The sequence below is a fragment of the Clostridium oceanicum genome, assembly GCF_039521385.1.
In the GTDB taxonomy this organism is placed as follows: domain Bacteria; phylum Bacillota; class Clostridia; order Clostridiales; family Clostridiaceae; genus Clostridium_F; species Clostridium_F oceanicum.
In genome coordinates this window covers 115343-576715 of sequence record NZ_BAAACG010000008.1, presented here as the reverse complement: position 1 = coordinate 576715, position 461373 = coordinate 115343, and the positions used below count along the sequence as shown (strand labels likewise).

401 protein-coding genes, 3 pseudogenes, 4 riboswitches and 3 other annotated features (2 of these 411 only partly in view) are annotated in these 461373 nt (G+C 25.7%); of the genes and pseudogenes, 339 read left to right on the top strand and 65 right to left on the bottom strand.

Annotation, left to right across the window (positions count from 1 at the left end; translation table 11 throughout):
- From ABDZ71_RS08780 to ABDZ71_RS08690, 19 genes are all read left to right on the top strand, one after another.
- A protein-coding gene (locus ABDZ71_RS08780; protein WP_343760836.1) for a DUF3997 domain-containing protein crosses the window boundary here: on the top strand, positions 1-400 show its 3' portion. Its footprint begins 47 nt before the window's first position; the window shows 400 of its 447 coding nt (coding positions 48-447); its start codon lies beyond the left edge, outside the window; it ends in the stop codon at positions 398-400.
- Positions 401-451: 51 nt separating this feature from the next.
- Positions 452-859, top strand: a complete 408-nt coding sequence (gene mntA, locus ABDZ71_RS08775; protein WP_343760835.1) for a type VII toxin-antitoxin system MntA family adenylyltransferase antitoxin — start codon at positions 452-454, stop codon at positions 857-859.
- The gene (hepT, locus tag ABDZ71_RS08770; protein WP_343760834.1) at positions 849-1256 is read left to right on the top strand and encodes a type VII toxin-antitoxin system HepT family RNase toxin; all 408 of its coding nucleotides are present in this window, start codon (positions 849-851) and stop codon (positions 1254-1256) included. The genes mntA and hepT overlap by 11 nt, the downstream gene beginning before the upstream one ends.
- 15 nt (positions 1257-1271) lie before the next feature.
- Positions 1272-1793, top strand: a complete 522-nt coding sequence (locus ABDZ71_RS08765) for a nitroreductase family protein (RefSeq protein WP_343760833.1) — start codon at positions 1272-1274, stop codon at positions 1791-1793.
- 70 nt (positions 1794-1863) lie between these two features.
- Positions 1864-2952: a cobalt-precorrin-5B (C(1))-methyltransferase CbiD gene (gene cbiD / locus ABDZ71_RS08760; RefSeq protein WP_343760832.1), complete on the top strand. Its 1089-nt coding sequence runs from the start codon at positions 1864-1866 to the stop codon at positions 2950-2952.
- A gap of 9 nt (positions 2953-2961) precedes the next feature.
- Complete coding sequence (cbiE, locus tag ABDZ71_RS08755; RefSeq protein ID WP_343760830.1) at positions 2962-3576, top strand: precorrin-6y C5,15-methyltransferase (decarboxylating) subunit CbiE; 615 nt, start codon at positions 2962-2964, stop codon at positions 3574-3576.
- An 11-nt stretch (positions 3577-3587) separates the two neighbouring features.
- Complete coding sequence (cbiT, locus tag ABDZ71_RS08750; protein WP_343760828.1) at positions 3588-4148, top strand: precorrin-6Y C5,15-methyltransferase (decarboxylating) subunit CbiT; 561 nt, start codon at positions 3588-3590, stop codon at positions 4146-4148.
- Positions 4149-4171: 23 nt separating this feature from the next.
- Entirely contained in the window at positions 4172-4690 is a 519-nt protein-coding gene (locus ABDZ71_RS08745; protein WP_343760826.1) for a hypothetical protein, read from the top strand.
- A gap of 32 nt (positions 4691-4722) precedes the next feature.
- Complete coding sequence (locus ABDZ71_RS08740) at positions 4723-5391, top strand: cobalt-factor II C(20)-methyltransferase (RefSeq protein WP_343760824.1); 669 nt, start codon at positions 4723-4725, stop codon at positions 5389-5391.
- A 15-nt stretch (positions 5392-5406) separates the two neighbouring features.
- A complete protein-coding gene (cobM, locus tag ABDZ71_RS08735; protein WP_343760822.1) occupies positions 5407-6183 on the top strand; it encodes a precorrin-4 C(11)-methyltransferase in 777 nt (258 codons plus the stop codon).
- A complete protein-coding gene (gene cbiG, locus ABDZ71_RS08730; protein WP_343760820.1) occupies positions 6164-7135 on the top strand; it encodes a cobalt-precorrin 5A hydrolase in 972 nt (323 codons plus the stop codon). The genes cobM and cbiG overlap by 20 nt, the downstream gene beginning before the upstream one ends.
- Before the next feature lie 15 nt (positions 7136-7150).
- Positions 7151-7879, top strand: a complete 729-nt coding sequence (gene cobJ, locus ABDZ71_RS08725) for a precorrin-3B C(17)-methyltransferase (protein WP_343760818.1) — start codon at positions 7151-7153, stop codon at positions 7877-7879.
- 2 nt (positions 7880-7881) lie between these two features.
- The gene (locus ABDZ71_RS08720) at positions 7882-8649 is read left to right on the top strand and encodes a cobalt-precorrin-6A reductase (RefSeq protein WP_343760816.1); all 768 of its coding nucleotides are present in this window, start codon (positions 7882-7884) and stop codon (positions 8647-8649) included.
- A 23-nt stretch (positions 8650-8672) separates the two neighbouring features.
- Positions 8673-9161, top strand: coding sequence for an ECF transporter S component (locus ABDZ71_RS08715; protein ID WP_343760814.1), 489 nt, complete (start codon positions 8673-8675; stop codon positions 9159-9161).
- Between the two features lie 453 nt (positions 9162-9614).
- Entirely contained in the window at positions 9615-10331 is a 717-nt protein-coding gene (locus ABDZ71_RS08710; RefSeq protein WP_343760813.1) for a LytR/AlgR family response regulator transcription factor, read from the top strand.
- 5 nt (positions 10332-10336) lie between these two features.
- Positions 10337-11725, top strand: coding sequence for a sensor histidine kinase (locus ABDZ71_RS08705; protein WP_343760811.1), 1389 nt, complete (start codon positions 10337-10339; stop codon positions 11723-11725).
- A gap of 159 nt (positions 11726-11884) precedes the next feature.
- Positions 11885-12781: an ABC transporter ATP-binding protein gene (locus ABDZ71_RS08700; RefSeq protein ID WP_343760809.1), complete on the top strand. Its 897-nt coding sequence runs from the start codon at positions 11885-11887 to the stop codon at positions 12779-12781.
- Between the two features lies 1 nt (position 12782).
- Positions 12783-13487, top strand: coding sequence for an ABC transporter permease (locus tag ABDZ71_RS08695; protein ID WP_343760807.1), 705 nt, complete (start codon positions 12783-12785; stop codon positions 13485-13487).
- Positions 13487-14287 (top strand): hypothetical protein, encoded by an 801-nt coding sequence (locus ABDZ71_RS08690; RefSeq protein ID WP_343760805.1) that lies wholly within the window; start codon positions 13487-13489, stop codon positions 14285-14287. Before ABDZ71_RS08695 ends, ABDZ71_RS08690 begins: the two co-directional genes overlap by 1 nt.
- A gap of 227 nt (positions 14288-14514) precedes the next feature.
- On the opposite strand, the gene srtB is transcribed toward ABDZ71_RS08690, so the two are convergent.
- Positions 14515-15246, bottom strand: a complete 732-nt coding sequence (gene srtB / locus ABDZ71_RS08685; protein WP_343760803.1) for a class B sortase — start codon at positions 15244-15246, stop codon at positions 14515-14517.
- Positions 15236-17554, bottom strand: a complete 2319-nt coding sequence (locus tag ABDZ71_RS08680; protein ID WP_343760801.1) for a collagen-binding domain-containing protein — start codon at positions 17552-17554, stop codon at positions 15236-15238. The genes srtB and ABDZ71_RS08680 overlap by 11 nt, the downstream gene beginning before the upstream one ends.
- A gap of 61 nt (positions 17555-17615) precedes the next feature.
- Positions 17616-17698: riboswitch (cyclic di-GMP riboswitch) on the bottom strand.
- Between the two features lie 55 nt (positions 17699-17753).
- Positions 17754-17837, bottom strand: a riboswitch (cyclic di-GMP riboswitch).
- A gap of 273 nt (positions 17838-18110) precedes the next feature.
- Between ABDZ71_RS08680 and ABDZ71_RS08675 the strand changes: the two genes are divergently transcribed.
- The 3 genes from ABDZ71_RS08675 (at position 18111) to ABDZ71_RS08665 (ending at position 20517) form a co-directional block, all read left to right on the top strand.
- Positions 18111-18902 carry a sirohydrochlorin cobaltochelatase gene (locus tag ABDZ71_RS08675; RefSeq protein WP_343760799.1) on the top strand — a complete coding sequence of 264 codons (792 nt, stop codon included), beginning with the start codon at positions 18111-18113 and terminating at the stop codon, positions 18900-18902.
- 12 nt (positions 18903-18914) lie between these two features.
- Positions 18915-19880, top strand: coding sequence for a GHMP family kinase ATP-binding protein (locus tag ABDZ71_RS08670; RefSeq protein ID WP_343760798.1), 966 nt, complete (start codon positions 18915-18917; stop codon positions 19878-19880).
- A 115-nt stretch (positions 19881-19995) separates the two neighbouring features.
- Positions 19996-20517 carry a cob(I)yrinic acid a,c-diamide adenosyltransferase gene (locus ABDZ71_RS08665; protein ID WP_343760796.1) on the top strand — a complete coding sequence of 174 codons (522 nt, stop codon included), beginning with the start codon at positions 19996-19998 and terminating at the stop codon, positions 20515-20517.
- 199 nt (positions 20518-20716) lie between these two features.
- On the opposite strand, the gene add is transcribed toward ABDZ71_RS08665, so the two are convergent.
- On the bottom strand, positions 20717-21721 hold the full coding sequence (add, locus tag ABDZ71_RS08660) for an adenosine deaminase (protein WP_343760795.1): 1005 nt from the start codon (positions 21719-21721) through the stop codon (positions 20717-20719).
- A gap of 258 nt (positions 21722-21979) precedes the next feature.
- Between add and ABDZ71_RS08655 the strand changes: the two genes are divergently transcribed.
- Together ABDZ71_RS08655 and ABDZ71_RS08650 are read left to right on the top strand one after the other, a co-directional pair.
- Positions 21980-22924, top strand: a complete 945-nt coding sequence (locus tag ABDZ71_RS08655; protein WP_343760793.1) for a cache domain-containing protein — start codon at positions 21980-21982, stop codon at positions 22922-22924.
- Positions 22925-23298: 374 nt separating this feature from the next.
- On the top strand, positions 23299-25236 hold the full coding sequence (locus tag ABDZ71_RS08650) for an ABC transporter permease (RefSeq protein ID WP_343760791.1): 1938 nt from the start codon (positions 23299-23301) through the stop codon (positions 25234-25236).
- Between the two features lie 190 nt (positions 25237-25426).
- On the opposite strand, the gene ABDZ71_RS08645 is transcribed toward ABDZ71_RS08650, so the two are convergent.
- Together ABDZ71_RS08645 and ABDZ71_RS08640 are read right to left on the bottom strand one after the other, a co-directional pair.
- On the bottom strand, positions 25427-25825 hold the full coding sequence (locus ABDZ71_RS08645; RefSeq protein WP_343760789.1) for a carbohydrate-binding protein: 399 nt from the start codon (positions 25823-25825) through the stop codon (positions 25427-25429).
- Between the two features lie 165 nt (positions 25826-25990).
- Complete coding sequence (locus ABDZ71_RS08640; protein WP_343760787.1) at positions 25991-26434, bottom strand: GNAT family N-acetyltransferase; 444 nt, start codon at positions 26432-26434, stop codon at positions 25991-25993.
- 313 nt (positions 26435-26747) lie between these two features.
- Between ABDZ71_RS08640 and ABDZ71_RS08635 the strand changes: the two genes are divergently transcribed.
- The 14 genes from ABDZ71_RS08635 to ABDZ71_RS08570 all read left to right on the top strand — a co-directional run bounded on the left by ABDZ71_RS08635 (position 26748) and on the right by ABDZ71_RS08570 (position 39314).
- Complete coding sequence (locus ABDZ71_RS08635; RefSeq protein WP_343760785.1) at positions 26748-27596, top strand: TrmB family transcriptional regulator; 849 nt, start codon at positions 26748-26750, stop codon at positions 27594-27596.
- 191 nt (positions 27597-27787) lie between these two features.
- Complete coding sequence (locus ABDZ71_RS08630; protein WP_343760783.1) at positions 27788-28504, top strand: alanyl-tRNA editing protein; 717 nt, start codon at positions 27788-27790, stop codon at positions 28502-28504.
- Positions 28505-28792: 288 nt separating this feature from the next.
- Positions 28793-30442, top strand: a complete 1650-nt coding sequence (hcp, locus tag ABDZ71_RS08625) for a hydroxylamine reductase (RefSeq protein WP_343760781.1) — start codon at positions 28793-28795, stop codon at positions 30440-30442.
- Between the two features lie 243 nt (positions 30443-30685).
- Entirely contained in the window at positions 30686-31072 is a 387-nt protein-coding gene (locus ABDZ71_RS08620) for a desulfoferrodoxin (RefSeq protein WP_343760779.1), read from the top strand.
- A 53-nt stretch (positions 31073-31125) separates the two neighbouring features.
- Positions 31126-31710 (top strand): rubrerythrin, encoded by a 585-nt coding sequence (rbr, locus tag ABDZ71_RS08615; protein WP_343760777.1) that lies wholly within the window; start codon positions 31126-31128, stop codon positions 31708-31710.
- Between the two features lie 293 nt (positions 31711-32003).
- The gene (locus ABDZ71_RS08610; protein WP_343760775.1) at positions 32004-32312 is read left to right on the top strand and encodes a PadR family transcriptional regulator; all 309 of its coding nucleotides are present in this window, start codon (positions 32004-32006) and stop codon (positions 32310-32312) included.
- A 144-nt stretch (positions 32313-32456) separates the two neighbouring features.
- Positions 32457-33104, top strand: a complete 648-nt coding sequence (locus ABDZ71_RS08605) for an ABC transporter ATP-binding protein (protein ID WP_343760773.1) — start codon at positions 32457-32459, stop codon at positions 33102-33104.
- Positions 33088-33882, top strand: coding sequence for an ABC transporter permease (locus tag ABDZ71_RS08600; RefSeq protein ID WP_343760771.1), 795 nt, complete (start codon positions 33088-33090; stop codon positions 33880-33882). The genes ABDZ71_RS08605 and ABDZ71_RS08600 overlap by 17 nt, the downstream gene beginning before the upstream one ends.
- Positions 33883-34009: 127 nt before the next feature.
- Entirely contained in the window at positions 34010-34231 is a 222-nt protein-coding gene (locus ABDZ71_RS08595; protein WP_343760770.1) for a YdbC family protein, read from the top strand.
- Positions 34232-34556: 325 nt separating this feature from the next.
- Complete coding sequence (locus tag ABDZ71_RS08590) at positions 34557-35156, top strand: TetR/AcrR family transcriptional regulator (RefSeq protein ID WP_343760768.1); 600 nt, start codon at positions 34557-34559, stop codon at positions 35154-35156.
- 133 nt (positions 35157-35289) lie between these two features.
- The gene (locus ABDZ71_RS08585) at positions 35290-36459 is read left to right on the top strand and encodes an efflux RND transporter periplasmic adaptor subunit (protein ID WP_343760766.1); all 1170 of its coding nucleotides are present in this window, start codon (positions 35290-35292) and stop codon (positions 36457-36459) included.
- A gap of 1 nt (position 36460) precedes the next feature.
- Entirely contained in the window at positions 36461-37168 is a 708-nt protein-coding gene (locus tag ABDZ71_RS08580) for an ABC transporter ATP-binding protein (RefSeq protein ID WP_343760764.1), read from the top strand.
- Positions 37165-38370, top strand: a complete 1206-nt coding sequence (locus ABDZ71_RS08575) for an ABC transporter permease (protein ID WP_343760762.1) — start codon at positions 37165-37167, stop codon at positions 38368-38370. Before ABDZ71_RS08580 ends, ABDZ71_RS08575 begins: the two co-directional genes overlap by 4 nt.
- Positions 38371-38750: 380 nt before the next feature.
- The gene (locus tag ABDZ71_RS08570) at positions 38751-39314 is read left to right on the top strand and encodes a hypothetical protein (protein ID WP_343760760.1); all 564 of its coding nucleotides are present in this window, start codon (positions 38751-38753) and stop codon (positions 39312-39314) included.
- Positions 39315-39473: 159 nt separating this feature from the next.
- Here the strand turns inward: ABDZ71_RS08570 and ABDZ71_RS08565 are convergent, their stop codons facing one another.
- The 6 genes from ABDZ71_RS08565 to ABDZ71_RS08540 form a co-directional block, all read right to left on the bottom strand.
- A complete protein-coding gene (locus tag ABDZ71_RS08565) occupies positions 39474-40631 on the bottom strand; it encodes a M20 family metallopeptidase (protein WP_343760758.1) in 1158 nt (385 codons plus the stop codon).
- 65 nt (positions 40632-40696) lie between these two features.
- Positions 40697-41872: a hypothetical protein gene (locus ABDZ71_RS08560; RefSeq protein ID WP_343760756.1), complete on the bottom strand. Its 1176-nt coding sequence runs from the start codon at positions 41870-41872 to the stop codon at positions 40697-40699.
- A 489-nt stretch (positions 41873-42361) separates the two neighbouring features.
- Positions 42362-43519: a M20 family metallopeptidase gene (locus ABDZ71_RS08555; RefSeq protein ID WP_343760755.1), complete on the bottom strand. Its 1158-nt coding sequence runs from the start codon at positions 43517-43519 to the stop codon at positions 42362-42364.
- A 151-nt stretch (positions 43520-43670) separates the two neighbouring features.
- Entirely contained in the window at positions 43671-44843 is a 1173-nt protein-coding gene (locus tag ABDZ71_RS08550; protein ID WP_343760754.1) for a hypothetical protein, read from the bottom strand.
- A 668-nt stretch (positions 44844-45511) separates the two neighbouring features.
- Positions 45512-46855, bottom strand: a complete 1344-nt coding sequence (locus ABDZ71_RS08545) for a 6-phospho-beta-glucosidase (protein ID WP_343760752.1) — start codon at positions 46853-46855, stop codon at positions 45512-45514.
- Positions 46856-46918: 63 nt separating this feature from the next.
- The gene (locus ABDZ71_RS08540; protein ID WP_343760750.1) at positions 46919-47638 is read right to left on the bottom strand and encodes a GntR family transcriptional regulator; all 720 of its coding nucleotides are present in this window, start codon (positions 47636-47638) and stop codon (positions 46919-46921) included.
- Between the two features lie 448 nt (positions 47639-48086).
- Between ABDZ71_RS08540 and ABDZ71_RS08535 the strand changes: the two genes are divergently transcribed.
- The 6 genes from ABDZ71_RS08535 (at position 48087) to ABDZ71_RS08510 (ending at position 54507) form a co-directional block, all read left to right on the top strand.
- Positions 48087-49436: an MATE family efflux transporter gene (locus ABDZ71_RS08535; protein ID WP_343760748.1), complete on the top strand. Its 1350-nt coding sequence runs from the start codon at positions 48087-48089 to the stop codon at positions 49434-49436.
- 159 nt (positions 49437-49595) lie between these two features.
- A complete protein-coding gene (locus tag ABDZ71_RS08530; protein ID WP_343760747.1) occupies positions 49596-50072 on the top strand; it encodes a spore coat protein in 477 nt (158 codons plus the stop codon).
- A 324-nt stretch (positions 50073-50396) separates the two neighbouring features.
- Positions 50397-51101: a response regulator transcription factor gene (locus ABDZ71_RS08525; RefSeq protein ID WP_343760745.1), complete on the top strand. Its 705-nt coding sequence runs from the start codon at positions 50397-50399 to the stop codon at positions 51099-51101.
- A gap of 11 nt (positions 51102-51112) precedes the next feature.
- Positions 51113-52591, top strand: a complete 1479-nt coding sequence (locus ABDZ71_RS08520; RefSeq protein WP_343760743.1) for a HAMP domain-containing sensor histidine kinase — start codon at positions 51113-51115, stop codon at positions 52589-52591.
- Between the two features lie 78 nt (positions 52592-52669).
- On the top strand, positions 52670-54067 hold the full coding sequence (locus ABDZ71_RS08515; protein ID WP_343760741.1) for a hypothetical protein: 1398 nt from the start codon (positions 52670-52672) through the stop codon (positions 54065-54067).
- Positions 54068-54168: 101 nt separating this feature from the next.
- Positions 54169-54507: a four-helix bundle copper-binding protein gene (locus ABDZ71_RS08510; protein ID WP_343760739.1), complete on the top strand. Its 339-nt coding sequence runs from the start codon at positions 54169-54171 to the stop codon at positions 54505-54507.
- Positions 54508-54644: 137 nt separating this feature from the next.
- Here the strand turns inward: ABDZ71_RS08510 and ABDZ71_RS08505 are convergent, their stop codons facing one another.
- Positions 54645-55316 carry an NAD(P)H-dependent oxidoreductase gene (locus tag ABDZ71_RS08505; RefSeq protein WP_343760737.1) on the bottom strand — a complete coding sequence of 224 codons (672 nt, stop codon included), beginning with the start codon at positions 55314-55316 and terminating at the stop codon, positions 54645-54647.
- A gap of 264 nt (positions 55317-55580) precedes the next feature.
- Between ABDZ71_RS08505 and ABDZ71_RS08500 the strand changes: the two genes are divergently transcribed.
- The 9 genes from ABDZ71_RS08500 (at position 55581) to ABDZ71_RS08460 (ending at position 67291) form a co-directional block, all read left to right on the top strand.
- Positions 55581-55901: a winged helix-turn-helix transcriptional regulator gene (locus ABDZ71_RS08500; RefSeq protein WP_343760736.1), complete on the top strand. Its 321-nt coding sequence runs from the start codon at positions 55581-55583 to the stop codon at positions 55899-55901.
- A 64-nt stretch (positions 55902-55965) separates the two neighbouring features.
- Positions 55966-57429 carry an NADP-dependent glyceraldehyde-3-phosphate dehydrogenase gene (locus tag ABDZ71_RS08495; RefSeq protein WP_343760734.1) on the top strand — a complete coding sequence of 488 codons (1464 nt, stop codon included), beginning with the start codon at positions 55966-55968 and terminating at the stop codon, positions 57427-57429.
- A gap of 409 nt (positions 57430-57838) precedes the next feature.
- Entirely contained in the window at positions 57839-58750 is a 912-nt protein-coding gene (locus ABDZ71_RS08490; RefSeq protein WP_343760733.1) for a GTP-binding protein, read from the top strand.
- Between the two features lie 18 nt (positions 58751-58768).
- A complete protein-coding gene (locus tag ABDZ71_RS08485) occupies positions 58769-59638 on the top strand; it encodes a uroporphyrinogen decarboxylase family protein (RefSeq protein WP_343760731.1) in 870 nt (289 codons plus the stop codon).
- Between the two features lie 165 nt (positions 59639-59803).
- Complete coding sequence (locus ABDZ71_RS08480) at positions 59804-60874, top strand: uroporphyrinogen decarboxylase family protein (RefSeq protein WP_343760729.1); 1071 nt, start codon at positions 59804-59806, stop codon at positions 60872-60874.
- A gap of 136 nt (positions 60875-61010) precedes the next feature.
- Positions 61011-61667, top strand: a complete 657-nt coding sequence (locus ABDZ71_RS08475) for a corrinoid protein (RefSeq protein WP_343760727.1) — start codon at positions 61011-61013, stop codon at positions 61665-61667.
- Positions 61668-61681: 14 nt separating this feature from the next.
- Positions 61682-62713, top strand: a complete 1032-nt coding sequence (locus ABDZ71_RS08470) for a methylcobamide:CoM methyltransferase MtbA (protein ID WP_343760723.1) — start codon at positions 61682-61684, stop codon at positions 62711-62713.
- Positions 62706-64499 (top strand): ASKHA domain-containing protein, encoded by a 1794-nt coding sequence (locus ABDZ71_RS08465; protein WP_343760721.1) that lies wholly within the window; start codon positions 62706-62708, stop codon positions 64497-64499. The genes ABDZ71_RS08470 and ABDZ71_RS08465 overlap by 8 nt, the downstream gene beginning before the upstream one ends.
- A 695-nt stretch (positions 64500-65194) precedes the next feature.
- Positions 65195-67291, top strand: coding sequence for an insecticidal delta-endotoxin Cry8Ea1 family protein (locus ABDZ71_RS08460; protein WP_343760719.1), 2097 nt, complete (start codon positions 65195-65197; stop codon positions 67289-67291).
- A gap of 252 nt (positions 67292-67543) precedes the next feature.
- Here ABDZ71_RS08460 and ABDZ71_RS08455 read toward each other — a convergent pair whose 3' ends face one another.
- Both ABDZ71_RS08455 and ABDZ71_RS08450 read right to left on the bottom strand, forming a co-directional pair.
- Positions 67544-68404: a Cof-type HAD-IIB family hydrolase gene (locus tag ABDZ71_RS08455; protein WP_343760717.1), complete on the bottom strand. Its 861-nt coding sequence runs from the start codon at positions 68402-68404 to the stop codon at positions 67544-67546.
- A 30-nt stretch (positions 68405-68434) separates the two neighbouring features.
- Positions 68435-69196 (bottom strand): DeoR/GlpR family DNA-binding transcription regulator, encoded by a 762-nt coding sequence (locus tag ABDZ71_RS08450; protein WP_343760715.1) that lies wholly within the window; start codon positions 69194-69196, stop codon positions 68435-68437.
- A 309-nt stretch (positions 69197-69505) separates the two neighbouring features.
- On the opposite strand from ABDZ71_RS08450, the gene ABDZ71_RS08445 reads away from it, so the two are divergent.
- The 30 genes from ABDZ71_RS08445 (at position 69506) to glpQ (ending at position 108297) form a co-directional block, all read left to right on the top strand.
- A complete protein-coding gene (locus tag ABDZ71_RS08445; RefSeq protein ID WP_343760713.1) occupies positions 69506-70159 on the top strand; it encodes a response regulator transcription factor in 654 nt (217 codons plus the stop codon).
- Entirely contained in the window at positions 70160-71620 is a 1461-nt protein-coding gene (locus ABDZ71_RS08440) for a HAMP domain-containing sensor histidine kinase (protein WP_343760711.1), read from the top strand.
- On the top strand, positions 71617-72249 hold the full coding sequence (locus tag ABDZ71_RS08435; RefSeq protein ID WP_343760709.1) for a hypothetical protein: 633 nt from the start codon (positions 71617-71619) through the stop codon (positions 72247-72249). The genes ABDZ71_RS08440 and ABDZ71_RS08435 overlap by 4 nt, the downstream gene beginning before the upstream one ends.
- 275 nt (positions 72250-72524) lie before the next feature.
- Positions 72525-73550, top strand: coding sequence for a class I SAM-dependent methyltransferase (locus tag ABDZ71_RS08430; RefSeq protein WP_343760707.1), 1026 nt, complete (start codon positions 72525-72527; stop codon positions 73548-73550).
- An 87-nt stretch (positions 73551-73637) separates the two neighbouring features.
- On the top strand, positions 73638-74255 hold the full coding sequence (locus ABDZ71_RS08425) for a TetR/AcrR family transcriptional regulator (protein WP_343760705.1): 618 nt from the start codon (positions 73638-73640) through the stop codon (positions 74253-74255).
- A gap of 230 nt (positions 74256-74485) precedes the next feature.
- On the top strand, positions 74486-76228 hold the full coding sequence (locus tag ABDZ71_RS08420; protein ID WP_343760703.1) for an ABC transporter ATP-binding protein: 1743 nt from the start codon (positions 74486-74488) through the stop codon (positions 76226-76228).
- A 16-nt stretch (positions 76229-76244) separates the two neighbouring features.
- Positions 76245-77972 (top strand): ABC transporter ATP-binding protein, encoded by a 1728-nt coding sequence (locus ABDZ71_RS08415; protein ID WP_343760701.1) that lies wholly within the window; start codon positions 76245-76247, stop codon positions 77970-77972.
- A gap of 212 nt (positions 77973-78184) precedes the next feature.
- Positions 78185-78352: a hypothetical protein gene (locus ABDZ71_RS08410; protein ID WP_343760699.1), complete on the top strand. Its 168-nt coding sequence runs from the start codon at positions 78185-78187 to the stop codon at positions 78350-78352.
- An 81-nt stretch (positions 78353-78433) separates the two neighbouring features.
- Positions 78434-79045, top strand: coding sequence for a hypothetical protein (locus tag ABDZ71_RS08405; protein WP_343760697.1), 612 nt, complete (start codon positions 78434-78436; stop codon positions 79043-79045).
- A 138-nt stretch (positions 79046-79183) separates the two neighbouring features.
- Positions 79184-79393, top strand: a binding site (T-box leader).
- Positions 79394-79855: 462 nt separating this feature from the next.
- Entirely contained in the window at positions 79856-81286 is a 1431-nt protein-coding gene (locus ABDZ71_RS08400) for a carbon starvation CstA family protein (RefSeq protein WP_343760695.1), read from the top strand.
- 497 nt (positions 81287-81783) lie between these two features.
- Complete coding sequence (locus ABDZ71_RS08395) at positions 81784-83568, top strand: proton-conducting transporter transmembrane domain-containing protein (protein ID WP_343760694.1); 1785 nt, start codon at positions 81784-81786, stop codon at positions 83566-83568.
- Positions 83569-83731: 163 nt separating this feature from the next.
- Positions 83732-84658 (top strand): respiratory chain complex I subunit 1 family protein, encoded by a 927-nt coding sequence (locus tag ABDZ71_RS08390; RefSeq protein ID WP_343760693.1) that lies wholly within the window; start codon positions 83732-83734, stop codon positions 84656-84658.
- A gap of 15 nt (positions 84659-84673) precedes the next feature.
- On the top strand, positions 84674-85285 hold the full coding sequence (locus tag ABDZ71_RS08385) for a hydrogenase (RefSeq protein WP_343760691.1): 612 nt from the start codon (positions 84674-84676) through the stop codon (positions 85283-85285).
- Positions 85286-85295: 10 nt separating this feature from the next.
- Positions 85296-86702 (top strand): proton-conducting transporter transmembrane domain-containing protein, encoded by a 1407-nt coding sequence (locus ABDZ71_RS08380; protein WP_343760690.1) that lies wholly within the window; start codon positions 85296-85298, stop codon positions 86700-86702.
- Between the two features lie 133 nt (positions 86703-86835).
- Positions 86836-88404: a hydrogenase large subunit gene (locus ABDZ71_RS08375; RefSeq protein WP_343760689.1), complete on the top strand. Its 1569-nt coding sequence runs from the start codon at positions 86836-86838 to the stop codon at positions 88402-88404.
- Positions 88405-88412: 8 nt separating this feature from the next.
- The gene (gene nuoB / locus ABDZ71_RS08370) at positions 88413-89120 is read left to right on the top strand and encodes an NADH-quinone oxidoreductase subunit NuoB (RefSeq protein WP_343760687.1); all 708 of its coding nucleotides are present in this window, start codon (positions 88413-88415) and stop codon (positions 89118-89120) included.
- A gap of 434 nt (positions 89121-89554) precedes the next feature.
- Positions 89555-90163, top strand: coding sequence for a GNAT family N-acetyltransferase (locus ABDZ71_RS08365; RefSeq protein ID WP_343760686.1), 609 nt, complete (start codon positions 89555-89557; stop codon positions 90161-90163).
- Between the two features lie 493 nt (positions 90164-90656).
- The gene (locus ABDZ71_RS08360) at positions 90657-91508 is read left to right on the top strand and encodes a DMT family transporter (RefSeq protein ID WP_343760684.1); all 852 of its coding nucleotides are present in this window, start codon (positions 90657-90659) and stop codon (positions 91506-91508) included.
- A gap of 402 nt (positions 91509-91910) precedes the next feature.
- Positions 91911-93896, top strand: a complete 1986-nt coding sequence (locus ABDZ71_RS08355) for a methyl-accepting chemotaxis protein (protein ID WP_343760683.1) — start codon at positions 91911-91913, stop codon at positions 93894-93896.
- 190 nt (positions 93897-94086) lie between these two features.
- Positions 94087-94245, top strand: coding sequence for a hypothetical protein (locus ABDZ71_RS08350; RefSeq protein WP_343760682.1), 159 nt, complete (start codon positions 94087-94089; stop codon positions 94243-94245).
- A 222-nt stretch (positions 94246-94467) separates the two neighbouring features.
- Positions 94468-96819 (top strand): ABC transporter substrate-binding protein, encoded by a 2352-nt coding sequence (locus ABDZ71_RS08345; protein ID WP_343760680.1) that lies wholly within the window; start codon positions 94468-94470, stop codon positions 96817-96819.
- A gap of 4 nt (positions 96820-96823) precedes the next feature.
- Entirely contained in the window at positions 96824-97669 is an 846-nt protein-coding gene (locus ABDZ71_RS08340; protein WP_343760679.1) for a carbohydrate ABC transporter permease, read from the top strand.
- Between the two features lie 18 nt (positions 97670-97687).
- Positions 97688-98527 carry a carbohydrate ABC transporter permease gene (locus ABDZ71_RS08335; RefSeq protein ID WP_343760678.1) on the top strand — a complete coding sequence of 280 codons (840 nt, stop codon included), beginning with the start codon at positions 97688-97690 and terminating at the stop codon, positions 98525-98527.
- Positions 98528-98531: 4 nt separating this feature from the next.
- Positions 98532-99833 (top strand): efflux RND transporter periplasmic adaptor subunit, encoded by a 1302-nt coding sequence (locus ABDZ71_RS08330; protein WP_343760677.1) that lies wholly within the window; start codon positions 98532-98534, stop codon positions 99831-99833.
- A complete protein-coding gene (locus tag ABDZ71_RS08325; RefSeq protein WP_343760675.1) occupies positions 99830-101011 on the top strand; it encodes an ABC transporter permease in 1182 nt (393 codons plus the stop codon). Before ABDZ71_RS08330 ends, ABDZ71_RS08325 begins: the two co-directional genes overlap by 4 nt.
- 4 nt (positions 101012-101015) lie before the next feature.
- Positions 101016-102119, top strand: a complete 1104-nt coding sequence (locus ABDZ71_RS08320) for an ABC transporter ATP-binding protein (protein WP_343760673.1) — start codon at positions 101016-101018, stop codon at positions 102117-102119.
- A 324-nt stretch (positions 102120-102443) separates the two neighbouring features.
- On the top strand, positions 102444-103502 hold the full coding sequence (locus ABDZ71_RS08315; RefSeq protein WP_343760671.1) for an ABC transporter substrate-binding protein: 1059 nt from the start codon (positions 102444-102446) through the stop codon (positions 103500-103502).
- Positions 103480-105177: an ABC transporter permease gene (locus tag ABDZ71_RS08310; RefSeq protein WP_343760669.1), complete on the top strand. Its 1698-nt coding sequence runs from the start codon at positions 103480-103482 to the stop codon at positions 105175-105177. Before ABDZ71_RS08315 ends, ABDZ71_RS08310 begins: the two co-directional genes overlap by 23 nt.
- Positions 105178-105246: 69 nt before the next feature.
- Positions 105247-106650 (top strand): ABC transporter ATP-binding protein, encoded by a 1404-nt coding sequence (locus ABDZ71_RS08305; RefSeq protein ID WP_343760667.1) that lies wholly within the window; start codon positions 105247-105249, stop codon positions 106648-106650.
- Positions 106651-107187: 537 nt separating this feature from the next.
- The gene (glpQ, locus tag ABDZ71_RS08300) at positions 107188-108297 is read left to right on the top strand and encodes a glycerophosphodiester phosphodiesterase (protein WP_343760665.1); all 1110 of its coding nucleotides are present in this window, start codon (positions 107188-107190) and stop codon (positions 108295-108297) included.
- 103 nt (positions 108298-108400) lie between these two features.
- Here glpQ and ABDZ71_RS08295 read toward each other — a convergent pair.
- Positions 108401-108583 (bottom strand): annotated as a pseudogene (locus ABDZ71_RS08295) (glutaredoxin family protein); the annotation flags it as partial.
- Between the two features lie 775 nt (positions 108584-109358).
- On the opposite strand from ABDZ71_RS08295, the gene ABDZ71_RS08290 reads away from it, so the two are divergent.
- The 16 genes from ABDZ71_RS08290 (at position 109359) to ABDZ71_RS08215 (ending at position 124723) form a co-directional block, all read left to right on the top strand.
- Positions 109359-110747 (top strand): hypothetical protein, encoded by a 1389-nt coding sequence (locus ABDZ71_RS08290; RefSeq protein WP_343760663.1) that lies wholly within the window; start codon positions 109359-109361, stop codon positions 110745-110747.
- 282 nt (positions 110748-111029) lie between these two features.
- Positions 111030-113423, top strand: a complete 2394-nt coding sequence (locus tag ABDZ71_RS08285; RefSeq protein ID WP_343760661.1) for a BglG family transcription antiterminator — start codon at positions 111030-111032, stop codon at positions 113421-113423.
- A 119-nt stretch (positions 113424-113542) separates the two neighbouring features.
- On the top strand, positions 113543-113854 hold the full coding sequence (locus ABDZ71_RS08280; protein WP_343760659.1) for a PTS fructose transporter subunit IIB: 312 nt from the start codon (positions 113543-113545) through the stop codon (positions 113852-113854).
- Between the two features lie 39 nt (positions 113855-113893).
- Positions 113894-114973, top strand: coding sequence for a PTS fructose transporter subunit IIC (locus ABDZ71_RS08275; RefSeq protein WP_343760657.1), 1080 nt, complete (start codon positions 113894-113896; stop codon positions 114971-114973).
- A gap of 225 nt (positions 114974-115198) precedes the next feature.
- Positions 115199-116050, top strand: a complete 852-nt coding sequence (locus tag ABDZ71_RS08270; protein ID WP_343760655.1) for a class II fructose-bisphosphate aldolase — start codon at positions 115199-115201, stop codon at positions 116048-116050.
- 56 nt (positions 116051-116106) lie between these two features.
- A complete protein-coding gene (locus ABDZ71_RS08265) occupies positions 116107-116976 on the top strand; it encodes a ketose-bisphosphate aldolase (protein ID WP_343760653.1) in 870 nt (289 codons plus the stop codon).
- A 259-nt stretch (positions 116977-117235) separates the two neighbouring features.
- Positions 117236-118174 (top strand): ROK family protein, encoded by a 939-nt coding sequence (locus ABDZ71_RS08260; protein ID WP_343760651.1) that lies wholly within the window; start codon positions 117236-117238, stop codon positions 118172-118174.
- Between the two features lie 355 nt (positions 118175-118529).
- Complete coding sequence (locus ABDZ71_RS08255) at positions 118530-119150, top strand: TetR/AcrR family transcriptional regulator (RefSeq protein ID WP_343760649.1); 621 nt, start codon at positions 118530-118532, stop codon at positions 119148-119150.
- Positions 119151-119299: 149 nt separating this feature from the next.
- Positions 119300-120535, top strand: coding sequence for an MFS transporter (locus ABDZ71_RS08250; RefSeq protein WP_343760647.1), 1236 nt, complete (start codon positions 119300-119302; stop codon positions 120533-120535).
- Positions 120536-120741: 206 nt separating this feature from the next.
- Positions 120742-121053, top strand: a complete 312-nt coding sequence (locus ABDZ71_RS08245) for a hypothetical protein (RefSeq protein ID WP_343760646.1) — start codon at positions 120742-120744, stop codon at positions 121051-121053.
- Between the two features lie 180 nt (positions 121054-121233).
- Positions 121234-121494, top strand: coding sequence for an autorepressor SdpR family transcription factor (locus tag ABDZ71_RS08240; protein WP_343760644.1), 261 nt, complete (start codon positions 121234-121236; stop codon positions 121492-121494).
- A gap of 5 nt (positions 121495-121499) precedes the next feature.
- Positions 121500-122099 carry an SdpI family protein gene (locus tag ABDZ71_RS08235; RefSeq protein WP_343760642.1) on the top strand — a complete coding sequence of 200 codons (600 nt, stop codon included), beginning with the start codon at positions 121500-121502 and terminating at the stop codon, positions 122097-122099.
- A gap of 243 nt (positions 122100-122342) precedes the next feature.
- On the top strand, positions 122343-122882 hold the full coding sequence (locus tag ABDZ71_RS08230) for a PadR family transcriptional regulator (protein WP_343760640.1): 540 nt from the start codon (positions 122343-122345) through the stop codon (positions 122880-122882).
- Between the two features lie 32 nt (positions 122883-122914).
- Positions 122915-123658, top strand: coding sequence for a CPBP family intramembrane glutamic endopeptidase (locus ABDZ71_RS08225; RefSeq protein WP_343760638.1), 744 nt, complete (start codon positions 122915-122917; stop codon positions 123656-123658).
- 292 nt (positions 123659-123950) lie between these two features.
- Positions 123951-124187 (top strand): hypothetical protein, encoded by a 237-nt coding sequence (locus tag ABDZ71_RS08220; protein WP_343760636.1) that lies wholly within the window; start codon positions 123951-123953, stop codon positions 124185-124187.
- Between the two features lie 173 nt (positions 124188-124360).
- On the top strand, positions 124361-124723 hold the full coding sequence (locus ABDZ71_RS08215; RefSeq protein WP_343760634.1) for a VOC family protein: 363 nt from the start codon (positions 124361-124363) through the stop codon (positions 124721-124723).
- Between the two features lie 11 nt (positions 124724-124734).
- Here the strand turns inward: ABDZ71_RS08215 and ABDZ71_RS08210 are convergent, their stop codons facing one another.
- Positions 124735-125316 (bottom strand): class I SAM-dependent methyltransferase, encoded by a 582-nt coding sequence (locus ABDZ71_RS08210; RefSeq protein ID WP_343761091.1) that lies wholly within the window; start codon positions 125314-125316, stop codon positions 124735-124737.
- Between the two features lie 281 nt (positions 125317-125597).
- Here ABDZ71_RS08210 and ABDZ71_RS08205 point away from each other — a divergent pair, with 281 nt between their 5' ends.
- The 6 genes and pseudogenes from ABDZ71_RS08205 to ABDZ71_RS08180 all read left to right on the top strand — a co-directional run bounded on the left by ABDZ71_RS08205 (position 125598) and on the right by ABDZ71_RS08180 (position 134574).
- Entirely contained in the window at positions 125598-125906 is a 309-nt protein-coding gene (locus tag ABDZ71_RS08205) for a hypothetical protein (protein WP_343760633.1), read from the top strand.
- Positions 125907-125994: 88 nt separating this feature from the next.
- On the top strand, positions 125995-127809 hold the full coding sequence (locus tag ABDZ71_RS08200; RefSeq protein ID WP_343760632.1) for a sulfatase family protein: 1815 nt from the start codon (positions 125995-125997) through the stop codon (positions 127807-127809).
- A 185-nt stretch (positions 127810-127994) separates the two neighbouring features.
- Positions 127995-130196, top strand: a complete 2202-nt coding sequence (locus ABDZ71_RS08195) for an McrB family protein (protein WP_343760630.1) — start codon at positions 127995-127997, stop codon at positions 130194-130196.
- 18 nt (positions 130197-130214) lie between these two features.
- Positions 130215-131504, top strand: a complete 1290-nt coding sequence (locus ABDZ71_RS08190; protein WP_343760628.1) for an McrC family protein — start codon at positions 130215-130217, stop codon at positions 131502-131504.
- Positions 131505-131753: 249 nt separating this feature from the next.
- Positions 131754-132260: pseudogene (locus tag ABDZ71_RS08185) on the top strand (type I restriction endonuclease).
- Between the two features lie 529 nt (positions 132261-132789).
- Positions 132790-134574: a DUF4209 domain-containing protein gene (locus tag ABDZ71_RS08180; RefSeq protein ID WP_343760626.1), complete on the top strand. Its 1785-nt coding sequence runs from the start codon at positions 132790-132792 to the stop codon at positions 134572-134574.
- Between the two features lie 198 nt (positions 134575-134772).
- On the opposite strand, the gene ABDZ71_RS08175 is transcribed toward ABDZ71_RS08180, so the two are convergent.
- A complete protein-coding gene (locus ABDZ71_RS08175; RefSeq protein WP_343760624.1) occupies positions 134773-135525 on the bottom strand; it encodes a hypothetical protein in 753 nt (250 codons plus the stop codon).
- A gap of 287 nt (positions 135526-135812) precedes the next feature.
- Here ABDZ71_RS08175 and ABDZ71_RS08170 point away from each other — a divergent pair, with 287 nt between their 5' ends.
- The 7 genes from ABDZ71_RS08170 to ABDZ71_RS08140 all read left to right on the top strand — a co-directional run bounded on the left by ABDZ71_RS08170 (position 135813) and on the right by ABDZ71_RS08140 (position 143772).
- Positions 135813-136112, top strand: coding sequence for a DUF1016 N-terminal domain-containing protein (locus ABDZ71_RS08170; RefSeq protein WP_343760623.1), 300 nt, complete (start codon positions 135813-135815; stop codon positions 136110-136112).
- Positions 136113-136510: 398 nt separating this feature from the next.
- Positions 136511-137527 carry a LytTR family transcriptional regulator DNA-binding domain-containing protein gene (locus ABDZ71_RS08165; protein ID WP_343760621.1) on the top strand — a complete coding sequence of 339 codons (1017 nt, stop codon included), beginning with the start codon at positions 136511-136513 and terminating at the stop codon, positions 137525-137527.
- Between the two features lie 321 nt (positions 137528-137848).
- Complete coding sequence (locus ABDZ71_RS08160; protein ID WP_343760620.1) at positions 137849-138694, top strand: ABC transporter ATP-binding protein; 846 nt, start codon at positions 137849-137851, stop codon at positions 138692-138694.
- Positions 138694-139425, top strand: coding sequence for an ABC transporter permease (locus ABDZ71_RS08155; RefSeq protein WP_343760619.1), 732 nt, complete (start codon positions 138694-138696; stop codon positions 139423-139425). The genes ABDZ71_RS08160 and ABDZ71_RS08155 overlap by 1 nt, the downstream gene beginning before the upstream one ends.
- A 774-nt stretch (positions 139426-140199) precedes the next feature.
- Positions 140200-141267 (top strand): nicotinate-nucleotide--dimethylbenzimidazole phosphoribosyltransferase, encoded by a 1068-nt coding sequence (gene cobT, locus ABDZ71_RS08150; protein WP_343760617.1) that lies wholly within the window; start codon positions 140200-140202, stop codon positions 141265-141267.
- A gap of 231 nt (positions 141268-141498) precedes the next feature.
- Positions 141499-142476 (top strand): cohesin domain-containing protein, encoded by a 978-nt coding sequence (locus ABDZ71_RS08145; RefSeq protein WP_343760615.1) that lies wholly within the window; start codon positions 141499-141501, stop codon positions 142474-142476.
- 231 nt (positions 142477-142707) lie between these two features.
- Complete coding sequence (locus ABDZ71_RS08140; protein WP_343760614.1) at positions 142708-143772, top strand: FAD:protein FMN transferase; 1065 nt, start codon at positions 142708-142710, stop codon at positions 143770-143772.
- A 68-nt stretch (positions 143773-143840) separates the two neighbouring features.
- Here ABDZ71_RS08140 and ABDZ71_RS08135 read toward each other — a convergent pair whose 3' ends face one another.
- A complete protein-coding gene (locus ABDZ71_RS08135; RefSeq protein WP_343760612.1) occupies positions 143841-144734 on the bottom strand; it encodes a GNAT family N-acetyltransferase in 894 nt (297 codons plus the stop codon).
- Positions 144735-145743: 1009 nt separating this feature from the next.
- Between ABDZ71_RS08135 and ABDZ71_RS08130 the strand changes: the two genes are divergently transcribed.
- From ABDZ71_RS08130 to dhaM, 8 genes are all read left to right on the top strand, one after another.
- Positions 145744-146085, top strand: a complete 342-nt coding sequence (locus tag ABDZ71_RS08130; RefSeq protein WP_343760610.1) for a PadR family transcriptional regulator — start codon at positions 145744-145746, stop codon at positions 146083-146085.
- A gap of 196 nt (positions 146086-146281) precedes the next feature.
- On the top strand, positions 146282-146851 hold the full coding sequence (locus tag ABDZ71_RS08125; RefSeq protein WP_343760608.1) for a DUF1700 domain-containing protein: 570 nt from the start codon (positions 146282-146284) through the stop codon (positions 146849-146851).
- Between the two features lie 26 nt (positions 146852-146877).
- Positions 146878-147765 carry a DUF4097 family beta strand repeat-containing protein gene (locus ABDZ71_RS08120; protein ID WP_343760606.1) on the top strand — a complete coding sequence of 296 codons (888 nt, stop codon included), beginning with the start codon at positions 146878-146880 and terminating at the stop codon, positions 147763-147765.
- Positions 147766-148434: 669 nt separating this feature from the next.
- Positions 148435-150612, top strand: coding sequence for a sigma 54-interacting transcriptional regulator (locus ABDZ71_RS08115; RefSeq protein WP_343760604.1), 2178 nt, complete (start codon positions 148435-148437; stop codon positions 150610-150612).
- A gap of 214 nt (positions 150613-150826) precedes the next feature.
- Positions 150827-151537 carry an MIP/aquaporin family protein gene (locus ABDZ71_RS08110; protein WP_343760602.1) on the top strand — a complete coding sequence of 237 codons (711 nt, stop codon included), beginning with the start codon at positions 150827-150829 and terminating at the stop codon, positions 151535-151537.
- A 326-nt stretch (positions 151538-151863) separates the two neighbouring features.
- Positions 151864-152859: a dihydroxyacetone kinase subunit DhaK gene (gene dhaK, locus ABDZ71_RS08105; protein ID WP_343760601.1), complete on the top strand. Its 996-nt coding sequence runs from the start codon at positions 151864-151866 to the stop codon at positions 152857-152859.
- Positions 152860-152947: 88 nt separating this feature from the next.
- The gene (dhaL, locus tag ABDZ71_RS08100; RefSeq protein ID WP_343760599.1) at positions 152948-153580 is read left to right on the top strand and encodes a dihydroxyacetone kinase subunit DhaL; all 633 of its coding nucleotides are present in this window, start codon (positions 152948-152950) and stop codon (positions 153578-153580) included.
- Positions 153581-153699: 119 nt separating this feature from the next.
- The gene (gene dhaM, locus ABDZ71_RS08095) at positions 153700-154089 is read left to right on the top strand and encodes a dihydroxyacetone kinase phosphoryl donor subunit DhaM (protein WP_343760598.1); all 390 of its coding nucleotides are present in this window, start codon (positions 153700-153702) and stop codon (positions 154087-154089) included.
- A 238-nt stretch (positions 154090-154327) separates the two neighbouring features.
- Here the strand turns inward: dhaM and ABDZ71_RS08090 are convergent, their stop codons facing one another.
- Positions 154328-154510, bottom strand: coding sequence for a hypothetical protein (locus tag ABDZ71_RS08090; RefSeq protein ID WP_343760596.1), 183 nt, complete (start codon positions 154508-154510; stop codon positions 154328-154330).
- Between the two features lie 835 nt (positions 154511-155345).
- Here ABDZ71_RS08090 and ABDZ71_RS08085 point away from each other — a divergent pair.
- From ABDZ71_RS08085 to ABDZ71_RS08070, 4 genes are all read left to right on the top strand, one after another.
- A complete protein-coding gene (locus ABDZ71_RS08085) occupies positions 155346-155816 on the top strand; it encodes a hypothetical protein (RefSeq protein WP_343760595.1) in 471 nt (156 codons plus the stop codon).
- Between the two features lie 312 nt (positions 155817-156128).
- Positions 156129-157424: a histidine--tRNA ligase gene (gene hisS, locus ABDZ71_RS08080; RefSeq protein ID WP_343760594.1), complete on the top strand. Its 1296-nt coding sequence runs from the start codon at positions 156129-156131 to the stop codon at positions 157422-157424.
- A 146-nt stretch (positions 157425-157570) separates the two neighbouring features.
- Positions 157571-158404, top strand: a complete 834-nt coding sequence (locus tag ABDZ71_RS08075) for a helix-turn-helix domain-containing protein (RefSeq protein WP_343760592.1) — start codon at positions 157571-157573, stop codon at positions 158402-158404.
- A gap of 223 nt (positions 158405-158627) precedes the next feature.
- A complete protein-coding gene (locus ABDZ71_RS08070) occupies positions 158628-159704 on the top strand; it encodes a helix-turn-helix domain-containing protein (protein ID WP_343760591.1) in 1077 nt (358 codons plus the stop codon).
- Positions 159705-159730: 26 nt separating this feature from the next.
- Here ABDZ71_RS08070 and eamB read toward each other — a convergent pair whose 3' ends face one another.
- Positions 159731-160324, bottom strand: a complete 594-nt coding sequence (gene eamB / locus ABDZ71_RS08065; protein WP_343760589.1) for a cysteine/O-acetylserine transporter — start codon at positions 160322-160324, stop codon at positions 159731-159733.
- A gap of 108 nt (positions 160325-160432) precedes the next feature.
- Between eamB and ABDZ71_RS08060 the strand changes: the two genes are divergently transcribed.
- The 3 genes from ABDZ71_RS08060 (at position 160433) to ABDZ71_RS08050 (ending at position 163113) form a co-directional block, all read left to right on the top strand.
- Entirely contained in the window at positions 160433-161323 is an 891-nt protein-coding gene (locus ABDZ71_RS08060; RefSeq protein WP_343760588.1) for a LysR family transcriptional regulator, read from the top strand.
- 284 nt (positions 161324-161607) lie between these two features.
- Positions 161608-162249 (top strand): cysteine hydrolase family protein, encoded by a 642-nt coding sequence (locus ABDZ71_RS08055; RefSeq protein WP_343760586.1) that lies wholly within the window; start codon positions 161608-161610, stop codon positions 162247-162249.
- 378 nt (positions 162250-162627) lie between these two features.
- Entirely contained in the window at positions 162628-163113 is a 486-nt protein-coding gene (locus tag ABDZ71_RS08050; RefSeq protein WP_343760585.1) for a hypothetical protein, read from the top strand.
- Positions 163114-163213: 100 nt separating this feature from the next.
- Here ABDZ71_RS08050 and ABDZ71_RS08045 read toward each other — a convergent pair whose 3' ends face one another.
- On the bottom strand, positions 163214-163489 hold the full coding sequence (locus ABDZ71_RS08045; RefSeq protein ID WP_343760584.1) for a hypothetical protein: 276 nt from the start codon (positions 163487-163489) through the stop codon (positions 163214-163216).
- A gap of 590 nt (positions 163490-164079) precedes the next feature.
- Here ABDZ71_RS08045 and ABDZ71_RS08040 point away from each other — a divergent pair.
- On the top strand, positions 164080-165039 hold the full coding sequence (locus ABDZ71_RS08040) for a CPBP family intramembrane glutamic endopeptidase (protein WP_343760582.1): 960 nt from the start codon (positions 164080-164082) through the stop codon (positions 165037-165039).
- Between the two features lie 190 nt (positions 165040-165229).
- Here the strand turns inward: ABDZ71_RS08040 and ABDZ71_RS08035 are convergent, their stop codons facing one another.
- Complete coding sequence (locus tag ABDZ71_RS08035) at positions 165230-165430, bottom strand: DUF6440 family protein (RefSeq protein WP_343760581.1); 201 nt, start codon at positions 165428-165430, stop codon at positions 165230-165232.
- Positions 165431-166060: 630 nt separating this feature from the next.
- On the opposite strand from ABDZ71_RS08035, the gene cloSI reads away from it, so the two are divergent.
- The gene (cloSI, locus tag ABDZ71_RS08030; protein WP_343760579.1) at positions 166061-167650 is read left to right on the top strand and encodes a clostripain; all 1590 of its coding nucleotides are present in this window, start codon (positions 166061-166063) and stop codon (positions 167648-167650) included.
- A gap of 187 nt (positions 167651-167837) precedes the next feature.
- Here the strand turns inward: cloSI and ABDZ71_RS08025 are convergent, their stop codons facing one another.
- Both ABDZ71_RS08025 and ABDZ71_RS08020 read right to left on the bottom strand, forming a co-directional pair.
- A complete protein-coding gene (locus ABDZ71_RS08025) occupies positions 167838-169256 on the bottom strand; it encodes a peptide MFS transporter (RefSeq protein WP_343760578.1) in 1419 nt (472 codons plus the stop codon).
- 234 nt (positions 169257-169490) lie between these two features.
- Positions 169491-171284 carry an aminopeptidase P family N-terminal domain-containing protein gene (locus ABDZ71_RS08020; protein ID WP_343760577.1) on the bottom strand — a complete coding sequence of 598 codons (1794 nt, stop codon included), beginning with the start codon at positions 171282-171284 and terminating at the stop codon, positions 169491-169493.
- 338 nt (positions 171285-171622) lie between these two features.
- On the opposite strand from ABDZ71_RS08020, the gene ABDZ71_RS08015 reads away from it, so the two are divergent.
- Entirely contained in the window at positions 171623-172078 is a 456-nt protein-coding gene (locus ABDZ71_RS08015; RefSeq protein ID WP_343760575.1) for a YdeI/OmpD-associated family protein, read from the top strand.
- 84 nt (positions 172079-172162) lie between these two features.
- On the opposite strand, the gene ABDZ71_RS08010 is transcribed toward ABDZ71_RS08015, so the two are convergent.
- A complete protein-coding gene (locus ABDZ71_RS08010; protein WP_343760574.1) occupies positions 172163-173962 on the bottom strand; it encodes an aminopeptidase P family N-terminal domain-containing protein in 1800 nt (599 codons plus the stop codon).
- A 478-nt stretch (positions 173963-174440) separates the two neighbouring features.
- On the opposite strand from ABDZ71_RS08010, the gene ABDZ71_RS08005 reads away from it, so the two are divergent.
- The 3 genes from ABDZ71_RS08005 (at position 174441) to ABDZ71_RS07995 (ending at position 177299) form a co-directional block, all read left to right on the top strand.
- Positions 174441-175001, top strand: coding sequence for a GNAT family N-acetyltransferase (locus ABDZ71_RS08005; RefSeq protein WP_343760572.1), 561 nt, complete (start codon positions 174441-174443; stop codon positions 174999-175001).
- Between the two features lie 403 nt (positions 175002-175404).
- Positions 175405-176736 carry an MBL fold metallo-hydrolase gene (locus tag ABDZ71_RS08000; protein WP_343760571.1) on the top strand — a complete coding sequence of 444 codons (1332 nt, stop codon included), beginning with the start codon at positions 175405-175407 and terminating at the stop codon, positions 176734-176736.
- A gap of 65 nt (positions 176737-176801) precedes the next feature.
- Positions 176802-177299 (top strand): hypothetical protein, encoded by a 498-nt coding sequence (locus ABDZ71_RS07995; protein WP_343760570.1) that lies wholly within the window; start codon positions 176802-176804, stop codon positions 177297-177299.
- Positions 177300-177457: 158 nt separating this feature from the next.
- Here ABDZ71_RS07995 and ABDZ71_RS07990 read toward each other — a convergent pair whose 3' ends face one another.
- From ABDZ71_RS07990 to ABDZ71_RS07980, 3 genes are all read right to left on the bottom strand, one after another.
- Positions 177458-178831, bottom strand: coding sequence for a sensor histidine kinase (locus ABDZ71_RS07990; RefSeq protein WP_343760568.1), 1374 nt, complete (start codon positions 178829-178831; stop codon positions 177458-177460).
- Between the two features lie 2 nt (positions 178832-178833).
- Positions 178834-179541 (bottom strand): LytR/AlgR family response regulator transcription factor, encoded by a 708-nt coding sequence (locus ABDZ71_RS07985; protein ID WP_343760567.1) that lies wholly within the window; start codon positions 179539-179541, stop codon positions 178834-178836.
- Between the two features lie 189 nt (positions 179542-179730).
- Positions 179731-180657: a hypothetical protein gene (locus ABDZ71_RS07980; RefSeq protein WP_343760566.1), complete on the bottom strand. Its 927-nt coding sequence runs from the start codon at positions 180655-180657 to the stop codon at positions 179731-179733.
- A gap of 274 nt (positions 180658-180931) precedes the next feature.
- Between ABDZ71_RS07980 and ABDZ71_RS07975 the strand changes: the two genes are divergently transcribed.
- The 18 genes from ABDZ71_RS07975 (at position 180932) to ABDZ71_RS07890 (ending at position 202758) form a co-directional block, all read left to right on the top strand.
- The gene (locus tag ABDZ71_RS07975; RefSeq protein WP_343760564.1) at positions 180932-181780 is read left to right on the top strand and encodes a pentapeptide repeat-containing protein; all 849 of its coding nucleotides are present in this window, start codon (positions 180932-180934) and stop codon (positions 181778-181780) included.
- Between the two features lie 28 nt (positions 181781-181808).
- Entirely contained in the window at positions 181809-182417 is a 609-nt protein-coding gene (locus ABDZ71_RS07970) for a DUF3267 domain-containing protein (protein ID WP_343760563.1), read from the top strand.
- Positions 182418-182564: 147 nt separating this feature from the next.
- Positions 182565-183086, top strand: a complete 522-nt coding sequence (locus tag ABDZ71_RS07965; RefSeq protein ID WP_343760562.1) for a VanZ family protein — start codon at positions 182565-182567, stop codon at positions 183084-183086.
- 253 nt (positions 183087-183339) lie between these two features.
- Positions 183340-185031, top strand: a complete 1692-nt coding sequence (locus ABDZ71_RS07960; protein WP_343760561.1) for an AAA family ATPase — start codon at positions 183340-183342, stop codon at positions 185029-185031.
- A gap of 112 nt (positions 185032-185143) precedes the next feature.
- Positions 185144-186100 carry a tRNA dihydrouridine synthase gene (locus ABDZ71_RS07955; protein ID WP_343760559.1) on the top strand — a complete coding sequence of 319 codons (957 nt, stop codon included), beginning with the start codon at positions 185144-185146 and terminating at the stop codon, positions 186098-186100.
- 307 nt (positions 186101-186407) lie between these two features.
- Positions 186408-187154: an ABC transporter ATP-binding protein gene (locus ABDZ71_RS07950; protein WP_343760558.1), complete on the top strand. Its 747-nt coding sequence runs from the start codon at positions 186408-186410 to the stop codon at positions 187152-187154.
- Between the two features lie 88 nt (positions 187155-187242).
- Positions 187243-189219 carry an ABC transporter permease gene (locus ABDZ71_RS07945; RefSeq protein WP_343760557.1) on the top strand — a complete coding sequence of 659 codons (1977 nt, stop codon included), beginning with the start codon at positions 187243-187245 and terminating at the stop codon, positions 189217-189219.
- 254 nt (positions 189220-189473) lie between these two features.
- Entirely contained in the window at positions 189474-191048 is a 1575-nt protein-coding gene (locus tag ABDZ71_RS07940; RefSeq protein WP_343760555.1) for a sensor histidine kinase, read from the top strand.
- Complete coding sequence (locus ABDZ71_RS07935; protein ID WP_343760554.1) at positions 191026-191631, top strand: response regulator; 606 nt, start codon at positions 191026-191028, stop codon at positions 191629-191631. Before ABDZ71_RS07940 ends, ABDZ71_RS07935 begins: the two co-directional genes overlap by 23 nt.
- Before the next feature lie 245 nt (positions 191632-191876).
- Complete coding sequence (locus ABDZ71_RS07930; protein ID WP_343760553.1) at positions 191877-193139, top strand: YeeE/YedE family protein; 1263 nt, start codon at positions 191877-191879, stop codon at positions 193137-193139.
- A gap of 426 nt (positions 193140-193565) precedes the next feature.
- Entirely contained in the window at positions 193566-194876 is a 1311-nt protein-coding gene (locus ABDZ71_RS07925) for an APC family permease (protein WP_343760551.1), read from the top strand.
- 369 nt (positions 194877-195245) lie between these two features.
- Positions 195246-196181, top strand: coding sequence for an Ig-like domain-containing protein (locus ABDZ71_RS07920; RefSeq protein ID WP_343760550.1), 936 nt, complete (start codon positions 195246-195248; stop codon positions 196179-196181).
- Between the two features lie 146 nt (positions 196182-196327).
- Positions 196328-197011 carry a response regulator transcription factor gene (locus tag ABDZ71_RS07915; RefSeq protein ID WP_343760549.1) on the top strand — a complete coding sequence of 228 codons (684 nt, stop codon included), beginning with the start codon at positions 196328-196330 and terminating at the stop codon, positions 197009-197011.
- 4 nt (positions 197012-197015) lie between these two features.
- Positions 197016-198446: a sensor histidine kinase gene (locus ABDZ71_RS07910; RefSeq protein WP_343760548.1), complete on the top strand. Its 1431-nt coding sequence runs from the start codon at positions 197016-197018 to the stop codon at positions 198444-198446.
- Positions 198447-198919: 473 nt separating this feature from the next.
- Complete coding sequence (locus tag ABDZ71_RS07905; RefSeq protein WP_343760547.1) at positions 198920-199393, top strand: DUF6323 family protein; 474 nt, start codon at positions 198920-198922, stop codon at positions 199391-199393.
- A gap of 6 nt (positions 199394-199399) precedes the next feature.
- Positions 199400-200743: a DUF6179 domain-containing protein gene (locus tag ABDZ71_RS07900; RefSeq protein ID WP_343760546.1), complete on the top strand. Its 1344-nt coding sequence runs from the start codon at positions 199400-199402 to the stop codon at positions 200741-200743.
- 203 nt (positions 200744-200946) lie between these two features.
- Positions 200947-201390, top strand: a complete 444-nt coding sequence (locus tag ABDZ71_RS07895; RefSeq protein WP_343760544.1) for a hypothetical protein — start codon at positions 200947-200949, stop codon at positions 201388-201390.
- Between the two features lie 75 nt (positions 201391-201465).
- Positions 201466-201544: riboswitch (ZMP/ZTP riboswitch) on the top strand.
- A 41-nt stretch (positions 201545-201585) separates the two neighbouring features.
- Positions 201586-202758, top strand: a complete 1173-nt coding sequence (locus tag ABDZ71_RS07890) for a phosphoribosylaminoimidazolecarboxamide formyltransferase (RefSeq protein ID WP_343760543.1) — start codon at positions 201586-201588, stop codon at positions 202756-202758.
- Positions 202759-202851: 93 nt separating this feature from the next.
- Here ABDZ71_RS07890 and ABDZ71_RS07885 read toward each other — a convergent pair whose 3' ends face one another.
- The 10 genes from ABDZ71_RS07885 to ABDZ71_RS07840 all read right to left on the bottom strand — a co-directional run bounded on the left by ABDZ71_RS07885 (position 202852) and on the right by ABDZ71_RS07840 (position 211547).
- The gene (locus ABDZ71_RS07885) at positions 202852-203070 is read right to left on the bottom strand and encodes a 2-hydroxymuconate tautomerase (protein WP_343760542.1); all 219 of its coding nucleotides are present in this window, start codon (positions 203068-203070) and stop codon (positions 202852-202854) included.
- Between the two features lie 46 nt (positions 203071-203116).
- Positions 203117-204118, bottom strand: a complete 1002-nt coding sequence (locus ABDZ71_RS07880; RefSeq protein WP_343760541.1) for a S66 family peptidase — start codon at positions 204116-204118, stop codon at positions 203117-203119.
- 453 nt (positions 204119-204571) lie between these two features.
- A complete protein-coding gene (locus ABDZ71_RS07875) occupies positions 204572-206035 on the bottom strand; it encodes a sulfurtransferase (RefSeq protein ID WP_343760540.1) in 1464 nt (487 codons plus the stop codon).
- 114 nt (positions 206036-206149) lie between these two features.
- Positions 206150-206632 carry a hypothetical protein gene (locus ABDZ71_RS07870; RefSeq protein WP_343760539.1) on the bottom strand — a complete coding sequence of 161 codons (483 nt, stop codon included), beginning with the start codon at positions 206630-206632 and terminating at the stop codon, positions 206150-206152.
- Positions 206633-207038: 406 nt separating this feature from the next.
- Positions 207039-207665, bottom strand: a complete 627-nt coding sequence (locus ABDZ71_RS07865; protein WP_343760538.1) for a GyrI-like domain-containing protein — start codon at positions 207663-207665, stop codon at positions 207039-207041.
- Positions 207666-207758: 93 nt separating this feature from the next.
- Positions 207759-208226: a VOC family protein gene (locus tag ABDZ71_RS07860; protein WP_343760537.1), complete on the bottom strand. Its 468-nt coding sequence runs from the start codon at positions 208224-208226 to the stop codon at positions 207759-207761.
- Between the two features lie 168 nt (positions 208227-208394).
- The gene (locus tag ABDZ71_RS07855; RefSeq protein WP_343760536.1) at positions 208395-209264 is read right to left on the bottom strand and encodes a methionyl aminopeptidase; all 870 of its coding nucleotides are present in this window, start codon (positions 209262-209264) and stop codon (positions 208395-208397) included.
- Between the two features lie 110 nt (positions 209265-209374).
- Positions 209375-210055 (bottom strand): DUF5680 domain-containing protein, encoded by a 681-nt coding sequence (locus ABDZ71_RS07850; RefSeq protein ID WP_343760535.1) that lies wholly within the window; start codon positions 210053-210055, stop codon positions 209375-209377.
- 459 nt (positions 210056-210514) lie between these two features.
- Positions 210515-211078, bottom strand: a complete 564-nt coding sequence (locus ABDZ71_RS07845) for a cyclase family protein (RefSeq protein ID WP_343760534.1) — start codon at positions 211076-211078, stop codon at positions 210515-210517.
- Positions 211079-211082: 4 nt separating this feature from the next.
- Positions 211083-211547, bottom strand: a complete 465-nt coding sequence (locus tag ABDZ71_RS07840; RefSeq protein WP_343760532.1) for a MarR family transcriptional regulator — start codon at positions 211545-211547, stop codon at positions 211083-211085.
- 289 nt (positions 211548-211836) lie between these two features.
- On the opposite strand from ABDZ71_RS07840, the gene ABDZ71_RS07835 reads away from it, so the two are divergent.
- From ABDZ71_RS07835 to ABDZ71_RS07785, 11 genes are all read left to right on the top strand, one after another.
- Positions 211837-213882, top strand: coding sequence for a thioredoxin domain-containing protein (locus tag ABDZ71_RS07835; protein WP_343760531.1), 2046 nt, complete (start codon positions 211837-211839; stop codon positions 213880-213882).
- A 212-nt stretch (positions 213883-214094) separates the two neighbouring features.
- Complete coding sequence (locus tag ABDZ71_RS07830; RefSeq protein ID WP_343760529.1) at positions 214095-215297, top strand: MFS transporter; 1203 nt, start codon at positions 214095-214097, stop codon at positions 215295-215297.
- A 166-nt stretch (positions 215298-215463) separates the two neighbouring features.
- Complete coding sequence (locus ABDZ71_RS07825; RefSeq protein WP_343760528.1) at positions 215464-216882, top strand: NAD(P)/FAD-dependent oxidoreductase; 1419 nt, start codon at positions 215464-215466, stop codon at positions 216880-216882.
- Between the two features lie 92 nt (positions 216883-216974).
- The gene (locus ABDZ71_RS07820; protein ID WP_343760527.1) at positions 216975-218231 is read left to right on the top strand and encodes an NAD(P)/FAD-dependent oxidoreductase; all 1257 of its coding nucleotides are present in this window, start codon (positions 216975-216977) and stop codon (positions 218229-218231) included.
- A 2-nt stretch (positions 218232-218233) separates the two neighbouring features.
- On the top strand, positions 218234-218626 hold the full coding sequence (locus tag ABDZ71_RS07815; RefSeq protein ID WP_343760525.1) for a DUF1667 domain-containing protein: 393 nt from the start codon (positions 218234-218236) through the stop codon (positions 218624-218626).
- Between the two features lie 497 nt (positions 218627-219123).
- Positions 219124-219585 (top strand): nucleoside 2-deoxyribosyltransferase, encoded by a 462-nt coding sequence (locus ABDZ71_RS07810; RefSeq protein ID WP_343761089.1) that lies wholly within the window; start codon positions 219124-219126, stop codon positions 219583-219585.
- The gene (locus ABDZ71_RS07805; RefSeq protein WP_343760524.1) at positions 219575-220549 is read left to right on the top strand and encodes a thymidylate synthase; all 975 of its coding nucleotides are present in this window, start codon (positions 219575-219577) and stop codon (positions 220547-220549) included. The genes ABDZ71_RS07810 and ABDZ71_RS07805 overlap by 11 nt, the downstream gene beginning before the upstream one ends.
- An 11-nt stretch (positions 220550-220560) precedes the next feature.
- Positions 220561-221319 carry a class I SAM-dependent methyltransferase gene (locus ABDZ71_RS07800; RefSeq protein ID WP_343760523.1) on the top strand — a complete coding sequence of 253 codons (759 nt, stop codon included), beginning with the start codon at positions 220561-220563 and terminating at the stop codon, positions 221317-221319.
- Between the two features lie 139 nt (positions 221320-221458).
- The gene (gene bcmE, locus ABDZ71_RS07795; protein WP_343760522.1) at positions 221459-222670 is read left to right on the top strand and encodes a thiamine pyridinylase; all 1212 of its coding nucleotides are present in this window, start codon (positions 221459-221461) and stop codon (positions 222668-222670) included.
- Between the two features lie 77 nt (positions 222671-222747).
- Complete coding sequence (thiD, locus tag ABDZ71_RS07790; RefSeq protein ID WP_343760521.1) at positions 222748-223560, top strand: bifunctional hydroxymethylpyrimidine kinase/phosphomethylpyrimidine kinase; 813 nt, start codon at positions 222748-222750, stop codon at positions 223558-223560.
- A 27-nt stretch (positions 223561-223587) separates the two neighbouring features.
- A complete protein-coding gene (locus tag ABDZ71_RS07785) occupies positions 223588-224238 on the top strand; it encodes an HAD family hydrolase (RefSeq protein ID WP_343760520.1) in 651 nt (216 codons plus the stop codon).
- Positions 224239-224363: 125 nt separating this feature from the next.
- Here ABDZ71_RS07785 and ABDZ71_RS07780 read toward each other — a convergent pair whose 3' ends face one another.
- From ABDZ71_RS07780 to ABDZ71_RS07770, 3 genes are all read right to left on the bottom strand, one after another.
- A complete protein-coding gene (locus ABDZ71_RS07780; RefSeq protein ID WP_343760518.1) occupies positions 224364-225020 on the bottom strand; it encodes a TetR/AcrR family transcriptional regulator in 657 nt (218 codons plus the stop codon).
- Between the two features lie 98 nt (positions 225021-225118).
- Entirely contained in the window at positions 225119-226390 is a 1272-nt protein-coding gene (locus ABDZ71_RS07775) for an ABC transporter permease (RefSeq protein ID WP_343760517.1), read from the bottom strand.
- Positions 226390-227106: an ABC transporter ATP-binding protein gene (locus ABDZ71_RS07770; protein ID WP_343760515.1), complete on the bottom strand. Its 717-nt coding sequence runs from the start codon at positions 227104-227106 to the stop codon at positions 226390-226392. Before ABDZ71_RS07770 ends, ABDZ71_RS07775 begins: the two co-directional genes overlap by 1 nt.
- 319 nt (positions 227107-227425) lie before the next feature.
- Positions 227426-227719: a binding site (T-box leader), on the top strand.
- Between the two features lie 312 nt (positions 227720-228031).
- Here ABDZ71_RS07770 and argS point away from each other — a divergent pair.
- Together argS and ABDZ71_RS07760 are read left to right on the top strand one after the other, a co-directional pair.
- Entirely contained in the window at positions 228032-229723 is a 1692-nt protein-coding gene (gene argS, locus ABDZ71_RS07765) for an arginine--tRNA ligase (RefSeq protein ID WP_343760514.1), read from the top strand.
- Between the two features lie 253 nt (positions 229724-229976).
- Complete coding sequence (locus tag ABDZ71_RS07760; protein ID WP_343760513.1) at positions 229977-230363, top strand: CBS domain-containing protein; 387 nt, start codon at positions 229977-229979, stop codon at positions 230361-230363.
- Positions 230364-230552: 189 nt separating this feature from the next.
- Here the strand turns inward: ABDZ71_RS07760 and ABDZ71_RS07755 are convergent, their stop codons facing one another.
- From ABDZ71_RS07755 to ABDZ71_RS07745, 3 genes are read right to left on the bottom strand one after another with little or no spacing between them, the layout of a single operon-like run.
- The gene (locus ABDZ71_RS07755) at positions 230553-230741 is read right to left on the bottom strand and encodes a FeoB-associated Cys-rich membrane protein (protein WP_343760511.1); all 189 of its coding nucleotides are present in this window, start codon (positions 230739-230741) and stop codon (positions 230553-230555) included.
- A gap of 15 nt (positions 230742-230756) precedes the next feature.
- Entirely contained in the window at positions 230757-232520 is a 1764-nt protein-coding gene (gene feoB, locus ABDZ71_RS07750) for a ferrous iron transport protein B (RefSeq protein ID WP_343760509.1), read from the bottom strand.
- Positions 232495-232752, bottom strand: coding sequence for a FeoA family protein (locus ABDZ71_RS07745; protein ID WP_343760508.1), 258 nt, complete (start codon positions 232750-232752; stop codon positions 232495-232497). The genes feoB and ABDZ71_RS07745 overlap by 26 nt, the downstream gene beginning before the upstream one ends.
- A gap of 197 nt (positions 232753-232949) precedes the next feature.
- Here ABDZ71_RS07745 and ABDZ71_RS07740 point away from each other — a divergent pair, with 197 nt between their 5' ends.
- The 6 genes from ABDZ71_RS07740 to ABDZ71_RS07715 all read left to right on the top strand — a co-directional run bounded on the left by ABDZ71_RS07740 (position 232950) and on the right by ABDZ71_RS07715 (position 238189).
- A complete protein-coding gene (locus tag ABDZ71_RS07740; protein ID WP_343760507.1) occupies positions 232950-233999 on the top strand; it encodes an alanine racemase in 1050 nt (349 codons plus the stop codon).
- A 383-nt stretch (positions 234000-234382) separates the two neighbouring features.
- The gene (locus tag ABDZ71_RS07735) at positions 234383-235108 is read left to right on the top strand and encodes an HAD-IB family hydrolase (protein ID WP_343760506.1); all 726 of its coding nucleotides are present in this window, start codon (positions 234383-234385) and stop codon (positions 235106-235108) included.
- Positions 235109-235280: 172 nt separating this feature from the next.
- Positions 235281-235940 carry a ribonuclease H-like domain-containing protein gene (locus tag ABDZ71_RS07730; RefSeq protein ID WP_425544703.1) on the top strand — a complete coding sequence of 220 codons (660 nt, stop codon included), beginning with the start codon at positions 235281-235283 and terminating at the stop codon, positions 235938-235940.
- Positions 235941-236118: 178 nt separating this feature from the next.
- A complete protein-coding gene (locus ABDZ71_RS07725) occupies positions 236119-236811 on the top strand; it encodes a FadR/GntR family transcriptional regulator (protein ID WP_343760504.1) in 693 nt (230 codons plus the stop codon).
- Between the two features lie 66 nt (positions 236812-236877).
- Positions 236878-237741 (top strand): YitT family protein, encoded by an 864-nt coding sequence (locus ABDZ71_RS07720; RefSeq protein ID WP_343760502.1) that lies wholly within the window; start codon positions 236878-236880, stop codon positions 237739-237741.
- A 130-nt stretch (positions 237742-237871) separates the two neighbouring features.
- Positions 237872-238189, top strand: a complete 318-nt coding sequence (locus ABDZ71_RS07715) for a hypothetical protein (protein ID WP_343760500.1) — start codon at positions 237872-237874, stop codon at positions 238187-238189.
- Positions 238190-238471: 282 nt separating this feature from the next.
- On the opposite strand, the gene gltX is transcribed toward ABDZ71_RS07715, so the two are convergent.
- Entirely contained in the window at positions 238472-239938 is a 1467-nt protein-coding gene (gene gltX / locus ABDZ71_RS07710; RefSeq protein WP_343760498.1) for a glutamate--tRNA ligase, read from the bottom strand.
- A gap of 425 nt (positions 239939-240363) precedes the next feature.
- On the opposite strand from gltX, the gene gap reads away from it, so the two are divergent.
- The 4 genes from gap to ABDZ71_RS07690 all read left to right on the top strand — a co-directional run bounded on the left by gap (position 240364) and on the right by ABDZ71_RS07690 (position 245635).
- Positions 240364-241422 (top strand): type I glyceraldehyde-3-phosphate dehydrogenase, encoded by a 1059-nt coding sequence (gene gap, locus ABDZ71_RS07705; RefSeq protein WP_343760496.1) that lies wholly within the window; start codon positions 240364-240366, stop codon positions 241420-241422.
- Between the two features lie 379 nt (positions 241423-241801).
- The gene (locus ABDZ71_RS07700; RefSeq protein ID WP_343760494.1) at positions 241802-242731 is read left to right on the top strand and encodes a CPBP family intramembrane glutamic endopeptidase; all 930 of its coding nucleotides are present in this window, start codon (positions 241802-241804) and stop codon (positions 242729-242731) included.
- Positions 242732-242945: 214 nt separating this feature from the next.
- Positions 242946-244550 carry a thiol-activated cytolysin family protein gene (locus tag ABDZ71_RS07695; protein ID WP_425544702.1) on the top strand — a complete coding sequence of 535 codons (1605 nt, stop codon included), beginning with the start codon at positions 242946-242948 and terminating at the stop codon, positions 244548-244550.
- A 203-nt stretch (positions 244551-244753) separates the two neighbouring features.
- Entirely contained in the window at positions 244754-245635 is an 882-nt protein-coding gene (locus ABDZ71_RS07690) for a CPBP family intramembrane glutamic endopeptidase (protein ID WP_343760492.1), read from the top strand.
- Positions 245636-245802: 167 nt separating this feature from the next.
- Here ABDZ71_RS07690 and ABDZ71_RS07685 read toward each other — a convergent pair whose 3' ends face one another.
- The gene (locus tag ABDZ71_RS07685; RefSeq protein ID WP_343760490.1) at positions 245803-247188 is read right to left on the bottom strand and encodes an MBL fold metallo-hydrolase RNA specificity domain-containing protein; all 1386 of its coding nucleotides are present in this window, start codon (positions 247186-247188) and stop codon (positions 245803-245805) included.
- 442 nt (positions 247189-247630) lie between these two features.
- Between ABDZ71_RS07685 and ABDZ71_RS07680 the strand changes: the two genes are divergently transcribed.
- Positions 247631-247777 (top strand): hypothetical protein, encoded by a 147-nt coding sequence (locus ABDZ71_RS07680; RefSeq protein ID WP_343760488.1) that lies wholly within the window; start codon positions 247631-247633, stop codon positions 247775-247777.
- Positions 247778-247910: 133 nt separating this feature from the next.
- On the opposite strand, the gene ABDZ71_RS07675 is transcribed toward ABDZ71_RS07680, so the two are convergent.
- On the bottom strand, positions 247911-248615 hold the full coding sequence (locus ABDZ71_RS07675; protein ID WP_343760486.1) for an LrgB family protein: 705 nt from the start codon (positions 248613-248615) through the stop codon (positions 247911-247913).
- Complete coding sequence (locus ABDZ71_RS07670; RefSeq protein WP_343760485.1) at positions 248615-248962, bottom strand: CidA/LrgA family protein; 348 nt, start codon at positions 248960-248962, stop codon at positions 248615-248617. Before ABDZ71_RS07670 ends, ABDZ71_RS07675 begins: the two co-directional genes overlap by 1 nt.
- A 241-nt stretch (positions 248963-249203) precedes the next feature.
- Between ABDZ71_RS07670 and ABDZ71_RS07665 the strand changes: the two genes are divergently transcribed.
- From ABDZ71_RS07665 to trpA, 9 genes are all read left to right on the top strand, one after another.
- Entirely contained in the window at positions 249204-249839 is a 636-nt protein-coding gene (locus tag ABDZ71_RS07665) for an HD domain-containing protein (RefSeq protein WP_343760484.1), read from the top strand.
- A 247-nt stretch (positions 249840-250086) separates the two neighbouring features.
- Positions 250087-251457, top strand: coding sequence for an aldehyde dehydrogenase (locus tag ABDZ71_RS07660; protein ID WP_343760483.1), 1371 nt, complete (start codon positions 250087-250089; stop codon positions 251455-251457).
- Between the two features lie 696 nt (positions 251458-252153).
- The gene (trpE, locus tag ABDZ71_RS07655) at positions 252154-253566 is read left to right on the top strand and encodes an anthranilate synthase component I (RefSeq protein ID WP_343760481.1); all 1413 of its coding nucleotides are present in this window, start codon (positions 252154-252156) and stop codon (positions 253564-253566) included.
- Positions 253566-254129, top strand: coding sequence for an anthranilate synthase component II (locus tag ABDZ71_RS07650; RefSeq protein WP_343760480.1), 564 nt, complete (start codon positions 253566-253568; stop codon positions 254127-254129). Before trpE ends, ABDZ71_RS07650 begins: the two co-directional genes overlap by 1 nt.
- Before the next feature lie 105 nt (positions 254130-254234).
- Positions 254235-255251 (top strand): anthranilate phosphoribosyltransferase, encoded by a 1017-nt coding sequence (trpD, locus tag ABDZ71_RS07645; RefSeq protein ID WP_343760479.1) that lies wholly within the window; start codon positions 254235-254237, stop codon positions 255249-255251.
- Positions 255252-255402: 151 nt separating this feature from the next.
- Complete coding sequence (gene trpC / locus ABDZ71_RS07640; protein WP_343760476.1) at positions 255403-256179, top strand: indole-3-glycerol phosphate synthase TrpC; 777 nt, start codon at positions 255403-255405, stop codon at positions 256177-256179.
- Positions 256163-256765: a phosphoribosylanthranilate isomerase gene (locus ABDZ71_RS07635; protein ID WP_343760475.1), complete on the top strand. Its 603-nt coding sequence runs from the start codon at positions 256163-256165 to the stop codon at positions 256763-256765. The genes trpC and ABDZ71_RS07635 overlap by 17 nt, the downstream gene beginning before the upstream one ends.
- Positions 256758-257936: a tryptophan synthase subunit beta gene (gene trpB / locus ABDZ71_RS07630; protein WP_343760474.1), complete on the top strand. Its 1179-nt coding sequence runs from the start codon at positions 256758-256760 to the stop codon at positions 257934-257936. Before ABDZ71_RS07635 ends, trpB begins: the two co-directional genes overlap by 8 nt.
- Before the next feature lie 213 nt (positions 257937-258149).
- Positions 258150-258941, top strand: a complete 792-nt coding sequence (trpA, locus tag ABDZ71_RS07625) for a tryptophan synthase subunit alpha (protein ID WP_343760473.1) — start codon at positions 258150-258152, stop codon at positions 258939-258941.
- A 151-nt stretch (positions 258942-259092) separates the two neighbouring features.
- On the opposite strand, the gene ABDZ71_RS07620 is transcribed toward trpA, so the two are convergent.
- Positions 259093-260292, bottom strand: a complete 1200-nt coding sequence (locus tag ABDZ71_RS07620) for an iron-containing alcohol dehydrogenase (protein WP_343760472.1) — start codon at positions 260290-260292, stop codon at positions 259093-259095.
- Positions 260293-260656: 364 nt separating this feature from the next.
- On the opposite strand from ABDZ71_RS07620, the gene ABDZ71_RS07615 reads away from it, so the two are divergent.
- Both ABDZ71_RS07615 and ABDZ71_RS07610 read left to right on the top strand, forming a co-directional pair.
- Positions 260657-261733: a glycoside hydrolase family 113 gene (locus ABDZ71_RS07615; protein WP_343760470.1), complete on the top strand. Its 1077-nt coding sequence runs from the start codon at positions 260657-260659 to the stop codon at positions 261731-261733.
- 88 nt (positions 261734-261821) lie between these two features.
- Positions 261822-262250, top strand: coding sequence for a hypothetical protein (locus ABDZ71_RS07610; RefSeq protein WP_343760468.1), 429 nt, complete (start codon positions 261822-261824; stop codon positions 262248-262250).
- 1 nt (position 262251) lies between these two features.
- Here ABDZ71_RS07610 and ABDZ71_RS07605 read toward each other — a convergent pair whose 3' ends face one another.
- Together ABDZ71_RS07605 and ABDZ71_RS07600 are read right to left on the bottom strand one after the other, a co-directional pair.
- Positions 262252-262848, bottom strand: coding sequence for a DUF4230 domain-containing protein (locus ABDZ71_RS07605; RefSeq protein WP_343760466.1), 597 nt, complete (start codon positions 262846-262848; stop codon positions 262252-262254).
- A gap of 232 nt (positions 262849-263080) precedes the next feature.
- Complete coding sequence (locus ABDZ71_RS07600; RefSeq protein WP_343760464.1) at positions 263081-264487, bottom strand: alanine/glycine:cation symporter family protein; 1407 nt, start codon at positions 264485-264487, stop codon at positions 263081-263083.
- Positions 264488-265012: 525 nt separating this feature from the next.
- Between ABDZ71_RS07600 and ABDZ71_RS07595 the strand changes: the two genes are divergently transcribed.
- From ABDZ71_RS07595 to ABDZ71_RS07510, 18 genes and pseudogenes are all read left to right on the top strand, one after another.
- Positions 265013-265456, top strand: coding sequence for a MarR family winged helix-turn-helix transcriptional regulator (locus ABDZ71_RS07595; protein ID WP_343760462.1), 444 nt, complete (start codon positions 265013-265015; stop codon positions 265454-265456).
- A gap of 12 nt (positions 265457-265468) precedes the next feature.
- On the top strand, positions 265469-266833 hold the full coding sequence (locus ABDZ71_RS07590) for an MATE family efflux transporter (protein WP_343760460.1): 1365 nt from the start codon (positions 265469-265471) through the stop codon (positions 266831-266833).
- A gap of 597 nt (positions 266834-267430) precedes the next feature.
- The gene (locus tag ABDZ71_RS07585) at positions 267431-268876 is read left to right on the top strand and encodes an APC family permease (RefSeq protein ID WP_343760458.1); all 1446 of its coding nucleotides are present in this window, start codon (positions 267431-267433) and stop codon (positions 268874-268876) included.
- Positions 268877-269226: 350 nt separating this feature from the next.
- Entirely contained in the window at positions 269227-270219 is a 993-nt protein-coding gene (locus tag ABDZ71_RS07580) for a DUF2971 domain-containing protein (protein ID WP_343760457.1), read from the top strand.
- Positions 270220-270256: 37 nt separating this feature from the next.
- Entirely contained in the window at positions 270257-270853 is a 597-nt protein-coding gene (locus tag ABDZ71_RS07575; RefSeq protein WP_343760455.1) for a hypothetical protein, read from the top strand.
- 34 nt (positions 270854-270887) lie between these two features.
- Positions 270888-272069, top strand: coding sequence for a Y-family DNA polymerase (locus ABDZ71_RS07570; protein WP_343760453.1), 1182 nt, complete (start codon positions 270888-270890; stop codon positions 272067-272069).
- A 1097-nt stretch (positions 272070-273166) separates the two neighbouring features.
- On the top strand, positions 273167-273364 hold the full coding sequence (locus ABDZ71_RS07565; RefSeq protein ID WP_343760452.1) for a cold-shock protein: 198 nt from the start codon (positions 273167-273169) through the stop codon (positions 273362-273364).
- 313 nt (positions 273365-273677) lie between these two features.
- Positions 273678-275057, top strand: a complete 1380-nt coding sequence (locus ABDZ71_RS07560; RefSeq protein WP_343760450.1) for a glycosyltransferase family 39 protein — start codon at positions 273678-273680, stop codon at positions 275055-275057.
- A 334-nt stretch (positions 275058-275391) separates the two neighbouring features.
- Positions 275392-276630, top strand: coding sequence for an ABC transporter substrate-binding protein (locus ABDZ71_RS07555; RefSeq protein ID WP_343760449.1), 1239 nt, complete (start codon positions 275392-275394; stop codon positions 276628-276630).
- A gap of 1 nt (position 276631) precedes the next feature.
- Positions 276632-277492: an ABC transporter permease gene (locus ABDZ71_RS07550; protein ID WP_343760447.1), complete on the top strand. Its 861-nt coding sequence runs from the start codon at positions 276632-276634 to the stop codon at positions 277490-277492.
- A 106-nt stretch (positions 277493-277598) separates the two neighbouring features.
- Entirely contained in the window at positions 277599-278402 is an 804-nt protein-coding gene (locus tag ABDZ71_RS07545; RefSeq protein WP_343760445.1) for an ABC transporter permease, read from the top strand.
- Between the two features lie 49 nt (positions 278403-278451).
- On the top strand, positions 278452-279474 hold the full coding sequence (locus ABDZ71_RS07540; protein WP_343760442.1) for an ABC transporter ATP-binding protein: 1023 nt from the start codon (positions 278452-278454) through the stop codon (positions 279472-279474).
- A 160-nt stretch (positions 279475-279634) separates the two neighbouring features.
- Positions 279635-280534, top strand: a complete 900-nt coding sequence (locus tag ABDZ71_RS07535; RefSeq protein WP_343760440.1) for a DUF2156 domain-containing protein — start codon at positions 279635-279637, stop codon at positions 280532-280534.
- Between the two features lie 116 nt (positions 280535-280650).
- Complete coding sequence (locus tag ABDZ71_RS07530) at positions 280651-281208, top strand: GNAT family N-acetyltransferase (RefSeq protein ID WP_343760438.1); 558 nt, start codon at positions 280651-280653, stop codon at positions 281206-281208.
- Between the two features lie 100 nt (positions 281209-281308).
- Positions 281309-281524: pseudogene (locus ABDZ71_RS07525) on the top strand (thioredoxin family protein); the annotation flags it as partial.
- Positions 281525-281900: 376 nt separating this feature from the next.
- Positions 281901-284189 carry a pyruvate formate lyase family protein gene (locus tag ABDZ71_RS07520; RefSeq protein WP_343760436.1) on the top strand — a complete coding sequence of 763 codons (2289 nt, stop codon included), beginning with the start codon at positions 281901-281903 and terminating at the stop codon, positions 284187-284189.
- A 109-nt stretch (positions 284190-284298) separates the two neighbouring features.
- The gene (locus tag ABDZ71_RS07515) at positions 284299-285213 is read left to right on the top strand and encodes a glycyl-radical enzyme activating protein (protein WP_343760434.1); all 915 of its coding nucleotides are present in this window, start codon (positions 284299-284301) and stop codon (positions 285211-285213) included.
- 208 nt (positions 285214-285421) lie between these two features.
- A complete protein-coding gene (locus ABDZ71_RS07510; RefSeq protein WP_343760432.1) occupies positions 285422-286093 on the top strand; it encodes a GntR family transcriptional regulator in 672 nt (223 codons plus the stop codon).
- A gap of 134 nt (positions 286094-286227) precedes the next feature.
- On the opposite strand, the gene ABDZ71_RS07505 is transcribed toward ABDZ71_RS07510, so the two are convergent.
- Positions 286228-287214 (bottom strand): biotin--[acetyl-CoA-carboxylase] ligase, encoded by a 987-nt coding sequence (locus ABDZ71_RS07505; RefSeq protein WP_343760430.1) that lies wholly within the window; start codon positions 287212-287214, stop codon positions 286228-286230.
- A gap of 273 nt (positions 287215-287487) precedes the next feature.
- Between ABDZ71_RS07505 and ABDZ71_RS07500 the strand changes: the two genes are divergently transcribed.
- Together ABDZ71_RS07500 and ABDZ71_RS07495 are read left to right on the top strand one after the other, a co-directional pair.
- The gene (locus ABDZ71_RS07500; RefSeq protein ID WP_343760427.1) at positions 287488-287904 is read left to right on the top strand and encodes a CBS domain-containing protein; all 417 of its coding nucleotides are present in this window, start codon (positions 287488-287490) and stop codon (positions 287902-287904) included.
- Positions 287905-288452: 548 nt separating this feature from the next.
- A complete protein-coding gene (locus ABDZ71_RS07495) occupies positions 288453-289646 on the top strand; it encodes a sensor histidine kinase (RefSeq protein WP_343760425.1) in 1194 nt (397 codons plus the stop codon).
- A gap of 79 nt (positions 289647-289725) precedes the next feature.
- On the opposite strand, the gene ABDZ71_RS07490 is transcribed toward ABDZ71_RS07495, so the two are convergent.
- The gene (locus ABDZ71_RS07490; RefSeq protein WP_343760423.1) at positions 289726-289860 is read right to left on the bottom strand and encodes a hypothetical protein; all 135 of its coding nucleotides are present in this window, start codon (positions 289858-289860) and stop codon (positions 289726-289728) included.
- A gap of 599 nt (positions 289861-290459) precedes the next feature.
- Between ABDZ71_RS07490 and ABDZ71_RS07485 the strand changes: the two genes are divergently transcribed.
- The 15 genes from ABDZ71_RS07485 to ABDZ71_RS07415 all read left to right on the top strand — a co-directional run bounded on the left by ABDZ71_RS07485 (position 290460) and on the right by ABDZ71_RS07415 (position 306180).
- Positions 290460-291254, top strand: a complete 795-nt coding sequence (locus tag ABDZ71_RS07485) for a patatin-like phospholipase domain-containing protein (protein WP_343760421.1) — start codon at positions 290460-290462, stop codon at positions 291252-291254.
- 355 nt (positions 291255-291609) lie between these two features.
- Entirely contained in the window at positions 291610-292941 is a 1332-nt protein-coding gene (gene mgtE, locus ABDZ71_RS07480) for a magnesium transporter (protein ID WP_343760418.1), read from the top strand.
- A 106-nt stretch (positions 292942-293047) separates the two neighbouring features.
- Positions 293048-293258 (top strand) — a binding site (T-box leader).
- 417 nt (positions 293259-293675) lie between these two features.
- On the top strand, positions 293676-294746 hold the full coding sequence (locus ABDZ71_RS07475) for a pyridoxal-phosphate-dependent aminotransferase family protein (protein ID WP_343760416.1): 1071 nt from the start codon (positions 293676-293678) through the stop codon (positions 294744-294746).
- A 94-nt stretch (positions 294747-294840) separates the two neighbouring features.
- A complete protein-coding gene (locus ABDZ71_RS07470) occupies positions 294841-295785 on the top strand; it encodes a D-2-hydroxyacid dehydrogenase (RefSeq protein WP_343760414.1) in 945 nt (314 codons plus the stop codon).
- Entirely contained in the window at positions 295763-297007 is a 1245-nt protein-coding gene (locus ABDZ71_RS07465) for a DUF1015 domain-containing protein (protein ID WP_343760412.1), read from the top strand. The genes ABDZ71_RS07470 and ABDZ71_RS07465 overlap by 23 nt, the downstream gene beginning before the upstream one ends.
- A gap of 325 nt (positions 297008-297332) precedes the next feature.
- The gene (gene bilQ / locus ABDZ71_RS07460; protein ID WP_343760410.1) at positions 297333-297767 is read left to right on the top strand and encodes a bilirubin utilization transcriptional regulator BilQ; all 435 of its coding nucleotides are present in this window, start codon (positions 297333-297335) and stop codon (positions 297765-297767) included.
- Positions 297768-297836: 69 nt separating this feature from the next.
- Positions 297837-298346, top strand: coding sequence for a flavodoxin family protein BilS (gene bilS / locus ABDZ71_RS07455; RefSeq protein ID WP_343760408.1), 510 nt, complete (start codon positions 297837-297839; stop codon positions 298344-298346).
- Between the two features lie 231 nt (positions 298347-298577).
- Positions 298578-299078, top strand: coding sequence for a flavin reductase family protein (locus ABDZ71_RS07450; protein ID WP_343760406.1), 501 nt, complete (start codon positions 298578-298580; stop codon positions 299076-299078).
- Positions 299079-299292: 214 nt separating this feature from the next.
- The gene (locus ABDZ71_RS07445) at positions 299293-300126 is read left to right on the top strand and encodes a methyl-accepting chemotaxis protein (RefSeq protein WP_343760404.1); all 834 of its coding nucleotides are present in this window, start codon (positions 299293-299295) and stop codon (positions 300124-300126) included.
- A 261-nt stretch (positions 300127-300387) separates the two neighbouring features.
- The gene (locus ABDZ71_RS07440) at positions 300388-300960 is read left to right on the top strand and encodes an ECF transporter S component (protein WP_343760402.1); all 573 of its coding nucleotides are present in this window, start codon (positions 300388-300390) and stop codon (positions 300958-300960) included.
- 2 nt (positions 300961-300962) lie between these two features.
- Positions 300963-302669 (top strand): ABC transporter ATP-binding protein, encoded by a 1707-nt coding sequence (locus ABDZ71_RS07435; protein ID WP_343760400.1) that lies wholly within the window; start codon positions 300963-300965, stop codon positions 302667-302669.
- Positions 302666-303481 carry an energy-coupling factor transporter transmembrane component T family protein gene (locus ABDZ71_RS07430; protein ID WP_343760399.1) on the top strand — a complete coding sequence of 272 codons (816 nt, stop codon included), beginning with the start codon at positions 302666-302668 and terminating at the stop codon, positions 303479-303481. The genes ABDZ71_RS07435 and ABDZ71_RS07430 overlap by 4 nt, the downstream gene beginning before the upstream one ends.
- A gap of 224 nt (positions 303482-303705) precedes the next feature.
- Positions 303706-304527, top strand: a complete 822-nt coding sequence (locus tag ABDZ71_RS07425) for a DUF169 domain-containing protein (RefSeq protein ID WP_343760398.1) — start codon at positions 303706-303708, stop codon at positions 304525-304527.
- 485 nt (positions 304528-305012) lie between these two features.
- Positions 305013-305477: a hypothetical protein gene (locus ABDZ71_RS07420; RefSeq protein WP_343760396.1), complete on the top strand. Its 465-nt coding sequence runs from the start codon at positions 305013-305015 to the stop codon at positions 305475-305477.
- A 121-nt stretch (positions 305478-305598) separates the two neighbouring features.
- Positions 305599-306180 (top strand): SOS response-associated peptidase, encoded by a 582-nt coding sequence (locus tag ABDZ71_RS07415; RefSeq protein ID WP_343760394.1) that lies wholly within the window; start codon positions 305599-305601, stop codon positions 306178-306180.
- A 118-nt stretch (positions 306181-306298) separates the two neighbouring features.
- Here the strand turns inward: ABDZ71_RS07415 and ABDZ71_RS07410 are convergent, their stop codons facing one another.
- Positions 306299-307270 (bottom strand): DMT family transporter, encoded by a 972-nt coding sequence (locus tag ABDZ71_RS07410; protein WP_343760391.1) that lies wholly within the window; start codon positions 307268-307270, stop codon positions 306299-306301.
- 273 nt (positions 307271-307543) lie between these two features.
- On the opposite strand from ABDZ71_RS07410, the gene ABDZ71_RS07405 reads away from it, so the two are divergent.
- The 11 genes from ABDZ71_RS07405 (at position 307544) to rpsA (ending at position 324564) form a co-directional block, all read left to right on the top strand.
- The gene (locus ABDZ71_RS07405) at positions 307544-308464 is read left to right on the top strand and encodes a tetratricopeptide repeat protein (RefSeq protein WP_343760388.1); all 921 of its coding nucleotides are present in this window, start codon (positions 307544-307546) and stop codon (positions 308462-308464) included.
- 44 nt (positions 308465-308508) lie between these two features.
- Positions 308509-308608, top strand: a riboswitch (purine riboswitch).
- A gap of 161 nt (positions 308609-308769) precedes the next feature.
- Positions 308770-309351 carry a xanthine phosphoribosyltransferase gene (locus ABDZ71_RS07400; protein ID WP_343760387.1) on the top strand — a complete coding sequence of 194 codons (582 nt, stop codon included), beginning with the start codon at positions 308770-308772 and terminating at the stop codon, positions 309349-309351.
- A gap of 123 nt (positions 309352-309474) precedes the next feature.
- Positions 309475-310056, top strand: a complete 582-nt coding sequence (locus ABDZ71_RS07395) for a DUF3867 family protein (RefSeq protein ID WP_343760386.1) — start codon at positions 309475-309477, stop codon at positions 310054-310056.
- A 177-nt stretch (positions 310057-310233) separates the two neighbouring features.
- Entirely contained in the window at positions 310234-311973 is a 1740-nt protein-coding gene (locus ABDZ71_RS07390) for a phosphoenolpyruvate carboxykinase (ATP) (RefSeq protein WP_343760384.1), read from the top strand.
- Positions 311974-312695: 722 nt separating this feature from the next.
- Positions 312696-312839 (top strand): hypothetical protein, encoded by a 144-nt coding sequence (locus ABDZ71_RS07385; RefSeq protein ID WP_343760382.1) that lies wholly within the window; start codon positions 312696-312698, stop codon positions 312837-312839.
- A 477-nt stretch (positions 312840-313316) separates the two neighbouring features.
- Positions 313317-317837, top strand: coding sequence for a glutamate synthase large subunit (gene gltB, locus ABDZ71_RS07380; protein ID WP_343760381.1), 4521 nt, complete (start codon positions 313317-313319; stop codon positions 317835-317837).
- 16 nt (positions 317838-317853) lie between these two features.
- Entirely contained in the window at positions 317854-319290 is a 1437-nt protein-coding gene (locus ABDZ71_RS07375) for a glutamate synthase subunit beta (protein ID WP_343760380.1), read from the top strand.
- A 418-nt stretch (positions 319291-319708) separates the two neighbouring features.
- Positions 319709-320752: an ABC transporter substrate-binding protein gene (locus ABDZ71_RS07370; RefSeq protein ID WP_343760379.1), complete on the top strand. Its 1044-nt coding sequence runs from the start codon at positions 319709-319711 to the stop codon at positions 320750-320752.
- 6 nt (positions 320753-320758) lie between these two features.
- A complete protein-coding gene (locus ABDZ71_RS07365) occupies positions 320759-322426 on the top strand; it encodes an ABC transporter permease (protein ID WP_343761083.1) in 1668 nt (555 codons plus the stop codon).
- Positions 322410-323333: an ABC transporter ATP-binding protein gene (locus ABDZ71_RS07360; protein ID WP_343760377.1), complete on the top strand. Its 924-nt coding sequence runs from the start codon at positions 322410-322412 to the stop codon at positions 323331-323333. Before ABDZ71_RS07365 ends, ABDZ71_RS07360 begins: the two co-directional genes overlap by 17 nt.
- Positions 323334-323400: 67 nt before the next feature.
- Positions 323401-324564: a 30S ribosomal protein S1 gene (gene rpsA, locus ABDZ71_RS07355; protein ID WP_343760376.1), complete on the top strand. Its 1164-nt coding sequence runs from the start codon at positions 323401-323403 to the stop codon at positions 324562-324564.
- Between the two features lie 87 nt (positions 324565-324651).
- Here rpsA and ABDZ71_RS07350 read toward each other — a convergent pair whose 3' ends face one another.
- On the bottom strand, positions 324652-325485 hold the full coding sequence (locus tag ABDZ71_RS07350; RefSeq protein ID WP_343760374.1) for an N-acetylmuramoyl-L-alanine amidase family protein: 834 nt from the start codon (positions 325483-325485) through the stop codon (positions 324652-324654).
- Between the two features lie 333 nt (positions 325486-325818).
- Between ABDZ71_RS07350 and ABDZ71_RS07345 the strand changes: the two genes are divergently transcribed.
- The 6 genes from ABDZ71_RS07345 to ABDZ71_RS07320 all read left to right on the top strand — a co-directional run bounded on the left by ABDZ71_RS07345 (position 325819) and on the right by ABDZ71_RS07320 (position 331287).
- Positions 325819-326235: an acyl-CoA thioesterase gene (locus ABDZ71_RS07345; protein ID WP_343760373.1), complete on the top strand. Its 417-nt coding sequence runs from the start codon at positions 325819-325821 to the stop codon at positions 326233-326235.
- Positions 326236-326285: 50 nt separating this feature from the next.
- Positions 326286-327548 (top strand): cytosine deaminase, encoded by a 1263-nt coding sequence (codA, locus tag ABDZ71_RS07340; RefSeq protein ID WP_343760371.1) that lies wholly within the window; start codon positions 326286-326288, stop codon positions 327546-327548.
- Positions 327549-327708: 160 nt separating this feature from the next.
- Positions 327709-328125, top strand: a complete 417-nt coding sequence (locus ABDZ71_RS07335) for a HutP family protein (RefSeq protein ID WP_343760369.1) — start codon at positions 327709-327711, stop codon at positions 328123-328125.
- A gap of 490 nt (positions 328126-328615) precedes the next feature.
- Positions 328616-329608, top strand: coding sequence for an ABC transporter substrate-binding protein (locus tag ABDZ71_RS07330; RefSeq protein ID WP_343760367.1), 993 nt, complete (start codon positions 328616-328618; stop codon positions 329606-329608).
- 19 nt (positions 329609-329627) lie between these two features.
- Positions 329628-330527: an ABC transporter permease gene (locus ABDZ71_RS07325; protein ID WP_343760366.1), complete on the top strand. Its 900-nt coding sequence runs from the start codon at positions 329628-329630 to the stop codon at positions 330525-330527.
- Positions 330493-331287 carry an ABC transporter ATP-binding protein gene (locus ABDZ71_RS07320; RefSeq protein WP_343760364.1) on the top strand — a complete coding sequence of 265 codons (795 nt, stop codon included), beginning with the start codon at positions 330493-330495 and terminating at the stop codon, positions 331285-331287. Before ABDZ71_RS07325 ends, ABDZ71_RS07320 begins: the two co-directional genes overlap by 35 nt.
- A gap of 137 nt (positions 331288-331424) precedes the next feature.
- Here the strand turns inward: ABDZ71_RS07320 and ABDZ71_RS07315 are convergent, their stop codons facing one another.
- On the bottom strand, positions 331425-332183 hold the full coding sequence (locus tag ABDZ71_RS07315) for a MurR/RpiR family transcriptional regulator (RefSeq protein ID WP_343760363.1): 759 nt from the start codon (positions 332181-332183) through the stop codon (positions 331425-331427).
- A gap of 371 nt (positions 332184-332554) precedes the next feature.
- Between ABDZ71_RS07315 and ABDZ71_RS07310 the strand changes: the two genes are divergently transcribed.
- The 4 genes from ABDZ71_RS07310 (at position 332555) to ABDZ71_RS07295 (ending at position 337348) form a co-directional block, all read left to right on the top strand.
- Positions 332555-333877, top strand: coding sequence for a 6-phospho-alpha-glucosidase (locus ABDZ71_RS07310; RefSeq protein WP_343760361.1), 1323 nt, complete (start codon positions 332555-332557; stop codon positions 333875-333877).
- 312 nt (positions 333878-334189) lie between these two features.
- Complete coding sequence (locus ABDZ71_RS07305; protein WP_343760360.1) at positions 334190-335761, top strand: PTS transporter subunit EIIC; 1572 nt, start codon at positions 334190-334192, stop codon at positions 335759-335761.
- Positions 335762-335783: 22 nt separating this feature from the next.
- Positions 335784-336284, top strand: a complete 501-nt coding sequence (locus ABDZ71_RS07300; protein ID WP_343760358.1) for a PTS sugar transporter subunit IIA — start codon at positions 335784-335786, stop codon at positions 336282-336284.
- 242 nt (positions 336285-336526) lie between these two features.
- Complete coding sequence (locus ABDZ71_RS07295) at positions 336527-337348, top strand: hypothetical protein (protein ID WP_343760357.1); 822 nt, start codon at positions 336527-336529, stop codon at positions 337346-337348.
- A gap of 55 nt (positions 337349-337403) precedes the next feature.
- Here ABDZ71_RS07295 and ABDZ71_RS07290 read toward each other — a convergent pair whose 3' ends face one another.
- Positions 337404-339413 (bottom strand): oxidoreductase, encoded by a 2010-nt coding sequence (locus ABDZ71_RS07290; RefSeq protein WP_343760356.1) that lies wholly within the window; start codon positions 339411-339413, stop codon positions 337404-337406.
- A gap of 490 nt (positions 339414-339903) precedes the next feature.
- Between ABDZ71_RS07290 and ABDZ71_RS07285 the strand changes: the two genes are divergently transcribed.
- Positions 339904-340668, top strand: coding sequence for an ABC transporter ATP-binding protein (locus ABDZ71_RS07285; RefSeq protein ID WP_343760354.1), 765 nt, complete (start codon positions 339904-339906; stop codon positions 340666-340668).
- Positions 340655-342619: an FtsX-like permease family protein gene (locus ABDZ71_RS07280; RefSeq protein WP_343760353.1), complete on the top strand. Its 1965-nt coding sequence runs from the start codon at positions 340655-340657 to the stop codon at positions 342617-342619. The genes ABDZ71_RS07285 and ABDZ71_RS07280 overlap by 14 nt, the downstream gene beginning before the upstream one ends.
- 200 nt (positions 342620-342819) lie before the next feature.
- On the opposite strand, the gene ABDZ71_RS07275 is transcribed toward ABDZ71_RS07280, so the two are convergent.
- Complete coding sequence (locus ABDZ71_RS07275) at positions 342820-343257, bottom strand: NUDIX domain-containing protein (protein ID WP_343760352.1); 438 nt, start codon at positions 343255-343257, stop codon at positions 342820-342822.
- Between the two features lie 428 nt (positions 343258-343685).
- Here ABDZ71_RS07275 and ABDZ71_RS07270 point away from each other — a divergent pair, with 428 nt between their 5' ends.
- The 24 genes from ABDZ71_RS07270 to tyrS all read left to right on the top strand — a co-directional run bounded on the left by ABDZ71_RS07270 (position 343686) and on the right by tyrS (position 370163).
- Positions 343686-344783 (top strand): PfkB family carbohydrate kinase, encoded by a 1098-nt coding sequence (locus ABDZ71_RS07270; protein ID WP_343760350.1) that lies wholly within the window; start codon positions 343686-343688, stop codon positions 344781-344783.
- Positions 344777-345697, top strand: coding sequence for a pseudouridine-5'-phosphate glycosidase (locus ABDZ71_RS07265; protein ID WP_343760349.1), 921 nt, complete (start codon positions 344777-344779; stop codon positions 345695-345697). Before ABDZ71_RS07270 ends, ABDZ71_RS07265 begins: the two co-directional genes overlap by 7 nt.
- A gap of 98 nt (positions 345698-345795) precedes the next feature.
- A complete protein-coding gene (locus ABDZ71_RS07260; protein ID WP_343760348.1) occupies positions 345796-346491 on the top strand; it encodes a response regulator transcription factor in 696 nt (231 codons plus the stop codon).
- Positions 346492-346580: 89 nt separating this feature from the next.
- A complete protein-coding gene (locus tag ABDZ71_RS07255; protein ID WP_343760347.1) occupies positions 346581-347507 on the top strand; it encodes an ABC transporter ATP-binding protein in 927 nt (308 codons plus the stop codon).
- Positions 347507-348310, top strand: coding sequence for an ABC transporter permease (locus ABDZ71_RS07250; protein ID WP_343760345.1), 804 nt, complete (start codon positions 347507-347509; stop codon positions 348308-348310). Before ABDZ71_RS07255 ends, ABDZ71_RS07250 begins: the two co-directional genes overlap by 1 nt.
- 58 nt (positions 348311-348368) lie before the next feature.
- On the top strand, positions 348369-349298 hold the full coding sequence (locus tag ABDZ71_RS07245) for a sensor histidine kinase (RefSeq protein WP_343760344.1): 930 nt from the start codon (positions 348369-348371) through the stop codon (positions 349296-349298).
- 159 nt (positions 349299-349457) lie between these two features.
- Complete coding sequence (locus ABDZ71_RS07240; RefSeq protein WP_343760343.1) at positions 349458-350246, top strand: HAD family hydrolase; 789 nt, start codon at positions 349458-349460, stop codon at positions 350244-350246.
- A 347-nt stretch (positions 350247-350593) separates the two neighbouring features.
- Positions 350594-351274 (top strand): ABC transporter ATP-binding protein, encoded by a 681-nt coding sequence (locus ABDZ71_RS07235; RefSeq protein WP_343760342.1) that lies wholly within the window; start codon positions 350594-350596, stop codon positions 351272-351274.
- 15 nt (positions 351275-351289) lie between these two features.
- Positions 351290-353854, top strand: coding sequence for an ABC transporter permease (locus ABDZ71_RS07230; protein WP_343760340.1), 2565 nt, complete (start codon positions 351290-351292; stop codon positions 353852-353854).
- A 176-nt stretch (positions 353855-354030) separates the two neighbouring features.
- On the top strand, positions 354031-354738 hold the full coding sequence (locus ABDZ71_RS07225; protein WP_343760339.1) for a response regulator transcription factor: 708 nt from the start codon (positions 354031-354033) through the stop codon (positions 354736-354738).
- Positions 354739-354744: 6 nt separating this feature from the next.
- On the top strand, positions 354745-355995 hold the full coding sequence (locus ABDZ71_RS07220; protein WP_343760337.1) for a sensor histidine kinase: 1251 nt from the start codon (positions 354745-354747) through the stop codon (positions 355993-355995).
- A gap of 82 nt (positions 355996-356077) precedes the next feature.
- Positions 356078-356998 carry a ketopantoate reductase family protein gene (locus ABDZ71_RS07215; protein WP_343760336.1) on the top strand — a complete coding sequence of 307 codons (921 nt, stop codon included), beginning with the start codon at positions 356078-356080 and terminating at the stop codon, positions 356996-356998.
- 110 nt (positions 356999-357108) lie between these two features.
- Complete coding sequence (locus ABDZ71_RS07210; protein ID WP_343760335.1) at positions 357109-357738, top strand: cyclodeaminase/cyclohydrolase family protein; 630 nt, start codon at positions 357109-357111, stop codon at positions 357736-357738.
- Positions 357739-358590, top strand: a complete 852-nt coding sequence (locus tag ABDZ71_RS07205; protein ID WP_343760333.1) for a bifunctional 5,10-methylenetetrahydrofolate dehydrogenase/5,10-methenyltetrahydrofolate cyclohydrolase — start codon at positions 357739-357741, stop codon at positions 358588-358590.
- 415 nt (positions 358591-359005) lie between these two features.
- Positions 359006-359146 carry a hypothetical protein gene (locus ABDZ71_RS07200; RefSeq protein ID WP_343760332.1) on the top strand — a complete coding sequence of 47 codons (141 nt, stop codon included), beginning with the start codon at positions 359006-359008 and terminating at the stop codon, positions 359144-359146.
- A 420-nt stretch (positions 359147-359566) separates the two neighbouring features.
- On the top strand, positions 359567-360571 hold the full coding sequence (locus ABDZ71_RS07195; protein WP_343760330.1) for a 3D domain-containing protein: 1005 nt from the start codon (positions 359567-359569) through the stop codon (positions 360569-360571).
- Positions 360572-360993: 422 nt separating this feature from the next.
- Positions 360994-362034: a C40 family peptidase gene (locus ABDZ71_RS07190; RefSeq protein WP_343760328.1), complete on the top strand. Its 1041-nt coding sequence runs from the start codon at positions 360994-360996 to the stop codon at positions 362032-362034.
- A gap of 294 nt (positions 362035-362328) precedes the next feature.
- Positions 362329-363507 (top strand): C40 family peptidase, encoded by a 1179-nt coding sequence (locus ABDZ71_RS07185; protein WP_343760325.1) that lies wholly within the window; start codon positions 362329-362331, stop codon positions 363505-363507.
- Between the two features lie 248 nt (positions 363508-363755).
- Positions 363756-364190, top strand: a complete 435-nt coding sequence (locus ABDZ71_RS07180; RefSeq protein WP_343760323.1) for an RrF2 family transcriptional regulator — start codon at positions 363756-363758, stop codon at positions 364188-364190.
- A 162-nt stretch (positions 364191-364352) separates the two neighbouring features.
- On the top strand, positions 364353-365282 hold the full coding sequence (cysK, locus tag ABDZ71_RS07175; RefSeq protein WP_343760321.1) for a cysteine synthase A: 930 nt from the start codon (positions 364353-364355) through the stop codon (positions 365280-365282).
- Between the two features lie 24 nt (positions 365283-365306).
- Positions 365307-366452, top strand: a complete 1146-nt coding sequence (locus tag ABDZ71_RS07170; RefSeq protein WP_343760319.1) for a cysteine desulfurase family protein — start codon at positions 365307-365309, stop codon at positions 366450-366452.
- A 30-nt stretch (positions 366453-366482) separates the two neighbouring features.
- A complete protein-coding gene (mnmA, locus tag ABDZ71_RS07165; protein WP_343760317.1) occupies positions 366483-367550 on the top strand; it encodes a tRNA 2-thiouridine(34) synthase MnmA in 1068 nt (355 codons plus the stop codon).
- Between the two features lie 132 nt (positions 367551-367682).
- The gene (locus ABDZ71_RS07160; RefSeq protein WP_343760315.1) at positions 367683-368171 is read left to right on the top strand and encodes a transglycosylase SLT domain-containing protein; all 489 of its coding nucleotides are present in this window, start codon (positions 367683-367685) and stop codon (positions 368169-368171) included.
- 777 nt (positions 368172-368948) lie between these two features.
- Positions 368949-370163, top strand: coding sequence for a tyrosine--tRNA ligase (gene tyrS / locus ABDZ71_RS07155; protein WP_343760313.1), 1215 nt, complete (start codon positions 368949-368951; stop codon positions 370161-370163).
- Positions 370164-370375: 212 nt separating this feature from the next.
- Here the strand turns inward: tyrS and ABDZ71_RS07150 are convergent, their stop codons facing one another.
- Positions 370376-370735 carry a hypothetical protein gene (locus ABDZ71_RS07150; RefSeq protein WP_343760311.1) on the bottom strand — a complete coding sequence of 120 codons (360 nt, stop codon included), beginning with the start codon at positions 370733-370735 and terminating at the stop codon, positions 370376-370378.
- 241 nt (positions 370736-370976) lie between these two features.
- Here ABDZ71_RS07150 and ABDZ71_RS07145 point away from each other — a divergent pair, with 241 nt between their 5' ends.
- The 6 genes from ABDZ71_RS07145 (at position 370977) to ABDZ71_RS07120 (ending at position 380370) form a co-directional block, all read left to right on the top strand.
- On the top strand, positions 370977-371738 hold the full coding sequence (locus tag ABDZ71_RS07145) for a CsxC family protein (RefSeq protein WP_343760309.1): 762 nt from the start codon (positions 370977-370979) through the stop codon (positions 371736-371738).
- Between the two features lie 194 nt (positions 371739-371932).
- Positions 371933-373021, top strand: coding sequence for a V-type ATP synthase subunit I domain-containing protein (locus ABDZ71_RS07140; protein ID WP_343760307.1), 1089 nt, complete (start codon positions 371933-371935; stop codon positions 373019-373021).
- Positions 373022-373080: 59 nt separating this feature from the next.
- Positions 373081-373764, top strand: coding sequence for a DUF7852 domain-containing protein (locus tag ABDZ71_RS07135; RefSeq protein ID WP_343760305.1), 684 nt, complete (start codon positions 373081-373083; stop codon positions 373762-373764).
- 372 nt (positions 373765-374136) lie between these two features.
- A complete protein-coding gene (locus ABDZ71_RS07130) occupies positions 374137-376263 on the top strand; it encodes a methyl-accepting chemotaxis protein (RefSeq protein WP_343760304.1) in 2127 nt (708 codons plus the stop codon).
- A gap of 394 nt (positions 376264-376657) precedes the next feature.
- Positions 376658-378784 (top strand): methyl-accepting chemotaxis protein, encoded by a 2127-nt coding sequence (locus ABDZ71_RS07125; protein ID WP_343760303.1) that lies wholly within the window; start codon positions 376658-376660, stop codon positions 378782-378784.
- A 68-nt stretch (positions 378785-378852) separates the two neighbouring features.
- Positions 378853-380370, top strand: a complete 1518-nt coding sequence (locus ABDZ71_RS07120) for a LysM peptidoglycan-binding domain-containing protein (RefSeq protein ID WP_343760302.1) — start codon at positions 378853-378855, stop codon at positions 380368-380370.
- Positions 380371-380488: 118 nt separating this feature from the next.
- Here ABDZ71_RS07120 and ABDZ71_RS07115 read toward each other — a convergent pair whose 3' ends face one another.
- Complete coding sequence (locus ABDZ71_RS07115) at positions 380489-380944, bottom strand: flavodoxin family protein (RefSeq protein ID WP_343760300.1); 456 nt, start codon at positions 380942-380944, stop codon at positions 380489-380491.
- Between the two features lie 583 nt (positions 380945-381527).
- Here ABDZ71_RS07115 and ABDZ71_RS07110 point away from each other — a divergent pair.
- The 10 genes from ABDZ71_RS07110 (at position 381528) to sdaAA (ending at position 392331) form a co-directional block, all read left to right on the top strand.
- Positions 381528-383414: an endonuclease MutS2 gene (locus ABDZ71_RS07110; protein ID WP_343760298.1), complete on the top strand. Its 1887-nt coding sequence runs from the start codon at positions 381528-381530 to the stop codon at positions 383412-383414.
- 22 nt (positions 383415-383436) lie between these two features.
- Entirely contained in the window at positions 383437-384033 is a 597-nt protein-coding gene (locus tag ABDZ71_RS07105) for a GNAT family N-acetyltransferase (protein ID WP_343760296.1), read from the top strand.
- Positions 384034-384080: 47 nt separating this feature from the next.
- Complete coding sequence (locus ABDZ71_RS07100) at positions 384081-384305, top strand: hypothetical protein (RefSeq protein WP_343760294.1); 225 nt, start codon at positions 384081-384083, stop codon at positions 384303-384305.
- Positions 384306-384536: 231 nt separating this feature from the next.
- Positions 384537-384878: a hypothetical protein gene (locus tag ABDZ71_RS07095; protein WP_343760292.1), complete on the top strand. Its 342-nt coding sequence runs from the start codon at positions 384537-384539 to the stop codon at positions 384876-384878.
- A gap of 90 nt (positions 384879-384968) precedes the next feature.
- Entirely contained in the window at positions 384969-385373 is a 405-nt protein-coding gene (locus ABDZ71_RS07090; protein ID WP_343760286.1) for a bacteriohemerythrin, read from the top strand.
- A 389-nt stretch (positions 385374-385762) separates the two neighbouring features.
- Complete coding sequence (locus ABDZ71_RS07085) at positions 385763-387781, top strand: methyl-accepting chemotaxis protein (protein ID WP_343760284.1); 2019 nt, start codon at positions 385763-385765, stop codon at positions 387779-387781.
- Between the two features lie 359 nt (positions 387782-388140).
- Positions 388141-388941, top strand: coding sequence for a metallophosphoesterase (locus tag ABDZ71_RS07080; RefSeq protein ID WP_343760282.1), 801 nt, complete (start codon positions 388141-388143; stop codon positions 388939-388941).
- Positions 388942-389236: 295 nt separating this feature from the next.
- Entirely contained in the window at positions 389237-390484 is a 1248-nt protein-coding gene (locus ABDZ71_RS07075) for a diguanylate cyclase domain-containing protein (RefSeq protein WP_343760280.1), read from the top strand.
- Positions 390485-390756: 272 nt separating this feature from the next.
- Complete coding sequence (gene sdaAB, locus ABDZ71_RS07070; RefSeq protein ID WP_343760277.1) at positions 390757-391428, top strand: L-serine ammonia-lyase, iron-sulfur-dependent subunit beta; 672 nt, start codon at positions 390757-390759, stop codon at positions 391426-391428.
- A gap of 12 nt (positions 391429-391440) precedes the next feature.
- Positions 391441-392331: an L-serine ammonia-lyase, iron-sulfur-dependent, subunit alpha gene (gene sdaAA / locus ABDZ71_RS07065; RefSeq protein ID WP_343760275.1), complete on the top strand. Its 891-nt coding sequence runs from the start codon at positions 391441-391443 to the stop codon at positions 392329-392331.
- Positions 392332-392589: 258 nt separating this feature from the next.
- Here sdaAA and ABDZ71_RS07060 read toward each other — a convergent pair whose 3' ends face one another.
- From ABDZ71_RS07060 to ABDZ71_RS07045, 4 genes are all read right to left on the bottom strand, one after another.
- On the bottom strand, positions 392590-395121 hold the full coding sequence (locus tag ABDZ71_RS07060; protein WP_343760273.1) for a heavy metal translocating P-type ATPase: 2532 nt from the start codon (positions 395119-395121) through the stop codon (positions 392590-392592).
- A gap of 27 nt (positions 395122-395148) precedes the next feature.
- Complete coding sequence (locus tag ABDZ71_RS07055) at positions 395149-395517, bottom strand: ArsR/SmtB family transcription factor (RefSeq protein WP_343760272.1); 369 nt, start codon at positions 395515-395517, stop codon at positions 395149-395151.
- Positions 395518-395762: 245 nt separating this feature from the next.
- A complete protein-coding gene (locus tag ABDZ71_RS07050; protein WP_343760270.1) occupies positions 395763-396203 on the bottom strand; it encodes an ImmA/IrrE family metallo-endopeptidase in 441 nt (146 codons plus the stop codon).
- Between the two features lie 562 nt (positions 396204-396765).
- Positions 396766-397836 carry a GNAT family N-acetyltransferase gene (locus ABDZ71_RS07045; protein ID WP_343760268.1) on the bottom strand — a complete coding sequence of 357 codons (1071 nt, stop codon included), beginning with the start codon at positions 397834-397836 and terminating at the stop codon, positions 396766-396768.
- A gap of 301 nt (positions 397837-398137) precedes the next feature.
- On the opposite strand from ABDZ71_RS07045, the gene ABDZ71_RS07040 reads away from it, so the two are divergent.
- The 45 genes from ABDZ71_RS07040 to ABDZ71_RS06820 all read left to right on the top strand — a co-directional run bounded on the left by ABDZ71_RS07040 (position 398138) and on the right by ABDZ71_RS06820 (position 448684).
- Positions 398138-398557 (top strand): PTS sugar transporter subunit IIA, encoded by a 420-nt coding sequence (locus ABDZ71_RS07040; RefSeq protein WP_343760264.1) that lies wholly within the window; start codon positions 398138-398140, stop codon positions 398555-398557.
- 25 nt (positions 398558-398582) lie between these two features.
- A complete protein-coding gene (locus tag ABDZ71_RS07035) occupies positions 398583-399074 on the top strand; it encodes a PTS sugar transporter subunit IIB (RefSeq protein ID WP_343760262.1) in 492 nt (163 codons plus the stop codon).
- 22 nt (positions 399075-399096) lie between these two features.
- Positions 399097-399924: a PTS mannose/fructose/sorbose/N-acetylgalactosamine transporter subunit IIC gene (locus ABDZ71_RS07030; protein WP_343760260.1), complete on the top strand. Its 828-nt coding sequence runs from the start codon at positions 399097-399099 to the stop codon at positions 399922-399924.
- 1 nt (position 399925) lies between these two features.
- On the top strand, positions 399926-400747 hold the full coding sequence (locus ABDZ71_RS07025; RefSeq protein WP_343760258.1) for a PTS system mannose/fructose/sorbose family transporter subunit IID: 822 nt from the start codon (positions 399926-399928) through the stop codon (positions 400745-400747).
- A gap of 75 nt (positions 400748-400822) precedes the next feature.
- Positions 400823-401077, top strand: coding sequence for a hypothetical protein (locus ABDZ71_RS07020; protein WP_343760256.1), 255 nt, complete (start codon positions 400823-400825; stop codon positions 401075-401077).
- Positions 401074-401400 carry a hypothetical protein gene (locus tag ABDZ71_RS07015; protein WP_343760254.1) on the top strand — a complete coding sequence of 109 codons (327 nt, stop codon included), beginning with the start codon at positions 401074-401076 and terminating at the stop codon, positions 401398-401400. The genes ABDZ71_RS07020 and ABDZ71_RS07015 overlap by 4 nt, the downstream gene beginning before the upstream one ends.
- A gap of 15 nt (positions 401401-401415) precedes the next feature.
- Positions 401416-402195 (top strand): glucose-6-phosphate isomerase family protein, encoded by a 780-nt coding sequence (locus tag ABDZ71_RS07010; RefSeq protein WP_343760252.1) that lies wholly within the window; start codon positions 401416-401418, stop codon positions 402193-402195.
- Positions 402196-402206: 11 nt separating this feature from the next.
- A complete protein-coding gene (locus ABDZ71_RS07005) occupies positions 402207-402764 on the top strand; it encodes a glucose-6-phosphate isomerase family protein (RefSeq protein ID WP_343760250.1) in 558 nt (185 codons plus the stop codon).
- A 24-nt stretch (positions 402765-402788) separates the two neighbouring features.
- Positions 402789-404546, top strand: a complete 1758-nt coding sequence (locus ABDZ71_RS07000) for a class I mannose-6-phosphate isomerase (protein WP_343760248.1) — start codon at positions 402789-402791, stop codon at positions 404544-404546.
- Positions 404547-404850: 304 nt separating this feature from the next.
- On the top strand, positions 404851-405576 hold the full coding sequence (locus ABDZ71_RS06995) for a GntR family transcriptional regulator (RefSeq protein ID WP_343760246.1): 726 nt from the start codon (positions 404851-404853) through the stop codon (positions 405574-405576).
- A 471-nt stretch (positions 405577-406047) separates the two neighbouring features.
- On the top strand, positions 406048-406440 hold the full coding sequence (locus tag ABDZ71_RS06990) for an ATP-binding protein (protein WP_343761081.1): 393 nt from the start codon (positions 406048-406050) through the stop codon (positions 406438-406440).
- A 69-nt stretch (positions 406441-406509) separates the two neighbouring features.
- The gene (locus tag ABDZ71_RS06985; protein WP_343760244.1) at positions 406510-406881 is read left to right on the top strand and encodes a PH domain-containing protein; all 372 of its coding nucleotides are present in this window, start codon (positions 406510-406512) and stop codon (positions 406879-406881) included.
- Between the two features lie 374 nt (positions 406882-407255).
- Positions 407256-408380, top strand: a complete 1125-nt coding sequence (locus ABDZ71_RS06980; protein ID WP_343760242.1) for a DUF362 domain-containing protein — start codon at positions 407256-407258, stop codon at positions 408378-408380.
- 269 nt (positions 408381-408649) lie between these two features.
- A complete protein-coding gene (locus tag ABDZ71_RS06975) occupies positions 408650-409081 on the top strand; it encodes a flavodoxin (RefSeq protein WP_343760240.1) in 432 nt (143 codons plus the stop codon).
- Positions 409082-409378: 297 nt separating this feature from the next.
- A complete protein-coding gene (locus ABDZ71_RS06970) occupies positions 409379-409990 on the top strand; it encodes a DUF3793 family protein (protein WP_343760238.1) in 612 nt (203 codons plus the stop codon).
- Positions 409991-410260: 270 nt separating this feature from the next.
- On the top strand, positions 410261-411421 hold the full coding sequence (locus tag ABDZ71_RS06965; RefSeq protein WP_343760236.1) for a transglutaminase domain-containing protein: 1161 nt from the start codon (positions 410261-410263) through the stop codon (positions 411419-411421).
- Between the two features lie 362 nt (positions 411422-411783).
- Positions 411784-413211, top strand: coding sequence for a sodium:solute symporter family protein (locus ABDZ71_RS06960; RefSeq protein ID WP_343760233.1), 1428 nt, complete (start codon positions 411784-411786; stop codon positions 413209-413211).
- 115 nt (positions 413212-413326) lie between these two features.
- Complete coding sequence (locus tag ABDZ71_RS06955) at positions 413327-414421, top strand: NAD/NADP octopine/nopaline dehydrogenase family protein (RefSeq protein ID WP_343760231.1); 1095 nt, start codon at positions 413327-413329, stop codon at positions 414419-414421.
- A gap of 574 nt (positions 414422-414995) precedes the next feature.
- A complete protein-coding gene (locus ABDZ71_RS06950; RefSeq protein WP_343760229.1) occupies positions 414996-416435 on the top strand; it encodes a sodium:solute symporter family protein in 1440 nt (479 codons plus the stop codon).
- A gap of 95 nt (positions 416436-416530) precedes the next feature.
- Positions 416531-417625, top strand: coding sequence for an NAD/NADP octopine/nopaline dehydrogenase family protein (locus tag ABDZ71_RS06945; RefSeq protein ID WP_343760227.1), 1095 nt, complete (start codon positions 416531-416533; stop codon positions 417623-417625).
- Positions 417626-417943: 318 nt separating this feature from the next.
- A complete protein-coding gene (locus ABDZ71_RS06940; RefSeq protein WP_343760225.1) occupies positions 417944-418663 on the top strand; it encodes a FadR/GntR family transcriptional regulator in 720 nt (239 codons plus the stop codon).
- Between the two features lie 165 nt (positions 418664-418828).
- Positions 418829-419668, top strand: coding sequence for a MerR family transcriptional regulator (locus tag ABDZ71_RS06935; RefSeq protein WP_343760224.1), 840 nt, complete (start codon positions 418829-418831; stop codon positions 419666-419668).
- A 69-nt stretch (positions 419669-419737) separates the two neighbouring features.
- Positions 419738-421042, top strand: a complete 1305-nt coding sequence (locus ABDZ71_RS06930) for an MATE family efflux transporter (protein ID WP_343760223.1) — start codon at positions 419738-419740, stop codon at positions 421040-421042.
- 342 nt (positions 421043-421384) lie between these two features.
- Positions 421385-422506: a LuxE/PaaK family acyltransferase gene (locus tag ABDZ71_RS06925; RefSeq protein WP_343760221.1), complete on the top strand. Its 1122-nt coding sequence runs from the start codon at positions 421385-421387 to the stop codon at positions 422504-422506.
- A 14-nt stretch (positions 422507-422520) separates the two neighbouring features.
- Positions 422521-425166, top strand: coding sequence for an acyl-CoA reductase (locus ABDZ71_RS06920; RefSeq protein WP_343760219.1), 2646 nt, complete (start codon positions 422521-422523; stop codon positions 425164-425166).
- Positions 425167-425558: 392 nt separating this feature from the next.
- On the top strand, positions 425559-427439 hold the full coding sequence (gene htpG, locus ABDZ71_RS06915; protein WP_343760217.1) for a molecular chaperone HtpG: 1881 nt from the start codon (positions 425559-425561) through the stop codon (positions 427437-427439).
- Positions 427440-428013: 574 nt separating this feature from the next.
- Entirely contained in the window at positions 428014-428727 is a 714-nt protein-coding gene (locus ABDZ71_RS06910; protein ID WP_343760215.1) for an AzlC family ABC transporter permease, read from the top strand.
- Positions 428720-429025, top strand: coding sequence for an AzlD domain-containing protein (locus tag ABDZ71_RS06905; RefSeq protein WP_343760213.1), 306 nt, complete (start codon positions 428720-428722; stop codon positions 429023-429025). Before ABDZ71_RS06910 ends, ABDZ71_RS06905 begins: the two co-directional genes overlap by 8 nt.
- A 272-nt stretch (positions 429026-429297) precedes the next feature.
- Positions 429298-429804, top strand: coding sequence for a hypothetical protein (locus ABDZ71_RS06900; protein WP_343760211.1), 507 nt, complete (start codon positions 429298-429300; stop codon positions 429802-429804).
- Between the two features lie 12 nt (positions 429805-429816).
- Positions 429817-430494 (top strand): cytochrome c biogenesis CcdA family protein, encoded by a 678-nt coding sequence (locus ABDZ71_RS06895; RefSeq protein ID WP_343760209.1) that lies wholly within the window; start codon positions 429817-429819, stop codon positions 430492-430494.
- Positions 430495-430533: 39 nt separating this feature from the next.
- Positions 430534-431157 (top strand): TlpA family protein disulfide reductase, encoded by a 624-nt coding sequence (locus ABDZ71_RS06890; RefSeq protein ID WP_343760207.1) that lies wholly within the window; start codon positions 430534-430536, stop codon positions 431155-431157.
- A gap of 63 nt (positions 431158-431220) precedes the next feature.
- A complete protein-coding gene (locus ABDZ71_RS06885; protein WP_343760205.1) occupies positions 431221-431901 on the top strand; it encodes a response regulator in 681 nt (226 codons plus the stop codon).
- The gene (locus ABDZ71_RS06880) at positions 431891-433285 is read left to right on the top strand and encodes a sensor histidine kinase (RefSeq protein WP_343760203.1); all 1395 of its coding nucleotides are present in this window, start codon (positions 431891-431893) and stop codon (positions 433283-433285) included. The genes ABDZ71_RS06885 and ABDZ71_RS06880 overlap by 11 nt, the downstream gene beginning before the upstream one ends.
- A 138-nt stretch (positions 433286-433423) precedes the next feature.
- The gene (locus ABDZ71_RS06875) at positions 433424-437155 is read left to right on the top strand and encodes an AAA family ATPase (RefSeq protein WP_343760201.1); all 3732 of its coding nucleotides are present in this window, start codon (positions 433424-433426) and stop codon (positions 437153-437155) included.
- Between the two features lie 13 nt (positions 437156-437168).
- A complete protein-coding gene (locus tag ABDZ71_RS06870) occupies positions 437169-437651 on the top strand; it encodes a hypothetical protein (protein ID WP_343760199.1) in 483 nt (160 codons plus the stop codon).
- Positions 437652-437669: 18 nt separating this feature from the next.
- Positions 437670-438314, top strand: coding sequence for a hypothetical protein (locus ABDZ71_RS06865; protein WP_343760197.1), 645 nt, complete (start codon positions 437670-437672; stop codon positions 438312-438314).
- A gap of 298 nt (positions 438315-438612) precedes the next feature.
- A complete protein-coding gene (locus tag ABDZ71_RS06860) occupies positions 438613-439611 on the top strand; it encodes a LacI family DNA-binding transcriptional regulator (protein ID WP_343760196.1) in 999 nt (332 codons plus the stop codon).
- A 234-nt stretch (positions 439612-439845) separates the two neighbouring features.
- A complete protein-coding gene (locus tag ABDZ71_RS06855; protein WP_343760194.1) occupies positions 439846-440790 on the top strand; it encodes an ROK family protein in 945 nt (314 codons plus the stop codon).
- Between the two features lie 211 nt (positions 440791-441001).
- Positions 441002-442663: a glycoside hydrolase family 13 protein gene (locus ABDZ71_RS06850; RefSeq protein ID WP_343760192.1), complete on the top strand. Its 1662-nt coding sequence runs from the start codon at positions 441002-441004 to the stop codon at positions 442661-442663.
- Positions 442664-442769: 106 nt separating this feature from the next.
- Positions 442770-444434 (top strand): PTS transporter subunit IIBC, encoded by a 1665-nt coding sequence (locus ABDZ71_RS06845; RefSeq protein ID WP_343760190.1) that lies wholly within the window; start codon positions 442770-442772, stop codon positions 444432-444434.
- 3 nt (positions 444435-444437) lie between these two features.
- Positions 444438-445229 carry an endonuclease/exonuclease/phosphatase family protein gene (locus ABDZ71_RS06840; protein WP_343760188.1) on the top strand — a complete coding sequence of 264 codons (792 nt, stop codon included), beginning with the start codon at positions 444438-444440 and terminating at the stop codon, positions 445227-445229.
- A gap of 1102 nt (positions 445230-446331) precedes the next feature.
- The gene (locus tag ABDZ71_RS06835; RefSeq protein WP_343760186.1) at positions 446332-446523 is read left to right on the top strand and encodes a hypothetical protein; all 192 of its coding nucleotides are present in this window, start codon (positions 446332-446334) and stop codon (positions 446521-446523) included.
- 314 nt (positions 446524-446837) lie between these two features.
- The gene (locus tag ABDZ71_RS06830; protein ID WP_343760183.1) at positions 446838-447158 is read left to right on the top strand and encodes a PadR family transcriptional regulator; all 321 of its coding nucleotides are present in this window, start codon (positions 446838-446840) and stop codon (positions 447156-447158) included.
- 23 nt (positions 447159-447181) lie between these two features.
- The gene (locus tag ABDZ71_RS06825; protein ID WP_343760181.1) at positions 447182-447751 is read left to right on the top strand and encodes a DUF1700 domain-containing protein; all 570 of its coding nucleotides are present in this window, start codon (positions 447182-447184) and stop codon (positions 447749-447751) included.
- Between the two features lie 15 nt (positions 447752-447766).
- Positions 447767-448684 carry a DUF4097 family beta strand repeat-containing protein gene (locus tag ABDZ71_RS06820; RefSeq protein ID WP_343760179.1) on the top strand — a complete coding sequence of 306 codons (918 nt, stop codon included), beginning with the start codon at positions 447767-447769 and terminating at the stop codon, positions 448682-448684.
- Between the two features lie 154 nt (positions 448685-448838).
- Here ABDZ71_RS06820 and ABDZ71_RS06815 read toward each other — a convergent pair whose 3' ends face one another.
- Complete coding sequence (locus ABDZ71_RS06815) at positions 448839-449915, bottom strand: VanZ family protein (protein WP_343760177.1); 1077 nt, start codon at positions 449913-449915, stop codon at positions 448839-448841.
- Positions 449916-450235: 320 nt separating this feature from the next.
- Here ABDZ71_RS06815 and ABDZ71_RS06810 point away from each other — a divergent pair, with 320 nt between their 5' ends.
- The 10 genes from ABDZ71_RS06810 to ABDZ71_RS06765 all read left to right on the top strand — a co-directional run.
- Positions 450236-450850 carry a ribonuclease H1 domain-containing protein gene (locus ABDZ71_RS06810; RefSeq protein ID WP_343760175.1) on the top strand — a complete coding sequence of 205 codons (615 nt, stop codon included), beginning with the start codon at positions 450236-450238 and terminating at the stop codon, positions 450848-450850.
- Positions 450851-451865: 1015 nt separating this feature from the next.
- A complete protein-coding gene (locus ABDZ71_RS06805) occupies positions 451866-454229 on the top strand; it encodes a M4 family metallopeptidase (RefSeq protein WP_343760173.1) in 2364 nt (787 codons plus the stop codon).
- A gap of 919 nt (positions 454230-455148) precedes the next feature.
- A complete protein-coding gene (locus tag ABDZ71_RS06800) occupies positions 455149-455481 on the top strand; it encodes a PadR family transcriptional regulator (protein ID WP_343760171.1) in 333 nt (110 codons plus the stop codon).
- Between the two features lies 1 nt (position 455482).
- The gene (locus ABDZ71_RS06795; RefSeq protein ID WP_343760169.1) at positions 455483-456139 is read left to right on the top strand and encodes a permease prefix domain 1-containing protein; all 657 of its coding nucleotides are present in this window, start codon (positions 455483-455485) and stop codon (positions 456137-456139) included.
- Positions 456140-456155: 16 nt separating this feature from the next.
- Positions 456156-457115, top strand: coding sequence for a DUF4097 family beta strand repeat-containing protein (locus ABDZ71_RS06790; RefSeq protein ID WP_343760167.1), 960 nt, complete (start codon positions 456156-456158; stop codon positions 457113-457115).
- Positions 457116-457237: 122 nt separating this feature from the next.
- Positions 457238-457708 carry a GNAT family N-acetyltransferase gene (locus ABDZ71_RS06785; RefSeq protein WP_343760165.1) on the top strand — a complete coding sequence of 157 codons (471 nt, stop codon included), beginning with the start codon at positions 457238-457240 and terminating at the stop codon, positions 457706-457708.
- 299 nt (positions 457709-458007) lie between these two features.
- Complete coding sequence (locus ABDZ71_RS06780) at positions 458008-458703, top strand: response regulator transcription factor (protein ID WP_343760162.1); 696 nt, start codon at positions 458008-458010, stop codon at positions 458701-458703.
- A 180-nt stretch (positions 458704-458883) separates the two neighbouring features.
- The gene (locus ABDZ71_RS06775) at positions 458884-459636 is read left to right on the top strand and encodes an ABC transporter permease (RefSeq protein WP_343760160.1); all 753 of its coding nucleotides are present in this window, start codon (positions 458884-458886) and stop codon (positions 459634-459636) included.
- A gap of 324 nt (positions 459637-459960) precedes the next feature.
- Positions 459961-460863 (top strand): ABC transporter ATP-binding protein, encoded by a 903-nt coding sequence (locus tag ABDZ71_RS06770; RefSeq protein WP_343760158.1) that lies wholly within the window; start codon positions 459961-459963, stop codon positions 460861-460863.
- A gap of 1 nt (position 460864) precedes the next feature.
- Positions 460865-461373 carry the 5' portion of a hypothetical protein gene (locus tag ABDZ71_RS06765; RefSeq protein ID WP_343760156.1) on the top strand. It continues 232 nt past the right edge of the window, so only the first 509 of its 741 coding nucleotides appear in the window; its start codon is at positions 460865-460867; its stop codon lies beyond the right edge, outside the window.

Here is a 461373-nt window from a genome sequence, read left to right as displayed (position 1 = left end):
GTTTTATGGTTGTGCTGGGTTAGGAGATTTTGAAATAAAATTATCTAAAGGATATGTATTGAGTAGAAGTTCTGCCAATATGGTTACAATAAATAAAAAAGAAGATGGAAATAGTTTAAGTCAAACTATAATTCCTGAAAAGGTTGATAAAGTTTCTTGGAATGATAAATACATACTTGTGAAGAGAATAAACGTAGAAAAAGAAAATACTTCTTCTAATAAGAAAAATAGAGATAAAGCATCTCATGAACCTGAATCAGACTACTGGATTATAAAAGTGGATAACGGAAATTTATATCCCTCTCCCACATATGAAGAATTTCTAGAAAAGAGAAAGGAACTATGTGTTCCTAATAATCTAAAATTAAAAAAAGTATCTGAACTAAAGCCGGTAAAATAATATATTTTAAAATTGCTAATGTTATATAATAAGGTAAAGGATGGTGAAATTATGGAATTTGAAGATTTATTAAAAAAAGCTACAGAATTATTAATAGATAAAGTAGAGCCTTTTATAATTTATTTATTTGGTTCTGGTGGTAAAAATGAATTAAGAGAAGATAGTGATATTGATATTGCTTTTATTAGTGATAATGAGGTGTCTTCATATAAAAGTTTCATGATTGCGCAAGAATTAGCGGATATATTTAAAAGAGATGTAGATTTAGTTAATTTAAGAGATTCTTCTACTGTTTTTAAGGTACAGGTAGTAGGAAATGGAAAAAAAATATATTGTAATGATGAAAAAAGAAGAATGTATTTTGAAATGAGAGTTTTTAAAGAGTATGCACTTTTAAATGAAGAAAGAGCAGAAATTTTAAAAAATATAAAAGAGAGGGGAAATATTTATGGGGACTGATGTTATATACAATAAGATAGAAATAATAGAAAGATGTATAAAAAGAATCAATGAAGTATATGAAGGTAACTTTGAAAATTTAAAAGATTATACTAAGCAAGATTCTATAATATTGAATATTCAAAGAGCTTGTGAAGCAGCTATAGATTTAGCTATGCACATTGTTTCAGAAAAAAAACTTGGAATACCTCAAAACAGTAGGGATGCTTTTGAAGTATTAAACAAAAATAAAATTTTAAGTAATAATATTACTAAGAATTTAAAAGCTATGGTAGGGTTTAGAAATATAGCAGTTCATAACTATCAAGCAGTAAACTTAGAGGTCGTAAGGGAGATTATTGAAAATCATATAGAAGATTTTAGAGAATTTATATATGAGATTAATAAGTTTGTATAAAGTAGGAGGCCGTTTATGTTAGATTTATTTAAAAAAAGAAGAAGCATAAGAAAATTCAAACAAAAACCAATAGAAAAAGAAAAAATAGAAGCTTTAAAGAAGGCATTGCTTTTAGCTCCTTCATCTAGAAACATAAAACCTTTAGAATTTATATTTTTAGATAATAAAGAAATTTTAAATGATATTTCAAAATGTAAGCCTCATGGAGCAATTTTTCTAAAAGAGGCAGCTTTAGCAGTAGTAGTATTAGGTGATGAAAATAAAAGTGATGTGTGGGTAGAGGATGCTTCTATAGCATCTATAATAGTTCAATTAGAAGCAGAAGCTTTAGAATTAGGATCTTGCTGGATACAAATAAGAAATAGAAACTATAATGAAAATAAAATGGCTGAAGATTATATAAAAGAAAAATTAAATATAAAAGAGAATTTTAAGGTAGAATCTATTATAGCTATAGGTTATAAAGATGAAAGTAAAAATCCTACAGATGAAGAAAATCTAGATTTTAGTAAAATTCATATTAATAAGTTTGATTAATATATTAAATTTTTTTTGATAAAAATATAAAAGAACTGATGGAACTTATAAAATGTAATTTGGAGGATTTATGCTGGATTTATATGTGAATTGCAATGGAAAAAAGTTAAGATGTGGATATACTACAGGATCTTGTGCAGCAGCTGCTGCTAAGGCTGCTTCTATAATGCTTTTTTATAATAAAAAATTAGATGAAGTTACTATAGATACTCCAAAGGGAATAGAAATTACTATACCAGTAAATAAAATTAATATTAAAGACGAAGCAACAGAATGCACTGTGTTAAAAGATGGTGGAGATGATATAGATATAACTCATGGTATTGAAATAGGTGCTAGAGTAGAAAAGTTACCATCAGGGTATGTTTTAAAAGGTGGAGAAGGTGTAGGAGTAGTTTTAGGGGAAGGACTATACGTAAAAAAAGGAGAACCTGCAATAAATCCTGTTCCAAGGTCTATGATAGAAAAAGAAGTTAAAGAAGTATTACCTAAAAATGTAGGAGTACTGGTTACTATATTTGTTCCAAAAGGAAGAGAGATAGCTAAAAAAACCTTTAACCCAAGGCTTAATATAAAGGGTGGAATATCAATACTAGGAACTTCTGGAATAGTAATGCCTATGAGTGAAGATGCATTAAAAGAATCTATAGAACTTGAAATTAATCAAAAGGTAGTAGGTGGAGCTAAAGAATTAGTTTTCATATTTGGAAATATGGGAAAAGATGTGGCTCTAAAACTTGGATTTAAGGATGAAAATATAGTTACAATTTCTAATTATGTAGGATTTTCTTTGGAGTGTTTAACTTTAAGAAAAATAAATAAACTAACAATAATAGGACATATAGGTAAGATGAGTAAAATTGCTTCAGGATGTTTTAATACTCATAGCAGAGTTTGTGATAGTAGACTAGAAACTATAGCTTTAGAACTGGCTTTAATGGGAAAAGATAATTTTTTAGTGGATAAAATATATAATCAAAAAACTACAGAAGGAGCTGTAGAGTTTTTAGGAGAAGGATACGAAGAATTATATAAAAGGATAGGTAACAAAATTAAAAAGAGAATAGAACAATATACATATGATTATGTGAAAGCGGATGTAGTTATGTATGCAATGAAAAAAGGAGTACTCTATTCTACTTTAAATGATGTTAAGTAGGTGAATTTTATGATTTATATAGTAGGTATAGGACCTGGAAATAAAAAGTATATGATTTATGAAGCAATAGATATTATAAAAAATTCAGATTATATATTAGGATTTAAAAGAGCCATGAGCACACTAGATTTTATAGATAAAGAAAAGAAAATTACAGTTAGTGCTTTAGCTGAAATATTAGATTTTATAAATAATAATAAAGGTAAAAATATTTCTTTAGTAGCATCGGGAGACCCTTGTTTTTATGGGATAAGCAACTATATAAATAAAAATTTTAATGGAGAAATAAAAATAATTCCAGGAATAAGTTCTTATCAGTATATGATGTGTAAATTAAATGTTTCTTGGCAAGAAAGTTATCTTGGAAGTTTACATGGAAGATATGAAGATTTTATAGAAAAAGTTTTACAGTATAAAAAATCTATATGGCTTACAGATAAAAATAATAGTCCATCGAATTTATGTTTAAGATTACATAAAGATAATATAAATGCTTTAGTTTATGTTGGGGAAAATCTTTCTTACCAAGATGAGAAAATAACAAAGGGTTATCCAAAAGATTTAAAAGATAAAAGCTTTTCTAACCTATCTGTAGTTTATATAGAAAATATTGATGGAATTTAGGAGGTGAAATTTTGAAATATATAAAAGATGAAGAATTTATAAGAGGAAACCCACCTATGACTAAAGAAAATATAAGAATTTTATCTATAGCTAAAATGTGTTTAGATACTGATTCAAAAGTATTAGATATTGGTGCAGGTACTGGTAGTATAAGTGTACAAGCATCTATAATTTCTAAAAAAGGAAAAGTTATAGCAATAGAAAAAGAAGAAGATGCTTTAGAAGTTTTAATAAAAAACAAAGAAAAATTTAATTGTAATAACTTAAGTGTAATAAAAGGAGAAGCTTTAGAAGTATCAGAAAATATAAATGAAACTTTTGATGCTATATTTATAGGTGGTAGTGGAGGAAATATAAAAGAAATAATAAATGTTTACAGTGAAAAGTTAAAAAAAGAAGGTAAGATGGTTTTAAATTTTATAACTATAGGTAATTTATATAAATCATTAGAAACTTTAAAAGAATTACATATGAAAACAGAATTTATTCAAGTTTCTATAAGTAATGGGAATAGAGCTAATATGCTTGTTTCAAATAATCCTATATTTATAGTTACAGCGGAAAAAATTTAGAAAAGATTTAAGGAGGAATATTTATGGAAAATTCTATGGATTTTATAAACAGAATGGATATTATATATTATTTTATAGCAATAATTCTTTTAGTACATGCTATCTGGAAGGAATACAAATATAGGAATTTTAAGAAAATGTATAGTAAAAAATCTCTTTTGATTTTAAATTGTAAGGATGGTTTCTTAAAGAAAATATTCTTGCCAGGCATATATGTTTTATTTATGGCTATGATTATATTTACAGAAGGATTAAATGATAATGTTTTATTAATCTTAATATTGACATCTGGGTTTATAACTCAACTATTTTTTGATCCTAAAATATATTTTACTGAAGAAGGAATAATAAATTTAAAACAGTATTCCTTTATACCATGGGTTTCTGTAAAGGGTTATAAAAAAAGTGATGATTTTAATGATCTTATAGAACTTAAATATATAGAAGATTTTAGAGAAGTAAAGGTTAAAAGTGAATTTGAAGAAGAACATATAGAAGAAGTTTTAAATGTAATGAAGGAAAAGCTAGGAGGTGAATTTTAGTAGCATTATAATATGCTACTAAAAGTATTTATATGAAAGGAATATTATACGGAGTAGGAGTTGGACCAGGAAGTGAAGAATTTTTAACTTTAAAAGCAGTTAAAGTTTTAAAAGAAGCTGATGTAGTTATAGCTCCAAAAGCTTTAAAGGATGGAGAAAGCATAGCTTTAGATACTGCTAAAAATTTTATAGGTGAAAATACTAAAATTTATAAAACTCATTTTCCTATGGGGAAAAAAGATAGAGAAGAAAAAATATATGATATTTTTAAGCTTATAGAAAAACTTATTGGTGAAGGGAAAAAAGTTGTCTTTTTAACTATAGGAGATCCTTTCTTATATAGTACATATATATATATATTAGATTACATAAAGAAAACTGATATAAAGTTTGAAACTGTGCCAGGAATAAATTCTTTTTCAGCTGCTGCAAGTGTAGCAGGGGAAACTTTAGTGATTGGAAATGAACCTCTTTTAATACTTCCAGCATCTAAGATTAATACTATAAAAGATGAGAAATTTATAGTATTGATGAAGTTTTATAAAAAAGAAAAAGAGGTTTTAGATATATTAGAAGAAAAAGAATTTAAATATGTATGTATTAGAAGAGCGTGTAGAGAAGGTGAATCAGTTTTATATACAAGAGAAGAAATATTAAATTCAAGAGATTATATGTCTCTTATAATTGCACATAGAGATTAAAAATTGGAGGGCATTATGGAAAGTAAAGTTTATTTTATTGGAGCAGGTCCTGGAGATGTAGATTTAATAACAGTAAAGGGAAGATACATTTTAGAAAAAGCAGATGTAGTAATTTATGCAGGATCTTTAGTAAATAGTGAGCACTTAGAATTTTGCAAAAAAGATGCAGCTATATATAATTCTGCATCAATGACTTTAAATGAAGTTTTAGATGTTATAAAAAAATACTATAAAGAAAATAAAACTATAGTTAGATTACATACAGGAGATCCATCTATATATGGTGCTATACAAGAACAAATGGATGAAATATCTAAATATAATATACCTTTTGAAGTTGTTCCAGGGGTTAGTTCTTTTACAGCAGCTGCTGCATCTATAAAAAGAGAATTTACACTTCCAAAGGTTAGTCAAACAGTAATACTGACAAGAGTAGAAGGAAGAACTCCAGTTCCTAAAAAAGAAGATTTGGAAATTTTATGTAAAGCACAAGCGTCTATGGCTTTATTTTTATCTGTAGGAATGATAGGAAAAGTAGCAGAAAAATTAAGGAAAGGTTATGGAAGAAATGTACCTATAGCTGTAATACAAAAAGCTACATGGAAAGATGAGAAAATTGTTATTGGAACTTTAGAGGATATAGAAGAAAAAGTTAAAAATGCAGGAATAACAAAAACAGCTCAAATATTAGTAGGAGATTTTATAGATACAGATTACGATAAAAGTTTGCTTTATGATGAAAATTTCACTCATGAATTTAGAAAGGCTAAAAATGAAACTTGCCATAATTAGTGTAACAAAATCTGGAGATAGAATAGCCTCTAATATAGGAAAACATTTTGATGTGGATTTATATTCAAAATATTCTATGGAAAGCTTCAATCTTAAAAAGGTTACGGAAAAATGTTTTAAAGCTTATAAAGCATTAGTATTTATAAGTTCTACTGGAATAGCTGTAAGGGCAATAGCCCCTTTTATAGAAAAAAAAGATAAAGATCCTGCAGTTGTAGTTATAGATAGCTTTGGAGAATTTGTTATAAGCCTTTTAAGTGGACATTTAGGTGGAGCAAATGCTCTATCAGAAAAATTAGCTAAAGTTATAAAGGCAAATCCTATAATTACAACAGCTACAGATAAATTAGGAATAAAAGCACCAGATATTATAGCAAAAGAAAATAATCTTATTATAGATGATTTAAAGATAGCAAAGGAAATGGCAAAAAGGCTCATAAACAAAGAAGATGTAGGATTTTTTGATGAAGATAGTTTAATAGATTTGAGATATGGATATGTAAAATCTAAAAATTCATCTCATATTGTGGCAGTTACAAATAAAGAAAATATTTTTAAGGGTAAAAAAGTTTTAAAACTTATAAGAAAAAATATAGTTATAGGAATTGGATGTAGAAAAAACTATGATTATTTAAAAATGCGAGACAATGTACTTACTATACTTAAAAAATATAACATAGATAAAAGAGCTGTAAAATCTATAGTAACAGTAGAAATAAAAAAAGATGAAGAAGCTATTTTAAAATTAAAAGAGTTTTTAAACTGTGATTTTAAAGTATTTAAACTTGAAGATATAAAATCTATACAAGATAAATTTAATGGTAGTGATTTTGTAGAAAAAGCTATAGGGGTTAGATGTGTATGTGAACCTTCTGTAGAACTTTTTAAAGCTAAGATAATTCATCCAAAAGAAAAGATGAATGGAATGACTATAGCTATAGGAAAAATGTAGAGAGGAGAATTTTATATGGGTAAACTTTATGTTATAGGAATAGGTCCAGGTAGTATAGAAAATATGACACTTAGAGCAAAAAAAGCTTTAGAAGAAAGTAATATTATAGTTGGATATAAAAGATATATAGATTTTATTAATCCAATAATTCATGAAAAAGAAATATATACTACAGGAATGAAAAAGGAAGAAGAAAGATGCAAAAAAGCCTTAGAGCTTTCAAAAGACAATATTGTATCTATTATAAGTACTGGAGATTCGGGAATATATGGTATGGCAGGACTTATATTAGAACTTAATTTAGATAAGGCTTTAGATATAGAAGTAATTCCAGGAATAACAGCATCTTCAGCAGCTGCATCAGTTTTAGGAGCTCCACTTATGCATGATAATTGTAATATTAGTTTAAGTGATTTAATGACTCCTTATAGTCTTATAAAAAAGAGAGTAGAACTTGCAGCAGAAGGAGATTTTGTAATATCTTTGTATAACCCTAAAAGTAAGGGGAGACCTTTTTATTTAAAAGAATCTATGGATATAATAAAAAAATATAGAAAAAAAGATACACCAGTTGCTATAGTTAAAAATGCTTTAAGAGAAGGACAAGAAATTCATATGTATACTTTAGAAAATTTTAAAGATGATTTAGCAGATATGCTTTCTATAGTTATTATTGGAAATAGCAGTAGTTATGTGAAAAAAGATAAGTTTATAACCAAAAGAGGATATAAGGTAGGAGAGTAATTATGATTGCATTAATACTTGGCACAAAGGAAGGTAGGGATATCCTTTCTTTATTAAATAAATTTACTGAGGATCTTTTTATATCTACTGCTACAAAGTATGGAGGAGAAATTTTAAAAGATTATAATTTTAAAATAATGAATGATAAACCTTTAAACAAAGATGAAATGATTAATGTATTAAAAAAAAATAAAATCAAAGCTTTAATAGATGCATCTCATCCTTACGCTTTAGAGGTTACAAAAACTTGTATGGAAGTTTCTAAAGAACTAGATATAGAATATATAAGATATGAAAGACCTTCAGTTTTAAAAGAATTTAAAGGTGAAGATAAAGTTATAACTTTAGAAAGTTATGAAGATTTAAAAGATGCAATATCAAAAATAAAAGGGAATATTTTAAATACTTCAGGAAGTCGTAATATAGAAAAAATACTAAATTTAAATTTAGAAAATAGGATAATTCATAGAATACTTCCATCGGTAAAAGTTCTTCAAAAGTGCTTAGATTTAAAAATTAAAGTTGAAGATATTATTGCTATAAAAGGACCTATAACTAAAGAGTTAAACGATGCTTTTATAAAAGATTATAATGGAAAAGCTTTAATACTCAAAGACAGCGGAAAAGAAGGCGGAACGAAAGAAAAAATATTAGCTTGTTTAGAAAATAATATATATGCATTAGTTATAAAAAGAAAAAAAGTTTATTATGAAAATGAATTTAATGATGTAGAAAATTTAGTTTCTTATATAAAAAGCAATTATTTTTAATATAATAAAAATGAGGGATGTACATGAAAACAAGAAAAATAGTAATTATAGCTTTGTTTATAGCTTTAAGTTTCATAGGAGCAAATATAAAAATAATGGGTACTGTAGCTTTTGATTCTATGCCAGGTTTCTTGGCAAGTTTACTAATAGGACCAGTTTATGGAGCAATTATAGGGGCAATGGGACATTTTTTAACGGCTCTTACAAGTGGCTTTCCTTTAAGTGTACCAATACATATAATAATTATGATTGCTATGGCACTTACAATGTTTTTATTTGGAGCATTTTATAAGACATTTAAAAATCGCAATATATATGTAGCTATAGCTTTATCAACTTTAGTAGCAGTTGTAGTTAATGGACCTTTAACTATCTTTGCAATAGTTCCAATAGCAGGAAAAGGAATGCTTGCTATGATACCAGTACTTTCTTTAGTTGCTTTAATAAACATAGTAGTTGCACTTTTAGTTTATAAATTTATACCTAAAAAGGTTGTTAAGTTAGAAAAATAAAATTATAGTTTATTTGTGATTTAAAAGATTAATTTTAAAGAAATTAAAACCCTAGTTTAGATGGTTAAACTAGGGCTTCTATTTTTGAGTTTCATTTTTACTTTTTTCATCTTTTAATATTAGATAAAAAATAAAGAACAGGAATATAATTGATAGAATTATAAATAAGTCTGATACTGTTTTACTAATATTATTTGATATAATAGGCAAATCAAATAACCTTGCTAAAGGTAGGTAGAATATTACTAATAATCTATAGAGTTTTTTATCTTTAATGTATTCAATAATAAGAATAATATCTAATATTGTACATAGGGTTATAGGAATAATATAATTCAAGGTTGGAACTCCTTCCATATATATGTTTAATGTAAAAAAACATACAATTATTATAACATAAGGAATATTGTGTTATAATAACTTTTGTTATCATTTTAAAACAGAGGTGATTATATGATAGAAGTAATGATTTGTGATGATAATACTATGTTTAGAAATAATATTAGAAGAATTATTGAAAATACTATATTAAGAGAAAATTTAGATTTGAAAATAACAGTATGTACAGAAAATCCTAAAGAAGTATTAGAATATGTTAAAGAAAATAATAATACAGGGATCTATTTTTTAGATGTAGATTTAAAAAGTGAGATAAATGGAATAAGGCTTGGAGAAAAAATAAGAGATTTAGATTCAAGAGGATTCATAATATTTACAACAGTACATATGGAGATGAGTTATCTTGTATTTAAATATAAAGTACAAGCTATGGATTATGTAATTAAAGATGAAGATGGATTTAAAGAAAGAGTAAATAGCTGCCTTTTAAAGGCTTATAATACTTACTTAAAATCAGATTCTAAAGATAAATATATATCTATAAAAGAAGATTTTAGAATAATTAATATAAGACTTAAAGATATTTTATTTATAGAAACTAGCAGTACAGCCCATAAGATAAGAGTTCATGAAGAAAATAGGCAAGTTGAGTTTTATGGAAATCTTAAAGAAATACAAAAAAAACTTACACCAAATTTTTATAGATGTCATAAATCTTATATTGTAAATAAAGATAAAATTGGAGAAATAGATTTAAAAAATAATAAAATCATTATGGCAAATAGTGAAGAGTGTTATGTTTCTTTTAGATATAAGAAAGGTTTGTTGTAACTATTATGTTTAATATATTTAATTTAGTTAGTTCTAATGCAGTTTATATAAAAGAATTTACTCTTAGAAAGCTTATAACAGAAGCGGTTTTAGATCCTTTATCAGTAACTATTATTTGTTTTTCTTTAATATGTATTTTATATAAAAATAAATTAAAAATAGTGGATTTAATTAGATATTTTTTTATTTCATTTATAATTATTTTTGTTGTTAAAATAGGATCTTATCTTATTACACTTCCTTTACTAGCTATTGTTATAATTTCTGAAACTAAAAAGAGAAAATATAATGATTATAATATATTAATAATTATTACTATATTTACTGTTTGCTTTTTAAATGTTATATATGAAATGTTTTTTGATGGAGTATTTTATAAAGAAAATAATATTATGGTAGTTAAAAGTTATATAGCTAAATTTATAGTTATGGTTTTATTTGTATTAGTTATATTTAAGATTATAGAAGTTCTTTTTAATGAAAATAATAAAAAACTATCTTCAAGTAATATAAGAAATAGAATGATTTTAAGTATAAGTGTACCAATAGGTATAACTATAGCCCTATTAAGTCCTTTTGTATCTTCAAGAAAAAATCCTAGAATAGATTTTATAGTAGGGGAGTTTATCCCTATGGTAATACCTTCAATTTCTATGATATTTATACTTATAGTAATTTATAATTATGATAAAAATTTAGAAAAAGAAGTTCGTTTTAAAAGAGAAGTTGAAGAGAAAAAAAGAATAGAAGAATATGCTAGTATGGTAGAAAGTATGTATAGTGAAACTAGAAAGTTTAAACATGATTATGCTAATATGCTTATTTCACTTAAAGGTTATATGGATACAGATAATATGGAAAATCTTAAAAATTTCTTTTATAAGAATGTTATTAATATGGATAAGAATGTTAAATGGAATAATAGTAATGTAGATAAGCTTAAATACATTAAAGAGTCATCATTAAAAGCAATATTATCAACAAAAGTTATAAAGGCTATATCTATGAAAATAGATATAAAAGTAGAAATAGTTGAAGATATTTATAAAGTAAATATTAATTCAGTAGATTTATGTAGGATAGTTGGAATACTTATGGATAATGCTATTGAAGCATGTTTAGAATGTGAATTTTCAAAACTTTATCTTTGTGTTTTTAATAAAGGGGATTATGTAGCTATAGTAATAAATAATAATTTTTCTGGTGAAAAACCTATGATTCATAAGATATATAAAGAAGGATTTTCAACTAAAGGTAAAGATAGAGGATTAGGACTTTCAACAGTGAAAAAACTTTTAGATGAAAAATATAAAAATGTTTTTATAAATACATCTGTAGAAAATAATTTATTTGTACAGGAGTTATGGATTAAAAATAATAAAAAGACATCTTAAATAAGGTGTCTTTTTTCTTTACCGCAAATTTTTTTATCCTAACCGTAATTTAAAATATGTCTTAAGTTCTTTAGGATATAGCTTTGGAGAGATAAGATAAAACTCTAAAAAAAACTGATATTATTTAATCAAGGAAAGGGAATGAAAGGAGATTAAATAATGAATACAATTTTAGAGGTAAAGAATTTAACTAAAAAATATAAGGATAAAAAAGTTTTAGACAATATAAATTTGAAAATTTTTAAAGGTGATATTTATGGATTTATAGGCCCTAATGGAGCAGGAAAAACAACTACTATAAAAACAATTTTAGGACTTTTAAAACCATCTAAAGGTGAGGTCTATATAGAAGGAAAAAATGTTTTAAAAGAAAAAGAAAATAATCCATCAAATATTGGAGCGATGATAGATTATCCAAGTTTTTATCAAAATTTAACTGGGTATAAAAACTTAATGTTATATGCAAATGTCTTAGGTTTAGATAGTAAAAGGATAAATGAAGTTTTAGAAATGGTAAGTCTTAAAGATGCCAAAAATAAAAAAGTAAGTAGTTATTCTATGGGAATGAAACAAAGACTTGCTGTAGCAAGAGCTTTTTTATCTAATCCTAAGATTGTTATATTAGACGAACCTACTAATGGTTTAGACCCAGAGGGTGTAAAAGATATGAGAAATTTAATTAAAAAATTAGCCCAAAATGGTGATATTACTTTTATATATTGTTCTCATATTTTAAATGAAGTTCAAAATTTATGTAATAGAGTTGCTATGATAAATAAAGGAAAAATAGTTAGGGAAGATTCAATGGACAATTTATTAAATAGTGATAAAGAGCAGTATAATATAACAACTTTCCAAAGAAATAAATTGAAAAAATTATTAAAAAATAAGGTCTTAAAAATGAAAGATATAGAAAAAGGATTATTTATTGAAATTAAAAAAGGTGATTTTAAAGTAGTTAATAAGATAATAGGAGAAGAAAATATTGAGATTATAGATATTTCTAAAAACAGTAATTCATTAGAAGATTATTTTATGAAGGAGGTAGGATTATAATATGATAAAAAGTGAACTTATAAAATTTTTCACTCCTTTTAAGATGATTATATATGGAGGAATTATACTAACTTTTATTTTAATAGCAGATGTTATATTTAAAGATTCAGGTGTTTTAAATCAAACATTGTATAGCTTTATTTTTGACAATGTAAAAACATTTATATTTGTAATTCCAATAATCTTAGCACCAATAGCTTCAGAAATTTTTACCCATGATTATGAATGTGGATGCATGAAATTCTTTGTTCTTTATAAAAAAAGAGAAAAAGTATTATTTTCTAAAATGCTTTCTTTATTTTTAATAACAACAGTATTAATAATTTTTACTTTTTTTCTTTTAACATTAACTTATATGTTCCTAAACTGGAGTACTTTTAATATTTCATTAGAAAACATATTAAAAGTATCAAGAATGGGAGGAACATTTTTAATTACACTAATTCCTATACTTCTTATATTTGTAATGATATCAATATTATTTAAAAATAGTTCCATTTTATCTTTGTTAGTATTTTTATTAGTAATAATGTCAGATTTTTTTCCGAAAGTTATAGGAAATATAACACCTAGAAGATTTTTATGGGAATTTGTATTACAAGAAGGACAAATAACTAAATTTTCTATTATATTATTTGTTTTATATATTATATTTTTTATGATTTTAGATATTAAACTATTTAGTAAAAAGGAGATGATACTTTGATGGCTAAGTTTTTAAAAAATGAGATTACTAAGTTAGTACATTCAAAGAAATTATATATATTAATCGGTTTTATTATATTTATGGCAATTTCAATATGTTTTATAATGAATTCTCAAGAAGCTAGATTAGAAAGTAATCCTAAAGAAGCACTAGAATATTCTAAAGAAATGCTTAATGATTTATTAAATATGAATAGCAGTATATTTTTAAAACAACTTGGTACTGAATTTATTTTCAGAACTGCAGCACCATATTTTGCATTCTTTATGATTGTATTTTCAATAGGAATATTTGGAGAAGATTTTTTTAGTGGAAACATGAAATTTTTTATAAGACTTCACAAAGATAATAGTAGTATTTTTAAAGCTAAAGTGTTAAGCCTGATTGTTTATTCTTTTTTAGTAGTAGTTTTAACTTTATTATTAGGATTTATAGTAGGTATTTTCTTCTTTGGGTTGAGTTTTAAAGGACTTTCACAAGTTATATTAATTTATTTATCAGCAATTATACCTATGGCATCTTGGGGACTTATATTTGGATTAGTATCTATGTATATAAAAAATAAAAATGTTAGTATAGCTCTTGGAATAGCAGTATCTATATTTTTAAGTATTTCAGATAAAACTACAATTACTAATAATTTTTCTCCCATTGGAGTTATAGGATATGTAGGAAGAGTTAGATTTGATGGAGTAGATTTTAAAACTCTAATTATTGGAAACTTAGTAGCTTTAATTTATTTTGTAGTAGCTTATTTTATAGGGAAAAATATATTTGAAAAGAGAGAATTTAGTTACTAATTTAAGTATGTTTCTAAAAAATTATTTTTTAGAAACATATTTTCTTCTATTATTTAATGAAAAAAATAATCTACTGATATATAATTTAAAAAGCTACATTTTATAATTAATCCTGAAACAATGGAGGAAGATTAATTATAAAAATGTAGCTTTAAATTAAGAGTTTATAAATATTAGTTTAGTAAGATATATTTTTATATTAATATATCTTTTTAATTAGAATAATTTTATTTTAAAATTTTTTCTTTTATTAATTTTGCATGTAATACTAGTCTAGCATCATCAAAATCATAAGCACAGGTGCTTAAAGTTATAATAAAATCATTATGGGTTAAACTTATATTTTTTTTAAGCAGAGAATTATTTTTTATTTTGTTTAAAAAGTTTTCATGCTGCTTTTCACTAACAAAGTTTATTTTTCTATAGTTTTCTGTACTTTTAGTTTTATATACAGAAAAAATTTCAAACTTTAAATTTTCAGTTCTAGTATTAAAAGTAATATATTTATTTTTCATAAAGAAATTTTTATTAGTAAATTTGTTTAACTCAGCAAACATGGTGTTAGATTTCATATTATGACCATAAAATATTATATTTTTATCTCTATTTTTAATGTTGTTAGTGATTTTATTTTTATAGTCCATAAATATAGAACCTGAATTGTTATTTTTTTTATAAAAATCTTTGTCTAAATAAAATTTATTATCTTTTCCCTGTACTACAGGAAAATTAATATTAGTATTATTGATTTTTAGCCAGCCCACAAAGTCAGGATTTTTTTTTACTAGTTCATCGAATTTATTTTTATGAGAATTTGTTGCATTTTTATAAGTTTTCTTAATATTTTTTAATAATTTATCATTAGAATAAATATTATAAAAATATTTAAAAATATATGAACTATTAATGATGACAATAGCAATAAAAATATACTTAATTAGTTTATATTTATTTTTCATAACTTTTTTTAATATTTAAAACTTTAATAAGGAATAAACCTATCAAACTTAAAGTTAACAGTACAATATTAACAAAAACACCTTTATCACCTGTTTTAGGATTATAATTTTTAATAGTTTTTACTATATTAGTTTTAGGTGTTGTTTTTTTAGGACTAGTAGTTACTTTTATTGGAATATCTTTTGTTTTAATAATTGGAATGTTATTTGTTGTTTTAGGTTTTAAAGTTACTAGTATAGGTTCAGTATTTTTCTTTTTTTTAGGTTTTAATATTTTTGATTTTATTATCGTTGGTATTGTAGGTACTTTTTGTGGCACTGGTATTTGTGTTTTTATTGTTTGTACTGGCAACATAGTAGGTACTGTTATAGCTGGTGGTAGAGGTTGTAATATTTGAGGCTTAGGAGTAACAAAAGTATCCGTCCAAGTTAATGGAGGAATTTCTTGAGGTTTAGGTAAAGGTTGTAGCATTTGAGGCTCAGGAGTAACAAAAGTATCCGTCCAAGTTAAAGGAGGAATTTCTTGAGGTTTAGGTAAAGGTTGTAGCATTTGAGGCTCAGGAGTAACAAAAGTATCAATCCAAGTTAAAGGAGGAACTTCTTGAGGTTTAGGTAAAGGTTGTAATATTTGAGGCTCAGGAGTAACAAAAGTATCCGTCCAAGTTAATGGAGGAATTTCTTGAGGTTTAGGTAAAGGTTGTAGCATTTGAGGCTCAGGAGTAACAAAAGTATCCGTCCAAGTTAAAGGAGGAACTTCTTGAGGTTTAGGTAAAGGTTGTAATATTTGAGGTTCAGGAGTAACAAAAGTATCCGTCCAAGTTAATGGAGGAATTTCTTGAGGGTTAGGTAAAGGTTGTAGCATTTGAGGCTCAGGAGTAACAAAAGTATCCGTCCAAGTTAATGGAGGAATTTCTTGAGGTTTAGGTAAAGGTTGTAGCATTTGAGGCTCAGGAGTAACAAAAGTATCCGTCCAAGTTAAAGGAGGAACTTCTTGAGGTTTAGGTAAAGGTTGTAGCATTTGAGGCTCAGGAGTAACAAAAGTATCCGTCCAAGTTAAAGGAGGAACTTCTTGAGGTTTAGGTAAAGGTTGTAGTACTTGAGGCTCAGGGGTAACAAAAGTATCAGTCCATTGTTTTGTTGCAGGAGTAAGTGTATACCATGGAATAGTATGTATTGCAGGTGTAAGTTCAGTCCAAGGTATAGATTCTTTTGCAGGGGTAAGTGGAATCCATGGTGTTGATTCTTCAGGTTGAGGCTCGATAACTTGTGGTTTAGGAGTAATTATTTCAGGCTGAGGTTCAACTACTTCTGGTTTAGAAAGTTGTAAGTTTTTAAATAAATTCCAATCAAATCTAAAACTATGCAGTTCAAATCCTTGACGTTGGTGTAAATTTTCAACTATTGCTTGACCATCTATAGCGTTACCTCTACCGGTCAAAGTAGCATTAGGAGCTAGAACGTTTCCTACTAATTCAGTAGATGAAAGATTAATTGTATCAGCATTAGGGAAAACCCATAATATTTTTTTAAATACTTGAGCAAGAGTATTCTTATTGTTTTTAATGAAGGTAGTGGTTAATCTATCTCCATTATATGTAAGTGTTCCAAAATTAAAGTTTACAGAGGATTGATTGGATTTTATTATTAAAAAATCTGAATTTTCCAAATTACCTAAGTCAATTGTATTGCCATTTTTAAGTTCATCAATATTATTTATATTTGCGATTTTAACCCTATCATTAGTAGGGGATTGAACTATTTTTTCATCAGTTGAGTTATTAGGAAAATTATCATATAATTTATTTACTTTTTGGATTGCAGAATTAATATCCCTTTTATACTCATCAAATGCATTTGTAATTGTTTGTTTAGGGAGTACTCTTATTGCTCTATGCATCCAATTAGGAAATATGTTTTTAAATTGTTCATTTGTTATTGTAACACTTTGAGCCATTAAATTTGAATTTCGGTTACTTGATTTAGAGAGAGTTCCACCAACTACTAATGCGCAATAATCATTTACAGGATATGGTATACCCATAACTGCTGATCTAGAGTCCATATACACAGAATAAGATTCTCCACTATTACTTGTTGGAGCATTTAAATTTCCTAATACTGCAACTGGACCTTCAGAGTCTGCATTTTCAGCTGACATGTTTCCAAAAACTATTCCATTGTAATGATTTATATCACCTAGTGTTGGGTGTGCAAATACTTTATTGTTAATTCCAAATGAAATCAAAATGTTTATTATTAATGAAATCAATAATATATTTGCTATGTTTTTTTTACTTTTGTTTTTCATGGTGTCATCTCCTTTTTTTAGAAATTAATATATTTATATAAAATAAACCCTATGCTTAAAATAAACATAAGGTAGGTTGCATCACTAACTCCATACATACAAGATGCCCAAATAAGTATGTATATCAAAGTTTCCCTGAAAGGATATATTATTTTTTACAAGTTAATATATTTATATAAAATAAACCCTATGCTTAAAATAAACATAGGGTAGGTTGCATCACTAACTCCATACATACAAGATGCCCAAAATAAGTACGTATATCAAAGTCTCCCGAGGTGTATATACACATTTTATAGATATTATAATAGCATGGTATTATTTTCTTTGCAAGGATTTTTTTATATCTGATAATAATATATTTATATACTAATAATGATATATTTATAAAATTATACTAGGAGGGTTAATTAGAATATTTTAAATAGGGTATAAATGAAAATGAAAGGATCCTATATAACTAGTATAAAAAAATATTTTTATATTTTTATATATGGTAAAATTATAATATAGGCTCATATTATAATATAAATATTTTAAACTTTAGGAGGAAAATATGAAAAATAAAAAAGCTATACTTGTAGTAAGTTTTGGAACAAGTTATAAAGACGCACTTAAAAACTCTATAGAAAGTACAGAGAATATTATAAAAGATAAATTTAATGATTATGATATAAAAAGAGCATTTACTTCAAATATGATAATAAGAAAAATTTTAAAAAGAGATAATATAAAAATAGATACTCCCAAAGAAGCCTTAGAAAAATTAAAAAAAGAACAATATGAAGAAATTATAGTACAGCCTTTACATATTATGTTTGGAGAAGAATATGAAAAAATAAAAACTGCAGTAAAAGAATATAAAGATAGTTTTAAATCTATAAAACTTGGAAGACCTTTATTATTTAAAACTAAAGACTATAAAATAGCTGTGGATGCATTGAAAAATCAAATGCCAAATAAAGTAGAAAATGATGAAGCAGTTATACTTATGGGACACGGAACAGAACATGAAGCTAATGCAGCCTATTTTCAATATGATTATTACTTAAAGGAATATCTAAATAGTAATATATACATAGCTAATGTAGAAGGAGTTCCTTCTTTAGATTCTGTAATACCAAAACTTAAGGGAAAAGATATAAAAAAAGTTTTATTAATGCCATTTATGCTTGTAGCAGGTGATCATGCAAAATGTGATATGGCAGGAGATGATGAAGACTCATTTAAAAATATATTAAAAAGTGAAGGCTTTGAAGTAGAGATATATCTTAAAGGATTAGGAGAAAATAAAGAATTTCAAAATATATATGTAAATCACATAAAAGATTCTATGGAAAATAATTAATGGTGACCGTTTATGGAATATAACAGTAAATATCCAGGGAGCTTTGGAGAAGTACTTCAAGGTAATTTTAAAGGAAAAGATATTTTAGTATCTTTTCCTATAAATTTATATACTAATGTTAAAATTTTTAAGAATGATTTAAAGAATCAAAATGTGAGAGTTAATAATTTAAATATAAATAATACTATAGAAACTAATAATATAAGAATTTTTAGAAAAAATTTTAAAAATAATAAGTTTAAAATTTTAAATAAAACTGAAGGCAAAATATATAGTAACATAAAGTATAGAAATAATTTTAAAGCTAGTATGTTTATGAAAAAAATCCTTGAAAATTGGGGATATAGTGATTTTTATAAAAAATTTCATATAGAAATTAAAAGTCAGATACCAAAAGGTAAGGGACTTGCTAGTAGTACAGCAGATATTTGTGCTACTTATAAAGTTTTAACTAAAATATTTAATAAGCCCTATTTAGAAGAAGAATTAACAAAATTTTCCCTAGAAATAGAACCTACAGATAGTATTATATTTGATAAATTTAATATATTTGATTATAAATATGGAAAATATAAAGAAGAAATAGGAGAATATATAAAATTTTACATACTTGCATTTGAAGGAAATAGAATAATTAATACTGTTAATTTTAATAAAAAAAATTTACCTTCTATGGAAAAAGTAGATGATTTAGTTCCCATTCTAAAAGAAGGAATTTTGAAAAAAGATATAGATAGAATATCTTATGTGTCTACTGAAAGTATAATTAGAAATTTACATAGAGTGACTTATAGTTATTTAGATTTTGTTATTGATTATAAAAATAGAACTTACGGATCAGGGATTATAGGAGCACATAGCGGAAATGCTTTAGGGATAATATATAAAGATAAAGAAACCTTAAATAAAGCATTGAAAGGGTATAAGCCCTATGGGGATTTGAGAGTATATCCTTTAGAAAGTGTTACTTTCAAATAACCTAATTTATATATAAGGTATATTTTTCACTTTTTATTTATTTGCAATTTACATATGAATAGTTAGATTATATTATTGGTTAAGTTAAGATTTTAATGGAAAAGAGGTAGATATGATGTCAGAGGAAAGAGGATATGTTCAAGTTTATACTGGAAATGGGAAAGGAAAAACTACAGCAGCACTAGGAATATCTCTAAGAGCTATATGTGCTGGCAAAAAAGTTTATTTTGGACAGTTTGTAAAAGGAATGAAATATAGTGAACTTAAAACTCCAGAACTTTTAGATAACTTTAAAATGCAGCAGTTTGGTCAAGATAAATTTATTTTTAATAACCCGGAAGAGGAAGATTATAGATTAGCAAAAGAAGCACTTTTAAAAATAAAAAATATTTTACAATCAGGAGAATATGATTTAGTTGTTTTAGATGAAGCAAATATTGCTATGTATTATAATTTATTTTCTCCTTGTGATTTAATAGATATATTAGAAAATAGAAATCCTAAAGTAGAAGTTATAATAACTGGAAGATATGCAAAGGATGAAATAATAGAATTTGCAGACCTAGTAACAGAAATGAAAGAAATTAAACATTACTATAAAAAAGGTGTCAAAGCTAGATGTGGAATAGAAAATTAAAAAATTATTACTTTAAAAGTAAGTAGAATTAATGTATAAGAATTTTACAAAATTTTATTATTAAAATTTAAAATTTTAAATGACTTACACTAAATGAATGATTTAGTGTAAATCATTTGTTCATCTAAAAGGATAAAAGTAGTTATTTACTAGATATTTAATAAAAAATATTTAATGAATTATGGAAATATATATTTTCTTACTTAAAGTCTTTTAGGTATTTTTTTAAATGTTCTTTTACTTTTGGAGAAGCAAAGGAAGCTTCTATAGAGTTTTCATAAATTTTTTTAAAATCCTCTAAAGTTAATCCTTGAACTTCATTCATGATATTATATTCTTTATTTAAGTCTGTATTTGATACTGTCATGTTATCTGTATTCATTGTAACTTTTATTCCGTCATCTAAGAATTTTTTAAAAGGATGAGAGGCGTAGTCAATAACTGCTTTAGTATCAATATTACTAGTTGGACACATTTCTAAAGGTATATTTAGTTTTTTTACTAAATTGTAAGCTTCATCACAGTCTTTTATATATACACCATGGCCTATTCTTTCTGCATGAAGTAATTTTATAGATTTAAGTACATTTTCACCAATGCCAGTTTCACCAGCATGTATTGTAATTCTGTAACCATAGTTTTTAGCTAAGTTTATTGCTCTTTCAAATTTTTCAGGAAAGTTCTCATTTTCACTAGCACAAAGGTCTACAGCTACAACTCCTTTATTTAAATATTTTTTTCCTTTTTCAATAACTTCAATTGCCTTTTCTTCAGATGAAATTCTCATACAGCAAAGTATAAGATTAGTTTCTATATCATATTTTCCTTCCGCTTCTTTCATTCCAGATAAAACACTTTCAACTATTTCTTCAAAAGTTAATCCTTTACTAGTATGAAGAAGAGGAGCAAATCTTATTTCTATATATTTTACATTAGATTTTGCAGCATCTTCTACTAATTCAAAAGATATTCTTTTTAAGTTTTTTGTTGTTTGCATAACTTCATTAGGTATTTGGAATTTTTCTAAGTATTCATCTAATGATTCACAGTTTTTTGATACGAAAAGGTGATTATTTATAGTATCTATTTTATTATAAAGATGTTCTAATTTATCTTCTTTTATTATATCTACTACAGTTTTTGCTCTAAGACATCCATCTAAATGACAGTGTAATTCTATTTTCGGTAATTTATTAAAGTTCATATTGTCCTCCTATATGTTTTGAATTTTACAATGTAAATATTTTGTATTGTAATTTTTTATGTGATAAGAAAAAATATTTTATATTCAAATCTTATAAAATATATAATATTTAAGATTTAATGTCAACTATTTTAAAAGAATATAATTAAAATTTTAAATAATGTGACATTTTACCTTTATATTTCATTGTATATATTAAGGAGAGGAATATTTAAATAAAGAACTAAGTATATATAAAGCCTTTCAGAGGTGAATGAAATGAAGAAATTTAAAATAAAAAATAAAAAATTTTGCACTATAATTTTGCTTTTTATAGCTGTTATTCCAACTTTCTGTACAAGCTTTTTATATAAAAAAATGAATAGTGATGAAGCTATAGATAAAATAATTAATTCTTTATATACTATAGGTAAGGATGAAGAAAAGAAAATTGTGAATAAATCCGATAGTATATTAAATAATTTAAACTTAATTTCTCATACAGAATGTGTTCAAACATTGGAACCAGAACATTTTGATGAATTGATTGAATTTGTAAAAGGAAAAAATAAAGAAGTATATGATGAAATACTGGTTATAGATAAAAATTATTCTATAGTTTATGGAAATAATTTTGATAGAGAAGTTATAAAAGAAAAAGAATGCGTTAAGTCTGCTATTAATGGACAGACAAAAATAACACCTTTAACTAAAAATGAAAAAGTTGAATATATAGAAATAGGAGTTCCTATTTTTAAGGAAGATAAAGTTATAGGATTGATATATTCTAAAGTTAATTTAAATTTTTTAAATGAATCAGTAATAAGTTCAAGATTTATTGATGAAACTACAGAAAGTTATATAGTTGATAAAAATGGGGTTCTTGTTACAGAATCTAGATTTGTACCAGATTCTGTAGGTAACTTAAGAGTTGATATAAAAAAAGTTAAAGCAAGTATAGATTATTCAAAACAAATACCCTATAAAGACTATCGGGGAAAAGATGTATATGGTGTATATTTTGATTTACCATTTAACGATTGGACTCTTATAGTAGAAGATGATCATGTTATTTCACAAAAAAATAATAAAGAGATAGTAAAAATAGGTGAAATAATGGCTATGGTAGAAGCTTTAATAATAGCAATAAGTAAAAAAGGATTAGATAGTTTAACTAAATCAATAGAAGAGGGAAATTATGATGAAAATCATAAGAAAGAATAATAATTTTAATTAAACAATTTAGTTAGTATTAAATTTATATATTTAAAAACTATGTTATAGCTTATAAAGATAATTAATAATTAAATTTAGTTATCTTTATTTTTTATTATTTGGTAAATTATAAATTTTTTAATAAATTCATTACTTTGTTTTTAGAAAAAACATATCATATTTTATTTATTATTTATTTTAATATCCCTAAAAGGTAAAATGAGTCTTACCTTACAAAAGTGTAACCCAAAATATTCAATTTATTATTAGAGAGTTATAGAGTAATTTTTTATTTAAAGGTATAATAAATATTGAAAAATACACAAGATAATTATAGACTAATACTTTAATTTATAAATGTTATTTTGGTAGGAGAATAAATAATGAATTTAGTTAAATTAATTATAAGAAATTTAAAGAAAAATATTTATAATTACTATTTGTATTTTATAGCTATTTTTACAAATGTAATGTTATACAATGTATTTCAATCTATAAGATTTAATAAGCAATTAAATGATTTTTTATATGTTCAGGATTCTGTTTTAGGAAATAAGAGTATATTTTTTGTGTTTTATTTTGCATCAATAATAATAACCTTATTTTCATTAATATTTATATGGAATTCTACTAATTTTTTTATAAGAAAAAGAAAAAAAGAGATAGGAACATATCTTCTCTTAGGTGTTAGAAGAAGACAAATTGGCTCTATGATTTTTATTGAAAATATAATAATAGGAATAGTAGCTTTATTAATAGGAACCTTTATGGGAACTATGCTAAGTAAATTATTTATTATGGTGTTACTTAGAAGCATAAATGTATACATGATAGTTAATTTTACCGTAAGTATAGAAGCTATAACCCATACATTTTATACTTTTGGAATACTATTTTTAATTATATCTATACATGGATATAGATATACATATAAATTTAAACTTATAGAATTTTTTAGACCTAATGAAACAAAAGTGTTCATTGAAAATTTGAAAAAAATCAAAACTATAATATTTGCAATATTGTCTATAATTTTTATTTGCATAAGTTATATTTTAGTTCTAAAAATATCTAAACCAAAGGATGTTCTTTTAGTGCCATTAGCATTAATTATAGGAATTATAGGTACATTTATGTTTTTTAGTAGTTTTCTTGTTTTAAGTATAAAATTTTTACGTAAAATCAAAAGATTTTATTATAAAAATACTAATTCAATAGCTATATCTAATATATCTAATAGAATAAATGAAGATAAAACTACTTTATCTATAATATGTTTATTAACTTCAATAACTATAATATTAGTTGGACTTACTATTACTTCTAATAAAATGATGAAAGGTTTTTCAAAAAACAGAACCACTTCATTTTCCTATGTATATGAATCAAATGATAAAAACTTAGATAAGGCAGTGGAAAAAATTATTTTTAATAATCATACCAATACAATAAAGAAATCTTGTGAAGCAGAATTTCTTAGGTATAAAACTAAGATAGATGAAAGTAAAATTTCTATGGAAAAGTCTGACCAGGGAAAATATACTATTGATATAATATCACAAAGCCAATTTAATAAAGTGGCAAAATCTGAAGGGTATAAAAATATAGTGGAAGTTAAAAATGATAAGAACGCTATAGAAGCTTTTCAAGATGGTAGAAAATTTAGTGGAAGCTATGATTTAGATATATTTGAAAAAAGTGAAAATCTAAAAGTTAATGGGGAAACAGATTATGATATTTTCCCAGGTAAATTTGCAGGATTAACTTATATAGTAACAGATAAAACTTATAATGAATTGTATAACAAAGATAATATAAGAAGATTAAAAGGTTACTTTTTAACTAATATTGAAGATAGTTACAGGGTTACAGAAGATATTAGAAAAATTATGCCAGCTGATTCTAAATTTTATGCTTTATATGATGAATATAAAATAATGAATATAAGTTTTGGTAGCTTTATATTTACAGCAATTTTTATAGCTATAGTATTTATTATTTCTACTGCAAGTATAATATATTTTAGAACTTTATCAGAGTCCTTTGAAGAAAGGCAAAAATATATTATATTGAAAAATATAGGTGCTAGTAAAGTTCAAATAAAAAGCTGTGTAAAAAAACAAATTAGAATAATATTTGGGTTACCTTTAGTGGTTACTTTATTTCATAGTATAGTTGGATTGATTGCTTTTTCAAAAATACTTGAAATTGATTTTACTGTATTAGCTAGTATTATGTTAGTTTCTTATTTATTAGTATATTATATATATTATATTATTACAGTTAAGTCTTATATAAAAATTATAAATACAAATAATTAATTGATATTCTATTTGATTTATATTTTTATTGGTTAGTAATTATTATATGTTTTTTAAAATTAAAATAGCTTATACATTTAAATATGTATAAGCTATTTTAATTTTATTTATTATTTATATAATAAAATTATATGTTTATATCTATTTCCTTTTAATTTTAATTTAGGTATATAAATGTGTATTATAAAAACTAGTTTATATTAGTTTTTTCTACACAAACATGATAATCTTTACCAATGTTATTATTCCATTTAACATTTCCATTATTAAATGTTTCTTTAAAAGCATAATCTAAAGTGCTTCCTTTTTCAACATAAATAGTAGCAGTAAATGCTTCAAATGTTTTACCCATATAATAATCTACAACTTGTCTATTAAGTTTAACGTTTTTAATGTTATTCCAACCGTTAACTCCATAGTGAAGAGTTACTTCTTTAATATCAGTTGTGTTTGTTTTGTTATAATCTACAGGCAAAGAAATCTTGTAGGCTACCATATTGTTATCAGCAGCATGTACATTTTTAAAGGGTACAGCTAGACCTATAACTAATAAAGATAAAACCATCATGGAACTAATTAATTTTTTCATTTTGCATCCTTCTTTCTAGCAATATTTATTACGTAACTAATAATACAATTAAATGTATTTAATGTAAAATACTGTATAAAATTAAATATTACCATGTATTCCTTTACCTTCTTATAGAATTATCATTTCCTCAATATAGTTAAAAATAAATAACATATTTTGGGATTAAGATTTATATAACATTTCAATATGTGGGATATTATCTTCTAAGTAAACTTCGGAAACTTCTTTAAATCCTAAGCCTTTGTAAAAGGATTTTATGTATTCTTGAGCGGATATTCTAATTTCTTTTTCATTTAAATTTTTTTCAATAAAAGATATAGCCTTTAATACCATTTTATATGCTAATCCTTTTTTACGATATTCTTTTAATACTAAAACTCTTCCTATAGATATTTCTTTAAAAGATAAACCTTTTTTTAGAATTCTTAAATATGCTATTACTTCATTTTTTTCTTTTAAAAATAAGTGATATGAGTTTTGGTCTAAACTGTCTAGATCCATATAAGGACAATTTTGCTCTTCTATAAAAACTTTATTCCTAGCTTTCAATATAGAGTAAAGCTCTTCTAGTGTTAAATCATTAAATTTTTTAATAATAAAATTCAAATAAGTAACCTCCTTAGGTATTAACTAAATAGAATATTTATTTATAATTATACTCAATATATAGAAAAATTATATAATATATTAATTATTTTTTATAACTTGACAAATAAAATAGTAGCTACTATAATAATTACTAACATATATTTTAGTAGTTACTGATGTAGTTACCATGCTGTAGGATTTTATAACTTATATATAAATGATAATTATAAAATGATATTATAGTTATATAAGTTTTGATTTATAATAAATTTTAGATAATATAAATTAAAAAATGAACTTATAAAAATTATAATAATGCAAGGAGTAGAATATGGATAACGAAGTTATTATTGATAATATGAAAAACTTAGGAATGACTGAATATGAAGTTAAAGCTTATTTAAGTCTTTTAGGACAATACCCTGTAAATGGATATACTTTAAGTAAAAATTCAGGAATACCTAGATCTAGGATATATGAGGTATTAAATAGTTTGAAAGACAAGCAGATTGTATTTGAACAAAAGGAAGGAAAATCAGTTTCATATTATCCTTTAGAACCTAAATCTTTATTAGAAAAATATAAGAAAAAATTTGACAATATGATGGACAATATAGAAGAATATACAAAGCAAGTATATATCAAAAATAAAGATGATAACAGATTAGTTATAATAAATGGAAGAGAAAAAATAATAGATTTTATAAATTTATTAATATCAGATGCAAAAGAGAGAATAGCGTTATCAATATGGGAAGAAGAAATAAATGAAATATCAGATTCTTTAGATAAAGCTATAGAAAGAGGGGTAACAGTTAAAGGAATATATCTTGGGGTGAATAATAAATATAAACAACTAGTAACTCATAGAAGAATAGACAGATATTTAGCTGAAAAAAAAGAAAGATATATGACAATAGCAGTAGATAGTACCCATGTAGTATTTGGAATACTTTCAAGAGGAGCAGATAGTAAAGTTACCTGGGCAAAGGATTCAGGTTTTGTAGAAATGAGTGAAGATTATATTTCTCATGATTTAATGGTAAATGTGTATTCAAATAGTTTAGGTGAAAAAGAAAAAGAAAAATTTGAAGTTTTTTGTGACAAAGCAAGAAGAGATTATTTTGACTATACAGATGAGGAATTTGAAAAGATTAAATGGAAAGAAAAAAAGAGTTAATAAATTTTAAAATTAGTGTAAGATAAATAAAGTTTATTTGTTTTTTAATATTAAGACTAAATATAAGCTAAAAGGGGATTAGCTTTCTTTAGAAATAATATATTTAAATAAAATAATATGATTTAAATTATATTAATAAATATAAATTAAATAAATACGAATTTTTATTAGTAATAATAGGGGGCTTTAAAATGAATAAATTAATATTTCAAGAGGATAGTTATGTAAAGGAATTTGAATGTAAGATTGTTAAAGTTGATCAAGAAAAAAATGCTGTAGTATTAGATAAAACTGCATTTTATCCAGGGGGCGGTGGTCAACTTTGTGATAAAGGTATTTTAAAAGTAGATGGAAAAGAATATATAGTAAGCAAAGTAAAAAAAGAGGGACAACATATATATCATTATATTGATGGAGAGCTTCCTAAGTTAGGTGAAAATGCTAAAGGAAAACTTGATTGGGAATATAGATATAAATTAATGAGAACTCATACTGCAATGCATATTTTATGTGGTGTTGTTTGGAGAGATTATAAAGCAAAAGTAACTGGTGGTAATATGGAGCCTTTAAAAGCAAGAATGGATTTTGAATTTGAAACTTTTGATAAGGATCTTATAGATGAAATAAATGAAAAAGTAAATGAAGAAGTTAAAAATAGCAGAGATATAAAAGTTGCTATACATTCAAGAGAAGAAGCTATGAAAATTCCTGATTTAATAAGAACAAAAATAAATCTATTACCAGAAGGTATAAAAGAAATTAGAACAGTAGAAATAGATGGATTAGATCTTCAGGCAGATGGGGGAACTCATGTTAAAAATACTAGTGAAGTTTCTAAAATAAATATTGTTAAGTTTAAAAGTAAAGGAAAAAATAATAAAAGAATATATGTTGAATTAGAAGATTAAAGATAAAAAATTCTATAATTTATATAAATAATTAAATCCTATATAATAGTAACTTTAAAATCTATTGTATAGGATTTTTTTATAATTTCTAAATTTATTCCATTTAATATAAGTAGATTTAATAAATAATAAAATTATTTTAAATCAAAGTTATAAATCTATGATTTTTATATTTAATTTTACTATGGCTAAAGAATTATAATTATTTAGATTTATATTATCTAATAAGAATATTTTATATTAATATAGGAAAACTAAATTAAGTGTAAAACTTAAGGAGGTTACCATATGGAAAATTCAATGTTTTGTTATCAGTGTGAGCAAACAGCAGGAGGAAAAGGATGTACAAAAGTTGGGGTTTGTAGTAAAGACCCTGATGTAGCTAAAATGCAGGATGTATTAATTTACATATTAAAAGGTGTTGGATTTTATGGCTCTTGTAATTTAGAAAAGGGAAATAAAATTCCACAAAAGATAGGTGAATTTTTTACAGAAGGTGTATTTTCAACTCTTACTAATGTAAATTTTGATGGAGAAAGATTTATAGAATATATAAAAGAAGCAAACAGAGTAAAAAAAGTTCTTAAAGAAAGTGCTGGAGAAGTAAGTAATGTACCAGAAGGAGCGGATTTTGTTTCTCCAGAAACAAGAGAAGGAATACTTAATCTTCCTAAAGTTCCTAACCTAGGAGTTATGGATGATGAAAACTTAGATATGGATATACGTTCTTTAAGAGAATTTTTAATTTATGGAATAAAAGGAATGGGAGCATATCATCATCATGCATATATATTAGGCGAATATAGTGAAGAAGTAGTTAACTTTATGTTTAAAGCTATGGGTAAAACTTTGGATAAAAATTTAACTGTAGAGGATTATTTCAATCTTAATATGGAGCTTGGAAAAACTAATTTAAAATGTATGGAAGTATTAGATGCGGCTAATACGGGAGCATTTGGTCATCCAGAGCCTACAGAAGTTTCAGTAACTAGAAAAAAGGGACCATTTATAATAGTATCTGGTCATGATTTAAGGGATTTAAAAGATTTACTTGACCAAACAGAAGGAAAAGGTATAAATGTATATACCCATGGAGAAATGCTTCCATGTAATGCTTATCCAGGTCTTAAAAAATATAAACATTTAGTAGGAAACTATGGAGGAGCATGGCAAGATCAGCAAAAGGAATTTGATAATATTCCTGGAGCTATAGTGATGACTAGTAATTGTATTATGAAACCTAGAGATAGTTATAAAGATAGAATATTTACAACTAGTGTTGTAGGATTTAGTGGAATTACTCATATACCTACAATAGATGGTAAAAAAGATTTTAGCCCTGTAATAAAAGAAGCTTTAGAGCTTGGCGGATTTACTGAGGATGAAAAAGAAAAGAAGATAACTATAGGATTTGGAAGAAATGCTACATTAAGTCATGCAAATGAAATTGTAGATGCAGTTAAGTCAGGAAAGATAAGACACTTTTTCTTAGTAGGTGGATGTGATGGTGCAAGACCTGGAAGAAATTATTTTACTGATTTTGCAAAACAAACTCCAGATGACACTATAATTTTAACACTTGCTTGTGGAAAATATCGTTTTAACAAATTGGATTTAGGCACAGTTGCAGGATTTCCTAAAGTTCTTGATTGTGGCCAATGTAATGATGCATATTCAGCAATACAGATTGCATTAGCTTTATCTAAAGCTTTTGATTGCTCTGTTAACGAACTTCCACTTTCATTTATAATTTCATGGTATGAACAAAAAGCAGTGGCAGTTCTACTTACATTATTATATCTTGGAATAAAGGATATTTATTTAGGACCAACATTGCCAGCTTTTGTAACTCCAAATGTATTACAAGTTTTAGTAGATAAATTTAATATAAAACCTATATCTACACCAGAGAAAGACTTAGAAGAAATATTAGGATAAGAAATTTAAATATAATTAAATTATAATTTTTAAATAATAGATTTAGGCTGTTGATAAAGATAAATTATTAGCAGTCTTTATTTTTATTTATGAAATAAAAATAAAGATATGCAATTATTAAAATAAAAAATATAATTATTGTTTTTTAATAATAATTATTGTATAATAAATAAAAGGATTATTTATGATTAAAGAGAATATTTAATAAAAGAGATTAAATATTAATTATTAGGAGGGAATATAATGACAAAGCATCTTCAAATTTATAAATGTAATACTTGTGGAAATATTGTAGAAATATTAAGTTCTAATGGAGCTCCCCTTGTATGTTGTGGAAAGAATATGGATCTTTTAAAAGAACAAACAGCAGATACATCACTAGAAAAGCATGTACCTTTCATTGAGGAAATAGAAGATGGATACAAAGTTAAAATTGGAGAAAAACAAGACCACCCAATGATTGAAAAACATTATATTCAATGGATAGAGTTAATATCAGGAAAAAATATTTATAGAAAAGAATTAAATCCTAATGACAAACCAGAAGCTGTATTTAAAATAGAAAAATCAGAAGATGTAATTGCAAGAGAATATTGTAATATACATGGACTTTGGAAGAAAAATTTATAAATTATAATTGTATATAAATATAAAATAAAAAAAGTTTATATGGAGGTATTAATATGAAATCTTTAAAAGGAAGTAGAACTGCCGAAAATTTGCTTAAATCATTTGCTGGTGAATCACAAGCTAGAAACAGATATACATACTATGCATCTGTAGCAAAGAAAGAAGGATATGTTCAAATTTCAAATATATTTACAGAAACTGCAGATAACGAAAAGGAACATGCTAAAAGATTTTTTAAATTTTTAAAAGAGGATTTTCAAAAGGAAGCTATAGAAATTACTGCTAGTTATCCTGTAGCTTTAGGAGATACAAAATTAAATTTAGATTCAGCAGCTGAAGGAGAAAATGAAGAATGGTCTGAGTTATATCCTGAATTTGCTAAAGTAGCAGAGGAAGAAGGATATAATGAAATTGCAGCTGTATTTAGAAATATTGCTTCTGTAGAAAAACACCATGAAGAAAGATTTAGAAAATTATTAGCCAATGTTAAAAACATGACTGTATTTGAAAAAGATGGAGAAGTTTATTGGAAATGTAATAATTGTGGCTATATTTATAAGGGTAAAAAAGCTCCAGAAGTCTGTCCAGCATGTGCTCATCCAAAATCATACTTTGAAGTATTATGTGACAACTTTTAAAAATTAATTATAAAAAAATATAATGTATTTTAAGGCTATTGATAATTTAATTTATCAATAGCCTTTTAAAATTATAGTAAATATTTTATTATGGGTATATTTTCTAAAATATATTAGATACTAAAATATTGATTTAAATTTTAATATAGATTATAATATCAATATACGATATTAATAAATGATATCGTATATTGATATTTATTATATAGCAAAGACGTAAAGTAAATAAAAATAAGACTTAATAGATTTAGAAAGTGTAAGTTTTAAACTTATAAGTGTTAGGAGAGAGATTTATGAAAGAAAAAATATTAAGAAGAGTATTTTTAGGTTTTATTCAAATACACATTTTATATCATGCTAAAAAAGATCCTATATATGGGTCATGGATGATAGAGGAACTAAAAAATCATGGATATAAAGCTAGTCCAGGTCTTATATATCCAATGCTTTCTAAGATGGAAAAAGAAGGATTGCTTTTTAGAAGCAACAAAAATATTAATGGAAGAATAAGAAAATTTTATTCTATTACTGAACTTGGAGAAGAAGTTTTAAAAGAAGCTTATGTAAAGGCTGAATCCTTATTTGGAGAAATACATGAATAATCCTTATAGGTTAGACAGGATATATGGAATTGAGATACCTTCTTAGTATTAAAGAAAGAGTGTAATATTTTGTATTTAGAAAATTTAATATTGAAGTATGATCTAGATAATAAAATTAATTTATTAATAGGGAGAAGGGATATAATGTTTAAATTTAAAGATGTTAGGTATAAGGATATAGTAAATATAGAAAATTTAGAAATACAGAAAGGTGAAGTTACTACATTAGTAGGTGAAAGTGGTGGTGGAAAAACTACTATATTAAGGATGCTTAATAAACTTATTTCACCAACATCAGGAGAGATAACATATAAAGGAGAAGATTTAAAAAAAATAGATAGTATAAAACATAGACAATCTGTGGTTATGTTGTCACAATCTCCAGTTATTTTTAAAGGAACTATAGAAGAAAATCTTTGTAAGGGATTTATATATCAAGAAAAAGCTTTACCTAAAAAAAGTGAAATGAAAAAAGTATTGAATATAGTAAAACTAAACAAAAATCTTGAAGATGATTCTAATAGGTTATCTGGAGGAGAACGTCAAAGATTAGCTTTAGCAAGAATATTATTGTTAAATAGTGATGTGTATTTGTTAGATGAACCAACTTCTGCTTTAGATGAAAAATTAGCTGATGAGTTAATGGATATTATTATTAAAGAAGCTGCAAGTTTTAATAAAACTATAGTTATGATAACACATTCAAATAAAATAGCTATTAAATATTCTGATAAAGTAATTGAAATTGAAAATGGAAATGTTAAGGAGGAAAAATATGAATGGTGTAATTAATTTATCTAATTACCAAGTAGCTTTAGCGTTTGTATTTATACTTATAGTTTTTATTATATTTAAACATAGAGGTATAAGAAAAGAAAAAGAGCTTATTATATCTTCCCTTAGAATGACTTTCCAATTGGTATTAGTAGGATATCTTTTGACATATATTTTTAAAAATCCTAATCCTATAGTTACTATGATTATAATATTTTTAATGGAAGTATTTTCGGTTTATACAATATTTAAAAAATTTAAAAATAGACTTTCAAATAATTTAAAAAAAGTTATAGCTCTTTCTGTTAGTTTGGGAACTTTTATCTGTATCATTTATTTTCTATTAGTAGTTGTTAGAATTAAACCTTGGTATAATCCACAATATTTAATACCTATTGCAGGAATGTTTATAGGTAATTCAATGACAGGAGTAGGACTTGGAATAAATTCATTAGTTGAAGGGATGACTACTAAAAAAGAATATATTGAAGAAGCATTAATATTAGGAGCAACCCCTAAAATAGCATCTAAAGAAATTATAAATAATTCTTTTGATGCAGCAATAATGCCAACTATGAATTCAATGATAGGAATGGGAATAGTATTTTTACCAGGCATGATGACAGGACAGATATTATCTGGAATAATTCCAACTACAGCTATATCATACCAAATAGTAATTATGTTAGGTATACTTGGATCAGTATCTTTAAGTATTATATCTACTTTGATTTTTGGGTATAAAACATTTTTTAATAAAGAAAATCAGCTTAATATATATTTAAATTCTAAGTAGTTTTATAATATAATTAAAATATGATTTTTAGTAGGTTATTTTGTGAGTTTTAGGATTATATATATTTATTTAAATATATTATAGGATTTCATATTATGTTATAAAGGTATGTAAAGGAGGAAATCATATGGCAAATATAAAATATGATATAGTTAAAGAGTTAGGTGAAATTTCAGAATCATCAAAGGGATGGACTAAAGAACTTAATTTAATAAGTTGGAATGATAGATCACCTAAATATGATTTAAGAGATTGGGCACCAGAACATGAAAAAATGGGTAAAGGAATTACTATAACAAAAGAAGAATTGAAAAATTTAAGAGATTTACTAAATAAGATGGATTTGTAATTTAAATAAGAAGTATAGTTTTATATTTTAATATTGGTATACTAAAAAGTATTTTAATTTAGCTTAAAGCTAAATTGGAGTACTTTTATTATTTTTATCACAATCTATAAAAATTAAGTGTTTTTTAAGTTTAATTTTATTTTATTAATATATATATAATTTATAATGTTATTAAGATAAAAAATTTATATAATTGAATACATTTATTAAAAACAAATAAATTATATGTAATCATATGAAATGGCAAAAATTTAATCCTTGATAAAAGGTAATGCCAATAGTATAATAAAACCAACCAGTCGGTATGTAGATATAGGAGGTAATTATGAGTACTAGAGAAATGATATTACAAACAGCTTTTTTAGGTTTTTTAGAGAAAGGTTTTGATTCTATATCTTTAAATGAATTAATAAAAAGAACTAATTTAACTAAAGGCGCATTTTATTATCATTTTAAGAGCAAAGAAGAATTATTAAAAGAAATTATTGATAAATATTTTCATTCATATATAGATAAAAATGGTGAAGAATTACTACATGTTGAGGGAAATATATATGATAAAGTTAATTTTATAGTAAAATCAATTGGTAAGATGCAAAGGGAAATGATTTGTTTTGGAGATATAGAGGTAGATACGAAAGCTTTTCACAGATTGTTTTTATCTGCAATAAAAAAAGATGATAGATTAAGAAAACACAATGAGGAAAATACTAAAAAAATAAAAGGTGTTTTTGAATTAATAGTTAAAGAAGCTCAAGATGAAGGATATATAAAAAAAGATATTCCAGCTAGTAAAATAGCTAATCTCATAAATATATGTATTAAGGGAACAATGGTAGAATGGATGGTTTGTCAAAAATCAGGACTTGAAAATTCATTGAAAGAAAATCTATTATCTTTACTTGAAATAGCTAAAGTTTGTTAATTAATTATAAGTATTAGGTTTTAGATATGGTTAAAATATATAGATAAGGGATTTAAAAAATTCAGTATTTATATTTATAAATAAATTGTATTTAAGTTTTATATTAAATGTGTGAAAAAATAAGGAGGTACCTATGAAAAAGAAAGTCATAATAGCTGTAAGTGTAGTAGTTCTATTAGTAGCAATAATAGGAATATCTGCTTTTGGCGGAAAAAAGAAAAAGGGTATAGAAGTAAAAACAGGAAAGGTTACAAAAGGAGAAATAAAATCCTACTTATCAACTACTGGTAAAGTAGAATCTAAGAATAAAAAAGAATATTATGGAACTCAACTTAAAGTATCTAGTGTTAAAGTAAAAGTTGGAGATACAGTAAAAAAAGGTCAAGAATTAATAACTTTTGAAACACCGGATTTACAAACACCTAAAAAGCAAGCTCAAATTCAATACGATAATGCAGTTTTGCAAAAGAAAGAACTATTGGCTAGTAAATCTAAAATAGAAGATCAGATATCTAAATTAGATAGTCAAATTTCACAATTGGAAAAAAGTAAAAACCCGCAAGATTTAGCTAAATTAGAAACATTAAAACAGCAAAGAAAATCTATTCAACCAATATCAGATGAAAAAATAACTCAAGCAAATAATTCTGTAAATGCAGCAAATCTTTCAGTAGAATCAGCTAATGAAAAAATAAACCAGACACAAAGTAATATAGTATCAGATATAGATGGTATTGTAACTGAATTAAATGCATCCGTTGGAAGCATGGGAGCAACAGGGGCCAGTCCATTAGTAGTAGTTCAAAATATTAGTGATTTAGAAGTTGTTGTTCCTTTAGGTAAATATGATGCTAATAAAATTAAAATAGGAATGACAGGAACTGTTAAAAATGAAGATTATAAATATGATGGAAAAGTAAGTTTTATTGCTCCAGCAGCTAAACAAGCTAAGACACCAACAGGCGGTGGCAATACAACATTAGATTGCAAAGTAGATGTTTTGGAAAAAACTCCAAAAGGATTAAAAGTAGGTTTTGATGCTGACATAGATATATTACTTGGAGAGGCTAAAAATATTTTAAAAGTCCCTGTAGAAAGTATAAAAAATGATAAAACAGGTAAAAACTTAGTTTATGTATTAAAGGATGGAAAAGCAGAAGAAAGACAAGTAGAATTAGGAATCCAATCTGATATGGAATCAGAAATAAAAAAAGGATTAAAAATAGGAGAAAAAGTTATATTAAATCCTACAGCATCCATAAAAAATGGAACTTTGGTAAAAGACAAAGCAGGTGATAAGTAATATGAGTAAGAATGTAATACATGTTGAAGATGTTAGTAAGACATATAATACAGGAGCCATTAGCTTTACTGCATTAAAAGAAGTAAATTTAACAATAAAAGAGGGAGAATTTACGTCTATAATGGGTCCTTCTGGATCAGGTAAATCTACTTTTATGAATATATTAGGTTGTCTTGATAAAATGAATGAAGGCAAATATATATTAAATGGTAAAGATGTAACAAATCTCACTGAAAACGAACTTGCATATGTTAGAAATAGAGAAATAGGATTTGTGTTTCAATCGTTTAATTTACTTCCTAGAATGACTATATTGGATAACGTAGAGCTACCAATGGTTTACTCTGGAGTGTCTTTAAAAGAAAGAAGAGAAAAGTCATTAAGTGCCTTAGAAAAAGTAGGACTTATAGATAGAATAAAACATAAACCTAATGAAATATCAGGAGGACAAAAACAAAGAGTTGCTATTGCTAGAGCTATAGTTAATAATCCTTCTGTTCTTATGGCAGATGAACCTACTGGAAATTTAGATACAAAATCTACTAATGACATAATTAGAATATTTCAAAAATTAAATGATGAAGGAGTAACTGTAGTTATGGTTACTCATGAACCGGATGTAGCTAGATATACAAAGAGAATAGTAAAATTTACTGATGGAAGTATAGTTTCAGATGAAAAAGTTTTAGATAGGGAGATAATAAAATGAGTTTGATAGAAAACCTAAAGATGGCATTGGATAGTATAAGATCAAATAAGCTTCGTTCTTTTTTAACTATGCTTGGTATAATAATTGGAATAAGCTCAGTTATAACTATAGTTTCCCTAGGGCAAGGTGGAAAAGAAAATATATCTGGTCAGTTTGAAAAAATAGGAGCTTCTACAGTTAATATAAAAGTAGATATAACAAAGGCTAGTTCTACTGATTATATAACATTAAAAGATAGTGAATATATAAAAGAAAAAGTAGATAAAATTAAATATGTATCTCCAATGGTACAAAAACAAGGAATCGCAACAGAAGGTAGTAAAAATAAAGACTTAGTAGTTAGTGGTGGAAATACAGATTTAAAATATATAAATAATCAAGAAATACTATACGGCAGATTTTTTAATGATAGAGAATATATAGAAGGAAAGGCTGTAGGCGTAATTGATAAAAATTCTGCAGAAAGTCTTTTTGGAACAGACGATGCTGTAGGAAGATATATGAAAATATCTTTTAAAGGTTCATCTAAAAAAGTTAGAATTATTGGAGTAACAGAAGGATTTTCAGCGCCTTTTATGGCTGGAGATAAAATGCCAGTATTCTTGAGTACGCCAATTACATTTTTAAATCAGTTATTTTCTGATGACTTTAATATAACTTCTTTGTCAATGATAGCTGGGAGTAAAGATGAGGCAGAAGATGCAGGTAATATTGCTAAAAATATATTAGAAAATAGGCACCATAATAAAGGGCAAGATGTATATACTGCAGAAAGCGTATTAAAACAATTAGATCAGATAAATAATGTCCTTGGAATATTTACAACATTTATAAGTGCTGTTGCAGCAATTTCTTTACTTGTAGGAGGAATAGGTGTTATGAATATAATGCTTGTATCTGTTACTGAAAGAACAAGAGAAATAGGTATAAGAAAAGCACTTGGGGCTACCACAAAAGACATAATGTTTCAGTTTTTAACAGAGTCTGTTATCATTTCTATAATAGGTGGAATTATAGGAATGATACTTGGAGTAGTTTTTGCAAAAGTTATAGGATTAGTAGTTGATATAGAGCCTAGTATATCTATAGTAGCTATAATTACTGCAATACTATTTTCTTCAGCCGTTGGAATATTCTTTGGAATATACCCTGCTAAAAAAGCAGCACAATTAAATCCAATTGATGCATTAAGATATGAATAAATTATTTTAATATTTTATTATATTGATAAGTGCTTTTAGTACAGAAAAATAAAACCATAAGATAGTTTTTTAAAAATTATCTTATGGTTTTTCTTGTGAAAAATTATAAGGAGTAGATTTTAAATCTATTTTTTAAATAAAATATAGGTCCCTATAATATAATAAGATAATTATATATTTGAAAGTAATATTTAAATATATAATTAGTATAAAAGAAGAATAATATTTATATATAAACTTAAATATATAGATAAAAAGAAGAATTTTAATAAAAATATACTTTTGTAATAAATTCTTAAGAATTTAGGTTACAAGCTGGCAAAGTTTCTATTATATAATAGATTTAGTTACTAAGATAGAAAGGAATTATAGGAGGATTTATGAAAAAAGTTATAGTTTTATTTGGATTAATTTTATGTGTTACAGTTTCAATTTTTGCATGTATGAAAATAAAAAATAATAATGAATATAAAGAAAGAAGAGAAAAAATTCATACTTTTTTACAAAGTAGTAGCAATAGAGTGCAAGTATACTCAAGAGCTGTTAATTTAAATAGAGGTAAGTCAGCAAATACGTGTGTTTTCTTTATATCTGAGGTATTAAGAAGAAATGATTATAAAGTACCAGATAGTATGTGTAATGTAGTTGAGTTTATTTCTTTTTTAGAGAAAAAAGGATGGAAAAAAGAAACTAATTATAAAAAATTGCAACCAGGAGATTTAGTTTTTACAAAAGATTCTACAGAAGGCAATAGTCATGGAACACCGAATCATGTATATGTATTTATGGGATGGGTAGAAGAAGGAAAATATGATTATGCATATATAGCTGACAATCAAGCAAAAGATTATAATAATAAAATTTATCATATTCGTAATGTAACAGTTGTAAACAAAATTAATGGTTATACAAAAGATCCCTTTAGCTTTTTTATGAAAAAGTAAAATAATGAAAACATATAATTATAAAAAAGATATTTCTAAGATTTTTCTTAGAAATATCTTTTTATAGAGATATATACAAATCTATTTTATTAGGAAAGTAGATTTTTGTAAAATAAATTTAAGTATATTATTTTTATTAAATTTAATAATTTATAATAGTTATTGATTTAAAAAATCTAAAGCATATTGTACATGAAGTGATGTTCCTACTTGAAGGGCATCTTCATCTACAGCATATTTTGGATGATGTTGAGGATAATTTGCTTCTTTAGCTTCATTTCTTACACCAACTAATGCAAGTACCCCAGGAACTCTATTTAAATATTCAGCATAATCTTCTCCGCCCATAATTTTTTCTATTTTTATAGAGTTTGCTCCTATTTTTTCTAAAGATTTTTCAGCAAGTTTTGAATAGGTTTTATTATTTATTACTACAGGAGTACCAATAGTATATTGAAGTTCAGCTTTTGCTCTAAAAGTAGCAGCAGTATCTTTAGCTATTCGCTCTATTATTTTAGGGAACTTTTCTTGGATTTTAGGATCAAAACATCTTGTTGTACCATTTAAAATTGCTTCACTTGCTATAACATTGAATCTTGATCCAGAATTAAGAGATCCTACACTTACAACGGCAGGTTGTAGAGGTCCTAATTCTCTACTAACAATGCTTTGTAAATTCATAACTATAGCTGAAGATGCTACAACAGAATCTATACCTTGATGAGGTGCACTACCGTGGCCACCCTGTCCTTCTACTTTTATAGTAAATAAATCCGCAGAAGCCATTAAAGGTCCTTCTTGAACACATACAGAGCCAACTTCAATATCGCTCCAAACATGCATTCCAAATACTCCATCTACACCATCTAAAGCACCAGCTTTAATCATTACTTTAGCACCATCAGCTATTTCTTCTGATGGTTGGAATATTAATCTAACATTACCCTTTAATTCATCTTTTAAATCATTTAATACCATAGCTGCTCCTAAAAGCATAGAAATGTGACAATCATGTCCACAGGCGTGCATAAATCCTTCATTTTTAGATTTATAATAGCAAGTGTTTTCTTCAGTAACAGATAAACCATCTATATCAGCTCTTAAAGCTATAGTTTTACCTGGATTTTTACCTTTGATTTCAGCTATTATTCCTGTATCAGGCACACTTTTATAATCAATAGATAGCTTGTCTAATTCTTCTTTAATCATTTTACTTGTAGTAAATTCTTTTAAACTAGCTTCAGGATACATATGAAATTTTCTTCTTAAATCTATAATATTTTGTTTGTATTTCTTAGTCATTTCTTTTACTATCATATAATCCGCCCCCTAAATATATTTGATTTTGAATATTATGAAAAAATAAATTATATTTTAATAAATTAAAGTAATTTAACAAAGAAACCAGCAATGATTACTGATGCAATAGTTACAGTTGTAAATCCAGCCACAAGCATTTTTGGAAGCATATCATCAAGTACATATTCAGTTTCATCTTTAGTTTCACATACAGACTTAACAGCTTCATGAGTTAAAATATAATCAGCTGGGAATCCATATAAGGCCGTTAATGTACAAGCAAATGCCATTTCTTTTGAAAAACCTAGAAGTTTTCCAACTATTAAAGATACAATAAACATACCTAAAACACCTAAAACTATTATTCCAAATAATGGTGCAATTATTTGCTTTAACATAGATGGTGTAGCTTGAGAAAGATTAGCAAATATAAATGCCATTAATGTAGTCATTAAGAATCCAAAAGCATTAGCTTTATTTAAAGCTTTTTCTTCTAAGAAACCTATTTCACAACCAATAACACCTAATATTAAACAAACAACAAAGTCATTAACATGAATAACTGGTCCAATTAAAGATGCAAGCCATCCAACTAATCCTAATTTAAGTAAAATCATATATGGAGTTTGATATTTTTCAGGTAGTGGAGGAAGAAGTTTTTTTCTAGGAGTAAAGTTTACAGCTTTTTTAGCTGAATTTGATTTTTTTCCATCAGTTTTATAGATTCCAAGAACACGTTTAGCTTCTTTTTTAAGACATAAAGCTGATATAGGATATCCTACAAAACCTTGCATTATGTACATAGATGTTGCAAGAACCGCAATAGATGTAAGTCCCTTGTCAGTTGCAGCTTTAGACATTAGTATTGAAGCTACAACACCACCAGTTAATGGAGGTGTACCTGCTACTACAGTTTCCCAACCAAAAAGTAATTTACCAACAGTAAGAGTTAATAAACATATACCTATAATTCCAGTTAGAGCTATAACAACTGTTTTCCATTGAGATAACAATTCTTTTAAGCTCATTAAAGTTCCCATGTGAACTAATAATAAATACATAGAAATGTACACTATGGGTTTTGCAAAAGAACCTTGTTCAATAATATCTTTAGGTAGGAAAGTCCAAAACCCAATTAAAAATAGTACTGCAGATACAAATACAGATGGAACGAAAGCTTTTGTTTTCGCTGAAACAAATTCACCTGCTGTTAATACTACTAAAATAATAGTAAATGCTGCGATTACGCTAAAAGTCATAATATTAGCCCCCTTTTATGAATATTTTTCGACAAAATTTTTAAAATTTCGTTAATTATATCAATAGTAATTTACAGTGTCAAAAGTAAAAATAGTGGTTATATTTAAATAAATGGAATATATGAAAAAATATATAACTTTGATAAAATTATATTTTTCTATATAGAGAATGGGATGAATAATATTATTCGTTTTCTAGAATATTTTTATAAATAATAAGGTTTACATGGAAAAGGGTACCAAATTAACCGGCAAATTAATATTTTAGTCAGCTAAAGTTATATTCTTGTAAAATTTTATTTTATTTAATTTTGCAGGATTTAATCAAAAAAATATATAAATGAATGAAAAAAATTAAAAAAAAACTACATTTATATATATCTCAAATATATTTATTATTTAATTTTGTGATAGTTGTATTAAACTTAAAAGACTTCTAAATTTAAAATGAATTTTACTCACTTTGAATTTTAGAAGCCTTTTATAAATTTATCTATTTAAAAAATCTAATGCATATTGAACATGAAGAGCGGAGCCAATTTCAAGGGCATCTTCATCTATAGTATAATTAGGATGATGTTGAGGGAAAGTTGCTCCTTTATTTTTATTTTTTACTCCAATTAATGCTAGTACTCCAGGAACTTTATTTAGATATTCTGCAAAATCTTCTGCTCCTGTGATTTTTTCTATACTTATAGCTTTAGCGCCAATTTTTTCTACCGATTTTTCAGCTAATTTTGAGCATTCTCTATTATTAATAACTACAGGAGTTCCAAGTGAGTACTTAAGATCAGCATCAGCTCTAAAAGTAGATGCAGTTGATTTAGCTATTCTTTCAATGATTTCAGGAAATTTATTTCTTATTTTAGGATCAAAACATCTTGTGGTACCGGTGAGAGATCCTTCACTTGCTATAACATTAAAGTTTGAACCGGAATTAATAGAACCTATACTTACAACAGCAGGGTCTAAAGGACTTAATTCTCTGCTGACAACACTTTGAAGATTTACTACTATAGAAGAAGAAACTAAAGCAGAATCTATTCCTTGATGAGGAGCACTACCATGGCCACCTTTTCCTTTTACATTAATTTCAAATATATCTGCTGAAGCCATTAAAGGCCCTTCTTGAACAGATACACATCCATGTTCTATGTCGCTCCAAACATGCATACCAAATATGCCGTCTACCCCATCTAAGGCACCAGCTTCAATCATCATTTTAGCACCTTTAGCAATTTCTTCTGCAGGTTGGAATAATAGTCTTACTGTACCATTTATATCATCTTTTATATCATTTAAAATCATAGCTGCTCCTAAGAGCATAGATATATGGCAATCATGACCACAAGCGTGCATAAATCCTTCGTTTTTAGACTTATACTCACAAGTATTTTCTTCAGTAACAGGTAAGGCATCTATATCAGCTCTTAAAGCTATAGTTTTACCAGGATTTTTTCCTTTTATTTCTGCTAATATTCCTGTATTAGTTATGTTTTTATATTGGATTCCAATCTTATCTAATTCTTTTTTTATCATTTTATTTGTATTATATTCATTTAAACTGGATTCAGGATACTGATGGAATTTTCTTCTTAATGCTATTATTTCTTCTTTATATTTTTTAGTAAGTTCCTTTATTTTCATATACTTGCCTCCTATATATAAATAAAATTAATTTTCTTTTTTACATATTTTAATAATTTTATTGTTTAGATAAAATTTTTAGGATTTAAATTTTTTATTGTTAATAAATTTTCAGGTATTAATTGTTAGCTTAATAAATTAATATAAAATGTTATAGTAATTTTACAAAAAATCCCGCTATAATAACTGAGGCTATAGTTACAGTGGTGAATCCTGCAACAAGCATTTTAGGAAGTATAATATCAATTGCATATTGCTTTTCCTCATCGTTTTTACATATAGATTCAATAGCTTCATGAGTTAATATATAATTTGCAGGGAACCCATATAGAGCAGTTAGAGTACATACAAAGGCCATTTCTTTGGAAAAACCAAATATTTTACCTAAAATAACAGAAACAATATACATACCAATAACCCCTAGTATTATAATTCCAAACAAAGGTATTGCTATTTTACCTAACATAGCTGGTGTAGCTTGAGAAAGATTAGCAAATATAAAGGCCATTACTACAGTCATTATGAATCCGAAAGCGTTAGCTTTATTTAAAGATTGTTCTTCTAAAAATCCTAATTCACAACCTATAACTCCTAATATTAAACAAACAACAAAATCATTAATATGAACTATAGGGGCAATTTTACAAGCAATCCATGCAACAAGACCTAATTTTAATAAAATCATATAAGGAGTTTGAAATTGTTTAGGTAAAGGAGGAATAAGTTTTTTCTTAGTGTTATTTTTAATAGAAAAAGATTTACTAGGGGAAGATTTTTGGTTTTTAAAATCTATAAGTACTCGTTTAGCTTCTTTTTTTAGACAAATTGCTGATATAGGATATCCAATAAAACCTTGCATTATATACATACAAGTAGCAAGTAAAGCAACTGTAGGAAGACCCTTTTTAGCTGCTGTTTCTGCCATTAATATTGAAGCCACAATTCCACCAGTGAGTGGAGGAGTACCAGCTACAACTGCTTTCCATCCGAAAAATGCTTTTCCTATTGTAAGAGTCATTAGGCATATACCTAAAACACCGCCTAAAGATATTAAGACTGTTTTCCATTGAGATAATAATTCTTTTAAACTCATAAGAGTACCCATATGAACTAATATTAAATACATAGATACATAAACAATTGGTTTGGCAAAAGATCCTCTTGCAATAAGATCCTTTGGAAAGAAAGTCCAAAATCCAACTAAAAATAGTACAGCAGATACAAAAACAGAAGGAACAAAAGCTTTAGTTTTCATAGAGATAATTTCTCCAATGGTTAAAACTAAAAGTATAATAGCAAATGATGCAATCAAACTAAAATTCATAAATAACTTACCTCCTTTTTAAAAGGGAATTGTAATACTTAAGGAATATTAAAATAAATAACTAGCAATTTTAATATGTCATTTAATTTCCTGTTTTAAAATTAAAAGTAAAATCATTTTATTATGAGGAGTATAATGGAAAAATTATTATTAAAAATTATAAAATTTAATATTTTAATTTATAATATGTATAGATTTAAATAAAGATAACATTTTTTTATAAAAATTATTAAACTTTTAGTATTAATAGGGTTAATAAAGTGGTATTTGATAGAAAAATAGGGTAAAAATGAATTAAGAGTTTTAGAAATAAATGTTAAAAAAGTAGTTAAAAAATTGAAGAATATCAAAATGGAAAAAATTTGAATAAATATATTCAAAAACGACATAGATGAATAGAAGGGGTAGAATTGAACTTTATAATAAATAACTATTTTATTTATATAAAATAGCTTTATATAATAGAATTCTAAAAAATAAATATAAGAATATTGTTTTGTTTAATATAAAATAAAAAAAGTAGTGATAAGACTCACTACTTTTTTTACATCAATATAATTTATTTATGAAAGTATTTTTTTATTATTTAATTTGAAAAAATAATAAAAATTCATCAGATTATTTTCTATTATTATTTTTATATAAGATAATAAATAACAAACCAGTAATTATTTTATAGAAATCTTATTGTTTTCTATAAGTTTTTTAAATTGTGGTAAGTAATGAATATTTTCTCTTATTATATCATCTAAAACTTTTTTACATATGCTACTTTCAACTAAAGGATGAACAAGTAAAGATTGAAGAGCAGCAGCATAATCTCCATGAACACCAGCTTCTACAGCTAGGGCTTCATATTCATTAACAGGTTGAAGTATTCCTTTTATTTTAGATGGAAGAGGTTTAACATTAAGTGGATGAGCTCCTTCTTTGTCAACATAGCAAGTTCTTTCAATAACAGAATCATTAGCAATACAACTTATAGTACCGTTATTTTGTATATTAACATAATGGATAGTTCCTTTATCATTGTAAATAGCACTAATTAGTTCGCAAGCAGCATCAGAGTAATATTGACCTCCACGGTTTTCAAGTTCTTTTGGCTTTTCTTTTAAATCTGGGTTTTTATATAATTCAAATAAAGCTTTTTCAACTTTTTTTACTACTTCTCCACGAGTGCCTTCTTTTTTAGAAGCTTCCATTTCTTCTTTTAACATAGTATTTGTTAAATAGTAGTATCTGTGATATGGACAAGGAAGCATACCTAAAGATTCTAATAAATCTTTTCCCCAATCAAGATCTGGTATATTTTTAGCAGTGTAACCTTTTCCAGCAATTAAGTGTTTTAAAACTTCTTTAATTTTACTTTCACCTTTGTATATAACATCTCTTCCCCATACAAGATGGTTTAATCCTACTAGGTCCATTCTTATATCTTCTTTTGATACATTTAATACATCAGCACTTAACATATGCATTAATATTGGAACATTACAAAGTCCAATACATTTTACATTAGAATGTTTAAGCACAGTTTCTGTTATTATTCCACTTGGGTTAGTGAAATTTATAAGCCAAGCATCAGGGGAAAGCTCTTCTATATCTTTGCAAATATCTAATATAACTGGAATAGTTCTTAAAGCTTTAGCAAGACCACCAGCTCCAGTAGTTTCCTGACCAATACAATTATATCTTAGAGGAATTTTTTCATCACGGATTCTAGCTTCTAAAAGTCCAACCCTAAATTGAGTAGTTACAAAATCAGCATCTTTTATTGCTTCTTTTCTATCTAAAGTAAGATGAATATTCATATCAACCCCAGCATTTTCAACCATTCTTTTAGCAAGATTACCAACTATATTTAGTTTTTCTTTGCCTTCTTCAATATCAACTAAATACAAGTTTTTAACAGGAAGTTCATTATATCTTTTTATAAAGCCTTCAATAATTTCAGGAGTATAACTACTTCCACCACCGATAACAGCTATTTTTAAACCTTTTTTGTTTGACATATAAAAATACCTCCAATTTATTTATTTTAGAGTAGGAAAATATCCTGAGGAAACTTTTTATTTTTAAATATCTATTGTTATAACCATGTCATAAATATCTGCTCTATAATAGTTAAAAGTATATTCAATTACAGTATCTTTTGAATTAGTTATTCTTTTACGTTTTAATATAGGATCATTAATATTAATTTTTAAAAGTTTGCTAAGATCTTCATCGCAAAGTATAGCTTGAATTTTTTCTTTTGATTTTGTAGGCCTATATCCATTACTACTTAAAAGTTTATATATGGATTCAGAAGTTAAATCTGTATCTAATAGATTTGGACATAAGGAATAAGGAACATAAGATTTTTCTAGATTAATAATTTGGTTATCAGCAAGTCTTAATCTTTCTGTAAAAATTACTTTATCATTTTCTGAGATATTTAATTTTTTACATAGATCTTTGTCTGGGGTAATTAAATCTTGAGTTATTACTTTACTTGAAGGGGTCATACCTTTATCTTTTATTATTTGAGTAAATCCTTTAAGACCAGGAAAGAAGTCTACTTTATGTTTAGAAACAAAAGTTCCTTGTCCTCTTTTTCTATATAAAATTCCTTCTTCCACAAGGTTATTAATGGCTTTACTTATAGTCATTCTGCTTAAATTTAATTTTTCACTTAATTTTCTTTCAGATTCAATTTTTTCATCAACTTTAAAAGTACCATTTTCAATTTTTTCTCTAATTAAGTTTTCTAGTTGATAATATAGTGGAATGGGACTATTTTCATCTAATTTCATAGTAATTAACTCCTTATAAATTTATGTAATTATGCTCTGCATAGAATGAATTAGTTATTTTACTTTTTGTTTTTTCTAGTAAATTTGTTTTATATACTTAAAAATAATAAAATATATATTTTAAATTTTCCATTAGCTTCTAAATAGCTTGTTAGTAAAAATAATTTAAATTAAAGCTATACTGGATAAGTGGACTATACCACTTACTTATAATATATCAGACTATGAAAATCATAGCAAGGAGAAAAAGATAAAAAAATTAGAAAGTTTTATGAAATATATCATAAATAAATAGTAAGGGTATTATTATATTTAAATTTAAAACTGAATTATAACTTGTAAGACAAATAGAATATATTAATAAATATATAAAATAAAAGAAGAATTATATTTTTAGTATATAGTTATAAAAATATAGAATAAAGCATTCATGCGAGGGGGATTAATATTGACTTCAAGAGAAAAAATGCTAGCAGAAGGGAAGATTAATCATGTACTAAAAGTATTGGCAGTACCTGCCACTATAGCTATGTTTGTAAATGCTATGTATAATATTGTAGATACAATTTTTATTGGTAGAGGCGTAGGGGCTATGGGAATTGCAGGAGTTGCAATTTATTTACCTATCCAAATGTTTATGATAGCTACTGCTCAGTTAGTTGGTATAGGTGCTGCCTCTTATATATCAAGATTAATTGGGGAAAGAGATTATAAAAAAGTTAATTTAGTAGCAGGAAATGCGATGATTTTAATGATACTTATAGGAGCAGTTTTTACAACAATTGGTCTGATTTATATTGATAAAATCTTAATATTATTTGGGGCAATAGGGAATATATTTCCTTATGCAAAAGAATATGCTTTTATAATGATATTTGGAATATTGTTTCATCCTTTTGTAGTTATGTGTTGTGCTTTAATTAGAAGTGAAGGAAATACAAAAGATGCTACTTATTCTATGTTTTTAGGTTTTTTATCTAATATAATATTAGATTATTTTTTTATATTTCCTTTAAATATGGGAATAAAAGGAGCAGCTTTTGCAACAATTTTAGCAAAGTTTTTTCAGTTAATATATATAATTTTCTATCTTAATAGTGGTAAAACTATATTCAAAATAAAGTTAAGTGATTTTAGATTACAAGGTTCTATTATTAAAAATATTGTATCTATAGGAGCTTCAGCTTTTATTTTAGTAGGAGCAGAAAGTATTGTGGCAATTGTTATAAATAATTCTTTAGCATATTATGGTGGAGAAATATATTTATCTATTTATGGGATAATATATAAAATAATACTATTTACTTATATGCCTTTAAGAGGAATTACACAAGGTATACAACCTATAATTGGATATAATTATGGTGCAAAAAAATTAAATAGAGTAAAAGAAACTGTTAAATTAAGCATAATTATTACAGTTATTATTGGAACAATTTCTTGTATATTAGGAGAGTTATTTCCTGGGGTAATTGTTTCTATATTTACAATAAATAAAGAAATTATTTTAAAATCAAAAGTCATATTAAGAATTGTTATGATTTTTATACCCTTAATGGGAGTACCGCTTATAGCAACTACTTTTTATCAATCCATAGGAAGAGTAGGGCAGTCTTTATTTTTTTCTTTGCTTCGTCAAATAATATTATTTATACCTCTAGCTTTAATTCTTCCTAATATAAATAATTTAAAAGTTTGGGGATTGTGGTTTTCTTTTCCTATAAGTGATTTTTTATCAATGATTATTACATCTATGTTTTTATTAAAAGAAGTTAAGAAATATAAAAAGAAAATTTAAAAGTAAAAATGGCTTATAAATATTTGATAGTATTTATAAGTCATTTTCTCTTTTTATTTTATGATTGAACAAAAAGGGAAAATACTTTATTAATCTAGCTTAAAAAAAGTACATATTATTTTATCTCTCTACAAAAGCTATATTAGGAGGTGAAGTATTATGACAATACAACTTACTGAGAAAGAAAGAATGTTTTTAGAAGATGCAAAAATTAATGAAGAAGTTTGTATTCAAAAATATCAAAATTATTCAAACCAAGTGAAAGATCCAAAATTACAACAAATTTTAAGTAAACTTGCAGGAGAAGAGCAGGAACATTATGATACTTTAGATACTTTACTAAAAGGAGAAGATCCTAAGATAAATGTTCCTAAACCACAAAAGCCAAATCAAAATAAGCAAGTTACAATAGAAAATAACATTCAAGGGGTTATGAGTAATAAAAAAGATGAAGTTATTTGCAATGATTTATTATCTACAGAAAAATATGTAGCAGGTACATATGGAGATGATGTATTTGAATCTTTTAATCCTATAGTAAGAGAAGCAATGCAGCATATTCAAAAAGATGAGCAAAAGCATGGTGAAGAAATATTTAATTATATGTATAGCAAAAATATGTGTAATGTAAAATAAAAAATAAATTTAAAAAAGTCTTAGATAGAATTAATCTAAGGCTTTTTATTCTATAAAATTATAAAGCATATTATTTTAAGAGTAATTTATAAATTTACATATTTATTTTTATATAATAAATTTCAAATATATTGAGGAAATAATAAGTATTGAAGAAGTATATTATAGTTCTATTTTAGAGTTTTAATATATGTAATTTAATTAATTAGAATTAAAAAATATAGCATAGTATAAATGGATTATTTTACAAAATAGATGTTTATAATTTGGCAATAAGTATATGTATAATTTAAAGTATATAGATTAAAAAGGAGAAATACAAAAATGAAAAAATATAAAATACTTTTAGTTGAAGATGAAGAAAGTATAAGAGATATTTTATCTTATTCACTAAAGAAAGAAGGATATTATGTAATTGAAGCTCCAAGTGGAGAAGATGGAATTAACAAATTTGAAGAAAATGATATAGATTTAATAATATTAGATTTGATGCTTCCAGGAATTAGTGGGTTTGAAGTTTGTAAAACTATAAATAGTAAATATAAAGTACCAATAATTATGCTTACTGCTAAAAATGATATTGTAGATAAGGTTTTAGGATTAGAATTTGGAGCAGATGATTACATAACTAAACCTTTTGACATAAGGGAAGTTTTAGCTAGAGTAAAAGTTTGTTTAAGAAGGATAGAAGAATTAAATGAAATTAAAGATAAGGATAATAGTGAACTAAATAATACTATACAGATTAAAGATAATATTAAAATGTTTAAAGATAGAAGACAAGTGATAAAAAATGATATTAATATAGAATTAAAACCTAAAGAATTCGATTTATTATGTTTTTTAGCAGAAAATAAAAATGTAGTTTTTTCTAGAGAAAATCTTATTGAGAAAATATGGGGATACGATTTTTTTGGAGATACTAGAACTGTAGATGTTCATATACAAAGATTAAGGAAAAAATTAGACGATTCTTCAGAAGAATCAATAATAAAAACATTATTTGGAGTAGGATATAAAATGATTTAGAGGAGCAGCTTATGAGGATATCTATAAGATATAAATTTATAATAGTACTTTTATCAATATTTTGTATAGGATTTACTTTAATAAGTTTTGTTACAGGAGATATAATATTTAAAAACAATAAAAAAATAATAAAAAATGAACTTTTAAAAGAGCAAAGAGATAGTACATTTTTTATAAAACAATATTTAGAACTTAATTTTATAGAAGATACCGCTGATAGTTTTGAAAAAAATAGTGAACAAATATCATTAGCTCTATCTTCAAAACTAGATGAAAAAGTTGTTAGTTATTCTAAAGACGGAATATTTTTATTTGATACTATTTATAAAGATGGAAATATTTATAATAGTAATGGAGAGAAAGTTCAAGATAACAAAGAAGATTTAAAATCTGCTAAAAATGGTGATGCTTCTTATTCAATTTTGAAAATGAAAGATAAATTTATTATCTCCTTTTCCAATCCTATATATATAAACAAAAAAATGATTGGAATAATTAGATATACTAGAGATTATACTAGTATATCTCAATCAGGAAATGAACTTCTAAAGCTTATTAAAGGAGCTATATTAGCTATATTTATTATTATATTTTTGTTTATATTAATTTTATCTAATATTATAGTAATTCCAGTTATAAAGTTAAGTAAAGCTTCTAAAGAAATATCAAAAGGTAATTATGATTTTCCAGTAGAAATAAAATCTAGAGATGAAATAGGAGAGCTTACAGAAAACTTTATTGACATGAAAGAATGTATAAAAGAACAAATAGATACTATAGAAAAAGATAAAAATAAATTAGAAATTTTACAAAAACATAGAAAAATATTTTTTGATAATGCTACTCATGAAATGAAGACTCCACTTACAATAATATCTGGGTATGCCCAAATTATTGGTGAAAAGGGATTTGATGATAAAGAGTTTTTTTATAATGCTATAGAAAAAATAAAATATGAAGCAGATAAAATGTATAATATGACTTTAAATTTATTAGATATGTCAAAATTAGAATCTAATATAGAAGTGGAATATAAAAATATAAATATATCCCAGATAGTTAATAGGGTATGTGAGGATATGACTATAAAATCCAACAAGTATAATATTAGTATAGATAAAAAAATAGAAGAAAATATTTATATACTAGGAAGTAAAGAACAAATAAGAAGAATGATTATAAATATTATAGACAATTCTATAAAATATAGTAAAGTAAACACAAAAATTGAAGTAGAAATGAAGTTAAATAATAATGAATGTTATATAACTGTAGAAGATGAAGGAGTAGGAATAGCAAAAGATAAGTTAGATAAAATATTTAAGCCTTTTTATAGAGTAAATAATAATTTAAGAGAGAAAGAAAGCAGTGGCTTAGGACTTTCTATAGTAGATAATATAGTTAAATCTCATAGGGGAAAAATAAAAATAGAAAGTGAAGAGAATCTGGGAACAAAAATTAGTGTAATAATTCCTGTTAATTTTTTATAATTTAGCAATATCTATTTAAACTGGGGCAATAAGTTTTAGTTAATATATAGTTGTAATATTAATAAGGGAGGGTTAAAAATGAAAGGCAAATTAAAAATAAGAGCAATATTAACTATGATACCTGTAGTTTTAATTGGAACAACTTATATAGTAAATAGTTATCTAAAAGATTATACAGATTATTTAAATGAGAATAATGTAGTAGTTACGGAAAAATCTATGGCAAGCAAAATTACTGAAAATAAGCCACTGGAAATAGTTCAAAAAAGAGAAAATATTAAAGGAATAAATCATGTATTAGGAGTTATATCAGAGGATGAACTTTTAATAAATCTAGGTATAACTAAAGATGAATATATGAAAAAATATAAGGATAAAGATATTACTGATATGAACCCTAAAGAATATGAACAAGCACAAAATGATGTAGATGGTAAAGTATATAAATTAAATTTTAAAACTTTAGAAAAAAGTCCATTAAAAAATAAAAATCAGGATATAAATAATTATAATTTACATACATATATTTCTCCTGATTATAGTAAGTTGTATTATAATAGTGCATATTATACTGGAATTGATTCAAAGGGTAAAAATGGTAAAATATTGAATTTTGATTATATATATAATTTAAAAGATAATACTTCAGTTTCAGTTGATAAAAAAATTATTGGTAATTGGTCAAAAGATGGAAAATATTTAATAGGAAAGAAAAATTGGCTTGATGGTGATGTTAGTAAAGATGAGTATAAAAAAATAAGAGAGAAAACAAAACATACTTTATACCTATATGACATAAAAAATAAAAACACAAAGGAAATTAATATTGATCCTAATGTAGTTAGTACAGTAGAATATGGTTACTATTATAAATATGGAAAAGAAATTTACTTTGGAGGAGTTAAGGTTAATAAAGAAAATGAAAAATCTGAGAGACAGGGTATATTTAAAGTTAATATAGAAACCAAAAAGGTTGATGAAGTTATGATTTTACCTAATGATACTAAGCTTAATCCAAGTGAAAATTATATAGGATTTCAAAATTATAAATTTATAAATGGTAGAAAAAATATAATTTTTAATGGAAATGTGGATGGTAAAGATGGAATATTTAATTATGATATAGAAAAAAATAAATTTACTAATCTTATTCCAAATGTAGGAATAGAAACAGAAATAAGAGGAGCACCTAGTTTTTGGATATCACCAGATAAAACAAAAATAGCTTATCTAACTCAATCAAAAGAAAAGCATTTTTCAAGAAAGCATAATTTATATGTAGCTCGTATTAATGATAATAATATTATTAATAGAATCCTTTTAAAAGAAAAAATATATATAGGAAATACAAAAGATTCAGTTCAATGGAGCAGAGATGGTAACACAATGTCTTATGTTATAATAAATCCTGACTCTATAGGAACTAATACAGTAAATGGTAATAACTCTTTGAATGTAGTTAAATTTAAAAAATAATTACAGATAGATCTGTAAATTTGCTTATAAATTAGATACATATTATTTTAGCATTTGTTAAAGCTAAGTTAGAAGATAACAAAATAGGAGGAATTTTATTTATGGTTGAAACAATGCTAAAAAATAAAATGTATCAAGAATGCATAGAAGTTTGTTTTGAATGTGCTGAAATATGCGAACGTTGTGATAACGAATGTTTAAGTAAGAGTAACACAGAAGAAATGAATAATTGCTTAACTAGAGATTGTGCTGATATTTGTAATTTAGCAGGTCAGTTTATGTCAAGAGATAGTGAATTTGCAACAGAAATTTGTTCTATATGTTCTAAAATTTGCATAGAATGCAAAGAGGAATGTTCAAAACATAGTGAAAGTCATTTTAGGGATTGTGTTGAAGTTTGTAACCGTTGTTCAATAGAATGTAAAACTATGGCTGAATAATTTAAAGGGATATTTCAAAAATTTGAAATATCCCTTGTTGTGTACTAACTAATCACAATATAATATATTAATTTATTCTTGTAAAGTTTGGATTTTTTATAAATTGAGATACGATAATAAAAAATTATCTTTTTAATTTAATCTATCCATTTAACTATTTTATCTATGCTTTGTCTTGTCTTAGAAAATTCTGGATCATTTTCTCTGTATCCAAAGGCTACCATGCAAGATACTCCAAATTTGCTTGTATCTAAAATAGTTTCATCTTCTAATAATTTTTCTACTTTATCTTTATTAAAGCCTTCTATTGGACAAGAATCTATACCAATTTGAGCTGCAGAGGTCATCATATTAGCTAATGGAATATAAGTTTGTTTAGAGGCCCAATCAAAAATATTTCTTTCATTTTCTAAAAGCTTAAAATCTTTTTCTTGAAAATCTTTATAAAAATTTCTTTTCATTTCTACTACATCATTAGGAAGTTTTTGAACTTCTTTCATAAAATTATCAATATAATTAGAATCGTACTTCATGTCCGATATTTTTCTTGCTAATATAATTACAAAATGGCTTGCATCTGGAAGCTTATCTTTAGCTCCCCAAGCTATAGGAGCTAATTTTTTCCTTAAATCTTTATTTTGTATTATTAAAAATTTCCATGGTTCAAATCCAAAGGAACTAGGAGAAAGCCTACCAGTTTCTAAAATAAAATTAAAGTCATCATCAGAAATTTTTTTATTCCCATCAAATTTTTTGCATGCATGACGGAAATAATAAGAATCTATAATCTGTTCTTTCAAAGTTTTCATTTTAATACCTTCTTTCTAATATAATAATTATTTTTGAGCAAAATACTATTAAAAGTGTTAATTTAATTTTTAAAGATTATTAATAAATATCTGTAGTTAAATGATTATTTTTATTAACTAAATATGATATTATTATATATAATAATTCTAATAAAAGAAAGTATGCACTTTATTGTAAGATACTATACTAAAGGTAAGTATAAGGGATGTTTTAAAATATTAGAAATATGCTAAGTTAATTAAGTGCATATAAGGGGGATAACAATGGAAAAAAGAGATTACACTAGAATAACTTGTCCTATGGAACTTACAATGCATATGATTGCTGGAAAGTGGAAGCTAGTTATACTATGGCATTTAGCAGTAGATGAAGTTAAAAGATATGGTGAAATTAAAAAAAGTATACCTAATATTACACATAAAGTGTTAAGTTCCCAATTAAAAGAATTAGAAAAAGATGATTTAATAATTAGAAAAGAATATCTTCAAGTTCCACCTAAAGTTGAATATTGTCTTTCAAAAAAAGGTAAGACTTTAATACCTATTTTAAATGACATTTTTAAGTGGGGACAAAAATATTTATAATTCACTAAGGAAGAATATGCAAGCTTTCTTATATGATTAATTTAAAACTAAGGATGTGATATTTATGCTTAACTATATAAAAGATGAGAACAATAATTTTAATAATTTTGTAGATGGTAAATGGGTTAAAAGTGAAAGTAATAAATATATTGAGATACATTCTCCACTGGATGATTCCTTAATAGGAAGAGTTCCAGCTATGAGTAAAGAAGAAGTAGATTTTGCTATAGAATCTTCCAAAAGAGCTCAAATGGATTGGAAAAATAAAACTATAAATGAAAGAACAGAAATACTTTACAAAGCAGCAGATATTTTACTTGAAAATATAGATGAACTTTCTCATCTTTTAATGATAGAGATTGGTAAAGATAAAAAAAGTGCAAAATCTGAAGTGTCAAGAACTGCTGATTTTATAAGATTTACTGCAGATACAGCAGAAAATTTATCTGGAGAGACTCTTCCAGGAGATAGTTTTCCAGGTTTTAAGAATAATAAAATTTCCATAGTAAAAAGAGAACCTTTAGGAGTAGTTCTTGCAATTTCTCCTTTTAATTATCCAGTGAATTTATCAGCATCTAAAATAGCACCAGCTTTAGTTGCAGGAAATACTGTAATACTAAAGCCAGCAACTCAGGGAAGTCTTTCAGGATTATACTTAGCTAAAGCTTTTGAAGATGCAGGAGTTCCAGCTGGAGTTTTAAATACAGTTACTGGTAAAGGAAGTGAAATAGGAGATTATATAACTACTCATAAAGGAATAAATTTTATTAACTTTACAGGAAGCACAGAGGTAGGAAAGAGAATATCTAAAATAACAACTATGGTTCCACTTCTTTTAGAACTTGGAGGTAAAGATGCTGCTATTGTTTTAGAAGATGCAGATTTAGATTTAACTGCTAAAAATATAGTTTCAGGTGCATTTTCTTATTCAGGTCAAAGATGTACAGCATTAAAAAGAGTTCTAGTTATAGATAAAGTAGCAGATAAATTGGTAGAGAAGATAGAAAAAAATATGAAAAATCTTATTGTAGGAAATCCCCTAAAAAAAGATTCTAATATAGTTCCTTTAATAAGTAATAAAGCAGCTGACTTTGTTTGGAATCTAATTGAAGATGCAAAACAAAAAGGGGCTGATTTATTAACGGGAGGAAAAAGAGAAAAAAATTTAATTTATCCAACACTTTTAGATAAGGTAACTTTAGATATGAGAGTAGCTTGGGAAGAACCTTTTGGACCAATACTTCCTATTATAAGAATAAAAGATAAGGATGAAGCCATTAAAATAGCTAATGAATCACAGTATGGACTTCAAAGCTCTGTTTTTACAGAAAATATTAATGACGCCTTTTATGTTGCTGATAAACTAGAAGTTGGAACAGTTCAAATAAATAATAAAACTGAAAGAGGCCCGGATCATTTTCCATTCTTAGGAGTAAAAGCATCAGGAATGGGAACACAGGGAATAAAATATTCTATAGAATCAATGTCTAGACCAAAGGCAACTATACTTAATATAAATAATAATTAGTAAAATAAATTCTTTATTTATTTAAAGTGAAAATAAATAAACAAATATTTTAAAAAATAAAAAACAATTCCAATTTTATATGTGGAATTGTTTTTTTATGCTTTTGTTTTTTTAGAATTTAATAAATTTATTAGGATTAATTAAAGATAATGAAAATATAGTATGTATATGGAGAATATTAAATAGAATATTAATTAAAATATAAAAATAAGTTATAGATGAATTTTTAATTATAAGAAAATATGATTAGACCAAATATGATATGAAATGATACAATTAGACTAAATATTACAAAATTTAGAATTGTTTAATTAATCTTAGAAAAGTAGATTTAAAATAGAGTCTATAAAAGATGTTTAAGATAAAATTGTATTATTGGAAGCATAAGAATTTTAAGGGGATGCTGATTTTGAGTACTAAAGTAAATATAATTTCTGGATTTTTAGGAGCAGGAAAAACTACTTTCTTAAAAAAAGTTATTTCAAATATGGAAGGTAAAATTGCTTTAATTGAAAATGAATTTGGAGATGTTGGAATTGATGGGGATTTAGTTAAAAATAAATTTACTGTGAAAGAAATATATGCTGGTTGTATTTGTTGTAGTTTAGTAAACGATTTAAAAAAAGGAATAAAAGAATTAATTTTAAATTACAATCCAGATAATATATTTATAGAGCCATCTGGCGTGGGAAGCTTATCACAGATTGTAAAGTCTTGCGAGAATTTTTCGCAAAATTCTGATTTTGATATAGAAATAAACAACTTAATAACTATTGTAGATGTAAGTACATTTCAGGATTATTCAGAAAACTTTGGAAGTTTCTATTTAGATCAAATCAAAAATGCTAATATCATTTTATTTAGTCATATTAATGAAGTAGAACATAATGAATTTCAAACAGTAATTTCAAAAATAAGATTATATAATGAGAAAGCATTTATTCTTGAGGAAGATTGGTATTTAAATGATGGCAAAAATATAATTGAGATAATAAATGGATTTAAAACTTGTAATGTTGAAGTAAAGGAAAAACGTAGATTGCTTCCAGCAAGTAGAGTATTTAATACTGTTTCATGTAGTAACTTAAGAGTTTTTTCAAAAGAGGAGTTTGGCAAAATATTAAGTTTTTTTAGTAGCAAGGAACATGGATTTATTTTAAGAGCAAAAGGGATGATACAGCTTAAAAATAATAAATTTATTTATTTTGATTATACTCCCTATCATAATTCTTTAAAGTATCTAGACAAATGTGATGAGACAAAAATAGTTGTGATCGGTAATAAATTAAAAAAACAAGAAATATTAGAAATTTTCAGGTGAAGATTCGGAGGAATTAATGTGGGGAAAATTATTGATTTTAAATGTACATATCAAAATTCTGTAGGAATTAATCAAGAAGTTACTAAGAAATTAAGTTTGAAATTTCCTGAAGCTTATAAAAATTGGAATAGTATGGCTTTGATATCAGAAGAATTAAAAAAATATGATGGTGAAGCATTCTGTACCATGCCTTTTTGTCATACCGTTGAAGGGGAAGCAATGGGTGGAATTATCAATTTAGGGGATGAAAAAATAGGACCAAGAGCTAAAGACTATATTTGTAAAAAAGCAGAGGATATATTAAATTTACCCTCAATTGATTATTCAAAGGGAAGAATAGCAGAAGTTTTAAAGGCTTGTAAACATTTAAGAGATAAAGGTGAAAATGTGATGCTATATGTTTCAGGGCCTTTTACAATTATGAATGTTTTAATTGAGCCACGTTATATTTTTAAAGTTTTCAGGAAAAATCCTGATGTCATGCAGTCCATATTTAATAAATTTCAAAATGAAATATTAATGTTTATAAAAGAAGCTGAAAAAGTGGGAGTTAATATGATAAGCTATGCTGACTCTTCTGGTGCTCTAAACATTTTAGGACCTAAATTTTCAAAGCAAACAGTAGAAATGTTTACTTATCCTTTATTAAAAAAAGTAGAAGAAGTTATTAAAAATGAAACAATAGTACTTCTTTGTCCAAAGACAACTTTTGCGTTATTAGGAACAGATAAAGCCCAGTGGAAAGATATAGAACTTGGACAACCTATGAAATATTCTGAAGCTTGTATTAAAACTATTGGAAAAGCAAAATTTGTAGGTCAAATGTGTATTAAAAATAAAGGTTTTAATCTTAAAAATGGAATAATTAAAACAATTAAGCTTCTTTAAATTTAACATAGGTACCACTTTTGTTGAAATTTATATTTAGAATTTTTTAAGTGTAGATTTATTTGAGGTTAATAAATTATAGATATTTATTTCAAATCCAATTTATATACAGAAGAACTTGTAGAGAATAACCTATTAAATATTTTACTTATGGAGGTTGATTATATGCACAAAGAGGATAAGATGACGCCAAATGAGAGACTAAATGCATTTATGACAGGACAACCTATGGACAGAATTTTAGCAATGCCTGTTGCTTGTTCCATGTCAGGGCTTGCACTAGGAATGACACATAAAGAAAAAAGAAGTACAGCATTAAATGAAGCAAAAGCCCAAATTGCTTGTTATGAAAGGTTTGGAAATGACTTAACTGTTGTTGAATATGGTTTGCATGGTGTAGGTGTAGCATTAGGAAGTAAACTAAGTGACCCAGAAGATGCAGTACCAGCTGTCATTGATTATGTTTTAAAAGATTTAAACGATGTTGATTCCTTAGATATGTCTAAATTAGAACTTAAAAATGATAAAGCATTTCAGCTTCATTTAGAAGCAGGGAAAATACTGATAGATAAAATAGGCCATGAAGTTCCAACAGGTGTTTTAATAACAGGTCCCTTTACTGCAGCTGCCAGTGTTTATAAAACAGAAAACTTATTAAGGGCAACTAGAAAAAATCCTGAAAAATTACATGAACTTATTAGGTTTTGTACTGATGGATTAAAAATGATATATAAAGAATTTATAAAAGAAGGTATGCTTATTTTACTATGTGATCCAATAGCATCTGGAACAATTATTAATAAAAAACAGTATTTAGAGTTTGTATTGCCATATACAATAGAGCTTATGAAGGAGATTCATGAGGCAAAAGGTATGGTTTGTTATCATATTTGTGGAGATACAACATCAATAGTAGGGGAAATGGTTAAATCTGGTTGCGATATGATAAGTATTGATAATAGAGTAGATCTTGAATATACAAAAAAAGAAATAGGAGATAAGGTACCGATTCTTGGTAATGTAGACCCAGTGGAAAAATTAATTTTAGGAACTACAGAAGAAGTAGATTTAGCAGTGAAAAAATGCATTCAGAAGGCCTATGACAGTCCTTGCGGGTATATTTTAGCATCTGGATGTGATCTTTCAGGTAGTGTTCCACTTGAAAATATAGATCAATTTATGGAATCTGCTAGAAAGTATGGTAAATGGCCTTTAGATCCTAAAAATTTTTCTTGAATATAAAATATTAGAAAGAATTAATTAAGAGCTATAGACATGTTATTGTTTTTAAATATAAGAAAATGAAAAAATAAGTTAGGAATTTATAATATTTTGTTAAAGGTATATGTTTATTAACTAAGGAGGAATTACAATGTCAATATCAAAAGAGGAGTTATTAAAAAGATTATCTGATGGTGTATTAGAAATGGAAGAAGATGATGTTATAGAGGCATCTAATGAATACTTAAGAACGGATTATTCAGTAACAGAAGGTATTTTAGATGGACTTGTAGATGGAATGAATCGTGCAAGTGAGCTTTATGATGAAGAAGAGTATTTTGTTACAGATGTATTATTATGTTCTGATGCAATGTATGAAGGTTTGTCAGTTTTAAGACCGCACATCCCTATTGAGGAAATAGAAAAAGAAAAATTAAAAGGTGTAATTGGAGTTGTTGAAGGAGATACTCACGATATAGGAAAAAATCTAGTTAAGATTATGCTTGAAACAGCTGGATTTGAAATGATTGATTTAGGAAGAGATGTTCCATTACAAAGCTTTGTAGATAAGGCTAAAGAAATTAATGCAGATTTTGTATGTATGTCAACTTTAATGACAACAACAATGGGAGGAATGGGAAAAGTTGTTGAACTATTAAAAGAAGCTGGCATAAGAGATGAAGTTAAAGTAATTATAGGTGGAGGACCAATATCACAGAAGTTTTCAGATATTATTGGAGCAGATGGATATTCTACTAATGCAGTAGAAGCAGTTAAACTAGTGAAAAAATTACTTAAGGTGGCATAGAAAGAGGTGATGATATGATATCTCCCAAAGAACGATTAAATAGGGTTTTAAAAAAAGAAAAAGTTGATAGACCTCCTTGTATTTGTCCAGGAGGAATGATGAATATGATAACAACAGAGCTTATTGAAAGTCTTGGAATTGATTTTAAAAAAGCTCATACAAATCCAAAAATCATGGCAGATTTAGCAAAAGCATCTTATGAAAAGGGTTGCTTTGAAAACTATGGTGTTCCCTTTTGTATGACTGTTGAAGCAGAAAGTTTTGGAGCAAAAGTAGATATGGGAACCAATATTTATGAGCCTCATGTTATAGAATATGTAATTGATTCTGTAAAAGAATGGAGAAACATTATTGGATATGATTATAAAAATGAAAGAGATAAAGTAGTTATTGATGCAATAAAAATTTTAAAAGAAGAAAAAAATAATGTTCCAATTGTAGGGAATTTAACTGGACCTATAAGTACTGCAAGTTCTATAATGGAGCCTTCTACTTTTTATAAAGAATTAAGGAAATGTAATAAAGAGGCTCATGAATTTGTTGATTTTGTTGCAGATAATTTAATTGATTTTGCCAAAAATCAAATAGAGGCAGGAGCAGATATAATTGCAATATCAGATCCTAGTGGTACAGGAGAAATTTTAGGACCAAAATTATTTAATGAATTTGCAGTGAAATATATTAATAAAATTGTAGATAGTATTCATAAAGAAAATAAAGCTGTAATTGTTCATATATGTGGACAAATGAAAAGGGTTTATAATGAGATGAATGAAATAAAAAGTGATGTTTTAAGTTTTGACTCCATTGTTAATATGATAGATGCAAGAAAAAATTTAAAAGATAGAATATTAATGGGAAATGTAAGTACCTATACTATTGAATTTGGTGAACCTGAAAAAATACAAAGATTAACTGAAAAGTGTATAAAAGATGGATCAAATATAATCTCTCCTGCTTGTGGGCTTGGAATGAAATCTCCTTTAGAAAATGTGAAAGCAATGTGCAATTATTTAAAAAAAGGAGATGGAAAAAATAGTGCCTAAGATTTTTATTAAGAATCAAAATAGAACTTTAGAATATTCAAAAGATAAAAGTTTATTAGAAATTTTACTTCAAAATGAAATATTTGTGAATAATCCATGCAATGGAAAAGGTTCTTGTGGAAAGTGTAAAGTTAAAGTTTTAGAAGGAAACTTAGAAGAAATTTCCGATACGGAAAAGAAACTTTTAAAAAAAGAAGAACTTCATTCAGGTATAAGGCTTTCTTGCTTAGTTACTCCAAAGGAAGATATTGTTATTGAAATTTTACATAAGGAAACTAAGCATAAAATACTTACAACAGGGTATATACCAAAATTTGAATTTAAGCCTTCAATCTATAAAAAAGTTTTTAATATAGAAAAGCCTACATTAGATAATCAAAATTCTTTTGAAGACTCTATTTGTGATACTTTTAATATTAAAAGTATTAATTGGAATATATTAAAAGAACATGAGTTTTTACATGGTAAAGTTACAGGGGTTTTTAATAATAAGGAATTAATAGGTATTGAAATAGGAGACACTAAAGACAAGCTTTATGGAGTTGCAATTGACATTGGAACTACTACAGTAGTAGTTTCCTTAATTGATATGATAACTGGAAAAGAATTAGCTATAGATTCAACAATCAATCCACAGAAGAAGTTTGGACTTGATGTTTTAACTAGAATAACCTATGAATTAGAGAATCCCAATGGATCTAGGGAAGAATTACAAAGTGTAATTGTGAATGCTATTAATAAAATCATTAAAAATATGTGTGGTAAATTAAATATAAATATAAAAAATATTTATGAAATTTCAATTGCAGCAAACTCTACAATGATGCATTTCCTTTTAGGGATTGATGGAACTTATATAGGAAAATCTCCATTTGCACCAATGTTTATAAAATCTAAAAATATAGAATCTAAAGATATTGGATTAATAGGGTCAAATTTTTGTAGGTTATATTGTCTTCCATCAGTTTCATCTTATATAGGAGCAGATATTGTAGCTGGAGCTTATGTTTCAAAACTAGAAGAAGCTAAGAAAAATGTTTTATTTATAGATATAGGAACTAATGGAGAAATAGTTCTATCTAATCATGGAAAACTTTTATCTTGTTCTTGTGCAGCAGGACCAGCTTTGGAGGGAATGAATATTAGCTCAGGAATGAGAGCTGCGGAAGGTGCAATTGAAGATGTGAAGATTACTGAGAAGGGAATTGAAATTAAAGTTATAGGGGATAAAGAGCCAATTGGAGTTTGTGGAAGTGGAATATTAGCTGTTGTAAAGGAGTTAATTAGAACAAAACTTGTAAAAAAAGATGGAGCTTTTATAAAAAAAGAAAAGATAGATGAGTCAGATTACAGATATGATATGATTCAATTAAATGGGCGAAAAAGAGAATTTGTTTTAGATAATAGGGGAAAACAATTGTTAATTACCCAATCAGATGTAAGACAGGTTCAGTTGGCAAAAGGAGCTATTTTATCAGGATTCTATGCATTACTAAAAAAAGCAAATATTGATATGGATAGCCTTGATAAAGTTGTTATAGCAGGTCAATTTGGAGCCCACTTATCTTCTGATAGCTTAGTTGGAATTGGAATATTGCCAAAAGAAGTGGAGAATAAATTAGAATATGTAGGCAATTCATCTAAAACTGGAGCTTATATGTGTCTTATGTCTTCAGATGTAAAAAAGAGAATTGAGAAATTAGCACATAAGATAGATTATATGGAGCTTGGAGCATCAAAAGGATATGAAAGATTATTTGCAGAATGTCTTTTATTTTCACGTTAATATATATGATGGTAACTTTTAAAGGAAATTTGATAGAAGTGTTGATTAAAAAAATTTAACAATTATTAAATTAATAACTTGTACTCCAATCAAAAAATCTGACTTACAAATGTATACTAACAGGAATGGGAATACAGGGAATAAGATATTCTATAGAATCAATGTCTAGACCAAAGGCAACTATACTTAATATAAATAATAATTAGTTTTATTTTATTTAATACTAGATAAAATAAAAATTCATTAGAAAAATTTCTATATAAACTAAAAAGCAATTCCAAGTTTTAAAATATGGAATTGCTTTTTAGTCTATAAATTTTTGAATGAATTTATTAGATTAAAATTAAGGAATTTAAACAATAGAAGATTATATAGAGTTATCTATTAAAATTTTTGTCTTATATATTAATTTTTTATAATATATTTAAATAATATAGCTAAAAGTAACAAAAATATTACAAAATATAACGTTTAGGAATAAAAAACTATATTTGAAGATAGGTGTATACACAGAAATTTTTAGTAATGATAAAATACATTTAATAAATGCAAATAATTTATTAATGATATATATGTTTTGTTAAGTATTTACATAAAATAAATATTTATTTTTTAAGTAAGAAGGAATTATAACAAAATACTTTTACATTTATATAACTTAATAAAATGTATATAGAAATGGGGGGGAGTATAAAATGAATAAGAAAAAAGTAGCAAGTTTATTATTAGTAGCAACAATAATTTCACAATTTACTTTTTCAAGTATTACAAGTGTACAAGCAATGGAAATACCAAAAGAAATTACTAACACTTTTAGTAATGACATGAAAAATTTGATAGATAAATTAGAGGGAGAAAATGATCCAACAAAAGTAAGAGAAATAGTAGAAGATAATATTTTTAATAGAAGTATGCCTATTGAAAAAGTAGAAGAAATAATTAAACAGATTACTAATGCAGCAATTGGAAGTTTTTCTGCTCCAGGGTATGATCAAGCAAAAACTTTTCTTATTACACCACTTATGAATTTAGTTTGGCCCTATGCGGATAACGATTATATTTGGAAAGCAATAAAACCACAAGTACAAAAAATGATTAATAATTCTTTAAAAGACTATGATTTTGGACTTAAAACTCAACAAATAAATGGAATAAGAAATGTATGTGAAGACTATATAAAATGGCTTAATGATGAAGAAAAATCGCCTTCAGAAATTAAAAGAAAATTTACTACTTTGGATAGTTTATTTGTACAGCTTTTAGGACAACTTAAAAGTCAAAATAATAGAGGAGCACATAGAACGGAATTATTGCCAATATATACAATTACAGCTAATTTTAATTTGATTATAGTTAGTGATATGGTAAGACATGCTGAAGCAAGAGGGTATGATTCTAGTACGATAAATGGATACAAAAGAAGACTTAAAGAAAGAATTAATGAATATACTAATTATATTAACACAGTATATAAAGAAGGGTTAGGAAAAAGAATTGAAGATTCTAAAAATGTGTATGCTATAAATGGAAAAGGTGCAAATGGGGATTTGAATGATAACAATAGTAGACATGTAGCAGAAATGACAGCTAAGAAGCAATGGAATTATGTTAATGATTATAAAAGATTTATGCAACTTAATGTATTAGATTTTGCTTCTATGTGGCAGTATATGGATCCAGATATTTATGATAAAAATGTTAGTTTTCAAATGTCAAGAGAAATATATAGTAACATAATTGGTCGTCAAACAGGAGCTACAAATAGAGAGAGTATAAATTTTTCAAGAGGTGGTTATCAAAATGGTGATTATCTTGGAGAATTTATTGGAGCTGATATATGGAGCTACGATAGAATAGATAGAATAACTCCAGTATATAATAGGGGAAATGTGGGCAAAAATTATTGGCCATATTCTCTTGGAGGAAGTGGAGGAACTCGTAGATGGCTTACTGGAAATGGTGATGTGACTGATACTGGTTTAAGTAATCCTAATTCAATAACAAAGGTTGTAGCAGATGCTGAAATTATTCCATGGGGACTTCATTTTGATCATGAAACTGCAACTGGTGAAGAAAATTATGGTTCTTGGTATCATAGAGTTTATGGAAAACCACCAGCTATGAAACGTACAGAATATTCTTATTCTAATAATAAGTTATCTTCTATAAATCCACTTGGTACAAGCACATATCCAGGCAATGAAATAAATGTATCAGGATTTGTATTTGGATTTAGACCAAAACGCTTGACTCCAGCAAATAATGTTGCTAATAATTCAATTTCTGTATTTTCATCTCAAAAATATTTGAAAAAGAATGGTTTTACGTCTCAAATAGAGCATATGTTTGGTGGAAATGCTATGAAGACTTCAAAACAAGGTGACTCTATGACCTATTCATTAAATTCATTATATAATAAAAAATATAAGTTAAGATTTAGAATTTCTTGTAATACTGATTCTAAGTTAGCAGTATATTCAGGAGAGAGTAAAATTGGAGAAATAAATGTAGAGAAAAATAATACAGGAATTCAAGGAGAATATGGAAAATATAAAATTATAGATGGACTTGAAATTCCTTTAAAAGAAGGAGCTAATTTAATAAGAATAGAAAATGCTAATGGAGGAGAAGTTGCTATCTCTAATATAGAATTGAATCCTACCAATATAACAGATGATCCATCTTATATTATAGATCCAGAAAGCGGTGAACAACAAATTGATTCGAGAAATACTGTAACAAATGAAAGTGGAGTTGCAGTAACTGTTACTGTTACAAGAAATTATCCTTAATATGAGCTAAAATAGATAGATTGAATAGAAATCAATCTATCTATTTTTATTGTTTGTATATATTATATTGTAAAAGTAAAAATTAAAAAAATATTTAAGTATGTATAAAAGTTACCTTTTAGATTTATCAATATTAAAGAGTAAGTCTAATTAAAAGGCTTACCCTTTATTTTACTATCACGCCCAAGAAAAACAAGGTAACGCTAGTAATTTTCATGAAAATTTATTTTATTTAATTTAAGAAACACTGTATTAGCTAGAAAGTGCTAATTTATTTATAGCGTAGGCAACACCATTTTCATCATTAGTAGTAGAAATTGTTTTGCATAAATTTTTTATATCAAGGTGAGCATTTCCCATAGCTACAGTATGTTTGCATACTTCAAGCATAGAAATATCATTGTAGCTATCACCTATTGCGATTGATTTATCAAGATTAACTCCTAATATAGAAGACAATCTTTTAAGAGCATTTCCTTTTGAAGCATCTTTATTTGTTATTTCAAAATTATATTCCCATGATGAAACTAGGGCTAGATTTTCCATTTTTTTAAATTTGTTTATTCCTTTTTCTCTTTTTAATTTATCAAAAGAAATACCTAAGATTTTATAATATTTTTTAGTTTTTTCTAGAATTTCTTTATAGTTATTTACAAGTACAAAACCAGATTGACTAAATTGCATTTTTTTTGCATGTTCAAAAGGTAATGTATCTAGTTTAGGGTCATTACTTTTCATTTTATTTATTTCAGTATCTAAAACTCCTTTTATATTAAAGGGAGTGTATAATGCATTTTCTGTTGCTACTTCATAATAATAATTTTTATTATTCAAGTGTGCTATTATTTTATGTGCGTCTTTTTCCTCTATGGTAGATGAGTAAATTTCTTCACCATCAGGAGAATGAATAGCAGATCCATTACCACTAATTATATAAGTTGAAATATCAACTTCTTTACATAAGGAAAGTGCATCAAAATAAGATCTACCAGTTGCAATAACTACCTCTATTCCTTTACTTTGTGCACATTTAATTGCTTTAGCATTTTCCGTGCTTATTTTACTTTTACTATTAAGTAGAGTTCCATCTAAATCTGTTGCTATTAAGTTCATTTTAGCACCTACTTTCTTTTATCTTTATAGTTATTTAGTTAAAATAATTTTTATTTTATAATTATTAAAAATATCTAATAATGATTTATCAGGCAATTTATCAGTTATTAGTATGTCAATTTTAGATAAGTCAGCCACTCTGAAAAAACCTTCTTTTCCAAATTTAGAACTATCACATAATAAAATTACTTCTTCTGCTTGTTCAATCATTTTTTTCTTTACAAAACCATCTTCGTCAAAAACTGTCATTATACCTTTACCACTAAGACCACAAGAACCTATAAATAATTTATCAACATAATAATTTGAGAGCATAGAAATTACTGGAGGACCATATAAAAGACGTTGTTCTTTATTTAACTCTCCTCCTAAAAGGTGAACACGTATTTTTTGTGATTTGTTTGAAAGTATATCAGCTTGATTAATAGAATTTGTAATAATAGTACAGGTGTCTACATTAATAAATTCTGAACAAGTTTGAACTGTTGTGGATGTATCCATTATGATTTTATCATTTTCTTTAATTAATGATGCTGCAAGTTTACCAATAGACTTTTTAACTTCAGAATCAGTAAATAAACGATCTTTATAACTTTTAATTTCAGTTTTGATACTTGGAAGTAGGGCTCCTCCGCGGGTTCTAAGAATATCTTTTCTTTTTTCTAGCTTTACTAAGTCACGTCTTGCAGTATCTCTTGAAACATTACATAGATTACATATTTCTTCTATACTTATTCTTTTATGATTATTTAGATATTTTAATATTGCTTGTATTCTTTCTTCTTGGTACATAAATCCACCTCTATTTTATTTTTCAGTATATCTATCTTTATTTTCATAAGTATTTCTAAGTTAATTATAAGTAAAATTAAGCAAAAGGTCAAGTTGAAATAAGTAAAAATAAGTTATTATAAGTTTTTTGCTTAGCAGGATGATTTATAATAATGATATTGAATTTTTAAAGTTGTTACATTAATTTTCCTTTTATTAGGTTTTACAACTATTTTACAAAATGGATATATTTAATGGTTTGTATAAAGAAAAGTAAGTGTTATTATTATGTTAACTAAGTATAAATTTTTTTAGAAGGGAACATATAGAATGAAAAGAATTTTGATTGTAGAAGATGAATTAAGTATTTCTGATTTAATAAAATTAAATTTAAATATGGTTGGGTATGATACTAGGCAAGCTTTTGATGGAGTAGAAGCTCTAGAATTAATTGAAAAAGAAAATTTTGATTTAATATTATTAGATATTATGCTTCCTAAATTAGATGGTTTTAATATAATGAGTAGATTGGAAAATTTAGATACACCTATAATTTGTTTGACTGCAAAAAATTCAATACCAGATAAGGTTAAAGGATTGAGAATGGGAGCAGATGATTATATAGTCAAGCCCTTTCAGTCAGTAGAACTTTTAGCTAGAATTGAAGTAGTTTTAAGAAGATATAAGAAGGTAAGTAATCTAATATGTTTTAAAGACTTACAAATATATATAGAAGAAAGAATAGTAAAAAAAGATGGCAAGATTATAGATTTAACTTTAAAAGAATTTGAATTATTGGTACTTTTAATTAAAAACAAAGGGATAGCTTTTTCAAGAGAAAAAATTTTAGAAAGTGTTTGGGGATATGATTATTTTGGAGAAACTAGAACTGTTGATATGCATATTCAAAGAATTAGAAAAAAATTAGACTTAGGTAAAAAGATAAAGACTGTATATAAAATAGGGTATAGATTGGAGGAATAAATGAAATTTTGGCAAAAGATATTTATATATTCAGTAGTTATATTTTTGATTATATTTAATTTAGGTGCTTATATTCTAATAGAAAATAGTCATAATTTAAATTTAAAAAGATCTATAAATAGAGGACTAGAAGAACATTCTAGAATTTCTACAGGAATAAGTTTTAATATAAACTTAATTAAAAAATATTCTGAAGTGTATCCTGGTAAATATTATCAGGATTATTACAGTGAAAATAACAATGTTAATAAAAAAGTCATTAAAGAATATTTAGGGAAATTTAATGATGATATTTATCTAGAAGTTGTAAATCAAGATAATGAGACTGTTTTTACTAATTTAGATTTTAAAGTTTTAGGGGAAAGACAAGAACTTAAAGATCCTTTTTTAGATAAAAGAAAATATATTATAAGAGATATAGGTGATAAAACTTTTTTATTTATAAATAGTTTATTAGATACAAAGGGAGAAGTATTAAAATTTTCCTATATTAAAGATATAACATATATTTATCAAGATAGAAAGGCTCAATATAATCTTTTTATAAAGTTATGTAGTATGCTTTCTATTATTTTAGCTATTTTTATGTATGTTTTAACTAAGCATGTCACAAGTCCAATCAATAAACTAATCAATGTTACTAAATTAATATCAAATGGTGATTATTCCAAAAGAGCAGAAATTAAATCTAAAGATGAAATAGGTGCTTTGTCGGAAAATTTTAATAGTATGGCATTATCTATTGAGGAAAAAATAACTGAATTAGATAAAAAAGCAGAGGAAAGGCAACGCTTTATTGAGAGTTTAACCCATGAAATAAAAACTCCTCTAACTTCTATAATAGGGTATTCAGATTTTCTTCGTTCAACGGCTTATGATGAAAAAGTTTTTTTAAAGGGGTTAAATTATATATTTAAAGAAGGTACAAGATTAGAAGAATTGTCTTGGAAGATGATGGATTTAATTTTATTAAAAAGAGAAAATTTTAAAATGGTTTATGAGAATATAAACACTATAGCTGAAGATATAAAAGAATCTTTACAAAATAGATTAAAAATTAAAAATATTAACTTGATAATAGATATTAAAAAAGAATATTTTATTTTAGTAGAAAAAGATTTAATAAGAAATTTAATTATTAATTTAATTGATAACTCTATAAAAGCTTCTAAAGAAAGATCTAATATATATTTAAATGTTTATAAAAATGAAAATTCAAAAATAATAATTGAAATTATAGATGAAGGTATAGGAATATCTAAAGAAGATTTACCAAAAGTTTTTGAAGCTTTTTATATGGTAGATAAATCTAGAACTAGAGCTAATAATGGAGCGGGACTTGGACTAGCTATCTGTGCAGAAATAGCAGAAATTCATGAAGCAAAATTAGAAATAAAAAGTGAAATAAATAAAGGAACATTAATTAAATTGATATTAAACCAAAAGGAGCAAATGTTATGAAGTTAAAAATAATAACCACATTAGTTCTTGTTTCCTTACTAATATTAGGAGCTATTAATGTTTTTGGACAAATGCCTAAAAAAGTAATACAAAAAAATCAAGTAATTGTAGAGAAAAGTAAAGAGAAATCTAATAGTACAGGTTATTATGTAGAGAAAACCGTTAAAGCTTTAGAAAGTCAATTAGGAATTAAGGTTAATAAAAGAAATATGAAAACTGAAATAGTAGGTAATGGTGGTCAAAAATGTTTTTTATTAAAAAATGATGAATTACATGGAGGGGAATTAGATGTTTACGTATTAATTGATACTAAAACAGATAAAATACTTCAACTTTCATATTTTGATAGAGAGACATTAAGAAAGTACGAAAAAAAAGTTTATAATGAGTACAGCTTTAATAAAGCTAAAAATATAGCGGAAAATTTTATTAAGAAAAATAATTTGTTAGATATTAAAAAAGTACAACTTAGTGAGAAACTAACTAAAGAGAGTTCACAAAATAGTAATCAATATTTTTTATATTTTAAATATAATACTAACGATGTATATTTATTAATTAAAATAGATAAAGGCACAGAGAAAGTTAGTTCATACGAATTTATAGGTGAAATAAAAGGATTAGGTTAAGGGATAAAATTAAATTATTATAAAATTATAATATAGCATTCAAATTAATATTAAAACAAATTCTTATAAAAGTATTTTATTTAGGATTTGTTTTTATTTTTTTATATTTTATTATTATAAAATAAATAAGTTAATGAGGTTAGATTATAAATTATGGATTTTTATTACTTTAATGGTTAATGTATGGTATAATAATGAATATCATTATCATTTAAGCAAAAGCGTATTCTTCTATGAAAAAATATTTTAAAATTTAATTAATAGGGGGTAGATATATGAATCAATTTCCAAAAGTCGATAAGGGATTAGAAAAATTGTCAGAAATGATTTATGCACCTATGTATACAAAAATATTATTTGCAGGTATTGAACTGGATATATTTTCACAGTTAGAAGAGTTAAAAACCTATAAAGAAATTTCAGAAAAACTAGAGTTACATTCAAGTAATACTAGATATTTGTTAGATGCACTGACATCAATAGATTTATTAGAAAAGAGTGAAGGCTTTTACAAAAATAAAGAAATAGCAAGTAAGTATTTAGTTAAATCTTCAAATTTATTTATTGGCACTTATATTAGAATGTTAAGTAGTACTTCCGGATTTGATGATATAGATATTGTTAAATTAACAAAAGAAGGACCTATTAGTGAATCTGATGATAAAGAAGCTGTAGAAGAATCATATGAATTATATGGTGATTACACACAAATGATTAAGACTGGACAAAAGGTTGGAAGAGCAAATGAAATTGCAGATTTGGTTTCTTCTCTCCCAGAATTTAATAATTTTAATAAGATGTTAGATTTAGGAGGGGGACCTGGACTTATTGCTATGGCAATTACAAAAAGGCATCATGGAATTCAGTCTGTGGTTTTTGACACTCCAGAAGTTTCCAAGATTGCTGAAGAATCAATAAAAGAATATGGATTAGAAGAAAGAGTAAAGGTATTAAGTGGAGATTATTTAAATGATTCAATTGGTGAAGGATATGATTTTATATTGGCTTCAGGAACATTAAATTTTGCAAAGCATGATTTAGATTCGGTTATAAAAAAAATATATGATGCTTTAAATCCTAAAGGTGTTTTTATGTGTATTTCAGAAGGTTTAATAAATGAAAAAACAAAGCCAAAAGAAATGGTTGTAGGGTGGCTTCCAAGTTTCTTAAAAGGATATGACTTTAGCTTGGAACAAGGAGAAGTAAGTGATGCTATTTTAAGAAATGGATTTGAAAATGTGTATAAAAGAACATTTAATAGTGTAATGGGTGAGATGGATGTTGATATAGCAAGAAAGTAAGCAATGATTGACAAATCAATAGTTAACTACTATAATGATAACTAAGTTATCATTATAGTAGTTAATAAGATTGTCGAGGTGTTACAGATGGGAAGTAGCTATGAAAAAACACATTCAGATATCCTAAAGAGTGCAAAGAAAAATTTTATGGAAAATGGATTTGAACGTTCTAATCTTAGAAAGATATGTAAAGATGCAAATATAACAACAGGAGCTTTTTATCGTCATTTTGAGGATAAAGAAGCTGTATTTATAGAGATAGTTAGTCCTGTTTTAGCTGAGCTTAAAAAGATGTATTTAGAAAGTGAAAAAGAGAGTTATAATATTCTTGAAAACTCAGAGATTGAAAAAATATGGGATGTAAATCAAAATGGAATCATGCCTTTTATTGAGTTTATTTATGATAATTATAGTGAAATAAAGTTACTTTTGTTATCTTCAGATGGGACAAAATATGAAAACTTTCTTCATGATATTTCAGAAATAGAAACAAAAAAAACCTTAAAGTATATTAATGCTATGAGAAAAAAAGGTTATAAGGTTCATGATATTTCAGAAAAAGAAATTCACATGATAGTTCAAGCATATTTTTCTTCTGTTTTTGAAGTTGTTGTACATGATTATACCAAAGAGGATGCAATTGCTTATACAAAGACTCTAGTGAAATTTTTTGCTCCAGGATGGAAAAATATTTTAAGTGATTAGAAGGAATTGTCTTAAGACTTTTCTTTTTTGCCACTATGATAACTAAGTTAGCTATCTTAGTTATCAAACGAATATGTGATGATTTTTTAAATACAAGTATTTCAAAAATTTTTATGTTTACTTTTAAGTAAGAGTTTATTAGAGGAAGGTAATAAATTGTTAAGATATAAATTCAGCATAGATAGTTACTAGAATACTGATAAATTTTTAATATATAGGGAGGTTTTAAAATGGATAGCAAAAAAGAGAAAAAAAGTTCATTAAGTGAATTATTAAAATTTGCTGGAAATAGCAAAGGGAAAATTAATCTTTCTATTTTTTTAGCTATAATAGGTGTACTTTTAGTAATGTTATCTTATTTAAGTGTAGCAATGTTAGCTGCGGGATTTTTTGATAATAGCATAACGAAGGAAGGAGTTTTAAAGTGGTCTTTAGTTGCTTTAGGAGGATTTATAGGCAAAATGCTTTTTACAACATTGTCTACTATGACATCCCATGAAGCAGCATTTACGATTTTAAAAAATATACGTTCTATGCTTTCAGAAAAAATGTTAAGGGTTCCTTTAGGGGTTATGATGGAATCTTCAACAGGAGAGCTTAAGACTCTTGTTGTTGATACTGTTGAGAAATTGGAAAAGCCTTTAGCTCATATTTTACCAGAGATGACTTCAAATCTTTTAACGCCTATTTTTATTATAATTATTCTTTTTGTTTTAGATTGGAGAATGGCATTAGCAGGAATTGCAACTATTCCCTTAGGTTTTATAGTAATGATGGGTCAAATGATTGGATACAAAGAAAATTCTTCTAAATTTATGAAAGCTGGCAGTGATATGAATGAGGCTCTTATAGAGTATGTTAATGGAATTGAAGTAATTAAAGCTTTCAATCAATCAAGTAATTCTTATGAAAGATTTACAAAAGCTGTTTTGCATTTTAGAAATTTTACTCTTGGATGGTGGAGAAAATGTTGGGGATTTGCAGCAGCAGGATATGCTCTTGTTCCTTCAACTCTTTTAGTAAGTTTACCTTTTGGAAGTATGCTTTTTATGAAAGGAAGTATTGATTTTAGTACTTTTATAACTTGTATAATTTTATCAATGGGAATTGCAGGACCACTTTTAGCAGCTTTTCAGTTTTTCGAAGATTTTGCTGTTGTGTATCAAAGTATTGAAGAAGTTGATAAATTCCTCCATATTAAAGAGTTAAAAAGACCTTCAGAAAGAGTAGTGTTAGATAAAGATGCATTTAGATTAGAACATGTTTCTTTTTCATATGGCGATAACAAAGTTTTAGATGATGTAAGTTTAAATGTTTTACCAAAGAAAGTTACAGCAATTGTTGGTCCTTCAGGGGGAGGAAAATCAACTATTATGAAACTTATGGCAGGATTTTGGGATGTAAATGAAGGTAGCTTATTATATGGAAATAAAGATATAAGAAACATTCCAACTATTCAATTAATGGAAGAAATAAGTTATGTAGCACAGGATAACTTTTTATTTGATTGTAGCATCAAGGAAAATATACGTTTTGGAAATGCAAATGCTACAGATGAAGAAGTTATTAATGCAGCTAAATCTGCTTGCTGTCATGATTTCATTATGAATCTTTCAAAAGGATATGATACTAAAGTAGGAGATGCTGGAGGAAAACTTTCTGGTGGCGAAAGACAAAGGATTACACTTGCAAGAGCTATTCTCAAAAATTCTAATGTAATTTTACTAGATGAAGCAACTGCTTTTGCAGATCCTGAAAATGAAGATTTGATACAAGAAGCATTAGCTAGATTAATAAAAGGAAAAACTTTAGTTGTTATTGCTCATAGACTTACAACTATTCAAGATGCTGATCAGATTGTAGTAGTTGAAAATGGAAAAATTGTTGATAAAGGTTCTCAGAGGGAGTTGCTAAGTAGATGTAATCTTTATAAAAATATGTGGGATAAGCATATGGCTGTATCAGCTTTATAAAATTGGAGGGGATAGTGTGTTTCGTACAATAAAAAGAATTATAGATATATGTGGTTCCTATAAGAAAAATTTAGTTTCAGGTATTATATTTAGTTTCATTCACTCATTTTTGGGATGCATGTCTTTGTTTGCTATTTTGTATATTTTAGTTAATATTAAGAATTTAACATCATCTATCATTTTTAATGGATTTATTATACTTTTTATGGGGTTTATTGGACAATTTATTTTTAAATGGTTGATAACTATAAAAATGACTGGCAATGGGTTTTATGTATACGCAGAGAAGCGATTACAAATAGGAGAAGAATTAAAAAAAGCACCAATGGGTTATTTTAATGAACAGACTTTAGGTGATATTAGTGCAGCCTTGACATCTTCTATGACATTTTTAGAAAGTTTTAGTATGGTAGCAGTGGAAAATATGGTTAGTGGAATTGTTCAAGCAGTTTTGACAACAGTTATATTGTTTTGGTTTAGATGGAAAATTGGGTTAATAACCCTTATAGGAATAATTATTTCTCAGATAATTTTGCATAATGTTAAGAAAAAAGCAGTTGGTCATACTGTCATAATGCAAAAATCTAAGGCAAATATGGTTTCTAATGTAATTGAATATATTAGAGGAATTACTGTGGTGAAATCTTTTGGAATAAATGTAGGATTTAAAGAAAAACTTGATAAGGCGTTAGATGGTGATAAAAAAGCTAGTATTTCTATTGAAAAAGAAGTAATGCCAGGAGTAAGTATGTATAAAGGTATATTTGATATAGCTAGCGGATTTGTCATTATGGTAACAGGGTATCTTTTTTTAGGTGAGGAAGTAACATTTCCTATTGCAGTATTATTTTTAACATCTGCTTTTACTGTTTATCAGCATATGAAAACTATGGGAAATAGTGCATTTTTATTACCTATGATTGAATCAGCATTAGATAGGTTAGAGAAGGTTATTGATATTCCTAAAATGAGTGGACAATATAATAGATTAGATACAAAAAAATATGATATTGAAATGTCTAATGTTTCTTTTGGATATGAAAAAGACAGAAAAATTATTAAAAATGTTAGCCTTAAAATACCAGAAGGATCTAAAACAGCTATTATTGGTCCTTCAGGCTCTGGAAAAACTACATTGTGTAGTCTTATGATGAGATTTTGGGATGTTGATAGTGGAAGTGTTAAATTTGCTGGTGAAGATGTAAAAAATATTTCTACAGACTCACTGATGAGCCATATAAGTACAGTATTTCAAAAGGTTTATTTGTTTCATGATACTATTGAAAATAATATTAAATTTGGGAAACCAGAGGCAAGCCACAAAGAAGTTATAGAAGTAGCTAAAAAGGCTTGTTGCTATGATTTTATTATGAAACTTCCAAAGGGATTTGATACTGTTGTAGGAGAAAGTGGATCAACACTTTCTGGTGGTGAAAAGCAAAGAATTTCAATTGCCAGAGCAATATTAAAAGATTCTTCTATTGTAATTTTAGATGAAGCAACATCTAGTGTAGATCCAGAAAATGAGCATGAACTTTTAAAAGCCATTGATGAATTAACAAAGGACAAAACTGTTATTAGTATTGCTCATAGAATATCAACAGTTAAAGAAGCAGATCAAATTATAGTTATGAATGATGGGAAAATTGACGAAGTTGGTACCCATGATAAATTGATATTAAAAGAAGGAATTTATAAGAGATTTATTGATATTAGACAAAAATCTCTTAGATGGCAAGTTTAATTTATATATATTTTTAAATTAATATTAGAATAAAAATAAGTTTCCAGTGATATATCTTGGAAACTTATTTTTTATTTGAAATTAAAATCTATTTTATAAAAAAATTTACAATTTGGTAATAAGTATGCGAGATATTGTCATAAGTGGTTTATATAATTTTATTGTAGGAAAAAGAATTTAAAGAATACTAGGATCAAAGGAGAAAATCCATTATGAAATCAAAAATAAAGTTTGCAATATCATTGATTGCTATATTTGTTATAGCATGGACTATAATTTTAGAACAAATTCCTAAAAGTAGAGTGAAAAAAAATCAAATGATGAAAGCAAGACCAATAAATCAATTAGATGATTGGGTAAAATATGTACAAAAAACTTAATAATAAATTTGTTTATGAAATAGATAAAAAATATAAGAATCAGTAGCTTAAATGAAAATAGAAAGAACTGAGGGGAATATTATGAAATTAAGAAAAAGATTAGCAATAACAGTATTTATAATATTGATGATAATTGTAACTATATCTTTTACATATATGAGTATAAGCATACTACATATAAATGAAGTAGTAATAGCAGCTCCTAAAAATCAATCTATTAGTACAAAAAAGTATATAGAAAAAATTGATAGATGTTTTAAGGATAAGTTAGAGTTTGAAATAGATAAAAAAAATATAGAATTCAAAACTCACTATGCTATTGGAAATGATAATGAAAAGTATTTTACCTTAACTAGTAATAATGATGATATATACTACAAAGGCAGAATAAATACTAAAACAGGTGAAGTTATAGAACTTTATTATAATAATAACAGAGAATTTATAAAAAAGAATAAAAAGGTTAATGAAAAACATGGTATAAGAGATTCGAAAAAAATAGCCCTTAATTTTATTAAGAATAATAATATACTAGATGGAAGTAAAGTGAATTTCATTGAAGAATATATTAAAAGTAATTCAAAAGGCTTTGATGAATATAATGTGTTTTTTAAATATAATAATACTAAAAAAATATTAGTAAAAATAGATAAAAATAGCTATAAAGTTAAAGGATTTTTATTAGAAAATTAAAAGCTTTTATAATATGAAAAATAATAAAAACTATAGATAGAATGATTATTTTTAAATATAAAACGGTAACATGAAAGTTTTTGTATGCTTTTTAATTTGACATAATAAAGGAAACCTTGTATTATTTAAAAAAATATCCAAAAAGCATTGATTGGGAAGAGTATATAGCCTATGTTTTAAAGAGAGTGGGGAAAGGTGAAAGCCCATAAACAAAAACTATTGAAAATCACCCTTGAGCTGTAAACTGAAATTTAGATTCTATCTAAAGTGTAAGTTTTACCGGTATCTAGCCGTTATTAAGTTGAGATAAAAATTGAGTGGTACCGCGTGAATCTTTTCGCCTCATGGCTAAAGGTTCTTTTTATTTTATCTAATTTTATGATTTAATAACTTTTTTAGTAAATATTATTATCTATAGTTTGTAATTTTACTTTTGATTTATTACAAAACAATATTAATTTCTTAAGTTAGTTTTATATATTTTTTATTATTGTATTGGGGTTACATAATAAATAAATATATTTCTAATAAAATATAATTTAAAAAAATTTAGCTTAATATGTAAACTTAATCTGTAAACATATTAGATTTAATAAAATAATTTTACAAGTAACCTTTATAAAATAGGTTTAAAATCTAAATTAATTATAGGATGAAGCTTTAGTGCTTTAAAATATTAAAGTTATAATAGATTCATATAAAGACTTTTAAAAGTTATTTTAATTGTTAAACTAACTATTTTAAATCAATATTTTTACTTATATGTATTATATATGAAAGTTAAATAGATAAACAAAAGGGGGCTTTATGATGTATACATTTATAGGAGGACTATTAGTTCTTTTAGCTGGATATGTTTTCTTTTCAAGATATGTTGAAAAACAACTTGATGTTGATGAAAATTCAAAAACTCCAGCTTATAAATCAGGAGATGGTGTGGATTTTATTCCTATGCCAACTTGGAAAGTTTATTTAATACAATTTCTTAATATAGCAGGCCTTGGACCTATCTTTGGGGCATTGATGGGAGCTTTGTATGGGCCGATAGCTTTTCTTTGGGTAGTTGTTGGATGTGTTTTAGGTGGAGCAGTACATGATTATGTATCTGGTATGATTTCATTAAGACATAATGGGGCAAGTCTTTCTGAAATATATGGCATGTATCTTGGAAAAAAAGTTCAAAACATAATGAGGGTTATTACTGTTTTTTTCTGTGTAATTGTAGGGGTAGTATTTGTAGCTGGACCTGCTGGACTTTTAAATAGTTTAATTCCTACTAAGTTCGGTATAAATTTATGGATCGCTATTATATTTATTTATTATTTTTTAGCAACAATATTACCGGTAGACGTTATAATAGGAAAGATATATCCTATATTTGGAATGTGTTTAGCTTTTATGGCAGTAGGCGTTGGAGTATCTTTGATTTTAAATGGATATCATATTCCAGAAATACAGTTTGCTAATTTACATCCTAAAAATGCTTCTATGTGGCCTATGATGTTTGTAACTATAGCATGTGGTGCTATATCTGGATTTCATGCTACACAGTCACCTATGATGGCAAGATGTTTAAAAAATGAAAAAGATGGTAGAAAAGTTTTCTATGGTGCAATGATAACAGAAGGTGTTGTTGCAATGGTTTGGGTAGCTGCTGGATTAGCTTTTTATAAAGGGACTCCAGGTCTTGCTGAAATAGTGCTAGGGAAAGCTGGATCTGCAGGAGCTGTATTTGAAATTTCTAATACTCTTTTAGGTAAAGCAGGAGGAATGCTAGCTATAATGGGAGTAATCGTATGTCCTATAACTACAGGGGATACTGCATTTAGAAGTGCTAGATTAGCTTTAACAGATATACTTAATTATTCTCAAGAAAAGGTATCTAATAGATTAGTTGTTGCTGTTCCTATGTTTGTAGTTGGAGTTTTCTTGACTTTTGTTAAATTCCCTATACTATGGAGATACATGGGGTGGCTTACACAAGCTTTTGCTATGGTAACACTTTGGGCATCTTCAGTGTATTTTTATCAAAAAGGCAAAAACCATTGGTTAACTAGTATTTCAGCATTATTTATGACTTGTGTATCTGTAAGTTATATAATGCAAGCACCGGAAGGTTTTAAATTACCAGCAACTATATCAAATATAACAGGTATATGTGTAGCTTTAGTATTTTTAATTATGTTCTTTGTTAAAATGAAAAATACAACTACTTTAGTGGAAAATACAGTTAACAATTAACATATAAATTCAAATTATAAAGATTAAATAACAAACAACAAATAAGATATTTTTTATGGTGATTAAAAACTATAAATTATATTGAATGATAGAGAAAAGTTTTGGAGAAAATCCAAGACTTTTTTATTGTATTTTGAAATTTATAGAGGTTTAGTATTGGAAGAAGTTAGAATTATAAATATTTTTATAAAATTTTTAAAGAGTTTATTATATAAAATAATATAAAAAAGTATAGATAGAATTTGTATTTTGTATTAAATTACAAAAATTAAAATATGTAGATAAATTTCAAAAATAGGAGAAATGGAAAGCATATAGTGTTAATTTTAGATTTCCAATATAAAATTTATTTTCATAATAGTATATAAGTCATAAATATCAGAAAATTATGTATTATAACTTGTAATATATTAGGATATTTATTACATTGATTTTGTTACTTTAAAGTGCTATTATACTCTACGTGTCAAAAAATTAAAAAAAGGAGTGAGAGTACTTTGTTACCAATACTTTTTTCTAATGGAATTTTGAATGATAAAATTTCAGTTTTTTTCGCGCTCTTAATTATCTCAGTATTTATACCTATATTAATATACTCTATGGGATATATTAAAGAGTACAAAAACAAATATTCTAGAATTTATAATATTTTTTTAATCCTTGTATTTACACTATCAATGATTGCTGTGGTAGTTTCTAAGGATAGTATTACTTTTATAGTTTTCTGGGAAATAATGAGTGCTAGTTCGTTTTTCCTTGTAGTTTATGAACATAAAAAAGAAGATAATATAAAGTCTGGAGTAATTTATTTTATTATGACCCACATTAGTGGATTCTTTTTAATGATTATGTTTGCTTTCCTTTATAAATATACTGGAAGCATAAATTTTGAGGATTTTCAAAGACTTTCTTATAGTTTAACAATTACTCAAAAGAATATAATCTTTATTTTAGCCCTTTTAGGTTTTGGAGCAAAAGCTGGTTTTATACCACTTCACGCATGGCTTCCCAAAGCACATCCTAGTGCACCATCTAATGCATCAGCACTTATGTCTGGAGTTATGTTAAAGGTATCTATTTATGGATTTATAAGAGTAAGTTTTTATTTTGTAAAAGATATACCTATATATTTATCTCTTATAGTTGTTGTTTTAGGAGCTTTAACTTCTATATTTTCCATATTAAATGCATTAGTTCAAAAGGACATAAAAAAATTACTAGCATATTCAAGTGCTGAAAATATAGGAATTATACTTTCAACATTAGGACTTTCTCTAGTATTTATTAATTTTGATTTAAAGAATCTTGGATTTATAGCTTTAACAGCAGCTTTATTTCATATATTAAATCATGCTATATTTAAAAGTTTGCTCTTTGCAAGTGCTGGAAGTGTGTTATATGCTACAGAAACTAAAAACATGAATGAACTTGGTGGACTTTATAAAAAAATGAAGTTTGCAACTATTTGTGCTTTTATAGGAACGGCTTCAATTTCAGCTATTGCACCTTTAAATGGATTTGCAAGTGAACTTCTTATTTTTAAGTCATTTATAGTAGGAACTGTTGCTGTTAAAGATACATGGACAGCAGTAATTCTTATGATGAGTATGGTTATTATAGCTTTAACTAGTGGAGCTGCATTATATGCTTCAGTTAAAAGTTTTGGAATAACATATCTTGGACAAGCTAGAAGTGAAAAAGCAGTTTCTACACATAAAATTCCTCATTCTATGAATATTGGACTTGGATTTTTAGCTTTAATGTGTATATTACTAGGAGTTTTTTCGCCTTTTGCAATTAAATTGATCTCTAATGTTTCAGCTTCAACATTGAATATGGAATTAAATGTAATACAAATAAACAGTAATTATGAAATAACAATAGTTGCAACTATTATACTTGCTATAGTAATGATATTAGTTGTAATATCAAAAGCTTTAGATGCTAGAAATAAAACATCTGTAAAAGAAACTTGGGGTTGTGGTTTTAACAATATGAAACCTTATATGCAATATAGCGGAAATGGATTAAGTCAGCCATCTACAAGGATTTTTGGAAATTTAGTTGGATATTCTAAAAAGACCAAAAAAGGTATATTAATATCATTAAAAGATACAGTATTTGATAAATTAGAAAGATATATATATGATCCTATAGTAAATTTTATAAACTATATTTCTTCAAATATAGTTAAAATACATACAGGTAGGATACAAGTGTATACATTATACATATTTATTTCATTATTAATTACAGTTATAGTAGTTTATAAATTTATCTAAAAACAATACATAGAGAATAAATTTTAAATTAGATACCTAATGAACAAATGAGAAATTATTGATAAAGATTTTTAATATATAGTTTTATTTATAAAAGTGTGTAACTTTTTTAAAATAGTAAATTTAGAAAATAAAAGAGAAATTTATTTAAGGAGGGAAAACCTTGAAGTATAACATTATAAATTTTTTACAAGGACTTTTTATTATCCTTTTTACCCCTCTATTTGTAGGTATTATAAAAAAGATTAAAGCAAATTTACGTGGTTATAAAGGTCCAAGTATATTTCAAATATATTATGATTACATAAGATTATTTCAAAAAAGCAATATTAGATCGGAAAATAGTTCTTTTATAACAGAAATAGGACCTATTTTAAGTCTTGCAGCATCAATTACAGTGGCTTTTATGATTCCTGTTTTTTATAGCAATGATAATACTTTAGGAAACTTATTTATTATTGTATTTATTATTGGAATTATAAAATTTTTTAATACATTAATAGGACTTGATTGTTGTAGTACTTTTGGAGGCATGGGAAGTAGTAGGGAACTTTTTTTATCAATGCTTGTTGAGCCTGTAATGTTTTTTATTATTTTATTTGTGTATTTTGAAACTAAGACTTTTAATATTTTTAATATAGCTTCAATAAACGCTGGTAGTAACCCCTACAATATAGGACATATTTTAGCGGCTGTAGCATTTTTTATAGTTCTTTTAACTGAAAATGCAAGAGTCCCAATAGATAATCCTGAAACTCATTTGGAACTTACTATGATACATGAAGCAATGATACTTGATTTATCAGGAAAAGATTTAGGATTTATAGAATTAGCTTCTCAAATAAAATTAGTTGCTTTTATAACTATATTTATAAACATATTTATGCCAGTAGGATTAGGAACATCACTTTCAGCCCTTGTAATATTAAAAGCTATTTTATTTTACATAGTAAAAGTAATCTTAGTTTTACTTATAATTTCAATAGTTGAAATTATTATGGCAAAATCAAGATTGTTTAGAGTACCAGAGCTTTTAGCAACAGCATTTTCAATAGTTGTTGCAGCTTTTTCATTAAACTATTTCATATAAAAAGGAGCATTTAAAATGTTACAGTTATTACTTTCTATTGTAATAATATCAGGAATTTTAATTTCTGGTACAAGAAGAATTAAACTTTTAACATCAAGTTTTACAGTGCAATCTTTAGCAATAGCCTTGGCATGTATTTTTCTAGGATACACTACAAAGGAAATGCACTATTACATAATGGGAATTTTAACATTAACTATAAAGGTATTATTGATACCTCATATAATAAGAAAATCATTTAGAACTTTAAAAATAAAAAGAGAACTTGATCTTATAGTAGGTGGGTTTAGTTCTTTTATATTCTCAGGTTTATATATAATGATTATTTTTGCTATTTTTAGAAATTTCCCTAGCATTTATTTAAAAACAGGAATATTTTTAATTTTAATTGGAATAACCGTAATGGTTGGAAGAAAAAAAGCTATTACTCAAATGGTAGGCCTTTTAACAATAGAGAACGGAATTATATTACTTGAAATATCATTAGTTAAGATACCTATGGTTTTAGAAGCATGGATGGCTCTTGAAGTTTTAGTTCTTGCTCTAATAATGGGAATGATGATATTCCACATTAATAAAACTTTTGATACAGTAAGTACAGATTATCTTTCAGATTTAAAAGAATAGAGGGGAAAAGATGGTTTCAAAAAAGATTAAATTGATGTCAATATTAACAATTATAATAACAACTATATTAGTAGCTATAGCAGTAATATTTGAATCAAAACTTAAAGTAGTTAGTTCTATTTCTTATTATGGTAATTCAATATATATAGATAGTCTTAATGTAATTCAATTAATTTTGATAAGTACTGTATCTTTTATTGCAGCTATTTATTCTTATAAATATATTAAAGAAGAAGTAGAAGAAAAAGAAATAGATGAAAAATCTGCTAGACTATATTATATTTTGTTTAATTTATTTGTAATTTCAATGCTTGTAGTTTCCCTTTCAAATAATATTGTGCTTATGTGGATAGGACTTGAAGCTACAACACTGTCAACTGCATTTTTGATAGGTTTTAATAAACATAAACTTTCACTAGAAGCTGCTTGGAAATATATTATTATTTGTTCTGTTGGTATAGTCCTTGGTTTGATAGGAATAATACTTTTAATATATGCTTCAAATGCATCAGTTTCAGAAGCTTTAAATTGGACATACTTAGTAAATCATTATTCTAATATGAATAAAGTAATAGTTAAATTTGCTTTTAGTTTTATATTTGTTGGAATTGGTACAAAAGCTGGACTTGCTCCAATGCATACTTGGCTTCCTGATGGACATAGTGAGTCACCCTCTCCAATAAGTGCAATGATGTCAGGAGTACTTTTGAATCTTGCGTTATATGTAATTGTTAGATTCTACATAATTATAAGACAAATACAAGGACTTCATAAAATGAGTTACTTATTTATTGTATTTGGAATGATATCTTTGATTATATCTTCATTTAGTATATTAAAACAGAAAAATTATAAAAGACTTCTTGCTTTTTCATCAGTTGAAAATCTAGGAATTATTACTCTTGGATTTGGAATAGGTAGTAAAATAGCAGTTTTTGGTGCAGTATTACATTCAATCATTCATGCATACGGAAAAACTTTATTATTTTTAGTATCAGGAAATATATTGAGTGCGTATAAAACTAAACGTATTTGTAAGGTGAAAAACCTTATTAAAACTATGCCTATAAATACAGTATTTTTGATGATGGGAATTCTTATTATAACAGGGGTACCTCCCTTTGCTTCATTCTTTAGTGAATATAGCATACTTATAGCTTCAATAAAAAATAACAACTATATAGTTGCAGCTATTTACACAGTTTGTCTTCTTATAGTTTTTGCAGGATTTTTAAAAGCATTTATGAGTATGATTTTTGATAAGAGTGAAGATTATAACGAAAAAAATCCAAAAGATAGAGAAAATATATGGCCACTTGCACTTGCATTTTTGGCTGTAATTTTTGTAAGTTTATTTTCAAATGGAGAAATAAATTCATTAATTAATAGAGCAGTTAATATTATTATTGGAAATTAAGATGAAAATTTATAAATAGGAATATGAAAATAAATAATAAAAGCTGTAAGTTCTGTATTTAGTATATTAATAGTATTTATTTTAAATAGAAATATTTAGAATTTCCTAGATTAAGTACAAAGGATGTGAAATGGTGAAAGTCGATTTACTAAAGGAAGAATTAGACAAACTAAGTTTGGTAAGTGAAATTAAAAATAAAAATGAGCTATATGTAATGTGTGATAGTACTAATGTAAAATTTTTAGCTATAACATTACTTACAGAATATAAATTGAAATTTATATCACAATTTTGTTTTCAAAAAAATAGAGATGATATGTATGTTATAAACATTGTAATGTCAAAGAGTAAAGAAGGATATTTTGTAATATTAAGATATGAAACTGAAGATGAAATTGTATCTCTTCAAGATGTTTTATACCAAAGTCATTTATTTGAAAGAGAGATATCTGATTTATATGGATTAAAAATAGATGGTGGAGTTGATATTCGTCATCTTGTTAAACATGAAAAATGGGAAAAAAATGTTTATCCACTAAGAAAAAGTTTTAAATATGGTAGAAAGATCAAAGAAAAAAATGAAATACCAAAATATGAATTTAAAAAGGTAAAAGGTGATGAAGGATATCAAATTCCTGTTGGTCCTGTACATGCGGGAATAATAGAGCCGGGACATTTTAGATTTAGCACTATTGGAGAGCCAATAGAAAATCTTGAAATACGTCTTAATTATAAACATCGTGGTATTGAAAAAATATGTGAAAATATAAAAGCGGACAAACTTAATCTTTTATTTGAAAGGGTTGCTTGTGAATCTTCAGTAGCTTACGCTGAAAGTTATGCTCTTTTAGTAGAAAAATTATTATCAAAGGAAGTTTCAGAAGATATAAAAGCTTTAAGAGTTGTATTTTTAGAACTTGAAAGAATTTATAACTTCCTATCAGATGTAGGTGGAATGTGCGTGGATATTGGATTTAGTTATCCTGCTAAAAAATTAAGTTTCCTTTCTGAAAAAGTACGTCAGCTTTGTGAAAAAGTAACAGGAAGCAGATTTATGAGAAATGTAATTGTACCTTGTGGTATTAATATAGATTTTAAAAAAGAATCAATAAAGGAGATAAAAAATACTCTTAAGGATTTAAGTGTTAGGATAAATGAAATTATAAAAGTAACGTTAGATTCATTTACATTTTTAGATAGAGTTGAGCATACTGGAATAGTTAGAAAGAAAACTGCAAAAAAACTTTATATGACAGGTCCTGTTGCTAGAGCAGCTGGAATTAAGTATGACGTTAGAAAAAAATTCCCTTACGAAATATACAAAGATCTAAAAAAAGATAATAATATGGAAGAAATAGGTGGGGTTTTTGAAAGATATAAAGTAAAGATTGCAGAAATGAAAGATGCTTTTGATTATATATATAAAGCCTTGGATTTAATTAAAGATGATATAAAAAGAAGTAAACCAGAGTTTAAACTTACTCAAGGCAGTGAATCTTTAAGTATAGTTGAAACAGTAAAAGGTGAACTTCTTGTATATGGAAAAGTAGGCAGAGATAATTACTTTGATAGAATTTATTTTAAAACTCCTTCTTTTACTAATTGGAAGGGATTAACTTATGCAGTATCTGGAGAAATAGTGCCTGATTTTCCACTTTGCAATAAAAGTTTTAACATGTCATATTCTGAAAATGATAAGTAGGTGATATAATGAAATTCTTAATTGATAGATTAAAAAACGGAAAAGATACAGTGAAAAATCCCCTTTGTGAAAATCCATTTAGTTATGGCAAAATATCAGTGGATAAAGAACTTTGTAATATGTGCAAAAAATGCATAGGGGAATGTCTTGTTAATGCTATATCTTTAAAAGAAAATAAAATAAAAATAGATCATAAAAAATGTATGTTTTGCAAAGAATGTATAAATAATTGTCCATCTGGGGCATTAACTATGACTAATGATTATAAGATGTCAACCATTGAAATCCTTGGTGATAAAGTAAAGAAAAAAATATATAGTAAATTTAATAGATCACTAGTTTTAAGAGCAATAGATACTGGTTCTTGTAATGGTTGTTTAATGGAAGTTTCTAACTCTCAAAATAATTATTATGATTTATCAAGATATGGTGTTAGTTTTGCAGCTTCTCCAAGACATGCAGATGGCATAGTTGTAACAGGACCTGTTTCTTTAAATATGAAAGAAGCTTTAATTAAAACTTATAATTCTATACCAGATCCTAAAATAGTTATAGCTGTAGGGGGATGTGCTTATAATGGTGGCATTTTTAAAGATGGTTATGGAGTATGCGAAAATTTAAATGAAATACTTCCAGTAAATTTAGTAATACCGGGATGCCCACCATCACCACAAGCTATACTTGAAGGAATACTTCATATTATGGATAGAAAATAATAAAGAACAAATAAAAGATAAAAGATAACAAATAAGAGATAAGAGATAACAGATAACAAATAAGAGATAACAGATAATAAATAATAATGAAAAACACAAATAATAGATAAAAAATAAAATATAAAAAACAAGAATTTAAAAGATAAATAATAACTAATATATAATAAGTATTTTCTAAAATTGATATGCTATTTGAAATATGATATGTTTAAGTGGTGTATAAAGAAATTACTTAAACATATTAATATTTGTATATAAAGTTAATGTGTAAAGAAAGGAAAAGTTTTTATGAGTAAAAAGAGCATTGTATCAAAGGTGGTTTTTGAATAACGAGCCTAAGGTACTATTTAAAATATGTTATAACTTTAGGTGCTATTCTTTTACCACCGATTAATTGGATTAGTAAAAAATAACACATAAAAGGAGCATATATAATGAATATATTAATTAGATTAGAAGATAAAAAAGACTTTAGAGACGTAGAAAACATGACAAGGGAAGCATTTTGGGATTTATATAAACCAGGTTGTGATGAACATTTAGTAGTTCATAAAATTAGAAATACAAAGGCATTTATTAAAGAATTAGATTTTGTTGCCTGTGATGAAGAAAAAATTGTTGGTAATGTAGTTTATACAAAAGCAAAAGTAGTTAATGAAAATGATGAGGAATTTCAAGTGTTGTGTATGGGACCTCTTACAGTGTTACCTTCTTATCAAGGCAAAGGAATAGGAACTTTACTTATGAAACATTCTATTAAAGCTTGTAAAGAACTAGGTTTTAATGGAGTTGTGATTTTTGGTAGTTCAAAGTATTATAATCGATTTGGTTTTGAAAATGCTAAAAAGTATAATATTAAAACATCTTGGGGAGATAATTTTGAGGATTTTATGGCCTTAGAATTAAATAAAGGTTCACTCCAAAAAATTTCAGGAAAATTTTATGAAGATCCTGTTTTTAAAATAGATAAGGATGAGTTAGATATTTTTGAAAGGCAGTTCCCATATAAAGAAAAACATTTTTCTGGTAATCCACTATATTAGTTATAAAAATAATAATTGAATAAACAGGTGAAAATACTAATTGGTAGATGGAAACTACCAATTAAAAATGAGAAATATAAAAGAAAAATAGAAATTGAAGAAATATATAATAGTTAATAAATAGTAGATAATAATTGTAAAATATATAATAATTAACAGACATATAATAATAGTTGAAAAATAGATAGTAAATTATAGATAACAAATAATAATTATAAAGAATATATATAATAATTTTTAAATATCAGATAAGTAAGTTTTTAGTATTATATTTTTAGTTTAAGACTAAATATTTTATAAAAACTTTATAAAATAAATCTTATCTGGTATTTATTTTTTTATATTCTTTTAAGTGGATCTAAGGTAGTATATTAGCAAAAATTTTTTTAATATCAATATATAAATATTTCCTATATAAATACTTTGATTTGCTAAAGTAATTTTGATAATATAATAGGAAGAATAAATTTTTGAGGTAGCTAAGGAGAAGTATATGAAAACAAAAAACAAAGGTTTAGTTGACATTCATTTAGCGGTTTTGTTATTTGGGTTATCAGGATTATTTGGTAAATTAATAGCTTTACCACCAATGATAATTACTCTTGGTAGAGTGATTTTTTCAAGTATTTTTTTATTTATTATAATCTTTTATTTTAAGAAAAGTATAAAATTAAAAGAAAAAAAGCATTATTTTTATTTAGTAATAATGGGAATAATTTTAGCATCACATTGGACTGCATTTTTGAAATCTATTCAAGTATCTACAGTAGCAATAGGACTTCTTACCTTTTCTACTTTTCCTGTATTTGTTACTTTTCTTGAGCCATATTTTTTTAAAGAGAAGATTAAGTTATCAGATGTTATTGTTGCAATTATTACATTTTTAGGAGTAGTATTTGTAATTCCTAAGTTTCAATTAGAGAGTAACTTAACTCAAGGAGTTATATGGGGATTAATAGCTGGTTTTACTTATGCAATTCTTTCAATGCTTAATAGAAAATATGTAAAAGAATATTCAAGTTTAGTAGTAGCTTTTTATGAACAATTAATAGCGGCTATTGTATTATTACCAGCTTTGTTTTTTCAAAAAAATGTTTTTCATTCAAAGGATATACTACTGCTTATGTTATTAGGTACAGTTTTTACAGCAATTTCTCATACTATATTTATAAAAGGGTTAAAGAATGTAAAGGTACAAACAGCTGGTATTATATCTAGTCTTGAACCAATTTATGCTATTTTATCTGCAGCTATGTTACTTGGAGAGATACCAACATTAAGAGAAATATTAGGAGGAAGTATTATTTTAGCTACTGTTTTTTATTCAACAGTTAAATCTAAATAAGATATATTTTTAGAGTTTATTCTATTTTGTGATAAACTCTTTTTTATTGTTTAGGAATTTATATATTTAAAATAAATAGATTAGATTAAATAAATAAGTTTAATTTGGTGAAATTATATATTAATTATATAGAAGATATAGTAAAAATAATACAAAAATGTATTTTATATATTTTAAATTATAAAGTATAAAAATATAATGACGATTAATAATATGTTAATTAAATTTTTAAGGTTGCTATTTTTATAAATGGGAGCCTTATAGTGGTAGTTAATTATATAAAATTTTATATGATTTAGATGTAATAAAGATTTTACTAAAAACTGAGAATTTATTTATACTTTTTATGTGTATAAATAAGATTTTATACAGATATATGTACTAGACTTGGAGGGGGAAATTTTGAAAAAAAAAGTAAGTTTTAAAAATCAAATAATAAAATTGATTTTGACAGCAGTACTTGTTCCAACAGTATTGATAGGATCTTATAGTTGCTATTCAAGTTATAAAAATTTAAATGAAAGCTATAATAATCTAGCGGATAATAGTATATCTAGAATCTATGATTCTATAGGAGATACTAATGAGAATAACTCTCAATTAATAGAAATGCTATCAAAAGAGAAAAACGTATTAGGAATATATAAGCACCCAGAATATGAGAAATGGTTAATGAATATATTTAACAATAATGTAAAAGCATATGATGATATTGTTAGTGTATATATGGGAACTAGTGATAAAAGAATGTATGCGGTACCTAATAATAATTCATCGGATTATGATCCAACATCAAGACCATGGTATAAAAAAGCTATAGAAAACAATGGGAAAGTAATAACTACAGATCCTTATGAAGATTCTGCAGCAAAAGGTATGTATATTATATCTTTTGCTAAAAGTATTAAGGATGAATCAGGGAAAATATTAGGGGTAGTGGCTTTAGATGTAAAATTAGATGATTTATCTAAAAAAGTATCTCATATAAAAATAGGAGATAAAGGATATCCTTTAGTTTTAGATAAATCAGGTAAAATAATTATGGCTAAGAATAAAAATAATTTAGGAAAGTCAAAGAATGAGTTAAAATGGCTAGGGGATATATTAGAGGATAAAAAGAATGTAATAATAGACGGTAATGATTATTTAGTACATAAAAAGATGGATAAAAATACTGAAAGCACTGCAATAGCTCTTGTTTCACAATCAGAAATAGATAAAAAAGTACATAGAGAAATGTTGGTTTCATCACTTATAATATTGTTAGTAGGAGGAGCGGTTTTATTACTCTCTATTATGTTTTCAAAACGCCTTACTGATCCAGTAGGAGGAATGGTTAAAGTTTTAAATAAACTGAGAGAAGGAGATTTTTCTCATAAGGTTAAGAAGGATTCTAGATTTGTATATGAGCTTGAAATTATAGCAGATTCCATAAATTCTATGGCAGATGAAGTGGTAGAGATTTTAAAGACTACAAAAGATACATCAAATTATCTTAAAGAAGCCTCTGAATCTTTAGTATCTGTAACAGAAGAAGCTAATGCTGTAGGAGAAGAAATAGCAAAATCAGTACAACAAATAGCAGAAGGTGCAGCAAATCAAGCCGAAGATCTTAATGAAAGCTATAATAAAGTAGATGAATTTGGAACATTGGTAGATGATTCTATTAAGGATTCAAAAGATATGATAAATGAATCTTCTGAAGTTAAAGAATTTACAGGTAACGGAATTAAAACTATGAAAGATTTAAAAGAATCCTTTAATAAAGGTATGACTATAAATGAAGAAGTAGTAGAGGAAGTTATAATTCTAGAAAAAAATTCAAAAGAAATAGTAGGAATTATAGATACAATAAAAGCTATAACAGAGCAGACAAGTCTTTTAGCTTTAAATGCATCTATAGAAGCTGCGAGAGCTGGAGAAGCAGGAAAAGGATTTTCAGTAGTTGCAGAAGAGGTAAGAAAATTAGCAGAAGAATCTTCCTTAGCTGCAGATAACATAGGAGAATTATTGAATAATATGAATGGTAGTGTTAAGGAAGTTAGAAATAAAATTGGTGACCTATCAAATCAAAATAATGAAATAGATGTAAAGGTAATAAATACAAATGAAAGTTTTACCACTATAAAAAGTAGTACAGATATGTTAGAAAATAATATTAATAAAGTTTATAAAGTTTTACAAGTTATAGATAGCGGAAAAAGAGAAGTTATAGAAAATATATCAAATGCAGCAAGTGCAGCAGAGGAAACTTCAGCATCTACAGAGGAAGTTTCAGCATCTACAGAAGAGCAATCAGCAGGATTTGAAGATGTTGTTAAATCAGCAGATAAACTTAACGAAATAGCAGATAAACTACAAGAAGAAATATCAAAATTTAAATTTTAAACTCTATTAAAATTCATATATTTATATTTTAGTACAGCCCATAATATTCTATTTAAAGTAAATTTTAAAATTATTACTTTAAGTAAAATATTATGGGCTTTATTTAATTTTAGTTACTATTTATTCTAAAAATATAAAAGTAGTTCCTGATAAAAAAATAAGAGTATATTCATTAAATTCAAATTTGGGTATGAAAAATGCTATTGCAGGATATGTAAGTGCTAATACAGCCATTAATATAGAATATGAAAGTGGAAATGTTGGGGGAGATGGCCCAACAAGAAGTGATGTAATTAAAAAATTAAATACTTCCAGTAGCAGATATTACATTACTGAATGCTGTTGTTAAGGAATTCAAACCTTATATGGAAGATAAGATAGATGTAGATAAAGCAGTAAAAAATATAGTAGACGACCTAGAATTATATTTAAAAGAGCAATAGTATGGATTTTTAATGAACTTTTAAAATATTATTTTACAACTATGATACAAGCATGACACAAAGAGTGTATATAATTTTTATACAATTGAGCTAAGTATTTAACTAATATTAAAAAGGAGAAATAAATTATGAAAGTAAGAATAAAGCAAATAATTGCTTTGATTATTTGTTTGGTTATGTTATTTTCTATAACTGCTTGTACTAGCTCAAAAGATAAGAAAGACAAAAAAGATAAAAACAAAATAGGCAGATATCTTGAAGATAAGATGAAAATACCAAACAATAGGAGTATTAATCGTATGAGGGTATTAGAAGATGGGAAAATAGAGATAATAGCTTCAGATTCTAAGCGTAATAAATATATTTTATTATCAGAGGATAAGGGAAAGACATGGACTGAAAATAAAATAAACATATCTTTAAAAGGTAAAGATGTATTTTTCGTAGATGGAGATATATTTAAAAATGGGGATGCAATAATTTCATATTCTATTTCAAATGATGAATCTGGTGGTATTGCTAAAGATGTAAAATATGAGTATATAATGGTAGATTCACAAGGAAAGAAGAAAGATACCAATTTAGACTTTATTGATAAATATACAACTAAATCAGATAAAAAAGTTCCAGTGAAAAAATTTCAGAATTCTGAGAGTGGAGACTTGTTTTTATCTGTAGAAAATGAAGTAATCCAACTTGATGGGGACACAAAGAAAGAAAAAAGAAAATTTACTAGTGATGATTTAGTAGAAGATTATGCTTTAGTAGATAATTCCATTATAATTTGGAGCCATGACAATCCTATAAAGTACAATATTAAGACAGGTAAAAAAGAAGATTTGAGTAAATTAACGGACAATTTAAAAGAGTTTAAAGGTAATAGTAAAACAACATTAGTAGGAAATAGCAAGAATAAGCTATACTACTCAAATTCAACAGGGTTATATTGTTATGATACTAGTAGTTTGAAAAGTAGTAAATTAGTAGAAGGTAATTTATCTAGATTTGGGTCAGATAGTAAAAATGTAGTAGGATTTTCACAAAATAAAGATGAAGAATTTATTGTTGCTTTTATGGGAGAAAGTGGAGGATTATTTAATTATACTTATTCTAAAAATACAAAAGCAACTCCGGATAACAAAATAAAAGTATATTTATTAAATTCAAGCTTTAATATTAAAAAAGCTGTTGCAGAGTATGCCAGCTCTAATCCAGATGCAAATGTGGAAATTGAGTATGGAATTACTGATGAAAACACCGGAGCTACACTAGATGATGTTATTAAAAAATTAAATACTGAAATATTAGCAGGAAAAGGACCAGATGTAATTTTCTTAGATGGTCTTCCAATTGATTCTTATATTAAACAAGGTATTTTAGAAGATATGAGTGATGTGATTTCTAAATACACCTCAGAAGGCAAAGTTTTTAAAGGACTAAAAGATGCAAGTGAAGTCCATGGTAAAATTTATTCTTACCCACTTTCTATAGAAGTTCCTATAATGATTGGTGAAAAAAATGATATTAATAAAATGACTGATTTAAAATCATTTACAAATACAATTAAAGATTTAGGTTCAAAATCTGATAAGAGAATAATAGATAGAGAGTTAACACCATTAGAACTTATTTCTAAGATGTATTATGCATATGGTTATGACTGGTTAAATGAAGATAAAAGTATAAATAAAGAGAAACTAAAAGATTTTATGACTAAAGCTAAAGATATTTATAAGATAAATAATGAAAAATATGGAAAATATGTGGCTGAAAATAACATACCTAGTGAACGAACTAATAGTGAAAAAATTAATAAAAAATCAGAACCATTAAATAAGATTTTAAATGAAGTTAAGATTGATGAAGAGCTATCTCAGTCAATCTATCCTAACTCCTTATATACCGAAAAGGAACCGTCACAATTAGAAATTGGCACTATTTCACAGGGTGAATCTTTTAGTGAAATTGTAACAAGTAAAATGAATAATAAAAAGTTAGATTATAAAATATTATCAAGAAATAATAAAAATATGATAATACCTATAGACCAAATTGGAATAAATGCTAAAAGTGGGGATAAAGAAATTGCTAAAGATTTTGTTAAATATTTATTATCTGAAAATGTTCAAAATAATATAAGAATGTCATTCCCAGTAAATAAAAAAAGTTTTGACAATAATATAAGAAAAATCCCAGCTTATCCTAATTATACACCTTATTTAGATAAGACTAATAATAGAACTGTTACAGGAGAGGCACCTAAAAAAGATGGAAGTAAATATAAAATTTATTGGCAGAATGAAGATGATATTAAAAAATTAAAAGATGAGATAGGTAAAGTTAAAATACTTCCAAAAGCAGATATTATGTTCTTGAATGGTGTTATTAAGGAATTTGAATCTTATGTAACAGATAAAATAGATGTAGATAAAGCAATAAAGAATGTAATAGATAACCTTGAGTTATATTTAACGGAGTAATATTATGAAAATTAAAAATGATAAACTTATGGGATTATATTTCATTATCCCAAGCTTAATAGGGGTAGCAATTCTTATATTGCTACCGTCTGTTGATGTATTTATTAGATCTTTTCAAAGTACAGTTTCAAGAGATTTTGTTGGACTACAGAATTATAAAGAAGTTTTTAGTAATACTGCTTTTAAGTTAGCAGCTAAAAACACCTTAAAATTTACAGTAATATGCATTCCTTTGTTGCTTATAATTTCATTAGTAATAGCTTTAATGTTAAATAAATTTGTGAAATCTTCTCAAGTTTTAAAGACAGCATTCTTAATACCAATGGCTGTTCCAATAGCATCAGTTGTGTTAATCTGGAAAGTTACATTCCATAAACAAGGAATATTAAGTGGTTTATTAGTTAACTTGGGAATAGGTTCACAAGATTGGATGAAGACAGGATTTGCATTTTGGATTTTAGTGTTTAGCTATATATGGAAGAATATTGGATATACTATGATTTTATGGTTAGCAGGATTGAATTCAATTTCAAAGGAAATCTACGAAGCTGCAAAAGTTGATGGAGCAAATTCATGGCAATGTTTTGTAAATATAACAATGCCAGCTTTAAAGCCTACACTATACACTATATCAGTGCTATCACTTTTAAACTCGTTTAAAGTATTTAGAGAAGCATATTTAGTTGCAGGTAATTATCCTGATAAAAGTATGTATTTATTACAGCATTTATTTAATAATTGGTTTAGACAAGCCTTATTTTCTAAAATAGCAGCAGCATCTGTTGTTATGTCTGTAGTAATTTTTATTTTAATTATTTTCTTGCAAAAAGCATGGGAAAGTAAGGAATAGAATGAGGTGAAGATAGAAATGAAAAAAAAGATTATATTCTTAACTTTACTTATAATGGCATTATTTATATGTTCTCCAATTTTATTTTTAATATCAGGTTCGTTTATGGATACTAAAGAATTAACAAAGAATATAGGTGCAGTGTTTAGTAATGGAAAGGGATTTGCATCATGGATTGTATCTCCTAAATATCCTACACTTAGGTCATATATAGAAATACTATTAGATACACCTGAATTCTTTGTTGTGTTTTGGAACTCTGTAAAGATAGTATTTTTTTCTATAGTTGGACAGTTATTAGTAGGAGTTCCAGCAGCATGGGGATTTGCAAGATATAAATTTCCTTATAAAAAAATATTATTTACTATTTATATTATAGTTATGTTAATGCCATTTCAAGTTACAATGATTTCAAATTATGTAGTATTAGATAAATTGAATATTTTAGATACTCATCTAAGCATTATATTACCAGCCATATTTTCGACTTTTTCTGTTTTTATAATGTATAGATTTTTCAAGAACATTCCAGAATCTATCATTGAATCAGCTAGAATAGATGGAGCAAGTGAAAAACAAATATTCTTTAAAATAGGGATACCTTTAGGAATGCCTGGAATTATGTCTTCAGTTATATTGTCATTTTTAGAATATTGGAACTTAATAGAACAGCCATTGATTTTCTTAAAAAGTAAAAATTTATGGCCACTTTCACTTTATTTACCTAATGTTAAGATAGAAAATGCAGGAGTAGCTTTTGGAACTTCTGCAATCACATTAATTTCAGCTATTATTGTGTTCTTTGCAGGACAAAGTTATTTAGAGCAAGGAATTGCATCAACAGCGGTAAAGGAATGATTTTATGAATATAAAAGATAAGTTTAAAAATATAAAACTAAATAAAATATTAAATTATGAATTACTAAAAAAAGAAAATTCTTCATTACAACAAAAAGCTATTAAAGGCTTAGTAATATTTCTGTTTATTATGCTGTTATGTACAATGCTTTCTAGAATTGCAAATTCTTTAACTATTCCTATTGTTTCAGTTACTGAGATAAAATCAAAAGCTATTAATGATGAAGTTACAGCAGACGGTATGATAACTAAAAATCGTGAGAAAAAAATTAAAGTAACAGAAGATCTTAAAGTAAATAATATTAATGTTAATGTAGGGTCTAATATAAAAAAAGGACAAGTTTTAGCTGAATTAGATTTAGAAGATATAAAAGAGAAAGTTTCTAAATTAAATAAAGATATACAGAAAGAACAAAGAGTTATTGATAGAGCCGAGGAAGATTATAATAAAGCTGTAAAAGAAAAAAGTAGTAATAGTAAGGAAGAAAAACAAAAAAACAGTAATAATCAGAATGAAAAGAGTGGTTCTGAAAATAAAAGAGATCAAGATAAATCTTCTAATAATGGAGGAGAATCAGCTGTAGATGAACATATCTTGCAATTAAAAAGAGCAGTGCAAGATGCTAAAGATGATTCTAAATTAGATGAATATAATAAAAAGCTTTCAAAATTAAAACCTTATTTGGATTCAGAGGGAAAAGTAAAATCAACTGTAGATGGAGTAGTTACAAGTATATTTGTTGAAAATGGTGCTGTTACAAAAGATGCTATATTAGCTGTTGCAGATCAAAAAACAGGTTATAAATTTGTAGCTCAGATTGAAAGTAGTAAAAGTAAATCAGCTAAACAAGGTCAAAAGGTAAATATTTCACTTGAAGATAAAACTATTAAAGAATTAACTATTGAATCTGTAGCGGAAAGTAAGGGATCAGCACAGGGGATGGAAGGATCAGAAGGAACAGGAAGCAAAAAAATGCTTGATGTTACAGTTAATTTACCAGTTAAGGCTGGAAGAATAAATGATACAGGTAAGCTGATTCTTTCGAGTAATTCAGGAAGTTATGATAACTGTGTTCCTATAAATGCCTTACGTCAAGAAGATGGAAAGTATTATGTATTAGTTGCAGATGAAGAGAAAACTGTATTAGGAAAAGAATTAATAGCTAAGAAGAATGAAGTTCAGATAATAAAAAAAGATGGTTCATTTGCTTCTATAGAAGGAATAAATTCTAAAGATTTTAAAATCATAATAGATAGTAATAAAAACGTTGAAGATGGAGATAAAGTTCGAGTGGAGGAATCATGATAAATAAAATAAAGTATATAATTAAAGTATTTTTTATGGCTTTATTAATTATGTGTTGGGTAATGTCTATAGGCTATGCTAACAGGATTAAACCTAAACATAAAACTGCAAATTTTTATCTTTTAGATGAAGCTACACATACAAGTAAAATTAGTGAATTTAAAAAGGGTAACAAAGATTTAGATATTGTAGGTTGGAGAGAAGATGATTTTCAAGAAATAAATAATTCTGATTTAAATAGAAAAGTTGATAAAGTGAAGGTATTGTCTGTAAAAGGTAATTTGTCACTAATATTAAAATCAGCTAATTTATTAAAAGATGATTTTAAGGGTTGTTTAATAGATGAAGATACAGCATACAAGCTGTTTGGTGGAGTTACTAATATAATAGGAAGTAAGCTAGAATACAAAGGAGAACAGTTTGTTGTAAGAGGAATTCATAATGATGAAGATTCAAACTTGATTGTAAATATAAAGAATGATAAAGATGTAAGCTTAAATGGAATGACTTTAAATTCAGAGAAATTTACATCAACTAAACTAGAAAATTTTAAATCTCAAAATGGTATAAAGGCTGTAATTGTTGATGGAGCTTTATATTATAACTTTGCAAAATATATATCATTACTATTTCCATTGATAATAGCTGTTATTATTATATTTAAGATATTAAAGAGGGCCTATATAGTAAGGAGAAAACCAGTACAACTAGGTATATATCTAATACTAAGTATTTGTACCTTATTGTTGTTTATGAAAATCACGAATTTTAGAATTAAAATTCCTTTAGATATGATTCCAAATAAGTGGTCTGATTTTGAGTTTTGGGATAAATTATGGAAAGAGTCTACTCAGAAATATGAATATGTACTTTATATGAAAAAATATGGTTTGGATATATATAATATTAAAAATTTAATTTCTTCAATAAAGTATTCTTTAATATGTGTATTTTTGTTTTTAATAAGTAGAAAATTTATTAAATTTAAAAGTTTTAAGGGTGTAATTAGTCATATGATTATAATGTTAATAGTTATATTTACTATAGTAATTTCAATTTCTAACTCAATGTATAATTTTAATGTGAATTTACCTATGGTTTGGTTTATATACCCAGCATATATTTTTGTGGAATTTTATTTAATGAAAAAAGATTTATTAGAAAGCATCAAGGAGTGAAAAAATGTCTAATGTAGAATTGAAAAATGTTTATAAAACATATGACAGTGATATAGTAGCAGTTAATGATTTTAACTTAAAAATAGAGGATAAAGAATTTATAGTTTTTGTAGGGCCATCAGGTTGTGGAAAATCTACAACATTAAGAATGATTGCTGGACTTGAAGAAATATCTAAAGGAGAAATATATATAGATGAGGATTTAGTAAATGATGTTCCTTCTAAAGAAAGAGATATTGCTATGGTATTTCAAAATTATGCATTATATCCTCATATGTCTGTATATGAAAATATGGCTTTTGGTTTAAAGCTTAGGAAAACTGACAAAAAAGAAACTGATAGGAAAGTTAAAGAAGTAGCTAAAATTTTAGATATACAGCATTTATTAAAAAGAAAGCCTAAAGCTTTATCAGGTGGTCAAAAACAAAGAGTTGCAATTGGTAGAGCTATTGTAAGAAATCCAAAAGTATTTCTTATGGATGAGCCTTTATCTAATCTTGATGCAAAACTTAGAGTTCAAATGAGAACTGAAATAATTAAACTGTTTAGAAAACTTGAAACTACTTTTATATATGTAACTCATGATCAGGTTGAAGCCATGACTATGGGTACTAGAATTGTTGTTATGGACAATGGTATAATTAAGCAAGTTGATACACCAGAAAAAATATATGATTCTCCAGCGAATATATTTGTTGCAAGCTTTATAGGAAGCCCTCAGATGAATTTACTTGATGCTACTATTGAAAGTATAGATGATGAATTATATGTAGCTTTCGATGAAAATAAAATTAAGTTACCTAAAGAAAAAGCTAAAATATTAAAGGATAATAGTTATATAGGAAAAGAAGTTACAATAGGAATTAGACCAGAACATATAAATGAAGACAGGAAGCTAAAAGATAAAGATTGTATGATAAAGAGTAAAGTTGAGGTTATAGAACATTTAGGAGCAGAAAGTTATATTTATACTGTATGTGGTAAAAAAAGCATAAATGTAAGAGTTTTAGAAACTACAAAATGTAAAATAGGACAAATAGCTCATTTTTATATAGAGGTTAAAAAACTTCATATATTTGATAAAGAAACAGGAAATAGGATTGTGTAAAAGATAGATTAAGATTCTAGACAAAAGGCTTATGAAAAAGTTGGATTTTTCATAAGCCTTTTATTTAATTATAGATTCAACAGTATTTATATAAAATATACTAAAAATGAATTTATGAGATATTAGTAGGAAAAATTAGATATTAATATTTTATTAAGAATATTTGATAGGAGTTAACTTAGACATTATTGACATATGTTCAAAATATAAATATAATTGAAAATGAAAATCAGTATCGTATAAAAATATCAAAAATTAAAGATTATTTTATTATGGGGGATTTGCTTTATTGATTTTTACATGAGAAATATATGGAGGGATTGTATGAACAAAAAATTAGTATCAATAATTAGTTCTATTTTTTTAGTAACAATATTATTTTCAGGTTGTAAAAGTAAAGATGTAGCTACAAATTCAAAAGATAAAGAAGTAGGTAAAAAACAAATTACTTTATATATGTCAGGTCCTCAAAAGATGGTAGATCAGCTTGAAAAAGATTTTGAAAAAGATAAAGGAGACGTTTTAAAAATATATCATAATGGTTGTGGTCCTATACGTCAAAAGATATTAAGTGAAATGGAAGCAGGAGATATTAAAGCAGATGTAGTTTGGGCAGCAGAGCCTCTTATGTATATGGATTTACAAGAGAAAGATAAATTATTAAAATATAAATCTCCTGAAACATCTAATTTAAAAGAAGAATATAAAAAGGTAGGAAATGATTACTATACTCCAGTTAACGCAAGATATGGAGTGGTTATATATAATAAAAAATTAGTTTCTAAAGAAAATGCGCCTATTACATTTAAAGATTTAACTAAACCATATTTTAAAGGAAGCATAGGTATTGCAGATTTAAGACAATCCTCTACAGCCCTTGCACTTACATCAGGAATATATCAAATAAATGAAAATAACTGGGATTATTATAAAAAGCTTAAAGCTAATGATGTAATGCTTACAAAACAAAATGTTCAAGTAGTAGAAAAGGTGGATTCAGGAGAAATTAAAGCTTCTATAGCACCACATGATGCAGCTTTAAGGTTAATGAAAAATGCAAAGAAAAAGAATGTTAAAAGTAATCTAGCTATTGCATGGCCAAAAGAAGGATCGATAAGTATTCAAAGACCAATATCAATAATTAAAAATGAAAAAAGAAGTGAAGAAAATACAAAGATTGCAAAAGAATTCGTTGATTTTGCACTTTCTAAAAAGGGACAACAAATATCTACTAAATATGGATTTATAACAGTAAGAAAAGATTTAGAATTACCTAAAGGGGTTAAGGCAAAAGTTAAGTCAGTAACTGTTGATTGGGAGCATGCAAAGAAGAATCAAGATAAACTAAAGGAAGAATATAATGAAATATTCTCTGGAAAATAAATTTTTTAGATTTAAAAATAAATTAGAAAGTAAAAATATATTAGTTTATATATTTATGATTGCAATCGTTATATTTACAGTATATCCATTTATAATGCTTATTGGAAATAGCTTTGGATTTTCTGTACATGGGTTTAATTTTACTTTAGATGCATATAAAAAGTGTTTTCAAAATAAAGATGTACTTTGTGCAACTAAAAATACAATTTATGTAGCTTTTAGTATAACAATATTGTCTGGATTTTTAGGGATATCTCTTGCTTTTTTAGTTAATAAAACTAATATATTTTTTAAAAAGATAATTAAGACTTTGATATTTATAACTTTTATTATTCCTTCATATATAATGTCTGTTGCATGGATAGAAATATTAGGTCACAATGGATATTTAACTAAAATTCTTTTAAAGTATTTTGGAGTTACTAATTCATTTCAGATATATTCTCTTGAAGGAGTAATAATTGTTATGTCATTGCATCTTTATCCATTAGTATTTATGACCGTATCTAACGCCCTTAAAAATATAGATGGAAGCTTTGAAAAATCAGCATTTTTGTGTGGAGCGGGAAAAAAGAAAGTATTTTTTACAATAATACTTCCAATGATTATGCCAAGTATACTTTCAATATTACTTTTTGTTTTTTCGCGTGCAATTTCATGTTTTGGTGTGGCAGCAGTTTTAGGACTTCCTGTTAGAAAATATATTTTAACCACTTATATATATTCATTTTTATCCTTTGGGGATTTAAAATTTTCAGCAGCCCTTTCAACTATGTTACTTATAAGTTCTGGATTATTATTTTTCTTAAGTAATCTATATTTAAAAAGAAGACAATACTCATATAAAGTTGTATCACAACCTAATCCTAATACTTATTCATTAGGAAGAGGAAGAATTCACTTGTCTTTTTTAGTTTTGATATTTTTATTTATAACAGCAGTTATTCCAATTGTTGCAATTATAGGAGCAGCTTTTCTTAAAAAGTGGGGAATAGAAATTAAACTTAGTAATTTAACTTTTAATAATTTTAAATATATATTATTTGAAGAAGAAATGTCTATTAGGGCAATAAAAAATAGTATTTTATATGGATTTATTGCAGCAACAGCTTCAAGTATTCTTGGAATGATTATTTCTTATATTTCTATGAGGACAAGATTTAAATTTAGAAAATTAATGGAGTTTTCATCTTCTTTAACTATGGCATCTCCAGAAACTATTATTGCTATAGCAGCCATATTTGCCTGGGCTAATAAACCTTTTGAGCTTTATAATACAAAATGGATAATTATTGTAACATATATAGTTGTTTGTATACCTTTTGTAATAAAAAATATAAATGGATTAATGAGTAGAATAGATAAAAGTTTAGAAAATGCATCAAAGGTTAGCGGAGCATCTTTTATTACAACATTTAAGAAAGTTATAATTCCAAGTATAGCCCCAGGAATAATGACTGGATTTATACTTTCTATGATATTTGCACTTAGAGAAATACCTGTATCAGTACTACTTTATTCAAGAGGATGTGAAACTGTAGGAGTTCTTTTGTTTAATTTACGCTCAGACACTGGTGGACTTGAAGTTGTATCAGCAGTTGCTTTGGTTGTTATTATATTAATACTTATAGGACAATTTACTATTGAAAAATTTGGAATAGCCAAAAGGAGCTGATTTAAAATTTTTAAATGCAGATTAGAAAAGATAAGAAAAGTATTTGATAAAAAAGTTGCTATAAATTATATGGATTTTGATATATATGAAGGAGAGCTTTTAGCAGTTTTAGGACCTAGTGGATGTGGCAAAAGTACACTCCTTGAGTTAATAGCAGGACTTGAAAAACCAACAAGTGGGAAGATTACTATAAATGATGAGATCGTGTATTCAAGTAAAAGGTGGATTTTTGTTCCTGCAAATAAAAGAAAAGTAGGATTAGTTTTTCAAAATTATGCCCTATGGCCTCATTATAATGTGTTTGAAAATATTGCATATCCACTAAAGATTAAAAAATGTAAAAAAGATTATATAAAAAAGCAGGTTTTAGATGTTATAAAAATAGTGAAATTAGAGGGGATGGAATACAGATATCCTCATACCTTAAGTGGAGGACAACAACAAAGAGTTGCTCTTGCAAGAGCTCTTATAATGAAGCCCAAATTATTACTTCTTGATGAACCTTTAGCACATTTGGATGCTAAACTAAGTGAAATGATGCAAAAAGAAATAAAATATATAAATAAAAAGACAGGAATTACAATGGTTTACGTAACTCATAACCAAAGAGAAGCAATGGAAATAGCAGATAGAATAGCTGTTATGAAAGATGGAAATATAGTTCAATGTGGGACTTCAAAAGAGATTTATAGAAATCCTAAAAATGAGTTTGTAGCTAGTTTTATTGGAAATACAAATATAATAGAATGCAAAGTTATAAATAAGGATAAAGAGAAATTTTTAGAACTTAAAAATAGGGTTTATAGTGATGAAAAAGATAGGGAATTTAATCACATAGATAAAAGTAAGTTACCAGAATTTAAAGATATTGATTATGGAGATAATGAAGACAAGGAATTTGATGATATAGATAAAAGTAAGTCTCTAGAATTTGAAAATATGGATTATGTTGATAATGAAGATGGGGAAGTTTATGATATAGATAAAAGTAAGTCTTTAGAATTTAAAGATAGGGTTTATATTAAAATTAAGAAGAGTGAAGTTAGTGATGAGGAAAAAAGAGTTGATTATAAGAATAAGAGTAAGTTTTTAGAATGTAAAAATAAGGGTTATGTTAATAATAAAAAAAAGAGACTAAATTGTATGAATAAGACTTATATAAAAGCTAAAGATAGAAAAATTAATCATAGAGATGAAATAATTAATAATAGAAAGATAAAGATTAATGATGAGGATAAGAAAGTTACTGTATCAGTAAGACCAGAAGATATAATATTGAATCATAAAGATGGAATAGGTTATGGAAAAATAATTAAAAGTACCTATAAAGGTAGTTTTATAGAGTATTTGTTTAAGGTAAATGAAAAATTAATATTAGAAGTACAATCATCCTTAAGAGAGGAATTTAAAGTAGGAGAGAAACTGCATTTTAATATTAAATACTATTCTATTATTTTAGGGCAAGATTTTTAATAGAGCACTAGCTTATTAAGTAATAAGCTAGTGTTTTTACCTAAAATATAAAAAAATATAAGGTATTTATTTTAATTTTTTCTAAAATATGTTAAAATAGTGTATGTTGTATTTTACAGCAATCTATTTAGTAAATAGATATTCTCAAAATCCTGATTTATCCAATTATTAGCTGCTTTAGCATTTCTCCTTATATTGAAATTCTAAAGCAAAGAGACCTCACTCAAAAGGGTTTTAAGATTTCAGGTGGAGTAAAAAGGCTTCATCTGAAACCAAGAATCCTTTTAATATATTAAATAAAATTATAAATGTACAAGCTATAGTTTTATTAAAGAATTATGAAATTTAAAATTAAGAAGATATATTTTAGGATGAATTTAAAATTGAGATAGAAAAGGTTAAGATGAATATCTATAAAATCTAAAGATTTTATATTAGGCTATGTTAAGCAGTTATGAAAAATTTAAGTTAATAAACTAATATACGCATACTATCATATAAGCTTAGCAAAGTTTAAACATCTAAGGAGGATTGACAATGAAAAAAAGGTACAAAATAATGTCATCATTTATATGTATGATGGTATTAACAGCAGGACTTGTAGGATGCAGTAAAAAAAGTGATACAAGCAGTAGTAAATCAGTAAAGGTAGCTTCTTCAAAAGAAACAGCTGAAAATAAAGGAGATAACAAGAAATTGATAATTGCACATAGAGGTGCATCAGGTTATATTGTTGAACATACATTAGAATCTTATTCAATGGCATATGGACTTGGAGCAGATTACATAGAAGCAGATGTAAATATAACTAAGGACAATGTACCAGTAGTAATGCATGATATCCACCTTGATACTACTACAAATGTAGCAAAGGTATATCCAAATAGAAAGCGTAAAGATGGAAGATATTATATAGTAGATTTCACATTAGATGAAATAAAAAAATTAAGTGTACATGAACGTTCAGATTTAAAAACAGGAGAAGCAGTATTTAAAAATAGATTTCCAAAAGGAAAATCTCATTTTGAAGTACCAACTCTTAAAGAAGAAATTGAACTTATACAAGGACTTAATAAAAGTACAGGACGTAATGTTGGAATATATGTAGAAATGAAAATTCCTAAATTCTATACTAAAAATGGTAAGAATATAGGAAAAATGACATTAGATACATTAAGAAAATATGGATATGATAAAAAAGATGCTAAATGCTTTATTCAATGCTTTGATCCAACATATTTAAGAAAATTTAAAAATGAATTTAAACCAAAATGTAAATTGATACAGTTACTTGGAGAATCATCATGGGAAGATTGTAAAGGTGATGATACAAAACATATGTTGTCTAAAGAAGGTTTAAAAGAAATTGCAGAATATGCAGATGGAATAGGACCTTGGACAGATCAAGTTTTAGACCAAAATGGAAAACAAAAACAAAGCGAAACAGTTGTAAATCCTAATTTAGTAAAAGATGCTCATGAAAATAATCTTCTAGTACATCCATATACAGTTCGTAAAGATGAACTTCCAAAGTATGCTAAGAGTGCAGATGAAGTTATAAGAAAATTTTTATACGAAGTTAAAGTAGATGGAATATTTACTGACTTTACTGACATAGGAGTTAAAGTTAGAAATGAAGGAAAATAATATTATTTAATTAGGTACCTCACACAAATAAGTGTCTTATTTAATAAAGAACCGCTAAATTAAGTATGAATATACTTGGTTTGGCGGTTCTTTAATTATAAACTTATAATTCTAAAGCTTCATTTATTTTATCTTCGTCAAACCCAACGATTACTTTATCATCAATTACTATAGTAGGTACACTTCTAGAACCTAATTTTAATAGTTCTTTTTTTGCATCTTGATCATCTCTTATATCCTTTTCAACAAAATGTATTCCTTTATTTGCTAAATACTCTTTAGCAGGTGGGCAATGAGGTCATGTTTTTGTTGTATATACAGTAACTTTTTTCATTTGTATCACTCCTAGAATTTTTTTGTATTTTATAGAAACTAAATCAATATTATTGTGTGTAATAGTTTTTTTATTATTATATAAATAATGATTATTAATTGCAATGAAATATTAGTTAATAAAATGTGAATTGTTTATATTTTATAAAATAGGGGCAGTGTAGATTGATTTTTTTTGACTAAAATAAAAGAAAAATTAATTTTTTTTTAGATATTTATAATAATTACAAACAAGATGTCTTAAACGTTATTAAATAATAAAATAGCACTTTTTATGATGCAATAACTGTATTTTGTTGCAATTGATATAAGTTATTAATAGGAAATATATATAATTAAATAAATAGTTTATATTAAAAATTAAAATATATTCAGTGAATTTATATGAAAAAAACAAAAGTATACCTCAATAAATATATGAATTTAAGAATAGAATAAAGTTTTAATAATATAAACTGAATAATCAAATCTACATTTTAACAGTGTGGGTTTTTATTTTAATATGCCTTAAATAAATAACTAGTAAGTAAGATAGCGTTTGTAAACTATTTCTTCCTTGGAAGATACTTATTACACAATTATTAGCACAACATAAATCATTGTATTAAAAATCCCTACTATCTTTTACTGGTTATTTATTTACATATACATAATAAAAAAATATTATTTACATAAAGTAGTTAGCTTATATGCTTTTAATTTAAAAAAGAAAGTGAGGATGAAATGCTATGGAATTTTCTAAAAGAAATTTAATAGATATTTTTAAATTAAGAGAAGTTTTAAATGGGTTATCTAAGGAGAATTTGGTTGAAATTATAGAAGATGTAACTGAAAAAGATGAGGAACTAAAAAATAAACTGATTGTAAAATATTCAAAAGATTATGAAGGTGAAGAGATTGAAAGGTGTGAAAACCTTATATCTTATATCGTAAAAAAATATACAGAAAAAGAAGGTTATATTTGCCATAAAGAAAGTTATGATTTTGTTTCTGATATGGAAGAATTATTAGAAAAAGTACATCATCAAGAAAATAAAGTATTATCTTTAGAAATTGCTATTTTAGTTCTTAATGAAGCCATTAGAGCTTTTCAATATGCAGATAATTCTAGAGGATACATAGGAAATTTAGTATTAGAAGTTATAGATATAATAAGAGAAATTGTAGAGCACAGCAGTGATTTGAATATAGATATAAGAAAAAAATTGTTCAATAAATTATCAAAAGAGTGTGATAACAGAGTATTTGATGGATGGACTGAGTATAAAATTGATTTATTAAGGATCTGCACTAATTTTTGTGATATTGAAGAAATTAGAGAAACATTAATAGGGAAAATAAAATTTTTAATAAAGGGTTATTTTAATGATAAGTATGGAAAACATAGAATTAAAAGCTTGGTTAAGATTTTATTTTACATTGTAAAAAAATATTCTACTAAAGAAGAAGGACAAGCATTTATAAAGAATAATCTTAAATTTCCACATTTTAGGCAGTTTTTTATAAATAATTTTATTAAGAAAAAAGAATATACTAAAGTTATAAAACTAGCTTTAGATGGAGAAAAACAAGATAAAGATTGTGCTGATTTAGTACTTAATTGGAAGAGAATAAGATATGATGCATATAAAAATCTTTCAATGGAAGAGAATCAGCAAAAATTAGCAAAAGAATTATTTCTTTATGGTAATTTTGAGTTTTATAAAGACTTAAAAAAGGTAATCAAAGAAGATAAAGTATTTTATAATAATTTAAAAAAAGAATTAAAAAATAAAAAAGATGAAAAAATAGAAGAGATTTATTTGAAGCTTATATTACAAGAAAATGATGTAGATGAAATAATGGAGTATGTAAGAGAAAATATAGATACAGTAGAAGATTATGCAGAGATTTTAGCAGATAAGTTCAAAGATGAGATTATAGACATTTATAGTAAACATATAGAAAGATTAGCTATGATTTCTATGAAAAGAGAAGACTATAAATATGTGTGCATGGTAATAAAAAAATATGAAAGTATAGCTGGAGAAGAAAACAAACAAAAAATAATAAGTAAACTAGGTACTTTAAACAAAAGAAGATTAGCTTTTTTAGATGAGCTAAATAAGATTAAATAAATTCTAAATATTATATAAATAGAAATCCACATTTAATAAAATAAATGTGGATTTCTATTTTTTTATTTGTATTTAAAGGATTAAAATACAAAGGATTTATGGTACTATTGAAGTTATAATTTCTACATCAATTATAAAGAGAGTAAATTCAATATTACTGAACTGATACATAAATTCTATTAGAAGAGGAACTTATTTGGTATTCTACGATATTTGTATATATGGTATCTTGTATACATAGAAGAAAGATGAAGATAATAAAAGAAAGGAGGGGATATAACAATGAATAGACTAAATTTAAGACAAATTGAATTCATAAACTTACTTTTGAATGAAACCGAGTACAAAGCTATTAAAAATTTTGCCAACATTCTAAAAGTTTCTAATAAAACTTTAAAAAAAGATCTTATAGCTATTGAGAAATATTTAAATAAATTTCAAATTGAATTAGATAAAAAACATGGTAGTGGAATAAAAATAAAAGATGTTTGGAATGCAAAAATTATTTTGAATAATAATCTTAAAATTGATGGTAATAAAAAAATATCTATAAATGATAGAAGAATAGAAATTATAAAAAATATGCTAATTAATTCTCATAGTAGTACGTCTATTCAAAAACTTTCTGATAAATATTATGTTAGTAAAACAAGTATAATAAATGATTTTAAGTATATAGAAGATTGGCTTTCTAATTTTAATTTAGAATTAGAAAAAACAGTAGAAGGAACTAAAATAAAAGGCTTAGAGATTGATATTAGACGAGCTATTGCATATTTACTATTTGAATATTCAAGTAATGAAAAAAATGAGAAGACAATAGAAGATTTAGCTACAAGGTTAGATGCTGCCACATTAAATGGATTATCAGAATTATTTGAAAAAGATAGGATAATTTATGTTAATAAATTATTACTCCATTTAGAAAAAAAATATAATTGTAAAATAGATGAGATTTATTATATAAATTTGATTACACATATTTTAATATCTATGTCTAGAGGATCAGAAGGAAAATCTATAAAAATAGAAGAAGAAGAGGAAAATTTTAAATCTAAGAAAGATTATAAAGAAGCTGTTTTATGTATTAATAAAATCAATAAAGATTTCAAAATAAATTTAGGAGAATCAGAGATTTATTATTTGTATCAATACTTCACATCCTTTGGGCTTATTAGAGAAAAAAATGAGAGCAAAGATAAAGTATTAAATAAATTAGATTCTACTGCTGTAACATTTAGAGATAATTTAACTAAATATATACAGGAAATTTTACAAGTTAATATTAAAAAAGATAAAGATATTATGGATAAGTTATTACTTCATATAAGAGCAATGCTAAATCGTATGCAGTATGACATACAAATATCTAATCCACTTATTAATGATATAAAAACAGAATATCCTATTCTTTTAAATGTTTGTAAAATTGCTTCTATGATTGTATCTAGAGAATTAAAACAGAAAATGATTTCTATGGATGAAATTGGGTATTTGACTTTGTATTATCAACTAGCATTAGAAAATTATTCTATAAAAAAACGAGTTTTAGTTATTTGTCATAGTGGATATGGAACATCAAAGCTTTTAAGTGTAAAGCTCAGAAGATATTTTCCAGAATTTGAAATTGTTGAAGGGATTTCTGCTAGTAAAGTAATAAATATGAATCTTGATAATATTGACTTTGTTATTTCAACAGTTCCATTAGATTTAAATCATAAACCATATTTACTTGTATCAACATTTTTAACTGAGCATGATGTTAAAAACATATCTGACTTTATGATTAAAAATAAAGGTACTAAATTAACAGAAGTAGCTACAACTAGCTTTATTAGTAGGTATTTAAATGAAGAATTAATATACTTTAACAAAGATAAAAAAGAAGTTATAAAAGATATTAATAAAAATTTAAAATTAAAACTTACTTTTGATGAAATGAAATTAAGTGAAAATTTAAAATTATGTATAGCATTTTCAAATAAAAAAGACGTGCTAGGTGTTTCTATAAATAATTCTAAGAATAATGAAAAAGAAGTTATATTTTATATTATTATAAAAAATAGCAAAATTACAAGTAATTTATTAAAAGAAGTAGTTAATTTTGATATTAATAAAAATTATGCAATCTATCTAAGAAATTGTATAAAAAAAGAAGATGTGAAGAGGTATTTTACTTTAAATAGCAAAGGTGGGCATGAAATGGGAGTAGATTTAAAAAAAGTAATAAAAAAAGAAACAATAAAACTAGATATGAAAGCTACAACAAAGGATGAAGCATTAAAGGAACTTACAGACTTATTATATGATGCTGGAACTATTTTAGATAAAGAAAAATTTTTAAAAGATGTATATTATAGAGAAACATTAGGTTCTACAGGTATAGGAAATGAAATTGCAATTCCTCATGGAAAATCTGAGTTTGTAAGTAAAACATCAATAGCATTTGGAAAAACCAATACAGATATTGAATGGGAAACATTAGATGATAAACCAGTACGTTTTATAATTTTATTTGCAGTAACAGAATCTGATAAAGAAAGTGTTCATGTAAGATTACTTTCAAAGGTGGCAAGAAAACTTGGAAATGAAGAAATTTGTGAGGAGCTTTTAAAAGCTAAAACACCAGAGAAAGTATATGAAATAATTACAAGTTCAGAAGAAGATTTTGATTAAAAACATTAGTTTATTCAAATAATAGTTTTTATTCTAACAAATAATTTGATAACGTTTAATAATTAACTTATTTTAAATAAATATTTATACAAATAAAAGAGATGAAGGGAGAAATTAATATGAAAATTGTAGGAATAGCAGCTTGTACATCTGGAATTGCACATACTTATATTGCAAAGGAAAAATTACTTCGTGCAGCAAAAGCATTAAATCATGAAATTCACATTGAGACTCAAGGAACAATAGGTACAGAAGATGAATTAAGTTTAAATGATATTAAAGAAGCAGATGTTGTAATTATCGCAGCAGATATTAAAGTAGGCGGAAGAGAAAGATTTAAAGGAAAAAGAATTGTAGATGTTCCAACAGACATTGTAATCAAATCTCCAAAAGGGTTATTAAATAAAATTGAAAAAGATCTAGGATTATAATAAAAAACCTTATTAAAAAGAGAAAGGAGTTATTATATTATGTTTAAAAAGCTAGAACTAAAGAAACATGCTATGACAGGTATATCTTATATGCTTCCATTGGTTGTGGCATCTGGATTACTAATTGCTATTGGAAATTTAGCTGGAGGAAACCCTGCTGTAATAACTGATTATAAAAGTTCTTATAGTATTTGGCAGGCTGCTGTTTCACTAGGTGTATTTGGTATGGGGTTATTGCCAGCAGTTATAAGTGCAGCTATTGCTTATTCTATTGCTGACCGTCCAGGAATTGCTCCAGGACTTTTAATGGGTATGATTGCAAATGCCATGGGAGCTGGATTCTTAGGTGGTATGTTAGGTGGTTATCTTGCAGGATATTTTGTAAGTTTTTTAAAGAAAAAATTAGTTGTACCTAAATGGGCAGAAGGATTAATGCCTATGATGATTATTCCACTATTAGCTTCAATAGCTGTAGGATTGATTATGTTCTTTGTAATAGGAGGACCTATAGCATTAGCTTCAGCAGGACTTACTGATATGCTTAACAATATGCAAGGAGGGTCAAAAGCAGTGTTTGGAGCTATTATGGGTGCTATGGCAGCATTTGACTTTGGAGGACCAGTTAATAAAGTTGCTTCTCTTTTTGCAGATGGATTGTTGTTACAAAAGATTTATGGACCAGAAGCTATTAAAATATGTGCTTCAATGATTCCACCTTTTGGTGTTACTTTATCTTGGTTAATAAGAAAAAAAAGATATACAAAACGTGAAGCTGACAATATAAAGATTGCTTTTCCAATGGGAATATGTATGATTACAGAAGGTGTTATTCCTATAGCAGCAGTTGATCCACTTCGTGTAATTTTCTCTTCTTCTGTAGGTTCAGCCGTTGGTGGAATGCTTATTATGTTATTTAATGTTGGTTCACCAGTACCTTCTGGAGGAATGTTTATAGTACCTGCAATGCAAAACCCAGTAGGATTTTTAATAGCTTTAGGAGTAGGATCTGTTATAACTGCAGTATTACTTGTACTACTAAAAAAAGATGCAACTGAAGAAGAAATAGATTTTGAAGAAGAAGAAGAAGAAATAGATTTATCAGGTATAAAAATAAAATAATTATTATAATAAAATATATTTTAATATTATGACCAGCTTTTTATATAGACAAAGATGTGAAATCTTCATAAGAACTTATTATATTTAATTTCATAATAGTAAATAGATCCTAATTACAAATAAAAGATCGGGAGGAGGAAGTGCTACAAAATAATATATCTAAAAAACACAATTATATATAGGTAGCTTAAGAATTATAGATATGATATGGTAGCAAAAATTAATATGTATGTTTCAATGAAAGAAATGCTTGAAAAGGCAAATAAAGAAAACTATGCAGTTATGGCTATTAATTGTTTTAATCTAGAAACTGCAAGAACAGTAATTAAGGCAGCAGAATTAGAAAATGCACCAATTATAGTTAATTTATTTCAAGAACATTTAATAGAACACTCTGATAGTGAAATTATAACTCCCATTGTAAAAACTTTAGCTACTAGGTCTTCTGTAAAAATAGCTTTGAATTTTGATCATGGTCAAAATGTAGTATTTTTAAAAAAAGCTATAGATGATGGATTCTCATCTGTTATGGTAGATGGTTCTAATCTTGGATTAAAAGGCAATATTGAAATGACAAAAGAAATTGTTAGTTATGCTCATCCAAAAGGTGTAAGTGTAGAAGGAGAAATAGGATGCCTTGGTAGTACTGAAGATTTAGAATTTACAGAAGATGACATGTACACAAATCCTAAAGAAGCGTTAAATTTTGCTAAGGAAACAGGTATTGATGCATTAGCAATATCAATAGGAACTTCCCATGGAAATTACCCAGAAGGAGTAATGCCAGAATTTGATTTTGAAAGATTAAAAGAAATCAAAGAATTAACAAAAATGCCTTTAGTTTTGCATGGAGGTTCTGGATCTGGAAAAGATAATATATTAAAGTCAGTTAAATATGGCATAAATAAGATAAATGTTGGTTGTGATTTTATGAATGCCAATGTACAAGCTATTAAAAATGTATTAAGTAAAAATCCTGATATCAATTATTATGTATTAATGCATAAAGTTGAAGAAGATAGCATTAATGTTGTAAGAGAATATATTAGGTTATCAGGTTCTAGTAATAAAAATTAAAGATTGAAAATTCAAAATATTACAAAATAAATCAATGGAAAAGGAATGATTATATTATGTTAATGAACATGAAAGAATTATTATCAATAGCAAAAAAAGAAGGATTTGCAGTACCTGCTTTTAATACAAGTAGTAATATGATATTAAGAGGTGTTATGGAAGGGGCAAAAGAAAAACAAGCTCCAGTTATTATTGCAATACATCCAGATGAGTTATCCTTTGTAGAAGATAGTTTTATAGCAAGTGTAAAAGAAGAAGCTGCAAAAACTGATGTTCCAGTAGTTATTCACTTAGATCATGGCGGAACTTTTGAACAAATTATTAGAGCAATAAAATGTGGATTTACTTCTGTAATGATTGATGCTTCAACTTTATCTTTTGAAGAAAACATTGCTATTACAAAAAAAGTAGTTGAAGTAGCACATCCTGTTAATGTTTCTGTTGAAGCAGAACTTGGAACTATAGGTACAACAGGAAATGGTGAAGAAGAGGGAACTAATGAAATAATATATACAAATCCAAATGATGCAAAAGAGTTTGTTGAAAGAACTGGAGTAGATACATTAGCAGTTGCAATTGGGACATGCCATGGAATTTACCCAAAAGATATGAAACCAGAATTAAAATTAGATTTATTAAAAACAATAAAAGGAATAGTAGATGTGCCATTAGTGCTTCACGGTGGTTCAGCTAATCCAGATAAAGAAATTGCTGAATCTGTGAAATTAGGAATTTGTAAAATAAATATATCAAGTGATATAAAAAATGCATTTTATGAAAAATGCCGTGAAATATTAAAAGAAGATCTAGGTGCACGTGAACCAAATGCTATCTATCCGCCATGTATAGATGCTATGAAAGAAGTTGTTTATGATAAGATAAAATTATTTAATGCTGAAGATAAAGTGAAATGCTACTATAAATAATACTAATAAATATAGAGAATGTAGTTAGCTTTTATTAACATCAGATTAAGGTTGAAAGTAGTAGTTTACACTTTCAACCTTAATTTACTATTAAGCTTTAGGATATATTTATTTAAATGAGTTTAGTAAAGTGAAAGATTTTTTAAATAGGACTAATTACTTTAAATACTACAATTAGAAATCATAGCTATAATAGCTAAATAAGAATATGAAAAATAAGAATATTAAAATAGATAAAAATATAATAGAGGTGGTTTAAATGAAAAAGAAATATGTAGTTGGAGTAGATTTAGGTGGAACTAAGATTTATACTGCTTTGGTAGATTTAGAAGGAAATGTAGTAAAAGAAAAAATAGTTAAAACAGAAGTAGAAAAAGGAGATAAGGCTATAGTTTGTAATATAAAATCTACTATAGATTATGTTATAAAAGATGTAGAAAAAGAAGAAATAAAAGCAATAGGAATAGGGGCTCCAGGGCCTTTAGATGCAAGAAAAGGTATAATTGTTGAAACACCTAATTTACCTTTTAAAAACTTTCCCTTAACAGATAAAATAGAAAATCATTATAATCTTCCTGTATATTTAGATAATGATGCAAATGCAGCAGCTCTTGCTGAACATAGCTTTGGAGCAGGGGTTAATACATTAAATATGGTGTATATAACAGTAAGTACTGGTATAGGGGGAGGAGCCATATTAAACGGTAAAATATATAGAGGAACTACATCTAATGCTTTAGAGGTAGGGCATAATACAGTAAAACCTGATGGACCAAGGTGTGGCTGTGGAAATAAAGGCTGCGGAGAGAGAATGGCATCTGGAACGGCAATAGCTAAAAGAGCTATAGAAGCTATAAATACTAATGTAAAAACATCCCTTAAAAATTATAATAGTATAACTTCTAAAGATGTATTTGAAGAAGCTAAAAAAGGTGATGTGGTAGCAAAAGATATTATAGATGAAGCTTTAGAATATCTAGGAATAATAGTATCCAATGTAGCTAATACCTTTGATCCAGATATGATAGTTATAGGTGGAGGAGTTTCTAATGCTGGAGACGTGGTTTTTGAAAAAATAGAAGAAGTGATGAATGGAAGATGTCTCCCTATAATATGTGAAAATTGTATTGTTAAAAAAGCAAAACTTGGAGGAAAATCAGGAGTGTTAGGAGCAGCAGCTTTAGCTATTACTGAATAGAATGATTTTAATTTAAAATAGAAGTATTATATTTAGTAGGAGTTTTTATAACTTCTACATTTTATTTTTTTATAAATCTAATATGTAATATATAACTATCCTATAGTTAAACGAGAGATTACTTTTATATATTTTTATGATAGAAAATATTTATAAAGGTAGTGTTCTTTATGTTATTTATATGAATGTATACTAGCACTTAATTGACAACCAAAATTTAGTATGATATTATACATACATACCGAATGAATGTATAAAAACAATGTTGTTATGCATTTCTATTTATTTGATGTAGATAAACTATGTTAAAAAGGAGGGGACTGTTATAGCACGTAATAAATATCCAGAGGAAACTGTGGAACGTATATTAGATGTTTCTTTAAAATTGTTTATGAAAAAAGGGTATGAAAATACTTCTGTAAAAGAAATTGTAGATAATTTAGGTGGATTAACAAAGGGAGCAATATATCATCATTTTAAATCTAAGGAAGAAATTTTATATGCAGTGTCAGAGAAAATATATGAATCCTTAAAACCTAAAATAGGGAAAATAAAAAATGATAAATCACTTACAGGATTAGAAAAGCTTAGAAAAATGTTTAAAGCTTCTATGGAAACTTCTTACCATGAGAAGATGTTTGCAGTAACACCAATGCTTTTAAATAATCCTAATTTGTTAGCTATACAGCTTAAAGAAATTGTTGAAAGTATGGTTCCTGAATATATTCAGCCTGTTATTGAAGATGGAATTTTAGATGGATCAATAAAAACAGAGTATCCAAAAGAGTTAGGTGAAGTAATAATGCTTCTTTGTAATATATGGTTGAATCCATTAGTATATAGTGTATCAAAAGAGGAAATGTTAAATAAAATTAAATTTTATGATGTAATCCTAAAAGGAATAGGAATAAACATACTAGATAATGATATGTATAATAAAATTATGAATTCAAGAAATCTAATAGAAGATAAATAAATAATGTTTAGTGGCTGCCTTAACTTAGGCATATGAAAATAAATAACAAGTCAAAGAAGGGACGGATATTTATTTTTATATTTCTTAAGGCAGTTTAAAAATTAAATTTTACATACCAACGGTAGGTATTAAAAAGAGGAGGATATTTTATGGAAAATACAAAATTATTCAACAAAGACTTTACTCTTGTTGTAATAGGACAAATTATATCTTTATTTGGAAATGCTATTTTAAGATTTTCATTACCATTATATTTACTAAGACAAACAGGGTCAGTAGCTTTATTTGGATTGGTATCTGCAACTTCATTTATACCTATGATTATTATGTCTCTTATAGGAGGAATTATTGCAGATAGAAAAAATAAAAGAAATATTATGGTAATATTAGATTTTTTAACAGCTATTATTATGATAGTTTATACACTTTTATATAAAAGTAGCCCTTTAGTTTTACTTCTTATAATAGTTTTAATGGTTTTGTATGGTATACAGGGAGCATACCAACCATCAGTTCAAGCAAGTATACCTTTATTAGTTCATAAAGAAAAAATTATGAGAGGAAATGCTACTATAAATATGATTAGCTCATTAGCTAATTTTATTGGACCCACAATAGGGGGAATATTATTTGGGTTTTATGGAATAGAGCCAATTTTGATAGTTAGTATAGTTTGTTTTATATTTTCAGCCGTGATGGAACTATTTATTAATATTCCTTATGAAAAAAGTAAAGGGGAAAAATTACTCTATATTGCATACACAGACATTAAATTAAGCATGAATTTTATTTTAAAAGAGAAACCTATTTTAGGTAAAGTTATGATGATAATTTCCTTGTTTAATTTACTTTTAACTTCCCTTATGATTGTTGGCATGCCCGCATTAATCACTCAATACTTATCACTAAGTGATAGTTTGTATGGAATTTCAGAAGGAATTTTAGCCGTAGGATCTATATTAGGAGGAATTGTTGTTGGGGTATTAAATGATAAACTTAATATAAAAAAATTAAATGTTTTATTAGTATATTGTGCGTTAGTAATTTTCCCTATGGGACTTGTATTAATTTTACCTATACCAGCATTTACAAGCTATGTAGTTATTTCAGCTATGGGATTTTTTATGATGGTATTTGCTACTGTTTTTAGTATTCAGGTTATAACTTTTATACAAATGGAAACACCACCAGAAATAGTTGGCAAAGTTATATCTTGTTTATTAGCATTATCCTTATGTGCAATGCCAATAGGACAAGCTCTTTATGGTTTTTTATTTGAAAACCTAGAATCTATACCTTGGATAATTTTATTTGGAGCTATGATCTGTTCTCTTGTTATAGCATTAATTTCAAAAGTTATTTTTAGCAAGCTAGAAGTAAAATAATTTTATATAGTAATATTAAATACAAGTTATACATAATTATATTACAAATTAAATAACTAAGATAACATATAAAATTATAAATTATAATCCACATTTACTTTAAATGTGGATTTTTTAGAAGGTAATTTTAAAGTGAAAAATATTAAAAAATGTGGTATATTTACTAAAAGATCAACAAAGTAGAAAAACATAAGGGAGAGAAGTTAATGACATATAATATATTTGGGGGAACTTTTATTGTTTTAGGAGTTATAGGGATAATTCTTATTCTTACAGATAAAACGGGAAAAACTTTTAATGTATATGGATTAAAAAAGGAACAGTATAGAGTTGTAGACAAAGAAAAGTTTAATAGTTTAATGTTTAAGTCAGGGATATGTTCATTCACCTGGATTTTAGTAGTAGGGCTTTTATGTGTAATTACTAAGGAATTAGGTTTAGCAGGATTAGGAGCTATTAGTATTTTTATAAATATGATTTTTTCTAAAAAAGCTAAAAAACATATAAAAATTAAATAGAGAAAGGTTTTACCCTTATAAAAAAAGAAATAAACTTATTTAAAGATAAATTGCAATGTGATTTATCTTTTTTGTTTGTAAAATTGTAAAATGTAATTGAAATGGTATGTATTGACAAATGGTATCTTAAATGATACTATTTAACTAAATAGTTAAATAGTTTATGAAGGAGGGGGTGCCATGGCCAGTGTATTTAAGGCTTTAGGAGATCCGACTAGAAGAGAAATACTAAAACTTTTGAATGAAAATGACATGACAGCAGGAGAAATTTTTAAACATTTTAATATTTCAAGACCAGCAATTACTAAGCATTTAGATATTCTAAGAGAAGCTGAGTTAGTATCTTCTGAAAAGAAAGGATTATATGTTATATATTCAATAAACTTATCTGTATTACAAGAAGGATTAAGTAATTTTATGACATTTTTTGAAAAGAGGTAGATTGTATGAATAAAAATTATAATAAAATAGATTTAATTATTTTTATTTTTTCTTTAGCTATTTTAGGGTTGGGTTTTATTGCTCCTCATAGTAATATTGTTATTGGAAGTATTGGAATTTTAGTATATGGCTCTTTAATATTATTACATGTCTATACACCTAATATTGCTAATTTATCTATAGGAAATCCTAAAATTAAAACTATGAAGAGAATAAATATATTTTCAATAGTATTATTAGCTATATGTTTTACAGTTTTGCAGTGGTCACAAGAATTATCTTTTGTGGAAAAAAATCAGAGTTTAATAGGATTTGTTATTGCTATAGCAGTGATTTTAGTTATAGGTAATGTAGCTCCTAAAATTCCATTTAACAGATATATGGGTCTAAGATTACCTTGGACAATTCGAGATGAATCAACTTGGAAAGTAGCTCATCGCTTATTAGGTTATTTAACATTTCCAATAGTTATTGTAATGTTAGTTGGAGGATTAATGGTAGATATAAATCAATTTGCTAAATGGGGTATTATTTCATGGGTAGTTATTCCAAGCGCATATTCTTATTTCTACTATACAAGAATGCAGAAGAAAAGTAAGATTTAATAAAAAAATATTAAAATACTAAGAAAACAAAAAACACCTTTAGGGTGTTTTTTATTGTGGAAAAATCTTAGTTTATATGTGAGGTTTAGTGAGAGTATAAATTATAAGACAGATAATAGATACACTAAAATGAATATTTCATTCAATTTGAGGGGAATAGAAATATATTTGACAATAATATGCATTAATACTACTATATAGTTAAAGTACTTTATATATATAGTAGTATTGGAGGAGAGTAAAATGATATCAAAACCAGCGATTATGTTATTAGGTTTAATAAATGAAAGAGAACTAAATGCATATGAAATTATAAAACAGCTTAGTTATATGAATGTTAAATGGTGGTTTAATATAGCGGATTCAACAGTTTATGCAACATTAAAAGCTCTTGAGAGAAAAAACTATATAGTTGGGAAAACAAAAAAAATAGGAAATATGCCAAATAGAACAATATATACAATAACTAAAGAGGGAAAGGAAAAACTTAAAGATACAATAAAGGAAATATGCATTTTATTTGATTATGACACAGTTTTATTTTCTATTGCTGCGTTTTACATTGATGTGTTTGAAGTGGAAGAAAGAATTTATCTTTTAGATAAAAGAATTAAATATTTAAATCAATATTTAAAAGGAATAGAAAAACAACTTCCAAAATTAAAAGAAAATAGAGTACCTTATAATCATATAGATAACGTTAAGAGAATGATTGAAATTATAAAAGCTGAAATTTGTGGAGCAGAAAAATTATTAGAAGATACGAAAAATATAAAAAGATAATAAAAAATTGATCTACAAATGAGGTGTTATCTATGGGAAACAAAATTTTAAAAGTAAATAGATTTTTATTATTATCAGGTTTTATTTTAATATTTATTGTAACAACTAATAGTATGGCAAGTTTTTTTGGAGGATATTTATATTATATTTTTTATCAAGGAATATACGGAATTGTTTTAAGTATAGTTGTTCCATTAATTTATGTTTTCAAATATGAAAAAGGTAATTTAAATCATTTAGGCATTAAGACTATAACTAAAAAATCTATACTAATAGCTTTGATATTTATTGTTTTTTCAGTTGGAGGACAGCTAATACAAAATGATATAGCTATTCCTACATACAAAAAGATACTGTGCATATCTATTCCATTAATAATGACTACTTTTTTTGAAGAATTTCTTTTTAGAGGATTTTTTCAAGTTAGATTTGAAAAGTATTTTGGAGTAGTTTTTTCAATTGTGTTATCAGGATTAATATTTTCGTTATACCATTTAGGATACCCAAGTTTTAGAAAAATAAATTCATTATTAACATTATTTTTAGTAGGGATAATGTTTGCCACAGCTTTTAAATTAGCAAATAATAATTTATTTACATCCTTTTTAGTCAACTTACCAAATGCCGTTTTAACTTACTTATTAAATCCTAAAATGTTTCCTAATTTCACAATGGAAACAGCAAGTGTTAGTTTTGTTACTATTATTTTAGTTATGGTGATTTTTATTGCTTTTATAAATAAAGACAGAAATTTAAATGTAGTTTTCTTTAAATAATGTGAGATTGAAGTAAGTAAATTAAATATTAAGGTGATTATAAATCACCTGTTATGGAAAGAATTATAATAATTTACTATTATGAAATAAGATAAACTGATAAATATAGATGAGAAGATGATAGTTAATTTTGTTGAATTTTAATTAGTAAATTCTTAAGCATATAGAATAATAATCATAAAAATATATTAAGATTTGTAAATAATACTATTTCTTATAAATCAGGTATAGTAATATAGAAGAGGGATTACTAAAAATAAGAATTATATAAAAACTAAGGAGGATAACTATTTTGCAAAATGACAGATTAAAGGCAGCTATGATGGAAACAGTTGAAAAGCAAATTACAAATGAGGACACTAAATATGTAAAGGAAGTTTATGAAAAGTTAGTTAAAAGAGGACATAAAGAAAGTATTGCAAAAAAAATGATAGTTTCGGTTTTAATAGAAGAAATGAAAGAAGTAATGAAAAGTAAAGAAACTTTTGATGATAAAAGATATAAAGAAAATTTAAATAAATTACTTTAGTAGTTAAAATTTAATAGGTATTTTAATAATAGAAAGCATTTACATAGGTATATGCTTTTTTATTATGGTGATAAAGAAGTTTTGTTTTAACTTACAATATATGAAAAATAAAATATATTTTGGTATAATTATTGGTAACATATATTTTATAAAAGAAAGTAAGGGAAAAGAAAATGAAATTAGAGATGAAATTAAATTCTTTATATATTTGTGTTAAGGATATGAAAAGAGCTATAGATTTTTATGAAGAACTTTTTGAAAAAAAAGTAAGTATAGAAGATGAAGTTTTCAGTATTTTCAATTTAGATGGTTTTAGATTTTGCTTATTTGATAACAGTAAGGTAGATGAAAAAGTTACTTGGGGAGATAATTGTTTGCCAAGTTTTCAAGTTAATGATATGGATAAATTGATTGAAAAATTAACAGAGTTAAAAATTAAAATAGTATATCCTAGAGCTAAGATTAAAGACAATTGGGTGTTAGAATTTAAAGATAGTGAAGGTAATGACATAGAAGTTTATAGTAGAATTAAATAATTCTACTATAATCAAATTTTAATACTATTTACTAAATATATCTTATTGCTTCCTTCCATAGTATATTCAAATATTTCTTTTATTTTAACAAAGCCTTTGTATCTATTTATTATTTCAGATATATTATTAAAATATCTAACATGACCTTTTCCACCGTAGTTAGGAACAGAAAATATAACATTACTTTTAGGTTTGATTTTTTCTAATACATCAATGTCTTTTTCAAGATGTTCTAATACTTCTAATATTGTTACTGTATTATATTCTTGTTTATAAACATCGGAAGTATATATATTATGGAGTAAAAACTTTTCTTTATATGGTGCATTAGTTTTTTTAGCTAAATTTATGGCTACTTTGCTAAAATCTATTCCCACATAACTTTTTATATTGTTATCAAAAAGTAAATTGGCAAATTGTCCTGCTCCACATCCAATATCTAATATATTGCAATTTTTAATTTCCTTTATAATTTCTAATGCTTCATTCCAAATTTTAATATAACGACTTTGAGAGTAATGTTTATGATAAGTTTTATCAAGTCCTCCACAATCATATACCTTATTATAATATAGAGATTCTTGTTCTTTTATAAATCATCCCTCCATCTAATTATTGTTTTGGTATTATATATATATTAAAAAATCAATATTATATACGTGTAATCTTGTAAGGCATATTCACTTTTATATTGTAATAAATGAAAAATACTTAAAAGTGTGATATATTTACTAAAAGGATAATTTTGTTAATGTATATTGTTACTAAGAAAGTATGATTTTTTCTAAAAAGCTAAGCAATATATGTATGAAATAGAAATTCAGTAAGTATTTTTATTTATTTAAGTTGAAAACAAAGCAATGGAGGATGAAAAATGAAGCAGAATTTAATTCCTTATTTGATAGGGATGGCTACATGTGGTATTCCGCTTATGACTATGTCTATTAAATTTAAGTGGAGTGAAAAATTATGGAATGTTTTAAATAAAAGAATTAATAAAAATTATAATGTTGTTATATGGCTTTTAATAGCAGCCTTTATGCCAGCTGTTATAGAATTATTAGCTGAAACTATAGCAGGGAGAAATATTATAATTTCCAAAACCATATTAGGTGCTATTGTAGGAATTCAGTCTTCCTTTATGCCAGGACTAGGTGTTAGTAGTAAAACAAAAAAAGAGTAGTTTAATAAAAAAGCTTTGAAAACACATTTTTTATTCATAAACAATATAATGAGAAATAGTAGAAATATTATTTATGGAGGATTTAGTGATGAAAAGGAATCCTAATTTTCTTATTATTATAGTGGATGAAGAGCGATTTCCACCAGTATATGAAAATGAAGAAATAAAAGCTTGGAGAAGGAAATACTTAAAAGCACAAAATTTCTTGAGAAAAAATGGCTTGGAGTTTGATAGGCATTATACAGGTAGCACTGCTTGTTCCCCTAGTCGTGGAACATTATATACTGGTCAGTATCCATCTTTACATGGAGTAAGTCAAACATCTGGAGTGGCAAAGGGTGATTTTGATGATGACATGTTTTGGCTAGATGAAAATACAGTACCAACAATAGGAGATTATTTAGCTACTGCAGGATATAAAACCTTTTGGAAGGGAAAATGGCATGCTTCACAGGGGGATATATTAATTCCAGATACTCATGAATCCTTTCTAAGTTATAACAGTTCTAACGGAGTACCTAAAGAAGAAAGCGTAAATAAATATATTAATGCGAATCGTCTTGGTGAGTATGGTTTTAATGAATGGGTAGGCCCTGAACCTTTTGGAAGTGAACCTCACAACTCTGGATCATCTGCAGCTATTGGAATAAGTGGACGTGATGTAATATATGCTGAAGAAGTAATAAATTTAATTAAAAGAATAGATCGTGATAAATCTAATGATAAAATATTAGATGATAAGCCCTTTGCAATTGTTTCTTCTTTTGTAAATCCTCATGATATTGCACTTTTTGGAGAAATTGCAAAACTTGACCCTTTATTTGATTTTAAAGTTAATAGATCAGTTCCAAACATTCCTAAAGCTCCTACAGCAGATGAATCTCTTATTACAAAACCAAAGGCTCAAAGTAGTTACAGGGAGGTTTATCCTAAAGCACTCCAACCTCTTATAGATACAAAATTTTATCGTAGACTTTATTATTCATTACAACAACAAGTAGATAACGAAATGACAAAGGTTTTAAATGCTCTTATTAACTCATCATTTTATGAAGATACTATAGTAATATTTACATCTGACCATGGAGAAATGTTAGGAGCTCATGGAGGGTTATATCAAAAATGGTATCAAGCTTACGAAGAAACTACTCATGTACCTTTAATTATCCACAATCCTAAATTATTTAGAGAAGCTAAGGAAACAAATATGTTAACAAGTCATGTGGATATTCTACCTACAATACTTGGACTTGCTGGTATAAATGCTAAGGAAGCTCAAAGAAAATTAAAAAGTAATCATACAGAAGTCCATCCTTTAGTTGGAAGAAATTTAACTCCTTTAATTGTTCATGAAGAAGATTTTCCACGCGCCCATGAACCTATATATTTTATGACTGATGATGATGTAACAAAAGGATTAAATCAAGAATCTGTTTTAGGTGTTCCATATCAATCAGTAATACAACCTAATCACGTTGAAACTGTTGTTGCCAAATTAAAAACAGGGAAAAATGATGAAGAGCAACTTTGGAAATATAGCAGATATTTTGATAATCCTCAATTTTGGTCATCTCCTGGATGTGAAGATCAAACAACGGTGAAAAAATGTCCATGTGATGAACCAAAAGATGATGATGAAAAACAATACTGCTTATGTGTAACAAGTACAAAAACAGAGCCAGTGGCAGATGAATTTGAAATGTATAACTTAACAGAAGACCCACTAGAAACTAAAAATTTAGCTAATCCTAAGTTTGAAACACCAGAAACAGAAGTTGTTAAGGTAGTTTTAGCTAATATGTTACAAGAACAGTGTAAACAAAAACGTATATATCCATCTAGCGGCAATGTACCAGGGAAACCTAGTTGCAAATCTTGTGCACCTAAATTGATTTATAAATAGTAAAAAAGCAAAGACCTTAAATTTTTAGATTTATGGTCTTTGCTTTTTTATTTTAAGATTACTTAACTTTTGAAGTTATATTTATATTCTATATTTTAACAATAGCAAGTGGTATAATTTTCTTATATAAATTAGAAAATTAAAGAGTATTTTACTTTAAATTACAAAAGCTTAGGGGTGTTGTAATGATTAAAATGAAGAAAAAGGATTCAGTATGGTTAGCAGCAGCTGTATTGACATTTGAAAAATATAATGAAATGGAAAAACCATTAAAAGAAGAATTGTTTTTTAAACAGATAGATATAATAAATCGTGCTTCCAGCCTATATGGAGGAGAAGTTCCAAATCCATTAGCATCTACACATTGTGTAGGAAATTCAAAAGCTCCAGAATATAACTATCTTGTAGCTGGTGAAGGTATAAATAAAAAATATAGAAGGCTTTCTTATAGTAATGAATTTAATGTGAAAGATAGAGCTGATTTACCACTAGATATGGTTGTTAAGACTAATAAGGGGGATAAGCTAGTAGGTGATATTTATAAATTTATTGATAATGAGTATTCTAGATTGTTTACTTCGAAAGAAAGAGCTGAACTTTTAGAATCAATAAAATGCATATCAATATTAAAATATTTGGATGAATATGTAGGAAAGTCATATGTAGGACCCAAAAAGGTGAAACCAGAAGAGCAAGATATTTATAATGATATAAAAGAAAAAGGTGGAGCGGCAGTAAAAGAACTTGATAAAATGGCAAGGCTTTGTGAAATAGATTTTGGATTAGAGAAATTTGGAACGTGTAAATGGCTTGATGGTTCTAATACTAAAATTAGAGAATATTTATGGAGACAGATGAAATTTAAAGGCTATGAAAAGTGTCCTACTAGTATTTCTTTATTTGCAGGGTTAGAAGAAGGAGATAAGGCAAGATTTCGTTTTAGTGTTGAATTAAATGAAGCTCAGAGTAAAACAAAGGACTATGACAGACATCATAAAATTTTGGACAAAGATATTTCAGATGGACATAACTTAACTTATATGTTGAATGGAAATAATTCTAAAGTTCCTATGAGAAAGATAAAAGAGAGTACTAAAGTAGTAAAAGAAAAAGTAGCAAATGGAACATATAAAAAGGTGCAGATTTCTTTTATTATTACTCAAAAGGATATTGAAGAAAAGCATTATAGTGATAAGGATATATTAAATGTAATGCTTGGTGCAATAGCTGATTTAATGCCTTATTATAAGTTAGTATTAGGGGATGAAACAAAAATGACTGATTTACTACAGGAGAAAGAAGTAGAGGATAATAGAAATTCAGTAGAAAGTAATTTTGATAAAAATATGATTTTGTATGGCCCTCCAGGAACAGGAAAAACCTATAACACTGTAAATTATGCAGTAGCTATTATAGATAATGAAAAAATTGAAGATGTAGAAAAAAGACCTTATAAAGAAGTTTTTAAAAGATATTTAGAACTTAAATCTTTAGGAAAAATAGCTTTTACTACTTTTCATCAGTCCTATGGATATGAAGAATTTATTGAAGGAATAAAACCGGTGATTGAAGGGGATGGCATTCACTCTAATTCATCAGATGTTAAGTATAAATACGCTGATGGAGTGTTTAAAAAATTTTGTAATAAGGCTAAAAAAATAAATGGATATTCATTAGAAAACGGTGAAAACAGAGAACTTATTATTGAAGAAAATAATGCTCCTTATGTATTTATAATTGATGAAATTAACAGAGGTAATATTTCTAAAATCTTTGGAGAGCTTATTACTTTAATTGAAAGTACAAAAAGATTAGGAGAAGAGGAAGAAACAACTGCTCTTTTACCATATACCAGTGAAGAATTTGGTGTTCCTAATAATGTTTATATTCTTGGAACAATGAATACTGCTGATAGATCCATTGCTTTAATGGATACTGCTCTTAGAAGAAGATTTAAATTTATTGAAATTATGCCAAATTCAACTGTAATAGATGATATGAATATTTCAGATATTGAAGGAATTAATATTTCTAAAATGTTAGATACAATAAATGAAAGAATTGAGTATCTCTTTGATAGAGAACATACAATAGGACATGCTTATTTTACTCCTTTAAAAAAAGAACCTACATTAAATAAGCTAGCAGGTATTTTTCAAAATAAAATTATTCCACTTTTACAGGAGTATTTTTATGATGACTATGAAAAAATCCAACTTATTTTAGGAGATAATGCGAAAGAGGATCAGTTTAAATTTATTTTAGATACTACTATTAATGTAAGAAATGTGTTTAAGGGTAATCCAGATATTGATTTACCAGAGAAAAAATACGAAATTCAAAAGAGTGCTTTTGATAAAGCTGAAAGTTATAAACAAATTTACTAATAAAGTGTGGTGAACTAGATGAATAAACTCTTAGAAGTTCGGGAATTTGAGTGCATTACTTGTAATGATGATTATAAAGATGATAGATCTTTTAAATATTTAGAAAAAGAATTATTTAATGAGTTAGAAGAGTTTATACTTCAATCAAAAGGTAGGGAAACAGAGGTTTCAGATTTTTTGAATATTAGATTTAAACGTAATGTAGGAAAAATTATTCAAGCTAAAAACTATGTAGGTTTAATTCAAATGAAAAATGGATTTAATCTTCAGATACTTCCTAAGATTTCTTATAACAGTATTAATGATACAAAGAAAATATTTATTAAAATGTTACGTAGCTTAAAAGTATTTAATAATAAAATATTTAATGATGCAAATCTTAGAGTAGATAAAATGAATCTGTACGAAATTTTTATTAATATGTATATTCAAGAACTTCGTAACCTTGTAAAAAGAGGAATAAAATCATCATATTTATTAGTAGAGAACAACAATAATTTTTATAAAGGAAAATTATTAACTTCTGAGCATATAAAAAGAAATTTTCTACATAAAGAGCGATTTTATATAGGGTACGATGAATTTTTACAAAACTGCCCGGAAAATAAATTAATAAAATCTACACTTTTGAAATTACAAAAGATATCTACCAGTGCTTATAACATTAAAGAAATAAAACAGCTATTAATTAACTTTGAAAATGTAGAGCCTTCTAAAAACTATATAAAGGATTTTTCAAAAGTTGTAATAAATAGAAACACAAAATATTATGAGCTTTTAATGAAATGGTCAAAGGTATTTTTAATGAACTATAGCTTTACCACATTTTCAGGGAATACAAAATCTAGAGCATTATTATTTCCAATGGAAAAAATATTTGAATCCTATGTAGCTAAAAATTTAAAGAAGGCTTTAGAAGATTTAAATTGGAACGTATCTCGTCAAGATAAAGGATGCTACTTATTTGATGAACCAAGAAAGTTTGCTTTAAGACCTGATATTGTAGTAACACGAGATGATGGAAGCATTATTGTATTAGATACTAAATGGAAGTCATTAATAAATAAGATGCAACAAAATTATGGAATATCACAAGGGGATATGTATCAGATGTATGCATATTCCAAGAAGTATAAAACAGCAGAAATATGGCTCCTTTACCCAGTGAATGAAGAAATGAAAGATGCAGGAGATATAAAATTTAAAAGTATTGAAAATGACGATAAAGTTTTAGTTAGATTGTTCTTTGTGGATGTGGGGAGGATTGAAGAGAGTATGAGAAGGTTGAGGGAGGAGTTAAATAGATAAGGCTTTGAGAAAAATCTAAGGCTTTTTTATTTGAATTGAAGTTAATAGAAGAATTGAAGTTTTATACAAATATTTTAAAATGCTTTTATGATATAATAATTACTTAATTATGGTAATGTATCAAGTGTTTTTATATGAATTATTATATAGATTTACTAACTATAATTTGTTTATTAAATCAATTTCACAAGTATAATTTTGATTATTGCGATAGAAAAACTACGCAGTATAAAGGGGCTGGGAGTTAATATGTCATACCAAAGTGAAGCAGAGCTTGAAAAACAATTAGTAAAACAGCTTGAAAGTCAAGGTTATAGTAAAGTTAAAATAAGAACAGAAGAAGAGTTAATTAAAAATTTTAGAGATAAGCTTAACAAATACAATGAGAAAAAACTAGAAGGAGTGCCTTTAACAGATAAAGAATTTGAACGTGTTATGCGTAAGGTTGAAGGTGAAAGTATATTTGAAAGTGCAAAGATTTTACGAGATAAGTGGTCTTTAAAAGGAGATGATGGTTTAGAAGTTTACATAGAGTTTTTTAATTCTAAATCTTGGTGCAAAAATATATTTGAAGTAACGACTTAAATAACAGTAGTAGGAAAATATACTAATAGATATGATGTAACATTATTAGTTAATGGATTTCCACTTGTGCAAATAGAATTAAAAAGAAGAGGTATAGATTTTAAAGAAGATTTCAATCAAATACAGCGTTATAGAAAACACTCCTATCAAGGTTTATATAGATATATATAAGTATTTATAGTAAAAAATAGTATAGATATAAATATTTTTCCAATAGTGATAGAGATATTTTATATACTCATACATTATTTTTGACAGATAAAGAAAATCAAAGAATTACTAAATTAAATGAGTTTACAGATACATTTTTAGAGAGAAGTTTTATATCAAAAGTTATTGCTTGTTACATGATAATAAATTATACAGAAAAAATATTAATGCTAATGAGGCCTTATTAAATATATGTAGTAGAAGCTCTTACAATTATAAATAGGGGAGCAGAAGGCATAATTAGAATAAAAAAAGATATTAAGTTGATTAATTTATTATTTTATATTTATAATTTTCAAGTGAGTAAGCTTTTGAAAGAAGTATATTGTGATAATAACGATATTATTTTGTTAAATAATATTATCCAAGAGTTATCTCAAATCAAAAGTGTATATGATTTTATTAAGGATTTATCTGAAGAAACGAATGATTAAAAATAAGATTAAATGTTATAGAAAAGAAATATCAATATTTAATTGGAGGGAAAAGAATGACGAATGAATTTTTATTAGAAAAAAATAAGATTGGTATATCTAATGAGATATCATTAGATAGTATTATAAAAATTTATAAAGAAAAAATAGATAATATGAATAATAATGAGTTATTAAAAAAATATTTTATTTGGGATTATGAATTATTTGTTTGTGTTCAAAATATAATGCATACAAGGTATGGAAAAGAAAATAGATTGGAACCATACTTAACATATAAAGATGGTAGTGTATGGCCCAATATAGGAAATTTCGAAGAAGATAGGATAGAATTTTATGATACTTGTTTAAATGCTACAGAGAATATAGCAATGAAGATAAGATATTTAGATTACTTAATTGATTATAGAGATAAATCAAAAAAGTATATATATGCATGTAAATTAATTGAATTATTGATACACAATAATAATATAGATGATTATGATGATGCTGGGAAATGCTTAGAGTATATATCAAAACTATCAAGAGCTGTTGATATATCAACTTCATTTGGAATGAAAGAAAAGATTGGCATGTTAGAAGTTAGTATAAAAAATATATTTTCTAAATTTCTTGAAATAAAAAATTATAGGTGGATATTAGAAATATCAGAACTTTTTAGATACTTATGTTATAACAAAAAAAATAAGAGAATAACTCAAGAAAGCATTAACTATACGATAGGGGTATTAGAAACATGTAAAGAGTATTATAAACAAGAAAAAAATATGAATTTACATCAAGCATTTTGTTGTGAATTTTATAATTGGATTAAGAAAGAAGATAGTGATAAGGAAAGAATAAGTAAAGTTCTATTGGAATTTGGAAAAGCATACGAGGACGAAGCAGAATATCAAGGAGGAAGAAAAGAAAAGTCATATCATGTAAGAGCACATTTTTTAGAGTGTGCAGTTAATCATTATATAAATATTGGAGCAAGAGATAAAGTATACAATTTAAAAGTTAAAATAAAAGAATGTTATAGATTAGGAAGAAAAGAAACAAAGGAACATAAATTTGAAATTGATATACCTGATTATGATTTGATAGAAAAAGATTCAGAAAAATTTATTCTCGAAAGTATTGAAAAATCTTTTGGCTTGTTTAGTAGAGTTGGGTATTTTACTCCTGAAAAGCAACACATAATAAACACAGCCAAAAAGAGATATGCTAATTCATTGATGAATATTATAGGTATTACTAAAATTACTGGAGATAGAAAAATATTTGATGCTAATGGAGATGAGGAAAGAAGTAAATATTTTATATATGAGGAATATAATACATGGCTACAGATAATGTTTTCAATTATGTATGATAAAGTTTGGATTAAACTTATAAAACAAGGATTAACTTGTAATATGGTAGTTAAAAGAATAACCGAGTGGGAATATATGAATGATGAGGATTCTGAGATAATAAAAAGAGGTATAGAAAGATATTTTGAAGATGACTTTATTTCAGCAATTCATATTCTAACACCTAAGTTTGAAAGTTGTTTTAGAGAGTTTTTTGTATGGGGAGGATATGCAACAACATCAATTAAAAACTCAGTAACCCAGCATGAACAAAATTTTAACGATTTTATTCGCAATGATTTTGTAAAGAAAAATATAGAGATGGATACATTATTTCTTATTCAATATATTATGGTTGATAATTTGGGCTATAATTTGAGAAATGATGTTGCTCATGGATTGGCAGGATTAGATAAATTTAATAGAAATACTGCAAATATAGTAATATATCTCTTCTTTAGACTAACAAATCTTCACTGGGAAATTAATAAAAATAATTAGTTTATATAGAAATATAAGAGCTATTAGCTTTTTATATTTCTATATATTTTTCCAATTAATTATTAGTGTAAAATAGAACCATAAACAAACCAAGATTAACTACTTGATTAAGGTTGATCTTATAAGTGGAAATATAATATGATAAGTAAAGATTATTCTTATTATGTAAGGTACAGTTTACTAATTGTTAGATAATTATTACTTAATAACACTTTTTTTTAGTTGATTTAATATATAATTTTTACTAGCGATTCCTTCATTTTGGTGCATAAGCAAGAAAATTCTAAAAAAGAAAGCAAAATCAATAATTTCATTTTTATTCGATATATTTGCTTCAAATTCTTCTTTATCATAATTCTTACCGTCTTTAGTTATTGTCCAATCTATTTTTATACTTGGTTTATCATGCAGATATGCAATATTAAATACTCCTTGAACTACATATTCTTCATTTAAACAAAAGTACATTTCATTATCTAGACTTAATCCTAGCATTACATTCTCTAAAACAGAAACAAATGCAGTAACTAGATCATAGTACACTTCAATATCTTTAATTTTAGGAACTTGATATTCATGCTCCATTTTATTTCTTATTGTATTTAATCTAGCTAATGATCTCGGACCAAATATTCCTGTTGCATTTAAAAAATCTAACTTTTTTTTAAATTTTAAATTTCTATCATTAAATATCTTACTTAAATTAAAGGAATATAAAAAAGTGTTTAATTGGCAATCCATAGCCCTTTTAAGATTTGATATGCAATTAATTAAAGAGGATTGAGTATTTTTTGAGAGTTCCTCTTCTGCAAATTCTAAATAATCACGAGCTGTTAATTCATAGCTTGGAAATTTAGGAGGATTACCACTACTACTGTCTTTATAAAGTACATCCAAATATTCCAATACAAAATGTTTTACTTTGTTTATTTTTTCACTTTTATTAACCATATAATTTTCCTCTTTTTCTTTATAATTTTAATAAGTATTTATCACAATATAAATATATTATACTATAATATGGTAATAATAAGGATAAATTTATCTGAAAATAAAAAATTAAATATAGACAATGGGGATATTATACAATCTAATCAAGTAGTAAAAAGGTCAAAGAAAAAATAAATAGTTTTGAAAAAACAGAAAAATAGGAAGAAGCTTTAACAGAACAAAAGCAGATACTACAAATTTTAAATCTTTGTGTACATTAGTTATTAGTTTAAAGGAGTTGATTCAAAGTGAAAAATAAAAATGAGATAAGTTTAAAAAATAATAAACTACATGAAAGCATAAAGACTACTTTAACCAGAACAAGAGAAAAAATATCTAAAGTAGTTAATTTTATAATTGTTGATGCATATTGGAATATAGGAAGAATCATTGGTGAGGAAGAACAAAATGGGAAAGAAAGAGCTGACTATGGGGAACATATAATAAAATATTTACGGAAAAAATTTACAAAACATTTTGGTAAAGGATTTTCAGAAACTAATTTAAAGTATATGCGAAAATTTTATAAGGCTTTTCCAATAAGTTAGACGCTGTCTGACCAATTAAATTGGAGTAATTATTTACTTTTATCTAAGATTGATGAAATGGATAAGAGAAAATTTTAAAGAAGGCATTTTATCAAATTGGTTAGTTAGAGAATTAGATAGATTTAACCAAACCCAGCCTTAATCATTAATATTATTATGGTTAAGGCTATATTTTTATAGAAATATCATATTATATTTTAGTAAAAGCTATTTACCCTCCCTCCAATCTACAAAATCATTTCTTTTTCACTTACACATCAAAAATATTACTTTCCTATGTTTCTACCATAATGTAGTGCATATAGATTTATCCACATTTTAACTGAAAATTGAAGTATATACCTTTAAACCTTTTATATGATAAAATATAGAATAGGAAAATTGGAAGGGTGTTTTATGTGCTTAAAATTAAGGGGTTGTATAAAGAACAACATAATAATGTAATAAAAAATATAGATATTGATATAGATAAAGGTACTTCTATAAGCATAGAGTGTAGTAATGAGATGAGTGATTTACTTATAAATCTAATTTTAGGCAGGGTCACACCGGCAAAAGGTGAAATATACCTAGAAGATGTAAGAAATTTAGAGTACATTAAGACTAATATTTCGACTATTGGTGTTGTGCTTAGAGAAGAAACTTTCTATGAGAGAATGACTATAGAAGAATACATGAAATTTTTTGCTGATCTTTTGTCCACAAAGCTAGATTATAAAGAAGTAATGTTAAAACTTGCTTTATTAGATATTGGCAATAAGAAAATAAAAAATTTAAGCTATTCAGAAAAGAGAAGATTAAGTTTTGCAAGGGAGATATTAAAACAACCAAAATTTTTCATGTTTCAAGAGCCAATCCTTAATATGGATAGAGATGGAGCTAAGATAATAGTAGAAAATATTGAAGAATTAAAAAGACAGGGAATGGCAATTTTAATTACATCAGTTTTATTTAAGGATACTCTTATGCTTAGCGAAAAGGCTTATAGATTAAATGATGAGGGATTAATAGAGTTAAATAACAACATAGAAGAATCTAACAATAATATAGAAGAACCTAAAGATACAAAACCAGTGTATAAGGTTGAAAAAATACCTGCTAAAGTAGAGGAAAGAATTTTATTGTTTGATCCTACAGAGATTGATTACATAGAAAGTGCAAATGGAGTTAGCAACTTAAGTATTAGAGGGGACAAGTTTCCTTGTACTATTTCACTTAGAGATTTAGAAGAGAGATTAAAACATTTTGGATTTTTTAGATGTCATAGATCTTATCTTGTAAATTTACAGAGAGTTAGAGAAGTTATTACGTGGACAAGAAATAGTTATAGTTTAAGCTTGGATGATAAAGTAAAGAGTTCTCTTCCATTATCAAAAAGAAGATTAGATGAACTAAAGGATATATTAAAATTATAAATTTTAAATCTTACTGAAAAAGTGTTCCTTAAATATAATTTATTAGTGGTATGTAAAAAATACTGTTTTTTAAATTTCCATAGATAAGGTAAGGAATTTATAATAAATAATTTGCATGTTAGGGAGCAGATTTAAGAGATTTAACCCCCAAATATGCTCCGTTTATAGAAACATATGCTCCACTTAACAGTTGAAGGCTATACTTTAACCCTTTAAACAAGCCATTCAACTACTTATCTGATCTTTTCCTATATATTTTATGGTTATAGAGTGTGATTTTTAGGATAATTGAGCCATGGAAAAGAGAAGGGAGTTTTAAACGTGGAAACAATTATTTCTATGAGTAATGTAACAAAGGATTTTAAAGGGAAAAAGGCTTTAAAAAATTTAACTTTCAATATTAAAGAGGGTGAAATTTTTGGATTTTTAGGTCCCAGTGGAGCAGGTAAAACTACTACTATTAAGTTATTAACATCTCAATTAATACCAACTAGTGGTGATATTGAGGTTTTTGGAAAGGATGTTTATTCTAATAGAAAAGAAATAGTTAAGAATATTGGAATATTATCTGATACTAGTGGTATGTATGATAGATTAACGGTTTTAGATAATTTGATGCTTTTTGCAGATATAAATGGTGTTCCTAAGAAAAATATTGAGGAAATATTAAGTAAGATAGGCATGGAAGATACTATGAAAAAACAAGTTAAAAAACTTTCAAAGGGTATGAAGCAAAGACTTATGATAGCAAGAGCGGTACTTCATAAACCTAAGTTATTATTTTTAGACGAGCCTACTTCTTCATTAGATCCAGGTACATCTTTAGAGATTCATAAGTTGCTTAGAAATCTTAATAAGGAAGGTACTACAATATTTTTAACAACTCACAATATGATGGAAGCAGATAAACTTTGTGATAGAGTAGCTTTTTTAAATGATGGTGAAATAGTTGAGCTAGGGAATCCAAAATCTTTGAAATTAAAATATATGAATGACGATATAAAGGTAATTCTTAAAGATAAAAATAAAGAAATTATGCTAAAAAATAATAAGGAAGGTGCTCTTAAAATTAAAGAGTGGATGGAAGAAGGAAAGCTATTAGCAATTCATTCTATGGAGCCAAGTTTAGAAAGAATATTTTTAAATCTTACAGGGAGGGAACTATAATGGAATTTTCAATAAGAAGAGTGAATGCATTATTTAAGAAGGAAATAAAAGATTTTGGAAAAAATATGAATGTTTTTATTATGTGCCTTTTTCCAATTATGATATGTGCTTTGTATTCAAAAATACTAGGGGATAAATTTAGTAATGATGTTATGGTAAATACAAATATATTAACTTTAGCTCTAGGTACAAATCTTGTGATGGTAGGAAGTTATGTTATAGCTATGCTTATAGCTGAAGAAAAAGAAAAAAATACTCTTAGAACTCTTATGCTTTCAGCTGTATCACCTTGGGAGTTTTTAGCTGGAAAAGCCCTTATAACTTTATTAGTGACAGGAATTATAAATGTAATATTATTTTTTATGATTGGAATGGATATTCAGTATTTAGGAAAATATATGCTTTTAAGTACTTTAGTGGTCTTAAGTATGATAGAAATTGGAGCTATAATTGGAATACTATCACCTAATCAAATGGCTACAGGAGTAGTTTCTATGCCTGCACTTATAATATTTTATATATTACCATTGGTTGCAAAAATAAATAAAACAATTGGAAGAATATCTGAATTATTACCTAACTATAATATGAATATTATGCTTGAAAAAGTGTTTAAAGGGGAAACCATAGGGGTAGAGTCTACTTATAATATATGTATAATTTTAGTTTGGATATTAATTGGTGCAGTTCTTTTTATGTATGCCTATAATAAAAAAGGATTGGATAAGTAAAAAAAACGAATATCAATACAAATTTATTATATCAATTTAAGCATCAAAAGTACTATTCTTTGAGTGAGTAGTGCTTTTTCTCTTTTTTTATTAATTTCTATGTGAATACGAAGAAATTTAGGTTTATGAAAATATATAAAGATAAAATTAAAATAATGTGTTTTTATAAAAGTTTTTGAAGGCGTATGTAGGTTAGTATAATGTTTTTGAAGATTGATGAAAATTTATAAATATAAAAGCAAAAGTGTAGTTCTGGAAGATAAGATTTTGTAGAAAAATGCAAATAAGAATATGGATTTATAGATTTTTAGTGAAGTTCTACAACATATTACAAATTTAATGATAGATATTATAATTGTGAGATTATATTTTTACAAAAACTTTATACTAATTATATATAGTATGCAAGTTATACCCAAAAAATACCAGTTATGCACAGGTTATTCACAGAATGTGGATAACTCAAGGGTTGTACTTATTTTTTAAAATATAATACGTGCATTTTTATACAGAATTTTGATAAAAAATTCATTAAAGATATTGAAAAAATATATTTATTTTTTAAAAACTATAGCTGTATCTTTAAGAAAAAAAGTGTATCCATATAGCTTAAAACTGTATCCTTATGTATCCATAAAATATAGTAAGGATACATAGATACACCAATGTGAAAATATGAGATAATAATATGTAATATCACTTGAAGTTAATGAAAAATTATATATATATCAAAGCAATGAAAATGTATAATTACTAAAATTTAGGAGGATCGATATGGGTTTATTACAGCAAACGATAGATAGCATTACAAAATTAGATGAAAAAGTAGTTAAAGAAGCATGGAAAAGGATTGATAATTTAACAAAGCCTATTGGAAGTTTAGGTGTGTTAGAAGAGATAGCATCTAAAATGGCTGGTATAACAGGAAAGGTGTTTCCTAAAATAAATAACAAAAATATAATTATAATGTGTGCAGATAATGGAGTAATAGAAGAAGATGTTACAAATTGTCCTAGAGAAGTAACTAAAATAGTAACAAATAATTTTACAAAGGATATTACAGGAGTAGCTGTACTTTCTAAATTTGTAAACTCTAATATTACAGTTGTAGATGTAGGCGTTGATCATGATTTTGAAAATACTAAAATTATAAATAAAAAAATAATGTATGGAACTAAAAATATGACAAAAGAGCCAGCAATGACAAGAGAAGATACTATTAAAGCAATAGAAGTAGGCATAGAAATTGTAGACAAGCTCTCAAAACAGGGAGTAGATATATTTGGAACTGGAGAAATGGGTGTAGGTAATACTACAACTAGTGCGGCAGTTTTAAGTGTGTTATGTGATTTATCACCAGAAGTTACAACAGGAAAAGGTTCTGGTATTACGGAAAAACAGCTGTTATGTAAGGAAAATGCTATTAAAAAAGCAATAAGTATTAATAATCCTAATAAAGATGATGTAATTGATGTTTTATCTAAAGTAGGTGGACTTGATATTGCAGGACTTTGTGGATGTTTTCTAGGGGCAGCTAAAAATAAAATTCCTATAGTTATTGATGGATTTATAGCTTCAACAGCTGCTTTATGTGCATATAGACTAAATCCTCTTTGCAAAAATTATATGTTTGCGTCACATCTATCAGCAGAACCGGCAGCAGCATATATTCTAAAAGAAATTGGTCTTGAAAGTATGCTAAATTTAAAGATGAGATTAGGGGAAGGCTCCGGTTGCCCTTTAGCTTTTAATATAATAGAATCAGCACTCTATACTATGGAAAACATGGGAAGTTTTGAAGATGCTAAACTAAATAGTGATAAATACATTGATATAAGGTAAGGATTAAATCTTTTGAAGATTTTATACTTTTTATAGTGATATAGAGTATAAATTATAATTAATCTTAATTTGACAAACTATATATTAAAAATAAAATCATGCACAATAAGACAATTAATACATAGAAATAAAATACAAATATTATATAAATTACTAAACGTGTTTACAGTATTTACGATATATATAATATGTTCTAAACTATGATACAAAAATACGTTTTGGAGGAATTTTATGGGTGTTGTAAAAAAAGAAAAACTTATGTCAAAATTATTAGGTATAGGTATTATTTTTATGCTCCTCTTTAGCAGTAGTACAAGTGCTTTTGCAAAAGGAGTAAATCTTAATGATCCGGCGTGGAAAATATATGATGACTGTTTTCTAAATTATTCAGGAATTTGGTTAACATATGCTGGAGGATGTGAAACAACAGAGTATGATGGATATCATTATACACAAGCATCTAATTGTAAAGTAGAATTTGATTTTATGGGAAGTAAATTAAGAATTATCTCCGAAAGGCATTATGAAAAATGTAGTTCAAATATTTTAATAAAAATTGATGATAATATAGTGGAGAGATTTAGTGGAAGTGAAATGAAAAACTATGGTGTTGATAATTTGCGTGTAGTTTACGAAAAACTTAATTTAACTAATGAAAAACACCATGTTCAAATTATAACTCAAGATTCAAATTACTTTAATATATCAGCAATAGCTGTTGATAAAAATGGTGCATTGGTATCAAATCCTAAAGTTAGACCTTTGTTATCTAAAAATCCAATAAAAGAAAATGACGTTTTTACTACAGATATTATTTTAGATGATGGGATTAATGTTTGTGCAGAAGATTTAATGTTATCTTACGATAAAGATCTATTTGAATATATTGGATATGAAAAAATAGATGGTATAAAACAATGTAGAGTTGGTGTGGATAGAAATTTAGGCAAGGTTAGATGCTTAATATCTCATAATAAAATTAATGATTCATATAAAGAGAGAAATAAGAATATAATTAGATTAAAGTTTCTTGCTAAAAAAGATGGTAGAGGCAAAATTAGTGTTATAAGTGGTATTACAAAAGATAGTAGTGGGATTAAAAATAATATATTGAATGATAATTGTAAAAATGTAGAGGTAAGTGTAAATAAATCTGATGATGGTGGATTAGGAGATTTAGGGGATTTAGGAAATTTAGATGATTTTTAATGGATATAAAATTTAAAGTTATTATAAAAATGTATTAACTTAAGAATTTAATACATATGTTTTTACTATATTAAAGTCTGCATGTCAATGCAGGCTTTTTAATAGTTAAAGTATTACTAAATTTAAATCAAATATTAGGAATCTTATTATTAAAAATTAAAAATAAAAGTTAATAATAGGAATAATATTTTTTATTTTAGTTTATAAGTTAATCTGACAGGAGATTTTAAAGTGAAAAATTATAAAAAAATAATTTTAGCAATAATAATAATTTTAGTATTAATAACTGTGGGAGTTTCAACTAAAAAGTCTAGACCTACTTATAATGATAAGCCAATATCAAGAGATGAAATTTGTCTAGGAACTCTTTGTAAAATTACTGTATTAGATAAGGTTGATGAAAAAGTATTAGATAAAGCTTATAATAAAATTAGTGAAATCGAAAAAGAAATAACGGTAAACAATGCAAAGACTAGTGAAATCATTGAGCTAAATAATGCTGCTGGTAAACGTCCAGTGAAAGTAAGTAGGCACACTTTAAAAATATTAAAGAAGGGTATTTATTACTCTAAACTTTCAAAAGGGAAATTTGATATTACAATTGGAGGAATCTCTAAGTTATGGAGTATAGGTACAGACAAAGAAGCTGTACCAAATCAAGACGAGTTACAAGATGCTTTGAAACGTGTAGACTATAGGAATCTACAAATTAATGAAAAAAATAATACAGCTATGCTTAAAAAAGAAGGAGCAAAAATAGATTTAGGAGGACTTGCAAAAGGTTATATTGCAGATGAGGTTGCTAAAGTATTATCTAATAATGGAGCTAAAAATGCTATCATTAATTTAGGCGGAAATATCTTAACTATGGGAAGTAATCCTAGTAAAGATCATTGGAATGTACAAGTTCAAAATCCAGATGACGCTAGAGGAAATACTTTAGGGAACATAAAAATAAAAAATAGTTCTAATAAATCTGTTGTTACATCTGGGATTTATGAAAGATTTTTTGAATACAAAGGTAAAAGATATCATCACATAATGAATAGTAAAACAGGTTATCCTGTAGAAAATGAACTTGCTTCTGTAACAATAATAGCAGATAAATCATCTAATGCAGATGGTATGTCTAATTGTGTGTTTCAGTTTGGATTAAAAGATGGAATGAAACTTGTAAAGAAGTTTTCTAATATTGAGGCTATATTTATAACTAAAGATAAGAAAATATATATTACAGATGGATTAAAAGATAAATTTACACTTACTAATAAAAAATATAAACTTATTAATAATTAGTATATGTCATTGTTTAATGTATAATATAAATAAGCCTTAAGAGCATAAAAGTCTTGAGGCTTCACTAATTATTTGATTTTGATACTATTTATAAAATCTTCTTTCTTCATTAAAAGAGGAGTAACAGGTTCCCCGTAAAAATCTACTGGTTCTCCTAACACTTCACAACCATATTGTTTTAGTAATATCACGGTGATATCTCTTGCATCTATATAAAGTTTATCCACATTGTTATTAAAAATTTCTTTTAAAGAAAATAAAGCAAGTTTTTTGCCTATACCTGTACCTCTAAGTCTTATATCAACTGCAAACCTTCCCCAGTGCCACTTATTATTTTCAAACCAAGAAGCTACAATTCCAATAATATCTTCACCTACTCTTGCACACCACCAATTTTGTTTTGAATTTTTATTTATTGGTATTAGTTTTTCAGGAATATTTTGTTCATAATTAAAAACTTTTGTAGCTAATTTAATTGCGTTATCATAATAATTTGTTGGAAGTTTTTCTAATTTTATTCTGGAATCATCTTTTTTAAGATTATTTTTAAGTGTAAGAATACGAAAATCTTCTAGTGATTTTGCAATGTTATTGTTAATTGTACTATCTCCAAGATTTAATATTTCGTTTATAAATTTATTGGCTTCAATGTCTCCTTTTTTCATAGTATCTATACCTAATGGTAGAAGGCTGATTAATTTAATTCTTTTATCAGTAGTAGATTTTTCTACTTTAATAAATTTTTTAGATTCTAAACTAGTAAGAGTTCTACTAAGTGAGGCTTTATCAGTTCCTAATTGTAGAGTTAGTTCATTAAAAGGAGTAGTACCATTTTGCTTAATGTAGTTTAATATATGGGCTTGCATTAGCGTGAGTTCAGAGTTAAGACAATTATGATTAAGTAAGCCTAGTTCTCGTATGATTAATCTTAGTTCTTTTCTAATTATTTCTGCTTTATTCATAATAATTCTCCTTTTTATCGTTGATAGTATCAACTATTTGTAAAATTATATCATAGGGATACTTAGTATGCAATATATAAATGTTTATATAAGATAGTTTTAAAATGGGAATATATTATAATTAAATTCTAAAATTAAAGGGTAATTGTTACTTTTATATATGCATTAGTAAATAGTATACTTAGGTGTCTAACTGTAGAATTTTTAAAAGAAAAAAATAAAATGGTAGTTTCTCAACTAAGTAAAAGTAGTGATATAATGACTTTTACTTGTTTCAATGATATGTTTTTAACTTTATTAAAAAAATACGAAAAAAATATAGTTTAGTACCTTGCATTATATAATACCATGTGATATTATATAATCAACAAAACAATATACTATATAAAAAAAGGTAGCATGAAAAATATAAATATATTAATCATTAAACAAAGGAGGAGAACATAGTGAGAAAAATTAAAAAAAATATAGGGATAACAGCTTTAGTAATAGGGATAGGGTTATTAGTAAAAAAATTAAAAAATAATAACTAAGACTAATAAATGATAAGATAAATTATGAATTAGGGGTAGGTAATAAAAGTATATTAAAAATAATGAAAAGAGGGTAAAGAAATGAAGAGAGTTTTGAAAATAGCATTAAGACCTAGTATAGTTGCCGGAGGTTGGATATTAATGGGGAAATTTATATTGTAGTAAACAAAATATAAAATGATATGTTAGGGAGATATAATAAAAGTATATTAAAGATAAACAAAGGAGGGGCAAATAATGGATGAAATATTAAATAAAGTAGTGATAGCTACTGTAGTAATGGGTGTAGGAATATTAGTAAGAACGATGATGTTATTTTAATCAGAAATTATAATTGTTTTTTAGATTTATTAAAAAATATACCTTAGTACCTTGTAATATATAATACCATGTGTTATCTTATAATAAATAAAACAATATACCATATAAAAAAAGATAGTAAGTGAAATATAAACATACACGGGAGGGAAAAAAAGATGAATACACAACTTAAAAAAGGAGTTTTAGAACTATGTGTTTTAGCAACTGTAAGTTTTAAAGAGTCTTATGGTTATGAGCTTGTAACAGAAATATCAAAAAATATAGAAATATCAGATGGAACTATATATCCAATACTTAGAAGGTTAACAAAGGAAGGATATTTTGAAACTTATCTTAAAGAATCAAAAGAAGGACCTCCAAGAAAATACTATAAATTAACAGAGGAAGGATATAATAAAAAAGAGCAATTAAAAAAAGAATGGAAAGAATTTGTTATAAATGTAAATAATGTTATAGATAAAGAAGGAATATTACAAATTGAATCTCCAGATGATTAAATAGTATAAAAATATAAATTTTAAAACTTAAGGTTTTTTAATTTATTCTTAAGTAATTCTTTATAGTATTTGTAGTTACTTTATTTATAATGATAGTAAGAGATGCTTTATTAAGAATCTATAAATATAAAAATAATTACAGAAATTTTAAGATTAACATAAAGATAAAATTAACAATTAATGGGAGGATACGCATATGAATAAAAAGGAATTTTTAAATACTTTATATAATAATTTAAGAATTGAACCAGAAGCAAAAAAAGAAATAATGTATGATTATGAAGAACATTTTGATGTAGGAATTAGAAATGGAAAGAGTGAAGAGGAAATATCAAAAGAACTTGGAGATCCAAGAAAAATAGCAAAGCAATATACTGCATCAGAAAGATTAGAAAAAGCTAAGAAAGAACCTAACGTTTCAAATATATTTTCAGCAGTTATAGCTGCTTTAGCTTTAGGATTTTTTAACCTTGTATTTGTTTTAGGATTTTCTATAGCAATAGCAGGAATATTATTTACATTGGTTATGGTATCAGGTGGTATAACAGTTACCGGGGGAATGCTTTTAATATCACCTATAATGAAACATTTGCCATATGTAACTGTTCCTAATTTACCTTATTTAGATTCTTTTCTTTTAGGAATGATATTTGTTTCAGGTGGAATATTAGCAGTTAAAGGTAGTGTGTTTTTAAATAAAAAATTTTATATTATGATGTACAATTATACAAAGAAAAATATTGAAATAGTAACTGGAAAAAACTAAAGAAATATTAAATAGGGGAGATTGATATGAATAAATTTAAAATAAATAATAAAATTTTAGTAGGAGTATTTTTAGCATCAGTAGTAGCATTTTCTGCAAGAGTATATTTTGCTAAGGATTATGGGGAAATATTAAGAAATGGTGGAGTGTATACTTCAGATAATTCACATATAGGTAATAAAAAGGTAGTAAAAGATGAAGAATATAGTTTAGATGGTATAAAGAATATATATGCAAATGTAGCAGGTAAAGTTGAAGTAAGTTACAGTGAAAATGATAAGGCAAGAGTAGTTATATACAAAAACTCAAAAGATAAAAATAACATAAAAATAGAAAAGGAAAGTGGCAAATTAAATATAGTAGATGAAAAAAAGATTAAAGTTATTAATATTGGTTTTTTTGAAGATATGAAGACTCCTATTGTTAAATTATATATACCTAAAAAATATGCTAATGATATTGAATTAAAAACCAGAGATGGAGGAATAGACTATAAGGATGTAAAAGCTAATAACTTAAAACTTACAAGTAGTGCAGGTAAAATAACTGGTGAAAATATAGAAGCTAAAAATATAGATATAAAATCTTCAGCAGGATCAATAGATATAGATGGGTTTAAAGGAAAATTAACATCAGATAACTCTGCAGGACGCACAGAAATTAAATGTAATGAATTAGTTGGTGATATTAATATTGATAGTTCAGCAGGATCTGTTAAGTTATATATTCCTGAAAAGTCAGAGTTTACTTTAAATGCGGAAACAACAGCAGGAAGTATAGATAATGATTTTGAAGAAGGAATGAGTGAAAAATCAGAAGCAGCACATGATTCTGTAACTGGTAAAGTAGGTTCTGGAAGGTATAATATTGAATTAGACAGTTCTGCTGGAGGAATAGATATATTTAAAAGATAATAAAGATTAAAAAGTTGCTTTAAAATATTTTAAAGCAACTTTTTAATTTAAACTTATGGTCTGAATTTTGAAAAGGAAGAAGGTTGAATATATATTCAATATCCCTCTAAAATATTTAATCCCCCGTGTTTATGGACAAGCTGTTCTTTAATACCTTACATACAATATATAATAATTATAATGATTTTAGGTGTAATTTGGTTTTAAATATGTCTAATTCTGTCGTAAAACAAAGTATAGTTAAAAAAATATAACGCTTAGGAATCGTAAACGTTATATTTTTGATTTCATTATAAAAATCTTCTCCTGAAAAATAACTGCATTATAGGATATAATATAAGTAGCGAACCCAAATTTATAATTTGGTGTGAGTCACTTACTCAGATGAAGAATGAATCTGAGTTTCAAATATTCCGAACCCAAATCTATGATTTGGTGTGAGTGACTTAAGCAGAGAACCTAAATTTTAAATTTAGTGTGAATCGCTTACTCCTTCTACAAGTGGAGAAGGAGTTACATTAATAATATATAAGAATGAGTTTGAGTTACATTAATGATTTTCAATCTTTATATTTGAAAAACTAGATCAAAGATTTAATAAAATAAACTTTAAAAAGGTTAATATAAATAATTACAAAATACTGTTTTAGAAAATAGGAGTGATTTTCCTTGAAAAAAACAACAAAAGTTAAAATAAACAACGTAAAAGGGTTACATGCTAGAGTAGTAGCAATGGTTGTACATAAGGTTAGTAAATTGCAAAAGAAATTTCATGTTCAAATATATATATATAAGAATAATAAAAAAATATCTGCAACAGCTTTAATGCCTTTAGTTTTATTAAAGATTAAACAGGATGAAGAAATTTTAGTTGAAGTTGTATCTGAGAAAGATAACGAAAAGGATATAGATACAGTTTTAAAAGATATTAGTGAGTATTTATCAGGAAATTTTAATATAGTAGATGAACAGTCCATAAAAAATATAGATAATATAATTCACAATAATACTATAGCTTGGGAAAAAATCTTTAATAGCTTAGCAAGTGGTTTAATGGTTACTGATGAAAATAACATTATAACATTATTTAATCCAATGGCAGAAAAGATACTAGGAATTCCAGCAAATAAATTGATAGGTAAAAAGGTTTATGAAGTAATACCAGATACAAAAAGCCATATTGTAAGAAAATCTAAAGTTGCAAGTCTTGGTATTAGAAAAGTTATAAATAGTACAATAATTATGCTAAATCATACTCCGATTATAATAAATGGGCAAATAAAAGGGGTAGCTACACTTTTTCAAGATATTTCAAAGATGGAACAAATTACAGGAGAGCTTACAGAAGTTAAAGAATTAAAAGAAAGATTTGAATTGATTTTGGATTCAGTTCAAGATGGTATATGTGTATTAAACAAGGAAGGATACGTAACTTATGCTAATTCATCCTATGCTAATATTTTAAAATCAGATGATGAAGCCCTTATAGGAGAAAATATAAAAGCTATATCTCCAAATGGATTAAGAAGAAAAGTTTTAATATCAGGGAAAAGTGAAAGAGGTAAAATAATAAAAAAGAGAAATGGAGTTATTATAGCTGCAGATGTTAGCCCAATAATTGTAGATGGAAAAATAAATGGGGTAGTTTCTGTTGTAAAAGATTTAACTCAAATATTGAATTTATCTCAAAACTTAAATAAAGCACAAGCTAAAGCAGAATATTTTGAAGATGAACTTTTAAGAACAAAAAAGCCTAATAAATCTTTTAATAAATTTATAGGCAATAGTGGAAATGTGAAAGATGTATTAGCCATTGCATCTAAAGCTGCTAAAAGTAATTCTACAGTATTAATTAAAGGAGAAAGCGGTACTGGAAAAGAAATTATAGCAGAAGGAATACATTTTGCAAGTAATAGAAGTAATGGGCCTTTTATAAGAGTTAACTGTGCTGCAATGCCAACAAGTTTACTAGAAAGTGAATTGTTTGGGCATGAAAAAGGTGCTTTTACAGGAGCGATAAAAAGAAAGTTAGGGAAATTTGAATTAGCTAATAAAGGAACTATTTTCTTAGATGAAATAGGGGAAACAGATAAAAGTATGCAGGCAAAACTTTTAAGGGTACTTCAGCAAAGAGAATTTCAAAGAGTCGGTGGAGAAGATACTATAAAAGTTGATGTAAGAATAATATGTGCCACTAATAGAAATCTAGAAGATATGGTTAATAAAGAGCAATTTAGAGAAGATTTATATTATAGATTAAATGTAATTCCTATAATATTGCCATCATTAAAAGAAAGAAAACAAGATATTCCTATATTAATAGAACATTTCATAGAAAAAATAAGCAATGAAATGGGTGGAAATGTAAAAGGAATAACTAATGATGCACTGGATTGTCTTATAAAATATAAGTGGCCAGGAAATGTTAGAGAATTAGAAAATCTAATTGAAAGATTAATAACTTTATCAGAAGGAAAATACATAGATGTAGAAGAACTTCCTATATATATTAAACAAGAAAATTTACAAAACATTGAAAGAAATCATATTAAAAATGGAAATGAAGAAAAGAATAATGAAGTTTATATGGAAAGAGAAAACATAAAAAAGAATCCCCAAGAAGAATATATAAGAGATAAAGAAGAAAATATAAAGAGCATGATTGAAGATAGTGAAGAAATATTACCACTAAAAGAATATGAAAAAATTGTTATAGAAAAAGCATTGAAAAAATATGGGAGTTTTAATGCTGCAGCTAAAGTTTTAGGAGTTACACACAAAACAGTAGCATCTAAAGCAAGAAAATATGGAATAAGTAAAGTAGTTAGCTGGGAGAAGACTCATTAAAACAACACCTTGGTAAAAAGTATCAATGATACAAAAAAGTATTGATATAAAATATTAACTTGATACTTTTTACCAAGGTCTATATTCAAAAATAAAAAATAGATTTTTCTTAAAATGGCTATTTAAAACGATTTCTTGAAAACGTTTTAAGTTGGCATGGTATTTGCTACTTATATAAAGTAAATAAAGATAAGTTACAAAGGAGGAAAATATTATGTCAGCTTTTTTAGGAGAAATTATAGGTACTTTATTTTTGGTGTTGTTAGGTAATGGTGTTGTTGCAAACGTTGTATTAAATAAAACTAAAGGTAATAGCTCTGGTTGGATGGTTATAACAACAGGTTGGGCATTTGCAGTAGCAATTCCTGCATTTATATTTGGAAGTGTAAGTGGCGCACATTTAAACCCTGCTGTAACAGTTGGTCTTGCATCTATTGGTAAATTCCCATGGGCAGATGTTCCAATGTATATATTAGCTCAGTTTATAGGGGCTATGTTAGGAGCTGTTTTAGTATGGCTTACTTATCTACCACATTGGGAAAACACAGAAGATCAAGGAGCGATTTTAGGATCATTTGCTACAGGGCCTGCAATTAAACATACTGTAGGAAACTTTTTAGCAGAATTTATTGGAACTTGTGTTTTAGTATTTGGAATACTTGGAATAGTTAATCAAAAAATGGCACCAGGACTTGGAGCATTAGTAATTGGTGGTTTAGTTTGGGCAATTGGTTTATCTCTTGGGGGTAACTCAGGATATGCTATAAACCCTGCGAGAGATTTAGGACCTAGAATAGTACATGCAATATTACCTATTAAAACAAAGGGAGATTCTGACTGGGGATATGCTTGGATACCTGTTGTAGCACCAATAGTTGGTGGAGTTTTCGGAGCAATCTTATTCAAAGCAACATTCGGAATATAAGCAGCGAACCCAAATCTGTGATTTGGTGTGAGTCGCTTACTCAGACGAAGAATGAATCTGAGTTTCAGAAGTTCCGAACCCAAATCTGTGATTTGGTGTGAGTCGGTTAAGCAGAGAACCTAAATCTATGATTTAGTGTGAATCGCTTACTCAAACGAAGAATGAGTTTGAGTTTCAATAATAACTTAGACGAATCAATCTGAGTTTCAGAAGTTCCAATTACAAATTTTAAGCAGGTTTTACCTAAAATTAAAAATAAATTTTAAATAAAAAATATATAAATAAAATAAATTGTGCAAATTATAAAATTATAGGAGGCGTTTTAAATGAAAAAAATAATAAACAATCCGAATGAAGTATTAGGTGATATGCTAAAAGGAATGACTTTAGCCCATCCAGAATATATAAAGAAACTAGATAATGCTAATGTAGTAGTCCGTACTCAAAAAGCTGAAAATAAAGTAGCTTTAGTAAGTGGTGGAGGAAGTGGCCATGAACCTGCACATGGTGGATATGTAGGAAAAGGAATGCTTGATGCTGCTGTAGCTGGAGAAATGTTTACATCACCTACTCCAGACCAAGTATTTGAAGCTATAAAAGCTGTGGATACAGGAAAAGGAACTTTACTTGTAGTTAAAAACTATACTGGAGACGTTATGAATTTTGATATGGCTAAAGAAATGGCTGAAATGGAAGATATAAATGTAGAAGCTGTAGTAGTTAACGATGACGTAGCAGTACAAGATAGTACATTTACAACAGGAAGAAGAGGAATTGCAGGAACTGTATTTGTTCATAAAATTGCAGGAGCAAAGGCTGAAAAAGGTGGATCTTTAAAAGAAGTAAAAGAAGTAGCAGAAAAAGTTATAGATAATGTAAGAAGTATGGGAATGGCTATAACACCATGTATCGTACCAGCAGCTGGAAAAGCTAACTTTGAATTAGCAGAAGATGAAATGGAAATAGGAATGGGTATCCATGGAGAACCAGGAACTCATAGAGAAAAATTAAAAACAGCAGATGAAATTACAGAGCATTTAGTTTCAAAAATATTAGATGATATAAAAATAGATGAAGGCGAAGAAGTAGCAGTTATGGTTAATGGATTAGCATCAACACCTTTAATGGAACTATATATTGTAAATAATAAAGTAAATCAAATGTTATCTGATAAAGGTATAAAAATACACAAAACTTTTGTGGGAGAGTTTATGACTTCTCTTGAAATGGCAGGCTTCTCAGTTACAGTATTAAAATTAGATTCTGAGTTAAAAGAATTATTAGATGATGTAGCAGATACTCCAGCATTTAAAGTAATGTAGATTAATTTTAATAGAATGTTTTTTATAGATAGATGTTTATAGAGGTATAAGTTAGGTTAAATAATAAATTAAGAAAAGGATGATAACTATGGCAGTGAACGCATGTGACTTAAAGAATATATTTAAAAATATAAGCAAGGTTATAGAAGAAAATGAAAAGTTTTTAAGTGAATTAGATGGTGCAATAGGAGATGGCGATCACGGATTTAATATGAATAAAGGTTTCAAGGCAGTTATAGAAAAAATAGATTCTATTGAAGATAAAGATATAGGAAAATTATTAAAAACTGTAGGGATGACTTTAGTTACAAATGTAGGTGGAGCGTCAGGACCATTATATGGAACAGCTTTTATGTATAGTGGAAAAAAATTAGCTGGAAAAGAAGAGTTAAATATAGAAGACCTTGTTGTTATATTAGAAGAAAGTTTAAATGGAATAAAAGTTAGAGGTAAAGCAGAAACAGGAGAAAAAACAATGGTAGATTCAATAAGTCCTGCGTTAGATGCTTTAAAAGAATCCTTAAATAATGGATTGGATAGCAAAGAAGCAATGAAAAATGTAGTAGATGCAGCCCAAAAAGGTGTTGAATATACAAAAGATATAATTGCTACAAAAGGGAGAGCAAGTTATCTTGGAGAAAGAAGTATTGGACATCAAGATCCAGGAGCTACATCAAGTTATTTAATACTAAAATCTATATATGAAACTATTACTACTTAGATTAAATAAAAATGTATTAAATAAGTTATTAGCTTAGATATGGAAAATAGAAGTGACTATGTAGAAAATTTTTTAAGGTGACTTATTATATTAATGGTATATAGAACGGAGGAAAAAGCATGGTAGGAATTGTAGTAGTATCCCATAGCGAAAAAGTGGCAGAAGGAGTAAAAGACTTGGCGCTTCAAATGGCTACAAATGTGCCAATAGCAGCAGCTGGTGGAACTTCAGATGGAAGAATTGGTACAGACATAGAAAAAATAATGGGTGCAATAAATGAAGTATATTCAGAAGACGGAGTAATAGTATTGTTTGATTTGGGAAGTGCATATATGAATTCAGACATGGCTGTTGAATGTTTAGATGAAGGAATGAAAGAAAAAATAGAAATTGTAGATACTGCTTTAGTTGAAGGAGCAATATCTGCAGCAGTTCAAAGTAGTATAGATGGAACATTAGAAGAGGTTAAAGAAACAGTAGCAGAAATGAGCCTTGGAAAGATTCCATAAAAGATTAAGACAATAAAGAATTATAAGTACAAGCAAAAAAGATAAATAAGAGAAAAGATAGACAGAAATGATTAAATAATAAATAATGGTATAGTGATTTTAGTTTTTGTGGTGAGAAACTAAAATCAAGAAATATAAGTTATAATGATTAGATAATAAGAAATGCATTAATATTTAGGAGTAGCAGCCTAAATGTTAGTGCATTTTCTGTTATTATTTAATCACTAATATTTAATTTTTAATCATCAGCTTTTTCTTCAAGTTCTTTAATTCTAGCTTCCAGTGAATTTATTTTTTGTTGCATTTTTTTATAAGAAATTTCCCCACGTAGTTTTCTACCAATAAATTCAGTTAAATGCATAAACTGTACTAACGTTAAAAATACTAATACATATACTAAGAACTTAACAGCTTCTAACATATATTATGCTCCTTTAACAATGTATTTTAATAATAAAATTATATCATAGTTTTATTATTACTTTAATAATGACAAAAGGTTGTTTTAAAATAGAAGTGATTTCTATTTCAAAACAACCTTTTAAGAGTTTTTAATTATAATCGAATAGAATACAGAGGTAACAGTTTTAAATATTAAATAATCTGGCTTTTTAGCCCAATGAAAACTGTATTTGTTTATGGTACTTATAGTAATAATTATTTTTTAGTTTATTATTAAAAATCTATTTAGTTTAATTAAATGTTATTTTATAAATATAGGTATAATACTAATTATACAAGTCGCAATGTTAATTTAAATTTAAAGTCCTATAATACCCCCCTTTGTCTTTAGATTGTTATGAATGTGATGTTTTGTTTAATAACTTGTGTATAGTATATAACGGTTATAAAAATCATATGGGAGATTAGTCATAAAAATGCAATATTATGTCGTAAGATACGGAATATTCTGAAAAATAGCGTCGGTTGTGATTCATTAACGTTAGTTTAAAGAAAATGTGAAGCTTTTATGTGAAAATTTAAGTATAAATTTTATTCATTATCAGTTATTTTAAAAGGAGTATTTAAAAGCTTTGTTAGTTTTGTAAATTATTTCTCTATTTAGCATGGTATAATGAATTAATTATAAAATAGAATTAAAAAATGAAAATGCACATATTAATATATTTCTTATATTAATAGAATGTTTCTTCAGAAAAAATATATATGGTGAATAAATTACTATAGTTTTAATGTGAAATAAATCAGTATTTATATAACTTAACAGAAGGAATTTAGACAGAGAGGTGGTTTGAATGAAAATTATGAATATTTTTATTTTTTTAGCCTTTATTTCGGTTATTTTTATGTATTTAACTTATATAAAAAAAATTATAATACCAACAAGAAAAAGGCCTTTAGAAATTATTGTTTTATCATTTGTTATAGCTATTTTTATATGGATTATGTATTCTTATGCTAATGTATGGTGGCACTATATTTTTGGTATTGTATGTATTATTGGATTTACATTGTCATGTATTATAGAAGGAGTTACTTCAAAAGGTTTTATAAGGTTAATAATTAGAGATAGAACAATTATATTATGGAAGCAGATTGATAAAGCTATAGTAATAAATTACCCAGACGATGTGAAAGTTAAATTATTTGGTAACTTTATGGAGCAAACATTTCATTTTAAAAAGAGCGATTATGATAAAGTAATTAATATGTTACATGAAAATTTACCTATAGAAGCAGAGATTCAGATATTGATTGGGAGATAGATTTTTTGAATCTCTCATATTGTAATTTACATAATTATAATGTATAATATTCACAATAAAATATAGGAGGATAATTATGAAAGCACTTAACATTAATAAAGCAAATTTAATGCATCATCATTACTAGGGACTTGGTTTGTAAACATCAGATACAAGTCTATTAGCATGGGCTTGTATCTCTGGTAATAATGAATTAAGTGTAATCATAATTTGTTAAACCATGTGGGATATATGCCTGCATGGTTTTTTGTTATGTAAAAATAAATTTAAATAAGGTATATATTTCAATGTGCCTAAGAGGAGAGTATAAAAATGAAGAAAAATTTAATTAAACCAAGTATTTTACCAGGATTCATGGAATTATTACCACAGGAACAGGAAAAATTTAATGATATAGTTAATAAAATTTTAGATGTTTATGAGAAAAATGGATGTTTATCTATAGACACACCAATAATAGAAAGGGCTAATGTTTTGCTTGCTAAAACAGGAGGGGAAACAGAAAAACAAGTATATAGTTTTAAAAAAGGTAAAAATGATTTAGCATTAAGATTTGATTTAACAGTACCTTTTGCTAGATATGTAGCTCAATATTATAATGATTTGGTATTTCCTTTTAAAAGATGCCAATTTGGTAAGGTATATAGGGGGGAAAGAAATCAAAAAGGAAGGTATAGAGAGTTTTATCAATGCGATGTAGATGTAATAGGCAAAGATAAATTAAGCATAAATAATGATGCTTGGGTTATAAATTTAGCGTCTAAAGCATTTAAATCAATAGGATTAGAAAATTATCAATTTCAAATAAGTAATAGAAAGATACTAAAGGGAATATTAAATGAACTAAAAATAGATGATTCTATTGAAGTAATGAAGTTAATAGATAAGTATGATAAAATTGGAAAATTAAATTTTGAAGATCAACTTAGAGATTTAATAGGACAAGATAAGAGTAAATATCTAAGCAATATATTAGACATTGAAGGAACAAATGAAGAAATATTAGAAAAATTAGTAAAACTTGATATTAATGATGAGTATTTTTTGAAAGGTATTGAGGAACTAAAAAAAGTTAAATGTACATTAGGTATTTTAGGAGTAGAAGATGATGAATTTAAAATCAATTTAAAGATTATAAGAGGGCTAGATTATTATACTGGTACTGTTTTTGAAACATTATTAATAGGAAATGAAAGGTATGGTTCTATCTGTTCAGGGGGAAGATATGATAACCTAGCAGAAAATTATACAAATAATATATTGCCAGGAGTAGGAATTTCAATTGGAATAACAAGATTATTTTTCGTTCTAAAAGAAATAGGATTTATAGAAAAGTATAGTATAAAAAGCAAATTGGATTATCTAATAATACCAATAGGAGATACTCTTGAGTATTGTGGAATGATAATGAGAAGTTTGCAGGATAAAAAATATGGAGCTACTATATATTTTGATGATCAGCCTTTAAAGAAAAAAATAAAATATGCTGATAAGTTAGGAATAGAGAAAGTAATACTAGTTGGAGAAGATGAAGTAACTAGAAATGAAGTGAAAATAAAAAATATGAAATCAGGTAGTGAAATTAGTATTAATTATAAAGAATTATAATATATTTGATTTTATAATATTTTCCTTAAATCATAGATAAACCCCTGCAAATACAGGATTGCAACTAGTAGTTGACGAAAAGAAAGTGCCAGTTGGTAGATTAAAACAAGTTAATTTTATATAATTTTTGTATGGAGGTGAAGCAAGTGGATTTAGCTGAAAAATTGCAATTATTAAGAAATAAAAATAGATTATCTCAAGAAGAGTTAGCAGAAAAATTAGGAATATCAAGACAAGCAATTTCAAAATGGGAATCGGGACAATCAACACCAGATTTAAAAAAGTTAATAATAATATCTAATTTGTATAATGTAACAATTGATAGTTTAGTTAAAGAAAGTGATGAATTTGAAACTTTACAAAGTAATGAAATAAATTATAGGGAAGAAAAAGAGCCTGAAAAAATAGATGATAACAAAACACAGGTAGTTATTAATTTAAATAGAGGTTCAATAGAATATGAATATAAGAGTAAGAGAGAATTATTTGGATTACCACTTGTTCATATCAATATAGGAAGAGGATTAAAAAAGGCAAAGGGAATACTGGCTGTAGGGAAAATATCATATGGATTGGTATCAGTAGGGCTTATATCCTTTGGAATTTTAAGTTTTGGTTTGATAGGTATTGGATTATTTAGTTTAGCAGTTTTAGCAATAGGGGCATTGTTAGCAGTAGGATCTTTTTCAGTAGGAATTTTTTCAATTGGAGCAATATCTATAGGTATGTTTTCAATTGGGGCAGTGGCTATAGGAAAATATTCAGTAGGTGCTGCGGCGATAGCATCGGATATAGCAATAGGAGATTATGCAAAGGCTAATATAGCTATAGGAAACAAGGTAGAAGGAATAAATACATTATCATTAGATGCTTCTGTAGAAAAAGTAAATATTTTAATAAAGCAAGTATATCCTCATTTGAAAGATTGGATTTTAAATATAGTCCATTTTTTTGTTAAGATGGAAGGAAGAGGATTTTAAAAAGTAGAACCCCATTCAACTTTTATTAACTTAAAGGTGAAAGAGCCTCCATTGTTCAATATGAAAAGTCACATTATACTAGAAATATAAATAATTCAGATAATATTTTATATTTAATAAAGTGAAGTTGTTATGTAAGAATAATATAATGACAGTTAAATTGGAATATTAAATTCCAATATTAAATTACTTTATTTTAGATTAATAAGGGGAGGTCTTTAGATTGAATGAGGTAAGTATTGGTACTACGATTTTAAGATTAAGAAAAGAAAAAGGAATTACACAAGAAAAACTTTCTAGTATGATAGGAGTTTCAAAAGGAGCAGTTAGTAAGTGGGAAACTTTAAATTCTAAACCAGATATTGATTTGTTAGCTCCAATAGCAAGAGCGTTAGATACATCACTTAATGAACTTTTATCTTTTAAAGAAGAGCTTACAGAAGAAGAAATTTCTGAGATTAAAAAAGAACTAACAGAAAAATTTTTGTATTTTGGTTTTGTGGATGGAGAGGAAAAATCCAAGGAATATTTAAAGAAATATCCTAATAGTATGGGATTAAAATTAGCTGTTGGTGGTTTGATTATAATGTATTCTAGTTTATTAGGTGATGATTCAGATCCCTTAGCGAGGGAAAAAAAGGAGTATGCTTTATCTCTTTTGTATAAAGTAGAAGATAGCAAAAATCTTAAATATGTAAATAATTCTTTGTTTCAAATTGCCATGATTCAAATGGAGTTAGAAAATTATGATGAAAGTGAAAAGTGCATTAAAAAGCTTAAGGATTCCTTTGTTGATCCTATGACATTATATGCTTCGCTTTTAGAAAGACAAGGTAAAAATGAAGAAGCAGAAAAGTTTTGTGAAAGTATGTTATTGATGTATTTAAGTCAAAGTACAGCAATGATGTCAATACTTTCTAGAATAAATATGATTAATAATGATTTTGACAAGTCAGTTTTATATTTAAATGCAGTTAATGAAATAGAAAATAGTTTTAAAATAGGTCAGTGTTCTGGTAAATATAATTTATGCAGAAGATATCTTAAAAAAGGAGAGAAAAGTATTGCAGCAGAGTACTTTAACAAATATGTTGATGGCTTAATTTCTTCAGAATATAACTATGATAATAATCCATATTTTAAAAATATAGAACTTGAAGTTAAAGAGGACTGTCAGAAAATTATAAGAAAAAATCTATTTCAAACTTTAATAGAAGATGATGATTTGAAAGAATTAAAAGAAAATCCAGAATATATAGAAGCTATAGAAAAATTAAAATCTAATATTTTGCAAATATAAAATATTAGATTTTAATGTCATATTTCTTATTTAAAAACTAAGTTATAAGCACAGTCTATTAATAATAAAGCCATAGAAATATTAAGTGGGCGATAATATTTTTTAAAGTATTTTTGAAAGACAGCACCAAAAAATGCCCATACTATATTTCCAGCTATTCCAATTAAGGTTAACAAACATGCGTAAGCTACTATAACTAGTATTCCTTTATGATAAGGAAGTACAAAGCTTGTTAAAGCTGTGATTCCGTAAAGAATAATTTTTATATTTACAAATTGTAATAAAAAACCAGTCATGAATGCAGGGTGTTTTACATCATTTTTTTCTTCATCAACAGGTTTACTTGTAGCTACATGGAAAGCAAGCCATAAAACGTATAGGGCGCCAATATATTTCATAACAAATGTAAAACGTGGGATTATAGATGCTAGGCTATAAGAAAATATTCCACAAATAAGCATAACACATAAAAATCCAGTTCCTATACCTATCAATATATCCTTACTTTTTTTAAATCCAAAGATACTTGTATTACTTAAAGCAACAATATTATTAGGTCCAGGAGTAAATGCTGTAATAAAAGTATAAGTTAAAAATGATAGCAAAACTTGAAGTGGCACTTGTAATCTACCTCCTTTTAGATTATACTATCATAAAAATATATATTACTTTAGTCGATATATTTGATATTAGAATTCGATATTATCGATATATTCAGGAGATTAAGTATGGATTTAAAATATTTTATAACTTTAAAAACAATTCTTCAGGAAGGCAGTTTTCAAAAAGCTGCTTCAAAGTTATCTTATACTCAATCAACAGTTACTTCTCAAATTAAATCACTGGAGGCTGAATTAGGAGTGAAATTATTTGAAAAGATAGGGCGTAATATGGTTTTGACACAAGCTGGTAAAGATGTTCTACCACAGATTGATGTAGTTGTTGAATCAGTAAATAAGATTAAAAATTATGGAAAGTCAAATAAAGAGTTAGGTGGTAAGCTTAAAATTGCAATAGCTGAATCACTATTATCATATAAAATGCAAGATGTGTTAAAAGAATTTAAGCTTATGGCTCCAAAAGTAGAATTAACTTTTACTTCTGTTAATTGTTATATTTTACAAAATGCTATTATATATGGAGATATTGATATAGGTGTTTATTATGATATAGGAAAACATAATTCTGTTACAACAGATAAATTGGGGGCTTTTTCGCTAGCTTTAGTTTGCTCACCAGATTTGAACATGGATAAAAGAGATTTTATAACGCCAAATCAAAATAAAGATCTAACTCTCATTGGACTAGAAAAACAAAGTATTAACAGAGAAATATTTGAAAAATATATGAAAGATAAGAATATTAATTTAAATAATATAATTGAACTTTATAGTATTGAAACTATTAAGAAAAGTGTTGCTGGTAATTTGGGAGTTGCTTATTTACCAAGATTTACTGTTAAAGATGAATTGAAAAAAGGTGCCTTAGTTGAATTAGAAACATCAATTCCAAATAAAAAAATAACTGCTCAATGTGTTTATCACAAAAATAAATGGCTTAGTCCAGCAATGAAGCTCTTCATTAAGTTAGTAAAAAGTACGTTAAATAAGAGTGAGTAAATTTTGTTTGAGTTTTTTCTGATTCTCAAATTTAATATAACTTTAACTAAAATTTTTCACAAAATTATTTTATGATTGTGGAAATTAGTTTAAAATAAAATAAGAGGAATATAAAGTAACATAAAATATATAATAAGTTAAATATATATTGGGAGTTTTATTAAATTAGATTATTTTATGATTAATAGTTGTATTAATTATATTAAGATGACAGATAACTTTTGAAAATTTATCTTTTTACTACATATTTATTAAAATATGATTGGAATAGAGGAGGTTGTAATATGCTTGAGAAAATTAATCTTGTAAAAGAGGAAATTTTAAATGTAAGTCCTTTGGATATTAATGAGTTAAAAAAAGAAGATACTGCATTAGTTGTTGTTGATGTGATTAGAGGATTTTCAGATATAGGAGTTTTAGCAACAGATAGAACTCAAAAAATAGAAAAAGATTTAGTTTCATTAATTAAGAAAATTTCTGGATCAGATAAAATATTTTTTATAGATAGTCATACTAAAGAATCTACAGAATTTAAAAGTTTTCCTGTACATTGCCTTGAGGATAGTGAGGAAACAGAGCTTGTAACATGGTTAAAAGATAAGGATATTATTGATGATAAATCAACTTTTATAAAGAAAAACAGTACAAATGGTTTTCATGCTATAGGTTTTAAAAAATGGCTTAAAAATCACGGACATATTAATAACTATATAATAACAGGGGTATGCACTGATATATGTGTGTCAAATTTTGCTTTAACACTTAAAACGTTCTTCGACCAACATAATTTAGATAAAAGAATAATAGTTCCAATAAACACAGTAGAAACTTATGATATGGGTTCACACGATGCTGATTTAATGAACATTTTTACTTTATATAATATGAAAACTAATGGTATTGAAATCGTTAAAAGAGTAGAATAAATTCAAATAATAAAGATTAAATAAAAAAATAATAGAATATAAAGAAACTTTATATTTAGGTTTTAAAGTTATTTAATGATTGTATATAGTAGTATTATATACAATCATTTTTTTTCTTAGATTTATTATTTTTTGAACTCTTTATTGCAATGTAAAAAGAGCAAAATGTACTTAATAATCCTAGCATTATTGGAATAGTATCATTATCTATGTATGGAATTTGTATATTTTGTTGAATGTTAATCAATTACTATTTATTAGAATTAAATAGTAACTTTTACCTTTTTATGAAATATGTTATGATTTTAACATGAGTATTTAGTAAAATCAACGATAAAATAATAGGTGTTAAGCTTAAGATAAATGGGGGAACAGAAAATGAGTACATTTCAAATTGTACAAATAGTATTTTTAATAGGTACAATTCTATTTATTGCTATTACTTTATTACACAATCAAAAAATAAATAAAGAAGCTGGAGAAATTTTATTAGATTTAAACATATATAAGCATAAAAAAACAAGAAATGTGTGCATTGTTATTCTTAGAGTTTTACTGGTTTTTAGTATGGCAATAGTGGTGTATAGTATATATGTAGGCAGTTCTTGCAGTGGGTTAGTACCAATGGTATCTTTAAGTAGTAGTACTATTCCTATTTCAAAAAAAAGTAATACAATATGCGAAAATGGTATATTTATAAGTCGTTTTATTAAATGGCAAGATATTAAATTTTATGAAATTAAAGATGATTATATAGAATTTGATATAAGAAAATCATTTATGATAAATAATATAAAAATAAAAGGACAAGATGTTAAAAAAATAGAAGAGATATTAGATAAAAAAATATTTTATGTGTCCTAGATAAAAAAGATGCAAGTATTACTTATTGCATCTTTAAACTTTATTATTATTTTTAGTGGACGTATAGTTATGCTTAGAAAGAAAGTATAATTATATAAAATTATTTAGCTTTTACTAAAACTACTTGTTGTACAGGTGCTTTCATATTTATAGTTCTTTCAGTTAGAGTGTATTTTTTACCATCAACTAATAAAGTTGTTGTATCTATAACTTCACAAATTTTGCCTTTGCTTCTTAAGTATTCAGCAGCTGCTTTATTTAGATTTTTCATATTATAATATCTATCATCTAATTCAAAAACAATTTTTTTGTTATAGAATAGAAAGGGTATACCGAGTACTGCAAGTACAATAAGTATTAATGCTAGGCTTTCCATAAAATTCACCTCATTTTAATTTAAAAAGATTTTTAATTTATTTTGTTTTTTTATGAATAACATAAGTACTCTATACTAGAATAGTGAGAATTCTTTTAAGTTTAAATTACTTTGACTAAATTTAAACAATATATAAATTTAAGTTAATTATAAAGGTAATATAAAGTTAATGTAAAATTAGATATTTCAGTTTAAAATTACAAAATATTATAAAAAATGTAAAAAAGAAAAACCTTATGGTGAATTCTTATAATTAAAAGAAAATACTTGTTATAGGTGAGATATCTTGCTTTAGTATTTAGGTTATAAGTTATACTTCGTATATGGATACAAGTTGTAATTAATAATATAGCTTTAATTAGAAATGTACCTTTAAATAAAAGATTATAAGTGAATAGAGCAGGGATTTATATAAGATTTAATCACATAATAACTATAGTAATTGACACAAAATAAAAGAAAAATGTATAATTTTTCTAAAAGCTCAAATATAAAATATATGTATTAATCTATACATTAGAGTTTTAATGTAGAGCTTTTATTTTAATTTATAACAATAAAAATATATTTTATTACTAAGGAGAATATTTATGAATAAAGAAAAAATTCTTAATTCGAAGAAAAGTGGAGTTTTTGGTGCTAACTTATTTGTTCTTATAATTATGGTTTTATATATAGCATTTAGTATGGCTTTAACCTTCATTGCACCTAAAATTCCAAATACATTATATAGTAAAATAATGGTAAGTTTTGTGTTGCCTCAAGTAATTATTTTATTAGGATCTACAATTGTTTATTTAAAAATAACTAAAAAATCTTTTAAAAAAGTATTGAGATTAAATAAAGTAAGCGGTAAAAGTTTATTAATAATATTAGGAATATTTATTTGCATTTATCCTGTTTTAGCATTTGCTAATTTACTTTCCCTATATATTTTTCCTAGTATGGGAGTGGCAATTCAAAATACTTTTTCTGGAATTCCACTTGTAGTAAAGTTATGTGTAATAGCATTAATGCCTGCTATCTTTGAAGAAATTACTATGAGAGGGGTAGCTTTATCTGGATATGATGGTATAAGTATAGGAAAAAGTGCTATTGTTATAGGCTTTTTCTTTGGAACATTACACAGAAATGGAAATCAATTTGCTTATGCTTTTATAATGGGCATAGTATTTGCCTATATAGTTAGAATAACTAATTCTATTATACCATCTATGATTTGTCATTTTGTTTATAATGGGTTTTCAACAGTTTTAGCGCATTTTATACCACAAAAAGCTACATCAACTGATCCAACAGCTATGATAGATATGGCCACCATAATAAGTCTTTCAGTAATTACTGCAATTTGTGTAATGATTATAATTTTACTTATTAGAAAATTAGCAGAAGTAAATAATTATTCTGATGAAAGACAAGTAGAAAATTTTAAAAGAGAAAACAATATAACTGGTAAAATTAAAATATTTAATTGGCCTTTTATAGGAGTAATCATAATGTGTGTATATTCAATTGGACTTGAATTAGTTAGGTTATACCTTTTAAATTAAATAAAATTATAATACATCTAAGAATCTATTAGTAACATAAATATAAGAAATAAGTAGAGGATTTAATGTGAATTAATCCATCTACTTATTTTTTTAGAAATTTATATAGTTCTTTTTTAAAATTATATAAAATGATAAAGCTCCTAATTTTATTTATTAGGAGCTTTTAGTTCTATAGTTAGTGTTAATATTAGTCATTTTTTAGGTTATTAACATCACTAACAACAGGCTTACCATCTTTATCTAATAAGACAGTAAAGCCCGAATACGTAGAAGCAGAGTTCATGAATAAATAATTCACTCCAGTTTCAGCATCTACTATTACCTCATATGAGTTACCCATTAAGCTACCTTGGCTATATATTTCAACAAATCTTTTCTTTTTACCCATTCAATATCTCCCCTAATGTTTATATTTTATAAAAATTCCATATTATAAAAATTTTAACATAAAGTTTGTGAAAATAAAATTATATATTAGATGGATATGTCTATTTTATATGAGTAATAGTTTCAGAGCATATTTTAATAAAATAAATAAAGTTTTATTAAAAAGGTTAAATGTTTTTTATGGAAATATATTATGATTTAACATAATTATTTAGAAAAATCACCCAATTCAAATAATTTAGTTATCTATTACTTGTAAGAAAGAGGTAATTTGAATTTAAGAACTAATATGGAGAATATTAGTAGTGTTTTGTATTTTGAAAATATGTGAAAATCAGGTAAAATTAATAAAAATATAAAAAATGTAAAATAATACTTAATCTAAGGACTTATAATAGAAATATGACATAAAAATATGTCAAATACTATATTTTATTTAGTTGAACTAATTTTATAATTTAAATTCTAGAAATATTAATATTAGATATTATATTTTAGCATGTTAATGGACAAGCTATATTTAAAATATAGGATTAATCAGCATTTGGGGGCTTACATCTATATGGATTTATTTTTTTAAGATTATTATATTTTACATTGTTATATTTTATAAATTTTGGGGGGCTATAAAATGTTAAAAAACAAATTATCTGTTATGTTAGGGGCTGTTTTATTTTCTTTTTCTTTAATTGGTGCTAGGCCAGTTTATGCTAAAACAGTGAATAATTCAAACAAAAGTGATTTAAAAACTGTTCAAAGAGAAGTAGAAAAAGCTAAAAGTAGTGGTCAAAAAGTTACAATTATGTATTATTGTGATGCTGATAATAATTTAGAATCTAGTTTATTATCTGATATTCAAGAGATGAAAACAGGATATCAAGATAATCCTAATTTGAATTTAGTAGGACTTGTAGATAGGACACCTGAATATACTAACAATAAGTCAGTTCTTGGAGAAAATTTTTCAGATACAAGATTATATAAAATAGAGCATAATAAAACTACTAGACTAAGTGGTAAAAATGAATTCCCAGAAATAACTCTTAAGGGAAATTACGAAGCTAATATGGGAGATCCAAATGTTCTCAAAAAGTTCATTAACTATTGTAAAGCTAATTATAAAGCTGATAAATATGTTCTTATAATGTCAAATCATGGTGGAGGCGCAAGAGAAAAATTAAAAATAGATCCTAATTTAAAGAAAGCTATTTGTTGGGATGATACTAATGATTCAGATTGTCTTTATATGGCAGAAATCTCTGATAACTTAACATCTAAAGAGTCTGTTGATGTTTTGGCATTTGATGCATGTTTAATGGGAACAGCAGAAGTAGCATATCAATATAAGCCAGGAAATGGTGGGTTTTCAGCTGATAGTTTAGTAGCATCTGCTCCAAGTGTTTGGGGTGCTGGTTTTAAATATGATAAAATTTTAAGTAGGATAAAATCTGGTAATCAAGTTAGTAATGAAAATGATTCAATATTAGGTGGAAAAGAAAAAACTTTCGATCCTGAAACTATTACAAATAAAGAGCTTGGAGCTTTGTTTGTAGAGGAACAAAAAGATTCTACTAAAAACAGCGTATATGGTGATGATCAACAATTAAGTTATTATGATTTAACTAAAGCTGATGAAGTTAAAAATGAAATAGATAAGTTAGCAGTTAATTTAAGTAAAGAAAATGAAAAGGCTGAAGTTGAAAAATTAAGAGGAAGTAAAGATACAGATGTTAAGCTAATGCATTATTTTGATGAAAATGAACAAGATGATTGGGCATCTTATCCATATTTTGATGTATATGATTTATGTGAAAAGATAAGTCAAGGTAAAAATTTTAGTAAAGAAACTAAATTATTAGCTACAAATTGTATGAATAAAATAGATGAAATGATAGGATATTCTTTTGGAAATTCTAATTACCAAGGATTTAAAGAAGGTAAAAATGGATTAAGTATATTTATGCCAGATGGAAAAGGAAAATATTTATTCAAGGATTATTTTGGAAGAACTATAGGTAGTAGTTCATACTTTAAATTACAAACTTGGTATAATTCAATAGATACAGCTAAAGCAGATATGCCACCTTATGGTAAGTTAAGATGGTGCAAAGATGGTCAAAATTCTAAAGTAAATAAAGTTGGTAATTGGTTTGAACTTTTAGATTCTTGGTTTGATAATAGTAACGATTCAAAAGGAGGAGTTAACCATTATCAATGGTAGAGCTGTTTATATAAATAATTAGCTAGTTATTTTTATATAATTAAGTTAAATGAAAATATTAGAAAAAATATATTTTAGCAAAATACCGAAGTTATTTGAAAAGATATATTTAAATGTTAATAAAAACGGATGATTTTAAATCATCCGTTTTTTATGTTAAATCTTATTTACTATTTAGAAGCTTTATTTAGTTATTAAATTCTTCTAAAGCCATAAGTTTTAATAATCCTTTTCTCATTAAAATAAGTAGGACACCAAATACAATTACTACACCAGCTATTACTCCAAAAATTTGTGTATATCCCATAGTATCTGTAAATCCAGCAAGTCTTCCTGAAATTAAGTTTGAGAAGAAGAAACTTAAGTACCATGCACCCATAGCAAGGGAACCATATTTAGCAGGAGCTAGTTTATTAAACATTGCCATTCCAATAGGGGATAGGCATAGTTCTCCTATTGTTAGTAAGAAGTAAGCTACAATAATGAAAAGTATATTCATTTGTCTGCTTCCATCTGTTACGCCGCCAAGTGTTCCAATACCTATAATTAAGGTTATAAAAGAAATACCAGCTAAAATAAGTCCTAGTCCCATTTTAGTAGGAACGGATAAGTCTCCTTTGCTACTGTTAGAACGTTTTACCCATATACTTGCAAGTATTGGAGAAAATACTACACAAAAGATTGCATTAACAGAAGTAAGCCAAGGTACAGGCATTGTGAAGCCGCCAAATTTTCTATCTACAAGTTTATCAGCAAGTAAAGCGAAAGAAGTGGCAGTTTGGTACCAAGCAGACCAAAATATAATTACAAACAAGAACATAACAAGCATTGCTTTGATACGATTTTTTTCTATAGCTGTTAAAGGTGTTTTTGTATCTTTTTCTTTAGATTTTGAAGAAGATTTTTTACCTTCACCCTTTGAAACTGGGTATTTACCAATATCACCTAACCATCTAGGGGATAAAATTAATATTAAAGCACCTACAAAGACCATTATAATAGCACACATTAAGAATATATATTTATAACCATATGCTGCAATTTCACCGCTTGCTGCTACTTTAGCAAACCATTGATCAGAAATTAATCCTGCAATTATAGGTCCAAAGAAAGAACCAATATTTATAAACATATAGAATATACTATAGGCAGCATCTTTTTTTGATAATTCCTTTTCTCCATAAAGACATCCTACAAGAGAACTGATTTGACCTTTGAAAAAGGCTCCAGCAATAATTAATACTATAAGTCCTAGCCATATACTTGAAACTTTCGGCTTTGCAAAGAACAATACCAAGTATCCACAGGCAGTTAAAAAGGAACCTAATGCTAGTGATTTTTGAATACCTAGCCATTTATCTGTTATATATCCGCCAACTAGAGATCCCATATAGTTTACACCTTGATATAAACCGATGATTCCAGCAGCTTTTGTTACACTTAGTCCAAGACCGTTTTTGCTTACATCAGCTGTAAAAAATAGTATTAGTATAGAGGCTACTGCATAACCTGCATAACTTTGAAGAGCTATAGATATGTTTACAAGTGATAGACCAATAGGATGTTTTGGTTTCTTTGTTTTTACTGATAAATTTGTTTTTTCCATTTGATAATCCCCCTTTATTATTTTAATAGTACGTATATTTATTAAATGATTTTTAAAAATCAATTTCCCCAAGTTGTTTTTTTAAAAGTACTAAATTTAATTTTATAACTATTGATTTTTATATTTTACTTATTCATTAAATTTTTAAATTAGTAATTGTTATATTTTAATTATTATTTTTATTTATTGATTATTTTTTTTAATTGTTATATATTAATTTTTACTTATTAATTATCAGTTAATTTCCCTAGTGTATTTTTTTAGCCACTCTTTTTCTTCCTTATTTAAATATGGTGAAATTTTATGGTATACATCTTTGTGATATTCATTTAACCAATTTTTTTCTTTTATAGTCATGATGTCAGGGTTTACTGCATCTAAGTCTATAGGTACAAATGTAATTGGTTCAAAATGCATAAATTGGCCATAGTCATTTTTCTCACCTTTACATACAAGAAGTTCATTTTCAATACGGACTCCATGAGAATTTGCTATATAAATACCTGGTTCATCAGTAACAATCATTCCTTCCTCAAAGGCGCGAGTATCATTAGGACGGTATTGCCATCTTATTGATGCTGCATCTTCATGAATATTCATTAAATATCCAACACCGTGACCGGTTCCATGGTTAAAGTTTAAGTTTTGATTCCAAAAGGGTGCACGAGCAAGTATATCTAAATTCATTCCAGTACATCCATGAAGAAAGTTTGCATGAGCAAGATGAAGATTACTTTTTAAAGTTGCAGTAAAGTGGTCTTTCATAACTTTAGGAATTTCTCCAAAGGCAACAGTTCTTGAAATATCAGTGGAACCTTCATAGTATCCGCCACCGGTATCTGTTAATAGTAAAGTACCTTCTTTAAGTTCTACATCAGTTTCTGGAGTTGAACAGTAATGTACAATAGCTCCATGTTTTCCAAAGGCACAGATAGGCTCAAAGCTTGGACGGATGAAACCTTCTTGCTCTGCTCTTAAATTTTCTAGTTTATCAGATGCGCTAATTTCAGTAATATGTTCTTTTCCTACATTATTTTTAAGCCAATACATAAATTTTGTATGTGCAACGCCGTCTTTTATGTGAGCTTTTTTAATGTTTTCAATCTCAGTTGGATTTTTCATAGCTTTAAATAAAATACAAGGATTTTCTTTTTCTATTTTTTTAACATTTTCTGGAATACTTTTATATAATGCATAATTTATTCTAATAGGATCAAGTAATAATATATTAGAATTAGTGAATCTTCTGACTTTTTCATATATTTCATTATAAGGATGTATAGATGTTACACCATTTTTTATAAGATCTGATTTAATCTCATTGCTCAATTTATCTTCATTTATGAAAAGATGGACTTTATCCATAGTAATTATTAGATAACTTAAAACTAGAGGAAAATATTCAATATCATCTCCACGGATATTAAGAAGCCATGCTATATCATCTAGAGCTGTAATTACATGGGTATTTGCACCATTTTCTTTCATTGATTCTCTAACACGCTTTAATTTTGAAGCTACAGATTCTCCAGTGTATTTTATATCAAGAGCAAATGCTTTCTTTTTAGAAAGAGGTGGACGGTCTTCCCATATTTCATCAATTAAATCACAGTCGTAAATTATGTTACCTTTTTTATCTGATACAATTTTTTCATAAGTTTGACCTTTACCCATAGAAATAACTCTACCATCAAATCCAAGGGTTCCATTTGAGGAAAGCTTATCTTTTATATATTCTTCTATGGTTGGAACTTTTGGCTGTCCCATTTTAAATAATTTTACTGGTGTTTCTTTTAACTCGCTTTCAGCTTGGAGAAAATATCTTCCATCTGTCCAAAGTCCTGCATTATCTTTTGTAATAACAGCAGTTCCTGCAGAACCAGTAAAACCAGTAATATACTTTCTGGCTTTAAAATGTTCACCAACATACTCACTTTGGTGGAAATCATCAGTAGGTATAATATACATATCAATGTTTTTTTTATCCATCAAAGCTCTTAATTTTGTGAGTTTATAAGATACTTCCATTATGTTAATCTCCTTTCAATTAGTTAATCTTCTTGTAAAAATTATAGCATAAAATCTGGTAAAACTATACCATATATTATAATATATGGTAAAAAATATAGGAAAATGAATAATAAAGTTCATACAATTAAAAAGATGAATCATAAAAAACATAGATATTAAAAAGTTTAAATAATAAATAGAAAATAATTAAGAAGGTTTGTAATAAAAAAAGAATAGAAATTAATATAAGAAAGACTATATAATAAATATGTGTTTATTAGAAAAACTAAGATAGAATGATAAGTTTGACATACATAGTAAGTACAATTCAAATAATAGATAAAGGAGGTGGGGAAGTGGAGCAATTTATTGGAGAAATAAAAAAAATGGAAGGTAAAGATGCTAGTTATGTTGAGATTCCATTTGATGTAGAGAAAATTTATGGTAGTAAAAGACCTAAAGTAAAAGCTACATTTGACGGCTACAAGTATAGAGGATCTATTGTACGCATGGGTGGAAAGTGCTATATGATAGGGATTACTAAAAAGATAAGAAATGATATAGGCAAGACTTTTGGTGATTCAATAACAGTTACAATAGAAAAAGATGAAGAAGAAAGAAGGGTTCAAGTACCTGATGAATTACAGAAGATTATAATTAAGGACGATGATATAAAAAATTTTTGGGAGAGTCTATCTTTTTCGATGAAAAAGAAATATGTCACATGGATTAATTCTGCTAAAAAAGAGGAAACTAGATTTAAACGCTTAAATATTACAATAGAAAAACTGAAAAACAAAGAAAAGTTATAGTTTTAATAAAAAAAGATAGATAATAATGTGGTTATTATGGAGCAGTGCTTCAGAATAACCACATTAAATTGAAATTTTTAATTGTTATTTAACTTCTCTAGTATATTCTTTTAACCATGTTTTTTCATCTTCACTTAAGTATGGTGAGATTTTATCATAAACATCTTTATGGTATTTGTTTAACCAAGCTTTTTCTTGGATGGTCATTAAGTCAGGATTTACTGCATCTAAGTCTATAGGTACAAAAGTAATTGGTTCAAAGTACATAAATTGACCATATTCATTTTGTTCACCTTTGCATACAAGAATTTCATTTTCAATTCTTATTCCGTGAGAACCTTCAATGTATATTCCAGGTTCATCAGTAAGAACCATACCTTCTTCAAATGGATGAACTTCATGTGCACGATATTGCCATCTGAATCCTGTTGGTGCTTCATGTATATTCATTAAATATCCAACACCGTGACCTGTTCCATGGTTAAAGTTTAAATTATTATTCCAAAATGGAGCACGTGCAACTATGTCTAAATTCATACCATTGCATCCATAAAGGAATCTTGCGTGAGCAAGGTGAAGATTACTTTGAAGTGTTATAGTAAAGTGATCTTTCATTATTTGTGGTATTTCTCCAAAAGCATAAGTTCTTGTAATATCAGTAGAGCCTTCATAGAAACCAGCTCCTGTATCTGTTAAGAAGAAATTACCTTCTTTAAGTTCTATATCAGTTTCAGGAGAAGAAGTGTAGTGAACTATAGCTGCATGTTCACCAAATGAACATATTGGTTCAAAGCTTTGACGAATATAGCCTTCTTGCTCTTTACGGAATTCTTCTAATTTTCTAGAAGCACTCATTTCTGTAATTTTTTCTTTTCCAACATTATGTTTTAACCAATACATGAACTTTGTATGGGCAATTCCATCTTTTATTTGAGCTTTTTTAATATTTTCAATTTCAGTTGGGTTTTTCATAGCTTTAAATAAAACACATGGATTTTGTTTTTCTATCTTTTTAACATTTTCAGGGATGTTATTATATAATGCATAGTTCATTCTAGCAGGGTCAATTAATACTACATCAGAATCAGAGAATTTTTTAACTGCATCGTATATATCATTATATGGATGTAAAGCTGTTAAGCCATTTTCTTTAAGAGTTGATTTTATTTCATCACTTAATTTAGCTTCATTTATGAAAAGATGAAGTTCATCCATAGTAACGATTACATAGCTTAATATTAGTGGGAAAAATTCAATATCATCTCCACGGATATTAAGAAGCCATGCTATATCATCTAAAGATGTGATTACATGAGTATTTGCACCAGAATTTTTCATTTCTTTTCTAACACGTTCTAATTTAGATGTTGTAGATTCACCAGTATATTTTATATCAAGAGCAAAGGCTGGTTTTTCGGAAAGTGGTGGACGATTTTCATTTTTCCATACATCGTCAATTAAATCGCAATCGTATTTTATAGATCCATCTTTACCTTTGACTATTTTTTCATAAGCTTGTCCGTCACCCATAGAAACTACACGACCATCAAATCCAAGAGTTCCTTTTGAAGATAATGTGTTTTCAATGTATTCTTCTATAGTTGGAACGTTTGGTTCACCCATTTTAAATAATTTAACAGTTGTTCCTTCTAGTTGTTTTCCAGCTTGAAGAAAATATCTTCCATCTGTCCAAAGTCCTGCACTGTCCATTGTGATAATAGCAGTTCCTGCAGAACCTGAGAATCCTGTTATATATTTTCTAGCTTTGAAGTGTTCGCCAACATACTCGCTTTGATGGAAATCAGCAGTGGGTACGATATACATGTCAATATTTTTTTCAGCCATCAAGGCTCTTAATTTTTTAAGTCTTTCAGTTACTTTCATTATATTAATCCCCTTTCAATGAGTATATATTCTCGAGCAAATTATAACACAAAAATGGAAGGAAAACTATAACAATTGTAATGAAAATTGTAAAAATATATATAAAGGTGCAGGAAGAATTTCAAATAACTGAAAAATATGAATAACTTTGAGCAAATAACAGAAAAAAACTTAATAAATTTTTATTACAAAAGACTGTTTAGTTATTTACAATGGTTAATGATTTTTGAAAAAATATATCTAATTAAAAGCTAATTGAATTTAATAATACAATTTTATTTGAAAAGATTAGACTATACTAATGAAATTTACGTAATATTATAATTATACAGATATATGTAATTATATAGTAAATATGTAATTATGAAGGAATTCATAGATAAATGTCGAATTGATTATTGTAATATGAAAACTTATAAGCATTTTTAAATCTTATTTTTTATGTTATAAAATATTTTGAAAGGTATAATAAAATATTATGAAAATCATTCCTTTATCACTAGAAAATAAAAAATATATAAAACAATGCGAGATGTTACTTGTTGATAATTTTAAAGATTTTTCCAATATAGAAATTGCACGTAGGGTAATAATTAGTTCTATAGATGAAAGCAAAATTAATATAATTGCAGTAAATGAGGATGATAGGGTATTAGGCTGGATTTGTGGTATTGAACAGTATAATGCAAATATATGGGAAATACAACCTATAGTAGTAGATAAGCAGTATCAAAGAAAAAATATTGGAAAATTCCTTGTTTGTGAATTTGAAAAGTTAGTGGCTTTAAGGAAAGGGAGAACAATTATTTTAGGGGTAGAAGATGTCAATAATGAAACGACTCTAGGTGGAAAAGATATATATCCAAATATTTTTAAGCAATTAGAAAACATAAAGAATTTAAATAACAATCCTTATGAATTTTATTTAAAACTTGGATTTAAAATAGTTGGTGTAATACCAGATTCAAGTGGTTTTGGTAAGCCAGATATTTTAATGGCTAAAAGAGTAGCAAATAGAGTATTACAAAAATCTATGTAAATTTTATTGAGAGTGAAAATGTAATAAGATCGACTTAGTTTCAACATATTTTATTTTAAGCTTTGATAGATAAGAGTGTTTGGACTTTCATTATTGATAAACTTCAAATAAAAAAGTAAGATCTCGTGGTTATCTACACCAAATCTTACTTTTTTACTGTATCTAACATTAAGAAAAGCTAGGATAAAAGCTTGTTGTGCTGTTATAAATTCTTTGATGATTAATTTTAAGAGTCTTCAACAGTATTGAAAGTTGAATGACGAATATAATATTTGAAGAATACTTTAATGTGGATATATATTTTTCACTTGTATTTTTACAAACTAATATTATAGGAATATATTGAATAAGTTTCATATTTTAGTATAATTATATAGTGATTTATAAAGAAGGAGGAGTTATTTTGTTTCAATTAATGAATACAGTAGGAGTTTTAGTTTTCATAGTATGTATGTTAATGTCTATGGTTTTTTTAGCTAAAAGAAAAGATAAATTTAAAAATATTGGGAAAGCAGTATTGACATCATTTGCATTATTTTTGGTGTTTTTTATGAGTGGTTGTAGTTCTAAAGATAAAGTAGAGAATAAAACATCAAAAGATTCAAAAGCTGCCATAAGTGATAGCGTAAAAGATAAATCATTAGGTACTTTGAAAGTTCATTACATAGATGTTGGACAAGCAGATTCAATTTTACTTCAGCAAAATGGACATAATATGCTTATAGATGCTGGAAATAATGAAGATAGCAATCTTGTGAAAAAATACTTACAAGATCAAGGTGTAACTAATTTAGAGTTTTTAGTAGGAACACATCCACATGAAGACCATATAGGTGGTATGGATTATGTAATTAATAGTTTTAAAATTGGGAAAGTATATATGCCCAAAGTTACAAGTACTACTAAGACTTTTAGAGATGTAGTAAATGCAACTAAAAATAAAGGATTGAAATTTACTAATCCAAATGTAGGAGATAGCTTTAAATTAGGAGACGCTAAATGCACAATATTATCACCGAAAAGTAGTTCATATAAAAGTTTAAATGATTATTCTATAGTTATAAAAGTAGAATTCGGTGAAAATTCATTTTTATTTACAGGAGATGCTCAAGGTACTTCTGAAATGGAAATGGTTAAAGCTAATTTAGATTTAAAGGCAGATGTCTTAAAAGTAGGGCATCATGGATCAAGAACCTCTACAGTAAGTAATTTTTTAGAAAAAGTTAATCCTAAATATGCAGTTGTATCTGTAGGAAAAGATAACGATTATAGACATCCACACCAAGGGGTTATGGATAGACTTAAGAGTAAAAATATAAATGTTTATAGAACTGATGAAAATGGAACAGTTATAGCTACAAGCGATGGAAAGACTATAAAATTTAATTGTAAACCAGGATCTTATAAAGGTAATTCTACTAGTAGTAAATCAAGTAGTAGTTCCACTAGTGTAAATAGTAGTACAAGTAATTCTAGTTCTACGAAGACTTCAAATAGTTCTAGCCAAAATGAAACTAGAACAGTTAAACAAGAGTCAACGAATTCAAGTAATCAAAGTAGTTCAGTTAGTGAATCAAATCAAAACAAAGTAGGGGAGACTGTTTGGATATCTGCTACAGGAAAGAAATATCATAGTAGACCGGACTGTGGCAGAATGAATCCAAATAAGGCTAGAAAAATGAACAGACAAGATGCTGAAAATGCAGGGTATCAGCCTTGTAAGAAATGTTACTAAGTATCTAGATTAACTTTAAATATGATCCTTAAATTTACGATTAATATAGTACAGGAGATTTAAATATGAAAAAAACAATAAAATTATATAATTTAATTTTCCCTATTTGGATTTTATTATTTTTTCCACCGTTTATATTTGTAACACTTATTGGTAATTATATGGTTGATTCTTTAGTAATAGTAGGATGTTTTTTTGCATATAAGTTAGGAAATAAAAAGTTTAATTTAAAAACATTTTATAAGAAAAGCATATTGAAAGTTTGGTTATATGGTTTTTTATCAGATTTCATAGGTGCATTTATATTATTTTTATTAAACTGTTTCAATTTATCTAATAAACTTTTATCAGCAATATCATATGATCCTTTTTCAAATTATTTAGCAGTAATAATAATAATAGTATGTATTTTTATATCAGCTGTATTTATATTTTTATTTAATTATAAATTTGTTTTTAAAAATCATATTAAAGAAGAGATTATAAGATTTAAAATTTCACTTACTATTGCAATTATAACAGCCCCATGGACATTTTTATTACCGACAAAGTGGTTTTATTAATTATGAAAGGTTAAATGTATGCCTTATTTATATAATTAATCAGAGGGTATTTAATTATTTTTCTGATGAATTTTAAAATAAAAATAAAAGATTATAATAAAAGAGTAAGCCTGATATTAAGATGGGCTTGCTCTTTTTTAGTTAGTAAGGTGAAAATACTATTTGATTTTAATCATAATATTTATAGTAAATTTATTTTTCTCTTCTAGTATATCAACTACTCCATTATATTTTTTTACAGTAGATTTTATATTACAAATGCCTATTCCATGGTTAGCTTTGTCTGATTTTTTACTTATAATTTTATTTTTATTATATTGGAGTTTATCTATAGTAGTATTAGAAATTTCAATTATTAAGTACATATCTCTTATGTATGATTTTACTAAGATTGATTTAGGAATATTACTATTAACAATTCTTGTGCAAGATTCAATGGCATTGTCTAAAGCGTTACTTAAAATAACACATGTATCAATAGGCGCTAACAAAGTTTCTTTAGGCATTATAAAATCACATTCAAAATTTATTTTTTTAGATTTAGCAATATTAAATTTCTCATTTATGACTGCATCGGATATGCAATTTCCTGTTTTTATTTGAAAATCAAGTTTGGTTATAGTTTTATTAATATTACCAAGATATTTTTTCATTTCCTCAATATTATTAGTATTAACTAAATTTTTTAAACAGCATAGATGATTATTCATGTCATGTTTTACAGTTTTTATATTATTGTAGAGCTCTTCAACATCTTTAGTATGTTTAAATTGAAGTTTAAGTTGTTGACCCATAAGTAGATTTTTTTTCTCTTCTTTTTCACATTGAAGCATTTTGTTAAAGGTATAGCTTATCATCAATATAGATATTAATAAAGCAAAACTTACAAAGGGTAGAATATAATAAGTCTTAGGGAATATGTGTGGCAAATAGTAGGCTTTATTATTAACTTTGATTTCTTGAATAATATAAAAAATAACTCCTAAAGCATATGTAGACAAACAAGGGATTAATAAGTATAAACCTTGATATAGATTGATTTTTTTATTTTTAAAATTTAATAATTTTAATATATTTTTTAAAAATATAAATAATAAAGAAAACCGTACAAGGTCATTAATAACGTTACTCATAAAGCTAATAATAATGTGTCCACTAAAAGATATATCTATTTTATGTATAATTGTAAGAGCATTAAAATCAAATACTAAAAAAGAAAGATTAATTAGTAATAATGCTATTTCATCAACAATTACAGCATAAAATTTAACTAAAAAACCTCCGTTACATAAGTAAAATATACCTAATAGCCAAATCACATCACTTATAATTATATTAAGTAAGTCAGAACCTATTTTAATTGGGAAAAAATTAAATAGTGTTAATAATATAGAAAATAAAATAAATTTGTATGGTTTGTGTTTAAAACCTAAAAATCTTTTATAAAAATAATATTTAATACTATATAGAAAAGGAAGCGTAAAACATGTTGATAAAATTTCAGTGATTTTCACTATAGATTGTTTGTCCATTATTAATTTACCTCATCTTTTAAATAGTACATAAATGCTTTTGAAAAATCTGATAGTTTGTATTTTGATATATAGATTTTTTCAGAGTTTTTTAAGGTTATAAAGATATTATCGTAACTTCTAACATATTTTAAATTTACAATATAACTTTTATGACATCTAAAAAAAGTATTTTCGCATATTTCTTTCTCAATGTCTGATATTTTATGATAATATTCAATAACATTATAAGTAGTATGTACTTTTAACTTTCTTCGTTGAGATTCTATATATATTATGTCTTTAAGCAAGATTTTAGTTGAATTTTTCATTGTTTTAGCAATAATAAATTTATCTTTTTTATCAAAATTTTTTATTGCTGAATATAGAACTTTTCTAAACTTATCTTCATTAATAGGTTTTAAAATATAATGAAAAGCTTGAACATCAAATGCATCAAAAACATAATCTTTAAGGCCAGTTATAAATATAATGATTGATTTTTCATTTATTGTTCTAATTTTCTTTGCAACATCTATACCATTTAAACTATCCATTTTTATATCTAAAAAATATATATCAAAAATGTTTTTTGTATATAGTAATTTTTCTCCGTTTTCAAATTCAAAAATTTTAAAGGCTTTATTCTTTAAATTTAAAGCAGTATAAACCATATGGACTATTAGATTTCTTTGATTGTTTTCATCATCACATATAGCTATTTTAAGCATAGAATCACCCCGGAAATAATTATAACATATTAGCCTGTAGTTGAGATTTCTACAGGCTCTAATAGTATTTAATATTAGTAATTTCTTCTATAATAAAAAATTAATATAGTGTATTTTATTAAAGTAAGTGGTTAATATAATATGTTTTTAAGCTTTAATTTAGAAAAACCAAGGAATTTTTCAAATAACTTAGGCTGTAATATTAAATTTTTTAGAATTTCCTTCTGATCCATTTTTAAGCTTATTTTTGTATTGCTTAATATTTTGAAAAGCTTTTTTCTCTTTTATTGTTGATTTATTTCTAGAGATTGATTGATTACTAATTTTTGAATTTATTTTCCCTTTACTTTTTGTAGCTATACTATCTAAAGAGTTGTTCCCATCTAGATTAGTATTTTCTTCGGTGCTATTATTAATAGAAATAGAATTTGAAGGAATATCTTTTTTATTTATATTAGATTTATTGTTTATGTGCTTTAGGTCATTACTTAATTTTTCGGTTAAATTTTCGATGTTATTTTTTAGCTTAGAAAGACGTTTTTTCTTTCTTTTAGGATTGAGTCCTCTTTTTTCATCTATTTTTATTTCAGATTCTAGAACTCTTGCATTTCCAGTCATTAACTTTCTTTGAGATGATAGAGCTTTAGCTTTTCTTAAATTAGTAGAAAGATTTAAAAGGTTATTTATTGAAGAATCGGCTTTTGTATAGTTAGGATTTTTATCTTTTAAATTTTCTTTAGATTCTTTTTCTTTCCTATTGTTATCTTTCTTATCAATTTTTTTACGTTGTTTTTTTAATTGAAACTCACTTATTTGTTTATTAATTTCTTCAATTTGTTTATCAATTTTTTCAAGTTTTTCTTTTAAAGTTGTTGGATTTTCACCGTTTTTTAAGCTTCTTTCCATAAGGTTATTTTTACGATCTATTAAATTTAATTTTTGTTTCATTAAACTTTTTAATAGATTATTTCCTTTTGATTTTATGCTTAAAGAATTTTTTTTACTGTTTTTGTTTATTCCATTTTCTTTATTAGTAAGAGAATTTTTAGATAAATTAAAACCATGACATGAATTTCCTAAACATGCTGGTTTTTGTGTGGAAAAAGAAATATTCATATATAAGCCTCCTTTTTAGTGAATTTATACTTAATACACTTTTTATATCGTAAACTTAAGTATTAAATCTATTAGATTGTAATAACAAGTCATTAAATTGTAATAAATAGTATCTTTATATTAATAAACTTAGTTTTTGATTTATATTATTAAAATTAAAAAAGATAAAACTGTTTTAGTTAGATTTAGGTATTTTTTATAGTTGCATGTAAGTATAATATGGTATAATTTAGGAGTTGAAAAAATTATAATTTATAATAAGAGGTAAATATATATGGGATATACAAATGAAGATAAACGTAAAAAAGAACTAAGAGTTGATTGTAAAAAATGCTTTGGATTATGTTGCGTTGCATTGTACTTTTCAGCTTCAGAAGGGTTTCCAACAAATAAAGATGCAGGCAAACCTTGTATAAATTTAAAAAAGGATTTTACTTGTTCTGTTCATAAAAATCTTAAAGATAAAGGATTAAAAGGATGCATGGCTTATGACTGTTTTGGAGCAGGGCAAAAGTTGGCTCAAGTTACTTATAAAGGTGAGGATTGGAGAAAAAATTCTAAATATTCTAAGGAAATGTTTGATGGATTTTTGATTATGAGACAACTTCATGAAATGCTATGGTATCTTTCAGAAGCATTTACTCTTGAAAAAAGTAAATCTATAAAAGAAGACATAAAGTTATTAATGGACAAGACTGAAAGGCTTACTATGCTTGATCCTAATTCGTTACTAGAAGTAGATGTAGAAATTCATAGAAATGAGGTTAACAAGTTTCTTAAAAATACTAGTGAAATGATACGCAATAAATATTCTTATAGAAAGAAGGGAAATTCAAAAAATAGCGGAGGACATAGAAGAGTAGATTATTTTGGCGCAAACTTGAAAAAAACTAATCTTAGAGGAGCAGATTTAAGAGGAGCATGCCTTATTGCATCTAATGTTAGAGGGGGAGATTTAAGTGGGGCAGACCTAATTGGCGCTGATCTTAGAGATGCAGATTTAAGTGGGGCTAATCTTTCAAAAAGTATATTTCTTACACAAGCTCAGATTAATGCAGCTAAAGGAGATTCAAATACAAAGCTACCAGAAATGCTAGTGCGTCCAAGTCATTGGGAAAAGTAATAATGTAGTTTTAAAGGATGAGGATAGGATGTTAAGAAAGAAAAAATTATCAAAATTTAAAGGAAAGAGAATAGACCAATTTAATAGGATAAGTGAAGGATTGATTAATCGAGGATATAAAGAAAAATTACTTACAGTTACTACTTTAAAGGCTAATGTTATGGCAATATTAATTTTTCTACCAATTTATATGATTTGTTGCTTACTTTTTCATATGATTTATAAGGATAACTATAGTTATCCTATGTTAAATAGTGTATTTTGGATAGTTGTAGTAATAGGGATTGTTGTCCATGAATTTATACATGGAATTACTTGGGGATATTCTTGTAAAAAAGGCTATAAAGCTATAAGTTTTGGATTTGAACTTTCAACTTTGACACCATACTGTTGTTGTAGTGAAGCTATGCCATTTAAAAACTATGCTTTAGGGTGTGCAATGCCTACTATTATTTTAGGTATAATACCCTATATCATTGGATTAATATTAGGCAATTATTATTATGCTATGTTTGGTGGATTACACATTTTATGTGGAGGCGGAGATATGTATGTTTTGTGGTTGATTCGTAAAAATTATAATTCAATAATAGTTGATCATCCTTATTTAGTAGGATGTGTTGCCTTTGAAAAATAGTCCTTTAATATTGAATTTAGAATTATTAAACCAATTTAGTATATATAACAAATTTTGAATTTTGTCCGAGTGAAGGGTTTCTTGATGATATATGACTTTTCCTTTATTTATATAAATGTTTTATTCTAAATGTATGGGAGGTATATAATGAAGAAGAAAGAGAAAATATTAAATGTATTACTTGTTTTAGGGTTTATATTTTATATGGCATTTTTGCTTTGGAATATTCTTTTTAAATATGTATCACCTTTTGAACTGTTTAGTAAAGAAAGATGGTTTTCTAGAAGTCTTAACTTAATTCCTTTTAGCGGAATGTTAAATGGGTATTTTACTGATTTAGATATATACGGAAATGTGATGCTCTTCATACCCATTGGAATTTATATAAATTTAACTAAAAAACATTCAAAATTATATATTAAAATTCTAAAAATGGCTATGTTAAGTATAGCCTTTGAAGCAATACAATATATATTTGGCATTGGTGCAACTGATATAACAGATGTAATAACTAATACCTTAGGTGCTGTAATAGGTGTAGGAATATATTATTTCTTAAAATTATTATTTAAGAAACCTGATAGGGTAAAAACTTTTGTTACTATTGCTAGTACTTTAATGATGGTTGTGGTTTCAGCTATTTTAACTGCAATTATGATTTATAATTAATTTATAATAAAGATTTAAAACCTATCTTAGATTAAAATATAAAAATCTAAGGTAGGTTTATTTTTTAGCATATTGTTGTGAATTAAAGAGATTGGAAAATTATTTTTGTGCTAAATGTAGCAAGAAAAATAATTTGCTTGGATAGTATACTAGTTATATAAAAGATATATAAAGAGTGTAGTTTTAGTTTAATAGGGTTAGTATATGTTATATAATATATATTAATAATAGGTAAAAGATTAGGAGGTAAAGCATGAATTTTAAGCCGCTTCCAATAGGTGTAGAAAATTTTAAAACTATGATAGAAAAAGAATATTATTATGTTGATAAAACCTTGTTAATTAAAGATCTTATAGATAATAAAGCACAAGTGAATCTTTTTACTAGGCCTAGAAGATTTGGAAAGACTTTAAACATAAGTATGTTAAAGCATTTTTTTGAATATAGTAAAGAAGATAATTCATACCTTTTTAAGGATTTTAAAATAATGGGTGAAGGTGAAAAGTATACATCACATATGGGAAAATATCCTGTAATAAATCTTTCTTTAAAATCTGCAAAACAGCCAACTTTTGAATTATCATATATTTCTATAATAAGAAAAATTTCAGAAGAGTATAGAAAACATATAGATATATTAGAAGGAAATATTTTTACAGACGATATTAAAGAGCGATTTATGAAAGTTTCTTCAGAAACAGGTAGTAAAAGTTATTATGTAGATTCTATTTATTTTTTATCTAAGTGTTTAAATCAATTTTATAATAAAAAAGTAGTGATATTAATAGACGAATATGATGTGCCTCTTGAAAATGCATTTTTTAGAGGGTTTTATGGTGAAATGATTGATTTTATAAGATCATTATTTGAATCAGCTTTAAAGACTAATGATTATTTAGAATTTGCAGTTTTGACAGGGTGCCTTAGAATTTCAAAAGAGAGTATTTTTACAGGACTTAATAATTTAGAGATAATATCAATATTAAATAAATATTATGATGAATATTTTGGTTTTAAGGAAGAAGAAGTTAGTAAAATTCTTAAAGATTATAACTTAGAAGAAAAAGAAGATACAGTTAAGACATGGTATGATGGATATATTTTTGGAGATACTGAAGTTTATAATCCTTGGAGTGTTATAAAATATGTTAAAGATTTATATATTGATAAAAATGCTTTTCCTATATCGTATTGGGCAAATACAAGTTCAAATAGTATAGTTAGGAGTTTAGTTGAAAAAGCAGATGATGATACAAAAGCCGAAATAGAAGAATTAATTGCAGGTAAATTAGTAGAAAAACCTATACATGAAGATATTACTTATGGAGATATAGATTCTTCAATGGATAACCTATGGAATTTTCTGTTTTTCACAGGTTATTTAAAGAAACAGTGGATAAAAATGAATGAAAATAATGAAATAATTGCTGGGTTAACTATACCTAATGAGGAAATTAGAATAATTTATAAAAATACTATTTTAAATTGGTTTGAAAAAGGTGTAAAATCTAAAAACCTAACAAAAATGTATGATGCTATGCTAACTGGAGATGTAGAAAACTTTGAACTTGAATTAGTTGACCTTTTAGTAGAAAGTATAAGTTTTTATGACGCCTACGAGAACTTTTATCATGGTTTCTTACTAGGAACTTTGATTAATATGAAAAGATATATTATAAAATCTAACAGGGAATCTGGAAAAGGTAGAAGTGATATTGTAATAAGATATCCCAATAGACGTGGAGCAGCGGTAATTTTAGAATTAAAGGTAGCAAAAAACATAAGAGAATTAGAAGAAAAATGTGATGAAGCTTTAAAACAAATAGAAGATAAGAAATACGATAGACCTTTAATAGAAGAAGGGTACACAAATATATTGAAATATGGAATAACTTTTTATAAAAAGGACTGTATGATTAAATCTAGTACAACAAATAACGTATAAGGGATTATAATAATTTATTTTGCTTTAAATTTATTTTAGTAGTAATAGGTAGATAAGAAAAAAGAAGGCTGATATAATATTTTTAGAATATTTACATACAAAGGAGAAAATGATGAAATATTATTTAGCGCCAATGGAAGGAATTACAGGACATATATATAGAAATGCTTATGAAAAGTTTTTTCACAATATAGATAAATACTTTACACCTTTTATTGTTCCAAATGAAAGCAAAAAACTTAAAACTAAAGAATTAAAAGACGTTTTGCCAGAAAATAATAAAGGTATAAATGTGGTTCCTCAAATACTTACTAATAATTCAGAGGGGTTTATTAATACTGCTAAGAAATTACAAAAACTAGGTTATGATGAAATTAATTTAAATTTAGGATGTCCTTCTGGAACCGTTGTTTCAAAAAATAAAGGTTCGGGATTTTTAGCTAAAAGAGAAGAATTGGATATATTTTTAGATGAAATATTTAAAATAGATGATATGAAAATTTCTATAAAAACTAGAATAGGAAAAGATAGTTCAGATGAATTTTACGATTTGATAAAAATTTATAATAAATATCCTATAAAAGAATTAATTATCCATCCTAGAATTCAAAAAGATTTCTATGGAAATAAACCTAATTTAGATGTATTTAAAGATGCATTATCTTTAAGCAAAAATCCAGTGATTTATAATGGTGATATTTTTACTAATAGTGACTATAATGAATTAACAGAAACTTTTAGAGAAGTAAAAACTCTAATGATAGGAAGAGGTATAATAGCAAATCCTGGATTGATAAATGAAATAAAACATAATGATAATATTAATAAAGAAGTATTAAAAGATTTTCATGATGAAATATTAAGTGGATATATAGATTTATATGGGGAAGCTAGGAACGCCTTATTTAGAATGAAAGAACTATGGGGATATATGATTTGTATGTTTTCAGATAATAAAAAATATGCTAAGAAAATAAAGAAAGCACAAAAACTAAATTCTTATAATGAAGCGGTTTCAAGTTTATTTAGAGATCAAGAAATAAATACTGAAAAAAGTTTTTATAACTAAATTAAGAGAGTAAGATTTAATAAAAATATTAGTATTCTAATAGATAAAAGTAACATTTATGTTATAGAAATAAAAATATAAGCTGACTATTTAGGGCTAGATCCTAGATAGTCAGTTTTTTATGTAAAAATCTTATGATTTGTGCGCTTTTTACTCAATAAATTTTAATATAGAAGATATAAAATTATAAATAGAAATAAAAGATGTAGTTTAAAAAACAAAAAAAGTATAAAAAGATTATAGACTTAGTGAAAAATTTCTATTAGAAATGCACATTTCATTAAATATAAAAAAAGGAGAAATAAAAATGAAAACAATATTAAAGGTTAAAGATGTTATAAAAAATTATAATAAAAATCAAAGACCTTCCTTAAATAAAGTATCATTTCAAGTTGAAAATGGAGAGTTTATTGGTATTATGGGAGCGTCTGGTTCTGGAAAAACAACTTTATTAAACGTACTTTCAACTATTGATAAACCTACTAGTGGAGAAATTATAATCAATAATATAAATATAAAAAATTTAAATAGTAATAAAGCTTCGGATTTTAGAAAAAATAATTTAGGATTTATATTTCAAGAATATTTTTTATTAGATAGTTTAACAATTGAAGAAAATATATCTGTACCCCTTACTCAACTTAAGAAAACTCCAAAGGAAATTGAGAGTAGCGTAAAAAAGTTAGCTAAACGTTTTGGTATTGAAGAGCAATTATCTAAGTACCCTTATGAATTATCTGGTGGACAAAAACAAAGGGCAGCGGCTTCAAGGGCTATTATTAAAAATCCAAATATTTTATTTGCAGATGAGCCTACGGGAGCTTTAGATTCTACATCTGCAAAAGAGCTTCTTTTAAAATTAAGTGAAGTAAATAAAGACTTAAATACTACAATTTTAATGGTAACTCATGATGCTTATGCTGCTAGTTTTTCTAATCGTATTTTAATATTTAAAGATGGTGAAATCATAAAAGAATTAAAAAAAGAAAACTTAAGTAGAAAAGATTTCTTTGAAAAAATACTAAAAGAAATTTCAGAAATTGAAAATGAGTAGTATGAGTTAAATAAAGTTATAAAAAATATTTATTTTAATTATTATATAAGATTAAAACCAATGATTTTGGTGAAAGGAAAATCAAAATATGAATTTATTTAAAATTGCACAAAAAAATATGAGAAAAAATTTATCATTTTATTCTCTATATTTGTTTTCTATAGCTTTTGTCCTTATGATATTTTTTAGCCTTATATCTTTTTCTATGGATGAAGTTATAATGGCAAAGATATCTTCAGATGGTAGAGTGGAAACAATGTCTAGAGTTGTATCTATATTTATAATGGGGTTTGTATTGTTTTATATGTCTTATTCAAATACTTTTTTTCTAAGAAAAAGGATAAAGGAACTTGGAATTTATGCTTTGCTTGGATTTAGAAAATCTAGTATAACTTGTTTACTTATTATTGAAAACATTTTTATGTGCTTAATTGCTCTTGTTATAGGAATTTTTCTAGGAGCCTTTCTTCATAAAGGGATTATAGCAATTATAATTCATTTTTTAGATTTAAGTATAGATAGTTCAAGCATAGTATTAATTAACTTTAAGGCAGTTTATTTTAGTAGTGTATTTGTACTAGCAGTTTTATTTATATTAATGATATCAAACTGGAGATTTTTAAGAAAAAGTTCTTTATTAGAGCTAATTAGGTTTGAAAAAAAATCTGAAAAGAAAATAAATGTAAAGATATATTTATCAATATTAGGTATTATTTTTATGATAACTGGTTATGCATTAGCTTTGGATATTATACGAGGTGAAAATTCACTTTGGGTAACAATAGGTTTCTCTCCTATGGCTATGTTAACTTTAATATGCGTAGTAATAGGAACAGTATTCTTTATATATTCCTTTATACCTTATGTAATATTAAAGATAAAAAATAAAAAGGATTATTTTTATAAAGAGATAAATATAGTTAGCATTCCTAAATTTGTATATAGAATAAGGTCAAATGCAAGGACATTAATTTTATTAACATTATTATCAGCTGCAACATTATGTCTTCTAGGATCTACAACAATAACTTTTTATTATACCGTTAAAGGAACTTCACGTATAATTCCTGCAGCCTTTGAATTTCCTGTAGAAAATCCTGAAAAAGTAGATAGGGCAATTAATATTGCAAAGGAAATGGTTGGAGAGAAAAATATGCAGTATAAAGAAACTGATATAATTAAAGTGACAGCGTCCTCCTCAAAACTTCCTTTTGAATATAGTGCTGAAAAAAAGAATAGTTTTGATTTAATTTGTGAATCAGATTATAAAGAGTTATTACAATTACAAAATAAAAAAGTAAGTAAAACCCCTTTATCCGATAAGGACTGTATTTTAATTAAATATATGTATGATAATAAGAAGTTGGACAAGGGGAGTGTATATAAACTAAATGTAGATTCAAAGGAGAATATAACTGTAAAAGTACTAGATACTACGTTGAATAATCCAATTGGTTTTGCTAATAGTGTAGGAACTCTTGTGATTTCTGATAACATTTATGAAAAAATTTCTGAATTTAAACCTTCATTAAATAAAGTTATGAGTATTTACGGGAAAGATATGAGAGAAAATAAAAAATTATATGAAAGTATATATCCTTTATTTAAAGATAACGTAAAATTTGCTAGTGCTTTTCAAAAAAAGAATGATATTGTATATGCAAATAGTTCAACTAATTTATTGATAATATTTATTACATTAATATTTTTTATTGCTACTGGAAGTATATTATATTTTCATAATATATCAGGGATATTTTATGATAGAGATGATTTTAATATACTTATAAAGATGGGATATAATCAAAATAAAATTAAAAAAATTATTAGAAAGCAAATTAAAATACTATTTTGTATACCAGCTATATTAGGAACTGTTCATAGCATGTTTGCTTTATATTGTTATAAAAATCTTTTGATGCAAGATTTACTTGGTCAAAGTAGTGCATTAATATTACCATTAATTGTTTCCATTGGAATTTTCATTATTGTATATATTATTTATTACAATATAACTAAATACACTTGCTACAAAATGATTTTAGATAAAGGGCTGTCACACTAATTAATTAGTGTACAGCTTCTTTTAAATAATAAAGAGTAAAGTACTAAATTCATAAAAGTAAGGGGTTTATAGTAAAAAAATATATATCAAAACAAAATATTTTAGATAAAGAGTATATCCTTAACAAGAAATTCTATAGATCAAAACAGCTACTTATTTATTAATTACATATTGTGAAAAACATTTGGGGTATATTATAATAAAAGTTAATTTATAGAATATTTTAAAATACATACTTATTTAGGAGATTAATTATGAAATTTAAATACAAAGAAAAACAAATCATTTTTTTAGTAAATCAACTATTAGTTATAAGTTTTCTTATATATAGATATATTGATAACAAAGATGGAGCATATTCTAGTGTCCTTTCTTTGTCAGTTATTTCAATAATGATTGTTACTTCTAGTTATATACAATTTAACAATTTAAAAGAAAACGTAGTTTTATCAGAGTTTTCTAATTTATTACTATTTCTTTCATGGATTTTTTTGTTGCTTAGAAGTGATTTAGAAATAATTGAATATATATCATTTTTATTATATATTTTTCTCCCATATAAAGTTATAAGTTTTTTATTAGTTTTTATATTTCAAAATTCTTCATATAAAAATAGAAAGCTAATAGATGGAATTTTAAAAGGCATTTGTTTTATTACAGTACTTTCTATGTTAAATCTTAGAATATTTTATCTTATGCTTTCAGTAAATTGGCTTTTTAATTATATATGTTTATTTTATTTATTATGTAAAAACAAAAAGAGAGTTAACTTTGTTTTTAAAAGTGAAGGAAAAAACATAATATATTCAATTGCTATTACTTTAGTTCCTTTTATTATCTATGGGTATTTTTTTAGAAATAGCCCAGATTATATGGGGAATATAGGTCTTTATATAATTACATCTTTAATAATATTTAGTATATATGGTGTAATACAAAATAATTTTAACGAGTTAAATCAATATTTTTCTTTAAATTCAAGAAAGAATGTTTTATTATGTATTGTTGTATTTGTAACTACAGTTATGTCAGGAGTACTTTTTCATTTTAATGCAATAAGCTATTTTATTTTAATACATTTTTTTATTTTTATAGCTTTATTTTACTTAACTCTTTTATATGATGAAATAAATTATAAAGTATTTAAAGAAGAGAAAGAGGATTTTAATAGAAATAATTATAATTTTTATATAAATAATTTAATTCGTATATCAAAAGAAGAAGAAATTAAAAAGGATTTTTCAAATTATCTTCATGATGAAATATTACAAGATTTATTATCTATAAAAAACATGATGTACAAAATAGATAAACCAAAAGCTAAAGATATTATAATAGAAACTTTAGAACAATTAAATAAGTCTATTAGGCAGCAGATGGAAGAATATCATCCAATAATATTAAAAGATCTAACCTTTAAAGAAAACATAAGTAATTTGATAGATATGATAAGAGAAACTTATAAAAACAATATTTGTATTTTTTTAGAGTGTAATGAAGATTTGTTTTTAGTAGAGCCTTATAATATATCAATATATAGGATTTTAAAAGAATTGATAACAAACTCTTTTAAACACTCAAATTGCAAGAGGATTTTTGTTTCTTTATTTCAAAAAAGAGAAGAAATAAAAGTTATTGTAGAAGATGATGGAATTGGATTTAATAATATAGATATTAAAGATCATCATGGATTAAGTTCTATTAAAGAGCAAGTAGATTTGCTTAATGGTAATTTAATTATAAAAACAGGTAAACTTGGTGGGATATCTGTTATTATTGAAATAACTATGAGAGGGGATAATTCTTATGAATATTTTATTAATAGATGATCATGCTTTATTTGTAAAAAGTTTAGAATTTGCTTTAGAAGATTATGATGAAATTGAAAATTTTTATACAATTAAAGATATTGATAAAGTTATGGAAGTAATAAGTAAAAAGAATTTAGATATTATTTTAATTGATATAAATTTAAATAATATGACTAGTAAAAATGGATTAGAGATTGCTAAAGATATTGTAGCTATTTATCCTGAAAAGAAGATTGTTATTTTAACTGGCTATGATTTGCCAGTATATCGCTATGAAGCAAAAAAGATTGGAGTAAAAGGTTTTTTAAATAAAAATATAACTCCAGACAAGCTTTTTAAATTGCTTATTCATATAAATAAAGGAAATAGTTTTTTTGAGGGCAATGTTAATTTTATAGAAGTTCTTACAAAAAATGAAAAGCAGATTTTACAATTATTAGCTGAAGGATATAAAAGAAAAAATATTGCAAAATTGCTTCATTTAAGTGAACGTACTATTTCAAACCATATACAAAATATATTTTCTAAACTAAATGTAACATCTTCTATAGAAGCGGTTACAAAAGGAATTCAACTGGGGTATGTTCAGCCAATTTATTAAATTATGATTCCTACATTTATTATTTTGAAATTGATATAAAAAAACATTATTCTATATAAGCAAGTCTTATAATAAGTACCTATAACTTCTGTGTTATTATATTAGGGAAGTAACAAAGTTGGCGCTTTCTTTAGACAAAAATTTAACAATAAAAGTAATTATACATAGGTAATTTTAATCAAAAGACAAAATGAATAAGTAACAATAATATTAATTTAAAAATAATATTTGAGGAGGAAATTATTGTGAAAAAAAACACAGAGTATCTTATAGGATTTATACTACTTATTGCAATCATAATAATAGGAAATGTTGGACTTACAAGTTCAATGCTATTTTTTAGACTACTTGCGGGGGTAGGACTTGGATATGCCCTTACAAGATCATTCTTTGGGTTTGCAGGATCTGTAAATAGAAGTTATAGAGCAGGATCGACAAAGCTTATGAGAATGTTAATGATTTTATTTGTAGGAACAGCAATAGTAAGTGTAGCTTTCTTTTTAGGACAAGATGTAACTAAATATGATTTATGGGTTAACCCTATAAATTTAGGACTTATATTAGGTGGAATACTATTTGGTTTTGGTATGTCATTTTCTAGTTGTTGTGCATCAGGAGTTCTTACTGATTTAGTAACAGGACTTCCACGTGCATTTATAACCCTTATATTTTTCGGAATGGGAGTATTTGTAGGATTCCCAATTCAAAGTTCAGCTCCATGGGTAACAAAGACATTAGTTAAAACTAGTACATTTAAAAATGGAGTATTTTTACCAGACTTATTTAAATGGGATGGATTAGAAGGATATTTAGGAGCAATAATAGTAACAATTATTTTTGCTGTTATAGCAATTTGGATAGCTAAAAAATATGAAGATAAAAGGAAATCAGAAAATAGTTACCTTGGTGTAGATACAGAAATTCTTCAAGAAGAAATTAATGAAGATAAAGAACCATTCAAATTATTTAGTAAAAAAACTTATGAAAAATTATTTGTAAAACCATGGACACTTGGAATGGGAGCAGTTGTAATTGGTGGTATATTCACACTTTTAATGGGTGTAACTAAAGCTGGATGGGGAGCATCTACTCCTTATGGATTCTGGTTTGGTAAATTACTTATATTCTTTGGAGTTTCTCCTGAAAGTGTAGCAAGTTTTTCAACTAAACCAGCAAAAATATATACAGCACCATTCTTTTCACATCCAATAAATGTACAAAATTTTGGTATAATACTAGGAACAATTGTTGCATTATTCTTAGCAGGAAGTTTTGCTAAAACTGTTAAAGAAGGTTTATCTATAACACTAAAAGAAGGTTTAATCTATGTTGTAGGTGGATTTACTATGGGACTTGGAACTAGATTATCAAATGGTTGTAATGTAGGAGCACTTTATACACCAATAGCTAACTTCTCTTTATCAGGTTGGATATTCCTTGCTTTCTTAGTAGCAGGAGGTATTTTAGGAAATATAGTTTATAAAAAGTTAATGGTGAAAAAGGCATAAAAAAATTTATACTATATTTCACTTATTATTTTAATGTGCATCACAGAAAATAAACAATTTTAAAGAGCTACAATTGGTTAAGTTAAAAATAAAAGACTAATTGTAGTTCTTGTTTTATATAAGGGGTTATATTGATTTAAAATGAGTATTTTTAATGTAAGTATATTAATGAACAATAAGATTCATATAGAAAAGAAATACATTTAATAGTTGAAAATGGTATAGGTTGTTAAGAATGATAAGAACTAAGGTGGACTTAGTAATAACAGTGGAGCAATAGGGAACTGTATATATATAGATGAAATTAAAATGATACATATTGCTTTACTTTTTAAATTAAAAGAACTGATTTATTGCTTTTTTACAAAGTACTAGTAAATATTAATGATTTTAATGATAGTAAATTAATCAAAGATGGAGATAATTATGAATGAAAATAAACTGAGTAAAATAGATATGTTTTCAATAGTTCTAGGTGGGATAATAGGCTGGGGTTCCTTTATGCTTCCAGGTACAAAATTTTTAAAGGAATCAGGAGTTATAAATACATTTTTAGGACTTGTATTAGGGGTAATATGTATAATAATAATTGAAAAAAACTATCTTGTTATGATGAAAAGTCATGATGAAGAGGGTGGAGAATTTTCTTATACTTATAATAGATTAGGAAAAAAACATGGATTTATTGTAGGGTGGTTTTTGACACTTGCATATTTTACAATGATTCCATTAAATGCAACCGCATTTCCCTTGGTAATTAAAAAATTATTTGGTGGAATTTTAGAATTTGGTTATTTGTATAATATTGCTGGATATAACATCTATCTAGGTGAGATATTAATATCAAGTATAACAATACTTACATTTGCTTCATTAAATTTAAAAGGCATAAAAAAGACAAGCAAAATTCAAAATGTAATAATTCTTAGCTTGATATCAGTAGTATTAGTAGTTTGCATTGGAATGTTTATAAAAGGTGATAGAACTAATTTTACTAAATCATATATTTCAAATTATTCTTTTGATTTAAGCCAAATAATAAAAGTATTTGCAATAACACCTTTTGCGTTTATAGGATTTGATGCAGTTCCTCAGTTAAGTAAAGAATTTAACTTTTCTAAAAAGAAAGCATCATTAGTGGCAATTGCTTCTCTAACAATAGGAGTTTTAATTTATAATATATTAAATTTAGTAACAGCCCTTGCTTATTCTCCAAAAGAAGCTATGAATTTAGATTGGGCAGCAGGAAGTGCGGTATTAAGTACATTAGGTAAAGGATTTTTTATATTATTAATTATAGCTTTAAGTGCTGCAGTATGGAGCGGTATAAATGGATTTATGATTTGTAGCTCAAAATTATTAGGAGCTATAGCCAATTATAAGATGCTCCCACCTAAAATGGCAAAAGTAAATAAGAATGGTGTTTTTAAAAGCGCTATAATATTTATAACAATAATAAGTTTAATAGCTCCTTGGTTTGGTAGAAAGGTTATAATTTGGATAGTAGACATGTCGTCTTTAGGTGCTTCTATTGCATATTTTTATGTATGTTATGCAGTATTGAAACAATCTAAAAATAAAGTAACCAAAACAGTGGCAATGGTAGGTACAGTAATAAGTATAGTGTTTATTATGTTATTACTTTTACCTATATCTCCTGCAGCTTTAAGTAAGGAAGCTATGATTGCTTTAATAACATGGTGCGTAATTGGAGCCATTGCTTATCTTAAAATATAAAATATAGTAAATGAAAAAAGTGAATCTATAAATTATTATTTTAAAGTGGTATCCTAATATACTTATTTTTATGAAAATCATCAGCAGATATAATATATTAATAACTCTCTTTACTAAGATTGATTTCTTAGCAAAGAGAGTTATTTTATTAGTTAATATATTTATTGGATATTATTAAATATATTGATATATTATTACAAATATTTTATGATTAAAGTTAGAAGTCGATAAAAAATTTACATGTAGTAATATTATGGTACAAAATATACTCTTAAATTTTTGTGGTAATAAGTTGGAAACAAATTCGCTAATTTTGGTAAAAATGTCATGATAACATCTAATTACAGTAGATGTAAGGAGTGATAAATTATGAAAAGAAAAGCAATGATTTCATTATTATTAATATTAATAGTTATGCTAAGTGTTTCAGGATGTGGGAAAAAACAAAAAAGAACTGTTTTAACAAATGATGTGAAAAAGCAAGAAGATATGAAAGAAAACAAAGTAAAAAAAATAATTAAAGATGGAATCAAATTTTTAAATGCAGGGAAATATGATGATGCTAAAAGTTCTTTTGAAAAAGCAGTTTCAATGGATAAAGCTAATAAGGCGTCTTATATAGAAATAAAAAATAAGTATATGGAAAAAAATAGAGTAGATGATGCCTATTATTTTATAAAGCTTGCTATAAGTAATAAAGTTGATATTAAAAATATGAAAGACTTACTAAATACTATAAAATCAAAATTTGAAGTTACTAAAGTATATGCAAAAGTCTATCAAGATAATGAATACAATTTACCAAGTAAAATTAAAGCAAAGATAAATAATAAAGACAAAGAAGTTGCGGTTTCTTGGGATAATAACAATGTAGATACAAGTAGTTTAGGAACTAAAAAATATATAGGAAGAATAGAACAATATGATAGAACTGCTGAACTAAATCTTACAGTAATAAAAAAATCAGAAAAGGCTAGTTTTAAAAATAATAAAGTAAATTCTAATAAAGATAAAGTGTTACAAAATTCTAAAAATAACAATAAAGTAGTTTCTAATAAAGATAAAGTATTAGAACATGACAAGAATAATAAAGTAGAATTTTCTCGAGACAAAGCATTAGAGTATGCTAAAAATTATTATGACAATAATGAAGATTTAACTTATTCAATTATTCAAGAAGTTGAAAATCAAAATGGTGAAAAATGTTATGAAATTGTAGTAAAGTCAAAAACATTTATAAAACAAGGTGGAACAGGAACTGTTGGTGTTATTAAGGTTTTTGAAGATGGCAAGATAGTAGAATAAAATCTATAGTTTAAATAGGAATAATTATGGGAGAATTACTGAAAAAATAGCCAGTAATATTCTCATATATATTTATAAAGTATTGTATGATTTAATTCTTTTATATAGATTTACTTTTGGGAAGTGACTAGTAGGGGGAAGATATAATGGACTTTAAGGTTCTAGTAGTTGAAGATGAAATATCTATAAATGATATTTTAGTATCTGCTTTAAGAGCAGATGGATATACAGCTAAAGGGGTATTTTTAGCTAAGGAGGCAAAAGATACTTTAGATTTTTTTAATCCAGATTTAGTTTTGTTGGATATAAATTTACCAGACAAAAGTGGCTTTGAATTATGTAAATATATAAATAGTAAATGGTGTATTCCAATAATCATGTTAACTGCTCGTAACGATATTGTGGATAAGGTTTTAGGATTAGAATTAGGTGCGGATGATTATATTACTAAGCCTTTCAACATAAAAGAAGTATTAACTAGGGTAAAGGTTGCAATAAGAAGAGTTAACAAATATAGAGAAAAATCACAGGAAGAATATGTATATGTAAATAAATTTATTAAAGTGAATTTAGAAGGAAGAATTGTATTCAAAGATGATGAAGAAATAAAATTAAAACCTCAAGAATATGAACTTTTAGAGTTTTTTATTGAAAATAGAAATAAAGTTTTTTCAAGAGAAGCAATTTTAGATAAAGTTTGGGGAATAGATTATGATGGGGAAATAAGAACTGTTGATGTACATGTTAGAAGATTAAGAAGTAAGCTTGATAAAGAAAATTCACCATCTATTATAGATACTGTTTTTGGAATAGGATATGTAATGAGGTAATTTTATGAAAATAAGATATAAATTTATAACTGGTTTAATATTTATACTGATAGTTTCTATGATAGTAATGAATGTGTCTATAACACATGTTTTAAAGTCCAATATGGAAAATAATATAAATAACTTTTCAAAACAATTAATGAACAGTACACAGGAATATATAAAGTATACCCTTGAAAGTAATAGTTCTAAAGATAAAAAAGAATCATTAGTTGAAGAGGGTAATTATATAATAAAACACATATCTCTAAATTATGAATGTAAATGTGATATAAGAGATATAAAGTATAAATTGCTAGAAGGAAATTCTGAAAAAGAATTTGAGAGTATAATAAAAGACAGTAATAAAATAGCCATGAGTGGTAAAGCTGTAGTAGATTTAAAATACAAAGAAAATGGAGTAAATGCAATATTAACTTATCCAATTTATAGTGATAACAAGTATGTAGGAATCATAAATATAGTAAAAAATTATAATGGAGAATATAGAAATTATAAAAATACTATTAATTTTATAAATATTATAGAAGCAGGAATATTCATAGTCATATTTATATTTTTATATTTAAGAACCAATAAAATCACTGAACCTATTAGTAAGCTAACAGATGCAATAAAAAAATTAGGATATGGTAATTATGATATCCCAATTGATCATGAAGGAAAAGATGAAGTGGCTATACTTGCAAGAGAATTTATAAATATGAGAGATAAGATAAAAGAACAAATAAAAACTATTGAATCAGAAAAAAACAAGGTTTATAAATTGGAAAAAGGAAGAAGAGAATTTTTTAATAGCGTAACCCATGAGTTAAAAACGCCTTTAACAGCTATATCAGGATATGCAGAGTTACTTCTTACAGGAATGGTTAAGGACAAAGATTTTGATAAAAGAGCAATTGAAAGAATATATTCAGAAAGTGGTAGACTACATAAGCTAGTTCTAGATCTTATAGAAGTATCAAAAGGTATGTGTGTTATTAAAGAAGAGCTTAATTATATTAATATAAAAGAACTTATAACTGAAATTTGTAATGATATGAATATAAAGGCTAAAAAATATTCTTTGAAAATAATACAAAATATAAATGAGGGAACAGTTAAGGTTGAGCAGAATAAAATAAGGCAAGTAATAATAAATGTGGTTGATAATGCAATAAAATATTCTTCTGGAGGAAATAAAATTTATGTTAATTCATATATATTAGAAAATAAGTACATTATTGAAGTAATAAATAATAGTAATCCAATTCCAGAGAATATATTTAATAATATATTTGAACCTTTTATAAAATCTGATAACGGTAATAAAGAGAGCAGAGGTCTTGGTTTATATTTATGTAATGAAATAATTAAAGAACATGATGGTGAAATAACTATAGAAAATGGATCTTTAATAAAAACAAAAATTCAGTTACCAATAAGGGAAGATTAGAATCAGTAGTTTTATAAAAAAATTCCTGATTTTTAATATATAATAATAAAGTATAAAATTTAATTATGTATAAAATTTTTTTAAACTAATGCTATGAAAAAGTAGTTACACATAAATTATGTGGGCTACTTTTTTATTATTAAAAAAATTTTATGATTATTTTTTAGAGTATAAAAAACTTATTATGAAAGAATTTATAAATTATTTAGAAATTCTATTTATATTAAGAGTATAATCACTGTTTTAGAATAGTGTTAGTATTAAGGCCTGTGGTTTCTAGTAGCCTTGTTTTATATTAACCTGTAATTAAATTAATAAATAAGAGGATCTTCAAAATGAAGGTCCTCTTTTTAACATATTAAAATACATTGACATATACTGGTGTCAATGATAAAATTAATTACAATAAAATATACTAACTTTATCATATCATATTTTAGAATAAAAGTCAATACTTTTAGGAGGATTTTATAATGAAAAATTCTATTGAGTTATTTAAAAGTAATTTGTTAGACAAACAAAAACAAATTTTAAAGGATATAGTTATGTGCAATGAAGTTACATCAGAATATGGATTAAAACTTTCAAAAGAAGATGCTAAAGAAATTATTGATACTAGAAATACAGCTCTTCAAAAAAGTGGTAGAGTAGAATTTAATGGTCAGATTATAAACAAAATTATTATAGCTTTTTATGATTCACCCTACATAGCTAAGTATAATTACAGTGATACAATAAATGAACTTGTAGAGATTTTTTATAATTATAAGAATGAAACTTTAGATTATCTAAGTGATGATGAATTAATAGAAATAATGAAAGATAAATTTAATAATTATTGTGAGGGGTCATTGGAACTTTTAGAAGGAAAAGCTTTATATAAAATAGCTGAAAATATAAGGTATGGTGTACATGATTATACAAATCTTAAAAATGAGAAGGACTGATAAGTTATGGAAAATCACATTCAAAAGTATAATTATTTTACAAATAATAACTTCAGTGAAGAATATTTTTTCAAAGATGTTTTGGAGTTTTGTTATAAAGAAAAATTATTAAATGATAAGATTTTAGCTAAAATATATTATGAAAGAATGGATCTTTTAAAAATAAAATTAAAATATTATACAAAAGATGAAAGTAGTTCAGCAAGAGTAGAAGTTGTCCAAAGTATTTTAGAGTGTATTGATTATACCATAGGAATTTATCTAAAAACCTTTAAGGATATAGAGATTTTAGTAAAAAAATTAAAACATATTAGCTTGTTTGATATGCTATATAAGGGACAGAGCCTTATTAAAAGTAAAATATTAGAAAGCAAATGGTTGTTTAGAAAAATTAATAAAAATAAGCTTAAAGTTAATAATTATTCTTATAGTGATACTATAGAAGGGATTGTTCCATTTTTCAAAGAATATGATGACTTTTTCAAAGCACAAGAAACTCCAGGTTCAATAGATTATCAGCTTTCTATTCAAAATATAAATTATGTAGGTATTGAATATATTTATAACTATTTGTATAACTTAAATTTAGAAAATGAGTTTTGCAGTAAATTTGATAATGATGAAGTAAATAAGCTGTTAAAAGGTTATGATGAAAAATGTGAATTGTTGCTTATAAATATATTTGAGTTAGTTCTTATTAATTCATTGGGATTAGTTATTTGTGGTAAAGATTTAAATAACCTTAATATAAATAATTTAGACAGAATTATTATAAAAAATAAATTAGAAAAATTAGATTTAGAGAAGTTACAACAAGAATTATTAAAAGATGCAAAAATATGTTGTGAAATTTTATGTATTAAAAATAAAGCATTGATATATTATATTGGAAAGGCCACATTAAAGATATCTTCTCTTATAAATGAAAACATAAAAATAAATAAATTAGAAAGAGTATTTATATCTTTTAATGAGGAAAAGAAAAAAGAAATGATTGAATACACAGATAGAAAGAAAATGGAAAACTCTAAATTTAAGAAATTAAGCGAAAAAATTAGAGAATGTCCTATTGTAGAAGGTAAGATTAAATTAATAAAAAATAACATTAAGAGTTTAGAAGATTTAATAGATATTTTAAATGCTGATTGTTTGTTTGAGGATGAGTATACTATATATTTTAAAAGTTTATCCAAAATGGAAATAGTTCTTTTATCTAAATATATATCATATTTAACTTTTGAAGATGAATATGAAAAAGAACCATATTATAAGTTTAATGAGTTTATATCAAATTTAAGTGAGAAGGATCAAAAAAATATAGCTGAAATGAAAAAGAAAATAAATTTATAGGTTCAATGAATTTTTATAATAACTTACTAAAATAATAAAGTCTATAAAATAGATACATTTTTTCTTGCTTTTCATGTATAATTTAAAAAAACATATAATTTTACTTTAATTAGAGAGACTATAAAATAATCTATATAAATTAGTAAAGGTAAATGAAGTTAATCACATAAGAAAAATAATAAAAATGAGAGGAGTAAGAAAAGATGAATAAAAAGCAAATTAAGCTATGGAAAACATTTAGTATAGTATCTATAATATATTCTATTTCAGTAGTTTGGTTAGGACAGTATTTATTTAGCGTTTTTACAAATAGAAGTTTTTATTTAGTAGAAGAATTTCAACCAAGGTTGTTTCAAACACTTATAACATATATACCCTTTGTATTACTATTTATATTTGGTTTATTTAAAATCAGGACAAAAAATTTTAAGAATACCTTTAAAGGCTTAATTTCAGCCTATGTTGTTGGTGGAATTGCATCTATGTTAATGTGGGGATATTATTTTTATGATTCTTACACATATATTATTTATGATAAAATAGGTGGTGCAAATATAGGATTAGGTATGCTTATGATTTCTTCTCCTATGATTATAGTATTACTTATGTGGATAAGTTACTTAATTTTTTCTAAAAGCAGTGAATAATATAAAAAAATAGTGGATTAATAATATTTTTAGCTATAAATATTTTGACAATTGCACTTAATAGTGATATAAAATAATTAGTTATACAACTGACGGAAGTGGAATTAACCACATGAAGTATAGCAAATATGAGCCGACCGTCTGGGCAAAGTGCCTAGATAGTAGGCTCTTTTTTATACTGAAGGAAGTGTATATATGAAAGAATTAAAACTAAAGTATGGGTGCAATCCAAATCAAAAACCATCAAGAATTTATTCAAAAGATGGAGAATTACCAATAAAAATATTAAATGGAAAACCTGGATATATAAATTTTTTAGATGCTCTTAATAGTTGGCAATTGGTAAAAGAATTAAAAGAGGCTACAGGATTAGTATCTGCTGCATCATTTAAACATGTAAGTCCTGGAGGGGCAGCTACTGCCGTTCCTTTAGATGAAACGTTAAAAAAGATATACTTTGTAGAAGGAGTAGAATTATCAGATATTGCTACTGCATATATTAGAGCAAGAGGATCTGATAGAATGTCTTCTTATGGAGATTTTGTAGCTTTATCTGATGAGTGTGATAAGCAAACAGCAACTTTTTTACGACGTGAAGTTTCTGATGGTATTATTGCTCCAGCCTATTCAAAAGAAGCGTTAGATATTTTAAAAAAGAAACGTAAAGGAACATATGTTATTATTCAAATGGATAAAGATTATAAGCCAAGAGAAGTGGAAACAAAAGATTTATATGGAATTACATTTGAACAGAAAAGAAATGATGTAAAGATAACTGAAGATCTATTTAAAAATATACCTACAAAGAATAAATTGATTCCACAAAATTGCAGAAGGGATTTAATGATATCTTTGATTACTCTAAAATATACTCAATCTAATTCTGTTTGTTACGTAAAAGATGGTCAAGCAATTGGCATAGGAGCAGGTCAGCAATCAAGGATTCATTGTACAAGACTTGCAGGAGATAAAGCAGACCGATGGTACTTAAGACAAAATCCTAAAGTATTAAATTTACCTTTTAAAGATAATTTAAAAAGATCTGAAAGAGATAATGCAATAGATGTATACATATCTAATGATTATATGGATACCTTAGCTGATGGAATTTGGAAAAATATTTTTACAAAAAAGCCAGATATTTTTACAAGTAATGAAAAAATAGAATGGTTAAAAAGTCTTAAAGGTGTAGCGCTAGGTTCAGATGCTTTTTTCCCTTTTGGAGATAATATAGAAAGAGCAAAGAAAAGCGGAGTTGATTATATTGCGCAACCAGGTGGCTCAATAAGAGATGATAATGTAATTGAAATATGTGATAAATATAATATTTCTATGGCATTTACAGGAATTCGTCTTTTTCAACATTAATATTTATAGAGAATTTCAATATAGTTATTAGTTAATATTAGATACTAAGAAAAGGGCAAGTCCAAAATAAAAATGGATTTGTCCTTATTAGTTTTATTTAACTCCTTCTTTTCCAAATCCACTTCCGAATTTTTCACTATGAAGTTCTCCTGCAGATGCCCAATTTTCTCTATCATATTCATCTATTAAAACTGTAACCCATTCAGGATATACATCCAAATCTTTAACTATAACATCTGTGATATCTTTGACTAATTTTTTTTTCTGATTAATAGAACGTCCTTTTGATATTTTTACATTAACTATTGGCAAAGTAATTCCCCCTTTATAATGATAGAATAAAGTATAAAATTTTTTATTATTTCATCCAATCTTTAATAATACTTATTTTTTTATTTGTAGCGTCTAAATTTATTTCACAACCTATAGGTAATGTCATCATAGGATGGGTGTGGCAACAATCAAAATCAGCAATAAATGGTATTTTTCTTTCTCCTAATACTTCTAAAAGAATTTCATAAGGCTTTCTTTTGGTATTTAAATCATCAAACAATTCATGTTTTCCAAGAATTATTCCTGAGATTTTGTCTAAAACACCATTTACTTTTAGTAAAGAAAAACTTTTTTCTATTACCGAAGCATCTTTTAAGGAATCTTCTATGAATAGTATATCTCCTTCTTTTATTTCTGGCATATATTCACTACCCCATATTCCTTGTATTGTGTTTAAATTACCACCAATCAATCTTCCTCTAGTAGTACCCTTATAAATTGTAAGCCATTGATTATTAAATTTCTTTTTACTTTTGTTTTGTGTTTCCCAGTTAATATACTCATCAGTCCAATATATAGGTTTTTTTAGCATGTAAGGAAATTCTATTTTATCTATGTTGATTTCTTTAAAATAATCATAAGTCCATTCTACAAAAGGATTTAATTCACCAAAGGATGCTACTAATGCTGGTCCATAGTAAGTGTTTATTCCTGTTTTTGCATATATAGCTAATAATATTGCGGTAACATCTGAATATCCTATTATTATTTTAGGATTTTTCTTAAATGCTTCATAATCTATATATGGAAGAAGTGAATTGGAATTCATCCCCCCAATAGTAGACATGATACATTTTACTTTAGGGTTTTTAATTAGAGAATTTAATTCTTCAACTCTTTCTTTAATGCTTCCTGACCTATAAAAGTCATTTTTGCCTGTTGAAGAACCTTCAAGTATTTTAAAGCCCTTATTTCTTAGAAAATTTTTCCCTCTTTCAAATCTTTTAGGACAGGTATATGTTATAGGTGATGATGGAGAGAAAATACCGATTAAATCTCCCTTTTTTAATTTAGTTAACCTATTCATTTTTTAAGCCCCCTGAAATTTTTAAGTTAACATAGCAAAAATTGAATGTAAAAAAATGTATGTAATCTATTATACATAAAAGCATATAGTGAATCAACTAAATACTAGAATTACATATAAGTAATAAAATATTATATTAAATATGAAAAAAAAATTATACATTATGTTATAATTTCAATTATATTCTTATTAAGGTAATTGTTTTAATATCTTTTTAGTAAAATATAAAATTAATGATACCAATTTATAAAATACATAGGTTTCTCTTTTAAATTTATAGTGTAATTGTAGAAGAGATTATATGACAGTAGTGTGTTATATAAAGTATATAATCATAAATTTAATTTGTTTTAAGCAAAATTTTACTAGTATAATAAGAAAGGATAAATTCAAAATAAAAATGAATTTGTCCTTTCTTATTAATTTTATTTAATTTAATTTATTTATATAATATTAATAATCTGATTTTGGTGTTTCAGGTGCATCTTTAGGAATTCCTTTTTCTTTTCTAGGGGTATCTTTTCTAAGATGCCATTCATACCAACCACCATCATATATAGTTATGTTTTTCCAACCCATTGCTAATGCATATAGATAGGTTTCACTAGCTCTCCAACCTGTACCGCAATGGAAAGATACTTTTTTATCAGGAGTAATGCCCCATTTTTTCCATCTGTTTTTTATAATATTATAGTTAAACATAGTGTCATCTACATTTCTGTAATCTTCCATATGATATGGATCTGAGCCAGCATAGCCATACCTAGAATTAGCTATATCCCCAGGTTCACCTATATATGTATAGCCACTAACTTTTCCTGTGTATTCTGCCCAACTTCTAATAGATGCTACTACAGAGTTTTTATCTTTTACAATTTTTAATTCTTCATTTAAATCAATAAAAACCTTTGGATTATTAGGTACTTTTGTTCCAAAATTTTTAGTGGTAATAGGTTTATTAGGTTCTTTTTCTAAAGGCATATTATCTAATTTCCATCTTTTTATGCCACCATTTAGTATACGAACATCGGAAACGCCTGCATACATCATTACAGCGGCACATCTTGAGGCAGCAGTCATATTAGGTCCATATAAAATTACTAATGTATCTTTTGTTATTCCTAAATCTAAAAGTTTTTTTTCTATTTCTTTATCACTTGGTTTATTCCAAAGTTCCTCTTTTTTTTCTTTAGGTATATATGCATATTCAGATATTGCTCTAGGTCCTGCTATATGATTTAAACTATCATCAATATGTAAAGCACCTTTTATATGACCTTTTTTATAATCAGAAGATTCTTTTCCAAAACTCAAATGAATAATTTTATAAGGTCTCCCATCGTATGTAGCTGGTTTTTTACCATTTACTAAATCATTAACCCATTTTGGATGAACCAATATTTTGTAGTTATCCATTTTTTCTATAGGCAAATTTTCATCTTTTTCCCATGCTTTTATTCCATCTTTAAGTATTGAAATGTTGTTGTATCCTAAATCATTTAATTTGTTAGGTATTTTTGTATCTATTTTTTTATCTGAATATAAAACTATCTTTTTGTCTTTAGTTATATCTCTTCTAGATAATTCTTTTTGAAGCTTTTCATCATCTTTTATTATTGAAAACCATTCTTTGGGAAAATCCACAGCATTTTTTATATGGCCACCTTTATTTCCATTCATACTCCAGCCTATATATTCTTCAGTAGGTCTTAAATCTACGAAGATTGATTTATCATCTTTTAAAAGTAATTTTGCTTTATCCGTACTTATTTCTTTTTTTACGTATTTTGTCTTTTTCTTATTTGAAGATTTATCAGTAGAAGTTTTTTTTGATTCAGTATTTTTGCAAGCTGATAATGTAAATAATACTACAGCAAGTAAAGTAAATATCGAAAATCTTTTTAATAAATTTTTCATCTGTATCCCCCTTAATAGTATAGAGTACTCATAGAAGTATTTTATATTTATATAACTTTAAGATAATAGAGATATTATAAATAATTTATTTGCAATCATTTAATAAAGTTATATTTAGTTTTTTTTGTTAAATAGATATAAAATAGGTGTTGAAATTATAAATGATAGTATATATGATGATAGATTATTTAAATAATCATTTTTTAAAAATTCTAAGTACATAGTTATACTGATTTTTATATGTTCAATAAAATTATAGACTTCAGTGGTATATTGGTAAGTGTATGTAGATGCTATAATTTCTACAAAAGGTATTATAAAGCTTAAGATGAAAATTGTTATAATAACTCTACAAATTTTTTTGTTTTTCTTATGATTTATAATTCCGATAATAGTAGGTTCTAGTAGTTTTGATATAAGAATTATTAGCATGAATTTTTGTCCAATTCCAAAACTATTAAAAATCAAATCTGAAATAATAATTACGAATATTCCCCAAATAGGTCCCAAAAGTGTAGATACTATAACCGTTCCTACAATATTATTTACTAATAAATTAGGAACATAAAAAAATATTTTTGCATATTCTGTAACCAATATTAAGGTTAATCCTATTAGGAAAACTATAGTTTTTAAAATTATATTATTTTTTTCTGTTGGCTTATTTATAATTATTTCTCCTTTCTATTTTAAATAGCAAAAGTGTTAAGATGAGTAATAATCTAATATTAAAAGATGTTAATAAATATTTAACAGTTAGATTATAATTTACCTTTTTATGAAAACGCAAACACTATTTGAAAATAAAATACTTATAAAAATTAGTATTTTGTTTTTTTATTAAAGTTTTTTTAAATAGGATTTGATAGTGAGGATTGTGTCCGTTGATAAGTTCTTATGAAAAAAGTTAAAACACCATAGAATTATGGTGTTTTAACTTTATAAATATAAATAATATAGGGTATTTACTTAATTATATATAAACTAAAAGTATATTGAATAACTACTTACCTTTTTCAACTTTAAATCTAAGTACTGTTTTAAGGTTATCAGTTTTAGTTTTTCTAGGATCTGAAATGTAGATTTCTCTATGGGTTTTGGATATTCTATTTAAGTTATTTTTAATACAAAAGTCTTCCATAATAGAGAAACTTTCAGGTTCTTTGTCATAAGAACCTAAATGCATCATTTGAACGCAAAGTCCATCTTCTAGACTTTTAAATTTTACTTTATGTAGTAAAGGATGAGTTTTTTTCTTTTTTACAATTTGAATTACTTCTTTAGCTAAAGTATCTGTTACAAATTCAGGTTGTCTTATCATAATTGTATAAATTAATTTATCTTTATTTAGTGTGCTTAATCCTCGAGCTTCTTCAGCTAAATCCCAAATTCCTTCAAGTGGAAATACTGTATAATCAAAATATCCTTCAGGGGTTATTCCTTTTTTAGGTAACATTTTTATAGCATATGATAAAGAGTAAAGTACTCCAATTGCTTCAGAATATTTTTCACTATTAGGATTTCCTTCTCCATGAATCATGAAAAAATTAAACTTTGGTATAGTAACAAGTTCAGGCTTATTTTTTGGTAAATATAAATTTTTAGCTTTTTTTCTCCATTCAAATTTCATATTAAATCCTCCTTTAAAGGCTATATTAGAATTATAAAGGAGATTATATGACAGCAGCATGTCATATTAAAATTATATAATGATAAATTTAATTTATTTTAAGCAAGAGTTTACAAAATCAATAGGTACATCCATTCTAGTAGCAGTTTCTTCTATTGATAAACCACTATTTAAAAATCGTTTAACAACAATAGCTATGTTTTCTCCTACTTCAATAATATGTTTATCAGGATCATAAAAACGAACTACACGTTGCCCCCAAGAATGTTCAATAATAGGGTGTACATAATTAATATTTGGCATATTATTTATTTTTTTAATAAAACTATCAAAATCATCCTCTTCAAAATATAGCTCTGCTACATTTCCACCAAAAACAAGTTCATTTTCTTGTTTATTAATAAAAGAAGACCAAGTATCTTTTGTTTGTAATGTAATACCATAGGTTAAAGTTACATTTGCTCCGAAATCAACAACAACATCTAAACCAAGTATTCTATGGTAGAATTGTTTTGATTTTTCCATATTTGAAACAACTATTAATGGATTTGAGAATTTCATAATATTCCTCCTTATTAATATTAAATAAATTATATACAAAATGTGATTGTTTTAAACTTAATTTTTTATATTAAAAAAACATATATTACATAAAAAACATTTAAACTGTAAATTAAGAGTTCTTAGTAAAGTGGATGTTTTTTAGAATATATGTTTTTATTTATATAATTATTTTGATATTATTTCTACACCATCTTCAGTAACAAGTAGAGTATGCTCCCATTGTGCTGAAAGTGAACCATCTTTTGTAAATACTGTCCAGCCATTTTTTTCGTCTATAAATATTTGGTGAGTTCCGGCATTTATCATAGGTTCAATAGTAAACATCATACCTGGTACTAAAATCATTCCTGTTCCTCTTTCTCCTACATGGGAAACAAAAGGGTCTTCATGAATATCAAGTCCAACTCCGTGTCCTCCAAATTCTCTAACTACAGAGTAACCATTTTTTTCTGCATGTTCTTGTACTGCTGCAGCAATATCACCTAAAGTACTATTCCAAGGTTTAATTGATTCTATTCCTTTATACAAAGATTCTTTAGTTACATCTACAAGTCTTTTAGCTTCTTTACTTACATTACCAATTTCAAACATTCTTGAAGCATCTGAGTAGTATCCATTGTATATAGTAGTTACATCAACATTTATAATATCTCCATCTTTAAGAATTACATCTTTGCTAGGTATACCGTGACACACTTCATTATTAACTGATGTACAAAGACTTTTTGGGAATCCTTCATAATTAAGATCAGCAGGTATTGCTCCATGTGATGTTGTAAATTCGTTGGTTAATGAATTTATTTCTTCTGTACTCATGCCTTCTTTTATTTTTTCTCCGATTAAATCTAAAAGACTATTGTTTATTTCTGCGCTTTTTCTTATACCTTCAATTTGTTCAGGTGTTTTAATAATATCTCTTGAAGGGACTATATACCCTTGTTCTGCTAATTTTGTTAGTTTTTCATCAAAATTTAAATGGCATCTTTTATATTTCAAACCACTTCCACACCAGCATTTATCATTTCTATTTAACATATATTAATCTCTCCTTTTATGACTTTGCTTAAGGCCTATTCACATAATTAATTAATATCCTACCTATTTATATGAATATGCTAAAGTGTATTTTATTTTACAATTACTTTTTATTTAATATATCCACCATGAAAATTACATTCATATACCTTTATATCGTTAAAAAAGATTTCTTCATAACCGTTAAACCATTCAAATTCTCCATGGACAATACAGTGATATTTATATTCTTCGTTTTGGTATACCATAGGCCCACGATAAGGATGATCCTTAGGCACTAAAGATAATGCTTCTTTTAAGAAATTTATTGAAAAACCTTTATCAATGATTCTTCCAGTATAATTCATTCCCCAAATAGGAACATCATTTTTTAAGAGGGACTCTTCTCCAATAAATTGTTTTTTACCTACATAAGAACGAGTATATTTTAAATTTTCTTTACTATAGAGTGTTTTATGTGAATTTTGTTTAGAATCATGTGTTTCAATTTCATTACTTTTATATGTGGATTTTTTTGCTGCACACAAAAAATTAATTATATCATTAGTTATATAATTTTTTTTATTTTCTTCTATATATAAACGGCAATTTTCTTCATAATCGTTTACTAATTTATCAATACTTACGTTGAAAATGTTACTTAAGGCAACTAATCTTGCAATATCAGGGTATGATTTACCAGATTCCCATTTTGCAACTGCTTGCCTTGATATACCAATTATTTCTGCTAATTTTTCTTGTGATAGTTTATTTTTTTTTCTTAGTTTTTGTAATTGTTTTTGAAAACTCACTAAATTCACCTCTAAATTAAGTATACTAGTAAATTAATTATATTTCTATCAAGTAAACATAACATTTTTGTCAACCAGAAGTTGCCTTTTCTTTTATTTAAAGAAATCATAAGTTTTTTAATAAATTGCTTAGATTAAAAATAAATTAGCATTTATTAGTGAAGTGCAAATTTTTTTGAAAGTATAGGATTTTGTTTATATAATTAATGATACTAATGGTAAATAGTAAGATTTCCTTAGTGGAAAAGTAAATAAAAAATGAAAGGAAAGTTATTGTCTATATTAACTTATAATAAAACGAATAAATTAATAAATGAAAAATGCTGTTTTCTAAAGTTTTTAAATTATAACAAAAGAACAAGTACAATATGGTAAAAAGACTTGTTCTTTGATAACTTAATTGTACTTGATTTATAATTTAATATAAAAACGAATTACCACATGATTTATGTTGTATTATTAAATTTCAGCAATTACTCTACAAGGCAACCCTGTCATATTTGCAAAATTAATTGGATAAGTATTTGCAGTAAATTTCATTGAATTTTTTTTATTTAAAATCTTGTCTAAATTACAGAGGTTTTCAATGATGAATACACCTTTATCAGCACAATATTGGTCCTTAGGCGTATGTTCTATGCCACGTCTTACACCTGCACAATCAATAGCGATAATTGAAACTTTACGATTGAGTAACTGCTCAATTAACTCATTTGATAATTGTGGATGTGATGTAAAATAAGGTTTTGAACCATACTGATGTTTTTCTATAAACCCTGTGTAGAAAGCAACAAACATATCATCATTAATCAAATTAATATCAATATCTGATATATCAATATCTCTGTTTAATATTTTACTTACATCAAATACTATGCCTTTTCTCTTTGTAAATTCTAATGGAAATTCTTTATTCATTACATCAAAATGAGTACCTAAATGGCCAAAAGAAACAATTTTTTCATTATCTAAAGCATCTTTATTAGATGATTTAGTAACCTTTACACTTAAATCTATTAACATATTATCACTCCTTATGATTTAGCTCTATTATTTGTTTTTCTAAATATTTATTGAATTCATTTAAAAAATTATTTATTGTTTCTAAATCTTTATTATTAAGTTGTTGAAAAAACTTTCTATCTCTTTCTTCCCAGGCAGAATGACGTTTTAGATGTTCATCAAATAAAACTTTGCCTTTTTCAGTTAATTTATAATAAATCTCTTTTTTGTTATTTTTCTTTTTATAGCTTGTAATAGCTTTTTTAGTTAATAATTTTTTTATTATTTTACTTATAGCACTTCTAGTCATTGATAATTTTGATGATAGTTTTGTAACATTAGGATTATCTAATTTACCTATTAGATTAATACAATGAATTTCTGAATATCCATAGCCGTGAAGAAATTCTTTAGAAGTTAATTTAGTTAATATATCTTGTTTTTCATAAAGTTCTTTAAATTTAGGAATTAATAATTTTGAATATGACATAAATCCTCCTTAAGTTTTGTTTCCTTGGACACAATTATAATGTGTTTTTATTTATGTGTCAACAAAAGGAATTAAAGTTAAAATTTAATTTGGAACTTTTTTATATAAATTTGTTTCTATACATTACGTAAAAAATTCAAATTTATTTTGTTAGAATTGTTTATTTTATTTAAGTAGTTTTATTTTGTTTATGATATGAATTACATTATCTAGTTGTTTTGATATATGAATAGTAAATTTTCCTCAGTGGAAAACTAAATTTAAAAATTAAGTGAAAGAAGGGTATTTATTGTCTACATTAACTTACAATAAAGAGAATAAATTAATAGATGAAAAATCTCCATATTTACTTCAACATGCTCATAATCCTGTAGATTGGTTTCCGTGGGGAGAAGAAGCTTTTCAAAAATCAAAAACAGAAGATAAACCTATATTTTTAAGTATAGGATATTCCACATGCCATTGGTGCCATGTTATGGAAAAAGAATCCTTTGAAGATGAAGAAGTAGCAAGTTTATTAAATAATAATTTCGTATCTATAAAAGTAGATAGAGAAGAAAGACCAGACATAGATAATATTTATATGACATTTTGTCAAGCTTATACTGGAAGTGGAGGTTGGCCACTTACTATAATTATGGATCCAGATAAAAAACCATTTTGGGCAGGAACTTATTTGCCTAAGAGAAGCAAATATGGAAGATTAGGACTTATAGAAACTTTAGATCAAGTAATAAATAAATGGAATGGTGAAAGAGAAAAAATAGTTGAGTCTAGCAATCTTATGTTAGATCATATAAAAACATTTCAAAGTATTTCAAAAGATAGTATAAGAGAAGGTATAATAGAAAAAACTGTAGAGGATTTAGAGAAAAATTTTGAATATGAATACGGTGGATTTGGTTATGAACCTAAATTTCCAACACCACATAATATACTTTTCTTATTAAGATATTATAAAAAGACTAAAGATGAAAAAATATTTCATATAGTAGATAAAACTTTAAAAGGTATGTGTAAAGGTGGAATATTTGATCATGTTGGTTTTGGATTTTCAAGATATTCTACAGATAGTAAGTGGCTTGTTCCTCATTTTGAAAAAATGCTTTATGATAACGCACTTTTATGTATAGCTTATACAGAAGCTTATAATGTTTTTAAAGATGAAGATTATAAAGATGTAGCAGAGAAAACTTTAAAATATGTATTAAGAGATATGACTTCAAAGGATGGAGGATTTTACTCAGCAGAAGATGCAGATTCAGAAGGAGTAGAAGGGAAATTTTATTTATGGACTGTTAGAGAAATAAAAGATATTTTAGGAGAAGAAGATGGACAATTTTATTGTAATTTTTATGATATAAAAGAACAAGGCAATTTTGAAGGAAAGAATATTCCTAATTTAATAGGAAATAGTTTGAATAATTACTATGAAAACAAAGAAAAACTAGAAAAAATGAGAGAAAAATTATTTGATTATAGAGAAAAAAGAGTTCACCCATATAAAGATGATAAGATACTAACTTCATGGAATGCTCTTATGATATCTGCATTAGCAATAGCGGGAAGAACTTTTAAAAATGAAGAATATATAAATAAAGCTGAAAGAGCAGTAGATTTTATTTTATCTAATTTAGTAGATGAAAAAGGAAGGATATATGGAAGGTATAGAGAAGAAGAAAGAGCAAATAAAGGAATCTTAGATGATTATTCTTTTCTAGTTTGGGCTTTGATAGAGATGTATGAAAGTACATTTAAAACTAAATATTTAGAAAAAGCTATATATTTTAATAATCAAATGATAGAATTATTTTATGATAAAGATATTGGTGGATTTTTCTTGTATGGGGAAGATAGTGAAAAACTTATAATAAGACCTAAAGAAATATATGATGGAGGAATTCCTTCTGGTAATTCTATAGCACTTTTAAATATGATAAAACTATATAATATTACTGAAAATGAAGATTTAAAAGGGTATATTGATGAAACTTTCAATGCTTTTGGTAAAAATATAAATGAAGGTACTATAGCATATATTTCTTCTATTATGGCGTATATGTATGAAAGATATTCTATGACAAATGTTGTTATAGCAGGGGATAAAAAAGATAAAGAAACAAATAATATGATTGATATAGTTAGGGAAAAATATCTTCCTTTTACTGTATTAACTTTAAATGATGAAGATGAAAATTTATATAAATTAATTCCACATATTAGACAAAAGACAAAACAAGATAATAAAGTAGCAGCTTATGTTTGTAAAGACTTTACATGCCAAAAGCCAGTAGCTTCTATAGAGAAGTTTAAAGAATTACTATCAGATTTCTAATTTTAAAGATTAAACATATAAATATTTTTAAATTTCAGATAGAGTACAATCTCTATCTGAGATTTAGAATGCTAATTTGAAAATTATAAAGTAATTATAAAATTATATAATATTATTAAAATATTAGGATAAAATCTATATTGAAGAGTGTAAATAAAGTAATTCTTAAATTCCTAAGCTAATTGTTTTAAGCTGTTTTAGGGGGAAAAATTTTGATAAAAGAATTAATAAAAGATTATAAAGGATTGCCAAGAGAAATATACATACTTTTTATATCAAGAGTAATAAATAGAATAGGAGCTTTTGTTTATCCACTATTAACTTTGATATTAACAGATAAAATAGGTATACCAAAGGATAGAGCAGGAACTTTTATAACACTTCTTGTTATACTTTCTGCCCCTGGAATGTTTATAGGTGGAAAATTAGTAGATATAATAGGAAGAAAAAAAGTTTTAGTTATATTTAATTCTTTAGGAGCTATAGTGCTTTTTATGTGTGGTTTTTGGAAACATAATATGACTATGGTTTATATATTAGCTTTATCATCTATATTCTTTTCTTTTAGTATGGCATCTCAAGATGCTATGGTAGCAGATATAACTACACCTAAAGATAGAAAGAAAGCTTTTTCACTTTTGTATATGGGTAACAATTTAGGTCTTTCTATAGGTCCTATAATTGCAGGACTTTTATATAAAAATTATTTATCATTGATTTTTATAGGGGATGCAATTACTACATTAATATCAATGGCTTTAGTTCTTATATATGTAGAAGAAACTTTTGATAAAGGAAAGATTAGTGCAAAAGAAAGAGAACTTGAAAGAGAGGAAAAGGGAAGTGTAGTTAGTATTCTTTCTAAAAGGCCTATAATAGTTTATTATGCTTTAATACTTTTTTTCTATAATTTAGGATATTCTCAATGGGGATTTGGACTTCCACTTCATGTAAAAGATATGTTTGGAGATGTTGGTCCTAAGTATTATGGATTTTTATCAGCTTTTAATGGATTTATTGTAATAACTATGACTCCTATAGTTTCTAAATTAACGGATAAATTGAATTCTTTAAAGGCTATGGCATTTGGAGGATTTTTATATTTTATATCATTATTTATGTTATCTTTTATAAATAATTTACCTTTACTTTTTGTATCTACAGGAATTTTAACAATAGGAGAAATTATAGTAATTATAGATTCAGTAACTTTTGTAGCTAATAATAGCCCCGCATCTCATAGAGGAAGATTAAATTCTTTTGTTATGGCTATATATGGAGCAGGAATGGCAGTAGGTCCCTTTGTAATGGGGAAATTATTGATTTTTTATAATATTAATATAGTATGGATTATTGTTTCTGTAGTAGTTTTAGTAGCTGCATCATTAATGAGAATGTTAGTTAAATTTCAGTAGAATTATTTCCAATAAATTTTCTGAAAAAAGGTATTGAAAACATTTAAATGTTGTGATATAGTTGAAATATAGATATTAGGCGGAGAAAAGAGAGCCTTAATTTAAAAAGGGATTTTTATACCCTTTTTAAATTAAGGCTCTTTTTGCGTATATAAGGAGGAGTATTATGTTTGATGTTGTAATTATAGGTGCAGGTGTTACAGGTTCAGCTATTGCAAGGGAAGTGTCTAAGTATGAATTAAAGGCATGTGTTTTAGAAAAAGAATTGGATGTAGCTTGTGGAACAAGTAAAGCTAATAGTGGAATTGTACATGCAGGAGAAGATCCAATCCCAGGAACACTAAAAGCTAAGATGAATGTAAAAGGTAATGGAATGTTTGATAAGCTTCAAAAAGAACTTGATTTTCCTTTTAAAAGAAATGGATCATTAGTATTATGTTTTGATGAAAAAGACATGGATAAATTAGAAGAGCTAAGACAAAGAGGAATAAAAAATGGTGTTCCAGACACTATGAAAATTTTAAATAGAGAAGAAGTTATGAAAATTGAACCTAATTTATCAGATCAAGTAGTGGGTGCCCTTACACTTCCAACTGGTGGAATAGTTTGTCCTTATGAATTTACTATTTCCCTAGCTGAAAATGCAGCAGATAATGGTGTAGAATTTAAATTTGATTCAACTGTAGAAAGTATAGATAAATTAGAAGACAAGTTTATTATAAAGACAAATAAAGAAGAGATAGAAACAAAATTAATAATAAATGCAGCAGGAGTTTTTGGAGAAAAAATAAGTGCTATGGTAAGCAAAGAAAAATACGATATAGTGGCAAGAAAAGGTGAATATATCTTATTTGATAAAGCTGTAGGTGATACTGTTTCAAGAACAATATTCCAACTTCCAACTAAGATGGGTAAAGGAGTTTTAGTTACTCCAACAGTAGATGGAAACTTACTTTTAGGACCAACATCTGTTGATATAGATGGAAAAGATAATGTAGATACAACAAGAGAAGGCCTTGAAAGCATAACATCTAGAGCAAAACGTAGTATAAAAGAAATTCCTATGAGACAAGTTATAACTTCATTTGCAGGCCTTAGAGCTCACGAAAAAAATGGAGATTTTATAATAGGTGAAGCTAAAGATTGTAAGGATTTTATAAATGCTATAGGAATTGAATCACCAGGTCTTACTAGTGCTCCAGCTATAGGAGAATTTATAGCTAATATGGTAGCTGAGAAATTGAATGCAAAAGTAGATAAAAAATTCAATCCAATAAGAAAAGGAATACCTAAGTTTAGAGAAATGAATAATGATGAAAGAAGAGAGCTTATAGCTAAAGATTCATCTTATGGAAAAATAGTTTGTAGATGTGAAACAGTTACAGAAGGTGAAATAAGAAATTCTATAAGAAGAACTTTAGGTGCTAAAACAGTAGATGGTATAAAAAGAAGGACAAGAGCAGGCATGGGAAGATGTCAATCAGGATTTTGTTCTAATAGAACAGTAGAAATATTAGCAGAAGAATTAGGTGTTTCAAAAAATGAAGTAACTAAGTTTGGTAAAGATTCAAAAATGTTATTTTAGTTTATAGAAAAAACTATTGTGATAGATACTTTACGGTGAAAATTTAAAAGGTGGTTATTTTAATTTAAAGAAGATATTGGAGGATTATTATTATGAAGCAATATGATGTAGTTATAATCGGAGGGGGTCCTGCAGGACTTGCTGCAGCTATAAAAGTTAAAGAAGAAGGCGTAGATAATATATTGATTTTGGAAAGAGATAGAAGACTTGGAGGAATACTTAATCAATGTATCCATAACGGATTTGGACTTCATACATTTAAAGAAGAACTTACAGGGCCTGAATATGCTCAAAGATTTATAGATAAAGTCCATGAAATGAAAATTGAATATAAATTAGATACTATGGTATTAAACTTAAGCAATGATAAAGTTATAACAGTTGTTAATGAAGAAGACGGACTTATGGAAATAAAAGCAAAATCTATAATACTTGCAATGGGATGTCGTGAAAGACCAAGAGGTGCTATAAATATTCCAGGAAGTAGATGTGCAGGAATATATACTGCAGGAACAGCTCAAAAATTTGTAAATATAGAAGGTCAAATTCCAGGAAAAGAAGTTGTTATACTAGGATCAGGTGATATCGGACTTATAATGGCAAGAAGAATGACTTTAGAAGGAGCAAAAGTAAAAGCTGTAGTAGAGCTTATGCCATATTCTGGAGGACTTAAAAGAAATATAGTTCAATGCTTAGATGACTATGGTATTCCATTAAAACTTGCCCATACTGTTACAAAGATAGAAGGAAGAAGTAGACTAAAAGCAGTTACTATAGCTAAAGTTGATGAAAAATTAAAACCTATAAAGGGAACTGAAGAGAGAATAGAATGTGATACATTACTTTTATCTGTAGGACTATTACCAGAAAATGAAGTATCAAGAAAAGCTAATGTAAAACTAGGGGTTACAGGTGGTCCTGAAGTAGATGAAACAATGCAAACTAATATAGATGGTGTATTTGCTTGTGGTAATGTACTTCATGTTCATGACTTAGTTGATTTTGTAACAGAGGAAAGTTATAATGCTGGTAAAAATGCAGCAGACTATGTAAATGGTAAAAAAGTTTCAGGTGAAGAAATAGAACTTATAGCTGAAAATGGAGTAGGATATACTGTACCTAAAAAAATTCATAGAAATAATGTAGAAAATACAGTAGATGTTAGATTTAGAGTTAGAAAAGTATTTAAAGATAGCTATATATCAGTTTATTTTGATGGAGAAAGAGAACTTCATAGAAAGAAAAAAGTTATAGCTCCAGGTGAAATGGAAACAGTAAAGCTTACAAAAGCTATGTTTGAAAAGCACAAAGATGCTAAAAAAATTACTGTGAAAGTGGAGGGTGAATAGTTATGAAAATGAGAGAATTAACATGTATAGGATGTCCACTTGGATGTAGTCTACAAGCGGAAATTGAAGATGGCAAAGTAGTAAATGTTACAGGAAATACTTGTCCTAGAGGAAAAATTTACGCAGAAAAAGAATGTACAAATCCAACTAGAATTTTAACTACTTCTATAGCAGTAGAAGGTGGATCTGATGCTGTAGTTTCTGTAAAAACAGAAAAAGATATTCCAAAAGGGAAAATTATGGATGCTCTAAAAATTTTAAAGGCTATTAAAATAAAAGCACCTTCTAAAGTAGGGGATATAGTAGTAGAAAATATATTAGATACTGGAGTAAATGTAGTAGTAACAAGAGATGTAGAAGAAAAAGAAGAAATAGTTTTAAGTAAGTGTTCTTAAAGTTATTTTATATTATAAAAAGCTAAAATTAAGCCTATAACAAACCTTATTTCTATATGTAATTTATTATTCCATAATATAGATTTTTAATGTGTATTATAGAACAATATAAACATTTATTAATAAGTATTCCCAATACAAAAAAGCAAGTGATTCTTTATAAAAGGATTGGCTTGCTTTTTTATTTTTATATTTATTAATATGGATTAAAAATATATTGTTTTATAAGGTAACCTATAATGTTTTACATTATAGATTAAGAAAATAAATTAGATTTTTAAGCAAAATAAGTGTTTTAGAAAATAGATAAATTTAGCCAAATTCCTTTAAAAATAATTGAAATTTGTATAAAATATTGGTATAATATGTATAAAAGTTAAATATTGTATATTATTGTAAGAATATACAACAATACTCAAGCATAAAGAAATATAATTTTTATAAATCAAAAAAGTCTATAACTTAAAAAACATTATTAAAGAGAGGAATATATGATTATGGACAAAAGAGTGTTTTTAGCTGCTCCTTTTAAAGGAGTTATTAAAAAGAATGGTTCTATTATGAAAGAAGAACAAAAGAAAATAATTGAGAATCTCATTTTGTTTTTAGAAGAAAGAGGTTGGAAAGTTGATAACGCCCATAAGAGAGAAAAATGGGGCGCTAATTTTATGTCGCCAAATCAGTGTACAAAATTGGATTACGATGCAATAAAAGTATGTGATTTATTTATAGGGTTTCCAGGATTACCAGCTTCTCCAGGAACTCATATTGAAATTGGATGGGCTTCAGCAATGGGGAAAAAAATAATTTTGCTTTTAGCTGAAAAGAAAGAAAATTATGCTTATTTAATTAGGGGGTTACATACTGTAGGAAACGTAGATTATATAATCTATAAAAATGAAAAGGAATACCTCCAGAAACTAGATTTATATTTGAAAGGGGATAATAATGAAGTTTAAAAATTTCCACGAAGCTTATTTGAAAAATCTGAATGATGTGTATTATGCCCCTGAGTTTATAAATCAGCCAAGAGGAAATGTAAGCAAAGAAAGACTGAATTATTCTATGATATTAGAGAATCCAAGACAAAGAATTTGTTATACAAAGTTAAGAAAAACTAATATAATTTTCAACTTTGCAGAGGCTTTATGGTATTTGTCAGGATCCAATGATTTAGAGTATATTTCTTATTATGCAAGCAATATGAAAAAATATTCTATGGATGGTAAAAGTCTTACAGGAACTGCATATGGTCCAAAGATATTTTCTTATGGTCATAATAAAATCAACCAATGGGACAGGTTAATAAAATTATTTAAAGAAGATCCAGATACAAAAAGAGGTTTTATTGAAATTTTTGATGCAAATGAAGATTTATCATTAAAAAATATAGATGTTTCTTGTACTATAGGACTACAATTTTTTATTCGAGAAAAAAAGTTATATACTACAGCTTTTATGAGAGCAAATGATGCTTTTAGAGGAATTATAAGTGACGTTTTTTCATTTACATTTATTCAAGAATTCTTAGCTAATCAATTAAATCTTGATTTAGGAGAATATAGTCATAATGTAGCAACTACACATGTATATGAGCCTGATTTTAAGAATACTGAGAAAGTATTATTTGAAAATACAATTGATAGAAAAGAGTTTTATTTTCCTAAAATGCCTAGGAAAGATAATTTTAATGATTTAAAAATAGTTCTTCAATATGAAAAAGAATTAAGAGAAAATACAATTTATTTAGTCAAGGAAGATATTGATAAATTAGATATAGACGTGTATTGGAAACAAGTATTATATTTATTTTCACTTTACCAACAAATACATTGTAAAGATAGATTAGATAAGGAAATATATAATAGTTTAGAACCAATTTATCAATATTTATTTTATAACAAATGGAATAAGCATTTTTAGGAGGAGATATTTTGGGTACGTGTTGGAAAAATACCGATGTTTCTAGAAAATTTAATTTATATAATGATATGTTAGAAGAAGTTTTAGGATTTAATTATATTTTTAATGAATTAAAATCTAATAAATCTTTCATGAAAATTTTGGATTTTGGATGTGGGCCAGGGAAAGTATCAGAGAGGATGGCAAAGATAAAACCAGAATCACAAATTATTGCGGTAGATCAATCAGAAAATATGCTTAAAATTGCTATGAAAGAACATAATAGAGAAAATATAAATTATAGGTTAGTTGAAGAAGATAAATTAAAATCATTAGAGGATAATTCTATAGATTGTGTAGTTCTTTGCTTTGTTATAATCAATAATTCAAGTAAAGATAGAATTAAAATGATTTTTGAGGAAATATATAGAGTGCTAAAAAAAGATGGGAAATTGTTTATTCTTGATTCTAATCCAAATGCTGCTGGAACAGAATTTTCTACTTTTAGGAACGGAGAAATTGGACAAACTTATTCTTTAGGTGATAATAAGAAACAATATCTAAAAATACCTAACAATGAGATGCTTGTTCTTGAAGATTATTATTGGTCAAGAGATTTTTATATTAATAATATTGAAAAGGTAGGATTTAAGAATTATAAAGTCATAGAACAGACTGTAGACAAAATAAAAAAATACGATTTATATGATATTGAAAGATTATATGATGTTAAAGAGTGGGGAAATGAAAAAAGTGTAGCACCATTTATTATCTTTGATGTAGAAAAATAGTTATTTATTCAAATATGTTTTGTTACAACAAATTGAAAAATATCCATTTTAAAAATAAATATGTGTTTTTTTAAGTAAGTATTTGTTTTTATGAATTTAATGAAAAATGTATGATATAGTTAATAAAGGGGGAAAATTGATGAATTTAAAAACAACTTTTAAAAAAAGTTTATCTATTTTATTTGCTTTTCTTATAATTTTCACATTGTTTTCAGGACTAAATGTAAAAGCATTTGAACCTAATAAATCATATGAGACTCTTAATGTTGCCTTATATGGATATGTTCCTGATTCTATACGTTTTAAAAAGGCAGTTCAAAATGAGTGGAATAAGAAAGAACCTAATATAAAACTTAACTTTGTAGATTGGGATTGTTACAGTGAAGATCCACCAAAAGATTTAGATGTATTTGTTTTTGATGCAATTTATTTATCACGTTTTATAAAACAAGGATATTTATCTGAAATTTCAAAAGAAGATATAAAAAATAAAAATGATATTATTCCTTTCGCAATGAAAGGTTGTACTGAAAAAGGTTCAGCTTACGCAATACCTCAAATTATTTGTACTAATCTTTTATATAGTAGAAAAGGAGATATGGATATAGAAAAAGTAAATTCTGTATTTGATTTGTATGATAAATTAGGCAAAAATAAATCTGAAGATATTATTCCAGATGATAATAAAGGATTATTATTTGATATGTCTGGAGGCACTAGTAAAGTTTGTATGTATTTAGATTCATTAATTGATACAACACAAGAGTATACAAAATTCTCCTCATTACCTAACGTAAATGAAATAGATGCTGATTCTACTAGAAGTTTAAGCTTATTACAATCAATGGCAGGAAAAGAACAAGCAAACTATTGGCCAGAAAATAATGATGCTTATATTAGAGCTAAATGGTTTATGAATGGGAAAGGAAGAGCTTATATTGGATATACTGAAGCTATGTCTAATATGAAAGAGTTTGTAAATGATATTAACTTTAAAACAATTTCACTTTCAAGAAATTCTGATATTCCTATTTTTTACGGGGATGTGGTTGGAATAAATTCTTCTATAACAAATTTATATAAAAAAGAAAAAGCAATTGAACTTGCTAATATTGTTGCAGATGAAAAAACTATGGTAAATGCAGTTTCTCCAGATGAAAATAATAAGTATCCTCAATATTTATTACCTGCTAGAAAAAGTGTGTATCATGATTTAGAAAGCAAGTATCCTGTTTATGGAAATTTATATAAAATAGCTAATAAATCTAATAATAAATTGTTTAGAGTTGGACCTGATATACGTGAATGGTTAAAAGAAGCTAAAAAGGTTATTCCAACATATTTAGAATAATTAATTACGATATTTAAATTAAAGGGTGCTTTTATTATGGAAAGCACCCTTTCTATAGAAAGGAATGAGGGGATTTTATGAAAAAAGTACTTAGTATTGCAGGATCAGATTGTAGTGGTGGAGCAGGAATACAGGCAGATTTAAAAACTTTTTCTGCACATGGAGTTTTTGGAATGAGCGTTATTGTATCTGTAGTTGCAGAAAATACTAGTAGGGTAATTGATATTCAAGATGTTAACCCAGATATGATAAAAAAACAAATAGATTCAATTTATGAAGATATAGGTACAGATGCAGTAAAAATAGGAATGTTATCTACTCCTGAATGTATGAAGGCAGTATCTTTAAAATTACAAGAATACAAGCCTAAAAATGTTGTAATAGATCCAGTTATGTATGCAAAAAATGGATGCCCTTTAATGGATCCTAATTCTGTAGCTTCTTTAATTGAATTGATTATTCCAAATGCAGATATATTAACTCCAAATGTACCAGAAGCAGAGAGAATTTCAGGACTTAAAATAAAAACTATATATGATATGGAAAAAGCTGCAGATATTATTAAAAATATGGGCTGTAAAAGTGTTTTGATAAAAGGGGGAGAACATATTACCGATGCTGTAGATGTATTATATGATGGAAATAAATTTTATCATTATAGAACTCGTAAAATTAAGACGAAAAATACTCATGGAACAGGGTGTACTTTGTCTTCTGCAATTGCTTCTAATTTGGCTTTAGGTTTTAGAATAGATGAAGCAGTAAAAAGATCAAAGGATTATATAACTATGGCAATTGAACATTCATTAGAAATTGGAAAAGGTAATGGACCAACTAATCACTTCTATGAACTTTATTTGAATGGATTAAAAGAAGTAGATTTTAAATAGAAATTTTAGGGGAGATGCATAAGTGTAATGGATTTTAAAGCTGGTATTTTCGATTTGGATGGTACGGTTTTAGATTCAATGGATGTTTGGAAAGAAATATCTGTTGAATTTCTTGGGAAAAGAGGATTAAGTCTTACAAAAGATTATATTACGGAAATAAGTGCAAGAAGTTTTAAAGAAGCAGCAGAATATACAATAAATTTATTTGATTTGAAAGAAAAACCAGAAGATATTGTTAACGAGTGGAATAAGATGGCTATATATAAATATGGTAATGAAGTTAAATTAAAACCTTTTGTTAAAGATTATTTACAAAAATTATCAGATTTAGATATTAAACTTAGTGTAGTGACAGGTTTGGGATATGAATTATTTGTTCCAGCATTAAAGCATAATAAAATTTTTGACTTGTTTGATGAAGTTTCTTCTGTAGATGATATAGGAAAAGGAAAACAATTTCCAGATATATTTTTACATATGGCAAGAAAGTTAGAATTAAAGCCAGAAGAATGTATAGTTTTTGAGGATGTTATGCAGCCAATACAATCAGCTAAAAAGGCAGGAATGAAGACATGTGGAGTTTATGATAAATATTCTAATGGGGATAAGAAAATGATAGAGGATATAGTGAATGTATACATTAATGATTTTAGTGAGGCACCTTATCCAAGTAATTAAGTATTTAATAGTTATTATTTTACTATAATAAAATTAAATATAATAAAAATAGATGCAAGTATTTAATTTAAATACTTCCATCTATTTGTTTAAAGTAGTCTTAATTTAACTGATATTTAGTTGAATTAAGAATTAAATGATAACCCTTTAACTAAAAATTTTGTTATATAGTATATTTCTTCTTCGTCATCCCAATTGTTATCTGGAAATAATGTATATTTGTAAAGACCATAGGATATTAAATTAGTAACCATGAATCTTATAATTACAGAATTTGGCCAATCAACTATTAATTTTTTATTTTTAAAAGTATTTAAAACATTATTTAAAGATTTTATAACATCCTTTGGGATAAGTGATATAAATTTTTCTCTAGTTTCTTTTTTGTAGAGTATACTGTCTATAAATATTTTTATCATCTTATTATTTTCATTTATAAAATCTAATCTATTTCTAACTAATGATTCAATAAATCCATCAAAATCTACATGATCTGATTTTAGAGCTTTTTCTTGAAATTCAGTTGCAATTTGTGAAAATATATCATCAGATAAAAGAGGAAGAATTGTTGCTATTAAAAGGTTATCCTTATTTTTAAAATGTTTAAATATTGTACCTTCTGCAACCTTAGCACGTTTAGCTATCTCACTTGTAGAAGTATTAGCAAAGCCTTTTTGGGAGAACAAATCTACACTAGCTTCTAAAATATTTATTTGTTTTTCTGTCATCTTTTTATTATTTAATATCTTATTTTTTAATAAAGTTATAATTGAGTTTTCCATTTCTTCTCTCCTATACCTATAAGTTATATTTTAAAGTTTTAGTCTAATTTATAAGATAATATTATATTATATTCTAAGTTGTTTTAAGTATATAAATATTATACTTTACGATATTTTTTTAATCCTAAGATATTTAACCCTGTAAATATGATAGCAAAAACTAGAAGTATAGACAAATCAAATTGTATACTAGAAAAGTTTTCACCTTTTATTATTACTTTTTTTAAAGCATCGCCAATATAGTATAGAGGAATTACATTGCAAAGTTTTTGAAGCCAAGGGGCCATGTTATCTATTGAAATTATACCTGAGAAAAATATTTGTGGTATTACAACAGCAGGGATAAATTGCATCATTTGAAATTCTGAATTTGCAAAGGTAGAAAGCAATATTCCAAAGGATAAAGCTACAAAGGCTGTTAAAATGTTAGTAAGTAAAACAAGGCCTAAGCTACCTACTATATGAAGTTTTAGTACATATATTGAAAAGAAAACAATAATAAAAGTTTGAATAATTGCAAATAATCCATATCCAAGTAAATAACCAAAAACTATTTCCTTTCTTTTTATAGGGGAAGCTAGTAACTTATCTAATGTTCCAGAAGTTCTTTCCTTTAGTAGAGATATTCCTGAAATTAAAAATACAAAGAAAAATACGAAAAATCCAATTAAAACTGGTGTAATCATATCAAATAAAGTAGTATCTTCACTTCCGTATATATAATGAGTTTCTATAGTAGGAGAAGTGGAAGAGTTTTCTTTATCTTTAATATCAGGAGAAGTAGATGAATTTTTTTTATTCATGTTTTTAATTTGAGTTGATAAATTTTGCTCTCTCGGATTATTAGAAGAATTTTGTGCAAAATTGTTATTATTTTTAGCTTGAGTTAATTGTTTAGTCATATGGGATATAGTTTTTTGCTGATTCTTTATAGCTTCTCCTTGTTTTTTTATAACTTCTGTTTGTTTTTTTACTGCTGAAGTTAAATTTTCAGTTTTAAAACTAGTCATTACATTTTTAAAGAGTAAATTCATTTTCATTGTTTTACTAGTATTACTATTTTCATGAGTTATATCTAATTTATCATTAGAATTACTTATAAAAGCATCTAAATCATCTTTTTTTATTTTATCTTTTATATTAGTATTATTGCTATATTTTTTAACATTAACATCATTATCTTTGAATTCAGTAACTATGTTTTTATCTATATTATAAACACCAACTTTTAAATTGCTATTATCTTCACTTTGAAATAAAAAATTCATTAATGTAAGAAGAATTAATGGTGCAACCATCATAAGTGCTAGTGTTCTTTTATCATTTAGAATTTGTATGAAAATTCTTTTTACTAAGGCAAGTATTCTCATTATTTTTCACTCCCAGCTTTTAAAAAGATTTCTTCGATAGTTTCAGAATTAAATTTTTCTTTTAATTCTTTAGGTTTACCTTGTGCAGTTATTTTTCCATCTCTTAGAAGAGCTAATTTGTCGCATTTTTCAGCTTCATCCATAACATGTGTTGTTACAATTATTGTTTTGCCGGAGTTTTTTAGATTGTAAAGTTCTTTCCATATATTTATTCTAAGCATTGGGTCAATTCCAACAGTAGGTTCATCTAGTATTAATAAATCAGGATCTTGTATTAATGATATAGCTAAAGAAAGTCTTCTTTTCATACCGCCTGAAAAATCTCTGGTTTTCTTTTTTAAATCCTTAGATAAATCTACTAAATTTGCTGCGTATTCAATTCGTTTATTTATAGAATTTTTTGAAACTGAAAAAAGATTACAGAAAAACTTAAGGTTATCTCTTGCAGATAGATCTTCATATAATCCATCGGATTGTCCCATGTATCCTATCTTTTGTAATATTTGTCTGTTTGGTATTTTAGTATCTAGAACTAAAATTTCACCAGAATCAATCTTTTCCATGCCCATAATACTCTTTACTAAGGTTGTTTTTCCAGCGCCAGAAGGACCTATAAGACATAGAATTTCTCCTTTATCCACATTTAAGGAAATGTTATTTAGTACTGAGTGTTTTCCAAAAGATTTTGATACATTTTTTACTGAAATAATTGACATATAATTCACCTCTTTTAAAATAAAAAAGTGAGTAATCACTCACTAAAAAGATTATAATAAATTATTTCCCTTTTGTAAATGGATATTAAAGGAATTATATGAAAATAAATAGAGTTTTATATATGACAAATTTTTTAAAATAATATAGATATTTAAATTTATATAAGTTATAATATTTAAAAGTATTGACAAGAATTATATATATAATATAATTAAGTGAAGGAATTCAACAATTTACTTATAGTGAATATATGAAAATAAAATGTATAATATATTTTTTTAGATATAATATATTGATAAGATAACTAAAAAATTTAATATATATTCTGTGATAAGGAAAAGTACTTTTAAATTAATCTTTAAGAGAGCAGGAGTTGGTGTAAACCTGTAGTTTTAAATTAAAAGGAAAAGAGCCTTTGAGAAGCTTATGAAAAAGGTTTATTATTTGTTAAGAAAGTAATATAGGATTTCTTAATAAAGTAAAATATATATAATGATAATTTATTTTATTTAAATAGATCATAAGTAAGCCGCCTTTAGCGTTAAAGATTTAAGTGGACTTATACTTATATAAGTCAACTAGAGTGGTACCGCGAGTTAACTCGTCTCTTTTATAGGAGACGGGTTTTTATTATTATAAAGTAATTTAATTTTAAAAATAATATTTGAAATAACAATTTAAAGATATGAATTATGAAATAATTGATAGAAATTATAAGGTTTTGAGAAAAAATTGTATTTAGAATAATAGAAGTATAATTAAAATTTACTAGATATAAAATAAAAAAGTTTAGTTTATATTTTTATATCAAAATTATTATAGCTATGATGTAATTTGTGAAATTCTAAAAGAATTTCAACAATAATTATTATTTGTTAATTGATAATTGTTATTTATAATTTAATACATATTGGAGGTATTTTAATGGATTATAAAAAGTTAGTAGCAGAAAGAATAAAAGAAAATGTGGATTTAGATATAAGTTTCATAGAAAAACTTATAGAGATACCACCTAAGCCAGAAATGGGAGATTTCGCTTTCCCTTGTTTTCAATTGGCTAAAACTTTTAGAAAAGCACCAAATCTTATAGCAGAAGAATTAAAAGAAAAAATGAATAAAGAAGGATTTGAAAAAGTAGAAACAAAAGGTCCTTATTTAAACTTCTTTTTAGATAAAGAAGATTTAATTAAAACAACTATAGAGCAAATTCTAGAAGAAAAAGAAGCTTACGGTTCTTCAGATATGTTTAAAGGAAAAACAGCAGTATTAGATTATTCAGCTCCTAATATTGCAAAACCATTCCATGTAGGACATTTATTTAGTACATCTATAGGAAATGCTTTATACAAAATTTTATCTTTTCAAGGATATAAATGTGTAGGTGTAAATCACTTAGGTGATTGGGGAACTCAATTTGGTAAACTTATATCAGCTTATAGAAGATGGGTAGATGAAGAAGCTCTTGAAAAAGAACCAATAAAAGAACTTTTAAGAATATATGTAAAATTCCATGAAGAAGCAGAAAAAGATCCATCATTAGAAGAAGAAGCTAGAGCAAACTTTAAAAAATTAGAAGATGGATCAAAAGAAGAAACTGAGCTTTGGACTAGATTTAAAGATTTAAGTTTAAAAGAGTTTAATAAAGTTTATGATGAATTAGGAGTAAACTTTGATTCTTTTGCAGGAGAAAGTTTCTATAATGATAAAATGGATGCAGTAGTAGATGAAATAGATAAAAAAGGTCTTCTTACAGATAGTAATGGTGCAAAGGTTGTTATGCTTGAAGATTATAACATACCACCTTGCATAATTAAAAAATCTGATGGAGCTACAATATATGCAACTCGTGATTTAGCAGCAGCTATGTACAGAAAGAAAACTTATGATTTTGATAAATGTATATATGTTGTAGGAACACCACAAGCACTACATTTTAAACAAGTATTTACAACTTTAAAGCTTATGGGACATGATTGGGCAGATAACTGTAAACATGTAGGATTTGGTCTTGTTAAATTTGCTAATAAAAAATTATCTACTAGAAAAGGTGAAGTTATTTTCTTAGAGGATCTATTAAATCAATCAGTAGAAGAAACACTTAAAATTATAAATGAAAAAAATGAAAAACTAGAAAATAAAGAAGAAGTAGCTAAAAAAGTAGGTATAGGAGCAGTAATATTTACTTATCTAAAGAACAACAGAGAAAGAGATATAGTATTTGATTGGAATGAAATGCTTTCATTTGACGGAGAGACAGGTCCTTACGTTCAATATAGTTATGCAAGAGGTAAAAGTATATTAAGAAAAGCAGGAGAGGTTACAGGGGCTATAGATTACAGTAAATTAAATTCAAAAGAAGAATTTGAATTAGCAAAATTGTTAAAAGGATTTAAAGAAGCCATATTAGCTTCAATAGATAAACTAGAACCTTCAATAGTTACAAGATATGTTATAGAAGTAGCTAAAGCATTTAATAAATTCTATAATGCTCATAATATAATGAATTTATCTGATGAAGAAATGAAAAATGGTAGATTAAAACTTGTAGAAGCAACTTGTAATGTTATAAAAAATGCATTAGGTTTACTTGGAATAGATGTAGTTGAAAAAATGTAATATAAACACTTTACCTAAATAATTATAAAATTTTTATATATTAAGATTATAAGCATAGATAATAAAAAATATTTTTATTATCTATGCTTAATTTTTTATAGTATATTATTATTATTTAAATAAAGGCTATTAGTACTGAGTTTAAATTTTATGAATATTTATAAAATTACATAGGAAAATTGGAAAAATTTGATATAATGAAGTTGTAGTAATAAAGATAGTTAACATATATTATACTTTAGGGGGAGATATTATGATTTCAGGTATAATGAAGAAAAATGTAATTACTATAGGAAGAAACAATTCTGTAAAAGAAGCTTTAGTTTTAATGAATGAAAATAATATAAACGGTACTCCGGTAGTAGATTCAGATAATAAGGTAATAGGAATGATTGTAAAAGCAGATATATATAGATTTTTAACAAATGAAGGGCACTATGATACATGTCCTGTAGATTGGGTTATGACTAAAAAATTAGTAACTGCAACAGCAGATGAAGATATATCAGTAGTTGCAAAGAGGATAGTTGATAAAGATATAATATCCTTACCAATAGTAGATAAAAATAACAATTTAGAAGGAATAGTTACTATAAAAGATGTTTTAGAGTATATGATAGATAAGATAAATAATAATTAGCAAATAAGAGATAACAGATAAGAAATAATAGATAACAGATAACAAATAATGAACAACAAATAACAAATAATAAATAGGAAATAAGGAATAATAGGATTAAAACTAAAATAACAAGTAAAAATTAGTAAATTTAAAAAATAATAGAGATAGAAATATCTAAAGTAAAAAATTGAGTTACTGATTAGTAACTCAATTTTTTTTATTTTTATCTCTATTATTTTGAGAAGTGGTATCTTTATTATTTTCATTATAACGAGCACATTTTGATGTGCAACTAGAACAATCACATTTACCAGAGGCTTTTTTCTTTAAATTTTTTATAAATATAAAGAATGCCAAGGCTACTATACCTATAGTAGCTATAATTTCAATTACCATAAAATCACCTGCCTATTAAATTACTAAAGCACCTACGTTATATACTAAAAATGAAACAACCCAAGCTAATATTAATTGGTAAGTAACAGAAAATGCAGTCATTTTATTTCCATATTCTTTTTTCATAGTTGCAATAACAGATATACATGGTGTATATAATAATACGAATATTAAAAATGCATAGGCAGATAAAGAGGTGAAATAGCCTGGTAAAGCTAATCTTAAATTCCCACCATATACAACGCCCATTGTTCCAACTATAACTTCTTTAGCCATAAGACCTGTTAAAAGAGATACAGAAGTTTGCCAACCACTAAATCCTAAAGGTTTAAATATAGGACTAATAGTTTTTCCTATAGATGCTAAAAAACTATCTTCCATATTAACCATACCAGTGAAATTGAAATTAGAAAGTAGCCAAACAATAACTGATACAGAGAATATTATGGTTCCTGCTTTTTTTAAGAAACCTTTACCTTTGTCCCAAGTGTGTAATAAAAGATTTTTGATTTCTGGTAATTTATATTCAGGTAGTTCTATTATAAATGGTTCTTCATCTTTTTTAAATATAGTATTTTTAAATATTAAACCTATAGTGAAGGCTAATATTATACCAACTAAATAAAGTGAATATACAATTAAAGTTTCATTTCCAGAGAAAAATACAGAAGCAAATAATGCATACACTGGAAGTCTTGCATTACAAGACATTAAAGGTACAAGTAGTGCAGTAAGTTTTCTATCGCTTTCACTTTCAAGTGTTCTAGCAGACATAATTCCAGGTACAGAACATCCAAAGCCTACTATTAATGGTATAAAAGCTTTGCCAGATAGACCCATTTTCCTCATTATCTTGTCCATAATGAAGGCAGCTCTAGCCATATACCCACTATCTTCTAAGAAAGATATACCTAAAAATAAGGAAAGTATTACAGGTAAGAAAACTATAACAGATCCAACACCGCCTACTATACCATCAATTATTAATGATCTAAACCAAGGGCTTGTGTTAGATAATAATTGTTTTAAATTAGGTATAAAGCTATTATCTATAAAATTGCTAGTTAAATCTGCTAAGGGGGTACCTACCCATTTAAAAGTAAATTGAAATATTAAAAACAATATAAATAGAAATAATGGGTAAGCTAAAATAGGATTAAGAATTAACTTGTCTATTTTATCACTTATAGATTCTTTTGAATGATTTTTTCTTTTTATACATTGTTTCAAAACTTTTGATATATAGTTATAAGTTTCTTTTTCATTATTAAAATTAGAATAGTTTTTATCTACATAATTTACGTATTTTTTATTTAAAATAGCTTCTTTAATTTTATCTATACCTATAGATTTAGAAGCTACAATAGGTATAACTAAAACATTTAATTCTCTTGATAAAGCCGTATAATCTATTTCTATGCCTTTTTTTTCAGCAACATCAATCATATTAAGTACAAGTATTATAGGTTTATCAAATTGTTTAAGTTGAGTAGTTAAGTATAGATTTCTATCTATATTTGAAGCGTCAACTATATTTATTATTACATCTACATGTTCATTTTCCAGGTAGCTTTTAGAAACCTTTTCTTCATTTGAAAAAGTATCCATAGCATATATCCCAGGTAGGTCAATCATTTTAACATTTTTTTCTATAAAACCTTCTTTTTTTTCTACAGTTACTCCAGCCCAGTTACCTACATACTGATTAGATCCTGTAAGATTATTAAAAAGAGAAGTTTTACCTACATTGGGATTACCAACTAAGGCTACAGTTATCATTTACTTCCTCCATCTTACTTACAAATATATTTTTTGCATCTTTTTTTCTAATTGCTAGATTAAATCCTCTTAAATTGATTATAACAGGATCACCTAAAGGTGCTCTATTTTTAAGAAAAATTTCAGTGCCTTCGATGCAACCTAAAGCTAAAAGTCTTTTAGCTAATTTTTTATTTCCGCTTATATTAGATATTACTCCTTTTTCTCCAGGATTAAGTTCACATATGCTCATAATATTCACTCCCTATTGAAAACCGTTATCAATTGTTTACATAATTATAATATCATTATTAATAATTAAAGTCAATTATATATTGAAATTTTAAATTTTACATTTCTCACACATTTCTTACTTGATTTTATTATAAAAAGATATTACTTTATAAGATATAGTATTTAATTAATATTTATACAAAGGGAGAAATATATATGGATAAATTTTGGTGTGAGGTTGATTTACAAAAGCTTTTGGAAAATATAGCTATTTTAAATAATATTAATGATAAAAAAACTATTGCTGTTGTTAAAGGAAATGCTTATGGTTTAGGGATAGAGGAGATTACAAATTTTCTTCAAGATAAAGTAGATATGTTTGCAGTATATTCTATAAAGGAAGCAGATAAAATAAAAGTCTATAAGGATATATTAATTTTATCACCAGATATAGAATATGATAGATTAAAAGATTTAAAGAAAAATTATATTTTATCTATTGGAAATTTAGAGGTTTTAGAAAAATTCCATAAGGATTCTAATTATAGATGCCATATATATGTAGATACAGGGATGAATAGATTAGGAATTAAACCAGAAGATGTTAAATATTATGTTAACTATATAAAAGAAAATTGTTTAAACGTTAAATTAGAAGGAATTTATACTCACCTGCACAATTCAAGTAAAATTAACTATACTAAAAGACAAATTATAAATTTTAAAAATTCTATAGAATCTGTTAAAAGTCAATTCGAGTATATACATTGTTTAAGTTCTAATTCTATAATTAATAAAGAATATAGAGAAATTGCTAAATTTACTAATACAGTTAGAGTAGGAAATATATTATATGGGTATAGTGGAATGAGCTTTGGATTTAAGCCAATATATAGTATGTATTGTAAAATTATGTACGATTACTATGTTGATAGAGGAGAATCTATTGGATACGGTAATTTATATAGAACAAAGAGAAAGACTAAAGTAGGAGTTGTTAATATAGGGACAATAGATAACATTGGAGTAATAAGACAAAGACGTCAAAATTTTGTTATTCATATATTAAAAACAGCATATAAGTATTTCTTTAAATCCTCATATATTTATTATAATAATAAAAAGTTGGATATTATAGGGAATCCTTCCATGAATTATACATTAGTAGATATTACTGGTATAGACTATAAAAAATCTCATAAATTGAAAGTTAATATATGTCCTACAATTTGTGATACTTCATTGAGAAAAAAATATATAAGTTAGTTTTTAAAAGATAGTGGTATACTCACCAGATGTTTGTTTAAAGTCCACTAATAATAGGATATTTTATATTTTAAAATGAAGAAAAGATACTTAAGATAAGCTAAAAATATATTTCTATAAATAATAATGAATAAAACTTCTATATTTAAATATTATTTTAAATATAGAAGTTTTGTGATATAATATGTAAAATTATTAACTAAAGTAAATTTATATTTATTAGGGGCAAAATAATATTATATATTACAGGTTTAATTAAGGGAAAATATTTTTATTATAGATTTTCAGAAAATAAATTACAATTTGTTAGTAAAGTGAATGGTTTTTCTAGAAATAATATACCTAAATAAGTATTTTAAATTATTTGGAGGTGGAGATATACTATGAATATAGCAGCTTTTTTTGATATTGATGGAACATTATATAGAGAGGGTCTTATAACAGAAGTATTTAAAAAATTAGTTAAATATGAAATTATAAAACCAGAAAGATGGTATAATGAAGTAAGACCAGAATATATTAAGTGGGACAAAAGACAAGGAAACTATGATGATTATTTACTAAAAATTGCATATATATATATAGAAGCAATAAAAGGACTTCATAAATCACAAGTTGAATTTATAGCAAAAAAAGTAATAGAACAAAAAGGGGATAGAGTATATACTTTTACTAGGGACAGGATAAAATGGCATAAAGAGAAAGGACATATGCTTATAACTATATCTGGTAGTCCTTATGAATTAGTTAAAGAGATGGCTTCAAAATATAAGTTTGACCACTTTAGAGGAGCAACTTATTTGATGGATGAAAAGGAGATATATACAGGAGAAGTTATTCCTATGTGGGATAGTAAAAGCAAAAAAAATGCTATAGAAGAGTTAGTGAAAAAATATAATATAGATTTAAGCAAAAGCTATGCATATGGAGATACATCAGGAGATTTTTCTATGTTTAAAATGGTTGAGAATCCTATATGTGTAAATCCTACAAAAGAACTTATAGGAAAAGTTTTAAGTGATGAAGAAGTTAAAAAAACATTAAAAATCATAGTAGAAAGAAAAGATTCTGTTTATAAATTAGATCCACAATGTATTGAATTAATGTAAAAAGAACTTTAAGTATAGTTTTTATTATTTATGAAATTTTAAAATTATTGCCTGTGTACAAACACTCTAAATTCTTTTAATTATAGAATGTTTAGTATTTAGAGTGTTAAGTAAGCAGAAAAATTAGTTGTATGTTTTATATATAGACTTAAGTTTTGGAAAGAGTGATAAGGTGATTATAAGAGAAAATGAAATTGATGTAAAAGATGTTTCAAGTGTAGATGCTTTAAATTTCCAAGGAGATAAAGAAGCTTATAAGAGGGCTATATTCTTTGATTTAGAGCATTATATATACAAGAAACCGATTTGTATAGGTGTCTTTGGTTGTTGCTATTATGATTATGATACTAACAAAATAAAAGTTACTCAATACATGATAGAAAACAAAAAAGATGTAAGAGAGATAATACTGTTATCAAAGAAATATTTAGAGAAAATGTATAGGAGTGAAGAAAAGGATTATATTATAACTTTTTCAGGAAATAATGACTATACTGTTATAAACTATTTATTTAAAAAATATAATATTGATTTTGATATAGATGTTCATTTTGATAAGATAGATTTACAAAAGGAATATGAAAAAGAAAATAAGACTTGTATAGGGTTGAAAAATTTAGAAAAACAGTTCAATATAATAAGACAAGATGAAAATATGATAAGTGGTCAAAATTTAGCTAAAACTTTTAGCAGAATAATAAAAGATGATGATTATATAAACAGAATGCCAGAAAATAAGAAAAATAAAATACTTTTGTACAATGAACAAGATGTAGTAAGCTTATTTCATATATATGTAAATTGGTTTAAAAGCATTCATTCTAATATATAGGTTATATATATTAGAATGAATGCTTTTTATTTAAAAAATAAATATTTAAACTATTAATGAAATTAAATATTAAAAATAACAAAATTTGTAGAATATTTTTTTAAAATATATTATTATATATATGGACTGTTATATATGTAATATTTTGTTAAAAATGCTGATAAAGGAGATAGATTGCATGTTTACTCCAATAAAAAACGTTAAAGTATATGAACAAGTAGTTGATCAAATAAAAAAAATGGTTGAAATAGGTGAATTAAAAAAAGGAGACAAGCTTCCTTCAGAAAGAGAATTAGTAAGTGAGCTTAATGTAAGTAGGAGTTCTATAAGAGAAGCTTTAAGATCTTTAGAAATAATAGGACTTATAGAATGCAAAAGAGGAGAAGGAAATTTTATAAGAAAAAATTTTGAAAATAATTTATTTGAGCCTCTACACATAATTTTTATGTTAGAGAAAAGTACATCAAAAGATGTAATGGAAGTTAGACAAATAATAGAAACAGAATCTGCTGCATTAGCATCTAAAAATATAAAAAATAAGGATATTTCTATATTAGAAGATATGCTCCTTAAGCTTAAAAATTGCAATGATGAAAAAAAGAGCATAGATTTGGATAAAAAATTTCACTATAAAATAGCAGAAATGTCTAATAATTTTATACTTTTAAGTATAATGAATGCATGTTCTGGATTGATTGATTTAAATATTAAAGGAGTAAGAGATAATATAATACTTAGTAGTGATAAAAAAGAAGAATTGGTAAAGCAACATGAAAAAATATTTTTAGCTTTAAAAAATAAAGATTCATCAAAAGCTTATAGTGAAATGAGAAAGCATATGAAATTTTCTAATGATAATTTATTATTATAGAAAATTTAAATACTAAAAATAAAAAATTATATAGTAAAATTTTAATAAACATTGGAGATAATAAAAATGAATAGTAAAATTTTTAATAAGCAAATGTATAAAGATATGTTTTTTGTAGCATTAGGTTCTTTAGTAGCAACACTAGGAGTAAACCTTTTTTTGGTTAATGCAAATCTTTTAAGTGCAGGACTTTCAGGAATAACACTTATAGTTCAATATGTTACTGGTTTTCCAGCTGGATATTTGTTTTTTATACTAAATATACCTTTATTTATATTAAGTTATAAAAAATTAAATAAAAGATTTACATTTTTATCTTTAATTGGTGGAGTTACTTTTTCTATAGGATTAATTGTAACTGATCCTTTAACTAATGTTATTAAAATCGATGATATAATGCTTCTAAGCATGTATGGAGGAGTAATATCAGGAATAGGATATGGAATAGTATTTAGCAATAGAGGATCTACAGGAGGCTTAGACATAATTTCAGCTTATATAAAAAAGAAATATGATAGTTTTGACATAGGAAGTATATCCTTTGTTGTAAACTGTATAATAGTTTTAGTATCAATTTTCTTTTTTGGAGCTAGTAGTGCTTTATATACATTATTTTCAATGTACATAACTTCTTATCTTTTAGATAAAGTTATGAAAGGTTTTAATAAAAACAAAATGATACTTATAATCAGTGAAAAAGAGGATAGAGTTAGTAATAATATAATGGAAAAATTAGGAAGAAGCGTTACTTTTCTTTATGGAAAAGGTGGATATAAAAAGCAAGAAAAAAGGATATTATATTGTGTAGTTTCTTTAAGACAATTACCTAAATTAAAATATTTAGTAAGAGAAATTGATGGAAATGCATTTATATCCATATTAGATGCAGCAGAAGTGCAAGGTGCAGGTTTTAATGGAAGCTTTTTATAAAAAAATGTGAATCATATCATAGCAGATGAAGATATTGATATATAAATATAATTTTTAACTTGATTTCACTCAGTTCCATAATATATTTAAGTCTAAAAGGACTCATAATATAAATAAGAGGTGATTATATATGTTCTTTTTAAAATCTGCTAGTAATATTATGCTAAGCTTAACTATGATGTTTTCTTTAACATCTTTAAAAAATACTGCAAATGTATTCAATAAAAATAACTTAAATAATATAACTAAAATATGTATAAGTCAAAAAGATGATGAAATAGAAGACAATGAAGATAAATTAAACAAAAACTATGATGAAATTGAAGAAGATAATACACAAAAAGATGAAGAAGATTCTATTGAAAAAAATAAAAAACAAAAAAGAGTAAAGTTAAGACCAGAAAAAGAAGTAAAAATAAATTTAGATAATAATACAATAAATTTATAATTTTAGTTTCCTTACAAACTAAAATTAACATTTAAATAATAATAATCATAAATAACTTAAAAAAGTTATTTAAGTTAAAAACTTTGTTTATATATATTATTACAATTAAAGATATAATTATTTATAAATTTGATAATTTGTATCTAGTAACTTTTGCCATAAGAATTACCATAATATAAATGCTGTTTTAAACAAAAAGTTTGAGACAGCATTTTTTTTATAAAATAAAATTTTTTAAAATAAAAAAAGTCATCAAATTATTTGATGACTTTTTATTATTTATTATTTATTAATTGCTTCTTTAAGTTTTTCTATACCAACTTTAAGTCTTTTTAAAGTTTCTTCTTTACCTAATATATCAGCTATTTCAAAAGCTCCACCAGGAGTGAATTTTTTACCAGAAACAGCAGTTCTTATTGGCCATAAAACAACGCCATTTTTTACTTCAAGTTCTTTAACTAAATTCATACATGTAGTTTTTATATTATCAAATGTCCAGTCTTCTAGAGATTCAAATTTAGCTAAAGCTCCTTCTAAACTTGTTAGTGAATTTTCATAAGTTGTTTTCATTCTTTTGTGAAGATACATATCTATATCATATTCAGGTAATTCTTCAAAGAAATCAACTTGTTCAGGAATTTCACTAAGTAATTCTAATCTAGTTTGAAGCAATTCACTTATTTTATTTAAATCTAAGCTTTCTTTAGTTAAAACTTTTTTATAATAAGGAAGTGCAAGTTTAGTAAATTCTTCTACAGGTAGTTTTTTGATATATTCGCCATTCATCCAGTTTAATTTTATAGTATCAAATACAGCTGGAGATTTATTAATATTTTTATAATCAAAAGCTTCTATTAATCCTTGCAAAGAGAAAATCTCTTGTTCGTTACCAGGATTCCAACCAAGAAGTGCTATATAGTTTAATACAGCATCTTTTAAATAACCTTTAGCTAATAAATCTTCAAAAGATGCATCACCATTTCTCTTACTTAATTTGTGATGTTGATCTTTCATTATTGGTGGACAATGTACATATATTGGTATATCCCAACCAAAAGCTTCGTATAATCTATTGTATTTTGGAGCTGAAGATAAATATTCACTTCCACGTACTACATGAGTTATACTCATAAGGTGATCATCTACTACATTAGCAAAGTTGTATGTAGGAAGACCATCAGATTTAATTAATATCATATCATCTAATTCTGAATTATCAACAGAAATTTTACCGTATATTACATCGTCAAAAGTTGTTTTTCCTTCAGTTGGATTATTTTGTCTTATAACATAAGATTCACCATTTGCTAATTTTTCTTCAATTTCTTCTTTTGAAAGTTTAACACAGTGTTTATCATATCTGAAAGGTCTTTTTAAAGCTTCTGCATTAGTTCTTAGCATATCTAATCTTTCTTTAGTACAGAAACAGTAGTATGCTTCACCTTTTTCTACTAATTGTTTTGCATATTCTATGTATATGTTTTTTCTTTCACTTTGAACGTAAGGACCTACAGGACCACCTATATCTGGGCCTTCATCATGTTTAAGACCAGTTGTTTTTAATGTGTTGTATATAATATCTAAAGCACCTTCAACCTGCCTTTGCTGGTCTGTATCTTCGATTCTTAATAAGAAATCTCCATCTTCATGTTTTGCTATTAAATAAGCATATAAGGCAGTTCTTAAATTTCCAACGTGCATATAACCAGTTGGACTTGGTGCAAATCTTGTTCTGATCTTATTTGCCATTGTTTTCACTCCTATTAAAATAATTTATTTTATAAATAAAACCTTTCATCACTGAGGACGAAAGGCCTGCGTTCTCACATACACATAAATTTTATAATAACCAATATTTAATGTCAAGATTTATTAAGCTTTGTATTTACTTTTATACTATTATATTGAAGAAATAAAAATGGAAAAATTTTAAAATATGAAGTAATACTGAGAATTGTAAAGATATATTTTAAAATGTAATAATAATCTATGTATAACATTAAATTAAATATGTTGACATATATTCTGTAAATTGTTATAAATAATATATCACATATAATTAAATATTACATAAATTAAATAATATAAAAGTATTTATGATACATAATTATTTAAAATGCTAAATAATTTTTGTAAATTGAAAAATTATAGTATAATAATAGGGGGAAAATAGAATGTCTATAAAAGTAGCTTTAAATGGTTTTGGAAGAATAGGAAGATCTGTTTTAAGAATCGCTCAAAATAATTTAAATGAGGATGTTGAAATAGTTTGTATAAATGCTAGGGCAGAAACAGATACACTTGCTCACTTGTTTAAATATGATTCTTGTTATGGAAGATTTGAAGGTACTGTAGAAACTGGGAAAGACAAATTAATTATAAACGGAAAAGAAGTAAAAATATTAAGAGAAAATGATCCTTCAGATTTACCTTGGAAAGATTTGGGAGTAGATATAGTAATAGAATCCACAGGTAAATTTAAAGATAGAGATAGTGCAACAAAGCACATAAAAGCAGGAGCAAAGAAAGTTATAATAACAGCTCCTGGTAAAAATGAAGATGTTACTATTGTTATGGGAGTTAATGAAAAGGATTACGACCCAGTTAAACACAATATAATATCAAATGCATCTTGTACAACAAATTGTTTAGCACCTTTTGCTAAAATTTTAGATGACAAGTTTGGAATAGAAAAAGGTTTAATGACAACAATACATTCTTATACTAATGACCAAAAATTATTAGATAAAACTCATAAAGATTTAAGAAGAGCTAGAGCTGCTGGAGAATCAATAATACCAACAACTACAGGCGCTGCTAAAGCTGTAGCAAAAGTTTTACCTAATCTTGAAGGTAAATTAAATGGATTTTCTGTAAGAATACCAACTCCAACTGTATCTTTAACAGACTTAGTTTGTAGTTTGAAAGTTAAAGCTACTAAAGAAGATATAAATAGAGCCTTTAAAGAAGCAGCTGAAGGAAGTATGAAAGGAATTCTTGGGTACAGTGAAGAACCTTTAGTATCAGTAGATTATAAAAAAGATTCAAGATCTTCTATAGTAGATGGATTATCTACTATGATTATAGAAGATGATATGGTTAAGGTAGTATCTTGGTATGACAATGAATGGGGATATTCATGTAGAACTGTAGATTTAGTAAACTATGCAGCTAGCTATATGATTAAAAATCAAAAATCTTGTAGAGAATGTAAAGAAAATCAAATTGCTTAATATTATTATTTAATATTAATATAGATAGCTTAAATTTTTTAAGCTAATACCTCTAAAATAGCACATATTTATTTTTAAATTTATTTTTAACTGCATACTTAATAGCATTAGTGTGCAAAACCTCTAAAAAGAATGGGACGCCATTCTTTTTATTTTTTTGTTTGTTTTTAGGTATATATATTATAAAATTGAATATTTTAAATCTAAAATGTAAGAAATAATATCAAAAATATTATTAGATTAAATCTTTTATTTTGAAAATATGAATTATTTTGGTAAAATAGATATAGTTTTCATACAATTAAATAATATAAGTAATTATTTAATTTAAAATTATAGACATTATAATATGTAATTTATAGAGAATAGGAGTAGTTATATGTTTTTAAAAAAGACAAAATTAGTTTGTGAGGCAGAAAAATCAGAAAAATTTTATAGTTTATTTTCAGCATTTTTTTCAGTTATAGCTTTTACCTTAATGGGAGAAATAATAGGAGTAGGTATATTATGGCTAATTGGATTTACTAAAATTAATGAGAGTTCTACTATGAAATTTTTAGGTGAATTAATAATATCTAATTTTTTTATTTCTTTAATTATATTTAGACATGTAAAAAAAGAAGAAAAGAGAAGTATTTCAGGACTTGGGTTTTATAAAAAAGGATGTATAAAAAACTATTTAATAGGATTTACTGTAGGAATGCTTGAATTTATGCTAGTAGTTATGTTACTTTCAATTTCTGGACATATAAAAATAGAACAGGGGTTTATAACTAATAAAATAGGTGCATTTTTAATCATTTTGCCAGCATGGATTATTCAAAGTGCAACGGAAGAAATATTGTCAAGGGGCTGGCTTATGAATGTTTTAGGGGCAAGATACAATATTACTATAGGATTAGTAGTGTCTTCTTTATTTTTTGCAGCTATGCATTTAGGGAATCCAAATATGAATATAATTGCATTTTTAAATTTATTTATGACAGGAATATTTTTTGGGTTGTATGTTATAAAAACAGAGAATTTATGGGGAGTATGTGGAATTCATGCTGCATGGAATGCATTCCAAGGAAATTTTTTTGGTTTTGAAGTTAGTGGGCTAAATATAGGAGTGGGAAGTATTATGAAGTTAAAATCTGTTGGTTCACCTATGATTACAGGAGGAATGTTTGGACCAGAAGGTGGATTAGCATGTACTATAGTTGAATGTTTAATTTCAATATTTTTAATATATATAATTAAAAAATCATATAATAAAGCTGATAAACCTCTTTATCATATAAATAAAAAATTTAATTCTAAAGGTTAAATTTTTTATTTATTCAACAGAATTAGAAGTTTCACATATTATAAATAGTATATAAATTAAAAAAAGGCATATTACAATGCCTTTTTAGTTTATATAAGTAATTTATTTTAAAAGAATTATTAATTTTGCAGGTTCTGTTTAAACGTTTACTAATTATGGGTCAAGCTAAATTATAATATGGGGAAAGATGATTTTATTAAGATTTAAATGTTTTATGATTAAATGTCTATTGGAGTTTAATATTAATAAAGGAGCGAGTAATTTGAAAAAAGTGAATTTTTTAAGTAAACACAATTTGGTTATTTGCTTAGTAATATTTTTCTTTATTTTTAGTCAATCATTTAATGTTTTGGCTAAAACTGATGATAAATCAAAAACAATTAAAACATCTAAAAAATCTATAACTATGGAAAGAAATAATGCTAATGATATTAATAAAGGTATATCAGGTTTAAATTATGATAAAAACGAGATTTTATCAAGTAAAGGAGATGAAATAAAAAGTTTTGTACCGAAAGAAGGAAAAAAATTAAAAGATAAATTTATAGTAGTAGAACGTATTAAAAGATCTGTCCAAACTTCACCGGTAGATATTTCTATTATTGATTCTATGGCTAATCGCGCATATCCAGGAGCATTACAAATTGCTGATAGTGATTTTATTAATAATCAACCTAATTTATTAGTATGTAAAAGGAATCCATTAAAAATTAGTATAGATTTGCCTGGTTTAGGAAGAGATAATAAAGCAAGAGTGAAAAATCCGACCTATGGTAATGTATCAGGGGCTATTGATGATTTAATAAATACTTGGAGTGAAAAATACTCATCTACTCACACATTACCTGCGAGAACACAGTATTCAGAATCTATGGTTTATAGTAAGTCTCAGCTTAAAACTTCTCTTAATATTAATCCTAAGATAACAAATAATTTACTTGATATAGATTTTAATGCTGTTCAAAATGGGGATAAAAAAATAATGATTGCAGCATATAAACAAATATTTTATACAGTAAGTGCAGAGTTACCTTATAATCCATCAGACCTATTTTATAGTAGTGTTACTTTTGATGAATTAACTCGTAAAGGTATAAGTAATTCAACTCCTCCTCTTATGGTATCAAATGTGGCTTATGGTAGAACGATTTATGTGAAATTAGAGACATCATCTAAGAGTAAAAATGTACAAGCAGCTTTTAAAGCCTTGCTTAATAATAATGGTGCAGAAACTAAAGAAGAATATAAAGATATTTTAAATCAAAGTTCTTTTACTGCTTTAGTATTAGGGGGAGATGCTAGTGAGCATAATAAGATTATTACAAAGAACTTTGATGAAATAAGAGAAGTTATTAAAAGTAATGCACAATTTAGTATTAAAAATCCAGCATACCCAATTTCATATACTAGTGTTTTCTTAAAAGATAATTCAGTTGCTGCTGTTCATAATAAAACTGAATATATTGAGACAAGGGCTACAGAATATTCTAAAGGTAAAATATCTATAGATCATTGTGGGGCATATGTTGCTCAGTTTGAGGTAGCTTGGGATGAATTTTCATATGATAAGAATGGAAATGAAGTTTTAGTTCATAGAACATGGGATGGAAACTGGAAGGATAGAACAGCCCATTATTCAGCAGTGATTCCACTTAAGCCAAACTCTAAGAATATAAGGATATTAGCAAGAGAATGCACAGGCCTTCAGTGGGAATGGTGGAGAACCATTATAAATGAATACAATGTACCATTAAATAGTGATATAAGAGTTTCAGTCGGAGGAACTACACTATATCCCACATCAAGTATTGATTACTAGAATATAAAGATGCCTTTAATATACTAAGAAAATCAATTTAGTATATTAAAGGTGTTTTATTTTCAGTTTAATAAAATAGTATTATATTTTTAAGATAACTTTAATGGATCATTAAGTTTTTAATAAGTAAATTATAGTATATTAAATAAATATTATTTTTATACATGCAAAAGATAAGATTGATATGAAATAGGAGGAATTATATGTTTTTAAAAGAGACACAATTAGTTAAAGAAGCAAAAAAATCAAGAGTCTTATTAAATGTAGCATCAGTACTTTTTTTAGCTATGGTAATTAATGTTGGTGGGCAAGGAATAGGCCAGTTAGGTTTGGATGTTTTAAAAATCTCCGTAAATACAATGCATGGAGGCATATTGAAATTAATTTTCTATTTTGTACCTAGCATTGTAATGTTATTTATTTATGTGAAATTTATAGAAAAGCGTAATATTAGAACAATGGGGCTATATAAAAAGGAATTCATTAAAAAATATCTTAAAGGTTTTATGATAGGAATGGCATCATTTACTTCAGTAGTTTTATTACTTGCAATTACAGGTCATATAAAAATAGTAGAGGTATTTAATCCAGAAAAAATAGTTATATTTTTAATACTTTTACCTGGTTGGATAATTCAAACTGCTTCAGAAGAAATAGTAGCAAGAGGATGGGCTATGAATGCTTTGGGAGCAAAATATAATATTACAACAGGGTTAATAGTTTCTTCTTTATTTTTTTCATCAATGCATCTATTGAATCCAGGTACAACTTATTTATCTAGTATAAATATATTTATAGCAGGAATATGGCTGGGACTATACGCTATAAAGACAGAAAATTTATGGGGAGTTTGTGGGTTACATGCTGCATGGAATGCCTTTCAAGCTAATTTTTTCGGATTCAAAGTAAGTGGTGTAGATAGACATATGGAAAGCATAATGCAGTTAAAAACTGTTGGTTCAGATATAATTACAGGAGGAGCATTTGGACCAGAAGCTGGATTAGCAAGTACTATAGTTACAGGTTTAGTTTCAATATTTTTATTATATAAAATCAGAAAATCCTACAAAAAAGTTAGTATATAAGTATATTAATTATAAAGAATTAAATTTAAAATTTAGATAATATTAGATTAAGTAAAATGTTAAAATAACATATAAGGTAGGAAATTTACCATATATTAATTATAGAGTTAATAGGATCTCATAAGTAAAGGGAGATCCTATTTTTAATATTAGTTATAAGGTTATTTTTACAAAGATAATTTTTCACCTAATTTAGGACAAATCACTTTAAAACCTTCTTTTTCTAATGCGTTTTTAAAGCTTTCTCTAGAACTTTCTTCTCCATGGACTAGTATTATTTTTTTAGGTTTTGGATTAAAGTTTTTTATCCAAGACAAAAGTCCTTTTTTATCAGCGTGGCAAGAAAGACTCTGAAGATTATAAATAGATGAATTTACCTCTATTTCTTTACCAAATATTTTTACTTTTTTATCCCCATCTAATATTCTTTTACCAAGAGTTCCTTCAGCTTGATATCCTACAAAAACTACAGAACATTCACTTCTAGATAAGTTATTTAATAGATGGTGTTTTATTCTACCAGCATCGCACATTCCGCTAGAAGATATTATTACAGCACCTTTTTCTATATCTTTTAAGGCAATAGATTCTTCTTTAGATTTAGTAAAGAAAAGTCCATGGAAATCTAAAGGGTTATCACCTTTTTTAAGTAAATCTTTTGCTTCTTTATCATAGTCTTTTTCGTATTTTTGAAAAATTTCAGTACATTCAGAAGATAGGGGACTATCAATATATACTTTTATATTTTTAAATATATTTTTTTCAACATAATTATTTAACGTATATATTACTTCTTGAGTTCTTCCTACAGCAAAAGAGGGAATTATTACATTTCCACCTTTTTTAAAAGTATCAGTAATTATTCTAGCTAATTTTTTAAGTTCATCACGAGGATTTTTATGATCTTTACTTCCATAAGTAGTTTCTATCATTATATAATCAGAAAAATTAATTTTTGTTGGATCTTTTAAAATTGGTATGTTTATATTTCCTATATCACCTGAAAAAACAAAATCAAATTTGTCTTTATCCTTATTTATATGTATTTTAATTATAGCAGCTCCTAAAAGATGTCCACTATCTAAAAGTGTTATTTCAAATCCAGAAAAAAGAGTTATATTTTCGTTATATTCATGTCCTTCAAATAAAGGAAGAGTTTTTTTGGCGGTTTCAACATCGTATAAAGGTTCTATTTCTGGTAAATTTTTTTTCTTTCTACTTTTATTTTTCCACTTAGTTTCATATTCAATAATATGAGCACTATCAGGAAGCATTACTGAACATAAATCTTTTGTTGATTTAGTACATATAATTTTTCCTCTAAAACCTTTTTTGTATAGTAGAGGAATTTTACCACTATGATCTATATGGGCGTGGGATAGTATAAGGTAATCGATGTCTTGAGGATTAAATTCAAAGGAAGAATTTTTTATTTCATCTGAATCCTTACCTTGATAAATTCCACAATCTAAAAGTATATTTTTATTATCTATATTTATAAGGTAACAGGATCCAGTTACTACTCCACAAGCACCAAGAAAAGTTATGTTCATTTTATAAGTCCTCCTTTTAAATTTAGTGTTTTATTAAGGATTAAATAAACTGAAAATTACATATATAGTAAGTAGATTGTTCATATATTTTAAAACTATATTTTAGTAAAGCAGTAATAAAAACATCTTTTAGTAAGATGTTTTCTTATATTTTAAATGATTTTTATATACTAAAGAATTTAATATTTAATAGTATTATGTGATAAAAATACAAAAATATAGATTTTATTATGAATATTATTTAAAGTATTTAATAAAATAATATATATAAATCATGGCAACATATAAAAAATAGATGTATTAAATAAATGTTTAGTAATTTTAAAATTCTTATTTATTTTCATATATCGTATATAATGGTTAATAAATATAACAACAAATGTATAAAAATATAATAAAGAATAAGTAATACAAATTATAAACAATATAAGGAGGGTACAATATGATACGAAATATAAAAAATGCTATAATAGAACTTTTGAATAAAGATATTGTACTGGGCAGTTTATTGATAACTATTTTAGTACTTATAGTGGCAGAATGTATGTATAAAGTAGGTATGAGATTAGGATATATACTAAAAATTTAGTTATTATAATATAAAGTTAGAATAGTATATGGATAAAATAAAATGTGAGGTTAATATAGTTAATTTTAAAATAACAAGCCAAATAGAGAATATGTTTGGCTTGTTATTTATTTTAATATATTTAAAGTAAAGTTTAATTAAATAGTATAGTTAATACATTGTATATAATTGGTGCTAAAAACACAGTCATAAGTCCAGCAATTCCTATAGATAGGCTACTCATAGCTCCTTCAGTTTGTCCAATTTCCATAGCTTTTGTTGTTCCTATAGCATGAGATGCTGTTCCAAATACAACACCTACAGCTATATCTTCTTTTATCTTAAATAATTTACAGATTATAGGTCCTATAATAGTTCCTAATATACCAGTAAATATTGTAACTGAAGCAGTTAAAGCAGGTATTCCTCCTAATTGTTTAGAAACTTCTAGAGAGATAGGCACTGTTATTGACTTAGAAATTATAGATGTATTTACTAAAGTATCTAATTTAAATATATGACCTAAAACTACTATACTTATTAATCCTAGTATAGTTCCACTAGTTATACCTATTAATATTGCTAAAGAATTTTGTTTTAAAAGTTCTAATTTCTTATAAAGTGGAACTGCTAATATAACTGTGGCAGGTGTTAAAAATAAAGATATAAAATTACCACCAACATTATAAGAATTTAGATTAATATTGCATGTTTTGAGAAATACTATTATAAACAATATACTTATAAAAAGTGGATTAAATAATGACAGTTTTGTTTTCTTATATGCAAAGCACCCTATTTCAAAAGCAACTAGGGAGATTAAAATACCAAAAAAAGGAGAAGTTATAATTTCAGACATTATTTTTTCCTCCTAACTATAAACTGTGCAATAGTACCAGTTGATACCATAGTTATAATTGTGCTTATAATAGTTATAGAAATTATTGCTGTTAAATTAGCTTTTAAAAGAGAAAAGCAACTTATTAGTCCAACACCAGCAGGTATAAAGAAAAAAGGTAAGTGATCTAATAAAAAGTCAGTGATTTCTTTAATATATTCTAATTTTATTATTTTTAAGTATAAACATATAAATAAAATAATCATACCTATAATACTTCCAGGTATAGGAAGGCTTAAGGTATTATGTATTAAATCTCCTGCAACGCATATAAACGCTATAATTAAAACTTGTCTTAGTAATTTCATGATTACACCTCGTATCTTTAGTTGTTAAAAATGCATGAATTATATTATACAACAATTTTTTTGTAAAGTTAACAAAGAAAATCGATTCTGAATATTAAATTGTTTATAAAATAGGTGAATTTTATTAAATAAGTGAATTTTTTTTATATATAATTAATTTATTCTAAATGATAGGGATTACATTTTAAAATTTGAGAAAGTTATTAAATTACATAAATTATATGAATTTAGGAGGACCAATATGGAGAATATAAAAAACACATTTCATGGTATAGATAAGCATTTATTGATAGATGAAGTTCCGTCAAAATACTTAGAATATTGTTATAATGAAAAACTATTAGATCAGTATCCATTTAGTATTTTAAAAGATTTAAAAGATGTAGACCAATCACCTAAATATCATCCAGAAGGTAGTGTATGGAATCATACAATGTTAGTTTTAGATAACGCAGCAAGTTTAAGATTTAATAGCAAAGATCCTAGAGTTTTTATGTGGTCAGCTCTTTTACATGATATAGGAAAAACTACTACTACAAAAATTAGAAAAGGGAGAATAACTGCATATAATCACGATAAAGCTGGAGAAAATTTAGCAAAAGATTTTTTAGAATTATTTATAGATGATAAAGTTTTTATAGATAAAGTATCTAAATTAGTAAAATGGCATATGCAACCTTTATTTGTAAAGAAGAATTTACCTTTTAAAAATATAGAGAATATGAAAAGAGAGACTTCTGTAAAAGAAGTAGCATTACTTTCTTTATGTGATAGATTAGGAAGGGGAGAAATGTCTGAAGAAAAAATAAAAGAAGAAAAGAATACTATAGAAAGTTTTAAAAGCCACTGTCAATTAATTAACTGTAAAGAGAAATAAAAAATATTATAGATAATTAAAAAGGTATATATCTTCTGTAAAACAGGTACAAAAGTACAAAATTTAACACTTTTATTTCCAAATTAAATGAATTTTTAAATTTATATAAAATTTTGCATGAATTTTATGGAAAAAATATGAAAATAAAAGTATAATATTAATGGTAATGTTATTTTTAGTATTAATATTAAAAACAGCATTACTCTAAGAAGAGTATTTTGTTTTATTTGTAAAAGGAGTGCATATCATGCAAAATGTAAATTATACACTAGATAATCAAAGAAAGTATTTTGATGAAGGAAATACTAAGGAGATAGATTTTAGGTTAGAACAATTAAAAAAATTAAAATTAAATATAAAAAAAAATGAAAATAAATTAATAAGAGCTTTAAAAAAGGATTTATGTAAGTCAGTTTTTGAAAGTTATACAACAGAGATAGGAATAGTATATGAGGAAATAAATATAGCAATTAAAAATTTGAAAAAGTGGGCAAAGCCTACTAAAGTTAAAACTCCTATAACTAATTTTTCAGCTCATAGTTATATATATAGTGAGCCTTTTGGAGTTGTACTTATAATATCTCCCTGGAATTATCCAATACAGTTACTATTAGCACCACTTGTAGGGGCTATTGCAGCTGGAAATTGTGCTGTTTTAAAACCTTCAGAAATAGCTAAAGAAACAGAATGTGTTTTGACTGATATGATAAGAGATACTTTTGATGAAAGTTATATATCTATTGTAAATGGAGGAGCAGAGGTAAGTTCAGAACTTTTAAAAGAAAAGTTTGACTATATATTCTTTACTGGAGGAGAAAAAGTTGGCAAAATAGTAATGAAGTCAGCAGCAGAACATCTAACACCGGTTACATTAGAACTTGGTGGAAAAAGTCCATGCATTGTAGATGAAGATGCAGATGTAGAACTTTCTGCTAAAAGAATAGTATGGGGGAAATTTTTAAATGCTGGACAAACCTGTGTAGCTCCAGATTATGTTTTAGCTCATAAAAAAATAAAGGAAAGATTATTAGATGATATTAAAGAATACATATCAATATTTTTTGGAGATAATCCTAAGAAAAGTCCTGATTATGGAAGGATAATAAATGAAAAAAATTTTTGGAGACTTAGAGAATATATAAGAGATGGAAGAACTTTTGTAGGTGGAGATATAGATAAAGAAGAGCTTTATATAGCTCCAACGGTTTTAGACAACCTAGGCTGGGGTGACCTTATAATGAAGGAAGAAGTTTTTGGACCTATACTTCCAGTTATGGAATATGACAATCTAAATGATGCCATAAAACTTTTAAAGAAGAAATCTAAGCCATTAGCTATGTACTTATTTATGAAAGATAAGAAAAAACAACAGTTAGTTATTAATAGTTTATCTTTTGGTGGTGGATGTATAAATGATACAGTAATGCATTTAGTTAATCCTTATCTTCCCTTTGGAGGAGTAGGTAGTAGTGGTGTAGGAAGTTATCATGGCAAAAATAGTTTTGACACTTTTTCTCACAAAAAAAGTATACTTAAAAAGAGTTATGTAATAGATGTAGAAATGAGATATCCTCCTTATGAAGATAAAATTAATTTAGCTAGAAGACTGATGAAATAATATTAAAAGATGTATTTATTAAAAGATTATTAATAAAATAAATTTAAAATTTTTAATTTGTAGTTTTATTATAAATATTGGTTTTAGATAGTATAATTTATATAATAAATTTATTGACAGGATAAAATCCTTAGTGTATAATCCTATTTAATAAATATTTTAATAATAAATAAATCCTTGATTGGGAGTAGTACTTCTAGAATTTTATTTAAGCGAGTTGATGTTTGGTGAGAGATCAACAGTAAAATCTTTTAGGAATGGACCCATGAGATGCTAGGTGAAATTACAGTATCCGATGCCGTTTCCTTACGTTATAAAGGTAAGATATCGAGAAGTTTTCTCTGTATCTGATAAGAGAGATTTATTAAGTTTTATAGGTGGCTTAACGAAATTATAGGTATTTCGTCCTGTTTGGATGAGATACCTTTTGTATTTAAACTTATATTAAGAAAATACATGTTAAACTTTAAGTTATTTATAAAAATTAAAGATAAATTGGGTGGCATAGCGAAAAAGAACATTTCGTCCCATATTAGGGATGAAATGTTCTTTTTTATAGTAAGAGGTATTTTGAGTTATCAAATATTATTTAAAAAATACAAGATAGGTTAATAAAAAATAAATATAATAAAATAATTTTTATGAAGGGAAAAGTATAGTAGATTTTAATAAATATTTACTATATAAGGGAAAGAAATGAATAATAAAATTTTAAAAATTTATACTAAAATAATTCCAGGTGATATTGAAACACCAATAACTTTATATAAAAAATATGTTGGTAAAAGCAGAGGGTTTTTACTTGAAACCAAAGATTTAGATAAAGGGAGATATTCATTTATAGGGAAAAACGATGGTTCTAAAATAAGTGGTAAAGGAAATGAAGTAACTATTGTAGAGGGCCTTAAATCAGAAACTAAAGAGGGAAAAGTACTAGATATAACAAGAGAATATATGAATAATTTTAAAGTTATAAATAAAGAGGATTTTCCTTTTGTAGGTGGAGTAATTGGTAGTATGGCCTATGATGTCATTCGTCAATATGAAAAAATACCAAATGGAACAAAAGATTTTCTAGATATACCGGATGTAGATTTTATGATTGTTAAAGACTTTATAGTCTATGATCATTTAAAAGACCAAATTATAATTGTTATATTAGATGAAGATAGTAAAGAAGGACAAATGAGAGCAGATAAAAAGATTAGTAAAATAGAAGAAATAATAAGTAAAAGTGATGTAAAAATTAATAAAATTAGTCAGAAGACTTTGAATTTTAACAATATAGCAAAAAGTAACCTTTCAAAAGAAGAATATTTAGAAATGGTTAAAAAAGCAAAAGAGTACATTGTTGAAGGAGATATATTTCAAGTAGTTTTATCTCAAAGATGGAATGTAAAAGTTGAAGAAGACCCTTTTATTATATATAGAAGATTAAGATCTTTAAATCCATCTCCTTATCTGTTTTATTTAAATTTTGGGGAATATAAAATAGTTGGAAGCTCCCCGGAAATGCTTGTTAATGTAAATAAAGATAAGGTTTATACATGCCCTATAGCTGGAACAAGAAAAAGAGGAGAAAATAAAGAGGAAGATGATAAATTAGCTTTAGATCTTATAGGAGATGAAAAGGAAAAAGCGGAGCATGTAATGCTTGTTGATTTAGCAAGAAATGATATGGGGAGAGTATCTAAAATAGGATCAGTTGATGTAGTAGAGTTTATGAAAGTAAAAAATTATTCTCATGTTATGCATTTAGTTTCCTTAGTAGAAGGATTAAAAGAAAAAAAGAAAGATTCATTTGATATCTTACCTACATTTTTACCAGCAGGAACTTTATCTGGTGCTCCTAAAATAAGAGCTATGGAAATTATTGAAGAACTTGAAAAAGAAAAGAGAAGTTTGTACGGGGGAGCAATTGGTTACTTTAGTTTTGATGGAAATATGGATACATGCATAACAATAAGAACAATGCTTATAAAAGATGATATAGCTTATATGCAAGCTGGTGCTGGAATTGTAAAAGATTCTATACCAGAAAAAGAATATGAAGAAACTCAAAATAAAGTTAGGGCTTTAATAAAAGTAGTAGGAAGGATGGAAGAATAATGATACTTTTAATAGATAATTATGATTCATTTACATACAACTTATATCAATATTTAGGAAGGTTCGATGAGATTAAAGTTTATAGAAATGATGAAATAACAATAGAAGAAATATCAAATCTAAATCCAGATAAAATAGTGATTTCTCCAGGACCTAAGACACCAAATGAAGCTGGAATATGTATGGAAGTAATAAAAAACTTTTATGATAAAATTCCTATTCTTGGTATATGTCTTGGACATCAATGTATAGGACAAGTTTTTGGTAGCAAAATAACATATGCAAAAGAAATTTATCATGGTAAACCATCTATTATTAAGCATAATGGAAAAGGAATATTTAAAAATTTAAAAAATCCAATAAAAGTTGCAAGATATCATTCTCTTTCTGTAGATGAAAAAACTTTGTCAGATGAGTTTGAAATTATATCTAAAACAGATGATGGTGAAATTATGGCTATACAGCATAAATGTTATAAAGTTTATGGACTTCAGTTTCATCCAGAATCTATATATACAGAGCAGGGTATGAAGATGATAGAAAATTTTATTAAAGCTAACTAATAATTAATCAATTAGCTTAAGGTAGTATTTACTAAATGTATATAGCTATCTAAATAATAAAAAATATATAAATAGCAAGGTGAAATTTAAAAGGAGGATAAACAAATGTTAAAATCTGCACTAATTAAAGTTATAGATAAAAAAAATTTAACAGAAGAAGAAATGATAGAAGCTTTAAGAGAGATAATGAATGGAAAGAGCAGCTTATCAGTAATTGGAAGCTTTTTAACAGCATTAAAACTAAAAGGAGAAACACCTATTGAAATTACTGGTGGAGCAAAAGTTATGAGAGAAAAAGCTGAAAAAATAAATTTAGATGATTTATATACATTAGACACCTGTGGAACAGGAGGAGATAACTTAGGAACTTTTAATATTTCAACGGCATCAGCTTTTGTATGTGCTGCAGCGGGATGTTTTGTTTCTAAACATGGAAATAGATCAGTTTCTAGTAAAAGTGGAAGTGCAGATGTTTTAGAAGAACTTGGAGTTAATATAAATTTAAATCCTAAAGCAGTAGAGGAGTGTGTTAGAAATCAAAATATAGGATTTTTGTTTGCTCCATCTTTTCATAAAGCCATGAAACATGCTATGCCAGTTAGAAAAGAGCTTGGATTTAGAACTATTTTTAATATATTAGGTCCATTAACAAATCCAGCTAAAGCTAGAAGTCAAGTAGTTGGAGTATTTGATGAAAGATTAACAGAAACTATGGCAGAAGTTTTAAAAAATTTAGGAGTTAAACATGCTTTAGTTGTCCATGGAATGGATGGATTAGATGAGATTTCAATTTCAGATAAAACAAAAGTAACTGAACTTTATAAAGATAAAATAAAAACTTATTATATAACACCAGAAGATTTTGGATTTAAAAGACATGATATAAGTGAAGTTTTAGGGGGAACAGCAAAAGATAATGCAAAGATTATAAATGACATATTTGATGGAGAGATAAGTGCTAAAAGAGATATCGTTCTTTTAAATAGTGGAGCAGCTCTTTATGTAAATAAAAATTTGAATTCCATTGAAGAAGGAATAAACTTAGCTAAGAAAATTATTGATAGTGAAAAAGCAAAAGAAAAACTAAGAGAATTTAGAGAATATACTAAAACATTTTCTTAAGATTTATAGTATGAAAATTTAAATATTAATGTAATACTCAGTTTTATTATACTAGAATCTATACAATATATTAAGAAAATTTTTAATATTAGGAAAACAATATTTAGACACAAATAATTATTGGAATATTTTTATACAGGAGGTGTGATAAATGATATTAGACCAAATTACAGACAAAAAAAGAGAAACATTAAAAGAAAAAAAATTTTTATCTAAAGAAGAATATAAAAATATAATTGATTCTATGAAAAAACCAGTAAGTTTTTATGAAGCTATAAAAAAGGAAGGTTTATCTATAATAGGTGAGATAAAAAAAGCATCTCCATCAAAAGGTATTATAAAAAAAGATTTTAATCCTAGAAGGCTTGGGAGTTTATATAACAAGGCAGTAGATGCTATATCTGTCCTTACTGAAAAACACTTTTTCATGGGAGATATAGATTATTTAAGACAAGCTAGTGAAGTAGCTCAGATTCCTATATTGAGAAAAGATTTTATTATAGATGAAAGGCAAATTTATGAAGCTAGAATAAATGGTGCAAGTTCAGTACTTCTTATAACTTCTATATTAAAAAAAGAGAAATTAAAAGAATTTATAAAGATAGTACATTCTTTAGATTTAGATGCTTTATTGGAAGTTCATACAAAAAAGGAACTCTATATAGCTTTAGAATGTGGCGCTAAAATTATTGGCATAAATAATAGAAACTTAAAGGATTTTTCAGTAGATTTAAATACTACTTTGAATTTAAAAAAAGATATACCAAAAGATATTTTAGTTGTAAGTGAAAGTGGTATTAAAGAAAAAGAAGATATAAAGTTTTTAAAAGACATAGATGGAATTCTTGTAGGTGAAAGTTTTATGAAATCTAAGGATATTTTAAAAAAGGCAAAGGAGTTAAAGGAGGCCTATGAATACAAAGGTTAAGATTTGTGGATTAAAGTCACTTAAAGATATATCTATAGTAAATAAATATGATATTGATTATGTTGGATTTGTTTTTGCTAAAAGTAAGAGACAAGTTACAAAAGAATTAGCAAAAAAAATGAAAGAAAGACTTAAAGGGAAAATAAAAGCAGTAGGAGTTTTTGTTGATACTCCCTATGAAAGGATAAATGAGATTATAGAGTATGCTAGCCTTGATATGGTTCAGCTTCATGGAAATGAAACAAATGATTTGTGCAGTAAAATAAACAAACCAGTTTTAAAAGCTATATCTATAAAGAATAAAGATTCAGTTAATAAAGTTTTAAAATATAAAGATATTTGTGGATTTGTAGTAGATGGAGCTGTAGCTGGATCTGGTAAAGTTTTTGATTGGAATTTTATTGGAGATATATCTAGCAATTATTTTACTTTTTTAGCTGGAGGACTTAATGAGGAGAATGTAGAGGAAGCTATAGAAAAAATAAAACCTCAAGTTGTAGATGTAAGTTCTGGAGTTGAAGTAGATGGAATTAAAAATGAAGAAAAGATAAAAAAATTTATTAGGAAGGTGAAAAATAATGGATAGAAAATTTGGACAATTTGGAGGACAATATGTTCCTGAAACAATAATGAGTATACTAAAGGATTTAGAAGAGGCTTTTATAAAGTACAAAGATGATGAAGAATTTAAAAAAGAGTATATGTATTATTTAAATCAATATGTTGGAAGACCATCTCCTCTTTATTATGCAGAAAGGCTTACAAAAAAACTTGGTGGAGCAAAAATATATTTAAAAAGAGAAGATTTAAATCATACAGGAGCTCATAAGATTAACAACGTTATAGGACAAATGCTTTTAGCAAAAAGAATGGGAAAGAAAAAAGTAATTGCAGAAACAGGGGCAGGTCAACATGGAGTTGCTACAGCTACAGGTGCTGCACTCTTTGATATGGAATGTACTGTATTTATGGGTGAAGAAGATATAGAAAGACAAAGTTTAAATGTATTTAGAATGGAACTTTTAGGAGCAAAGGTTGAAAGTGTAAAATCTGGTACAAGAACTCTTAAAGATGCAACTAATGAAGCAATAAGACAATGGGTAAAAGATCCTTTAGATACTTTCTATGTAATAGGATCAGTAGTTGGTCCTCATCCTTATCCCACTATGGTTCGTGAATTCCAAAAGATTATTGGAGAGGAAGCTAAAAAACAAATCTTAGAAGCTGAAGGGAAACTTCCAAATAAAGTTATTGCTTGTGTTGGTGGTGGAAGTAACGCTATGGGAATATTTAATTCTTTTGTTTCAAATAGTGAAGTTGATCTTATTGGAGTTGAAGCAGGAGGAAAAGGAATAGAAACAGGGGAACATGGAGCGGCACTTCAAGATGGGAAAGTTGGAGTACTTCATGGAATGAAAACTCTTTTAATACAAGATGAAGAAGGGCAAATTAAACCAGCTTATTCAATATCAGCAGGATTAGATTATCCAGGAGTTGGTCCAGAACATGCATTTTTAGGAGAGACAAAAAGGGCAGAATATGTATCAGTTACAGATAAAGAAGCACTAGGAGGTTTTAAAACTCTTTGTGAGTTAGAAGGAATTATACCTGCACTTGAGAGTTCTCATGCTATAGCTCACCTTATGAAGGTTGCTCCAAGGATGGATAAAGATGAAGTAGTTATTGTGAATTTATCTGGTAGAGGAGATAAAGATGTTAATACTATAGCAAAATATATAAATAATAAAGCTAAGTAATTTGATATAAGAATTTTTAATAATAGTTGTTAGATTTACATTGTTAGAGTTATATTTATTATTTTTAAAATTTAATCATAGTAAATGAAGTAATTATGAGAGATGAAATGTAAGGTATATGATATATAAATTAAATACTAAGTAAGGGTGAAAAAATTAAATTGGAGGTGAAATTTAGAAAAAATCAGAAATGATTTGTTTCTAAAAATTATAATGAATAGAATAGATAAGAAGTTTAATGAACTTAAAAGTCAAAATAAAAAAGCATTAATAACATATGTAACTGCTGGAGATCCATCTATAGATAAGACTGAAGAAATAATATATGCAAAAGAAAAAGGTGGAGCTAGTGTAATAGAAATAGGAATACCTTTTTCAGATCCATTAGCAGATGGCCCAGTAATACAAAATGCAGCACAAAATGCTCTGGAAAATGGAGTGAAAGTAAATCAAATATTTAAATGTATAGAAAATGTTAGAGAAAATACAGAAATTCCACTAGTATTTTTAGTTTACTTTAATACAATTTTAGCTTATGGAGTAGAAGAGTTTGTAAAAGAATGTAATGATGTAGGAATAGATGGACTTATAATACCAGACCTACCTTATGAAGAACAAGAAGAAATAATGAAATATATAAAAGGTAGTGATGTAGCTTTAATACCTCTTATAGCTCCAACATCAAAAGATAGAATTAAAGACATAGTGAAAGACAAAAATGGATTTGTATATTGTATTTCATCATTAGGGGTTACTGGAATGAAGGATGGATTTTATAAAGAAGTAGATGAATTTTTATCTTCAGTAAGAGAATATACAAATTTACCTATAGCAGTAGGGTTTGGAATATCTACAAAAGAAGATGTTAAAAGATTTAGTGGATTAGTAGATGGAGTAATTGTTGGATCTGCTATTGTAAAAAAAGTTAGTGATAGTAATGGAGATCCAAAAGAAGTAGAGAAGTTTGTAAAAGAACTTTCAAGTGGACTTAATTATAATAAATAGATTTTTATTTAAAATAAAATATAGAATAAAATAAAGATCAGAAGTTTTAAATTTAAAATAATAAAAATAGGCCAATATGGGCCTATTTTTATTATGAATTTATATATGTTAGATATATTTAAATATATAAATTTTAATATAGTTTTAAACTTTAAAATGAATCGGCATATATTTGTTTTACAATATCTTTTGTGCCATCAACAGGAGCTACACTTATTAATAGACCAAGGCTAGGAGTATCAAATACTAAGTTTGTTAGTTTTTCTATATCATTTTCTACAAAGCCTACATCAGATAAAGTTTCAGTTACTCCAACTGAATGTAGCCAATCTTTTATACCTTCAGAGGCTTTATTACCTTCAGAAGGATTTCCCTCTAAGCCTTCTACCATAGGTGCTAAGATATCAGCTAAAGTATTTGGTTTTGCAGAATAAATTTGTTTGATTATTGCAGGAAGGAGTATTGCTAAACCTAATCCGTGAGTTAAGTTAGGTTTAATACCGCTTAAAGGATGTTCAAGTGCATGAGTGAAATGTAATAATCCATTATCGAAAGAGGTTCCAGCAATCATTGATGCATATGATAAATAGTATCTAGCTTCTAAATCATTGGGGTTTTCGATTGCTTTTGGAAGATATTTAACTATAAGTCTTATAGTTTCTTTTGCTAGTAAAACATCAAGTGGATTTGATATTTTAGTTGTAGCAGCTTCTATAACGTGATTGATAGCATCAATTGAAACATATAAGGTTTGTTTTTTAGGAAGTGATGTCATTAAAGCGGGATCATCTATAGCATATAAGGGATAAATGCAATCATAAGCTATAGCTGGTTTAAAGCCTTTTTCTTCGATAGTTGTTACTGCGAATCTATCTACTTCAGTACCAGTTCCATGAGTTAAGTTAATAGCTATAATAGGAACTGCTTTTTCTGGAGTGAATTTATATTCATATAATTCAGTGGCATTTTTATCAGTGTATTCTAATAATATGGCAGCACTTTTTGCCGCATCTATAGGACTTCCGCCACCTATACCAATAACAGCTTTTGCTCCAAACTGTTTTCCAAGTTCTGTGGCTTCATCAACTTGAATTACATTTGGATTTGGCGTGACTTTATCATAAAGGACATATTTTATACTATTAGATTCTAATGCATTTTTCACATGCTCCCATGCTCCAGTAGACTTGTAAGAATTTTTACCTGACATTATAAGTACTTTATCGATGTTCATAGTTTTAAGGGTAGATAAAATATCATTAATTTTATTTATTGCACCAACCCCTAGATAAGCTGTAGTTTTAACACGTATTTCTTTAATGTCATTAATATTAATTTCGGTTTCCCACATAAAATAGCCTCCTAATATAATTTGTTTAGTTTTTTGAATATAATGAATTTTCAAATATTTATTTATATTATACAATATAAAGGTAATATATACATATTTAATTAATAGAAAAATGTAAAATTATACTGAATTATATGTATATATATTTAATGTAATTAATTAAATATTAATAAAATATATTTTTTTAAGTTAAATTATAGATGTAAAATAATAAAATTTTGGATAGAATTTAAAATATGATACAATTTTATAGTATGTTATTTTAGTTTTGATGATTTTTAAGAAGGAGAAAAAACTTAAATTTTCTATTTAAATTAAGGTTACATTTTCATAAATATTTTAAAGGAGGATTAGTGATTTTAACATGAGAAATAAAAATAAATCTGTTTTAGTTTTGATTATAGGAATTATAATTTTATTAGCTGTGTATGTAGTAGCTGTTCCAAAATTAAGACGTAAGTTTAATGTTATAAAGACACCTTGGGGAGAAAAAATAAAAAGTGGTAATTTAGCTCCAGATTATGAGATATATAAAACATTAGAGGATGTAAAGAAGTTTAAATTGAATACAATAAATGTACCTGTCCTTATAGATATAAAAGATTTAAATTCAAGTAATGTTACTGTAAATAGAAAAAGTATAGAAAAGGCAAAAACGTTAATTGATAGACTTAATAGAAGAGGAATAAATGTAATATTAGAGGCATTTCCATTTATAAAAAATGGTGAACTTTATGAAACAAAATGGAAGCCAGATAATTTAGATAAGTTTTTTTATAATTGGGAAAATAAAGCTTTGAATAAAATAGTTGAAGAAGTAGCTATTCCATATGATGTTTATGCAGTTAATGTAGCATCTAATTTTGTTAATATGGAAAAGTATCAGGACAAGTGGTGTAAAATAATAGACAATATATCAAATAAATATAAAGGAAAAATAACCTATAGAACAAATTGGTGGTATACATCAAAGATAGATAAAAATTCTCAAAAAGCTTTTGAAGAAAAACTTGAAAATAAAATATTTTCAAAAGTAGATTTTATTTCTGTAGCAGCATATTTTGAGTTATCTGATAAAGAAGAGAATAAAACCAAATATTTGAAAAAGTGTTTAAAATCTTCTAAGGTTTATAATAGACATCAGAATATATATGGAGAACTAAAGAAATTAAGTGAAAAATGGGGCAAGCCAATTTTCTTTGGTGAACTAGGTTTTCCAAGAAGAAAGGGAGCTGCAAAAGAGCCTTGGAATCCTATTCCTACCAGTGTAGTAAGTGGACAGGAGCAAGCTAACTGTTTTGAAGCTTATAGAGATGTGTTTAAAAATCAACAGTGGCATTTAGGCTTTTCTATTTTCGCTATAGGTAAAGAAGATGAATTTAAATATTATTATCCAAGCAAAGAAAGTACAGAAATACTTAAAAATTGGTATAATAACTAAAAATACATAAGAAATAAAAAATATATAGATAACAAATAAAAACAATAGATAATAAAATGATAAGGATTATTAGAGAGAAGGATGTAATTTGAAATTTGCAGATACGGGGCTTATTACAGCGTTTATATTACTTTTATTAGCAACAAGAATGGGATTTTTAAATATGGTAGGTTTTGTTTTATTAATAGGCGTATTTTTTATAATTAATGGAGTTTTTATGAAAAAAATTCCTCCTAAAAATACTAAGTTGTGGGCAGGAAAAGTTACAGAAGATAATGATGAAGCTAGATCTTTAGCTATAAAGCTTGTAGCTGAAAGACAAATAATAGTTGGGATAATATTAATTATATGTTCTTTTATATTTAAAATAAGTAAGTTTACCCTTAGAGGAAATCCTATAATAGTTGGTGCAGTAATAATATTTTTTATATTTCTAGTTTCTTATCCATCTTGGTCTGTTGAGAGAACTATAAGAAAGAAATATTGTAAGAAAGGTTCAAATAACACTAAAATATAGGTTACCTATATTTTAGTGTTATTTTTTTAAATCCCATAGAAGAAAGAACATTTTTTAAGTATTTTTTGGTATATTCATTACTTTTTTTAAGTAGTCCTTTTTTTATAACATCTTTTTCTACTTTATTTTTTTCAGAGGATATTTCTTTAAGCATATCTTTTAAGTTTAATTTGTTAAATAGACCAGAATGTTCATCAAACACTTCTATAGAGTTATCATCTATGTAATGACTTAAAATTTTAGATTTGGGAATTGTAAGTTGAATGTTTTTATTAGTTATTTTTATAGAACAAGATTTCAAATCTATACCGGATTTTATTGTACCATCATATTTAACTATAAAGTATTTTTGAGTAAAGGGAAGTTCTATATTGGAAAATTTTTTTGAATTTTCTTCTTTTATTACTTTTGTATAACAATATTTATTTACTGATAATTCATTTATTTCTATTAATTTTTCTTTAACGGTCATTGAAGTTAAAGAAGGTTTATTGTTTTTTATAGTTTTAAAAGATATTACAAGGAAACATAAGGATAAAGCAAAAATTAATATACTGATTTTTATTAGAGTATTATTTTTGAATTTAAATTTAATCATTTTCTACCCTCCTAAAATATAATTATATATAATAGATATGAAGATTATATAAAAGGTAGACTAGTAATATTATTAAATTAAAGACATAAAAATAAATGATATAAAAGTATTTTATATAAAAAAACAGTATAATTTTAAAGTTTATCTTTAATAAGATATCTTTAAATTACACTGTTTTTATAATTTCAGATTAAATTCATATTTTTATAGATTATTATTTTTTTAAAATATTTTATGCTTTAAAAGACTCATCTTTATTAACTGTTTTAGCACCGGGATAGTATTTAGGATTTGAGAAAAATTCTTCTTTTAATTCTGTTACTTCCTTTCTCATTGCTAAAACACCAATTATATTTGGAATAACAACAAGGGCTAATAATATGTCAAGTAGTGAGAATAAAAGTTGTAAATCCCCAATAGCGCCGTAAATTATTGCAAATAAACAAACAAGTCTAATTATTTTTGATGCAGTAAGTCCAAATAATGCTTCAGCCTGTTTTTCACAGTAGTAAACTATAACAATTATAGTTGACAAAACAAATAGTAATAAACTTATAGAAACTATTCCACCACCTATGGCATCACCAAAAGTATGTTGGAAAGCAGCAGAAGGCATTGAAGCAGCATTACTAGAATCAATTTCAGTCCATACACCAGTAGTTATAATTGCAACAGCAGTTAAAGTACAAATAAGTAAAGTATCAACTATTATTTCAAATATTCCCCAAAATGCTTGGCGAACAGGATGATCAGTAACAGCTGCAGCATGAGCTATAGGAGCACTTCCCATACCAGCTTCATTAGAATAAGTACCTCTTGCAACACCCCATCTTAAAGTTTGAGCTATAGCAGATCCACCGAATCCACCAGCTGCAGCTACAGGAGTAAAGGCGCCTTTAAATATAAGACCAAAAGCATGAGGAAGTTTATCTATGTTACATATAATAATTATTATTGAACATAATATGAAAACTAAAGCCATTATAGGAACTAGTTTTTCAGTAACTTGACCTATTCTTTTAATACCACCATAAACAACTAAAGCAACTAATAAAGTAACAATTATAGCAGTTACTATTTTAGGTACACCTATTGTTTCCACAGTTTGACAAACTGAAAGAGATTGAGTTGATATTGAAGGTATTATTTCTATCATAAAACAGAAAGAACACATAGTTGCTAGTATAGTTCCTAAATGTTTATTTTTAAGTCCTTTTTTTAGATAATAAACAGGTCCTCCTACATATTCGCCTTCTTTATTTTTTTCTCTATATTTTATACCTAGAATAATTTCAGAAAATTTAGTAGCTTGTCCAATTATTGCAACTACCCACATCCAAAATACTGCACCAGGTCCACCAAAAGATATGGCAACTGGCACACCAACAATATTAGCAGCTCCTACAGTAGATGCTAGAGCAGAACAGGCTGCTTGGAAAGGGGTAATTGTTCCTGAACCTTCAGAAGGTTTACTAAACATTTTACCAAAGGTTTGTTTTAGTATGAAAGGTAAATATCTAATCTGAAAAAACTTCAAATTTATACTAAGAATGATTCCACCACCGACTAATAGTATCATTAAAGGTGGTCCCCATAACCAATCTGATATAGAAGTTATGCCGTTTATAAACGTTTCCATAATGTACCTCCTTATATTAAGTAAATATTATTACACTTATGTTAAAATTATATCATTTAATTCCAAAATATTCAATATATATGAAAATATATGATATTTTGAATAAAAATGATAATTAACATTCAAAAATATAAAATTAGTTTAAATTATAATCTTCTACCTCTAGTAAACGATATCATTTTGAAATTTACTTAATTACATAATTCAAATTTATAAGAAAAAATTCTATTATAAAGTTTTAAAATAATTATTTTATTAAAATATATGTAGAAATTAAAAAGAAAAGAAAGAATTTTAGTTGTTATATATATAACATAGTTGTTATGACAACTATGTTGTGATATAGTATATATTGTTGTTATTGCAACTATATTTTTAATTTGAAGTATTAGATATTTAAATGATTCTATTATTTGTAGTTTTGAAATGGAGATCACATATATATAGATAAATATTTCTAAGTTGTATATGGAGCAGAAAGCTTTATTTAAAGCTTAAAATTATTATTCATATGGAGGAATTAGATTGGAAGATAAAACTAAACAAATTGGAAAACATATAGGAATAATAAATAGAATGGGAAAATGTTATATAAGCAAAAAATTAGAAAAGTACAATATAGGTAGTGGACAGTATATTTTTTTAATTTATCTTTTTAATAACAATGGAATGAGTCAAGAAAATATAAGTGAGGCACTTCATATAAATAAAGGAACTACAGCTAGAGCTATAAAGAAGTTAGAAAAAGAAGGATATGTGTATAGAGAAATTGATGGAAATGATAAGAGGATAAATAGAATATTTATTACAAAAGAAGGGTTAAATATAAAAAAAGTTATATATGAATCTATAAAAAAATGGAATGAAATAGTCTATAAAGATTTCGAAAAAGAAGAAAAAGAATCTATGGTAAATTTACTGGAGAGAGCAATAAAAAATTATTCTACATATAAAAGTCAGCTAGATTAGGGAGGTTATAATTTGGATAGACAAAAACAATTAGGAAAAGAAAATATAAAAAGACTATTATGGAGGTTTTCTATTCCGGCTATAGTTGGTATGATGGTAAATGCCCTTTATAATATTGTAGATAGAGCATATATAGGTCATATTAAAGGGGTAGGATCTTTAGCTATAACAGGAGTTGGATTAACACTTCCTATAATGACAATGATCATGGCTTTTTCAATGTTAGTTGGAATAGGAGCAGCTGCACTTATTTCTATTAGATTAGGTCAAAAAAGAAAAGATGAAGCAGAAAAAATATTAGGAAATGCTTTTACTCTTCTTTGCATAATAATGGTTTCTATAGGGATAATAGGTGTGATTTTTATTGATCCTATTTTAAAATCCTTTGGAGCAAGTGATGCTACTTTTGGTTTTGCAAAACAATATATAGTTATAATATTACTTGGATGTATAACTAATGGATTAGGATTTGGATTAAATAACTCAATAAGAGCAGAAGGAAATCCTAAGATGGCTATGATTACTATGCTTTTAGGAGCAATCTTAAACTTAATATTAGATCCTATATTTATATTTGTATTTAATATGGGAATAAGAGGTGGAGCTATAGCTACAATAATTTCACAAACAGCTAATACAATATGGGTAATATCTTATTTTGTAGGAAAGAAAAGCTCTTTAAAGATTAAAAAAGAAAATTTGAAAATAAAAAAAGATATAGTTTTATCTATTTTTTCTATAGGGATGGCACCATTTTTTATGCAACTTGCCGCTAGTGCTGTAAATATTATAACTAATAATGCACTTAAATCAACAGGTGGAGATTTAGCTATAGGAGCTATGACTATAATAACTAGTGTAAGTTTGGTATTTTTAATGCCTATATTTGGAATTAATCAAGGTTCTCAACCTATAATTGGATACAATTTTGGAGCTCAGCAGTATAAGAGAGTAAAAGATACACTTAAAATAGCTATAATAGCCGCTACTTGTATTGTTGTTGTTGGATTTTCATTAGTTCAAATATTCCCAGAGGCTATAATAAAGATATTTAACAAAGATCCTAAGCTTATAGATATAGGAGTAAAAGGGATAAAAACATTTTTGCTTATGCTTCCTATAATAGGATTTCAAGTAGTAGCATCAAATTACTTTCAGGCAGTTGGTAAGGCTAAAATTGCAACATTTTTAAGTTTGTTAAGACAGGTAATTATTTTAATACCATTACTTTTAATTTTACCAAATAAGTTAGGACTTGAAGGGGTATGGATGTGTGGTCCTATATCTGACGCAATATCATCTGTAGTTACTGCAGTACTTATTTTTAGAGAAATGAAAAATTTAAAAAGAAGCCATGAAATGAAAGTAGCAATTTAAAATTAGGGATGAAATAAATGATATATTTCAAGTGAAATAAAAAATAACTTGAAGTATATCATTTTTATTTTAAAAAAATATCTATATGAATTATATATTTATAAATAGTCAGTAGTATAGAATTATGTTATATACTTTATTCAGTATGGTTATAAAGAAATATATTAAGAGGTTATAGGACTATAGAAACTTTAGTAGGTTAAATAGGGAATGTAAGTATAAAAGAGAAAGTTAATGTTATAACAAAATAAGTTAAAAATATATCAAAATTTAAAGAGTAAATACATAAAATAGTGAATAATCAGTAAATTGAAATAAATCTATAAGCTTAGATATATTGTATAATTAATTGCAAATGTAAAATAATGAATATATTGTATTTTTAAGCATAGTCAGTGGAATGAAAAATGCTAATATATTAACTTATTTTATAAATATATACGTATATGTAAAATTATTCATTTATATCTTGAATTTAATTTTTAAGTATAGTAATATCAAATTGTAAAATATATGTTAAAAATATCACTAAAATTGCATTGATATTTAACACTCTGCATCAACTTAATAATAAAACATAGACAGGAGGCAATAAAAGTGAAAAAGTCAATAAAATTTAGAGATTTAGTATTAATGACTATGACAGCTATCTTAGGGTTAAGATGGGTAGCAGCTTCAGCAGAATATGGAGCATCTGTTGCAGCATTATGGGCTTTAGCGGCGTTACTTTTCTTTATACCAAGTGCTTTAGTATCAGCAGAACTTGGTGGAAAATATCCAGAGCAAGGTGGGGTATATGTATGGGTAAAGGAAGCATATGGGGATAAAATGGGATTTCAAGTAACCTGGCTTAACTGGGTAAGTAAATTGTTTTTTTATCCAGGATTTTTAACATACATAGCGGTAACCTTTGCTTATGTAATAGATCCTGCCCTAGCAAATAATAAGTTTTATAACCTATTTGTTGTTTTAGGAGTATTTTGGTTTATAACTTTATTTAATTTTAAAGGTACAGGTAAAGGAAAATGGTTTGCAGTAGTAGGAGGGCTTGTAGGAAGCATTATCCCAGGAATTTTAATTATAATATTAGGTTATGTATCAGCTTTTGTTTTACATAGACCACTAGCTACTCATTATACTGCACAAGCTATGATACCAGATTTAACTAAGCCTTCTAATTTAGCTTTGTTATCTTCATTAATGTTTGGTTTAACTGGTGCAGAAGTAACAGCAGCTTTTGCAGGTGAAGTTGAAAATGCCAAGAAAACGTTTCCTAAGGCTATAATATTTTGTGCAATATTTATAACCATTTTATATGTATTATGTTCATCTGCAATAACTTTTGTTGTTTCAGCAGATCAAATAGGAGCAGCTAATGGACTTATAGAAGCTTTTAGACTTATAACAAAACAATTTGGTATAGGTGGATGGTTTTTAACTTTAATGGCAGTGCTTATGACTATAGAAGGTTTAGGTGGAATAAGTTTATATATAATGTCTCCTATAACTATGCTATTTGAAAGTTCTAAAAAAGGCGTATTACCTAAGTTTTTAACAAAAGAAAATAAAAATCATGTTCCTACAAATGCTATGATAGTTCAAGCTATAGGAATATCTGTAGTAATAACAGTAACTACATTATTACCATCAGTAAATGCTATTTATTCTATACTTATAATAATGACAGCTATAACAGGATTAATTCCTTATATATTAATGTTTGGTGCATATATAAAAATAAAGAAAAAAGAAAAAGCTGGAGTTAAAAGTGAGACTTACGAAATATCAAAATCAAAGAAATTTTCAATTTTAGTTGGTATTGTAGGGTTTTTATGTGTAGTGCTTGGTATAGTAACTTCTTTTGTTCCACCAGCAGACTATAAAACAGTTGGACAAATAGTATACTATGAATCACTTACTATAGGGGGTCCATTGCTACTTATTTACTTAGGGTATAAAATGTATTCCAATTATGAGAAAAAAATAAAATATTCTAAGAAATCACAAGTGGAAATGGCAGCAAGTAAAGATTTAGATAGTTAGATTATAATTATAACAAATTTAGAAAGATGATAATGAAATAATATTTATTAAGTAGATAGGTGTAAAATAAAGATTATCTTACTAAGGTCTGATTCCAAGATTAAATAGGAATTAGACCTTTTAGATTTTTTAATAATTATTTTATAAAAGGGAAAAATAATATTAATTAGGTATATTAAAACAAATAATAAGGGAAAGCTTTTAGGTGTGTTTACAAAGATGTATGATTTTAATCTTCGTATTATAAGGGTTTAAGAAAGGTGTAGCTTACAAATAAGGCTAGTATATTAATAGTGATTCATTTAAATCAGTCTTATACAATTTAATTAACTAAAGAAGGGGGATTTATAATGAAAGAATCAAAGTCTTTAGATTCTATAAAAGAGTATACTAATAAATTTAAAAAAGATAGAAAATTTTTTACAGAAAATCTATCCATTTACCAAGATAAAAAACCAGAGATATTATATTATTATACTAGTATAAGTGTTTTAGATAATATATTAAAAAATGAAACATTATGGCTTTCAAATAGTAAGTATATGAATGATAGTACAGAAATAAATTATACCAAAGAATTAATACATAATATATGTGATGAATTTTTAGATTTACATTCTAATTTTGATAAATTTTTTAAAAAAACTATTGATAACCTTTTGAATAATATGGATAAAGATTTAGGGGATACTTATATATTATCTTTAACAACAAATAGAGATTCTTTGGCATTGTGGTCAAATTATTCAGATTATGATGGATATAATGTAGGATTTAATAGTGAAAAATTAAGAGGAATGTTTGATAAAAGATATTATTATTTTAAAGATAAACATGAAAGACCTATACAAATAAATGATGAAGATTTTTTATTCGATTTTGGAGAAGTTATTTATAAAAAGGATTGTCAACAAAAAATATTAAAAGAAAGAATTTTATTTTTATATAACATTTACAAAGATTATTACGATTTTATAGATAGTAGGGAATTTAAAGTTTTAGTTGCTTGTGTTATGTATGATATATCATATATATCTATATTCTTAAAAAATCCTAGTTTTAAAGAAGAAGAAGAATGTAGAATAGTATTTAGATTTATAAATAATGAGTTGAAAAATAGAGTAGTTAATCATAGAATATCTAATAGGGTATTTATACCTTATATAAAGTTAAGTTTTAAGAAAATTGACCATAAAAATTATAGAAACATACCTATAAAATCCATAACTATAGGACCTAAAAATAATTTAGATATTGCAGAAATTGGATTGATGTCTTTTTTAGAAAGTGAAAAATATAGAAATCTTAATATAGGAAAATCTAATATTCCACTTAGATATTAATGGCTTATAAATATTACAAAACATTGGGGGGATCGGTGTGAATACTAGTGCAAATAATAAAGTTAAAACAATTAAGAAAAATAGTAGAACTGTTAAAAAAAGAAGAAATAGTAATACTTCAAATAGAGATGCTATTTTAAAAGATACTCATAAGAGGAAAAAAAGAAAATCTAAATCAAATTTAAAAAAATCAAAGGCTAAAAGATCTTCTTTAAAAAACAGTAGTAAAAAGAAAAAATCAAATTTAAAATTTGTTTTGTATACAGTTCTTTTTTTAATACTTTTAGTTATATCAGCATTTTTAACTTATTACTATAATCTTTCTAAAAATTATAAAAAATTTATTATAGAGGGTAATCAGCATTCAAATGTTGAAGAATATAGCCAAGCTGTAAAAAGTTATAAAAAAGCTCTTGATTATAAAGTAGATAAAGAAGTATATATAAAGATTGAAAAAGTTAAAAAACTTGTTGAGTCTAAAAATTATTATTCTTTAGCAATTAAATTGAAAAATAAAGAAAAGTATAAAGAAGCTATAAATACTTTTAAAAAAGTTATTATAAGCGATAAAGCAAGATATTATCATGCTCAAAATGAAATAGAAGAATGTAAAAGATTTTTAGAAAGTAGATAACAATTTAAAAATAAAAAGGAGTGGCCTTATAGATTTGAATAAAATTATATTTCATGTAGATGTTAATTCAGCTTTTTTATCATGGACTGCTGTGGATTTAATCAATAAAGGTGAAAAAGTAGATTTGAGGGAAATACCTTCAGTAATAGGTGGAGATATAAGCCAAAGAAAAGGTGTTGTATTAGCAAAATCACATATAGCTAAAAAATATGGGATTAAGACTGGAGAAAGTATTTTTAGTGCTAAAAAAAAGTGTAGTAAATTAACTATAGTTAGGCCTAATTTTGATGTTTATAAAAAATCTAGTAAGGATTTAATGAATTTACTTTCTGCATATACTGAAAGAATTGAAAAATTTTCTATAGATGAATGCTTTTTAGATTTAACTTATAGTAATTATAAGGAACCTATAAAACTTGCTTTAGAAATAAAAGAAAAAATACATAAAGAACTTGGGTTTACTGTAAACATTGGTATATCAACTAATAAAGTATTAGCTAAAATGGCATCAGATTTTGAAAAACCTAATAAAATACATACTCTTTATAAAAATGAAATAAAAGAAAAGATGTGGCCACTTCCAGTAGAAAATTTATTTATGGTAGGAGAAAAATCAAAACAAAAATTAAATACTATAGGTGTATATACTATAGGTGATTTAGCTAATATGCCTCTTCAATTAACTAAAGGGAAATTTAAAAAATATGGAATCATGATTTGGAATTATGCAAACGGTATAGATAATTCAGAAGTTAAGAATGAAGGGTATAAAAATAAATGTATAAGTTCTTCAACAACCTTATCTTATAATATAACAAAAAAAGAAGAGGCTTTTAAAGTATTATTAAATTTAAGCGAAGATGTTTGTTATAGATTAAGAAAACTTAAAAAGAATTGTTTATCTATTTCTGTAACTATAAGAAATAATGATTTTAAAGATTATTCTCATCAAAAGAAGATAAAAAATTCTACTAGTTCTACAGAAGAGGTTTATAATATAAGCAAAAAATTATTCTTAGAAATGTGGAATAATGAACCTATAAGATTATTAGGTGTTAGTATATCTAATATATGTAAAGAAGAGTACTATCAAGTAACTTTGTTTGAAGATAAAAAGAAAAATAAAAGCTCAAATTTAGATAGAACTATTGATGGAATAAGAGAAAAATATGGAGAAAATTATATTTTTAGATTATCATCTAAAAATAAAAAATAATATAAAATAACTATAGGGTAAACATAATTGTAAAACTAAATAATAAATACAAAAACCTACTATTTATATAAAGTATTTATATAAATAGTAGGTTAAATAGATCCTAACTCATTTGATGATTCTTCTGATGCTACTTGAATTTCTAACAATCCTTTCTTTTTATATTTAATAAATTAATATGTTTTTTTTATATTAAAAAGTTGCTTTTACAAACACTCCTTTCTTTATATACATTTTGATAAAGGATTTTTATAAAACAGCTCCTTTCTCTACTTATAATTTGAATATAGGTGTAAAAAACAACTCCTTTCAAATTTTATATTATTAATAAAAGAGCTTGTACAATTCTCCTTTCACTTTAATATTTTAGTATAGGTTTACATGTTGGATAATAAAAAATAAAGGTGATAGTTTTAGTAAAGAATTATTCGGTAACCAAACTTAAAGTTTTGATTCTGAATCTATCTTTACTAAATAAAATAACAGTAGAAATTCACTAAAGTCCGTTGTAGGTACCTTGCAAAAATCTAAATTAAAACTAAATATTGAAATGATAATTAAAACTTTTAGAGTTAGGACCTTAAATCAAATTATGATATAAGATTATATGGTGATCCCACCTCCAAACAAATATATTATTATGTTTGTTAAATAAATTATATAATATTCAGATAATTTTGTCAAATTAAATTTATTTGTTAATATCTTATATAATGGAAGTTTTATTAGGTATTATTGTATTTTATGGCGTTTTATTCAAATATAATATTAATTTCAAATAAGGTGTTTTAAGTAGGAAAAAAATAATGTAGTTTTTAAATTATATTATTCTTATATAAAGATATTATCAAAGGTGTATAGTGGGATATTTTTATAAATGAATCATAATATATAAAGATATTAATTAAAAAAGATTGACTTATAGAAAAAGTATGATATACTTACATAGTATCTTTAATGATTAATAAATAATTAACTAAATTTATATTTTGAAGTTTTGTGTGATTAATAATATTTTAAATACATAGATTTCGGAATTTTTATTGAAGTTTTATTTTGAAAAGTTAAAGAAATAAAAATTTCGGAGGTAAGAGATTATGACAGGAACAGTTAAATGGTTTAACGGAGACAAAGGATTTGGATTCATCACAACAGAAGAAGGAAATGACGTATTTGCTCATTTTTCACAAATTAATAAAGATGGATTTAAAACTTTAGAAGAAGGACAAAATGTATCTTTCAAAGTAGTTGAAGGACAAAAAGGTCCTCAAGCTGAAGATATTACAATACTTTAATATTATTTAAATATGTAATTGAAACTTAAGTCTATAAAGGTGATTTCTATTAAGAAATCACCTTTTTATATTGTAATAAATTATCTTTTTTAGTTTTTAAAATATAATAAATAATTACTAAGGTTTAACATAGTTACTATAAGATTATATTTTAATATTTGAATATATAGTAATTTATTGGTATAATATAAAACATTGTACAATTATATCGACTTTATATTACTTTAAAAGTAAAAAATATACATGATATTTATTGTATATACTAGTATAACGACTAGTTATTTTAATGTTAGTTATATCAAGGAGAATTCCAATGGATTTTATGTATAATAAGCTTGAAAGAAATAAAAAATATTTTAAAATAATAACCTTTTTAGGAATATTAATACGTGTTTTTTTTATATTAAAAGTTCCTTGTGAGCCTATATCTGATTTTCAAAAATATCAGCAAATAGCTACAAATATTTTTATGGGAAAAGGTCATTACTATTTAGGAAAACCTATAGCATTTCAACCAATGGGATATCCTTTTATATTAGGCTGTCTTTATAAATTAATAGGATCAAATAATATAATTTTAGGTAAAGCATTAAATGTGGTATTTTCTTCAGTAACATTAATAATTATTTTAAAGATACTATTAAAAATATCTAATAATAAAAAATTAATCTATATTACATATACTATTATAACTTTTCTGCCTAATTATATTGTATATAATAATGTGTTAGGTTCAGAGATTTTAGTAACTTTATTATTATCAATTATAATATATTTACAATTATGTGATTTTAACAATAACCTAAGATATGTACTTATAGGGTTATTTATAGGACTAGCTACTTTAACTAAACCTTTTTTTATTCTATATCCTATAATAGTAGCAATAATTCAGTGGCTCAAAAATAAAAACATAAAAGACACATCTAAAATATTTTTTGTATCTTTTACAATTATGTGTCTAGTAATTGCACCTTGGACCTATAGGAATTATAAAAATTTTAATTTATTTATTCCTGTATCCTATAATGGTGGGTATGTGTTATTTATTAATAATAATAGCAATAATAAAAGTGGAGCTTGGATGAGGATAAAAGATATAGATATATCAAATAAATTAGAAAGCAAATTTAAAAAATATAAATTTAATTATAAAACTAGTGTTAATAATGAAGTGAATCAAGTAATGATAAAACCAAAATTAAATAACATATTAAAAGAAGAAGCAAAAAAATGGATATTTAACCATCCAGGAAAATTTATTGAAATGGGACTTCTAAGAATAAAAAATACTTTTTTTAGTGGTTCAGGAGATATTTATCAGTGGGGAATGAATAATCAAAATAAATATAATGATACTTTTTTAAAAAATAGTTATACTAAGTGTTTTACTGATTATATTATTTACATATTAAGTTTTTTGGCATTTTTTTATGTTATATATAATTTTAAAAATATAGTTTTTAGCCTTTTTAAAAAAGAGTTAAAAGTTAATTATATAAAATCTATAATATTTTTAAATGTTTCATATTTTATATGTATTCCTTTTGTTTTTGAAGGGCAACAAAGATATGATTTTCCTATATTGTTTTTATGTGTAATTAGTGCTATTAGTATTTTAAACAGTATTTTTAAAGCTATGTTTATAATATCAAATAAAAGTAAAGTTAAATATATAAAAATACAAAACTAAGGATACAAAAATATATAATTAATAATAGAAACTGCTGCTTTGGTAGTGGTTTTTTATTATGTTTATTTTTAGTTTTATTAATTAGACATGGGAATTTTAAAAGGTTATATGTAAATTATAGTCTATATTTTTATAGGTGAATTTAATATAATAATCATAGTATTTTATAATAAAAACATAATCAATAAAAAAATATAATAATTATAGAAAAAAATATATAAAGTATTTAAAATTAAAAAGATAGGCTTATTTGTAAAAGAGAATAATTATAATTTATATGTGATATAATTAATTAAATTTTAAGTTGTTTATTTAAAAGGAGGACAAAGTACTAATGAAAAAAATTGTATCTATAATCATATCTTTAATTTTAGTTTTATCATTTACAGCATGTGGATCTAAAAGTAAAGAGAATGCTAGTGCTAATTTATTAGATAAGGATTGGAATTACATATTAGAAAAAGCTAAAGGAACTGCAGTTAATTTTTATGGATTTGGAGGTAATGAAGCTACAAATAGATGGTTAGATGGTGCTTTTACAAATAAATTAAAAGAAAAATACAACATTAAATTCAAAAGAGTGCCAATGGATATAGAAGACATAATTAATAAATTATCTGGAGAAAAACAAGCAGAAAGTAATGATGGTAGTATAGATATAGTTTGGATAAATGGTGAAAATTTTTATACAGCTAAAAATAGTAAATTACTATTTGGTCCTTTCGATGAAAAATTACCTAATTATAATAAATACATAGATAAAAATGCAGAGGATATGAAAAATGATTTTGGGCTTTCTACAGAAGGTTATGAAGCACCTTTTGGAAGAGCAGAATTTGTTATGGCATATGATAAATCAAAAATTAAAAACTTTCCTAAAAATCATGAAGAGTTATTTCAGCTTATAAAATCAAATAAAGGTAAGTTTACATATCCTGCACCGCCGGATTTTACAGGTAGTGCTTTTGTTAGAAATATAATATATGATGTAGTAGGTTATGAAAAGTTAAAAGATCTAGATGCTGACAAAGAAAAAATAGAAAAAACTATAAAGCCAGCTATTGATTATTTAAAGAAAATAAAACCTTATCTTTGGAAAGAAGGAGAAACTTATCCTTCTACTGCAGCTATGATAGAAAATATGTATTCAGATAAACAAATAATAAATACAATGACATACCATCCTAATTCTATTGTTGAAAAAATAAATAATGGACAATATACTAAAACAACAAAAGCTTATTTATTTGATAAAGGAAATATAGGAAATACAAACTTTTTAGCTATACCTTTTAATTCAACTAATAAAGTTGGAGCCATGGTAGCTATAAATGAAATGTTAAGTTTTGAAATGCAAAAATCAAAGTATGATTCTAAAATTTGGGGAGACTTACCGGTTTTTGATAATAATAAGTTGTCAGATAAGGAAAAGAAAGAAATAAAAAGTATAAATGCAGGGGATGGATCAATACCACAATCTACTTTACAAAAAAACAGATTGCCAGAACTTAAAGCAGAGATTATACCTATAATAGAAAAAATATGGTTAGAAAATATACCAGGAGAAGATTAAAGTGAGAAAAAAATTAAAACCTTATATTATGCTTATGCCTGTTTTATTTATAATAATTTTTATTTTGTCAGTAGCAATAGTATCCTCTGCTTTAGAGAGTGTAGGATACTATAAAGTTGCAGGATTAAATCATTTTACTTTTAAATATTATATAGAAGTTATAAAAGATAAAGGCTTTTTAACTTCTATAAAATTTAGCTTTTATACATCAATGGTATCTTCTACAATTTCTATAATTCTAGGAATTGTGATTTCATATTTTATATTTACAAAAAATAATAAAAATAAATTCTTATATTATATATATAAATTTCCTATAGTGATTCCTCATGCTGTAGTTGCATTTCTTATAATAAGTATGTTATCCCAAGGTGGTATATTAGCTAGGATATTCTATTCTTTGTCTATAATAAGTTCTCAAAATTTTTTTCCTAATTTTATATTTGATAAGAAGGGAATAGGAATAATAATAACTTACATATGGAAAGAGATGCCTTTTGTAGTTTTAATGATCTATGCAGTTTTATCTAATATAGATAAAAAGATATGGGAAGCTGCTATAAATTTAGGGGCAAGTAAAAGACAAGCATTTTTATATGTTATGATTCCAATGATTAGATCTACCATATTTTCTAGTTTTATATTGATTTTTACATTTTCTTTTGGAGCTTTTGAAGTACCATATTTAATAGGACCAACTACACCTAAAGCTTTACCAGTAAGAGCTTACTTAGAATATTCTAATCCAAGTCTTTTAAATAGGCCCTATGCTATGGCTACTAACATGATTTTAATTATAATTTCTTTAATATTAATATTTTTTTATGAGAAAAGTTATTTTAGAGCTAAAAACATAGATTGATTTCAAATTAGTATTTTTAGGTTGATGGTATAGATAAGTTTAATTAAAAACAGAAGATTTAACTAATAAACATATGCTATTTGATAAAAAGAAAGGAAAGCTTAGAATGAAAAATAATAAGTTAAGTTCTTTTATATTATACATATTAGGAGTATTTATAATTTTCCCTTTAATAATTTTATGTATATGGGCTTTTTCAAAAAATTGGCCCTGGCCTTTAATATTTCCTAGAAAATTAGGATTAAGAGGCATAAAAAATGTATTGAATTTAGGAAATAATTCTTTAGTAGTTTTGCTAAATAGTATAGGTATATCTCTTATAGTTACTTTTTTAGCTATACTTATAAGTATTCCTGCAGGAAAAGCTTTAGCTTTTTATAACTTTAAAGGAAAGAATTTAATAAAAATTATAATACTTACTCCTTTAATAATACCTCCAATTTGTATTGGTCTTGGAATTCATGTCTTTTTTATAAAAATTGGTATAGCAGGTAAGCTAATAGGCGTTGTGATTATTCACTTAGTTTTATGTATACCATATTCAGTAAGAATTATTACAAATGTATTTGAAATAATAGGTGAAAAGATTGAACTTCAAGGGAAAATTCTTGGAGCAAATAAATTTCAAAGGTTTATATATATAACATTACCTATGATTTCTTCAGGTCTTATATCTGCAGGTTCTTTTGTATTTATAATATCTTTTAGTCAATATTTTTTAACATTTTTAATAGGTGGTGGGAGAATAATTACCTATCCTATACTTATGTTTCCTTTTATAAGAAGTGGTGATAGAACTATAGCTGCAAGTTATAGCCTAGTTTTTGTGTTAGTGTCTTTATTTGTTTTATTTATCATAGAAAAATTAGTAATTAAAATTTATAAGACAGATAAATATTTATATATGTAGAGTAGTTACTAAATATTAAGTTTGACTATATTATATGAGGAGAATTAAAATGTATCAGATAGAAGTTAAAAAATTAAAAAAGTATTTTAATAAAAAAATTGTATTAAAAGATATAGATTTTAAAGTTAAAAAAGGAGAATTAATGTGTCTTTTAGGACCATCAGGATGTGGGAAAAGTACTACTTTAAAAATTATATCAGGACTTACTTTAGAAGATAGTGGGGAAATTTATTTAAAAGGGAAACTTTCAAATAAAATACCAGCAGAAAAACGAGGAGCTATAATAGTATTTCAAGATTATGCTTTGTTTCCTCATATGAGTGTTTATGATAATATAGCTTTTGGACTTAAAATAAAGAAAGTAAATAAAGATATATTAGATAAAAAAGTAAAAGATATGATTGAAATTTTAAAGTTAAAAGGCTTTGAAAATAAATTTCCAAAAGAGCTTTCTGGTGGACAAAAACAAAGAGTGTCTATAGGAAGAGCCTTGGCAGTAGATCCAGAAGTTCTTCTTTTAGACGAACCTTTTGCTAATTTAGATATAAATATAAAATCTTCTATAAGAGAAATGATACTTGATATACAAAAAAAATTAAAAGTAACAACCATATTAGTAACTCATGATAAAGAAGATGCATTAACTATGGCAGATAAAATAGCATTGATGATAGATGGTTCTATAATGCAATATGGAACTCCAAAAGAATTATACGAAAAGCCTATAACTAAAGAAGTGGCAGATTTTTTTGGAGAAAGAAATTATATAAAATGTATTTCTAAAAATAGTGAAGTTATAACTGAAATAGGCAATTTAAATGTAGAACTTAAAAGAAAAGGTGAATTTAATATAGTTGTAAATCCTGAAGACATTTCTATAGGTTTAAAGGAAAAAGAAAATAGTATAAATGGACAAATTTTAAAAAGGACCTATGCTGGAGAAAAAATATATTATATTATAAAATGCAAAGATAAAATTTTAAAAGTTACTGATTACTCTAAAAATTTATATAAAGTTTCAGAAATGGTTAAAATAAATATAGACTTTAATAGAATTTCTTTTTTAAATTAATGTTAATTAATTTATATATAAATATTTTATATTGAAAAAAATAGATTTTAAAATTATAATATATACAAAAGATAACTCTTCTTAATAAATAATAAATATTAGGAGAGCTCTTTTTATAAGTTTTAGTTACTTACATAAGATAAAACAAAGGAGATAGGCTATGTTAAAATTCAAAAGATTAGAATTAGAAGATAAAGAGATATTTGATAAATATATATATCCCTATAGATTTTCAAGTAGTGAGTATTCTTTCTCTAATTTGTATATATGGAGAAAAGAAATGAATACTGAATATGCTATATATAAAAGCTGTCTTATAATAAAAAAGATAGATATAGAAGGGAAAGGCTATTTCATGGAGCCTTTAGGATATACTAATGAAAATTTAAAAGATATAGTTGATGTTTTAATAGATTATAAAGATCACCATAAAGTAAAATATTTGTTTAAAGAAATAGAAAAAGATTTTATAGAAAAATTAAAAAATATATATGGTGATAGGGAAAATATATTTATAGAAAAAGATAGAGATAAATTTGATTATTTATACGAATCCAAAAAATTAATAGATTTATCAGGAAAGAAGCTTAGAAAGAAAAAGAATCATTATAATTATTTTATAAAACATTATGATTATAAAGTTAAAGATTTTAATGAAAAAAATGTTATAGATGACGTTATAAAAAGTGCTGAAAAATGGTATGACAGAAAGGAAGAACACAAAAAAGAACTTTTAAGTGAATTAGATGGTATAAAAGATGCCTGTAGAAATATGGATAAGTTAAATTTAAAAGGAATAGCTTTATATGTAAATGGTGAAATAATAGGATTTACAATAGGAGAGACAATGAGCGAAAAATTGGCTATAATTCATATAGAAAAGGCAGATCCTGAGATAAGAGGATCTTATAATTTTATAAATAGAACTTTTATAGAAAATTATTTTAAAGATGTAGACATTATAAATAGAGAAGAAGATCTAGGAATACAAGGACTTAGAAAAGCTAAACTTTCATATGATCCAATAGATCTTGAAGAAAAATATGAAGTTATTGTTTAGTTTTATTTATATATATAAATAAAAGTATAAAAATAAAAGGTTTAAAATAAAAGTGTGTACTTAAATTCCTAATATAGAAAATTAATAGATATTAGTATATTGGAGTTGTTAAATATATGGCTATAAATAATTTATTAAAAGGAAGTAAGGTTAATTTAGAAAGTATAAAAAAACAAGATTCTTCTTCTATAGAAAGATGGTTTAATGATATAGGATTTTTAAGAAATTATGATGTTGTTCCAGCTTTTCCTAAAACTCAAGGAGATGTGGAAGAAATGCTTTTAGAATATAAAAATTCTAATGAAAGCTATATTTTTTCTATAAGAGAAAATGAAACAGACCAAATTATAGGTTTGTGTGGTTTTGAAAATATATTATGGAATAATCAAAATGCAGTACTATATATTGGAATTGGAGAGGAGGATTCTAGAGGGAAAGGTTATGGAAAAGAAGCAATAAAGCTTTTAATTCAATTTGGATTTGAAGAATTAAATTTTCATAGGATTCAACTTAATGTATTAGAATATAATAAAAAAGCTATAAACTTATATGAAAAAATAGGATTTAAAAAAGAAGGGGTATATAGAGAATACATATATAGAAGCGGAAAGAGATATGATATGTATTTATATGGTTTTTTAAGAGAGGAATATAATAATAAAAATGAATTATAATAAAAAAGTTTATATTGAAAATATAGAAGAATATATTAAAAATAATACTTTTGCACTTTTGTATTTTGAAAGTAAAAGATGAGATGTATGTAAAGTTTTATTTGGAAAAATAGAAAGTATGTTAAAAAAATATGAGAAAATAGAATTTATTAAAATAGATATAGATTTAAATCCTAAAATAGCTTCAAGATATTCTGTATATACTATACCAACTATTTTATTGTTTATAGAAGGGAAAGAAACTATAAGAGAGGCAAGATTTATAAGTCTTTTAGATTTAGATAATAAAATAAATAGATATTATAATTTATTATAAATAAAAAAATAAGAAACAATTAGAACTTAAAAATTAAGTTTTAATTGTTTCTTATTTTTATGTAAATTTGATAAGTTATATTTTATATTATTAAAATTAACTTGACTATTTAAATTTCATAATATAAAATTAAGTTGTAATTACAAGTTAAGTTATTATAATTATTAACTTTATCATTTGTTAAATAAGAGTATTTTATAAGTATTAATTAAGTTGTAATTACAATATCTTATCATTTTATTAAAGTTATAGATTCAAATTGGTTTAATTAAATAGATGATTATGTAAAAATGATAATTTATTATGATAGGACAGTTAATTTAGACAAATAATATAAATTAAAGATGAAATTATAATTTTAAAGGAGGCATTATATATGATAAAGAGGGAACTTAAAAAAAATGATACAAATGTAGCGGTAGCTCCAAAGGAACCTTTATATATGAGTAAATTAGAGCAATTAAAAACAGCTCTCCAGTATACAAAAGTTCATAGTAAATATAGTGATGATGAAAAATTAAAAAGAGAAATAGAATGTTTAAAAGTATTATTTCCTAAAGTTTTTAGACCAATGTATGAAGATGATTTAATATTAGGTAGATTTGATCCATTACCAGTTGGATTTGGAAGTGTTACATCAGTAGGAGGTCCAGGTCATTATTGTAGATTTGAAAAATTAGATGCAATTTTAAAAGAAATTGGTGATGAATACAAAGATGATGTTGAGTATTTAAAAGAATATTGGAAAGAAAATGATACAAGGGAAGTATTTTATAGAGAGAAATTAAAAGAAAATGTTTTAGGAAGATTTGTTGATGTATTATATCCTGCTATTGTTACTGCACGTTTTAGTGGAATGTATTTAAATTATAATTTATTACTTGATAATGGTATAGAAGGATTAAAAAATTTAATAAATTCAAAAAGAGAAATAAATAAAAATTCAAAAGAAGAATATGATGTTATGATAGAAGCCCTTGATTTATTACAAGAAGTAATTATACATCATATAAAAGAAGTTGAAACTAAACTTTCTAAAGAATTACTTTCTCCAAAAAGAAAAAAAGAAATGGAAAGATTATTAGTTGCACTTAAAAAAATTGAAAATGATAAACCAGATTCTTTTATTTCAGCAATGCAACTTGCGTGGTTGTATTCATCTTTAGCTGGTGTTGTAAACTATGGAAGAATGGATGATTATTTAGGAGATTATTTAGTTTCTGATTTAGAAACTAATGTTATAACAAAAGAAGAAGCAATTGAGTATATAGAATCTCAATTTAGATTAATAGAAGTTAAAAGAACAAATGTAAATGGTCGTGTTATAGTTGGTGGAAAAGGAAGAAGAAATCCTAAAAATGCAGATGTTTTTTGTAAACTTTCTATTGAAGCTGTAAGAAGAGCTAAGCTTGTAGAACCACAATTTACATTAAGAATTTATGAAGGGATGGATAAAGAAATTTATAATGATGCTCTTGACTCTATAGGTGAGGGAAGAACATATCCAATTCTTTATAATGACGATGTAAATGTACCTGCAGTTATGAAAACAATGCATGTAGATGAGAAAACAGCAGAGCAGTATGTACCTTTTGGATGTGGAGAGTTTGTTCTTTCAGGTCAAGGAGTAGGAACACCAAATCAGTGCATAAATCTTTTAAAAGCTTTAACTATATTAATTCACGATGGAGTTGACCAATGGGATTATAAATATAAATATGGATCTTTAAAATTAAAGAAAATGAAAGATATAAAAACCTTTGATGAGTTCTTTGATGAATATAAAAAATTATTAACATATTATATAGAATTAACAGCAGACGCTCATGCTGATTCTTATAAAATAATGAATGAAAAAGTAGGATTTATCTTTACAAGTATATTAATTGATGATTGTATAGGTCGTGGAAAAATGGTGTTAGATGGTGGAGTTAAACATCTTGGTGGTACAAATGAGATGTATGGTAATATGAACGCTGCAGATTCATTAACGGCTATTAAAAAACTAGTTTTTGATGAGAAAAAGTATACATTACCTCAAATACAAGAAATTTTAGAGAAAGATTTTGATGGATATGAGGATGTTAAAAGGGAAATGAAAGAGTGTCCTAAGTTTGGAAATGATGATGATTATGCTGATTCAATAGCTAAAGAACTTCATGAATTTACTTGCAATGAAGTAGCAAAGCAAGCTTCAAAAGTAGGTGTTGATAGCCTTCTTGTAGTTGTAATAAACAACCAAGTAAATACAGAATGGGGAAGAGCAACATCTTCATCACCTGATGGAAGAATAGCAGGTCTTTATATGAGTAATGCTAACAACCCACAAAGTGGAGCAGATGTTAATGGACCAACAGCAATGCTAAATTCATTGTCAAAAATAAGAGCTGATATACATGCAGGAAGTGTTCAAAATATCAAATTTTCTAAAAAGATGTTTAATAAAGAGAGAGAAAAAATAAAAATATTATTTTCTACTTACTTTAAAAAAGGTGGACCTCAATTAATGGTAAATGTAGTAGGGAAAGATGAGCTTGAAAAAGCTTATAAAAACCCAGAAGACTATAAGGATTTAATGGTTCGTGTAGGTGGATTTAGTGCAAGATTTGTTAATTTAGAAGATGATGTACAAAGAGAAATAATGGCTAGAACTTGTAACGATTAAATTTAAATATTATTTTAGGTACTACATAGATTACATAATTTGGTTGTAGTCTATGTAGTGTTAAAAAATTGGAGTTAAAAGTATTTTTAATATAAAGGAGAGATATTAAATGAATAACACCGGTATAGTCTTTGATGTACAAAGATTTTCAGTGAATGATGGTGAAGGGATAAGAACAACTATTTTTTTAAAAGGATGTTCTTTAAGATGTAAATGGTGCCATAATCCTGAATCTATTTCTCCTAAAATACAGTTAAACCATAATCCTAAAAAATGTGTTTTATGTGGTAAGTGTATAAAGCATGTTAATGGTGATGGAATTGAAATAGTAGATGGTAAACTTAAAATAGATTTTTGCAAACATGAACAGAATTTTCAGTTGATAGATGTATGTCCATATAAAGCTTATAGTAAATATGGCAAAGAGTATACAGTAGATGAAATAGTAGATATAGTACTAAAAGACAAGGATTATTATGATAATTCAAATGGAGGAGTTACATTTAGCGGTGGAGAAGCTATAAATCAGATAGATTTTGTACGACAACTTGGATTAAAACTTAAAAATCTAGGAATCCATATTTGTTTAGATGTAAGTGGATATGATCCAGCAAATAATATAGAAAAAACATTAGATTTTGTAGATGAGTATTTACTAGATTATAAATTAACTAATAAATCTGATTATAAAACTTATATTGGAAAAGAATTTGATGTTTATAAAGTTCTTGATTTATTAAAAAATAATAATAAGAGTGTAATATTAAGATGTCCTATTATTCCATCAGTAAATGATACAGAAGAGCATTTTAAAGCTATATGTGATATTTCAAATAAATACAGCAATATAATAAGATATGTAGATATATTACCATATCATAATATGGTTAAAGCTTATAAATTTAGGTATATAAATGATCATAGAAAATTTAGAGTTCCATCTGAAAAAGACAAAAATAAATGGAAAGAAATATTGAGGCAAAATGCTATAAATAAAGGTGTTATGGAGAATGAAGATATTTAATTTTATAATTACAATATAGGTCTTATTAAAGATTAATATGTTTGGTTTAATGATTATTATATAAGGATTAAGAACAGAATGAGTTTTTTTAAAAAGATTTCAATATAATCATATAATCTCTTTTCCTAAGGCTTTTATATCTTTGAATTCTACGTGAAATTTATAATATTTTTATGATAGAATATATTTTAGGATAAGGGAGTGGATTATGAGGATGACAAAGAAAGATTATGTTTATGAAGAAATAAAAAAACTTATATTAAATGGAGAATTTAAAGAGGGAGAATTACTTATTTCTGAAAATGAAATATGTAAAAAATATAATGTTTCAAGAGAACCGGTAAGAAGAGCATTAAAAAAATTAAAAGAAAAAGGATATGTTAATTCTAAACAAGGAAAAGGATATTATATAAACCCTAAAGATTTTTATTTAAATACAACTATAGCATCATTAAGTGTAGAAAGTAAAAAAATACATTCAGTAATCGTACTAGAATTTAAAACTATATTAAATGATAAAAAAGAATATTTTAATTCTAAGTATTTATATGTATATAAGAGAATAGTTAAGACTGATAATAATGTTACTTATGAAGAAGGATATTTACCTTATGATTTCTTTGAAGGATTTTCTATAAAAGATTGTGAAGGAAGTATTTTAAATTATTTTAGAGATCAAAAGAATTTAACATTAACTCATGATAGAAAAGAACTTAAAAGTGTACTAATTGACAATGATCATATTGTGAATAGATATATGCCTGAAAAAATAACTCATTCTATTGAAACTACTCACCATCTTTATTCAAATAATTTGTTAATTCAAATAAGTAAACAAATAAAATATAATTCAAATGTAACAATTGTTTCTACAAACTAGATTTAAAGCATTAAATCTAGTTTGTAGAACATTAAAATTTTATTTTAAGAAATTTATAAATTTTTAAGTAAATTTACTAACTTAAAAAAGCATATTCAATAGATAAGGGGGGAGTATGTAGAGTGATATACAAATTATACGTATCCATTAAGGCCTCTTATTGATATTTCTCCTGAAATTATAGGAGAGATAGTACCATCTTCAAATTTTACTATTAGTTGACCTTTGTGATTTAAGTCTAAAGCTTCTGCTTTTTTAGTTTTTCTGCTATTTATCACTCTTACTTGTTTACCTATAAGTATAGAATATTTTCTGCAGATATCTATGGATTTTTCTATATTATTTTCAGTTATTAAATCTTCATATAGATTTTCAAAATTATTTAAAATATTTGCTAGTATTAAGTTTCTTTTAAATGATTTTTGGTATTCTATTTTTAAAGATGTAGCAGTTTCAGAAAGATTACTATGGAAATCATCTAAATCTAGGTTTGCATTTAAACCTATTCCAACTATAACATAGTTAACTCTGTTTATTTCTCCACTCATCTCTGTTAATATTCCGCATACCTTTTTTTTATTTACAATTATATCGTTAGGCCATTTTATATAGGAATCTACGCCTATATCTATTAAAGTTTTTTGTACAGATGCAGCAGCTATTTGAGTTATTTTAGGAACATCTATTGTATTTATATCTGGTCTAAGAATTATTGACATCCATATGCCTTTACATTTAGGAGATACCCACTTTCTTCCTAACCTCCCTTTTCCAGAAGTTTGCTTTTCGCATACTACAACAGTACCTTCTTTTGCATTCATATTAGCAAATTCTTTAGCTTTATCATTACTAGAAAACAAGGAATCAAAATGATCTATAGTTCTACCAATATATTTAGTATTTAAATATTCTTTTGTTTCTTCATAAGTTAATAAATCAGGAGAAGAGATAAGTTTGTAACCTTTTTTAGGTGCAGATTCAATTAAATAACCCTCTTCTTTAAGTGCTTTCATATACTTCCAAATAGATGCTCTAGTAACACCTAGTTTGGCACTAATGGCCTCACCAGAAGTAAATTTATCTTTATTACTTTTAAGTATGTTTATTATAGAATATTTCAATTCAAATCCTCCTAAATTAATGTATTAATTTAATTATACTATATCAAAGGATTGTATAGTAAGGTATATTGTTATCATATTATTTTTATAGTAAAAAATGTTAAAAATAAAATTAAATGGAGTATGAAAAAGTTGTTACAAAATAGTAAATTCAGCCATGTATACATTTAATTTATTCGAATTTGTGATAATATAAAGGTGTGGTGTATAATAGACAAAGGAGGTAGAAATTTTTTAGTTGAATAAATGATATTTAACTAGAAAGGAAGGAATATGAATATAGCGTTTTTTCTTACACCTAAATCAAATGTCGTTCATGAAAAACTAAAGTCTACTATGAGGCAAGCATTAGAGAGAATGGAATACCATAGATATACAGCAATTCCTATAATAGATTCTATGGGTAAATATGTTGGAACACTAACTGAAGGCGATTTACTTTGGAAAATTAAAAATACACCAGATTTAAATTTCAAAAATACTTCAAAAATATATATTAAAGACGTAGAGAGACATACTTATAATAAACCTGTTCATATAAATGCACACATAGAAGACCTAATAGATTTATCTATAAACCAAAACTTTGTACCGGTTATAGATGACAACGAGGTTTTTATAGGTATAATAAAAAGAAGTGATATAATAAATTATTGCTATAAATTTATGAAACTTAAAAAAGCAGAATAAAGTTATGAAAGCTACACTTAACTAAGTTGTAGCTTTTTTTATTATTAAAAAATTGTAAATTTTTTATGTGCTTAATTATCATTTTGTTTAAATTTGTTTTTATGATTAATAAATTAACAAATTTACTTAAATAAAAGGAAAAAATATACATTTAATAGAATATTAACAATGATAAGAATATTTTTTATAAACTTAGACATTAAATAATTTTAAATATAGAGCTTAGAGGTGTAATAACTATGAGTCTTTTTAAAAATTTAAAAAAGAAGATAATAATTCATATTTCTATTAAAACTAATATTTATAGTTTTATCATTTCAAATTAATAATCAAATCCAATTTAGATTTTTTAAGTATATATCAGTGTTATATGTAAGAGGTGTATTTATAATTTTATCTTTGAGATATATAAATAAAGAGTTTAATAAAAATAGTATTTTTGATTATATAAGTGTATATTAAATGAATCTATATCAAAAATTACAGAAAATTTTAAAGTAAACTGTAAACGTGACAATAATAATTATTTAAAGAGGTTAGAGAGTGTTATGGTGAAGACAAGTAAAATAAATAAAACTTGCTGTGAAGATTTTTTTGATAAACTAGATATACCTTTAATAATGGTAAAAGAAGATTATATGGTTTTTACCAATAATGCGGCTATTGATATTATAGGTATTAACGGAAAACTTGAATACAAATATATGTCGAAATATTGGAAAAATTATAAAGAAATTAATGAAGAGAAATATCTTTATAATAGTAAAAAAGATAAAGTAGAGTTAAAAAATCAGATTATTGAAATAGGAAACAATAAAAAGATTAAAACTAATATTAGTTTGTTTAATGTAGGTATGTTAGAAGAAAAATATTTGTGTATAACTATTAAAAACCCAACCGTATCTACAGAGGATTTTAACAAATTAAAAGAAGATAATAAAAAGATTAAAAATAGAGATAAAAGAAGAACAGAATTTTTTGCGAATTTATCCCATGATTTTAGAACGCCCATAAATGTAATTTATACAGCTATACAAGTTATGGATATAGGTGTAAAAAACAGGAATATAAATGCTATTAAAAAGTATACCAAAATTATGAAACAAAACTGTTATAGGTTATTGAGGCTTATAAATAATTTGATAGATGCAACTAAGATAGATGCTGGATATTATGATTTGAATTTAGAAAATAATGATATAGTTAGTTTAATAGAGGATATAGTAACATCAGTTTCAGGGTATGTACGTCATAATGATATGGATATAATATTTGATACTGATGTAGAGGAAAAAATATTAGCCTGTGATAAAGACTTAATAGAAAGAGCCTTTCTTAATTTAGTATCTAATGCTATAAAATATAAAAAGAAGGGGCAGGGAGAAATATTTGTAAATATATGTACTACTAAAGAAATGGTTTCCATATCTGTTAAGGATAAGGGCATGGGCATACCGAAGGAAAAGCAGAAGATTATATTTGAAAGATTTGTACAAGCTAGTGCATCTTTAGATAAGAATAGCAATAGTAGTGGAATAGGATTGTCTTTAGTAAAATCTATTGCAGATATGCATGAAGGAACTGTGGATTTAAGAAGTGAAGAAGGGATAGGAAGCGAATTTACTATTAAATTACCTATAAAACTTGTGGAAAATGAAAAAAATAAAAAAAATGAAATGAATGTGAAAAGTAAAAAAGAAAAAATAAACATAGAGTTTTCTGATGTATATACAATAAAATAATAAAAAGCATATATGATTAATTTTTTAATCATATATGCTTTAAGGTACATTTAAATAAATAACTAGTCAGTATACTAGTTTATTTGTTTGTCTTATGAATCCTTTTTTTACTTGGATTTTTTAGATTCTTACCTTCTTCAGATATTATAGGAGTTTGAAATTTGCATTTTTCCATTCTACTTAGTTTACTATCTGGTTGACTATCTTTTGCCATCTTTTTCTCTCCTTTAAATAATATTTATTATATAGTTTAACTAAAAAAATAGATTATATGTAAAATATAAATAGTTCAGAGAGAAATTTAAAAATATTATAATAAACACTTGAAAAAATACCAAAAAATTACTAAAATAAAGAAAAAGGGAGTTTGGCCGATAACTTTATATAAGAAATATATTTTAAATTTTATCAATATAGAGGTATATTATGAATAAAAGTGATAAAAGGTTTTATACATTTTTTATTATTATATGTGTTATAGTAATAACTTTAGCTACAATAAAAATATATAGGTTTATAAATTAATTTTTAATTTTATTAAAAAAAGTTTAGCTTTAAGGGGTATTTAATATGTATTAATGAAAAAAATATAATCTTAATTGTTATATTAATAACAAAAAAACGTTTTTATACTATGGAATTTATGATAAAATATATGATATAGTAAATGTAACAATATAAATGAAATTTAATATAGTATATATTGGTAATATGTTTTGAAATTTACTATAATATAGAGTATATTTTAAAGTTGCAGGAATATTAATTGTTTATTTGGCAAAAATGATTAATACATAATTGTGAGGTGAGTTTATGTACAAAGATCTAGCAGTTGTTTTTCTTGGGGATAACTATTATTATAATTTAGGCTTTCTTAAAGCTATAAAAGAAAACGATTTGTATGAAAATTTTAAAGCTACTACTGGAACATCTTTAGGAGCATTATTTTCAATATTATTTGCAAATAGTGATTATAATTCTATAGAAGAGGTATGTTCTTTATTAGATAATATAAATAAATGTAAACTAAATAAAGAGTTTATATTTAATAAGTTAAATATGTATACGATTAATAAGAATTTTAGAAATAAGTTTTTAAAATGGGCTGAAATTATTTCTAATAAAGGAATAATAAAAAGACAGGATTTAAGTGATATTTTTACAAGTGAAAATGTAAACATTTTATATGAAAATGAATATCATATGGATTGTTATAATATATGTTATGAACTACCTTTTATGGGAAGAAAAGTGGAAAAAGTTAATGATAATCCTAAAAATATAAAAGATGTAATATTAAATTCTATAGCAAGTCCAGTTGTATTTCATAAAGATAGTGTAAAAACTAGAAGTTATATTACATCAGATGTTGATTGCAAATCAGTTATAGATGTTTTAAAAGAAGAAGGATATAAAAAAATATTAGTAGTAAATTCAGAGAAAGATAGATATAGTGTTAATTTTAATGATAATGATATTTTAGAAATAACAAATACTACTCTTGAAAGTAATATTAAATTAGATGAAGAATTAAAATCTCAAATGATAGATAAAGGGTACAAAGATACAGTTAATTTTATAAAGTGTAGTTTTAAAAATATTGCTTAAAGCAAATGAATATATTTTTGCTCAGAAATGTATTCTTTGTTTTATATAATTGACAAAAATATAGTAATAAAAAAATGTTTGCTAAACTTTAGTAAGCGTTTTTTTATTGCTATAATTTAATATTTATTAATTTTATGTTATAATGTTTTGGTTGTTTAGATAAAATTTTATTATTAAAATACAAAATAATGAAATTAGATTAAAAGGAAGGTGATAGTTGTGGAATCAAGTGCTGATGGGGGTCATCAGAGGATTAATGTAATTTATAAAATAAGGCTACAACTATATTTTCTTTTAAGGATTTGATGTGGATTAAAGATTTTATGTTGTAGCTTTATTTAAGGAGGCTACAAAAGTGAATATAAAAAATCTTATAGAAAATAACAAATATTTAGAAGCTAGAAAAGAAATTATAAAGTTAAATAGTGTTGATATTGCTAATTTCTTAGAGGATGATGTTAATGTAGATACTATGCTTATATTGTTTAGACTTCTGCCTAAAGATATGGCAGCAGATGTGTTTTCATATATGAGTATAGATATGCAAAAATATATTATACAATCTATTACTGATAAAGAGATTAAAAGTATAGTAGATGAATTATTTTTAGATGATGCAGTAGATTTATTAGAAGAAATGCCTGCTAATATAGTTAAAGGTGTACTTAAAAATACAAGTAAAGGCAGAAGAGATTTAATAAATCAATTTTTGAATTATGAAGAGTATTCAGCTGGAAGCATAATGACTATAGAATTTGTTAATCTAAGAAAAGAGATGACTATAAAAGATGCATTAGAATATATAAAGAAAGTTGGCTTAGATAAACAAACTATAAATACTTGTTATGTTATTGATAAATATAGAAAATTAGAAGGAATTATATCAATAAGAAAGCTTATATTAAATGATGAAAATACTCTTATAAAGGATATAATGAAAGAAAACTATGTTTATATTAATACATATGACGATCAGGAATATGTAGCTTCTCAATTTAAAAAATATGATTTAACATCTATGCCAGTAGTTGATAAAGAGCATAGATTAGTAGGAATAATAACTATAGACGATATAGTAGATATTATAGATCAAGAAAACACAGAGGATTTTCAAAAAATGGCTGCAATGGAGCCTTCAGAAAATGAATATTTGAAAACAGGAGTTTTTAAACTAGCTAAACATAGAATAATATGGCTTTTGATACTTATGATATCAGCTACATTTACAGGAGCTATAATAAGAAGATTTGAAAATACATTGCAATCTGTAGTTATATTAGCTTCATTTATTCCAATGCTAATGGATACAGGGGGAAACGCAGGATCTCAATCTTCAACACTTGTAATAAGAGGTATTGCATTAGGTGAAATAGAACTTAAAGATATGTTAAAAGTAGTTTGGAAAGAATTTAGAGTAAGTATTATAGCTGGATTTACTTTAGCTGTAGTAAACTTTTTTAGAATATACTATATAGAAAAAGTGCAGTTTTTAGTTGCTGTAACTGTATGCTTAAGTTTGTTTTTTACTGTAGTATTAGCTAAAATGGTAGGAGGAATGCTTCCTATAATTGCAAAAAAGTTAAAATTAGACCCTGCTATAATGGCAAGTCCATTAATTACCACTATAGTAGATGCTGTAGCTTTAACTGTTTATTTCTCTTTGGCTACATTCTTACTAGGTATATAAAATACTATAATAAATTTCAGAAAATTGTCGTTGACAGTGATTTGTAATGCATTTATAATAAACTTACACAAGCACAAAGGAAATTTATTTGTGTATGAAAATTTTATACTAGCCTTAGATGAGAATAGTAACTATATATTTGCTTTAGAGAATCAGTGGTTGGTGAAAACTGATGCATAATATCTAGTGAATCCACCTCGGAGGTAATTGTGATGAGCAATCCGGTTTTAACCGTTATATTAAATTGAGAGAATTATGTTAGTTAAACTTACTAATATAATTAATTAGGGTGGCAACGCGAGTCAATCGTCCCTTTAGGGGTGGTTGGCTCTTTTTATTTTATAATAAATTAGCTTTATTATTTTAATCAAATGTTTTAAGATTAATATCTTATATAAGAATAATATAACAATGCTAATATATTAAAGAGATTTAAAATTTTTTAAAAGTGAAAAATGGTTTTATACATTAATATATGACAACTTAATTTGATTTTCACTTAATACATAGAAACAAAAAAATAGTATGGTTTTTATGTATATTTTTGTAAAACGTCCACTTTAGCACTGTATAACTTTAAAACTTAAAAGTTGAAAGATATACAAAGAATATTTTTATTATTATAAGAAATATAGATAGTTTTACCTATCTATTATAGGTACCTTTAACAATAGGTAATTAAAAATTATATTGACTAGAATTTTTGAAATTTATATAAATAGGAGGAATAAAAAATGCATAAAAAATTATTTATACCAGGACCTGTGGAAGTAGAAAAAGATGTTTTAGAAAAATTGGCTACGCCTATGATAGGCCATAGAACTAAGGATGCATCTGATCTTCAAAGGGAAATTAGTGATAAGCTTAGAAAAGTATTTCATACAAAAGAGGAGATCCTTTTATCAACATCTTCAGGAACGGGGCTTTTAGAAGGTGCAATAAGATCTACTACAGCTAAAAGAGCAATTGTTATATCTATAGGAGCCTTCGGGAAAAGATGGTATGAAATAGCAAAAGCTAATAATGTAGAAGCAGATTTATATGAAGTTCCTTGGGGGGAAGCTGTTAAGGCAGAGGAAGTAGATAAATTGCTCTCTACAGGAAAATATGATTCTATATTTATAACTCATAATGAAACATCAACAGGAGTAATGAATCCAGTAGAAGAAATTTCTAAGGTTATAAAAAAATATAAAGATGTAGTTTGGTCTTTAGATTGTGTAAGTTCAATGGCAGGGACTAAAATTGAAGTGGATAAGTTAGGAGTGGATGTGTGTATAACTTCAACTCAAAAAGCTTTGGCACTTCCACCAGGAATGAGTATATGTTCTTTTTCTAAAAAAGCTATAGAAAGAGCAGAAAAAGTAACAAATAGAGGATATTATTTTGACCTATTAGCTTTATATAAATATTTGAAGAAAAAAGATTATCAATATCCATCAACACCATCTCTTCCTCATATGTTTGCTTTAAATTATAGATTAGACAAAATATTAGAAGAAGGATTAGAAAACAGATATAAAAGGCACAAAGAAATGGCTGAATATGTTAGAAATTGGGCAAAAGAAAACTTTAAATTATATGCTAATGAAAACTTTTTATCAAATACTTTAACTAACGTAGAAAATACAAAAAATATTGATGTTAAAGATTTAAATAAAAAATTAGGAGAAAGAGGATTTGCTATATCTGATGGATATGGAAATTTAAAAAATAAAACTTTTAGAATAGCTCATATGGGAGAAACAACTTTAGAAGATATAAAAGAGCTTATAGAAAATATAAATGATATATTAGGAATTTAAGCTTATTTAATTAGAAATAATTACTTGAATTTATTTAAATAATATAGGGCTTTAATGGATATTTGATATTTAAGATTAAATAGGAGGTAATTTTATGATAAATGTATTAGTTTGTGATGGAATGGAAAAGAATGCTTTAAATAGATTAAAAAAAGATGGTTTTGTAGTGCTAGATAAGCATTTTGAAAAAGAAGATCTTTTAAATAATATAGGTAATTTTGATGTAGCTATAGTTAGATCAGCTACTAAAGTAACTAAAGATGTAATAGACAAAGCAGCAGAAGGCAAATTAAAAGCTATAGTAAGAGCAGGGGTAGGCCTTGATAATATTGATGTTGAATATGCAACAGAAAAAGGCATAAAGGTATTTAATACACCAAAGGCTAGTAGTATATCTGTAGCAGAACTTACTATAGGTCATATGCTTTGCATAAGCAGATTTATAAATACAGCAAACGTAACTATGATAGATGGTAAATGGGAAAAGAAAAAATATAAAGGTACAGAAATCTTTGGTAAAACATTAGGACTTATAGGATTTGGAAGAATTTCAAGAGAAGTTGCTAAAAGGGCTAATGCTCTTGGAATGGAAGTTATATATTATGATATCTTAGGAAAATGTGAAACAGAAGAAACTTATGAATATTATCCATTAGAAGAATTATTAAAAAGAGCAGATTTTATATCACTTCACGTACCTTTTGATAAGGAAAAGGGAGCACTTATTGGAAAAGATCAGTTTGAAATTATGAAAGATGGAGTATATATTGTAAATTGTGCTAGAGGTGGAGTTATAGACGAAGATGCACTTTTAGATTCTTTAAATAAAGGAAAAGTAGCAGCGGCAGCATTAGATGTTTTTGAAAATGAGCCTAAACCTAAAGAAGAAATTGTAAATCATGAAAGAGTTAGTGTAACACCTCATATAGGTGGTGCCACAAAAGAAGCACAAAAAAGAATAGGAAAAGAAATTGTAGATATATTAGAAGATTATTTTGAAGTTGGAGGAATTTTATATGACAATACTAAGATCATTTAAGGCAGTAAAACCTAGAATAGGATATGAAAAAGATGTAGCAGCATTTCCTTATGACGTATTAAATTCAAAAGAAGCAAGAGAAATGGTTAAAGGTAACCCGTATTCTTTCCTTCATGTAGATAAAGCAGAGATAGATCTTCCAGAAGATGTAGATGTATATGATAAAAAAGTTTATAAAAAAGCAAAAGAGAACTTAGACAATATGATTGAAAAAGAAGTTTTAGTTAGAGATAAAAAAGCAAAACTTTATATTTATAGACTTCAAATGGGAAATATTATTCAAACAGGAATAGTGGGATGTGCATCTATAGATGACTATATGAATGATGTTATAAAAAAACATGAGCATACAAGAGAAGAAAAAGAAATAGATAGAATAAATCATGTAGATACTTGTAATGCTCATACAGGTCCAATATTTTTGACTTACAAATATGATAAAGAAGTAGATAATATAATAAAAAAATGCACACTAGAAAATCCAGTTTATAATTTTATGGCAGATGATAATATAATCCACACTGTATGGGAAATAAAAGAAGATGAAATAATAAAAAGATTAGAAAATCTATTTAAAAATATTCCTAATGTTTATATTGCCGATGGTCATCATAGAACAGCTTCAGCAGTTAAAGTAGGTCTTAAAAGAAGAGAAGAAAATAAAAACTATACCGGTGAAGAAGAATTTAACTACTTTTTAGCAGTATTTTTTCCAGCTGATGAACTTAAAATAATGGATTATAATAGAGTAGTTTTTGATACTTTAGACTTAACAGAAGAAGAATTTATGAAAGCTGTAGAAGAAAAATTTGATGTGGATTTATATGAAAAAGATGAGCCTTATAAACCAGAGAAAAATCATTATTTTGGAATGTACTACAATAATAAATGGTATAAATTAAAAGCAAAAGAAGGAACTTATGATGAAAAAGATCCTGTAGCTAATTTAGATGTATCTATACTTCAAGAAAATTTATTAACACCAATACTAAAAATAAAAGATGTAAGAAAAGATAAAAGAATAGATTTTGTAGGTGGAATAAGAGGCCTTAAAGAACTTCAAAAAAGGATAAATAAAACAGAAAATGGAGTAGCTTTTTCAATGTATCCTACAGCAATAGAAGAGCTTATGAATATAGCAGATATTGATAAAGTTATGCCACCAAAATCTACTTGGTTTGAACCAAAATTAAGAAGCGGACTATTCATTCATGAAATATAAGAATTATTTTAATAGAAATTTATTTTTAATAAACAATAAAAAATTCACCAAGAGAAAAAATAGGGTTAGAAAAGGTAATAAATAAAAAAGGGATATTATAGATAAAAAATGGGGTAGAAAAGTAGATGAATTTGTTTTTATACAAATTTATCTACTTTTTTAATTTTACTAAATATTATTTGGAAAATAATAGAAAATAAGGTGTAAAGTAGTATAGGATATAAATATTAAGTGCTATTTTATTTTTTGAATATAGTTGACTTTATCAACAACTTAGATTAAAATGATAGTTGACAAGGTCAATTTATGTAGAAAGGAATTTTATATGACTAGTAATAAAATTATTTTTGAATCTGAAGGTATATCTCAATATATATGTATTTTATATAAGGATTTTCAAAATTATTGTGAAGAAAGACTTAAACCATATAACTTAACAAAGGGAGTTTATTATTATTTAATACTTGTTTCTAAAAAACCAGGGATTACATCTAAAGAGATAAGTGAAGAGTTAAAAGTAGATAAAGGCTATACTGCTAGAACAATAAAAAAACTTAATGAATATGGATATATAAAAAAAGTAACAAATGATAAAGATAAAAAATCTTTTAATATATATCCTACTAAAGAGTGTGAAAAGGTTATAAATATGATGATAAACTTATTTCCTCAATGGGAAGAAAAATTGTTACAAGGATTATCAAAAGATGAAGCATGTGTTTTAAATGGATTGCTTAAGAAATGTTTTAATAATTTATAATAAATAAGTTGTTTTAAATAATTCTCATTTTGGATGTATATTACATAAAAATAAATAGGAGTGATTAATATGAAAAGTTTAGTTGTATATTCTTCTGTAACAGGAAATACAAAAAAGGTAGCAGAAACAATTTATAATCAAATTCCTTTAGAAAAAGATATATATAAATCTGATGAAAAGTTTGATTATAATAAATATGACTTAATTGTAATTGGATATTGGGTAGATAAAGGAACCTGTGATAATAATACAATAAAACTTATAGAGAAGATACATAATAAAAATATATTATTATTTGGAACTTTAGGCGCAGAAGATGTTGGAGATTATTATGATAGTATAAAACAAAAAGTAGAAGAAATAATAGATAAAGATAATAAAATACTAGGTCATTTTTTATGTCAGGGAAAAATAAATGATAAATTAGTAGAAAGATATAAAGAAATGCTAAAAGAAAACCCTAATAACATAAAAATAAGAGAACAAATTAAAATATATGAAAGAGCAAGTACACATCCAGATAGTAGAGATATGAACAATGCAAAAGAATTTATTAAAAAATATATTACAACTTTATAGTAGTTTAGTGGTATAATTTTATATTATCAGTTTTAAAATTTTATTTAAGCATATAAAAATAAATAACAGTCTGAGCATGGTACTTATATTATGTAAAATATAGTAATTGGTTATTTATTAGTATTTAAACCATCAGTAGGTTTAGAAAAATAGGTTGTTTGAAAAAAATATTTTTAGCATACTGCCTAGTTATTATTTATTTAAATGTGACTTACATAAGGAGGAATAAAAATGAGTGTTAATTATACGCAAAACATGGAAGAGGCTATAAAATCTATATCAACTAGAGGAGCTTTTCTAACTTCAAAAGCAGATGGAAAAGTAAATACAATGACTATTGGGTGGGGAAGTATAGGATATTCATGGAGAAAGCCTATATTTACAGCTCTAATTCGTGAAAGTAGATTTACAAAACATTTTGTTGATAAATCTAATGAATTTACAATAAGTGTTCCTTTAGATGATAACATGAAAAAAGAGTTAGCTTTTTGTGGGTCAAAATCAGGAAGAGATTATGACAAAATCAAAGAATGTAGTCTTAAGTTAAAAGAAGGTAATAAAGTAGAAACCCCTGTAATCTCTGATTGTAAAATGCACTATGAATGTAAAGTTCTATATAAGCAAGAAATGGATCTAAATTTATTAGATGAAGATGTTAAGAATCAAGCATACAAAGATGGAGATATTCATACTATTTATTATGCAGAAATAGTTGACTGTTATTCTTTATAATAGAAATTTTAAATTATGATAGCGTAAAATAATATTTATAGAAACTAGCTTAAAATAAAAGTTATTGATTATTTTAAGTTAGTTTTTTAATGTGATTTTCAATAAATTAACTAAAATTAATATAATTGTAATATTTTTATTTTGTAATTTTAGTATAGTTTATTACACAAACCACGATATTATAAAATATATAGAATTAAAGAGGTGAAATTATATGGACTCAGTTAATAATGAAATTTTAAATCATGTATGTAAATCAAGTAAGTATTTTTATGAAGCCTTGAGAGAAGATACTGCTATAATAATTTCAGATTTAGAAAAATATATAGAATTTATTCCAGCTAAGAATTTTAATATTAATGTTAATATAGGAGAAAAATTAAATAAAAAAGCTTTAATGGTTAAAGCTATGAATCAAGATTCTAAGATTATAGAAAACTTAGATAAAGATGTTTTTGGCACAGATATGAAATGCTTAGCAGCTCCAATAAAAGATGTAAGAGGGAAAGTTATAGGATCAATATGTACTTGTGTTAATATTGAGGAAAATTTAGATTTAGTAAACAATATTAAAACTCTTATGGATGCTACTAATCAAGTAACAGAAAGTGTAGAAGAAGTGGCATCTGGAGCTTCAGAACTAGCAAAACATGGACAAGAAGCTATTAATCTTGTAAATGAAACTTTAGATAAAGCAGAAAAGACTACTAAAGCTTTAGAAATAATACAGAATATAGCAGCTCAAACCAATCTTTTAGGCCTTAATGCAGCAATAGAATCTGCAAGAGCTGGAGAACATGGAAAAGGATTTGCAGTTGTTGCAAATGAAGTTAGAAAGCTATCTGCTAGAAGTAAGGAAGCGGCAGTAGAAATAAAGGATATAATATATGAGATGAATGATTCTGTTAATAAAATAAATGATTCAATAAGTAGTACTGGAAGCATAAGTGAAGAGCAAGCAGCATCTACAGAAGAAATATCTGCAACAATGGATAGTATAAGAGAATCAGTAGAAAAACTTTCAAAATTTGTTCAAGATTTTAAATAGAATATTTATATTTAAAATTAATTGTGATTTATTAGATGCAATAAGCTTAAAATAGAGAATATATTAAAATAAATTTTAAACAAATTTAAAATGGTTATATTAAATCCTATAAAGTAATTTTTATAAAATACTTTATAGGATTTATTTATATAGTTTTTTCTTATAGATAATTAGTCAAACTATTATAAATTACTATTTTAAAAACATTAAGAATTGTAGTAAAATTTATCTGAATTTATATTAACTAAGGAGGATCATTAAATGGGTGGAAAATGGAATCTTAAAGAAATAGTGGTAGGATGTATGCTTGGAGCAGTGTTAGGAGTAGTTTTAATGATTTGGGATAATTTATACATACCTTTATCTCCAATATTAGGACCTATTGGTATAGAGGTTCTTTATGGAATGTATTTTACTTCTGCTATGTTAGCTATGTATATTATACGTAAACCTGGTGCAGCAATATTAGGTTCTATGGCAGCAGCTTTAACAGAAGTATTACTTGGAAGTCCTTTTGGACTTGTAAACCTTGTCTTAGCAGGATTTGTACAAGCTGTAGCATGTGAATTAGTATTTATGGCATTTAAGTACAAGAAATTTAATATGGTGACTTTATCTATGTCAGGAATACTTATAGCAATATTTATGTTCATTAGAGATTATATTGCCTTTGGTTATGGAGTACAACCTACTGCTGTTTTAATTGGAATGATATCTGTAAGAATGTTAAGTGGAGTATTACTTGGAGCACTTATTACTAAATTAATAGGAGATACTCTTAAAAAGACAGGTGTAGTTAATAACTTTAATATAGGCAGAGGAGAAAACTGTTAATAATGAATTCATTTGTTGAATTTAAAAATGTAAGTTTTAATTATTTAGCAGATAATAAAAAAGTATTAAATAATGTAAGTTTTAGTATAAAGGAAAATAAAATAAATATTTTTATTGGGAAAAGTGGATGTGGTAAAAGTACTATAGCAAAGTGTATTTCAGGAATTATACCTAATTTAGTTCAAGGTGATATAGAAGGCAAAATAATTTATAAAAATAAAAATATTATAGGAGAGTCTACATCAAATTTATGTAGAGAATTTGGCTATGTTTTTCAAAATCCAGACTGCCAATTTTGTACATTTACTGTAGAAGATGAAATAGCATTTGGTTTAGAAAATTTAAATATTGATAGAAATAAAATAGAAAAAAGAATAGAAGAAGTTTTAGATATTATTGATATAAAACATATAAGGCATAAAGATTTAAATTTGTTATCTGGTGGAGAAAAACAAAAAGTGGCTATAGCTTCTATTTTAGCTATTGATCCTAAATGTTTGATTTTAGATGAACCTACAGCTAATTTAGATCCTAAATCTACAGTTGAAATATTTAATATTTTAAAAAGACTTAGAGATATACATAAAAAAACAATAATATTAATTGAGCATAAGTTAGATTATATATTTGGTTTTGTAGATGAAGTTATCTATTTTTCTGATTCAAAAATATTAAGTGGATCTGTGGATTATGTTTTAAATAGTATATGTAATAAAAATAATTCATGTTATTTTATGCCAAGATCAGTTTATATATCTAAAATACTTAAAGAAAATAATTTGTTAGACAAATACTTATACAAAAAAACAGATATAGTAGAAAGTTTAATTAATATTTATAAGAAAAATAAGATTATAAAAGAAAGACATATTAGGAATAAAAATAAAACTGTACTTAGTGTAAATAATTTGAATTTTTCTTATCATAATAAAAGCAATTCATTAACTAATATAAATTTAGATATAAAATTAGGGGATTTTACATGTATTTTAGGTCATAATGGAGCTGGAAAATCTACTTTAACAAAAGTTTTGTTAGGACTTTATAAAAATTATGATGGTAGCATACTTATAGATGGTAAAAATCTAAAAGATTATTCAAGATTAGAGTTAACTAAAAAAATAGGATTAGTTTTTCAAAATCCAGAACATCAATTTGTAGCAAATACTGTTTTTGAAGAATTAGGGTATAGTCTTAAAAATCACGGGGAAAAGGAAGAACTAATAAAGGAGAAAGTTGATTTATATTTAAAAAAGTTTAATTTATATAACATGAAAAATGCTAACCCATATCTTTTAAGTGAAGGTGAAAAAAGAAGATTAAGTGTTGCAAGTATGCTTATAACAGGACAAGAAATATTAATTTTAGATGAACCTACTTTTGGACAAGATATAGAGAATACTATAGAGCTTATGAATTATATGAAAAGCATAAATAAAAGTGGAGTTACAGTTATAATAATATCTCATGATATGGATATGGTAGTAAAGTATTGCGACAAATCTATAGTATTAAAAGAAGGAAAAATTTTATTTAATGGATATACTAAAAGTTTATTTAAAAGTATTGATGTTGTTTATGATGCTAAACTCCAATTACCTTTTTTAGGTGATGTATGCAGGGAAATAAGAAAGAATATTAAAGATTTTCCAATGCTTATAAATGAAGAAGATTTAAAAACATATTTAGGGGATGAAAGTGTTATATGATAACATATGATGAAAATAACAAGGATAGCCTACTATATAAAATAAATCCAATTGTAAAAGTTTTAATATTAGTAATTACTACTACAATAATAACTTTTGATTACAAACCATATAGTTCCATTATATTTTTTGGAGTTGCTATATTTATATTAAAATTTTTAGGGAGATTTCCTTTGAAAAAAATAATAAGGCTTATAGCACCTTTTTTTATAGTAGCTTTGAGTTTTTTCTTATTTACAATGTTAACTAGGGGATTAACTCATAAATATATATATGATTTCAAATTTTATTGTTTTACATGGAGAAATAAAGATATAATATTATCTTTGGCATTAGGATTTAGAATTTTAGCTATAATAACATATTCTATAATTTTTGTTGTTTCTACTAACCCTGTAGATTTTATATTAAGTTTGATAGCATATTTACATTTACCATATAAAATAGGATATTCTATTTTAACAGCCTATAGATTTTTACCTACTTTTACTAAAGAATTAGAGAGTATAAGATTTGCTCATGAAATAAGAGGAATAAAAAATGAGAAAGGGTTTATAGGTAAAATAAAGGATTTTAAAAAATTTGTTATACCTATGCTAGCTACAGCAATAAGAAGAGGAGAAAGAATTTCTATAGCTATGGAAGCAAGGGCATTTGGAATATCAAAAGATAGAACATATTATAGAAAAATAAAATTTGAAAAATTAGATGGAACTAGCTTGATTTTAAGCATAATATTTTGTATTTTATTAGTTATTATATTGCAAAGATATAATCTTATGAATATGGGAATAGGATTTAATTTTAATTAAATATAGCTGTTTATAATAATGATATTATTTTAAAATAGTGATTTTATTTTTATTAAGTATATTATAAGTTTTAAAATAAACTAATTGGCTTAGAAATAAGTAGATTTAATGTATAAGATATTTATGTGAAATTATGCCTTTGAATTTTATACTTAGTTACAGTATATGAAAAAATAGAAATTTTAGTAAATGGGATAAATATAATTATAAAGGAAGTGATTTGTTTGAGTCCATTTAAACATCCTAAGATTACTTATGGATTATCAACAGATAAATATGATAAGTGTTTTTTAAAAGAATATATAGAAGATATAACATTAGCTATTGGATTAACTAGGAAGCCTGTAGGAATAAAATTTATATATACAAAAGAAGAATTTGATAAATTAGAAGTTAAAAGACCAGAATTTAAATTATGTTACTGTTGTATGGTAGAAAAAGCTACTAGGGGGTTTGCTTTTAAATCTTTATTGGAAGATCATATTTGTGATGGAGCAACAACAGCCTTAGGTCTTGAGGATAGTACAGAAAAGATTGAATCAGGAAGGGAGTATTTTTCTTATAATTTATATTCAACTTTAAGTGCTGCTAGAAGAACTAGAGAAAATGTTCCAGGATTATATAAAGCAGGAAGTAAGACTTACGGTGTATTAGTTATGCCTTTTGAAGATTTTAATATTACTCCAGATGTTATAATATTTATATGCAATCCTTATCAAGCAATGAGAATACAGCAAGGATATGTTTATCATATAGGAGGTAGAGTTAATATGACAGGAGCTTCAATGCAAGGTATTTGTGTAGAAGCTACGGTAGAACCTTATTTAAAAGGTAGGATGAATTTAACTCCATTATGCCCAAGTACTAGATATATGGCCAAATGGAAAGATGAAGAAATGGCAGTTGGGCTTCCATATGAAAAATTTATAAAAACTGTAGAAGGTGTTATGGCAACTATAAATAGTACAGATATTTCAAAGAGAAAAAAAGAGATAGTAGATAGATTTAAAAATAAGGGTAAATATGTAGATTTAGATTTAAGTTAATTAAAAGTAATGTTTCAAAATTTAGGTATAAATGATTAGAAAGACTATTTTAAAATTATAATTTTAAAATAGTCTTTTTGTTTAAAGTAATTATACAGGGGGAGTGTTAGCTTAACATGTGATCTGAAAAAGAGTTTTTTAATATAGAAAATTATATTTAATTTAATTATGAGAAATTATCAAATTAATATATTATATTAAAAGGTAGTAAAAATAAATAGAAAAATTTTACTTTTTATATAATATAAATGAAAATTTATTTTTATTTTTAACTTATATAAAAAATATTAAAAAAAAGTTAATAAACCGTAAAGGAATTTTAAGTTTAACCGAGAATATATAACTCATGTGTAATTTTATACAATTTTATATAATAATATTTTCTACAATAATATGTTCAACTTAGGAGTATTTTAACATAGAGTATTACTATATATTCAGTAGCAAATTAGGATCAATACACAGAAAGGGATGAATTAGTTTTTATGTATACTATTTTAGATATAATAGACAACTTAGTATATATTGTAGAAAAAGAAATAAGCATATTTAAAGATATATCTAATGATGAAAATAAAGATATTAGAATTAAAATAATGTCTGATGCCATTAAAAAACAATGCAAAAAGCATAAGGATTTATTAGAAAATTTAAAAATGAATATAGGAAATGAATTAGAGGAGTATGTAGATTTTCATTCTTATGATAAAATTTCTTCAAGAATACAAGAATTTAAAGGAAGAATTCATAAACCTAATATAAATAGTTTAGATGATTTTAAAAATTGGCTTCTTTGTATGGAAAAAGATAATTTAGCATTGCTTTTAGATATAAGAGGAAGATTAGTAAAAAAAGAAATTGATATTAATAGTTTAGCCTATAGTATTATATCAAGGATAATAAATGAGCAAAAGCAATATATAAATATGTTGGTGGCTTTTTTTCAATAAAATAATTAGAAAAAATCTATTTTTATAATAGTATGTAGAATACTTCTTTTAAAAATTAAATATTTTTTAAGAAGTATTTTTTTATGAGTAAGTGTATAATCTATTTAAGAGGTGAAGTTTTATGTGTGGAAGATTTCATTTGAATATAGATGGTGATTTTAAAGGAGTACCTTTAAAATTTACAAGAGGAGATGTTTTTCCATCTGAAATATGTCCCATAATGAATCAAAATAAAGAGATTAAACATCTTAAATGGGGATTTCCTATAGAAGGATTAAATAAGTTAATAATAAATGCTCGCAGTGAAACAATAATAGATAAGAGAACTTTTAGAGATTTGTTAGAAAATAATAGATGTGTAATACCTGCTGAATTTTTTTATGATTGGGATAAAAACAAAATTAAATATAAAGTATCTTTAAAAAATATTGATAGATTTTCTATGGCAGGCCTATATAAAAAGTGTATTGATAAAAATAAAAAGGAATTTTGGGGATTTGTAATTATAACTACAAGTGCTAATAGGGAAATGAGCAAAATACACCATAGAATGCCTGTTATATTTGATAGAGAAGCGGAAGAAAAGTGGTTATCTAATGAAGAAGATATATTTAAAGTTAAAAATCTCTTAAAGCCATATAAAGATGGAGTTTTAAAAGTTGAATCACAAGCAAAGACAGAACAAATAAAATTTAATATTTAGAAATTAAATTAAACTTTAGAATATACTAAAAACCTCTTAATTTTAAGATGAAGTTTTATTTCATCTTAAAATTAAGAGGTTTTTTAAAATAGATGTTTTTGTTTTAGTAACAGTTAAGCTATTTTTTATATCCATTTTGAAGTTTATGTTGTTTTTTAAAAAAACATATACTTTTAATATTTGAGTTTACAAAAATTATTCCTATGGCAACTAATGCTAAGCCAAGAGTTATATGAAATGTGAATTTTTCAGTTGGTAAAAATATAGAAGATAAAATAGATCCAGAAATAGGAACTGTAAATTTATATAGTGCTATTTCGCTTGCTTTATTATATTTTAAAAGAGTAAACCAAATTGAAAAAGCGGTAGCGGATAGAAATGCTGAGTATATAATCAATATAATTACTTTAGGGGTAAATACTAAAGCATTAATAGAAGTATTAGTATAACCTATAAAAAGTAAAAATAATGAACCTAGAAACATTTGCCAACCGGTTATAAGTATGGTATTAATTTTTTTAGATATATGTTTGCTATATAAAGTACAACAAGCAGTGATAAAAGAAGAAATAACTAAAAATCCTTCTCCCTTAAATGAAAATGTGAATTGAAAGGAGCTAGTCCAGTTTACACTTATGATACCTAAAAAACCTAAAATTAGTCCTATAACTTTAGAAAAGTTTATTCTATCATTAGAGTATAAAAAGTGAGCTAGTACTATTACGAAAAATACAGATAAAGAGCCAATTATAGATGCTTTTATTCCAGAAGAATTACCTACCCCTGTATAAAATAAAAAGTAGTTTATTGAAGTTTGGAATATTCCAAGCCCCAGTAAAGGTAGAAATTTATTTTTTTTAATCTTTATTGATTTTTTTATTACTATAGTTGAAAATAAGAAAATTAATATGGAAGCCATAAAAAATCTTATTCCAGCTAAAAATATTTTAGCACTCATGTCAGAGGCTGGTATATTCATTTCTTTATAAGTTATCTTTAAAAGTGGAAAAGCACTTCCCCACAATATACAAGCAAGTATAACTAATAGAGTTTTAGATGGATTACTAGAAAAAAGTTTGTTTTTAGACATTTTAAAATCTCCTTAAATATGTTAGTAAAGACTAAATTATACTACCTTTAGGTTATAATTTCAATTTTTTATATGTTAATAGAGTTATTTATTAAGGAAGCAAACTAAATAAATAAAGTCTTATTATAATATATAAAAGAAAACTTGATTAACTATATTAAGGTTATAGTTTATATATATACTTTAATTTAGAAAGATTTTAACTTATAATATACTTTGTTATGAAGAGTTATTTATAGTAGATTTTACAGTTGAAGAAGGTTGATTTAAAAAATGATACAAAATAACTATAAAGTAGAAAATTATAAAACAATAGGGAAAAATTTTTATAGTAAAAGAGATATAAAAAATGCATTAAAATTTTATAAAAAGGCTTATAACCTTTTGAAGGAAAATAAAGATACAGACCTTTTAATAGATATGGCTTTAATTTATGATGAAATAGGTGAAAAAAAACTAGCTGAAGAAAAGTATAATGAAGTAATTAATATAGACTCTAAAGATGAGAGGGCATATTATGGATTGGCAATAATTTATGATGGTAAAAAAGAAAATGAAAAAGCTATAGTTAACTATAAAAAAGCAATAGAAATAAATCCAAATTATAATAGAGCATACTTTTTTTTAGCAGGAATTTATGATGATATAGGAGAAAAAAATAAGGCCATAGAAAATTATAAAAAAGTTATAAACTTAGATTATAAAGATTTTTGGAGTTATACAAATTTAAGTTCTATATATGAAGAACTAGCACAGTATAATGATTCTTTGGAAATGGTAGATAAAGCATTGAGTATATATCCTAATCATTATATGGCATTGTTTAATAAAGCTGTAGTACTTTATAAATTAGGTAGAAAATATGAAGCTATTAATTTATATAAATTATCTATAGAAGATAATAAGGAATATCCTTATACATATTTAAACTTAGCTGTTATATATAAGAATATGGGTGAATATGAAAAGGCTTTAGAAATTATAAGTGAAGGAATAGAAAATAACAAAGACTCTGGATTCTTGTATTATAATAGAGCCTGTTACTATGTTAATTTAAAAAAGTATAATAATGCATTAAGAGATTTATATGATGCTGTTAATTTGTATCCAGGATTTATTAAGTATATAATAAAAGATAGAGAACTGGACCCTATAAAAAATGATAAAAGGTATAAAATTCTTATAAAAAATTAAATATAGATTTAAGGAGCATTGAAATAAATAACCAGTTATTATTTATTTTCATGTGCTTAATTGCTCGTATATACTTAAAAATATGGTTTGAGTGTTTCTACCAGGTGCCATAAATACCTGACTACGAGTATACAGGATTATTATAAATTTATAGTTATATATAGATTTTTTATAAGTAATGTATATTCATTCCTAGGTTATGGCCTAGGAATTTTTTTAGGTAATTATAAATTTTTTATAAAGATATGTTTTTATTTAATATAAAAAACAAATGATATTAATATAATTAATAAGGAGAGGTATAAATGGATTTATTAAAGCAAAAGATACTAGAAGAAGGACAAGTAATTGGAGATAATATTTTAAAGGTAGATAGTTTTCTAAACCATCAAATGGATGTTGAACTTTTTAATGAGATGGGAAAAGAGTTTAAAAATAGATTTAAAGATACTAAAATAAATAAAATATTAACTATAGAAGCTTCTGGAATAGGAATAGCAACTATAGTTGCTCAACATTTTAATAACATACCAGTAGTATTTGCAAAAAAAATAAGTGGAAGTAATATGGATAAAGAAACATATACGTCAAAAGTATATTCTTTTACCAAAGATAAAACTTATAATGTAAATGTTAGTAAAAGATTTATTAATAAAGGAGATAATATACTTATCATTGATGATTTTTTAGCTAATGGATGTGCAGCTTGTGGTCTTATAGATGTAGTAAAACAAGGCTCAGGTAAAGTTTCTGGTATTGGTATTGTTATAGAAAAAGGATTCCAAATAGGAAGATCAGAATTAGAAAAAAGAGGAGCAAGAGTAGAATCTTTAGCAATTTTGGATAAAATAGAAGATGGTAAAGTGTATTTTAAAAGTCAAAATTAAAATAAATTTTAAATTAATGTCATAAGTAGTACTTATTTAGGTTTTATGATTAACTCAATTGGTGTTAAAATATAATTAAATAACAAGTGACAACATATTATATTTTATAAGAGGTGAAAAATAGTGAGTGAAATTATAAATTTTAACGAAATTAAAAATAAAGCTACAGATAAAGACTTAGATAAATTTGAACAATATGTTTATGGCCTATATGATTCAATGGCAACAGGGAAATTAAGTATAACAGATATTATGACTAAAATTAAAGATTATATGGAAAAAAACAATGTTTCAGAAGAAAAATTTATTAATATACAGAAAAAAATGATGGATAAATATGCTGATATGTATGGTGTAGATTTCAAGGATATAGAAAGCCAGATGAAATCTATGGGAGTAGATCCTAAATCTATGGGAATTAATATGGAAAACTTAAACTATGAATCTTTTAGAAAGACTTTAAGTTTTCATGATAAATATAGTATAAAAACACAGATGAAGAAACTAAGTTTGTATAAAATAAAGAATAACATTAATGATTTGGATATAGAAATGAATGAAGAAGAGGTAACACTTAAAAGTAGTAAAAAAATAGATCTTAATGATAGTGAATTAAATGAATTTTTATGTTCTTACAAAAAATTATTTAAAGAAAAACCTTTAAATATTAGAGTGTGTGAAAATACTTCTAGTTACGATTATTAAAAGAACTGAAAAACAGTTCTTTTAAATTTTTTTGCAAATTATTAATAATTTACAAAAAAAATATACAAAAATGAATAATAAAGTAGCTGAAAATTTCATAATATGTGTTATAATTATATTTATTGATAAAAAATGAAGGAATTGAAGTATGTATATTTCATGTATGGAGGAATTATTATGAGAAAAGAGTTTTCACTTAGCACAGGAAAAGCAATGATAAATTTTACTGCTAAATACTGTGACAATTCAGAAGCTGTTTTTAATAGTTACGGTTTTAAAAGGGTTTTAGAAAGTTATTTAAGAACAATTAAAAGAAAAGAAAGCAACGTATATAAATATATAGAGAATTGCTTTGGAAAAGATGATCAAATAGTATACGACGAAATAGTTAATGTATTTAAGTTACTTATAGTTTTAAAATCAGATGAAATAATAAAATTAGAAAATAAATATGATAGATTTTTAGAAGATAAAGATAAATTCATATTATTTGTAGAAGATTTATATAATTTTTGGAGAAAACTTGAAAGATATACTATAGTTCAAAATAAAAAAATAAGAGAAGGCTTTCAAAATGTAAGTTTTATAGATGCAAATAATGAATTTTCTAAACTTATATTAAATACTTATAGAAAAATAGAAGAGAATGCTATAGGTCTTGCTCCAAAAGTTTATAGACAACTTCCAGCAGGAGGAAACGCTGGTGTTATTTTAACTAATTCAAGTTGGGACATGCCTGAAGAATATAAATTATTAAAAAATGTTCCATTTATTGAATCTATAGTATTAGATCCACCATTTATAACTTATCCTAAAAAGAATACAAGAGATGGTATGTTTACTGAATGCTTTGAGAATCCGTTAAAGAAAGGATGTTCTATAAACGGAGATCATTGGTTTTGCTTTCCTGCAAAAGTTGGTTCACTTTTAGCATATATATATTTCCATAGAGATTTTATGGCTCATGGGGTTACTCTTTGTAACTTATTTGAACTTGCAAGTGAAGAAGAGTATAGAGGTAAAAATCCAGATCTAGTTTATGTATTTGGTGCTAGAGATGATAGTGAAGAAATGCAAACCGTATTTTATGATGATAAAGAAAATGATATAATGCTTGGTTATGTAAATTATAATGAAGCTATAGATTATTTTGGATATATGAAAAAAATGACTTTAACACTTCACAATCTAATAATGATTAAAAAAGGATATCTTCCAATACATGGTGCGATGGTTAATATAATAACTAAGAATGGTAAAACTGCTAATGTAGTTATAATGGGAGATAGTGGAGCAGGAAAATCAGAAAGCTTAGAAGCTTTTAGAAAACTTGCAGATGATTATATAAGTGATATGACTATAATATTTGATGATATGGGTGTAGTGAAACTAGATGGAGATAACAAACCTAAAGGTTTTGGTACAGAAACAGGAGCGTTTGTAAGATTAGATGATTTAGATGCGGGATATGCATTTAAACAAATTGATAGAAGTATATTTATGAATCCAGATAAAGTTAATGCAAGACTTGTTATTCCAGTGGCAAGTTATAAGGAAATAACAAAAGGATATCCTATAGATTTATTCTTATATGCCAATAATTATGAAGCTAGTGGAGAAGAGCTAGATTTCTTTGAAAATAAAAAAGAAGCTATAGAAGTTTTTAGAAGTGGAGCTAGGATGGCTAAAGGAACAACTACTGAAGAAGGATTAGTAAAGACATATTTTGCAAATCCATTTGGTCCTATGCAAAAAAGAGAAGATACAGATGTACTTTTAAAAGCTTATTTTGATAAATTTTTTGAATCAAAAGTAAAAGTAGGACAACTTAAAACAAGATTAGGGATAAAAGGAATGGAAAAGAACGGTCCAGAAAAAGCTGCTAAAATGCTTCTTGAGCAGATTAGAAATTTATAGTAATATAATAAGACTATAAATTTATTCATTAAATAAATTTGTAATATGTTTAATTAAACTACTGAGTTTAAGTTTTTTAAAAAATAAATAGATATTTTTAACTTTATATATAATAAAAATAAGAGAGCTAATTAATAGGGCTCTCTTATTTTTTTATAAATATATTTAAATGGCAGTTTAATATATTTATAAGGTGTGTGTAGTGAATTTATATAATATTAAGTTTAATATTATAGTCTTATTTATTTTAGTATATTTGAATTTTATAAAACGTTTACTTAAGATTAAGTATCATATAAACTTAAAAAGTATTATTATTACTTAATCTTAATATTTATTAATTTTAACTTAATTATATCATTTTAACTTAATATAGTAAATATTAGTTAAATATAGGAAATATAATAAAAAAGACAAAATAAAATGGAATATATACTTAAATTAACTATATAAGAATTTGGTACAAAAATCATGTGAATTTATAAAATTAATAATATGGTTACTAGTTATTTACTTCCATGTATCTAAATAATTAATAGATATAAATTAAGGATAATATTATTATTTTTCCAGGTTTATAAATATTAAATATGCAAAAAATAATATTGATTTTAAAATAAGTATTATTAAAAAATTATTTTATAAATCTATAGGTTAAATAGCAGTATATGATTATAGTATTTTATAACTTATCAAATCTTAGTATTAAAAGGAGGAGCAATATGGATATAAAAAAAGCAGGTGCCATTGATAAGGCTAAAGAGATGCTTTTAGATGGAGAAACTGTTGATTATATAATGAGGGAAACAAGATTAAGGTTAAAAGATATAAAAAAAATTCAAACAGAAATATCAAAACATTTTTAAATCACTTTTTAACTATGGAATAACTTAAAAGGAAAAATTGATTTTTTATCATTATATTCTTATAAAACTAAGAAGATTTATATATATAAATTTTCTTAGTTTTTTATTATAAATTTTAATATTAATAATTTTTATTAAAAATAAGCTGATTATATTAATATTAAAAAAATTTTGAGAAAATTAACAAATTAAAATTTCAATATTAATATGAACGTTTACATATGAAAAATTTGTATAAAGATATAAAATATAGTTTATGAAATGCTTTTCTAATGCCAAATTTAGCAAGAAATAAAAGAATAAATTTCACCATAGCCTATAAAAAGTATATAAAGATAGGGGAAAACCATAAATTTGTATATAAAAATGCAACTTTAATATTGATTTAATTCAATTTTCTATATATAATTATAATTAAAATATTCAGGTTTGAAAGACAGCAAATGTTTTTTCATAAAAGAAAAAGGGGGAAAATAAATGGCAAACAATATAGGTTTTCCTAAAAAACAAGGGCTATATAATCCGGAATTTGAAAAAGATAATTGTGGGGTAGGATTTATAGCTAATGTTAAAGGAGAGAAAACTCATTCTATAGTGAGAAAAGCTCTAGAGATTTTAGTTAATTTGACACATAGAGGAGCTGTAGGATCTGATCCTAAAACTGGTGATGGAGCAGGGGTGTTAATCCAAATACCAGATGAATTTTTTAGAATAAATTGTTATAATCTTGGAATTGATCTTCCAAAGTTTTCAGAATATGCAGTTGGTATGACTTTTTTGCCTAGAGAAACTGCTATAAGATATCAATGTGAAGGTATATTTGAAAGAGTAGTAGAAGAAGAAGGACAAAAAGTTTTAGGTTGGAGAGATGTACCAACAGATAACAGATCTATAGGTGAAACTGCAAAAGGTACAGAGCCTGTTATAAGACAATTATTTATTAAAAGATGTGATTGTAGTCAGGAAGAATTTGAAAGAAAATTATATATAATAAGAAAAAAAGCAGAAAATGAAGTTAATAAATTAATAAATAAAAGCAATGAATATTTTTATGTCTGTAGCCTTTCAAGCAAAACAATAATTTATAAAGGGCTTTTATTAGCAGATCAGATTAGTAAATACTATATTGATTTAAATGATATAAATTTTAAAAGTTCTATAGCTTTAGTTCACCAAAGATTTAGTACAAATACTTTTCCAACTTGGGATTTAGCTCAACCTTTTAGATATTTAGCTCATAATGGAGAGATAAATACTATAAGAGGAAATAGAAACTGGATGCATGCAAGAGAAGGTCTTTTGAAATCAGATGTATTTAAGAAAGATATTAAAAGTTTATTTCCTATAGTAGTTCCAAATGGAAGTGACTCAGCATCTTTAGATAATGTATTTGAACTTCTTAATAAAGATGGAAGAAATGTTGTTCATTCTATGAGAATGCTTATTCCAGAGGCTTGGGAAAAAGATGATTTTATGGATGAAAGCACTAAAGCTTTTTACGAATATCACTCATCACTTATGGAACCATGGGATGGGCCTGCTGCAGTATTTTTTACTGATGGAGAAAAAATAGGAGCAACCTTAGATAGAAATGGACTAAGACCATGTAAATATGTAATTACAAAAGATGGAGACATCATAATGGCCTCAGAGCTTGGTGTTTTGAATTTTAATCCAGAAAACATAATAAAAAGAGGAAGATTAGAACCAGGAAAAATGCTTTTAGTAGATACTAAAGAAAAAAACATTTTAGAAAATGATGATTTAATTAAGACATTTTGTAGTAGTAAGTGTTATAAAAAAGTAGTTAAAGATAGTAAATATACTCTTAAAGATTTTGATTTAGATTATAAAAGAGAAAAAAGTAATATAAATTATGAATTTTTAAAAGAAAAACAGCAAGCTTTTGGATATTCATTAGAAGACTTAAAGGTAATTATTAAAAGTATGGCAGAAACGGGAATTGAACCTATAGGATCAATGGGAAATGATACACCTTTAGCTGTATTATCTAATAAATCTCAATTATTATTTTCATATTTTAGACAATTATTTGCACAAGTTACAAACCCACCAATAGACCCAATTAGAGAAGGAATAGTTATGTCCCTTAAAAACTATATGGGACTTCAAAATAACTTACTGGATAAAGAAAGAAAAATTTCTCCTTTTATACGTTTAGATAAACCAATTTTATCGGATGAAGAAATGTATAAAGTGAAAAATTTAAGAACAAAAGATTTTAAATCAACTACAATACCTATAACTTTCAAATCAGATAGTGGAATTGAAGGATTTAAAGAAACTTTAAAAATTATATGTGAAAGAGCAGAAAAAAGAGCTAGTGAAGGATACAATATTATAGTTTTAAGTGATAGAAAAGCAGATGATTATGATGCAGCTATTCCAAGTTTACTTGCAGTATCAGCAGTACATCATCATCTTATAAAAAAGAAAAGTAGAACTAAAGTATCTATTATAATTGAAACAGCAGAACCTAGAGAAACTACTCATTTTGCACTTTTAATAGGATATGGAGCAACAGCTATAAATCCTTATCTTGCATATGAAACAGTAAGAAGTATGGTTTTAGATAAAACAATAGAAAAATTAGATGAAACTAAGGCTATAGAAAACTATATTAAAGCTATATGTAAAGGTCTTATGAAAATATTATCTAAAATGGGCATATGTACAATTCAAAGTTATCATGGAGCTCAGATATTTGAAATACTTGGACTTAATGAAGAATTCGTAAATAAATACTTTGATGGAACACCTTCTAGAATAGGTGGCATAGATGTAGAGGATATAGCAAAAGAAGTTTTAGAAAGGCATAACAAAGCATTTAATAAGTTAAGAAAACCTGAAAATGAATTAGATGTTGGAGGAATATATTCTTGGAGAAAAGAAGGGGAATTTCATCTTTTCAATCCAGAAACAATATATAAGCTTCAGTTAGCAACAAGAAATAATAGTTATGAAACCTTTAAAGAATATACAACTATTGCTGATAACCAAAGTGAAAATTTATGTACAATAAGAGGGCTTCTAAAGTTTACTAATTTTAATCCTATTCCTATAGAAGAAGTAGAGCCTATATCACAAATAGTTAAAAGATTTTGTACTGGAGCTATGTCTTTAGGATCTATAAGTAAGGAAGCACACGAAACTATAGCCATAGCTATGAATAGACTTGGTGGAAAAAGTAACTCTGGTGAAGGTGGAGAAGACGAGGCTAGATATAAAGTAAATAGTAATGGAGATAGCAAAAGAAGTGCTATAAAACAAGTAGCTTCTGCAAGATTTGGGGTTACTGCAAACTATCTTGCTAATGCAGATGAACTTCAAATAAAAGTTGGACAAGGAGCAAAACCTGGTGAGGGAGGACATCTTCCAGGGAAAAAAGTTGATAGCTATATAGCTAAAATAAGAAATTCTACAGCAGGAATAGATTTAATATCTCCTCCTCCACATCATGATATATATTCAATAGAAGATTTAGCTCAACTTATATATGATTTAAAATCAGCAAATACAGACAGTAGAATTAGTGTAAAACTTGTATCAGAAGCAGGGGTTGGAACAGTAGCAGCTGGAGTTGCTAAGGCTCATGCAGATGTAATACTTATAAGTGGACATGATGGAGGTAGTGGAGCAGCACCACTTTCTTCTATAAGAAATGCAGCTATTCCTTGGGAAATAGGACTTTCAGAAGCTCATCAAGTTTTAATGATGAATAATTTAAGAAGTAGAGTAAGACTTCAAACAGACGGAAAGCTAAAAACTGGTAGAGATGTTGTTGTTGCAGCACTTCTTGGAGCAGAAGAATTTGGATTTGCAACTACAGCTTTAGTTGTTTCCGGATGCACACTCCTTCGTAAATGTCATTGTAATACTTGTGATATGGGTATTGCAACTCAAGATAAAGAACTTAGAAAATGTTTTAAAGGTAAACCAGAACACATTATAAACTTCTTTACATTTATAGCTAAAGAAGTTAGAGAATATATGGCTCTACTTGGATTTAGAACTGTAAATGAAATGGTAGGTAGAGTAGATGTACTTGAAAAACGTGAAGATGTTAAACATGAAAAAGCAAAGAAACTGGATTTAGATAAGATTTTATATAAACCAGATATGCCAAATAGAATAAAACCATATTGTGTTTTAGCTCAAGACCATGGAATAGACAAATCTATGGATCACATATTACTACAAGCTGCAGCTAAAGTGTTTGAAGAAAAGAAAAAGGTTATAGGAAACTTTGAAATAAAAAATACTGATAGAACTGTAGGAACAATGTTAAGTGGTAAAATAGCTAAAACTTTTGGTCAACAGGGACTTAAAGAAGATACAATGGTGTTTAATTTTAAAGGATTTGCAGGTCAAAGTTTTGGTGCATACTCTGTTAAAGGACTTACTTTAGTTTTAGAAGGAGGAGCTAATGACTATGTTGCTAAAGGTTTATCAGGGGCTAAGGTAATTGTTAAAAACTCAAAAGAAAGTGCATGTGCTGCTGAAGAAAACTTTATAGCAGGTAATACTATACTATATGGAGCTACATCTGGAGAAGTTTATATTAATGGAATGGTTGGAGAGCGTTTTGCTGTAAGAAATAGTGGAGCAAATGCTGTTGTAGAAGGAGTAGGAGATCATTGCTGTGAGTATATGACCGGTGGAGTAGTAGCTGTTATAGGAAAAGTTGGAAGAAACTTTGGAGCAGGAATGAGCGGTGGAATAGCTTATGTTTTAGATGAGGATAATAGCATTACTAAAAAATGTACTGAAACATCTATTGAAATAGAAGGATTAAATATAAATAGTGAAAAAGAAGTTTATAGCTTAATAGAAAAACATTATAAAAATACTGAAAGCTCTAAAGCTAAAAATATATTAGATAACTTTTCAAAATATAAGAGTATGTTTAAAAGAGTTATACCAAAAGAATATAAGAAAATAATAGAAAAAAATAATTTAGAAGGAAAAGTTTCTTAATAAGGGGGTGTATTTAGTGGGTAAAATAACAGGTTTTAAAGAGTTTGATAGAAAGAGTTTTAATAAACGTCCTACAGAGGAAAGAGTAAAAGATTATAAAGAAGTATATGTACCTTTAAGTGATAGTAATATGAAACAGCAAGCATCAAGATGTATGGATTGTGGAACTGCATTTTGTAACTGGGGATGTCCCCTTTCAAATGTAGCACCGGATTTTAATGATTTATTTTATAAAGGACAATATAAAAAAGCTTACGAAAGATTAGCAAGAACAAATGATTTTCCAGAGTTTACAGGTAGAATATGTCCTGCACTATGTGAAGCTGCTTGTACTTTAGGTATTAACAGACAAGCTGTTTGCATAAGGGAAATAGAACAATCTATTATAGAGAAAGCATTTAAAGAAGACTTTATAAAAAAAGATCCTCCTAAAGTTAGAACGGGAAAGAATATATGTGTAGTAGGATCAGGTCCAGCAGGACTTTCTGTGGCATCTCAGCTTAACTCAGTAGGACATGAAGTTACAGTTTTTGAAAAAAATAATAAACCTGGAGGCCTTTTAAGATATGGTATTCCAGATTTTAAATTAGAAAAATCTATAATAGATAGAAGAATAGATATAATGGAAAAACAAGGTGTTAAATTTAAAACTGGTGTAGAAGTTGGAAAAGATTTAATACTAGAAGAAATATTTGAAGAATTTGATGCTATTGTTTTAACTGGTGGATGTACTGTTCCAAGAGACTTAAAAGTAGAAGGAAGAGAGCTTGAAGGAGTACATTTTGCTGTAGATTACTTGTCTCAGCAAAATAAAAAAGTTTGTATGGAGAACTTTAAAGAAAAAGAGATAAATGCTAAAAATAAAAATATAGTAGTAATAGGTGGAGGAGATACAGGTTCTGATTGTATTGGTACTGCAGTAAGACAAGGTGCTAAAAAAATTCATCAAATTGAAATAATGCCAAAGCCAAGTGAAAAAAGGGATGAATCTAGTCCGTGGCCTACTTATCCTAGAATATTAAAAACAACTACTTCCCATGAAGAAGGTGGAGAAAGAGAGTGGAATGTTCTTACTAAAACTATTAAAGGAAGTAATGGTAAGGTAGAAAAATTAATTTGTTCTAAAGTTTCATGGAATAAAGCTGATAATGGAAAATTTGTTATGAAGGAAGTAGAAAATAGTCAATATGAAATTAAAGCTGATTTAATTTTAATAGCTATGGGATTTTTACATCCTAAAGTTGATGGTATTATTAATGAGCTTTGTTTAAAACTAGATGATAGAGGAAATGTTTATACAGATGAAAATGGAATGACAAGTATTCAAGGTGTATTTTCTGCAGGAGATATGACAACAGGACAATCTTTAGTAGTAAAAGCTATTAAAAGTGGTAGAGAAGTTGCTAAAGGTGTAGATGAATATTTGATGGGAAGTACATTTTTAAAAGGATAAAAGTAAAATTTTTTATAAAGGTTATCTTAAATTTTATGATTTAAGATAGCCTTTTATCTATTTAATATAGTATGAAATAGTCTATAAAGCTTTAAAAAATTTGTTATTAGCTTTCAAGTGTGGTATAAATACATAGTCTGGTAAATAAAATTTTATAGTTTGAAATTTAAGTTTAATAATAAATTTTCGTAAAAATAATATATAACTGTTCTTTTATAATAAAATATAGCTTTTTATGATAAAATTAAATTTATAATCCATAATTTAGGGGTTGGGTATTATAAATTCTTATACTAGACCAGTGTAGTATTTTTATTTGTAATAGTTAAATTCTTGAAAAATATACTATAATCCTTTAAAATCTAAATTAGTATGCGTATAAAAATATAATATGGACTAATAACAGAGGGGGAAAATGATGAAAAAAATAAAGGCACTTTTATCTATAGTTCTTACAGTAATATTAATGTTTGCTTTAACAGCATGCGGTAGTAAAAAAGAAGTAAATGTAAGTTCTGATAAAAAGGATTTAAAAGGTAGTACTATAAAAATAATAGGAACTTCTAAAATATATCAAAAATTATTTGATAAGTTTACAAAAGAGACAGGAATAAAAGTAGAATCTTTATCAATGTCTTCTGGAGAAGTTTTATCAAGAACAAAAGCAGAAGATGGTAAGCCTATGGGAGATGTATGGTTTGGCGGTGGAATAGATGCTTTTATGTCTGCTAAAAATCAAGGGTTATTAGAAAAGTACTTATCTCCTGAATCTAAGGATGTTTCAGATAGCTATAAAGATAAAGAAGGTTATTGGATAGCAAAAGGAGTAACAATAGTAGGATTTTTAGTAAACAATGATGTAATGAAAGAAAAAAATCTTGAAATACCTAAATCATGGGAAGATTTAACTAAGCCTCAGTATAAAGATGAAATTTTAATGTCTAATCCGGCTATTTCAGGTACTAATTATGCAGTAGTACATTCTTTACTTGGTAAAATGGGAAAAGAAAAAGGATGGAGTTATTTTGAAAAGTTAAATAAAAACATACCTTATTATTCTAAAAGAGGAAAAGATCCTCAATTAAAAGTTAGTGCAGGAGAAATTGGTATAGGTATTACATATGTAGATAACACAATAGTAAAATTAGAAAAAGAAAAGAATGTCCAAGTAGTATATCCAGAAGATGGAATACCATGGGTTCCAGAAGGTATGGCTATATTTAAAGATTGTACTAATTTAGAAGGGGCAAAAGCCTTTGAAGATTGGGTACTCCAAAAGGATAATCAACAATATTTAGCAGAACTTGAAGGAAAAGATGGAACAATGATGGTTAGGCCAGGAGTAAAGGGAATGGATTTAAAAGTTCCAAAAGATAAGTTTATAGAAGAATATTTAGGTCAATTTGGAAAATACAGAGATGAAATTTTAGATAAGTGGAAAGTTATAACAAAAGATAAGTAAGTGAATATAAGTAATTTAAAAGAAAGGGTATCTAAGAAATTAGATACCCAATTTTATAATATTTTAGATAAGATTTTAATAGTTTTAATATTTATCTCTGTTTTAATATTTATTCTTTGGCCTATAATGTCTGTTATAAAAGAAAGTTTTTTTAAAAATGGAAGTTTTACATTAGATCTCTATAAAAATATATTTATGGATAATAGAAAAATAATAAAAAATAGTTTATTTATATCTATAGTGTGTACTATAATTACTACAATTTTATCAACATGTATTTCTATTTACATAAGTTTTAGCAACAAAAAGGTAAAAAAAGTAATACTTATAATATTAATGCTTACAATGATATCCCCACCTTTTGTCTCATCATTATCATATATAACTTTGTTTGGAAGAAGAGGACTTATAACTCATAAACTATTGAATTTAACTTTAAATACATATGGATGGCAAGGTATAGTTATAATGGAGAGTTTATCTTTTATTCCACTTTCTACATTGATTATGATAGGAATAATCAATGGAATTGATACTAGAGTAATAGATGCTTCTTTAGACTTGGGAGCAAGTATATCTGAGACTATAATTAAAATAGTTATTCCTCTTATGAAACCTGCCATAGTAGTTTGTGCTTTGTTGGTTTTTGTAAGAAGTTTATCAGACTTTGGAACTCCTATGATTATAGGAGGATCATTTACAGTGCTTGCAACGGAAGTTTATACTAATGTTATATCTAATGGAAATTTTAAAGTTGCTGCAGTTATGAGTGTTCTTATACTTATACCTGCTTTAGTAGCTTTTATATTTTATAGAATTTATATGAAAGATACTAATGTATTTTCAAAAGAAAAAGGACAGCTTTTTAAAGAAGGATCAAGATATAAATTGAAAGGATCCATGAAATTTATATTTTCTTTTGTTACATATTTATTTGTTATAATAATGTTATTACAATATACTGCTATATTTATTCAGGCTATAACTAAGTTTAAGTATGGAAAAATATATTTGACTTTAGATAACATTAAATCTATGGCAGAATATAGCATGGGAAGTTTCGGCAGGAGTATAATATATTCATTAATAGTAGCAGTAGTAGGAAGTTTTTTAGGAGTTATTATTTCTTATTTTGTAGATAGAAGAAAAATAATAGGAATGAAATATATAGATTTTATAGCTACACTTCCTTATATTGTACCAGGAACTTTCTTTGGAATAGGATATATATTAGCTTTTAACAAATATCCCTTAGAACTTACAGGAACAAGCTTTATAGTAATTGTTAATTGTATATTTAAGCAACTTCCTATGACTACAAAAATGGGATCAGCAGTTTTGACTCAAGTAGATCAAGAAATAGAACAAGCATCAAAGGATTTAGGTGCATCAAATATTGTAGTTATAAAAGATATAATACTGCCTATGTTAAAGCCTGCCTTTATATCAGGCTTTATAAATAATTTTACAGCTACTATGACAACTATAGGATCTATAATATTTTTAATATACCCAGGAGAAAAAGTTGCAACAGTGGAAATGTTTAATTCTATACAAAGTGGAGAATATGGAGTAGGTGCTGCTATGGCTACTTTTATTATAATTATAACTTTAACTATAAATATTCTTTTTTCGAAAAGGCTTTTAGGAGGGAAAAATGTATTTCAAAGTTAGAAATTTAGTAAAAAAATTTAATGGATTAAATGTAGTAGATAAGCTAAGTTTTAATATGGAAAAAGGAGAAATTCTTTGCCTTTTAGGACCATCTGGATGTGGTAAAACTACTACATTAAAAATGATAGGAGGATTTTTGAAAGAAGATTCAGGAGAGATTTTAGTAGAAGATAAAGATATATGCAGCATTCCACCAGAGAAAAGGCTTGTAGCTACAGTATTTCAGTCTTATGCCTTATTTCCACATATGAGTGTTATAAAAAATGTTACTTATGGATTAAAGTTTAAAGGATATAATAAAAAAGAAGCCTATGAAAAAGGAAAAGAATATTTAGACATGGTAGGCCTTTTAAAGTACAAAGATAAAAATGTAACTAAGTTAAGTGGTGGTCAAAAACAAAGAGTAGCTTTAGCTAGAGCTTTAATAATAAAGCCTAAGGTATTACTTTTAGATGAACCTTTAAGCAATTTAGATGCAAAGCTTAGAATAAAAATGAGAAATGATATAAAGGAAATACAAAAAAAATTTAATATAACTACAATATTTGTAACTCACGATCAAGAGGAAGCTCTTAGTATAGGGGATAAGATTGCAATTATGGATAAAGGAAAGATTAAGCAAATAGGTTCTCCTAAAGATGTATATAATAATCCTAAAGATGAATTTGTGGCTTCTTTTGTAGGTTCTGTTAATATTATTGGTGATAAATTTATAAGACCAGAAAATATTATTTTAGACAAAAAAGGAGGGGCTATAAAAGGAACAATAGTTTCAAAACAATTTTTAGGAGCTTGTATAGATTATGTGGTAAATATAGATAATAAATATATAAAATCTAAGTGTATAAATAATAACTCAAATGATTTTAAAATCGGAGAAGTTGTATATACAAGAAATTTCTATTAAATTATTATTAAATAATGTGATAAAATAATAGTTATATAATGAAATAAACATTTAAGGAGTTGTTATTATGTCAGAAGAAATTTCAATGAATGATATGATGAATCAAATTGATTCTTCAATGAAAAAAATACATAAAGGGGATGTAATTAAAGGTAGAGTTATATCAGTTTCAGAAAATGAAATTGTAGTAAATATAGGATACATAACAGATGGGATAATTCCTAAAGCTGAATTTGAAGTTAAAGAGGAAGAAAATCTTGAAGATTTAGTAAAGGCTGAAGATGAAATAGAAGTTTATGTACTTAAAGTAAACGATGGAGAGGGCAGCGTTTTATTATCTCAAAAGAAAGCGAAAGAAATAGCTTCATGGAGAGAACTTGGAAAAATATTTAAGACTAAAGAAAAAATAAAAGTTACTGTAAAAGATGTAGTAAAAGGTGGAGTTATAACATTTATAAATGGAATAAGAGCCTTTATACCAGCTTCTCACTTATCAATTAACTATGTAAAAGATCTTAATGAATTTAAAGGAAAAACTTTAGAAGTTCAAATGATAGAGTTTAATAAAAGTAAAGGAAAAGTTGTTCTTTCAAGAAAAGTGATTGAGCAAAAGGAAGAAGAAATAAGAAAAGAGAACCTATGGGAAAGTCTTGAAGAAGGAAAAAAAGTAAAAGGTGTAGTTAGAAGACTTGAAAAATTTGGAGCTTTTGTAGATATTGGTGGAGTAGATGGATTAGTTCATAATTCACAATTATCTTGGGGAAGAGTTAAACATCCATCAGAAGTAGTATCTATAGGCGATGAAGTTGAAGTATTTGTATTAGATTTTGATAAAGAATCTGGTAGAATATCTCTTGCTTTAAAAGATGTAAAAGAAGATCCTTGGAATAATATAGAAGGCAAATATAAAACAGGAGATGTAGTAGAAGGTGTTGTAGTAAAATTAATGGATTTTGGTGCCTTTGTAGAGCTTCAAAAGGGTATTGAAGGATTAGTTCATATATCACAAATATGTGATGAAAACATAGCTAAGCCATCTGATAAACTAAATAAAAAAGATAAAGTTAAAGTTAAAATATTAGATGTAAATGGAAAAGAAAAAAGAATATCTTTAAGTATAAAAGAAGCTATGCAAAAACCTAAAGTAGATGTTTCTAAATTTGATGATTCTAAAGAAGATGATATGAAACTAGGAGATCTATTTGGAGATAAACTTAAAGATTTATTTTAATAGTATAAATTTAAATAACAAAAGATTTTTATAATTTTTTAAAATTATAAAAATCTTTTTTTTTATACATATTAAAAAATTGAGGATTTAATCTTTGTTTGATAAATATTCTAAAACGCCTTCAGAGATTCCTTTAGCAGATTTAGCTTGTCCTTCTTTTGAAGTTAAAAATTTTGCATCAGAGGAATTACTTAAAAATCCTAATTCAATTAATGTGGCAGTAGAATTGTTAAGGGTTAATACAGCTAAGGATTTAATTGATTCGTTTTTTATTCCTCTATTTTTAGTATAGTTGTAACTTGAAAGTTTATTAATTATATTTTTAGCTAATTTTTCACTTTGAGTATTTGGAAATCTAATCCACCCTTCCATTCCATTGTGAGCGGTGTTTTCGTTAGCATTACAATGAATTGATACAAATGCATCTGAGTTAGAATCATTTGAAATCTTTACTCTAGCTCTAAGATCTTTTTTATTATTAGAAGGCCAAGAAACATTATCGCTTGTTCTAGTCATTATTACATTTACCCCTTTTTCTTCTAATAGTCTTTTTACCTCAAGTCCGATTTTTAAAGTTATTTCTTTTTCATGCATCATACCATCAATAGTGCTTGTACCTACATCATAGCCACCATGACCTGGATCTATTGTAACTGTAAATTTAGAATATTTACTAAAATTTTTTGTGGTAGTAACTGATTCATTAGGTATAGGAGTAGTAAAATCCTTATACATATTTAATAGTTTTTTACCCATGAAACCAGAAAAAAGTACAATTATAATTAGTAAAAATAATCTTAGTTTTAATTTTTTAATGACTCTTTTTTTCTTTAAGTATTTGTTTTTCTTTTGCCTTTTATAATCTAAATATTTTTTTGAATACTTAAAATCTTTTTTTCCTTGGTGTTTTTTTGGTTTCATATATAATATCCTTTCAATATAATCACACTAAATTTAAGTATATAAATATTATAATAAAATAATGTATTGTATGTTTTTTATATGTGTAAAAAAGTTGTAACTTATAATGGATAACTCTTGATATGTTAGCTGTTTTATATGATATAAAACTAATATCCTAGCTTTCATTTGACATAAATTCTTAATATTTGGTATTATTTTATGATATAATTTTTATTATAAATGTATTAGGAATATGAAAACAAATAATAAATAAAATATATTAGTATACTGACTAGTTATTTATTTGAATATATATTTGTATAAATTTCTAATTTAGAAGGAGTTATGATTATGTATATCAACAAAACAGAAATAACCGTTAGATATGTAGAAACAGATAAGATGGGAATAGTTCACCATTCTAAATATTATCCATGGTTTGAAATAGGAAGAAGTGAGTTTATAAAAGCTACAGGGTTAAGTTACAGTGATATAGAAAATCAAAATATAATGATGCCTTTATCAGAAACTTATTGTAAGTATTTAAAGCCTGCAAAATATGAAGATAGAATTATTATAGAAACTTATATAAAAGAGTTTTCTCCTGTAAAAGTTATATTTGAATATAAAATAATAAATAAAGAAAATAATCAATTGTTAGCTAGAGGGAAAACAAAGCAAGCATTTGTATATGCAGATACTTTTAAGCTTATGAATCTAAAAAAATATAATGAAGGTTTATGGAAAAAATTTAAAGATTTAATTTAATTATTTAAAATATATTCGATTTCTAAATCTTGGGGAAAGGTGTGTGTAATATGTTAATAAAGAATGTTAGATTAAGAGGAAGAAATGGTTTATTTCAGATATTAATAAAAAATAAAAAAATAGAAAAAATAGCACCTATAATACCAACAGATGATAAAGAAGAAATTGATGGTAAAGGAGGACTAGCTCTAGAACCTTTTATTGAACCTCATATACATTTAGATACAGCATTAACTGCAGGAGAACCTAGGTGGAACTTAAGTGGAACTTTGTTTGAAGGAATAGACTGCTGGAGTGAAAGAAAAAAATATTTGAATACTGTTGATGTTAAGGAAAGAGCAAAAAAAACATTAAAGTGGCAAATTGCAAATGGAATACAGTATGTTCGTACTCATATAGATGTTACAGATGAAAAATTAACTGCATTAAAGGCACTTTTAGAAGTAAAAAAAGAAATGAGTCCTTTTATAAATATGCAGATAGTAGCTTTTCCACAGGAAGGAGTCCTTTCTTATCCTAAATCATTAGAACTTTTAGAAGAATCATTGAAGCTTGGAGCAGATGCAGTAGGTGCAATACCTCATTATGAATTTACTAGGGAATATGGAGTAGAATCTATAGAAAAAATAATAGATTTAGCAATGAAATATGATAAGCTTATAGATGTTCATTGCGATGAGATAGATGATGATCAATCAAGATTTTTAGAAGTTTTAGCTACAAAAGCCTATGAAAATCAAATAGGTAAGAGGGTAGCTGCCAGTCATACTACAGCTATGCACTCTTATAACAATGCATATGCTAGAAAACTATTTAGAATATTAAAGTTATCAAAGATAAATTTTGTATCTAATCCTTTAGTAAACATACATCTTCAAGGAAGATTTGATACTTATCCTAAAAGAAGAGGTATAACTAGAGTTAAAGAGCTTATGGAAGAAGATATAAACGTATGTTTTGGTCATGATGATATATTTGATCATTGGTATCCACTTGGCACAGGTAATATGCTAGAAGTTTTAAAAATGGGACTTCATGCATGTCAAATCATGGGCTATGAAGATATAAAAAAATCTTTAGATTTTATAACAATAAATGGAGCTAAAACATTAAATATTGATGATAAATATGGAATAAAAGAAGGCAATTTAGCTAATATGATAATCCTTTCAGAAAAAGATGAATATGATGTTATAAGAAAAAATGCAACAGTTATTTATTCTATTAAAGAGGGAAGTATAATAGCTAAAGGAAGACCATCAGAAGTTGACGTTTTGTTACCACATAAAGAAAAAATAAATTTTGACAAGTAGTATGTTTTTTTATAAATATTAATAGAGGAAATAAGATGATACTAACTCTAGGATTTAATTACATCTATGGTAAATAAAAAAATATTTTTGTATATATTTATGATAAATATTTTAAATAGGAGTTGTTTTTATATACAGGTTATAAAGGAGATTAGTTTTTATGAGAGTAGAAAGTGAAAAAGTAGCTAAAGCTTGTATAAAAATGGCCATATCAACCAGAGAAGAAGAAAAAATATTGATAAGTAAATTTAAAGAAAAAGGAATACTTACAACTGCAGTAGATGTAGGTGGAAATATAAATAATAGTATGTCTAAAATAATTGAAAGAGCGTTAGTTGCATCTAAAAGATCTGGTCTTACAAAAGAGTGCCATGTCCATGATGGAGCAGTAGCTGGTGCAACTAGAGAAGCGGTGCTTCAAGTAGCAGAAAAAGCTAATGGGTTAAATGTTGGAGGGAAAATTGGAATAGCTAGATGTGATGAACATATAAGTGTATGCATATTTATGAGCATAGGACTTTTACATTTAAATGAAGTAGTAATAGGTCTTGCACATCGTTCAATTCCAAATTTATAAATTTTTAGGAAAAATGAATTTATTAATAATATCTTGACAGAATTTATAAATAACGTTAAGATATTATTAACATAATTTTGTACAAATAATTATTAAGTTTATGTAGTGCAGTAGAAATTTTGTAGGAAGATAATTATTTGTTTTTAGTTTAAGTTTTTAATTTACTTAGAAGTATTTTATATTTAGCAAAATTGTAGAATAGTAAGTTATTTGTTTGTAGTAGGAGTATGTTTTGCTTATAAAATATCTGTGAATTTATTTGTAGTAGTTTGGTATAATATTATAAAATTGTAGACTTTTAAAAGCTCATTTAAAAAGAAGCTTTTAAGTATTATGATTTAAAATTGGAGTATAGTAGGTTAAGTAGGATATATTGGAATAAATAAAGAAAGATGCAAGTGAAATATTTTGCATTGTTTATTTAGCATATAACTCTTCCTAGGAAGAGATTTTTTATTTTATAATAATTTAATATTTGGAGGATGGTAGTATGGTAGTTAAAAAGAAATTATCAATTTTATTAGTAGTAGCGTTATTTATTACAATTCTAGGTGGCTGTTCAAAGTCAGGTTCAAAAGCCTTAAAAGATAAGAAGGTATTAAATATAGGAATTATGCAAATCGTAGAGCATCCAGCACTTGATTTAGCCAGAAAAGGTTTTGTAGAAACATTAGCTAAAAATGGTTTTAAAGATGGAGAAAAAATTAAATTGGATGTTCAAAATGCACAAGGTGATATGGCAACTATTCAAACTATAGCTAAGAATTTCACATCACATAAAAAAGATATGATTTTTGCTATAGCAACGCCTTCAGCTCAAGCAGCTTACAATTCAACTAAAAAAACCCCAATAGCAATAACAGCAGTTACAGATCCTAAAGAAGCAAAACTTGTAAAGTCTTTAGAAAAATCAGGTACTAATGTTTTTGGTACTTCAGATAAAATATCAGTAGATGAGAATTTTGATTTAATTAAAAAGATATTGCCAGGTAAAAAGAAAATAGGAATATTATATAACACTAGTGAGAAAAACTCTGAGATTCAAGTTAAAGATGCAGAAAAGGCAGCTGAAAAATTTGGATTTGAAATTGTAAAGCAAGGAATAACTAATGTTAATGACATTCATCAATCTTTAGCTTCTATATTAGGAAAAGTAGATGTTATGTTTATCCCAACAGACAATACAGTAGCATCTGCTATGCCTTTTATAAGTAACGAATGTAACAAAAAGAAGATTGCTATAATAGGATCTGAAGAAGCTCACGTAAAAGCTGGAGCCTTAGCAACATCAGGTATAGATTACTATAAATTAGGAGCAAAAACAGCAGAAATGGCTATTGATGTTATAAATGGTAAAGATCCTAAGGAAACAAAAATCGAATTTATGAAAGAAACTGAATTAGTTATAAATGAAAAGGCAGTTGAAAAGCTTGGAATAAAAATTCCAAAAGATTTAGAAAATAAAGCTAAAAAAGTAAAGTAAAAGACGGTGGTGAATAACAATGGATTTATTAATTAGTATTTTAGAACAAGGATTTATATTTGCAATTGTGTGCTTAGGAGTTTATATAACCTATAAAATATTGGATTTTCCAGATCTTTCGGTAGATGGAACTTTTCCCTTAGGAGCAGCTGTGGTAGCAGCTTGTCTTACAAAAGGAATGAATGCTTATATAGCTTGTTTAGTAGCACTTTTAGTAGGAGCTTTAGCAGGAATGGTTACTGGAATACTTCATGTTAAGTTTAAAATAAGTAACTTGCTTTCTGGAATATTAGTTATGGTAGCATTATATTCAGTTAACCTTAGAATAATGGGAAAATCAAATATACCTTTATTTAACCAAGAGCATATATTTTCTACTATAGAAAATCCTATAATAGTGATTACTATACTGCTTATAGTTTGTAAAATTTTATTAGATTTATTTTTAAACACTAAGGCAGGATTTTCTTTAAAGGCAGTAGGAGATAACGAACAGCTAGTTACATGTCTTGGAATAAACAAAGATTTAGTAAAAATAATAGGGCTTATGATATCTAATGCATTAGTAGCATTAGGAGGAGCTGTAATGGCGCAATATCAAGGCTTTTCAGATGTAGGTATGGGAACTGGTATAGTAGTTATGGGTCTTGCATCTGTAATAATTGGAGAATCTTTATTTGGAAAAATGACTTTCTTAAAATCTACATTTACAGTAATTTTAGGATCTTTAATATATAAAGCAGCAGTAGCTTTAGCTTTAGAAGTAGGCCTTGCTCCTACAGATTTAAAATTAATTACAGCAGTTATTGTTGTTATAGCTCTAACATTAAGTAAAAATCCTTTTAATTTAAGAAAGAAAAAATCAGCTAAAGGAGGGACTTTAAATGCTTCAAATACAGAATCTGTCCAAAGTGTTTAATAAAGGAACAGTAAATGAAAATAGTTTATATAACAATCTAAGTTTTCATGTAAGTAATGGAGATTTTATAACTATAATAGGAAGTAACGGAGCAGGGAAATCTACTCTTTTAAATATGATATCAGGAAATTTAAATCCAGATGAAGGAGCAATAGTTTTAGATGGAGTCGATATAACTTATAATAAAGAATATAAAAATTCAAAATATATAGCTAGAGTTTTTCAAAATCCATCTTTAGGAACAGCCCCTAGTATGACTATACTTGAAAATATGTCTATGGCATACAATAAAGGGAAAAAATTTGGCCTTTCAAGAGGTATAAATAAAAAGAATATTTCTATGTTTACAAAGCTTTTAAAGAAAGTAAATTTAGGTCTTGAAGATAAATTAAATGTTAAAGTTGAATCTTTGTCTGGAGGACAAAGGCAGGCGCTATCTTTAATAATGGCAGTTATGAAAAAACCTAAAGTTTTATTATTAGATGAGCATACAGCTGCCCTTGATCCAAAAACTTCTAAAAGAATAATTGAAATAACTAAAGAAGTAGTTTTAGAAGATAATATAACAACACTTATGGTAACACATGATTTAAATCAGGCAATTACTTTAGGAAATAGACTTATAATGATGCACAAAGGAAATATAGTTTTAGATGTTAAAGCTGAAGAAAAAAAATCTTTAACAAAAGAAAAACTATTTAAATGTTTTGAAGAAATTCATGTGGAAGATAGTTTAAGTGATAGGGTTTTATTCTCTTAAAAGAGATTAAAATATATTGAGATTATAACGATACCCCAAATTGTTTTATCTCTTAAATGCTTAAAACAACAGGAAACTGCTAAGCTATTTAATAGCTTAGCAGTTTTTCTATGTGTTTTACATATATATTTTCTCTTTTATGAAGATATATTTAATTTGTTTAAGTATTTAAAAAATATGTATTCCATAAGGAAAAGACATTGAAGTCTTGATTCAAAATTTAAATTTTGAATTTTGAAAGATGTAGAATTTACAAATAAAGATTTATCAGCAATTTTGCAAAGGGAATTTATACTCATATTAGTTACAGAAATAACTGTTGCACCCCTTGTTTTGGCTATATTAGATGCTTTTAGCACAGAATTTGTTTCGCCAGATAAAGAAATTGCAAAAACCACATCATTTTTTTTAAGGGAACTAGCAGATAAAAACATTATACTAGAGTCATCATAACTATAAGCAGCTCTACCTAAAGTTCTGAATTTTTTTGAAATCTCTTTGCATATCATTTCAGAAGAACCTGCTCCAAAAAAATCAATTTTATTTGCATTATCTAAAAGATTCAAAATTTGATCTATCATAGAATCATTTATCATATCTTTAGTTTTTTCAATATCTTTTAATATATTTATTTGGTTATGGCCTTGAGAAATACTTAAGTTATCATTATCTGTAATAGACATTGATAGGTTAGTTTTAAGTTCAGAGTAACCACTAAATCCAAGTTTCTTGCAAAATCTTATTATGCTTGCAGGAGAAATGAAAGTTTTAGAGGCTACATCTTGTATTTTCATGTTTTTTATATTAGAAGCATTTTTTATAAAAAAGTCAAGAAGTTCGCTTTCACTTTTATTTAAATTTGCTTTTTTTTCATTTACTATTGTAAAAAAGTCCATATATGCCTCCTTATGTTAATAAAATTATAGTGTTTAAATATTAGTTGATTATTATAAAATCTTTATTTTATATAGGTAAGAAAGTAATACTTAAATTATATTTCAAATCTTTTTAAATATAAATTTTAAATTAAATGATTTTTCCTTTTAAAATACTGTATATAGGTATATTATATAACATTATCATGAATTTTTAAATTTTATATATTGCATTATGAAAAAAATTTACTAAAATGAAATTTTTTTTATCTATAAACAAAATTGATATTAGATGTAAAAGTATTTATATTGTGTTTTAGAGATTATATAATAGCACTATAAAAGAAACATTTAATTAAATGATTATATTATTTACAAAAGGAGAGATATATATGAAAAGATTTAATGTTACATTAGTTGGAGGGGGAAGTACTTGGACTCCTGGATTATTACAAAGTTTATGTAAATTAAAAGATAGATTTCCAATGAAAAAATTGGTATTATTTGATATTGATGAAAAAAGACAAAGGCCTATAGGAGAAGCTGCAAAAATATTATTTAAAGAACAATATGAAGAGTTGGAATTTCATTATACAACTAAAAGTGAAGAAGCATATAAGGATGTAGATTTTGTATTTATGCAAATGAGAACCGGTGGATTAAAAATGAGAGAAAAAGATGAAAAGGTACCATTAAGTATGGGACTTTTAGGACAAGAAACTTGTGGACCAGGTGGATTTGCTTATGGACTACGTTCTATAAAAGATATGATTAAGACAATAAATGATATACGCAAATATTCAAAAAAAGCATGGATTTTAAATTATACCAATCCAGCTGCAATAGTTGCAGAAGCTTTAAGAAGAGAATTCCCAGAGGATAAAAGAGTATTAAATATATGTGATCAACCAGTAAACCTTTTAAGATCTTATGGAAGGCTTTTAGAAATGGATTCTAAAGAATTTGAACCAGTTTACTTTGGATTAAATCATTTTGGGTGGTTTACACATTTATATGATAAAGAAGGAACTGATTTACTTCCAAAAATAAAAAAATTAGTTGTAGAAAAAGGATTTCAGCCAGCAGATGCTGAGCAACGTGATAAATCATGGCTTTATACTTATGGAGTTGTAAAGAATATGGTTGAGGATTTTCCAGATTACTTACCAAATACCTACTTACAATATTATTTATATCCAAAAGAAAAAGTTCAACATTTAGATCCTAAGTATACTAGAGCTAATGAAGTAATGGATGGAAGAGAAACACGTATATTTGAAGAATGTGAAAAAATAATTGAAAAAGGTACAGCTGAAGGGTCATCTTTTGTTCATAACGATGCACATAGTGAATTTATGATAGAAGTTGCAGAATCAATAGCTTATAACAAACAAAAGATGTATATTGTAATAGTTGAAAACAATGGTACAATTTCTAATATACAAGATGATGCTATGGTTGAAGTAGCAGCAGTTATGACATCAAATGGTCCAAGACCATTATCTGTAGGAAAAATACCTACATTTTATAAAGGTTTAATGGAAGGACAACTAGCCTATGAAAAATTAACAGTAGATGCTTATTATGAAAAGTCATATCAAAAAGCATTACAAGCATTAACATTAAATAGAACAGTAGTTTCAGCAAAAGAAGCTCGTAAAGTATTAGATGCTTTAATAGAAGTAAATAAAGATTATTGGCCAGAATTTAAATAAATATTAGGTTATAAACTTAAGGTCATTTTATAAATAAAAAATAAGCGCTTATTTTATATAAAATATATTAAAAATATTATTGTTACAAGATTTAAGATGATATAAATTTGAAAAAATTTTAAAAATTAAAAATAAAATAACAAAGAAGCATATAATTTTAAAGCCATTATAAATTTTTAAGGTATATATTTTGTTTATGTAAATAGCTTTTTTAATATATTAATCTTTTAGTAAACGTTATCTAAATAAAAATTAAGGATTTAATACTACTTTCTATATTGTTTAAATTATACAAAAGAAGGAGGAATAATAATGTCAGGTAATAAAAAGTATTTTGCATTTTTTCAAAAGCTAGGTAAAGTATTAATGACTCCAGTTATGATACTACCTATAGCAGGTATATTATTAGGTATTGGAGCAGCTTTTACTAGCGCATCTATTTTAAATGTTTGTCCAGCTTTGGAAAATCCTTTTGTACAACTAATATTTAAGCTTTTCAAAGTGGTTGGGGGTATAGTGTTTTCAAATTTACCAGTAATATTTGCAATATCTATTGCTATTGGTTACGTTAAGCGTGAAAAAGGTATAGCAGCTTTAGCAGCATTTATATCCTTTATAGTAATGCATAAAACAATGAGTACAATTCTTATATCATTAGGTAAATTAAATCCTGAAAAATTAACTACAGGACAATCTTTAATTTTAGGAATACCTTCATTGGATGTAGGGATTTTTGGAGGAATAATAATTGGATTTGTAGTAGCATATCTTCATAATAAATACTATGATATAATGTTGCCACCGGCGCTTTCAATATTTAGTGGAACTAAATTTGTACCTGTAATATCTATATTAGGTTCTATAGTAGTAGGAATAATATTATCATTTTTATGGCCTTTTGTTCAAACTGGATTAAGTAGTTTAAGTTTACTTATTAAAAGCACAGGAGCTATAGGAACATTTATTTATGGTTCGGTAGAACGTTTACTTTTACCTTTTGGACTTCACCATTTTGTGTATTTACCTTTCTTTTTTACAAGTCTTGGAGGTTCTGCAGAAATAGGAGGAAAAGTAGTAGAGGGAGCTATAAATATATTTCAAGCTCAACTGTCATCACCAACAGCTATGTTTGATATAAACGTTACTAGATTTTTAATGAATGGAAAAATTTTATTTGCATCATTTGGTTTGCCGGGAGCAGCTTTTGCAATGTATCATGTAGCAAGACCAGAAAATAAGAAAAAAGTGAAAGCTTTATTTATAGCAGCAGCAATTCCTGCTTTCTTTACAGGAGTTACTGAGCCTATTGAATTCTCATTTATGTTTATAGCACCAATTTTATATTTAGTTCATGCTGGAATGTCAGGACTTGCATATTTTTTAACTTATCTATTTAATATTAATGTACCAGGAAGCTCTGCATTTGGAGGACCATTTTTAAGTACTATATTTAATGGAATGTTACAATCTTCTAAAGGATCTAATTGGATATATATACCTATAATAGGGGTTATTTATTTCTTAGCTTATTATTTTATATTTAAAGGATTAATACTAAAATTAAATCTTAAAACACCAGGACGTGGAATAGAAGATTCATTAGAAGAAGATGAAAAAAATTCAACAATTTCTAAAGCTTCTGATGATATAATTAAAAATATAATAGAGGCTTTAGGGTCAAAAGAAAATATTCTTAGTGTAGATGCTTGCTTTACAAGACTTAGGGTGAAAGTTAAAGATAAATCTAAAGTTGCCGATGATAATAAATGGAAGAAACTTGGAGCTAATGGAGTAGTAAGGGTTCAAGATGGAGTACAGGTTATTTATGGAAATAAAGCAGATGTATATAAGAATAAAGTAAGAGAAGAAATTGGAATGGACTAAATATAATTAGGAGATGTTAGTTATGTTTAAAAGTGTTGTTAGTAAATTAGGTGGATCGAAGAAAGAAAGTATAATATCACCAGTAACTGGAGAGGTGGTAGACTTAACAGAAGTACCAGATCCAGTATTTTCTGAAAAACTTATGGGGGATGGTATTGCCATTATTCCCAGCTTAGGAGAAGTTTGTTCTCCAGTAGATGGAGAAGTAGTACAAATATTTGAGACAAAACATGCAATTTCTATAAGATCAGAGAAAGGTCTTGAGATAATACTTCACATAGGACTTGAAACTGTAAATCTTAAAGGAAAAGGTTTTAAATCATATGTAAAGGAAAATAAAAAAGTTAAAGCTGGAGATAAACTAATAAGTTTTGATTTAGACTTAATAAAGTCAGAAGGTTATAATCTTATAACACCTGTAGTTTTAGTTAATATGGATGAAAAAGTTAAAAAAATTGATAAGAAATTAGATAAGAAAAGTATTGCTGTAGGTGATATTGTCATGGAAGTTAAACTTAAATAAAAATATAATATAAAATTTAAATTAAAATCCATCAAATTTTTTATAAATTTGTTGGATTTTAATTTGGTAAATAAACATAAAAGTGTTATAATGTAGTAAACAAAATTAAAAATATTCACATAATTATGAATCCATTTTAGATGTTTTTATAAATTTAATTCTATTAATCAAATAATTTTATAAGCATATTACTGTGTAAAAAAATAATGTATTATTAATTAAATTGGTAGGAGGGATTCTTTATGGAAAGAAGAAACTATATTTTTAGCCATCCAAATCGAGTATTTGTAAGGGAAAATTGTATCTATCTAAAAAAACAGGAAGATGATTTATGGATTAAATCTAAAGGTGAAGTAGTTATACCTGTAGATGGGTTAAAGGAAAATCAAGATCCATATGTGTTTTCTAATCCATGGATATATGGAAATTCTAATAATAAAATATCATTAACAGAACCTATTTGTGAAGAATCAACAATTCTATTTGGAAAATATCATAAAGATTGCTATAGTGGAAACTATAAATTTTTAGTAGATAACATATTCATTGTAGATAAAAAATATTCATTAGATAATAAATCAGAAAGAAGTATATTTCTAGATCATTTCGTAAAAGATTACCCTAATTTTAAAGAAAACAAAATATATAAAGATTTTTCAAATAAAATGCTTAACTATAATAAATCTCTAAATCTTATTTTAAGTTCAAAACTCTTAAACAGCAAATCTGATTTCATAAATTTAAAAGATTATAAATATAAAAATTTATTTAGCTTTATTCCTTTAATAAAAGATAATAACAACAAATTTAGTCTAATAGATATAATGCCAGTTATATTAAAATATAATCCAGATCATTTTAACAATTTCTTAAAGAATCCTAAAAAATTATATCCGATAGATAGTATTACTTTGAAACATGTAATAGATTATGTTTTGAAAAATTCTAATACATTAATTACTGAAACTGAAAGTATAGGAGCACCTAAAAAACTTGATATGAAACTTCAATATGAATATTATAAGTTGATTTATGGAGGTTTAAATAAAGCTGCTAATATATAAAAAATATATAATGTGTAAAGGTATTCTTAAAACTATTTTAAGAATACCTTTATTTTTAAATGTTTCTACCTATTTCGTAAGCATCCCATATAGCATTCATAATATTTTTCACCTTTCTTGCATCGCCTAAAAGATATGTCTCTTTATCAGAGTATTTAATCTTTTCATATATTGAATTATTAGAGTTATATCCAATAGATAAAATTATAGAATCTGTTTTTAGTTCCTTTTCTTTTAGTGGATTTTTAGATTTTATAGTAATCCCATTAGTTGTAGCTTTTTCTATAAAAGTATTTGTATATATTTTTGCGCCATAAAAATTTAAAAGATCTTTTAACATTTGACTATTAGCATGGCAAAGGGCTGGTCCAGAGGATAAAATATCATCAAGAGCTTCTATAATAGTAACTTTTTTACCTTGCTTTAAAAGCCATAGAGCAGTTTCACATCCTACTAAGCCACCACCTACAACGATACATGATTTGCCAGGTTTTTTATTTTTTAAAAGTACTTCTTGAGCTGTATATATTTTATTTATAGTTCCTTTTATATCTAATTTTTTAGGAGTTGATCCTGTAGCTACAATAATTACATCAGGATTAAGTTTATTTACTTTTTCTGCAGTGATTTTATTGTTTAGATAAATATCAACATTTTGATTCTTTAGTTGATTTTCATACCATTTAATAAGATATCTATCATTTTCTTTAAAATCAGGAACTGAACCTGGAATAAGATTTCCACCTAATTTATCTTCTTTTTCATAGATAGACACTTTATGTCCTCTTATAGAACATACCCTTGCAGCTTCACACCCAGCTATTCCACCGCCTATTATTAAAATATCTTTTATTTTTTTGCAAGGTTTTAAATCATAGTCTTTTTCTCTACCAGTTGATGGATTTACAGCACAGGATATAGGACCACCTAAAGCGATTCTACCCATACACCCATCTTGGCAGGAAAGGCATGGACGAATATTCTCTAATTTATTTTCTTTGATTTTTCTTGGAAGATAAGGGTCAGCTAAAAGTGGTCTTCCAAGACCTATCATGTCCGTTTTCCCTTTTTTTATAGAATCACTTGCAAGGTCAGGATCATCCATTCTTCCAGCAGTTATTACAGGTACTTTTAATATTTTTTTTAATTTTTCATTTAATGAAAGATACATTCCTTTTTTAAAGTACATAGGTGGATGATTCCAATACCATGAATCATAGGTTCCAGCATCGGAATTAAAGGCATCATAGCCTGCTTCTTCTAATATTTTAGCAGCTTTTAAACCTTCAGGAAGATCACGACCTTTTTCTTCAAATTCTTCTCCAGGAAGTGCGCCCTTATTATAATCTTTAATATAACTTTTAACGCTATAACGAAGAGATACAGGAAAATCATTTCCGCATTCTTTTTTTATATTTTTCAAAATTTCTATAGGGAAACGTAGTCTATTTCTAAGGCTTCCTCCATATTTATCCCTTCTTTTATTAAAGAAAGATATAGTAAATTGATCTAGTAGATATCCTTCGTGAACAGCGTGGACTTCTACCCCATCAAATCCACAATCTTTTGCTATAGAAGCAGATTCACCAAATTTTTTTATATAAGTTTCTATTTCTTCTATGGTAAGTTCTCTACAAGTTAGATTAGGTATCCATTTATGTGGAATTGGTGATGGTGCTATAGGCTTTAAATCTCCAACCATAGAAGGAATACTAACCCTTCCAAATCCAGCAGTTAATTGTAAGAAAATTTTTGAATTATAGGCATGAACTCTTTCAGTAAGAATTTTTCCCATTTTTATAAAATTTGTAGGGTTAATAGTAGGGCAAGGCATTGAAGGCATAGTGCATTTTTCTATATTGTTTTCTACATAAGTTACACCAGTTATGATTAACCCAGTTCCACCTTCTGCTCTTTTAACATAATATTCAATTCCTTTTTCGTTGAAGCTTCCATCTTTAGAGCATAATCCTGAAGGCCCCATAGGAGCCATTGCAAATCTGTTTTTTATTTCAAGTGTTCCTATTTTAATTGGATCAAACAGATTAGAATATTTGTTTTTCACATCCATTCCCCCTTTATTTTAATGGAATTTTTAGTAAATAAAATAAACAATACACCATTGTTATAAAATAATTAATATTGAAAATGATTTAATCTAATTAATAGAATTTACTTTTGAAAAGTTTATTGATTAGATTTTAATGATTATAAACTAATGTATGATTTTATCTTATAAAGATATTCATAAATATCTTTATAAGATAGATAATTAGAGTTTATTGTTAGTAAATAAGAATTATAAATTTTTTAAAATGGTAAAACACTAATAGGAAAAATAAAATTTTATATTGGGCACAATATATAGTATAATTGTAGGCATTTTAGTGTATATAAATATAATTTTTAAAATTTAATTTATAAGTTACAAAAGTGTAAGGATTAATATTTGATTTGTAAGTTTTATAAATGGTAGCATATAGTATATTGCTATAAAATAAGATTGTGAGTTATTAAAAAGGAAAAATTATTTTCACTAGGAGGAAATTTATTATATGAAAAATGTATTAGTAGCTAAAAGTTTAAAAAAAGTTTATGGAGCTAAAGGAAATGTGTATACTGCACTTAATGACATAAATTTTCAAATAAAAGAAGGAGAGTTTATAGGTATAATGGGTCCTTCTGGAGCTGGTAAAACTACATTACTTAATATAATATCTACTATTGATACTCCAAGTTCTGGAACAGTTTTAGTAGATGGAAAAAATATAGTTGGTATGAAAGAAGAAAGATTATCTGCTTTTAGAAGAAGTAAATTAGGCTTTATATTTCAAGATTTTAATTTATTAGATTCATTAACTTTAAAAGAAAATATAGTTCTTCCACTAGCACTTTCAAATGTTAAAGTATCAGAAATAGAAAAAAGAGTAAATGAAATAGCAACTACTTTAGGAATAAAGGAAATTTTAAATAAATATCCTTATCAAGTTTCCGGAGGACAAAAACAAAGAGCAGCTTCTGCTAGAGCTATAATAAATAAACCATCATTAATACTTGCAGATGAACCAACAGGAGCTTTAGATTCTAAATCTGCAACAGAGCTTTTACAATGTTTAACAGATTTAAATGAAAATAATAATGCTAGCATAATGATGGTAACTCATGATGCTTTTTCTGCAAGTTATTGTAAAAGAATATTATTTATAAAAGATGGTGAAATATTTACTGAATTAGTAAGAGGGGGAAGCAGAAAGGAATTCTTTGATAAAATCTTAGATGTGCTTTCAACTTTGGGAGGTGCAGTTAATGAACTTAGCTAGTTTAGCTTATAAAAATGTAAAAAGAAATTTTTATAACTACTTTTTATATTTTATATCAGTAGTTTTTAATATAATGTTATATTTTACATTTGCCTCAGTACAATATAATGATCAAGTATTAAAAATGGCAGAAGGAATGGATAAATTAAGCAAAGTATTTAAAGGCGCATCTATAATGATTGCTTTATTTGCAGCTTTATTTATATGGTATTCAAGTTCATTTTTTATAAAGAAAAGAAAGAAAGAAATAGGACTTTATTCATTACTTGGATTAAAAAAATCACAAATAGGCAAAATGCTTTTTTATGAAAATTTAGTTATAGGTGGACTAGCTCTTATAGTGGGAATAGTCTTAGGAACACTACTTTCAAAGGGATTTATAATGTTAATGATGAAAGTTATGGCAGTAGATGGATTAGTTACTTTTAAGTTAATACCAAAAGCTATGATACAAACAGCTATAGTATTTACAATACTATTTTTCTTAACTTCAACATATGGAGCAAGCACTATATATAGATATAAACTTATACAATTATTTAAAGCAGATAAAACTGGAGAAAAACAGCCTAAAGCATCTTCAATTTTTGCAATTATTTCAGTTATTATGATTGTACTTTGTTATTTATTAGTTTTAAAATTTGAAGTAGGATTTATGGTAAAACTAGTAGGTGGACTTATTCTTGCTGTAATAGGAACCTTTGGAGTATTTTCCTCTTTTACTATATTTGCTATAAAAATTTCTAAGAAAAATAAGAAAAAACATTATAAAAATATAAATATGATAGGTTCTTCTCAGCTTCTTTATAGAATAAAAGCAAATGCAAGAACTCTTGCTACAATAGCATTACTTACAGCTACAACACTAACTTGTATGGGAACAGCAGCAGTATTTTATTATGATGTAACAGCAAATATATCAAAGGAATTTCCTGTTACTATGGCATATCATGACAATTCAAAAGAGTTAGATAAAAAGGTTGAAGATATAATTGCTAGATATCCAGAACATAAAAAAGAAGACACTGTAGAAGCAAATTTTCTAAAAATATCAGGTAGTATGCCTAATACTCATAAAGATGAAAGGAAAACAAAAGGTCCTTTTAATAAGTTATATAAAGTTTTTGTGTTAAAAGAAAGCGAATTTAGAGATATTTACAAAAAAACTAGAAAAGATATAGATAAAATACCTAAACTATCTAATGAAAATGAAACAATAATATTTACTGAGTTTTTTAATAACAAATTTGAAGATACCTATAAAGGTAAGACTGCTAAAGTAATTTCTAATAATAAATTAAAAAAAGATTTAAAAGTAAAGTATTTTGAAAACAGTACTTTAATCAGTAAAAACGTTACAGGAGATATAGTAGTTGTAAAAGATAACTTATATGATAAGCTTTATTCGAAAGATAGTTTTTATAGAATAAAAGGCTATATGATAAAAAGTCCACGTAAAGCAAAAGCTTTAGAAGAAGATTTACAAAAGATAAAACCTAAACAACCACCTATTAAATCATTTGATGATAGTTATTATGTATATTCCTCTTACACTTCTCAATACATAGGAGGAATGATGGGAACAGGAATGTTAGTATTTATAGGTGGAGCTATAGGTCTAATATTTTTAATATCTACAGGAAGTATAATATTTTTCAAGCAACTGTCAGAAGCAGAAGATGATAAAGGAATGTATAAGATATTAAGAAAAATTGGAGTAAGTAGTAAACTTATAAAGGGATCTATAAGAAAGCAAATGTTATTTATATTTGGATCACCTTTAGTATTAGGTATAATTCATAGTTTAGTAGCATTTACATTTTTATCAGATATGTTAAATAAAAATTTATTTACACCTATATTTACAACTTTTGTTGTATATGCAGTGATTTATATATTCTATTATTTCTTAACTGTATATTACTACACTAATATAGTTAATGAGAAATAAAAAATAAAAATTTAAAAATAGATTTAGTTATTTAATGTTTAAATATAGTCTTGTAAAGATGTATAAAGTATATAATAAAAGAACCAGTATTTTGCTGGTTCTTTTATTTGTTGAAAATTATAAAATTTCATATGAGTTTACTAAATTTAAAATATATGATGTTTTTTTATGGAATTTATAATGGTATACAGTTAATAATATTATCTAACATAAGGTCCTTTTTTAGATAAAGCATCTTTTATCCAAGTAGGGTTCATTTTTAGTATATTAGTAGGTAGGTCATCTATAGAGAAAAATTTAGCATCTAAAGTTTCAGGCGAGTCATTACATAGCTTGCCACCAGTAATTTTTCCTTCAAAAAAACAAGTTACAAAGTGAGTTATTCTTCCATTTGGATATTTAACTATTTGAAATTTAGGATCAGAATATATTGAAATTAATCGGACTATTTTAATATGTAGTCCAGTTTCTTCAAATATTTCTCTAATAGCAGCATTAGTTATAGTTTCTCCATATTCAACATGTCCAGAAGGAATTCCCCAAACTTTCATATCAGATCTTTTTTGTAATAAGATATTTTTGTTACGGTCAAAGACAGCAACAGCTATAGCAGGAAGTATTTCATCTTTTTTAAACATAATAGTAATCCCCCTTATTAAAGTAATTTATAAAAACTATTTGTTTTTAGTTTTTTAACAAAAAAAGCCCGAAAGATAAAATTTAGCGCACTTAAATACGCTAAACCTTCCCCCTCGGGCATTTTATTCCACAGGTGCCTCTTAAAATAAGAGATGTAGCGCTTGGTCACAGCTTTTAATAATAAAATTAAAACGGAACCCTAGCTACCTAATCCCAGTTTAGTAAAATTTTATATGATTTTTTATACTAACAATAGTTTATCATAAAAGTTAAATAAATTAAATGTATCTTGGGTTAAATTTACTTTTATACATAAAATAGTCTGAAAATAAAAAATATAAAAAATAGTCTTGAAATAATAAAAAAGATATGATAACATTCTCATAAGCAATTGTTTAATAAATAAACATATGTTAAGGAGAAGAAGATGACAGGTCGTGAAAAAGAGATTTTAGATTTAATAGAAAAAAACCCTTTAATGTCTCAAAAGGAGATAGCAAATATTTTAGGCATAACTAGATCTTCAGTAGCTGTTCATATAACTAATCTTTTAAAAAAAGGGAAAATACTTGGTAAAGGCTATATAGTTTCAAAAGGTGATGATTATGTATCTATAATTGGAGGAGCTAATATGGATTTACAAGGATTTCCTGAAAAACAGTTAATTTTAAAAGATTCTAATCCCGGAAAAACTAAAGTATCTTTAGGAGGAGTAGGAAGAAACATAGGAGAAAATTTAACTAAGTTAAATGTAAGTACAAAACTTATAAGTGCTGTAGGGGACGATATGTACGGGAAAAAAATATTAGATGAAGCGAGATTTATAGGTCTTGATATGGAGCATTCACTTATTATAAAAGAAGAGGCAACATCAACTTATTTGTCTGTTTTAAATGAAGATGGTGATATGGAAATTGCTATATCTGATATGGAGATACTTAATAAGATGTCTATTGATTTTATGAAAGGTAAAAAATCTTTAATAGAAGGCTCAAACATATGTATATTAGATACTAATATTTCTAAAGAAATTATAGAGTATGTGGTAACTAATTTTAAAGATACTAAGTTTTTTTTAGATACAGTATCTACAACTAAATCAAAAAAAGTTAAAGATATAATAGGTAAATTTCATACTATAAAACCTAACAAAATAGAGGCGGAGATTCTTTCAGGTATAAAGATAAATACAAAAGAGGATTTAGAAAAAGTAGCTTTGTTTTTTTTAAAAAAAGGAGTTAAGAGAGTATTTATAACTTTAGGAAGCGAAGGGGTTTATTATAATGATGGAAAAAATAAAGGGAAGATTAATTCACCTAAAATTAAGCCAGTAAATACAACTGGGGCAGGAGATGCCTTTGTAGCAGCATTAACTTATAGTTATATAAATAATTTTAATATAGAGTATACTGTGAAATTTTCTATAGCAGCGTCTATTTTGGCTATGTCACATGAAAATACTATAAACCCTAATTTTTGTGCCCAAAATATAAATAATAAAATGAAGGAGCTAGAACTATGTTAGAAAAATATTTAGAAATTAAAGATGAGGTTAAAAAAGCTTTAGAAGAAAATAGACCAGTAGTTGCGCTAGAATCAACTATAATATCTCATGGAATGCCCTATCCACAAAATGCTGAAACTGCATTAAATGTTGAAAAAATTATAAGAGATAAAGGGGCCATTCCAGCAACTATTGCTATTTTAAATGGAAAATTAAAAGTAGGTCTTACAAAAGAAGAAATAAAATATTTAGGTAAAAAAGGCACAGAAGTAGTAAAAACTAGTAGACGTGATATACCATTTATAGTATCTAAAAAATTAGATGGAGCTACAACCGTTGCATCAACTATGATTATTGCAAATTTAGCAGGAATAAAAGTATTTGGTACTGGTGGAATTGGTGGAGTTCATAGAGGGGCAGAGAAAACCTTTGATATATCAGCAGATCTTCAAGAACTTTCTAATACAAATGTAGCAGTAGTTTGTGCAGGGGCTAAATCTATACTTGATTTAGGCTTGACTTTGGAATATTTAGAAACTCAAGGAGTACCGGTGGTTGGATTTGGAACAGAAGAACTTCCAGCTTTTTATACTAGAAAAAGTGGATTTAAAGTAGATTATAGAGTAGATACAGAAGAAGAACTTGCAAAAGCTGTTAAAGCAAAATGGGACTTAGACCTTAAAGGAGGAATTGTAATTGCAAATCCAATTCCAGAAAAATATCAAATGGATCATGATCTTATAACAACGGTTATAGAAGATGCAGTAAAAGAGGCAAATATAAAGGGAATAAAAGGAAAAGAGACTACACCTTTCCTATTAGCCAAAATAAAGGATATTACTAAGGGGCAAAGCCTTGAATCTAACATAGAGTTAGTTTATAATAATGTAGCTGTAGCGACCAATTTAGCAATAGAACTTGTTAAATTAGGATAGCGAAAGAACCAAACCATAGGATTTGTAATTTGCATAAATAAGAAGATAACCTCAGTACTTTGACTACTGAGGTTATTTTTCTAAGGAGATATAAAAATATGAAAATCAAAAATAAAATACTAGTTGTGGAAGATGATGACTACATAAATAAATTATTGTGTGATATGTTAAAAGATAGTGGATATATTACTAAATCTGCTTACTCAGGTACAGAAGCTTTAATATATTTAAAAGAAGATTTTGATATGGTAATATTGGATTTAATGCTTCCAGGAATAAGTGGTGAAAAAGTTTTAGAAGAAATAAGAAAAATAAAATCTATTCCTATAATAATAATTTCAGCTAAGGAAGATAAGGGTATTAAGATAAAAACTTTAAGAATGGGAGTAGACGATTATATAACTAAACCTTTTGATATGGAAGAAGTTTCAGCTAGAATAGATTCTAATTTAAGAAGATATAAAGAATTGTCACAAAATAATAATACTAATAATAATGTAACTAAGTATAAAGAAATTACTGTTAATGAAGATACAAGAGAAGTATTTGTAAATAAAATTAAGGTAGAGTTAACTATGAGAGAATTTGATATTTTATTTCTTTTAGTCAATAATCCTAAAAAAGTTTTTTCTAAATCTAATATATTTGAAAGTGTTTGGAATGAAGAATTCTTAGCTTATGATAACACTATAAATGTTCATGTAAGCAATTTAAGAAATAAATTATTAGCGGCAGGAGTTAATAAAGATTATATAAAAACAGTTTGGGGAATTGGGTACAAGCTTGACAGCTAAACTTTATACTTTCTTAAGATTTTCTTTATGTTTGCTTATTAGGTAAATTTTATAATTTATTTATAACATAGAGAAAGGGGAGTAACAATTTGAGTAAATATATTTTAAAAACTAAAGATTTATGTAAGAAATATAAAAATGTTTATGCCGTAGATAATATAAACATGAATATAAAAAGAGGAGATATTTACGGGTTTATTGGAGAAAATGGAGCAGGTAAAACAACTACTATACGCTTAATTACAGGGCTTATACATAAAACTAAAGGTGAAGTAGAATTATTTGGTAAATCTAATGCTTGTGAAAGTAAAATAAATAAAAATAGAAAAAGAATAGGTTCTTTAATAGAAAGACCAGTTTTTTATGATGATATGACAGCTTATGAAAATTTAGAGGCATGTAGAATACAAAAGGGTATTCCAGGTAAAAAGTGTGTAGATGAAACTTTAGAAATGTTAGGACTTTACAGTGATAGAAATAGAAAAGTTAAGAATTTCTCTCTTGGAATGAAACAAAAGGTAGGAATTGCTATGGCTATTTTAGGTGATCCTGAGTTTTTAATATTAGATGAGCCTATAAATGGATTAGATCCATTAGGTATAGTAAAACTAAGAAATTTCTTTAAAAAATTAAATAAAGAAAAAGGAATGACTATACTAATTTCTAGCCATATACTAGAAGAACTTCATCTTCTTGCAACTTCCTATGGAATAATCCATAAAGGAAAACTTATAGAGGAAATTACAGCAGAAGAATTAGATAAAAAATGTAGAAGAAGTTTAAATATAAAAGTGGATAATGTTAAAAAAGCCTCTGTTCTTTTAGAAAAAGAGCTTAATACTAATAATTTTAAAGTGATGGAAGATGAAAGAATAAAACTTTATGATTTTGTAGATAACCCTAAGTTAGTCTCATCTATTTTTTCAAAGTCTGGAATTATAATTGAAGAAATAACAGCAAAAGGTGATAGTTTAGAAGATTACTTTATGAATTTGATAGGAGGTGCAAATTCATAATGTATAATTTGATTAAGTTTGAACTTTACAAACTAAAAAAGAATAAAGCTTTTAAGATATGTATTTTATTAACACTGTTTATAGTTTTTCTTACAATAAGAAGATTCTTTTCTAGTACAACACCGAGTCATGTATTACAGTTTGTATATAAAGGTCAGGAGTATGGATTTACTGTTAATAGTTTTAAGGATAGAATGAATCCTCAATCTATAGAATTTTTAAATTCAGCTTTTGGTTATATTTCATTTATTGAAATAATGATTATGTTTATTGTAGGGTCAATTTTTATTAATGAATATTTAAAAGGAACAATAAAATCTATAATAGCCTATGGTCATGAAAGATATAAAATATATTTTTCTAAACTTATAGCTATATCAGTAGCTGCTGGTATATTATTAGGAATACTATTATTAGGCACCGTTATAGTTTCAATACCTATTAGAGGAGCAGGAAGTAATCTTTCAATAGAATCTATTATAAAAATATTAAAGTTTGTATTTTTAGTATGGCTTATTTTTATTGCTATAGCTAGTATTTATATTTGTATAGCAGCTATTATAAGAAACAAATCCTTGCTTATAGGTTTAGGTATGGGATATTTTATTTTTAGTTTGCTTTTTGCAGGAAAAGAATCTTTATTTAAGTATCAGCAGCATACACTATTATTTAAACTTATGAAAATAGGAATGAATTATCCAAATACAGATACAACTTTAAATATAATATTTTTATGTTTAGCTACGATTATTATTACTGCAGTTTTAGGAGTAATTACTTTTAAAAAGCAAGATATAAAATAAAAAAATTTTATAAAGTATTTATAAGTATAAATTTTTATAATTACTGTAAATTAAAGGGGTGAGTAAAATTTTATTATTATTAATAATATCATTATGTATTATTGTGTTTTTACTTGCCCGATTATATTTTATAAAAAAAGAAATAAAAAATATCTCTATACAATTAGAAGAATATAATAATTTTAATTCTAGAAAAAAGATAGATATTTCTCTCTTTGATAAAGAAGTGGAAAATTTAGCATTAAATATTAATAAGCATATTGATCTACATATTAAAAATATTATAGAAAAGCAAAAATCCGAAGAAAAGTTGAAAAAAGATATTGCAAATATATCTCATGATTTAAGAACGCCTCTTACGTCTATTATGGGATATATTCAAATAGCAAAAGTAGGAAAAATTGAAAAAGAAAAGCAGAAGGAATATCTTCATATAGCCTATAATAGGTCAAAATATTTAAATTTACTTTTAAATGATTTTTTTGAGCTTTCAGTAATAGAGTCGCCAGATTATTATATGGAATTAAAAAAATTAAATTTAAATAATATTTTATGCAATGTTATGACAGAGTTTTATAATGAATTTACACAAAAGGGGATAGTTCCTAAAATAAAATTACCTAAAGAAAGTATTTTTATTTTAGGTGATGAATTAGCAGTAAAAAGAGTACTTTCTAATTTAATTACTAATATAACAAGGTATGGGAAAGAAAAAGTTTTTGTGAATTTAGAGAAAAATAATGATGATGCAATATTATATACTGCAAATTCTGCACCAAATTTAAAAGGGGTTTTTGAAAATGGGGATGCTAATATAATATTTGATAGATTTTATAGAGGAAATAAATATAGGGAAAGTAAATTTAAAAGTACGGGGCTGGGGTTATCTATAGCAAAAGGAATTATGAATAAAATGAATGGAGAAATGTTTGCTAAATATAAAGACAATTTTTTATACATATATTGCAATTGGAAAGTATATAGGTAGTTTGAGATATTTGCTGTGAGTTTATTTATAAAGAAAATTTTTAAAGAAAAACAAGAGTTTCTTGGGAATTTTATTAAATTCTTTTAAATTTTAAGTTTTCTATATAAATATGTTTATGGTATTATTACTTTGGAATGTTTATTAAGGGAGGAAACTATATTGGTAAAACTTATAGCAACAGATATGGATGGAACTTTATTAAATGATAAGGGAACTATAAATGAAAATGTATTTAGTTTAATTAATAAATTAAAAAGTAATAATATAAAATTTGCAGCAGCCAGTGGAAGATTTTACTGTCAGCTTAGTAGAAATTTTGAAAAAGTAAAAGAAGATATGATATTTATAGCTCATAATGGGGCTTTCGTTAAATATAATAAAGGTGGAAAGACATTATATAGTGATGAAATTTCTAAAGAACTTTTAGATCATGCAGTAAAATTAAATCCTAATTTAGGAGAAGAACTATTTCTTTCAGGAGAAAGTGAAGCATATATAGTTAGTCCAACTGAGCATATGTTAAATACTTTTTCATATTTTCATGTTCCAGCTGTAATATTAAAATCTTTTAGTGAAATTAAAGCACCAATATATAAAATTACTTATCATATGAAAGATGGAGTTAATAATGAAATTTTAGAGTTTTTAAAAGAAAACTTAGATCATAGACTTCAGTTTGTTCAATCAGGAGATAATTGGATAGATATAATGAAAAAAAGTACAAGTAAAGGAAATGCCATAAAAATACTTCAAGAAAAATTTAAGATAGAAAAAGAAAATACTATGGTTTTTGGAGATTATTATAATGATTTGTCAATGTTTAAAATGGCCCATCATAGTTATGCTATGGGAAATGCTCCAGAAGAGGTAAAAGGAAAGGCTAATTTTATAGCTAAGACTAATAATGAAGATGGAGTTTATAATGTGTTAAATGAAATGTTAGGCTAAAAATAGTTTGTGTTTTTTATAAAGGGATTAGGGTAAACTATTGATAGATAGTATAAAATATTTAGTATAAATATAGTTAAGCATATATTATTAGAAAGATTTTTAAGCTTGAAATATAGAGTTGTACTTTTAAGCTTAGTTGAATGTTTTTATAATATATGCTTATTATTTTGGGTGTATCTCAATATGATACATATAGTTTGAGCTTTTCAATAGTTTTAAATAATTCTTACTAAACTGTAAGAGTCCTTTTAGGCTGTTAGTAAGAATAAAGGGGTAATATATGAAATATAAACAGTAGATAATTTATTTTAATGGTTTTAGTATAAATATTTAGGAGGGGTATTATGGAGATATTAAGAACAGAGGATCTTTATAAAATTTATGGAAAAGAAAATAACAAAGTTGAAGCATTGAAAAAAGTGAATATAAACATAAATAGAGGAGAGTTTATAGCTATAATTGGAGCTTCAGGATCTGGTAAAAGTACATTACTTCATTTGCTTGGAGGGTTAGATAGACCTACTAAAGGTAAAGTTTTTGTAGATGAAGAGGATATATATAAGTTAAATGAAAGTAATTTATCCATATTTAGAAGAAGAAAAGTAGGATTTATATTTCAATTTTTTAATTTAATTCCTGTATTAAATGTAGAGGAAAATATAGAACTACCAGTACTTTTAGATAATGAAAATATTGATAAGGAATATGTAGATGAAATAATAAATCTTTTAGGATTAAAAGAGAGAAGAAAGCATTTACCTTCAGAACTTTCCGGTGGACAACAACAAAGAGTTGCTATAGCAAGGGCTTTGGCTAATAAGCCAGTAATAATACTTGCAGATGAACCAACAGGTAATTTAGATAGTAAATCTAGCAGGGAAGTTATAGAGCTTTTAAAGATATCTTCTAAAAAATATAATCAAACACTTATAGTAATAACTCATGATATAAGAATAGCAAAGCAAGCTGACAGGGTAATTACTATAGAAGATGGGTCTATAAAAGATGACAAGACATTAAAATAGGGGGAGGTGATTAGATTGAAACATTATAAAAATTTAACTGAAAAGTATTTAAAAGAGAATAAAAAAAGAACTGTATTTACTATATTAGGCGTAGTATTATCTGTAGCTTTAATAACTACAGTAGGAATATTTTTAAAGGGTATGCAAAATAATTTAATTGAGCAAAACAAAAAAAATTATGGATCTTTTCATGTTATGTTTAAAAATACAAATGATAAATTAATAAATGATTTAAAATCTAACCCTAAGGTAAAAAACATAGGTATAATGCAACAATCAAAAGATAAAGCAATACTAAAAAATAATTCTAAATTATCCTTTGTAAAAATGAATAAAACAGGAATGAAAATTGCTCCAGTTAAAGTGGAAAAAGGTAAGTTGCCATCTAAAAAAAATGAAGTAGCTATAGAAGGATGGGCACTACAGGATTATTCTAAAGATGAAGTGAAAATTGGAGATAATATAGATTTTAAACTTGAAAATGGTGAAACAAAAACTTTGAAATTAACAGGATTATTGTTAAATACCATAAAAGGTCAAGAGAACAATGTAAGTATGGCCTTAGTTAAAGATGTAGATTTTATAGATGGAAGTAAAAATGCTTTTATTGAGATATCAGAAAAAGCAAACTTGAAAGAAACTATTTCTGAACTTAGAAAATTAGTTTCAAAAGATAAGTTTTCTACAAATGAGCATTTATTAGCTTTACTTGGGGCTTCTGGTAATGAAACTGTTAATAATGCTATTACTACTATAGCAATAATAGTTATAACTATTATAATTATTGCAACTATTGCAGTAATATATAATTCTTTTCAGATAAGTATTATGCAAAGAATGAAAGAGCTCGGATTATTAAGAGCAATAGGTACAACTCCAAAACAAATAAAGAATATAGTTTTAAGAGAAGCTACCTTTATGGTTCTTATTGGGATACCATTAGGTCTTATACTTGGTATAATTGCTATGCTTATAGTAGGAATGGTATTTAATCAATTAAATTCATCAATGAGTAAAGACACAATGACATTAGCTATTAGTGTTTTAAAAACTCCACCAATTGTTTACTTTATAAGTTCTTTAGTAGGGGTATTTTCTGTATATATATCTGCATTATTACCAGCTAGATCAGCAGGTAAGGTACCTCCTTTAGTAGCTGTAAATAATGGAAATTATATAAAAAAGGTAAAAATAAATAAAATAAGTTTTTTTGTTAGTAAACTACTTAGAAAAATTGATTTGATTATGGCATATAGAAATATAAAAAGAAATAAAAAAAGATTTAATATAACAGTTTTTTCTATGACAATTAGTATAACTATATTTATAATTTTTTCTAGTATGGCTAGGATGGGAGAAAATTTTACTCCTAATGTTAATGAAAGTAGTAAGATGGATTTTACTATTAATTTTCCTAAAAAGTTGAAAGAAGAATCTTTAAATAAGATAAGTAAAGATTTAAAAAAAGTAGATGGAATTAAGGATATATATATAAATTATAATCCTGTAAATATGAATAGTATAGTAGAGTATAGTGATATTAATAGTTTAGCTAAAAAAATAGATCCAAATTCTTTTAAAGAAAAAGTTACTTTAGATGGAAAAGAGAAAGTTAAGACATTTATATTTTTTCAAGGATATGATGATAATAAATTAAAACTTTCAAAAAACTATGTAAAAGAAGGAGAAATAGATAAAGATAAATTAAATAAAGAAAATGGTGTTATATTAGTAAGAAATTATTCTTTGTATAGCGAAAAAGAAAAAAAATCTTATAATACTTCAGTAGTAGATTTTAAAGTTGGAGACTATATATATGTAGATTCTAATTTGAAATATAAAAAATCAAAAAATGGGGAAAGTGAAGAGATAAAAAAAGATAAATATAGTGAAAAAGATTTATCTAAAGTTAAAATTCTTGCTATAGTAGATGATGATCCTTTTGGAAAGCACTCAATGCCTGTTAGTGTAGTTACTACAAAGGATGTTTTAAATAATTTAATCAAAGATAATGATTATATAAAAGATGAATTTAAAACTAAAAGTATAGGGTTAAGGTTAAAGAATAAAAAAGATGAAAAAAAGGTAAGTAAAAATTTAAATAAATTATTAGAAAAAGAAACAAATGGTAGACTGATAAATAATATACAACAGTTAAGAGAGCAAAATAGTAGTTCTATTCAAATTCTTATACTTATGTATGGATTTGTAGTTGTTATAACTTTAATAGGAAGTATTAATATAATAAACACAATAAATACAAATTTGATATTGAGGAAAAAAGAATTTGCTTCCCTTAGAGCTATAGGAATGAGTATGAAAAATATAAAAAGAATGATATCTTTAGAAGGAATTTTATATGGAGTTATAAGCTCTATATATGGGTGTATACTAGGTAACTTAGGATCTTATTTATTGTATAGCCAAATGATGAGAGTGTCTGGATTTGCCTTTAAGATATATATAGATATTATAATTATAGCAACTTTAGGATCTATAATTATAGGATATTTATCTACACTTATACCACTAAAAAAACTAACTAAAGAAAATATAATAGAAAGTATGAGGGGAGAATAAGCAAAAACATAGAATTTAACTTTTAAAAGAGAGTTTAAATATTTATAATAAATATTTAATGACAAATATAAAATAACTATTATATGTAGGTAAATGTAAATTCAATTTACCTACATACTTTTTATATTGTATAATTTAAGTAAAGTATATTCAAATTTTTGGTAGGCGGTGTGTTTATGAGCAAAATTTTATTATTAGAAGATGATGAAGCTTTAGCTTTAGGAATAGAGTTTACTTTAAAAAAAGAAGGATTTGATGTGATTAAAACTTCTTATGTAGAAGATTTTAAAAAGACATTTAATAAAGAAAAATTTGATTTATTAATACTAGATGTTACTCTTCCAGACGGTAATGGATTCGATGTATGTAAAGAAGTTAGAAAAGAAAGTGATATACCAATAATATTTTTAACTGCTTGTGATGATGAAGTTAATGTAGTTTTAGGGTTAGAAATAGGTGGAGATGATTACATAACTAAACCTTTTAGAGTAAGAGAATTAACTTCTAGAATAAAAGCTATACTTAGAAGGGCAAGTAAGAGTAGTAATAACAAAGAACTAGGTAAGATACTTAAAAGTGGTGATATTGTATTAAATACTGCTAATGCGTCATTAATTAAATTTGGTGAGAGTATTCAATTAACAGCACAAGAGTATAGATTACTTCTTATATTTATGAATAATGCTAATATTGTTTTAAGTAGAGATACTATATTTAATAAGCTATTAGAAAATGAAGATGGAATATTTATGGATGACAATACTTTATATGTTTATATAAAAAGACTTAGAGAAAAAATAGAAACAGACTCAAAAAAACCTGAATATATAGTTAATCAAAGAGGTATTGGGTATAAATGGAACAAAGATGTTGTAAAGGAGTAATAGAAAATGGTAGATAAATTTTATAATCCAGAACTTAAAAATAGTTCTTTAGCTATTGTATTGATTTGTAGTGCTTTTATATTAATGTCAACTATAGTGTTGGACTATGGATTTAATACTATAAAGAATAGTTCTATAAAAAATAATTCAGCTATAGTTGGTAGTATAATAAATAAACATCCAGAACTTAAAGAAGAAATAATCCCTTTAGTTACAAAGGGAATAACAGAAAAGGATAAAGAGATAGGTATAAAAACACTTTCAAGGTATGGATATAATGAAAATTTAAACATAGAATTTTTACCAGAATTAAAAAATGATTTAACTAAAACAAAGATATATATTTGGATTATTAGTTTATTTATGTTTATAGTTTTATTTTATCTAAATTATATTCAGTATAACAGTATATATAAAGATATTTCAAAGATAACTTTAGGATCAAAGTATATGCTAGAAAATAATTACGACAAGCATTTATATACTAATAGAGAAGGGGAGTTTTCAAAATTATTTAATACTTTTAGTAATATGAGAGATATTATAAGAAATAATATTTTAGATTTAAAAAAGGAAAAAACTTTTTTAGTAAATTTGCTTTCCGATATTTCACATCAATTAAAAACACCTCTTTCATCTTTAATAGTTTTTAATGAAATAATAATGAGTAAAGATATAAATGAAAAAGAAAAAAATATATTTTTATTAAAAAGTAAGAATCAGCTTGAAAGAATGGAGTGGCTTATAAAAAGTCTTCTTAAACTTGCTAAATTAGATTCAGGAGCTATAATTTTTAAAAAAGAAAATAATTGTTTAAATGATACTATAAAAGAAAGTATAGAAACTTTATCTACTAAATCTTTAAAAAATAATGTAGAAATAATTTTTAATGGAAGAAATAAAATTAAGATGAATCATGATAAAGAATGGTTAACAGAAGCTTTTATAAATTTAATAAAAAATGGTATAGAACATACTGATAAAGGAGGATATATAAATATAAGTATAGTAGATTCTCCTATTTATTATAAAGTTATAATAGAAGATAATGGAGAAGGAATCTATGAAGAGGATTTACCTAATATTTTTAAAAGATTTTATAAGGGCAAAAGAAGCAAGAAAAGTGATTCTGTAGGTATAGGTCTTGCACTTAGCAAATCTATAATAGAAGGTCAAGGAGGATTTATAGAAGTAGAAAGTGAAAGAGGTTATGGAACTAAATTTTCAATTCTTTTTCTTAAATATTTAAAGTCATAATATTTATCTATGAAAAGTGTCATATTATTGATATAATATAAATTAAAAATCGTATAATAGGTGTATTAAAAGGGGGATATATATGAATATAGCTGTTATAGGTGCAGGTGCTATGGGATGTTTATATGCAGGATATTTATCAAGGGGGGATAACAAAGTATATATTTTATGTCATAGTAAAGAAGAAAAAGATAAGATAAATAATTGTGGAATATTGATAAAAAAAAATAATGAAGAAATAATAACATATCCAGAAGCTATATCAAATTCTTCTAATATAAATAAATTAGACTTAATTATTGTTTTTGTTAAATCTAAGGATACGGAAAAAGCTGTTTTAGAGAATTTACATATAATAAGTAAAGAAACTTTTGTTTTAACTCTTCAAAATGGATATGGTAATTTAGATATATTAAAAAAATATATAAATTCTAATAATATTATTGTAGGGACTACATCAGAAGGTAGTACTAAACTTGATTTAGGGTATGTAGTACATGCTGGAAGAGGAAATACATATATAGGCTTAGAGGAAAAAAGAAAAGAACAAAATGATAAAATAAATAATATTTTAAAAGTATTTAATCAAGCTGGATTCAATACATATATATCACAAGATGTTTTAAAACTTGTATGGAGTAAACTTATTATAAATGTAGGAATAAATGCATTAACTTCAATATTAAATTTAAAAAATGGTGAACTTTTAGATTCAGAAAATACTATAAAACTAATGGAAGAGGCAATAAAAGAAGCAGTAGAAGTTGGAAGGGCTAAAGGATTTAGTTTTGAATATAAAGAAGCAATAAATAAGGTAAAAGAAGTTGCAATAAAAACTTCTAAAAACAAATCTTCTATGCTCCAAGATATTTTAAATAAAAAGAAAACAGAAATAGATGTTATTAATGGTGCAGTTGTTAAAGAAGGAAAGAGATTTTCAATAAATACAAAAGTAAATGACACATTGACTAATTTAGTTAAAGCTATGGAATTAAATTATTAATTCTAAAGAAAAGTTACAAAAAGTGTTTTTAAAAATAACTAGCAGGATAACTAGTTATTTATTTCAATGTGTCTTAAAATGATAATATGTTAGATAAGGAGGTTATTTAAATGAATAGAACTTGCAAAAATTTCACATCAGAATTAGCATCTAAATCACCAGTTCCTGGTGGCGGTGGTGCTTGTGCTTATGTAGGGGCCCTAGGCACAGCTCTTTTAAATATGGTAGGTAATCTTACAGTAGGTAAGAAAAAGTATAAAGATGTAGAAGAAGAAGTGAAAGAAATTTTAAAAGCAGGAGAGCATCTTATAGAAAGATTAGAGAATCTTGTAGAAGAAGATGAAAAAGTTTTTTATCCTTTGTCAAAAGCCTATGGTCTCTCTAAAAATACTGAAGAAGAAAAGTTATATAAAGAAAAAATAATGGAAGAAGCATTAAAAAAAGCTAGTTTAGTACCTTTAGAGGTAGCAAAATGTGCAAAAGATGCAATTAAGTTACATGAAAGATTATCAAAAATAGGAACGAGAATAGCTATAAGTGATGTAGGTGTAGGAGTTTTGTTTTGTAAGTCTTGCCTAGAAGGGGCAAAATTAAATGTACTTATAAATACTACTATGATTAAAGATTTAGAATTTAAAACTAAATTAGAAAAAGAAATAAATGAAATAGTTTTAGAATATGCTCCTAGAGCAGATAGGACATATAAATATGTAGAAGGTTTAATAACAGGAGGAAAGTAAATGTCAGAAATATTATATGGAAAAAATGTAGCTTTAAACTTAAAAGAAGATATGAAAAAGAATATAGAAAACCTAAAGAAAAAGAATATAATTCCTAAAGTAGCTATAATTAGAATTGGAGAAAAAAGTGATGATATAGCTTATGAGAAAAGTATAATAAAGAATTGCACAAATTTAGGAGTTAATACTGAAACTTATAAGTTAGAAAAAAGTGTTTCTCAAAATGAAATGCTAAATTTAATAGATAAATTAAATAAAGATACAGAAGTTAATGGTATTTTGGTATTTAGACCATTTCCTAAACATTTAGATCAAGAGCTTATAAATTCATCAATAAGCGCAAAGAAAGATATAGATTGTATGAATCCATTAAATTTAGAAAAAATATTTGAAGGTAAATTAGATGGATTTATGCCATGTACAGCAGAAGCAGTAGTAGAAATGTTAAAATACTATAATATTAATTTAGAAGGAAGTAATGTAGTTATAATAAATAGAAGTATGGTAGTTGGTAAACCACTCTCTATGATGCTTTTATCTCATAATGCTACAGTTACTATATGCCATTCAAAGACTAAAAAACTATCTTCTATAACTAAAAATGCTGATATAGTAGTAACAGCAGTAGGTAAAGCTAAGATGATAGATGAAGAATATTTTTCTAAAGACTCTGTAGTTATAGATGTAAGTATAAATGTTGATGATAATGGTAAACTATGTGGAGATATAGATTATGATTCTGTTTATGGAAAAGTGAAAGCTATAACTCCAGTTCCAAGAGGTGTTGGAAGTGTAACTACTACTCTTTTAATTAAAAATATTGTAGATGGTTGTATAAAACAAAATATTTAATACAAATATAACTAAAAACTTTCTTGTATAACAAGGAAATATAAAAATTTTTACAAAAAAGATCGGCTATATATTTAGTCGATTTTTTTTATTATATAGTAAATTATAACTTTGTTATTGCTTAAGTTAAAAATAAGGATATTTAATTTGGTAACTTAGTTTTTATAAGCATAAGAAAAAAGATAGTATAAGAAGGCACATTCAAATAAATTTATTAAGTTTTGAAGATGTAGTATTTAAATTAGGATTGATAATGATTACATGCTTTTGTGTATCTTTTTGAGAATATATTAAGTATCTAATATATGGTTTTAAATATATATTTGTTAAAATATTATCTTGCTTATAATATTAAAAAATAGTAGAACAATAAGTTATAGGAAAGTATAAAAAATTAAAAGAGGTGAGTTTTGATATGAAAAACAATAATATTAAATCAGAAAATGAAAGTGCTAAAAGTAATAGTAATAATAGCAAAAATTCTAAAACAGGATATATGGATACAGGAAATGCAGGTAAAATAGTTAGTAAACAAGGAATGAAAAATAAAAATTAGTAACTGATGAAATAAAAAAGTTTATAGAAACTTGACAGAATTCAAAAAATGGTATAAATTTATTTCTAGCGACATAAAGATAGCATGTACAATTGAAAATATGAATGCAATTAAATAAAATTGCATTCTTTTTTTAGCTTATAAATTCTTGTAAATAAACATATCTATAAAAAAGTATGAAACATATTTAAAAAAAATAATAGGATAAGTATTAAGGGTATTTATGAGAATTTTTATTTGGTGATATAATAATTAAACATAAAAAAGAATTTAGAAAAATTCTGTGATATGATATAAATAATAATTTTAATTTTTTATGTTATTAGTTTTAAAAGGTATTAATAAAAGATTTATATAAATCAATATTTAATTTATTTTAATTTAATTTTATTTTTGAAAATTTGGAGGAGGAGTTTCTAAATGAATAAAAAGGTGTTGTCGGTTGTAGTAGCATTAGGTTTGTTTTTTTCTGTAAACTCAACTGCTATAGCTAGCCCAAGTAATGGACAAGGAAACGACAAGACTAGAGAGCTTGAAAGTACAATTCTTGATATGAACAATAGTATACAAGGTGTTAACGAAAAAATACAAGCTAATGAATCAGAAATACAAAAATCAAAAGCTCAAATTGAAGATTTAGAAAAACAAATAGGTAAATCAAAAGAGGAAATGAAATCTAAACAGGAATTATTTGGGAAAAGAGCAAGAGCTATATATATAAGCGGAGTAGACAGTTATGCTAGTATAATACTTGAATCTAAAGGATTAAGTGATCTTGTAGAAAGAATAGAATCCGTATCTAAAGTAATGAACTTTGATAAGAAGATTATAAAAGGATTAAAAGAAGAACAAGAAAAACTAGAAAGTAAAAAAGTTGCTATAAATGAAAAAAATAAAAAAGTTATGGCATTAAAATCTGAAAATGAGAAAAAATTATCTAGTTTGAAAAATGAAAAATCAAAACAAGAGGTAGCTTTAAGTAATTTAAAACAGGAATTAGAAAAGAAAACAAAAGAGGCAGCAGCTTCAAGAGCTTCAAAGCAATCTTCTAGTCTTTCAAGAGGAAGCAGTGTATCTTCCAGCTTAAAAAAACCTAGTGGAAATATTGGAAGAACTCTTAGTATGAGAGCAACAGCATATACGTCTTCATACGCAGATACAGGGAAACATCCAGGTAGTGCTGGATTTGGTAAAACAGCATCTGGTAATATGGCTATTAGAGACCCTAATGGATATAGCTCAATAGCAGTTGACCCTAGTGTAATACCTTTAGGTACTAGAGTGTATGTAGAGGGGTATGGATATGCTATAGCTCACGATACTGGTGGAGCTATAAAAGGTAATATAATAGATTTATATTTTAATAGTGATTCAGAAGTAAATAACTGGGGATCAAGATATGTAACAGTTCATATATTAAATTAAATATTAAACAAGGAAGAAGCAGATGCTTCTTCTTTTTATTTATATAATTAAATAAATATGAGCTTTTATAATATTTAAATTATTGGTTATAAATAATAAAAAAATAAAATGTTTTCCAGTATTCTATTGAATTAAACTTGAAAATTATGTATAATTATAGTGTTAGCATAAATTATGTGTTATAAGAAGTTACTATGTTTACTATAAATGTAAATTTAAGAAAATTTATAAATACATAGGCAAAATATGTTATAGATGTTGAATTTACTGGATAGATGACTATTTTAGAATATCGGTATCATAATTCAATATGACAGTTAATTAGAAAAAAAAAGAGAGTTTTTTGTTTGTGATAATAGATGATATAATAAGAATGTATTTTGTTATTTTTATTTTGTTTTTGGGATGAAGGAGGAATATAAGTGAAGAAGAAAGTGTTGTCGGCTGTGATAGCGCTAAGTTTAGCTTTATCGTTTAATTTTGGTGTTATGGCAAGCCCGTCTAATGGACAAGCAGACAAGACTAGTGACTTAGAGAGACAAATTGAATCAATGGATAGTAGTATAGAAACATTAATGCATAAAATAAGTACTAATAAGGATGACATAGCTAATTCTAAAAAAGAATTAGAAAAATTATCAAAAGACATAGAAAAATGTAAGAAAGACATAGCTTCTAAAACAGAAGTTTTTAATAAGAGAGTAAGAGCAGTATACATAAGTGGTTTAGATAGTTATGCTAGTATAATACTAGAATCTAAAGGCTTAAGTGATTTAGTTGAAAGAATAGATTCAGTATCAAAAGTAATGAATTTTGATAAAAAGGTAATGACAGAATTAAAAAATAAGCAAGAAGAAATGAAAACTAAACAAGTAGCTGCTAATGAAAAAAATAAAAAAATGATAGCTTTAAAAGCAGAAAATGAGAAGAAATTAGCTTCTATGGAAAATGAAAAAGCTAAAGTTCAAGCTCAAGTAAAAGATTTAGAGAAGAAACAAGAAGAACAAAGACAAGTAGCTCAAGCATCAACAAGTAGTAGTTCTTCAAGTTCAAGTAAATCTAGTAGTTCAAGAAGAATGTCAAGAGGATCTAGCTCTATAGTACCTAGTTCAAAAAATGGAGGATCTGTTGTAGGATATGCTCAATCTTTCTTAGGCGTACCATATGTATGGGGTGGAACATCACCATCAGGATTTGATTGTTCTGGTTTTGTACAATATGTTTATGCTCATTTTGGAGTAGGACTTCCAAGAGTAGCTTCAGCGCAACAAGGAGTAGGTACATCAGTTCCTAAAAGTCAGCTTCAACCAGGAGATTTAGTATTCTTTAATAGTCCAGCTTCACATGTAGGTATATATGTAGGAGGGGGACAATATATTCATGCACCACGCACAGGTGATGTAGTTAAAATTTCTCCATTAGGATATAGATCTGATTATAGTGGCGCAAAAAGAGTTAGATAATAGATGGTAAGTATATAATTTTAAGTAAATAAAATTAAATATTTTAGAGGTTACTGTCCTTAGTAGCCTCTATTAATTTAACTCTAATTAATTTTACTTTTTAATCTATAATATGATAAGTTTTATATTATATGATATATTTGGAAGAGAATTTCCTTAAAATAAAAGGATATTGTATAAAAATAAAGAATTTTAGTATATATACGTATATATACTAAAGAAGGATAATTATATATCTTTTATTAGATGCAAGATATTAATAAAATAAATTTTAATTTAAAGGGAGGAATCATAATGAAGAAAAAGCTGTTATCAACAGTAATAGCTTTAGGGTTAATTGTATCTTCGTGTCCAGTTGCTTTTGCAAACACTAATGGTACTTCAAACAATGATTCTAAAGTAACAGTAAATAAGAATAAAGGTGTAGAATTAGAAGTAGAAATAGAAAAAATGGATAGTAAGATACAATCTCTTATGCACAAAGTGAATAAGAATGAAGCTGACATAGAAGAAACAAGAAAACAGGTACAAGCTTATAAAGAGCAAATAGAAAAGTTAAAAGAACAATTAAAAGAAAAACAAAAATTATTTAATGACAGATCAAGAGCTATGTATATAAATAAGTTAGATGCTTACTTAGATATGCTATTTGATTCTAAAACATTAGGTGATTTATTAGGAAAAATTGATTCAGCATCTAAAATAATGAGTTCTGATAAAAAGATGATGGCAGATTTAAAAGAAAAACAAAACGAAATAGCAGAAAAAAAAGCAGCAATAGATGCAAAAAATAAAAGAATGACTGAATTAAAAAGAGAAAATGAACAAAAATTATCTAATATGCAAAAACAAAAGGATACACAACAAAAAGCACTAGAAGAGTTAAAAGCTAAAGAAGAGGAAGCTAAAAGAAGACAAGAAGAAGCTAGAAGAGCAGCTGAAGCTTCAAGAGCTAAAGAAGCACAAGAAGAAGCTTCAAAGCCAGCAGCTTCAAGTAGTAGTTCAAGCTCATCAGCAAGTAGCTCAAGTAGCTCAAGTAGTTCAAGCTCAAGTTCAAGTAGTAGTTCTTCAAGTTCAAGCAGCAGTTCTTCATCTAGTAGTTCAAGACCTTCAAGAGGAGGATCTAGCTCAAGTTCAGTTGTAGGTATTGCAGCAGGTTATTTAGGAGTACCATATGTTTGGGGAGGAACATCACCATCAGGATTTGATTGTTCTGGATTAGTTCAATATGTTTATGCACAAGCTGGAATATCACTTCCAAGAACTTCTCAAGAACAGCAAAATGTAGGTACAGCAGTATCAAGAAGTAATCTTCAACCTGGAGATCTAGTTTTCTTTGGTAATCCAGCTCATCATGTAGGTATATATGCAGGTGGTGGTAGCTTTATAGAAGCCCCACATACAGGAGCTAATGTAAGATATGCTTCATTAGACAATAGATCTGATTTTAGTGGTGGAAGAAGAGTAAGATAGTATAACTATAATGAATTTAAAATAGAGTTAATATATAAAAGAGTAAGTTTGCTATGACTATTTATCATAGTAGACAAGCTCTTTTTATTTTTAACATTAAAAGCTGTTTTATTTTAGTAAATTTAAAGACATTTTATTTGCTATTTTAAGATATATTTTATAAACTAATTTTTTTATTATTGACATATTAGATTTTAAAATATATAATCATATTAAACAAATAGGATTTATAGGTAAGAGGTGTGAAAATGAAAATATCTACTAAAGGAAAATATGGTATGAAAGCTATAGTGGATTTAGCTATCCATTCTAGTGAAGGTGCTGTGACTTTAAAAAGCATATCTGAAAGACAAGATATATCAGAAGGTTATTTAGAACAAATATTTTCTCTTTTAAGAAAGAATAATCTAATTAAAGGTAAAAAAGGATCACAAGGAGGATATGTTCTTCAAAAAGATCCTAAACATATAACAGTAGGAGAAATATTAAGATCCTTAGAAGGAGATTTATCCGTAGTACAATTAGATGACAACTATATAGACGATAGAATGGAAAAGTGCATCAAAGATATTGTGTGGGATAAGCTTAACGACAAAATAAATTTTGTGGTAAATAGTATAAGTTTAGAAGATTTAGTAGAAGAGTATAAAAAAGATAGAAATTCATTTATGTATTATATATAATACATAAATATTTACCTTAATTCCTAGTAAACATATAAGAAAACTTATGTATAAATGGATTTAGTTGTTAATCCATATTATATTTGATCTAGAATATATTACAAAATTTTTAAATTTAAAACCTAGTAAACTAATGTGAATAATATAAAAGGAGGAACAAATATGAAAAAAGTATATAATAATTTAAGTGAATTAGTAGGGAAAACACCTTTAGTAGAATTGAAAAAATTAAAAAAAGAAAATAATTTAGTTGGAAAAATTATAGGTAAAATAGAATATTTTAATCCAGCAGGAAGTGTTAAAGATAGAATAGCCTTAGCGATGATAGAAAAAGCTGAAAAAGAAGGTAAACTTGATAAAGATACAGTTATAATAGAACCTACTAGTGGAAACACTGGAGTAGGACTTGCTTTTATAGCAGCTGTAAAAGGATATGAACTTATATTAACAATGCCAGAAACTATGAGTTTAGAGAGAAGGTTATTAATAAAATCTTATGGAGCTAAAATTGTTTTAACAGAAGGGAAACTTGGAATGAAAGGTGCTATTGATAAAGCTTTAGAAATTTCAAAGGAGTATAAAAAATTTTTTGTACCACAACAATTTCAAAACTCCGCTAACTATGAAATTCATAGAAAAACTACAGGAAAAGAAATTTTTGATGATTTAGATGGACAGGTGGATATAGTTGTAGCTGGAGTTGGAACTGGAGGAACAATAACTGGAGTAGGTGAATACTTAAAATCAAAAGATGAAAAAATAAAAATAGTAGCAGTAGAGCCAGAAACTTCTGCAGTAATATCTGGAGAAAAACCAGGACCTCACAAGATTCAAGGTATAGGGGCAGGGTTTATACCAGATACATTAAATGTTAAAGTTATTGATGAAGTTTTTAAAGTAAAAGATGAAGATGCATTAAATTCTATGAAAAATATAGCAAAAGCAGAAGGAATATTAGTAGGAATATCTTCAGGAGCTGCTTTATTTGCTGCAGAAAAATTAGCATCAAAAGAAGAAAATAAAGATAAAAATATTGTAGTTATTTTACCAGATACAGGCCAAAGGTATTTATCTATGGGAATTTTTAACTAAGACATATTAAAAGTGGTGATTTAAATGAACAAGAAAATATATATGGATTATGCAGGTACTACTTATTTAAAAAAACAAGTTTTTGAAGAAATGATTCCTTATTTTAAAGAAGAGTTTTATAACCCTTCTTCTATGTGTAATGAAGCTTCTAAAGTTAAGATGGCTATAGATGAATCAAGAAAAATTATAGCAAACTTTATAGGAGCAAAAAGAGAAGAAATATTTTTCACAAGTGGTGGTACTGAAAGTGATAACTTTGCAATTAAGGGTATAGCATTAAAAAACAAAAATAAAGGAATGCATATAATAACTTCAAAAATAGAGCATCATGCAGTATTAAATACTTGTGAAGACTTAGTTAAAAATGGTTTTGAAGTAACTTATATACCTGTAGATAAAAAAGGAATTATAGATTTAAATGCTTTAAAAAGTAGTATACAAAAAGATACAATTTTAGTTTCAGTAATGATGGCTAATAATGAAATTGGAACTATACAACCTATAAGAGAAATAGGAAGGATTTGTAGAAAGAAGGGTATATTATTTCATACTGATGCGGTACAAGCATTAGGACATATAAAAATAGATGTAGAAGATATGAATATTGATTTACTTACAATGTCTGCACATAAAATATATGGACCTAAAGGAATAGGAGCTTTATATATAAGAAAAGGAACAAAAATAGAAAATATAATTTATGGAGGACCTCAAGAAAGAGGAAAAAGAGGAGGTACGGAGAATCCTCCAGCAATAGTAGGGTTTGGTAAAGCTGTATCATTGCTTAAAGAAAAACGAATGGAAAAAGATATAAATAAAATAAAAAGGCTTAGAAATAGACTTTTAGAAGGGCTAAAAGAAATACCTAAAATTAAATTAAATGGTGTTGAAAGTGAAAATCGATTAGATAATAATATAAATATAAGTTTTGAAAATGTAGATGGAGAATTACTTTTAATGATGCTTTTTTCAAAAGGTATATGTGTATCTAGTGGAAGTGTTTGTTCTGCTGGATCTTCAAATCCTTCCCATGTTCTTTTAGCTCTAGGCAGTGATAAAAAGCTAGCAAAAGCCACAGTAAGGTTTACTTTAGGTGATAGAAATACTGAAGAAGAAATAGATTATGTGATTAAATCTGTATGGGAAATTGTTAATATTCTTAGAAAGTAAAGTTAATATATAAAGTAGGTGTTATTTTTGATGAAAAAAAAAGTTTTAGTGGGAATGAGCGGAGGAGTTGATAGTTCTGTTACAGCTTATCTTTTAAAAAAGCAGGGCTATGAAGTTATAGGAGTTACAATGCAAATATGGCAAAATGATTCTATTTATGAAGAAATGGAAGGGGGATGTTGTTCTTTAAGTTCTGTAGAAGATGCAAGAAGAGTTGCATATAACCTCGGTATCCCCTTTTATGTTATGGACTTTAAAGAAGAGTTTAAAGAACATGTGGTAGATTATTTTTCAAAAGAGTATTTAAAGGGAAGAACTCCTAATCCTTGTATAGCCTGTAACAAACATATAAAGTTTGATTTGTTTTTAAAAAAGGCTTTGAAAATGGGGATAGATTATATAGCTACAGGTCATTATTGCATTATTGAGAAAAAAAAGGATAGGTATATAATAAGAAAATCTAAGGATAGTAAAAAAGACCAAACTTATGTACTTTATAATTTTACTCAGTTTCAATTAAGTAAAACATTGATGCCTTGTGGAGAATATAATAAAGATGAAATTAGAAAAATAGCAAAAGAAATAGGCCTTGATGTTTATAATAAAAAAGATAGTGAAGAGATTTGTTTTATACCAGATAATAATCATGGAGGGTATATAAAGAGAAATTATAAGGATAAAGTTAAAGAAGGGAATTTTGTAGATAAAGATGGTAAAATCTTAGGTAAACATAAAGGCATTGTTTATTATACTATAGGACAGAGAAAAGGGCTTAATATATCTTTTGGAAAACCTATGTATGTAATAGATATAAATACCTCTCAAAACCAGGTAGTTTTAGGAGAAATAGAGGATTTATATAAAGAAGAACTTATTGCAAAAGAAGTTAACTATATACCTTTTAAAGATTTAGAAGAACCTATGGAAGTAGAGGCTAAAATAAGATATTCTCAAAAATCTTTTAAGGCTAAAATAATACTTTTGCCTAAAAATAAGGTCAAAGTTTTGTTTTTTGAAAAACAAAGAGCTGTAACAAAAGGACAATCAGTAGTTTTTTATAAAGAAGATTTATTGATAGGTGGAGGAATCATAGAATAGAGTTTAGAGGATATGAATTTTATATTACAAAAGTGTAAGTATTACAATAAATTTTGTAATACTAATCGATTTTAATAAGAATATAATCCCTTTATAATTTAATTGTAAAGTAAACTAATGGAGGGATTTAAAATGAAAAAAATTATAGCACTTATAGTAATTGCATTCATTATAGTATCAGGGTATATAGTTTCTTCAAATTATATATATCCAGTAAAATATCAGGATTCACTAAAAAAATATTCAAAAAAGTATAATATAGATGTAAGATTATTAGCTTCAATCATATACACAGAATCAGGTTTTAGAGATTTAAAATACGAAAAAGGAAAACCTAGTGGGCTTACTCAAATGAAGGATAAAGTTATTGATAACATAGCTAAAGAAATGGGAATGAAAGACTTTAAAATAGAACAAATAGAAAACCCAGAAATAGCTATAAAAATGACTTCTTGGTATTTGAAAAACAAATGTGATGATAATTCAAAAGATTTAGATAAAATTATTAGAAAATGGGCTCTAAGAAATAGAAAAAATAAAAGTGAAGAAGAAATAAATTCATATATAAAGATGGTGAAAAGAACAAAAGGTATGTATAAAATATTTCATTTAAGTCTTTAAGTTATATGGAAATAAAAAAACAAAGATAAAGTAATATTTTTTATAGAAGATTAAAAATTTCTATAAGTTTAGGTTAGTTATACCTTTTCATGAAAGTTGATTTATAAATTAATAGATGTTATAATGGTCGTGAATTAATAAATTTAAAGAAATATGAATTTATATTAATACATTGGGTAAGATATAAATAATATTTTATATTTAAAAGCTGTGATGAGAAGGAGTAAAAATATTATTTTTTTCAAAGAGAGTTTCCTTTTGGTGAGAAGAAACAAAAAAAGATATTTTGAATACATCTCTGAGCTAAACACTGAATCCTATTTTTAGGTAGTAAGCTGTTTTCGGATTCCTTGCACCCGTTATAGTGCTAGAGTATAATGTGAGAATTTTATTCTTAATAATCTATGTGATTTAATATAGATTATTTGTATAGTATATTATAAAGAATATTAATTGTTTTCACTGTACTTGAAAAGGTTAGATGCTTAAGCATTTAATAAATTGAGGTGGTACCACGTGATTATATCCCGTCCTCTAGGTTAACTAGAGGATGGGTTTTTATTTTTTAAATATATATTTTAAAGATTTAATTATTATTGATTAATCAAAATTATTATTTTCAATTTAAATATAGTTTAATACTATTAACCGGTTAAAAAAATTAAACTTATTTTGAGATTTTGAAAATGAACTTAATAAATAAGTAACAGATTCTAGATATAAAAGAGTACCATATGGCCATATGAATTTATGAAATAATTAGGAGGCTGTATTAAAATGAAAAATATTGAAGATCAAATTAAAATAATTTCAAAAGGAGCTTTTGAGATTATAAATAAAGATGAGTTAAAGACAAAACTTGAAAATTGTGAAAAAACAGGGAAAGGCCTTATTGTAAAATTAGGGTTAGATCCTACAGCACCAGATATACACTTAGGACATTCTGTAGTCTTAAGAAAAATAAAACAACTTCAAGATTTAGGTCATAAAGCTGTTATAATAATTGGAGATTTTACTGGTATGATAGGAGATCCTACAGGAAAGTCTAAAACTAGAAAACCATTAACTTTAGGGGAAGTTCTTAAAAATGCAGAAACTTATAAAGAACAGATTTTTAAGATATTAGATAAAGACAAAACAGAGCTCAGGTTTAATAGTGAGTGGCTTTCTAAGTTAAATCTTAAAGATATTATATCTTTAACTTCAAAATATACAGTATCAAGAATGCTTGAAAGAGAAGATTTTAAAAACAGATTCAAAAATCATGCTAGTATAGGTATCCATGAATTCTTTTACCCATTACTTCAGGCATATGATTCTGTTAATATAAAGGCAGATATAGAATTTGGAGGAACTGATCAAAGATTTAATGTGCTTATGGGAAGGACAATACAAAAAGATTATAATATGGAAAGTCAAATAGCCATATTTATGCCAATATTAGAAGGTACAGATGGAGTAGAAAAGATGAGTAAAAGTTTAGGAAACTATATCGGTATAAATGAAAATCCTAAGGATATGTATGGAAAAGTTATGTCAATACCAGATGGAATGATTATAAGATACTATGAATTAGTTACTGATGTTCATCCAGATGTAGTAGATGGTATAAGAGAAAAGTTAGAAAATAATATGATTAATCCAAGAGATGTTAAGATGGAATTAGCTAAAGAAATAGTTAATTTATACCATGGAAAAGAGATGTCTCAAAGGGCAGAAGAGCATTTTAAAAATGTTTTTCAAAAAGGAAATATTCCTGAAAATATAGATAGCATTAAATTAACTATAAATGATTTTAATGAAGGTAAAATTGATGTAATAGATATAATGGTTAAATATAATTTAATTTCAAGTAAAAATGAAGGTAGAAGACTTTTAAAGCAAAATGCTATAAAAATCAATGGAGAAAAAATAATAGAGCAATTTACAAGTATAAATAATGAAGATATTTTACAGGTAGGAAAAAAGAAATTTAAAAAGATATTATTATAAAAGAGAAGAAGCTGACTCAATTATATTGAGTCAGCTTTCCTTTTTAAAACAGCTGCTTGATTAGGTCTAATATATTAGACGGTCTTTTGTATAAATGTGTTTGAAGGGAATTAAAGGTAGATACCTTTATTTATTATGAAATTAAGCTAAAATAAAATTATATTATACCTTCGGATGGAATTTGTTTATTTTAAATTTAAAGTTAATTTAGCTTAATAACATACAAAACTATTAATTTGTTTTAAGTCCATTCCAAAGTAGACATAGCGATATCCAGTCCATCTATATCCAGATATAGACCTTCTGCCTACATATACAATCCATGCCCAGAATGGTTTACCTCTATTAGGCCAAATATAAGTAAATTTATATTTACAAAATCTGATAGATCCAGGATCTACAGCTTTTAAGTTGTTATCTTTTTTAGATGGTGTAGTTTTTGGTGGTGGTGTAGTTGGTGCTGCATTTGATGACATATTAGGTGGCGGCATAAAAGGTGGACTAGGCGGCATTGGACTTCTCATCATATTATACTGATTAATTGGAACTAAATAATACATATAAGGATACATTTAAAACTCCTATAAAATTAGTACACTAATATGTTATTCATAATAACAATAAATGTTAAAGAAATAAAATAAAAAAATGAAAATATATATGTAACCTATTTTTTTAAAAATATAAAAGAATATATTTAGTAACAAAATAGCCTGTACACCATATTATATATTAGAAACACTTAAATTAAGAAATTAAGTGATGTTAATATAAATTATATAAATTCAGTAGAGAAACAGGAGGAATTTTTCAATGGAAATAGAAAATAAATCTGGATATTGTTGTAAACCTGATATAAATTGTGGAAAAGTATTAGATTCAAAAACTCTTTCTATGTGTGATGGAGTAGATATAGATCCTGAAGGAATAGAAGATGAATTAGTAGCTAAAATACCTGTTGTTTTAGCAGAAAAAGATATACAAATAGATATAGAAGCAGATATTAAATTAAAAGAAAAATATTATGAAATCAAAAGAATATATAAAGATGTATATTTAACTCAATGCAAACTAGTACCTGTAGAAATGGATAATGAACCTGTAGGAAAATTATTTATAGAAGGTTATGTTAGAGAAAATATAGAATATGCTTCAGCAGAATGTGTAAAAGATGGAGTAGTTAGTGGAGATATAAGACACACTACAGTAAAAGTTCCTTTTAGTTGTGTTACTCAAATAGATTATGATACACTTCCAGATATGCCAAATAAAAAACAAAAAGAAGAATATGATTTTACTTGTCAGTGTCCTTGTGACCAATGCAAATGTGACGATATTAAATTAGGAAAACTTGATTGTGAAAACTATATGCAATCTATAACTGATTTTGCAGAAAAACCTTTCTGTGAATTAGAAGGAACAAGAATATACGAAATAGATATTCAACAAAAACGTTGTAGAGACGAATATGGAGCAAAAGTATATGATAGATTAAAAGAAAAATTAGTTGTTTATGTTACAGTTAAAGTTTTACAAAATCAGCAAGTAAGAATAAACAAAGAAATTAATGGATAAGATTGTATGAATTAAGAGTGAGAAGGGAAAAATCCTTCTCACTCTTTTTAGAAATTAGAATTGATTGTATTATTTTTAATTATATATATTGATTTTAGAATTTGTATATGTTAATTATGAATAATTTTAGTTAATTCACTATCCATATAAATATTTAAACATATAAATATAATAGGGAGGGAGTATAAATTAGTATGGATATGAAAGGATTAATTTTATTAGTACTTATTTTATCTGCTTTAGACCAAAAAAAATATTGCAAAGATAAAAAAATAAAAAAAGAAAATAAATCCAATAATTCTAATGATATAGTAGGCAAAGATTTGAATTGTCATAATGAAAAGCCAAAAGATAAAATAAAAATAGAGGAGGATGTAGCAAATACAATAGGAAAAGAGGGGATAGATATGAAAAATAATTCAGATGAAAAAGATAAAAAAAGTATTGAAGAGGAAATGAATGATATAAAAATAGAAATGGAAGAAAAGTTTAATGAAGAAAAAATTAAAAAAATGAAATCAGAAATAAAAGAAGTAAAAGAAAAAGTAGAAGGAAACATAGATAAAAACAAAATAAATGAAATGAAAGATAAGATGAAACAATTAGAAGGAAAGTTTAAAAATAATTTAAATAAGGAAGAAGAATACAGTAAAATTTATGATTCAAGTGAAGACCATGATATAGTTAATCAAGAAGTTGATGATTTAAAGGAAAATGTAATTAATGATGATGAGATAGAATGTACAAAAGAGAGTAATAAAGACAAAATTTTAGAAAAAATAGAAAATAAAAAAGAAATAGTAGATCATGAAAAAGAATATAGTGAAGATTATAAAAATAATAAAGTTGAAAAAGAAAATTCACATAAAGTAGAATTTGAAAAAGATAAAATGAGTAGTTCTAAAAATGAGTTTAAAAACAAAGAGAAAAATGAAAATGATTATAAAGTTAAAGAGCAGGTTAAAAATATAAAAGATAAACTTAAAGAAAGTATGGATGAAAAAACAGCAGAAGAATTAGAAAAAAAACTAAAGGTTTTAAAAAGTATGATGGGAAAAAACATAAATATAGAAAATATTGCACAAGCAATAAAAGAGGTTAAAGAAAATAGAAAAAATATAAAAAAAGATGATAATAGAAATAATCAAATAAAAGATGTTGAGTATGTGGAGTTACAAGAAGATGAAAAAGAAGATGAAAAATTAAATTATGATAGTGATTTAAAGAAAGAAATATCTGATGAAGATATAAAAGATATTTATATGGATAAAAAAAAACTATAAAAATAGAAAAAGAAGAGATAGAAGATATAGAGAATAAAAAAGATGAGAATATAGATTCTATGAAAGATTGTTTATATAAACCTTTTGAAAAATGGATTAGTAAAGATAAAAATAAGTTTCCTATTTATGTGAAATATCATAATAAAAAACTAAAATGTAACTCTAATAAAACAGTTGATATTCCAGTTATAATAGCTAATAAAAAAATTGATATAGATTTAAAGGATAAAATAAAAGTAAAAGAAGGATTTATAGATATATTAGATATAAAAAATGATCTTTATATAACTGAGGCAAAATGCATAAATATAAGGAATGTATCTAATGATAAATATAAAGATGGTAAAGTTTTTCTAAAAGGTTATATACGTAATTTAATACAGTATACAGTTTTAGATAAAATGTATAATGAAAATATAACTACTACTGTTAGAACCTTAGTAAATTATATTGATTTTAATTGTACAACTAAAGTTAAATATTTGATGCCTGTCCAAATGAAAAAGAGAAAATATAATATGAAAAAAATTGATTTAAAAGAAAATATGTCTAAGGATATAGCAGAGTTCAATACTCCTATAACTTATAATTTAAATAAAGTTAATATATTTTGTGATATAAATTATTATAATCATAAACATTTAAAAAATTCAAACAATGAAAAGATATTTTATGGTATACAACAAAATATATCTTCAAAATTGGAATTAGTTTTATTAAAGAATCAGTCTGTGTTGGTGTAGTATAAAAGCTACATGTTATCAAATATTTTTTATTAATATTTTGATAGCATGTAGTTTTTATTAGTTAAGAAATTATAGACTTTTTTTAATATATTTAGTGATTAAAATAAAAAAGTATTATTTATTTGATTATAATGGTAAATTTAAAATATTGTGGCTTGTTTGGTTCTTTTGTGTTAAAATTCTGTTAAAAGAATTAAAGGAATGTTATAGATTATAACTAATGCATAAATTTATAGAATATATATACGTTAATAATAGTAAGAAAAGATTAATAACCAAAAAGTCCTAATTCTAATTTTAAAATTTGAAATACGAAAATACTATGTTACTTTTTATAGAAAACTTAATTTCAAATTTGGAGGAGTTTATATGAAAAACTTAAAGAATAAAGGAAAAATAAATTTAAATAGTATTAGTGTGAAATTTATATTAGCAATTATAATCATTACTATAGTGTCATCAGTATCTTTAGTTTCTGTAATATTATTTAAGAATTCAAAGACTATAGAAAAAGAAGCAAAAGATAAGCTTAAATATTTAGTTCAATCAAAGTCTCAAATAATAGAGAATAAACTAAATAAAGCAGAAAACATAACTAATACTCTTAAAGAACTAGTTGTATCAAAAGTAGGAGATAGTTCTAAAATTGATCAAAAATATATTGAGGGTATAAAAAAAGATATAGATCCTTTTATAAAGAATATAGCTGAAAATCAAAGTGATGCTAAATCAGCCTATGTTTATTTTAATCCTGAGCTAACAGGAAAAGGGAATAATATATACTATTTAGATGGAGATCAAGATGGAAAAGTAACAAAACAAGATGAACTCCATGCAGATTTTTTTAAAGAAAAAAATGATAACAATGCTTGGTGGTTTGAAAGTGTAGAAAATAAAAATGGAATATGGACAAAACCTCATCAATGGAAAACAGAAACTGGACAAACCTATAAAATTATGACTTATAATAAACCGGTATATATGAATAACAAATTAATAGCAGTAGTTGGAACGGAATATAGATTTAATGATATAGAAAAAATGGTTCAATCTATAAATGTATATGATACTGGATATGCTTATATTTTAGATGAAAAATTAAACTTTTTAGTACATAAAGTACATAAGAATAATGAAAATATAAAAGATGTAAAAAATGGAGAATTAAAATTTATATATGATAAATTAAAAAAATCAGATAACCTTACTGAAGAGTATAAAAGTACTGTAACTAATAGAAAATCTATTGCTGTGTATAAAAAAATGAGCAATGGTTGGTATTTTGGAGCTACTGTTAGTAATGAAGAAGTATTAAAAGAAGTAAGTAAGCTAACTAAGCTAATAATTACAATACTTGTTATATTTATTATTATTGCTGTAGCAGCAGCTTATATTATAGGTACTTTTATAACTAAGCCCTTAAAAGAATCTTTTAAATATATAGATTATATGGCTAAAGGTGATTTTACAATAAAGATTTCTGATAAATTAATGACGAGAAAAGATGAAGTTGGAGAACTTTTGAAATCTCTTATGATTATGAGAGATAGCATTAAAGAATTAATGATAGATATTAAAAAAGCTAGTAATGAAGTTGGACAGCTTTCATCATCTTTAGCAAGCACTTCAGAAGAAACTAGTGCGTCATCTTTAGAAATATCCTCTACAGTAGAAGAAATAGCAAAAGGAGCAGGAAAACAAGCGGAAGATGCACAAAAAAGTTTAGAGATAGCATCTACCTTAAATCATACTTTAAGAGATTTGAGTAAATCTACTAAAAATATGTTAGAGGTTACGTCTAAAGGAGAAAAAGAAAATTTAAGCGGTAAAGAGTCTATAAAACAGTTAAAAAATAAAAATAAGTTTACTAATAAATCTATTTTAGAAATATCAGAAGCAATAAAAAGGCTTAATGAAAAATCTAAAGATATAGGAAATATTTTATCCACTATTAATTCTATATCAGAACAAACAAGCTTACTTTCTTTAAATGCATCTATAGAAGCTGCAAGAGCAGGAAAAGCAGGACGAGGATTTTCAGTAGTAGCAGAAGAAATAAGAAAACTTGCAGAGCAAACTAATGATTCCACTAATGAAATATCTAATATAATTGAAGGTATAAAAAAAGAAAATATAAATACTAATGATATAATGAAAGAAGTTAAAGAAACATTCAAAGATCAAAATACTTCTATAAGTAGTGTTGATAAAAGCTTTAATAATATTTCAGAGGTTATGGATGATATTTCAGTTAAAGTAGATGGTGCTAGAAGAGTTGTTAAAGCAGTTAATGAGGGAACAGATAAGATTATAGATTCTATAAATAATATTTCTTCTGTAAGTGAGGAAACTGCTGCAGCAACAGAACAAGCTAGTGCGTCAACAGAAGAGCAGACAGCGGCAATTGAAGAGGTGGCTAATTCTGCAGAGAAATTAAGTGGACTTTCAGAAAATATGGAGAATAAAATATCTAAGTTTAAATTAGATAAAAAATAGAATCTTAATTAGTTGTTTATTTAAATGTGTTTATAGGTAAATTAAAGCATATACATTAAAGAAAATTTAATGTATATGCTTTGTTTTTGTGTAAATTTATAACTATAAAATAAAATACAATATTAAATGTGATAACTGTTTAATATTAATTTCAAGTATATCATATATATAAAATTATGTGCTTAGGATAAAAGGAAAAATATATTACTAAATTTCATTAAAGTTAATAGAAATGAAAAATTGTAATTTTACAAATAATTATCATGTAATAATAATTGTTTGTATTAATGAATAATAATTATAATATATAAAAGGTTTCATTTAAATAGATATAACATAATATATTTATGAAATAAAATATTTGAATTTGAAATTATTTTTGTGGAGGGTTTGTATGTTTTTTTCAAAGATTAAAAAGAATAAGTTTATAAAGCTAAACTTAAAAAGTATTAGAGGAAAGTTTATAATAGCTATAATAATTACAACGGTGGTATCATCTGCTTCTTTGGTAAAGTTAACTTCTTTTGAGCATTCTAAAATAATAAAAAATGAGTCTCAAGATAAACTTGAATATTTAGCAAAATCAGAATGTAGTAATATAGAAAATAAACTTAACAAAGCAGAAAATGTAACTAATGTATTAGAAGATTTTATAGTTTCAAAGATTGATACAAAAGAAAAAATAGATGGAAAATACTTAGAAAATTTAAAAAAAGAAATAGATCCTTTTGTAAAAAAGCTAGCTTATAAAGAGAGTCCTTCTAAATCTGCATATGTATGCTTTAATCCTGAGTTAGGAAAAGAAAATAATATATATTATTCAGATTCAAATGGGGATGGGAAAGTTACAAAACAAAAAAATTTTCCATCAGATTTTTATAAAGTAGAAAATGAGAATAACTCTTGGTGGTTTCAGGCAATAAAGAATAAGAAAGGAGTATGGATAAAGCCACATAATTTAAAAACAGATAGCGGTAAAAATTACAAAGCTACGTCTTATAATAAAGCCATATATATTAATCATAATTTAGTAGGGGTAGTAGGTACAGAATATAAGCTTGATCATATAAAAAATGAGATAAAAGGAATAAGAATTTATGATACAGGATATGCATCACTTTTAGATGAAAATTTGAATTTTATAGTCCATAAAAATTATAAGAATAACGAAAATATTAAGGATATTGATGAAGGTAAATTAGGATTTATAAAAGATAAACTAGATAAGACTAGTAATATTACTGTTAAATACGTAAATCCTGTGAATAATGAAGATTCAGTTGCTGTTTATAAAAAAATATCAAATGGTTGGTATTTTTCAGTTACAGTTCCTGTTAAGGAAGTTTTAAAACAAATGAATAGTACAGTTAGATTTATAACTTTAATAGTATGTATATTTGTCCTTTTAGCTATAGTTGTAGCTTATTTCATTGGCAATTGTATAACTAAACCTTTAAAGAGTTCTTTTTTATATATTAAGCATATTTCTAAAGGAGATTTTACTATTAAAGTTTCTGAAAAACTATTTAATAGGAAAGATGAAGTTGGAGAATTATTAAAGTATATTGTAACTATGAGAGATAATATTAAAGAATTAGTTTTAGATATAAAAAAAGCATCCAATGAGGTAAGTGCACTATCTTCTTCTTTAGCAGCTACATCTGAAGAAACTAGCGCATCATCCTTTGAAGTAGCATCTACAGTGGAAGAAATTGCAAAAGGAGCAGGAAGGCAAGCGGAAGATGCTTCAAATTGTGCTAGAACTTCTTGTGAACTTAGAAATTCTTTGAAAGAATTAGTCAATTCTACAAAGCATGTATTAGAAACAACTAGTATAGCTGAAAATGAAAACTTTAAAGGGAAAAAATCTATAGAAGAATTGAAAGAAAAAAATGCTTTTACTAACAAATCTATAATTAAGATAAGGGAAGCTATAGAAAATCTTAATAAAAAATCTAGTAATATAGGAAATATAGTTTTAACAATTGATGGCATATCTGAACAAACAAGTTTACTTGCACTAAATGCATCTATTGAGGCTGCAAGAGCAGGAGAAGCGGGAAGAGGATTTGCTATAGTGGCAGAGGAAATAAGAAAATTAGCTGATGAAACTAATAGATCAACTACAGAAATAGATACAATTATAGAAGGAATAAAAGAAGAAAATATAAATACAAATAATATTATGAAAGAAGTAAATGGAATGTTTAAAGAGCAAAATATTTCTATAGAAGAAGTGAATAAATCTTTTGAAAATATATCAGAAGCTATAGATGATATTTCTTTGAAAGTAGATGGTGCAAAAATAGTAGTTAATGATGTAAACAAAGAAACGGAAAAGATAATAGAATCTGTAAATGATATATCTTCTATAAGTCAAGAAACAGCAGCATCAACAGAAGAAGCTAGTGCATCAACAGAAGAGCAAACATCGGCCATTGAAGAAGTAGCAAACTTTGCAGAAAAACTTAGTGGACTTTCAGAGGATATGGAAAAGGAAGTATCTAAATTTAAATTATAAATTTACTGTCATAAAGCATTTATTTAGAATACTATAGAATGAGCAATAATTTATAGAAGGGATATTTAATGTATAGACAACCAAACATAGTTTATACTGTTACAAGAGGAGATTCTTTATTTTCAATAGCAAAAAAATATGGAATTTCAGTTGAAGAATTAAAAGAATATAATGGACTTGAAACAAATGAAGTATTTCCAGGTCAAAGATTAGCTATACCTATTTCAACTTATAAGGTAAGGCCTGGAGATAGCTTATATTCTATAGCTAAAAAGTTTCAAACTACAGAAAAAAGTATAATGAAATTAAACAATTTAGAGTCAACAAATTTATTTGTAGGAGAAGTTCTTCAAATACCAGCTTATACAGAAGGAGTGACTTTAGTAGATTCAGTTAATATAAGAGCTTTACCAAGTACCCAGTCAGAGATATTATATAATATGGCAAAAGGTGCAAAACTACCTATATTAGATGTGTATGATAATTGGTATAAAGTTAAATTATTTAATGATGATGAAGGCTGGGTATCTTCTGAATTAGTTCAGTTTAATGTTTATGGAGATATGAAACCAGTATCTTCAATAGTTGGATTTTATACTTTAGAAGAGGGACCAACACTTCCTAGTTCTTTTAACTCTTTTATAAATAATAAAGAAAGTTTATCAGAAGTTGGTTTATTTATGTTTAGGATAAATGCAGATGACCCTACTTCTATAGAAAAATATGGTGGAGAATTTACAGATGAAGATGTAAAACAATTAATTGAAATAGGTCATAGAAATAATATAAAAATGCTTGCAGTTGTTCATAATCTTCTTTATAAAGATGGGGGAACAACTAAAGCGAAAGAAGCAGTTAAAGAGCTTTTATCTACTAAGGAGAATAGAAAAAAATTTATAGATAATTTAATAGAGTTAATTGAAAAATATGGTTTTGATGGTGTGAATATAGATATAGAAGATGTTTATATAGAAGATAGTGATAGGCTTTCATATCTATATGTAGAATTAGCTAAAGAATTAAAAAAGAAAGGATATTATTTATCAGCATCTATTCCTTCAAGAATAAGTGATGAACCTTTTAATCCATTTTCTGATCCTTTTGATTATAAAATTATAGGTGCAGTAGTAGATGAGTTTATAGTTATGCTCTATAATGAGTTTGGATGGCCAGGAAGTCCTCCAGGACCTGCTGTTACCACAGGATGGATGAGAAAGGTTTTAGATTATACAATAAGCCGAATTCCAAGATATAAAGTAGTAGGAGCAGTTTCAGTTTTTGGATTTGATTTTAATTTAGATACAGGAAAAACTACCTATGTAACTTATGATTCAGCTATAAAACTAGCAGAAAAGTACAATGCTAATATTAAATTTAGTGAAGAAAGGCAAACACCCTATTTTGATTACGTAGATGATAAAGGACAAAAGCATCAAGTTTGGTTTGAAGATGAAAGAAGCTTATATTCTAAAATTAATTTAGCTTATAAAAAAGGAATTAAAGGAGTAGCTCTTTGGAGACTTGGAATGGAAGATAAAGATATATGGCCTATGATAAAAGAAGATGTTGTAGTTAAAAGATTTTAAAAGCTAAACAACAAATAAATTCCTATATGATTATTTAATATCATATAGGAATTACTTTTTAGTTCAAATTATATAAAATTAATATTTGTATATTTTATAATAATTTTTTTAAAATAGCTTATTTAGCTATTTTTAAAAGATTTTCCGCAAAGTTTTTTGCATCTTCAAGATCTTTTTCATTAGGTCTATTTTTTGCTATTCCTCCTATTATTTTGAAAGGACCGTAAGTATTATGTCCTTTACAAGAAAAATTACCAACATTTTCTAATCCATGTTCTTTTAATTTTTCTACAATAGAATTGTTAAACTTTTTTTTCCCTATTCCACTTGTAGAAAAAATAAATACTTTTTTATTTAATAATATAGGCATTTTATCAATCAATTTATTTATGTTTTTATGAAATTTTCCATAATATATTCCAGAGCCAAATCCGATTAAATCATATTCTCTAAGAGTACCTATATTAACATTTTCAGCCTTAATTATTTTGGCTTTTAGTACTTTTCCAATTATGTCTACCACTTTTTTGGTGTTACCGTGATGTATAGATTCGTATATTATTAAAGTTTTCAACACTACTCCTCCTAAAATTAATTCCGTGTCTATTAGTTTATATAATTATTATATTCCAAATTATAGTAAATTGGTAATGGTAGATAAAATATTATCTTTTTGTTCATTTAATATATTTCCTTGTATTTGTGTAAAGGCCTGGTATATTAATATAAAAATCCCCCTAATATGAATAAAATATAGCAAAAATATTATACTATATTAACAGAAAATAGCAAGAGTAAATATATGAATGTTGACTTTATGTTTTATAGATAGTATATTATAAATATAATGATAGATTTCAAAATGAAGAGAGGCATGTTTGTGAGTGTATAGTATCTTAAATAGGTAACTTAATATTAATTCCAAAATAGGTATATTTTATACCTTTGTTTGTTGTGGAATTAATTAATACTATTGAAGATACACCAAAGCGAATTTGCTTTAAAGATAGCTAAGCTATCTTTATTAATTGTTAAATTAAAGCTGTGGTAGTTATCCACAGCTTTTTTTATTTTAGAAATTGAAATCTGTCAATAAATTTATGGCTTTATAGTAAATTTGCTTATTCAATTAAAAGTTTAAAGAGAGGAATAATAAAATGGATAAAAATACATTGAAAAAATTAGATTATTATAGATTAAAAGATATTGTAAAAACACATTGTGTAAGTGGATTAGGTGAAAAGCTTATAGATAATCTTCAGCCAACTAGCAATATAAAACAAGTAAAAAGAATGTTAAATGAAACTTCAGAAGGTAGGAATCTTTTAGATATTGGGTATCACATACCTTTAGAAGGAATATTTGACGTTACAAATCTTATAGAAAAGATAGATAAAGGTGCATCACTAGAAGCATCAGATTTAACTATGATGTCAAACTTTTTAAGAGGCTGTAGAAAAATTAAAACTTTTATAAAAGATAAAGAAGGATATGCTCCTACATTAAGTGCCTATGGAGAAAATATATCAGATCTAAGTTATATAGAAGAAGAAATAAATATATCAATAAAGGGAAATAGAGTAGATTCTAATGCAACTAAACAATTAAAGAAGATAAGAAGGAATATTGATAATTGTGAAGAAAAAATAAGAGAAAGATTAGAAAAATTCCTAAAGTCTGATAAAAATAGAAAGTGTATTCAGGAGTTTTTTATAAGTAAAAGAAATGATAAATATACTATACCAATAAAAGCTGCTTATAAAAATAAAATAGAAGGTAATATAATAGAAACTTCATCTAAAGGTACTACAGTTTTTATAGAGCCTAAATCTATAGATAAATATGTAACAGAATTAAATGTATTAAAGGCAGAAGAAAGTGTAGAGGAATACAAAGTTTTAGCAACTTTAACAGAAATGCTTTTTGAAAGAGAAAAAGATTTAAAGATTAATATAGATGTTATATCAGAGTATGATATGATTTTAGCTAAAGCAAAGTATAGTAAAGAAATAAATGGTGTATCTCCTAAACTTAACGATTATGGATATTTAAATATAGTAGAAGGTAAGTATCCCTTAATATCTAATCCAGTTTCTTTAAATGTAAATTTAGGAGAAGATTTTAGAAGTTTGATTATAACAGGGCCAAATGCAGGAGGTAAAACTGTAGTATTAAAAACAATAGGTCTTTTAACTTTAGCTATTCAGTCAGGATTTCATATAACTTGTAGAAAAGATACAGAGATGGCGGTTTTTGATAATATATATGTTGATATTGGTGATAACCAAAGTATTGAAAATTCATTAAGTACTTTTTCTTCCCATGTTAAAAATTTAGCTTATATTTTAAAAAATAGCAGTAAATCTACATTATTGTTGTTTGATGAAATAGGCAGTGGAACAGAACCAAATGAAGGTGCAGCACTTGCTATAGCTTTATTAGAAAAATTTTATCATAAAGGATGCATAACAGTTGCATCTACCCATTATGGAGAGATTAAAAACTTTTCTTATAATCACCCTGATTTTGAAAATGCAGCTATGGAGTTTAAAAAAGATACTTTAGAGCCTACCTATAGACTTAAAGTTGGTAAATCAGGAGATAGCAATGCTCTTTATATATCAAAGAAGATGGGAATAGAAAATGATGTTTTAGAAAAAGCAAAAGAATATATAAAAAATAAAAATTATGATTATACTTTAGTACATCAGAGTAAGATAAAAAAGAAAAAAGCTCAAGAAAAAGAAGAAGATTTTTATAATTATAAAATGGGAGATAAGGTTTTACTTTTAGAAGAGAATGAATCTGCTATAGTTTATAAGGAAAAAGATGAACTAAACAATATTGTGGTTTTTTATAATAAGGAGTTTATAAAGGTAAATTATAAAAGAGTTAAATTAGAATTACCCTCTGAAAAACTCTATCCAAAGGGGTATGATTTAAATCAATTGTTTACAAGTTTTAAAGAAAGAAAGCTTGTAAAAGATATTAAAAGAGGATCTAAAAAAGCTTTAAAGAAAATAAGAAAAGAAATAGAAAAATAGTTATAGATGAGGGGATTTTAAAATGAAAAAAAATTGGAGTAAAGATTATATAAAATTTAGTTATTTAAAGGAAAAAGATTTAAAGTTAGTGGCTAAAATGTTAAAGAAAGAGTCTGTTTGTAGATATTTATTCTTTGGACCTAACAGGGAAGAAGAAACCATTAGTTATTTTAAACCAATAGCAGAGGAAATAGAAAAATCAATAAAAGAAAATAAACTTCCAAAGAATGCTTGTTTTACTATAATAGAAGAGAAAACAGGAGAATTTATAGGTCAATGCGCTGTAATGCCTATTGATTTTTGTCCACATAACTATTTAATAGGTTATCAATTAGATGATCTTCATTGGAATAAAGGATATGGTACTTTAGCTTGTGAATTTCTAATAAATTATGCCTTCAATTATTTAGATGCTAAAAGATTAACAGGAGATTGTGTAGAAGATAATATAGGGTCTAAAAAAGTAATGATTAAAAATGGATTTAAAAAAGAAGGGATTCAAAAGAACTATTATTTAAATAACAAAAATAAGAATTATGAGAATAGGCTATTATTAGGATTATTAAAAGAAAATATATCTAATGAAAAATTAGAAGAAATAAAAAGTGTTTTTAAATAATAAATTAGATAATAGATTTAAAATATAATTTATTAGGAGGCAGAAATATGAAGTGTGAGAATTTAGACAAGTGTCCATTTTATAATGATAAGATGAATATAAATTCTGGATTAGGACTTATGTATAAAAGAAAATATTGTGAAGGAGATAAAACAAAATGTGCTAGGTATATTGTATCTTCTAAATTAGGTAAAGAGTTTGTTCCTAGTAATTTATATCCTAATATGAATAAAAAAGCAGAAGAAATATTAAAAGATAATAAATCAAAATAGAAGTTTGTATAATGGAGGCTTTCAATTTATATATTTAAATTGAAAGTCTTTATTGTATATTTTAAAAATTAAAATCTTTTGTATACTAAAGTTTCTTTAGTATTATAATAATTATTAAAAATAAATGTAAATTTATAGAATTAAATGATGAATTTGTATGTATAATGTTATATAATAATATAAGAAAGATTAATATTAATTATTAACTAATATTTGAAAGTAGGAACACAAATGATAATAAATAATATCTATTTACTATTAATAAATTGTTATTTAATTTTATCTATATATACATTTATGGCTATATTAGTAGCTTCAAGAATTAATAGACCATCAAGTTCTTTTAAAGTTATGAAAGATATAAATGAAGAAGTAGAAAATATGAAAAAAGAAGGTAATAATAAATCAGCAGAATTTATGAAAAATATTGCTAAGTCTGTGTTAGATGGTAAGAAATATATAGTGTATATGTTACTATTGACTATAAGCTTATTTCCAATAATTAATTTAATATTAGCATTTTTTGTAAGTAAGGATATATTAAATTATTATAAAACAAATAAATATATTTAATTGGTATTAAATATAAGTTTTTTTATAAATATTAAAATAAAATCTACGAATTATAATATATAGTTTTTATATGACAGGAGGCATTATAATATGTTAAAGTGGAAAGAAGAATATTCTGTAGGTATAGACAGTATTGATTTACAGCATAAAAAGCTTTTTAAAATAGGAAATGATGCTTATAAATTATTAAAAAATGATTTTTGCATAGATAAGTATGATGAAATAGTTGATATAATAGAAGAATTACGTAGATATACTAAATACCATTTTAATTTAGAAGAAGAATATATGCTAAAGAATAAATGTAAGCGTTATTTTAATCAAAAGAAAGAACATGATGCATTTATTGAAAAAATTTATTCTGCAGATTTAAAAAAAATAGATACTAATCAAGATGAATATATAAATAATTTATTAAAGTTTGTTTTTGAATGGATAATAAATCATATGTTAAAGGAAGATAAAAGGATACAAAATGAATGTAATGTAGATTAAAATTTAGTGAATTTGTATTTTAAATAATACTTTATATATATTTCAATTATTATTTATTTTATATTTTTTAAATTATAAAAATACAGTTTGAAACTAATGTTTAAAATAATATATAAGTATAAAAAAACAGCTGTTAGGGCTGTTTTTTATTTTTGAAAATAAATTTTAGTATAAGTTAATGATAAGTTACAGAATATTATAAAAATACACAATATTTATAAAAAATAAATTTTAAGGATATTTTTTATATAAACTATTAAGAGTATTATAATCTAATACGAAAATGATAAGTAAGTCATAAAATAGATGTTTATAAAAGAAAATGTCTATAGATAAAGAAAAATAGAATTTTGTAATTTGTAATGTTTCGTAAATATGGGGGGATTATTTTGAAAAAACTAGCACTGAACATAAAAACCATAGGAGCAAAAATGATGCTGTATTTTACTATATTAATGGTTGTAGTATCTATAGGCTTTGGGGTGACATCCTATGTTATAAGCAAAAATTCTTTGGAAAAGACTGTAGACATGATGTTGCCAGAATTTTCTAAACAAGCAGCCAATACTGTAGAAGAAAAAATAAATAGTGAATTTAGGGTTTTAAAATCAATAGCTAATAATCCAATAATAGAGGATGAGAAGTTAAGTTTGCAAAAAAAATTAGATTTTCTTAAAGAAAAAGTTAAAGAAAATGATTATTTAAGGATGGAAATAGTAGATACTAAGGGTAAATCTTTTTATACAAATGGTGTAACTGCAAATGTAATGAATGAAGAAAATATAATAAAAGCTCTTAAAGGAGAAGAATGTGTAACGGATCCTTTGAAAAGTAAGGTTACTTCTGATCTTGCTATAATATACAGTGTTCCAATAAAATCTAATGATAAAATAATAGGGGTTTTATCTTCTGCTACAAAAGCAGAAAAATTTAGTGAGGTAGTTAGTGATATAAAAGTTGGAAGAACAAAAAGTTCTTTTATAATAAATAAAGATGGTGTATCTGTTGCAGATAACGATTTAAGTTTAGTTAAAAATCAAGTTAATCTTGTAGATAAAATGAAGACAGATGCTAACTTTAAAAGTGTTTCAAAAGCAATAAAAGATATGACTGAAAATAAAAATGGAAAGACTAGTTATAAATATAAAGGAATAGAAAAAGTTATAGGATATTCTGAAATTAAAAATACAGGATGGATAGTTGGAGCAGTAATTGAAAAGAAACAAGTTTTATCTCATTTAAATGAGCTTAACAGAGGAATAGTGATTATTTCTATAGTATGCATTGTTATAGCATCTATACTTATAAAATTTATATCATCAAAACTTTCTAGTAATATTCAATCAGGAGTGAATTATATTGAAACAGCATCTAAAGGTGATTTGAGTTTTAGAATTGATAAAAGAGATTTAGAACGAGAAGATGAAATTGGTAAGATGGTAAATGCAATAGATATTATGAAAAAATCAGTAGGAAATATGATAAATGAAATAAAAAATACATCAGAAGATATAGAAAATGAATCGGATAGTTTATATAATGCTTCAAGTGAAATGGCATCTTCTTCAGAAAGTGTTTCCTTAAGCATACAAGAGATGGCAAAGGGCAACCAAAATGAATCAGAAGAGCTTTCCTTTATAAATGAAATTTTAAATAAATTTGGGGGAAATATAGAAAAAGTATCTAAATCTATTGAAGAGATAGAAAAAAATACTTTTAATATAAAGAATACATCAGATGATAGTAGCAAAAACATGAATATACTTATTCAATCTGTAGAAAGTGTGAAAGATGAATTTAATAATTTAGTTAAAGCTACTAAAAGCGTTGAGGATAACATAGGTCAAATAAATGGAATAACAAATTTAATAAATTCTATTGCAGATCAAACAAATCTTCTTGCTTTAAATGCAGCAATTGAAGCTGCAAGGGCAGGAGAGGCAGGAAGAGGTTTTTCAGTAGTTGCAGATGAGATAAGAAAGCTTGCAGAAGAAAGCAAAACTTCTTCTGAAAATATATCTTTAATAGTTAATAATACTATAAATGATGCAAAAAATATGGGGGGAAATACACTTAAAGTTAAAGAAGATTTAGAAAAACAACAATGTAATATAGATATAGCAATGAAATCTTTTAATAAAATAACTAAAGCAGTGGATGAAATAATACCTAAAATAAAAAATACAACTAAAGCTACTCTAGAGATAAATAAAGATAAAGATAATATAATATCTAAAGTAGAGAATATATCTGCTATATCACAGCAAGTTTCAGCTTCAAGTGAGGAAATTTCAGCTTCAAGTGAAGAAATGACTGCTATATCAAATCAAGTTGAGGAAACTGCTAAGAAATTAAATGATATGACTAAAGGGATGAAAAAAGAAGTTAATAATTTTCATATAGAATAATAAATAGATAAAGACTATGTAATAGGGAACGATATATAATATATACTATAAAGTATATTAAACGATAAAAGGTTGTAAAAATTACAACCTTTTTTGTATCTCTATAATGTTTGCTAATAGGTAACCATTAAAGTATTGTATTAGTTTATGGTTAGTATATATAATGTAATATTTAAATTGTAATTTCAATATTAAAAATTTTAAATATAATAATGTATCTTACAGTATTAGACAAGTATAATCAATAAAATACAAAAAACTACAATTTAATTTATATATATGGTAATATATATAAATACAAATTAAAATATAATATTAATATTTTGTAAGAGAAAAGATTATTTTAAGGAGATAATTTAATGAATGCTAGTGTATTTTTTGTGATATGTGTTTTGAGTTTATGTACATATATTTTTATACAGATTAATATACCTAAAGTTCATTTTGAAGAACTTAGATTTGACAAGATAGAAAATGATATAAAAATATTACATATATCAGATTATCATAATAAAAAGTTAATATTTAAAAATATTTTTTATAAATTAGAAAAGTTTAAACCAGATTTAATAGTGATAACTGGAGATTTGATAGATAGAAAATCCAATGATTTGACCTATTCTTTTGAATTTATAAAAAATATAAGAAAAATAACTTCAAATATATTTTTTGTATCTGGTAATCATGAGTATGAAAATAGTAAACATGAGTTGTTGATAAGTTTTTTAGAAAAAAATGGAGTATCCATTTTGAATAATAAAAATTTAGAAATATTAACAGGAAATTCTAATATAAATATAATAGGGGTAGATCATTTAAATCCACAATATAAAAAAGAAAGTATCTTAGATAAAAAACAATTTAACATAATGATTATTCATAGTCCTGATAAGGCACTGAATTTTGATTTATCAAATATAGATTTGGTACTAAGTGGTCATACTCATGGTGGGCAAGTAAGATTACCTTTTCTAGGAGCAATAATAACACCAGATAAAGGAATTAATATTAATTCAAAATATGATAAAGGTGTCTTTAGAATTGGAAATAATACTATACTATATATAGATAGTGGGTTAGGATATAGTAGGTTTCCTTTAAGATTTTTAAATAGAAGCCAAATATCCCAATTAGTTATAAAAAATAGTTCTAGTAAATAAAAAATCTGAAATAATATTCAGAAAAGTTAAAAAGATATCTATAAAAATATAGAAAAATATGGTAAAATGTATTCATATATTCTGAAAACTAGTATTTGATAAAAAGTGTTATTATATAATATTAATATAAGTGATGTTCTAAAGTTTATATTATATGAATAGTATATGAAGAAATCATGTGACTTTTTAGAAGAATATGGTATAATATCATCAAGGTGTTTACATAATATATATCATATAGATTAAGAGTTTACTCAAAACTTTATTCGATTGCAAATTTGGGGGGTATACATTTATGAAAGCCAAGGACATAATAAAAGATTTAAGCTATTCTATTATGCAAAAGATGGGAATAGCTTATTGCTATTGTAAAATTATATTAAATTGTTCAGGTATGGCTGAAGATATATACATACTACACTCAAATGAAGAATTTGGAAAGGTTACTGGACTTACAGAATACGAAAACAAGAATAATTTATTAAGATTTACAAAATATAAACTATATTTGTTAGATAAATTATCTAATATGATAAAGAATGAGCAAAAGGAAATAGAATTTGAAGGATACTTTGATAAAACTAAAAAATGGGGTAAACTTAGTATATTTATAGATAATAATGAACATTTATTAATCACAGTATATGATATAACTCCATATAAAAACAAAGAATTGACACTAAAAATAGAAGAAAAAAAATACAAGGCTCTTATAAACTTATCATTAGAAGCTATATTTATAAGGGATTTAGAAGGAAGAATACTATATTGTAATAATGCAGCCTGTGATTTGTTTCAATATGAAATGAATGAAATAACAAAATTAAATATAAAGGATTTAATACCTAAAGATATTGAATTAGAAGAGAATTTTTTTTCTTTAGATAGCAGTACAGAAAAAATTCACAGGAAAAAGGATGGAACAAAATTTTATAGTGAAGAGATAACTAAAATACTAGAAGTTGAAGGAAAAGCTTGTATAGCAACTTATATAAGAGACATTACAGAAAGAAAAAAAACTAGCGATCACACAAAACATTTAGCTTATTTTGATTCCCTTACTGACTTGCCTAATAGAAATTCTTTTAATGTAGAGTTGAAAAGAGAATTAGAAAATATTAAAGAGAGTAATAATAATTTAGCAGTTATGTTTTTAGATTTAGATAATTTTAAATTTATAAATGATACTTTTGGACATAGCATAGGGGATAAATTGTTATGTAAAGCTGCTAATAGAATGAAGGGAGTACTTAGAAAAGAGGATTTAGTTGCTAGAATAGGCGGAGATGAATTTACTATATTATTGAAAAATGTAGGAAGTACAAAAGAAGCTAAAAATATAGTTTCAAGGATAATACAAGTATTTAATCAACCAGTTTATGTTGAAAATAATATTATGAATATAAAAGTTAGCATAGGCATAAGTTTTGCTCCTATGCACGGTAGTGATGCAGAAACTTTAATTCAAAAAGCAGATAAGGCTATGTATATAGCTAAAAGAAGTCATACAAGTGAATATTATGTTTATGATAAAGTATTATAAGGCACATTCAAATAAATAATTAGTATGTTAGTTTATTTTTATATGCCTAAATAAAAAAAGCTGTATATGTAATATATCTATTGGATAAGTTACATATACAGCTTTTTTTATAACAAAATATAAATTTTTACTAATTATATAACTTATACCTTTAACAGTTTAAAAAAAGCTGAAAATAGAGTATACTAAAAATAGGATATTTCATAAAAGTGAAATAAAAATCATTAATTTGAAATAAAACTTAATATATATACTATAGGGAGGAAACTACAATGAAGGAATACAGTGTGTTTGATGTAATAGGGCCTGTTATGATAGGACCTTCTAGTTCACATACTGCAGGGGCAGCAAGACTTGCTAAAGTAGCAGCATCAATTGCAGGAGGGAATATAAAAGAAGTTAAGTTTCTGCTTCATGGTTCTTTTGCTAAAACTTACAAAGGTCATGGAACAGATAAAGCTTTGATTGCAGGAATTTTAAATATGGATCCTTGGGATGAAAATCTTAAAAATTCATTTGAAATTGCTGATAAAATGGGAATTAAGTATCAGTTTATAGAAACAGATTTAGGAGATATACATCCAAACACTGTAAAATTTATTATAACTAAAAAGGATGGAAAAGTAACTGAAATTATAGGTTCATCTATAGGTGGTGGAAATATAGTAATAACAGAATTAGATGGACAGTCTATAGAATTTACTGGTAATAATCCAACTATAATAACTCATCATAAAGATGTACCAGGAATTATATCTAAAATAAGTACTATGATGTATTCAGAAGATATAAATATAGCAACTATGAAAGTTTTAAGAATAGTTAAAGGGTTAGAAGCTACTATGACCTTTGAAACAGATGGACAAATTTCTTCAACTATAATAGAAAAGATAAAGAAAATACCACATATTAAGAATGTTACAGTAATTAACCCAATAAATTAGGAGGAAAATAGTATGTTTGTAAACAAAGGTAGTGAGCTTTTAGAAGTTTGTAATAAAAATGGATTAAAAATATGGGAATATACATTATTAGAAGAAGCAGACAATAGTGGAATATCTAAAGAAAAAGTTTTTGAAAATATGAGACAAAGTCTTAAAGTTATGATTAAATCTTCAGAAGAAGGCAGAAAAAAAGAAGTTAATTCTGTTAGTGGTCTAATAGGAGGAGATGCTTTAAAACTTGATAAATATTCAAAGGAAAAGAAAACCTTAACAGGAGAATTTATGACTAAAGCCATGGCTAGAGCTATTTCAACATCAGAAGTTAATGCTGCTATGGGGAAAATTGTAGCATCACCAACAGCAGGATCCTCAGGAATTTTGCCAGCCACAATAATTTCAGCTGGAGAAAAATTAGATAAAAGTGAAGATGATTTAGTAAAAGCTTTATTTACAGCAGCAGGAGTTGGAATTTTAATATCAAAAAATGCAACAACAGCTGGAGCTGAGGGTGGTTGTCAAGCTGAATGTGGTTCAGCCGCTGCAATGGCATCTGCAGCAGTAGTTGAAATGATGGATGGAACTCCTAAAATGGCTTTAGATGCAGCATCTATAGTTATTAAAAACATATTAGGACTTGTATGCGATCCTGTAGCTGGCCTTGTAGAAATCCCTTGTGCAAAAAGAAATATTGCTGGAACAGTAAGTGCTTTAACTACAGTAGACATAGTTATGGCAGGAGTTGAAAGTAAAATTCCTTTTGATGATTCAGTAGAAGCTATGTATAAGGTAGGAAAGCAAATGCCACCATCACTTAGAGAAACTGCATTAGGAGGAACAGCAACAACATGTACAGGTCTTAAACTTAAAGAAAAAGTATTTGGATGTGCTGGCTGCAGAAAATAATATTTTAATAAAATATTATTTAAATGTATAGTATATTATTTCTAAGAGTTAGTAGTAATTTTAAAAGTTAATACTAATTTTTATACATAAATTTAAAATAAAAAAACCATAAATTATTTTAAACTAAATAATTTATGGTTTTCATTTAATATACTATAGTTAAAAAAATAGAGAAGTATAGTATTTTACTGTAAGTATAATAACTATTTAAATGACCATTTTTAAAATTCAAGTATTATTTTATAAAATAAAAGATATTTAATTGATTTTTAATATTCTCATAGCATTAAATACTGCTATAATTGATACTCCTACATCTCCAAATATGGCAAGCCACATTGGGGCAAGTCCAAATAGTGCTAATACCATAATTATAAGTTTAACTAAAATTGACATAAATATATTTTCGTTTGCTATTCTTTTAGTTTTTTTAGCTATTTTAATAGCGTTTATTATTTTTGAAGGAGCGTCATTCATTATAACAACATCAGCAGCTTCTATAGCGGCATCAGATCCTACACCACCCATAGCAATTCCTACATCTGCTCTAGCTAAAACAGGTGCATCGTTTATTCCATCACCTACAAAGACTAGAGATTTGTTTCCTTTATTTTTAATTAAATTTTCAACTTCTGAGACTTTTTCATTAGGTAATAATCCATATTTATAATTAGATATGCTTAATTCTTTAGAAACATTTACTGCAGTTATTTTTCTATCACCAGTTAACATTACTATATTATTTATATCTAATTTTTTAAATCCTAAAATAGCTTTTTTAGAATCTTCTTTTATTTCATCTTTAATTGATATAAAACCAATATACTTGTTATCTATAGCAGTATAGATAACTGTACCAAAAGCATCAGATTCAGCAACTGTTATTCCTTTATCCCTAAGAAATTTTAAATTACCACTTGAAACTAATTTTCCATCAACTAAAGCTTCAACACCTTTTCCTCGTATTTCTTTATAATTTTTAATTAAATCTTTATTTATAGTTCCATTAAATTCAGACACTATAGATACTGCAATAGGGTGAGTTGAAAAACTTTCTACATGGGCTACATATTTTAAAAAGTCATCTTTATTAAAATCATTTGAAGAAACTATTTTATCTACTTTAAAATTCCCTTTTGTAAGAGTTCCAGTCTTATCAAAAACTAAAGTGCCAACGTTATTTAAGGCTTCAAGATAATTTCCGCCCTTAACTAAAACTCCACTTTTAGAAGAAGCTCCAAGTCCTGCAAAATAAGACATAGGAATAGATATAACCAATGCACAAGGACAAGAAACAACTAAGAAAGTAGCTCCTCTTATAAGCCATGTATTAAATGTTTGTGAAGGTATAAAAATAGGAGGAATTATTGTTAATAAAACAGCTATTAAAACAACTATAGGAGTATAATATTTTGCAAATTTTGTTATTCTAAGTTCAGTTTTGGCTTTTTTAGAAGTGGCATTTTGAACTAAGTCTAATATCTTAGATACAGCAGATTCACCAAATGTTTTAGTGACTCTTATAGTCAATAAACCATCAATATTTATAAAACCACTTGTAATACTAGTATTTTTGGAAACTTCTTTAGGGATAGATTCTCCAGTTAGTGCTTTTGTATCTACAGAAGAGTTTCCTTCAATAACTATGCCATCTAAAGGAACTTTTTCACCAGGTTTTACTATTATTATATCTCCAACAGATACTTTATTAGGGGATACTTTTTTTATTTTATTGTTTGATTTTAAATTTGCATAATCAGGTCTAATATCCATCAAATCACTGATAGATTTCCTTGAAGATTCAACTGCTCTTCCTTGAAAATATTCACCTACTTGGTATAAAAGCATAACCATAATAGCTTCAGGATATTCAGCAACAGATATAGCAGCTAAAGTAGCTATTACCATTAAGAAATTTTCATCAAAAATTTCTCCTTTTATAATATTTTTTATAGATTTTTTCATTATGCTAAATGAAATAATAAAATATCCAATAAGAAAAGGGATAAAGCCAAAAGATTCTTTTTTAAACAAAAAGCCTAAACCCATAAAAGCTAAAGTTAAAATCATTTTTATAGGAAGAGTATTAATGTTATTTTTATTTTTTTTGTTATTATAAGAATTAGATTTATTTAAATTAGATATAGTATCTATAACTTTTACATCAGGTTCAAGATTAGTAACTATTTTGGTTATAGTTTCATATATAGTTGATTCTAGTTTTTTTTCAAATTCAACTTTAAGCTTAGAAGTAGAAAAATTAAGAGAAGAGTTTATTACTCCATCTAAGTTTTTAATATTACGTTCTATCTTGTTAGCACAATTAGTACAATTTAAACCTTTTAAAGTAAATTCTTTAGTAGAATGGTCATTATTTAAAACAATAGAAGTATCTATAACATCTACATCAGGTTCAAGATTAGTAACTATTTTATTTATAATTTCATATATAGTTGATTCTAGTTTTTTTTCAAATTCAACTTTAAGTCTAGAAGTAGAGAAATTAAGGGAAGAGTTCGTTATTCCATCTAATTTTCTAATATTGCGTTCTATTTTATTAGCGCAATTAGTACAATTTAAACCTTTTAAAATAAATTCTTTTGTATAATAGTTATTATTTATGTTAGAAAAATCTTTGCTACATTCACAGGAATTACTATGATTATGAGAATTAGCTTTGCTGCAACCACAGGAATGGTGATTATATTTATCACAGTGATTATTGCTACAATTAGAAGAACTATTATAAACATTTAAAATTTTACTTTTACTTTTTCTTATTTGTGTCACACGTAACCCTCCTTTTATATAAGTCAGTTATTCTTTTACATGTTGTAATGCTACATTAAGTATCATATTAATATGTGAATCATCTAAAGAGTAATAGACCACCTTACCATCTTTTTTATATTTAACTAATCTATGTAGTTTCAAAACCCTAAGTTGATGAGATATAGCTGATTGAGTCATATCTAATAATTTAGCCAAATCGCATACGCACATTTTTTCAATAGAAAGGGCATTTAATATTTTTACTCTAGTTGTATCCCCAAAAACTTTTAATAGCTTAGCAACTTCAGAAAGTTCCTCTTCAGAAAACATATTTTTAGAAACTTTATCAACAATATCATTGTGTATGCAATTACAATGACAAACCTCTATATTATCATTTGATTTATTTTTCAAAATATCACTCCTTTGAATAATTAAACATATGAGCAATTATTCATATGTTATTTATAGAATAACTCTATTAATAATATTTGTCAAGATAGTATTTTAAATATAAAAAACAGAAATATCTGTTTTGATATTTCTGTTTTTTATGTTTTAAACCATATAATTTATAATTATATAGTTTAAGTTACTATGGATAATACATATTTAAGTAGATAGATAACTAGTTAGCATGCTAGCTTATTTTCATATTACTAATATGAATGTGGAAACTTAAAATTTAACATACTCAAATTAAGTCTTTCTTTGGCAGACGTTTTATTTATAACATTTTCTTTATATTTATATGATTGTTTATTATAAAGTAAAAGTTCAATTGCAAATGAGTCAGCTTCCCTTTCATATTTATTTTGTAAGCATATATTAGTATATTCTAAAAATATAGTATCAGTTTCTTTATGTAAAATAGCATGTCCTAAACCATGAGCCGCAACAATTAATTTTTTATAGTAATCTAATTCACTGTTTACATAAATAACTATATTTTTTTTTAAGTTTTGGGAAATTCCACTTATGTTATTATCTAGAGGTGTTATTATTGTGATAAAACCAAGATAATCTGCTAATTCAAAAGGATTATTAGTATTATATTTGGTTATCAAACTGTTTGCTTGTTTTTTTATAGAATCTTGCATTAAACTAACCTCCCATGATTTTAATTATTGTTTTAATCATGAGTTTATCTTTTAAATTTATTCTTAAGTTCTGCAAGTTTTATAGTATGTCATTTTATTTTGTGTAATATAAAATATTTTCTTTCATATGTTTTTTAGATTTATTACATAATTCCTAATATACAAACATTTTATGTAATAATAATTTTTAGAATAGTTAGTTATAAGAATTTTAGTTTATAAATTTATTTAAGTAAAGTAAATTCTCCTGCATTTACATTATACTATATTTATGCAACGAATGGAATATTTTAGGAAATATATTTAAATTGAAATAACATAATAAATAATAAGGGAAAGTATTAAAGATATTTGTTAAATATAATTAGCTATATTACTAATAGCTATTTTTTAGATGAGTTTAAAGAATAATGGCTTTTTAAAATTTAAATAGTTATTTATATGAAAGATTATTTTTATAATTAAGAGAAACTGTCTTAAACTTTTTGGTTAAGGCAGTTTCTATGTTTTTATACTATATATTTTTACAATATTTGTTGATAATCTAATTTTAAGATTTTATCTACATGGCTTTATGTTTTTGGTTCTTAATATTGTTTTTGTATTGATTTTTTATAAAGTTTAATAAACTTTTACCTATATCAGATTCTATTATTATATTTTCAGGTGGAATATTTTTTAAATTATATTGAAATAGTAACAAATCTTTGTTTTTATCTCCAGGAAGAACACCACCGAATAAAAATCCTATTTTTTCAGTATAACTTATAATATAAGGAGTATCTTTATTTTCTATGTTTATAGTTAAGAATATAGAATTTATATTTTCTTTTTTAGATTTTATTATAATATTAGATATTTCTTCACAAATATTTTTACCAATAGTTTTTATATTAAGGATTATATTATTGTAATTATCTTTTTTAGCATCTATAGAAGACTTAGATGGAGTTGGCATAATAGAAAATTTTTTATATTTAAACTTAACTGGTATATTTAAATTTTCATATATTTGTTTTAATATTTTTTCATATTTTTGTGTAACATAAATATTTCTTTTATTTTGTTTTTTAAAATATCTAAAGGATAATAGTAAACTTTCTCTTTCTCTATTTTTAGATTTTATATTTTTAAAATTTAAACTAGGAGCTTTGTGTAAAAACAGAGCACAATCTTTAAAATTATTTTTATGAGCAGCTTTTTGTGAATAATAATGACTAGTTACAGCGTATACATAGCAAGCAATATCACCTCTAGATTTACTAGTTTTAATTGCAAAATCAGCTAGTTTATTAAGACAACCATTTCCTCTATAAGAAGAGTGTACGAAAGCTGCACATATTTCTGATGTCTTTAAGTTTTTATTAGGGGATATTCCAACATGTCCAATTACTTGAGAATTTTTGTTTTTTCCTATACAAGATATTAAATTATTTTCTTTATTTAAATTAATTAGTTTATTTTCATCATAGAATGCTTTGTTAACAAAGGTTTTTCCATAAGCGTTATATACACATTTTATTACCCCTAAAGCTTCGGTTTCATCCATTATTTTCATTTCATTTAAGTCTAGAGTATTTTTTTCTGTACTATTTTTATGCTCAGCACAGGATTTTGTTTTATTGTTATACAAGATTTACATCTCCTTTTGTTTATACATTTATCATGATAAATGTAGTAGGTTTAAAATCGCACTTTCACATTATACTATATTTAACAATAAATGTTAATAAATTACTTTAAAGTAAATGTTATCATGTTTATAAAATAAAAGAAATATATATTTCTAAAAAAACCGACATAAATAGACAAAAATATATTGACATGTAAACGTATTAAATATATTATAATGATATAACATTATAATATGTAAAAAGGAATACTAAATTTATACTAATTGTTTTATTTTAAATTTTTAACAAGGGGGGATAAAATTGAAAAAAATTATTATTGTAAGTCATGGAACTATTGCTAAAGGTATATATGAAGCTGCAACTATGATTTATGGAGAATTAAAAGATGTTGAGTATTTATGTTTAGAAAAGGATATGGGTATTGATACTTTTAAAGAAAAATTAGAAAAAATTATAGAAGAAGTAAAGGAATACAAGCAAATAATTGCAATAGCAGATTTAAAAGGTGGATCACCTTACACAACAACAATAAGCTTGTTATCAGATAAAGGATTACTTGAAAAATCCAAAATAATTTCAGGGTTAAATTTACCTATGATTTTATCTTTACTATTTATGGAAGGGGAGCTATCAGAAGATAATCTGCAAGAAGTTATAAGTCAATCTAAAGATGGTATAAGTAAATTCCAAATAGATCAAAATGAAAATGATGAATTATAAGGATAATTATTAAGGAGGAGTTTGTATGGCAATTAGTTTTATAAGAATAGACGATAGAATAATTCACGGGCAAGTAGTTACAAGATGGGCCATGGAAAAGCCATGTGATGGAATAATTGCAGTTAATGATGCAGCAGCTAACAATCCAGTTTTGAAAACAGCTTTAAAGGCTGCTTCAGGAAAGAAAACATTTATATTCTCTTATGAAAAATTTTTAAGTAAAATGGAACAAGCAGTAAATAGCGATAAAAAATATTTTTTAATAACTAAAGATCCCATTACCATGGCAAAAATTCTTGTGGATAGTAATCTTGAAACAAAAGTAAAAAAAGTAAATGTAGGTCCACAAAGTGCTCGTGAAGGAACAGTAAATATAAATAATAATGCTGATATAACTAATGATGAGGTAGAAGCTTATGAAAAAATTTTTAATAAAGGTTATAGAGTAGATTTTAGACTTGTACCAGATGCAAAGAGTGTTTTATGGAGTGAGGCAAGAAAAAAATTTTATAAATAATTATAATTAAGGAGGAATTTAAATGGAAGTAAATGTTATTCAAGCCTTATTAATTGCTGTTTTAGCTTACTTAGGTTCTCTTTCAGTTCCATGGTTTTTCGGATTAACTGGAGGATGGTATGTACTTAGTAGACCTATAGTTTCTGGATTTTTAATTGGTATTATTTTAGGTGATGTAACTACTGGGATAATTGTAGGGGTAGCAGTTCAGGTTGTTTTTATTGCACTTGTTACTCCAGGAGGACAGATGCCACAAGATTTAAATGCTGCAGCCTATATAGGAGTTGCTCTTGCTATTATGTCAGTTAAAGGGGGCGCAACTGTTGGATCTGCTGTAGCTATAGCAACTGCAGTAGGAGCTGTTGGTACAATATTTCATAACTTTATGATGGTTACAAACTCTTATTGGAATCATAGGGCAATATCTTGTATAGAAAAGGGAGACACAAAAGGATTAGAATTTAATCATTATATAGGCCCACAAATTACAACTTTACTTTTACGTGCAATTCCGACATTCATAGTTGTATATTATGGATCTTCCATAGCTAAAAATATAATAAACTTATTTCCAACCACATCTTTTGTAATGAGAATGCTTACAGCTTTAGGTGGAATGTTACCAGCAGTAGGTGTAGCTATTCTTTTAAGACAAGTAACAAAAAAAGATTACGAATTAATATATTTCCTATTTGGATTTGCTTTAATAGCCTCATTAAAATTAAATATGATATCTCTTGCAATAGTAGGAACGTTCTTTGCACTTTTAAACTTCAAGTATACAGCTAAGCCAACTGCTGTAGCAGCTAATAATAATTCTTTAGTTGAAGATGATGAGGAGGAGTTATAATATGGGAGAAAAAGTTAAAAAATTGGACAAGTCTACCCTAAGAAAAGCTTGGCGTTCATGGTATTTTGGAAATTTAAGTTCTATGTCTTTCGAATGGTTAGAATCTTTTGGATTTGCAGTATCTATGATTCCAGTAATAAAAAAATTGTATGGTGATAATAAAGAAGAAGAAAAAAAGGCATTAAAAAGACATTCAGCTTTTTATAATACAGAACCTCAACTAGGGTCTGTAATAAATGGTATAGTTTGTGGACTGGAAGAAGAAAAAGCAAATGGAAAAGATGTAGATGATGAAGTTATAAATGGAATAAAGATAGGACTTATGGGACCGTTAGCTGGTATTGGAGATGCTATGATTCCTGGTATGTATATACCGCTACTAATTTCTATAGCAATGGGAATTGCCCAAGGTGGAAATGTATTAGGACCGATATTTTATATAGTAACTTATCTTGTTACAGTTACAGCTCTTAGTTATTTTGTTTTCATGAAAGGATACAAATTAGGTACAAAATCTGTTGATCTAATAGTTGGAGAAGCTGCTAGACGTGCTCGTGAATCATTCAATTTATTAGGATCAATAGTAGTAGGTGGAGTTGCAGCATCCTATGTAAATTTAGCTACAACTTTAAAAATTCCAACAGGTGGTAGTTCGGAAATTGATATTATGAAAGTTTTAGATGGGATATTCCCTAAAATACTTCCATTACTTTTAGTAGTATTTTGTTGGTTCTTAATGGCAAAGAAAAAAATGTCACCTCTTAAAGTTATGGGTATACTTGTTATACTTGCAGCCATAGGAGTGGGAACTAAGTTCCTATAGTCCTTATAAATTAAAATAAAAATCTGTTGAGATTAGATATTTTCAATCTCAACAGATTATATAAGGAATGATAATATGGATAAAAAAAGAGAGATTTTAAAGAAATATAAGATGTTTTTAAAGATAAAAAAAAGCTTAATAGTTTTAGGAATATTATCAGTTATAAATTTGAGTGTATATGCAATTTTAGATAGATTAAATAAAAATTTTTCAGTAATTTTTATGGTTTTAACTATAATTTTTGTAAGTTTATTTTTTATATTAACAATATCAATAAATCCTATTAAAAAACACATATTAAGTGTAATAAAGGAGTATGAAAATATATGATTAATGCTAATAGAACAAAAGAGGTAAGGAGTCATATAAGACAAATGATTGATATTTTTATAGTTAAAAATGCTTTGGATGAAAATAACAGTATTTTATATGATGATATAGATTTAAAGATAACAAATAAAGAAAAAAGCTATCTTCTAGAAAATCTTATAAAAGATGATTTTGTAATTGTAAAAGAAGATGATAGTTTTTGGTTTGATAAGACTAAATGGGACAAGGAAGTAAAAGATATTTCAAATAAATATATGTTTATATTAATAGCACCTATAATAATTACTACAATGTTGATATATATTATAGGAAAATTTTTTTAAAATGGAGTGGTGATAATGAATTTTTATCCTGGGTTTGATATAAAACCGACATATAATCCCTTTGGATTTATATATGGGGAGAATGTTTTTGGACCAGAAGTTGAAAATAGAAAGCTTGATGATATAAGAAAAAGTTTGATGAATCCTAATTGTGATGGCCCAGAAATAGTATATTCTATAGCTATGGATGTAGGAGATAAAGAAGATAGAGAAAATATGATTAAAAGAAATTTATTATTTGGAGTAGTTACTTATGCATCAGGAAGATTAGGAAAAGAGCCAGTAAGATCACAAGGGCATATTCATTCAATATCAAATTCTTGTAAAAGTTCTACACCGGAAGTATATGAAATATGGCAAGGAAAAGGGATAATTTATATGCAAGAAAGTGCCAAAAGTAATCCAGGAAGATGTATTGCAGTTTTTGCACAGCCAGGAGATGTTGTTATAGTACCTCCTTATTATGCTCATTACACAGTAAGTATAGATTTACAAATACCGTTAACATTTGGAGCATGGTGTGTTAGAGATTTTGGTTTTGACTATGATGAAATAAGGGAGCATAAAGGGTTAGCATATTTCCCTATATTTAATGAAAAAGGAAATATAGAATGGATTCATAATGATAAATATGAAAAAACTACTTTAACATTAACTAATGCAAGAGAGTATAAAGAATTTTTTATTAATAAAGATATTCCAATTTACACCCAATTTAAAAAAGATAAAGATAAATTTTTATTTGTATCTAATCCACAACTAGTAAAAGAAAAATGGGAAAATTTTAATCCGTAGGAGGTAAGAATATGAAAGTATTAGAACCAAGAGCTTATCATAAAATGCCCAAAGAAGTATTAAGAGGGGAAAAAGTTAAATCGTACAAAAAGTGTTTAAAACAAATCAAAGGTATTTATAAATATGGTAATGAAAGCAATTTAGATCCTAATACTGTAGTTTACGAAGTGTATTCTTATACAGAAGGAGAAAAAGAAAAAGAAGGAAACTTATTTTGGGGACTTACAGTTATGAAGCCAGTTTATATAAATGGAGAATGTAATATGACAAGAGGACATTTTCATGAAGATACTAATTGTGCAGAATTTTATTTTGGACTTCAGGGAGAAGGTTTATTACTTTTAATGAACAAAAAAGGAAAAACTTGGGCAGAAAAAATATATAAAGGATCTATTCATCATATTGATGGTGAAATTGCACACAGAATAGTTAACACTTGTGATGAAGAATTAATGGTAGGGGCTTGTTGGCCTACTACAGCGGGACACAATTATAAGGAAATAGAAGATAGAGATTTTAATTATAGAGTATTTAAAAATGATAGTGAAGTTGAATTCCTAAAAAGATAGAGTAACAAAGGAGGAAATGGCATTATGAATTATAAAAATAGAGTATCAAATTATGATAAGTATCCAGAAGTAAAAGTAAAGGGCTTTGAAGAGAAAGCATGGGAAGGATATGAAACTATAATAAAAGAGATAAAAAATAATATAAGTAAAGACAAGTATATTATAACTTTAGATTGTTATCCAGGTGTAAGAGATGAAGAAGTGCTTAAAGAATTTACTGAAAAATTAAATCCATCATTGATTATAAAAAGTGAAGAAATATTTTACGATGGTAAAAAAATAACAGATTTAATAAGAAAAAACTTAACGGATGATAGAGTTTTTGGGATAATGTATTATGGTGAAATGGAAGATTTTATAGATGAAAAACAATTAAAAAAGACAAAAGAAAAATTGGAATCTATAGAAGAAGGGTTAATTCTTGTTTATGGAGTTGGGGCAAGCAACATTACAAAGGGAGATACTTTAATATATTTAGACTTAGCAAGGTGGGAAATTCAAAAGAGATTTGCTAGAAAAGAGTTAGGAAACTTTAAGTTGGAAAATTTTGAAGAAGATATATTAAGAAGATATAAAAGAGGATTTTTTATAGAGTGGAGAATAGCAGATAGACATAAGAAAAGACTATATGATTGTATAGATTATTTATTAGATACTAATGTGTATGATAATCCTAAAATGGTTACAGGTAATGGTTTTAGAGAAGGGTTAATTGAAACTTCTAAACGTCCTTTTAGAATCGTTCCATATTTTGCACCAGGAGTATGGGGTGGACAATGGATGAAAAAAGTTTGTGATTTAGATAAAAATGAAGAAAATTTTGCATGGTGTTTTGATGGGGTACCAGAAGAAAATAGTTTATATTTAAGATATGGAGATGTAAAAATAGAAGTACCTTCATTGGATGTTGTGTTATATAGACCTAAAGAATTATTAGGGGAAAAAGTATATGCAAGATTTGGAGCAGAATTTCCAATAAGATTTGATTTTCTAGATACAATAGAAGGAGGAAATTTAAGTCTTCAGGTTCACCCAGTGACAGAGTATATTCAAGAAAAATTTGGTGTGCATTATACTCAAGATGAAAGTTACTATATTTTAGATGCAAAAGATGATGCTTGTGTGTATTTAGGTATAAAAGAGGGAGTAAACAAACAAGAAATGTTACAAGATTTAAAAAGTGCAGAAAAAGGAGAAATAATATTTGATGCAGAAAAATATGTAAATAAATTTCCAGCTAAAAAGCATGATCATTTTTTAATACCAGCAGGAACAATACATTGCTCAGGGAAAAATAGTATGGTTTTGGAGATTAGTGCAACACCATATATATTTACTTTTAAGCTCTGGGATTGGGGAAGAGTTGGACTAGATGGTATACCAAGACCTATACATTTGGAACATGGTAAAAATGTTATCCAATGGGATAGAACTACAGAATGGGTGAAAAATAATTTGGTTAATAGAATAGAACTTATAAAAAATAACGAAAAAGTGAGAGAAGAGAAAACTGGATTACATGAACTTGAGTTTATAGAAACAAGAAGATTTTGGTTTGAACAAAAAACTTTATTAAATACTAACAATGTAGTTAATGTATTAAATCTTATAGAAGGAGAAGAAGCAATAGTAGAAAGTCCAGATGAAAGTTTTGAACCATTTATAGTTCATTATGCTGAGACATTTATAATTCCTGCAAGCGTTTCAACTTATACAATAAGACCAACTGAATTAAGTGAAGGGGAAAAAATAGGAATTATAAAAGCATATGTAAGATCTTAATTTTATAGCAAAATTTCTGTTGAGGATTTTAAAGGTTAAAATATTTTTCTTATAATTTAAATTTGAATTTATAAAAATAGAAGTGTCTATAAATAAATGAGTTATATTTAAAGAATTTTGTAGATATATTACTTTTAAATTGTTAAAATGTAAATTGTAAGCTTTCATAATTAAAAGTTAAATTTTGAATTTCATTAACTAAAGCTAAATAGTATTATGTAAATTCTAATATTTTAGCTTAACTTAGATTAAAATACAACTTTAAGATTTTATAAATAAATATGACATAAAAAGAGGTGATATATTGCAATTAGATCATAGTAAAGGAGCATCTCCTTTATATTATCAAATAAAAGACATATTAAAGAAGAGTATAGAAAATGAAGAATACTTAAAAGGTGACACACTACCATCGGAATTAGAACTTCAAGAAATGTTTAATGTTAGTAGAATAACAGTTAGACAAGCTATAAACGACCTTGCTAATGAAGGGTACGTTTCAAGAACTAGGGGGAAAGGAACAACAGTTATATTTAATAAGATAGAAGAGCCGTTAACTAGAATAATGAGTTTTACGGAAGAAATGAGAATTAGGGGATTAGAAGTATCTACGAAATTCGCTAAAATTAATATAGTAGAATCTAATAAAATTATAGCTAAAAATTTAAATATATTAGAGGGTCAAGAAGTTTATAAAATTGAAAGACTAAGGTATGTTAATGGTCAGCCTATGGTGTTTTTTATAACATATTTAAGCAAAAATTTAAACTTACCTTTAGCTGAAGATGAATATACAGGGTCTTTATATGAGCTTTTAGTAAAAACAAATAATATATCAATTTCTAAAGTTAGAGAATATTTTGAAGCTGTGTCTACAGATGAAAGATTAAGTGAATATTTGGAAGTAGAATTAGGATCTCCAGCTTTAAAAAGAACCAGGATATCTTTTGATTCTAATGGTAATAACTTAGAATATTCTGTATGTTATTATAGAGCTGATAAATATAGATATATGGTTGAAATGGAATAATGTTTAATTAATTCTAAATATAAGACCAAACAGGATGCCAAAAAGCAGCTGTTTGGTCTTATTTGAATTATATTTGGTTTTAAAGATCTTATTATAAAATTTAAAAAATAATTATAGTGCAAATATATTTTTGTAAAGAATACATAATTAGTATATTAAAAAATATCTTTATTTTTTATAAATTTAATACCTTTATTAGTTATAAAAACAGTAATTATGGCGGCAATAATAAACATTAATATAGTTGAAGAAAGGCTTAGTGTAATATGAGTTGCGGACATAGTTTTTCCAGCATAACTCCAAGGCAAAAAGAACCATAAATAGGGTATGATTCCTGAACCTATGAAAGATATTATTGTAAATAATATTCCTAATCCTATAGGGATAAAAATATTTGAAAATTTTATGCTTAAATAGTATTGAATTGCCATAGTTGGTATTAAAGAAAAATATGATAATAAAGGCTTATAGATTATATATAAAGGGATTCTAGAATTAGATGATTTAAATATAATACCAAATGTAGTTACAATTAATATAAAAATTAATATATTAATTAGAATTAAAAAACATCCACATAAAAATTTACTTAATACTAAAGAAGTTAAAGTTGATGTCTTATTGTATAAGAAAAGTAATGAAATATGTATAGAAATAAATGATAACGGTAAAGGAATTTCAAAAGAAGATATACCTTATATTTTTGAAAGGTATTATAGAGGTACAAATACTTCTTTTTCAAAGGAAGGGTCAGGATTAGGATTAGCTATAGCAAAACAGATAATAGAGGTGCATGGTGGCAGTATATCATTGGAAAGCAAACTAGGGGTAGGCACTAACATAAAAATATACTTTAGCATCTAAGTGGTAATTTTTAACTTAATAATTTATAATAGAATATAAGGTAAGTTGAAATGCTTAAGGAGTGATGAAATGTCAGAAATACAAACTAAAATATTCGGTCTTTCACAAACAGATGAAAAAGATGGAAGAGAACTTTATGAATTTTTGCTTTTAGATGATGAGAAAATATTATTATCTTATAAATCTATAAGGGATAGATTGATAGTTACAGATAAAAGATTAATAGTTATAGACGTACAAGGACTTAGAGGAAAGAAAAAAGAGTTTATGATAATACCATTATCTAAAATAACTACTTTTTCTTGTGAAAGTGCAGGAACTTTTGATATTGATTCAGAAATGAAAATATGGTGTTCTGGTGTTGGGAAAGTAGAATTTGAATTTGTAAAAGATACAGATATTAAGCCTTTATTAAAAATGATTAGTGTTCACATATTATAAAAATTAAAGATAAGCATAGGATTAATTGGGTTTTATAATTATTTATAAAAGTTAATTATCCTCATGCTTATTTTTTTATAATAATGATTAAATATTATATTGATAGTATATAGTATTTAGGTTTAATCAGAATTAGTATAATTGAAATAAATGGTAAAAGTGGTATAATGATTTTTATGGTTATTAATATAAATTAGAATATAATTGTATAAATATAAAATTAATGTAAATTATCTATTACAATTATATTTTAATAAAATAGTGGAAATATAAAGTGATATAATTATATTAGATTATACTTATAAAGTTAGATAACCCATATATTATCTTTAGTTTACAAGTGTATTTATTTTTTATTTAGAGGGGGAAATAATATGAAGAGTAAAGTTTATTTTGTCAATTTGAGAGCTAGAAATCAAAAACAAAATAAGGTAACAAAAATAAGGAATTTATTCGATAAAGCAGGTTTTAAAAAAGTTTTATCAAAAGGAGATTTAACTGCAATAAAGCTTCATTTTGGTGAACTTGGTAGTGATGGGTATATAAATCCTGTTTTTGTTAGACAAATAGTAGATAAAATAAAAGAAGTACAAGCTAATCCCTTTTTAACAGATACCAATACTTTATATTCAGGAAGTAGATCTAATGCTGTAGATCATTTTAATACAGCTACATTACATGGATTTTCTGATGCAGTTGTAAATGCACCAGTGTTAATTGCTGATGGATTAAAGGGAGAGAATGTAAAGAATGTTGAAATTAATAAAAAGCATTTTAAAAATACAAGAATAGCGGGAGCAATAACTGAAGCAGATAGTATGGTTGTTTTATCCCATTTTAAAGGACATGAAATGGCAGGATTTGGAGGTGCTATTAAAAATTTAGCTATGGGATGTGCAAATCCAGCCGGTAAAAGAGACCAACATTCACCAAGGCCAGCAGTTAACCTAGATAAATGTGTAGGTTGTGGAGGGTGCAAAAAGGTTTGTCCAAGACAAGCAATAACTATGAAAGATAATAAGTCATTTATTAATAAAGATAAATGTATAGGCTGTGGAGAGTGTATGACTGTCTGTCCTGTTAAAGCTATACAACTTGATTGGGTATCAGAACTAAATGAATTTACGGAAAGACTTACAGAATATGCTTACGGGGCTGTTAAAGGAAAAGAAGGAAAAGTTGGATATATGAACTTTGTCATAAATGTTACTCCAGATTGTGATTGTGTTCCATGGAGTGATGCACCTATAGTTCCTGATATAGGAATACTTGCATCTACAGATCCTGTTTCTCTAGATCAAGCTTCTTTAGATTTAGTAAATAAAGCAGTGGCTTTAAATAATACTTTATTAAAAAATAATGAATGTGAGAAACATGATAAACATTGCAGTCATGATAAGTTCAAGGCTATGAGAGAGAATACTTATGGGGAAGTTCAGCTATCTTATGGTGAAAAAATAGGACTTGGAACTAGAGAATATGAATTAGTTGAAATTTAGTATTGTATTAGTTTCTAATAATATTTATTAAGAAACTATTTAAAATATAAAAATGTCTTAAGAAGATTATTTAGGGTTGTTTCATAAGAATTTTACTTTATAAATTTTTGTGAAATATCCTTAAATAATTTTTTTTTTTTATAAAAAACATATTTACAAAAGTAAAATAATATAATATACTATAGGTGGTAATGAAAATCATTATCATTTTCAATTATTCGAAAGAATATTGCCTGTTGATTACATTAAAACTAAGGGAGGATTGTTACATGAAAAAAATAAGTATAATATATTGGAGTGGAACAGGAAATACTGAAAAAATGGCAAATGCTATTTTAGAAGGTGCAAAGATAGATGGAGTAGATGTTTCACTTTTAAATGTTAGCGAAGCTTCAGTAGATGATGTTAAAAATTCAGATATAGTCGTATTAGGTTGCCCTTCTATGGGAGCAGAGCAATTAGAAGAAAGTGAAATGGAGCCTTTTGTACAATCTATTGAATCAGAGGTTAAAGGTAAAAAAGTAGCATTGTTTGGTTCTTTTGGCTGGGGAGATGAACAATGGATGAGAGATTGGGAAGAAAGAATGGAACAAAATGGAGCAAATCTAGTACAAGATCAAGGATTAACAGCTAATAATGAACCAGATGAAGAAGCTTTAAGTAAATGCAAAGACTTAGGAGAATTACTTATAATAGAGTAAATATTAATTTAAGATTATATATAAATATAATTCTATATAAGAACTGATGTTAAACATACATTTTAAAAACAAACCTTTATACAAATTATATGTGTGTATCATCTAGTTTTCAAAACAAATAAATTATAGAATTTAATCTTAACCATACTTAAACTTTTACAAAAGAGTATTCTAAATTTTTAAATTAAATTAATTTTTAGAATATATTATCTAAGTACATATTATTATAAGATATTGTTATATAAATTCCAGGTTATAATGATATGTAAGTTAGATAAATGAGAGGGGAGAAAATATATGAGTAAAGAATTATTAACAAAGTATTTTGATACAATAAGTAACCATAATGATAAAGATTACCTAATTTCCAAGATAATGTTTAGTTCAGCACCAACAATAGCAAATGAAAAAGTATCTTCCCTCCTTACTTTTTTAAAAGATAGTGAAAGAAATTCATATGAGTATTGGGAAAAATATAAGTATGAATTAAAAAAAGAATTTTGCTTAGAATTTTATGAATTAAAAAAAGATGATAATAGGATAGTAGTATTATTTTATAATAAAGATAAATTAGTTCATACATTATCAAAAGAAAATCATATAAAGTTTTTAAAGAGATTTGGATATAAAGAAGATATGAATTTAAAAGAAATGTTAAATGTTCTTAGGACAAGATATGAAAATGTTTGTCCCCATGAGATGGGTATTTTTTTAGGATATCCACTGGAGGATGTTTCAGAATTTATATATAGACCAAATAAAAAATGTTTAATGATTGGATATTGGAAAGTATATCATAATATGGAACAAGCAAAAGAGATCTTTAAAAATTATGACTTAGCAAAAAATAAGATAGTAAATCTTCTTGCAGAAGGAGTAAAACCATATGCTATCATTAATAGTTTATAGATAATTAATTTAGTTAGCTCTCTTTGTATATTTCCCCAAATATACAAAAATAAAAACAATATATTATTTTATACCCATTTAAATAAAAATCTCCTGCTTGTATAAGTAGGAGATTTTTGTAGAATTTTGTAATAAATATTTAACAAACTAGTGAAAGTGAAAACAATTTCTTGTATAATATAGCTTAGTTAGATAAATAAGTTAATTAGGTAAATGAAGTATTATAATAAAGGAATAATATATTATATTTTAAAGGGAGAAATACAAAGGATGAAAAAAGTATTAAAAAGAATAATAAAAGTTATAATGGTGATTTTTATTACAATAGTAATATTTGTAGTAGGAATATGTATTCATGGAGAGATAAAAGCTAAAGAAATAAAAGGAGTAAAAGAAGCTAAGGATTATAAGGAGTTTTGTGAAATAGTAAAAAGTTCTATAATAAACTATGATACTTCAGTAGCAATAAGAGTAAAAAATTATGATGAATCTATATACAATATTGATTTGATTAAAGAAATAGAGTTTTCTACTGGAGCTGAAACTTTTGAGTATAATATTAAAGAGCTTAGAGTAAAGGAATATGGTGTTTTAAATCCTATAATGAAGATTGATTTTAAGTATACAAATGATCCAAAAGAGTTAAAGAGAAAAGATGATATAGTAGATAAAAAAGTTAAAGAAATAGTTTCAAAAGTAATAAAAAAAGATATGAAAGATTATGAAAAAGAAAAGGTGCTCCAAGATTATTTAGTTAAAAATTGTAAATATGATAAAGATAGTTTTAATAAAGGTATTTTTAATAAAAACAACGATGCTTATAGTGCTTTAATTAATAAATTTAGTATGTGTCAAGGTTATTCACAAGCCATGAAAAAATTACTAAATGAAGCGGGAATAGAATGCAAATTAGTTTTTGGAACTATAATAGATGAAAAGGAAAAGGACAAAAAAAAGCTTGGACATGCATGGAATATGGTTAAAATAGATGGATCATACTATCATCTAGATGTTACATGGAATGATACAGAAAAAAACCATAAAGAATATAATAGATATGATTTTTTTAATTTAACCGATGAGCAAATAGAAAAAACTCGTAAATGGGATAGAAAAAAATATCCTAGATGTAGTTCAAAAAAATATACTTGGAAAACCTTGAATTTAAAAGATAAAATGAAGGATGGAACTGTAGTTGAAAATATAAGAAATTATAATGAATTATATAATTGTATAAGAAGAGTTATTAATAATAGAGAAAATCAAATAAGTTTGAAAATTATAGATTATAAAGAAAATTCCTATGATATAGATCAAGTTGTAGAAAATATAGCTAGGCCTCAAAATATTGGTATGTCATGGAAGTGGAGCGAATCAAAGGATATAAAAACTAATGTAAAATATATAGATTGCAAATTAACATATAAATAATAATATAGAGTATATTGTACTTTAAAGTTTGATAATAAAAAAACTAAGTTTAGATAGGTTAGTAAAATTTTGAATTTTACTAACCTATTTTATTTCAAAAATAAAATATATATTAACCATATTACTGGTTTTGTTATAAAATTAACTATCATAAGAGAAATATTTAAATGATTATTATTCAAAATTTAGAAAATAAATAATATTAAAAAAACATATTGACTGAAATGTTTAAATGTAGTACAATTGAGCACATAAAATAATTATGCTATGAAACAATAACTAATTAAAGTTATGAGGGGGGATTTATAAATTTAAAAGGGGCTATATAAATAAACTAAAGAAAATTAAAAAGGAGGGTACATATGAGTCCAGTAGTATTAATAATTATTAGTAGTGCAGTTGTATTGATAGGTGCTGCATTAATATCCTTGTTTATTGGCAAAAGTGTTAAAACAAAAGAAGATTGGGCCGTTGGGGGACGCTCGCTTCCTATTTATGTAATAATTGGATCACAATATGCAACAGCTATGGGCGGAGGAATGCTAGTTGCCCATGTAGGTATTGCTTATAAAAGTGGGTGGTCAGCACTTACATATGGTATTTTAGCTAGTAGTGTATTTTTAGTTTTGACAATAATAGCAAAATGGCTTAGAACTCAAGAGTTTACAACTATACCAGACATAATTGAAAAGGTATACGGAGAGAATAAATTATTAACAATAATTGCAATTATTATGACTATAATAGTACCTTTTGGTTGGATTTGTACTCAATTAGTAGCATTTGCAAAATTATATTCTTCATTAACTGGTGTATCAATGGTTGTTTTAATAGTTGTTTTTGCAATAATAAGCTTAGCTTATGTACTTCCAGCAGGGCTTGCATCTGTTGCTTGGACTGACTTTATATTTGGATGTCTTATGATTGTTATGTCTATTGTTTCTGTTGTATTTGTAACTAAAATGGGTGGAGGAATAGATAATATTGTAAATAATGTTCCGAAGGATATTTGGCAATTTCCAGGTAGTATGAAGGCTGTTGGTGGATATACTATAGCATTATGGGCACTTGCAATTTTACCTGGTGGCATAACAAATCAAATGAGTTATCAGCGTATATTTGCAGTTGATAATGTTAAAAAGGTTAGAATAAGTCTTGTAGTAAGTGCATTTGTAATTGTTACTGGAGATGTATGGGCATCATTTATGGGAATATCAATAAGATCTTTAAATCCAAATCTTGCACCAGAAATGGCAGCAGGTTGGTTTTTAAGCCAAGTACCGGTATGGTTTATGGCAATATATTCTGGATTTCTTGTAGCTACAATAATGTCAACTATTGATAGTGCAGTTCAATCTATAGTGGTAAATCTTACAACAGATGTTTATAATAAAGTTCTTGATAAAGGAAAAGATAAGAAAACAGATGATAAAAAAATACTGAAACTTTCAAGAATATTATGTGTAGTTGTTACAGCATTAGCTGTTTGTTTATCAATATTTTATCCAAATGCTTTAAGTTGGTTAGTTGCAACATATGCATATTCTGCGTCAGCATTATTATCACCAATTTTTGTAGGATACTTTTTAAAAGATAAAAATTTCTTAACAGCTAAAGGAGCTATAGGAAGTATGATATGTGGAACTTTAGGATGCGTAATAGCGCAAGTTATGAATTCTAGTATTCCCTATGTTTTCTTTGGTCTAATAAGTTCATTCTTTGGACTAGTTATAATAAGTTACTTAACTAATAAAAATGTTAATAGTGAAATGGAAATACAAGCAGAATAAAGTTATAAATATTATTAGAAAAATTTAATACATATATTAAATTTTTAAATATAAATGTACTACAATAATACAATTATACATTTATAATGACATATATTCTAAGGGGGTTTATACTATGGAAATTAAAAAAACTTTAAATTGGGCTATAATAGGTGCAGGAAATGGTGGACAATCAATGGCAGGTCAATTAGGTATTATGGGCTATCCAGTAAATTTATATGATGTTTCAAAAGAGACTATTGATGTTATAAACAAAAAAGGTGGAATAAAGGTAGATGGAGCTGTAGAAGGCTTTGGAAAAGTTAAATTAGCTAGTACAAATATTGAAGAAGTAATTGATGGAGTAGATATGATAATAGTTGTATTGCCCTCTATATACCATGGAAGTATAGCAAAAGCTTGCGCTTCTCATCTTAAAGATGGACAAACAATATTTCTTCATCCAAGTGCAACATTTGGAGCATTTGAATTTAGAAAAGTGTTAGATGATGAAAAATGTGCTGCTGATGTTACAATAGCAGAAGCTCAAACTTTGTTATATGCATGCAGAATAATAGAAGCAGGATATGCACATATTTATGGGTTGAAAAATAGTGTTGCTATAGCAGCTCTACCTTCTTCTAGAAATAAAATGGTAGTAGATGAATTAAATAAAGCTTTTCCACAATTTGAAGAGACAGAGAATGTTTTTATAACAAGTCTTGAAAACTTAAATGCAATGCTTCATCCAGCTCCAACAATACTAAATACAGGAAGAATAGATTCACAAGAAGATTGGTTATATTATTATGATGGAGTTACTTCAAATATTGGAAATTATGTACAAGGAATGGATAAAGAGAGAATAGAAATTGGAAAAGCATTAGGATTAGATTTAAAACCAGTAATAGAATGGTATAATATAATGTATGATGCTTGTGGAGATAATTTATCAGAAGTAGTAAGAGATAATAAATCTTATGATGGAATAAAAGGACAGAAAACATTATATACTAGATATCTTTTAGAAGATGTACCTAATGCCTTAGTTCCAATGGTATCTCTTGGAAAAAAATTCAATGTAGATGTAACTAAGATGGAAACTATAGTTAATTTGGTTAAAGGTATGGTAGGGGATAAAATGAATTCAGAAGGTAGAACTTTAGAATCATTGGGATTATCAGAGTATTCTAAAGAGCAGCTTCTTAAATATGTTAATGAAGGTGCTTAATATAAAAAATCTAATATTTGATTTATGATTAAACTAAAGTTTTAATTACAAAGTATATTTTGTAAAAACAGTTATTCTAATATAAAAAAGAATAACTGTTTTTTTATATAATATGCTTTTTATTATTAAATAAATTATTGATTTTTATATAGACTTATTATAGATAAAGTAGATTAGTTTAAGGGATAAAAAGATATTACATCATAAAAATATTAAATATAAATAAATATTCTAGGAAATTAAAATGCATGGAAATAAATAATTAATTGGTATACTAGTTTCTCTTAAAATAGGTTTTTGTAACATAATAATAGTAAAACTATCAATAGCATATAAGTTATTATATTTACAAAGCATCTGTGAAACATTTTAATTTATGCTTATTTTTATAATGTTAATAAAATCCGTAAGTTGAAAATTCTGAAAATAGAAAATATTATAAAAGTATCTTGACCTTCCTGTTTAAATGTAGTACAATTACATTAAAGGAAAAATAATACAAACAATACAAAATATATAAAGTTGCTTCTTGAAAGTTAGGGGATGGTATGTATATAAAGAAAGGGGGCTATATATGAATCCGGTAGTATTAATAATTATCAGTAGTGTAGTAGTGTTATTTGGTGCTGCATTAATATCCTTGCGAATTGGTAAAAAAGTTAAAACAAAAGAAGACTGGGCAGTTGGAGGAAGATCTCTTCCCATTTATGTAATAATAGGATCTCAGTATGCAACTGTTATGGGGGGAGGAATGTTAGTTGCTCATGTAGGTATAGCTTATGAAAATGGGTGGTCTGCACTTACTTATGGTATTTTATTAGCAGCGGTATTTTTAGTTTTAACTATAATAGCAAAATGGCTTAGGAGTGAAAAATTTACAACAACTCCAGATATAATTGAAAAGGTATATGGAAAAAATAAAATATTAACCATAATTACTATTTTAATGACTATTATAGTACCTTTTGGTTGGATATGTACTCAATTAGTATCATTTGCAAAGTTGTATTCTTCATTAACTGGTTTTTCAGTAAACGTTTTAATAGTTGTTTTTGCAATAATAAGTTTAGCTTATGTTCTTCCAGCAGGACTTGCATCAGTTGCTTGGACTGATTTTATATTTGGCTGTCTTATGATTGTTATGTCATTAATATCAGTAATTTTTGTATTAAAAATGGGTGGAGGATTTGATTCTATTGTAAATAATGTTCCAAAGAATATTTGGAAATTTCCAGATAGTATGACTGCAGCTGGAGTATATACTATAACTTTATGGGCTCTTGCTGTATTACCAGGAGGAGTAACCAATCAAACTAGTTATCAACGTATATTTGCTGTAGATAGTGTAAGTAAAGTTAGAATAAGTCTTGTAGTAAGTGCAATAGCAATATTTACAGGAGATATATGGGCATCATTTATGGGGATATCAATAAGATCATTAAATCCAAACATTGCACCAGAAATGGCAGCAGGATGGTTTTTAACTCAAGTACCAGTATGGTTTATGGCAATATATTCTGGATTTTTAGTTGCTACAATAATGTCAACTATTGATAGTGCAGTTCAATCTATAGTGGTAAATCTTACAACAGATGTTTATAATAAAGTTCTTAATAAAGGTAAAAACGATAAAAAAGATGATAAAAAAATATTAAGACTTTCAAGAAAATTATGTGTAGTTGTTACATTTTCTGCAGTTTGTTTATCAATATTTTATCCACATGCTTTAAATTGGTTAGTATCAACCTATGCATATTCTGCTTCAGCTTTGTTGTCACCGATTTTCCTAGGATATTTTTTAAGAAACAAGAAATTCTTAACATCTAAAGGGGCTATAGGAAGTATGATATGTGGTATTTTAGCATGCGGCTTAGCACAGGTTATGAATTCAAGTATTCCGTATGTTTTTTATGGATTGATAAGTTCACTTTTAGGTTTAATTATAATAAGTTATTTTACAAATAGAGAAATAAACAGTGATATGGAAGTGAAAAAAGTATCAATTGAAGAATAGCAGAAAATATAATCTTAAAATTTTAATATTAAATGTATGACATTAATACAATAGTACAAATTTTGTGTTATATAAAATAAAAGGGGGATTATCTTATGGAAACTAAAAAAACATTAAATTGGGCTATAATAGGAGCTGGAAATGGCGGACAATCAATGGCTGGACATTTAGGGATAATGGGTCATCCAGTAAAAATATATGATGTTTCACAAAAAACTGTTGATGCTATAAATGAAAAAGGTGGAATAGAAGTAGATGGAGCCATAGAAGGTTTTGGAAAAGTAAAAATGGCAAGTACAAATATAAAAGAAGTAATTGATGGTGTAGATATGATAATAGTAGTGTTACCATCTCTTTATCATGCTAGTATAGCAAAGGCTTGTGCACCATATCTTAAAGATGGTCAAACAATACTTCTTCATCCAAATGCTACTTGTGGAGCTCTAGAATTTAGAAAGGTGTTAGATGATGAAAATTGTAAGGCTAAAGTTACATTAGCAGAGACTCAAACTTTAGTATATGTTTGTAGAGCAGCAAAACCAGGTCATGCACATATTTATGGATTGAAAAATGTTGTATTAACAGCAGCACTTCCTTCTTCAGAAAATAAGAGAGTTTTAAAAGAACTAAATACTGTGTTTCCTCAATTTAAAGAAGCAGAAAATGTTTTGATAACAAGTCTTGAAAATATAAATGCAATGCTTCATCCAGCTCCAACAATATTAAATGCAGGAAGGATAGATTCTCAAGAAGATTGGTTATATTACTATGATGGGTTTACTCCAGCAATAGGTCATTTTGTAGAAGAAATGGATAAAGAAAGATTAGAGGTTGGAAAAGCTTTAGGCTTAAAACTAAAACCTATGATGGAATGGTTCGATGTTATGTATGATGCTCATGGAGAAAATTTTTCAGATGCAGTTAAAGATAATAAATCTTATGATGGAGTTAAAGGTCAAAAAACATTATATACTAGATATCTTTTAGAAGATATACCAAATTCATTAGTTCCTATAGTATCTTTAGGAAAAAAATTAAATGTTAATGTTACTAAAATGGAAACTATAGTTAATCTAGTTAAAGGTGTTCTTGGAGATAAATTAAGTTCTAAAGGGAGAACTGTAGAAACACTAGGATTAGAAGATTGCTCTAAAGAAGAACTTCTTGAGTATGTAAAAAAAGGAGCATAGTATAAAATATTTATATTTACAATTAGATTAAAATTTTGATATTTTAAAGTATATTCTATAAAGGAATGGTCAATATATTTATAATATTTCATTTATAGAATATACTTTTTTGATTATTGTTATTTTAATATCAATAATTAAGAATTAAAGTGTATAATATATGTTATAATTAATAATAATTGTATGACAACCAAACAATAATTATATTTAATTTATAAAGATGAATTAAATATAGATAACTAAAAACATTTATTAGAATTTTAACCTATCTTATATTTTAATACTATCCTAATAGGTGGACAAAAGGGGAGGATATATTTGATTAAACCTGCAAGTAGAACAACATTGTATGAAGAAGTTACTAAGCAAATAATTCAAATGGTTAAAGATGGAAAATGGATGCCGGGAGATAAAATTCCAGGGGAAATAGCCTTATCAGAAGCCTTTGAAGTTAGCAGAAATTGTATAAGAGAAGCTTTAAAATCTTTAGAGTTATCAGGAATAATAAAAGCTAAACCAGGAAGAGGGACTTTTTTATCACAAGATTGTTTACGTAATATAAATAGAATGGAGTTATTATCTGTATTAAAAAGCGAAAGTTCTATAAAAGAATTAATGGAAACTAGGCTTATAATAGAACCAGAATTAGGATTTTTAGCGGCGCAGCGTGCCGATGAAGAGGATATTTCTGAACTAGAAGCTTTGCTTAAAGAAAGTATAGAGACAATAAAAAAAGGAACTTATACTACAGAAATTGGTTTGGATTTTCATATGATTATTGCAAAGGCATCTAAAAATAATATATTAAGTAAGTTTTTGAGTTCAATAACAGACCAATTATTAGCTCAAAGATTCTTGAATATTCACAGGTATCTTGATAACAAAGAATTATTAAAAGAAGTGGAAAATCATAACCATATACTTGATTGTATAAAAAATAGAGATTGTGAAAAAACAAAAAAACTATTATACAATCATATATACGATAGCATGAAAGCCTATGAGAATATGAAACTAATTGAAAAAGAAGAAAATTAATATAAATTGTTACTTTTATAACTCACTGATTAAATTAAGTTATCAGTGAGTTTCTTTATATATTTTATAAAAATATATAAATATTAAGAGACTATGAATAATAAATGTATGTATTTTTGATAAAATAAGATTATAAGTATATTTAAATATTATTTGGAGGAATTTATGAAAAAATATTTTTCTATAGGAGAAACAGCTAAGATTAATAATATTTCTATTCAAGCTTTAAGACATTATGATAAAATAGGAATTTTAAAACCAGCATATGTAGATTTAAATACAAATTATAGATATTACACAATAAACCAATTTATATATATAGATTTAATAAAATATTCTAAGTCTATAGGGGCACCTCTTAAAAATTTGAAAAATGTATTAGATGATAAAGATATTTATAAAATGTTGTCTTTTATAAGAAAACAACATGAAGAACTAGAAAAAGAAATTTTTAGACTAAATAATATGAGTAAAAGTATTAAAAACATAGAAAATAAAATTGAATATGCTTTAAATATTTCTAATCAAAATGAGATATATTTTAGAGACTTAGATGAAAGATTTGTTGTAAATACTTTAAAGAATATAAAGGATACTAAAAGTGATATAGAAATAAAATCTAGAAAGTTTGATAAAATTTTAGAAGAAAATGAAATAATGTATGAAGGAGAATTCGGATATTTTTTTGATTTAGAAGCATTTTTGAAAAAAGGAACAATGATTTATAGTTCTATATTATCTACAGTTTCAAGCGATAAACTTAAGTATAAATTTAATTATTGTATTGAAAATTTAAAAATAGATATAAAAAAGATTCCAAAAGGAAATTTTATTTGTATATCTTATTTAGATAAAGATAGGGAAGATGCAATAGATAAATTAAGAAAGTATATTATAGAAAAAAAGATAGATATTAAAGAAGTTGCTTTAGAAAGTCAATTATTTAATACTATAGATCAATTGGAAAATGGTGATATGTTATATGAAATTCAAATTTTAATTTAAATGCTTGACTCTATACTTAGTATAGACTTTATAATATTTTCTAGGAAATAAATTATAGGAGAGATTATTATGAAGTTACTATGGAAAGAGTTCAGAAAATATGCTGTTCCATCTATAATAGGAATGATGGTTTCAGCACTTTATGCAGTTGTAGATGGTATATTTGTAGGAAGAGGTGTAGGGGTAGGTGCTTTAGCTTCAGTAAATGTGGCAGTACCTCTTGTAACACTTATGATAGCAATAACAATGATGTTAACTATGGGTGGCTCTGCTGTAATGTCTATAAAATTTGGAGAAAATAAACAAAAAGAAGGAAATGATATTTTCATGCAGAGTTTATTTTCCATAATATTTATAATAGCAGTTTTATCAATAACAAGTGTTATTTTTCCATATAAAATAGCTAGATTTTTAGGTGCAAGTCCTGAACTTATTGATGGAACAGCTGTATATATTCGTTATTATATGATGTTTGGTTTTGGATTTGCAGGTAGCTTAGCTTTAAGTGCGTTTATAAGAAATGATGGTAATCCAAATTTAGCTATGTTTTCTTTAATTGCAGGCGGTGTAACTAATATAGTTTTAGATTACATTTTTATCTTTAAATTAAATTATGGAATAGCTGGCGCAGCCGTAGCTTCAGGATTAGGACAGTTAGTTAGTATAGCTTTTTTATTAACTCATTTTATTAGAAAAAAAGGAAGTTTAACACTGTATATTCCTAAATTTGAAAAGGAAAATATTAAGAGAATCTTCAAAGCAGGAGTACCAGAGTTTATTGTACAAATATCTCCAGCTATAAGTATATTTTCTTTTAATATTGTAATCATAAATAGAATTGGAGAAATTGGTGTAGCAGCTTTTAGTATTATAAGTTATATAAGTACAGTTCTTATAGCTTTATTTATAGGTATAGCTCAAGGTATACAACCTTTATTAAGTTACAATAAGGGAAGAGGAAATTATGAGAAGGTAGATAAAATATTCAAGATGGGTTTAAAGACTAATTTTATATCTTCAGCTTTGATATATGGTGCTTTATTTTTCTTTGGAGATAAAATAATTGCAATTTTTAATGGTGATAAAACATTAATAAATTTAACTTATAATGCAATTATCATATATGCTTTTTCTTTTGTAATTGCATCTTTAAATATAATAAATATAACCTATTATCAATCTATAGAAAAATCTAAAATAGCTAATATTATTTCTACAAGTAGAGGAATAATATTTCCAATATTTTATTTGATAGTATTACCTTTAATGTTAGGGGATATAGGTATATGGGTTTCAATAATTATAGCAGAGCTTTGTACATTCTTTTTAGTTTTATATTTAATATATGTTAAAAAAAGTATGAGTACAGTTTAAAGGTAAATTTATATAGTGTTAAATCTATTTTATATAAAATATTAAAAAATTTTCTTAGTTATTCAAGATTAAAAGACCGCAGGTAGCAATACTGTTGGTCTTTTTTTATTATTTCTACATTTAAGCTTTTATTTTTTATAATAGTATAGAAAATATAGCTGTTTATATGTAAAAATTTAGAAAATAAATTAAATAATATAATTAGAGCCTATAGCATTCAAATATCTTTAAAAAATGAAGAATATAAGTTCTAAGAAATAAATTAATGAAGAAAATATTGCAATTTTTTTAAATTTTGTTAGAATATTAATGTAATAAAATAACAAATATGGAGGAAATTATATGGAAATATCATATATTAATGAATTATGCGCAAGAAAAGATGCGTTTAATTTTTGTAAAGAAACAAATGAATTATTTGTAAATAGTATGATTGAGAATTATAAAATTCAAATACAAAAGCAACCCTATATAAAATACTTATCAAACAAAAAACAATTTGATATAAAAAATGTTAGGAATATTGATGATTTGTATAGAATGCCTTATCTTTTTGTAGGAACTATGAAGATAAACAGTTTTTCTAATTTTAAAGAAAAAGATTTAGATATGATATTAACAAGTTCTGGTACTAATGGCCAAAAGACACAAGCTTTTTTTGATAAAGGTTCAATTAATAGATTAGAGCAGTTATCATTTAATGCATTCCAGTCTATAGGGTTTAAGAGTAAAATACCAGCTCACTATTTTTTATTTTCTTATGATATAAAAAATGCTAGTGATATTGGGACAAGTTGGAGTGACAATCAAATATTAAAATTAGCACCACAACTTTCAGTAAATTGGATGATTGAATGGGATGAGGAGAAAAAAGAATTTTATTTTGATAGCAAAAAATGGGCTAAGAAATTCGTTGAACTAAGTAGAGAAGCTCCCGTTCGATTGTTAGGATTTCCTGCTTTTATGTATAAGATGGTAGAAGATATAAGAAAAATATATGGTCATATTAAAGTGAAAGAAGAATCCTTTGTTATAGCTGGAGGAGGATGGAAAAACCATCTTGGTAAAAGTATGGATTTAAAAAATTTTGTTAAATACATGAATGAAAATATAGGATTAAATCCTTGTAATATAAGAGATACATATGGAATGGCAGAACATGGCGTTCCTTATTGTTCATGTTCAGAAGGGCATTTGCATGTACCGATTTATAGTAGAATTTTAGCTAGAGATCCTATAACTATGGAGAAAAAAGATTATAAAGAAGAAGGTTTACTTCAATTAATGACACCATATAATATTGCTGAATCTAACCTGTCTATATTATCAACAGATCTAGTAACAATAGATAAGGATTGTAAATGTGGTATAAAAGGAGATTATATAAAGACTATAAGACGTGGAGGAGTAAAAAAACATAAGGGATGCGCTATTATGGCTCAAGAAATCTTAAATGAAAACTAATAGGAGTTGTTAATATGAATTTAAAGGAATTTAAACATATATTTTATGGTGAAAAGATGAATATAAATGGAGAACTAACAAAAGAAAAAGCAACTAAATATTTTTCTAAAGAAATATTATGTGAAAAGTCTAAGGATTTTAGAAAAATACCTATAGATAAAATATTATTAATATTAGAAAAAACAGCTAATAAAATTAGTAATAAAAATGATTATTATTATAAAAAAATAATTAAAAATATGCCAGCTATAACTAATTACTCTAAAGAAATGATAGAACTTGCAATGGATTTATTTCCCCAAATGCTTACAGTGGACAATCTAAAAAAGAGATTAAAATCTATAGGGAATTATAATAGTTTAGATTATTTTATAAATGATAAATATAATAAAATGGATAGATCTGTTCCAATAGGATCTGTTCTTCATATAACGGCAGGAAATATTTTTTTAGGATCTATAGATTCACTTATAACTGGAATAATAACTAAAAACATAAATATATTAAAAGTCTCTAGCCAAGATTTTTTATTTCCAAGTTTGTTTTATGAGGCATTAATGGAGATTGATAAAGATAGAATTATAATTCCATATATAGCTATTACCTATTGGAGTAGAAAGAATATTGAAATAGAAAAAACAGTTAAAAATCAATTTGATGCTGTACTAATATTCGGAGGAGAAGAAGCTGTTGTAAATTATAAAAATGGACTTTCAGCTAAAACTGAAATTTACTCTTTTGGTCCTAAAATAAGCTTTGGACTTGTATGTAAAGATTTAGAAAGAGATGAAATCAAAAATTCAGCTAAAGGTTTTGCAAAAGACATAGTATATTGGGAACAAAGAGCTTGTACAAGCTGTCAAAATATATTTATAGAAGATTCTAGTAATGTTAAATTATTTATAGATAGTTTATATAATGAACTAGAAAATTTAGCCTTAAAATTTCCTCAAAATCAACTAGAATTAGATTCTAAGGTGGAAATTAGAAAAGAAAGAGAAATTGAAAAATGGAGGCAGTTTAATGGAAAGTGTCAACTTTTAGAGGGAAGATGTGGTTTTCATACTGTAATAGTTAATAAAAGTAATAAAATTATAAGCTCACCATTAAATAGAACCATTTATATAAATATAGTCCATAGTTATAAAGATATATTTAAAGGAAATATAGAAAAATTAAAATATTATATGTCTACTGTAGGGATAGTTTGTAAAGAAAATTTGCAGGATAAAGTAGAAAAATTTATAGATTATGGTGTATTAAGATTTTGTAGACCAGGGTCTATGAGTGTAAATAATGATGAATCAGCTCCTCATGATGGAGTATATCTTTGTAATTTGCTTGTAAGACATATAAATAAAGAAGATTTAAAAGAAAGTGAGTTAGCTTTGGATTTTGCATCTAATATAAAAAAAGATGATATTATACTTTCAAAATTAAATTTATTACTAAAAGAGGCTATAAAAGCACCTTTTTATAAGGAGTTTTATAAAAAGGTTAAATTACCTTTAAAAAGTTTAGAGGAATTTAAAGATATTCCAATACTAGAAAAAAAACATATTTTTAACAATAGTGTAGATAAAGGAAATCAAATGATAACAAGAAAGAATAACAACAGTTATGTATTTTCTGCAGGGGGAACTACTGGGAAAATGAAATATGTAGAATATTCTTATGATGAATTCAAAGAATCTCAAAAAGTATTTGGTAAAGGCTTTAAAGCTGTCGGTATTACTAAAGAAGATACTGTTGTTAATTATATGAAAGTAGGAGCTTTTTGGACAGCATTTTTAGCGGTTAATAAAGGACTAGAAGAAACTGGGTGTAAAATATTACCCATAACTGCTAATCAATCAGAGAGAGAGACTATTGAATATTTAAAAAAATTTAAACCAAATGTAATTGTAGGTCTTCCAGGTAATATTATACTTTTAGCTCAAGAGATAGAAAAGATCCATGTCAATATAAAAATAGAGAAAATATATTATGGTGGAGAACATATGTCTATGAAAGCTAAGGAATATATAAAAAACATTTTAGGTGCTAAGATAATTTCATCATTTAGTTATGCTGCAGTAGAAATAGGACCTATAGGATTTCAATGTCCACACTGTAAGGGTAGTGAGCACCATGTTTTAGAGGATTGGTGTTACTTAGAAAGTGACAAGAATGGAGAAGCAATAGTTACATCTTTAAATAAAACACTTAATCCTATAATAAGGTATAGAATAGGTGATAAAATAAAATGGATAGAGGAGCCTTGTAGTTGTGGTAGGACATCTAAAAAATTTAAACTATTATCAAGGACAGATGATGTCATCAGACTTAATGTATCAGATATATATTTAAATGATGTGCAAGGAGTTTTAAAAAATGTAAAGGAAGTTTCTCCATTTTTTCAGATTATAATTAAAAATGTAGATAAGATGCGAGATATAATTTTTAAAATAGAAACTAAAAGTAAAAATGCTAATTATAATAAAGAAATGCTCATAAATAAAATTAAACTTTTATTAAAAACTAATATAAGGAGTATAGGAAAAGATTATAGAAATAATTTGATTAATAATATTAATATTGAATTATTGCCACCGTATGCTATAGAACGTGTTGGACGTACTGGTAAAATAAGAAAGATTATAGATAGAAGAATATATTAGTGTGATTTTAAAATATAAAAATTAGTAAATTAGTTTTTGTATATTTATTTTAAATTAATAAATTTTTTTAAAATATGCGTAGATTTTATATTTTCGCATATTTTTCTGATTTTATGGAATTTAAGTTATATATAATTTCATTAGTATAATTACTTTAGTTTAAGGAATTTTATTTAAATTAAGGTTATAAGGACAGTATTTTATTTAGACTATTAATTTAATAGTATTATTAAAATTAAACTTAAATTATTGACATAATTATGAAAATGTGATATATAAGTAAGAGAAGGTTATTAGCACTTGAATATAGTGAGTGCTAATAAGCATTTTATAATGTATAGAATCTTAACTATGTATATACATAGTTTTTTAATTTGAAAGGAGAGAATTATATGGAAACTAAACAATTTAAAGCGGAATCCAAAAGACTTTTAGATCTTATGATTAATTCAATTTATACTCACAGGGAGATTTTTTTAAGAGAGCTCATTTCAAATTCTAGTGATGCTATTGATAAAATTTATTATAAAGCCTTAACAGATGATTCTATAACTTTTAATAAGGAAGATTATTATATTAAAATAATTCCTAATAAAGAAGAGAGAATATTAGAAATTAGAGATACTGGTATAGGAATGACAAAAGAGGAGTTAGAAGAAAACTTAGGTGTTATTGCAAAAAGTGGTTCTTTAAACTTTAAAAAAGAAGAAAAAATAGAAGATGGTCATGATATAATAGGTCAATTTGGTGTAGGATTCTATTCTGCATTTTTAGTTGCAGATACAGTTACTGTTATAAGTAAAGCATTAGAGAGTGATACAGCTTATAAATGGGAATCTAAAGGAAAAGAAGGATATACTATAGAGCCTTGTAGTAAAGATTCAGTAGGTACTACAATAATCTTAAAAATAAAAGAAAAATCAGAAGAAGAAGATTATGATAAATATTTAGATGAAATCACGTTAAAATCTATAATTAAAAAGTATTCTGACTTTATAAGATACCCAATTAAGATGAATATGAAAAATAGAAAGCTTAAAGAAGGCAGTAAAGATGAGTATGAAGAATTTATAGAAGAAAAAGTTGTAAATAGTAGAGTTCCTATTTGGAAAAAGAATAAAAATGAACTTAAAGAAGAAGATTATATAAATTTCTACCATGATAAACATTATGGTTTTGATAATCCAGTTAAATACATACACACAAGTGTAGATGGTGCAGTTTGTTATAATGCTATTTTATATATACCTGAAAATGTTCCTTTTGATTTTTATACAAAAGAATATGAAAAGGGATTAGAATTATATTCAAATGGCGTTATGATAATGAATAAGTGCAAAGAATTACTTCCAGATTATTTTAGTTTTGTAAAAGGTATAGTAGATTCAGAAGATTTGTCTTTAAATATTTCAAGAGAAGTATTACAACATGACAGACAACTTAGACTTATAGCTAAAAATATCAAAAATAAAGTAAAAAATGAATTAAAGACTTTAATTAAAAAAGATAGAGAAAAATATGAAATTTTCTATAAAGCATTTGGCAGACAATTAAAATATGGAATATATGAAAATTATGGTCAAGAAAAAGAAACACTTCAAGATTTAATAATGTTTTATTCATCAAAAGAAAAAAAATTGGTTACTTTAGATGAATATGTTTCAAGAATGAGAGAAGATCAAAAATATATTTATTATGCATCCGGTGAATCAGTAGATAGAATAGAAAAACTTCCACAAACAGAAATGGTACTTGATAAAGGGTATGAAATATTATACTTTACAGAAGATGTAGATGAGTTTGCTATAAAAATGTTAATGAAATATAAAGAAAAAGAATTTAAATCAGTATCTAGTGGAGATTTAGGAATAGAAGATGATAAAAGTAAAGAAGAATCAAAAGAAGAAATAGAAGCTAACAAAGAATTATTTGAAGAAATGAAAAATATACTAAAAGACAAAGTTAAAGAAGTTAAAGCTTCTAAAATATTGAAAAAACATCCTGTATGCTTGACAAATGAAGGAGAAATTTCAATTGAAATGGAAAAAGTTTTAAAACAAATGCCAAATAATAATGGGGTAAAAGCAGATAAAGTTTTAGAAATAAATACAGACCATGAAGTATTTAAAGCTTTAAAAAATGCTTGTGAAAATGATAAAGAAAAATTAAGTTTATATACTAACTTGTTATACAATCAAGCATTGCTTGTAGAAGGATTATCTATAGAAGATCCAGTTGAATTTACAAATGATATTTGTAAAATAATGAAATAAAATATGTAATAAGGAAGCATTTTTTAAATAAAGATGCTTCCTTTATTTTTTATTAGCATACTAATTATTTTAAATCTTTCTATTTTATTAAAGAATATAAAGTGGTAATAAGTGGGATGTGATATATAATTTTAATAAGAATTTATTCAATTACTATAGGTAGAGAAAATATTAATTATAAATAATATGAGACAATATTGTAGGTGAATTATAAAAATAAGAATTGAAGGATAGGTATGAAAATTTAAAGATAAAATATAATAATTGAGGGGGAAGCCTATAAGTATATAACTTATAGGCTACTTTGGGTGATTATTATTAAGTCAGGTATATATGAACATCTATTATTCTTTACATAATGGGTAAAAATATACAATTAAAAATAAAATGGATGTTAAAAAAAGTAAGTTTAAATTTACTTCTTTTTATTTATATATTTTTAAGTGTATAAGTTTAAAAAACATATTATAGATAGTATTGACAATTATTATAGTAACTACTATAATAACTACTAAGAAATAAATTAGTAGCTATTATAGTGACTACTTAAAAGTGATATAAAGGAGGCTTATTTATGGGGAAAGATTATAGAAGGAGATTGAATATTAAAGACGGAGCTTTTGCAGCCATACCTTTAGTTATAGGGTATATTCCAGTAGCAATGGCATTTGGGATTTTGTCAAAAAATACAGGAATTTCTCTAATGGATAGTTTTTTATTTTCTGTATTGGTTTTTGCAGGTGCAAGTCAATTTATGGCATTAAATTTATTAAGTTTAGGAACAGGCATTGGACAAATTATTTTAACTACTTTACTAGTAAATTCAAGACACTTTTTAATGAGTGCATCCTTAACTACAAAGCTTACAAAAGATATGAAAAAATGGATACCTTTTATTGCTTTTGGAGTTACAGATGAAAGTTTTTCAGTAGCATCATTTAAAGAAGAAGAACTAACAAAAGAATTTATGTTAAGTTTGCAGTATATAACATATTTATCATGGATATTAGGTACAGTTTTAGGGTATATTTTAGGACAAGTATTACCTACAATTATTAAAGATAGTATGGGCATAGCTTTATATTCTATGTTTATTTCAATATTAATACCAGAAGCTAAAAAGTCTAATAAAGTTTTAATTATGGCGGTTTTAGCGGGAATCGTAAATACTTTATTATCATATTTAAAAATAACAACTGACGGATGGAATTTAGTTTTAACAATTATATTAGTGTCAATTTTAGGTGCATTTACAATGAAAGAAAAGGAAGTGAGTATTTGTGAGTAAAATAATGTTATTAATTTTAGGTATGACATTGGTAACTTACATACCAAGGCTACTACCTTTTACAATTATGGCTGATAAAAAATTACCCAAATTTATTAGTGATGTTTTGTTATTTATACCAGCTACAGCCTTAGGTGCTTTGGTTATTCCAGGAGTATTTTCATCAATACCTGGAAAACCAGTAGTGGCTTTTATAGGAATTTTATTTGCTATTATTTATTCATGGTTTAAAGGTGGCATAATAATACCAGTTCTTGGATCTATATTTACAGTGTTTTTAATGTTGTCATTAGGCTAAAACTAAGATAGCTCTCATTTCAATTTAATATAATTATTTTTAAAGTATCAATTTATTGGTGCTTTATTTTTTTATATTTTCAAGTTATAAAAGTATTTTCTAACTTATTTTTTATGATGATATAATCTTCATAAAAACAACACAAAGAAAATTTATAATATGAAATATGGTTTGCATAAATAATTGATTATTGTATTTTTATTATATGATACAAATAAATATATACATATTAGAATGTAGAATATTAAAGGTTTAAAGGAGAAAGTAATTTAATGAAGATTAATAGAAAAAATATATGTTATAGTCTTATAGTAATAGGAGTAGTTATTTTTGGTATTTTAATTTTTAGGTATAGTTCACAGAATAAACTTTCATATAAAGAAAAAAACAATTATACCACCGAAAAGAATAATAAAGAAGAGTTTAGAGATATTCAAAAGATTACAGGAAATATTATAAATAATAAATTACAGGGAGATTATTTAAAACCATTGATTACAATAGCAAAATATCAAAAAGAATTTACTATTAATTTAGATGGTATTAGTAAAAAAAATAAAGTGGAAATTATAAATCCTGTTTCAGGGGTGAAGGTTCAAATGAAAAATAACAATAGAGATAGACATTATTTAAATATTAAAATGGATAAAAATATAGATTATGGAATACTTATTGGAAATAGACTAATAGGTTCTATAAGAATAGTAGACAATATAGATGAAATAAATGAAAAGACTATATATGATGATATAATGGAAAATTTGAGATGTGGGTTATAGGAGGATAGAACAATGAATTATATTTTGTTATTTATAGAGGGAATAGTAACTTTTATATCACCTTGTATACTTCCAATGGTTCCTATGTATATAACTTATTTTATGGGTAGTGATGGTGAAAAAAATAAAAATAAAGCATTAGTAAATTCAATAGGATTTGTTTTAGGTTTCACATTTATATTCACACTATTAGGAGCAGCAGCTAGTACGGTAGGGGTGTTGTTTAACAAGCATATTGAAGAAATAAACCTAATATCAGGAGTGTTTATAGTGATACTAGGATTAAATTATATAGAGATATTAAACATAAAATTTTTACAAAGAAGCTTGAAGCTTAAAGGTAATTTCATAAAGAAAAAGTTTAATTTATTTTCATCTATATTATTTGGAATTGTATTTGGAATAGGGTGGACACCTTGTGTAGGGCCATTTTTAGGTTCAGCTTTGATGATAGCTACAAATTCAAAACACTTAGTACAGGGAGTGTTTATGCTTATTTTATATAGTTTAGGATTGGGAATACCTTTTGTAGTATCTGCTTTATTAATTGATTCATTAAAAAATACCTTTGATTTTATAAAAAGAAATTATAGATTAATAAATAAGATATCAGGAAGTTTATTAATTATTATAGGAATAATGATGATGACAGGACATTTTAATGCAGTATTATCATTATTTACATTTTAAAAAAGTATATCAATGTTTAAATAATAGGAGGAATGTTTTGTGAATCATAAAAAAAAGTTTATATATATATTTATAATTTTTATTTTATTTATAGCTGGAGGAAAGTTTTCCTATGATTATTTAACAAATAATTATGAAAAAAAGAAGATAGTAGATCAATCTATTGATAAAGAAGAAAAAACAAAAGATGATTTTATAGATGAAAAGAAGGATAAAGAAAAAGAAGAGAAAACAAATAAAGCTCTTGATTTTACTGTATATGATATAGATGGTAAAAAAATAAAATTATCTCAATATAAAGGTAAAAAAGCTGTAGTAGTAAATTTTTGGGCAAGTTGGTGTCCTCCTTGTAAACTTGAAATGCCTTATTTTAAAAATGCTAATGATAAATATAACAAAGATGATGTAGAAATATTAATGGTAAATTTAACTGATGGAACAAGAGAAACAAAGGATAAAGCAATTGATTACATGAAAAAAAATAACTATAATTTAAAGTTACTTTTTGATTTAGATTTAGATGCTGGTAGAACATATCAATTAAATACTATTCCTAGGACTTTGTTTATAGATAAAAAAGGAAATTTAATAAAAGACCATAATGGACTTATAACTGAAGCCACACTTTATGATACTATAGAAAAAATAATAGATAATAAGTAAATATAATATAAAATTTTTAAATATTAGTGCTTTTATATTTATTTATATAGGAAAGGGAGAAATATGAGAGGAAATGTACTTGTTGTTGATGATGAAATTAAGATAATTGAGGTTGTAACATTATACTTAGAAAATGAAGGATATAATGTGTTTTCATCACTTAATGGAATTGATGCAATAGAAAAATATAAAAGTTGTAACCCAGATTTGATAATATTAGATTTAATGCTTCCAGATGTTTCAGGAGAAGAAATATGCAAAAGAATAAGGAAAGAATCTCAAGTACCTATAATTATGTTAACTTCAAAAAGTACTGAAGAAGATATATTAAGTGGATATTCACTAGGTACAGATGACTATATTACTAAGCCTTTTAGTCCAAAACAGCTTGTTGCAAAGATTAATGCAATATTAAAAAGAGTGAAAATAGCTGAAGATACTAAATTGTATTTTAGTGATGGACTTATTATAGATCCTATAAGTCACCAAGTTGTAAAAAAAGGTAAGGAAATTGATTTAACAGTTTCTGAGTATAAGTTATTACTTTTATTATCTCATAATCCTAAAAGAGTTTTTACAAGAGATGAGATTTTAGATAATATAACTGATGATAATTCAAGTGTTTACGATAGAATAGTAGATAGTCATATTAAGAATCTAAGGATTAAATTAGAGAATGATACAAAGAATCCTAAATATATAAAAACTATTCGTGGAGTTGGTTATAAATTTGATGATAAATAAACCAAAAAAATTAAAGCATAGGTTTGCGATTATATTTATATTGTTTTCTTTTACAATTATATCTTTGGCAAGTATTTTAACCTATACTTATGTAAATAGTAATCTTAATACTTACGCTAAGTACAACACACAAAAAAGAAAAGATACTTTATTGAAAAGAATATCTAAAACTTATAAAAAAGAAGAGTGGGATAAAGAAAAAATTGAAGATATAGGTGTAGATTCTATAGATGAAGGATTAATAATAAAAGTTAAAGATAAAGAGGGTAACAATATATGGAGTGCTAGGGATAATAACAATATAATATGTGAAAGTGTTCTAAAAAAAATTAAACAGGTAACAAATAAAATTAATCCAGGCCTTAATGGGGAATATATTATAGAAAAGTTAAATATAAAGAATGAAAAAAAAATAATAGGAACTTTAGAAATAGAGTATTTAGGACCTTTTTATTATAGCAATTCAGAAGTGATTTTCTTTAAACTCTTAAAAGAAGTATTAATTGTTGTATGCGTTGTTTCTCTTATTTTTTCTATAATAATTGCTGTAGTTATATCTTCTTCTATAAGTAAACCTATTTTAAAAGTAATTAAAACTATAAATTCTATAGCAAAAGGGAACTATTCTGATAAAGTTAGTATGAAGAATAATATAGATGAATTGAATCAAATGATTGAATCTGTAAATAAAATGGCTAATAATTTAGAAGAGCAAGAAAAAGTTAGAAAAGTTTTAACTAGAGATATATCTCATGAACTTAGAACCCCTATAACAACTATGCAAATTCAGATTGAAGCTATAATTGATGGATTGTGGGAACCTACAGAAGAAAGATTAAAGAGTATACACCATGAAATGCTTAGACTTAACAGATTAGTTGTATCTTTAGAAAAATTATCTCAATATGAGAGTAATGATGTTATTCTTAAAAAAGAAGAGATTGGTATTGGAAAATTAATAAAAAGTATTTTAGTTAATTTTGAAAAAAAACTTTTAGATAAAAACATAATACTAGATTTAAGTATTGAAGATTATAAATTATTAATAGATAAAGATAAAATAAGTCAGGTTATAATTAATATTTTTTCAAATAGCATAAAATATACTCCAGACCATGGGAAAATAATAGTGAGGTTTTTTAAAAAAAATGATTTTATATACATATCAATTAAAGATAATGGAATAGGCATTGATAAAAAAGATATAAATCAGATTTTTAATAGATTTTATAGAACGGATAAATCAAGAGCTACATCATCAGGAGGAATAGGAATAGGACTTACCATATCTAGAACTATAGTTAAATCCCATGGAGGAAACATAGAGGTTAAGAGTGAAATAAATAAAGGTAGTGAGTTTATAATATCATTACCTACAAGATAAAGAGAATCTAGATAAGCACTAGCTTTTATATGCTAGTGCTTTTTAGTATATATTGCTATATTATATATAATATTTCCTAATTATGTAGAAATTAATGGTATAATTATAATGATTTTTATTATAAAGGAGGAAATGGTTTTGGTTAAAAACAAATCCGATAAAAATAGATTTCTTAGTTTAAAAGTTTTAAGCAGAATAATATTTCCAGAGATTCAACTTTTAGATCACTTAAAAAAAGAAGGGGTTATAGATAAGAATAGTTCTAGAAGAAGCAAAAATATAGTGAAATCAAATGATTTAGCTAGAAATGTTAGTGGAATTTCTTCTAGAGCTTTAAAAAATAAAAAATATATACATTCAAGTTTAAAAAATCAAGAAGAAACTATGAATAAGATAAAAAAGGAGTCGTTAAAAAGGACTAACGAGAATTTATATTTAAACAATAATGAAAGGAAAAAATTAATTGATAATAAGAATGTAGAAAATATAGATTTAGCATTCCAAAATGTAGAAACTACCCTTTCAAAGTATGTTCTTGGACAAAAGGAGTTTTTAAATAAATTATGCATAGCTTTTAAAAGACCTTTTGTTTATGGAAAAAAAGAGGGGGTTAAAAATATTATATTTATAACTGGCCCCAAAGGTTCAGGAAGGCATCTTTCAATAAAAGCAATAACTAAATTTTTAAGAAATGAAAAAATATTAAAAAGGTCTGGCGTCTCTTTTATGGATTTATCTAAATATCAGATTGAAAAAGATGCAGAGAATTTATTTTTATCAGATTTATATAATGCTCTTTATGGAAAAGAAGAAGTTATAGTTTTTGAGAACTTTGAAAAATGTCATTCAACAGTCTTAGATATTATAGCTAAACTTGGGATAAATGAAAAATTAAAGTTAAATAGAAGATATATAGATCAATTTGATCAGATGATAGATGTAACTGGCAAAGGCACCCTTGGAGCTAATACTGTAGATGAAATTTTAGCTAATGGAAAATATATTGTTTTTATAACTGAAAAGAGTGAAGATAAAATAAAATCTATTTTTCCTAGTAAATTTATGCAAAAAACCTATGACATAATAGAAACAAAAAAAATTAATTCAAAAGTTCTTTCTATTATATGTAAGTTTGTATTAAAAGACTATACTATTAGAATAAAAAATAACTTAGGAGTTGTAGTTCGTTTAAAGAAAAATATAATAAATTATATAGTTAGTAATTGTGAAAAATCATTAGGAGCATATGCAATAGAAACTTATATTGAAGAAAATATATATAAACCATTAGTTGAATTACAACTTAAAGGTAAAGTATTGAAAACGAATATGTATGAGATAGTACCTACTAATAATGGATTGATATTAAAAGGCGAAAGATATAAAGCTTTTTTATCTAAAGTTATAAAAAACGAAAATAATCAAGGAATAGATAAACTAAATAAGGAACTTCAAAATATAATTGGACTTGAAAAAGTAAAATCTTTTATTAAAGGTCTTGAGGATAACATAAAAGTACAAAATTTAAGGAAAGAACAAGGGTTAAGTGAAGCAAAGTTATCATTACATATGATTTTTACTGGGAATCCGGGTACAGGTAAGACTACAATAGCTAGAATTGTAGCTAAATATTTAAAGACTTTAGGTTATTTATCTAGTGGACATTTAGTAGAAGTTTCAAGAAACGATCTTGTAAGTAAATATGTAGGGGAAACGGCTGAGAAAACTATGGGGAAAATTGAATCAGCTAAAGGTGGGATTTTATTTATCGATGAAGCTTATTCTCTTGCAAGAGATAAAAATGATACTTTTGGCATAGAAGCGGTAGATACTCTTGTTAAGGCTGTAGAAGATAATAGAGAAGACTTAGTAGTTATACTTGCGGGATATTCAAAAGAAATGAGCAGTTTTTTAAAAACTAATAGTGGTTTAAAATCTAGATTTAATTATAATATTGAGTTTGAAGATTATAATCCAGAAGAACTTTTAAAAATATCTAAAATTATTTCAAAATCAAAAGGATATAATATAGATAAAAACTGTGATGAAGGGCTTTTAGAAGAGTTTGAAAGAAAACAGATAAAAGGTAAAAACGATAGTGGAAATGGAAGGCTTGCAAGAAATATAGTGGAAAAAGCTATTTCTAATCAGTCTAAAAGATTAATAGAATTACATAAAAATAAATTTGATAAAGATAAATTAAATATTCTAATTTTAGAAGATTTTAGATTAAACGAAAAGAAAAAATTCAATCTTGAGTTAGAACTTTCAAAGATAATAGGACTTAATGAAGTTAAATCATTTATAAGAGATTTAGAAAAGCAACTTATTGCGAAAGAAAAGAGAAAAAAGCTTGGTGTAAATGTTAAGTCTACTCAGTCTTTAAATATGATTTTTACTGGAAATCCAGGAACAGGTAAAACTACAGTAGCAAGACTTATTGCTGATCTTATGAAAAAGATGGGGATTTTAAAATCTGGACAAATTGTGGAAACTGATAAATCAGAATTAATAGGTCAACATATAGGAGAAACGACTAAAAAAACTAGAGAAATATTTGAATCTGCATTAGGTGGGGTGCTATTCATTGATGAGGCATATTCTTTGATGTCTTCAGAAAATGATCCTATAGGTAAGGAAGTTGTTGATTCTCTTGTTAAACTTATAGAGGATTATAGAGAAGATATTGTAGTTATACTTGCAGGGTATTCAAAAGAGATGAATGAATTTTTAAAGAGTAATTCAGGTTTAAAATCAAGATTTCCTCTTAAGGTTAATTTTCCTGATTACAATTTAAATGAACTTGTAGAAATAGGAAAGATAATGATAAAAAATAAGAATTTTGTATTGGCAGGTAATGCAGAAGATGAATTAAGACTTTCTATAGATCAAGGGAAAAGAAAAGGGGGAGAGTCTTCAGGAAATGGGAGATTGGTTAGAAATATAATAGAGAAAACTATAAGAAAACAATCTTCTAGGATAGCAGATTTAGAATATATAAATAAAAAAGAAGTAGTGCTTTTAAGAGAAGAAGATTTTGAGATTGATACTGAAGGGAAAGAAAATTTTAATTTAGAAAGTAGATTAAGTAAAGTTTATGGACTTGAAGAAGTTAAAAATTTTATAAGAAGTCTTAAATCTCAACTTAAGATAAAAAAGAAAAGAAAAGAGTTAGGACTTCCAGTAGATGAGACTCAAACTTTACATATGATATTTAAAGGAAATCCAGGAACAGGTAAAACAACTATGGCTAGAATTATAGGAGATGTGTTATATAGTCTTGGTGTTATTAAAGAAAATAAATTTATAGAAACAGATAGATCTGGTCTTGTAGCAGGATATGTTGGACAAACAGCAATAAAAACTATGGAAAAGATAGAAGAAGCTTTTGGCGGAATATTGTTTATAGATGAAGCTTATGCATTAGCAGAGGATGCAAATAGTGGACAAGGATTTGGAAAAGAGGCTATAGATACTATTGTAAAAGGAATGGATGACAATAGAGATAATCTTGTAGTTATATTAGCTGGATATAGTAATGATATGGATAGTTTTTTAGAAGTTAATCCTGGTTTGAAATCAAGATTTGCAAATGTTATAGAATTTAAAGATTACTTAGTTGATGATCTTTTTAAAATTGGAAATAGTGTTTTCAAAAGTAAAGGGTATGTACTTACTGAGGATGCTAAAGGTAAAATGAAAGATATATTTAATGAAGTCAGTAAAGAAAGTGATTTTGGTAATGGAAGATATGTTAGAAATTTATTTGAAAAAGCAGTTAGAAATCAAGCAGTTAGATTGGAAAATGTTGAAGAGTTAACTAAAGAAAAATTGGTTACAATTAATAGCAATGATGTAGAACGAGTGTAAGAAGGTGAGAGTAGTGAAAACAAGTAATATTTTAGAGAGAGTAGTATTTAGTATGTTTGGAGCATTTTTTTTAGTTGTTATAGGATTATTATTAATGTTTATTCCTATTTTATCTATAGTTGATGGATTTAAAATAATTAAAACGGGGTATACAGTGGAAATTGAATATCTTAGTGTTGTTATTGCTATTTTATTTTTTGTTTATGTTTCTCTTAGATTTAGGATTTTTAGAAAGTTGTATAAAGTATTTCCTTTTTTATTTGAAACAGTAAAATTTTTAGTTATAACTAATATATTTATTAGCCTTGGTGTAGAATTTTTGAATTGGAGTTATGTTACTTTAAATTCTAGCAGTCATAAAGTTGGCATATTAGTGTTCATTATTTCACTTATATTATGGAGGGTAGTTATTTCTGTGTATTATTCAAAAAAACCTATAGTAAATTTTATGCCCAAAGAAGAAAAAATTCGAGATTATTCTGAAAAAGTTTGTTAATTTAGGCAGGTGTATAAAATGAATAAAAAATTTAAAGAGAGAAATTTAAATGAAAATCCAAGTGCTAGTTTTAAAAAAAGAATGATTAGAAACAAAGATAAAGTTAAAAATAATAAGTATGAAAGACAATATGAAAAATTAAGTGGAGAAGAGAAGGAGGATGATATAATAACTCCTTCTATGAAAAAATTTAGAATGCTTGTAGGAGCATTAAGTGTAGTAGGTATAATTTGGAGTTTTATTAATATCTCTGTTAACTCAGGAGAATTAAATTATAAAGATAGTATTAAAGTAGGCAAAATTAAAGGTATTGAAGTAGGGGATAGACTAAGTGAAAAATCTATGAAGTTTACTCCAAAAGATTTTTCAGTGAAAAAGTCTGGAGAATATGGAGAAATTGAACTTTCTATATGGAATTTTTCTGATAAAGAAGATGGAGATTATGTTCAAGTATTAGTAAATGGCACTCCTCAAACAGAAGCATTTTCAATTAGACATAGAGTAACAAAAATTGGTGTTCCAGATAAATCTATAATTCAAGTAAAAGGAATAAGAGATGGAAGTAATAATGGAATAACTTATGCAGTATTTTTTAATAAAACAGGAGAAACATATTTAAATACAGCACCTTTGAATGGAGAGAATATTTATACTTTAAAATAAATTAAAGGAAGGTTCACATAAATAGATAATATTTAAAGTTAAGATATTGACTATTTATGTGAATTTTTTCTTTAAGTAAGAATAGATAAATTCATATTATAATAAACTAATTACTAGAAACTTAAAACTATTCAAAAATTAAAATATAAATAAACCTGCCTTAATCTTTTACTTGAGAAAAATATAATTAGCTGATAAGCTATAAGTAATCGATTGTAAATATAATAAAGTATATGTTATAAATTTAATAAAATTAATTAAAATAAATAATAAAGTAATTGAAAGAGAAGGAGAAAAAATGAAAGTTACTATAAAAGATGTAGCTAAGGAAGCCAATGTTTCACCATCTACTGTTTCTAGAGTGTTATCTGATAACCCAAGAATAAGTGATAAGACAAAAGAAAAAGTGTATAAAGTTATTAAAAAACTAAAATATAAACCTAATGCAATAGCAAGAGGTTTAGTTAATAATAAAACAAGAATATTAGGAGTAATACTGCCAGATGATGCGGAAAACTTATTATCTAATCCTTTTTTTATACAAGCAATGAAAGGAATAAGTTCTTGTGCTCAAAAGAGAAATTACTATATAACTTATGCTTTTAGTAAGGATAGAGAAAGTGAAAAAAGGTATATAAAAGATTTAACTAGTAGTGGATTAATAGAAGGAGTATGTCTTTTAAGACCTAAAGAAAATGATGAAAGTATAAATTATTTAAATAAAATAGATTTTCCTTTTGTTATTATGGGACATCCGGAAGAAGAAGGAATTCTATGGGTAGATAATGATAATTTTCAGGCAACATATAAAATAGTAAATAAATTAATAAATAAAAACCATAAAAAAATTGCTCTAATAGGAGCTAAAAAAGAGTTAAGTGTAACTAAAAACAGATTAAAAGGATATAAAGCAGCTTTAAAGGAAAATGGAATTAAATTTGATGAAAATCTGGTTTCCTATGGGAAGGATTTTAATGAAACAGAGGGATATAAAGCAATGATAAATTTACTTAATAAAGCTAATCCAACAGCATTAGTTGCTATTGATGACTTGCTTGCCATAGGATCAATGAAAGCATTAAAAGATAGAAGTCTAAATTCTGTTTCTGTAGTAGGGTTTAATAATATTCCTCTTGATGAATTTCAAAAACCTAAATTAGCATCTATAGATATAAATGCAGTACAGCTTGGATATTATGCTACAAAGCTTTTAATAGATAAAATAGAAGAGGTAAAAGATTCAAAAGATTATTATATTGTAGAAACAACATTTAAAGAAAGAGAATCGTTTAGATAGTAGTTTTTTAATTTGTACAAACGTTTGCGCAAGTATATGTTTAAAATAAGGAGAATTTTATAGAACTTTGTATAATAAATAAATAAATTCAGATAATTTAACACCTGGATTTCTTGTAAACTTTTTCTGGTATTGATATACTAAGTACAACATAAAGCAGATATGAATTAGTAATTATAGAAGTTGTATTTGTTAAAAAATATACCAATGAGGGTTTATTATAGAGGTGATAGAATGACTGAAAAGTATGTAATAGGTGTTGATTTAGGTGGAACAAAGATTTATACTGCGTTAGTTGATCTAGAAGGAAATATAATTAAGGAAAATACTATAAAAACTGAAGCTCATAAGGGTGATATAGAAGTTTTAAATAAAATAATGAAAACTATTGATAGTGTTTTGGAAAATGTAAATCTAGATGAGGTTAAAGCTATAGGGATAGGATCTCCAGGACCTTTAGATGTTAAAAAAGGTATTATAGTTTCTTCATCAAACTTACCTTTTGAAAATTTTAATTTAGTTAAGCCTATAAAAGATAAATATAAATTACCAACTTTTTTAGATAATGATGCAAATGCAGCTACATTAGCTGAATTTATGTTTGGTTCAGGAAAAGGAACTGAAAACATGATATTTATAACAGCAAGTACTGGAATAGGTGCAGGTGCAATATTGAATGGGAAAATATATAGAGGAAATACTTCAAATGCTTTAGAATTAGGACATACTATTGTTATGAAAGATGGACCAAGATGTGGTTGTGGTAATAATGGATGTGCAGAAAGTTTAGGATCAGGTACTGCAATAATGAAAAAGGCAATAGAAGCTTGTAAAAGTAATGTTTTAACTTCTTTAAAAGAGTATGATGAAGTTACAGCAAAAGAAGTTTTTCAGGAAGCTGCAAAAGGAGATAAGGTTTCAAAAGAAATTTTAAGATTTTGCTTATCCTATTTAGGAATAACTGTAGCTAATGCAATAAACATCTTTGACCCAGAAATGGTTGTTATAGGTGGAGGGGTTACAAATGGTGGTAAGATAGTTTTTGATATTATAGAGGATGAAGTGGAAAATATATGTTTAAAAGCAATTAGTGATAATTGTAGTATAAAGAAGGCTAAACTTGAAGGAAAGGCTGGAGTTTTAGGAGCAGCGGCACTAGCTATAACTGAAAGTAATTAAATAAGATGACATAGTTTAATTTAAAATATACTTTCTAATTACACAAAAGTAAGTATAAGTACTAGCTTAAATGTTACTAGTACTTATATTTAAAATAGTTATGTAAACGTTAATTTTTTTTACACTTTAGTGCAAACGATTGCCTAACTTAAATGTAAATTCTAATGATAAAAATAGTTAATACTATATGATAAAAGAAGGAGAATAATAGATGAAAAACTGGTGGAAAGAATCTGTAGCTTATCAAATATATCCTAGAAGCTTTAAAGATTCTAATAATGATGGTATAGGAGATATAAAAGGAATAATATCAAAACTAGATTATTTGAATGATTTAGGTATAGATGTGATTTGGATTTGTCCTATGTTTAAATCACCAAATGATGATAATGGTTATGATATTAGTGATTATAAAGATATTATGGATGAGTTTGGAACTATGGAAGATTTTGAAAATCTTTTAAAGGCTGTTCATGATAGAGGAATGAAACTTATAATAGATTTGGTTATAAATCATACAAGTGATGAACATAAATGGTTTATAGAATCTAAATCTTCTAAAGACAATCCAAAACGTGATTGGTATATATGGAAAGATGGTAAAGATGAAAAAGAACCTAATAATTGGGAAAGCATATTTAAAGGTTCTGCATGGAAATATGATTGTGATACTAAACAATATTTTCTTCATTTATTTAGTGAAAAACAACCAGATTTAAATTGGAAAAATGAAAATATGAGAAAAGAATTATATAAAATGATTAACTGGTGGCTTGATAAAGGAATAGATGGATTTAGAGTAGATGCTATAAGTCACATAAATAAAGAAGAAGGACTAAAAGATATGCCTAATCCCAATAATCTACCATATGTATTTTGTTTTGAAAAACATATGAATGTAAATGGAATTCAAAAATATCTTAAAGAATTAAAAGAAAATACATTCGATAAATATGACATAATGACTGTTGGTGAGGCTAATGGAGTTAGTATTGAAGATGCTCATGAATGGGTAGGAGAAAAAGAAGGAAAATTTAATATGGTATTCCAATTTGAACACTTAGATCTTTGGAATATGGAAAATAAAGATGAATCTACAATAAGAAAATTAAAAAAAGTTTTAACTAGATGGCAAAATGGATTAGAAAATGTAGGGTGGAATGCACTTTTTATAGAAAATCATGATATTCAAAGAGTTGTATCAACCCTTGGAAATGATAAAAAATATTTAAAAGAAAGTGCAAAAGCTTTAGCACTTATGTATTTTATGCAAAAGGGAACACCTTTTATATATCAGGGGCAAGAATTAGGAATGACAAATGTAAAATTTAAAGATATTGAAGATTATGATGATATAAAAAGTATCAATGCTTATAATGAAAAAATAAAAAGAGGAGAGTCAAAAGAAGAAGCTCTTAAATACATATGGGAAACATCAAGAGATAATTCAAGAACTCCAATGCAATGGGATGATTCACAACATGGTGGTTTTTCAAAATCAAAGCCTTGGATTAAAATTAATCCTAATTTCAAAGAAATAAACGTAGAAATAGAAGAAAATGATAAAGACTCAGTTTTAAACTTTTATAAAAAAATGATAAAGATAAAAAAACATAATGAAACACTTATATATGGAAAATATGATTTAATTCTAGAAGATGATGAGCAAATATATGCATATACAAGAACATTGGGAGGTGAAAAATTTATAGTAATTGTAAATCTTAAAGATAAATATACTACTTATAATTATGAAAAAGAAAGATTAGATTATACTGGATTGATTTTATCAAATTATCCTGTGGAAAAACATGATAGAATAACTGAGATATATCTAAAGCCTTTTGAAGCTAGATTTTATAAAATAATTTAGAAATTGATAACTTTACATTTTAATTGTATAAATAAAAACTTGGTGAATTTTTAAAATTAGAATTAAACTTGTTTTCATATAACACTTATAATATGGAGGGGTATAAATGAAAAAACATAAGCTAATATCTTTTGATTTTTGGCAGAAATTTGGGAAAGCACTACTTGTAGTTGTAGCTGTTATGCCAGCAGCAGGACTTATGATTTGTATAGGAAAGCTTATAGGCATGGAACTACATATGGGTATATTTCAAACTATTGCAAGGATAGTAGAAGATACAGGTTGGGCTATAATTGGTAATTTACATGTTTTATTTGCAGTAGCAATTGGTGGATCTTGGGCTAAAGAGCGTGCAGGGGGATCCTTTGCCGCACTTCTTACTTTTATTCTTACAAATAGAATAACAGGAGCTATATTTGGAGTTAAGCCAGAAATGTTTGGTGAAAAAGGAGCAACTGTTACTTCAATGTTTGGAAAACAGTTAGTAGTTAATGATTATTTTACTACTATACTTGGAGCACCAGCGCTAAACATGGGTGTATTTATAGGTATAATTTCAGGTTTTTTAGGAGCATATTTATATAATAAATACTATAATTTCAATAGATTACCAAAATCATTAGCATTTTTTAATGGTAAACGTTTTGTGCCTTTTGTAGTTATTTTAGGATCTACAGTAATGGCAATAGCTTTATCAGTAATTTGGCCTTCAATACAAGGTGGATTAAATTCCTTTGGAAAATGGATAGCAACATCAAAAGATACAGCACCAATAGTTGCACCTTTTATATATGGAGCATTAGAACGTTTATTATTGCCTTTTGGACTTCATCATATGATAACAGTACCAATAAACTATACAGCACTTGGTGGAACATATAAAGTTTTAACAGGAGCAACAGCAGGAAGCATAGTTGCAGGACAAGATCCATTATGGCTTGCATGGGTAAATGATTTAATTAATTTAAAAGCATCAGGAAATATGACACAATACAATCACCTATTAACAAGTGTTATACCAGCTCGTTTTAAAGTAGGGCAGGTAATAGGTTCTTCTGCTACACTACTAGCTGTTGCTTGTGCAATGTACAAAAATGTTGATAAAGAAAAGAAAGCTAAATATAAAACTATATTTTTATCAGCTGGATTAGCAGTATTTTTAACAGGTGTTACAGAACCAATTGAATTTATGTTTATGTTTATATCACCAGTATTATATGGTGTATATGCATTGATAACAGGAAGTGCTTTTGCTATAGCAGATTTAATGAATTTAAGAGTACATTGTTTTGGATTTGTGGAATTTTTAGCACGTACTCCAATGATGATAAATGCAGGTATAACAAAAGATATTATAAATTTTGTAATAGTATCTGTTATATACTTTGTATTAACATATCTTATATTTACTTTCTTAATAAAGAAATTTAATATACCAACACCAGGCCGTGCAGGAAACTACATTGAAATGGAAGGTGAAGAAGAAAGTAATGATAAAGAAGAAAAACAAGGAAACAATGGTATTAGTGGCAATTCATTACCAGTAAAAATAATAAGATTATTAGGAGATAAAGATAATATAGTAGATGTGGATGCATGTATGACTCGTTTACGTGTAACTGTAAAAGACAAAGACTTAGTTGGAAGTGAAAAAGAATGGAAAAAGCTTGGAGCTTTAGGACTTATAGTTAAGGATAAAGGTGTTCAAGCTATATATGGACCAAAGGCAGATGTATTAAAATCAGATATTCAGGATATCTTAGGAGCATAATATATGAAAATTCTTACATTAAATTGTCATTCATGGCAAGAAGAAAAGCAATTACAAAAAATAAAATATTTAGCTAAGGTAATATATGAGAAAAAATATGATGTTATTGCATTACAGGAAGTTAGCCAAAGTATTAAAAGTGAAAAAGTATTGAATAATATAAAAGAAGATAATTTTGTTTTTATATTGCTTCAAGAATTAAAAAAAATTGGTGAAGATAATTTTCAGTTTATATGGGATTTTGCTCATATAGGTTATGATAAATATGAAGAAGGTATTGCTCTTTTAACGAAACATCCTATAAAAGAAAAAAATACTTTTTATATATCTAATAGTAGTGATATTCATTTTTGGAAAACAAGGAAGATAGTTAAATGTACAATTCCTTATAAAGATAAGTTTATTTCATTTTATTCTTGTCATTTAGGATGGTGGAATGATAAAGAAGAAAAGTTTGATTTTCAAGTTAATAATTTAATTGAAAGTTTAAAAAAAGATGAGATTAATTTGTTTATGGGAGATTTCAATAATGATGCCTTTAAAAGAAGAGAAGGTTATGATTACCTTATAGAAAAAGGATTGAAAGATACATTTTACATGGCAAAGTCAAAAGATAAAGGAGTAACTGCTATTGGAGAAATTGATGGATGGGAAGGAAATAGCAAAGATATGAGATTAGATCTTATATTAGCCAATAAAGAGTTAGAAGTAGAATATTCTAAAGTTATATTTAATGGAAAAAATAAAGACATTATTTCTGACCATTATGGTGTTGAAATAAAAATAGATATGTAACTATATTAAAAGTAAAATTTTAATATATTATATAAATAAAACATCCTCATACAAAGAAGGTACCTGTAATATAATTATAGGTACTTTCTTTGCTATTAAAATAAATATTATTAATAAGGTTTATTTTATAAGGCATATAAAAATAAATAATGAGTCAAATATATTAATATATTTGACTCATTATTTATTTAAATGTCCCTAACATGGAGGCAGAGGCTATAAGTATACTTATAGCCTCTTGGTGGTTTAAATGTGTGTTTGAAAATACTTTTTAGATATATGTGGATATTAAAATTATTGACAATAAGGAGAATAATATTCTTAGTTAGTAAAGAAAAATTTGAATTTCTTTATTGATTTTACAGATGAGATTTTAATTATATAGCTTATAATTTATATTAAGTATTTCATATAAAGTATATTGAAAACTATTGGATTTAAAATAGGAAATTAATACATTAATTGATGAAATATTTAGGATAATATATAAAAAAGAAGCTGAATCTAAAATCATCTAAAGATGATTTTGATATTCAGCTTCTTTTGGGAGTTATAAATGTGTTTTTGAGGTATATTTGTATATTTAAATTATTAACTAAATTCTAAAAAATATACATGTAAATATAAAAATAGATTTTTAATAGTTGTTAATAGATTTAAATAAAGTATTTTTCTACCTTTCATAGTACCAATAAAATTACGACAGGTTAGGTCACATTCAAATAAATAACTAGTAAGTCATATAGTATAGTTTTAGATATTTTATCAAAAATATGATATAATTGGTATATTATGATAAAATTCATAATAATAAAATGTGAAATTTGGAAGTAAACCAATTAAAGTTAAGCTTAAAGCTTAAGGTAGGTGTAAAATGAAGAAAAATATATGTTTATATATTATATATGCTTTTTTGATAACAGTTACTATAATGACAATTTATGTTGTTCAAAAAGATATAAATGTTATATTTATAAACAAGTTTTTAGCTATATATATAGGTTTTACTTTTATATTTTTGATTTATATCTTAATAATAGCCTTTTTGAAAACTAAAAAATTATAAAATTTTTTATGCTATTATATATTGCAGGAGGAAAAAATGGAAGATGAAAAAACCGTTATTTTTGCAATGAGAGTAAATATAATTATAATTCCAGTTTTTATAGTATGGTTGATATTACTAATTAATAAAAGAAGTTTTAATTTAATATATATACCAATCGTTATGAGTTTACTTGATATAATTAATATATTTATATGTAAAAATAAATTAAAAAATATTAAAAAATAACAAAAAATGTTTTATTATTTAACCATATAAACTATAAATGTCTTATATAATATATAAATTAACATTAAATATAAACTAGTAAGTATTAATATAAATAAAGTGCTTACTAGTTTTATTTTGAAAATAAAGAGAATATTAACCTATTTTTTGCTAAATATAAAGCTTTAGGTTTATTAGAGAAGTTAATTACAAGATTCAGTATCTTGTAATATATAATAGCTTGTGATATCATATAATTAATGAACAAATATAGTAAAAAAAAGAAATACTATAATTTTAAATATACATAATGGGTGATTTAAGGAGGAAAAGTATTGAATACACAACTTAAAAAGGGAGTATTAGAGCTATGCGTATTATCAACTGTTAGTTTTAAAGAATCCTATGGTTATGAACTGGTAACGGAAATATCAAAAAATATAGAAATATCAGATGGAACTATATATCCAATATTAAGACGTCTTACTAAAGAAGGGTATTTTGAAACTTATCTTAAGGAATCAAAAGAAGGACCTCCAAGAAAATATTATAGATTAACAGAAGAAGGGTATAAGAAAAAAGAGCAATTAGAAAAAGAATGGAAAGAATTTATACTACATGTAAATAAAATTCTTGATAAATCTGATAAGAATTAAATATATAAATAGGGGGGATAGTTATGAACAAAAAAGAATTTTTAAATATTTTATACAATAATTTAAAACTTAACTCAGAAGAAAAAGAAGAAATAATGTATGATTATAAAGAGCATTTTGATATAGGAATTAAAAATGGAAAGAATGAAAAAGAAATAATAAAGGAGCTTGGGGATCCTAGAAAGATAGCAAAGCAATATAGTGCATCTGAAAAACTAGAAAAAGCTAAAGAAAATCCTAGTGTTAGTAATATATCATCAGCTATTATAGCTGCTTTAGGATTAGGACTTTTTAATCTTATATTTGTTTTAGGATTTGCACTTGCAGGAGTAGCTATATTGTTTTCTTTTATTATTATATCTGTAGTTTTTATTTTTAGTGGGGGAATGTTTTTAATATCTCCTATATTAAGTTATTTGCCATTTGTTACTGGGCCTAATCTACCTTATATAGATGTTTTCCTTTTATCAATTATATTTATTTCAGGAGGGCTGTTAGCCTTTAGAGGTAGTGTATATTTGAATAAAGGATTTTATCATATTATGTATAGTTATATGAAAAAGAATATTGAGATAATAAAAGGTAGAAACTAAAGAGGTGGTAGTAATATGAGTAACAAAGGTAAAATAAGTAATAGATTTTTAGTAGTAGTTCTATTTGTATCTACAATAATATTTTTTGTAAGATTATATTATATGGGTAATATAGGTAAAATAATAAGTTCACCAGATAGAGTTACAGATATATTAGATGAAAGAATAATAAAAGATGAAGAATATAAAGTAGATAATATTAAAAATATATCTGTAAATGTAGATGTAGGAAGGGTATATTTATATTCTACTGAGAACAGTAATGGGCGAGTTGTAATATCTAAAAATGGAAAGGCAAATGGTAGGGATGTTAGAATACAAGAAAAAAATAATGAATTAAATATAGAGGCTAATATTAAAAATAAAAAAGTTATAAAAATAGGATTTCCTTTTAATTTACATATTTTTGATAAGAAAGATAATGAAAAATATATTGTGAAATTATATGTTCCAAAAAAATATAATAATGATATTGAATTAAAATCTAAAGTAGGTGATATAAATATTAAAAGTATAGATATTAATAATTTAAAAGTTACAGCTAATATAGCAGAAATAAGAGGAGATAGTATAAAATCTAAGAATATAAATCTGAAAGTTTCTACTGGAGAGATAAATCTTAAAAAATTAAGTGGGAAACTAAGTTGTAATAATTCTATAGGAGATATTAAAATAGAGTGTAGTAAGTTAGTTGATGATATTGATATAACTAATTCTACTGGTCAGATTAATTTATATGTTCCTGAAGAATCAGATTTTAATTTAAATGCTAAGACTCAAACTGGAGATATAAAAAATGAGTTTAAATCTATGAATGTAAATGAAAAAAGAGAGGTAGTAAAAAAATCTGTATCAGTAAAAAATGGTACAGGTAAGTATAACATTAGTTTGAAAAATTCTTTAGGTGAAATAGAAATTTTAAAAACAAGATAAATATTTTATAAGATAGCCTCTTAATTTAAGATTAAATTTTAAATTAAGAGGACTTTTTATTATTTTAAATTATAAGTTTTAATGAATTTATTAATTTTCAAATAGATAAACTAAAGAAATTTTGCTCTTTTATAAAACGTTATGTTATAGATAGTTATTTAATTATAATATTTCTTGTATGACTTAATTTTTCATAGAAAAACCTATTATTTGTTATAATACAAAATATAAAATGAAAAATTAAAATAATGTTAATTATAAATCCGAATATTGAAACAACGGAATAAATTAGTTCATTATTAGTAAAAGTCAGAACACCTTTTAGTATATAATTTCCACCTATAATTCCAAAATATAATATTCCATATCTTAATACCACTTCTTTTAAAGTTAATTTCTTATAAAGTCCTTTAATCTTAATTCTAACAATAGCTTTGCCTAAAGTTAGCCCATTTGTTATATAGACTATTAATATAAAATATATAAAAATACCAAATGCTTTTTCTATAAAATTTGTATTTTTATTTAAGAATATGCTTAAAATTAGCCAATCAATTCCTAAAGCAAAGAATCTTCTAAAGATACCCACTTTTAGTACTTCTAAATCTATATTTTTATCAAGATTACTAGAATTAGGAAGAAAAAAAGTGAACATAGGAGCTATCCAGTATCCTATAAATCCTCCTAGAGTATTTAATATAAGATCATCTATGTCAAAAATTCTGTAAGGTGCATTATAAAATCCGTATAAAGCGGAAAGTTGAGTGATTTCAAAAAATAAGGATATTAAAAATGTTATCAATACAGTCTTTTTTAAATCTTTTTTAAAGTAATATCTTAAATAAATTCCAAGTGGAGTAAGTAAGATAGCGTTAAAAGCTGCTTGTAAAAATGATCTATCCTTTAAAATATATTTATATGTGTGGATGTTTTGAAAATCTATATTAGTTTCTTTTATAAAATCATGAATAAAATTAAAAGGAATTAACTGATAATGTTTTGTTCCAGCTTTTTGTAGACTTCTAATATCACGAGTCTTAGGTAATGGCAGTATTACTAGAAAGTATGCAGTAATTAAAAACAATAAGAACGAGTATAGTATAAAAACTCTTAATTTATTAATATATCCATGTTTTCTATATTGATATATAGCAAAAGGAAAAGTAAATAAAAATGCTATAAATGGAAAAAGAAATATCGCTGTTTTAATTGGAATTAAATATGTACTCATTATATCTCCTTATATATTTTTTTTATTAATTATAGTATAAACCAATAGAAGGTGTTTATGTTAACAAAATGTATTCTATATTTGTTTTGTTTGTTAGATTTAAAGTTTAGTATTAAAAATACTAACTAGTTATTTATTTTAATGAGGTAAATTTATTTTAATAAAAATCTTTATATTATTTTAAATTACAATTATAATTAAATCAGCTAATTTTATATCATAAAGCATATAAGAATAAATATGAAGTTAAATATGTGAGTAGGATTTTTGAAATACAATTATTTATTTGAATGTGCATAAAGTAAGGTGGTAATTTTAAAGTGGGAAAAATTTATGCAGTAAGAAAAGGTAGAAATGTAGGATTATTTAATACTTGGGGGGAATGTCAAAAACAAATAAGTGGATATTCTGGAGCAGAATTTAAAGGATTTAAATCAAAGAAAGAGGCAGAAGAATATTTAAGTTATGGTAAACAAAACATAGCTCTTACTATAGATGATGAAAGTATTTTAAAAGCATATGTAGATGGAAGTTTTGAAAAGACTAAAAGTATGTATGGTTCAGGTATTGTGATTTTATTTAATAATAAAGAAGAACGATTTTATTTTGCAGGAAAAGATGAAATGTTATTAAATATGAGAAATGTAGCAGGAGAAATAAAAGCATCAGAATTTGCTATGAAATATGCTTTAGACAATAATTATAAAGAAATTAATATATACTATGATTATGAGGGAATAGAAAAATGGTGTACAGGTGCTTGGCAAGCAAAAAAAGATGGAACCAAAGCTTATAAAAAGTTTTATGATAGTATAGCAGATGAGGTGAAAGTGAATTTTATAAAGGTGAGGGCACATACAGGGGATACATATAATGAAGTAGCAGATAAATTAGCTAAGAAAGCTATAAGTGAAGAAAGATTTTTAGATATTTAAAATATAAAAAAGTAGACTGTCAAAAAATTATAAATAATTTTTGACAGTCTGTTTTATTATATAGGAACTTTAAGTCTTATAGAAAATTTAAAATCAAAATTTTTATCCTATTTTACTTTGAGGATAGGTATAACTACCATTTAAATAGATAAATTTTAACTAAAAATTAAGATTGAAATTTTCAAGTTAGTAAAAAGACTTAAAGTATTTCCATAAGCTATTAGCAAAACAAATTTTAAAATTCAATTAATATAAATATATATGCTAAAGGCCCTCTAATAAAGAGGATTTTAGATGAATTATATTTTAAATTTAAGTATCGTATGATACATATATAGTATAACATAGATATAGAAAAAATATAATAATATGTTAAAATATTTTTTTAAATACAATAAATTGAAAAGTAGTTAAAACATAATAAAAATATATAAAACTAATAAAAATGATTATTTTATACAAATATATAAGTGTTTGTATAAAAAAAGAAACTGTGCAAAAGCACAGTTTGGGAAGGAGGTTTCATAAATCTATTTAATATATTTTTTTTATAAATTGATTATATATTAATTATAAAACATAATTCTTAAGAAAACCTGTCTATTATATTACAATTTTCACAATAAATCTTACATTTTAGTAAGATACATTATATTTTAATATTCCTAAATAAATTTTACTTATTTAAGTTAATAAATTAGATTGTTATTAATAAAGTAGAAAAATATTATTACAGTATAAATTAAATAGTTATACTGTAATTGAAAAAACTTTAATTTTAATTTTAAATTAATTAAATAATAATAGATAAAACTACATATTAATAATTTAATATGTAGTTTTATATTAAAATAACAAAAATATAAAAAAATGTAAAAATGTTAATAAGTGTAACGAAAATATAAATATAATTTATATACCCGGGATTAAATTAGTAAAACAATAGAATTTATAAATAATTATTAAATGTATTAAAATTTAAAGCAATCATTCTAAATAAAGAAGGAGAATAAAAATGTTAAAAAAGAAATTGGCCATAGTTATGCTTACAGCCTTCATTACAAGTACAGTAGGATCTACTTGTGTAATGGCTAAAGAAAATAGTTCTAGTGATGAAAAACAAGATAAAGTTTTAAATAATCTTCAATCTAATACTAAAAATAGTACTAAATTTGATTTGAAATGGGATAAAGAATCAGATGCACCTAGATTTATATCAGGTGATTTATCAGATGAAAAAGTATTACAAGAAAATACTGCTTTAAAGTTTTCAAATGAAATAAAAGATGTATTTAAAATAGAAAAAGGTAAATTTAAAATATTAAAAACAGAAAAAGATGAATTAGGAAAAACACATTACCGTATGGTTTTAACTGTAGATGGTATACCGGTTTATGGAGATAATATTATAGTTCATACTGATAAAAAAGGAAAAGTATATTCTGTAAATGGAAAAGTTAAAACAAAAGTTAAAAAAGATAATTGGAAAGAAAAATTTAAAATTACAAAAGAAAAAGCTATATCCTTAGCGGAACAATGTGAAGGATTAAAAAAGGAGAGTACAGTTTATCTTGAAAAACCAACATCTAAAACTTATTTATATGAGCATGATGGAAAAGTTCAACCTGTTTATTTAATAAAACTATTTACAGTAAAGCCAGCTATTCATAAATTAAGTGTATTTGTAAATGCAGAGAATGGGAAAATTTTAGATAAGTATGATGAAACAGAAACATTAGGACAAGCAGTAAAAGGTAAGGGAATAGATCTTTCAAATAAAGAGACACAAATAAATACTTATTTTGAAAATGGCAAATATTATTTAAAAGATACTACAAGAAAAAGTGGTGCTAAAGTGATAACAGCAGACTTAAATCATATAAATGATTACAGTATTCCTGGTAAGGTAATAACTGATGATGATAATAACTTTGATGGTGAATCTCAAAAATCAGCTGTAAGCGCTCACATAAATATAGGAAGAGTGTATGATTATTATAACAAAGAACTTGGTCGAGATAGTATTGATGGTAAAGGTATGGATTTAAGAGGATGTGTTCATTTAGGCAATAAAGTAAATAATGCATTTTGGACAGGAAGTCAAATGGTATTTGGAGATGGAGATGGAGTTGAGTTTAGTCCTTTATCAGAATCTTTAGATGTTGTAGGTCATGAACTTACTCATGGAGTAACTCAATATACTTCTAATCTTGCCTATCAAGGACAATCTGGAGCCTTAAATGAAGCAATGTCAGATATTATGGGTCTAGCTTGTGAAAGTTATTTTTATGGAAATGATAAGCAAAGTTGGCTCATTGGAGATGAGGTATATACTCCAGGAAAAGATGGAGATGGACTAAGAGATATGTCTGATCCAAAGAAAAATGGAAATCCAGATCATATGAGAGATTATTTATATACAAGATATGATCATGGTGGTGTTCATACAAATTCAGGAATAATAGAAAAAGCTGCTTACAATATAGGAAAAGTTGTAGGTAAAAGAAAACTAGGTAAGTTATTTTATAGAGCAAATACCAATTATTTAGTATCTCTTAGTGATTTTGAGGATGCAAGAGAAGCTGTTATAAAATCTGCAGAAGATTTATATGGTAAAGATAGTAATGAATATAAGTTAGTTATGAATGGATTTTCAGAAGTAGGTATTGGAGATCCTTATAAAGGCAACCCTGTAAATGATAAATTTGAACCTAATAATTCAATAAGTTCTGCAGTAGGACTTGAAGAAAAAGGTATATATACTGCTGCTATTTCAAATTCAAGAGATAAAGATTGGTTTTATATAGATGCTAAATCAAAAGGAACTTTATTATTTGCTTTAGATAAACTACCAGAAGATTACGATATGTATTTATATGATGGAAGTGGAAGATTAATAGATAAATCTTATAATTATGCAACTTCAAGAGAACAAATTGTACATCAAATAAATTCAGCAGGAAGATATTATTTACTTGTAACTAGTAAATATGGAATATATGATGCATATAAACCATATCAACTAGCTGTAGCTTTTCCGAAGGAAGAAACTGGAGATAAGCCTAAAACTGAAATGAAAAAAGGGTGGAATCTTGAGAATAAAACAATAGAAGTAGATAATAAGAATAATAAAGAAGTTGTTGTAGAAAAAGAAGGTGTTTCTGGTGTAGGAGTATACTTTGACAACATTAATTTAGATAGAAACAGTAAGTTGTGTATATTAGATGAAAATGGAAAAGTTTTAAAAGAATATACAGGAAACATTGGAAGTACAAGTTTTTCTACTCATGGACATAAGATTAAAATAGTTGTAAAAACAAGTAATAGTAATGCTAAGTATAACTATAAAATATATAAAGTAGCATACTATGTCAAATAGCATTTAAATTTTAAATATCCATTTACTTAACCTAAAAAGATAAGTAAATGGATATTTTTATTTATAATAAAACAGCATATTTAAGATGTTTTTTATGTTAGGAATGTTCAAATAACATTTTAACTTAATACATAGTTAGATTAGTTAGATTATATTTGATAAATTATAAAAAAATAAACTGTGTTTTCACACAGTTTGGGAAGGAGGTTTCATAATTTATTTAATATATTTTTTATTGATTGTATATTAATTATAAAACATAAATCTTAAGAAAGTCTTTAGATTATATTATTATTTTAACAATAAATATATAATTTTTAATAAATTTAAAAAATTAATATTAAAATACAGCAATTCATTATAATCTAGGATTAGAATTATAAAATTATCATTTTAAATAAAATAATAATCCAATGAAGATTAAGATAATAAACCTAAAATAATAAGTGTTTTATAAAAAAAGAAACTGTGCTTTCACACAGTTTGGGAAGGAGGTTTCTTTAATCTATTTTAATTTGTATTTTATAAGTTCTATGGTTTAATTATAAAGCATAATTGTAAAGAAATCTTTTAGTTAATATTACAATTTTAATAATTAATATTACAGTTTTGTAACCTTTATGATTTTTACTTTTTTGTTGTAATTACAAGAGACTTTTAATAAGAAAATAATATGTTTAAACATAAACCAATGCATACTATTATTATAAAATATGAATTGCATATTTTATAAATATATAAATGATATATGATTGATTAAATATATATTATAAAAAAATATATATTATAAAAATATATACCTTGACAGGCGAGGTATATATTTTTATAATATAAGTAAGATAAATAAAAAAATATACTAAACATACCAATAAAAGTATTTTTGTTAACATAACTAAATTAAGATGAGGGGAGTGACTTTATGTCTATAACATCAGACATTATAAGAGGACATACGGAAACTATAATACTATCATATTTATCTCAAAAAGATAGTTATGGTTATGAAATAAATAAATCTATAAAACAAAAAACGGATAATCAGTATGAATTAAAAGAAGCAACTTTATATTCAGCCTTTAGAAGACTTGAAAAATCATCTATGATAACCTCCTATTGGGGAAATCAAAAGACAGGGGCAAGAAGAAGATATTATTCTATAACAGAACTTGGAAAGGCTATGTTAAAGCAGAACATAAAAGATTGGGAAGAATCTAAAAAATTAATAGATACTTTAATAAAGGTGGGGATATAGAATGTATGAAAATTTAAGAGAAAGCTTTAATAGTGTATTTGAAGATATACCAAAAACAAAAGCTGCAAAAGAACTTAAAGATGAACTTTGGGGTAATGTTATAGAAAGATATAATGATTCAAAAAATGAAGGAAAAACTGAACAAGAAGCTATAGATAACGCTATAGATGGAATAGGTGATGTAGATGAACTTTTTAAAGGATTGGAGATTGAGGATATGTTTGATAGATCTAGTATGGACAAATACAGAAAAAAGCATGCATTAGTTTTAACTGGAGCAATAGGAACTTATATATTAAGTATAGTTGTAACAATACTGTTATCAGAAGTTTTTCAAGTTAATGAGAATATAGTAGGTTGTGTATTAATTTTAATGTGTGGAATAGCTACATGTGTTTTAGTATATCATCATTCATCTAGACCTAGATATGTAAAACAAGAAGATACCGTAGTAGAAGAATTTAAAGAGTGGAAATCTTCAAGTGTTAAAGAAAGACAAATTCAAAGTTCAATTAAATCAGTAATGTGGACTCTTATTGTAGCCATTTATATTATTATAAGTTTTGTTTTTAATATATGGGCATATTCATGGGTGATATTTATAATAGGAGCGGCTGTTGAGAGAATAATAGTTTTAGTTTTTCAATTAAAAGAATAAAAGGAAGGTTAATATAATGAATAAAAATTTTATAAAAACTAAGATTATAATATGGTCTATTATAGTAGTATTTCTTATAGGAATTTTAATTTATGGTGTAACCTATAAAAAAGATTTTGGATTTAATTTTAATATCTCTAATATTGTTAGTATAAATGTAGGAGGAAAAAATTTAAAAACCCAAAAGGATAAAACCATATCATTAGATGGATGTAATAATATAAATTTAGATTTTAGAAGTTCAGACGTAATAATAAAGGAAACTAATGATTCAAAAATAAGAGTAATTGAGAAATGTTCAACTAAGCTTAGAGAAAAAGAAAAATTTCAAGTGGATAAAAGTGGAGACAGTATTAATATTAAAAGGGGTATTAGACATAGTTCATTTGGAATAGTTTTTTTTGGAGTAAGTGGACAAAAAATAGAGGTATATATTCCTAAACAATATAATAAAAACTTAAAGATAAATTTAACATCAGGAGATATTAAATTTGATTCAAATATTGGTTTGAATATGATAAAGTCTACTCAAAGTTCAGGAGATTTTTATGGAATGAATAGTATTAAGGCAAATGAATTTAATTTAGAATCAACATCAGGAGATGTTCAAATAGGAAATTTAAATACAAATATTTATAATATAGAGTTAACATCAGGAGATATAATGGCGAACTTAGTTAAAGGCTCAGGAAATGTTAAAGCTACATCAGGAGATATAAAAATTCAATATAAAGACATAAATGATTATTCTAATGTTAAGGCAAGTTCTGGAGATGTAAATTTAAAAATAAATAAAAAAATCAATTTTGATTTCAGTGGAAAATGTGGTTCAGGTGAAATTAATTCGGATTTTCCTATTAATTACAATAATCAAGAAGAAAAAGATGAAGGTACAGGTAAAATTGGCGATGATCCTTATAAAAGAATTGATGTTCAGACTTCATCAGGAGATATTAACTTAGAAAAGATATATTAGAGAATTATTTTTATAATAAACATTAAATAAAAATAAGCATGCTATAATTTATAGTATGTTTATTTTGGTTAATAAATATTTTGATATATATATTAAAAACTAGTAAAAAAGGGTGTTAATAGATGGTTATAGAGGAGTTTAAAGAAGTTTATTTAATAGAAATATTAGATTTATTTTATAAAACAGTCCATACTATAAATTCGAAAGATTATAATAAAAACCAATTAGATGCTTGGGCAATAGAAAATCCAGATAAAAAAATTTGGCTTAATTCACTTGAAAAGAATGTATCTTATGTAGCTAGAGAAAATAACAAAATAGTGGGATTTGGAGATTTAAATAATGAAAAATATATAGATAGATTATACGTACATGAAAAGTATCAAAGAAAGAGAGTTGCTTCAAAAATACTAAGTGTTTTAGAGAAAGAAGCTAAAAATTTAGGTTATAAAGAAGTCTACACCGAAGCTAGTATAACAGCTAAGCCATTCTTCTTAGCTAAAAAATATTATGTTTTAAAAAAGCAGCATAAACATCATAATGGACAAGTGTTTATAAATTATATAATGAAAAAAGATATTAATAATATGTAAATTTCATATATCATGATTTTATAGAAATTAAATTAAAATATCGTATTTTTACAGTTATCATAGAATTTATTTCTTTAGCAGCACACATAAGTTTAGTGTGCTTTTGTTGTGTTTTATTGAAAGAATTTCTAAGTAGTATGATTCAATATTGTTATTTATCCATCAATTGGATTATGTTACAATATTTAAAGGTATATATTAATACTAATTTTAAATTTCATATAAAAAAGATATAAGATAAAATTTTAATTATTTAAGGTTATTATGAATGATTTTAAAGATTTTAGAGGAGAAGACTTATGGATAAAAATATTAATATACTAGTAGTAGAAGATGATAATCATATAAATGATATGTTATCTAAATTAGTTGAAAAGAAAGGATATAATGTAATAAAAGCATATTCAGGTACAGAAGCACTTTTATATATTAAATCTGAGGATTTACATTTAGTATTGTTAGATTTGATGCTTCCTGGAATAGGTGGCGAAGAACTTTTAAAGAAAATAAGAGAAGTAAAGCAGATGCCTATAGTTGTTATATCTGCTAAATTAGATAAAGAAGTAAAAATAGAGCTTCTTAAGAATGGAGCAGATGATTATATAACAAAACCTTTTGATATAGAAGAACTTTGGGCAAGAATTTATACAAATCTTAGAAGGTATTTAAAATTTAATAATAATAATATGGAAGGACAAGTCCTAAATTATAAAGATATAAGTTTAAATAAAGAAACAAAAGAAGTTTGTGTAAATGATAAAAAAGTAACCTTAAGAGCTAGAGAGTTTAAAATATTAGAGTTATTACTGTCTCATCCTAAAAAAGTTTTTAGTAAGGAGAACCTATTTGAAAGTGTTTGGGGAAGCGAATATATGGGTGATGAAAATACAGTAAATGTACATATGAGTAATTTAAGAAATAAACTTTCAAAAGAAAATCCTAATGAGGAATACATAGAAACCATATGGGGTATGGGATACAAACTTAAAGGATAGAAGAAGATAGGTTTTAAAATCAATAACAAGTGATTAGATTAAGGTTTAAAAGATTAGTACATATTAAAATATTTATAAAAATTTGAACTATAAGATGAATCAATATAGTAATTATTTTATTATATTAGAAAGAAGGTGAACTAAAGTGAGAGTAGTTTCTTTAGCTCTCGCATGGTTGAAATGTTTAATCTATTAAAAGTTGAATTTCATAAATTAAAAACATATAAGATATTTTATTTTTTAATTTTATTAACTATACTACAAGCAGTTTCAATGGTAACTCTTTCTGATCTTTTTAGAAGGGAATGTGGACAAGATGTTTTAGTAAGAACTTTATTAGCACAACAAGGTTTATCTATCATAATTTTTTCAGGAATATTTATAGGGGATTATATAGTAAGAGAATTTACTTCAGGATATATAAAAAATTTAATAATATATGGACATAAGAGGGCTCATATAGTTATTTCTAAATTTATAACTTGTTCTTTAGGACTAGTTATAATTGGATTTACATGCCCTATTATAGTATGTGTTAGAAATACTTTTATTAATGGATATGGAACTGAATTTAATTTAGTAAGTTTTTTATTTTTAATTAGGCTTTTTATACTTATGTTTTTTGTATATAGTGTCTTAGCCGCTATAGCAGTTCTTATAGCTTTTTTATTTAGAAATTCTGAAAGTTTCGTTATATCTATGGTATTTGTATTAGATTTTATAAATAGAATAATTAATTTTTTCTCTATAAGAAACAGAAGTATGCTTGTATCAAAAATCTATAGTAAGAGTATATCTAGTAAAATGTTTGAAGCACTAAAAAACAAGGTACCTTTAACTGATTTAGTAAGTATAATATTTTATTGTTTAGTTATTATAATTATTTTCATGAGTTTATCTATATATGTATTTAAAAGAGCAGATATAAAATAGTATTTATATATTTATACAAACTATATACTAATTTTAGCTATTTCATTATTAATATGTTTGTTAAGTAAAATTCTATATTTTAATACAGTTAATGCCATCTATAAAGTTTCTAAAAAATGATTTAAAGTTATTTTTAGAAAGTTATGGGTGGTATTTTAATTATCTAGAAACTCTTTTAGGTACATGAAAATAAGGAATAAGTTAAAGATGGCAAGAATATTTTTCATATTTAATATTTATTTAAGAATTGTTTTAAGTTTTTTTATACATTGGGTATTAGAATAGTCCTTGAAGTAACAAGTTGAAAATATTAGGAGGATTATTATGAGTGAAGTATTAAAAGTAAAAAACATAAGTAAATCATATAAAAGAAATATTGTTTTAGATAAAGTGGACTTATCTTTAAATAGAGGAGAGATTGTAGGACTTGTAGGACCAAATGGTGCAGGAAAAACTACTTTAATGAAAATCATAACAAGTCTTATAAGAAAATATAGTGGAGAAGTTTATTTTGAAGGTGAAAATATAAAAAATATAAAGAATTTAAAGACAAAGCCAATAGGGTCTGTAATAGAAACACCAGGGTTTTATCCTAATTTAACAGGATATGAGAATCTATTATTCTTTGCAGAAATATCTGGCCTTAAAGATAAAAGGGAAATTGATGAAATAATTGAAAGATTAGATATTAAGAGTTATGTAAATAAAAAAGTTAAAAAATATTCTTTGGGAATGAAACAAAGACTTGGAGTTGCTCAAGCAGTTTTATCTTATCCTAAAATTTTAATTTTAGATGAACCTACTAATGGATTAGATCCAGCTATTGTTCCAAAGCTTAGAAAGTTTATAAAATATATAGCAAAAGAAAAAAATACAGCAGTATTAATATCTAGTCATATTCTTTCAGAAATAGAGCTTATGTGTGATAAAGTTGCATTCATACAAAAGGGAAAAATAATAAAAGTGGAAGATTTAAAAAATAAAGAAAGGATATGTCATAGAATAGCTTTTAAGACAAGTAAAGTTAATATAATGAAAGAATTTTTAAAAGAGAAAGGTTTAGAATTTAAGATTATAAATGAAGACACAATATATGTGAAAATAAAAGCTAATAAGATGGAAGATTTAGTTTCTAATGTTAATTCAAACAATATACCTTTTAGTGAAGTTTATAAAGTAAAAGAAAGCTTAGAAGAAGAGTATCTAAAGACAATGGGGGAAGATTAATATGGCTAAATTATTTAAATTATCGTTAGTAGATGTAAAAAATATACTTCATTCAAAAGGAATTATAGTTTGTATAATAGGAGCATTTATTTATTCAGGGCTATGGAGTTTTTTTGCAAGTTCTAGACTACATTCATTAATTGGATATACTTTTGAATTTACTAGATTTTTATATGTTGGAATATTATATGCAAGTATTTTAGTTATTCAAAATGATATAAGATTTAATACAAGTAAAGTTATATTTAGCGGAATATTTAGTAGAGTTCAAATAATGATTTCAAAATTTATGTCTTTAATTATTTTAGGATTTGTATTTTCCATAGCTGTTGAATTAAATAATTTTATAACATCTTTAATTTTAAATAATAAGATAGGGTTTTCAGGGTTTTTAGCACTAAATCATATTGAGATTATTATAACAATTATTGTTTTAACATTTTCTATGGGATCAATTATGGTCTTAACAGTAGCTATAACTTTTAAAAACAAGAAAAATACAATAGGTTT

Coding starts and splice junctions, on each gene's coding strand:
- ABDZ71_RS08385 (WP_343760691.1), top strand. CDS start 84,674: ATGTTACAGTTATTACTTTCTATTGTAATAATATCAGGAATTTTAATT.
- ABDZ71_RS06850 (WP_343760192.1), top strand. CDS start 441,002: ATGAAAAACTGGTGGAAAGAATCTGTAGCTTATCAAATATATCCTAGA.
- ABDZ71_RS06845 (WP_343760190.1), top strand. CDS start 442,770: ATGAAAAAACATAAGCTAATATCTTTTGATTTTTGGCAGAAATTTGGG.
- bcmE (WP_343760522.1), top strand. CDS start 221,459: ATGAATTTAAAAACAACTTTTAAAAAAAGTTTATCTATTTTATTTGCT.
- trpE (WP_343760481.1), top strand. CDS start 252,154: ATGAATAATAAAATTTTAAAAATTTATACTAAAATAATTCCAGGTGAT.
- ABDZ71_RS08345 (WP_343760680.1), top strand. CDS start 94,468: ATGAAAGTAAGAATAAAGCAAATAATTGCTTTGATTATTTGTTTGGTT.
- ABDZ71_RS07690 (WP_343760492.1), top strand. CDS start 244,754: ATGTTTTTAAAAGAGACACAATTAGTTAAAGAAGCAAAAAAATCAAGA.
- ABDZ71_RS07090 (WP_343760286.1), top strand. CDS start 384,969: ATGTTAAAGTGGAAAGAAGAATATTCTGTAGGTATAGACAGTATTGAT.
- ABDZ71_RS07890 (WP_343760543.1), top strand. CDS start 201,586: ATGAAAGAATTAAAACTAAAGTATGGGTGCAATCCAAATCAAAAACCA.
- ABDZ71_RS07120 (WP_343760302.1), top strand. CDS start 378,853: ATGTATAGACAACCAAACATAGTTTATACTGTTACAAGAGGAGATTCT.
- ABDZ71_RS07270 (WP_343760350.1), top strand. CDS start 343,686: ATGACAGGTCGTGAAAAAGAGATTTTAGATTTAATAGAAAAAAACCCT.
- ABDZ71_RS08175 (WP_343760624.1), bottom strand. CDS start 135,525: ATGGTTAATAAAAGTGAAAAAATAAACAAAGTAAAACATTTTGTATTG.
- ABDZ71_RS06775 (WP_343760160.1), top strand. CDS start 458,884: ATGTTTAATCTATTAAAAGTTGAATTTCATAAATTAAAAACATATAAG.
- ABDZ71_RS07405 (WP_343760388.1), top strand. CDS start 307,544: ATGATACAAAATAACTATAAAGTAGAAAATTATAAAACAATAGGGAAA.
- ABDZ71_RS08445 (WP_343760713.1), top strand. CDS start 69,506: ATGAAAAGAATTTTGATTGTAGAAGATGAATTAAGTATTTCTGATTTA.
- ABDZ71_RS07820 (WP_343760527.1), top strand. CDS start 216,975: ATGAAGCAATATGATGTAGTTATAATCGGAGGGGGTCCTGCAGGACTT.
- dhaM (WP_343760598.1), top strand. CDS start 153,700: ATGGTAGGAATTGTAGTAGTATCCCATAGCGAAAAAGTGGCAGAAGGA.
- ABDZ71_RS07915 (WP_343760549.1), top strand. CDS start 196,328: ATGGACTTTAAGGTTCTAGTAGTTGAAGATGAAATATCTATAAATGAT.
- ABDZ71_RS08045 (WP_343760584.1), bottom strand. CDS start 163,489: ATGGAAAGCCTAGCATTAATACTTATTGTACTTGCAGTACTCGGTATA.
- ABDZ71_RS08680 (WP_343760801.1), bottom strand. CDS start 17,554: ATGAAAAACAAAAGTAAAAAAAACATAGCAAATATATTATTGATTTCA.
- ABDZ71_RS08630 (WP_343760783.1), top strand. CDS start 27,788: ATGAATAAATTAATATTTCAAGAGGATAGTTATGTAAAGGAATTTGAA.
- ABDZ71_RS07805 (WP_343760524.1), top strand. CDS start 219,575: ATGAAGTTTAAAAATTTCCACGAAGCTTATTTGAAAAATCTGAATGAT.
- ABDZ71_RS07910 (WP_343760548.1), top strand. CDS start 197,016: ATGAAAATAAGATATAAATTTATAACTGGTTTAATATTTATACTGATA.
- ABDZ71_RS07250 (WP_343760345.1), top strand. CDS start 347,507: ATGTATAATTTGATTAAGTTTGAACTTTACAAACTAAAAAAGAATAAA.
- ABDZ71_RS08310 (WP_343760669.1), top strand. CDS start 103,480: ATGAAATATTCTCTGGAAAATAAATTTTTTAGATTTAAAAATAAATTA.
- trpB (WP_343760474.1), top strand. CDS start 256,758: ATGGATAGAAAATTTGGACAATTTGGAGGACAATATGTTCCTGAAACA.
- ABDZ71_RS07615 (WP_343760470.1), top strand. CDS start 260,657: ATGAGAAATAAAAATAAATCTGTTTTAGTTTTGATTATAGGAATTATA.
- ABDZ71_RS06790 (WP_343760167.1), top strand. CDS start 456,156: ATGAATAAAAATTTTATAAAAACTAAGATTATAATATGGTCTATTATA.
- ABDZ71_RS07985 (WP_343760567.1), bottom strand. CDS start 179,541: ATGCTTAAAATAGCTATATGTGATGATGAAAACAATCAAAGAAATCTA.
- ABDZ71_RS08125 (WP_343760608.1), top strand. CDS start 146,282: ATGAATAAAAAGGAATTTTTAAATACTTTATATAATAATTTAAGAATT.
- ABDZ71_RS07530 (WP_343760438.1), top strand. CDS start 280,651: ATGGCTATAAATAATTTATTAAAAGGAAGTAAGGTTAATTTAGAAAGT.
- ABDZ71_RS08205 (WP_343760633.1), top strand. CDS start 125,598: ATGAAGCAGAATTTAATTCCTTATTTGATAGGGATGGCTACATGTGGT.
- ABDZ71_RS06795 (WP_343760169.1), top strand. CDS start 455,483: ATGTATGAAAATTTAAGAGAAAGCTTTAATAGTGTATTTGAAGATATA.
- ABDZ71_RS08530 (WP_343760747.1), top strand. CDS start 49,596: ATGACAATACAACTTACTGAGAAAGAAAGAATGTTTTTAGAAGATGCA.
- ABDZ71_RS07565 (WP_343760452.1), top strand. CDS start 273,167: ATGACAGGAACAGTTAAATGGTTTAACGGAGACAAAGGATTTGGATTC.
- ABDZ71_RS07320 (WP_343760364.1), top strand. CDS start 330,493: ATGCTTCAAATACAGAATCTGTCCAAAGTGTTTAATAAAGGAACAGTA.
- ABDZ71_RS07130 (WP_343760304.1), top strand. CDS start 374,137: ATGAAAAACTTAAAGAATAAAGGAAAAATAAATTTAAATAGTATTAGT.
- ABDZ71_RS07110 (WP_343760298.1), top strand. CDS start 381,528: ATGGATAAAAATACATTGAAAAAATTAGATTATTATAGATTAAAAGAT.
- ABDZ71_RS06860 (WP_343760196.1), top strand. CDS start 438,613: ATGAAAGTTACTATAAAAGATGTAGCTAAGGAAGCCAATGTTTCACCA.
- ABDZ71_RS07170 (WP_343760319.1), top strand. CDS start 365,307: ATGAACAAGAAAATATATATGGATTATGCAGGTACTACTTATTTAAAA.
- ABDZ71_RS08475 (WP_343760727.1), top strand. CDS start 61,011: ATGTCAATATCAAAAGAGGAGTTATTAAAAAGATTATCTGATGGTGTA.
- trpC (WP_343760476.1), top strand. CDS start 255,403: ATGATATTAGACCAAATTACAGACAAAAAAAGAGAAACATTAAAAGAA.
- ABDZ71_RS07680 (WP_343760488.1), top strand. CDS start 247,631: ATGATACGAAATATAAAAAATGCTATAATAGAACTTTTGAATAAAGAT.
- ABDZ71_RS08350 (WP_343760682.1), top strand. CDS start 94,087: ATGAAAAATGCTATTGCAGGATATGTAAGTGCTAATACAGCCATTAAT.
- ABDZ71_RS08005 (WP_343760572.1), top strand. CDS start 174,441: ATGAAAATCATTCCTTTATCACTAGAAAATAAAAAATATATAAAACAA.
- ABDZ71_RS08290 (WP_343760663.1), top strand. CDS start 109,359: ATGGAATTTTCTAAAAGAAATTTAATAGATATTTTTAAATTAAGAGAA.
- srtB (WP_343760803.1), bottom strand. CDS start 15,246: ATGAAAAATAAATATAAACTAATTAAGTATATTTTTATTGCTATTGTC.
- ABDZ71_RS07475 (WP_343760416.1), top strand. CDS start 293,676: ATGCATAAAAAATTATTTATACCAGGACCTGTGGAAGTAGAAAAAGAT.
- ABDZ71_RS08510 (WP_343760739.1), top strand. CDS start 54,169: ATGGTTGAAACAATGCTAAAAAATAAAATGTATCAAGAATGCATAGAA.
- ABDZ71_RS08325 (WP_343760675.1), top strand. CDS start 99,830: ATGATAAATAAAATAAAGTATATAATTAAAGTATTTTTTATGGCTTTA.
- ABDZ71_RS08240 (WP_343760644.1), top strand. CDS start 121,234: ATGGCCAGTGTATTTAAGGCTTTAGGAGATCCGACTAGAAGAGAAATA.
- ABDZ71_RS08405 (WP_343760697.1), top strand. CDS start 78,434: ATGAAATTAAGAAAAAGATTAGCAATAACAGTATTTATAATATTGATG.
- ABDZ71_RS08190 (WP_343760628.1), top strand. CDS start 130,215: ATGAATAAACTCTTAGAAGTTCGGGAATTTGAGTGCATTACTTGTAAT.
- ABDZ71_RS07715 (WP_343760500.1), top strand. CDS start 237,872: ATGTTCTTTTTAAAATCTGCTAGTAATATTATGCTAAGCTTAACTATG.
- ABDZ71_RS08040 (WP_343760582.1), top strand. CDS start 164,080: ATGAATAAAGAAAAAATTCTTAATTCGAAGAAAAGTGGAGTTTTTGGT.
- ABDZ71_RS06960 (WP_343760233.1), top strand. CDS start 411,784: ATGAGTCCAGTAGTATTAATAATTATTAGTAGTGCAGTTGTATTGATA.
- ABDZ71_RS08705 (WP_343760811.1), top strand. CDS start 10,337: ATGTTTAATATATTTAATTTAGTTAGTTCTAATGCAGTTTATATAAAA.
- ABDZ71_RS08495 (WP_343760734.1), top strand. CDS start 55,966: ATGCTTAACTATATAAAAGATGAGAACAATAATTTTAATAATTTTGTA.
- ABDZ71_RS07760 (WP_343760513.1), top strand. CDS start 229,977: ATGATTTCAGGTATAATGAAGAAAAATGTAATTACTATAGGAAGAAAC.
- ABDZ71_RS08230 (WP_343760640.1), top strand. CDS start 122,343: ATGATATCAAAACCAGCGATTATGTTATTAGGTTTAATAAATGAAAGA.
- ABDZ71_RS08360 (WP_343760684.1), top strand. CDS start 90,657: ATGAAAACAAAAAACAAAGGTTTAGTTGACATTCATTTAGCGGTTTTG.
- gltX (WP_343760498.1), bottom strand. CDS start 239,938: ATGGCAAATAAGATCAGAACAAGATTTGCACCAAGTCCAACTGGTTAT.
- nuoB (WP_343760687.1), top strand. CDS start 88,413: ATGAAATTCTTAATTGATAGATTAAAAAACGGAAAAGATACAGTGAAA.
- ABDZ71_RS07310 (WP_343760361.1), top strand. CDS start 332,555: ATGAAAAGATTTAATGTTACATTAGTTGGAGGGGGAAGTACTTGGACT.
- ABDZ71_RS08545 (WP_343760752.1), bottom strand. CDS start 46,855: ATGTCAAACAAAAAAGGTTTAAAAATAGCTGTTATCGGTGGTGGAAGT.
- ABDZ71_RS07145 (WP_343760309.1), top strand. CDS start 370,977: ATGGAAATAGAAAATAAATCTGGATATTGTTGTAAACCTGATATAAAT.
- ABDZ71_RS07725 (WP_343760504.1), top strand. CDS start 236,119: ATGTTTACTCCAATAAAAAACGTTAAAGTATATGAACAAGTAGTTGAT.
- ABDZ71_RS08130 (WP_343760610.1), top strand. CDS start 145,744: ATGAATACACAACTTAAAAAAGGAGTTTTAGAACTATGTGTTTTAGCA.
- ABDZ71_RS07875 (WP_343760540.1), bottom strand. CDS start 206,035: ATGAAAAATTTATTAAAAAGATTTTCGATATTTACTTTACTTGCTGTA.
- ABDZ71_RS06820 (WP_343760179.1), top strand. CDS start 447,767: ATGAGTAACAAAGGTAAAATAAGTAATAGATTTTTAGTAGTAGTTCTA.
- ABDZ71_RS08455 (WP_343760717.1), bottom strand. CDS start 68,404: ATGAACTTAATAGCAACAGATTTAGATGGAACTCTACTTAATAGTAAA.
- ABDZ71_RS08270 (WP_343760655.1), top strand. CDS start 115,199: ATGTATGTTTCAATGAAAGAAATGCTTGAAAAGGCAAATAAAGAAAAC.
- ABDZ71_RS07485 (WP_343760421.1), top strand. CDS start 290,460: ATGTACAAAGATCTAGCAGTTGTTTTTCTTGGGGATAACTATTATTAT.
- ABDZ71_RS07400 (WP_343760387.1), top strand. CDS start 308,770: ATGGATTTATTAAAGCAAAAGATACTAGAAGAAGGACAAGTAATTGGA.
- ABDZ71_RS06930 (WP_343760223.1), top strand. CDS start 419,738: ATGAAGTTACTATGGAAAGAGTTCAGAAAATATGCTGTTCCATCTATA.
- ABDZ71_RS07540 (WP_343760442.1), top strand. CDS start 278,452: ATGTATCAGATAGAAGTTAAAAAATTAAAAAAGTATTTTAATAAAAAA.
- ABDZ71_RS07700 (WP_343760494.1), top strand. CDS start 241,802: ATGTTTTTAAAAAAGACAAAATTAGTTTGTGAGGCAGAAAAATCAGAA.
- ABDZ71_RS08515 (WP_343760741.1), top strand. CDS start 52,670: ATGAAAGGCAAATTAAAAATAAGAGCAATATTAACTATGATACCTGTA.
- ABDZ71_RS07560 (WP_343760450.1), top strand. CDS start 273,678: ATGGATTTTATGTATAATAAGCTTGAAAGAAATAAAAAATATTTTAAA.
- ABDZ71_RS08560 (WP_343760756.1), bottom strand. CDS start 41,872: ATGACTTTTAGCGTAATCGCAGCATTTACTATTATTTTAGTAGTATTA.
- ABDZ71_RS07160 (WP_343760315.1), top strand. CDS start 367,683: ATGAAAAAAATTATAGCACTTATAGTAATTGCATTCATTATAGTATCA.
- ABDZ71_RS08745 (WP_343760826.1), top strand. CDS start 4,172: ATGGAAAATTCTATGGATTTTATAAACAGAATGGATATTATATATTAT.
- ABDZ71_RS07080 (WP_343760282.1), top strand. CDS start 388,141: ATGAATGCTAGTGTATTTTTTGTGATATGTGTTTTGAGTTTATGTACA.
- ABDZ71_RS08570 (WP_343760760.1), top strand. CDS start 38,751: ATGAAAAAAGTTATAGTTTTATTTGGATTAATTTTATGTGTTACAGTT.
- ABDZ71_RS07490 (WP_343760423.1), bottom strand. CDS start 289,860: ATGGCAAAAGATAGTCAACCAGATAGTAAACTAAGTAGAATGGAAAAA.
- ABDZ71_RS06855 (WP_343760194.1), top strand. CDS start 439,846: ATGACTGAAAAGTATGTAATAGGTGTTGATTTAGGTGGAACAAAGATT.
- ABDZ71_RS07880 (WP_343760541.1), bottom strand. CDS start 204,118: ATGAATAGGTTAACTAAATTAAAAAAGGGAGATTTAATCGGTATTTTC.
- ABDZ71_RS07520 (WP_343760436.1), top strand. CDS start 281,901: ATGATAAAGAGGGAACTTAAAAAAAATGATACAAATGTAGCGGTAGCT.
- ABDZ71_RS07025 (WP_343760258.1), top strand. CDS start 399,926: ATGGGAGAAAAAGTTAAAAAATTGGACAAGTCTACCCTAAGAAAAGCT.
- ABDZ71_RS07315 (WP_343760363.1), bottom strand. CDS start 332,183: ATGGACTTTTTTACAATAGTAAATGAAAAAAAAGCAAATTTAAATAAA.
- ABDZ71_RS07515 (WP_343760434.1), top strand. CDS start 284,299: ATGAATAACACCGGTATAGTCTTTGATGTACAAAGATTTTCAGTGAAT.
- ABDZ71_RS07450 (WP_343760406.1), top strand. CDS start 298,578: ATGAGTGTTAATTATACGCAAAACATGGAAGAGGCTATAAAATCTATA.
- ABDZ71_RS08650 (WP_343760791.1), top strand. CDS start 23,299: ATGAATTTAGTTAAATTAATTATAAGAAATTTAAAGAAAAATATTTAT.
- ABDZ71_RS07660 (WP_343760483.1), top strand. CDS start 250,087: ATGCAAAATGTAAATTATACACTAGATAATCAAAGAAAGTATTTTGAT.
- ABDZ71_RS08565 (WP_343760758.1), bottom strand. CDS start 40,631: ATGATAGTAAAAGAAATGACTAAGAAATACAAACAAAATATTATAGAT.
- ABDZ71_RS07180 (WP_343760323.1), top strand. CDS start 363,756: ATGAAAATATCTACTAAAGGAAAATATGGTATGAAAGCTATAGTGGAT.
- ABDZ71_RS07695 (WP_425544702.1), top strand. CDS start 242,946: ATGATTAAATGTCTATTGGAGTTTAATATTAATAAAGGAGCGAGTAAT.
- sdaAA (WP_343760275.1), top strand. CDS start 391,441: ATGTTTGTAAACAAAGGTAGTGAGCTTTTAGAAGTTTGTAATAAAAAT.
- ABDZ71_RS08260 (WP_343760651.1), top strand. CDS start 117,236: ATGAAAAAGAAATATGTAGTTGGAGTAGATTTAGGTGGAACTAAGATT.
- ABDZ71_RS07500 (WP_343760427.1), top strand. CDS start 287,488: ATGAATATAGCGTTTTTTCTTACACCTAAATCAAATGTCGTTCATGAA.
- ABDZ71_RS07685 (WP_343760490.1), bottom strand. CDS start 247,188: ATGAACATAACTTTTCTTGGTGCTTGTGGAGTAGTAACTGGATCCTGT.
- ABDZ71_RS08585 (WP_343760766.1), top strand. CDS start 35,290: ATGAAAAAGAAAGTCATAATAGCTGTAAGTGTAGTAGTTCTATTAGTA.
- ABDZ71_RS07785 (WP_343760520.1), top strand. CDS start 223,588: ATGGATTTTAAAGCTGGTATTTTCGATTTGGATGGTACGGTTTTAGAT.
- ABDZ71_RS07435 (WP_343760400.1), top strand. CDS start 300,963: ATGAATTCATTTGTTGAATTTAAAAATGTAAGTTTTAATTATTTAGCA.
- ABDZ71_RS07650 (WP_343760480.1), top strand. CDS start 253,566: ATGATACTTTTAATAGATAATTATGATTCATTTACATACAACTTATAT.
- ABDZ71_RS08600 (WP_343760771.1), top strand. CDS start 33,088: ATGAATGGTGTAATTAATTTATCTAATTACCAAGTAGCTTTAGCGTTT.
- cobJ (WP_343760818.1), top strand. CDS start 7,151: ATGGGTAAACTTTATGTTATAGGAATAGGTCCAGGTAGTATAGAAAAT.
- ABDZ71_RS06815 (WP_343760177.1), bottom strand. CDS start 449,915: ATGAGTACATATTTAATTCCAATTAAAACAGCGATATTTCTTTTTCCA.
- ABDZ71_RS07325 (WP_343760366.1), top strand. CDS start 329,628: ATGGATTTATTAATTAGTATTTTAGAACAAGGATTTATATTTGCAATT.
- ABDZ71_RS07635 (WP_343760475.1), top strand. CDS start 256,163: ATGAATACAAAGGTTAAGATTTGTGGATTAAAGTCACTTAAAGATATA.
- ABDZ71_RS07865 (WP_343760538.1), bottom strand. CDS start 207,665: ATGAAATTTGAATGGAGAAAAAAAGCTAAAAATTTATATTTACCAAAA.
- ABDZ71_RS07345 (WP_343760373.1), top strand. CDS start 325,819: ATGTATATCAACAAAACAGAAATAACCGTTAGATATGTAGAAACAGAT.
- ABDZ71_RS07330 (WP_343760367.1), top strand. CDS start 328,616: ATGGTAGTTAAAAAGAAATTATCAATTTTATTAGTAGTAGCGTTATTT.
- ABDZ71_RS07010 (WP_343760252.1), top strand. CDS start 401,416: ATGAATTTTTATCCTGGGTTTGATATAAAACCGACATATAATCCCTTT.
- ABDZ71_RS07740 (WP_343760507.1), top strand. CDS start 232,950: ATGGATAAATTTTGGTGTGAGGTTGATTTACAAAAGCTTTTGGAAAAT.
- ABDZ71_RS07295 (WP_343760357.1), top strand. CDS start 336,527: ATGGAAAGAAGAAACTATATTTTTAGCCATCCAAATCGAGTATTTGTA.
- ABDZ71_RS08765 (WP_343760833.1), top strand. CDS start 1,272: ATGTTAGATTTATTTAAAAAAAGAAGAAGCATAAGAAAATTCAAACAA.
- ABDZ71_RS07300 (WP_343760358.1), top strand. CDS start 335,784: ATGTTTAAAAGTGTTGTTAGTAAATTAGGTGGATCGAAGAAAGAAAGT.
- ABDZ71_RS07305 (WP_343760360.1), top strand. CDS start 334,190: ATGTCAGGTAATAAAAAGTATTTTGCATTTTTTCAAAAGCTAGGTAAA.
- ABDZ71_RS08010 (WP_343760574.1), bottom strand. CDS start 173,962: ATGAAAGTAACTGAAAGACTTAAAAAATTAAGAGCCTTGATGGCTGAA.
- ABDZ71_RS06800 (WP_343760171.1), top strand. CDS start 455,149: ATGTCTATAACATCAGACATTATAAGAGGACATACGGAAACTATAATA.
- ABDZ71_RS07940 (WP_343760555.1), top strand. CDS start 189,474: ATGAAATTTAAATACAAAGAAAAACAAATCATTTTTTTAGTAAATCAA.
- ABDZ71_RS07510 (WP_343760432.1), top strand. CDS start 285,422: ATGAGGATGACAAAGAAAGATTATGTTTATGAAGAAATAAAAAAACTT.
- ABDZ71_RS08330 (WP_343760677.1), top strand. CDS start 98,532: ATGAATATAAAAGATAAGTTTAAAAATATAAAACTAAATAAAATATTA.
- ABDZ71_RS08050 (WP_343760585.1), top strand. CDS start 162,628: ATGAGTACATTTCAAATTGTACAAATAGTATTTTTAATAGGTACAATT.
- codA (WP_343760371.1), top strand. CDS start 326,286: ATGTTAATAAAGAATGTTAGATTAAGAGGAAGAAATGGTTTATTTCAG.
- ABDZ71_RS06770 (WP_343760158.1), top strand. CDS start 459,961: ATGAGTGAAGTATTAAAAGTAAAAAACATAAGTAAATCATATAAAAGA.
- ABDZ71_RS08420 (WP_343760703.1), top strand. CDS start 74,486: ATGGATAGCAAAAAAGAGAAAAAAAGTTCATTAAGTGAATTATTAAAA.
- ABDZ71_RS06965 (WP_343760236.1), top strand. CDS start 410,261: ATGAAAAAAGTATTAAAAAGAATAATAAAAGTTATAATGGTGATTTTT.
- ABDZ71_RS07385 (WP_343760382.1), top strand. CDS start 312,696: ATGGATATAAAAAAAGCAGGTGCCATTGATAAGGCTAAAGAGATGCTT.
- ABDZ71_RS08500 (WP_343760736.1), top strand. CDS start 55,581: ATGGAAAAAAGAGATTACACTAGAATAACTTGTCCTATGGAACTTACA.
- ABDZ71_RS07185 (WP_343760325.1), top strand. CDS start 362,329: ATGAAGAAAAAGCTGTTATCAACAGTAATAGCTTTAGGGTTAATTGTA.
- ABDZ71_RS07015 (WP_343760254.1), top strand. CDS start 401,074: ATGATTAATGCTAATAGAACAAAAGAGGTAAGGAGTCATATAAGACAA.
- ABDZ71_RS07225 (WP_343760339.1), top strand. CDS start 354,031: ATGAGCAAAATTTTATTATTAGAAGATGATGAAGCTTTAGCTTTAGGA.
- ABDZ71_RS07030 (WP_343760260.1), top strand. CDS start 399,097: ATGGAAGTAAATGTTATTCAAGCCTTATTAATTGCTGTTTTAGCTTAC.
- ABDZ71_RS08315 (WP_343760671.1), top strand. CDS start 102,444: ATGAACAAAAAATTAGTATCAATAATTAGTTCTATTTTTTTAGTAACA.
- ABDZ71_RS07275 (WP_343760352.1), bottom strand. CDS start 343,257: ATGTTTAAAAAAGATGAAATACTTCCTGCTATAGCTGTTGCTGTCTTT.
- ABDZ71_RS07200 (WP_343760332.1), top strand. CDS start 359,006: ATGAAAAACAATAATATTAAATCAGAAAATGAAAGTGCTAAAAGTAAT.
- ABDZ71_RS08335 (WP_343760678.1), top strand. CDS start 97,688: ATGAAAAAAAAGATTATATTCTTAACTTTACTTATAATGGCATTATTT.
- ABDZ71_RS07350 (WP_343760374.1), bottom strand. CDS start 325,485: ATGAAACCAAAAAAACACCAAGGAAAAAAAGATTTTAAGTATTCAAAA.
- ABDZ71_RS08365 (WP_343760686.1), top strand. CDS start 89,555: ATGAATATATTAATTAGATTAGAAGATAAAAAAGACTTTAGAGACGTA.
- trpA (WP_343760473.1), top strand. CDS start 258,150: ATGAATAGAATAGATAAGAAGTTTAATGAACTTAAAAGTCAAAATAAA.
- add (WP_343760795.1), bottom strand. CDS start 21,721: ATGAACTTTAATAAATTACCGAAAATAGAATTACACTGTCATTTAGAT.
- ABDZ71_RS08665 (WP_343760796.1), top strand. CDS start 19,996: ATGTCAGAGGAAAGAGGATATGTTCAAGTTTATACTGGAAATGGGAAA.
- ABDZ71_RS08380 (WP_343760690.1), top strand. CDS start 85,296: ATGGTTTCAAAAAAGATTAAATTGATGTCAATATTAACAATTATAATA.
- ABDZ71_RS07335 (WP_343760369.1), top strand. CDS start 327,709: ATGAGAGTAGAAAGTGAAAAAGTAGCTAAAGCTTGTATAAAAATGGCC.
- ABDZ71_RS07235 (WP_343760342.1), top strand. CDS start 350,594: ATGGAGATATTAAGAACAGAGGATCTTTATAAAATTTATGGAAAAGAA.
- ABDZ71_RS07020 (WP_343760256.1), top strand. CDS start 400,823: ATGGATAAAAAAAGAGAGATTTTAAAGAAATATAAGATGTTTTTAAAG.
- ABDZ71_RS08645 (WP_343760789.1), bottom strand. CDS start 25,825: ATGAAAAAATTAATTAGTTCCATGATGGTTTTATCTTTATTAGTTATA.
- tyrS (WP_343760313.1), top strand. CDS start 368,949: ATGAAAAATATTGAAGATCAAATTAAAATAATTTCAAAAGGAGCTTTT.
- ABDZ71_RS08020 (WP_343760577.1), bottom strand. CDS start 171,284: ATGGAAGTATCTTATAAACTCACAAAATTAAGAGCTTTGATGGATAAA.
- ABDZ71_RS06950 (WP_343760229.1), top strand. CDS start 414,996: ATGAATCCGGTAGTATTAATAATTATCAGTAGTGTAGTAGTGTTATTT.
- ABDZ71_RS08740 (WP_343760824.1), top strand. CDS start 4,723: ATGAAAGGAATATTATACGGAGTAGGAGTTGGACCAGGAAGTGAAGAA.
- cloSI (WP_343760579.1), top strand. CDS start 166,061: ATGTTAAAAAACAAATTATCTGTTATGTTAGGGGCTGTTTTATTTTCT.
- hisS (WP_343760594.1), top strand. CDS start 156,129: ATGAAGAAAAATTTAATTAAACCAAGTATTTTACCAGGATTCATGGAA.
- ABDZ71_RS08550 (WP_343760754.1), bottom strand. CDS start 44,843: ATGAATTTTAGTTTGATTGCATCATTTGCTATTATACTTTTAGTTTTA.
- ABDZ71_RS08285 (WP_343760661.1), top strand. CDS start 111,030: ATGAATAGACTAAATTTAAGACAAATTGAATTCATAAACTTACTTTTG.
- ABDZ71_RS08265 (WP_343760653.1), top strand. CDS start 116,107: ATGTTAATGAACATGAAAGAATTATTATCAATAGCAAAAAAAGAAGGA.
- ABDZ71_RS07815 (WP_343760525.1), top strand. CDS start 218,234: ATGAAAATGAGAGAATTAACATGTATAGGATGTCCACTTGGATGTAGT.
- ABDZ71_RS08590 (WP_343760768.1), top strand. CDS start 34,557: ATGAGTACTAGAGAAATGATATTACAAACAGCTTTTTTAGGTTTTTTA.
- ABDZ71_RS08635 (WP_343760785.1), top strand. CDS start 26,748: ATGGATAACGAAGTTATTATTGATAATATGAAAAACTTAGGAATGACT.
- ABDZ71_RS08575 (WP_343760762.1), top strand. CDS start 37,165: ATGAGTTTGATAGAAAACCTAAAGATGGCATTGGATAGTATAAGATCA.
- ABDZ71_RS07950 (WP_343760558.1), top strand. CDS start 186,408: ATGAAAACAATATTAAAGGTTAAAGATGTTATAAAAAATTATAATAAA.
- ABDZ71_RS06970 (WP_343760238.1), top strand. CDS start 409,379: ATGAGTAAAGAATTATTAACAAAGTATTTTGATACAATAAGTAACCAT.
- ABDZ71_RS08480 (WP_343760729.1), top strand. CDS start 59,804: ATGCACAAAGAGGATAAGATGACGCCAAATGAGAGACTAAATGCATTT.
- ABDZ71_RS07205 (WP_343760333.1), top strand. CDS start 357,739: ATGTCAGAAATATTATATGGAAAAAATGTAGCTTTAAACTTAAAAGAA.
- ABDZ71_RS07420 (WP_343760396.1), top strand. CDS start 305,013: ATGTATACTATTTTAGATATAATAGACAACTTAGTATATATTGTAGAA.
- ABDZ71_RS07995 (WP_343760570.1), top strand. CDS start 176,802: ATGAAAAAAACAATAAAATTATATAATTTAATTTTCCCTATTTGGATT.
- ABDZ71_RS07900 (WP_343760546.1), top strand. CDS start 199,400: ATGGAAAATCACATTCAAAAGTATAATTATTTTACAAATAATAACTTC.
- ABDZ71_RS07920 (WP_343760550.1), top strand. CDS start 195,246: ATGAAAAGAAAAGCAATGATTTCATTATTATTAATATTAATAGTTATG.
- ABDZ71_RS07535 (WP_343760440.1), top strand. CDS start 279,635: ATGTTAAAATTCAAAAGATTAGAATTAGAAGATAAAGAGATATTTGAT.
- bilQ (WP_343760410.1), top strand. CDS start 297,333: ATGACTAGTAATAAAATTATTTTTGAATCTGAAGGTATATCTCAATAT.
- ABDZ71_RS07945 (WP_343760557.1), top strand. CDS start 187,243: ATGAATTTATTTAAAATTGCACAAAAAAATATGAGAAAAAATTTATCA.
- ABDZ71_RS08460 (WP_343760719.1), top strand. CDS start 65,195: ATGAATAAGAAAAAAGTAGCAAGTTTATTATTAGTAGCAACAATAATT.
- ABDZ71_RS07095 (WP_343760292.1), top strand. CDS start 384,537: ATGATAATAAATAATATCTATTTACTATTAATAAATTGTTATTTAATT.
- ABDZ71_RS06880 (WP_343760203.1), top strand. CDS start 431,891: ATGATAAATAAACCAAAAAAATTAAAGCATAGGTTTGCGATTATATTT.
- ABDZ71_RS06985 (WP_343760244.1), top strand. CDS start 406,510: ATGTCAGAAATACAAACTAAAATATTCGGTCTTTCACAAACAGATGAA.
- ABDZ71_RS06945 (WP_343760227.1), top strand. CDS start 416,531: ATGGAAACTAAAAAAACATTAAATTGGGCTATAATAGGAGCTGGAAAT.
- ABDZ71_RS08250 (WP_343760647.1), top strand. CDS start 119,300: ATGGAAAATACAAAATTATTCAACAAAGACTTTACTCTTGTTGTAATA.
- ABDZ71_RS06955 (WP_343760231.1), top strand. CDS start 413,327: ATGGAAATTAAAAAAACTTTAAATTGGGCTATAATAGGTGCAGGAAAT.
- ABDZ71_RS06840 (WP_343760188.1), top strand. CDS start 444,438: ATGAAAATTCTTACATTAAATTGTCATTCATGGCAAGAAGAAAAGCAA.
- bilS (WP_343760408.1), top strand. CDS start 297,837: ATGAAAAGTTTAGTTGTATATTCTTCTGTAACAGGAAATACAAAAAAG.
- ABDZ71_RS07135 (WP_343760305.1), top strand. CDS start 373,081: ATGAAAGATTGTTTATATAAACCTTTTGAAAAATGGATTAGTAAAGAT.
- ABDZ71_RS07545 (WP_343760445.1), top strand. CDS start 277,599: ATGAAAAATAATAAGTTAAGTTCTTTTATATTATACATATTAGGAGTA.
- ABDZ71_RS08715 (WP_343760814.1), top strand. CDS start 8,673: ATGAAAACAAGAAAAATAGTAATTATAGCTTTGTTTATAGCTTTAAGT.
- ABDZ71_RS07285 (WP_343760354.1), top strand. CDS start 339,904: ATGAAAAATGTATTAGTAGCTAAAAGTTTAAAAAAAGTTTATGGAGCT.
- rbr (WP_343760777.1), top strand. CDS start 31,126: ATGAAATCTTTAAAAGGAAGTAGAACTGCCGAAAATTTGCTTAAATCA.
- ABDZ71_RS07665 (WP_343760484.1), top strand. CDS start 249,204: ATGGAGAATATAAAAAACACATTTCATGGTATAGATAAGCATTTATTG.
- ABDZ71_RS06980 (WP_343760242.1), top strand. CDS start 407,256: ATGAAGAGTAAAGTTTATTTTGTCAATTTGAGAGCTAGAAATCAAAAA.
- ABDZ71_RS08225 (WP_343760638.1), top strand. CDS start 122,915: ATGGGAAACAAAATTTTAAAAGTAAATAGATTTTTATTATTATCAGGT.
- ABDZ71_RS08450 (WP_343760715.1), bottom strand. CDS start 69,196: ATGTACCAAGAAGAAAGAATACAAGCAATATTAAAATATCTAAATAAT.
- trpD (WP_343760479.1), top strand. CDS start 254,235: ATGTTAAAATCTGCACTAATTAAAGTTATAGATAAAAAAAATTTAACA.
- ABDZ71_RS08520 (WP_343760743.1), top strand. CDS start 51,113: ATGAGGATATCTATAAGATATAAATTTATAATAGTACTTTTATCAATA.
- ABDZ71_RS07620 (WP_343760472.1), bottom strand. CDS start 260,292: ATGTGGGAAACCGAAATTAATATTAATGACATTAAAGAAATACGTGTT.
- ABDZ71_RS06925 (WP_343760221.1), top strand. CDS start 421,385: ATGGAAATATCATATATTAATGAATTATGCGCAAGAAAAGATGCGTTT.
- ABDZ71_RS07745 (WP_343760508.1), bottom strand. CDS start 232,752: ATGAGCATATGTGAACTTAATCCTGGAGAAAAAGGAGTAATATCTAAT.
- ABDZ71_RS07960 (WP_343760561.1), top strand. CDS start 183,340: ATGAATTTTAAGCCGCTTCCAATAGGTGTAGAAAATTTTAAAACTATG.
- ABDZ71_RS08440 (WP_343760711.1), top strand. CDS start 70,160: ATGAAATTTTGGCAAAAGATATTTATATATTCAGTAGTTATATTTTTG.
- ABDZ71_RS06920 (WP_343760219.1), top strand. CDS start 422,521: ATGAATTTAAAGGAATTTAAACATATATTTTATGGTGAAAAGATGAAT.
- ABDZ71_RS08555 (WP_343760755.1), bottom strand. CDS start 43,519: ATGAAAATAAAGGAACTTACTAAAAAATATAAAGAAGAAATAATAGCA.
- ABDZ71_RS07000 (WP_343760248.1), top strand. CDS start 402,789: ATGAATTATAAAAATAGAGTATCAAATTATGATAAGTATCCAGAAGTA.
- cbiD (WP_343760832.1), top strand. CDS start 1,864: ATGCTGGATTTATATGTGAATTGCAATGGAAAAAAGTTAAGATGTGGA.
- ABDZ71_RS08505 (WP_343760737.1), bottom strand. CDS start 55,316: ATGAAAACTTTGAAAGAACAGATTATAGATTCTTATTATTTCCGTCAT.
- ABDZ71_RS07990 (WP_343760568.1), bottom strand. CDS start 178,831: ATGGACAAACAATCTATAGTGAAAATCACTGAAATTTTATCAACATGT.
- ABDZ71_RS07905 (WP_343760547.1), top strand. CDS start 198,920: ATGAAAAATTCTATTGAGTTATTTAAAAGTAATTTGTTAGACAAACAA.
- ABDZ71_RS08470 (WP_343760723.1), top strand. CDS start 61,682: ATGATATCTCCCAAAGAACGATTAAATAGGGTTTTAAAAAAAGAAAAA.
- ABDZ71_RS07265 (WP_343760349.1), top strand. CDS start 344,777: ATGTTAGAAAAATATTTAGAAATTAAAGATGAGGTTAAAAAAGCTTTA.
- ABDZ71_RS07360 (WP_343760377.1), top strand. CDS start 322,410: ATGTATTTCAAAGTTAGAAATTTAGTAAAAAAATTTAATGGATTAAAT.
- ABDZ71_RS08430 (WP_343760707.1), top strand. CDS start 72,525: ATGAATCAATTTCCAAAAGTCGATAAGGGATTAGAAAAATTGTCAGAA.
- ABDZ71_RS07955 (WP_343760559.1), top strand. CDS start 185,144: ATGAAATATTATTTAGCGCCAATGGAAGGAATTACAGGACATATATAT.
- ABDZ71_RS07770 (WP_343760515.1), bottom strand. CDS start 227,106: ATGTCAATTATTTCAGTAAAAAATGTATCAAAATCTTTTGGAAAACAC.
- ABDZ71_RS08610 (WP_343760775.1), top strand. CDS start 32,004: ATGAAAGAAAAAATATTAAGAAGAGTATTTTTAGGTTTTATTCAAATA.
- ABDZ71_RS08675 (WP_343760799.1), top strand. CDS start 18,111: ATGAAAAATAAAAAAGCTATACTTGTAGTAAGTTTTGGAACAAGTTAT.
- ABDZ71_RS08620 (WP_343760779.1), top strand. CDS start 30,686: ATGACAAAGCATCTTCAAATTTATAAATGTAATACTTGTGGAAATATT.
- ABDZ71_RS08055 (WP_343760586.1), top strand. CDS start 161,608: ATGCTTGAGAAAATTAATCTTGTAAAAGAGGAAATTTTAAATGTAAGT.
- ABDZ71_RS07140 (WP_343760307.1), top strand. CDS start 371,933: ATGGATATGAAAGGATTAATTTTATTAGTACTTATTTTATCTGCTTTA.
- ABDZ71_RS07220 (WP_343760337.1), top strand. CDS start 354,745: ATGGTAGATAAATTTTATAATCCAGAACTTAAAAATAGTTCTTTAGCT.
- ABDZ71_RS07810 (WP_343761089.1), top strand. CDS start 219,124: ATGGACAAAAGAGTGTTTTTAGCTGCTCCTTTTAAAGGAGTTATTAAA.
- hcp (WP_343760781.1), top strand. CDS start 28,793: ATGGAAAATTCAATGTTTTGTTATCAGTGTGAGCAAACAGCAGGAGGA.
- ABDZ71_RS07755 (WP_343760511.1), bottom strand. CDS start 230,741: ATGGTAATTGAAATTATAGCTACTATAGGTATAGTAGCCTTGGCATTC.
- ABDZ71_RS08085 (WP_343760595.1), top strand. CDS start 155,346: ATGAAAATTATGAATATTTTTATTTTTTTAGCCTTTATTTCGGTTATT.
- dhaK (WP_343760601.1), top strand. CDS start 151,864: ATGAAAAAAATAATAAACAATCCGAATGAAGTATTAGGTGATATGCTA.
- ABDZ71_RS06835 (WP_343760186.1), top strand. CDS start 446,332: ATGGAAGATGAAAAAACCGTTATTTTTGCAATGAGAGTAAATATAATT.
- cbiE (WP_343760830.1), top strand. CDS start 2,962: ATGATTTATATAGTAGGTATAGGACCTGGAAATAAAAAGTATATGATT.
- ABDZ71_RS08410 (WP_343760699.1), top strand. CDS start 78,185: ATGAAATCAAAAATAAAGTTTGCAATATCATTGATTGCTATATTTGTT.
- ABDZ71_RS07980 (WP_343760566.1), bottom strand. CDS start 180,657: ATGAATATTTCTTTTTCCACACAAAAACCAGCATGTTTAGGAAATTCA.
- ABDZ71_RS07780 (WP_343760518.1), bottom strand. CDS start 225,020: ATGGAAAACTCAATTATAACTTTATTAAAAAATAAGATATTAAATAAT.
- ABDZ71_RS08320 (WP_343760673.1), top strand. CDS start 101,016: ATGTCTAATGTAGAATTGAAAAATGTTTATAAAACATATGACAGTGAT.
- ABDZ71_RS07935 (WP_343760554.1), top strand. CDS start 191,026: ATGAATATTTTATTAATAGATGATCATGCTTTATTTGTAAAAAGTTTA.
- ABDZ71_RS07050 (WP_343760270.1), bottom strand. CDS start 396,203: ATGCAAGATTCTATAAAAAAACAAGCAAACAGTTTGATAACCAAATAT.
- ABDZ71_RS06825 (WP_343760181.1), top strand. CDS start 447,182: ATGAACAAAAAAGAATTTTTAAATATTTTATACAATAATTTAAAACTT.
- ABDZ71_RS08690 (WP_343760805.1), top strand. CDS start 13,487: ATGGCTAAGTTTTTAAAAAATGAGATTACTAAGTTAGTACATTCAAAG.
- ABDZ71_RS07430 (WP_343760399.1), top strand. CDS start 302,666: ATGATAACATATGATGAAAATAACAAGGATAGCCTACTATATAAAATA.
- ABDZ71_RS06935 (WP_343760224.1), top strand. CDS start 418,829: ATGAAAAAATATTTTTCTATAGGAGAAACAGCTAAGATTAATAATATT.
- ABDZ71_RS08200 (WP_343760632.1), top strand. CDS start 125,995: ATGAAAAGGAATCCTAATTTTCTTATTATTATAGTGGATGAAGAGCGA.
- ABDZ71_RS07925 (WP_343760551.1), top strand. CDS start 193,566: ATGAATGAAAATAAACTGAGTAAAATAGATATGTTTTCAATAGTTCTA.
- htpG (WP_343760217.1), top strand. CDS start 425,559: ATGGAAACTAAACAATTTAAAGCGGAATCCAAAAGACTTTTAGATCTT.
- thiD (WP_343760521.1), top strand. CDS start 222,748: ATGAAAAAAGTACTTAGTATTGCAGGATCAGATTGTAGTGGTGGAGCA.
- mnmA (WP_343760317.1), top strand. CDS start 366,483: ATGAAAAAAAAAGTTTTAGTGGGAATGAGCGGAGGAGTTGATAGTTCT.
- gltB (WP_343760381.1), top strand. CDS start 313,317: ATGGCAAACAATATAGGTTTTCCTAAAAAACAAGGGCTATATAATCCG.
- dhaL (WP_343760599.1), top strand. CDS start 152,948: ATGGCAGTGAACGCATGTGACTTAAAGAATATATTTAAAAATATAAGC.
- ABDZ71_RS07675 (WP_343760486.1), bottom strand. CDS start 248,615: ATGTCTGAAATTATAACTTCTCCTTTTTTTGGTATTTTAATCTCCCTA.
- argS (WP_343760514.1), top strand. CDS start 228,032: ATGGATTATAAAAAGTTAGTAGCAGAAAGAATAAAAGAAAATGTGGAT.
- cbiG (WP_343760820.1), top strand. CDS start 6,164: ATGAAACTTGCCATAATTAGTGTAACAAAATCTGGAGATAGAATAGCC.
- ABDZ71_RS06805 (WP_343760173.1), top strand. CDS start 451,866: ATGTTAAAAAAGAAATTGGCCATAGTTATGCTTACAGCCTTCATTACA.
- ABDZ71_RS07215 (WP_343760336.1), top strand. CDS start 356,078: ATGAATATAGCTGTTATAGGTGCAGGTGCTATGGGATGTTTATATGCA.
- ABDZ71_RS07720 (WP_343760502.1), top strand. CDS start 236,878: ATGAATAGTAAAATTTTTAATAAGCAAATGTATAAAGATATGTTTTTT.
- ABDZ71_RS07470 (WP_343760414.1), top strand. CDS start 294,841: ATGATAAATGTATTAGTTTGTGATGGAATGGAAAAGAATGCTTTAAAT.
- glpQ (WP_343760665.1), top strand. CDS start 107,188: ATGAAAAAAAGGTACAAAATAATGTCATCATTTATATGTATGATGGTA.
- ABDZ71_RS07005 (WP_343760250.1), top strand. CDS start 402,207: ATGAAAGTATTAGAACCAAGAGCTTATCATAAAATGCCCAAAGAAGTA.
- ABDZ71_RS08135 (WP_343760612.1), bottom strand. CDS start 144,734: ATGAATAAAGCAGAAATAATTAGAAAAGAACTAAGATTAATCATACGA.
- ABDZ71_RS07775 (WP_343760517.1), bottom strand. CDS start 226,390: ATGAGAATACTTGCCTTAGTAAAAAGAATTTTCATACAAATTCTAAAT.
- cysK (WP_343760321.1), top strand. CDS start 364,353: ATGAAAAAAGTATATAATAATTTAAGTGAATTAGTAGGGAAAACACCT.
- hepT (WP_343760834.1), top strand. CDS start 849: ATGGGGACTGATGTTATATACAATAAGATAGAAATAATAGAAAGATGT.
- ABDZ71_RS07195 (WP_343760330.1), top strand. CDS start 359,567: ATGAATAAAAAGGTGTTGTCGGTTGTAGTAGCATTAGGTTTGTTTTTT.
- ABDZ71_RS07495 (WP_343760425.1), top strand. CDS start 288,453: ATGGTGAAGACAAGTAAAATAAATAAAACTTGCTGTGAAGATTTTTTT.
- ABDZ71_RS08060 (WP_343760588.1), top strand. CDS start 160,433: ATGGATTTAAAATATTTTATAACTTTAAAAACAATTCTTCAGGAAGGC.
- ABDZ71_RS07975 (WP_343760564.1), top strand. CDS start 180,932: ATGGGATATACAAATGAAGATAAACGTAAAAAAGAACTAAGAGTTGAT.
- ABDZ71_RS08720 (WP_343760816.1), top strand. CDS start 7,882: ATGATTGCATTAATACTTGGCACAAAGGAAGGTAGGGATATCCTTTCT.
- ABDZ71_RS08145 (WP_343760615.1), top strand. CDS start 141,499: ATGGGTGTTGTAAAAAAAGAAAAACTTATGTCAAAATTATTAGGTATA.
- ABDZ71_RS08695 (WP_343760807.1), top strand. CDS start 12,783: ATGATAAAAAGTGAACTTATAAAATTTTTCACTCCTTTTAAGATGATT.
- ABDZ71_RS06785 (WP_343760165.1), top strand. CDS start 457,238: ATGGTTATAGAGGAGTTTAAAGAAGTTTATTTAATAGAAATATTAGAT.
- ABDZ71_RS07970 (WP_343760563.1), top strand. CDS start 181,809: ATGTTAAGAAAGAAAAAATTATCAAAATTTAAAGGAAAGAGAATAGAC.
- ABDZ71_RS08245 (WP_343760646.1), top strand. CDS start 120,742: ATGACATATAATATATTTGGGGGAACTTTTATTGTTTTAGGAGTTATA.
- ABDZ71_RS07150 (WP_343760311.1), bottom strand. CDS start 370,735: ATGTATCCTTATATGTATTATTTAGTTCCAATTAATCAGTATAATATG.
- ABDZ71_RS08595 (WP_343760770.1), top strand. CDS start 34,010: ATGGCAAATATAAAATATGATATAGTTAAAGAGTTAGGTGAAATTTCA.
- ABDZ71_RS08540 (WP_343760750.1), bottom strand. CDS start 47,638: ATGAAATTAGATGAAAATAGTCCCATTCCACTATATTATCAACTAGAA.
- ABDZ71_RS08525 (WP_343760745.1), top strand. CDS start 50,397: ATGAAAAAATATAAAATACTTTTAGTTGAAGATGAAGAAAGTATAAGA.
- ABDZ71_RS07035 (WP_343760262.1), top strand. CDS start 398,583: ATGGCAATTAGTTTTATAAGAATAGACGATAGAATAATTCACGGGCAA.
- ABDZ71_RS07415 (WP_343760394.1), top strand. CDS start 305,599: ATGTGTGGAAGATTTCATTTGAATATAGATGGTGATTTTAAAGGAGTA.
- ABDZ71_RS07600 (WP_343760464.1), bottom strand. CDS start 264,487: ATGGAAACGTTTATAAACGGCATAACTTCTATATCAGATTGGTTATGG.
- ABDZ71_RS07075 (WP_343760280.1), top strand. CDS start 389,237: ATGAAAGCCAAGGACATAATAAAAGATTTAAGCTATTCTATTATGCAA.
- ABDZ71_RS08215 (WP_343760634.1), top strand. CDS start 124,361: ATGAAATTAGAGATGAAATTAAATTCTTTATATATTTGTGTTAAGGAT.
- ABDZ71_RS07605 (WP_343760466.1), bottom strand. CDS start 262,848: ATGATTAAATTTAAATTCAAAAATAATACTCTAATAAAAATCAGTATA.
- ABDZ71_RS08035 (WP_343760581.1), bottom strand. CDS start 165,430: ATGGGTAAAAAGAAAAGATTTGTTGAAATATATAGCCAAGGTAGCTTA.
- ABDZ71_RS08710 (WP_343760813.1), top strand. CDS start 9,615: ATGATAGAAGTAATGATTTGTGATGATAATACTATGTTTAGAAATAAT.
- ABDZ71_RS06895 (WP_343760209.1), top strand. CDS start 429,817: ATGAATTATATTTTGTTATTTATAGAGGGAATAGTAACTTTTATATCA.
- ABDZ71_RS07735 (WP_343760506.1), top strand. CDS start 234,383: ATGAATATAGCAGCTTTTTTTGATATTGATGGAACATTATATAGAGAG.
- sdaAB (WP_343760277.1), top strand. CDS start 390,757: ATGAAGGAATACAGTGTGTTTGATGTAATAGGGCCTGTTATGATAGGA.
- cobM (WP_343760822.1), top strand. CDS start 5,407: ATGGAAAGTAAAGTTTATTTTATTGGAGCAGGTCCTGGAGATGTAGAT.
- ABDZ71_RS07860 (WP_343760537.1), bottom strand. CDS start 208,226: ATGAAATTCTCAAATCCATTAATAGTTGTTTCAAATATGGAAAAATCA.
- ABDZ71_RS08425 (WP_343760705.1), top strand. CDS start 73,638: ATGGGAAGTAGCTATGAAAAAACACATTCAGATATCCTAAAGAGTGCA.
- ABDZ71_RS07580 (WP_343760457.1), top strand. CDS start 269,227: ATGAAAGAATCAAAGTCTTTAGATTCTATAAAAGAGTATACTAATAAA.
- ABDZ71_RS08305 (WP_343760667.1), top strand. CDS start 105,247: ATGGATTTTGATATATATGAAGGAGAGCTTTTAGCAGTTTTAGGACCT.
- ABDZ71_RS08435 (WP_343760709.1), top strand. CDS start 71,617: ATGAAGTTAAAAATAATAACCACATTAGTTCTTGTTTCCTTACTAATA.
- ABDZ71_RS08195 (WP_343760630.1), top strand. CDS start 127,995: ATGATTAAAATGAAGAAAAAGGATTCAGTATGGTTAGCAGCAGCTGTA.
- ABDZ71_RS08580 (WP_343760764.1), top strand. CDS start 36,461: ATGAGTAAGAATGTAATACATGTTGAAGATGTTAGTAAGACATATAAT.
- ABDZ71_RS07555 (WP_343760449.1), top strand. CDS start 275,392: ATGAAAAAAATTGTATCTATAATCATATCTTTAATTTTAGTTTTATCA.
- ABDZ71_RS07280 (WP_343760353.1), top strand. CDS start 340,655: ATGAACTTAGCTAGTTTAGCTTATAAAAATGTAAAAAGAAATTTTTAT.
- ABDZ71_RS08340 (WP_343760679.1), top strand. CDS start 96,824: ATGAAAATTAAAAATGATAAACTTATGGGATTATATTTCATTATCCCA.
- rpsA (WP_343760376.1), top strand. CDS start 323,401: ATGTCAGAAGAAATTTCAATGAATGATATGATGAATCAAATTGATTCT.
- ABDZ71_RS08605 (WP_343760773.1), top strand. CDS start 32,457: ATGTTTAAATTTAAAGATGTTAGGTATAAGGATATAGTAAATATAGAA.
- ABDZ71_RS07100 (WP_343760294.1), top strand. CDS start 384,081: ATGAAGTGTGAGAATTTAGACAAGTGTCCATTTTATAATGATAAGATG.
- feoB (WP_343760509.1), bottom strand. CDS start 232,520: ATGATAACTGTAGCCTTAGTTGGTAATCCCAATGTAGGTAAAACTTCT.
- cobT (WP_343760617.1), top strand. CDS start 140,200: ATGGGTTTATTACAGCAAACGATAGATAGCATTACAAAATTAGATGAA.
- ABDZ71_RS08155 (WP_343760619.1), top strand. CDS start 138,694: ATGGAATTTTCAATAAGAAGAGTGAATGCATTATTTAAGAAGGAAATA.
- ABDZ71_RS07125 (WP_343760303.1), top strand. CDS start 376,658: ATGTTTTTTTCAAAGATTAAAAAGAATAAGTTTATAAAGCTAAACTTA.
- ABDZ71_RS07390 (WP_343760384.1), top strand. CDS start 310,234: ATGAGAAAAGAGTTTTCACTTAGCACAGGAAAAGCAATGATAAATTTT.
- mntA (WP_343760835.1), top strand. CDS start 452: ATGGAATTTGAAGATTTATTAAAAAAAGCTACAGAATTATTAATAGAT.
- ABDZ71_RS06780 (WP_343760162.1), top strand. CDS start 458,008: ATGGATAAAAATATTAATATACTAGTAGTAGAAGATGATAATCATATA.
- ABDZ71_RS07440 (WP_343760402.1), top strand. CDS start 300,388: ATGGGTGGAAAATGGAATCTTAAAGAAATAGTGGTAGGATGTATGCTT.
- ABDZ71_RS07105 (WP_343760296.1), top strand. CDS start 383,437: ATGAAAAAAAATTGGAGTAAAGATTATATAAAATTTAGTTATTTAAAG.
- ABDZ71_RS07410 (WP_343760391.1), bottom strand. CDS start 307,270: ATGTCTAAAAACAAACTTTTTTCTAGTAATCCATCTAAAACTCTATTA.
- ABDZ71_RS08700 (WP_343760809.1), top strand. CDS start 11,885: ATGAATACAATTTTAGAGGTAAAGAATTTAACTAAAAAATATAAGGAT.
- ABDZ71_RS08400 (WP_343760695.1), top strand. CDS start 79,856: ATGTATACATTTATAGGAGGACTATTAGTTCTTTTAGCTGGATATGTT.
- ABDZ71_RS08275 (WP_343760657.1), top strand. CDS start 113,894: ATGTTTAAAAAGCTAGAACTAAAGAAACATGCTATGACAGGTATATCT.
- ABDZ71_RS08120 (WP_343760606.1), top strand. CDS start 146,878: ATGAATAAATTTAAAATAAATAATAAAATTTTAGTAGGAGTATTTTTA.
- ABDZ71_RS08655 (WP_343760793.1), top strand. CDS start 21,980: ATGAAGAAATTTAAAATAAAAAATAAAAAATTTTGCACTATAATTTTG.
- ABDZ71_RS07445 (WP_343760404.1), top strand. CDS start 299,293: ATGGACTCAGTTAATAATGAAATTTTAAATCATGTATGTAAATCAAGT.
- ABDZ71_RS07895 (WP_343760544.1), top strand. CDS start 200,947: ATGAATAAAAAGCAAATTAAGCTATGGAAAACATTTAGTATAGTATCT.
- ABDZ71_RS07370 (WP_343760379.1), top strand. CDS start 319,709: ATGAAAAAAATAAAGGCACTTTTATCTATAGTTCTTACAGTAATATTA.
- ABDZ71_RS07260 (WP_343760348.1), top strand. CDS start 345,796: ATGAAAATCAAAAATAAAATACTAGTTGTGGAAGATGATGACTACATA.
- ABDZ71_RS06865 (WP_343760197.1), top strand. CDS start 437,670: ATGAATAAAAAATTTAAAGAGAGAAATTTAAATGAAAATCCAAGTGCT.
- ABDZ71_RS07855 (WP_343760536.1), bottom strand. CDS start 209,264: ATGTTAAATAGAAATGATAAATGCTGGTGTGGAAGTGGTTTGAAATAT.
- ABDZ71_RS08670 (WP_343760798.1), top strand. CDS start 18,915: ATGGAATATAACAGTAAATATCCAGGGAGCTTTGGAGAAGTACTTCAA.
- ABDZ71_RS08090 (WP_343760596.1), bottom strand. CDS start 154,510: ATGTTAGAAGCTGTTAAGTTCTTAGTATATGTATTAGTATTTTTAACG.
- ABDZ71_RS07210 (WP_343760335.1), top strand. CDS start 357,109: ATGAATAGAACTTGCAAAAATTTCACATCAGAATTAGCATCTAAATCA.
- ABDZ71_RS06900 (WP_343760211.1), top strand. CDS start 429,298: ATGAAGATTAATAGAAAAAATATATGTTATAGTCTTATAGTAATAGGA.
- ABDZ71_RS07965 (WP_343760562.1), top strand. CDS start 182,565: ATGAAGAAGAAAGAGAAAATATTAAATGTATTACTTGTTTTAGGGTTT.
- gap (WP_343760496.1), top strand. CDS start 240,364: ATGTCTATAAAAGTAGCTTTAAATGGTTTTGGAAGAATAGGAAGATCT.
- ABDZ71_RS06975 (WP_343760240.1), top strand. CDS start 408,650: ATGAAAAAAATAAGTATAATATATTGGAGTGGAACAGGAAATACTGAA.
- ABDZ71_RS07845 (WP_343760534.1), bottom strand. CDS start 211,078: ATGTTAATAGATTTAAGTGTAAAGGTTACTAAATCATCTAATAAAGAT.
- ABDZ71_RS08025 (WP_343760578.1), bottom strand. CDS start 169,256: ATGGAAAAAACAAATTTATCAGTAAAAACAAAGAAACCAAAACATCCT.
- ABDZ71_RS06885 (WP_343760205.1), top strand. CDS start 431,221: ATGAGAGGAAATGTACTTGTTGTTGATGATGAAATTAAGATAATTGAG.
- ABDZ71_RS08235 (WP_343760642.1), top strand. CDS start 121,500: ATGAATAAAAATTATAATAAAATAGATTTAATTATTTTTATTTTTTCT.
- ABDZ71_RS06910 (WP_343760215.1), top strand. CDS start 428,014: ATGGGGAAAGATTATAGAAGGAGATTGAATATTAAAGACGGAGCTTTT.
- ABDZ71_RS07465 (WP_343760412.1), top strand. CDS start 295,763: ATGACAATACTAAGATCATTTAAGGCAGTAAAACCTAGAATAGGATAT.
- ABDZ71_RS07840 (WP_343760532.1), bottom strand. CDS start 211,547: ATGTCATATTCAAAATTATTAATTCCTAAATTTAAAGAACTTTATGAA.
- ABDZ71_RS07670 (WP_343760485.1), bottom strand. CDS start 248,962: ATGAAATTACTAAGACAAGTTTTAATTATAGCGTTTATATGCGTTGCA.
- ABDZ71_RS08110 (WP_343760602.1), top strand. CDS start 150,827: ATGTCAGCTTTTTTAGGAGAAATTATAGGTACTTTATTTTTGGTGTTG.
- ABDZ71_RS07825 (WP_343760528.1), top strand. CDS start 215,464: ATGTTTGATGTTGTAATTATAGGTGCAGGTGTTACAGGTTCAGCTATT.
- ABDZ71_RS08180 (WP_343760626.1), top strand. CDS start 132,790: ATGACGAATGAATTTTTATTAGAAAAAAATAAGATTGGTATATCTAAT.
- ABDZ71_RS08280 (WP_343760659.1), top strand. CDS start 113,543: ATGAAAATTGTAGGAATAGCAGCTTGTACATCTGGAATTGCACATACT.